The following is a 422,929-nucleotide window of genomic DNA, read 5'->3' as shown; positions in this document are numbered from 1 at the left end:
GACAAGCTCACCACCTACTTCAACCGGTTGTCCGTCGGCGGGCAGGTCAGGATGGAGCTGCAAGAGACGTTCTGGAGCAAATGCTACGGCAGCCTGACGGACAAGTTCGGGACGGAGTGGCAATTCAACCTGGACAGCGGCGAGACCTGGTAATTGTCCCTCGACGTTGTTGTGTATAGAAAACGGGGCTTTCCTCACGGAAAGCCCCGTTTTCTTATGGAGGCGGTCTTTCGGCCTCGCACCTGCTTATCGCGGTTGAGCGATAATCGCTTTATGAACCTTCACTTACCCGTGACGCAATATGTTGAATCCGTTCTCTAAAAGGAATTTAACATTGACAATATAGGGTAGGGGGGTATACTATATTCACTGAGGATGGGTAATATCTGGATTCCGTTTGCTTCGTTCCTTGACGGCCGTCAACGAATGCGATCTGGAGCCAGGCGAACCAAACGTCTCAATTATTCTTTAGGAGGTCGTTGTAATGCAGACACGAGATCAAATACAAGCTCAAGCCGATCCTAGACGATGGAGCGCACTTGCTTTACTATGCGTTGCCAATTTTATGGTCATTATGGATACGTCTATTATTGGCGTCGCTCTGCCCGCAATCAAGGACGCGCTTGGATACTCGCAAGACAGCCTGCAATGGGTGTTCAATGCGTATGTTATTTTCTTCGGGGGACTGCTGCTTCTGGGCGGCCGGCTGTCCGATCTGTTCGGCCAGAGGACCATATTCCTCTGGGGATTCGCTATCCTCACCGCCTCGTCACTGCTCGCCGGGTTGGCGTGGAACGATGCGGTCCTTAACACCGGCCGAGCGTTGCAAGGTTTCGGTTCAGCCCTTATCGCTCCAGCTGCGCTTACACTAGTAATGATGCTGTTCGGACGTAATCCGCAAGAGCTGGGCCGAGCGCTCGGTTATTGGGGTGCATCCGCTGCGGCGGGCGGATCCGCCGGTGTATTCCTTGGAGGGGTCATCACTGAATGGCTTAGCTGGCAATGGACGTTCCTGATCAATGTGCCCGTAGGCTTGCTCGTCTTATTAGTCGCCCCTCGATTGCTGACGGAAGGGATGCGCAGAAGGGGCAGTCTCGACATCGTGGGAGCAACGCTGGCTACGGCGGCTTTGGTCCTGATCGTATACGGCATTGTAACTGCGGATCACAACGGGTGGGGTGCCCCGACCACAGTGTGGACGCTTGCCGCTGGTGGTGGACTTTTAATCCTGTTCCTGATCTCCCAAGCAGTGAAGCGGGAACCGCTCGTCCCTCTGGGCATCTTCCGTGCGCCGAATCTGGCGGTAGGCAACCTGTCGTTAATGCTGTTGGCCGGCGCCTGGATTCCGCTCTGGTACTTCCTCAATCTCTATTTGCAGCAAGTGTTGAACTATTCCGCCTTCGGCGGCGGGGTCGCCTTGCTTCCCATGACGCTGCTGATCGCGGTGTTCATGATTTTCATTATGGGCAAGTGGATCGGCAAGCTCGGAGTCAAACCGAATCTCGTACTGGGCTTGCTCGTGCTCAGCGGTTCGTTGTTTCTGTTCTACGGATACACACCTGTTCAAGGCAATTTCTTGTTGAATGTACTGCCTGCCTCGCTATTAGGCGCTCTAGGCATGTCTCTTGCCTATATCCCCGCTACGATGACAGCCATGTCGGGAGCGAAGCCTGAGGAGGCGGGGCTAGCTTCCGGTCTGGCCAGCACGAGCTATCAGATCGGCTCGGCGATCAGTCTGGCCGTCATGGTGGCGATCGCTGCGTCTGCCACGTCATCCTACGGAGCAGGCGAGGCGTCAATCGCGCTGAATCACGGGTTTCAGTTAGCGTTCTTCTGGTCGGGTATCGTAGCTCTCGCAGGAGCATTGATTGCGCTTGTGTTTATTCGCACGCCAAATATACGGTAGTGGGGTATTGTAAAGTATCGATTAGGAGAACAGGAGGAGACTCAAAATGGGTGAATCGTTTAAGCTAGCCGTGGTGCCGCCGATTCAAGTCGGGGGAAGACTGTTCACACCGGAGCAGCTCATGCGGATCGCAGCCGTAGCAGGGACGGGAGCTCGGATCGAGATGACGACGTTCAACCAGCTGTATGTAGAAGTACCGCCGGAGCGTCATGAAACGATCCAATACGAGCTGGAGCAAGCAGGCCTCAGTGTGTATCAGGCCGGAATCGGAACCAAAAGTCTGATCGCCTGTCCGTTCTGCCGAGGAGCGGAAGAAGCAGGACTTGAGACGGCTCGCGCCCTTAACGAAGCCATCGCCGGACTTGAATCGCCGACCCCGCTCAAGATCGGATATGCGGGTTGTGCCCTTGGCACAAGCGAACCGCTGTTGAAGGACATCGGTGTTGTCAAAATGCGAGACGTCTATGACCTGTATGTAGGGGGAGAGCCGAAAGGACTAAAAGCAACGCTTGCCGTTCTGTTCGCCTCGGGGATACCGGAGGACCGGCTGATTCCGACCGTTTTGGCCATCATCCGCTTTTATCAAACGAACGCGAAGGGAAAAGAGAAGTTCAGCAGGTTCGTACATCGAGTGACACTCGAGCAGCTGCAAGCGGCGGCAGGGTTGACGTGAAGCATGCCGACTCGGTAAGATCATCCTGAGATACTTCGGAATGGGGATGTCGAGCGCATGGATTCGTTGTTTGATTTGGCCAATACCGCCGAGTGGCTTAGAAATTTCGGTATGTGGGCCGTGCTGGTCAGCTTGCTGCTCAACATCCTCATCAGCGTATTAGGGGTCGTACCGTCCGTATTCCTGTCGGGCGCCAATGCCGTCGTATTCGGCTTGGTTCCCGGCTTCTTCGTGTCGCTGGCCGGCGAAATCTTGGGAGCGGGTGTATCGTTTATCCTGTACCGATTCGGCCTCCGCAAAGCGTTAAGCTCCGAGACGTCATGGAAGTGGCTGCAGCGACTCAATGAGGAGAACCGGGCCAAGCAGCTCGTCATTATTTTGCTGGCCCGGCTGACGCCCCTGATGCCATCCGGTCTCGTTACGGTCGTAGCGGCGTTATCCACGATGAGGTTTGTGGATTTTATGCTCGCATCCCTCGTAGGCAAAGCTCCTTCTATCGCGCTGGAAACATTGATCGGCCACGATCTGATCGAGCTGAAGTCGAACTATCCCCGACTCCTCGTCTCCTTTGCATTCGTGATCGTCGTCCTTCTCCTCCTGAGATCCAAGAAAACAAAAGCAAGCCGCCGGCAGCCGGAATGAAACCCATTTATGCGCTGCATATTGACATCTGCTGCGAGGTAGACTAAGATTGTTCTTGCGCTTAGTGAATTAGTAAATTAGTAAATTACTAAAAAATATACGAGGAGAGAACATACGATGAAAATTCCGACAACGCTAAAACATAAACCGGTAATCGTTTCAGAGAACTACGAGAATGTCGATGGCCGCTATGCGAACCGCACGGATGCGAAGGGTCTGTCCCTAGGCCTGGCCCAATGGAATGACCGGGGCAAGGTGGAGATCTCCGCCAAAGTGTGGAGATATACCGGGGAGAAGTGGTCGCGTCAATCCGAAGAGCTGCCGCTGCATCGGGTGCTAGATTTGTCCATCCTGCTATGCCGCAGCATGGAGTACTTTCGTGAAGCGTACCGGTACGAACAGCTCTATAATCCGGAGAATCCAGTCATTGACCGGGTAGGGCTCCAAGGGGACGCGATGACGGTGTCCGTCTGTACGGATAATGAACACATCCGCGAAGATATTAAGCTGTTCAGCCAAGCGCTCAGCGACGATGGCGAACTGATCGGCGAACGGCTGCGGACATTGTCCGCGATTTTGAAGGAAATGGGTTACTGACGATGCTTGCGAACCGATATGTAAAAACGATCATGTTCTCCCGGGTACTGCTGCAGCTCGGCGTCTGGATCCGGAATTTCGCCGTGCTGCTGTATGTGACCGAGAAGACGAACAATAGTTCATTCTATGTGTCCCTCATCTCGGTTGTGGAGTACGCGCCGATCTTCCTGTTCGCGCTGATCGGGGGCACTCTCGCCGATCGCTGGCAGCCCAAGCGGACGATGGTAGGAAGCGATTTGCTAAGCGCCGTTTCCGTACTGATCGTCCTCCTCGTCCTGACAGGCGGGAACTGGTACGCCTTGCTGTTCGGGACCTTGGTCTCGGCGAGCTTGTCCCAATTCTCCCAGCCGTCGGCGATGAAGCTGTACAAGCAGCATGTCCCGGGTGAACAGCTCCCCGGCGTGATGGCCATGTCCCAGTCCTTACTCGCCATCTTCATGGTCTTCGGGCCGATGATCGGCACATTTATTTTTATCCAATACGGGATTCATGTCTCCTTGATTTTAACCTTCGCTTTCTTCCTAGGATCGGCAGGAGTACTGTCGCTGTTGCCCCGCGACGAATCGGAACCGGACTCCATGGGGAAGGGGAGTTTCATGAACGAGATGAAGGCCGGTATCCGCTACTTGGTCAACAACCGGTCGCTCCGAACGTTAAGCACATCGTTTGCCGCAGCCGGACTGGCCGCCGGCATTATTCAACCCCTCGCGATCTTCATCGTCATGGAGAAGCTGGGGCAAGACAAAGCGTTCCTGCAATGGGTGATGATGGCGAACGGTGCCGCGATGCTCATCGGGGGAGCCGCGATCATGGGGATCGCGAAGAAGATTCAACCCCAGCTGCTGCTCGCTATCGGCCTGCTCGTCAGTGCCGTCTGTACGGTTGCGGTCGGGATGTCAACCAACGTTGTGCTTTCCCTCTCGTTGCAAGTGATTAGCGGTTTGTTTTACCCTTGCGTCCAAGTCGGCATTCAGACGCTGATCATGCGCAATACGGAGCCGGCTTACATGGGGCGCGTCGGAGGAGCGATCACCCCAATATTTATGGGAATGATGGTGATCGGCATGTCTTTGGCTGGGTTTGCGAAAGACGCCTTTTCCCTCGAAGCGGTATATGCGTTTAGTGGCGGCATGCTGGTGGTAGGGGCGTTGCTGCTGATCCCGATTTTTCAAACCCATCCATCCCATACGGTGAGGAATGAAACCCGGTGAAAGAGCAAGTGATTGCCGATATTACAAAGTCCCCTAACCGAAAATCGCTCTTCCATTTCACAAGAGTTCGGAATTTGCCGGCCATTGCGCATTACGATGAATTATTATCGAGCTTCACCATCCATCCGGGCCACATAGGGGAGCGTAGATCCGAGCCTTTGGAGCTGAGGGTTGGAGAGTATGCCGTCACGATCAATCCACACTTGAGGATCGTGAATGGTATGCTCGAACCATCGATTACTCTGCAACAATTCCGGGCTGCACTGGACCGGCACGTATTCTTCTGGCCAACGTGGCAAGATTGCCAGAAAATGCTCGATACCTATTCGCGCAGGGAGCCGAAGGAACGATTCGCGATTCTGGAATTCGATGCGTTTGCCTTGCTCATGGCTCACTTTTCGGCGGCGAAGCTGTCCAAGTATGATTCGGGGAGCTCGCCCCGGTATCCCCAGCACTGTTCGTACAAGAAGAGTCCCGAGATGTGGCTGCCTCTCGAGGACTATAAGCGAGTCAAGAAGGCTACGGTACCCGTGCGAGCCTCGGAAGTCAAGGAGGTTCTTATCGAAGATCGAGTGAGCGGGCTCTCCAAGCATTTGAAGGCGATCCATGTGTATGCGGATGGAACGTTACGGAAGTACGCCAATTTCTCTCAAATCACATTATTAGTTCAGCCGACAGTACAATAGGTTAGGCATTTGTATGCGAAGGTTACAAACCTATGTATAATAGGGTTTATGAGCACATTCCATTTTACTGTACTACCACCGCCTAAGGCTTTGGAGCGCGATATCGAATGCATTCGGATTACGACGTATACCGGCAACGAGTCGCTTGACGTCAAGGTGTGCCCAAAAGGGTTTCCCGGGATCGTGTTTTCGCATGCGAACGACGGGACCGCGGCCATCGAGAGTATTGCCATCCGCTCGGCTATGGTCTCCGAGATTCCTATCTTGTTCCTGCACGGCCAAGGTTCTGAACCCAGCATAATGCGTTTTAAAGGCGAACCTTATGTGTCCATCCAAGTCGTGTTAAAGCCTCACGCCCTGTATTCTTTATTCGGGTGGGACGCCTCCTCGTTGAACCATGGCTTTCTAACCCCCGATCAATTCGATGCATCGGAGCTTGAAGACCGGCTTTTGTCGGCCCCGACGAATGAAGAGAGGGTAGCCTGCCTTTATGATTTTTTAACGGGGAAGATGAAACGAACGGAAAAGCGGGACGAACTGATCGAACTGTCCTTGGAGTACATTCGCAGCCACATTTCCTCGATAACGGTTAAAGATTTGGTCGCAGCTTTTCACCTCTCCGAGCGGCAGTTTCAGAAACGGTTCTCCCGCGTTGTAGGGATGCCGCCTCAACTGTATATTCGGATTGTGCGCATTAATGAGGCGCTGCAGCTCATGAAGTCGGGGCAGTACGATCGATTGTCGGATATCGCCTACGCTCTCAATTATTTCGACCAGTCGCACTTTATCCGCGATATCCGAACGTTCTCTTGGTTAAACCCCAAAACGATCACGATGAAGGTAAAGGAGTTCCATAGCGACGAGGCTGGGTCCTCCTACTTATAGGTTCGGAATCATGACTCTTTCCGTTTATGTCCAGGTTAGGACACAGCGGAAAGAGTTTTTTATTAATCAAGGTGGACGGGATTATACAATTGTAGCGGAGGACTTCCGAGTACAATCGAACTATCCCGAAACGTAGGAGTGAACGAAGATGAGAAAAATCAAAATGTTGAACCGAGTGTCGTTGGATGGGTATTTTGCAAGTCTGAATGAGGCCACATTCGGAATGGACTGGTTTGTGCACGATCCCGAGGTGGACCAAGCTGTGCATGCAAGCGGCGGTCGCATGGATACATTAATTTTGGGAGCCATCACATACTTGGGGTTCGAACGCAGCTGGGTGCCGTTGTTAAGCGATCCCAATGCCCCGGCTCCGCTCAGGGCGGTCGCGGAAGAGTTAACGCAAATGACGAAAATCGTCTTTTCGACTAAGCTGAAGGAATCGAGTTGGGCGAACACGAAATTGTACGATGGCCATCTTGTGGAAGTAGTCCGCCAATTAAAAGGGGAGACCGGATCCGATATTCTCGTCATGGGAAGCGGCACCATCGTACAGCAGCTGGCTAATGAAGGGTTGATAGACGAGTTTATTTTTATCGTTACGCCGGTCGTTGCAGGCCTAGGGAAACCGCTATTCCAAGATGTGAAACAGTTAGGCCTTAACTTGATCGAGACGAGAGCGTTTAAGTCCGGGAACGTCGTGCTGCATTACGAGCTGAGCCAATAAGGTCCATGATCGAATCCATGTCAACCTGGCATGGGTTTTCTTAATGAAATGCAATTTCAATGGACTTGGTACCAGCAGGCCCACTCCGAAATAAGTTGTTTTGAATGCATTCAAACGGAGGGGAGCACCATTGAATTACGTTAATAATGGCTGGTACAATCCTTATTATTACGGCCATACCAGGCATGAACCGCAGTCTTACAAATCGCTGCAGGACGCACTTAGTCTCATTAAGCAGGCTGTCTCAGGCGAGAGAGAGGACGAATTGTTTTACGATTATTTGCTTTCCGTGGCGCCGTCCGAAGAAGAGAAGGAGATTATTCAGAGCATCCGAGATGATGAACGAAAACACAATCAAATGTTTCACAGGATTTATCACGATTTAACCGGTCAAACCATAACGGCGCCTACCGTTGTAGAGTTCGAAAAACCAACCACATACATGGAGGGGATTAGGAGAGCTTTATTCGGAGAGCTCGGGGCAGTTGAGCGTTACCGGGACATACGTGCGGGTATGCCAAACCGCTTTTACAGAGATATGGTGTTTGAAATCATAACGGATGAACTGAAGCATGCAACCAAGTACAACTATATTTTGAATCTAGATTTAAGAAGAATGATGGAAAAGTAATCATATCGTATCGATCCAGTAAGCAGTCCTGTTGGCAGGGCTGCTTTTTTGCTTTTTTTATGGAATTGACGCGCACCGGGAGGCTCAGGACATGCTCATCCGGCGATGGTATGGTACACTTTAGACAACAATAACTCTGATAACCGATTGGAGGTTTATTCGCATAAAACGTATTCGAGAAAGAATCCTATGGATGGTGGAGACGTTGGAGGTTCACCCTTCCGACCGCTTGCTTGAAATTGGATGCGGACACGGAGTCGCCGTTTCTCTCATTTGCAGCAAGTTAACGGACGGGACGATTCTCGCCATTGATCAATCCGAAAAAATGATAAATACTGCGAAAACCCAAAATGCTCCATTGATCTCGGAAGGAAAAGCACGCTTTATCGCAGCGCCGCTTCATGAAGCGGACTTGGGACCCCATCGATTCAACAAAATATTTGCTCAAAACGTGAACTTGTTCTGGATGAATGCAGCACGCGAGTTGGCCATCCTCAAAGAGCGGTTGCTGCCGGGAGGCGCCGTTTATTTGTTCAACCAACCCCCTGCTCCAGGGAAGCTCGATCCTATTGCAGAAGGGACTAAACAAAATCTTCTTCATGCAGGGTTTTCCGTAAAATCCATCCTCATTGGCAATCAAATGCCTATCCCGGTCTTATGCATCATTGGAGAGCGAGAGGATTCATGATGAGTCATATTCAACTAAAAAGAATCTATGAAGGAGTAGAGCAGTCCGATGGAAAACGGATCCTTGTGGACCGAATTTGGCCCAGGGGTGTAACAAAGGAGGAGGCTCGATTAACAGTCTGGATGAAGGAAATTGCACCTAGCCATCCATTGCGCCAATTTTTCGGACATGTTCCGGAAAGATTTGAAGCTTTTAAAGCTCTGTATATCGCGGAGTTAGACGCGGATTCCGTTCAGCCCTTTTTGCTGAAACTCAGAAAGTGGGCAGAGCGGGATACAATCACGCTGTTATATGCGGCCAAAGATAAACAGTATAATCATGCCGTCATCCTAAAGGAGTACCTTGATCAACTAAACGCCAAAAATCCGCTTGGGGAGGTCTTGTGATGGACGCGGTACCGGTACCCGTTACAGAAGAAGCACGAAACATGGAGAAGTACATGGAGAGCCTCCCGACGCAGATTAGGGAAATGGTGGAGAAATTACGATCGGTCACCAAGGCCTGTATGCCAGGTGCATATGAATTTCTGTATCATGACGCAATCAATTACAAATTGCCTGAATCGCCGGGTACGTGGATCTGTTACGTCTCACCACAAAGGAACTACGTGAGGTTGGGGTTTTACTTCGGAAACCATTTAGATGACCCGATGAACCTGTTGGAAGGTACTGGAAAGCGGATGCGTCATGTGTAAGTTAGAACAGAAGGGGAATCCGGCAGTGATGACTTGGCCGTCCTCATTCGACAGGCCTGGACCAGGGAGGTGGTGTCCCATGACAACGAATAGCAATACCAATAGATTAGCCAAGGAAAAGTCGCCTTATTTGCTGCAGCATGCCTACAACCCGGTTGATTGGTTCCCTTGGGCGGATGAAGCGTTCGAAAAGGCGAGGGCTGAGAACAAGCTTATCTTTCTATCTATCGGCTACTCGACTTGCCATTGGTGCCATGTGATGGAACGCGAGTCGTTCGAGGATGAGGAAGTGGCGGAGCTGTTGAACCGCGACTACGTCTCGATCAAGGTGGACCGGGAGGAGCGGCCGGATGTGGATCACCTGTACATGCAGGTGTGCCAGGCGATGACCGGCCAGGGCGGCTGGCCGCTTACCGTGATCATGACGCCGGACAAGAAGCCTTTCTTCGCCGGTACATACTTCCCCAAGAACCGCAAATTCGGCCGTTACGGCATGACCGATCTGCTCCCTCAAATCGCCGGCAAGTGGCGGGAGGACCGGGAGCGGGTCGAGTCCATCGGCGAGGAGATGGCCGAGGAGACGCGCCGCCGCATGGAGACGAACGCCGAGGGCGAGCCGACCGACGCCTTGCTGCACCAGGCGTACGAGCATTTCGTGCAAATGTTCGACGAGAATTACGGCGGCTTCGGCAGCGCGCCGAAGTTCCCGACGGCGCATAACCTGTCGTTCCTGCTGCGCTTCTACAAAAAGACGGGTGAAGCCCAAGCGCTAGCGATGGTCGAGAAGACGCTCACCGCGATGTATCGCGGCGGCATGTACGACCACATCGGCTTCGGCTTCGCCCGCTATTCGACCGACCAGCGTTGGCTTGTGCCGCATTTCGAGAAGATGCTGTACGACAATGCCTTGCTCACAATCGCTTACGCTGAGGCGTATCAGGTTACGGGCAATTCCCTTTACTCGGACGTCTTGAACCAGCTCTTGACGTACATCCTTCGGGACATGACCGACCCCGAGGGAGGATTCTATTCGGCGGAGGATGCGGATTCGGAAGGGCACGAGGGCAAGTTTTATGTATGGAGCGAGGACGAGGTGCTCGAGGTTCTCGAGAGTCTCGGTCCGGACGCCGCAGATCGCTTCTGCGACTTGTACGACATCACGGTCGCGGGCAACTTCGAAGGGAAGAGCATTCCGAACCTGATCGAGATGACGCCGGAACGGCTCGCGAGGCTGAAGGGCGTCTCGGAGGAGGAGCTGCGAGCCGAGATCGAACGCGGCCGGCAAGCGCTATTCGCGCACCGCGAACGGCGCGTCCACCCGCACAAGGACGACAAAATTCTAACGTCCTGGAACGGGCTCATGATCGCCGCCCTGGCCAAGGCCGGGAAGGTTACGGGGAACCCGGAGTACGTGCGAGCGGCACGCCGTGCGGCCGATTTCATCCTGACGAAGCTGCGGCGTCCGGAAGACGGCCGATTGCTGGCCCGGTACCGGGACGGCGAGGCGGCTTATCTCGCCTATGTCGACGATTACGCCTTCTTCGTTTGGGGGCTCATTGAGTTGTATGAGTCGTCCTTCGACGCACAACTGCTGCTCGTTGCGAAGGAATTAACGCAAGACATGCTGCGGCTATTCTGGGACGAGGAGAAGGGCGGGCTGTTCTTCTACGGCTCCGACGGCGAGCAGCTGCTGACGCGGATGAAGGAAATCTACGACGGGGCGCTGCCGTCGGGCAACTCGGTCGCCGCGCTCAATCTGCAGCGGCTCGCTCGCTATACGTACGACGCAGAGCTCGCGCAGAAGGCCGAGGCGCAGCTGCGCGCCTTCACCGGCACGGTGACGCGCTACCCGGCCGGGCACGCGATGTTCCTCGCGGCCGTGGACTTCGCGCTCGGCTCGCCGGCCGAGATCGTCATCGCGGGCAAGGCCGGCGCGCCGGACACGGAGGCGATGCTGGCCGCGGTGCGGAGCCGCTACGTGCCCAATGCGCTCGTCATTCTAGCGCCGAGCGGCCCGGAGGGGGACGCCACGCGGGCGGCGATCCCGTTGGTGCAGGACAAGCTCCCGTTAGGCGGACGCGCCACCGCCTATGTGTGCGAGAACTTCGCCTGTCAGTCTCCGGTCGCGGATCTGGAGGAATTGGAGGAGCTGCTGCAGTAGGCGGTAGCCTGAGCTTAGAGTGGTCTATCAGCGACCGTGTATGCAAAAGCAGCCCGAATCTTGTGGGGGTCACAAGTTTCGGGCTGTTTTATGTGCGGATTTCGTTACAGCCAAATGGCTCCGACCGCCGCGCCGGCGAGTACAAGAATCCACGAGGGCACTTGCCAATACGCGATAGCGACGAATAAGAGCGACGCAATCGCGAAGTCCTTCGGAGCCTGCACGCTGGAGGTCCAGATCGGATCGTACAGCGCTGCGAGCAGCAGGCCGACCACCGCCGCATTCACAAGAGTAAGCGCGCCTTGCATGGAGCGGGTGGACTGCAGCCGCTTCCAGAACGGGAGGGTCCCGATAACGAGCAAATACGCCGGGAGAAATATCGCCACGGTAGCGATTAAGGCTCCAGATACACCGCCCGCGATCGCGCCAAGGTAGGCGGAGAAGGTGAACAGAGGGCCCGGCACCGCCTGAACCGCGCCGTAGCCGGCTAAGAATTGCTCGTGGTTCATCCATCCGCCACGGACGACCTCGTCCTCGAGGAGCGGCAGCACGACATGCCCTCCTCCGAAGACGAGTGAGCCGGCCCGGTAGAAGCTGTCGAAGAGGGCGATCCCTTCTGAAGGAAACGCCGATCGCAGCAGAGGGAGGCCGAGCAGCAGTACGAAGAACAAGCCGAGCGCTGCCAATGCCGTCGTTCGACTGTAGCTATAGGAGCCGAACGGCCCGGCCTTCAAGCCGGTGTCGGCCACGGGATTTCCCCCTGAGCCCACATGGGCGTCACTGCCGCCTGCCGGCATCAGCCGGGAATACCAGAGCCCGCCCAGCGCTGCAACGACGAGCAGCAGCACCTGCGTGTACGGCGTTGCCCAGAGGACGCTGACGGCGGCCGCGGCGACGGCGACCGTCGCGCGCAAGCGGCCGGCCGCCAGCTTGAGGCCCATCCCCAGCACGGCATGGGCCACGACCGCCACGGCGACGAGCTTCAGGCCGTGGATCCAGCCCGCGCCGCTCGTGCTTAAGGAGCCGCTCTGGAGTACGAGCGCGAACAGGGTGAGCGCGACCGCCGACGGCAGCGTGAAGCCGAGCCAGGCGACGGCGCCGCCCCACAACCCGGCCCGCATCGTGCCGATGCCGATCCCGACTTGACTGCTCGCCGGGCCCGGCAGCAGCTGGCACAGGGCGACGAGCTCCGCATAGTCTCGTTCATCCAGCCATCGGCGACGTCGCACATATACATCGCGGAAGTATCCGAGATGGGCGGCCGGTCCGCCGAAGGAAGTCAGGCCGAGCTTGAGAGACACCCAGAACAGCTCGGTTAATAAACCTAGACGGCTGCGATTCATGGCTTCGAACTCCCGTCCCGTTATTTGAGCTGCAGCATCGTTTTCCACAGATCAGCGCTTTCATAGCCCAACCGCCAGGAAGCGACGCCGGCCAGGTCGTATTTCTTCGCTATCGCAAGACGTGCCTTAATCGTATCCTCATTCTCCAGCCAGAGCACGTAGCGGTAACCGTCTTCCGAATACTCGACGCGGTATTGCGAGAATTGGCTGTCCCACGTGGTCGTCGCTTTCTTGGAGGCAATCAGCGCCGGCACTTCCTTCATGTAGATCGCCCGGTTGCTGACCATCGCTCCGCTCGCATCCATCTTCCATTCCCGCACATAATAAGGGATGCCCAGTAGCAGCTTATCGCGCGGGATGCCGTAGCCGAGGAACTCCTGAACGCCTTCCTCGGCCCATTGCAGGCCCGAGACGGAGCCGGGGGATTGGCTGCCGGAATAGTATTGGTCGTAGGTCATCGTGATGACGTAATCTACCAGCGTGGCCAGCTTCGCGTGATCGAAGGCGGACAGGTGATTCCATTTCACGCTGCCTCGTGGCAGGTCGATCGACACAGTAAGGCCGCTCGCATGGGCCGCGCTCGAGAGCATGGCGATAAAGGACGTGAACGCGGCTCGGTCTTTGCCGACGACGTTCTCGAAGTCGACATTGATGCCTTTCACGCCCAGCTGGACGGAGCGGGCGACGAGCGCACCGACGAATCGCTGCTGAGCGGCGGTATTGCTGAGGAATTGCGACGTCAGCGCCGAGTCGAACTGGTTGCTCACGAGTGGGTGAACCTCATAACCTCGGGCTTTGAGCCAATTGGACGTTTCTAGGCTGGAGGAGTCCTTCAGGTTGCCTTCCGCGTCATCGAGCTGGAACCACGTGGGGGAATCGACATCGAGACCGACCGTGTTCTGCACCTGCTTTTGAATCGTATCCATCGCGGAGGAGCCGTTCCAGGCCCAGAAGAGCAGCTTCCGATAATTGTTCCACACGGAGGTGCCGTCATACAAGCGGACCGAGGCGTTGGAATAGTGGGTTGCGTAGTACAACGCATCGCCCAAAGTGTTATGCTCGCTGACGAAGGTGTTGCCTTGATAAACGCGATAGAAAGGGAAATTATTCCAGATTTCACGACCGTTCCACTTGATCCGGATATGTAGATACCATTGCGAGAACGCGATCGCTTCCTCCATGCTGACGAACGATTGAACAAAGTTGTTGTCTTGGTATACTTCATACGGCTTCGCGTTTTTGTACACCGTCGCCTTGGTGTCGATCCGTTCCACGCGGGAACCGGCCCAATTGAGCGACTCGGCCAGCGCATCCTCCAGATAGGCGAATTTCCACTCCGGGGCGGAATACGTGCCTTGCACGACTTGGTATTGCGGGGTTCCGGCGCGCCGGTTCATCTTCTCCTCCGGGGTAATGTTGTCCCAGATCCAACGGTTATTCGTCATGTCGATGACATGGACATTGGTGTAATACTTAGAGACATTGATCGCCTCTTGCAAGGTGACGAATTCCCAATTGTCCGGCGCGATCTCGTCCTGAACTAGCTTGTACCGTGGGTAGTTGTTCCATACCCAACCGCCGCTCTGAAGATCGCGGATGCTCACATAGCCCCAGCGCTTCGCTTCGGCGATCGCGTCGTTCAGGTTGGAGAACTCCCAATTCGGCAAGGTGATGTCATTCTGATAGATTCGATAGCGGGGAAAATTGTTCCAAACCCAGCGGCGGGTGCCGATCTCCTCGACGTAGCTGTGGTTGTACCATTGCGCATATTGGATCGCTTGCTGCACGGTAGGGAACTCCGTTAGGGCCACATCGTTCTGATACACGCGGTACTTGCTCGTCAGGTCGGCTGCGGAGACGACGGATGGGGCGAACAGGGCGAGCGACAACGCCACGCTGAGTAGAATCTTGCGCTTCTTCATGGATCACTCCTCTTTCTTCTAGCACGTCTACGATTCTATTGACGCTAGGAAAGAGAAATAGTTTCATGGAAATTGTTACATCTTGCAACAAAGGGCACTCCCGGTGGGAGTGCCCTCGTGTATATCGGATCAAGTTAAGCTTCGAGAATGTCGGCGTACATCTCATCTTCGATGTCGAGTTGGATCTGGCTGCGATAGATGCGCCGGTCATACTGCTTGAGCACGTAGCGCTCGATCGCCTCCAGCATGTTCGCCTCGATTAGAATTTGACTCCGACCTTCCGCATGAACTTCTGCGGAATAGCCGAGATCTTCGTCCCACATCAGCTCGACGTTCACTTGGGACGGACTGATCTGCTTGCGTTCCGCGACGGACAGGCAGATCGCATTCACGAGCTCCTGTTCGCTCAGTCTCATTCTTGGAACCTCTTCTTAGGCGGAGTGTGCTTCCGATCCCGGAAGTAGGCGAAAATTCGGGCTACGATCATAATCAGAACCACGATGGCTAGCGCATTCACGAGGAAACCGAGAATGTTCCCGAACATGCCCATGCCGCCGAACAATCCGCCGAACATCAAACCGGCGAGACCGCCAAGCATCATGCCTTTCATGAATCCGCCGCCGCCGCCGAAAAAGCCGGGCTTCGTCGTCGTAGTGCCCGCATTCGTACCGGTCTTCGCAGGGTCGGTCTTCGTCACGCCGCTATCCTTCGCAGGCGAAGTAGGCGTATAAGACTTGCTAGGAGCTTTGTACGAGCTGCCGCGCTTAGGAGCAGCGTCAGCGGTGTTGGCTGCGCTGAAAGAGACGACCACCATACAAGCCATCAGAATCAGCATTAATTTCTTCATGGGTTGGATACCCTCCTGTAAGGTTAGTTACTTTATATTTGTTCCAATATACTACTACGGCTATACTCGGGCGTGGTTTCAAATTTTTAAAAGATTTTTAGGCGGCCGTGCTATACTACTATAGAGGCAGAGTTGAGACTGGATTGAGGTGCAACGGTGAGAACGTATCCGGAAGCTTATCTCCTGTATTTGGCCCATTTTCATGGGGATCGGGATTGGTTTGAATGTCACGAGCTGCTGGAGGAATATTGGAAATCCAAGCCGGCGGACGGCTATAGCCGCACTTGGGTCGGACTGATCCAGATCGCGGTCGGGTTGTATCATGAGCGCAGGGGCAATCGCAGCGGGGCGGTGAAAATGCTGCAGGCGTCGCTGGGCAATCTAAGACGGGAGGCGCTGGCCGAGTTAGGCTTGGATGCGGACGAAACGATACGCCGAGTGCAAACTCGTCTATATGAGGTCGAGTCGGGTACTCCAGCCGAGTTTCGGGACATGAACTTGCCGATCTCGGATGCCGGCCTTCTGCATCAATGCATCGGACTGTGCGACCGGCTGGGGATGACATGGGAGGCGCCGAGCAGACTCGAAGACCCGGAGCTCATACATAGACACACACGGCGCGATCGCACAGACGTCATCGAGGCCAGACGGACGGAAGCGGAACGGAGACGGCGGCAAAGGGGAGACGATCGTTGACCGCGTGGACGAATGCTCCCACGATCGTCGTAGTGGACGATGAACCGAATATTACGGAAGTGATCCGTCTCTACCTGGAGCACGCGAACTATGAGGTCCGCATCATGCACAGCTGTACGGAAGCGATCGCTTATTTGAACGGCTCTGTTACACCGGCGCTTCTCCTGCTAGATGTTATGCTGCCCGACGGGTCCGGCTTCGAGCTGTGCCAGCGCATACGCGGCATGGACGGCCCTTCGGGCCAAGTGCCGATCATTTTCCTGACCGCCAAGGGCGAACCGATGGACAAGCTGCGGGGCTTCAACCTCGGGGTCGACGATTATATCGTCAAGCCGTTCGACCCGAACGAGCTGGTCGCGCGGATCAAGGCGGTGCTCCGGCGTACGGGCGCCGCTCAGCGGGGAGCGGGCGAACCGCTCGCGAAGCCGAAGTCGCTCGATGTGGGCGGGCTCGCCGTCGATCTGCACAGCTATAAGGTGACGGTCGGCGGCCAGCGGATCGAATTGACTCCGAAGGAGATCGAGCTGCTTTATTTCCTCGTATTGAATCCGAATCGCGTCTTCTCGCGCGAAGATTTGCTCATGCATGTATGGAAGTTCGATTTCCATGGAGGGACGCGGACGGTGGATGCGCATGTGAAGAATCTGCGCAAAAAACTGGGCACCCATCCAGGGTGGAGCATCGAGACGCTCTGGGGCGTCGGCTACGCGTTTGAGGTGAACGGGCATGCTTAAGCGTCTGCGGCGCAGTCTTTATTTGAAGCTGTTTTTGTCGTTTCTTGCCACATGCGTCTTGTTTTTCGTGGCGCTGGCCGTCTTTTGGAACTTTTACTTCTCGGATTTGTTTTATAAGGAAAAGAAAGCGCTGCTGCTCGAGCGGGCGGGCGAGGTGAACAAGCTGCTGACCCCGCTGCAGGAAGGGGTCATGTCCATCCGCGAGCTGAGGCTCGGCATCCGCATTCTGGGACGGAGCTTCAACGGCCAGGTGTGGCTGGTCGATCAGAGGGGAACCGTCCTCTACAGCTCTTTCGAGCGGGAAGGCCTGGTTATCCCGAAAAACATGGATTCGCTGTTCCTGGAAGCGCTGCGCAACAAATCGGGTTATTCGACGGCACTCATTCCGCATGGGGATTCGACATCGGAGCACGTGCTGATTTACTATACGCCGATCATGCTGAATGACCGAGACAGCGTCATGTTCCTGCTCACCCCGGCCGATGATATTAGCGAAGCGGTGCGTGCGGTGCGCTGGAACATTGTCGTCCCGCTGATGTTCTCGCTGCTCGCCGTCGGTCTAATCCTGTTCACCTTGTCGCGGAAGCTCGCCCGACCTCTGCAGCAGATGAATTCAACCGCCGTGGCGATCGCAGAGGGAGATTTCAGCAAGCGCGTTCCGATCGTATCGAACGACGAGATCGGCCAGTTGGCGAGCAGCTTCAACATGATGGTCGATCAGCTCGAGATGTGGGAGGATTCGCGCAAAGATTTCCTGGCGAACGTCTCCCACGAACTGCGGTCTCCGCTCACTACGCTGCGCGGGTTCATTGCCGCCATGAACGACGGCGTCATCCCGGCCGGCAAGTATCCGCATTATTTGAAAATATGCGATTACGAGGTCCAGCGGCTGCAGCGGCTCGTGAGCGATCTGCTCGATCTGGCCCGCATCCAGAACGGGACCGACGTGTTCCACCCGGAGCCGATCCATGTGCTGGCGAAGACGGAGGAGGTGCTCGACTGGCTGCTCCCCTCGTTCCAGAGCAAGAAACTCCGCGTGCATGTCCGCTTGCCGCATCCCGGCAACCCGCCGATCGTCTGTTTGCTCGATCCGGACCGGTACGCGCAGATCGTGCAAAACTTGCTGTACAACGCGATCCAGTTCACGCCGGCCGGAGGGGAGATCACCGTGGAGCTGGATGCCGACGCGAATCAGTTCATGTTCACCCTCCGGGATACCGGTATCGGGATGTCGGACGACGAGATGCAGCGCATCTGGGACCGGTTCTTCAAGGCCGATCGATCGCGTGGGGAGCGTACTGACGGGACGGGGCTCGGTCTGACGATCGTGAAGCACCTCGTGAGCGGGATGCGGGGGCATATCGAGGTCGAATCCGAGCTGGGCGTCGGGACGCAATTCCGTCTCAGCTTCCCGCTCTATACGATGACCAGCGGTCTGGAGCCGGCGCAGCCTCACGATCCGGCGGTTTGAACACGACGCAACCATACATACGCGAGATCCATCCTGATTCGGCCCAGCCGGTCAGGATTTTTTTTGCACATCGGGTGTCAAATGAATCCACCGGTATCCTCCGTCATAGCCGGGGTGAGCGACGTACTGGTATCGGTCTTTCCGGTACATATCTCTATGATGGAAATGCACATGGCCGCAAAAAATGCCGATCAAATTGTCCGACTTCCCTTGCGTTACCAGCCGATGAAATTCCTTTGTCGCCCGGTCAGCCTCTCTGATTTTCCAAGCCGACATTCGTTCCGGAGTCCACCCTTCCGAGTGCAGCATGATGGGAGCCTTCCATCGATGATACACATCGGGTGCGAGTGAAGGAATATAGAGGGGAATGTGGATAAACAACAACGCCGGCAAATTTCGTTCCACTTGAGCTTGGAAGAAGGACAATTGCTCTTCCGTGATCTGGTAGTTGCTATTATCTAGGGAGATCAAATTGACACCATGCAGGACCAAGTTTTGAAATGCGGGGTTGCCTTGTGTGTACCGATGGAACTTGGGGTAACACCGCGCACGGATATCATCGTTCCAGTCTTCAAGGTGCATAAATTGCCAGTCGTGATTGCCTAGCGCATACAGATAAGGCACGGTCAATTTCTCCAATTCGGTCCCGACAAGCTCGAAATTCGCCGACGACGGGAAGGACATGATATCGCCTGTGAGAACAACGCTATCCGCCTGGCGGACCTCAGCGGCCTTCAGGGTCGAACCGAACATCCTAGCGGAATTCCGCACGTTTGCCTTTACTCGGAATATATCCAATTCCATGTGTGTACGGATCAAGTCCTCGTCCGCTTCGTTTAATTCGCATAGATGACTGTCCGAGATTTGCAGAATCTTGATGGCCTGTTTCAATCCCGGTACGGAGATGGTCGTCTCAAAGATGGAGTTGGTTTCATCGTTATGGATGTTCATGGTTATGATTCCCCTTCCCATGTAAAAATTACCACCGATGATAGGGCATCCAATGCCTGGAGTCAAGTCATCCGTTTCTCGGGTTCCGCTTATTTTTTGCAAGCTGAGATTGCGCATTGCCCATGTACCGACCGAAGTCATGGGTGATGTCGCATTTTCACACTTTTTTTACAATTCGCACACGCTTTCATCAAGATTTTGCCCTATTCTGGTGCCGAAGGCATTTGCACAATTCGCAAGCGGCCAATCGATCCTTCATGCGACTGGGATTGGGGGAGAGGCAAGGTGAGGAGTAGAGAGCGGTTCAACCGTATATGTTCCACCGTGCTCGCCGGATCGCTCCTGACAGGTATGCTGCTCGGCTGCGCCCAGAAGGATCGGGTCCGAGGCGATCCCGGGGAGCCGGGAGCTATGCCCGGCGACGTGAGCGGTACCGTGCGGGGCGCCTCGTCGGCGGAGCCGCTGCAGAGCACGTCCGAGCGGCAGCTCGTCATTGTGTTCATCTCGCTGCTTGAGATGGACAAGCGGGTGGAGCTGCAAATCTCGCGGCAGCAGGCGGAGCGAATATTGCCGGTCGTGAATGCGACCATCGCGCACGGCGAGCTGTCCCAGGCGGACCGCAAGCTTCTGCTCGCCGCTCTGGACGCCAGGCAGCAAAGCTACTACGAGGATGTTAGCGCACGTATGAAGAGGCGAGCCGCCGCCATGTCGCGCAGTCCCGGACCGCCGCCCGGACCGCCGCTCACCGAGGAGCAGCGGGCCGCGATCGCGAGGGAGCTCGAGGAGCGAAGGAACCTAGAAGTGCATGGGAATGGGGATGGGGCCGGCCAGGAGCCGCGTCCGACACGGGTCGGGGAACCGCCTCCGTGGGATTTGGACCGGGACAAGAACGTGGAGCAGCAGCTGGTCGAGCTGCTCCAGAGCAAGCTGGACGCCGCAAGCTTCAATTCTTAATTAGGAGGTAGCAGGATGCGCTGGTTACGCAGCAAAACGTTAATCTGGAGTTTGGCCGTTCTCGTGATAGGCGGCGGGTCTGCTTACTATTACTTCGCCCAAGGCGACAAGAGCAGCGCCGAGGAAGCGAAAAAAGAAGTTGTGGTGGAAGCGAAGAAAAGCGATATCCGCTTCTCGGTATCCGGCACATCCCAGCTGGAGCCGAAAGACTCACAGAACATCATCGCGCCGACGGATGGCACGATCAAGACGATGAATCTGACCCGCAACAAGGAAGTGAAAACCGGCGAGCTGCTGTTCGAGATCAGCAATCCGACGCTGGAGAACAACTTGTCGCGGGCCCAGACGACGCTGTCCCAGCTGCAGCGGGATCTGAGCGACCTGAACGCACAGATGGAGGCGCTCACGACCCGCGCGGCGATCAACGGCAAGTTCACGCTGGCGGACAAAATGGAAGTCGGCGCAACACTGACGAAAAATTCGCTGATCGGCACGATCTCCGACAATTCGGTGCTGCTGGTAACGATTCCGTTCGCCTTGGAGGATGCGGTGCAGTTCCAGCCCGGCACGGACGTGGACCTGTCCATCGACGGGTTCATGCTGACGAAGCCCGGCTCGATCGTGTCGATCGGCAAAGATCCGCGCGGCGACGGCAAGGGCGGCAAGATGATCGACGTCGAGATCTCGATCCAGAATGATGCGACGATGGAAGCGAACATGAAGGCGAAGGGCAGCGTGACCTTGAACGGCCGCAAGGTGGATTCAAAGGATTCCGGCACCCTCCGTTACAGCAAAGTCGTTTCCGTACTCGCCAATGTGCCCGGAACGATCAATACGCTGAATTTCAAAACCGGCTCTTACGTATACACGGGAGACATCATCGCCAAGATCACGAACGATACGCTCAAGGACGATATTGCCGCCAAGCAGTCGGCCATCGACCTCCAGAAAATTTCGGTGGACGACCTGGTCGAGCGTGTGAAGGCGCTGAAGGTGACGGCTCCGTTCGACGGGGTGTTCTCCACCGACTTCGTGAACAAGAAGGCGAACGTACTCGCGAGCTATGTACCCGGGTCCAAGATCGCGGCGAATGCCCAGCTCGGCGCGGTCGCCAGCATGAATACGATGCAGCTGCCGATTCAGGTCGATGAGCTCGATCTGCCTAACATCCGGGCCGGGATGAAGGCGGAGGTCAAGGTAGATTCGATCCCGAACCGCGCCTTCGAAGGGGAAGTCAGCCAAGTGTCGACCGTAGGTACGACGACGAACGGCGTTACGTTCTATGACGTGGTCTTAACGGTGAAGAACGCAGCCCAGTTGAAATACGGCATGACCGCTACCGGCGAAATTTTGATCCAGGACAAGAAAGGCATCATCACGATCCCGAACGAAGCGCTCCAGCAGCAGCAGGGCAAGCGGCTCGTCTCCCTGAAGAAGCCGGACGGCAGCGTAGTCGAGCAGGAGATCCGGATCGGCATTCGCAGCAAGACGGAAGTCGAAGTGACGGAAGGCTTGAAGGAAGGCGACAAGGTTCTGATCCCGCTGCCTAAGAAAACGTCGGATATGAGCCAGCAGGAGATCGATAAGCTCCGCCAGCAGTTCCAGCAAGGCGCAGGCGGGGCTGCAGGCCAGGGCGGTGCCCTGACGCAAGAGCAGATCAACCAGCTGCGGCAACAGTTCCAGCAAGGCGGCGGTGGGGCTGGCGGCGGGGGCGGCAACGTTGGAGGCAACGCTGGAGGCGGCAACGCAGGCGGCGGCAATGCCGGCGGCGGTGCTCAGCGGGTGAACGGCGGCGGAGGAGGCGGCAACGCTGGAGGCGGCGCGGGCAGGTAAGGTAGGGAAGGAGGAGCAGCCATGGATATGATCCAGATCCAGAACATAACGAAAGTATACCATCGCGGCGGCGAAGAGCTTCACGTGCTGAAGGGACTTAGCTTGAATGTGGCCAAAGGCGAGTTCGTCGCCATCATCGGACCGAGCGGCTCGGGCAAATCGACCCTCATGAATACGATCGGCCTCTTGGATGCTCCCACTTCCGGCACGTATACATTGGACGGCGTAGCCACTGAGAAAATGTCGGATAACCAGCTCGCGCAGCTGCGCAATCAGAAGATCGGCTTCATCTTCCAGCAGTTCAATCTGCTGCCCCGGCTGAACGCGCTCGAGAATGTCGAGCTGCCGATGATCTACGCCGGCTTCAGCAAGCGCGAGCGGCGGGAGCGCGCCCAGCTCATGCTGGAGCAGCTCGGGATGGGGTCGCGCGGGCATCACAAGCCGAGCGAGCTGTCCGGCGGGCAGCAGCAGCGCGTCGCGATCGCGCGCGCGCTCGCCATCTCGCCGTCGCTCATTCTCGCCGACGAGCCGACGGGCGCGCTCGACTCGAAGACGGGGGAAGAGGTGCTGGAGCTCGTGCTGCGTTTGAATGAGGAAGGCAACACGATCGTCCTTATCACGCACGATCATCACATCGCCGACCATGCGAAGCGAGTCGTGGCGCTGCGGGACGGCAGCATCATTAGCGATCATCGCCGCGACCCCGGCGTCGCGAAGGATGTCCAAGAGGCGGTGCACGCATGAGGCTAGGCGAACTGATCGGGATGGCGATGCGCACGGTGCTCTCCAATCCGCTGCGCACCATCCTCACGATGCTGGGCGTCATTATCGGCGTTGCCTCGGTCGTGACGCTCGTCGCCATCGGACGCGGCACCTCCGCCGAGATTGCCAAGCAGTACGAGAACCTGGGCACGAATATGCTCGTGGTGAATGTGAACGGCAACGGCCGGGCCACCCAGCTCGACTACAACGAGCTGATGAAGCTGGAGGGGCTGCCGGAGATCGATACGATCGCGCCTACGATCCTGAAGCCGAACTCGAACGTCAAGTTTGACCGAACTCAGGAGAAGTACACGATGATCGGCACGAACGACCGGTACGCCGCTGTGGTGAAGGCGCAGATCGATACGGGGCGGTTTCTGTCCGAAGCGGACCTCGAGTTAAGAGCGAATGTCGCCGTACTCGGCAGCGAAGTGTCGAAGAAGTTTTTCGGCTTCCTCGATCCGGTGGGCGAGCAGATCAATATTGACGGGATCGTCTTCACGGTCGTCGGCCGGTTGAAGGAAAAAGGGCAAAACGTGAGCGGCACTTCCATCGACAGCATGATTATGGTGCCGCTCGAGACGGCAAGGCGCCAATTCAAGCTCGGCACGATCCGCACGACCTATATCGAAGCGCCGACGAAGGACGACATCTACGTGGCGCAGGATACGATGAAGCAATATTTGACGTACAAGTTCAAGAGCGATACCGGATTCCAGCTCGTGAACCAGGATGAGCTGCTGAAGGCGCGGACCGCGACGAGCAATACGCTGACGAAACAGCTGGTCAGCGTTGCCTGCATCTCGCTCCTCGTCGGCGGGATCGGGATTATGAACATTATGCTCGTGACGGTGAGCGAACGGACGAGGGAGATCGGGATCCGCAAGTCGATCGGGGCGAAGCGAAGGAACATTCTGTTCCAATTCCTCGTCGAGGCCGGGGTGATCAGCGGCATCGGAGGACTGATCGGCCTCCTGTTCGGTATCGGTCTGGCGCTCGCATGGCCTGCCTTCAATCCCGATCAGCCGACCTTGATTTCCGTAGACATCAGTATTTATGCATTCCTGTTCTCCGCGCTGGTCGGCATCGTCTTCGGGCTGTATCCGGCGAACAAAGCGTCCAAGCTGAGGCCGATCGATGCTTTGCGATTTGACTAAACGATATTTCAGACACATAGGAGGTCGAACCATGCGTACTTATCACCGCACCCGACGTCGCCCTTATACGCTAGCGGTCCTGCTTGCCTTGCTCAGCCTAGTCCTCGCCCCCCTATGGTCCGTCCCGGCCCAAGCGGCTAAGGAAGCCGTCTACCTGAGCGATACGGTCCATTTCTCCCTGCAGGACGTCATGCTGTCGGCCGCAACCGACTCGCAGACACTTCGATTCACGGTCAATCTGGCTAACGACAGCGAGGCGTCCATCGATTTCAACGCTTACGGCGTTCGAGTGTCCGACACCGCAGGCAACAGCTACTCCGCTCAACTGAGCGAGAAGACGACGGCCCGCGTCCAGCCGCACAAGACGCAGCCGTTCAAGTATTCCAGCAACATTGCCGCCGGACTTAAGGTGGACGATCTGTCCGTCGTCCTGTTCGCCTGGGATGCGAAAGAAGCGGACTACATGCGCGACATCGGCTCGCTGTCGATCGCGGTCGCCGCAGCCGATCAACCTGTGACGAAGCAAGCGGTTATTCTCAACATGGACGAGGTGGACACCGCGCTGCCGGACGACGCTTCCGTCTCCTTCCAACCGATCGGCGGGACGAAGGTGGTCAAGGACGGCGCCTGGACGATGTATGTCGACCTGCGCGTCGAGAATCTGGGTTCGACCGGGTTCAAGCTGCCGGCCGCGCTTACGTATCAGCTCGTCGATGCACACGGACTCACCGTATCGGCGACCGCCATGGCCGGTGTCGATACGCTGCTCCCGCACCAGCCGGTCAAGATAACGCTGCAAGCGCCGGTCGGCGGAACGTTCACGGAAGATCCATTCTCGGTGCAGTTCATCAACAAGCAGACTACGACATCCAATCTGATCGGGACCTTGTCCATCTCGGATCCGACGCCTGCCGTCGCCGGCCAGACTCGGGAGTACCCGGCGGCCAATCCGAACGGCCTGGACCTAACGATCGTAAGTACGAGCTATGCGCCGCTAAGCGACGGCGTTGCCGTAGAGACGACGATCAAACTGACGAACAACGGCAAGTCGGTCGTCAATGCGCCAAAGCTGACGGGCGCATTCCAGCTGAATTCCAGCGGGCTGTCCGTCGCGTCGGTGGATCCGGCCTCGGCCTCCGCCTATATTTCGCCGAAGGACAGTCAGACGTTCCTGTTCACGGCGACGCTGCCGGCCGGTGTGGACATTGCGGACGTGAATTTCGTCCTGTCGGAGAAAAAAGCCGGGACGACGGCCAACACGACGGTCGTTCAGCCCATCTTGCACGTCAACTTGAGCGGCGCATCTCCTTTGTCCACACCTGGGGCGGGTACCGTGTTCCGCGTCAATACGTCTGCGGGACCGCTCGCAATAGAATTGAAGCGGACGCAGCGGCTCACGCTTGAGAGCGATGACGTTATCTTGAGCGAGATCTCGGTCCGCAACGAATCGAGCACGATCGCAACGCTGCCGGCCCTGTACGGCGGAATCGCGCTCGGCGACTTCGAGGTGAAAGGGAAGGCGATCCGCTTGCAAACGTCCTCCTACCTCAATCCATCGGAGAGCACGACCGTTTATTTGTACAGCAAAATTCCTTACTCGCTGGAAGCGGAAGAAGGCATCATCTTCTTGGGCGAAGGTACGCTGCAGACGAACTCGAACTCGGGGAACGGGAATGGGACAACCGGCAACAGCGGCACCACGAGCGGAGCGTCGGGCACGACGAACACGACGAACGCGGCGGCGAATACGACCGTGACCCCTTCCCAGGAATGGGCCCGCATCTCGTTCTCGCTCAAGAGCGATGACGGCATCCCGTCGATTCAGAAGGAGACGGCATGGAGCATTACCGACCAAGGCCGTCAATCCGACGGAAAAATCGTAGATGCCCGCGTGTTCACTCTGGGCACGCAGAAGATGTTGGCCGTGCGCCTTCTGCAGACTGGCAAAGAGAAGCGGGTAGGGAGCATCGTGCCCTACACCGGCTACTTCGAAGGTCCGGACGGTTTGATCTGGACGACGAAGGTCACCGAGGAGACCGGCCGGCTCTGCAACGGCTGCGCCGCGCTGAGCACGCTCTGGGTGACGCTGCCGGATACGGTCTCGAACGACTGGAGCGGGTACACGCTCGTGTTCGGCCAGAAGCTGGACGACACCGCCATGACGAGCGTGCATCGCTACAGTCTGGCCAACTTGCCTGGTACGCTTGATGTACCGGTCGCCCACCTCGGCACGTATATGTCCTCGTCGACGGTTCAAAACCTTGACGACAACGTGTCATACAATCTGGGCACGGTGGACCTGTATCCGTATACCGTCCAGTTCACGGATGTGCTGGCGTTCAAGCTGCCGAGCGCCGCGAACATAAACCGTTATGAGCTGGACCTCAAGTACAACATGGCCAAGACGGCACCTACCATCGGAGGGAACAAAAACCGCAGCCTTGTGATCGAGTTGCGGGACTTGAACGACACGCTGATGAAAGCTTGGGACCTTCCGTTCGAAGGCGCCGGCTCTCTCTCGAACGGCGACGTCAATCTGGTTGTGGACGTGACGGGGAATGACATCGTGCATCTGTCGTTCCCGCGGGTGTACATTTACGAGAAATTCGAAGGGGCGCTCCGACTGCTCGGCACGTCCCTGATGTCGAAGCAATCGCAGTAATCCGGAATGCTGAAACTTGCCCTGGCCGAGAGGCCAGGGTTTTTCTTTTAGTGGAGGATTAAGTGTCGCCCTGTGGAATTGTTAAGACAATAAACCGGAACGATGTCAACAAATCGCGGTGGCACACGCAAGCTCAATCCGGCTACGATAAGGGGAACGACACGGATGGACGAAGGCAGGGGCGGGAACGCAATGGCAGGAACGAGACTTTGGAGCAAGCTGCATGTATATCAAAGGGTCGTCATCGTATTCACGTTGCTAATCATTCCGGTATACTTGGTGAGCTTGTGGATCAATACGGTCGGGCTGAGGTACATCCGGCATCAATTCGCCACTTCCATCGATTCGAACGTGAACTTTTATGCCGAACAGCTGGACGGACAGATGGCATTCATCCGTAACCAGCAGCTGCAATTCGGGAGCAATTCTGACCTGCAGCGGCTCAGCTTCCTGTCGACTACGCTCGACCCATACGAGCAAGTACGGCTGGCGGGTCAGGTGGCCGAACGGCTGACCACGATTCAGAATTCGTCGGAATATGTCCTGAACGCCGGTGTCTACGTGAAGTCGTTCGGGCGGGTCATCTCCACCCGCGACGGGGTGACGCAGCCGGAGCGAACGGATTGGCCATTGATCGAGCAACTTCTGGCGCAGCAGCCCCATATCTCGATGTATGCGTCGGACGGTCGTCTGTTCTTCATCGAAGCGATGAACCGGGGGGCGATCGTCTCCTACATAGAGTTGTCCAAGACAAAGCTGGAGGCGACCTTGTACCTGCCGATTCAGAACGAGCGTCGCAGCGGAACGCTGCTTATGGACGATGCCAAGCCTCCGCAACGCATCTCACCCCGTATGGACGAGCAGGTTGTAACCGCTTTATTCGGAATGGAGCCGAAATCGGGTGTGATCCAAGTGGGGAATACGCGCTATCAGGTCATCACGAAACGCATTTCCTCTCTCGGCTGGACGCTCGGCGCCTATTACGACCAGGACGAAGTGACCGGACCGCTCAAGTTGTTCCTGCTCGGCCTCGTAGCTCTGTCGATCGTCTCGGTCGGGGTGATCCTGCTGTTTGCCTTTTCCGTGAATTGGATGATTCACCGTCCGCTGAACAAACTGATCCGATCATTCGAGCTGGTGGAAACCGACAATCTGCACCTAGCAATTCAGACGAAGCGGGACAACGAGTTCCTATACTTGTACCGCAGCTTCGAAGTGATGGTGGCCAAGCTCGACCGGTCGATTCAGCAGAATTACGAACAAAAGCTGGCGCTTCGTCAAGCGGAGCTGAAGCAACTGCAATCGCAGATCAACCCGCATTTTCTGTACAACGGGTTCTACAACATCTACCGGCTGAGCAAGACGGGCGATCTAGACAACGTGTCGTTCCTGGCCCAGAAGCTGGGCAGCTACTATCAGTTCATCACGCGAAGCGGGACGGGCCTGGTCCCCCTGCAGCTGGAATACCGGCATGCGATGGATTACTGCGATATCCAGCGGGTGCGGTTCTCGAACCGGATGCGCGTGGAGGCGGTCGGCTTGCCCGACCGGTTCAAGGCACTGCCCGTCCCCAAGCTGATCATTCAGCCGATCGTGGAGAATGCCTTCGAGCATGCGTTCGAATCCCAGGAGCAGGGCGGGGTGCTGTACATCACGATAACGGCGGCTGAACGGGAGCTGCGTATAGCTGTGGAGGACGATGGTGAGTCGATGACCGACGAGCGGCTTCAGGAGCTGCGGCGGCAGCTGGCCGACACCGTCCATTCGGGAGAGACGACCGGCATCTTAAACGTATGTCGGCGGCTGCGGCTGCACTTCGGAGAGGCGAGCGGGGTGTTCGCGTCGCGCAGCCGGTATGGCGGGCTGAAAGCGGAACTGGTCATCATGCATACCGAGGAGGGCAACCATGTACAGAATGTTGATCGTTGACGATGAGCCGGCCATCGTGGAGGGACTGGTACAACTGTTCGAGTCTTACCAGGACGCTGAGCTCGACGTGTGCAAAGCGTATTCGGCCTCGGAAGCACTCCGACTCGCGAAGCGGACGAAGGTCGATCTAGTTCTGAGCGACATCCGTATGCCAGGCATGTCCGGTCTGGAGATGATCGACGACATACAATTTTATTGGCCGTACTGCCGGTTTTTGTTTTTGACTGGTTACAGCGAGTTCGACTATGCCCATACGGCGATCGAGAAGAACGTGGACCATTATTTGCTCAAAACCGAAGACGATGCCGTCGTGCTAGACGCCGTGCGGGATTCGATCCGCAGACTGGAGGAAGCGGCCTGCGTGCGGGAGCGCATGGAGGAGGCGGTACGAGTCCGGGAAATGGCAGCTCCGCTCCTGCGCAACAGCGTGCTGTCCGCCGTACTGGCCGGGGTACCCTTGGACGAGCTCGAGACGGCGGGCTGGGGCCATGAGCCTCTAATTCGCTTGGACCGGGAGCGGGGCCTGTTGATAGTGGTTGGAAAAGTGACGAACGGAGCGGAGCGCCTCAAGCATGGAGAACGTTTAATGGCGTTAAGTATTATCCGGGATTTGATGCAGTCGGCAATTCCCGCTTGGTTGAAGCAAGAATGCTTCGAATATGATACGACTACGCTGGTATGGCTGCTTCAGCCGGACCCAGCCCCATCCGAAGAACGGTTGCAGCTGGAGCTGAACGAGAAGGAATTGGCCAACTATGTCAAAAGCCTTCTGGAGCCGGTGCAGTCCGCTTGTGCCCAGCTGCACGCCCTGCAGCCGATCTTCGTTCTCTCAAGACCGGCGGTTTCGTGGAGCGAGCTGGCGACCGAATTCGAGCGGTTTAAGCCGTTGCTGCAAGTCGCCTTCCCGGAAGGCGACGCGATGCGCATCTACGATCTCGGCATGCCGGATCCATGGTGGAAGCGGGAACGAGAGAGGAGCGCCGGTGCCAAGCACGCCTTTCAGCAGCGGCTCAAGTTGTTGGAGAAACAGCTGGAGGAAGCGGCCCCTGACGCAGGCGAGGCGCTAGTCCGTGAGCTGCTCGGCACGGTGAAGCGGGAACTGTCGCACGACCCGTTGCATGGGGCCGATCTGTACGTGGCGCTTTTCACCGTATTCTTAACGAAATTTCGGTCGAGCGCTGCGTTCGAGGAGCGTCGAGGCGATTCGACCCTGATGCTGCTCTCGCTCTCCGGCATTCCGCTCGATTGGGCGGCGGCGGAGCGGACATTCATCGCGCTCGCGAGCGAGCTTGGTAACCGCCCTGCAGGGGCCGACGATCCGCGCGAGCATCTGCTGATCGAGCGGATTCACGAGTATGTTCACAACCACTTGGGCGGGGATCTCTCGCTCGTCCGGATTGCCGAATCCGTCTACTTCAATCCGTCCTACTTGTCCCGGTATTACAAGCAGCGGACGGGCCGCAACCTGTTCGACTACATCTATGCAGCCAAGGCCGAGGCGGCGGTTGACATGCTGGCCAACCCCAAGCTGTTCATTCATGAGATCGCCTCCCGGCTTGGCTTCGAATCTCCCTCCTATTTCACCGCGTTCTTCCGCAAAATGAAAGGAGTCTCCCCTCAGGAGTATCGCGATTCGCTCCGGCTGTACGGTCAAGGAAACGCAAGCATGTCAAGCGATTAGCATACGACGGAGCCCGACCTCCCTGTACAATACGGAGATAGGGCTGCCGGTCGGCAGCCCCCGAAAAGCCTGACGAGGGGAGAGCTTCTCTAATGACCATGGAAAGTCCGTTTCCGAAGCTATTGATTACCGATTTGGACGGAACCGCACTTGGCGGATTCCGGCCATACTCCCGGCTGCCCGATCCGTTCTCCCGCTTCCTGGAGCGGCTCGACCGGCACGGCTGCCGCTGGGTTACAAATACGGCTTGGGACTCGGGTCCACAGGTCGACCTGGTTCTCGGCAGCGAACTAAGCAGTCTGCCTGCCTACATCTCGGGCGGTGTCGGATTGGACCTGTGCCGGCTGCAGGGAGATCGGCTCGAAGCGGTGGAGCCCTATACGAGCGCGATGCACGATCGGCTGCGGGCGGCGCAGGAGGCCAGCTTCCGACCGTTCATCCGTGATATTTGCGCCCGCTTCGACGCGGCGTTCATTGCGTTCAATGGCGGGGTCTGGTTCGCCTTCACGCCGGTAGAAGATCAGGTGGAGCCGCTGTTCCGGTACGTGAAGGAAGCCTACGGTGCCCATCCGGACTTGAACATCCGGCTGCTGCCTGAGGAGAAGCGGTTCCACGCTCATCCCGCCTTCCTGACCAAGGCGTCGATCGTCGATGAACTCGCCCGGCTGGAGCGCCTATCCCCTGCGGAGCTGATCGTGGCGGGAGACGAGCTGCCCGATCTGGCAATGATGGACCCGAAGCGAGTGAAGTATGCCATCTGTCCCGGCAACGCGCACCCCGAGGTGAAGGAGCGGGTGCGCAGCATGGGCGGCGCAGTCGGGACGCGGTCTTTCGGCCCAGGGGTGATCGAAGCGTTCTGCCTGCTCGCACGAGCCGAGGGCTGGTCCTGGGACTCGGCCCCGCTCGTGTAAACGAAACGACACCATGTCAACGGTTTGTCATTGTAAGCGCTGTCGGCGGCCGGCTATGATGAATATGTAAGGCTCGAGCGCTTGCAAAGCAGTAATACGAACGACGAAACGACCGGGGGAGCGAACAACCGAATGAAAAAAACGCTGGCACTCGCCTTGTTAACTACCGTGGTGGGGTCCACCACCTTGCTGTCCGCCTGCAGCAGCGACGATACGACCAAGCCGGCCCAATCGGCTCAACCGACACAACCTGCCGCGTCTTCGTCTGGGTCGGCCTCCGCCAAACCGGACGCGAAGGCCGATCCGCTGGGCAAATATGAGAATCCGGTCACCGTGTCCATGGTGCTGGGTGCTCGGCCTCCCGAGGACAAGAACACCCCGCAGGGGCTCACGCCGGATCAGAACGGGTATCTGAAAAAGCTGAAGGAAATGCTCAACATTGAAGTCAAGTACAACTGGGTCGTGCCGTATGACCAATTCACGCAAAAATTCTCGCTGACGGTGGCGTCCGGCGACTTGCCCGACGTGATGTGGATCGACGCGGCCGACTACGAGAAGTTCAAGGAGCAGGGCGTGCTGGCGGACTTGTCCGAAGCGTACGCCAAATATGCTTCGCCTACGATCAAGAGCTACGTAGAATCGGACGGCGGAGAGACGCTGAAGCTGTTCAAGGACGGCAACAAGCTATTCGGCATTCCGAGCTTCAACGATCCGAACCTGTCGCTGCAGACACTGTGGATTCGCTCCGACTGGCTGAAAAAGCTGAACCTGCAGCCGCCCAAGACGTTCGAGGAGCTTGAGAAGATCGCAGAAGCGTTCGTGAAGAACGACCCGGACGGCAATGGCAAGGCGGACACATATGGACTCGCGATCAACAAGAAGCTGAATTTCTGGGGACTGGATGCGCGCGGCTTCTTCTATACGATGGGCGCATACCCGTACAACTTCATCAAGGGCGCGGACGGCAAGCTGGTGGCCGGAGAGACGACGCCGGAGACGCGGAAGTCGCTCGAGAAGCTCGCCGACTGGTACAAACGCGGGCTGCTCGACAAGGAGTGGGCGTTCAAAGACGAGAACAAAGTTATGGAGGACATCGTAGCCGACAAGGTAGGGATTTCCTTCGGCGAGTGGTGGTACCCGAACTGGCCGCTTAACATTCACCGGGACAAGAACAAGGAAGCCGACTGGATCAACCTGCCCCTGCCGTCTTATGAGGGCAAGCCGGGCAAATCGCTCGTGCCCCGCTACCGGATGGGCAAAATCCTGGTCGTCAACAAAAAGGCGAAAAACCCAGAAGCCGCGATCAAAATGGCGAATTTCTACTATGAAATGGCCAAAGAGGAGTACGCGGCGATCAACACGCCGGCAAACGGTTGGGTGTACCTGTGGTACGAGCCGCGAATCTCGAACTCGCTCGAGATGGAGCAAATCTACACGGAAGTGAACGCAGCACTGAAAGAGAAGAAGGATACGGTCAAGGGAAGCAACCCGAGCGTGCTGCCGAATTTCAAAGCGGCCAAGCAGTTCCTCTCTGGCGATATGGCCGGCTGGGGGCTCTACTTCAGCCGCGTCGCTGAGGACGGCGGCTGGGGCGTGACCCGCAAGGTGAAGGAGCAGAAGCTGACGGTGCGCGGCGAGAATCCGCCGGTGGCCACGCCGACGCAAGTCGAGAAGGGCGCCTCGCTCACGAAGCTGACGGATGAGACGTTCACCAAGATCATCATGGGCTCTTCCCCGATCTCGGAATTCGACAAATATGTGGAGAGCTGGAAGAAGCTCGGCGGGGACGATCTGACGAAAGAAGTGGGCGACTGGCTGACCAAACATCCGTAACGACGAACGGGGGAGGACGGAACAGTGCCCTCCCCCGTTTCCAATTCATTCGGATAGGCTGCAAGGGAGGCATACTGTGAAAACGAAACGGATCGGCACGGTCAACCCGGGGGCGCAAATCCCGTTGCATTTGATGCTACTGCCCGGGGTAATCGTCATCTTGATCTACCATTACGGACCGATGTTCGGCATCGTCATGGCATTCCAGAAGTTCAAGCCGGCGCTCGGATTCCTGCATTCCCCCTGGGTGGGCTGGAAGAACTTCGAGTACGTGTTCAACTTGCCGGATTTTGCCCAAGTGATCTGGAATACGCTCGCCATCTCGCTATTGAAAATTGTCTTCGGCCTGCTCGTCCCGCTGGCGCTGGCGCTGCTACTGAACGAGGTCGCTTCCAACGCGTTCAAGCGGACCGTGCAGACAAGCGTGTTCCTGCCCTTCTTCCTCTCGTGGACCGTGTTGGGCGGCGTCCTGTTCGAGCTGTTCTCCCTGAAGGGCCCGATCAATGCCATCCTCGCGTATGTGGGGATGAACCCCGTGCTGTTCCTAGGGAGCGAGTCGTGGTTCCGGGCGATCCTGGTCGGCTCCGACGTGTGGAAGGGGATGGGGTACAACATGATCATCTTCCTGGCCGCGATCGTCGGCATCAACCCTAATCTGTACGAAGCGGCTCAGGTGGATGGAGCAGGTCGCTGGAAGCAGATGGCGCATATAACGCTGCCGGGCATGGCACCGATTCTGATCCTGCTCACGACGCTAAGCATCGGCAGCATCCTGAATGCGGGCTTTGAGCAGATTCTACTCTTGTACAGCCCCGCGGTGTACAGCAGCGCGGACGTGATCGACACGTTCGTTTATCGTTTCGGCTTGATCGAGCAGCAATATGCAGCTGCCGCCGCGATCGGCTTGTTCAAGTCCGGCGTGTCGCTGTTCTTGGTGAGCTTGTCCTACTACCTCGCCTACCGATTCAGCAACTACCGCATTTTTTGACGGAGGAGGGACTTTCGTTGCCATTCGCCAAACAGCCCATCGGGCGGAAGGTGTTTATTGTATGCAATACGGCGCTGCTCACCGCGGTGTTCCTGCTTGGGATTCTGCCGTTCATGCATCTGCTCGCGGTCTCGCTCAGCTCCAACTTGGCCGTCGTCGCCGGTGAAGTTAGTCTCTGGCCGAAAGGCTTAACTTTCGACGCCTACCGGTTCCTGGGGCAGAAGCAGGAATTCCTGCAATCGCTATTTGTCTCCTTGAAGCGTGTCGTGCTCGGTACGGTCGTAAATATGGTTCTTGTTGTGCTGACGGCGTACCCGCTATCCAAGGAAAATGCAAAATTCCCTCTGCGGACCCTTTATGTCTGGTTTTTCGCCGTCACTATGTTCCTGGGCGGGGGACTTATTCCGACGTACATGATCGTGAAGGAAACGGGTCTACTGAACTCGATCTGGGCGCTGATTTTGCCCGGTGCGCTTAGCGTCTGGAACATGATAATGCTGCTCAATTTTTTTCGCAGCGTGCCCAAGGATCTGGAGGAGGCGGCTCTGATCGACGGGGCCGGCCATCTAACGCTCCTGGTTCGGGTGTATATACCGATCTCGGTGCCGGCTATAGCGACAATCCTTCTATTCACGATTGTCGGGCATTGGAATTCCTGGTTTGACGGGATCATCTATATGAATTCCCCGGAACACTACCCGTTGCAGTCGTATTTGTCTACCCTGGTGACCTCGGTGAACTTGAATCTGGAGCAAATCTCGACGGATGACTTGGCTGCAATGAATAAGTTGAGCGAACGGACGCTACGCACCGCGCAAATCTTCCTGGGCGCCCTGCCAATCATGCTGGTATATCCGTTCCTGCAGCGGTATTTCATAAAAGGCATCGTGGTGGGGAGCGTGAAGGAATAAAGAATAGCATCCGGGGCGCTTCGCAGGGAAGGGGTGATGGGAAGAACAGAAGTCCGTTCGGTCAGCAAAATCGCTACGAACCAAGCTCCGACGCCGGGAACGGTGTTAATCTCGCAGCTTCCATCGAACTGACCGATTTCTCCATTAATTCAAAATTCCCCGGTCTCATGCGCATCCGCACGGGCCGGGGAATTTTCTATAAGACGATAATGCGGTGAAATCACGCTTTTTCGGCCAAATGCGCATACCCGTCGACCAAGAGATCCAGTTTCCCGGTTTCCGGATCGATCAGCATCCCATGAACCGGAATGTTTTTGGGGAGCAGCGGATGGTTCCGGATGATTTCAACGCTGTTCTCCACGCCCTGCTTGACGTCGTCGAAGCCGGTCAGCCAGCGGGACAAGTTGATGCCGGAATGATGCAGGGTCGAAATCGTATCTTCCGTGATCCCCTGCGCGCGGGCCTTGTTGATGATCCGCTCGGAATCGAGGCCGGTCATGCCGCACTGGTAGTGCCCTACGACGAGCACCTCGTCGGCGTTCAGCTCGTAGATCGCGACGATAATACTCCGCATGATGTTGCCGAACGGCTGGGTCACAATCGCCCCGGCGTTCTTGATCAGCTTGACGTCCCCATTATGGATGTTCATCGCCTTGGGCAGCAGCTCCACGAGCCGGGTATCCATGCAAGTGAGGATGACCATTTTTTTGTCCGGGAAGCGAGTCGTCCGGAATTGCTCGTATTCTTTGTTCTCGACGAATTCGCGATTGTAAGCCAGAATGTTTTGTACGTTGGTGAGATTCGAACTCATAATTCCCCTCCTTCGGTTGGCATCAGCTGGTGTGCCGCTTGTCGATCAGCCGCATCATGCTGTTGTATGTTTGTTGCTTGCTTCGCAGTGTATAGGCGCGACGCGCGTCACTGTAGTCCACGGTCAGCTCATCCTCGAAGAACACCTCATGCTTCTTGTCGTAAAGGATGTTGAACGCCGAGCCACCGGCAACGCGATCGTCCGGCTCCGGTCCATCGACTAGCCATAGCGCGGTCACCCCGTCCACGGCGCAGCCGCACCCTTCCGCATCATATGCGAGCTTAAGGGCGATCGGGGCTTCCGGGCTCTTCGCTGCCAGCTCCTGACCCAGTTGCTCGCGGGCCGCTTGTGTAAGCGTAATTTGCATGTTGCCGACTCCCCTCGCGTTTGGAATTTAAGTTGGACCCTATTTTACCACAAATAATCGAGAAAGTTGATTCTTCCGCCCAGAAAAAGTAAGATCAAAACATGTATCACCAGATGAAACCGGGAGGGATACCGATGGGACAATCGTATGAGGACACACTGTCCGCTTTTCGCGCCTATGTGAAAAAAATGAAGAGCTACGAGGAAGCTCTGGGCGTCATGTATTGGGATTTGCGTACGGGAGCTCCGCGGAAGGGCGTCGCCGCCCGCTCGGAAGTCATCGGAGAGCTGTCGTCCGAGCTGTTCAAGATGTCGGTCTCGGAGCAAATGGGCGAGTTCCTGGAAGCGCTTCGCGCCCCGGAGACGTTCGAGCAGCTGAGCGATGTGGACCGGAAGATCGTGACGGAGTGCAAGAAGGATTACGACCGCAGCAAGAAAATCCCGCCGGACCGCTACAAGGAATACGTCGTGCTGACTTCGCAAGCCGAGTCGGTCTGGGAAGAGACGAAGCCGACGTCGGATTACGCTACCTTCAGCCCGTACCTGGAGAAAATCGTCGCCTTCAACCGGGAATTCATTCAGTTGTGGGGATATGAAGGGCATCCTTATAACACGCTCCTCGATATGTACGAGCCTGGCATGACCGTCGCGAAGCTGGACGAAGTGTTCGGCGAGCTGCGGCGCAAGCTAGTGCCGCTCGTATCGGCCATTCAATCGTCTCCGAACAAGCCGCACCGTTCGTTCTTGCAGCAGCATTTTGACATCTCGCTGCAAAAGGAATTCAGCCTGTACATCCTGAACGAGATGGGTTACGACTTCGATTCCGGCCGGCTCGATGAGAGCGCGCATCCATTCGCGACCGGCCTGAACCCGGGCGATGTGCGGATTACGACGCGCTATCTGCAGAATGACGTGACGAGCGCCTTGTTCGGTACCGTCCACGAGGGCGGGCATGCGCTGTATGAGCAGAACATCTCTCCCGAGCTGATCGGAACGCCGCTCTGCACGGGCACGTCGATGGGGATCCACGAATCGCAGTCGCGCTTCTGGGAGAACATGATCGGCCGGAGCCTGGCGTTCTGGAAGCGATACTATCCGAAGCTGCAAAGCCTATATCCGGAGAATCTCAGCAAAGTCCCAGTGGAGCTCTTCTACCGCGGCATCAACGAAGTGAAGCCTTCGCTCATCCGCATCGAGGCCGACGAGTTGACGTACAACCTGCACATCATGATCCGGTATGAGCTGGAGAAAGAGCTGTTCAGCGGGACGATCGAGGTGAAGGACTTGCCGGCTGCCTGGAACGCGAAGTATCGCGACTACTTGGGCGTAGAGCCCGAGAACGACGGGGAAGGCGTCATGCAGGACGTGCACTGGTCCGGCGGCGCGTTCGGCTATTTCCCTTCGTATTCGCTCGGCAACATGTATGCGGCCCAGATTCGCGCGACGCTGCTGAAGCAGATGCCGGACTTCGCCGCGAATATCGAGCAGGGCAAGCTGCAGCCGATCAAGGAGTGGCTCACGGAGCGCATCTACCGGCACGGCAAGCTGCTCACCCCGGCCGAGATCATCGAGAGCGTCTCGGGCGAGCCGCTGAACCCGGCCTACCTGGTCGAGTATTTCGAAGAGAAGTACAAGGATATTTATAAGCTGTGAGAAGAGGGCTGTTATGCACAGCTTCAAGGAACCTGACCGGCGATTTGGGCTGGTCAGGTTTTTTGTGCGATTTCGCCTACTTGGATACACAGTCTGGAGTGTTTATCGGGTTCCAATTGGATTTTGCCTATTTAGAGCGCATTCTGACAGGGTTAGGGCTTCAAAAAGTCGCTCCAATTCGGCAAAATCGAATTAGCCATCCATGCCCTCTGGGGCAACACCGCGTAATTAGGCGAAATCGAACTACATCTCCAAAGCATAAGAGTTCAACAGCGGTCGGAACCCCTCTGACTGCCCTCCCCACGCGCCAGAATAAACGCCGACGCCAAGGATTTCAAAAGCGTGGAATATTTTCCGACAAAAGGAGTAAAATCCGAACCATACGTCGAATTCTTTTAAGTATGCGCTTTCATTGATCAAGGAGGGACCGGCATGTTCGGATGGAATCGGAGCGGCGGGATCGCTAGGCATCGCGTGTTCGCGCGGCTGTTGCTCCCTTATTTGCTTTTTCTGATCTTAACGTTGTTCGCCGGATGGATCATCTACAATAAGACGATCGACCTGATCGAGAACGAAGTCACCGAGAACCAGATGAACGTGCTGGAGCAGAACAAGGACATTCTCGAACGGCGACTGGACGAAGTCTCGTCCATCACGCAGCAGCTGGCGTCCGACACGCGAATTATCCAGTTCCAGCAAGTGACCGAGCCGTATGCGGGGACGAATATGTACCGGGTGCTGGATACGAACAAAAGCTTGTACGATTTCAAGCTGTCCAACAGCTTCTTGTATGGCTACTACGTGATGTTCTTGAACAGCGGCCTGGTGCTTGCCCCGGGCGGGTCCAGCTACACGTTCAGCGAGTTTTTCGATCAGACGGCCCAATATGGCAGCTACGACAGCCTAGCCTGGAGGAAGCTGATCGCGGAGAAGTACCATTCCCGGATGTACATCCCGGCCCAGCAAGTGAAGATGAAAGGCATCCCGTACACAATGGTTACCCACGTGCAGTCCATCGGCTATCCGGGCAATCCCCAGGGGGCCATTGTCGTCCTCATCGACAATCAAGAAATCCGCAAGCTGTTCAAAGGACTCGATGTCTCGGAAGGCGGATGGGCGTATATCGTGAACCAGCAAGGGCAGGTGATCAGTCCTCTGTCGTCGGGCGAAGCGGTCCTGCAGGTCGATTTGGCGAGCTTGAACGGCGCGAAGGGTGTCGTCGAGCAGACGGTCGACTCGAGACCGATGATGATAACGTATACGAAATCCACAAATAACGGCTGGATATATCTCATTGGACAACCGACGCATGTGGTGCTGGAGAAGGTGCGATACATCCAGAAAATCATTTTATCACTGACCGGCGGCTTCCTCGTCCTGGGTCTGCTCATCGCCTACATGCTGGCTTACCGCAACAGCAAGCCGCTCAAGCGGATCGTCAATCTGATTATGGAAAAAGGCGAAGGCCAAGCGCTGCCGAAACAGAGAAACACGTTCGAGCTGATCGGGGACACCGTCTCCGGCTTGATCAGCAACAACCATTCGCTCAAGGCGGAGATCGGGCGCCACATTCCGCTGCTCCGCACCGCCTATTTCGAACGGCTGCTGAACGGGCAGTTCGTCGCGTCGGGCGACATGGACGCCATCCAACAGCACGTGGGGTTGAATCTAAAAGGGAAGTCGTTCGTCGTGGCCGTTATGCATCTGCATGGCTCGGAGAACGGCGGCTACAGCGGCGAGCTGCTAGAGGAGCTCTACATGCAGCGGGTCGTCTCGAAGGATAGAATTCAGACGCTGTTAGGTCAGGAAGGCTACGTCTGTGAAGTAGCGGAAGACCGCATCGCGATCGTCTTTTGCCTCGACCAGGCGGAAGCGGAATCGTACAGGGAGCTAATCGGGCAGAAGCTGCAGGAGGCCGCAGCGGACATCGCCGACTCCGTACAGGCGCTTCCCGTATTCGGCGTCGGCGGATTGTGCGACAGCTTGACCGGCTTGTCGCGTTCGTACGAGCAGGCGCGCGAGGCGCTGCATATCCAGATGTGGCGAAACGCGGAGCATTGCGTCTGGTTCGACGAGCTGCCGGACGACCGCAGTATGTATTACTTCCCGCACGATGTGGAGCTGCGCCTCATGAACGTGGCCAAAGCCGGCGATGTCGCCGGGGTTCGAGAGCTGCTCGCCGATATCGAGCGGAGAAACTTCGAAGAGCGGCACCTGACGCTCGCCGTCCTGCGGCTTCTCCTGGTCGAAATGTGGGGGAGCCTCGTAAAGCTGCTGCCGCAGATGGAGCTGAACGATGAACGAATCCTGCAGCGGATGACGACGCCGGGCGGCGAGATCGATTCGCTGAACGGGGCGCGCAAGCAATATGCGGCGATCGTGGAGACGTATCTGTGGGTATGCGACAATGTGAAGGAGCACAAGAAAAGCCAAAATGTACAGCTGCTCAGCAGTGTCAAAACGGAATTGGAGGAGCGGTACATGGAGGAGGATCTGTGTCTCGACGCGGTGGCGGACCGGCTGCGCATTTCCAAGGTGTACTTGTCCCAATTTTTCAAAGAGCAGACGGGGATCAATTTCTCGGACTACCTGGAGACGCTTCGAATGGATCGGGCTAAGACGCTGCTCGAGACGACGGACTTATCGATCAACGAAATATCGGGAACGGTCGGCTACAGCTCCTCCAACACGTTCTGCCGGGCGTTCAAGCGATTGCACGGCATCAGCGCGACGGCTTACAAACGGTCCTACGGGCGGCATCCGACGCTCCATTCTTAATCGGTGCACAAGCGCCGAACAATTGCATATAGCCGAATCTGAACAATTGCACACGATGGCCGCTCTTTCACGTTTACGGTCCGGACGGTTGCCTTTATCGTGGAATCATCACGAAAGGGAAGGAGGTAACACGCGATGAAAGCGGTCGCAATCTCAAAAGGGAGATCGGAGACGCGGACAGCGCGGGCATCAGGATGGACGCGAATGCGCAAATGCTGGCAGCTCTATGTGCTGCTGGCCTTACCGGTGGTCTACATCCTGTTGTTCAAATATTATCCGATGTATGGGGCGCAGATCGCGTTCAGGGATTATTCCGCCTTCAAAGGAATGACGGGGAGCGAATGGGTCGGGTTCAAGCATTTTATCCGGTTTTTCCATTCCTACGAGTTCGGCAAGCTCATGAAGAATACGCTCATCATCAGCATCTACAACCTGCTGGCCGGAATCCCGTTCCCGATCCTGCTCGCACTGTCGCTCAATTACGTGAAGCACCAATGGTTCAAGAAGACCGTACAGATGGTCACGTATGCGCCGCACTTCATCTCCGTCGTCGTTATGGTCGGTATCATCATCGAACTGCTCGACCCGCGCAAGGGGCTGGTCAACACGATCATCACGGCGTTCGGCTTCGAGCCGATCAATTTCATGGCCAAGCCGGAATACTTCAGCTCCATCTATGTGTGGTCGGGCATTTGGCAGAACGTAGGCTTCTCGTGCATCATTTACTTGGCCGCGCTGGCCGGAGTCGATCCCGCGCAACACGAAGCCGCTGTCATCGACGGGGCGAACAAGTGGCAGCGCATGCTGTACGTCGACCTGCCGAGCATTATCCCGGTCATGATCATCCTCTTGATCCTGAACACCGGGCACATCCTGGACATGGGCTTCGAGAAGGTGCTCCTGATGCAGAACCCGCTGAACGGGCGAACTTCGGAAGTCATCGATACGTATGTGTATAAGGTGGGCTTGGCTTCCCAGGCGATGAATTACTCCTACTCCACCGCGATTAACTTGTTCAAATCCGTAGTGGGGCTTATCCTGCTCGTGGCGGTCAATTCGGCGGCCAAGCGGGCGAAACAGGAGAGTTTATGGTGACCGGGAAACGGATTGGGAAAGGAGGTGGCTGACTTGGAGGCTGCCCGAATGAAGGAATCGCGTACGGACCGATGGTTCAACGTTATCAATTATGGCATATTGGGGCTTTTTTTCCTGACCGTGCTGTACCCGCTCGTCTTTATTGTAAGCGCTTCATTCAGCAGCGGCGAAGCGGTCGTGTCCGGCAAAGTGTGGCTGTGGCCCGTCAATCCTTCGCTCGCCGGGTACCGCGCGGTGCTAGAGCACAAGCTGCTGTGGACCTCGTTCGGCAACTCGCTGGTGTACACGGCTGTCGGCACGCTCATCAATATCGTCTTGACGGTAATGGCGGCTTACCCGCTGTCGAGGAAAGATCTGTACGGCAAAAACGTCATCATGATCCTTTTCGTGTTCACTACTATGTTCAGCGGCGGGCTCATCCCGAACTATTTGCTCGTCAAGGACCTCGGCATGCTGAACACGATGTGGGCATTGATCATCCCGGGAGCAATGAGCGTGTTCCATGTCATTATCACCCGAACGTATTTCAAGTCGACACTGCCCGACGAACTGCTCGAAGCGGCGCAGCTCGACGGCTGCAACGATTTCAAGTTCGTCTGGAAAATTGTTCTGCCTCTCTCGGGACCGATCATAGCCGTAATCACGCTGTATGCGGCCGTCAATATTTGGAACCAATATTTCAATGCCATGCTGTACTTGAAGACTCCTTCCAAGTATCCGCTGCAGCTCGTATTGCGGGACATTCTGATCCAGAACCAAGTGGACGAAACAATGCTGTCCAACCTGGCGGAGCAGGCCAGCCGGGAAGGGCTGCGCGCGCTGCTGAAATATTCGCTCATTATCGTATCGTCGCTTCCGCTAATGATCGTATATCCGTTCGTGCAGAAGCATTTTGTCAAAGGGGTCATGATCGGCTCGCTGAAAGGATAGGGAGCGGTACCTAGAGAAACCGCCGACTGGAAACGGGGAGGGTATGGAATGAAAAGACATTGGGTGGGGGGCTTAAGTGCCGTCATGCTCGCGGCTGCGGTGATGAGCGCTTGTTCGGATAGCGCGGAGAAGCCGGATTCGCCGCAGGCGTCGGCCCAGACGGCCGAGAAGGTTACGCCGGCCGGGCAGCTGCCGATTACGACAGAGAAGACGACGATCCGGGTGCTCGTGAAGGGCAGCCCCTTCGTGGAAAACTATGCCACCAACGAATATACGAAATATCTCGAGGAGAAAACGAACGTCCACATCGAATGGGACATCGCGCCGGAGAAGACGGCTATTGATAAGCTGAATATCGTATTGGGCAGCGGGGACTTGCCGGATGTCATCCTGGGCTTCGGGGTTAGCCCGACACAGCAGCTCATCTATGGCAGCCAAGGCGTATTCCTCGACCTGAACCCATATATCGACAAGTACGGGGTGGAAACGAAGAAAATGTTCGCGGCCATTCCGAGCGTGAAGGAAGCGATCACTGCGCCGGGAGGCAAAATCTACGGGCTGCCGCAAGTGAACGAATGCTATCACTGTTCGATGTCGCAGAAGATGTGGATCTACAAGCCGTGGCTCGACAAGCTGGGGCTCAAGATTCCGACGACGACCGACGAGCTGTATGAAGTGCTGAAGGCGTTCAAGACGAAGGATCCGAACGGCAACGGCAAGGCGGACGAAATCCCGCTCGCCGGCGCGGCCGTTGGTCCGGCGGTGAATATCGATTCCTTCATTATGAACGCCTTCATCCTGAACACGGGCACGACCCGGCTATACTTGTCGAACGGCAAGGTCGACGTCCCCTACAATAAGCCGGAGTGGAAGGAAGGGCTCGCATACCTCAACAAGCTGTATGCGGAAGGCTTGATCGCTCCGCAATCGTTCACGCAGGATCGCGATCAGGCGAAGCAGATGGGCGAGAATCCGAATATCGTCATCCTGGGGGCGGCAACGGCCCAGCACGATGGGGTGTTTACGGATACGACCAAGTCCAGGTGGACGGATTATGTGGCCGTCCCGCCGCTCAAGGGGCCGAAGGGCGTTCAAGTGACGCCGTTCGCGAACAGCGTGTCGCAAGGTGCCTACGTCATTACGAAGGCGAGCAAAAATCCGGAAGCGGCGTTCCGGCTCGCCGATCTGATGTACACGCAAGAGATGACGCTGCGCAACACGGAAGGCCGTCCGGACATCGAGTGGAAGTGGGCGGACAAGGGCGAGATCGGCATTAACGGCTTGCAGGCGATCTGGAAATATACCGACGTTAAGCTGCCGACCGTGCAAAACGTCAAATGGTCGCAAACGGGGCCGTCGCTCCGGACGAACGATTTCCGCCTGGGACTCGTGGCCGATCCGAAAACCCCGCAGGAGGTCATCCTCTACAACGAGACTAAGACGAAATACGAGCCGTATAAGCAAAAGCTGGAGACGGTGCTCCCGCAGCTGTTCTTCTCGAACGATCAAGCGACCGAGCTCGCCGATCTTGACAAGACCATTAACGACTACGTCAAGGAAATGATCGCCCGATTCATCATCGGGGACGCGAGCCTCGAGAAAGATTGGAACGAATATTTGAAAAATCTGGAGAAAATGAATCTCAAACGCTACTTGGACATTTATCAGAACGCGTACGATTCGAAGAAATCAAAATAGCAGATCGAAGATAGACGATAGACGCTTTCTTTGCCATTTGGGCAATGGAAGCGTTTTTTCGTCTTGGCGGCTTTGACGCCTGGGCGCTCTTTTGCATACGATGTAGAATCCGGAATTACCAAGTAGAGTCAAGGAGGGTTCACAATGCGTTCGACATTAGGGAAGCTGCTGCTCGTGGCGGCGATCACCCTCTCCATGCCGCTGGCCGCCTGCTCCTCGGGCAGCAAGGACGAGCTGAAGAAGGTTAGAATCGGCGAAGTGACGCGCTCGATCTTTTATGCCCCGCAGTATGTGGCGCTGTCGAAAGGATTTTTCAAGGAAGAGGGTCTCGATGTCGAGCTGCAGACGACGCCGGGCGGCGATAAGACGATGACGGCGCTCCTCTCGAACGCCATCGATGTGGCGCTGGTCGGTTCGGAGACGTCGATTTACGTGCAGCAGCAAGGGTCGGAAGATCCGGTCATTAACTTCGCCCAGCTGACGCAGACGGACGGGACGTTCCTCGTCGCCCGCAAGCCGGTGCCGAATTTCAACTGGAACATGCTGAAGGGCAGCACGTTCCTCGGTCAGCGGAAGGGCGGGATGCCGCAGATGGCGGGAGAGTTCACGCTGAAGAAGAAGGGGATTGACCCGCAAAAAGACTTGAATCTCATTCAGAACGTGGATTTCGCCAATATTCCGGCCGCCTTCTCCTCGGGTACGGGCGAATACGTGCAATTGTTCGAGCCGCAGGCGACGGTAATCGAAAAGGAAGGCAAGGGCTACGTCATCGCCTCGTTCGGCGTGGAGAGCGGCAAGCTGCCTTATACGGTCTTTATGACAAAGAGCAGCATCATCGAGAAAAATCCGAATACGATACAGAAGTTCACGAACGCGATCTACAAAGCTCAGCTATGGGTGGCGTCCAAATCCGTCGATGAGATAACGGATGCCGTTCTGCCCTATTTCCAAGACACGGACCGGTCGATCGTTCTGAACGTGGTGAAGCGATATAAGGATCAAAGCTCGTTCGCCACCGATCCGATCGTCGACGAGCAGGAGTGGAACAACCTGCAGGACGTCATGAGCGCAGCCGGCGAGCTGAAGCAGCGGGCAGACTACAAAAAGCTCGTAGACACGAAATTCGCCCAGAAGGCGATCGATACGGTGAAGAAGTAGGCGGACGAACGGGAGGAACGTTGGACTAAAGGAGCGGGGGTGACGCATCGTGCCAAGCGTGGAATTAGAGCAAGTGTCGCATGTGTATGTGTCGGACCAAGAGGCGTCGCTCGCGATCGAGCGGATCGGCTTGACCGTGGAGCAGGGGGAATTCGTCAGCCTGGTCGGGCCGAGCGGCTGCGGGAAGACGACGATTCTGTCCATCATCGCCGGCCTGATCGTCCCCGCCGCGGGGAGGGTGTTGATCCAGGGCGTCCCGGTGACCGCACCGTCGACGCGTGTAGGCTACATGCTGCAGCAGGATTACTTGTTCCCTTGGCGGACGATCGAGCAGAATGCGGTGCTCGGCCTCGAGCTCACCGGGCAGCTTCGGAGCGAGACACGTGCATATACGGTGAACCTGCTCCGGGAGATGGGGCTTGGCCATGTGCTGGGCAAATATCCGAGCCAGCTGTCCGGCGGGATGCGCCAACGGGTGGCGCTCGTCCGCACATTGGCGACGTCGCCCGACATCCTGCTCCTCGACGAGCCGTTCTCGGCGCTCGATTATCAGACGAAGCTCCAGCTGGAAGATTTGATCTTCGAAGCTTTGAAGGCACGCGGGAAGACGGCGATTCTAGTGACCCACGACATCTCGGAGGCGATCGCGGTGAGCGACCGGATCGTCGTGCTGAACCGCAACCCGGGCACGGTGCGGCGGGAAGTCGCCATCCCGGAGCTGATCCGGTCGCTCCTGCCGTTCCAGGCCCGGGAGCAAGCCGGGTTTCACGACATCTTCAAGACGATCTGGCACGAGTTCGAGCAGATGGAGAAGGAGAGAGAAGCGCCATGAACGGACCATCGGAGCATCCCCCGCAACAGGAACAGTCGGAACTCACGGACATGACGCGCGCGGCGGAATCTGCGGAACGTACTTCCTGGTTGCAGCTAATCCACGAGGGGCATCGCCGCCGCAATCGCGTGGAGACCGGCTTCGTCTGGATCACCCGCTTCGCGTTGCTCGCCGTCTTCTTCGGACTATGGGAGCTCGCGGGCTGGCAGCGGTGGATCGATGTGCTGCTGTTCAGCTATCCGAGCAAAATCGTCAAGCTGCTCGTGCAGAAGCTCATGGACGGCTCGCTGCTGCCACACGTCGGCATGACGGTGCTGGAGACGGCGGCCGGCTTCGCGCTCGGGACGCTGTGCGGCACCTTGCTCGCCATCTTGCTCTGGAGTTCGCGCTTCCTGGCCCGGACGCTCGATCCGTTTATCGTCGTGCTGAACAGCATGCCGAAGGTAGCGCTGGGGCCACTGTTCATCGTCGGCATCGGGCCGAACATCATGTCGATCATCGCGACGACGCTGGCGATCACGGTTATCATCACGACGCTGGTCGTCCTCTCCAGCTTCCGGGAAGTGGACGCGAACTACGTCAAGGTCGTGCGCGTGTTCGGCGGGACGCGAGCCCAGACGTTCCGCAAGGTGATCCTGCCCGCGTCGATTCCCACGATCGTCTCAACGCTGAAGGTGAACGTAGGGTTGGCCTGGGTCGGTGTCATAGTAGGAGAGTTTCTAGTCTCGAAGGCGGGTCTCGGCTACTTGATCATCTACGGCTTTCAAGTATTCAACTTCACGCTCGTCATCGGCAGCCTTTTCGTGATCGCTATCGTCGCAACCGTCATGTACCAGGCGGTCAGCTATTTGGAGAAAAAGCTGGAGAAGCGGCAATAACCCAGCAACGTTGAAATACCCGACCCCATCGGTTACGATAAGACAAAAAAGGGGCCGGTGGATCGCATGGGGATACGCGTCATTAAAACCGCAGTCGCGGCGGTCATCGCAGTGTGGCTGGCCACAAGCTTAGACTTGCAATACGCGATGTCAGCCGGATTGCTCGCCATTCTGGGCGTGGAATCTACGATCCGCAAGGGGGTCGTTTCTTCGCTCACGCGGCTGGCGGCTTCGGTGCTCGGCCTGTTCCTGGCCGCGGTCATGCTGCAGCTGTTCGGCTTCCAGCTCTGGCTGGTTCCGGCTTATATTCTCCTAATTATTCCGATCTTGAACGCGGCACGGTTAACGGATGGGCTTGCGACATGCTCCGTAACCGTGTTTCACCTATTCATGTTGGGCCATGCCAATCTGGAAGTGCTGTCGAACGAACTGCTCCTGCTTTTGACGGGACTCGGGACCGCTACGCTGATCAACATGGTCTATATGCCCAGTGCCGAGCAGCGGCTTCTCGAGCTGAGAACGCGAACGGATGGACTGTTGTCCACTATTTTCGGAGAGATCGCCAAGCATTTGCAAGATCATGACTATGTATGGGACGGTCGAGAATTGCTGGAAGCGCGCGAAACGATCCGGCAAGGTGCGGAGGTCGCCCGAAGAGCGGCGGAGAACCGGCTGTTCCAATCGGATTTATATTGGAACGCCTACTTTCAAATGAGAGACCAACAGCTCGATTATGTGGAGCAAATGATGGATCTCATGGCACAAGTCTACATGACGCTGCCCCCGGGCAGGTTGATTGCTCAGTTGTTCGAGGTGCTGAGCGAGGACGTAAAGGAAGAAATCTACACGGGCAACTCGGAGCGACTGCTCACGGATCTCGTGGCGCAATACAAAGAGATGCCGCTTCCGTCCACCCGGTCGGAATTCGAGGTCCGCTCCGCTTTGTTTCAAGTGACGCAGCTGCTCCAGCTCTATCTGACTATCGCCAAAAAAGAAAAGAAACGGCGTGGGAAGGCGCCGCGGCTTTGAAAAAAAATGTTGTCACCCTAGACGAATGTCCTGCATACACTTTATTGAATGATTGTATGGAGGAGGTTTAGAGGATGTCGATTAAAGATAGAGACACGCATTGCAGGGAAATACGCGTCAAAGCGGTATGCGGGAAAGGTCGTAAGTTTTCGCAGGTCACTCATACCATAACTCCGCCACATACTCCGTCGAGCATTCTTGGTGCTTGGGTCATTAACCATGAATATGAAGCGGTAAAGTCTAGTGACGGCGTAGAAGTAGTGGGTACTTACGATATCAACATCTGGTATTCTTACGACAAAAACCGGAAAACGGACGTAGCTAAGGAGACGATCTCCTACGTAGAAGCGGTAGCCCTCACGTACCTAGATCCCAAACATAGAGCTTCTACAGTGGAGGTGTCCGCGATCGCAACGCAGGACCCCAATTGCGTGGAAGCGAATGTGTCGTCGGGAGGCAACGTGACGATTCGGGTAGAGCGTGAATTCAAGGTGGAGGTCGTCGCCGAGACGACGGTGTGCGTCGTCGTCTGCGAGGGCGGCTGCGATGATTTCTCCGAGAAGTCGCACGATTTTGGCGGAGATGCCGGCGACTTCGAAGATCTCGATCCGGATTTGCTCGATGATGAACTTGATTGAGATAGTTCATTATATGACGAATCTCCGGATTCGGCAGGGGGCGATAGCCCTCTTTTTTGTTTCTTTTAGGCGCGCGCCCGGCGTGCACGAGCCTATTTTCGCGGGCTCGCGCGGAAGACGGCCAATCGGACCAATCGATAAAGGAGCGATCGGAAATGGGAGTCGTACTGCTGTATGCGGATGAGTGGAAGACGGAGAAGCTGCGGGAACGATTGGAACCGGCAGGTGTGCGGTGTGTCACCAAGCCCCTGGCCGAGGACGCCCTGAACGGCGATCCCGGCGCCGGTGCGACGATCGTCTGGGGCGAGGATGTGTCCGCCCTCTTGCCGCAGCACGAGTATGTGCTGAACCGGCCGGCGGTGGCGAGGCGGAGCGAGACTACCGAGAAGCTGGCGCCTCTCTTGCACATGCACGGGATCGCGACCGCCTATACGCGTCACTCGAACAACCCGGAGGGCGTGTTCCCGTTCCACTACCGGGTACCCGTGTTTCATCTGGAGGCGCTCACGCTGTTCAGCGCCGAGTCGAACGCGGCGGTACGCCTGCCGATGTCGGCGCGGCGCAGGCCGAGTATGATCGGGCCGGTCTTCGCTGAGACCGGACTCGACCGGCTCGACAAGCGCGGCACTTCCGCCATCCGCGCGGCGGTGAAGGCGATCTACGCGCTCGGGCTCGATTATGGCGTCGTCGACATCGTCCTGCCGCCGTCCGGGTCGCCGGAGGTGTTGAAGGTCGAGCCGTACCCGGAGCTGGACGATCGGCTCGCCGAGCTGTACGCCGAGGCGATTCGCAAGTTCGGACGCGAGCTCGAGTCGGATCGGCGAAGGCTGCGCGCCCCTCTGTTGGGAGCCGACCCGGAGTTTCTACTCGCCGACGAAGCCGGTCGAATCGTACATGCTTCGCGCTACTTGCCGAAGATCGGCGAGGCCGGCTGCGACGTGCTGACGATCCGCGGCGTGAAGCGGTACCCGCTCGCGGAGCTGCGCCCCGAGCCGGCCGCCGATCCGCGGAGGCTGCTCCGGCACCTGCGCCGGGCCATGCTGCATGCCGCCGAGCAGATCACGGACGAGCGGCTGAGATGGGTGGCCGGCGGCATGCCGGCGACCGGATTCGCGCTGGGGGGCCATCTCCATATCAGCCAAGTCTGGCTGAACAGTCGGCTGCTGCGGGCGCTGGACAATTACTTGGCCCTTCCGCTCGCGATGGTAGAAGCGGAGCGATCGGCCCGGCGCCGTCCGGCTTACGGGTACCTGGGCGACTTCCGACGTAAGAAGCACGGAGGCTTCGAATACCGGACGCTGCCGAGCTGGCTCGCGTCGCCGCATGTGGCGAAGGGCGTTATCGCCTGCTTCGCGCTGATCGCGGCCCATTACCAGATGCTGTCCCAGCGGCCGCTTCAGGACCCGGTGGTACAAAAGCGGTTCTATGCTGGCGATAAGGAAGCGCTGCTGCCTTACGTGAGGAGAGTATGGGAGGATCTCAAGCGGCTGCCCGGTTATGCGGCACTGTCCGACTGGCTCATCCCGTACGAGCAATCGATCATGAGCCGGCAAGTCTGGGACGAGCACGCGGACATCCGCCCGGCGTGGAAAATCTCCAGCCCGGTCTATGAAAGCCAAGACCCTTCCATTCGTGCTATAATAGGAACCGGAGTAATGAACGCTGCAGGTGGAGGAGAACGATGACGAAGTACACGCCGATGATCGAGCAGTACTTGGCCGTGAAGGAGCAGGCGAAGGATGCTTTCTTGTTTTTCCGGCTGGGCGATTTTTACGAAATGTTTTTTGACGATGCGATTCGGGCTGCGCAGGAGCTGGAGATTACGCTGACCGGCCGCGACGGCGGACAAGAGGAACGCATTCCGATGTGCGGGGTTCCCTACCACGCAGCGGATAATTACATAGCGAGATTGGTGGAAAAAGGATATAAGGTGGCGATCTGCGAGCAGGTGGAAGATCCGGCGACGGCGAAAGGCGTCGTCCGCCGGGAGATCGTCAAGATCGTCACCCCGGGGACGGTCATGGACGGGAAGACGCTGGGCGAGGCGAAGAACAATTACCTCGCCAGCGTGGCCGTGGCCGACGGCGAGACCTATGGCCTCGCGGCGTGCGACTTGACGACGGGCGAACTGTTCGTCACCTCGATCGACGAGCCGCTCGAGACGCTGCTCGACGAGTTGAACGTCTACGCGCCATCCGAGGTCATCGGGGGAGCGGACCTGCTGCAGGCGATGCGGGACTTCCCGGGTGGATCGCCGAGTGCCAAGCTGTTGACCGAATGGGATCGGCAAGATTGGGATTTGATGAGGGAGCAGTTCCCTCAAGCCGCCGTGGAAGAGCTGACGCCGGTTCGCCGGGAGGCGGTCGCGCTGCTGCTCGGCTACCTGAGCGAGACCCAGAAGCGGTCGCTCTCGCATATCACCGCGATCGAGACGTACGAGCACCGGCAATACATGACGCTCGATCCGTTCACCCGCCGCAACCTGGAGCTGGTGGAGACGGTGCGCGAGCGGACAAAGAAAGGGTCGCTCTTCTGGCTGCTCGACCGCACGGTCACTTCGATGGGAGGGCGGCTGCTTCGCCGGTGGGTGGACAAGCCCTTGATGAACCGGGCGAAGATCGAGGAACGGCTCGAGGCGGTGGACTGCCTGTACCGCCAACTGATCGTTCGGGAGGAGCTGCGGCAGCAGCTGAAAGACGTGTATGACCTGCAGCGGCTCGTCGGCCGGATCGCGTATGGCAATGCGAACGGCCGCGACTTGCTGGCGCTGCGGCTGTCGCTCGAGCAAGTGCCGGCGATCAAGGCGACTTGCGCGATGTCGGGCTCGGCCACGCTTCAAGCGCTCGGCGCTTCGCTGGACGAGTGCGGCGACCTGCGCGACCGGATCGCCGCGGCCATCGTGGACGAGCCGCCGGTATCGACCCGCGAGGGCGGGCTCATCCGCGACGGCTACGACGCCTACCTCGACCAACTGAAGGAAGCGAGCACGAACGGCAAGGTGTGGCTGGCCGAGCTGGAGCGGCGCGAACGGGAGCTCACCGGAGTGAAGTCGCTCAAGATCGGGTTCAACAAAGTGTTCGGCTATTACTTGGAGGCGTCGCGCATTCATTCGAACAGCCTGCCGCTCGACCGGTATGAGCGCAAGCAGACGCTGGCGAATGCCGAGCGGTATGTGACGCCGGAGCTGAAGGAGAAGGAAGCGCTGATCCTCGACGCCGAGGAGAAGATGGTCGGCCTCGAGTACGAGCTGTTCGCTCAAGTGCGGCAAGCGGTCGCCGAGCAGCTGAAGCGGCTGCAGCAGCTCGCCGAGGCGCTCGCCGCTATCGACGCGCTGCAGGCGATGGCGGCGGTCAGCGCCGCGTACCGCTACGTGAAGCCGGAGCTGACCGACGCGCAGGACGCGCTTCACATCGAGGAGGGCCGCCATCCGGTCGTCGAGGCGATTCTGAAGGACGGCGCCTTCATGGCGAACGACACGCGAATGTCGGGCGAGGACGGGCGGGTGCTGCTCATCACCGGGCCGAATATGGCGGGGAAGAGCACGTATATGCGGCAGGTCGCGACGATCTGCCTCATGGCGCAGATCGGCTGCTTCGTGCCCGCGGCGTCGGCCCGGCTCCCGATCACCGACCGCATCTTCACGCGCATCGGCGCCGCGGACGACCTCGTCGGCGGGCAGAGCACGTTCATGGTCGAGATGATGGACATCCAGACGATGACGGCCAAGGCAACCGCCCGCAGCCTCGTCATCATCGACGAGCTCGGGCGCGGTACGTCGACCGGCGAAGGGATGGCGATCGCCCAGGCGGTCATCGAGTACTTGCATGACCGCGTCGGCTGCCGCACCCTCGTGTCGACGCACTTCCACGAGCTCGCCACGCTCGAGGAGACGCTCGGCTCGCTGCGCAACTACTGCATGGCCGTGCGGGAGAGCGGCCAGCAGGTCACGTTCCTGCGCCGGCTGATCCGCGGGGCGGCCAGCACGAGCTACGGCATCTACTGCGCGCGCATCGCGGGGCTGCCGGAGCCGATCATCGAGCGGGCGTACACCCTGCTCGGCGATTTCGAAGCGCGGGCCGCCGTGCGGCAGGCCCGCGACGAAGCGGCCGCCGCCGGCTCGGCTGAGGCCGGCGGCATCGTGCCCGCCGCGGCGCCTCCGGAGGAGGCCGCGGCGGTGCAGCTGAGCTTGTTCGGCGAGGAACCGAACAAGCTCTCTCCCGCGAAGGCGAAGCCTCGCGGGGAGGCGGGCGGGCCCGGGGATAAGCTGCTGGAGCAGCTGCGGGCCGCCGATCTGATCAACATGACGCCGATGCAGGCGATGAACCTGCTGTTCGAGCTGAAGCAGCTCGCGGCGGAGCGATAAGGCTGCGGCAAGACAGGCACTCATACGGGGATACATCACTAGGAGGCAATGGGATGAAGGACGGTTGGAGGAAAAAATGGGTCCGCATCGGGGTCGGTCTTACGGTGCTTAGCACGCTCACGTGGACGGTCCCGGCGGCAGGCAGCCAGTGGGGGACCAAATCGGTATGGGCCGCCGAATCGCAGCAGGACGCCCTGAATCGGTTAGGGGAAGTATACAGCATCCTGCAAGGCCAGCATGTGAGCGGCGTGTCGGATGAGAAGCTGACCGACTCGGCCATCCAAGGGATGATCGAATCGCTCAAGGACCCCTACACGGTTTACTTCACGAAGGAACAATACGAAGCATTCAACAAAGATATCGCGATGGTCTATGTCGGAATCGGGACGCGCCTTACGCAGGACAAGGAAGGCACCCGCATCGTCGAAGTATTCCCGGGCGGTCCGGCCGCCGTTGCCGGCATCGTACCGGGCGATTATATCACCCAGGTGAACAGGACGGATACGAGCGGCATGACTTTGGATCAGATCGTGTCCAAGGTGACGGGCGAGGAAGGCACCTCGGTAGAGCTGACGATTCGGCGCAAACAAAACCAATTCCTGTTCGTCAACGCAACGCGGAAATCCGTGACCGTTCCATCCGTGACCAGTCAAGTGCTCGCCGACGGTACCGGGTACTTGCAGGTTAGCGGGTTCGCCGAGACGACGGATGAGCTGTTCGCCTCGCAGTTGGACGCCTTATTGAAGAAGCCGGTCTCCAGGCTGATCATTGATCTTCGCAACAACCCCGGGGGGATCGTCGAGTCGGCACAGCATATGGCGGAGCAGTTTATCCCGGAAGGAATTCTTATACATACGAAGAATCGCGATGGAGAGGACGAGCCGGTCCTGCTTCGCGGAGGCAAGTCGGTTCATGTGCCGGTCGTTTTCCTGGTGAATGAGGACAGCGCAAGCGCATCCGAGATTCTCGTCGGGGCGATGCAAGCGTATGAAAAAGCGAAGGTCGTGGGCACCCAGACGTTCGGCAAAGGAAGCGTGCAGAGTCTCTACACCCTCTCCTCCGGAGGGGCGGTAAAGGTGACGATCGAAGAATATTTCACAGCGGCTTGGCAGCCAGTCAATCATAAAGGGATTACCCCCGACGTGCTCGTGCAAGGGAGCGTCCCGCAATTCGCTGCAGCCCTGCGTGCGGCGGGAGCACCGGAAATCACCGTAAAGTTGGGGACGGGCACCGTGACGGTTAACGGCATGGACCAGCAAGAGCTGCCGCTCCAACCGATCCGCCAGGACGACCGTCTCTATCTGCCGGCGCGACTCTTGACCGCCATGGCAGGGGGAACGCTCACCTGGAATGGAGAGCTGCAAGCGATCGAAGTGAGCGCGAACGGCGCTGCAGCAGTGGCGTACGGGGCAGATAGCGGGTTCTTGAACCGGGACGGGGTCGGCTATGTGGACGCGGCCCGTTTCCAGCAGCAGTTTCCTGAGCTGACGTGGGAAGAGCAAGGCGAGGAGACGGTGCTGCGCGTTCCCGGCGCAGCCGCTAAGGAGGGCCGCTGATGGGCATCATCCGAGTGCTGGACGACCATGTCGCGAACCAGATCGCCGCGGGCGAAGTGGTGGAACGGCCCGCCTCCGTCGTGAAGGAGCTCGTCGAGAACGCGATCGACGCCGGTGCGAGCCGCATCGACGTCGTCATCGAGGAGGGCGGCCTGGAGCTGATCCGCGTACAGGACAACGGCTCCGGCATGCAGCCAGACGATTGCGAGCTCGCCTTCAGCCGTCACGCGACGAGCAAAATCGCCGGCGGCAAGGATCTGTTCCAGATCCGGACGCTCGGCTTCCGGGGCGAGGCGCTTCCCAGCATTGCGGCCGTAGCCAAGGTCGAGTGCACGACGTCGCACGAGACGTCCGGGCTCGGCCGCAAGCTCGTCATCGAAGGCGGCTCGGTGCTGGCTTTCGAGGAGACCGCCGCCTCTAAGGGAACTACATTTTCCGTCAAGGACTTGTTTTATAATACTCCGGCGCGGTTAAAGTACATGAAGACGATCCAGACCGAGCTCGGGCACATCTCCGACGCCATGTACCGGATCTCCATGGGCCACCCGGACATCGCCTTCAGTCTGAAGCACAACGGCAACGAGCTGCTGCGCACACTGGGGGCCGGCGACCGGCTGCAAGTGATTGCGGCCGTGTACGGTACGGCTACGGCCAAGGCGATGCTGGCCGTCCAGGGCGAACACCCGGACTACACGCTGCAGGGCTTCGTGTCCAAGCCGGAGCTGACCCGGGCGAACCGGCAGGCGATCAGCCTGTTCCTTAACGGGAGATTCATCCGCAATTATGCGTTGTCGCATGCGATTATGAACGCGTATCATACGTTCCTGCCGGTCAACCGGTATCCGCTAGCCGTGCTGTGCATCGAGATGGACCCGGAGCTCGTCGACGTGAACGTGCATCCGTCCAAGCTGGAGGTACGGTTCAGCAAAGAGGGCGAACTCGTCCAATTCGTCGAGGCGTGCGTAAGGAAGATGTTGGAGCAGCAGGTGCTGATTCCGCAGGGCGCCAAGCCGGTGTCCTCGGGTGTGATCAAGGAACAGGTCGTACAGGAGCAGATGGAGCTGTACCGCCCGAATGCAGCTTCTGCAGGCTTTCCGCCTGAGTTCGCGAAGCCGGTTTCCAGGGCTTCTGCCGCCCCGGCACCAACGCCACCAATCGCGGCAACCGCTCCGGCGGAGACTTCTCAGAGCTACACCCGATCGATTGAGCCTGGCGTGTCGGGTAGCAAGCCTCAGCCTGCTTCATCGACATCCTCAGCTTATACGGGATCGGGCGGTTCAACCGAGCGTCGACCCCCTGCCGGTTCCCAGGCCATGTCCTATGACCGGATCGCCAGTATGCTGCCGGACCCGGCTCCCGAAGCGGCGCCGAGCGTCCCGGCTTTCCCGAAGCTCGAGCCGATCGGCCAGCTCCACGGGACCTACCTGGTCGCCCAGAACGAGCGAGGCTTGTACCTCGTGGACCAGCATGCCGCACATGAGCGGATTCATTACGAATATTATTACGACAAGTTCGGGCAACCTGCCGAAGCGAGCCAAGAGTTGCTCCTGCCGATTACGCTGGAATTCACCTCGGCCGAGGCGGAAGCGATCGCGGGCAAGCTGCCGCTGTTCGAACAGGTCGGGGTGTTCATGGAACCGTTCGGCGGCAATGCTTTCCTCGTGCGGGCGCTTCCTCATTGGTTCCCGAAGAACGAAGAGAAGCTATTGATCGAAGAAATGGCCGAATGGGTGCTCGCTGAAAGAAAATCGGTAAATTTGTCCAAACTAAGAGAGAAAGCGGCCATCCTATGCTCCTGCAAGGCGTCGATCAAAGCGAACCAAAGCTTGTCGACACAGGAAAGCGAGGCGCTGCTCGACCGGCTCGCGGCTTGCCGCAATCCGTATACGTGCCCGCACGGCCGGCCGATCGTCGTCAGCTTCTCTACATATGAACTGGAAAAAATGTTTAAGCGGGTGATGTAGTGCTGCTGGTATCGACCTCCCACACCCCGATGCCCGCCACGGTAGAAGCCTCCATGCGCATGGCGCAGGAGATGGGCTGGCGCTGGGTGCCGCGGGCGGGCATGTCCATCCGCAAGCTCGCGCGGACGTATGGAGCGAGCGAGCTCATGCTCCAGGCGGACGACGAGCTGAAGCTGTATACGAATCTGGATGGGGACCCGTCCGAGCCGGCTCCAAATCCGATGTTCTTCCACCCGAGCATGTCGTTCGTTCGCGTCAAGCGGCTCTTGCAGGAGGAGGGCGACACAATGGTGGAGGTCAGCGGTGTGTCCGAAGGCGATGTCGTCCTTGACTGTACGGCCGGGCTGGCCTCCGATTCGATCGTTTTCTCGTTCGTCGCCGGCCCGAAGGGACGCGTCATCGCGGTCGAGAGCGCTCCGGCGCTTTATATGCTCGTCCGTGTCGGCTTGTCCCGCTACGAGACGCATCTCGAGCCGTTCAATGAGGCGATGCGCCGCATCGAGCTGCAGTGCGACAATCACGAGCGCGTGCTCGAACGAATGCCCGATCGCAGCGTCGACATCGTCTACTTCGACCCGATGTTCCGACACCCGATCGAGGAGTCGAGCGGCATCCAGCCGCTGCGCCAGCTGGCGAACCACGAGCCGTTGTCGGAGTCGGCGGTCCGCCAGGCGATGCGTGTGGCGCGCAAGCGCGTCGTGCTGAAGGAGCACCGCGACGGCGACGAATTCAAGCGGCTCGGTTTCGAGCGGCAATTCCGGCCTGGGACTAAAATTGCTTACGGAGTGATCATGCTTTGACCTATATGCCTGAACGGCCCGAACGTTCTTCACGCCCTGAACTGCTCGTCCTGCTCGGTCCGACGGCGGTAGGCAAGACGAATCTCAGCCTCGCGATCGCCGAACGGTTCCATTGCGAGATTATTTCCGGCGATTCGATGCAGGTGTACCGCCGGATGGATATTGGGACGGCCAAAGCGACTGAGGCGGAGCGAAAGCGCGTCCCGCACCATATGATTGACATTTTGGAGCCTGACGATCCTTTCTCGGTTGCTGATTTTCAGGAAAGGGTGCGCGCCCTGATCACCGATATCCACGCCAGAGGGAAGCTTCCTTTCATCGTAGGGGGAACCGGGCTCTACATCGAGTCGGTGTGCTACGACTTCCAATTCAGCGAGGGCGGCTCGGACGAGGCGTTCCGCGAGCGGATGAACGCATTCGCCGATGCCCATGGCGAGGAGGCGCTGCACGATCTGCTCAAGGAGACGGATCCCGCATCGGCCGCCCGGATTCACTCGAATGACCGCCGCCGAACGATCCGCGCTTTGGAGATTCGGCATATAACCGGCATCCCGATGTCCGAGCATCTGGCGAGGCAGACGAAGGTATCGCCGTACGAAACGTGCTTGATCGGGTTGACAATGGACCGCGATCTTTTATATAACCGTATTGAGCGGCGTATTGATGCGATGATGGATGCGGGGCTGGTAGCCGAGGTGCGCGGTCTGCTGGCCGATGGCTACGGAAGAGGGCTGATTTCCATGCAGGGGCTGGGCTACAAGGAGATCGCCGCCTACCTGGAGGGCGAGTGTTCCTTGGAGGAAGCGGTGGCGCTGCTGAAGCGGGATACGCGTCGATTCGCCAAGCGGCAGCTTAGCTGGTTTCGGCGGATGAAAGAGATTCATTGGGTGGAACTAGAAGAAGGTTCAAATTTTTCCGAGCAATTGCATGGAATTAATGATATAATAACAGGAAAGTTTCGATTCCTTAGAGAATATAATTCGTAAGCGACGCTATCTTGCGATAACAATCCTATTCAGCCAATTAGGGGGATCCATTATGAACAAGACGATCAATATCCAGGACACGTTTCTGAATCAATTGCGCAAAGAGAGCATCGCAGTAACCGTCTATTTGACCAACGGGTTCCAAATTCGCGGTTATATTAAGGCGTTCGATAACTTTACGATCATCATCGACAGCGAAGGCCGTCAGCAGATGGTGTATAAGCATGCGATCTCCACGTTCACCCCGCAACGTCCGGTATCGCTTATGCCGCAGGAAGCGTCGGAATAAGAGCATCGTCACGCGGAACGCGGGTTCCCTTTGAAACTTTTTCCTTGCAAGCTACGTTAATAGGGATAGCGTACAGAGCAACCCGCACTTCTGGGTTGTTCTTTTACTTCTAAGAAGGAAACGAGAAAGGATGTCGATCCGGATGTCAACTGAACGAGCAAAGTCCACTCGATCCGCCGCGAAGCCTGCCAAGAAAAAACGGAAGCTGAACAAGAAGCGCTGGCTGATCTGGCTGTTGATCGCCCTCGTGCTGGGGGCTGTCTGTGCGGCAGCCGGGTATGTGGTTATTTTGCTGAGCGGGGAAAAGCAGTTCCAACTGAACAAAGATAAATTGGAGATGTCGGAAGCGGCCGTCTTCTTCGATGTGAATAATAAAGAAGTGACTACGATGGCCCGCGAGAACCGCGAGCTGGTGACGATGGCGGAATTGCCGGAGAAGCTGCCTCAAGCGTTCGTAGCGACGGAGGACAAACGGTTCTCGGAGCATTCCGGGATCGATTTCTTCTCCATCGGACGAGCGGTGGTGAAGGATATCATCCATCGCAGCGCCATTGAAGGCGGGAGCACAATTACGCAGCAATTGGCGAAGAACATGTTCCTGAATGCGGACAAGACGCTGTTCCGGAAGGCAACCGAGGCGTCGATCGCGATCGCGCTGGAGAATCATCTCACTAAGGATCAAATTCTCGAGATGTACATGAACCGGATTTACTTCGGGAATTCGGCGTGGGGCGTGAAGGCGGCGGCCAAAAAGTATTTTGGCAAGTCGGACCTGAAGACGCTGAACTTGGCGGAGATGGCTACGCTGGCCGCGATACCGAAGGCGCCGAGCCACTACAACCCGCTCGACAACCCGGAGCGTTCCAAGGAGCGGCGGGCTGTCGTATTGCAGCTCATGTACGAGCAGGGCTATATTACCGAGCAGGAGAAAAATGAAGCAAACGCCAACGTGTATGTGGTGCCTCCGGGTACATCGACCAAGAAGGAGTTCGTCACGTTCCTGGACTATGCGGTGAGCGAAGCGGTGGAAAAAACCGGGTTGACCGAGGATGAGCTGCTGCGCGGCGGGTATCAAATTTACACGACGCTGGAGCCGACGGCGCAAAAAGCGGCGGAGACGGCCTATGCGAATCCGGACTTCTTCCAGAAGGACGGCCCGGAGCAAATCATGCAGAGCGGGATGGTCATCCTGAACAACAAGGATGCCGGCATCGTCGCGATGATCGGCGGACGCGACTACAAGACGAAGACGTGGAACCGCGCGATCAAGCCTCGGCAGCCGGGCTCGTCGTTCAAGCCGATTATCGATTACGCGCCGGCTATGGAGTTGAAAGGCTTCAATCCCTACACCATGCTGACCGATGAGAAATTGGACTATAATGGCTATAGTCCGAACAACTGGGATAATGTGTATTTGGGCAAGATCAGCATGATGAAGGCGCTCGAGAAATCGGCCAATGCGCCTGCGGTTTGGACGTTAAACGAGGTAAAGGTCCCAACGGCCATTAATTTCGCTGAAACCCGGTTCGGGATCAAGTTCGATCCCAAGGACCGCAATCTGGCGATCGCCTTGGGCGGGATGACCACCGGCGTTTCGCCGCTGCAGCTGGCAAACGCCTATACCGCCTTCGCCAACAATGGCCAATTGAATGCCTCGCATTCAATCGTCAAAGTCGTGGACAATGAAGGGAACGAGAAGTACAAATACAAGGCGGAAAAGCCGGTGCAAGCGGTGAGTCCAAAAACGGCGTACTACATGACGCAGATGCTCAAAAACGCGGTGGATGTAGGGACGGGGGCAAGCGCCAAAATGAACCGTCCGGTCGCCGGGAAGACCGGCTCCACCCAGCTGGACCTGAAGGGGCTGGAGCAATACTACCGCGACGTCTGGTTCGCCGGTTACACGCCGGAATGGACCGCGGCGATTTGGATGGGCTTCGACACGACGGATGCCAAGCATTATGTGAACGGTGGCAGCGGCAGACCGGCCGCGTTGTTCAAGGAGATCATGTCCAAGGCATTGGCCGGCAAGCCGGTTACCCAGTTCCAGAAGCCGAACGGAGTGCCGGACTTGACGGAAGGACCTGCGGCGGTAACCGATCTGGCAGCGACATACAACAAGGGCGAGCATTCCGTGAAGCTGAGCTGGACGGCGGTGAAGGGAGACAACATCGCTTACAAGATCTTCCGGAAAGGCTCCAAGGACGCGGCTTTCGGAGATCCGATCCTCTCGCCGACTACTGAGTTCAAGGACTTTCCTAAACCAGGCGAGACTTACCAGTACTATGTCGTTGCCTTTAACCAGGACAGCAATCTGGAGAGCGGAAATTCCAATGTCGTGACCGTGACGGTCGAGGAGGACAACGCGGGAGCGACACCGAGCCCTACGCCGGGAGGCAGCGGGACGCCGAAGCCGACACCGACGCCAACGCCGAGCGGCAAGCCGACGCCAACGCCGTCGGGGACACCGCCGGCGGGAGGGACACCGACGCCGACGAAGCAGCCGACGCCGACGCCAAGCCCGACTGCAACTCCGAGCTCGACTCCGGCCTCCGGAGGGCTCCCCATTCCAACACCCAAACTATAAGGAGAAGGAACAGGTGATGCATGAATGAAGCGAAAATCGAAGCTACTTTCACTCTTGACCCTCGTGGCGGCGGCCGGACTCGTCCTGGCTGCCTGCGGCGAGAAAAACGCTGGCAAGCCGAACCCATCCCCCGCTACCGTCCAAGGCGGCACTCCGGCGAAGACTCCTGCCGGCACTCCGGCGGCCACCGCCGGTCAGCCGACCCCGAAGAAATGGACGTCAATGCCGGCGATGTCGATCGATCCGAAGAAGAACTATGTGGCCACGATCGACACGACCAAGGGAAAGTTCAGCGTGCAGCTGTATGCGGAGAACGCCCCGAAAACGGTGAACAGCTTCGTATTTTTATCTAAAGAAGGGTTTTACGACAACGTAAAATTCCATCGGATTATCAAAAACTTCATGGTCCAGACGGGCGATCCGGCTGGGAACGGTACCGGCGGCCCCGGCTATACGATTCCGGACGAGTACGCGGGAACCCCGTTTAAGTACAAGACCGGGACGGTCGCCATGGCCAACACCGGACAACCGAACTCGGGAGGCAGCCAATTTTTCATCTGTATGAACGATGAATGCGGCGGGCTCAACAGCTTGCCGAAGTATACGATTTTCGGAACGGTGTCCGAAGGCTTCGACGTCGTACAGAAAATTGCCGATACCCCGGTCAGGGCCGGCGCCCGCGGCGAGCTAAGCGATCCTACGGAAGAAGTGAAGATCAAGTCGATCACCGTCAAGGAGCAGTAAGGCGGGAGCTTATCAAGTTTCGCTATATTACGTTTGTCTCGGCAAACGCTTGAGGGGGAGATCCGCCAGTGATAAGGAAATACGCGGACCGTGCCGATTGGATGCGCATCCTGGAGCGCCGGTTCCACGTGTACGCCAAGCACTCTATCGGCTTCAGCGGACACATCGCCCTGCTGGAGATGATACGGGTGAAAGGCCCTTTGCATGTGACCTACGACCAGTCCCCAATATGCATCGTCGATAACGGCTACAAGTGGCTGCAGCACTTTCCCGAGCATGCCAGCTATGTGCTCACTTCCGTATATAACGACAAGGCGGAGCTCGTTCAATCGTACATCGATATTTGCAAGCAGCATGGCATTACCGATCAGGGCGTACCTTGGTATGATGACTTGTACTTGGACGTCGTCATGCTTCCCACCGGGGAAGTGTTCCTGCTCGACAAAGAAGAGCTCGAGGAGGCTTATCAGCAAGGCATTGTGAGCGAGGAAGACTACAAGCACGCATGGTTTACGGCCAAGCTCGTGCTCGAGGAGTGCCGCAACGGCTCCTTCGATCTCGCGCTGATGGCGGACAAGCATCTGCAGGGATGGCTGGAGGAAGAATGAGAAGACGCTCTATGATGGAAGGTCCGGTTTCTTTTCCGAGCCGCCGAGGCGGACGGAAGAGCCTGCGGCTAATCTTCCGGTTGATCCTGGGTTGCATCGTGCTCGGATTGCTCTGGACGGCGTTCGTCCAATATCGCATTCATTCGTTCCCCTCCGCCGATGGTCAGGAGCATGTGGACGTCGGAATCGTACTCGGGGCCTCGGTCTGGAACAATGAACCGAGCCCTGGGCTGCGGGAGCGGTTAGAGCGGGCTCTGAAGCTCTACCGCAACGGACAAGTCGATCGTCTCATCGTTACCGGCGGGCTCGATCACAACGGGTCGACGATTACGGAGGCGGAAGGCATGCGCAACTATCTGGTGCGCCAGGGCGTGCCGGACGAGGCCATTATTATGGAGAAGCAGGCTACGAGCACATACGAGAACGTGCTGTTCTCGAAGCGAATCATGGCCGAGAACGGCTGGAAGAGCTCGATCCTGATTACGCATCAGTATCACGCCGCGAGGGCGTACGACATCGCACGTTTCCTGGAGCTCAGCGATCCGAAAGTGTCGGCGACGGACTCCCAAGTGCTGTGGATGCCGTACCATAAGGCGAGGGAGACGCTCGCTTATACGAAATGGGAGCTGGATCGGCTCCGCTATACGCTCGCAGGGAAAGCCTCATGATGCAACCGCATTATGGGGCTTCCTGCGTTTTCGTGCGGTAATGATAGCCGTACACTCGTTCGAAGCCGGCCCGGCGATATAACCGCTTCGCGACTTCGTTCGTGGCGAGCACTTGCAGGTATAACTGTTTCACCCCCTGCTGACGGCAAGCATCCGTAAGATACCGCACCATCTGGGAGCCGATCCCTTGACTGCGGTAGGCGGCGGCGGTGGCGATATTAATCAATCCCGCCCATTCGCCATGGAGGATCGCCGTGCCGACTGCCACGGGTTCACGGTTTTCCGGATGGCGGAGCTGAAGGAATCGCTTGTCGCCGCCGATACGGGCCATCATTTGCGCATAGGCCGGCCTCAGCTCCGGCCGGAATTGTTCGATCTCCATGTAGGCATCCAGCCAACTGTCGGAGGCTTCCGCTTCGCGGGTACAAATGTAATACGCTTCTAGTTGAGCAGACGAGTAGAGGGAGGTGGCGATCGTCTCGATGCCTGCGGTCATCACCTCGGTCGCCATCTCTACCGTGTAGCCCAGCTGTTCCAGACAATCGTCCAAGTCGTCAGGACTCGCATCGCTCACATGGAACCGTACTGGGAGCCGGTACTCCTGGTAGAACGCTTCGATCGCCGGAAGCCAGTTTTCCCCGGATGGATACGACCCAACGGCTAGCACGCTGCTGGAGCGTCGCGAAGGAAGAGCCGGATGAGCGCGCAGCAGCCAGGACTCCATGGGCTGAGTGTGGAGCGCCGGCCATGTGGTCGCGGCGAGACGATCGAGGAAGGCAGCAGCAAAGGACATAAGTCGTGAAGAACCTCCTTATAGTACGTGTGATAGATATTATTTCGAATTATTATACATTTAACGGTATAAATATACAATATGTCGCGTTCGAAATTTTGTTTGTTTCCTGCTAGGGCATCCCCGAACGATTTTTTTGCTGGAACCATACATAGGACAAGGTGTTCGCCGGTAAAGTAGTAGTCAGAGGGATGTGAGGTGAATCCATTGTCCAGTCGAGCCGTTCCCCCCGAAGCGAAGGCAACCGCCAAAGCTTCCAGGCAAATCAATGTCGTGCTTCGCAACCCGGCCCCCCCGGCGCCCCTCGATCCGGAGCTGCCCGCTCCGAACCGGACGATGGCGAATTCCGGCCCCTTCGCCGAGATAATGAAGGAGCTCGACCGCATGGTGGGACTCGAGCATGTGAAGGAGCTCATCTTCGAGATTTATGCGCTGCTGCAAGTCGGGCAATACCGGAGCGAGGCCGGACTGCTGTCCAATCCGCAAGTGTATCATATGATTTTCAAGGGCAATCCCGGCACGGGCAAGACGACGGTCGCCCGGATTATCGCCAAGCTGTTCCAGTCCATGGGGCTGCTGCAGAAAGGCCACTTGATTGAGGTGGAGCGCGCGGATCTCGTTGGCGAGTACATCGGGCATACGGCGATCAAGACCAGAGAGCTCGTCAAAAAAGCGATGGGCGGCGTCCTGTTCATCGATGAGGCGTACAGCCTGGCCCGCGGAGGCGAGAAAGATTTTGGCAAGGAAGCGATCGATTGCCTCGTGAAATCCATGGAGGATTTCCGCGATCAGTTCATCCTAATCCTGGCCGGGTATCCAGAAGAGATGGAGCAGTTCCTGGCGACGAATCCGGGGCTGCCTTCGCGGTTTCCGATCCAGCTGGATTTCGAGGACTATAGCGTAGACCAGCTGCTGCAGATTACCGAGCAGATGACGAAGGAGAAGGATTATGTGATGCTGCCGCAAACGGTAGCCAAGCTGAAGCAGCATTTGGCCGAGGAAAAGGTGATGGTGTGGCGGTCGTTCAGCAACGCCCGTTATGTGCGGAATTTGCTGGAGAAGTCGATCCGACACCAGGCCGTACGGTTAATGGGGCAGTACAATTCGGCTCCGTCGAAGCAGGAGCTTATGACGATTCGGCCCGAGGATCTGCGATTGTACAAAAATTAAAGCATCGATTGGAAGGCCGGGATGGCCTTTTTTTGTTGTATAATGGACGGTAGGCATCATACTAGATCATAGATGGGGTGGGAGTCGCTATGCTGCGAGCCGTTGTTTTCGATTTTGACGGATTGATCCTGGATACCGAGAGAATTGAATTTGTGGCCTTCCAGAGTATATTCGAGGAGCATGGCCACGTCTTGACCTTGGAGAAGTGGTCGGGGTGCGTAGGGACGGATCTGTCGATCTACAATCCTTACGATCATCTGGACGAGCTGGTCGGCCGAGCGCTGGACCGGGAGGAGATCCGCAGCAGACGGCTGTCCAAGCTGGCTCAGCTCATCGAGACGGAACAAGCCCGTGCCGGCGTGGAAGCTTATCTGCAAGAAGCGCAAGCCCTCGGACTTCGAATCGGGCTAGCCTCCAGCTCCACGCGGGAGTGGGTTACCGGCCACTTGTCGCGTATCGGCCTGCTGGACTATTTCGAGACGATCCATACGAAAGATGATGTAGCAAAGGTGAAGCCGGACCCGGAGCTATACCGCCGAGCCGTAGAGTCCCTGGGCGTGTCGCCCGAGGAAGCGGTGGCGTTCGAGGATTCGCCGAACGGCGCACTCGCCGCTCACCGGGCCGGTCTCAAGTGCGTCATCGTGCCGAATTCGGTCACGGAGACGCTCCCTTTCGGTACCCATTCGCTGAGGCTCGGATCGATGTCGGACCGTACGCTGGCCGAGCTGCTGGAGGCGTTGAACGCCTCTTAACATTGCCCCTTGCGAATGTGACGGAGATGAGCTACAATGGGTCATACTTCCATACAACGGCAATGATGAAGAAGAGTAAGCAAATCTGTGATCACCAGAGAGTCGATGGACGGTGTGAATCGACGGTCAGGGTTTGTTGAATGGGCTTCGGAGCTTCCTGACCGAAGGTGCCTCCACAGAGGCAGCGTAGGCTCGGGCGGGTGTCCCCACGTTACAGGGGAGACGTATTCGGCTGCATTTTCCACACGTTCAGCCCGATACGAGTGAAGCGAGTCCGGCTATCCGGACTAATGAAGGTGGTACCGCGGGGTTTCCCGTCCTTGAAGAAGGATGGGGCCCCTTTTTTGCGTACAAAAAAACAACCAGGAGCGTGAGACGCATGAGCGAAGATTGGCGATGGCGACGGAATGAAGGGTTACTTTTGAACCGAAAACAGCACACACCACAACCACCAACCTTAATCAAATGGAGGGATTTCGATGGCTAGTCAACCACAACTGAATACCGCGGTACGTCCGCAAACACTCGTTTCCGGCATTCGTTCAACCGGAGAGCTGCATTTGGGTAATTATTACGGAGCTTTGCGCGGCTTGCTCAGCTTGCAGGATCGGTACGACTCGTTCTTCTTCATTGCCGACCTGCACGCGTTAACGACGCATCCCGATCCGGACAATCGAATCAGACAAACGATCGAAGTGGCGAAGGATTATATCGCCGCCGGCGTCGATCCGCGCAGGAGCGCGTTCTACGACCAATCGTCCATAGCGGCAGAGCTGGCTGAGCTGCATTTGTACCTCAGCATGGTCATGCCTCTGGGCGAGCTGATCCGCTGCCCGACCTTCAAGGAGAAGGCGAAAAAGCACCCGGACAATGTCAACTACGGGTTGGTCGGGTATCCGGTGTTGATGACGGCCGATATTCTTATTCATAAGAGCGAGCTCGTGCAAGTCGGCGAGGACCAGCTCGTTCACTTGGAGATCGCCCGAACCATCACACGCCGCTTCAACCAGCTCTATGGAGAGGTGTTCCCGGAGCCGCACCCGCTCGTCGAGCATGCCGTGCGAATTCCGGCTTTGTCAGGAGAAGGCAAGATGAGCAAATCCGATTCCGCCGACGCTTATGTCAGCCTCAAGGACGATCCGGAACGGATCGGCACCAAAGTGAAGAAGGCTTACTCGGATCCGACCCGCATTCGCCGGGAGCTGCCCGGAACGCCGACGCGCGAAGGCTGCAACGTCTATCATCTGCACAGCTACTTCAGTCATGATACAATGAAGTCAGCTATTCGCGAGCAGTGCCTGTCAGCGAAGATCGGCTGCGTACAGTGCAAAGCGCTCCTGACCGAGTCGCTAGTCTCCGTGGTTGAGCCGATCCGGGAGCGGAGAGAGCGATTCTCGGATGCCGACATCGTGGAGCTGCTTCACATCGGCAGCGAGAAGGCGCGATTATCGGCGCAGGCTGTGATCTCGGAAGTGCGCCGCGCGATGGGGTTCACAATGGTCTGACATACCAAATCCCAAGATCCGGGCAGAAGAGAGGAAACAAGATGGCGACAGTCCGTTCCGTAGTGCCGAAGCAAATGCTGAACCCGGCCGGGGGTTATCTGACCGGCTACAGTCATACGCTGAATCCGTATGCCGGCTGCTCATTCGCTTGCTCCTACTGCTATGTGCGCCGCATGCCGGTCGCCTTGTTCCGTCAGGAGGAATGGGGCACCTGGGTGGACGTGAAGGAGCAGGCGGCGATGCAATTGCGCCGGGACTTGGCCAAGGCGAAGCGGAAGGGGCCGGTCACCATCTTCATGTCCAGTGCGACCGACCCGTATCAGCCGGAAGAGGCGAAAGCCGGCGTGACCCGTTCTTTGCTGGAGGCGATGCGGGACGATCCGCCGGAGTTCCTGTTCGTCCAGACGCGCAGCCCGCTCGTGACGCGGGACGCCGAGCTGTTCGCCGCCTTCGGCGAGCGGATCCGGGTCAGCGTGACGATCGAGACGGATCGGGACGATGTGCGCAGGGCGTTCTCGCCCTCCGCACCTCCGATCGCCGCGCGGCTCAAGGCGCTTCGGGAGCTGCGGGAAGCGGGCATCCCGACTCAGGCGGCGGTCTCGCCGGTGCTTCCGAGCACCGAAGCATTCGCCGATGCGCTAGCCGCCGTCACTGGTCGAGTCTGCGTCGACGATTTTTTCATGGGCGACGGCAGCGGAGGGAAGCGGACGCAGGCGCTTGGGATCCGAGGGATTTTCGAACGGTTGAACCGGGAATCGTGGTACGGCCGCGACGCATACGCAACCGTCCTGGAACGGATGCGAGATCGTTTCGGGGACAGTCAAGTGTTCGTGAGCCAGGCGGGGTTTCTTCCATAGCCCCGCCGTTCCTTTCCACTCCTCACATGATGTCATCATTTCGGATATCGATGTCACGAAGACAGCATTCTTACATTCGCAGCCTAATAGCTATACTAAGAGTACAAGTACATAGGAATTTATACATCCATTATAGAAAACGCTTTCATATAGCCGACTCTATATATAATCGAGGTGGACTTCGTCATGCTGCATAAAATGAGGACGTTTACAAGACACAAGCACTTTTTTGTCCGGCTCGTCACCTTTTCTCTGCTGATCTGTCTGGTTCCGATTGTCGTACTCGGCTTTTTTTTCTACCACAATGTCCAGAACTCGATGCGCCATGACATCGAGCAAGCGAACGAGCTGTATCTGAATCAGACGGTGAATGCGATGGAGCTCGTCGTCAAGCAGATCGGCAACGGCTTCCGGCAGTTCGTCACGAACAGCGCGCTGACCGAATTCGATACGTTCCCGCTGGGCAACTACTTCGATGAGATTGCAGACTGGCATACGGCCGCGAACCGGGAGCAGCTGCTCGACTACATGGAGAGCAAGGCGAAGGTGCTCCGCAGTTTGAACGATTTGCTGAAGCTGAATGAGTTCATCTGCTCGGTCTACTATATTAACCCCAGCCGGGGCATCGTCCTTACTTCCGGCTATTTGCAATACGAACTCGATCGATTCTATGACCCGTCGTGGGATCAAGATTTGATGCCGTCTGCGCTGGGCTATCCGCTGATCATGAATGTGCGCGACGCGGTGACCGAGGAGGGGCCGCTCAAGCGAGTCGTCCCCGTCGTCTACCGGCCTCTTGGCTCGAACTATACGATCGTCATCAACCTGGACGCGGACGCGTTCTATACGAAGCTCATCAGCCGTCTCGGCGTCGAGCACGGCACTTCGGTCTTGGTGTTCTCGCGCGAAGGCGAGCCGCTCTTGTACGACAACGACGCCGAGAAGGCGGACGGCATCGCGTTCGTGCAGTCGATTCTGGCGCAGAGGAACGGCCAGAAGGTTGACCCGCGGCAGTACCGCAAAGTCGTCGCGGACCGTCAGCTCGTATCGTGGCGCAATTCCGAAGTGCTCGGCTGGGACATTGCGAACGTAACGAATCTGAAGACGATGTACAGCAACGTATCGAACATTCGCAACCTGTTCTTCATTGTAGCTTTGCTGTTGACGCTTGCCACCGCGATTTTGGCCGTCGTGACGAGCAGCCGTATCTATCGCCCGGTCCATCATTTGCTCCAGTTCGTGAAGAATGGCAGTCAAGGTGGGAGCGCCGGGCCGCCGGGTCCCCGGTCTCTCGGAGAGTTTCGAGTCATTCGTGACGGGCTGGAGGATGCTTTCGCTACCGGACAGCGCCTGCAGCAGCGTTTGCGGGAGAGCTTGCCCGCGTACCAGGAGAAGTTTGTTCGTTCCTTGCTGAAAAAGCACTCGATGTCAATGAAAGCGGCCGAAGAGCGTCTCGAACATCTGGGCATCAGGTTGAAAGCGAGCGGAATCGTGCCGATGCTCGTCACCGTCGAGAGCGTATACCGTACGGGCGGAGATATCGAGAGCGAACAAATCGAACAGCTGCTCTTCACCGACACGATCGAGGCCGTAGTCGAATCGGGTGTTCCGCACTGGGTTCTCGAGCTGGAGGACGACGCCTACCTGCTGCTCATCAATTGTCAGGAGCAGGAGATGTCTGCGGCGTTCTCAACCGCAGAGGCGATCCGGTCGGCTATCCTCGACCATCACGGATTGATGTGCTCCATCGGCATCGGGACTTATTGCCGGACGATCGCGGACTTGCCGGCAGCTTACTTGGAGGCTGAGGAAGCGCTCCAATACCGAGGCGTAACCGCGGAGGGGGGAATCGTCTATATCGAGGACGTCCGGCTGCATGCGCACGAGCCGCTTCCGTATCCGAAGGAGATGGAGTCGACGCTTATGATCTGTCTGAAGAATGGGGACAAGGACCAGGCGCTCGCGGTCTTCGCGGAGATGGTGAGGGATCTGAAGGCGGGTGCCGGGAAGATCGCGTTCCCGCAAGTCCAACAGACTTTCCTGCTGCTGCTGGTCAAAGTCATCGAGACCGTGCGCGATCTTCATCTGGATATGCGCGAAATCATGCCCGAGGAGCGGGCTCAGCTGCTGGCGGCATTCCTCCAAAAGGACGACTGGCGCAGCATGACGTCCTGGTTCGAGACGTTAATCAGCGCTACGGCGGCCTACATTGGACGCGCGTTCCAGGTGAAGAAAAATACGCATGTCGAGCATGCCAAGCGGCTGATCGCCACCGAGCCTGTGTCAACGGTATCTCTCACTTCTATAGCCGATAGGCTGAATCTGAATCCGGCCTACTTGAGCCGCATTTTCAAAGAGCACACCGGCGTTACGTTCACCGACTATGTCACCCAGGCCCGAGTCAGCCGCAGCAAGGAGCTGCTGCTTCAGACGGAGCTCAAGATCCAGGATATCAGCGAGCAGCTCGGGTATGCGAAGGTGAACCATTTCATCAAGCTGTTCAAGGATATGAACGGAATTACGCCCGGCGAGTTCAGGAAGCAGCACTATTGAAGTTTGGACTCTTCTCCGTTTACCTGAATTACGTTTTGTTGACATGGTCATAAAATCGGCGCGCCATGTCATGATCCGGGCATTTCCTTCCGAGCACGGACCCTTCAAGATGAGAGGTGCAAGCCTACTATCGACTAGGAGTGATTCGTTTGAAGCAGCGCAAGGGGGAAGCATGGAAAAACGCAGGGAAGTGGATGGCGGTGGTCACGCTGGCCGCGACGGTGCTGAGCGGCTGCAGCGGCGGTGGGGACCAAGCGTCCCCGACGGGCAATCCGTCTCCGGCGGCGACGGGGCCGTATGCCAAGCATCTGGACATCTCGTGGATCGGTCACAATCAGATCGGCAAAATCAATGACGCGGTGAATAACCCGGTCAAAAAGCTGATCGAAGACAAGTTCAACGTGACGATCACGATGGTGCCGCTCGACGTCCATAACAAGGAGCAGGTGAACCTGTACTTCGCCGACGGCAAAACCGCGGACCACATCCGGATCAACGTCGACTCCACTTTCCTGATGGAGCAAGGGCTCGTCCGGGAAATTCCCGAGGATAAGCTGCGCAAGCTGATGCCGGACTGGATGAAGAGCATCGAGAGCATGGTGGATCCCAAGATCGTCTCTTCCACGATGAAATTCAAAGGCAAATTGTATGCGGTGCCGTTTCTGAACTATGCGGCCATGCAACCGTGGGTGATGGGCGTCCGCAAAGATTGGCTCGACGCGGTCGGCATCAATAAATTGCCGGAAACGCTCGAGGAGTATCACGAGATGCTGAAGCGCTTTACGTTCAACGACCCGGACCGCAACGGCAAGCGGGATACGTACGGCGGCCATGGGCTTCAGCTCTACCTGCGGGGCGCCTTCGGGCTCGGTTCGGGCAACGCGTTCTATGCCGATTCGAACGGCAAGGTTTTTTCCAGCGTCTTGACCGACGGGTACAAGCAATATTTGAAAACGATGCGGGCCTGGTACGACGAAGGGCTGATCGACCCCGAATCGATCACGGATCAACGGCCCCAGCAGCGCGCCAAATGGGCGGACGGCAAGTTCGGCGTGCTCGCCGACCATCCTTGGTGGTACGCCTCGACGACGGCAGGCAATGTGACCAAGATGCTGACGGACAAAAACCCTAACGCCAAGATCGACTTCCTGAAGCCGTTCGCCGGTCCGACCGGGGACAAAGGAGCGGGCGGTACCGCTTTTCCGGCTATGCAGCGGGGCTTCTTCTTCGGCACGAAGACGAGCGACGAGAAGATGGAGCGGATCATGGCGATCAAGAACTTCATGGCCGCCGACGACAATTTCTACATTCGGGCGTATTTCGGTGAAGAAGGCAAAGGCTACACGAAGGATAAGGACGGGGTTATCCAGATCACGCCGGAATACTTGTCCCTCGACAAAATCACCCAGGAAGGAATCGGTCAATATTTTGCCCTCCGTCCGGACACATGGGAGTTTTACAAGAAAAACAACGTGCTGAAGATCGATCTTCCGGCTTATGATGTGGCGATGAGCAGCCCTAAGAAGTACAACGACGTCAACTTTATGATTAATTCCACCAATGAAGCGCTTTTGAAGAACGGCACTGCCGTCACGACGGTCGTCACCGAATTCGAGACGAACGCGACCGTCGGCAAACTGGACATCGACAAGGAATGGGAAGCATACAAGAAAAAATATCTCGATGCCGGCGGCCAAGCGATCCTGGACAACTATCAGAAGCTGTACGACGAAGCGAATAAAAAATAACCGGGGAGGGGAACGGGATGAGCGACCAAGCGGCCGGCCTGTCGCCGGCTCTGACCCGGGAAGCTCTGGGCAAGCGACGCGGCAGGTGGCGCCAATACGGCTTTTACTATCTCATGCTGGCTCCGGCGCTCCTCGGATTCCTGGTGTTTCACTATTTTCCGATGTACGGCGTTATCATGGCATTCAAAAACTATCGCTTTATCGACGGAATCTGGGGCAGCCCCTGGATCGGCCTGGACAACTTCAACCAGCTGTTCGGGGACATGTTCTTCTGGCGCATCCTGCGCAATACGCTCATCATCAGCGGCTTGCACATCTTGTTCGGATTTCCGGCGCCGATCCTTCTAGCATTGCTGTTCAACGAACTCGCGAACGGCAGCTTCAAGCGCGTCGTCCAGACGATCTCCTATTTGCCCCACTTCATGTCCTGGGTTATTTTGTCCGGGATTATGATCGAGCTGCTGTCCCCATCGAGAGGGGCGCTTAATTACGTCATTACGCTGTTCGGAGGCGAGCCCATTCATTTCCTGGCCAACCCGGACACGTTCGTCGGAGTGCTCGTCGTCAGCCATTTGTGGCAAAGTGTCGGCTGGGGCAGCATCATCTATCTGGCGGCGATCGCCGGCATCAACCAGGACCAGTACGAATCCGCGACGATTGACGGAGCGAACCGCTTCCATCAAATCCGCTACATTACGCTGCCTTCCCTGGTTCCGGTCATGACCGTCCTGTTCATCCTGAACGTCGGGGGCGTCATGAATGCCGGCTTCGACCAAATTTTCAATCTTTACAATCCGGCCGTGTACAGTGTAGCGGATATTATCGACACATATGTATACCGCATCGGGCTCATTGATACGAAATACGGGTTCTCCACGGCTGTGGGCTTGTTCAAGAATGTGGTCGCGCTCGTGCTGGTCGTCGGGACGAACTACATCGTCAAACGCTTTAACGAATACGGAATTTGGTGAGGGGGACGGCCAAGTGAATACTTATAGGTCCAAGAGCTTGCTAAGCCGATCGTTCGATTGGTTCAACATCGGGCTGATGGTCGTGTTGTCCCTCCTGTTCCTCTATCCGTTCTGGAACCTGATTATGCTGTCCATGACCGCGCCGGCTTACGTCGACAAGCTGGGCCTCCGGCTGTGGGCGGACGGGATCAATCTGGCCTCATATAAGCAGCTGTTCAGCAGCGACATTATCTACATCGCCTATCGCAATACGATCCTCCGCACAGTCCTGGGGGCCGGACTTACGGTCATCGTCACGATGTGCGCGGCATACTCGCTCTCACGCCGAGATTTGCCGTTCCGTAATGCGATTACTTTGTTCATGCTGTTCACGATTGTTTTCAACGGCGGACTGATCCCCACCTACTTGAACATCCGCCACTTGGGGCTGCTGAATTCCATGTGGGCGCTCATCCTGCCTACGCTGGCCAATGCTTGGTATATCATTTTGGCCCGTAATTTTCTCATGGGCTTCCCGAAGGAGCTCGAGGACTCGGCGCTCATCGACGGCGCGAACCCGGTGCAGGTCGCTTTCCGCATCATCTTCCCGCTCTCGATGCCGATTATTGCCGTAATCGCCTTATGGTCGGGCGTCTCCCACTGGAATGCCTGGTTCGATGCGATGATCTATTTGCGGGAGAAAAGCGATTTCGTGCTGCAGCTGCTCGTGCAGAAAATTTTCCAGCAGGACCGGATCGACACGACGAGTACGGGCATATACATCCAGATCACGACCGAAGTGACGAATCAGTCGGTCAAGGCCGCGACGATCATTGCCGCGATTACGCCGATTATCGCCGTGTATCCGTTTCTTCAGAAGTATTTTGCCAAAGGGGTTATGATCGGGTCGCTGAAAGGATGAGATGGGTTTAAATCAGGTTGATTTAGAGGTTAAAGGAGGACTTGCAATGGCCGTCATTAAAACGATTAAACATGTAGAGATTTACAAGGATGAGCATTATAACACGTTTCCGACCATCATACGGTTGAACGACGGATCTTACCGGATCGGCTTCCGGCAAGCGCCCGATCGCCGCACGGCCTATGACGGAGCGATCACGCACGTAGACGCTTCCTCGAAGGCCGTCACGATCCGTTCGACGGACGGTCTGGACTGGGATACGGACGCGACCATTATATGGGATGACTTCTTCCATGGCGTTCAGGATCCCAGCCTCAATGTGCTGAGAGACGGGACGATATTCGTCACCTATTTCACCTGGAAGGTGTACGAACGTGACGATGCTCCCGCAGAGATGAAGCCGGGTACTTGGCACCGAGTCATGGATCGCTGGATCGGCCGTATGGCGGGCTGCTATTCGATCCGTTCCGCAGATGGGGGACAGACTTGGGATACGCCAGAGTTGGTGGAGCTCGGGGATGTTGTCATCCGTGGGAATTCCGTGGAGCTGGAGGATGGAGCGATTCTGGCTCCGTTCTATGAGCGGGAGGGCGATACATTCAACGTGACGGTAGGGCGAACGGAGGACCGCGGACAGAGTTGGGAGCGTCTCGCCGTACTCCCCGGGTATGAAGGGCAATACCATTATCACGAGCCGAACCTGTTTCAGACGGAATCAGGCAAGCTGATCCTGTTCATCCGCAGCGTGAAGCTGAACAAGGAGCCGGGAGAAGAAAGGACGGCATCGCCGCTCTTCACGTCCGAGTCGCACGACGGGGGGCGGACGTGGAGCGAGGTCAAGATGTGGCCGATCTACTCGCCAAGTCCGTTCAATGCGCTGCGCCTGGCGGATGGACGGGTGCTGCTGAACTATGGGTATCGGCTGGAGCCGTATGGCATCCGAGCGCTCTTGCTCGATCCGGAGTGTACGAACATTGGCACGGCTCCGGAATATGTCATCCGGGACGACGGCTACGGAACCGATATCGGGTACACGAGCGCGGCGCAACTGCCGGACGGACGTGTGCTGATCACTTATTATTACTATCTCGAGGACGGAACCCGGTATATTGCAGGGTCAATTTGCGAGCTGGAGCGAGATGAGTCATAAGACCTATTTTTGACATTGTTCAAGACTTAGGCGAATAGACAAGCTGATGATGGGATTTCGTAAGAAAACAGTTATGATAAGCGATCATCGATTTTTGTGTCAAATATCACAATTTGGAATATTCTGATAAATTGGCTCTTGGAATCGATTTGCATTCGTGGTATAGTAAAAAAGAACTAATTTTCAATCCCCCGTTTTCGATAATGGCAAACTTGTCGAAAGGCAAGGACGCAAAGCCACAGGTCTAAGGTTCTTCCCGAACTATGACAGCTGGGTTGCCGAAGAAAAAACAGGATCCCTATGTTTTTTTGATGCATACCCAGCTGTTCCGATTGTGCTATCGGAATGGCTTTTTCGTTTTCAGGTGTTTGTGATGAAAGGAAGATCCTATGCTAAAACCGATCATTCGCTTGAAATGGCGCTCTAACCTTCCGTACGAACGAATGGAAGTGCTCATGATCCCGCTCGCAGTTTTCACATCGGCCAGCGCGATCGCAGCCGGACTCGACCGTGGCTTCCAGCTCGCCGTTTCGATTGCCTTTTCGCTCAGTCTTGCACTGCTCGTCCGCAATCGCTCCTCCAGGCTAAAATCGAATATGTTCGCCGGATTGGCTTTTGGACTTCTCTTCGTCTTCCTCCCGCAAGTAGATTTCTACTGTTTTCGGTTCATCCTGTATCCTTTGCTGCTCCTGTTCGCTCTGATCGAGCCGAATCCGCGTATCTCATTTGCGGCGGGACTTTTATCGTCCTTCTTTTTGCTCCGGTATCAAGGCCATTTGGAGAGCGAAGTGCTATGGTCGAATATGTTCGCCGTCCAATTGAATGCACTCGTCTATTCCTTGCTTGCTCACATCATCCGAAGGTTATTGAAGGAGCGCAACGAATACCGGCACTTGTCCATGATCGACTCGCTGACGGGGCTTCACTCCCTGCAACAGACGCTGTTGTTCGGGCAAAAGCTCCTTGACGTCGGGCGGCGGGTGAGAGTCTTATTGATCGACCTTGATCATTTCAAGCAAATTAACGATACATACGGCCATATGGTCGGCAATCAAGTGATCGTCCATTTCGCGGGAGCGCTGAAGAAGATGACCGAAGGCTTGAACGGGGTGGTGGGCCGGTTGGGGGGCGATGAGTTCGTGCTCGTCGTAGAAGATCACGCTCGCACCGAGGAGCTGCTGGACAAGATCGAAGGGCGACTGAACCAAAGCCGCTATATTCCCGAGCGCGGGGGCGACCCGCTCCTGTTTACTTTCTCCATCGGCGAGGCCGTCTCGACCGGACACACGAAGGATATGGAGCAGCTGATGCACCTGGCCGATCTGCATATGTACGAACGCAAGCTGCGCAACCGGGCACCGCTTACGCTGAATCAGTCCGAGCAATTGTTCGAGCACCATCCCGACCCGATCTGCACGTTCGACAGCCAGGGCACCCTGCTCGATATGAATCCGGCTGCAGAGGAGCTTCTCGGTTACAAGGCCGAAGAGATCAAGGAGCTCACGTTCAATTCGATTATATGTCCGACTGAGCAAGCGAAAGCGTTGGAGCATTATATGACCTATACGGTCAAAGGCAGTCCGATCGATTATGATGTGACGGTAATGACCGGCAACGGCAAACAAGTGCCGGTTCACGTGATGAATATCCCGATCATCGTGAATCACAAGATTGCCGGCTTCTACGCGCTGGCCAAGGACCAGAGTGGTATCAAGCTCGAGGAGGAGCGGCAGCGCGAGGCCGACAAGCTCGACGCCATGTCCCGCACGGCGGTCAAATTCACTGAGGAGCTACAGGGCCCGTTGAATGCCTTGTCCGAGGTAGTCGAGCTGCTAATGGAGCAGGATGCAGAACGGACGCCGCTCTATGGGGTTATGCGCCGCGAGTTGGAGCATCTGGCTCTCCTCCTGGAGGGCGGGACCCTCCCTACGAAGCCGATGGGTCCTCTCGAGCTGCACTCGCCGGCGACGCTCGTCGCACAAGTTGTCCGCCTGCTCGAGCCCAAGGCGTTCATAGCCGACGTTCACTGGGAGATCCGGTCGGATACGGATATGCGGGACATCCTCTGCGATGCGTCCCGGATTAAGCTGACGCTTCTGCACTTGATGACGAACGCTCTGGAGGCGACCCCGCCCGGCGGATGCGTCTTCATCGATCTGGTGCAGGAGATGGACGCGGTCGTCATCCGCATTCGCGATCAGGGCGGTCCGCTGGATGATGAGGCGCTCCGGCAAATCGGGGATCGTTTCTACACGACCAAACCATATGGGCTGGGGGTCGGGTTGTGGGTGTCGTCGCGGATCGTGCGGGACCATCAAGGCTCGCTGTATGTGTGCCATAATCCGGGCGAGGGCACTACCGTGCAGATCAAGCTTCAAGCACGGCAAGCACTATGAAAAAGCTCCTTTGCGGAGCTTTTTTTAGATCCGTCCTTGCTGTGGTACAATAAGACGAGTTTATTGGAAAATGGACATCAATCTGGCAAGTCCGGAGGTAGATGCATGAAAGTGTCCTCGCATGAGGTGAATGTACGTCAAGAAGAGAAGGCGGTCCTCGTCAGTCTCGTGCTGAAGAGTGACCGGCTGACGGAAGCGATGATCCAATATTCGCTGGAGGAGCTCGTCCGTCTCGCGGAGACGGCGGGCGTCGAAGTGCTCGATACGATGGTGCAGGCGAAGGACGCGGCAGATTCCCGGTGGTTGATCGGCAAAGGCAAGGTGGAAGAGCTGAAGCTGCTCCTGGACGGTCATGGTGCCAACGTCGCCATCTTCAACCAGGAGTTGTCCGGGGCGCAGGTGCGCAATCTGGAGCAGGCGCTCGACGTCAAAATCATCGACCGGACACAGCTTATCCTCGATATATTCGCCCAGCGGTCGAAAACCCGTGAAGGCATCCTGCAGGTCGAGCTCGCCCAGCTCAGCTACTTGCTGCCCCGGCTGTCGGGGCAAGGGAAGAACTTGTCCCGTCTGGGAGGCGGCATCGGGACGCGAGGTCCCGGGGAGACGAAGCTCGAGACCGACCGCCGTCATATCCGCAACCGGATCAGCGAGCTCAGATCTCAGCTGCAGGAGGTGGTGCGGCATCGCAGCTTGCACCGCGAGCGGCGCAAAAAGACGGGCGTGTACCAGGTAGCGCTTGCCGGGTATACAAATGCCGGCAAATCCACGTTGCTGAATCGGCTGACCGAGGCGGACGTCTATGCGGAGAACCAACTGTTCGCCACACTCGATCCGACCTCGCGCAGCCTTCAGCTGCCGAACGGCCAAGAGATCGTCTTGACGGATACGGTCGGCTTTATTCAGCATTTGCCCCACGATTTGGTCGCGGCCTTCCGGGCTACGCTGGAGGAAGTGAACGAGGCGGATCTCATTCTCCATGTCGTGGACAGCTCTAGCGAGATGCGGGAGGAACAGATGCGCGTCGTGCATGAGGTGCTGCAGGAGCTAGGGGCGCAAGGGAAAGAGATGCTGACGGTGTTCAACAAAATCGATCTGCTGCCCCGGAATCAGGTGGAGTGGCTGACCGCGGAGGGCGATCTGCTGCGCATAAGCGCCTTGAATGAGGCTGACCTGAACCAACTCAAGCTCGCGATTCAGAATCAATTGATGGGCGACGTACACCGGTTCGTCCTGCCGGCCGACCGGGGGGATGCGATCGCGCTGCTGTATCGGGTCGGAGAGGTGCTCGAGCAGGAGGCGGAGGAGGACGGCCGTCTACAGTTCAGGGTCCACGTGAAACGGAATGAATATGAAAAGCATGCTTATAAATTGGCCCCGTTCATAACCGAATCCAGTCGGGATTCGCGGCCGGAGGCAGAGCCAGGGAGAGGCGAGTAGAAGATGCAAATGCCGGAAATGCTGATTGGGCGTATGGAGCAGGCGGAGGAGACGGCCGCGCCCATGATGAAGCAAATCGACCGGGTGGTCGACCGGAATCAGTGGAAAGTAATTAACGCGTTCCAAAAATACAAAGTGAGCGATTACCATTTCTCAGGCTCGACGGGTTACGGCTATAACGACCGCGGCCGGGAAGTCCTCGATCTCGTATACGCGGAAGCATTCGGAGCGGAGGCGGCGCTAGTGCGGCCGCATTTCGTCTCGGGCACGCATACGATCGGCACCGCGTTGTTCGGCGTATTGCGGCCGGGCGACCACATGCTGTACATCACCGGCCGGCCCTACGATACGCTGCATAAAGTGATCGGGCAGCCCGGGGACGGGACCGGCTCTCTGCAGGATTGGGGCATCCGGTATGAAGAGGCTGCGCTGCTCGACGACGGCCAGCCGGACTGGGACTCGATCCGGGGGAAGATCACGGCGGAGACGAGAGTGATTGGGATTCAGCGATCACGGGGATACGATTGGCGGCCCTCCTTCTCCGTGCAGCAAATCGCCAAAATGACGGCCTTCGTCAAATCGATTAAGCCGGACGTTGTCGTTTTCGTGGACAATTGCTACGGAGAATTCACCGAGGACCGGGAGCCGACCGAAGTCGGGGTCGATTTGATCGCCGGCTCGTTAATTAAGAATCCCGGAGGCGGCGTAGCCCCAACAGGCGGATATATCGCCGGGCGGAGGAAGCTCGTCGACCTCGCCGCCTACCGGCTGACCGCGCCGGGCATCGGCGGCGAGGTGGGGGCGACGCTCGGCACGATGCGCAGTTTGTTCCAGGGGCTGTTCCTCGCCCCGCACCTCGTCGGCCAGGCGCTCAAGGGTGCGGTGTTCGCCGCCGCTCTGTTCGAGCAGCTCGGCTTCGTCTCGCATCCGCGCTGGGACGAGCCGAGGACCGACCTGATCCAGGCGGTCCGGTTCACCAGTGAACGCCATCTGATCGCGTTCGTGCAAGGCATCCAGAAGGCGTCGGCGATCGACGCCCATGTCGTGCCCGAGCCGTGGGACATGCCCGGCTACGAGCATCCCGTCATCATGGCCGCCGGTACATTCATCCAGGGCGGGAGCCTCGAGCTGTCGGCGGACGCGCCGATTCGCGAGCCGTACATCGCCTATATGCAGGGCGGCCTCACCTATTCGCATGTGAAGCTCGGTGTCTTGACCGCGGTTCGCAATATGATGGATGCGGGTTTATTGTAACGAAACCTTACATGTCTTGACACGTCTGAGGGAGAATTGTACAATTCATGTAACCCCTTTAATTGTGGAGTGATGGCTCATGAGTGATGATATTCGCAGGAACATGGCATTATTTCCGATCGGGATCGTAATGAAGCTGACCGACCTCACCGCTCGGCAGATCCGGTATTATGAACAGCATGAGCTGATCATCCCGGCCCGGACGTCCGGCAACCAGCGGCTTTTCTCCTTCAATGACGTCGAGCGGCTGTTGCAGATCAAGGCGCTGATCGAGAAGGGTGTCAACATTGCCGGCATCAAGCAAGTGCTCAACCCGGTAAATAAAGAATCCGAAGACGCTACCGTACTGAATGAGCAATCCGAAGTGAAGCGGAGAGAGATGACCGATACCCAGCTGCACAAGATGCTGAAGCAGCAGCTGCGGTCCGGCAAGCGGCCTGGACAAGTTTCCTTGATCCAAGGCGAGCTTTCCCGATTTTTCCCTAAACAATAACAATCTGGAGGATTGGTATCATGACGCGTTCCCATTATTCGAAGCAGGATATTCTGCGTATCGCCAAAGAACAGAATGTTCGGTTTATCCGCCTGCAGTTCACCGACTTGCTCGGCACGATCAAGAATGTGGAGATTCCGGTCAGCCAGCTGGAGAAGGCGCTCGACAACAAAATGATGTTCGACGGCTCGTCGATCGAAGGCTATGTCCGGATCGAAGAATCGGATATGTACTTGTACCCGGACCTCGACACATGGGTCGTATTCCCTTGGGTGACCGAAGATCGGGTCGCACGCTTGATCTGCGACGTTTACTTGCCGGACGGCCGTCCGTTCCCGGGCGACCCGCGCGGTATTCTGAAGCGCGTGCTGCGGGAAGCCGAGGAGATGGGCTTCACCGCGATGAATGTCGGGCCGGAGCCGGAGTTCTTCCTGTTCAAGACCGATGAGAAGGGCAATCCGACGATGGAGCTGAACGATCAGGGCGGGTATTTCGATTTGGCTCCTACGGACTTGGGCGAGAATTGCCGCCGCGAGATCGTGCTTACGCTGGAGGAGATGGGCTTCGAGATCGAGGCGTCCCACCACGAGGTCGCTCCGGGGCAGCATGAGATCGACTTCAAGTACGCCGACGCCATTCATGCCGCAGACCAGATCCAGACGTTCAAGCTGGTCGTGAAAACCGTAGCCCGTCAGCACGGGCTGCACGCTACATTCATGCCGAAGCCTTTGTTTGGCGTGAACGGCTCGGGGATGCATTGCCATCAATCGTTGTTCAAAGGGGCGGAGAACGCCTTCTATGACGAGAAAGACCGGCTCGGCCTGAGCGAGACGGCTTACTACTACATGGCGGGCATTCTGAAGCATGCCCGGGCGTTCGCGGCGATCACGAACCCGACGGTGAACTCCTATAAGCGGCTCGTGCCGGGGTATGAGGCGCCTTGTTACGTCGCTTGGTCGGCCAGCAACCGCAGCCCGATGATCCGCATCCCGGCCTCGCGCGGACTCAGCACCCGGATCGAGGTGCGGAACCCCGATCCGGCGGCGAACCCGTACTTGGCGCTCGCGGTGATGCTGAAGGCCGGCTTGAACGGCATCGCCCACAAGATGGAGCTGCCGGCGCCGGTCGACCGCAACATCTACATCATGTCCGAGGAAGAGCGGGAGGAGCAAGGCATCCCGAGCTTGCCGGCGAATCTGAAGGAAGCGCTGCTCGAGATGCTGTCCGACGAGGTGATCGTCGACGCGCTCGGCGAGCACGCGCTGACACACTTCTTCGAGCTGAAGGAGATCGAGTGGGACATGTACCGCACCCAAGTGCATAATTGGGAGCGGGAGCAGTATTTGACGCTGTATTGATTGGTTTGGGTTGTTTCGGATTGAATTGAATTTGGATGCGACTCTGGAATCCCTTGACGCCTCGCGCGTTGAGGGATTTTTTATACCGTCGATCCTCTATTACCCCAACGAACGAATGGTACGCTCCATTACGCTTTGAATGAAAGACTGCAACTCGTCAATGAATAACTTTGCTGCTTGCCCCATAAACTTGTCCGTCCGATGTACGATGCAGATATCCTGACTTGGTGTAGGATTGAGCAACGTTACCGCTGAGATGTTATCGCGGTTCAGATAATCAAGCAGCAGTCGTGGAAGAATTGTGGCCCCTATCCCTTGGTCGACTAGGGAGAGAATCGTCGATAGCGTAGACGTTACAATCGGATTGTCTATGGATATTCCTTTTTCATGGCAACAAGAATGGATGACCTTCGTAATCTGGTGATCAGGACCGAACATCACCATCTTGAGCTGCTGTAACTGTTCGAAGGGGATCGCCTTTGACTTCGCAACGGGGTGATCCGATCGGATGGCTAAAGCAAACTCCTCGTGGAACAAAGGGATGATGGAAATTCGGTCATCCGGATTCGGAGGTACTGTGGTAACTCCAAGATCCCTTTTGCCGTCGACAACCTGTTCATACACATCCATGGTTTCCGTAACACTAATTGAAAGTTTCGGATATGTAAGATGAAAGTTGGTCAACAGTGCATCAAACAGCAAGTCCCCATCACCTGGAAGAATTGCGATGTCCAGCCTGCCGCCTTCCATTCGCTTAAGATCCGTTATCGCTCCTTTAATATAATCGATGCGTTCGAAGACGAGATGACATTGCTCCAACAAGATCTTACCTGCATCCGTTAACGCAATCCGTTTTCCAATGCGATCGAATAGAGGAAGCCCAAGCTCGTTCTCCAAAAACTTAATCTGTTGACTCAGATTCGACTGTGTTGTGCAGAGGTTCTCGGCCGCCCGTGAGAAATGCATCTCCTTACATATGGCAGCAAAATATTCAAGCTGTCGAAGTTCCATTCCTCAGTGCCCCTTCCTGTTAGCGATCACCTTTCATTAATTATAACGGCCGTTCAAGTCATTACTAAAACCGATCCATTGCATCGGAATCTCGTGATTGTTGCTTTTTGGAGGCAAAGGTACACTTTTAATGTGCAAGAGAACACACAAACTACCATTTATCAGGAGGCGTTTCAATGATGGCACAATCGATTATGAATACGGGAAAAGTTCTGCGTCAGATCGTTATCGGGCAGCTTCAGGGCGTTTCGGAGGCTCAATTCGACATCCAACCGGAGGGCTTCAATAATACCATTCGCTGGAATGTGGGTCACATGGTTTATTGGATGGATAAATACTCGACCTTGTCCTTCGGATCCCCATCGGCAATTCCGGCTCAATATGAGGCGCTGTTTGGCTCTGGAACGAAACCGTCGGATTGGACGATAGCTCCACCCACGAAGGAAGAGCTGATCCAATTGTTAGCGGAACAGCTTTCCCGTCTTAACGAGCAGAAGCCCGAATTGCTAAACAAGGATCTTCAATCCCCCTTTGTATTGGGACCGTTCCAATTCATTTCCGCAGGTGAGTTGTTCAACTTTGCTCTGATGCACGAAGCTATTCATCTTGGAGTCATATCAAGCCAGCTTAAATTAATTTAGTACTCTCGACGTGATCCGCCTTCGGAGCCACCTTATTCGGGGTGGCTCTCTCAGTTAGCATGGTGGTAATCGTTAAAATACAGCAGTAAAGTAAAAAATCTACTTTGGAGCGTGGGAAGGGGCGGTCGCGGGTGCTGTAACATGGGTGCAAGGGCACGGCGGCAACAGCCAGCCAACCAACCGAACAAAACAAAAAAGCCGTCCTCAGACGGCTCGTCTAGCAAAATGCCTTAACGAATATCGCGGAACAGGCCGATGACCTTGCCGAGAATCGTCACGTTCTTGAGCCGGATCGGCTCCATCGTGGAGTTCTCAGGCTGCAGGCGGATGTGGTCGCGTTCCTTGTAGAACGTCTTCACGGTCGCTTCGTCTTCCTCGGTCATCGCGACGACGACATCGCCGTTGTTCGCCGACTGCTGCTGCTTCACGATGACGAAGTCGTCATTGTGAATGCCGGCCTCGATCATGCTTTCCCCAACGATGCGAAGCATGAACACATTGTCGTCCTTCACATAGTGGGTAGGTAGAGGGAAGTACTCCTCGATATTCTCCGTAGCCGTAATCGGCGTACCGGCCGTAACCCGGCCTACGAGAGGGACGTGCGCCACGCTGGTCGAGAATGGAGAGGTCATCTCGCCATCCAGAATCTCGATCGCTCTCGGCTTCGTCGGGTCCCGACGAATGAGGCCTTTCTTCTCCAGACGATCCAAATGGCCATGAACGGTGGAACTGGAGGCCAGATTGACCGCTTCGCCAATCTCCCGTACGGAAGGCGGGTAGCCCTTCTCCCGAACTTCGCTCTTGATAAATTCTAATATGGCTTGCTGACGGTTCGAAACTTTGCTCACAGCGCTCACTCCAATTGGCTTGTTCAATTGTGTAAATTATACCATAGAACTCGAGTTCGCACAAACATAAGTTCTCTTTTTAGTGTGAAATACCACCGAACTGCAGAACGATAGATGTGCCCGACCTAGGTCCAGGTCAAAATCATGCTCCGGTCGCTTCAGCCTTCCGGTCGAAGAAGGTACTCTTAGACATGGGAAATCACTTGTTTGAGAGGGGATCAATGATAATGAAAGGTATCACTAGCTGGTCATTCCGCAATAAGGCCGCTATGAAAATCGGCGTCGTGATGGCGCTCCTGATCGGGGTGCTCAGCTATTGGAGGCTGCCGATGGAGTTCCTGCCCTATGCCGACAATCCGGCGGTCACAATCACGGCCATCGGCCAAGGCTATGACGCCAAGTCCATGGAGACCGCGGTGACGGCGCCGCTCGAGAAGGCGGTCTCGCTCGTGAAGGGCAAGAAGGATATGTTGTCTACGACAGGCGACGGCTTCTCGAAGATCGACCTGATGTTCGATTCCAAGACCAACATGAAGGAAGCGAAGGCGGAGGTCCAGGAGGCGGTGAACGCCGTGCGTTTGCCGGAACGCGTCTCGACGCCGTATGTCCTCCAGCTCAACACCTCGATGATTCCGGTCTCGTGGGTGTCGATTTCGTTCAAGGACGGCTTGACGCCGAGCAACATGAAGCTGGCAGAAGACCGGATGCTGCCGGAAATGCAAAAAATCAAGGGAGCCGGCAATGTAGCGATCTATGGCAAGACGTCTCCAACGGTTACCATAACGCCGGATCCAGCTAAGCTGGCTCAGAAGAACGTGCCTTACCCGGCGCTGATGGGCGTCCTGCAAGGACGCGATGTCTCGGCCTCGATCGGCGCCAAAACGATTGACGGCTCGACCGGGAACTTGAAGGTAGTGGGCCTTGTCCGCGATCTCGAAACGCTGAAGAAGCTGCCCGTCGCCCCCGGAGCTACGCTGGGCGATGTGGCCGATGTGAAGCTGAACTCCGGCCAGGAGAGTATTAGCCGTGTGGGCGGGGAAGACATTATGCTCATCACCGTCTCCAAAGCTGCGGGAGCAAATGCGGTGGATGTAGGTCACGAAGTGCAGAAGACCGCGGACCGGCTGACCCAAGAAATTCCCGGCGCGACGGTAAGCGTTATGTCCAGCACCTCGGAGATGGTGGTCGACTCCGTGAACGGGATGATGCGGGAAGTGCTGCTAGGCGCCTTGTTCGCGACGGTCGTCATCTTGCTCTTCCTGCGGAATCTCCGTACAACGTTCATCACGATCGTCTCGATTCCGCTCTCGCTTGCCATTACGCTCTATCTCTTGAGTCTCTCCGGGGTTACGCTCAACGTGATTACACTCGGCGGCGTAGCGGTGGCGGTCGGTCGTCTCGTGGACGACAGCATCGTCGTGATCGAGAACATCTACCGCCGCTTGCAGAAGGAGCCGTTCTCGACTGGCCTCATCATTGACGCCACGAAGGAAGTCGCCTCGGCGATTACGGCGTCGACGATCACGACGGTCGCGGTGTTCCTGCCGATGGGCTTGCTGCGCGGCTCGCTACAAGCGTTCCTGCTGCCGTTCGCGCTGACGGTAACGTATTCGCTGCTGACATCGCTAGTCGTGGCGCTGACCGTCGTGCCTCTGCTCAGCTCCGTCATGTTGCGGAACACGAAGAAGGATGAGCACGAACCCGCGAAACGGTTCTCGGGCTTCCTGCGTTGGAACTTGTCGCACAAGTGGGTGCCGCTCACGATCGCGGCCGTACTGTTCGCCGGATCGATCGGGATCTACGCCTCGATGCCGAAAGGCGCGATCGATTCGTCCAATGCGCAGTCTCTGACCGTAACGCTGGCTTATCCTAGCGATACGCCGCCGGAGAAAGTGCTGGCCGAAGGGAAAAAGCTGGAAACGTTCCTCCTCCAGCAGCCGGAGCCCAAGTGGGTCATGATGCAATACGGGAACAGCTCGGATTCCGCCCGTGAAGGCAGTGTCGTATCGCCCACGCAAGTGTCGTACATGCTGGAAATGAAAAAAGACGTCAATGCCCAGAAGCTGATCGAGAACGTGAAAGGGCAACGCGGCAATTACCCGGGCGCCGAGCTGAACGCCGGAGCGCTCGACTATGCGACCGGAGCGAGCTCCACCGAGATCTACGTCGATGTCACCGGCGACGATCCCTCCAAGCTGAACGAGGCCGCAGCCAAGGCCATGGATCAAATGCGCACCGTAGAGGGCGTGCTGAAGGTTAAGAGCAACATGGATCAGAAAAAGCCGGTGTACGCCTTCGAGGTGAATCCATCACTTGCGAATGCGCAGGAAGTGGCCGGACAGCTGCAAGGCATGCTGAACCCGATTCCGATCGGTACTATGCAGCTGAACGAGCAGCAAGCATCCGTCATGCTGAATCCGGTCGTGAACCCGAGCACCTTGACCGCCCTGTCCAATCTCACCGTTCGTAACGGGGACACGGTCGTGCCGGTCTCCTCCGTCGCCAAGATTACAAAGACCGAGGAAGCCGCGATGCTGTATCATAAGGAAGGCAAGCCGTATGTACGCGTAACCGCCACCGTCGAGCCGAGCCAGCTCTCCCTCGCCGGAGACGAGATTACGAAACGCACGAAGACGATCGAGCTGCCGGAGCGCACCGAGCTGCACGTGGGCGGCGCATCGGCCGACCAGTCGAGCGACTTCGCGGATCTGGGCATGACAGCGCTCATCTCGATCTGCATCGTCTACTTGATCATGGTGATCGCATTCAAAACGCTGCGCGCACCGCTCGCAATCTTGTTCTCGCTGCCGCTTGCCGCGATCGGCGCCGTCCTTGGGCTGCTCGTTACCGGCGTCACGCCTGATTTCACGGTGATGTTCGGCGCGCTCATGCTGATCGGCATCGTCGTCACGAACGCAATCGTGCTGATCGACCGAGTGAAACAGAATGAGGAGCGCATGCCGATTCGCGAGGCGCTGCTCGAAGCGGCCAGCTCGAGGATGCGTCCGATTCTGATGACCGCGATCGCGACCATCTGCGCCATGCTGCCGCTCGTGTTCGGGAAGGCCGAATCCGGCAGCATCGTCTCGCAGAGCTTGGCCATCGTCGTGATCGGCGGTCTGACGGCCGCGACGCTGCTCACGCTCGTCATCGTGCCTTGCGTATACGAACTGTTCTTCTACCGCAAATCCCGCAAGCAGCGCAAGCAATTGGCGGCTGCAGCATAATCGGGCAAACTTGCCTCGCACGTCCGTTCGCCTGTCCAGGCGAACGGATTTTTTGCGTCCAAGCGCTTCTCAACCGGCCGGATTTCTTTTATAGTGAAAAGGGTTCCACTGGAACCGCTTGGCATCGAAGGAGGTCCATCATTGTGTTCGCTGGGTTCGCTATCGGAATTTTCATCATCACCATGACGTTCGTCATCTGGCAGCCCAAAGGACTCAGCATCGGCTGGCCGGCGGCGGCAGGGGCCTTATTGGCGCTGGCATTCGGCGTCGTGGACCTGGCGGACGTCTGGACGGTGGCCGGCATCGTCTGGAATGCGACCCTTACGTTTATCGCGCTCATCATGATCTCCGTCATTCTAGACGAGATCGGATATTTCGAGTGGGCGGCGCTCCACATGACCCGGCTCGCAGACGGCCAAGGGATGCGGATGTTCGTCTACATGCTGGCGTTAGGGGCTGCCGTATCCGCCCTGTTCGCGAATGACGGGGCGGCGCTCATCCTGACGCCGATCGTGCTCGCTCAAGTCCGTGCGCTGCGGATGAAGGGGCTGCCCGTGCTGGCGTTCGTGATGGCAGGCGGGTTCATCGCGGATACGACGTCTCTTCCGTTCATCATCAGCAATTTGACCAATATCGTTTCCGCCGATTACTTCGGCATCGGATTCGTCGAATATGCGAGCCGGATGGTCGTCGTCAACGGATTTTCGTTCGTCGCCAGCGTCCTGATGGTCATCCTCGTTTACAGGCGTGCCATTCCAGCAAAGTTGGATTTGTGCCAGCTTCCGGCTCCATCGACGGCGATCCGGGACGTTCGGCTGTTCCGGTTGTCGTGGATCATTATCGGCATCCTTCTGGCGGCTTACCTGCTTAGCGAATGGCTTCCGATTCCGGTCTGCGTCATTGCGGGGGGTGCGGCTCTCCTTTTTCTCTTGGCGGCCCGAAGCAGTTCCGTCGTTCAAACCGCACAAGTGCTGAGAGAAGCGCCTTGGACAATCGTCATTTTCTCCATCGGTATGTATGTCGTCGTGTATGGACTCCACAATGCCGGGCTTACCGAGCTGCTCGGGCAGCTGATCGAGAAGCTGGCTTCCGGCGGCTTGTTCGCGGCTACGCTCGGGATGGGCTTTCTGTCCGCCGTCCTGTCCAGCCTGATGAACAACTTGCCGACGGTCCTTGTAGGAGCCTTGGCAATCGACGAGACCTACACGGACGGTATCGTGCGGGAAGCGCTCCTGTACGCCAACATCGTGGGCACGAACCTCGGGCCGAAAATGACGCCGATCGGCTCGCTGGCTACACTAATTTGGCTGCACGTGCTTGCCCGCAAGGGAGTTCGCATTACGTGGGGGTATTATTTTAAAATTGGCATTATTTTGACCGTTCCGACACTGTTATTGACACTTACAGGGTTGTACGTTTGGCTAAAATGGATAGGATAATCGAAACTTTCCGCGCTGAGGAGGATCCCTATGTCGATCCGAACGAAACCGTCGTTGTACCCTATCTTTCTCGTGCACGAGCAGGGCGGCGCCCGGACTCCCGAGACGTCGACCGCCTTCACGGTCGGGCATACGCTAGTGCCTGCTGCGCAGAAGAGCCGGCTCACGATGAGCATGACCGGCCAACGGATTGTAATCGAATTGACGTGCGAGAAATTCCGGGAGCTGGGCGACGAGGTCGTCCATTTTCTGTTCGATCCCGCCCACAACGGACGCAAGCCGCACAATTTCATCCGCATCCGCTGTGATGGGGCCTATTTTTACTATGACCGCTTTGGATATGAATATGAATCCCAGCCGCTGCCGGTCGGATTCTATGGGAACGCTGACGTGCAACAGGGAACATTGCATTTGCGGATGGAACTGCCATTGGCCGACATAGGGTTTCGGGACGACTGGGCCACATCGGCGGGGCGCCGGTGGATCGGATTTAATGTGTATAGACAGACATCAGGAAAAGGGGACAGTGGGATTTCGAAATGGTCCGGGCAGCCCTGCGACTCGATCGTGCACGGTCAAGGGATGGGCTTACTGCTGCCCACGAGCGGCCTCGACGAGAACGAGATCGAAGAGGTGGTTCGGCTGGCGGAAGCGGACCGGCGAGGGATGCCTACGAGATGGGAAAAACGAACCGTGCCTTCTGAAATTCATACATATGTCACCCGTAAGAAGCAGGGCATGACCGGCCGGCTGAGGCGCTCCGACGTAGAACGGGCTCGCCTGAACAGCGAAACGACCGCCTGGGGCCGCGCGATGCGCGACTCGATCGTCTCCGTGGCGGATTATTGGGCGGGCAAGAGCGACGACGAGCTGTTCGATCTCGTCCCGGCGGGCAATCCACGCGCTCTGACCGTGGCTCAATATTACGGCGATCCGCTGTATGGGGGCAACTTCCGTACGCTGCAAACTTGTCTGGAGCGCCCGTACGAGTTCTACAATCCGGCGACTTCCACATGGTGGAAGCTCGGGATGACGATTCCGAATCCGACCACCGGCGAGCCGGTCGTCCTGGACGACCCGGGGGACGGGTTCATCGCGCCCGTTGGGTTCCCGAACCCGCACGTGCGCTATATGTTCAAGGGCGCCTACCGCCTGTTCCTGCTCGGCATGCTGATGGGATCGCCTTATGAACTGACGATCGAAGATCCGGAAGTGTGTCCCGAGTCGAGCGGCAAACGGTATGCAGGCGCGATCAACAATCTCGCCTATGCCTTCGTGCTGACCGGGGAGCGCCGGTATGCACACAAGGCGTTGCTCTTGATTGGCCGAATCGCGGAGCTGATCCCATACATGAACGGGAACTTCGCAGACGGCACCCTCAGCGATACCGTTCATATCGCCGAGCCGTCCACTACCGAGAGCCAGTGGTACGATAATTTCTTCGAGGCGCTCGATCTCCTCTATGACGAGATTGACGACTGCGCGCCGGAGCTAGCCGCGCTCTTCGCACGGAAGAAGGATGCGGAGGGGAACCCGCGGACCGCTCCGTTCTGCGTTAAGGAGACCGTTCACGAGCTGATCCCGTACTTGCTCTACTCGGCCGAGATGGAAGTGCGCCGGACGGCGGACTGGTCGCTCCGCTACATCTACAAGCAGCTTGTGCTCGCGAGCTTCATGCAGAGCGGGAAGCTGATGCGGCGCATCCTGTCGGAAGGCCCGCACAGCCTGCAGGGCAAGCTGCGGAATTTATTTTACCGCGACGGCCGGTATGCGTATGATTCGATGGGGTACTTGGACCATATTTGCAGTCAGATGATCATCATGGCAAATAACAATTATACGTTCTCCGACGACGACTATTACCCGGAAGGCATCAATATGTTCGAGGACACGCAGTACGGGTTCTTCGACATCATTTCGTTCATGTTCCGAGTGAAATCGGGCAGTCTGATTCCCGCCTTCGGCGATTGGCAGCTCGACAACAAGGAACCGCTTCGCCCCCATCGGCGCCAAGGGCTGCCGCACTATATGCCGTCGTTCGAGATTACGTTCGCCCGTATGGAATCGGCGCGTCCGCTCATCGGCCCGTTGCTTTCGCTGTATAGCGAAGAGGAGCTTGCCGCCGGCCGGCTGCAGATCGTGGGGGAGACGCATCTGAATCATGCGCTGCTGCTGCTCGCAACTGCTTCGGACGCCAGCGTGTATGCCGAATACTCGGAGGCAGCCAAGTCGACGTTCACCCCATTCCTGCTGCAAAATTCGGAGACGAGCGTGCTTCGCCACGGGCGCACGTCCGCAGACTGCAAGCATGTGATGCTCTATGGTCAGCCAACCGCCGGCCATGCCCATGGAGACAAGCTGGGTTTATGGATCGGGGCATATGGTTACCATCTCCTGGCCGGCGTAGGCGCTTATCCGTTTACATGGATCAGTCCGAAAATATCGGCGTGGGAGACTCATTCGGCCCCATGCATGGTAACGTTGATCGATGGCCGGACGCAAGCCTCGTCCTACTCGAAGCAGCTTGCGCATTACGAAGGCCGACACTTCCAGCTAGCCGGTCTGCAGAACGACATCATGTATCCGGGCTCCCATGCGGAGCGCTGGGCTTGGCTAGTTCCGGCGCCGGACTCCGCCGACGCGTATGTGGTAGATGTTACATATGTGCGCGGGGGGACGACGTTCGACTACAACACGGCCGGGATGCTGGCACCGGATCGCGTCAGCTTCCACGGCATCGAGGAAGACGACTGGGAGCCGCTCACCGGAACGTTGAGAGGCACGCTGCCCGGCACGGAAGACGCTCCGCTCTATGAACAGCCGGGCTACGGCTGGATGAAAGCCCAGCGCCGAGCACGGGTCACCGGTCCCGTCAGCTGGACGTACCGGTACGATCACGCCGCGCTCAAGGTGCATACCGTACCTGATCGTACCGGCAATGAGCGTCAGGTCGTGTTCAGTCTCGGCGAGATGGGCTTCCAGCACATGGGGCGCGCCGATTGGCTTCCGTTCGTCATGTGGCGTGATCAGCTCGAGTCCACCGGAGCCGACGAGGCGGAGCGCGCCACGGCAGCAGACTCTCACGCGTCGACTTTCTGCACCGTGCTGGAGCCGTATGCGCAGGAGCCCTTCCTTCAGAGCGTGCAGCCGCTCACTTGGGTGTCCGGCACGGTTCATGGCTCTTTTCAACCGATCGGTGTAGAGATCACGCATGCAACCGGGCATCGCGACATTCTTGTCGGTACGCACGCCCCTGGCGAGACCGTCGTATTCCGAGATAGCCGCGGCCGTACTATCACGACGGATGCGAAGGCCGCCTTGCTCCGGTATGCCGGGGAGGAGCTGCTGGTCGCCGAAGTGACGGCCTTTACGATCTTGGAGGCAAGCGGGGTTAGCGAACGCCGAGCTGCATCTGAACTCAGGGGACGTGTTGTACGTGTTCATGAGAATGCCCGGCGGGGCTCAATCGATATCGTACTGGACCGGGACACCCTGGAAGCGTATCCGCTATTGATGGACGGGCGTTCGCTGGAAGGCGCCGTCGCGCTGTTCGATGCGGACGAATACGCCAAGCCCTCGGCTTATTATATGGTGAACCCCCAAGTCAACGGGGATATGCTGACGTTCGACACCAACATTACGCTCATTTGCTTGAACGCGGACACTCCTTTCGAGACGAAGAAGCGCGAGCTCGGCACAAAAGCCCATGAATTCATCGACGGCGTGGAGGTGCTGCTAGATCTGAAACCCGGGGACCTCTTCCGCGTCAGCAACCGGTTTTGCTACGCTAAGTAAGAGGTTTCGATTTCGCGGTTAGAAAGGACGACAGATATTTGAACAAACCCATCACCCTAAACGGATTGCAAAGCCACATCAAGCAAACCGACTATAGACCGGAGCACCGGATGCGCTACTATTTGAAGCTGGTGGAAGAGGTCGGGGAGCTGGCCGAGGTGATCCGGAAAGACGCACGTTTAGAGAAGAACGAGGGGCGGATCAAAGGTACGATCGAGGAAGAACTGTGCGATGTGCTCTACTATGTCGCCGCTTTGGCCAACGTGTACGACATCGACCTCGAGGCTTGCTTCGAGCAGAAGGACGCGATCAACAAAGTGAAGTGGAACAAATGGTGAGGGGGCGAACTTATGCATATTTATCTTGTAGATGCGTTTACAGATAAACCTTTTCGAGGCAACCCGGCGGCTGTATGTGTCTTGGAGACCGAACAGCCGGACGAGTGGATGCAGCGAGTGGCAAACGAAATGCACGCCTCGGAAACAGCCTTCCTGCTGAAGCAGGGCGATGGCTACTCACTACGTTGGTTCACGCCTGTTGCCGAGGTAGACTTGTGCGGTCATGCGACACTCGCGAGCGCACATCTTTTGTGGGGAGAGCGATTGTTCACAGGGCCCCAGCTGAAATTTTACACCAAGAGCGGATTGTTAACGGCGTTAAGGAATGGCGACTGGATTGAGCTCGATTTTCCTTTGGAGCCGCCGTCCGCGTGTGAACCCCATCCAGAATTGGCGCAAGGCCTCGGCATCCCTTACCGCTACATGGGCAAAAACCGGATGGACTTCCTGATCGAAGTTGAGAACGAGGAAGCGGTACGCGGGTTGCAGCCGAATTATTATTTATGGAAAAAAGTACCGAGTCGAGGTATTATCGTTACAAGTGCGACAGAACGTCCGGGGATCGATTTCGTATCCCGATGCTTCTACCCGGCTCTTGGGGTCGACGAAGATCCTGTAACCGGGTCGGCGCATTGCTGCCTGGGGCCTTACTGGATGAACAAGCTGGGTAAAAGGGAGCTGGCGGCGGAACAGCTGTCTTCCAGGGGAGGACACCTCCGACTAAATGTTCAAGGAACTCGCATTCGGATTTCGGGCCAAGCCGTCATGACGCTGAAAGGTAGATTGGTGTAAGCTTTATGAAAAACTAGCGGAGCTAACCGATGGACTTGCAATTGTATCATTACTACGACTCTGATCTTGGCCCCTTTCGGAATCTGTCTGCGTTGCCGGAGGCGGAGGCACAGGACATGCTGGAAGACATTCGTCGGAAAGGGATGGTCTTCGCCAGCAAGCGATCCGGCGACTATATGCTCGTCCGGCGCCAGCTGGAGGCACGCGCAAGAACATTGTTCGTCGAGAAGGGCGGTAAGCCGGTCCTGTCCTATCCGCACTATCTGACGCTCGGACCATGTGAGTGGCTGAAGAGCTGGTACAAACGCGGGGAAGTTCTCACAATTCCCTGGGAGGCGTTCGATCCGGCCATCGTCAGTTTTACATACGGGGACTTATTTCCCACGATGCGCTATCGAGACGATAAGCCATACCGAGAGGTCGTCTACAGGAAGGATGAGATTGTCGAGCTGACGAGTGGTACGGATGGCCGCACATATGGAATGCCGAGGGAACCCGGGGGCCGGAGCGGTACATCGAAGCACAGGTGTGGGACGAACAGGCGATTCGACCCTTTATACCCAAGTAACTGCATGAGTCAACACGAAAACCCTGTACCGACCTAGCGAATCGCTATAATCGTACAGGGTTCCTGTTTTGTGCAACGTGCATTACCGACGCTCGGGCGAACTCGCCAATGCCTCCAGCCTTCGGTTGCAGTCTCCTTGATACAGACCGCCATGATAACATATGATCGAGTCGATATTATAGCGAGTGAGGTTGGCAATCGACTCGCGGGCGAGGTCCGGATCCCAACATAGAGCCGGAATCGGTCCGTACAGCTCCCCGTCCGAGACGATCAGGGCGTCAGCCGCGATCAAGGTCTTGCTCGGTTGATGGTACAAGCTGATGTGACCGGGAGTATGTCCCGGTGTGTCGACTACGATCAGCCCGCCACCGTAAGGGAGTTCATCCCCGCCGGCGATTATCGATGTGACTTGAGCTTGAGGCGGATGCTCCAGGGTAAACCGGAACTTCATCTTCCATTCGTCGGGTACAGCAGGTGGCAGCCCTTGAACGGCTTGATCGATGGCCTCCGGCGATAGTTTAACCAATCGCTTCTCACCCTGAATGTAGGGCCGCTCGACGGCCGTAGTCAACACTTCGATCTCCCTTGCGTTCGCCGCGATCAGCGAAGGCAAGCCGCCGATATGGTCCAAGTCTTGGTGCGTAATCACAATATGGGTGAGCCGATCAGCGGGGATGCCGGCTCCCTCGATCGCTTCCACAAGGAGTGAGTGTTGCCCCGGATAGCCGGTGTCCACTAGAACTACATGGTCGTCGTTCCAAACGAGCGTCGGGTGAATGGTCTCGGTTCGGCCGAGCATTTCTACAGAAATCTGAAGCATTTGGATACCCTGAGTGTTAGTCATTGCAATCCCTCCTGTCATATGGTGAGATACTTGACTATATTAGCAGGGCGCGAAATAAGAGTAAATAGATAAAATATTTATTATACCACAAAAATAAATATTTGTCAAGATGCATGGATGGAACAATTCATGAACTTATTCTTGAATTTGTGGTAAGCCATGAAGGGATGTGGGAAAGTGCCTCCTGAAATAACGCTGCGAATTAACCGGCCTTGCACACCCGAGGAAGCAGCCGATGTGTTCCGGCGCTCCGGGATCCGGCGGCCTTATCACGATCTCGAACGCATTCAGAGGATGCTCGACCATGCCGATGAACTCATAACCGCTTATGACGGGAACCGTCTGATCGGATTGCTCAGAGCGATAACCGATTACGCTTATTGCTGCTACATCTCGGACATTGCGGTAGATCTACAATATCAAGGGCTTGGCATCGGTAAATCACTGCTAAATGCGCTTAGGGACAAACTCGGAGAGACGGAAATTCAATACGTGCTGACTTCGGCGCCGAAGGCAACGGGGTTTTATGAGAAAACAGGTTTCGAGCGAGCCAAGAATGCCTACGTCATCAAACGGAAAATCAATTGACTACAAGGAGCGACACATCCATGAAACTGCAATGGTTGGAGTGGGCCAAGCAAATTCAAGCGATCAGCCAGTCGGGCCTCGCTTATTCGAAGGACGTCTACGATCAGGAACGATTCGAGCAGCTCCGTCAGCTCAGCATTGAGATTATGAGCGCATACACAGGTGTGGAAGAAGAGAAAGTGCGCTCCTTATTCGCGGCGGAGCAAGGATATGCGACGCCGAAGGTGGCTGTGCGGGCCGTTGTATTCCGCGAGGGGAAGCTGCTGCTCGTCCGGGAACGCGCGGATGGCGCCTGGGCGCTGCCTGGCGGGTGGGCCGATATCGGCCTCTCACCCAAGGAGATCGCCGTGAAGGAGACGCGGGAGGAGTCGGGTTACGAAGTACAAGCCGGGCGGCTGCTGGCCATCTTTGACAAAAACCGTCATGAAGACCAACCGCCTTCACCGTACCACGAATACACGGTCTATATCCTCTGCGAGCTCATAGGCGGTGAGGAGCGCACGAGCGTGGAGACGTCCGAAGTCGGCTTCTTTGGCCCCGACGAGCTGCCTGTCCTTTCGTCGTCGCGGAACACGGAGAATCAGGTGAACATGTTGTTCAGCTACCTGAACAACCCGGATCAACCGGCCTACAGCGACTAATGGAAAGGAGAGGAGCATGAAGGATGCGACAGCGGGCTATTCAGGCACTCCCTTACACAAAAAACTGGGTTACAAAGCGCAGAACCGGGTAAGCCTCATTCAAGCTCCGGATCATTATGCATCGTTGTTGGACGAGCTCCCTTTTCCCGTCGAATGGGTAAATGAAGAAGATGAAGCAATCGATCTGGTGCACATGTTCGTCAAGGGTAAGATGGAGTTCGAACGCTTCCTGCTCGCCTCCAAGCAGCGGATTCGTCAAACCGGCATGATCTGGGTCTCGTGGCCGAAAAAAGCTTCCAAAGTACCGACCGAGCTGACCGAAGACTACATCCGGGAATTCGCACTAGGGCATGGTCTCGTGGATGTGAAGGTGTGTGCGGTGGATGAGGTATGGTCCGGGCTCAAGCTCGTCATTCCCGTAAAATCCCGAACCTCCTGAGGGCAAAATATAGTATAATGAGCCTGTTTATTATTCCTACTAGACGAAGGTGGCCATAGCTGTGGAAGCGAACTTTTGTTTATCGTGCGGTACGGAGCTTGTATGGAAAACGATTGACGGCGTCGAGCGAAAAGGGTGCCCGTCGTGCAATTTCGTGCATTGGGGGAATTATAGCGTCGGTGTGGGGGCGCTGATCGAGAAGGATGGCAAATATTTGCTCGTCCGTCGGGCGCAAAACCCGGGAAAAGGCTTCTGGACGAATCCGGGCGGCTATATCGAGCAGCACGAGCTGTTCCATAAGACGATCGAGCGCGAGGTACTGGAGGAAGCGGGCGTAGAGGCGGTGGTCAAACGAATCGTAGCGGTCCGGGATCAGCCTCGAAGCATCCATAACGTGTATGTCGCGTTTGCCATGGATTATATTGCCGGCGAACCGACGCCGGATGGCGTGGAGGTCGATGCGGCCGCGTTCGTCAGCCCGGAGGAGATGGAGAGTATGAACGTCGCCGGCTTCACGAAATGGCTGATCGACGTGGCGAGCCATTCCGGGGAGACCGGGGGATTGTCGATCGACGAGAAGCCGGTCGTCCCGCTGGAAGGATACGGGCTGTTCCGCGTCTAACGAGGGGCGGGGATTGCTAGCGGGAGGAGACGATGCGCCCATGAACGAATGCGAGTATTGCCACATTCAGTTCGAGCAGCAAAAGCTGGTGCTTGAAAACGAGCATTGCCTGTTCCTGATCGCGAATGAGCCCGAGATTGAAGGAGCCGGCATCATTATTCCGAGGGAGCATCGAGAAACGGTATTTGATTTGACGGAGGCGGAGTGGGCGGCGACTTACGAATTGCTGCAGAAAGCCAAAGCCTACATCGAGGAGAACTACCGGCCGGAGGGATTTAACGTAGGTTGGAATTGCGGGCATGTCGGCGGACAGCACGTATTTCATTCTCATCTGCACGTGATTCCGCGCTACGCGGACGAGCCTTATGCCGGGAGAGGAATTCGGTATTGGTTCAAGAGCAAGGAGAATCGCCGGTCGTAATAATGCGTGCTTCTGGAATTGATGATTCGAGCATAACCCATTAGAGCCTGAGGACAACAACGGTTTGTAGGCTAAATCGTTGTAGCGCCTCAGGCTCTTTTTCTTTTTTAAGGTATGGTAAATGCCCTAATGTGACTGTCGTGTGCGACGATCTGGCTTATGGACCGATTTCACGTCATCTAGAATAACGGTATCGCTAGATGAAATCGGTTGCATAAGGAGGTGATCGACCGCGGCGCGACGCAAGGAACTAGAACAGCGATGTATTGAAGTATGAAGCAACAAAGCCATGAGGGGAAAGTTCAAGGCAGACCTACTAGTAGATGAGGAGGACTTATGTGTGCTTAAACCAAAAAAAGCAATGGTTACCTACAGTACCGTTATGGCGCTTGTGTTGATCTTGTCAGCCTGTTCAGATGAGGGCAAGGGGAACCCAGGTGAGGGGACAGCCGAAAAAACGGTCTCGAATCTGAACGAGAAGGGCTTTCCGATCGTCAAGGAGCCCATTCAATTGACATTCTTCACCGGCAAAGCCCCAACCACGGCCAACAATTGGAATGAGACGGCTCTATGGAAAGAATATGCCAAAATGACGAACGTGAATGTGAATTTCCAGCTCGTTTCCTTTGAGACGATGGCGGAAAAACGGAATTTGGCTCTGGCAAGCGGGGATTACCCGGACGCCTTCCACACGACCCGGCTTTCGACCGTTGATTTGATGAAATACGGCAGTCAGGGCACATTCGTGAAGCTGAATGATTTGATTGACAAGTATGCGCCCAATTTGAAGCGGCTGATGGAGAAATACCCGTTTATCAAGCAGGGCATTACGATGCCCGACGGCAACATTTATTCGTTCCCGCTTGTCTATGAGCCAGGCTTTGACGCAATTTTGATCAGCAATAAGCTGTGGATTCAGAAGGAATGGCTCGACAAACTGAACATGCCGGAGCCGCAGACGCTGGACGAGTTTTATAACTACCTCAAAGCGGTGATGGGCAAAGACTTAAACGGCAATGGGAAAGACGACGAAATTCCTTTTGGCGGCGTCGGGTATCTCGGTCTAATGGATAACTTGAAAGGTGCGTTCGGTCTCATGAACCGCGGCGTCAATCATAAAAACGTGGATGTCGATCCGAAGACGAACAAGCTTCGGTTTACGCCGGCAGACGAAAGTTACAAGCAGCTGCTGCAATTTATGAACAAGCTGCACAAAGAAGGCTTGATGGACAAAGAGATCGTGACGATCAAGGCGAACCAATTTTACGCCAAGGGTGCGGATGGGGTTTATGGGGCAACAGCACTAACCTGGCCCTCCACCTTGATGAACCAGAACGGCTATGTGGTTTCCCCCGCCCTGAAAGGACCGAACGGAGACCGGATCTACAGCAACATCCAGTCGTCACTCGTTCAGGTCGGTTCCTTCGTCCTTACGGATAAGAACAAATATCGGGAAGCGAGCGTCCGCTGGATCGATCATTTTTATGGCGAGGAAGGCAGCAAGTTATTTTTTATGGGCATCAAGGATGTCAGCTACACGGAATCGGCGGACGGGAAAATCGACTACGTGGACGAAATCAAGAAAAATCCGCAAGGCCTTACGCTCGAGCAGGCTGCCGTCAAATATGTGACTTGGCCGGGAGGCAGCTATCCGGGAATCGTGACGCCGAAATATTTTAAAGCCGTCACCGAAGAGATGAACAAAGCGACCGACAAACTGAAGCCCTACATGATCAAGGACATTTGGCCCGCCTTTACGTTTACGAACGAGGAAGCCGACCAGCTGAATGTGCTGAACACGGATCTGGGCACGTATGTCGATCAGATGACTTCCAAGTTTATAACAGGCGAAGTCCCCTTTTCGGAATGGGACACCTACTTGAACACGTTGAAAAAAATGAAAATCGACGACTATTTGAAGGTTTATCAAGCCGCTTACGATCGGTACCAGAAAGCAAGCAAGTAGGCTTGACCCCAAAAAACGATGTCGGAGAAGGAATTGAGGGGGGCAAATTCGTTGACAAAATCCATCCTGAGAACCGCAAAAAATAACTGGAGGCTGTACGTCCTCGTTTCTCCGGTCATCGCGTACTTTATCGTGTTCGAATACATGCCCATGTACGGCCTGCAAATCGCCTTCAAAAACTTTATCGCCACAAAAGGGATATGGGGAAGCCCGTGGGTCGGCTTCAAGCACTTCGAGCGTTTTTTCGAAAGCTATTACTTTTGGGCGCTGATTAAAAACACACTTGGCATTAGCTTGCTATCGCTTATTTTCGGCTTTCCCGCTCCAATCCTACTGGCACTGTTCATCAACGAGACTCGACATCGCCTGTTCCAAAGGGTCGTGCAGACGGTCACCTACGCTCCCCACTTCTTATCGACCGTCGTGCTCGTGGGAATGGTTATGATGTTTTTGTCGCCCAAGAACGGTCTGATCAATCAATTGATCGTATGGTTTGGCGGGGAGCCGATCTCATTCATGACCGAGCCGTCTTGGTTCAAAACGATTTATGTAAGCTCGGGCATCTGGCAGCAGATGGGGTGGAGTTCGATCATCTATTTGGCCGCGCTAACCGGCATCGCCCCCCAGCTCCATGATGCGGCACGCGTGGACGGGGCTGGCCGTTTACAGCGCATCTGGCACATTAACTTACCGGGCATTATGCCGACCGTCGTCATCTTGCTAATCCTGAATGTAGGGTCGGTTATGAGCGTAGGCTTCGAGAAAGTGTTCCTGATGCAGAATTCGCTTAACATCGAAAGCTCCGACGTCATCTCGACCTATGTGTACCGGACTGGAATTGTTGGCGCCCAGTATAGCTTCTCAGCGGCTGTCGGTCTGTTCAATTCCTTAATTAACTTCGTGCTGCTCGTTCTGGTCAATTCCCTCGCCAGGCGGATGAAGCAAACGAGCTTGTGGTGAGGAGGAAACGCCATGGTAGACCGCAGTCCAGGCGATCGTTTGTTCGATGCGCTTGTGTATGCCCTTCTGAGTATCGTTGTCCTTGTCGTGCTATATCCCCTCGTGTTCGTGCTGTCCGCATCGGTGAGCGATCCGGCCGCCGTCATGAAGGGGCAGGTGTGGCTCGTTCCCAAAGATTGGACGTGGGTCGGGTACAGCCGCATCTTTCAAAGCGGGGAAATTGTAACCGGCTATCGGAATACGATCGTCTACACGGTCGTCGGCACGGCCATCAATCTGGCCATGACGATCTGCGCCGCCTATCCGCTGTCGCGCAAAGATTTCCACGGCCGCAACGCCATCATGGCGTTCGCCGTCTTCACGATGTTTTTTAGCGGAGGCTTGATCCCGAATTATTTGCTCGTCAAAAATTTGGGCATGCTCGACACGATCTGGGCCCTTGTCATTCCGAATGCGGTGGCGGTTTGGAACATCGTGATTATGCGGACGTTTTTCCAGACGAGCATTCCTCACGAGGTTCAAGAGTCGGCCTCTATCGATGGCTGCACGGACTTCCAGATTTTGTTCCGTATCGTCCTGCCGCTGTCGCTTCCGATTATCGCCGTTATGGTGTTGTTCTATAGCGTTGCCCATTGGAACGCCTTCTTCAACGCGCTCATTTATTTGACCGACCGGGATCACTACCCTCTGCAGCTGTTGCTTCGGGAAATCTTGATCTTGGGCGAAATGCAGGAAATGGTCGATATGTCGGATGCCTCTCTGGCCCAAAAGCTGCTGGAGGTCGAGGCGATCAAGTACGCAATGGTTGTCGTGGCGAACTTGCCGGTTTTGCTGCTCTATCCGTTTTTGCAAAAATATTTCGTGAAAGGCGTCATGATCGGCGCCATCAAGGGCTGATCCATGCCGGTTTCTGGGTGACGACAAGAGGTGAACGCTTTGCCTGATGACAGCATTACACTGAACATCATGTCCTATAACATCCGTCATGGCCGGGGAATGGACGACCGGGTAGACTTGGATCGGATTGCCGGCGTCATCGCCCGATCCGGAGCCGATATCATCGGCATTCAGGAGGCGGATGACCATTGGAGCGAGCGAAGCTTCCATGAGGATCAAACCCGATGGCTCGGGGAAAAACTCGGCATGCATTACGTGTTCGGGGGCAGCATCGACTGGGACCCGACGCCGGAATCGGGAGGCCGCAGGCGTAAACACGGGACTGCGGTTCTGAGCAAATATACGATCGCAGCGAGCAGGCAAAGGCTGTTCTCGACCTGCGTCGGGAACCATCGCGAACTGCTGGAGGCGAAGATCGAGATCGGCGGACAATTCGTGTATTTCTTCTCGACCCATTGGGGGCTGGACGGGGAGGAGCGGATGGTGCAAGCGAAGGAAACGATCCAGTGGATGAAGGAATGCCCTGGGGCGAGAATCGTCGTCGGCGACTTCAATGCGACCCCCGACTCTCCGGAAATCCGTTATTTCGGTGCCCATTATCGGGATGCCGTCTCGAACGGCCATATGATGAACACATTTCCGGCCGAACGGCCGATCAAGCGGATCGACTATATTTTCGGAAGTGAGGAAGTCCGTCTGAGCGGCGGAGCCGTGATCCACACGCTGGCCTCCGATCATTTGCCCTTCGTATGCGTTGCGGCCATCCGTCGACGGGTTCCGAATATCCCGAATAAAAACAATCTTTAGGAGGCTCTATGATGAAACGCAAATGGTTGTTAAGCGTTCTTATCCTGACCTTTATGTGCATGGGTATCGTGCAGCCAACAGGAACGGCATCGGCATCCGGCAAGATCAAGCTGCGCGTTATGGACTATAACATTCATTACGGGATGGGGAGCGACGGCGTCGTCAATCTGGAGCGGATTGCCCAAGTCATCCTAGCTTCCGGGGCGGACGTCATTGGATTGAACGAGGTGGACCGGTATTTTGATCCGCGCAGCAACTACGAAGACCAAATCGGTTGGCTGGCGGAACGTTTGGGGATGTATTACGCGTACGGCCCCTCCACGTATAAAAAACCGATTCCTGCATCTGGAAACAACCGCAGGGAGCACGGCGCTGCCGTCTTGAGCAAGTATCCGATCGTTTCGGTAAGCAACCGGGTGCATACGGAATATGATACGCACTTTAGGGCGCTGCTGGAAACGAAAATCGATGTACAAGGCAAGCTGTTTTATTTTTACGTCACCCATTGGGGAGTCGAAGCGTCGGACCGTCTGTCCCAGGCGGAAGAGGCGCTGGAGTGGACCGGGGAACGACAAGGCCCGAAGCTGCTTGTAGGGGACTTGAACGCAGAGCCGAATGCGCCGGAGATCGAGACGATCTTAACGGGATTTTCGGATGCTTTCGTCGACCAGCCGAATGCTTACACATTCAAATCGACGAATCCGACCAAGCGGATCGATTATATTCTCGGAAATGATTACATCGCCTTTGAGAACAGCACCGTGATCCAATCTCAGGCATCGGACCACTTTCCGATCGTGAGCGATGTAACCATCGATACGAACTTTACGCCCGACATGAAGGTCATGTCGTACCAGATCAACAACGGCATCGGAACCGACGGACGGCTCGACCTCGACCGGATTGCCGATGTGATCGAGCGATCGGGTGCGGAAGTGATCGCCCTGCAGGGCGTAGACCGCCATTATTCGGCACGGAGCGGCTATGTGGATCAGGCCGGCCGGATTGCATCCCGGCTCGGCATGTACTTCGCCTTCGGGGCATTCGAGCAGCAGCCGGGCAATCCCGAATCCGGCAATCGACTGAGAGAAAGAGGAGCCGCCGTGATCAGCAAGTACCCGATCGTTCAGTCGAACGTGCATCTGCTGGACGGCAGCGAAGCGGAGCGAACCGGAGTATTGGAAGCCCAGATCGATCTGAACGGCGAAAGGGTAACCGTATTCAGTACGGAACTCGGCGCTGCACAATCCGATCGGCTGCAGCAGGCCAATCAAATCTCTGCTATTGCCGACGCGACGGAAGGCCGCAGGCTGCTTGCCATTGCCGCTCGCACAGACCCGTCCAGTCCGGAAATGAAGGTCATCGGGAAGCAGTTCCAGGACGCGCTGTTCCCGGGTAAAGGCCCGGATACGTTTCCTGCTAATGCACCCAACGAACGAACGGATCATATCTGGATCGATACAAACTTTCACGCAAGAGAAGGCGCCACGATTGACTCCCAAGCCTCCAACCATTTGCCGGTTGCAGGGTTGATCCAACTGAAGCCCGGAGAAGGTCGAAGCCGCTGAGCGGGACGCTTTCGGTGAGCAGCAGGGCGCCCGGAGCGGAAGTCTCCGGGCGTTTACCCCTGCTTAGACGGGTCTTCGGCTTGACCCTGCGTCTGCCGAGAAGCTAACCGGAACCCGCTTGGCGTCATTTCGGTATGCTCTTTGAACACGCGGGAAAAGGTCCGGAACGATTCAAATCCAACCTCGACGCATATTTGCTGCACGGTCATATCCGTGGCGACCAAGAGTCCGGTGGCGCGGCGAACGCGCAGGGCCAGCAGGTAGTTCCAGAAGCTCTGGCCCAGGCTTTGCTTGAACGTCCGGTGAACGGACGAGACGCTGACATGGAACCGCTCGGCCAACGATTCGGCCGTCAACCGTTCGGCGTAATTCGAGTGGACATACTGAATCATTTCCCAATTTTTCTGCCGCGCCTCGGCATCCTTGCTTTTCCCGCGCTCCGTTCCCGTATTCGGGTGCGAGCGAATGTACAACAGCAGCGCCTCCGTCAGCTTGGCCCGCAAATAGCTGTCTTTCCCGGGAAGCTGTTCGTTGTATTCTCGGAGCATTTGCGTGCAGATGCGCTTCATCTCTGAAGTTTGTTCCATAGGAAGATCGGTATAGGAAGGCAGGCCATCGCCCGTTTTGAGCAGCAGATAGCCGATCTCGGCATCGATCTGCGGGCCGAGAAGCAGGCTGATGTCGAACATGCAGCAGTACAATCGGATCGGACTCGACGGATCGCTGCACTGAATTTGATGGATATGGTGCGGGAGGAGGAATGTAACCGTGCCCGGCTGCAAGCGATGCGGCTTTCCGTTAATGATTTCCGTGCCGTACCCTTCATAGACGAAGGCCAGCTCGACAAAATCGTGATGATGCAGCCGGACTTTGGTCATGATTGTAACCGTGCGAATAAAGAAAGGCAGCTTGCCTTTAACCAAGTTGGCTACGGCGAGCGCATCTTGGTAGACGGGGAAAATGGTCATGACGCCCTCCTTCGCCGACTTGACGGATCGATATGTTTTATTGTAAGAGCCCTAATTGAAGCAGTCAATGGAAGAAAGAACGGAGGCAAGCGATGCATTTCACAACCTTTTCAAAGACGAGCCCGTTAAAAACAGAGTGCGAGGATGCGCTTCTCGTCAATGAACAAGCCCGCTTGTTCGGCGTATTCGACGGCGTAACGCCAATAACCGACTACAAGGATCATCGGGGGCATAATGGCGCCTATATTGCCGCCAACCTGTTCCGGGAACATTTCGAAGCGTTGAAGCCGGGGGCGGACATTTTCGTCGAGTTGACCGAAGCGAACCGGCAGCTGCGCGGCAGAATGGAATCGGCAGGGATCGATATGACGCCCCTTCATGAGCGATGGGCCGCCTGTGGGGCGGTCATTAGCGTCGATACGCGGGAAATTCGCTTTGTCCACGTAGGCGACTGCATGATTATCAGCATGGATATAGAGGGGAACGTCACCGTTCATACCCGCGATTATGTGGAGGGCGTTCCGGCCAGGGCCGCCCGGAAAAGGGCGGAGGACCGGCAGCAAGGCATCTACGTGCCGGACGACTCGTTCTTCGAGGATCCAAGGAGAGAAGAGGAGTACTGCCGCTGGATGGCCAATATGCCCGATGGATATGGGGTTGCCAACGGAATGGAGGAAATGCGCGACTTCATTCAAACCGGGTCGATCGATCCTAGCTCGCTCCGGTATTTGCTGCTGCTGACGGACGGGCTGATCTTGCCCGGGCAAAGCCCTGCGGAGGTATTGCCTTTGATCGTAAATAGCGAACTCGCCGTCTTCGCAGAGCACGTGGAGCGGTCGGAACGGGTAGCAGGCCGCAGACCGGACGATAAAACTTGTGTGCTGCTGCGGTTCGACGGTTAAAGCTTGGTAGCAGGCCTTCATAACTTTGTCATCGGATCAGCGCGAAACCGCCCGTAGGGGCGGTTTCTGGTGCATTCGGGTGGACGGACTGATTCATCGATTCGAATAGGCATCACAAGCGATTCAGCAATTCCGTCATCTTTTCCATAAATAGCTCCGCTGCGCCCTGGGCGAAAGGCGAGGTGATGACCTCGTACCCGCCTTGAGCATACGCTTCGGCGATCGGCAAGTACCCTAGGTGTCCGTTCGAGTACCCGCTGAACAGCGTTACCCGGAACGGGGAGTGGGCCTTGATGTGAAGCCCGATCTCGACGAAGGGCTCGAGCGGGGTGCCGATTAGTACCATATCGCCGATGCGCAGCACCTGCACTTCGATGTCCGTGTGTGTCATGCCATTGTACTTGCGCGACGTGTCCCAATTGAGGAACGCCCGCTTCATCTGGAATGACACGGCGCTGATTTCCTCCGCGCTGCCGCCGCCAGTCTGCAGCCGGTCGAGCTCCTCGGCCAGGCGCGTGTATGTGGCTTTTGCTTCATCGAGCGGAGTCAGTTCCCGGAGCGGCAGCGAGATGTGGGTGTGCAGCGTCCGGATGCTCTGCTCCTTCATCGGCTTGGTCGTGTTGAAAATGCCGAGCGACGCACCGGATTCGGTGACGCCGACGAACTCATGCTGCAGAGCGTTCGCGCCCAGCTCGAGCGACACCTTGACGGCTTCCGCGCCAATAATCGTCCCGATGCGCTGCGTAGCGGTCAAGTTCGACAGGAAGCCCTCCGGCCCCGGACCGACGTTGCCCGTCGCGCCCTGCAGGAATAGGCAGGTACCGCCGGACAACTGCTCAACGACCCGCTTGACCACACCCGGATAGTCCGGGCTGTGCAGCTTGTACGTGTAGCCGAGCGTAGTCGGGTGGGCGGAGTAGTGGACGATTGTGGCGACAACGGCGCCTTCCGCGTCCTCGAACCGCACGACACCAACATCCGGATCCATCGGCCCGGCCGCGTTCGCGCCGGTGATGACCCGGCCGCTGTCGAGCCGCTGCCGGCGGTTCACGCCGACATGGCAAGCGCCGACGCCGCTCTCGACGGTGACGGCCACGCGGTTATGCTTGGCCTCCAGGGCCGCTTCCACCGTCTGCGTGAGCATGAGCTGGAAGTACTTTTGCCGGGCGGCCTCGGCGGATTTGTAATAGTCGCTCCAGAAGATCGGCCCCGAGTGTGCATGGGTCACCGACAGCCGGATTTGCTCGAACGGCAATCCGGTCGCCTCCGCCACCGCTTCGCGCACTTGGTTCGACTGGTCGATGAGATACAGGCACGCGTCGATATCGATGAGAATCGAATTGGTCGTGCCGTCGGTTAAGTATAAGGCCGTCGTGTACAGATCCGACTCGATCCCGTCGGCGAATATATGCGTTTGCGCGCCCCAGCCGGCATGAGGGACGTCCAGCGAGGGGTTGATATCTTTGCGCCCTACCCCGATTTGAATCATGCGATTCCTCTCCTTTTGCGTATGATAACCGGTTAACCGCGACCGACGATCGGGGGTACGAAGGCGGCCTCTTCCTTGCTGTCGGCTCGGAGGAAGTCGAAGTCGCAGCCTTCCGGCGCCTGTAGCACGTGATCGGCGTACAGCTTCGGATAGCCTCGCACATGCCGCGGCTTCGGGCGCACCCAGACCGCTCGTCGGGCCTCCAGCTCGACCGGATTCAGCCGGACGTTCAGCGTACCCGCCGGCACGTCGAGCACGATGACGTCGCCGGTCTGCACGAGCCCGAGCGGACCGCCCGCGGCCGCTTCGGGAGCGACGTGCAGCACGATCGTGCCGTAGCTCGTCCCGCTCATCCGGGCGTCGCTCAGCCGCACCATATCGCGGACGCCCTCGCGCAGCAACTTGCGAGGGATCGGGATCGCGCCCCACTCCGGCATCCCGATCGCGACCGGCCCGCAGTTGCGCAGGATGAGCACGGAGTCGGCGTCGACGTCCAGATCATCGTCGTCGATCCGCTCCTGCATCTCCTCGTAGCTGTCGAAGACAACGGCCCGGCCGGTGTGACGCAGCAGGTGCTCTGAAGTTGCCGACAGCTTAATGATGCCTCCGTCCGGGCAAATGTTGCCGCGAACGATGGCAATGCCGCTCTGCTCCATCACCGGCTCGCCCAGATGACGGATGACGTCGGACAACTCCGTAGGCACCCGGCCGTAAATATCGCGGATCGTCTCGCCGGTCGCTCCGAGGCAGTCGCCATCCAGAAGCGGCAGCAGCTCGCGGATGACGACGCTTAGGCCGCCGGCATGGAAGTAGTCGTCCATATTGAACGTGCCGCTCGGCTGCATGTTCACGAGCAGCGGTACGTCGGCCGAGTGCTTCGCGTAGTCGTCGAGCCGAATTCGGATGCCGAGACGGCCGGCGATTGCGGTCAGATGGAGAATCGCGTTCGTCGAGCCGCCGAGCGCCGCGAGCAGCTTCATCGCGTTGACGAGCGACCGTTCCGTGATGAGCTTGGATGGCGTCAGGTTCTCCTGCACCATCTCCACGATCCGACGCCCGGTCGCTTCCGCGGCGGATTTCCGCGTAGCATGCGTCGCGGGAATGCTGGACGTTCCGGGCAGCATCATGCCGAGCATCTCGGACACGCTCTTCATCGTGGACGCCGTCCCCATGACGGGGCAGCCGCCGAGGCTGCAGGAGATGCACTTCTCGAGTTCACGCCACTCCTCGTCGGAGAGGAGGCCCGCCTTATAGTCGTCGATATACTTCCACGTATCGGTGCCGTAATTGACCGTCTTCCCGCGGAAGACGCCGGGTGTGCGATGCCCGGCCGCGAGCTGCAGCGCGGGCAGGTCACAGCTAGCCGCGCCCATGAGCTGGGCGGGCGTCGTCTTGTCGCATTCGCATAGCAGCACGACCCCGTCGATCGGCAGCGAGCGGATCGTTTCCTCCACGTCCATCGCCATCAGATTGCGATAGGGGAGATCGGACGGCTTCATGAAATCCGCCGGAGTCGTAATCGTATGCAGCTCGATCGGGTAGCCCCCGCCGAGCAGGACGCCGCGCTTGACGTATTCCACCAATTCCTTATGGGGGTAGTTGCAGCTGTTCAGGTCGTTCCAGGAGTTGAAAATTCCAATAATCGGCTTGCCGACGAACGATTCCGGCACATGGCCCATCGCCCGCATGGCCGACCGGTGCTGGAACGAGTGATCGACCGCTCCTTCAAACCATTCCATGCTGCGCAATTTGATCGTCATCTCACTCGTTTCCTTCCGATTGGGGAGTATGGTAGCCGAGCTCTCGCGAAATATGCATGGCGGCGGTCTTTACTTGCTCGCCAACCTTCATGAACTTCACCGCCGGCAAGTCTTTGCTAAGCGCCGTGATACTCATCGAAGCGACGATGCCGCCGGACGAGTCGCGGATCGGAGCGCCGATGCAGCGAATGCCCTCCTCGAATTCTTCGTCCTCCAGGGAGAAGCCGTGCTCGCGAACGAATTTGATATCCTCCAGGAATTGCTCCGGCGTACGGATGCTCTTCGGGGTAGACCCCCGCAGCTCGCCGGGCAGCGCCTGCAGCAGCTCCGCATCCGACATGTCGGCGACGAGCGCCTTGCCGACGCTGGATTGGTAGAGCGGCTGGCTCTGGCCGATCGACGTGGCGAACCGGACGAAGCCCGAGCCTTCGACTTTGTCGCAGTACACCGCGCGTTGGTTGATAAGTACAGCCAGGTGTGCCGTATACGGCGTTTCCTCGACCAGCTGGCGAAGATGCGGGCGGGCGATCTGAACCATATCCATCGAGTTCAAGTACCGGTTGCTCCATCGGAGCACTCCGGGACCGAGCCGATAACGGCCGTCGGGGGATTTGCTGATGATCTGATGCTGCTCCAGCGTATTCAGGATGACGAACGTCGTTGTCTTCGGAAGCTTCAGCCGCGCGTGCAGATCGCCGATCGTCAGCTCCTCTTCCGCGAGCGCGTTCAGGATGAGGATAGACTTCTCGAGTGCCGGAACGGAATATTCCTTCGTGCCTTGTGCCATTAGAGTTCACCTGCATTCGCCAGATGGCCGCCATCTACGACGAGCGTAGTGCCTGTGATATAGGAGGCTTCGTCGGAAGCAAGGAACAGGAACGCATTGGCGGTTTCCTCGATCGTCCCGAGCCGGCGCATCGGGGTACGCGAGGTGAGATCGAGCGGATTCTCTTCCTTCTTCTTGAGCTCGCGATCGAGCGGAGTGTCGATGAACCCCGGCGCTACCGCGTTCACCCGAATCCCATGCTGAGCCAGGTCGACCGCCATCGATTGCGTCAGCAGCACGACGCCGCCCTTGGAGGCGTTATAATGCGCCAGCATGGAGCTGCCGGCGAGGCCGTTCTTGGACGCCATGTTGACGATCGACCCTTGAATGCCTTCCTCGATCATGCGTTGGGTGACCACCTGGCTGAGCAGGAACATCGCATTCAAGTTCACGTTCACGATGTCCAGCCAGCGCTGATACGGGATCGAGGTGAACGGCTCACGCACGGCGATGCCCGCATTGTTGATCAGAATATTGAGGCCGGAGAGCGTATCCCAGGCTAGGGCTGCTACCCGCTCCACCTGAGCGGCGTCCGCCAAATCGCATACCGCCGAATGCACATGGATCGAATCTCCATGCGGCAGTGACTGGGCTTGCTTCTTCAATTGTTCTACAGCACCTGTCAATTGTTCCTCGCGCAGGTCAACGAGAAATACGCTCGCGCCTTCCCGGATGAATCGTTCGGCAATCCCGAGGCCGATTCCCCGGGCTCCTCCCGTAATTAAAACACGTTTGTCCTTCAATCTCATGCGAATGGTCCTCCGATTTTAAGTAGGAATCAATAGGTTGAATCGCTTTTAACCCCACTTTACAATTGATCGGCTTTGGCTGTCAAACGCTTTTTGTTCCCTGCGAATCCACTGATAATAATGGAGGAGGACCCAAGTTTACATTTCAGTATTGACGGATAAAGGGAGGTATTCTTATAATGGCAATAGCAGTTTCTGAATAGAATTCAATATATTGAACTCATCTTTAAAGTACTCAACATTTCAGGAGGTTTCCTATGAGCTTGAGCAAATCGCAGCAAATTCACGAAGAGGCCAAAAAATATACGCCGGGCGGGGTCCACACGTCCATCCGCAATGTCGATCCGTTCCCTGTCTTCACGAAGGGCGAGGGCGCGTATATCTACGATGCGGACGGGAAGAAGTATATCGACTACCAGGCCGCATTCGGGCCCTATATCCTCGGTCACAACCATCCCTATGTGAATGGGAAAGTCATCGAAGCGCTCGGCCGTACCGACTTGTATGGGGTAGGGACGACCGACCTCGAGGTTGAATGCGCACGCAAAATCGTGAGCCACGTGCCGTCCGCGGATCAAGTGTTGTTTTGCAACTCCGGTTCGGAGGCGACCTACCATGCGATCCGTCTCTCTCGCGCGGTTACGGGGCGGACGAAGCTGATCAAGTTCCAAGGCTGCTACCACGGCTGGCACGACTACGTCGCCCGGAACATGCTCAGCGCCTGGGATATGATCGGCAAGCGCGATCCGGGGTCCGCGGGCATGATGGACGAAGCGATCGACAACACGCTTATCTGTACGTTCAATGATCTGGACAGTGTGGAACAGACGCTCCGCAACAACAAGAATGAAGTCGCGGCGCTCATAGTCGAGCCGATCCCGCACAACATCGGCTGCATCATGCCGGAACCGGGCTTCCTGGAAGGGCTGCGCGAGCTGTGTACGGCCAATGGCGTCATTCTGATCTTCGACGAAGTGATCACCGGCTTCCGCCATAATATCGGCGGCTATCAGAAGGTTGCGGGCGTGACGCCGGACTTAACCACGATGGGCAAGGCGATGGCGAACGGCTTCCCGATTGCGGCGATTGCGGGCAAGCGGGAGCTCATGCAGCGCTTCAACACGCAGCCCGGCGGGGACGTCTGGTTCGCGGGTACGTACAACGGCCATGCCGTCGGGACCGCCGCGACGATCGCGACGCTCGAGATGATGGAGAACGAGCCCGTACATGAGCATGTATTCCGCCTGGGCGAGAAAATGCGGAGCGGCATTCGCGACATCCACGCGCGCTTGGGCGTCAAAGCGATCGTAGCCGGCTTCGGCTCGGTTTGGACGACTTATTTTATGGACTTCGTTCCTAAAAATTATACCGACCTCCAGCACAACGACGCGACCTTGTACGTCAACTACCGCAAGAAGCTGATCGAACGCGGCATCTTCAAAATGCCGATGAACATCAAGCGCAATCACGTTAGCTACAGCCACACCGACGCGGACATCGACTATACGCTCGAAGTGATCGAGGATGTGCTGAAAGAGCTTGTGTAATGTAAGGAAATGAGGGATCTCAAGGACTTGTCTGCACTTTTGCAGGCGGGTCCTTTTTTAGCGAAATTATTAGACTGGTAATCGGAACCCCTCTGCCTGCACGCCCATGCGCCAACTGAACGCCACGACCAAGTACCTCTGGAGTGAATCTGCTTCAGAGGCTTTAATATTTTTTACGAGCCAGTTTCGTTTTTTGTACATTCTAGCAACTTTTTGGTATAAACAAACCCGGGTATTGCTGGTATCATGGTCGTAATCGTGTATAGACAGGATGGTGCGATGCATGTCGGCCACACCGCTCAAAGTGCTGATCATAGATGATGAACTGCCGTTAAGACAGGAACTCCGCTCGATGCCGTGGCTTTCCCTGGGAGCCGAGCTCGTCGGAGAAGCGGAGAATGGGGAGGAAGCGCTCAAGCTGTGCGAGTCCTTAAAGCCGGAGCTCCTGATTTCCGATATAACGATGCCGATCATGAACGGACTGGAGCTGTTCCGCGAAGTCAAAAAAAGATATCCACAGAGTCAATTTGTGTTGCTAACTTGCCATAGTGATTTCCATTATGCGCAAGAGGCACTGAAGCTTGGGGCTTTGGATTATTTTACAAAGCTGTCGTTCGATGAAGAGGAACTGAAGTCAGCCATAGAAAAGGCGAGAGAAGCGATCAAGCGTGAGGTCAATCTAAGACATTACGAGCAGGAACAAAGTCGCCGGGAACAATCCCAGCATCAACCTTCCACCTCAGTCACCGATCGGAAAATTCGGAAAGAAGTGCAGTTCGCCAGGCGCATCATCGAGAGCAAGCTGAACGAGCCGCTTACCCTCACTTCCGTGGCGGAGGAGGTTGGCCTCAGCTCCTACTACCTGAGCCGTCTGTTCCGGGAGGAAACTGGCGAGTCCTTTAACGAATATGTCACCCGGTTGCGGCTGGAAATGGCGGTGCTGCTGCTTCAGACCACATCGCTTAAAGTGTATGAGGTGGCCGAACGGGTAGGCATTCCCAATTACCGATATTTCTCGCAGCTGTTCCGGAATTGGACAGGGGTAGCACCTACAGATTACAAAAAGGGCTGATGATTATATGAAAGCACTAATATCTTGGTTTGGCAGCTGGAGCATGCTGGCCAAACATTTTTTATTTTTATCCCTGGGAACGCTCGTCCTGTTAGGGGGACTTGCCTGGAACAACCTGCGGGAAGCGGAGGATTTGTTCCGCAAGCAAGTCGTCACAGATGCCCAAATCATCATTGACCGCACGAATCTGTACATGAATGCGTACTTGGACAATGTGCAAAACATTCTACTTTTGATCTCCACCCAAGGAGATCTGTTGAACGTCGGGAAGGAGAAGGACGCTGCAGAGGTTCTGCGATCCTATGCGAATATGAACCGAACGCTGTATAGGTCGCTCTATTTGGTTCGAGAGGATGGCACCGTCATTTCCCACGCCCAGACGACCTTCGAAATCATCGGAAATCCGCACATCTCCTCACTGCTTGAAAAGGCCAAGCAAACGTACGGGATGTTTATCACCGAGCCCTATCAATCCCCGATGTCGGGAAAGACGGTCGCCTTCGTGCTGCCCATTCAATCCGCTGCGACCCAGTCGTTTCGAGGGATAGCCGTGGTGGAGATCGATCTCGCCCAACTATCGAACATGATCGCTCAATTCATGAATACGAGACATCAAACGTTCGCGATCGTCACCAATCAACGAAATGTCGTTCATTTGGTTGAAAGTACCAACAGCTCGACACGGCTGCTGCCCTACAACACCTCGGTGTTTCCGCCGGAGCTGAAGGGGAGCTTCGTCGAGCAAATCTCGGAGCTTCCCATCGGAACATCGGAGCTTGCGGGTCCACAGGGAGACCTGGTTGCCGTGAAATCCGGGATGAATCGGCTAGGCTGGTATTTTATCGCGTTTTATGAAAACAGCTTCTTCTATCAAAATATTCGCAGCCTGTATCAGAACTTCAGCACCGCGGGTTTGTTCTGGTTCGTTCTGGTGCTGGCGAGCACCTATATGTTGAGCCGCTATATTACGAAGCCGGTTCGTACGCTCGTGGCGAAGATGGACCGGGTTTACGATATGGAGGTGCTTCACAGTATACAAACGACAGGAAACGATGAGATCGGCCGGTTGGCGCGAAGCTATAATGCGATGATGGAGCGGATTCATCTTTTGATGAGAGAAACGAAAGAGGCGGATCGCCGCAAGAAGCAATTCGAGCTGAAAATGCTGCAGAGTCAAATTGCTCCGCATTTTTTGTACAATACACTGGCCTGCATCAGCTCTCTAGCCAAGCAGCACAAAATCAGCGAGGTACGGGAAACGATCAAGGCGCTCGTTGGCTTGCTGTCCTTCAGCTTTGATAAAAGCAAGGAATTCGTCTCCTTGGAGGAGGAGCTGGAAGGGCTGCGCATGTATGCGTACATTCAGAAGGTGAGATATGGCGATAAGTTCACGATGGAGATCGACGCGGCACCGGAAACGAACGGCAAGACGATGCTGAAGTTAACGTTGCAGCCGCTTGTGGAGAATGCCATCTTCCACGGACTTGCACCGCTCAAACGCTCCGGCACGATCCGGATCCGGACGAAGTGCGTCAAGGATAAACTGATCGTTACGATCCGGGACAATGGGCTGGGCATGAGCTCGGAGCTCTTGAACAATCTGCTTGCGGTACGCCATAAGGCGCCGAACAAACACAGGTTCACCGGAATCGGGATCATGAACGTCCATGAGCGGATCGGGCTTCATTTTGGCCCCGAATATGGACTTTCGATCTTCTCCCTGCCGGATGTGGGCACGCTGATCCGGATTGAGCTTCCCGCTTTGGAACATGCCGAAATGACGTAATCCCGCGTTTGCAATAATTCGAACATTTTAACAGGATCCCTGTATATTTTCCCCTGTAAACGCTTGCTATACTGAATTCAGCCCGTTCGGAAGCGAGTGAGTAGACAGAGGAGAGGTGGGCCTTATGAAACAGCAAATCCTAGGCGGGCGTAATACGAGGGCCGGGAGCAGGGTAAGGGAGTCGGGGCTTACAGAGTCTGTGAAGCGGGTATGGGCGTTTCGAGCGTTTTATCTCATGCTATTGCCCGGACTGCTTTACTTTGTGATCTTCCGCTATTTTCCGATGTATGGGCTCGTCATCGCGTTCAAGGACTTTCAAATCTTGGACGGCATCCTAGGCAGCAACTGGGCGGATCCCTGGTACAAGCATTTTCAGACGTTCTTTCAATCCCCTTATTTCGGCCAGCTTATGATCAATACGTTCGTCATCAGCCTGTATAAGCTGGTGTTCGGAATGGCGCCGCCGATTGTGATGGCGCTTCTGCTCAATGAATGCAGGCTGCGCTGGTTTAGAACGATCGTACAGACCGTGACCTATATGCCGCATTTCCTGTCCTGGGTTATCATTTACGGCATACTGATCGCGCTGCTCTCGCAAAATTCAGGGATCGTCAACCGCTGGATCGAAGACTCCGGCGGACAATCGATCGGATTTATGACGTCGATCGATTACTTCCGGTCCATTCTCGTCATCTCGGAGGTGTGGAAGGATCTCGGCTGGGGAGCGGTCATCTACCTCGCCGCCATGACATCGATCGATCCGACCCTATATGAGGCGGCTCGTGTGGACGGCGCAAGCCGGCTCAGGATGATGTGGCACATTACGCTGCCGGGGATTCGGAATGTGATTGTGATGCTGCTCATCTTGAAGCTGGGGCACATTATGGACGCCGGTTTCGATCAAATTTACATTTTGTACAACATTCAAGTGTATCAGGTCGCGGATATTATCGATACTTGGGTGTTCCGGACCGGGCTGCAGCAGCTGAACTTCTCCTTGGGGGCGGCCGTCGGGTTGTTCAAATCGCTGATTGGGCTCGTCCTCGTTCTCGGCTCCAATCATTTATCCAAGAAATGGGGGGAAGGCGTATGGTAAGAGGCTGGGAAGACCGGATCGTCAATGCGGTTGTCGTCCTCATTCTTGGGCTGACAGGACTAGCGGCCATTTTACCGATCCTGTATGTCGTATCGGTGTCCATCACCCCTTTCTCGGAAGTATTGAAAAACGGCGGTTTCATCTTAATTCCGAAATCGATTACGTTCAGCGCTTACAAGGAGCTGTTCAGCAAAACGACGATTTCCAGCGCTTTCGTGATCACGGTGATCATTACAGTCGTCGGCACCCTCGTCAACCTGGTGCTCACTACGCTGATGGCTTATCCGCTCAGCCGGCGCAACCTGCCGGGCAGAAGCCTCTTCTTGCTCCTGGTCGTCTTCACGATGCTGTTCAGCGGCGGCATTATTCCGACATACTTGGTCGTGAAAGCGCTTGGGTTGCTCGATTCCATCTGGTCGATGATTTTACCGAACGCCGTATGGAGCTTTAACGTGCTGATTATGAAAAGCTTTTTCGAAAGCCTGCCGGATGAATTGTTCGAATCCGCCCGGATCGATGGCGCGAAGGAGTTCCGAATCTTATGGCAGATCGTGCTGCCGCTCTCTGTACCGTCCATGCTCACCATCGGGTTGTTCTACATGGTCGGACATTGGAACGAATTTTTCCAGGCGATTATGTACGTGACGGACCGCAGTTTATTTCCTTTGCAGGTCGTCATCCGCGAAATCTTGATGATGACGCAGCAGCCGCTCGAGAACGTCGAGAACATTCTGCCTACGGAAACGATGCAAATGGCTTCCGTCGTCATTGCAAGCTTGCCGATCATCCTTGTGTATCCGTTCATTCAGAAGCATTTCACGAAAGGGATGCTGCTCGGCTCTGTGAAAGGTTGATTCCGTATCCGAATTCCGGACTGCAGCCGGAACCGACGGACACGGTATTATACAACAATATAAACCGAAGAGATAAGGGGTATGGTATGAAAAGGAAAATAATTGTACCGATGCTATCGGCTATCACGATCGCAGGGACGGCGCTTATAGCGGGCTGTGGGGGGTCTGCGGACAAACCGTCCGATAAACCGGCGGCCGGCGGAACACCGGCGGCCAGCAGCAGCATGCCGGTGAAGCTGGACATCATCGAAACGGGAAGCGGGCTGCCCACTCCCGATCAGGATATCATTAAGCAGGAACTGGATAAAGCGCTGAATACCCAAATCAACTTAACCGTGTATGCTTCCAGTGACGATTACAAAAATCAGGTGAACGTGCGCCTCGCTTCCGGCAATTTCCCGGATCTGTTCGCCATCGATCGCGGGCAGCTCAAGCAATTATCCGATCAGGGCCTGCTTCTTGATCTTACTCCTTACTTGGATAGGTTAAAGCCGACGAAGGATTTTATCGGCGAAGCCAGCTTGAAGCAAGGTATGCAGAACGGCAAAACGTTCGCCATCGCCAAGAAGCCCACGATGTCCAAAACTTCCTTTTGGATTCGCAAGGACTGGCTCGATAAATTGAATCTGAAGGTTCCTACTACTCCCGAAGAATTGCTGGAAGTCGCGAAAGCGTTTACGGAAAACGATCCGGACGGCAATGGAAAGAAAGATACGGTCGGGATCACAGGCAGCCATTTCGATGCGTTCTTCTCGATCTTCGGTGCCTATGGAGTAGGGATGGGAGACGGTGCCCCGAGCTTCTATGTGAAAAATAATAAAGTGATGAACGCATTATATGACCCGGGGATGAAGGATGCCCTCGCCTTTATTAATAAATTGACCGCAGCGGGCGTGACAGATCCGGAATTAATGGCCAACACGGCCGTCCTTGCTCGCCAAAAGGCGATTAAAGGGCAAGCGGGAATCCTATACTCGGAATGGTCTTCCATCAACAGCGATCAAACATTGGAGCAGATTAAAGCGGTGAATCCGAATGCCGTCTGGATCCAGATGGAGGCGATCCAGGGACCGGGCGGCAAATATACGAGCACTTGGGACATCGGAAATCCTGCAGGGCTGTATGCGATTCCGAAGGCGCTGGAGAAACAACCGGAGAAGCTGCAAAAAGTGATCGATCTTCTGAATTATGTTTCTTCGAAAGAAGGTTCCCTGCTGGTCCAGTATGGCGTAAAGGGAAAGCATTTTAATCTCGAAGGCGACAAAGTCATACCGACCGATTTGATGGCCAAAGAGGGAGCTTACTTCTGGTTGTACCAATTCACAGGCCGTCCGGAGCTGGAGTACTTGCAGGTGAAATTCGCTTCGCAGATCAAGTTTATCGAGTTCGCGCAAAAAACACCGCGTATTCAAGGGTTGAACGGATTTGTCGACTTCCCGAGCGGCTACAATCCTGGTGACGCAGGCCGGTTTATTGAAGAAGAGCTGACTAAATTCATGTACGGCAAACGGCCGCTCGGCGAATATGACAGCTTCTTGAAGACACTGGAAGGATCGATGAATTACAAAGCTTATATAGATGCCGCTGATAAAAAACTGAAAGAGCTTGGTTACGTGAAGTAAAATCGGGGGGAAAGGAAGAGGAGCCTGCTTCCTTTCCTCTTTAGTTTGCAAAACGATCAGCAGCAGGGAGGAGTACCATCGTGATTGAAAAAGAGAGTCGACAACGGATCCATACAGATGTGCTAGTTGCCGGAGGTGGCATTTCCGGAGTCATGGCGGCACTGGCCGCGGCCCGGAACGGCGCCAAGGTGATCCTATGCCAGGACCGGCCCGTACTGGGGGGAAATGCCTCTTCGGAAATCCGGATGCACATCGTCGGGGCGGCTAACTCGAAGCGGGGGAAGGCGCTTCAGACGGAAGCCAGGGAAGGGGGGATTTTGGAGGAAATTCTCCTGGAGTGCGCCGTCCGCAATCCGCAGCGAAGCGCATCCATGTTCGATCTGATCCTATATGAAAAGTGTCGGGCCGAGCCGAGTCTGACGCTGATGCTCAATACGACAGTGACCGGTGTGCGTATGGATGGGAGCCGGATCGTGTCGGTCATGTGTACTCGTGAAAGCACGGAGCATGACTTCGAGCTGTTCGCGAAAATATTCATAGACTGTACGGGAGACGGCCGGCTCGGCAAAGAGGCGGGAGCGTTATACACGACCGGCAGGGAGTCTACCCGGCAATATGGAGAGTCGCACGCGGGAGAAGAAGCCGATCCTTACCGACTTGGCTCCTCGTTGCTGTTTACCGCTCGCAATATGGGCCGGCCGATGAAGTTTATCCCGCCGGTATGGGCGAAGCATTTTACGGAAGAGGATTTGAAGTACCGCAGCCACAGCTCCTGGGAATACGGCTACTGGTGGGTGGAGTTCGGCGGATTGCTGGATACGATCGCGGACAACGAAACGATACGCGATGAGCTGATGGCCATCATGATGGGCGTCTGGGATCATATCAAAAACAGCGGTCATCATCCGGAATCCGAGAACTGGGCGCTGGATTGGTTCGGCTTCGTGCCCGGGAAGCGGGAGTCGAGGCGGTTTATCGGCAAGCATATGCTGACCCAAAGGGACTTGGAAGATGCCGTACACTTCGAGGATGTGATCGCATATGGGGGATGGCCGATGGATACGCATCCGCCCAAAGGAATCGAGGCCAAAGACACCGATCCGTGCAGTCAGCCGATTACGAACAATGTGTATGAAATTCCTCTTCGGGCGCTCGTTAGCGCCAATGTGGACAATCTGATGTTTGCCGGTCGCAACATCTCGGCTACGCATATCGCGTTTTCCAGCACGAGGGTGATGGCCACGTGCGGCGTAATGGGACAAGGCGCCGGCACTTTCGCCGCACTTGTCGTTCGGGAAGGTGTCCCAATGGAGCGAGCGTGGCAGGACCAGGAGTTGATCCGTCACACGCAGCAGCAGCTGATCAAGCAGGATGCGTTCCTGCCCGGTGTTACCGCTATTCGCAATTTGTCCAGTGATGCTGTGGTCAGAGCCTCCTCCGAGCAGACGGAGGGGAAGGCGTCCCATATTATCGATGGATATACCCGTTCCATGCATGGAGAGAGAGGAGTCAGACCGGATCTGGCCGTTCCCGGCACACACCGGTGGATGTCGCTTCCCGACGACCGGGAGCCGTGGATTGAATTGGAATGGGTGACCCCAGTATCGATACGGGAAATCATCATCGTTCTCGACACCGGCATGCACCGCAGACTGACGCTGACGCATGATGAGCATTTGCACAAGCAGAACGAATGGGGGCCGCAGCCGGAGACGTTGAAGGCGTTCCGGGTAATCGCATATTTTACGGATTCTCCCGAGGCTTGTCGTCAAGTGATGCACGTGGAAGACAATTACCAACGACAGGTTACTTGCCATACCGAGCTTGATCAGGTCAAGAAGCTCCGCTTGGAGGTGCTGGGCATGGGCGGATTGGACCACGCTCGCGTTTTTGAAATCAGATGTTACTGATAGAGGAGGGAGACACCGATGAGGGAACGAAAGCCGCTTTTTCCCAAGCTTCCGCGCCTGCTGCACGGAGCCGATTACAACCCGGAACAGTGGATGCATATGCCGGACATCTGGGATGAGGATATGCGCCTGATGCGTCTCGCCAAGACCAATGTCATGGCCATAGGCATGTTCTCCTGGTCCAGCCTGGAGCCGAGGGAGGGGCAATTCGAATTCGGGTGGCTGGACGAGACGATGGACAAGATGTACCGGAATGGTGTTTACACCATACTGGCAACGCCCAGCGGGGCGAGGCCGCCCTGGTTAGCCAAGAAATACCCGGAGGTATTGCGGGTCCGGCCCGAGCGGGTACGCAATTTATTCGGAACCCGCCATAATCATTGCTATACGTCGCCGGTGTACCGGGAGAAAGTCAGAATCATCAATACGCTGCTAGCGGAACGATATCAAGATCATCCCGGATTACTGCTGTGGCACATCTCCAACGAATATGGCGGGGAATGCCATTGCGGCTTGTGCCAGAATGCGTTCCGGCTGTGGCTGCAGAACAAATACGGCAACGACCTGGATCGGTTGAACAAGGCGTGGTATACGACCTTTTGGAGCCACACCTACTCCGATTGGGAGGAGATCGAGTCTCCATCCCCGATCGGGGAATTCAAGCTGCAAGGCTTGCAGTTGGATTGGAAACGTTTCGTAACCGATCAGAGCACCGATTTTATGATACGGGAAATCGAGCCGCTGAAGCGGCTTGCTCCGGACATACCGGTCACCACGAATTTCATGAGCATGTGCATCATCAATTACGAACGAATGGCAGAGCACGTGGATCTCGTCTCGTGGGACAGCTACCCGCGCTGGCATGACCGGGGTCCCGACTGGCACACGGCCTGCAGGACCGCATTCGTTCACGACCGGTACCGCTCGCTCAAGGACGGACAACCGTTTCTGCTCATGGAGAGCACGCCGAGCATGACGAACTGGCAGGAGGTCGCCAAGCTGAAGCGGCCCGGCATGCACGCCTTGTCTTCGATTCAAGCGGTCGCGCACGGCTCCGATTCCGTGCAATACTTCCAGTGGCGCAAGAGCCGAGGAGCTTCCGAGAAGCTGCACGGAGCCGTTGTCGACCACAGCGGGCATGAGCATACGCGAGTGTTTCGCGATGTGGCTGAAGTGGGCGCTTGCCTGGAACGTCTGGAGACGATTGCCGGCACGTTCGTTCCGGCAGAAATCGCACTGATTTATGACATCGAGAACGGGTGGGCGGTAGAAGGCGCGGAGGGACCGCGAAAGCCGAACCTCAGCTACGAACAAGAAGTACTGCGCCATTATGAACCGTTCTGGAAGCTGGGCATTCCGGCCGACGTATTGCCGATGGACCGTCCGCTTGACGGCTATAAACTGGTGGTCGCCCCGATGCTATATATGGTCAAGCCCGGAACAGCCGAACGGCTGGAGTCCTTCGTTCGCTCGGGAGGTACGCTCGTCCTCACCTATTGGAGCGGGATTGTCGACGAGAACGATCTCGTCTTCCTGGGCGGGTTCCCGGGACCGCTCCGCCGGCTGACCGGAGTATGGGCGGAGGAGCTGGACGCCCTGTATCCGGAAGACCGCAACTCCATCGGGATGAAAGGGCCAGGCTGGGAAGGCTTGACCGGAACGTACTCGGTTTCCTTGATGTGCGATCTGATTCATGCGGAGACGGCGGAAGTGATCGCCGAGTACAAGGAAGATTTCTATCAAGGGTATCCCGCATTGACCGTTAACCGAATCGGGGAAGGTGAGGTTTATTATATCGCGGCGCGAGCCGAGCCCGCGTTTCAGGACGATTTTTACGGCAAGCTGGCTGCCCGTTGCGGGATCAAGCGCTCGGTACGGGCAGAATGGGCGGAGGGTGTTAACGCCCATGTCCGGACTGACGGCGTCCGGGATTACATCTTCCTTCATAATTTTACCGATCAAGAACAGCCCGTAGCCTTCAAGGAGCCTTTGCGTGATTTGGAAGGAACTCCGGCCGGGGATAGTGCGATTCTTCCGCCTTACGGGTACCAAATCTTGACGAGAGAAAGAGAATGAAAACGCAGATAAAGCCGGGGATCCCCCGGCTTTATCTTATAGAAAATCCCATCTGCTGTCGGTCTCCGTATAGATGGAGATCAGCACAATTGCCGTATCCTCGCCTATATTTCTCACCATGTGGGGCGTGCACGCATTCCAACTGAAAGAATCGCCCTCTCCGAATTCGGCCGCATCCTCCCCTTGCTCGGCGTAGATCCTCCCTTTTACTACAACATGGACCTCTTCGCCTTCATGTGCATGAGGGATGTCCCCTGTGGAAGCCCCGGGAGGGATCTCCACTAGCATCATCCTTACGTTCTTGGTGGAGCTCAGATGCTCCACCTTCAGATGCTCCGAACCGCTTGTCGTAATTTTTCGTTCATCCTTCCGAACAATATTCATGCGATCCTCTTTTTTCAAGAGCAAATAAGCTAATGGAACCTTCAAAGCTTGCGCTATGCTTTCAAGCGTCGAGATGGAGGGGGACGTTTTATTAGTTTCAACCTGACTCATAAAGCCTTGTGACAAGCCGGTTTCTTCACAAATTTGAGCGATTGTGATATTTTTTCGTTTCCGAATCGCGCGTATGGTGGAGCCGATATCCATCCGATTGCACCTCAAACCAAAATATTAGTAATACAAAAGTTAATTACATATTAACAAATTTCCTGTTGACGTTCCACAGTGTTTTATAATAAATTACTTATATAAACAATATATCTTTATTACTAATATTTTTTTAGGGGAGAGATTACGGAATGAGTAAGACAGCGGTAGTTTCGGTTATTATGCGTGTGGTGATGGGCATTATATTTTTATCCCACGGAGTCGCCAAGTTTCAAACGGGACTAAGCAATGTAGACGCATGGTTCAGTTCAATTGGAATACCGGGATTTTTGGGTTATGTTATAGCGATGCTTGAGCTCGTTGGGGGCATATTGCTGATTGTGGGGTTGTTTACTCGTTATGTTTCGGCCTTGTTCGTAGTCATGCTGATCGGAGCCATCTTCACGGCGAAGCTTCCGGCTGGACTTCTCGGCAACGCTCAAATGCCCGGCTATGAGCTGGATCTCGGATTTTTGATGATTTCGTTGTATCTGGTTGTTGCAGATCGGTCGCCTCTCTCGGTTGACCGTCTTATTATGAACAAACGCAGCGCATAACTTACAACTAAGGGGGATTTATTGTGAATCCGGCTTATCAATATGATGTTCATTTGCCGGCCCATATGGACCCGGACAAGAAATATCCAGTCGTCTTTACCCTGCATGGCAAAGGCTCCAATGAAAGAAATGTGTTCGGTTTGGTCGCTCCGCTCGCGGATCATTTCATTATAATCGGCATTCGCGGCAACCTGCCGCTCGGTGCGGGTTATCAGTATTACGAGTTGAAAAGTCTCGGCAATCCCATCCGGGAGATGTTCGACGATGCAGTCAAGCAGCTCGAAGGATTCATTCGCTATGCAACGGAGAAGTATCCGATCGATTCGGACAAGCGGTATTTGCTCGGCTTTAGTCAAGGTGCCATCCTGTCCATGACACTTGCGCTGACGATGGGGGATCAACTGAGGGGAATCGTTGCGTTGAACGGGTACGTTCCTGACTTTGTGAAGACGGAGTATCCGCTGCGCAGCGTGAAGGACGTCTCGTTCTTTGTTTCGCATGGAGAGCACGATTCCGTATTCCCGGTTCGGATCGGGCATGAGACGGCTGCCTATTTTAAGGATCAGACACCGCTACTGACATTCCACTTATATCCGACCGATCACGGTGTTTCGGAAGAAAATCAGCTCGATGTCCTGAATTGGTTGAAGAAGGATGCCGGGTTGATTACAAACCTGGAGTGAGTAGTCCATCACCGGGTAATCGAAGGCTGAGGAGTTTATGTTGTCAGCCTTCGTGTCTTTCTTACTGGTTAGCGAAGGGAATCCAGCCGGAGAGGATTGCACCACCGCCCGCGTGGTTGCCTGCCGCAAGCTCACCTCCATGCTGCCGGATGATTCGCTGTGAGATGGTCAGCCCGAGCCCTGCTCCTCCTGTCGCACGACTTCTCGATTGTTCGCCTCGATATAGAGGCTCGAAGATACGTTTCAGCTCGTTTGACGCAAAGCCCGGCCCTGAATCTTGAATCGTAAACACAACGCGGCCTTCCTCACGACGGCATTCAACGAGAATGCGGCCATGGGGAGGGGTATGCCGCACCGCATTGTCCAATAAGTTGCCAATCGCGCGATGCAATAAGTGGGAATCGGCTTGGATCATACAGTCATCCGGTGCATAATCGGCGACGATCGAGATGTGTTTCTGCTGCGCTTGCGGCTCCAGGCTTTCGACGGATTTTTGAACAATCTCGTGGAAGCCAACTGTGTGTTCGCTTAGCTCGGTTTCCAAGTACTCCATCTTTGTAAAGGTGAATAGGTCCTCGACCAATCGATCCAATTGCACTGATTTCTCCTTACACACGGCTACATACTTCGCCAGTTGATCCGGTGTTCGTGCAATCCCTTGTTCGAGCCCGTCCAAATAACCCCGCAAGGCGAATAATGGCGTCCGTAAGTCATGCGCGACGGAAGCGATAATAAACCTTCGTTCCTCCTCCAGCTCCGCTTGCTTTCGGTGTGAGCTTTGAACTCCCTTTACCATGACTTCGAACCCGTCTCGAACTTCTGCAATCTCTCTGACGGCCGACTGGGGTAGCCGAACGTCCCAATCACCTTCCGCAATTTGCCGAGCAGCCTGACTCATCCTCTCGAGGGGCAAGAGAAGGAGCCGACGCATTCGAACACCCACTATAAAGAAAGCAACAAGCAGCCCCGCGAACGCAGCCACCATGAGCCCCGTATAGGAATTCGGCCGATCCGCTCCAATATGCAACGATCGGGTCGTGATGAGGTGTGCCGTTACAAAGAAAAGCCACGGCAGCAGCAGAAGGAGCACTAAACTGAGCAAAAGATAGGTACGAATACGAAGCTTCCTCATGTTACACCCCCTCGAAGCGATAACCTACGCCCCATACGTTGGTCAAATATTGCGGCTGATCGGGATCGAGTTCTATTTTCTCGCGAAGACGGCTCAGATGGACGCGAATCGTATGCTTATCGCCGATGCCCTCCCAGAACTTCGAGAGCAGTTGATCATAAGTAAACACCTGTCTCGGATGCTCCGCAAACAATCGCAGCAGCTCATATTCCTTCGGTGTGAGCGAGACGTTCGTTCCATCGACGAACACTTCTCTTGTGGACAAATTCAGCTTGATACGGCCATAGTCCAACACATTGACCGCGTTTGCTTGCTGCGTGCTAGTGCGTCGTAAAACAGCCTTAACGCGGGCAACGATCTCGCCGGGCGAAGCGGTTTTGACAATATAATCATCGCCGCCGAGCGTCAAGCCACGAATCTTATCTACATCATCGCTCCGGGCACTCAAGAACAGGATCGGAACATTGCTTTCCGTCCGAACGCGCCGGCATAATTCGAATCCGTTTTGTCCCGGCATCATCACGTCCAGGATGATGCAATGAATGGGGTTCCGTTGAAACTCTGTCCACGCTTGCGTCGCGTCGTTAGCCATTACGACCTGAAACCGTTCATTTTCTAAAAAATCTCTAAGTAGTTCAACGATGCTCTGGTCATCGTCCACGACCAATACAGTAGGTCTTTCATTCATCGATATCCGCCTTCTTTCCAACGACTTATCCATCCGATTCTCTCCTAGTGTAACATCTCTTCTGCAAAACCAGACGAATTCCGCACATATTGGGACGGTTTGTTTATCGTTTTGTAACCTTTTTGACGATTCGTTTGTGAGATTCTCTTGCTATTCTTTCTATCGGTGGTATGAATAGAAGGAGGTTAAAGAGATGTTGACTGTACAAATCGTGCTGTTTGATGGGTTCGATCTTCTGGATGCCGTTGCACCTTATGAAGTCTTTTGTGCTGCCGGGATGGTCGCCGATACTGTGTTGTGTGTGGAATTTGTCACGGCGGAAGGGCCGAGGCTCGTCCCGAGCGGCGTCAACGGATTGAAAATTGAAGCGACCGGCAGGCTGAGCCCGGATCGAAAGGGCATTATTCTAGTGCCCGGCGCGTCCGGAGAGTTAGAGGGAGACGGCCCGAATTCGATTCCTGCGATTTTGGCCCGAGCTATGAACACGAAATTGACCGAAATGCTTGAACAAGCGCTCGGGCATCCGGATCTCGTAGTTGCAACCGTATGCGGGGGCTCCCTATTACTAGCCATGGGAGGACTTCTGGAAGGAAGGCCGGCGGTGACGAATCACTTAGGGATGGACCTGCTTGGGGCGACGGGTGCGATACCGGTTAGGGCCCGAGTAGTCGATGACGGTAACTTCGTTTCTGGGGGTGGTGTGACCTCGGGGCTCGATGTCGCGCTCCATCTAGTTGAACATCAGCTCGGGCCTCGTATTGCGCATGCAGTAGAGCAACTGTTCGAATTTGAACGAAGAGGAACGGTCTGGCGCAACATGGGGATCGCTCCGAGCACGAATCTTGGATCGGCAGTCAGTGATCTGAACGCAGCAATGGATCCTGAACGCTCTCAAGACACATCGGGTAATGACTTCATACGGGCTTCGATTTTCGATGGGGAATGGGATACGATCATCGCAAGCCCAGTAGGGAAGCTGTCGGTCAGGCTCCATATCGCAACGGTTAATGGCGTCATGCAAGGTACGGCGAGGCAAGGGGATGAAGTGAGCGCGTTTATTGATCTGGAACATAAAGGCAATATGCTTCGCTGGTCACAGCGAATTACGAAGCCGTTGCGTCTGAATTTGAAGTTTGAAGTAACAGTTGACGGGGACTCTATGAACGGTATCGCCAAAGCGGGTGTATTGCCGGCCTCCAAATTAACAGGGAAGCGGAAATAAGCGGTGGACAGCATGGATAGACGCCAAGCCTTCTACAAGCTGTTTGTGTGTATCGGGTTGATCTACATCCTTTATGCTCTGATTACCAATCTCGTTGTCGATCCGGACTCCGAGATGTTTCTAAGCCAAAAAGCGGGTCTCGAGCATGAGCTAAAGCCTCGCATTTGGTTGACGGTTATGCACATTCATGTAGGGGCCGCCTGTATCGCCATGGCGTCGGGACTCATCAATTTTTCAAACCTCATCTATGAGCGACATCGCAGGTTGCATCGCGTGAACGGCTACGTGTATGTAGCGTCCGTACTTATGGCCGTACTAACATCCGGATACATGGCGCCGTACGCGACTGGTGGAAAAATTAACAGCATAGGCTTCAACGTTCTTAATCTTCTCTGGCTCTTTGTAACGGCGACAGCACTTGTCCACATCCTTAAAAAACGGATTCTCCAACACCGTCGGTGGATGATTCGAAGCTATGTCTTTTGCTTTACGAATTTGCTGATCCATCTGCTCACCTATCTGTTTCACCGGATGATCGGCTTCGATTACTTGACGAGCTATACGCTCGGACTTTACGGCTCCATCGTGCTAATCTTGATTGCTCCGGAAGTCCTTTTTCGAGTTGAGAGACAGATCGGACCTCCTGGATTATAATGGATAAAAAAGAAGGGTGGAGCAGTGTCAATGCAAGTTCAGGCAGTCCTATTCGATTTATTCGAGACGCTTGTCACGGAATTCGAGGATGGCAGGAGGAAGGTGGATCGGGCGAAACGAGATTACGAGCCGCTGATCGGAATTCCGAACGAGGTGTTCGGCCGTGCTTGGTCGGCTCGCAGAGATCGGCGAATGACCGGTGCGTTCCGCCACTTCAAGGAAGTCGTGGAGGACATTCTAGCGGAGCATCGGATGGAGAGCGGGAGCAGGGCAACTTCCATCGAAGCTCTGTACCAAGATAGAATCGGGGAGAAAAGGGTTCCCTTCGAATCCGTCGATCCGTCCATCCTCCTTATGCTGGAGCGGTTGCAAGGCGCAGGAGCGAAGCTGGCGCTGATCAGCAATTGTACCGAGGAGGAAGTGCAAGGGTGGCACGACAGTCCGCTCGCTGCTTATTTCGACATTGTGGTGTTCTCATACCAAATGGGCTTGGCGAAGCCCGATCCCCGCATTTATGAGCTGACGTTATCGCGCTTGGGCGTCTCTGCCGGTCAGGCGGCGTTCGTGGGGGACGGCGGCTTTCAGGAATTGGAGGGGGCGGCGGCGAGCGGCATCCGGAACGTCTATCAATGCGGCTGGTTCGTGCCCGAGCTCTATCGCAAAGGCCCAGGGGAGGCCACGGTGGTGGAATCGACGGGGCAGCTGCTGGAGCGCCTCGGCATCGGGAGCCGTAGGGAGGAATAAGTCAAACTGCCAGGGAGGTCGTATTCCTATGTTCTTCGTAAATGCACGAGCGTTCATCGAACGTTTCGTAGACGGGCAAAGAGAAATCGTCATTCAGCGGCGCGATAAGCCCGGTCAAGGAGCGTCGCTGCTTGAGTTGCCCGGAGGAAGGATCGAGCCGTACGAGCCGCTGCTCACCGCACTGAGCCGTGAGGTGATGGAGGAGACCGGTCTCGTCGTGACGGAGGTGGAAGGGGCCGACACCCGGATCGATACGGTAGGGATGGATTCCACTTTCGAAGTGGAGTGCATCCGGCCGTTTGCGGTCTACCAGACGATCCATGGGCCGATTGACTCCGTCGGCAGCTACTTCCGCTGCAGAGCGGAAGGAACCTTGTTGGAGCAAGGGGATGACACTTCGGAGATCCGATGGATTCCGGTTGCGGAACTGCGGGCTTTGTTCGAACGGGATCCGCTGCTATTCGCGCCTGTTGATCGGGCGGGGGTGCGTTTTTATTTGACGATACTAGAGAGAGAAGGAGATTGTGGATGAGGCTGAAGGCGATCGATGCGGCTTATCAGTTTGTGGCCGATACGTTCCCGGGCTGCAAGGTCGCGTTCCTGGCGGGCAGCGCCTCCAGAGGAGAAGACAAGCCGACTTCGGACCTGGATCTCGTCGTGATCTTGCGCGAGGGGGAACCGGCCGGTTACAGGGAAAGCTTCGAGCGGTACGGCTGGAAGCTGGAGGTGTTTATTCATAACGAGCATACATACATGCCCCAGTTCGAAAAAGAACGCATCGACGGTAAACCGATTCTGTCGGCGATGATGCTGGAGGGCATTGTGTTGATCGAGGAGAAGCCGGGTCTCGCGGAGCCGTTCAAGGCAGCGGCAGGATCTAGCTTGGCGCAGGGGCCGGAACCGTTAACGCAGGCGTTCGTCGACGCTTCACGCTACTTTATGTTCGATTTCGTGGACGACTTCGAGGATGCGGTTGACGAACGGGAAGCGATCATGACGTTGAATGCGATGAGCGTGCGGCTGGGGGATTTTATTCTCAGGTTGAACGGGAGATGGTCGGGGAGCGGCAAGACGATGACTCGTGCTTTGTATCGGATGGACCCGGAACTGGCTGACCGGTATTTCGCGGCACTGGATGCCTACTATACGAGAAGAGACAAGGCGCCTATGATCCAGTTCGTCTACTCCATCTATGAGCCGCTGGGAGGGAGGCTCTACGACGGATTTTCCATGGGGAAGCACTAGGAAAAATGGAAGAAGGGGGAACGCCCATGACGTGGCATCGGCATTTAGGTGTATATGGGATTTGTTATCAAGAGGGGCGGCTGCTCGTCGTCCACAAAACGAATGGGCCGTACCGGAACCGCTATGACTTGCCGGGAGGGACCGTGGAACCGCAGGAGACGTTGCCGGAAGCGCTTGAGCGCGAGTTCATGGAAGAGGCTGGTCTCGAGGTGGAGGTGCTCCGGCAAGCCGGGATCGGTGAATATGTCGTCCCCTCCCCGATCCGGGAGCATTCGCATATCCAGCATCTCGCGATATTGTTCGAAGCGGCGTGCAGCGTGCCGACCTCGTTCCGAACGGATCGACGGAGCGATGACGCCAAGGGCGCCGAGTGGGTGAGCTTGGCAGACATTTCGGCGGACAATGCATCGCCGCTCGTCTTGTCGGCCAAGCTGTATTTAGCCGGCGATCCGAACGCCTTCGCTTCGCGGAAACTGGATACCTGGATCGTCAAGGCCTAAGTTGACTAGCCGATCAATTCAATAACCGTTTAATCACCGATTGGTAAGCCGATTTGGCTCGCAAGCCTACGAGTTTTTCCATCGGCTGTCCCCGTTTGAACACAATGACCGTAGGCGTCCCCATGATGCCATAGTCGGACGCAATCTGGGGAGATTCGTCGATGTCCACCTTCAGGATCTTCAGCTTCGAGTCGGGGTACTCTCCGTTCAGATCGTCCAATATAGGCATAAGCGCCTTGCAGGGGGGGCAGTAAGGGCTGGTGAAGTCCACCAACGTTACCTCGCTGTCCCCGAGTTTCGCCGCGAATTGCTTCTCCGTAACCATTTCAATCGCCATCGTATGTTCCTCCTTGAGTTATAAGGTTTTCCGCCTGAATGAACGCGATCCGTTCCTCCAGGTTCATTTTGATTTGCTGCAGCTGTTCGATCTGCCGGTCAATCTCCTCCAGCTTGTTCCGGTACACGGGCAGCACTTGACGGCAGAACGATTCCTTGTTCAGCAGCACGCATTGCAGGAACCCGGCAATCTCATCGGTCGACAGGCCGAGCTGGATGTACAGCTGAATCGTCCTCACTTGCTCGACCGCGAAGGGGGAGTAAGTGCGGTATCCGTTCGGCTCCCGGCTCGAGCTGAGCAAGCCTTGTTGTTCGTAATATCGCAGCGAGCGAATGCTTACTCCGGTTGCTTGGGCCAATTCGCCGATTCGCATGTTGTCAGGTCTCCTTTATCCGTGTTGGTTGTATTGTAAACCATAACATTAATGTGAGGGTCAATAGGTTATTTTGAGTATAGCTCAATCTCCCCCTCCATTACCCTCACTTTTTTCACTCCTTCATCATTTGTTCAATTTTCTTGAATTCGGTGAAACAGCGAGAATTGCTACAATAGGCAATTGCAAGCGTTTCCTTTATTGTGAAGGCATCGGGTTAGCGCCCGAGACAGCGCACAGAGAAAGGAAGATCGCCGATGGCCCGCGCATCCAGCCCCCTCCACGCCACGTCGCGCCGTCCCGCTGCTCCGGACACAGACGCCAGGCCTCCTGTCCAACCGCGGCGCAACAAGCCGCACCAGCTCGCCGGCCGCCTCTGGCGGGAACGCTATTTGTTCCTCCTGCTCTTGCCGGGACTGCTGTACTTCATCATCTATCGCTACATTCCGATGCTGGGCAATGTGATCGCCTTCGAGGACTACAGCCCGTTCCGGGGCTTCCTCCATAGCGAATGGGTCGGCTTCCGCCACTTCCGGACCATCTTCAGCGACCAGGAAGTCATTCGGGTGTTATGGAACACGATCTGGCTCTCCACGCTTCAGATTGCATTTGCGTTCCCGGTCCCGATCATTCTCGCGATCATGCTGAACGAGATGCGGAACGAACGCTTCAAGCGGATCATTCAATCGATCCTTTATTTGCCGCATTTCCTGTCGTGGGTCGTCGTGATCGGCATCGTCACGATCTTCCTGAAGACCGAAGGCATCGTGAATCGCCTGCTGGACATGGCGTTCGGGATAGAGCCCATCACGTTCCTGCAGCAGCCGGGCTGGTTCATGCCGCTTATCGTGCTCGAGGTCATCTGGAAGGAATCCGGCTGGGGGACGATCATCTTCCTCGCCGCCTTAGCCGGGGTCAACCCGAGCTTGTACGAAGCGGCCGTAGTCGACGGAGCGAACCGGTGGCGCCAAATATGGCACATTACGCTGCCCGCGCTTAGAAGCACAATCGTCATCCTGTTTATCCTCCGGCTTGGGAGCGTGCTGGATTCCGGCTTCGAGCAAATATTCCTCATGCTGAATCCGTTCACGATGAAAGTCGGCAACGTGCTAGACACCTATGTGTACTTCAAGGGCATCCAGCAAGCGGACTTCAGCTTCGGCACGGCGGTGGGCTTGTTCAAAAGCGTGGTAGGACTCGTGCTGATCCTGGCCGCCAACAAGCTCGCGCGCAAATTCGGGGAAGACGGCGTCTTCTAACTCCTAAGGCAGGTGATCTACATGCTAAAACCAACCGTACCGGAACGCGCGTTCCATTTCGTCAACGCAAGTATCCTCACGCTGCTGGCCCTGCTGATGCTATTCCCGTTTTACTACATCTTCGCGGTTTCGTTCACGTCCTACGAGGAATACATGAAGAGCGAGCTCATCCTGTGGCCAAGCCAGTGGGTAACCGATGCGTACACCTACATCCTGAAATCCAAGGAGTTCATCCGCTCGATCGGGGTGACCGTGTACATTACGGTTGTCGGCAGCCTGGTCAACTTGGTCTTGACCGCGACGATGGCCTATGCTATTACTCGAAACATATGGGGACAGCGCGTTTATTTATTTCTCGTGTTGTTCACCTTTATCTTCAGCGCCGGGATGATCCCGACTTACTTGGTCGTGAAAGCGACCGGCCTGATCGACACCTACTGGGCGCTGATTATTCCAGGCGCGATCAATTCGTTCAACCTGATCGTGATCCGCCAGTTTTTCCTGAATATCCCGCAGGAGCTGAACGAAGCGGCGTTGATCGACGGCGCGAACGACCTGCAGATCTTCTCCCGCATCGTCGTCCCGTTGTCCAAGCCGGCCTTCGCCGCATTCGGCCTGTTCTACGCGGTCGGCCATTGGAACACGTACTTCTCGGCTATCCTTTACTTGAACGATCCCTCGAAATGGACCGTACAGGTCATCCTGCGCCAAATCGTCATCCTGAACGACGCGACGAACGCGCTCGCCTCTGCAGCCCGGGACGCGGCCCGCAGCGCGCACCAGCCACCCGGCGAAACGATCGGCATGGCGGCGATTTTGCTTGCCACCCTGCCCATCCTGATCGTCTACCCGTTTCTGCAAAAGCATTTTGCGAAAGGGGTGATGCTCGGTTCCGTGAAAGGCTGACTGTATCTCAAGAATGGCAAGGGAGTCCGAATATCAGAAGCAACCAAATCGAGGAGGGTTCATCCGCAAATGAAAAAATGGATCGCTGTAAGCTTGAGTATGAGCATGGCCGCCGGGCTCGCCGCATGCAGTAGCGACTCGAAGCCGACAGACAAACCGAACGCCACCGGTACTCCACCCGCGATCGCCACCGCACCCAAAAAGGTAACGATCACCACGATTGAGGGCACGTGGTCGAGTCCGATCCCGGATCCGAGCGGGGAAGGGATTCAGAAGATCAACGAGAAGTTCAATGTCGACTTCAAGCCGCAGCAGGTGCCGTACGACGAGTACACGAACAAGCTGCCGGTCGTCATGGCGGCGGGCGATTTGCCCGACATGATCGGGATGGAGAGCGCGGACGCCAACTTCGTCAAATGGGCGAAGCAAGGGGCCTTCCTCCCGCTGAACGACTACATCGACAAATACCCTACTTTGAAAGCAGTGCCGAAGCAAGTGTGGGACGCGGTGACGGTGGACGGCAAAATTTACGCCATCCCGCAGTATTTTCCTCCGAAGTATGGGAAAAAGCCGCTCATCCGCAAGGATTGGTTAGACAACCTCGGCCTGAAAATGCCGACGACGTACGAGGAATTGAAGAACGTGGCGATCGCGTTCACGAAGAACGACCCGGACAAAAACGGCAAAGCCGATACGTACGGGATCGGGCTGTCGAAGCTGATCGTCTACGGGGCGCACATGGGCGCGGCATGGGATAGCGGCTGGTATTGGAAAAACGAGCAAGGCCAATTGATTCCCGGCGTCATCTCCGAAGGATTCAAGCAGCAGACGCAGCTGCTCGCCGACTTGTACAAGGAAGGCGCCATTCACAAGGACTGGGCGGTGTCGAAGACGGCGGACATCCGCAAGGACTTCTTCGCCGGCAAGTACGGCATTTACTACGAGCAACCGTACGACATCTCCGAAACCCGCTTCAAGACGCTCAAGGCCGCACAGCCGACAGCCGAGATCGAAGTGATCCCGCCGTTCAAGCAAGCGGACGGCCAGCAAGGCTATCTCGCGCTGCCGGGCTATTATCAGGTCACGATGATCAATGCCAAGCTGAAGAACGATCCGGACAAGGTGAATCGGATTCTGCAGATGCAGGACTACTTCCGGACATTCATTCCGGTCGATCAGCGCAATCCTCAGAACAAAGAGTACGATTGGCAAAACGGGGGCAACGGCGTAGGTTACACGATGGTGAACGGCGTATCGTTAACGACCGCGGAAGCCGTAACGAAGCGTCCGGTCAGCTACTTCAACGCGCCGTACTGGGCGCCGAACGATGAAGCGACCGAGCCGGGAAAAGTATTGACCGATGCATTCGCCCAAGGCTTCGCCAAATCGGCTGTCGACCTGCTGAAAAATACGAAGTTTTATATCGACCCTGTGAATCGAATTCACTCGGAAGTGCTGGCTGCGAAAGGCTCGGAACTGCTCGCTCTGACGCAGGAATGGCAGACGAAGATGATCGTGGGCCAGGAACCGATTTCCAACTGGAGCAAGATGGTCGACGAGTATATGAAAAAGGGCGGCAAGGAAGTCATCGACGACGTGAACAAGCAGCTGCAAGCGACCGGCGTGAAGCCGGAGTGGAAGTAAGCGGCAAGGCGAGAGGGGGAGGCGACTCCCCTTCGAATAATTCATTGGACCGGAGGGGCCAGGATGATGGAGCTCCACACTTCCGAATTCGAACGCCGCGCTCACGCGGCGAGAGAGCGGTCTTATATCGACGATTATCCGGAACGGATGGACTATCGGGACAATGCGTTTCTCCGTTTCTTAGACAGCCGGAGCGACGCCTACTTGCTGAAGCGCAAACGTCGGGTGAAGGCGATCCGGTCGAAGGAGGAAGCGATCGCCTACCGGGATTCGGTGCGGGAAGCGTTCAAACGGTGTGTCGGACCGCTGCCCGATTGTCCGCCGGGACGCGTCGAGGTGACCGGAACGCTGCATAAGGACGGGTATTCGGTCGACCGCGTAACAATCGAGGCTATGCCCGGGGTATTCATCACGGCGAATTTCTATTATCCGGCGGGAGTTCGGCAGCCCGCACCGGCGGTGTTGTTTCCGTGCGGACATGCGGCTGAAGGCAAGGCGAGCCCGATGTACGTGTCGTTCGGCGTCGAGGCGGCGAAGAACGGCTTCTGTACGCTCATCTATGATCCGATCGGGCAGGGCGAGCGCCGGCTGCCGGGCGAGGCGCCCGGCGAAGAATGGCTCAGTCCGGTGGACGCGCACTGCAAGCTCGACCGCCAGCTGAGCGTCTTGGATGAGCATGCCGCGGCGTATATGCTGGCGGAGAGCCGCCGGGCGCTCGATTATCTCCTCGCACGCCCGGAGGTCGATCCGACCCGGGTGGCCGTCTCGGGCAATTCGGGAGGCGGCATGATGTCCGCCTATATGGGGGCGTATGACGACCGGCTGCACGCGGTCGCGCCTTGCTGCTACATCACGGAGCTGCGCGCCATGCTCCAGCGCATCCTCGCGCAGGACGCGGAGCAGTGCACGCCCGGCTTCATGGAGCAGGGGCTCGACTTAAGCGACCTCATCACCGCTGCGGCACCCAGGCCGTACATGGTGGGGGCGGCCTTGTTCGATTTCTTCCCGATCGAAGGCGTGCGTGATGCGTTGGTGGAAGCGAAGGGGCTCTACAGGCTAATGGGAGTGGAAGAACGGGTGCACGTCTCGATCGCTTCCAAAGGCCACGGGATGTGGGTCGAGACGCGTCTCGCCGTACTCCGGTTCTTATGCCGGGAATTCGATGTCCCGTATCGGGGCAACGCGACGGTGGACTATGAGTCGCTTCCGAGCGAGTCGGAATTGCTGTGCGCACAGATGAGCCCGACAGGAGGACATGAACTGCAAGCGTATATCTCGTCGAGAGCGGAGGCCATGTTCCGGAATCGCCCCTACCCGGCTGACGGCATGGACGTGCCGGAGCGGCTGATAAGCGTCCTGAAGCTGTCCGAGCCGCACGAGACGCGGCTCCTCGCACGGGAGTCGTCCGGCACGACCGCTGGCTGGGAAGTGACCCGGCTCGTCATCGAGAGCGAGCCGGGGATGACGATCGAGTGCAAGCTCGTCCGGCGAGTCGACACGGTGCAGCCGGATACGCTGTGCGCAGTCGTCGGCCCGCTACCGGAAGACGTCGTCTCTGCGGCGACGGCGGATTCGAATTGCTCCTGGCTATTCGTCCAGCCGCGAGGCATCGGGACGGACGCCATGCATCCGCGCTCCTCCTTCGGCATGTTCGACGTCGAGACGGGTGCCGGCTACTACGCCCGGCTGCTCGGCCGGACGCTGCAGGGGATGCGCGTCGCCGACGTGCTGGCGGCGCTGCGCGTCCTGCAGGACGAGTGCGGCCTGCGCCCGGCGGAGATCCGGGGCTCCGAAGAGCATGCACTGACGGCGCTGTACGCGGCCGTCTTGGCCAAGCTCGGCCGCGTTCGGCTCGACGGCCTGCTGAGCGCGTTCCGCGACGTCCCGGTGAGCGAGCATCACCGCTGGGGTCACGGCATTTTCGCCGCCGGACTCGGGCTGCACGTGGACGTGCAGGAGCTGCTGGCCGAGCTCCCCGCGGGAGGCGTAACGGTCGTGCGCTGGCTGGACGTCCTCAAGCGAGACATTTCTGGAATGCCTAACTTGTTGCACAATCGTGCGACATAACGCACAAACGTATGCTATAATCGTATCGGAATAGCGTCAAATCTTTCATTATCAAGGAGAGTGGCTCTAGAAATGGTCGATTATAGCAAACGAATTCTGGAAGGCGCCCATCAGACGATAGGCGGCACGCCGATGGTCCGTCTGAGCCGGTTCACGAAGGGACTGCAGGGGGACATTCTGGCGAAGCTGGAGTACATGAACCCCGGCTTCAGCAAGAAAGACCGGATCGCCTTGCAAATCGTGGAGGAAGGAGAGCGCGACGGGAGCTTGTCCCCCGGCCAGACCGTCGTCGAGCTGACGAGCGGCAACACGGGCACCGGTCTCGCGATCGTATGCGCCGTGAAAGGGTATCCGTTCGTAGCCGTTATGTCGAAGGGCAACTCGATGGAGCGGGCGAGGATGATGCGGGCGCTCGGCGCCGAGGTCGTGCTCGTCGATCAAGCCCCCGGCTCGGTACCCGGCCAAGTGTCCGGCGAAGATCTTGCCCTCGTGGAGCGGGAGACGGACCAGATCGTTCGGGACCGCGGCGCCTTCCGCGCGGACCAGTTCCATCATCCGGGCAGCCTCCATGCGCATGAGCTGCATACGGCGGAAGAGATCTGGGAGCAGACAGGCGGCGAGTTCGACGTCTTCCTCGACTTCGCGGGCAGCGGCGGCACGTTCGCCGGCTGCGCGAAGCGGCTGAAGGCGTACAACCCCGATGTCCGCTGCTATCTGGTGGAACCCGCGGGGGCGCCCTATATGGCCGGCGGGCCGCAGACGAATCCGAACCACCGCCTGCAGGGCGGCGGGTACAGCATGGAGCTGCCGCTCGTCGACCGCTCGCTCGTCACCGGCTACCTGACGGTGACGGACGAGGAGGCGATCGAGGCGAGCCGCCGGCTCGCCCGTGAGGAGGGCATCTTCGCCGGCTTTTCTTCCGGCGCGAACGCGGCGGCCGCGTTCCAGCTGCTGCGGGAGCGCGAACGTGGGGCGAGGATCGTCCTGACGATCAACGATTCCGGCCTCAAATATCTTAGCACCGACTTGTACGAGTAGTACAAGCGGTGCCTAAGCCTGACTGCATCCGAACGCCCTACAACAGCTCATGCTTGCGGAATTCGCTCGGCGTAACGCCGGTGAACTTCTTGAACATCCGATTGAACGAATTGATGTTCTGATAGCCGACGAGCGCCGCGGCGTCCTGAATCCGGATGTCCGGCTTTTGCAGCAATTGCTTCGCTTTCCGGATACGGACCGAATTCACGTAATCGACGAAGTAGGTGCCGGTCTTCTCCTTGAAATAAGTCGAGAGGTAGCTGCGCGAGATGTTCAGCCTCTCCGCAATCGCGTCGAGTGTAATGTCCCGCTCGTAGTGGGCTTCCAAATAATCATACACGAAGTGAATGATCGGATCCCGTTTGTCCTTCTTAGCCTTGACCGCCTGACAGGCGGAGTGGATCGCTTGCTCGAGCAGCGCCTCCAGCTGATCGTAGGTGAACCGGCTCGGCAGCTGTGCGATCGCCTGCTGGACGAATCCCGCCTCGAGCTGTTTGTGCTGCAGCGTTTTCTGCAGACGGTGCAGCACATAGTGGGCGAAGCTCATTACGTGGCCGGCGCTAGCGTCTTTCTTCCTCAACTGGCCGATCAGCCGCTTCACGAGCGGCAGCACGACCGCTTCGTTGCCGCTGTTCAGATTGGCGTCCAGTTCTTCCTCCTGCGCCGTCGAGAACCGGATCTCCTCTTCGTCGGCTAGGTCGGTTTCCTCGATCTGCTGCGTCTTGTCGTTCCACCTTCTGCGCTCCAGCAGCCTCTCCCCGTGGCGGTACGCTTCGTTCCAATCTTGCGTCCCGCGTACCGCGGTCATCGTTAGGAAGCAATACTCGCGCTCCGTATCCAATACTTGCTTGATTTGACTCATCACGCCCGCGATCGACGGATCGTCCGGCTCGGCGAAGACGATGGACAAGATTTGATCGGCTTCCATCTGGAACGTATGCGAATCCGGGTAAGTATCCATAACGATCCGATTGACAAATTCCCGGATGAACGCCGTAGCCCGGTCCTGCTCCACGTCCAATTGCTGCAAGCCGGATTTGTAATTCACTTGGAACAACAAGAGCACGAACGGCCGCTCTTCCTGAGTCGTATCGTCATCCTGACCCTTCGCCCGAATGTTCTTCAGCCGGTTGGAGTACGCATAATGTCTCAGCAGCGACTCCTTCTCGGATATATGCTGGCGCATATCCTGGCTCGTCTTCAGGATGTCGCTGACTCGGGCATGGATCAGATTGAACTCCTTAATACTGCTCTCCCAGGCCGTCGGGGTGTTCCACTTCTGAATGGCCTCGACGATGCGCTTGACCGGCGTCTGGAGCCGGTGGCTGAGCAGGAAGGAGGCGCCTACGCTAAGCGACACGGTCATGATGAGGAGGAGCAGGAACGAGAAGTTCCAGCGTACTTGGGAGGAGATCGTCGTATCCGGGATCATCTGGATATACGTGTACCCGCTCTTCCCTTTCATCGAGAAAAAATAATGGCCTTCCCGTTTCAAATATCCGTCACTGGAGAATTCCGGCAAATCTACCTGAGCGGAACCCGCAGAAGCGAACAACCGCTGTCGTCCGTTCATGATATAAAAATTGTCATTGATCGAATGATGCAGGGAAGCATACATCTCGTCCGCGTCGGCGAGAGCGAGCAAGTAAAAGTCCTTGATCTGATCATTCTTCACTACGATCGGAATCATTGTGGAGACACCGGTCCGGTTCCCGCGGTCCAGCTCGCCGAAGGTGGAGGCGGGGAGCATGCGGGATTTGCTGCCCGCTCCGAACTGATCGGTCCAGAACGCCGCGCTGTAGTCGGGACTGGTGTAGTAGCGGTTGAACATCGTCTCCAGGTCGGCTCCCCGGCTTTTTTCCAGCACGAAGCCCGTGTCTTTGTACAGCAGCATCAGGTTATTCAAATGCAGGAGCCGGTTGGAGATGACCGTCTGGATGTCCTGCATCATTGAGACCGCTTTCACATAATCGATCGAAGCGCCTGATACTTCCTGAAGCTCCGGCTTCAGCGAGAAGCTCAGAACGGCATTCTGGATCAAGGCGAAAACGGTTTCATAGTTGTCCGTCGTATTTTTGAGATTCAGCGTATTGTACTTGATGAGCTCATCCTTAATGCTGTCCCGATAGAACATGACGGAGAACAGAATGAACGACACCAAGAGGGAGATGATGATCAAAAAGCTGACCAGGAGCCGGAAAAACAGCGAGGACGCTCTCCCCCGGGAACCGAGTCTCGAAATGAAGTTGCGGCTGGACGTGTCCGTCATCAGTACCTCACCTGCCTTCGGGATTGTTGCCTGAGGGCCTTATTATATCATACGCCATGCAGCCTGCCATCTGTGTTATTCGGTAATTAGCCGGGCCAGCTGCATCCTGCAGGCGTCCCAATCGTTGCCGGACGGGGACCACGAGACCGGATGATCGCGGCTCGCCTCGTGGAGCACGCGAGGCACAGCCTGACGCACGATCGCGTCCACTTGTTCGCGACGGCCTTTCTCCGAAGCCATCCACATGTATTCGTAGTCCTGGATGCCCCGGCGCAAATTTTTCATCCGAATCGAGCTGATCGGACCATTGATGCCACGGTCTTGCTCGCGGTAGAACGGATCACGCCCCGGGTAGAACAAGATGCCGTCGCCGTTGCCCCAATGAATGCCCGACTCGCCGTAGAACTCATCATCCGGATTCTCGTTTACGTACATGAACGTCACCGGGTAACCGAATACGTTTTGGGGAGCACGCCCTCGAGGGCCCTGATGATTGTGGCGCCAATGGGTACCGTGCCAGAGGAAGTAGACGTCCACATCGTGCTTCCACTTCACCCAAGCGTTCACGCGCAGATCGACGGCTTCGCCTTCCAGGATGACAGACCCGTGCGATGGCCGATAGCCGTTATAGAACCAGATGGGCTGTCCCTTCCGATCGGCGGTCTCTTTCTCCTCAGGACGCAGGAACGGGACGCACCAGATGTCGATGCTGTCCGCCAGCTCCTCGACAGGCGTCCGGGTGGTCAGGATCGGCAGATTCGGGTTCGTGCCGCGTGAGCCCTTGATCGATTCGCATTGACGCCGGATCCAGTCGAACTTGTCCGGTCTCGGCTCGTCGATCAGGTATAGGAAATACGTGCCCCTCCATCCATGCTCCTCTTGCAGGTGCCGGAACCAGTCGACCCAACGGGCGGCGGACGCCTGCATTTCCTCCGGCTCATGCCCAAGCACCGAGGCGCCGTACATGCCGATAGGGAACAACTGCTCGCCGACACCTTGCCCCGGCCCTTCGTACCCGTTTTCTGTCCTGTAGTAGTCGCCAGTCAAATAAGGTTTATACCGCTCCAAAGCATCCAGATCGAATGCCGAACCGTGGACGCCGGAGCCGACGATGTCGAACCGATGGCGGTGGGCCATTTTTCGCAGCGCGTCCGTGGCATTGTCCAGCATGGGGAAGTAGGCGCTCACGTCCGATGTGTACACCATCGTTTTCGTATGCGTCTCCTGTGGCAGTGTGAAGTCGTGCAGCTCGAGCTCGACCGGAATGACGATCGCGGGCGCATCCGGTCCTACCCGGACTTGGACCGACCCCGTATACAGGCCGGCGATCAGCGTGCCGTCGTCCGGAATGTAGATGTCGATCCAGAAGCCTTGATTCTTGCCGGCCGCGATCGCAACCGGCTGACCGCCGAAGCCCGCCCTCGCCTCGTGCGGAATAAGTGCGTCCGGAATCCAGCCGGCAGCCTGCAGCGGTGGAGCGCTCGGGGCATAGAACCATTGAGGCGGCGTGCTCAGCTCGGGGGCGACGTAGAGATAATGCTGGGTGAACACTTCGATCCGGCGACCGACATAATCGTTCGGATCGGTGGGGGAGCGAAGCTCGTTGCGGATGGAACAGGCGGAGTCGGTGTGGAGCGTGAGCGCGGACATGTCGACCGTGACGCCGCCTATGGCTGTGGACGCCTCAACGATGATCTGGAACGCCACCGTTTCGTTGCGAGCGCCGAACAGGCGAACCCGGGTGCCGTCCCAAACGCTGTTGCCGGAACGGTGCGGATTGGACAAGTCGTCCCGATGGATTTTCTCGCCGTCGTTCACGGCCCATACATGAACAAGACTTTCGGTGCTGGACATAGGATCCCCCTTTGTCGGAACCTTTTTCTTTTTACAGATTCAGTATGTTTAGGTGCTTCACCGCAAAAGCGTGAAATAGGGCATCGGAGCTAACGCTTCCTGAATCGGCATAATTAGCTACCGCTAAGGACGAACCCGCCACTCCGAAATGCTCCGATAAAAGCTAATTTTATTAAAGCATCCCGTGTGTACGGTGGCTATCAACGGATTTTTCACTTGTTCACTCATTTTTCAATATCCGTAATTCCTCCATGAAGCGAAAAAACCGATTGTATCCGCCGCCGTCGCAGGCCGCTATAATACGGGGGAAGCGAAAGGGAGTGAAGAGGATGATCCGACAGCTTAGACACGACGAAATCGATCAATTTGTGGACATGACCGAAGTGGCGTTCGCCGTCTCGTTCACTCCGGAAGAGCGGGAGGCGCGGCGCAAGCAAGTCGTCCCGGAGCAGATCTGGGGTTATTACCGGGACGACCGGCTCGCCGCGCGGGTCGCCATCCTTCCCTTGCGCATTATGGTGCAGGGGGTCGCCTACGAGATGGGCGGCATTGCCCATGTCGCGACCTATCCGGAGCTGAGACGCGGCGGCCTGGTGTCCAAGCTGATCGTACGCAGCCTGGAGGAGATGAAGCGCAGCGGACAGACGGTGTCGATGCTGAACCCGTTCTCGTTTGCTTTTTACCGGAAATTCGGCTGGGAGTGGTTCTGCGATCTAGTGACGTATTCCGTAGAAAGCCGGCACCTGCCCAGGTTCAAAGATACGGCTGGACAAATCAAACGCGGCGGCGAAGGGGATCTCGGCGTTGTGGCCGAGTTGTACGCTGCCTATACAACCCGCTTCAACGGGATGCTCGTTCGAGACGAGGCTTGGTGGAAGTCGACCGTGTTCCGTCGCAAGCTGGGGCAGCTGGCGCTCTATTGCAATGATCGAGGTGAGCCGGAAGGGTACATGCTGTATGCCATCCGCGATCGGCGGTTCCGGATTCACGAATGGATCCCGCTCTCGGCCGACAGCCGGAAGGGGCTGTGGCAGTTCGTCGCCAACCATGATTCCATCGTCGACAGCGTGGACATCAGCATGCCGGCCGACGATCCGACTGCACACTGGTTCGCGGAGCCGGGCACGGCCGGGCGGAAGCTGTATCCGTACTATATGGCGCGAATTGTTGACTTGGAGCCGTTCTTGCGCCTCTATCCGTTCGCAACGCAACCGCCGGGCTCGACGCTCCGGATAACCGTCCAAGATGAGCACGCTCCATGGAACGGCGGTACATGGGAGCTTCAATGGCTGCAGGGAGGCGGGTTCACGATCACACGCGTGAACGTCTTACCTGCCGCCGACGGGACCGAGGCGGGCGGGGACGAATGGCTCGCTTGCGACATTTGCACGTTGTCGTCGCTTCTGCTCGGGAGCTCCCGTCCCGCTGCATTGTGGGAGTTGGGCCGGCTGCGAGGTCGATCGACTGCCGTGGAGCTGCTCGAACGGACGATCCCGCGAAGAACGCCTTATTTGCTCGATATGTTCTGATGTTCTGATGCCGGGAAGCAGGATTTCCGCGGTCGAACTCGAATACAACCATGGCAACCATCAACCAGTTACGGGGGGACTGTACGCATGTCCAGTCAAGAGGCAACATCCGTCGTGCGCATTGCAATCATCGGCATCAACGGGTTCGGTTCGGTTCACTTGAAGCAGACGCTCGCGCTCGCCGAGGCCGGCTATGTGCGGCTTATCGCCGTCAGCGATTTGAAGATCTCCGAGGAGCTCGCCGCGCAGCTGACCGAGAACGGGACGCGCTTGTACAGCGATTATAAGGAGATGCTCGCCACCGAGCGCGAGGCCGATCTGGTCATCGTCTCGACGCCGATTCATCTGCATGCCCGGATGGGCATCGACGTCATGGAGGCCGGCTTCGATCTGCTGCTGGAGAAGCCGCCGGCGGCCTTGATCGACGATGTCGATCGGCTGATCGAAGTTTCCGAGCGCACCGGCCGCCGCTGTGCCGTCAACTTCAGCTCGCTCCCGCTGGAGGCGCGCAGCCAAATCAATGAATGGCTGGAGCAGGGGAAGATCGGGGACGTCCAAGCCGTCAAGGCGATCGGCCTGTGGCAGCGGACGGAGGGCTATTACAGCCGGACGCCGTGGGCCGGGAAGCTGTCTATAGGCGGGCAGCCGGTGCTCGACGGCACGGTGATGAACCCATTCGCCCATACGCTGCATATGGTGCTGCAGCTAGCTACGCTGCCCGCGCTCTCGAAAGGCGCTCCGAACGAGCCGACACAGGTGCAGGCGGAGCTGTACCGCGCCAATGCGATTGAAGGCGAAGACACGTCTTGCATCCGAGTCGAGATGAGTGGGGGACCTTCGGCATACTTCTATGCCACCGTATGCGCGAACAATCCCGTTGTGAAGCCTCGCGTAATGATTGAAGGGACTGGCGGGACGATCACATGCGATTATACGGAGAGCGTTACGCTGCAGAATGGGGAAGAGACACTGCGGTATGACAATCCGGAGCAGTGGCCGATGAGCAGCAACCTGATGAACTTCATCCGGGTGCTGAGAGGGGAAGAGCAGGAATTGAGGAGCCCGCTCGCCAAGGCGCGCTTGTATATGCAGGCCGCGAACGGGGCGTTCGAATCGGCCAGCCCGATCGTCACGGTGCCGGAAGATTATATCGCGCGGCATCTCCTCAAGGACGATCAGTTGTCCATCTGCATCGAGGGGATCGAGGCGGAGATGAACAAGGCGTTCGACAGCCGGAAGCTGTTGTCGGAGACGGGAGTCCCGTGGGCGAAGCCGTCGCAGCCTTTCCGTCTGGCGGGTTACAAGACGTTTAGCGCAGCAGTCCGATAGAAGCTGGGAGAATTATCAAAAAAAGGAATGGGCCTGTTCGGGTTGCTTCGGCTGCCGACAAGGCCTATTTTTTTCGGGTTAGCGCGAACTAGCGACTCAAATGGGGAGCCAGTGCGTATGGGTGTTCATACGGCAATTGACGAACTCGTTGTCCTGTACTCGTATGTTACTCGTGTGCTCCTCCAGGCAGATGCCGATCGTACGATCCAGGGGCGCCTTCGAAAAAGAGATCCGGTTCGCCACCAAATCGGTGTCTCGCGTATAGCCGCGTATGCGGATTCCGACATAACCCATCGACTCCGATCCGTTATCCTCAATCCAATTGCCTTCGATCCGGTTGCTCCGGGCCGAAGACGATTCCGTTTCATTCCTGAAAAAAATCCCATAAAAGTGATTATCCGAAAATCGATTGTAGCGAATCTCGTTCCGATTATCCTTATGACCGATCGAGAGGCCGCTCATGCCGTTGCCGGCGGCCACGTTGTGCTCAACCAGGCTGTCCTGAACGCGCCAGCACAGGAAGATGCCGTCCATCCCGTTCTCCATGAAGCGGCTATTGCGAATAAGAGTGCGGACGGTACCGCTTCCGGGATGAATCCCTTTGCCCCCGTTGCGGACGACATCGCAATCCCTCACGTCGATGTCCGAGCAAATCTGATAGCTGATCCCGTCTCCATTGTAATCGCGAACCGTGCAGCCTTCGATCCTCACGCGATGCGATCGGAACAAAAAGATGCCTCCGTTGCGGCAACCGTCCGCCCGTGAATGTTGCGCTTTGTTCCCGTCCACGATTAAGTTGCGAATTTCCGCTTGCTCGCAGTCGTATCCGCTGATCACCGGGGTTTGGGTCGTGACGATGCCTCCATCGGCAGCGATAGATGCGTTCAACTCGCGATCCAGAAACAGCGTCTGCCCTTCCTTTGCTGCCACGATCGCCACTGTGTCGCCAAAGCCCAAGCTGGAGTCGGCATTACGTATCGTGACGGTTTGCCCGACGGGAAACAGCTCCGGCTTGTCGACGGTTACCTGGCGCTCGTGCAAATCGGCATCGGCGAGAAGAGACGCAACGCGTTCGTTTGTTTTGAACAGCACGGTTTTGCCCGGGACACCCACAAGCTTAATGTTGGAACGAAGATGAATGGCGCTGTCCAGACGAAACACGCCTTCCCCGAGATGGATCGTTCCTCCGCCCAGTCCAGCAGCATAATCGACCGCCGCCTGGATAGCTCTGTTCGCCCGGCCAGCCAACTCGCCCTCCTCGAAATCCGTCGACAGGTTGACGTTAAGAACGATGGTTTCCATAGATTCCCCTCACTTCGTAATGATGCTTCTCCACCAGTCTACATGGCTGGATTATGCGGTGACGAGGGGACGATTCCGTTGTTTACTAAGTCGATTTTATATTTCTCCTCATGTCGAACAGGCAGTCCTCCATATGAATGAATGAACCCATTCTGAAGACGCTTACCGGAGGAAGGTGGAGGAGCTTGACGCAACGTCCATGGGTGACCAGCTATCCGAACGAAATTAGGCCCGAACAGTCCATTCCCGCAATTCCGCTCACGAGCTACTTGAAGGAAGCTGCGGTGCAATACGCGAACCGGCCGGCTCTAGTGTATTTTGGGGCCTCGATGAGCTACAAGGAACTGCTCGACTCGGCTTATCGATTCGCCTATGCCCTGCAGAGGCTAGGGATCGAGAAGGGCGATCGGGTCGCGCTGATGCTGCCGAACATTCCGCAATACGTCATCTGTTACTATGGCACTCTGCTGCTGGGCGCGATCGTGGTCCAGACGAACCCGCTCTATGTGGAGCGGGAGCTGATCTATCATCTGAACGATTCACGGGCCGACACGATCGTCTGTCTGGATGTACTGTATTCCCGCATTCGTTCCATCCGGGAGAAGGTCAACCTGAAGCGGGTCATCGTGACGGGCATCCCGGACTACTTGCCGACTTTGAAAAAATGGCTGTATCCCGTGGTACAAAAACGAAAGGGAATGAAACCGCCCGTAATCGACTTAGAGAAGGAAGGGATCTTCACATTGTCCCGCCTGCTGAGGCAAGCCGAACCGCGACCGGTCGAGCCCGAAAGGATTGACCCCGAGGAAGATGTGGCGGTGCTGCAATATACCGGCGGAACGACCGGCACGGCGAAGGGCGTCATGCTGACGCATCGCAATCTGGTCGCCAATGTGGAGCAATGCCGGTCGTGGCTGTACCGGATGGGTCCCGGGCAAGAGACGGTCATGGCGGCAGTGCCTCTGTTCCACGTATACGGCATGACGGTTTGCATGAATTTCAGCGTCGCGGTGGGTGGGAAGCTGGCGCTGATTCCGCGCTTCGAGGTCGACACCTTGCTACAGACGATTCATAAGGAAAAGCCGACGATCTTCCCGGGCGCGCCGACGATGTATATCGCGCTCAATCATCATCCGAAGGCGGCGGTCAAATACCAGCTTACTTCGGTGCGCTGCTGCATCAGCGGCTCGGCTCCGCTGCCGGCCGAGGTGCAGCAGCAGTTCGAGGCGCTGTCCGGCGGCCGGCTCGTGGAGGGCTACGGCTTGTCGGAATGCTCGCCGGTCACGCATGCGAATCCGATCTGGGAGAAGCGCAAGACGGGCAGCATCGGGATCCCGTGGCCGAGCACCGATTGCCGGATCGTCGATCCGGAGACGGGAGAGGAACTCGCGGCAGGCGAGGTAGGGGAGATGGAAATCCGGGGGCCGCAAGTGATGAAGGGCTACTGGAACCGGCCGCAGGAGACGGAGGCGGTGCTGCGGGAGGGGTGGCTTCGAACCGGGGACATGGCATCTATGGATGAAGAAGGATACTTCTATATCGTCGATCGGAAGAAGGATATGATCAACGCCGGAGGCTTCAAAGTATTCCCGCGCGAGGTGGAGGAGGTGCTGTTCGAGCATCCGTCCGTGCTGGAGGCGGCGGTCATCGGCATTCCCGACGAATACCGGGGCGAATCGGTGAAGGCGTATGTCGTCGCGAAGCCGGGGACCACCCTGACAGAAGAGGAGCTCGATGTGTATTGCCGCTCCAAGCTCGCCGCTTACAAGGTGCCCCGGAAGTATGAATTCCGCGAGACGCTCCCGAAGAGCATGGTCGGCAAGGTGCTCAGGAGGTTGCTTCATGAGGAGCATTCGCAAGCGGGGAAGTAACGACATTTCAACGGAGACTTCAAGCGGAACTGCCAGCCAATGGCAGTTTCTTTGCGTCTTCACATACTTTTCAGAAAGTTATGGAATGATATACAAAATACGGCAAGCCATAAAAAGCCGATACCACTCAGCCCAGTAGACGAAGGCGGAGGTGACGGAGATGATGTCTAAATTTTTCAAAACCTATCGAAACTTGTTCAATCGTAAGCGGAACCGTGCTGAGGAGCCGCAATCCACACCCCTGCAGGAGCAGCTTGAGCGAAGCATCGCAGCGAATTTTCTGAAGCTCCAAACCGCTTTTGGAAACAGCAAGGATTTGGTGACAAGGCCGATTATCCTGGATTCGGAAGGCGCTTCCAGGCTCGGGTTCGTGTACTTGGAAGGGCTGGCAAGCGCCAGCTTGCAACAAAAGGTTCAGGAAGCCCTTCTCTTCAAGAGCGAAGAAATTGCTTCGTCGATTGCAGCCGGGGAAGAGACAGGAACGATCATCCGCCACATTCTTACGACCGCGGATGCGGCCATCGCGCATAGCTTCTTGGACATCATCAAGGCCATTCTCTCCGGAGAGACCGTTCTCTTGCTGGAAGGGTATCGACAAGGCATCGCGGTACGAACCGCTGCGGGCAACAGCCGTGCCGTAGAAGAGCCGATTTCCCAATCCGTCGTGAAGGGGCCGAGGGAAGGATTCACCGAGAATATGGGCACGAATATTGCGCTCATCCGCAAAAGAATCAAATCCCCCGAGCTCTGGCTTGAGAACATGACCATTGGAAAAGTGACTCAAACGAGTGTAAGTCTCATGTATATCAATGGCATCGCGAACGACACTATCGTCGCCGAAGCCAGGGAACGACTTCGCCGGATCGAGATCGACGGAGTTCTGGAGAGCGGCGTCATCGAGGAGCTGATCCAGGATGAAACATTCACTCCTTTTCCCACAGTATATAACTCCGAACGGCCCGATGTAATAGCGGCGGGGCTTCTTGAGGGCCGGGCTGCTATTCTGGTGGACGGCACTCCCTTTGCCATGTTGGTCCCGGCCTTATTCGTCCAATTTTATCAGTCGGCCGAAGATTACTATCAACGGGCCGAATTCGCCACGTTGATCCGCTTGCTCAGGTACATCTGTTTTTTCATTTCTTTGCTCGCCCCGTCGCTGTATATAGCCATTACGACGTTCCATCAGGAGCTGCTGCCCAGCACGCTGCTAATCAGCTTGGCTGCACAGAGGGAAGGCATTCCGTTCCCGGCCTTCGTGGAAGCGATGCTCATGGAGATCACATTCGAAATCCTGCGCGAGGCCGGGGTCAGGCTGCCCAAAACGGTCGGACAAGCCGTCTCCATAGTAGGCGCTCTCGTCATCGGTCAGGCGGCCGTGGAAGCCGGGCTTGTATCGCCGGGCATGGTGATCGTCGTCGCCACCACGGCGATCTCCAATTTCGTCATCCCCTCGTTCAATATGGGGATCTCGATCCGCATCATCCGCTTCGCCCTCATGATCTTCGCCGCGACATTCGGCTTGTTCGGCATTACGGTAGGCATGATCGGAGTTGTCCAGCATTTGTGCAGCTTGCGTTCCTTCGGTGTGCCCTATATGTCACCGTTAGCGCCGTTTGATGTTGCGGATCAGAAAGATACGATTCTACGGCTGCCGCATTGGGCATTGTTCTCCCGCCCGCGCTTCATCAGCTCGAATAACAAAATTCGGGAAAACAACGCTCCGACATCGAAACCCAAGCCGAATTAAACGGACGAGAGGAGGGTATCCGTATGCGCCGGAACCTGTATGTGATCTGCTGTCTGATCCTCGTCTCCCTGATGCTGGCCGGCTGCTGGGATCGGCGCGAATTGAACGAGATTGCCATCGCGGTAGGGATGGGCCTCGATAAAGACGGAGCCCAAGTCCGGATATCCAGCCAGCTCGTGAACCCTGGTGAAGTGGCGTCGACTCGAAACGCCAGAGGATACAGCACGCCGGTCACCGTATACAGCGCCACAGAGGCTACCACCCTGGAGGCCCTGAAAAAGCTGACTACAATGTCCCCCCGGCAAATCTTTTCCTCCCATCTTCGCGTTTTGGTGATCGGGGAAGAGCTGGCGCGCCAAGGCATTGCGGACATCTTGGACGGCTTATCCAGGATGAACGAATTTCGTACCGACTTTTTCATTCTTGTCGCCAGGAACAACAGCGCTATGAGTATATTGGAGACGTTGACGCCCTCAGAGAAAATCCCTGCCAACGGGCTATACACGATGCTGAATACTTCCGCGAAAACATGGGCGCCGACCGTAAAAATGACCTTGGATAAAGTGATGTCGGATATATCCAATCCTACCAAGGATTCCGTATTAAGCGGGATTCGAATCATCGGAAATGAATCCGCCGGACATTCGAAATCGAACCTGGAACGGACTCATCCGGCGGCCCGGTTGCAAAACTCCGGATTGGCCTTGTTCAAGAAAGGCCGGCTGATCGATTGGATGAATGAGGAGGAAAGTAAAGGATACAACTATATTCGGGGAAATGTAAAGCGGACGGCCGGTCATCTGACATGTCCCGAAGGAGGGACGGTCGGGGTTGAAGTCATTCGCACCAAGTCGAAGGTGAAAGGAAAGGTTAGGAATGGAAAGCCGCAAATTTCCGTCGATTTGTTCGTCGAACAAGATATCGGCGAGGTTAAATGCAAATTAGACTTGTCCAAAGAAGAGACGATCCGGCAATTGGAGAAGATCTCCGTCCAAAAATTGAAAGACATCTTAGAAGCTGCCATTCGCAAAGCCCAAAAAAACAAAGCGGATATATTCGGCTTCGGCGAAGCGATTGAAGACGCAGATCCGAGAACGTGGCTCCGAATAAAAGACGACTGGGATCGATATTTCGGAGAGCTCGATGTCACTGTGCATGTAGACGCGCCGATACGCCGTACGGGTACCATCAGCAATTCCGCTCAAGGAAAGGAGTAGGAGCCCCCATGTGGACGATTGCCGGAATCTTGATTCTAAGCGGGTGGATAGCGGTTCTGGAAGTCCCGGGCTTTGTTCGAGGGAAGAGGGTCAAAGACCTGGTTGTGTTCCTGCTCCTCCTGTCGGGCAGTACCGTACTGTCCATCTTGGTTACCCTGCGAGTAAGGTTGCCGAACCCGGTAGACTGGATAACGGCGATCCATAAGCCAATCAGCGATTTCATATTCGGGACACTCAGCTAGAGGTGAGGAATCATGCTCGAGAAAGGGAAGATCGGGGTTCATCAATTCACGATCTTGACGATTTTATTCACGGTTGGCAGTTCTATTCTCATTGCTCCCTCGGGCGTTGCGCATGATGCGAAGCAGGATGCTTGGATCGCTTCGGCTGCGGGGTTGATCGGCGGGTTGCTCCTGATCTGGCTGTACAATCGAATCACGGTCCGGTTTCCCCGCTCTACATTCGTTTCCTGCTGTCGGCAGGTGCTTGGCCATTGGCTGGGAAGCGCAGTGGCGTTATTTTATTTCGGCTATTTCTTCCTTCTTGCTGCCTTCGTGCTCCGCAATATCAGTGATTTCATGGCGACGCAAGTATTGACCCAAACTCCGATCCAATTTATTCATATTTTTTTTCTGGGTGTTGTCATTATGGGAATCCGCAATGGGATCGAGACGCTTGCCCGAACGGCCGAAATTTTTTTACCGTGGGTATTTTTCTTCTTCCTCATCATGGCTGTGCTGCTGCCTCCCAAATTCGAGTTCGGCAACGTGGTCCCGATTCTCGAATACGGCCTAAAACCGATTATTCGCGCCTCTCTCCCTGTACTGAGTACCCCCTATATGGAGCTGATCGTGTTCCTACTGATCTTCCCGTCGGTCAAAAATGCGGCCATGGCGAGGAAAGCGTTTTGGGTCGGCACCCTTGTGGGCGGAATTTTGCTAGTCGGGATCTCGCTATTGTCCATTCTCGTACTAGGTGCGGATTTAACGGCTCGACATGTGTACCCCAGCTTCAGTCTAGCCAAAAAAATCAGCATCGGCACTTTTCTAGAAAGGCTCGAGGTCATTATGGCCGGCATCTGGTTCATTACGATCTATTTCAAGCTGTCCATTTGCTTATATGCGTCTACCATGACGTTCGCCGAAGTGTTCAAGCTGCGAGATCCGAAGCCCCTTTACTGGCCCTTCGGCATGTTGTTGATTGCGCTTTCTGTCACGGTGTACCCGAATATCACCTATTCTACGCAGTTTGCATCAAGAATCGACTTTCCGTATTCGCTGCCGTATGCCGTCCTGATTCCTGCCTTGATCCTGATTGTGGCTTTAGTGAGGGGGCAGAAGGATCACGAGCCGTTACGGCGGTAGAAGGAGGGAGCGACCCCTTCGAGCCGTCGGAACGCGCGGCTGAACGCATGAATGCTGTCGAACCCAAGCTCCTCGGAGATGCGGGTGATCGGAGCGGAGGAGAACTGGATGAGCTCCTTCGCTCTTTCTATGCGCAGCCCCAGGTGGTACTTCACCGGAGTGACGCCGAACGCGGCGCGGAAGAAGCGGATCAGCGAGGTCCGGCTCATCCGGCTTGTCTGCGCCATCTCCTCGAGCGGCACCGGCCGGTTCAGCTGGGCGAGCAAGTGCTGCTTCAGCAGTAGGAACGCCTCCCAATTGGTCATCCAGTCGGGCTGGTCCTGCTTGCCCCATTCGCGGAGGAGCGTCGTCCACAAGGCGAGGAAGATACTCCGCGCCTTGAGTTCATAGTAGGGAAGCTGCCGCTCCATCTCTTGAATCAGCTCCATGATGAGCGATTCGATCGGGAACGGGTTGCGGAGCCGAAAATGGTTCGGCAGCCGAAAGGGCGGTTCCGAGAGCAGGTCCGGACGGAACCAGCCCCGCTCCGTCTCGGACATGTCCGAGAGCGGCTTGAACGAGATTTTCACATCGGGGCTGTCCGGCTGCTGAATCAAGTCGAAATGAATATGCGGCTGCTGAAGGGGGATCGGTCCGAACGAGCGGAACGCATGGCGCTGACTCGGCTTGAACAGGAACAAATCCCCGGGAATGCCGTGATACACCTGGTCCTCGACCTGCACCTCGAGCTCTCCGTCTTTCACGTAGAGGAGCTCGTAGTCGAAGATCACCCGCTCCGGGAGCGACCATCCCACGTGGGCACGGTGATCCATGGCTCGGCGAATATAAGGGGTCAGGCTGCTCAAATCCATATACGAATCCTCCCGGTCATAGCTCTTTCTATTGTAAATGTTAATGGCGGTTTAATATAGGGGGAGGGTCCGCTCCGGCTGCACAAACCATTTACCAAAAAAACGCAAAAAACAGATGGAAGATCGGCGGAACGGTGATACAATGATTACGCATGAGATCGAAGCAACTGGAGGAATGCCAATGCAGGAAGACCGCAAACAAATACGCGCCTGGCTCATGTACGACTGGGCCAACTCCGCATTCGCGACGACGATGATGGCGGCGGTGCTGCCGATCTTCTACAGCGACGTAGCGGCCGCCACGCTGAACGATGCTACCCGCGCTACGTCTTACTGGGGATTCACGCAGACGATCGCCATGCTGCTCGTGGCCGTTATGACGCCGATCTTGGGAGCGATCGCCGACGAGACCGGCTCGAAGACCCGGTTCCTGCGGGTGTTCACATACGTCGGGGTGCTCGCCTCAGCCGGCTTCGTGCTGGTCGGCAAGGGGGACTACATACTGGCGTCGATCTTATTTATTTTCGGCTCAATCGGCTTCTCGGGTGGAAACGCTTTCTATGATGCGATGCTGCCTGATCTGGTAGAATCGAAGCGCCGGGATTATGTGTCGTCGCAAGGGTTTATGTATGGCTACATCGGGGGCGGGCTGCTGCTCGTCTTGAATCTGTTGATGATCCAGATGCCCGGTCTGTTCGGGATTCCGAACACGGCCACCGGTACTTATATTTCTTTCGCAACCGTTGCGGTGTGGTGGTTCGTCTTCTCGGTGCCGATCTTCCGGCATGTCAAGAATACCGGTACGCTTGAGAAACGCTCCATCGGTTATTACACGCAGATGGGCTTCTCGCGCGTCGTCAAGACGTTCAAGCACATTCTCCACTACCCGGAGCTGGTGAAGTACTTGATCGCCTTCCTGTTGTTCAATGACGGGATCAGCACGATCATCACGATGGCGACGGTGTATGGCAAGGAGATCGGGATTAAGACGGAGGATTTGATCGCCGCGCTCGTCATCACGCAATTCGTCGGCATTCCGTTCACCCTGCTGTTCGGCAAAATCGCGGACCGGCTCGGGTCGAAGGCGTCGCTCTACATCTCGCTCAGCATTTACGTGCTGATCGTGGCGCTGGGGTATTTTATGACGTCTGCGGTGCATTTCTATGCGCTCGCCTTCATGGTCGGCCTTGTGCAGGGCGGCAGTCAGTCGATCGCCCGCTCGATTTTCTCCCGGTTAATCCCGGCCGGCCGGGCCGCCGAATTTTTCGGCTTCCTAACCGTGTCGAGCAAGTTCTCCTCGATTATGGGGCCGTTCGTGTTCTCCATCGTCGGCATATGGACCGGCTCCAGCCGATTCGGTATTTTGTCGTTGATCCTCTTCTTCCTGGCCGGCATCTATATGCTGACGCGTGTGAACTTGGAGAAAGGTCAGCAGCAGGCGCTCGAGAAAATATAGCGGAGAGCCAAAAAACCTCTGGAATCACTCCAGAGGTTTTGCTGGCTAAAAAATAGGCTTCACGAACCGGATTTCCAGCCCGCTGTCGCACGGCCTGCCTGTTTCGTAGGAGATGTTGCCGAGTGCCGGGACAAGCGCCTGCCAGGCTTGCTCGCGTTCGTGCGGCTCGGCTGCCGTGATGCAGGCGATCGCCGCACGCAGCACCCGTTCGCCATCCTCGAGCGCCAGCTCCCACATGTCCCAGATGCTGTCGGTGTACGTTTCCTCCGGAATGGCAGGGTGGTGCCACACCGACCGCGCTTCGTTCAGGATGTCGAGCGCGGGGGGAGTCCGCGTGTACACCAGCTTACGGATGTATCCGCCCGTCATTAGCCGCTTCACCCCGACCGGATCGTGGAACAGCCGCTGCGCCTTCAGCATGTCCCGGTACGCATCCTGCCAATCCTCGGCTGTCAGTGACGCCGTGAGCTCGGGGTAGTGGGCGCGCGTAGTCCGGACGAGCAGATCGACTACCGCATCCGGCAGCGCGGGACCGGCATCCAGCTCTCTCCACACCGGCGTCCTCCAGGTTTCGAGGCCGAGCTTCTGTTTCACGATCAGGGTGTCCATTAGGATCTCGAACTTCTGATGGTCGTATTTGCCGAAGCCGGATTTGTAGAAAACGTACGGGTGCATATTCCGATCGAGGATGTGGTGGGTCAGGAACCCGAGCACATAGACGACCGTGACATCCTCGAGCGGCTTCCCGGCTGCGGCTCTTATGAAATCGATCAGCACGGGGCCGCAATGGGAGCTGTGCATCGCGCTGCCGAGCGCAGGCATCCCCTTCTTGGACTGCCAAGGGAGGAAGCGATGATAGAACAGCGGATCCGGTCCTTGGCTGCCCACCCGGAACAGATGGCGAAGCCGGGTATCGGTCCAGACCAGCTGGGGTGCAACCTTCTGCAGCAGCTGCTCGCCGAACAAAAAATGCGTCCAAATATTAGGCATGGGCCGTTTCGCGCAGAGGGACGAGCTTCAGCGCGTTGCCCGAATAGATCTTGTTCAGCACGTCTTCCGGGAGATCTAGCGAGCCCAGCACCTCTTGATGCACGTTGTCGAAGTAATCGCGCGCGTACAGAATCCGGTCCTGGAATTCCAGGATGAATTCCTTCGCATGTTCAGGGTCGCGGCGGAACGCGTTCGCGCCGGAGCCTGCCGAAATGTCGCAGTACAGATTCGGATACTTGCGCAGCATCTCGGTCACTTTGCCGCCCGGCAGCACTTTGCCCTTCGGATAGGCGATCTTGTCGAACTGGTCGTCGCCCGAGATATGCGCCCAGAAGCCTGGAGCGTGACCGAGGAAGATGGTCTCGGGGCAAGCGGCTACGGCCCGCTCGAAGGCGCCGATCCCGCCGCCGTACCACCAGTTCGGCCTTGGGTAAGCGCGTCCGGAATCGAACTCGTAGTCGATATGCACGATGACGGGCAAGCCCTTCGTCCCGCAGAAGCGGAACATCCGGAGCGCATCCGGGTTGTCGTAGCACATGCGGAGCTTGATCTCGCCGTAGATGCGGACGTCGTACATGCTGATCGCATAGGCCAGCTTATCGATCGCGTCCGGACGTCGCGGGTCGGGGGCGTAGCCGAGAATGAACTTTTCCGGGTATTGACGGGCATAAGCGGCGCACCGCTCGAACGAGATCGGTCCGTTCGGGCCGTGATCCGGGACGATCTTCTTGTAATGAGGGTCATACTCGTCATCCGGGCATTCCCAGCTGATCAACCAAGTCTTGTCGATGTTGTACTGCTTCATGTTGTCCAGAAACCGCTCTACATTGTATCCGTACCAATCCGGGTGATTATGGGCGTCGATAATCAAGGGTAAACACTCCCATCTAGTATTGTCGACTTTATTGTACAGGTTCAATACAGGTGCGGCAATAGCTTTATTGCGAACGGACGGATTAAGAAGTGTAATCATTGAAAAAAGGGCTAGAAATTCGTTGCCGCCCATGGCACAATGAAAACAATGCGAACGAGCCTGCATTTACGGGGCTTACATAACGAAAGGAATGAATCCTGATGGCACTGCTGCACGTTCATTTTCCATCCGCGGCTCTGGGAATCCAAGCTTCTATGTACGTCATTCTGCCGGATCCGAAGCCGGAGCTGGCTCCCGATCGGGAGCACCCTACACTTACGCTGTTGCACGGCCTCTCCGACGATCATACTACCTGGGTGCGGCGAACATCGATCGAACGGTATGCGGCTGCCTATAACATAGCGGTCGTCATGCCGGCGGTGAACCGCAGCTTCTACGCCGATATGAAGTATGGCGGGGCGTATTGGACCTTCGTGAGCGAAGAGCTGCCGCGGATCGCACTTACATATTTCCGTTTGTCGGCGGCGCGGGAGCACAATTTTGTGGCGGGACTGTCCATGGGAGGGTATGGGGCGTTCCAGCTGGCGCTGCGCCACCCGGACCGGTATGCCGCGGCGGCGAGCTTGTCGGGGGCGGTTGATATAGCAGCCCGCCAGCAGCATTTTGCGAAGGATTTCGCCAATATTGTCGGCCACGATGCGCAAATTAGCGGGAGCGAGTCCGACTTGTTCCATCTAGCGGAACGCGTCGCGGCATCCGCGGGCCCGAAGCCCAAGCTGTTCCAGGCTTGCGGGACGGAGGACTACCTGTACGAGGACAACCAGCGCTTCCTGGCGCACGCCCGGAAGCTCGACCTCCCGCTCGACTACGAGGAAGAGCCCGGGTCGCATGAATGGGGCTACTGGGATATGAAGATCAAACGCGTCCTGGAGTGGCTCCCCATCCAAAAATAAGGCAAACTAAAAAACCGAAGCCCTCGTCCGGTAACCGGATAGGAGAGGTGCTTCGGTTTTTTCATGACACAAAGGGGACGTGTGCTATTCTTCCTCGCACGCTTCCTCGCCGAACTCCGCCGCATACTCTTCGCCGTAGTCTTCTCCGAGCGAACGCTGCATGTCCGTCGGGAACTCGCTGCGATACTGATCGATTCGGGACGGATGCCCGGCCGGTCCGTTGTTGTCGGGACGGCTGTTTCTTCCAGTCATCGACTGCTCACCTCCTAAGTTACGGCCCCGCATGAGTGAGTTTCTTCGGGCGGAGACCGGTCTTCAACATCTCTTTAGCGGTTTCCAATATGCGGCCCAAACATACGAACATTTTCGAAATCCGGCTCTATGGCCTATACTAGGGAAGACTACTTTTTTGCAAAAAGAGGAGAATGGCCCATGACAACTTCGATTCTAGAGTCGCTGAACCGCCCGTATATCCTTAACTTATTGGAAACGCTGCTGCGTACGCCTAGTCCGAGCGGCTATTGCATGACGATCATGAAGCTCGTCCGGGAGGAGACCGAGAAGCTCGGGTACGCGTTCGAAATGACACCAAAAGGCAACGGCATCATCACGGTGCCGGGGCAGGCGGGCGTAGGCGCAGACGGGGAAGGAACGCTCGGACTGTCGGCGCATGTGGACACGCTCGGAGCAATGGTCAGGGCGATCAAGCCGAGCGGGACGCTGCGGTTCACGCCGATCGGCGGTTATGCGATGCAAACGGTGGAAGGCGAATATTGCCTCGTCCATATGCGCAACGGGGAGACGGTCGAAGGGACGGTGCTGTCCACAAAACCGTCGGTTCACGTCTATCCGGATGCCCGGGAGTGGAAGCGGGAAGAAGCGAATATGGAAATTCGGCTGGACGAGTCGGTGAAGAGTAAAGAAGATGTGGAGAAACTGGGCATTTCCGTAGGGGATTTCATCTCTTGGGATCCGAGAACGAAGCTGCTGCCTAACGGCTGGATTAAATCACGTCACCTGGACGATAAAGCGAGCGTGGCGGCGCTATTCGGGGTGCTGGAATGGTTGAAGCGGGAAGGGAAGACGCCCCGGCGCACAGTGAAGCTGATCTTGTCCACCTACGAAGAAGTGGGGCATGGGGCGTCGTATATCCCGCCAGATATCACGGAGCTGATCGCCGTCGATATGGGAGCGCTGGGCGATGACTTGTCCGCTACGGAGCGGGACGTATCGATCTGCGCCAAAGACTCGAGCGGGCCCTACGATTACGGGATGACATCCCGGCTCATCGAACTGGCCAAGCGCGAAGGGATCCCCTACGCGGTCGACATTTACCCGCAATACGGCTCCGACGCGTCTGCGGCGCTGCGCGGAGGCAGCAACATTCGCGCCGCCCTGATCGGGCCCGGCGTCCATGCCTCCCACGGCATGGAGCGGACGCACGCCGATGCGGTGGCCGGCACGGCCGCACTTCTGCTCGCCTACTTGCTCGAGGCTTGACGCAGGAACAGCCAGACGCCGATCAAGAGCAGGGCGGAGGCGGCGAGCTGCTGGTAGCCGAGCCGTTCGTTCAGGAACAGGGCCGCCAGCAGGCTGGCCCCGACAGGCTCGCCGAGCACGGACATCGAGATCGTGGAGGCCCTCATGTAGCGGAGCAGCCAGTTGAACAATAAGTGGCCGAACAAGGTCGGCACGATCGCGAGGAGCAGGAACAGCTGCCAATCCCGGGCGGCATAGCCGGTGAAGGCGTTCCCTGCCCCAACGTTGTAGGCGGCGAGCACGCCCGCCGCCGCCAGGAAGACGGTGAAGCTGTAGACGTACGAAGAAATGCGCGATCTTAGGCGCTGGCCGAGCAGCATATGAACGGCTACTGCCAGCGCGCTGAGCAGGGACATCGTATCGCCTTGAAGCGCCTCGCCCGAGAGGGAGAAATCGCCCCAGCCGATCAGCACCGTCCCGAGCATCGCGATTCCGATGCCGATGATGCCCTGGAGCCGGATTCGCTCCCGGTAGAGCAGGAAGGCGCCGATCATGACGAAGATCGGCTCCAGCGTGAGCAGAACGGTCGAGCTCGCGACCGTCGTGTGGTTCAGGGATCCCATCCAGAGCAAGAAGTGGATGCCGAGGAACAGACCCGATGCGGCGAGCAGCATCCAGTCGTGGAGCGCGATCCGCTTGACCTCCGGCCAATAACGGATGAAGAAGGGCAGCATGAGCACGTTCGTGAACAGCAGGCGGTACATCGCCGCAACGGCGACGTCCGCCTCGGTCCACTTCACGAAGAGCGCCGAGAAGGAGATGGCAATCATGCCGACTACGAGCATGCTTCCTGCGAGTGAGGCGGGCAGCGTTTGCCGGGATGCGGGGATAGGGAGATGAGCTGGTTTCATGTAACGGGAACCCTCGATTCAGCATGAGTAAACGACTTTATTATACAGAGCCCGTCCGGAAATGACGAATTGAAAAAAATGCCGAATCCCCGAATAGATCGGGGGTCCGGCATTTTTTATACACGTTTTCCGTTACTGGGCTTCGTGCCCGAGGGATTCGAGAAACTCCGCGCGAATCCGCAGCAGCAGCTCCGGATTCGACGCCGCCTCATAGGCGGTCGTCGCGAGCGCTTTGGCGCCCAGCACCATGCCCTGCATCGCGCGGTCGGTCATGGCGAGATCGCGGAACTCCTTCGTGTGGAGCAAATGCCGCTCGTCGATAATTTTCACGTACGGGTGGATCGCCGGACAGCGGCGAGAGACATTGCCCAAGTCGAGAGACCCGTTGTCTTGCCCGGTCTCGATCTCGTCCGCGCTGACGCCAAGCGCGATCAAGTTCGAAGTGAACGTCTCGGACAGCGCTTCATTCGTATTCAGCTCGTCATACGAATATTCGTAATTGGACGTCTTGAGCGTACAGCCGGTCGCGAGCGCCGCTCCTTCCGCACAGCGGAGCACCTTGGCCACGACCTCGTCGGTATGCGTGCGTCTCGCGGAGCGGATATAGAAGTCGGCGGACGTGTAGTCCGGGATAATATTCGGCGCCTTCCCGCCCTCGGTGATGACGCCGTGAATCCGCACATGCTTCTCCAGCTGCTGGCGCAGCGCATTGATGGAATTGAAGAGCAGGAGCATCGCGTCCAAGGCGTTCACGCCTTCGTGCGGGCTCGCCGCCGCGTGCGCCGGCTTGCCGAAGTACTCGAAGCGGATGGCGTCCATGGCGAGTGAATCGCCGGAACGCTCGTGCTTGTAGTAAGGATGCGCCATAAGCGCGAAGTCGACATCGTCGAACAACCCGGCATCGGCCATCGGCACCTTCGCGCCTTTCGTTTCTTCCGCCGGCGTGCCGTAGATCCGGATCTCGCCGCCGACTTCGTCCATTACGGCCTTCAGCCCGACTGCGGCGAGCATGCTCATCGAGCAGATCAGATGATGGCCGCAGGCGTGGCCCAGCTCCGGCAAGGCGTCGTATTCGCACAGGAAGGCGACGGTCGGGCCCGGCTTGCCGGTGCTATACGTGCCTAGGAAGGCCGTCGGAATCCCAAGCACTGCGGTCTGCACCTCGAAGCCCTGCTCCCGCAGCTCGGTCGTCAGCTTGTCGAACGCCATGAATTCTTGATGCCCGAGTTCGGGGTGTTCGCCGATGAATTGAGAAATTCGGATGAACCGGTCCGCTTGATTGTTAATGCGGTTAAGTATCTCCTGCTTGCGCTCGCTGACTAAGGTCGTCGGGGTAGACATTGGCCGCACTCCTCTTGGTTTGGATTTAGGTGTTGGTTCAGGTTCCGATGGGATCGCTTTGTGAGGTTTCTTTGGTACTATTGTATACCAATTCCGGGACAACGGCCACTTTGCGAGGGATGCGCCAATAAAATTGTCGGGACGAATGCCCAATCGAAGGCCGTGTGAATAAACTGATAGAAGTATCGGACTCGAGTGATGGAGCGACAGGAGGAAGGACCTCATGAAGCAGCGTGTATTCCATTATACGGCGATCGGCGATTCTTTGACCGTTGGGTATGGCGTTCCGGAGGATCACAGCTTTCCAGCTCGCTACCGGGCGATCGCCGAGCAGGCGCTCGGGCGGAAGGTAGTGCTGCACAACACGGGCAAGGTCGGGGCCACGTCGAGCGAAATTTTGCAGCTCGTTCAGCAGGATCCGGACGTGAGAGCCTATGTCCAGCAAGCGGATCTGATTACGGTAACGGCGGGCGGCAACGACTTGATCCAGGCGGCTAAAATCTACTTCAACGACATGAAAGTGGAGACGTTGAAGAAGGCGCTTGTGGTCTATGCTCAAAGCATGAGGCGATTGATGCTGGAGCTGAAGCGGCTTCGGCTGAACAAAAACCGCCCGTGCATCGTCCGGCTGGTCGGGATCTACAACCCGATTCCGGAGTTTGACGAGGCGGCTTTCTGGATCAAACGGTTCAATTCGGTTATCGTTCGGCTGGAAAAAGATTCAATCCGCGCGGTTCAGGTGTACGACGCGTTCGACGGCCGGTTGGAAGAGCTGCTGTCCGACGACCGGTTCCACCCGAATTCGGAAGGGTATAACGTCCTGGCGGAGCTTACGCACAAGCTCGGCTATGGCGGACTTGCGCATAAGGCATCCAAATAGGAAACCGCTGTCTCCGGGCGGGGTGCCTTGCTAGTCTCGAATCAGCTTCGTCAATCGTGGAACCGCCTCGAACAGATCGGCGACGATGCCGTAGTCGGCCACCTGGAAGATCGGCGCTTCCGGATCTTTGTTGATCGCGACGATCGTCTTGGAGGCGCTCATCCCGGCGAGATGCTGGATCGCTCCGCTGATCCCGCAGGCGATGTAGACGTCCGGCGTGACGACCTTGCCTGTCTGTCCGATCTGCAGCGCATAGTCGCAATACCCGGCGTCGCAGGCTCCCCGCGAAGCGCCTACCGCGCCATTCAGCGCCTCGGCCAGAGCCTCGAGCGGCCGGAAGCCGTCGGCGCTCTTCACGCCGCGGCCGCCGGAGACGATGACGCTCGCCTCGGACAAGTCGGTCGTCCCGCCGGATTTTTGATCGACCTGGACGAGCTTCACCCGAGGCGCGGACAGAGGGGAGTAAGGGACGAGACGCAAGTCAATCGGAGGAGCGGCCTCGGGTTGCTCCACGACAATATTGTTGGGCCGGATCGTGATGACCGCGGGACCCGCTGCGAAGGCGCGAGTCTCGAACGCCTTGCCCGCGTAGATCGGCCGGATGAAGCGGCAGCCGGTCTCGTCGGCTTCGATCGCGACGACGTCGGAGATTTGCCCGGCGCCGAGCGCCTCGGCGATCGCGGGAGCGGCATCCTTGCCGAGCGGCGTATGTCCGAACCAGACGGAGTCCGGCCGGAAGGCATCGATCACAGCCCCCAGGGCGTGAATGTATTGTTCGGCTGTCGGCCGGCTGAGAGTCTCGTGGACGACGGCATAGACGTGCGCCGCCCCGCCTGAGGCGAGCTCGGCCGCGGCCTCATCGAGCCCGGCTTGCAGCTCGTCGCCGCCGATGAGCACGGCCGCGATCTCGGCGCCGGCGGACCCGCAGCGCCTGGCGGCCGTGAGCGTCTCGAGCGCGACTTTGCGCAGCTTGCCTTCGCGCAGCTCCGCTGCGATGAGCAATCGGTTATGCATAGGATGCACCTCGTTCTCCAGGATGAGTTGCTATTAAGCTTGCTTCAACATCCGTTTCAGTACATCGGCCAGCTGACGCACCTGCTCGTCGAGCTCGCCGGTCAAGATCGTGCCCGACTTCCGCGCCGGGGGGAGCGAGCGCCCAAGAACTTCCGTCGCCGGCGTCAGCCTGGCGGGGTCCAAGCCGAGCTCCTCCGCGGTGTACACCCGGAAGGGCTTTTTCTTCGCCTTCATGATCCCCGGCAGCGACGGGTAGCGGGGCTCGTTCAAGCCTTGCTGGGCGGTGAACAGCGCGGGCAGCGTCACTTCCACCGTCTCCGTCGCGCCCTCCACATCGCGCTTCGCGACGGCGACGGCCGGATTCGCCGGGTCGATCCGCAGCTCCGTCACGGCTGAGACGTGAGGCCAGCCGAGCCGGGCGGCGACCCGAATCGCCACTTGGCCGGCGCCTTGATCGACGGAGAAGTAGCCGCCGAGCAGCACGTCGGGCAGCTCCGGCTGATCGTGCCGGAGACACGCGGCGAGCAGGGCGGCTACGACCGTCTCGTCGACCGCACCCGACGGAGGCTCGATGCGCACCGCTTCGTCGGCACCCATCGCGAGCGCGGTGCGAAGCGCTTCTCCGCAGCGCTCAGGGCCGACGGAGAGCACCGTCACCCGGCCGCCATGCTGGTCCCGGAGCCGGATCGCTTCTTCGACGGCGTATTCATCGTACGGATTGGGAATGAATTTCACTCCATCCTCCTCGATCGATCCATCCTTCAGCTTGATTTTTTCCTCCGTATCGAACGTTTGCTTCAACAAGACCGCGATGTTCATCGTTCTTCGCTCCTTTCCGAATCGGATGCTGCCTTCCCGCCCGCCGTGATGCCCCGAATGAAAAAATCCACGGTGCCGTCCGCTTGCGCCGCAAGCGAATAGGGACGTTCGGACAGCAGCCACGACGTGACGACTTCGTCCATCGCCCCGAACAAGAGATGCCTGGTGAGCCGGATGTCCAGATCGGACCGGAACAACCGCTGCTCCACACCTCGGCGCAGCACGTCCTCGATCAGGCGGAAATAAGGCTTCACCGCCTGCCCGATCTCCCGGCGCAGCTCCAGGTTGCTCTGCCTGAGCTCGATCTGCGTAACTTTGGCCAAGTCCCGGTTGCTCTCCAGCTCGGAGTAATGAATCGTACACAGTGCCCGCAGCGCGTCCATCGGGTGGTCCATATCCATGACGTGCCGCCTGCATTTCTCCACTAACTCGGTGAGCCGGGAACGAAGCACGGAGACGAGCAGCTCCTCCTTGCTGCGGAAGTACAAATAAATCGTGCCGTCGGCCACCCCGGCCGCCTTCGCGATCCTCGACACTTGCGACCGGTGAAAGCCGGATTCGGCGAACACTTTCAGAGCGGCGTCCAGAATGAGCTCGGACTTGTCTTTCATTTTTCCAGTCATGGGACCACCCTTACGCTTCATAAAGTCTACTACATGAATGAGGGCTCATTCAGCGGATTACGATTACAGTGTATGACCCGCAGCCGAGGAATAGATCAATTGACAGGCTCGGGTAGAGAACAAGCGCAGAGAGAAGTGCAGGGAGAACTGCAGGGAGAAGCGGAAGTACGACTCAGGGAGGTGGGAGGAAGAGATGCTCGGGATGTGGCTGAATGGGCTGCTCGCATTGGCGGTGACGGTTTACGGTGTAGTGCTGTTCTGGAAAGCGGTATACCACCGGGTGCTGTATTTGCGGCTGGGGCGTCCGGCGACGGCATCCGAGGGGGAACGGCTTACGGGAGTGAAAAACGTAGATCCGTCGGAACGCCAGGCGGGGAAAAGTGGGCGGGAATCGCAATCGGGATCGGACGGAGCCTTAAACTGGGTGTCACAGGTGTTCGGCCACCGCAAGCTGCTTCAGGACTGGCGGAGCGGGCTTATGCATTTGGTTGTGTTTTACGGGTTCATCGTTTTGCAGCTTGGAGCGATCGACATTGTGGTGAAAGGCTTGTTCGGGCACCGGCTGCCGGTCCCTTATTATGCAGGGTTCCTGCTCATGCAGGAAATCGCAGTCGCGGCGGTACTGCTCGCCATCGGGTATGCGGGCTACCGGCGGTACGGGGAGCGGCTCTCGCGTCTCAAACGCGGCTGGAAGCCGAGCCTCGTGCTGTTCTGGATCGGCTCGCTTATGGTGAGCGTCATCCTGTTCTCCGGCTTCGACCGTCTCACTCACGGGGAGCCATGGGCTCCGACCTCGCCAATCGCTTCCTCTGTGGCTTCGCTATTCGCGGGGGTGTCCGGGGGAGCGGTGACCGCGCTATATTACATCGCTTGGTGGCTGCATTTACTCATTTTGCTCGGCTTTCTCGTCTATGTCCCGCAATCGAAGCATTTTCATCTGCTCAGCGCTCCAGTGAACTTGTGGGTGAAAAGACGGCAACGGGGGGGACAGCTGGAGCCGCTGGATTTGGAGGATGAGCAGGCGGAATCGTTCGGGGCCGGGAAAATTGAAGATTTCACTCGCGGGCAGCTGCTCGATCTCTACGCGTGCGTAGAATGCGGCCGCTGCACGAACGTCTGTCCGGCCGCTTCAACCGGCAAGCTGCTGTCGCCGATGCACCTGATCGTGAAGCTGCGAGATCATCTGACCGAGAAGGGCGCAGCCATCACGTCGCGATCCCCGTGGATGCCGGCGTTCGCTTTTGGGGATGGGATCGCGGGCAGCCATCGGTTCGAAGATGTTGCCGAAGAGCGGGATTCGACAGGAGGGCTGGATATTCGCGGGACGGTGCGGCGTCAGCAGGCGGGGTGGTTGCGTGCAGAGGGCCGGGTGGCGTCCGAGGCCGCGTTAATCGGGGACGTTATGACGGAAGAGGAGATCTGGGCCTGCACGACATGCCGCAGCTGCGAGGAGCATTGTCCGGTCGGGAACGGGCACGTCGACAAGCTCGTCGAGATGCGCCGCCACTTGGTATTGATGGAGGGGAGCATGCCGGCCGACGGGCAGCGGGCGATGCAGAACATCGAGCGCCAGGGCAACCCGTGGGGACTGAACCGGCAGGACCGGGCCAGGTGGATGGCCGGACTCGATGCCGAGGAACGACTGCCGACCGTGAAAGAGAACCCTGGATTCGAGCTGCTGCTGTTCGTCGGCACGATGGGCTCCTACGACCGTCGTACGAACAAAGTGATGAAGGCGCTCATCCGGCTTCTGAACGCGGCAGGCGTGAACGCTGCCGTGCTCGGCAACGAGGAACGCAACTCCGGCGATACGCCGAGGCGGATGGGCAACGAGATGCTGTTCCAGCAGTTGTGCCAGGAGAACATCGAGACGTTCCGCCGTTACGGCGTCAAGCGGATCGTCACGGCGTGCCCGCATACGTACAACGTTCTGAAGCACGAATACCCGGACTTCGGCTTCACCGCAGAAGTGCTGCATCATACAGAGCTGCTCGCCGAGCTGCTGCGGGACGGCAAGCTGAAGCCTGCGCATCGGCTGGAGGAGCGCGTCACGTATCACGATTCCTGCTACTTGGGCCGCTACAACGGCACGTATGAAGCGCCCCGCCGCATTCTGCAAGCGATCCCGGGCGTGGAGATGGCCGAGATGGCGATGAACCGGGCACATGGGCTGTGCTGCGGAGCGGGCGGAGGGCGGATGTGGATGGAGGATACGAGCGGCACCCGGGTCAATGTCGCCCGAGTCGGTCAAGCTTTGGCGGTCGAGCCGACGACGATCAGCAGCGCCTGTCCGTATTGCCTCACGATGATGGAGGACGGCACGAAACAGCTGAACGTCGACGAGCGCGTAAGGTCGAAGGATGTAGCGGAGCTGCTGGCGGAGTCCGTCTTTGGACTGCATTAGTTAATGACGTTAATAAAAGGAGTGAGGGCACGATGTCCATTCAGAAAGCTGCAGTAATCGGGTCCGGCGTCATGGGAGCCGGCATCGCCGCCCATCTGGCGAATGCCGGCTTGACGTGCCTGCTGCTCGACTTGCCGCCGGACCGGCTCACCGCGAATGAGGCGGCGGCGGGACTTATGCCGTCCTCGCCGGCCGTCCGCAACCGGCTCGCGTCGGATGCAATCGCGAGGCTCGCGAAAGCGCAACCCGCGCCGCTCTATGACGCGGCATTCGCTTCCCGCATCACCCCCGGGAATCTTGAAGATGACTTGGCTAAGCTAGCGGACGTCGATTGGATCATCGAAGTGGTCGTGGAGCGGTTGGAGGTCAAGCAAAGTGTCATGGCGCGGATCGAGAGTGTCTGGAAGCCCGGGATCGTCGTAACGACGAACACGTCCGGCATCTCGATCGATACGATCGTCGATGGGCGCAGCGAGGCGTTCCGTCAGCATTTCCTCGGGACGCATTTTTTCAATCCGCCGCGATACATGCCGCTCTTGGAGCTCATTCCCGGACGGGACACGAATCCGGGGCTGGTCGAGCGGATGAAGCGGTTCGCCGAGCGGACGCTGGGGAAAGGCGTCGTCGTAGCGAAGGATACGCCCAACTTCATCGCCAACCGGATCGGCACGTACGGGCTGCTCGCCACGCTGCAGGAGATGACGGCGGGCGGTTACTCCGTCGAAGAGGTCGACGCGGTCACCGGGCCGGCGATGGGACGCCCGAAGAGCGCGACGTTTCGTACGCTCGATCTGGTCGGCCTCGACACGTTCCTGCACGTGGCGGACAACGTGTACCTTCGGACGGAGTCGGCCGAAGAGAAGTCGGTCTTCGCGGTGCCGCCGTTCCTTAAGGAAATGGTCGCGAGAGGCTGGACAGGCGAGAAGGCGGGGCAAGGCTTCTATCGCAAGACGATCGGTCCGGCTGGGAAGTTGATCGTGTCCCTCGACCTGGAGAAGCTGGACTACCGGGACGCACCCGTAGGCAAGATCACTTCCGCCGCGCTGGATGCAGCGAAGTCGGCGAAGGGAGCCGGGGCCAAGCTGCGCGCCCTGTTGAGCGGCCAAGACCGCTACGCCCAGCTGGCCTGGAACATCATGAAGCGCGTCTGGCTGTACTCGGCGGAGAAGCTCGGGGAGATCGCCGACACGGTCCCCGACATCGACCGCGCGATGAAATGGGGCTTCAACTGGGAGCTAGGCCCGTTCGAGGCTTGGGATGCGGCAGGATTGCCGAGCACGGTGGCTCGTATGGAGCAGGAAGGGCTGACTATTCCCGACTGGGTTAAGGGTTGGTTGGAGGCCGGCCATACGAGCTTTTATGGGCGGACGGATGCAGGGGCGCCAGCTTTCGTTGCGCGGTCCGGGGACTCTGCTGGCGGAGGCAGCGGTGTTGCAAGCGGGGACGGTGGTGTCGCCAGCGGAGGCGTATGGGCGTATCGCGAGCTGCCCCGGGATCCCGAGCTGATCTCGCTCCGCGAGCTCAAGGAACAGAAGCGCGTCATTCTCGGCAATGCCGGGGCGAGCTTGATCGATCTCGGCGACGATGTGGCGTGCCTCGAGTTCCACTCGCCGAACAACGCGATCGGCGCCGACATTCTGACGATGATCGGGCAAAGCGTCGACGAGGTGAGACGCAACTACAGGGGGCTCGTGGTCGCGAACGAAGGGCGCAACTTCTGCGTCGGCGCGAATCTGATGCTGCTCTTGATGGAAGCTCAAGACGAAGCTTGGGACGAGGTGGACCGCATCATCCGGATGTTCCAGCAGGCGATGCTGAAGCTGAAACGGCTGGAGAAGCCGGTCGTCGCCGCGCCGCACCGGATGACGCTCGGCGGCGGCGTCGAGGCGTGTATGCCGGCGGATCGCGTCATCGCAGCCGCCGAGACGTACTATGGCCTTGTCGAAGCCGGGGTCGGGCTCATCCCCGCCGGCGGCGGCTGCAAGGAGATGGCGCTGCGGGCAAGTGTTGCCTGGCACACGATGAATGCGCCGGAGCTCGACGTCCAGCCGCTCCTGAACAAGGCGTTCGAGACGATCGGCATGGCGAAGGTGTCCGGCAGCGCGCACGACGCGATCCGGCTCGGCCTGCTGAGGCCGGACGACCGGGTCGTGCTGCAGCCGGAGCGGCGCCTGTACGAGGCGAAGACGGCGGTGCTGCAGCTGGACGCCGCCGGTTACCGGAAGCCCCCGGAGGCGCCGCGCATCCGTGTGGCGGGCGCTCCTGGCCGGGCGGTGCTGCAGCTAGGCGCGTACACGCTGCGGCAGGGGAACTACATCAGCGATCACGACTGCAAGATCGCGGGCAAGCTCGCCCACGTGCTCGCCGGCGGCGACGTGCCGGCAGGTACGCTCGTCAGCGAAGAATATATGCTCGACCTCGAGCGCGAGGCGTTCCTCAGCCTGTGCGGCGAGCCGAAGACGCAGCAGCGCATGCAGCATATGCTGTCGACCGGCAAGCCGCTGCGCAATTGAGGGCCAGAAACTTTACAAAAGGGAGGGCAAACGGAATGGCTGCTGACAACGAGGCGGTGCTGGTCGCCATGGCCAGAACGGCGGTAGGCCGCGGTCGCCGCGGAACGCTGGCAGACACGCGCGCGGAGGACCTGGGGCGCACAGTGCTCCAGGCTGTGCTGGAGCGCGCCCCCGGACTGTCCACGTCGGACGTGGACGATGTGATCATCGGCTGCGCGATGCCGGAGGGCGAGCAGGGGCTGAACTTCGCCCGCATCATGACGCTGTATGCGGGCTATCCGGTCACCGTGCCGGCGATCACGGTGAACCGCTTCTGCTCGTCCGGCCTGCAGGCGATCGCGTTCGCCGCCGAGCGCATCCAGCTCGGCTATGCGAACGTCGTCGTGGCGGGCGGCGTCGAGAGCATGAGCCACGTGCCGATGAGCGGCTTCAAGCTGGCGCCGCATCCGGGCCTCATGGAGCGGATGCCCGAGGTGTACATCGGCATGGGGCATACCGCCGAGAGGGTGGCGCAGCAATACGGCATCAGCCGCGAAGACCAGGACCGGTTCGCGCTCGCCTCGCACCGGAAGGCGGCGGCGGCGATCCAAGAGGGACGATTCGACGATGAGATCGTCCCCGTCGCCACGGAGCGCGTCCGGGTAACGCCGGACGGCAAGGTCGAGCGCACGGCGGCGCCGTTCGCCCGCGACGAGTGCGTGCGCGAAGACACGACGCTCGAAGCGCTCGCGAAGCTCGCACCGTCGTTCGCCGCGCACGGCACCGTGACGGCCGGCAACGCCTCGCCTATCAGCGACGGGGCCGCGGCCGTCGTCGTGATGAGCCGCGCCGAGGCGGGCCGCCGCGGATTGCGGCCGCTCGCCGCGTTCCGCTCGTTCGCGGTCGCCGGCGTCGCGCCGGAGGTGATGGGGATCGGCCCGGTCGAGGCGATCCCGAAGGCGCTGCGCATGGCCGGGCTCCAGGCGGAGGACATCGACCTGTATGAGATCAACGAGGCGTTCGCCTCGCAATGCCTCGCGATCATCCGGGAGCTGAAGCTGCCGGATGATCGGGTGAACGTGAACGGCGGCGCTATCGCGCTCGGCCATCCGCTCGGCTGCACTGGGACGAAGCTGTCGATCTCGCTCATCCAGGAGCTTCGCCGCCGGGGAGGCGGGAAGGGTGTTGTCTCGATGTGTATCGGCGGAGGCATGGGCGCGGCAGGCGTATTCGAAGTGTATGCTGACAATGGAACATAAAGGAGGCTGACCCATGACATCCAATGCATCCAATGCATCTCAAGCATCCCATGTCCCGAATTCCTCCTACGTAATCGGAGGCAGCTTCGTGCTGGCGGAGACGGATCCGCTGACGATCACGACGCCGGAGGACCTCACGGAGGAGCAGCGCATGATCGGCGAGACGACCGCCGAGTTCATCGAAGGCGCCGTGCTGCCGCATGACGAACGGATCGAGAAGCTCGACTACGAGCTCACGGTCAAGCTGATGCGCCAAGCCGGCGAGCTTGGCCTGCTCGGCGTGGACGTACCTGAGATGTTCGGCGGACTCGGCCTGGATAAGGTGAGCTCCACCGTCATCAGCGAGAAGCTGGCGAAGGCGTCGTCGTTCGCGCTCTCGATCGGCGCGCATGTCGGCATCGGGACGCTGCCGATCGTGTTCTTCGGTACGCGCAGTCAGAAGGAGCGCTACTTGCCGGACCTGGCGACCGGGACCAAGATTGCAGCCTACTGTTTGACCGAGCCTTCTTCAGGCTCCGACGCGCTTGGCGCGAAGACGACAGCGAAACTGACGGACGACGGAGCGCACTACGTGTTGAACGGCGCCAAGCAGTTCATCACGAACGCCGGCTTCGCCGACGTCTTCATCGTCTACGCGAAGATCGACGGCACCCAGTTCAGCGCCTTCATCGTCGAACGGACGATGGAGGGTGTAGGCTTCGGGCCGGAGGAGAAGAAGATGGGCATCAAGGGCTCTTCGACGCGGCCGCTTATCCTCGACAACGTACATGTTCCCATAGAGAACTTGCTAGGAGAGCCGGGCAAAGGCCACATCATCGCCTTCAACATCTTGAACATCGGCCGGTTCAAGCTGGGAGCCGGCTGCCTCGGCGGAGCCAAGGAGGCGCTGGAGCTGAGCGTCCGGTATGCGAACCAGCGGACCCAATTCGGCCAAACGCTGTCCTCGTTTCCTCTGATCGCCCAGAAGCTCGCGGATATGAACATCCGGACCTATGTGTTGGAGAGCATGGTATATCGCACCGTGGGATTAGTAGATACTATTCTGCAGGACATCGACCATAGCCAGGACGACGCCGGTACCCGTTCCGCCAAGGGCATAGCGGAGTACACGCTCGAATGCTCGATTATCAAAGTGTTCGGGACGGAAGCGCTCGATTACGTGGCCGACGAGGGCGTCCAGATTCACGGCGGATACGGCTACATCCAAGAATATAAAATCGAACGGATCTACCGGGACTCCCGGATTAACCGGATTTTCGAAGGGACGAACGAAATCAACCGGCTGCTCATCCCCGGCACCCTGCTCAAGAAGGCGCTCAAAGGCGAACTCCCTTTGATCGAGCATGTCGAGGCCCTGCAGCAGGAGCTGATCGCATTCGTACCGCAGCAAGAGTTCGAGAGCTTTCTTGAAAAGGAAGCGTATCTCGTGGCCAATGCAAAGCGCATGTTCCTTATGATCGGCGGACTCGCCGTGCAGAAGTACGGCACGAAGCTGGAGCAGGAACAGGAGACGCTTGCCCTGCTGGCCGATTCGATGATTCAGATCTATGCGATGGAGAGCGCGCTGCTCCGTACCCGCAAGCTCATCAGCAGCCAGGGAGAGGCGAGGGCCGAGCTCGCCGTCCGGATGACGCGCATCTTCGTCCAGGAAGCGTTCCACAGCATTGCCGGCTGGGCGGAAAACGCCGTAGCTTCCATGCAAGCCGGGGATATGCAGCGAATTCAGCTCTCGATCCTGAAGAAGCTCGCCCGCAGCACACCGGAGAATCTCATTCAGCTCAAGCGTGGCGTCGCGGCGCGGGTCATTCCGGCCGAAGCTTATATGGTCCATTAAATTTATCATGGAGGGTGCCGAGCATGGACATCACGAATCACGAACGAGACCCTGGGGCGGACCCGAGAACCGAATTTCTGGTGAAGCTGCAGCAAATGGCCAAAGGGACGTTCTGGGACTTGCTGGGCGCCAAGCTGGAATCGGTGGAGGAAGAGAAGGTGACGGTGTCGCTTCAAGTCGAGGACTGCCATCTGAACACGATCGGCATTCTGCACGGAGGCGTACACGCCTCGCTCCTGGACAATACGATGGGCATAGCCGCCATGCTGGCCCGGCCCGGGGAGAAGATGGTAACGACGAACTTGACGATGCACTATTTGGCCCCGCTCAGGAAAGGCATTGTGTACTCGACCGGACGCATCGTGCATCAGTCGAGATCCATCATCACGACCCAAGGGGAAATATGCGACGAATCGGGGAGCTTGGGCGCCTGGTGCAGCGCGTCTTACCGGATCACGTAGCGGAACAGCGAAAAGGTTGGGCAGGAGTTCGAATCTCCCGCACAACCTTTTTGCATTTCTAGAATTCTCAGGCTCACTTCACTTAGGGTTTAAGACAAGATTTCCTTCACTCGCCCGACCTGTCCGTCCGTAAGCCGGACTTTGATTCCATGCGGATGCGTGGGGGAGTTCGTTAACAAATCTTTGACGATGCCGCGCGTGAGTTTGCCGGTCCGCTGATCCTGTTTCAGCACGATATTCACTTCGATTCCCGGGACGATCTGGCTGCGGACTTGACCGTTTTTCATGCCGGAGCTGTTGTTGTTCATGGCGTTTTCTCCAAATTCTCGAATGTAAGTCATGATCGGGGTCAAACAATATTATTAGATTGTGCAAAATGGGCCGTTCCATGTCAAGGGTTAATTATTTTGGGATAGCTAATTCTTGAATTGTGTTATATAATAAACGCAATCATAATATGTACTGTATTAATACAAAAGTACGATTCGAGGTTCGACCATTCTGCGGCCAAGAGAGGAGCCAGTTTATGTTAATTCCTGCCAAAGATTTCTTCGACAATTTGCCGGTCAAAATGTGCAGCAAGTGCGGATCCGCGTTGGAAGAGCAGTCCGAATGTTACGAGACGATGTGCTCGGAATGCCAAGACAACTCGATATTTAAGCCTTTCGTAGGGAATCAGGACGCTCGTTGAGAGCGTTTTTTCTTTGCGTTCCGAAGCACGCTCGCGAACTTTTATTACCATTGTGACGGTGGTGGACATATGTTACGATCGAGAAAATACATGTAATCATACAGGTATAACAAGTAAGGGTGAACGGTGAGGAGAAAAGAGGGTGTGAAGGAGGTTTGCGCCGGGCCGGCTCGAAATAAAAAGACTATTTAAAGACAGTTTCGAGTCGTGTGTATTACTTGTATTATTCTATGTTTTTGAATTATGATGAAAGTAGAGTGCGCATGAAAACGCTTTACTTGCGCTGTACAGTCTGCCTGAAATTTCAACAACAAAAACGTAATTTATCCTTCAAATGTAAGCGTTTTTTAGGAGAAATCATCTGGTCAGGACTAATAATCAAATACGGAGGAGTGCTACAGTGAGTACGCAAAATGCAGTTGCTGCAAACACAACGACCAAGACGAAAACTCCCTCGCGCAAGGACAAGATTTCGATCTGGAAAGCGCTTATTCGCTATCGTTGGCTGTATCTGATGATGGTACCCGGAATTGCGTATTATCTCGTCTTCCACTACGTCCCGATGGGCGGACTCTTGATCGCGTTCAAGAAGTACAACCTGGTTAAAGGGATCTGGGGCAGCGAATGGGTCGGGTTTGCGAACTTCAAAACGGTGTTCGATTCTCCCGACTTTCCGAACCTGATTCGGAACACGCTCTTGATTAGTATTTACCGGATTTTGTTCAATATGCTGCCGGACGTGCTCCTGGCCTTGATCCTGAACGAAATTCGCGTGCAATGGTTTAAGAAAGCGATTCAGACGGTTACGTACGGTCCTTATTTCTTGTCATGGGTTATCGTATACGGTCTCACTTTCTCCTTCCTCGCGCCGGATGCAGGTCTGATCAGCACCTGGTGGCGCGACCATACGGGCGAGACGCTCAATCTGCTGACGGACAAGGATTGGTTCCGGCCGATCATCATCCTGACGGACATCTGGAAGAGCACGGGCTTCGGCGCGATTATTTACTTGGCTGCGCTCGCTACGATCAACCAGGAGTTATATGAAGCGGCCGTCGTGGACGGAGCAGGCAGATGGCGGCAGCTCTGGCACATTACGTTGCCGGGCATCCGCGAAGTATTCGTCTTGCTCCTGATTCTGCGGATCGGGCACATTCTCGACGCCGGCTTCGATCAGATCTACATCTTCTTGAACGCCCGCGTCTACGAGGTCGGGGATATTATCGATACATGGGTATTCCGACGAGGGATCGAACAGCTGGACTTCAGCGTAGCGGCGGCGGTCAACTTCTTCAAGTCGGTGATCGGGTTCGTACTCGTCATCACCGCGAACAAGATCGCCAAGAAGCTCGGCGGATCCGGAATCTGGTAAAGGGGGGAATCTACCATGTCATATATACTAAAAAAATCCAAGTCAGACCGTGTCGTCGATTTCATCCTGTACGCCTCCCTGACGCTGTTCGGATTGGCTACGCTGTTCCCGCTCTACTACGTCGTTATTATGTCGATCACTCCGATCACGGAAGTGCTTCGTCACGGCGGATTCGTAGTTTGGCCGGATAAGATTACATTGGAAGCTTACAAGTATATTTTCTCCAGCAATCGCGTCCCTCAGGCGCTTAAGATTACGATACTCGTAACAACTATAGGCACGGTGCTGAACTTGATGGTCACCATGCTGCTGGCCTACCCGCTGTCGAAGAAATTTTTGCCGGGCCGCAACATCGTCCTGATGGGAATCGTGTTCACGATGCTGTTCTCCGGCGGCCTTATTCCGCTGTATCTGGTTGTTCGTGCGACGCACATGCTGAATACGATTTGGGCGCTCATTATTCCGGGGCTCGTCTCGTCATTTAACATGCTGATTATGAAGACCTACTTCGAGAACTTGCCGGCCGAGATCGAGGAAGCGGCGAAGGTGGACGGCTGCAGCGACTTACAGACGTTGATCCGGATCGTCCTGCCGCTCTCGATGCCCATCATCGCCACGCTCGGATTGTTCTACGGCGTAGGCCACTGGAACGCGTACTTCGGCGGGGTTATGTACTTGACCGACAAGGCGCTCATGCCGATTCAGGTCGTCTTGCGGAACATGATTATTACGCCGAGCGTAAGCCAGGAGCTGGGGGTCACTTCCCAGGAGCTCCAACAGCTGCCGCCGGAAACGGTTAAGATGGCGACGGTCGTCGTCGCAATTCTTCCGATTCTCGTGATCTACCCGTTCCTGCAAAAGTATTTCGTTAAAGGGATGCTCATCGGTTCGGTCAAAGGGTAATGAAAAGGAGGAGGGGCTGCCAGCTCCTCCTTTGGTTTACCAGTATAAGGGATCAAATGCAAAGGAGTGCGGAACCGCACTCTTTTTTCTATTTAGAAAAAGATTTTCTTGATAGAAAAAACGTTCGGTGATACGATCTAACTAGCAAGCGCTTGAAGCAGATATAAGAAGCCCAGGAGGGAGAGTCATGGCAACGATTGAGCAATTGGAAACGCCGGCGGTCTTGATCGATCTGGACGTGCTGGACCGGAACCTGCGCAAGACCGCGGAGCTGGCCCGACAGGCCGGCGTGAAGCTGCGCCCGCATGCGAAGACGCACAAGAGCGTATGGATCGCGAAGGAGCAAATCCGGCACGGAGCCTGCGGCATCACGGTCGCCAAGCTGGGGGAAGCCGAAGTGATGGCGGACGGAGGGATGGACGACATTCTCGTCGCTTACCCCATCGTCGGGGAGGCGAAGCTGGAGCGGCTCGGACGTCTGATGAGCCGGGCGAAGATCACCGTGAGCACCGACAACGTCGATGTAGCCCGCGGCTTGTCCGCGTTGGGTGTCCGTCTCGGTCAGCCGGTACGGCTGTACATAGATGTGAACACCGGCCTGAACCGATGCGGGAAGGAGCCGGGGCAAGAGACCGTCGAGCTGGTGAAGCAGATGGCGGACTTGCCGGGGATCCGCATCGTGGGCGTCATGACGCATGCCGGGCATGCGTACGGGAAGACATCCCGCGAAGAGCTGCTCGCCATCGCGCGCTATGAAGCGGAGAGCCTGGCGATGACGATGCGCATGCTGCGCGACGATCTCGGCCTGCCGATGGAGGAAGTGAGCGTGGGCTCTACACCCACTTCGAAGTTCATCACCGAGCTGGCGGGCATTGGAGTCACCGAGATGCGACCGGGCGCGTACGTGTTCGGCGACATCAGCCAGTCGGCGATCGGGCTCATCGATGAGAGCGAGTATGCGATGCAGATCAAGGCTACGGTCGTCAGCACGCCTAGGGAAGGCACGATTCTCGTCGACGCCGGCTCGAAGACGCTCACGACCGATGTGAATCCGCACCGTCGTGGCTACGGCCTGGTCCGCGGGACGCCGGAGGCGGTTATCGACCGGCTGAGCGAGGAGCATGGCTCGATCGCCGTTCCGGCCGGGACAGAGTGGAAGATCGGGGATGCGGTATATATCATCCCGAACCACTGCTGCACCGTGACGAATTTGCACGATCGGTTGGTCGGCGTCCGAGGCGGGCAGGTGGAGAATTACATCACCGTTGATGCAAGAGGCAAGGTACAGTAAGGCGGCTTTCCGTTCAAGGAACTAGGTAACATCCAAAATCAAATATTCATTAAAAGTGAGGGAATCCTACCATGTCCAAAATCATTCACTCGAAGCAAGCTCCTGAGTTTCCGCTGCCGTTCTCCCAAGGCATCCGCGCCGGCGATTTCGTGTATGTATCCGGTCAAGTAGGCGTCAATCCTCAGACTCGGGAAGTCGTGGGCAACACCGTGGAAGAGCAGACCGTACAAACGTTGCGCAACATCGAGACGATTCTAGCCGCCGACGGTCTGACGCTGGATCATGTCGTAAAGGTGACGGCGTTCGTATCGCACTTGGAGGATTTCCCGGCGTACAACCGCTCTTATGAGACCGTATTCAAAGCGCCGTTCCCTACGCGGTCCAGCATCCAGGTCGGCATCGGCAGCTATTTGGTGGAGATCGAAGCGATCGCATACGTACACAGCAAGCGCGGCGAAGCTTAATGCCCTGGAGGGGTGAACTATGACAGGGAACACGTTATCGGAACGCATCCGCGAATGGACCGTACGGCACGAGCCGGCCAATATTGAGCTGGCTCGGCAGCTCGTGCGGATTCAGAGCGAGAATCATCCTCCGCTCGGCTATGAGGCGGAAGTGCAAGCGTATTATGCGGATTATCTTAGCCGCTTGGGCGGTTCGGTGCGCTCTTACGAGCTGAGCGAAGTGGAAGGTTTGACCTCGCATGAATCGTTTATGCCCGGCCGCAACTATGAAGGGCGCCCCAATGTCGTCGCCAGCTTCGCGGGAGCCGGCGGTGGGCGGTCGCTCATCTTCTCCGGCCACGCCGACACGGTGTACCAGGGCACGGAGAAGTGGACGTATGGGCCATTCTCCGGCGAGGTGACGGACGGCAAGCTGTACGGCCGCGGCTCGTACGATATGAAGGGCGGCATGGCCGCCGCGATCTGCGCGGTGCGCTGCCTGCAGGAGCTGGGCGTTCGGCTGAAAGGGGACGTGCACATCGAGAGCGTCATCGACGAGGAGCACGGCGGTGCGAACGGCACGCTGGCCGGCCGATTGCTCGGCCCGCACGCGGATATGGCGATTATCCCGGAGCCGACGAACCTGCGGATCAACCCCGCTCATCTGGGCGGCGGCATCTGGAAGGCGGAGTTCACCGGGAAGAGCGGGATCGGCTTCAACGGCGAAGAGCTGATCAGCGCCTTGGAGGCGATGGTGAGCTTCGTGCTGCTGCTGCGCAAGTTCAAGACGCATTTGAATGCGAAGTACCCGGCGCCGGACTACTGGGCCAAATCAGGGCGTCCGCTAGAGGTCGTCTCCCTGACGATGCTGTCCGGCGACACGACGCGTCAATTCCAAGAGAAAACGCCGGAGACGGCCGAGATGAACTTCTGGATCGAAGGCTATCCGGGCATGACGGGTCAGCAGATCATCGACGATTTGTGGTCGTTCTACGAAGCGAACTTGGCCGACTACCCGGAGCTCGCGATCTGCCGTCCGGTCATCACGCCGAAGATCCGGTACTTGCTTGGCAGCGAGATGGGAGACAGCGCTGAGGTGCGGGACTTCCTGCAGGTCGTAAACCGGACGGGACATCAGGCGCTAGGGCGCGATCCCGGACCTGCGCTCGGGACGCCGTTCGCCTGCGACGGATTTATGTTCAACGTATACAGCTCCACGCCGGCGCTTGTGCTCGGTCCGGCCGGCGCCAATGCGCATGCCGCGGACGAATACATGGATCTCGCCAGCTATTCCGAGCTGATCCGCTGGTACGCGGAGATTATGGCGGACTGGTGCGGCGTAGCGGAGGACCGCGATCTGGCGGGAGGTGCAACTCGATGAGCGAGATGGAGCAATCGGCACGCCGTCCGCTACGGATCGGTGTCGCCGGCTGCGTGCACGAGACGAATACGTTCGCGCCGGGCAAGACCGGTCTGCAACCGTTCTCCTATGAATGGATCGAAGGCGAGCAAGCTTATTTGGAACGTTACACAGGCACCCGCACCTCGATGGGCGGCGTGATTGATGCGGCTCGCGAGACGGGCCTCGCGCTGTCGCCGGGCTTCTATACCCAGGCGACGCCCAGCGGCACGGTCACGGACGAGGCGTTCGAGGCGATCGCCGACCGGATCGCCCAATCGATCGATCCCGCGCTTGACGGTGCCGTCATCATCCTGCATGGCGCTATGGTTAGCGAGTCGGAGCCGGACGCGGAGGGGGCGATTTTGCGCCGAGTGCGCGCCCGTCTCGGACGGGAGTTCCCGCTTGCGGTGACGCTCGATCTGCACGCGAACGTGACGGCGGAGATGGTCGAGCTGTCCGACCTGATCGTCGGCTACGACACGTATCCGCACGTAGACGTCTACGACCGCGCGGTCGAAGCGGTTCGCCTGCTCGCTCGCGTCCTGCGGAACGAAGCGAAGCCGGTGCGCGTCTTCCGCCACACCGGGCTGCTTGTCGCCCCGCAGGGCATGCTGACGAGCGCGGGTCCGTTCAAGCGCGTCATGGATCAGGCGTTCGAATGGGAGGCGAATCCGGCCATTCTGAATGTGACCGTCATCGGCGGCTTCCCGTTCAGCGACGTCCCGGACGCCGGGATGTCGTTCATCGTCACCGCCGATGGGGATGCGGCGCTCGCCGAGCGATGCGCCGAGGAGCTGTGCGCGTTCGCCTGGTCGATCCGCGACGAGTTCGCGGTGCCGCTCACCGCGCCCGCGGAAGCTGTTGCGCTCGCCGAGCGGCAGCCGGAAGGACCGGTCATCCTGGTGGAGGGATCCGACAACGTCGGAGGCGGCTCCCCGGCGGACGGCACGCACATGCTGCCGCACTTGCTCGCGGCGGGCAAGACGAGCCTCCTCGTGCTGTGCGACCCGGAGGCTGTGAGGCTGGCGGCCGAAGCCGGCATCGGCGGGACGCTCGCCTGCGCCGTCGGCGGCAAGTCCGACGACTGGCACGGGGCGCCCGTGCCGATCCGGGGCCGCGTCCGCACCCTGTTCGACGGGGACTACACCCACGTCGGCCGCTACATGACCGGCGCGCGGGCCAAGATGGGCTTGACCGCCGTCGTCGAGGCGGGCCCGGTGACGCTCGTGCTCACCGAGAAGCGGGTGGCGCCCTGGGATCCCGGGCACGTGCTGTCCGTCGGCCTGAACCCTACCGCCTTCCACATGATCGTGGTCAAGTCGGCGATCGCTTGGAAGACCGCCTTCGGAGACGTAGCCCGGCTCGCGATCGACGTCGATACGCCCGGCTGCTGCGGAGCGAACTTGTCGCTGTTCCCTTATAAGCATTTGAAGCGTCCTATATATCCGCTTGACCAATCAAGAGCGTAGGAGGAGTCCCATGAGAACGTATTCCGGTTCCCAAGAACGAATTCAGCAAGCCAAGGAAGTGTTGGCCGGCGGCGTGGCCAGTACGCTGCGCGGCTCCATGAAGCCGACCCCGCTCTATGCGGAATCCGCGTCCGGCGTCATCGTCCGCGATGTGGACGGCAACGAGTACATCGACTACTTGCTGGCCTACGGGCCATCCATTCTCGGCCATGCGCATCCCGAGCTGACGGAGCGCATCCACAGCGCGATGCAGAAGGGCTACACGTACGGCCTGCAGCATGACGGCGAGATCCAGCTCGCGCGGAAGCTCGTCAGTGTGCTGCCTTGCGCCGACAAGGTCGCATTGAGCGGCTCCGGCACGGAAGCGGTCATGCTGGCGTTGCGGCTGTCCCGCGCCTATACGGGCAAGCGCAAGGTGATCCGCTTCCACGGCCACTATCACGGCTGGTCGGACTCGATCTTCACCTCGTTCCCGAGCCCCGACATGATGCAGAAGGCGACGGACAGCGGCAACGCGGCGACCCCTCCGGGTACGAAAGGCCAGAGCGAGAGCAGCTTGTCCGACGTCATCCTGCTTCCGTGGAACGACCCGGATGTGTTGAAGGCGACGCTGGAGGAGCAAGGCCATGACATCGCGGCCGTCATCTCCGAGCCGGTGCTGTGCAACAACGGCTGCATCATGCCGCTCCCGGGGTACCTGGAGCAGATGCGGGAGCTCACGGCGAAGCATAACGTCGTTATGATCCTCGACGAGGTCATCACCGGCTTCCGCTTGGGAATCAGCGGCGCGCACGGCCGGTTCGGGCTCAAGCCGGATCTCGTGACCGTCGGCAAGGCGCTGGGCGGAGGCATCGCGATCAGCGGCGTCGCCGGCCGCAAGGAAATCATGGCGCTCATCGACCGCGAGGAAGTGAGCCACCTCGGCACCCTGAACGGCAACACGGTGTCGACGGCGGCGGCACTCGCCATCATCGATATTTTGTCGCGCGACAACGGCGCGGTGTATACTAAGATGGAAGAACTAACCGCGAGCCTCGTCGGCTCCATCCGCAGCCTGTTCACGAAACATGGGCTGCGCGGAGTTGTGAATCAGATCGGTCCGGTATTCAACATGATGTTTATCGATCGCGACGAAGTGAACCATTTCGACGAGTTCCAGACGCGCAATGCGGGCCTCTACGCCAAGTTCGCCGAGCTGATGCTGGAGGAGGGCGTGCTCGTGCGGCCGAACGGATTGTGGTATTTGTCCGCCGCGCATGAACAGAGCCACATCGACGCTACCGTAGCGGCAATCGATCGCGTACTCGCCCACCTGAAGGTGAAGGAGGCTGCCCGATGAGATTGCACGGGAAAGTCGCGCTCGTCACCGGCGGCTCTCATGGCATCGGCCAGGCGATCGCCCTGAACTATGCCCGCGAAGGGGCGAAGGTCGCCATCTGCGGACGCGGCCAGGCTGCGCTGGACGAGACCGTCGGCATCATCCGTGAATCCGGCGGGGCGGCGGTATCCTATACGGTAGATGTGTGCGATAAACAGCAGGTGGACGATATGGTCGAGCGGCTGCTCGCCGAATGGGGCGCGATCGACATTCTGGTGAACAACGCCGGGATTTGCGATCCGGCTCCGTTCCTCGACATTACCGAATCCGATTGGGACCGCCACATGGCGATCAATCTGAAAGGAACGTTCCTCGCCAGCCAATCGGTCGCCCGGGCGATGGTGGCGCGAGGGACGAAGGGCTCGATCATTCACATGTCGAGCGTGAACGGGCTTGCGGCCGAGTCCGATCAAGTGCATTACAACGCGACGAAGGCCGCGATGATCAGCATGGGTATGTCGATGGCGCTGGAGCTGGCGCCGCACGGCATCCGCGTGAACTCGCTCTGCCCCGGCTTCATCGAGACGCGGCTCACCCAGCCGCTCATCCAGAACGGGCCGGCGATCGCGCAATATCTCAAGACGATCCCGATGAACCGAGTCGGCCAGCCGGACGAGATCGCCACCGCGGCGATTTTCCTCGCCTCCGACGATTCCCGGTACATGACGGGCCAGAGCTTGGTCATTGACGGCGGTCAGCTGATTAAGCTATCCTGACCATCAAGCATCGAAATATAGAAAGGAACCGCATTTATGATGACGAATGATTTCGAGGAGCAAGGGACGGAGCGCAGCAGCGTTACGGTCAAGTCTGCCGACCGCGTGTTGGACATTTTCGAGTTGTTCGCGGACGAGCAGGACACGCTCAGCCTGACGGACATTTCCCGCAAGCTGGTGTTGCCGCCTTCCAGCGTTCACAAGCTGCTGCAAAATTTGTTGAACCGGGGGTACCTGGAGACGGACAAACACGGCAAGACGTTCCGGCTCGGCTACAAGCTGTTCGAGATCGGCAGCAAAGTGTCCCGCAATACCGACTACGCCACGGAGTTCCAGCATGTGGCCTCGAAAATCATTAACGACATTAATGAATCGGTGTTTTTGTCGATCCGAAACGGCGACAAGGTGCTGTATATCGCCGAGAAGCAGAGCACGCACCCGGTGCGGTTCGTCTCGCATCTCGGCATGCAGCTGCCGCTGCACGCCACGGCGATGGGGAAGATGCTGCTGAGCGGCTTGTCCGACGAGGAGGTGCGGCGGCTGTATCCGGAGAACGAGCTGGGCAAGCTGACCGACACGACGCTGTCGGACCTGAACGAGCTGCTCGAGCAGCTGCGGACGATTCGCCGGGAAGGTCTCGCCTACAGCGCCGGCGAAGCGGTGCAAGGCATACGCTGCGTCGCTGCGCCCATCACGAATGCGGCCGGCGACATCGTCGCGGCGATGAGCGTGTCGATCCCGGTGTCTAGAGTCGAGGAAGGAATATGGGAGCGTTCGGTGGCTGCCGTGAAGCAAGGCGCTAAGGAAATAAGCGTCAAGCATTATTTCCAGAGCGGTCCGGTCAAATAGGCTGGAGACCGCGGGGTAAAGACAGGAGGATTGCTAATGATTATCGACATGCATACCCACATCTGGGGCGGGCGGTACGACCAGCACGCGAAGGCGCTGCTCACGAACTGCGAGCGGTACGGCATCGACAAGGTGTTCGTCTCGGGATTGATCCGGCAATACTCGCCGGAAGAGGAAGTGAAATCGCAGAATGAGGATATCGTCCGGTTCAAGCGGGAGAACCCCGACGTGGCGGAAGGGTACGTCTATGTGAACCCGCGCCATGCCAACGCGCTGGATGTGCTGCGGCAAGGTATCGAGCAGGACGGGATGATCGGGATGAAGCTGTGGATCGCCACCTATTGCGACGACCCGTCCGTCTTCCCATTGGTTGAACAATGTATCGAATACGACGTTCCGATCCTGCTGCACGCGTTCTACAAGGCGGTCGGCCAGTATCCGGACGAATCGGTCGGGACGCATGTGGCCGAGCTCGCCAAGCGGTATCCCCAAGCGAAGCTGATCATGGCCCACTTGGGCGGCAATCACTACCATGGGATCAAAGCGATTCGCGATTATCCGAACGTAGTGACCGACATCTCCGGTTCGCTGTTCCGCCGGGAAGAAGTCGATTATGCGGTACGCCTGCTCGGAGCGGAGCGTGTCCTGTTCGGTTCCGATATGCCGGGCTGCTCGTACATCACGAACTTAGGTCAGGTAGAAGAGGCCGACCTCACGCCGGAGGAGCGCCAGCTCATCTATGCCGGGAATACGATGCGGCTGTTCGGGATGAAGCGATCGGCCTAAGTCAACTGCCCCTTTTGACGCTCCAGTCGTTTACAAAACACATCGCCTCCGCTATAATGAAAATGATTCTCACTATCAAACCGATAGCGAGAATCGTTCATTGGTCATTGCCCCTAAGTTTCAGGATGAGGTGGATGCGCGGATGCATGGCTTGGATCGCGAATGGCTGGAGCAACGGTTTTCCATACGGCAAACCGAACGTTCGGACGCCCTGCTTACGGTGCGGGCCGATGCAATACTAACTTCCGAAGGCGCGGCCGCCTTTTTGAATGAATATGCATTACACCTGCAAGCGACTGACGTTACGGCGGCAGCCGCTTATTGCTGTGCGAACTTCAGCTGGACGGCGCTGGCCCTGCACTACTCGATCGGAGTGTGGAACGTCGCATTCGAACTGCCGCTCTCGAGTATTCTCCTTCAGCTCTACCGAGACCAAGGTCAGTTGAAATTTACTTTTACGCTGACCGACTGGATCATCGAGGCAGGTCCTGAGGATGCCTCCGAACGTTCCGCTTGGCGTGACCGAAAGTTAGCCCATTATTACAGCGAAACCGCCCGTCCGCTGATCGAGAGTCTCTCCGCCGTATCCGGCCTGGATGTGAGCCAGCTCTGGGGACAGCTGCCGACCCGGTTCAACTATCAATTCGCTTTGCTGGAGAAAGAATTGTCCCATGCCGGCCTTCCGGACGGACGGTCCGCCGCAGACCGGCTTCTCGACGATTATCGGGCCGTGTGCAGCGAGTGGGATGGATCGGCATTCGGCCGCCGTTCCAATCCGCTGAACGTCAACATCCGGTATATTGAGGATTATCGGGATCCGGAAGCGCAAGTACGCATGAAGAACGTGTGTTGTCTGTACTACAAAACGGGCAAGCAAGAGTACTGCTACACGTGTCCGCGGTTGAAAGCGGAGGACCGGGAGAAAGTCAAGGAGAGACTGCTGACCGCCGGGAAACACTGAGCGCCCACGACATATAATCCGAAAGGCTCGCTTTTATGCGGGTCTTTTTCTTTTTTTGCCTGTGGATGTGGGCCTTAAGCTCCTACTGGTGAATTGTAACGATATGGTAAAATGCAAAGCGGATAGGAGGAGAATAAGGATGAGATTAAGAAACTACTTGGCGCAATCGGCTGCGGTCCTTTTGCTAACCGCGAGTCTGATCTCGCTGACAGCCTGCAGTCAAAAGCCCCAAGAGAGCGGAGCGACCCCGACCGCGTCTGCCGGCGTGGGAGATTCGTCAATCAAGACGGTGAACGAAAAACCAAAATCGGTAACGGCGTCGGATGTCATTGCGAAGACGATGGAAACGTCAGCCAAGCTGGAGAGCTTCTCAGTGAGCATGAACACGAAACAGACGATCGAGCAGGCGGCGAACAAAATGGACATCCAAGCCAAAATCGAGATGGATATCGTCCAGAAGCCGCAGCTCACGTTCAAGCAATCGATGTCCATGCAAATGATGGGCCAGGACGTCAAGATGGACATGTATTTGACCAAGGACGGGTTCTTCATGAAAGAGCCGACCTCAGGCCAGTGGATGAAGCTGCCGCGGGATCAAATGGACCAGATCATGAGTACGATGTCCGAGGATCAGATGGATCCGTTGAAGCAGCTCGATAAGCTCAAAGCGTTCGCGAGCGACTTCACTTTGAGTGAAACGAACGACGATTATACGGTCAAACTGACGGCGAACGGAGAGAAATTCAACGAGTTCATTAAAAATGAGATGAAAGCTTATATGGGCAACAATCCGAACATGGAAACGATGCTCAATCAAACTACGTCCGCCGTCAAAATCACAAGCGTCGACTATTCGTTTACGATCGAGAAGAAGACGCAATATCCGAAAAGCATGAAAGTGAATATGGATCTCGAGATGGATCTCCAAGGGCAAAAAATGCGCATGGTCCAAAATATCGACGGAACTTACTCCAATTATAACGGGATTAAAGAAATCGCTTTGCCGAAAGAAGCCTTGGAAGCGAACGCGGTTAACATGCCGCAAACATGACTGCAATCTAGTAAACCCTCCGAAAAAGAGCGCCTTCCAGGTGCTTTTTTTCATTCCCGGACATATACATGATAGCAACCTAGCTGCATAAGAAAGGAGAACCGTCCATGATCGTCGTGTTCCTGGTGCTAATGACGTTTATGCTGGCCTTCTTCGCCCTAGTGATCTACCTGATCTACCTCGGCATCCGAAAAGACTCGACGGATTATGACTTTCAGCATATGTGGCTTGACATCCATGTGACGCGGCAGGATATGGAGTTCGAATAAGCGGGCAAGGCCGTTTGGGAGGCGTAACGAATGCTGCATATTATCGTGTGTGTGAAGCAAGTGCCGGACAGCCGGGAAATCCGCATCGACCCGAAGACGAACACGCTCATCCGGCAAGGCGTCCCGAGCATCGTGAATTTCTACGATATGCACGGGCTGGAGGAAGCGCTTCGCATTAAGGACGAGCTGGGGGCTCGGGTGACGGTCGTGACGATGGGACCGCCGCCTGCGGAGAAGGGGCTCAAGGAGTGCATCTCGCTCGGCGCTGATGAAGCCGTCTTGGTGACGGATCGCGGATTCGCGGGAGCGGACACGCTCGCTACCTCGTATGTGGTCGCGGAGACGATCCGCAAGGTCGAGGAGAAGTGGGGGCCGGTAGACATCGTGTTCTGTGGAAAGCAGACGCTCGACGGCGACACGGGACAAGTCGGCCCGGGCGTCGCCTGCCGGCTCGATCTGGAGCAGCTGACGTATGTGAACAAAGTCGTGCAAGTGGACGAGGACAAGCGGCGCGTCAAGGTGCAGCGTCACCTGGAAGACGGCGTGGAGGTCGTGGAGACGGCGATGCCGGTGCTCATCACCGCACTGAAAGAGCTGAACAAGGTGCGGCGGGCGTCGCTGCCCGGCATGATCCGAGCGGCCCGGTACAAGCCGGTCGTCTGGACGACGGCGGATTTTCCCGGACTCGACCGATCGAAGATTGGTTTGAAAGGTTCACCGACGATTGTCGCCAAGACGTGGGTGCCGGAGTCCAAGCCGGTGAAGACGGTGCGGGTGGAAGGCGCGTCGGCAGCCGAGCAAGCCGGGAAGCTGTTCGGGCATCTGTGGGACGGGCCGCTGCCCGAGCGGCTCGGCTGGGCAGCCGCAAGCGAAGCGAGGGGGGATTGAGATGGCGGCAGAACGTGATGTTGAACAGATGCCGGATTGGTCCGCCTACCGCGGCGTGCTGATCGTCGTCGAGCAGCGGGACGGCAAGGCGAAGGCGGTGTCGTGGCAGCTGCTCGGCGAAGGCCGCAAGCTCGCGGCCAAGCTGGAGGTGCCGCTGTACGCGCTCGTCATGGGCAGCGATGTCGAGCACCTCGCCCATGAAGCCGCCGCGTATGGGGCGGACAAGGTGTTCCTGTGCGACTCGCCGGTGCTGAAGACGTACCGGACGCGACCTTACAGCCGCGTCGTGCTGAAGCTGATCGAGGAGGCGAAGCCCGAGATCGTCCTCTTCGGCGCGACCGCGACAGGCCGGGACTTGGCCGGGGCGATCGGCACGCACCTGCCGACGGGGCTGACGGCCGACACGACGGAGCTTGACGTCGAGCCGCCTCCGTCCCGCCTGCTGCTCGCGAGCCGCCCGGCGTTCTCGGAGAAGATGATGGCGACGATTCTATGCAAGCAGTATCGTCCGCAGATGGCTACGGCGCGTGCCGGCGTGTTCGAGGCGCTCCCTCGCGACGATAGCCGCGAGGCGGTCATCGAGCGGCTCGAATGCGAGCTGCAGGAGGAGGAGATCGCGGCCCGGGTGCTCGACTTCATCGAAGAGACCGGCCATGTGAACCTGGAGGAAGCCGAGGTGATCGTCGCCGGCGGCCGCGGGTTGGGCGGGCCGGAGCCGTTCGCGATGCTGAAGGAGCTGGCCGACGCGCTGGGAGGCAAGGTCGGCGCTTCCCGCGCCGCGGTGGATGCCGGCTGGATCAAGCATGAGCATCAAGTCGGGCAAACCGGGACGACGGTCCGCCCGAAGCTGTACTTCGCCATCGGGATCTCCGGGGCGGTGCAGCATACGGTCGGGATGAGCCATTCCGACGTCGTCGTCGCGATCAATCGGGACCCGGAGGCGCCGATCTTCCAATTCGCCCACTACGGTATTGTGGGCGATCTGTTCCAGATCGTGCCGGCGCTCACGGAAGAAGCGCGCAAGCGGAGGGGAGTGACTGTCGGATGAGCGAAAAATTCGATGCGATCGTAATCGGAGCCGGGCCCGCGGGAGCGGCGGCAGCGATGACGATGGCCCGCGCCGGGCTGTCGGTCGTCCTGCTGGAACGGGGAGAATTCCCCGGTGCCAAAAACTTGTTCGGCGGCGTATTATATCGCAAGCAGATCGAGGAGCTCGTGCCGGAGTTCTGGAAAGAGAAAAACGCTCCGGTAGAGCGGCACATCGTGGAGCAGCGGCTCTGGTTGATGGGCAAGGAATCGATGGTGACGCTCGGTCACCGGAATGAAGCGTTCAAGGAGCCGTACAACTGCTTCACCGGCCTGCGAGTCAAGTTCGATCCGTGGTTCGCGGACAAGGCGGTCCAGGCCGGCGCGCTCCCGATCTATGAGACGGTGGCGACCGAGGTCATCCGCGAAGGCGACCGCGTCGTCGGCGTCCGCACCGACCGCGAGCACGGCGATTTGTACGCCGACGTCGTCATCATCGCCGACGGTGTCAATTCGCTGCTCGGCAAGGCGATGGGCATACATCGGGAGTGGAAGCCGGATGAGGTGTCGCTCGCGGTGAAGGAAGTCATCTCGCTGCCGAAGGAGAAGATCGAGGACCGGTTCGGCGTCGAAGGCGACGAAGGCGTCACAATCGAATTTATGGGCGAAACGTCGCTCGGGATGGCTGGGATGGGCTTCTTGTACACGAATAAGGATACGATCTCTCTTGGCGTAGGCGTCATGGTGAACCACCTGCGGGACAAGAAGGTGAAGCCGTACGCCTTGCTGGACGCGGTCAAGCAGCACCCGATGATCCGCAAGCTCATCCAGGGCGGCGAGATGAAGGAGTATTCCGGCCACCTGATCCCGGAGGGCGGCTACCATTCCATCCCGCCGCTGTCCGGGAGCGGCTGGTGTGTAGCAGGCGACGCCGCACAGCTCGTCAACTTCGTCCACCGCGAAGGGACGAATCTCGCGATGACGTCGGGCCGGCTCGCCGGCGAGGCGGTCGTCGAAGCCAAGCAGGCCGGTGAGGATTGCTCGGCCGCCTCGCTCCGGCGGTATGACGACAAAGTCCGCGCCTCGTTCGTGCATAAAGATCTCAAGAAGTACAAAGGGATGCATGAGCTGCTGAAGCAGGAGGATCCCGGACTGCTGTTCGACCGGCTGCCCCGGGCGGTGAACGAGGCCGCCTTTCAGTTCCTGAGCGTCGACGGCATCTCGAAGGCGGAGAAGCAGCGCACCGCCATTCGCATGATGAAGGAAGCGGCCGGCGGCACGATGAATTTGCTGAAACTGGGCTACAAAGGATGGAGGGCGATGAACGGATGAGTAGTTGTGGTGTCTCCGACAGGCTGTTTACGATCCGGTACAAATGCGACGACCAATCTCATCTCATTATTAAGGAATCGGACACTTGCTTGAAATGCGTGACGAAGGATTGCAATTACTTTTGCCCGTCGGACGTCTACGAATGGGAGAAGAAGCTGAAGATCACGACGGTCGCGTTCGAGAACTGCATCGAATGCGGCACGTGCCGGATCGCCTGCCCTTCGGACAACATTCATTGGGTATACCCGAAGGGCGGTTATGGCATAACTTACAAATACGGCTGACATGACATGGCAACAATGGAGGATCGAACCTGGCTTTGGCCGGGTTCTTTTTGTGCCGTCCGGGCCGCATAGGAAAAGGATTGACTTCCGCTTAAGATCGGTGGTATGCTTGTAAAAATTTACCCCCGACCTTATAAGGAGGCTGTGATTGTGGCTTATTATTACAGTGAACCATCCCGGACGTTCAGCGAGTATTTGCTGCTGCCGAACTTGACGACGAAGGACTGCCATCCGGCGAACGTCAGCCTGAAAGTCCCGGTCACGAAGTTCAAGAAAGGAGAGACCGCGGCCGTATCGCTCAACATCCCATTCTCGTCAGCCGTGATGCAGTCCGTCTCCGACGACAACATGGCGGTGGCGCTGGCGAGATGCGGCGGCATCTCCTTCATCTTCGGCTCCCAGTCGGTGAGGGATCAGGCGAACATGGTGCGCAAGGTCAAGAGCTATAAGGCCGGCTTCGTCGTGAGCCGCTCGAATCTAACCCCGCAGCATACGCTGCAGGACGTACTGGAATTGAAAAAGAAGACCGGGCACTCCACCGTGGCGATTACGCATGACGGGACGCCGAACGGCAGGCTGCTCGGCATCGTGACGAGCCGCGACTACCGGCTCAGCCGGGATTCGATGGACAAGCCGGTACAGGATTTCATGACCCCGTTCAGCTCGCTGATCTACGGGAAGTCGGGACTGTCGCTGTCCGAAGCGAACGATCTCATCTGGGAGCACAAGCTGAATTGCTTGCCTATCGTGGACGAGCAAGGCAGCCTCGAGTATCTCGTGTTCCGGAAAGACTACGATGCGCATAAGGAGAATCCGCTCGAGCTGCTGGACGCCAACAAGAGCTATATCGTGGGTGCGGGAATCAACTCGAAGGATTACAAAGAACGGGTACCGGCGCTCGTAGACGCCGGCGTAGACGTGCTCGTCATTGATTCCTCGGACGGTTACAGCGAATGGCAGCGCGAGACGCTTCAATATGTGAAGGCAAACTTCGACGTAAAGATAGGCGCAGGGAACGTCGTCGACCGCGAAGGGTTCCTGTATCTGGTCGAGTCCGGGGCGGACTTCGTCAAGGTCGGGATCGGCGGCGGCTCGATCTGCATCACCCGCGAGCAGAAGGGGATCGGGCGCGGGCAAGCGACGGCGCTGATCGAAGTGGCGGAAGCCCGGGATCAATATTACGCCGAGACCGGCATCTACGTGCCGATCTGTTCGGACGGCGGCATCGTGCACGATTACCATATGACGCTTGCGCTCGCGATGGGCGCCGACTTCCTTATGATGGGCCGCTACTTCGCCCGCTTCGACGAAAGTCCGACGAAGAAGCTGAAGGTGGGCAACAACTTCGTGAAGGAGTTCTGGGGCGAAGGATCGAACCGCGCGCGCAACTGGCAGCGGTACGATACCGGGGGCAAGGAAAGCCTCGTCTTCGAGGAAGGCGTCGACTCCTACGTGCCGTACGCGGGCAGCCTGCGCGAGAATTTGGAGAAGACGATTTATAAAATCAAATCGACTTTATGCAATTGCGGCAGTGTGACGATCGAAGAGCTGCAGCGCAAAGCCCGCATCACGCTCGTCTCCGCGACCAGTCTCGTCGAGGGCGGGGCGCACGACGTCATCTTGAAAGAAAGCACCTTGTCCGAGGACTAAGATGGCTAAGGCAGACAACATGCTGTCCGTCCTGTGGATGCTGAAGGCGGGCCGCCGCAGGACGGCCAAGGAGCTGGCCGAGGCGCTGGAGATGAACATCCGCACCGTCTATCGCTATATCGACGCGCTCTGCGCCAGCGGGGTGCCGATCGTCTCCGATTCCGGGCATAACGGCGGCTACAGCTTGATTCAATCGTTCACCGACGCTCCGCTGATCTTCGATCTGCATGAGCAGAAGGCGCTAATGCATGCGGCGCTGTTCGCGCAGGAGGCCGGCTACCCGTTCGGGGACGACCTGAACCGGGCGGTGGCCAAGCTCAAGCTGTATACGAACGAAGAGCAGCTGGACGATATCAATCGGCACCTGCGCGGCTTCGAGGTGATCAGCCCGTCTTCGAACGAGCCGTTGATCGCTTTCCTCCAAGTGCTGGAGCACGCCGTGGCGGATGGTCGCACTTTGCGGATGGAGTACCTGAAAAGCTATGAGTCCGCTCCGGAAGAACGAAGTCTGGACCCGTACGGACTGGTGTACTGGAAAGGGCGCTGGTATATTCTCGGCCACTGTCATCTGCGGTCGGCGATCCGAAGCTTCCGGGTTGACCGCATCGTGACGCTGACGCCGACCGAGGAGACGTTCCAGCGGCCGGACGACTTCTCCGCGCGCAGCTATTTCCTGAACTCGCTTGTGCGGGACAAGTCGGAGCAGGACGAGCTGATGTCGATTCGGATTGAAGGCAGGCGGCAGGTCATCCAGGACTTGTCGCACCATTGGTTATTCGGGCATAATGTCGTGGAGCGAACGGAGACAACCATCCACATCACGCTCGATCGGAACGCGGTGGAGACGCTGGCGCCGCACCTGCTGATCGGCTACGGCCGCTCGATACGCGTACTGGAACCGGTGGAGATGAACGTACGGTTGGCGGAGATCGCCAAGGACTTGGCGGGGTATTATGCGGGGTTGTGAGGGATCAGTCTGAGGGTAACCAGTTTCGTCGCACAAGAAAAGGACACGCCGGAAAGTAGAGGCGGTGTCCTTTTTTGGGTTGCAGCTAAACCCCACCCGCAGCCGCGCCGCTGATCGGCAGCAAGTAGCCCAAGACGGCGATGAAATGACAAGCGGTGCCGCCGAGGACGAACGTATGCCAGATCGCATGGTGGTACGGGACGCGTCTCCAAATATAGAACACCGTTCCGCCCGTATACAGCACGCCGCCAAGGACGAGCCAGAACAGTCCTCCGAACGGCAGGCTCTCATAAAGCGGCTTAATCGCGACGATAATGAGCCAGCCCATCGCAATGTAGAACAGCGTCGACAGCAGGATGAAGCGATCGACGAAAAACGCCTTGAACGCGATGCCGCATAGCGCGAGCCCCCAGACGATGCCGAACAGCGTCCACCCGAGAGGTCCTCGCAGCGCCACGAGAAGAAACGGCGTGTAAGTCCCGGCGATGAGCAAATAAATCGCGGAATGGTCGAGAATCTCGAACACCCGCTTCGCTTTCCAGTGTTGTGGGAATGCGTGAAGCAAGGTCGAGAACGTATACAGCAGCACCATCGAGACGCCGAACACCGTGAAGCTCACCACATGCCATACGTCTCCGAACAGACTGGCATAAACGACAAGAAGGGTAAGCCCCACGATACTAAGCAGAGCCCCGATCCCATGGCTGATGGCATTGGCGATTTCTTCACGAATCGAATAAGTCATGCGAGCAATTCTCCTTCCCTGTAAACAGCTACTCTCCTTATACTAACGCATTTGCCCAGCTTTCTCCACTTTCGCGCGATTAATCCGGACGAGTCCATTAGGACGGCTCGCGGAGCAGCCGCACCAGACGTTCGCGCGTTTCGCTCTTGTCCTGCATCTTGGCCCAGAAGAGCCGGGCTTCCTTCATGATCCCGTCGAGCAGCTTCACGCTAAGCCCCATATCGGAGAGGTGGCGGAAGGTAGGCTCGATCTCACGGTACAGGTCGAAGTTCGGAGGCCGGTACGATGGGCTCGGCTCAGGCCGCTCCTCCGGATCCAGACGGATCGCGGGAATGCTGAGCGTCGTGCGCCCGATGTGCCGCTGGGCGGCGTCGGATAAGAGGAAGTCCGCGAATGTCTTGGCGGCCACCTTAACCTTCGACCGGCGGTTGATCGCGAGCCCTATCGTGAGGAGCAGCGTTCTCTCTTCGCGGAGCGATGGGAGCGGCGCCAGGTCGTATCGAATGTTCGAGCCGCGCAGCCGGCTCAGCGCGAAATAAGTCGTTATGATGATGGAGATGCGGCCGTCGCGTAGCAAATCTTCCGCCAAGGCGTCGCTTTCCGACAAAAAGACGGGAAAGGCGTTTTCGGCGTAGAGGATGTCGCGGCACGCTTGCAGCCCCTCCAGAATGCGGTCGGCCGTGTCCTCTAGAGGGAGCGGATACTGGGCGGCCACCACCCCGCTCTGCAGCAAGAAGACCGGCCAGCGGTTCTTGGATTGCAGGAAGAAATACAACCCGAACCGGATGTTCTCGACCGTCAGCCGGGAGGCCGTCCGGATCAGCTCCTCCCAGCTCGCGGGCTCGAACGGCACACTCACGCCCGCTTCCTCCAGCTGATCGCAGTTGTAGCATAGGATCAGAGGGGAGTAGAGGAAGGGGCGCACCCAAGTCTGGCCCTCGTGGCGGAACGCGTCTTCCAGGAACGGATAAATGCTCCCATCCGTCTCGACCGGCTCGAACATAGAGAGGCTGTCCTGCGCTTGAAACTGCAGGAAGTTCGTCGTATTCATCGTCACGACGTCTAGCAGTCCGGAATCCATATAGTTCCGGACGGTGTCGTAATACAGATGGTACGTCAAAGGAACCGTCTGGACGACGATGTTGGGGTGTTCGCGATGGAACGCCTCCAGCAGCGCCGCCATACCGGCCTCGTCGTCCAGTGTAGAATGGTAGCCGAAGCGCAGTAGAGTCGGGCGTCCGTCCGTTCGCTCGGCCACTTGATTGCCGACGCGGGGGATTTTGTGGATCAGGCCTTCGGCGACCAGCTGCTCCAGACCGATTCGGATCAGTTTGTTGCTCAGGCGAAACTGGCGAACCAGGTCGCGTTCGGACGGCAGGAACTCGCCGGCCCCACGCTTCCCGGTCATGATCTCGCCTCGCAGCTCCTGGATCATGTGATCGAGCCGCTCGCGAAACGTCTTGCGGGAAGAAGACTGGGTCATGGATGAACCCCTCATCATGGAATAGGATGCTTGGTAAAGGTGGACACGTACAAGTTAGTTGTGTACAGCATACTGCACTTTGGGTTTCTCATCAAGAAGCCGAATGGCTAAGGATACACAAACAACCCTCGCCAGCGCCGTCAACGGCGTCCTGCGAGGGTTGCATGCAGTTATAGCGGGCGAGCTTGTCGGCTACAGCTCGCCATCGCCGATCCGGACGACGATCTCATCGTCGTCCGTCTCTACAAGCGGCGACAGCGGGGCGGCGCTGTCGCTGTGAATCCACAGCTGGTGCAGCGCGCGCGTGCACCCGACGTACAGCAGCTTGCCGTCCTGCGCATTCGCGCCATAGCGGGTCGCGTCGACGTCGGTGAGAATCACCGCGTCGAACTCGAGCCCCTTGGCGAGGTACACCGGCAGGACGGACACGCCGCCGGCATACCGGCGCTGCGAGGCGTCGATGAGCGACGCCTCGACGCCGGCCACGCCGAGCTCGCGATGCAGCGCCGCGCAGTCGCGCTCGGTGCGGCCGATGACCGCGACCGTGGTCGCGCCGTTCGCCCGGCTGCGCGCGACCGCTGCGGCCACTGCCGCTACGCGCTTCTTCGCCGGCACGGCGAGCAGCTTGACCTTATCGCCGCTGCGGAACACCGGAATCGCCGGCACGGCGGACGGCACGCTGCGCGCAAGCACGACGTTCGCGAAGCGGATGATCTCCATCGTCGAGCGATAGCTCCTCTCGAGCTGGTGGAACGAGGTCGTGCCTTCGGCGAACAGGCCGAGCATTTCATTCCAGTCGAGCACTCCCTGGTAAGCGTGAATCCCCTGCGACAGGTCGCCGAGAATCGTAAACGAGTTGCCCTTCACATGACGGTTCAGGAGTGCCACCTGGAACGGCGAGAAGTCCTGCGCTTCGTCAAGGACGATATGGTCGAACATCCGCTCGCTCTCGATGCCGTGGAAGGCATCGTGGATGTGCAGGAGAGGAGCAAGGTCCTCCGGTTGCACGACACGTTTGGCCAAGTCCTTCAGCGATGCAGCGGCCACCGAGGGCGGCAGCGGGGAAGGCAGCACTCGCTTGTCGTCGCCGTCCGTCAAGGTCAGCTTGCCGGACACCCACTCTGAGTAAAATCCGAACGGAGAGTGGTCCGGCCACGCCTTCATATACGAGCGCAGCTTCGCAGACGCTTTGCTCTTGAAGTCCTTGCGGCGGCCGGGGTCGCGGACGCGATCGAGCTCCATCTCGATCCAACGCTTGATCCGGGCGTGAACGCGCTCCTTGCGCTTGTACAGCGGATAGATCCGGTACTCGGTATAGAACCATTCGCGGATCGTCCCGGCCTTCAGCATCGCCGTCTCCCATGGCTCGAAATCGAGCTCCGGCGTGAAATGCCGCTCGTATCGCTGGAGCGCCTCGTCGAGCAAGCTCATGAAGCCGATCCAGCCCTTCCAACGGCCCGGGGAGTAGTCGTCGATCTCCGGCCGTGCGGCGCCGGGGGCGAACCAGTAAGCGAGCCGTTCCTGCGGATCGGCGAGCTTCAGCTTGTCGTCCAGCACCTCGAACGCCCAGTCCGCGAACGTCGTCTGCTGAATGCTGCCGACGCCGAGCTCGGGCAGGACAGAGGAGATGTAATCCAGGAACATCCGGTTCGGGGCGAAAATAATCATTCGCTCCGCCTTGACCTGGTCCCGGTATTGGTACAACAGGAACGCGAGCCGGTGGAGTGCGACCGTCGTCTTCCCGCTGCCGGCGACCCCTTGGATGACCATCGCGGTATTGCGCGCCGACCGGATGATGCGGTCCTGCTCGGCCTGGATCGTAGAGACGATGTCGCGCAGCTTGTTGTCCTTGTTCTCGCCCAGCCGGTACAGCAGGAACTCGTCGTTTACGCTCAGCTGGTCGCTGCCGCGGGAATAGGTGTCGACGACGCGCTGAAGAATTTTTTTCCGGACGACGAGATTGCGCTTCAAGTAGACGAGCCCTTCGATCAGCCCGTCCGGAGAGTCGTACACCGCCGCGTCGTCGCCTCCGGTGAAGGAGTAGAAGAGGCTCGCGATCGGCGCCCGCCAATCGATGACGAGCGGCTCGTTCGTGAGGTCGTTCTCGACGCCGAACTTGCCGATGTACAGCGGACGAATGCGGCCGGACCCGTTCTCCTCGAAGTCAAGCCGGCCGAAATACGGCTCATCCGTCGCTTTGCCTAACTGCTGGCGGGCTTGCTCCCGGATCGAATCGAGCGCCTGTTCGGTGTAATCGTTGCCATAATAACGGGGGATGGCGCTGAGCTCCTGCAGCCGCGTATCGATCCATTTTGAAGTGGCTTCCAGCTTCTTCAGCTCTTCCTCATAGGCGTCCTGGACTTCGGTTTCCGTGTTCATCGTTCACCTTCCCATCAAGATTGCGTTCCGGGTGAAAAGGTTATTATTATACCATGAAACGGAAAACTTGCACAAGAGGAAGAAGAGGACTTCTCCTTGTTGCGATTTGTGTAAATCCGCGTCCTTTTCCTGACTCGGGTCGGATGCTATACTTAGATAGAAATTTGGTAACGAGAACCTATAATGGAGGGATACCCAATGACTTCCTTGTACGACGTGGAAGTAACCGCCGCGAACGGCACGATTCGGACACTCGCCGGTTATAAAGGGGACGTGCTCCTCATCGTCAATGTGGCTTCCCAGTGCGGCTTGACCCCGCAGTATGCCGGCCTGGAGGCGCTATACCAGCAATACAAGGACCGCGGCTTCCGCATTCTTGGCTTCCCGTCGAACGACTTCGCGGGCCAGGAGCCGGGCACGATGGAAGAGATCCAGCAGTTTTGCCAGTTGAACTATGACGTCACCTTCGAGCTGTTCCAGAAAGTGCATGCGATCGGAGAGGAGCGGCATCCGCTCTATGATTGGCTCACGGCGCATTCCGACCGCCCCGAAGAGGCGGTGCAGTGGAATTTCGAGAAGTTCCTGATCGACCGCGAAGGCCATGTGGCCGAACGATTCAGTCCGAAGGTGACGCCGGAGGACGAAGAGTTAATCGCCGCCATCGAGAAGGTTCTTTAAGGCAGACCGACGCAAGATCATCCTATAAGTCAAAGGGGAAGTGGAACCGATGAAACTCGGAGTTAGCTCGTACAGCTTAATCAACGCAATGCGGAATAAGGAAATGGATATCTTGGGCGCGATTCAATGGGTGGCCGACAATGGCGGGGAGCATATCGAGATCGTGCCGATCGATTTCTCGCTGATCGACAATCCGGAGCTGACCCAAGCGATCGTAGCGAAAGCGGCCTCGGTTGGGATCGAGATCTCGAACTATGCAATCGGCGCGAACTTCGTCACGGACAGCCGGGACAAATTCGACGCCGAGATCGAGCGGGTGAAGCAGCATGTCGATGTGGCGAACGCCTTGGGCGTAAAGCGGATGCGTCACGATATCGCCTCCCGTCCGATTCCGGAGACGACGGCCGCGAACTTCGAGCAGGACTTCCCGGTCCTCGTGGAAGCGTGCCAGATCATTGCCGACTATGCCGCGCAATACGGCATTACGACGAGCATCGAGAACCACGGCTTTTATGTGCAGAACAGCGAGCGGGTGCTGCGGCTCGTGCACGCCGTAGGCCGCCCGAACTTCCGTACGACATTGGATATCGGCAACTTCCTGTGCGTGGACGAGAATTCGGTAACCGCGGTGAAGAAGAGCATCGGTCAGGCTTCGATGGTTCACTTCAAAGACTTCTATGTCCGTCCTTCGTACCGCAATCCCGGCGACGGCTGGTTCCAGTCGGCGAGCGGCAACTACCTGCGCGGCGCGATTATCGGCCAAGGCGATATCGACATGCCTGAGGTTATTCGCGTGGTGAAGGCATCCGGCTACGACGGCTACATTTCGCTCGAATTCGAAGGCAAGGAAGAGTGCAAGTGGGGCATCGTGACCGGTCTGAAATACATCCGCCGGGTGTGGGAGGAAGCGTGACCTCGAGCCCTCGCAATCCGGAGCTGAACCATACGCTGCTCGCGATCAGCAGCCTGCTCCCTTCCTTCACGAAGTCCGAGCAGCGCGTGGCGGAGACGGTACTGAACGATCCGGAGGGGGCCGTCTATTCCTCCATTACCGATCTGGCGGAAAAAGCCGGTGTCGGGGAGACGTCGGTCATCCGGTTTTGCCGCAAGCTGGGCTTCCAGGGGTACCAGGAGTTCAAGCTGGCGGTCGCGCAGCAGCTCACGAGTCCGGCGGAGCAGATGGCCGGCGACATCGAGGAGTCCGACAGCCTCGCGACGCTCAAGGTTAAGCTGACCGCGCTCAACGCGCAAAACATTCAGAACAGCTCGGCTCTCTTGAACGAGCAGGCGTTGCAGGAGGCCGTCAACTTGTTCCGCTCCGCGCGTACGATTACGTTCATGGGCGTCGGGTCGTCCGGCATGACCGCTATGGACGCGAGATACCGGTTCTTCCGACTGGGCCTTCAGGTCAATGCGGAGACGGATACGCATGGGATGCGGATGACGGCGGCCCTGGCGCGTCGGGGAGACGTCGTCATGGCCATCACCACGTCGGGCAGCACACGGGACCTGGTCGACGCCTTCCGTCTCGCCAAGGCGAACGACGCCAGTACCGTGTGCCTGACGAGCCATGCGCGCTCTCCGATTACGCAGCATGCGGACGTCGTGCTGCTCACCGCGTCCAAGGAGACGCCGCTGCAAGGCGGCTCGTTCGCGGCCAAGCTGGCGCAGCTGCATGCGCTTGATCTCGTCTCGACGATTTTGTCGCTGCAGATGAAGGACTCTGCCTACGAGGCGCTGGAGAAGACGGCGAAGTCGGTGTTGGACAAGCTTTATTGATTCGGCCCAAGCAAGTAAAGGCGATCCGCTGAATTATTATCATTCCTTCCGGCGGGGCATACTAAGCACGAGCATTAGGCACGCCGCTGGATGCAGGCAATATCGGGATCCGGGAGGGAATGCAGTGGAAAGTCTCGAGCAATGGCTGTCCAAGCTTCATCGCAAACAAGCGGGGGACGAGCGCAACCGCAGACGGTTCGGCCACAACAAGCCGGACAAGCAGCTGCCCACCAAGTCGCACAGCAAGGACAACTAATCCGCATCATCCGAAAGGCCGGATTCCGCCGATACTCGTGTATTGCGCTGAAACCCGGCTTTTCTGCCGTCCGAAGTCGTGAATTCGTACCGGATTATGGTATAATGGCACGAGATGAGGCAAAGGGGATAGACGGATGATCATTGTGCGAAATTTGACGAAGCAGTTGACCGACGGGACGGAAGTGCTGACCCGGGTCAGCTTTCAAGCGGACAAGGGCGAATTGATCGCCGTCGTGGGAGGCAGCGGAAGCGGGAAGACCACCCTGCTCAAGTGTATCGCGCTACGCGAGAAGTGGACCGAAGGCCAGCTCATCTATGAGGGCAAGGACTTGACGACGCCCAAGTGGACCGATCAAATTCGGCTGCGCAAAGAATGGGCGTATCTCGACGAGAAGCCTTCCATGAATAAAAATTTAACGGCATTAAAGACCGTACTCGGGGGCCGGTTCTTCCATACTTCGATCTGGCGCAAGCTGACGGCGACCGTCTCGACGGACGAGCACATTCTAGGCATGGACTTCCTGGAGAAGGTCGGCTTGCTCGACAAGGCGCACGAGAAGGTGGGCAAGCTGAGCGGCGGCGAACAGCAGCGCGTGGCGATCGCGAGAGCGCTTGCACAAGGAGCGAAGGTCATCGTGGCGGACGAGCCCATCAAGGGACTCGATCCGAAGTCGGCCGACCGCGTGATGCAGGACTTCAAGTCGCTGTGCCAAAACACGAACCTGCTCGCCGTCTGCAGCATGCAGAACCTGGATCTCGCCGAACGGTTCGCGACGCGCATTTGGGGGCTGTCCCGGGGCAAAATCGTCTTGGATGTCCCGGCGCGGAGATTGACCCAATACGAGAAAAATTTGATTTTTTCCTAAGGAGAGCGATTCTTGTGGACCTGCAACTATCCGGCAAATCGGTGCTCGTCACCGCCTCCAGCAAAGGGCTGGGACGGGCTACGGCATTGGAATACGCCCGAGAGGGCGCCCGCGTGACGATCGCAAGCCGCAATGCCGATCATCTGGAGGAAGCATTCGAGGATATTAAGCGGCAAACCGGAGCGAGCGTGCATCGCGTGCAGCTGGATGTAGCGGATGCCGGATCGATCGCCGCTGCGGTCCGTTCCGCAGCCGAGGCCCACGGCGGACTTCACGTACTCGTCACGAATGCCGGCGGTCCTCCCGGAGGCGGGTTTGGCGATTTCATCGCATCGGGCGATGCGGCATGGGAAGCGGCGTTCCAAAGCAACTTAATGAGTGTGATCAGGCTGATCCGCGAGGCGCTTCCGTATATGCGAGAAGGGCAAGGCGGCCGAATTGTGAACATCAGCTCCGTGTCGATCAAGCAGCCGATCGCCGACCTGATTCTCTCGAATGTATTCCGGGCCGGCGTATACGCGCTGACTAAGAGCTTGGCTACCGAATATGCACGGGACAACATTCTGGTCAACACGGTGGCGCCGGGACGAATCGCGACCGACCGCATCCGGCAGCTGGACGAGCGGATCGCGAGCCAAAAGCAGTTGAGCCTCGACGCGGTGGAAGCCCAATTCCTCACGGCAATCCCGATCGGACGCTATGGAACGCCGGAGGAATTCGCCCGTTCGGTCGTCTACCTCGGTTCATTCGCGAATACATACGTAACCGGACAAGCTTTGCTAGTGGATGGCGGAATGGTTAAGTCGCTCTAGCGAGAAAGTACAAATTAACGCCGGAACGCCCCGATGCAGACCAACAGGGCATCGACAAGATGTGATCTTGCTGGTTGCAAAAGGGGAAGTTCCGGCGTATAATACATTTCGAAATGACTGAAATTCAATTTTGGTCAGTCGGTCATGCAGGGTAATTCCGTGGATCTATCCTTCAAAGATAGTTCGGCCCGACGATTAATCTAGGTGAGGAGGTTATGTCGATGGACCGTAAAGCGAGCATCGTGCAGGCGGCCGAGAAGTCGTTCACCTTGTTCGGCTATAAGGCGACGACGATGGATCAGGTGGCGAAGATCGCGAATGTCGGGAAAGGGACGATCTATACGTTTTTCGCCAACAAGGAGCAGCTGTTCGATGAAATATTGCGCAAGCTCATTCTCGAGATGCGTTCAATCGCCGAGCGGGTCATCCAGGACGACAAGACGTTCTTCGACAATCTCCAGGCCGCCCTCTACGCCTTGCTCGATTTCCGCCGCACGCACGAGCTCACGATCAAGCTCACGCACGAGGTTCGGGACATGGGGACGCCGCAGGCGATGGAAGGCATTCAGCAGATCGAAGGGGCCGTGCTCTCTTTCATCAAACGCAAGGTTCAGGAAGCGCTTGACCGAGGGGAGATCCGGCCATGCGATCCGGAGATTACGGCGTTCGTCATGCTGAAGCTGTACGTCGCGTTCATCTATGAATGGGACCGGAGCCATAAGCCGCTCTCGAAGGAAGAGATTGCTTCGCTATTCCGCTTGTATTTGCTGGAAGGTCTTGCGGTCGACCGCGCCTGACAGCTTTTTTTCAACACAAATGTGACCAAATGAGAAAAACAGTCAATCAGTATTGGAGGCTTCATAAAATGCGATCAACAAGAAACCGAAGCTCGTTCCTAAGCGAGTGGAAATCGATTCTGCGCAACCGCAAGCTCTTGATCTCCGTTACGGCGGTTGCGCTCGTACCGCTGCTGTACAGCTCCTTGTTCCTCTGGGCGTTCTGGGACCCGTATGCGAAGCTGGACACGCTTCCCGTGGCGGTCGTGAACCTGGACGAGGGCGCCGTACTGGACGGGAAGCCGGTGAACGTAGGCAACGAGTTCGTGGAGAAAATCAAACAGACCGACAGCTTCGCCTGGAGGTTCGTCGACGCCGACGAAGCGATGGACGGGCTGAAGAACAACCGCTATTACATCGGGCTCGAGATTCCGAAGGATTTCTCGGCGCAGGCAACGGACGTTCTGAATGAGAAGCCGACGGCCGCCTTGTTCCGTTTTTACCCGAACGAGAGCTACAACTTCCTCTCCTCCCAGATCGGGAAGACGGCCGTGGAGCGTATGAAGGGTGAAATTGCCCAAGAGCTCACGAAGACGTATGCACAGACGATCTTCACGACGTTTGCGCAGCTCTCTGACGGTCTCGCCCAAGCGGCTGACGGTGCGGAGAAGCTGTCGCAGGGCAGCCAGGCCGTGAACGACGGTCTCTCCCGAGTGAATCAGAACTTGGGCCAACTCGCCGCGGGGACGATCCCGCTCCAGAGCGGCGTGAAGGAGTTGAATGCCGGCGCGACCCGGCTGAACGGCGGCCTCGATCAGCTGGAGACGGCGACCGGACAGCTGTCCGGCGGCCTGACCCAGCTGAGCGGGGCGAACGCGCAGCTCGCTCAAGGCGCCGCCCAGAGCGCAGCCGGGCTCGAGCAGCTGCGCAGCAGCTTGGCCGGCGCCGAGCAGTCGGCGGCGCAGCTCCAGGCCGGCGCCGGCAGCCTGTCGGCCGGCCTCGCGCAGTGGGCGGCGGCTCATCCGGACTTGGCCAAGGATGAGGCGCTGCAGAAGCTGATCGCCACGAGCCAGCAGGTGGCGACCGGCACGGATGCGCTGGCGGCCGGCAGCCGGCAGCTGACGGCGGGCGCCGCGCAGCTGACCGCGGGCGGCCAGCAGCTGCAGCAAGGCGTCACCGCCTTCGGCCAGAAGCTGGGCGAGGCGGAAGCCGGCAGTCAGGCGCTGCTGCAGGGCGTACGCACGGCCGCAGCGGGCGGAGCCGACCTGCAGCGCGGGCTCGCCCAGTTGAGCGGCGGCGTCTCGCAGCTGGCGGACGGTACGGCGCAGCTGAAGGCCGGCGCGGACCAGCTGGCGGGGGGCTCGTCGCAGGTGGCGAGCGGCTCCGGCGAGCTGTCCGACAAGCTGAAGGCCGCGTCCGGCCAGACGTCCGACATCAAGACGTCGGATGCGACGTATGACAAAATCGCAAGTCCTGTGCAGGTGGAAGAGGATAAGCTGACGTCGGTGCCGAACTACGGAACCGGGTTCGCCCCTTACTTCGTCTCGCTCGGGTTGTTCGTCGGCTCGATGCTGCTCACGATCGTGTTCCCGATGAGGGAGACGTCGCTCACACCGAAGTCGGGATTCAGCTGGTTCATTGGCAAGTGGGGCCTTATGCTGTCCGTCGGGGTTATCCAGGCGGTCATCGTGGACCTGGTGCTCTTGTACGGCCTAGGCATCGATGTGCAGAGCGTGCCATACTTCATGCTGTTCAGCGTGCTCGTCAGCTGGACGTTCATGTCGCTCGTGCAAGTGCTCGTCACCGCATTCGGCGATCCCGGCCGCTTCTTGGCTATCATCATTCTTATTCTGCAGCTGACGACATCGGCCGGGACGTTCCCCCTCGAGCTTATTCCGGAGCCGCTGCAATGGTTCAATTCCTGGCTGCCGATGACGTATACCGTAGCCGGGTACAAGGCGGTCATCTCGAGCGGAGATTACAGCTTCCTTGCGCACAACGCCTGGATTCTGGGCGCCTTTACGATCGGCTTCAGCTTACTGACATTAGCATTCTTTATCGTACTATTCCGAAAAAAGCACGGCCAATCATCCGACTCGGCATCATCCGCACTATCCGTATAGCAAGTCTTCAAGCAGCTCTTTCTTCCTCTGAAGAAAGGGCTGTTGTGCGTATATAAAAGCTGGAAGACCGGAGTGGTCGAAGTTGACAGCGCAATCCGAACGCAAGTACAATCACTACGTATGCAAAAGGCAGTCTGATACTTAATCCAATTCATGCGGAGGTTGAACTTGTATGGCACTCACGAACAAAATCGGCGTTATCGTAGACAGCTTTGGAATCGGCGTTCGGGAAGGCTTGAAGAAAGCTAAGGAAGTCGGGGCGGAGGGCGTACAGATTTATGCGGTCAGCGGCGAGATGGACCCTGCGAATTTGTCCGCAACCCAGCGCAAGGAACTGAAGGCGTATATCGACTCGCTCGGCCTCGAGATCTCCGCGCTGTGCGGCGATTTGGGCGGCCATGGCTTCCAGGATACGGCTGCCAACCCGGCCAAGGTGGAGAAGTCGAAGCGGATTCTCGATCTCGCGCAAGATCTCGGCACGAACATCGTGACGACCCATATCGGGATCGTGCCGTCGGACAGGAACGGCGCGGTATTCGCGGCCATGCAGCAGGCGTGCGAGGAACTGAGCCAATATGCGAGCAGCATGGGCGGCTTCTTCGCCATCGAGACCGGCCCGGAGACGGCCGAGCACCTGAAGGGCTTCCTGGATACGCTCAGCAGCCGCGGCGTGTCCGTCAACTTTGACCCGGCCAACATGGTCATGGTCACCGGCGACGATCCGGTCCGCGGCGTGTATACGCTCAAGGATTATATCGTGCACACCCATGTGAAGGACGGCATTCGCTACAAGGAAGTCGATCCGCGCGAAATCTACGGCGCCTTGGGTTACGAGCCGATGGATCACGGCAAAATTGCCGAAATGGTTCGTTCGGGCGAGATCTTCAAGGAAGTGCCGCTCGGCGAGGGCAAGGTCGACTTTGCCGCGTATTTCAAGGCGCTGCAAGACATCGGATATACCGGCTACTTGACGATCGAGCGCGAAGTCGGCGACCAGCCGGAAGTCGATATTCGCAAGGCGGTTGACTTCATCAAAACGTACCGGTAATCGGTACGCGTCCACGATCCGGTTTGGATGGAAGACTTTGTGGCATGAATTCGCGAATTGAACCGTGCTACAATTAATAGGCACCAAACAAACCAAATTAGGCCGAAGCTGCTAGAAGCACGGGGGAACCAATTTTGGGGTGAAGCTGCATCGTCGGATGCGGCCGGGTGTACTCTTTACCCGAATCCGTCAGCTAACCTCGCAGGCCGATAAGGAGAGTGGAGTTTTTTGAAGAAGTTTAGCAAGCAGTTGCTAGCAGGCGTATTGGCGGTTGGCGTTATCGGCGGTGCTGCCGGAGTAGGTTCCGCATCCGCGGCTACTTTGAGCGACCTGTCGAAAAATACAGGCAATAACGTTCAAGTCTATTATGGCTTTAAGCAGTTGAGCTTGGCCGATCTGCTGAACGGTAATTTTAACCTGGCCGAGCAAATCCAAAAGATGTGCCCGGGGCTGAACCTTCAGATTCCGGATATTCAACTGCCTGGATTGCCGGAAGTAACGCAGCCAACAACACCAACTACACCTACAACACCGTCAGAGACACCGGCAACACCGACACCGGCGCCAACGACGAAGCCTACACCTGCGCCAACACCATTTACACCAAAGCCGACGCCTACACCGACACCGAAGCCGACTCAGCCGTCTACCGGCACTGAGAGCTCTTTTGCGAATCAGGTGGTCAATCTGGTGAACCAGGAGCGCGCGAAAGCGGGTCTGTCTGCGCTGACCAGCGATGCTGCTTTGACGAATATGGCGATGGACAAGGCAAAGGATATGTACAACCGGAATTATTTCGACCATACTTCGCCTACATTCGGTTCTCCGTTTGATATGATGAAATCCTACAACATTCCGTTCCGTTATGCCGGCGAGAACATCGCCAAAGGCCAACGCACGCCTCAGGAAGTAATGACCGCTTGGATGAACAGCGCGGGTCACCGCCAAAACATCCTGAGCCCGAACTTCACGAAGATCGGCGTTGCGTACTACAACGGCGAATGGGTACAAGAATTCACGGGCTAATGCAACACCGGCAGCCGCTGACATCGTCAGCGGCTTTTACATACGCGCTTATCGTACAAAAAAGAAACTAGCCTAACGCATGTTAGGCTAGCCTACTACTTTTTCCTTAAAGATTTGCCCGGCACAATACTCGATAATGTCGCTTCGGCGCACGATCCCGATGAATCGATCCATGTCGTCCACGACGGGTACGAAGTTCTGGGTAGTCGCTTTGGAGATCAAGTCGTCCATATTGGCATTAATGTGTACAGGTACGTTGTTGATGCGCATCGGAATCTCGGACAGTGGCACGCGGTTGGCGTTATCGAATGTAACACCTTCGTTGTTCTTCATGAACCAGAGCAGATCGCCCTCTGTAAGCGTCCCTACATACTGGCCGTCTTCGCTTAGAATCGGCACGGCCGTGTAGCGATGATATTCCATTCGTTCCAAAGCTTGTCGCAGTGTGGAAGTGGAGGTCAAGCAAACAACCTCTTGCTTCGGGACTAGAAAAAAAGCAATATTCATTCTCTCTCTCACCTCGAGTCACAAATCATTCCTATTCCATTATAACGTTTTTTGGAGCAAAATCGCTTCTTTTCTTTTTGGAAACCGAAATGAAAGTTGGAATCCCGGGCTTTCTTTGGATGCATGACCGGCCGGCTCAGCGGTTACACTAGCTTCGAGGTGATAGCTCTATGGCGCGCAGAAGAAACCGGAAGCTGGTTGTACCGGAAGCCGGACAAAGTCTGGATCTGTTCAAAGCGCAAGTCATGCGGCAGGAAGGGTACAAAGTGGATCCGTCCCATCCGGACGATGTGAAGTTTGAGGTTGCTCGCTCCTTGGGCGTGCCGTTAACGGAAGGGAACAATGGAGAATTGAAGTCCGAGGCGGCGGGCCGCATCGGAGGGGAAATCGGCGGCGCCATGGTGCGCGAGATGGTGCGGATGGCGAAGGAGCAGCTTGCTCGAACGCGTCAATAAGCGCATCTAATCCATGCAAGACAAGCGTTTCGGTGGTTTGGGACCGAAGCGCCTTTTTGTGCGATCGCGTTACAATTTGTCTGGTCTCTTTCGCAAAATGACATACATGCTCCCGGCAAATCCTCTACACTTAGGGACGAATGGCAGTGCCATCCCAAGTTACAGACATGTTCTTGTCGGGAGGAGATATTAGATGAGCAAGCTAGCGATCGATGGAGGGGCCCCTGTTCGTACGGCGGGCTTTTCCCAATGGCCGATTTATGACGAGCTGGAGCTGCAAATGCTGAAGGAAGTGCTGGAGTCCGGCAAGTGGGGCGGTTCCGGCGGGACTAAAGCCGGGTATGAGGCGAAGCTTCCGAAGATGGAGCGAGAATTCGCCAAGCTGCAGGATTCGGCTTATGCGGTAAGTGTAGTAAACGGAACGGTAGCGATAACCGTAGCTTTGCAAGCGGCCGGCGTCCGTTCCGGCGATGAAGTGATCATTCCGCCGTATACATTCATTGCCACGGCGACGGCAGCACTAGCCTACGGGGCAATTCCCGTCTTCGCGGACATTGAACCGGACACGCTGCTGATCGATCCGGAGAAGGTCGAGGCGCTGATCACGCCGAAGACAAAGGCGATCATCGCCGTGCATATAGCCGGCGCACCGGCGAATATGACGCGGCTCGGCGAGATCGCTCGGAAGCACGGGCTCGCGCTCATCGAAGACGCGGCCCAAGCGGTCGGCGCCAAGTGGGAAGGACGGGGCGTCGGCTCCATCGGCGATCTGGGGACGTTCAGCCTCCAGTCGAGCAAAAACTTGAATGCCGGCGAAGGCGGCATCATCACGACGAATCAAGCGCATCTCTGGGAAAATGCGTGGTCGATCTGCAACGTAGGCCGTATCCCGAACGGCGAATGGTATCAGCATGAGAAGCTCGGGCAGAACTATCGACTGTCCGAGTTCCAGGCGGCGATCGTTCTCGCCCAGATGACGCGCCTGGAGGAGCAGATGACCCTTCGCGAGCAGAATGCGGCCCGATTGGATAGCCTGCTCGGCTCCATCGACGGAGTGCGGCTCATGAAGCAGGACCCTCGAATTACTCGACACGCGTACCATCTGTACATGTTCAAGCTGGAGCCGTCGGTAACCGAGCGCGTCCAGAAGGCGGAGGTGATCCGCCGGCTGCAGGCCGAAGGCATCCCCGTCGCGGCAGGCTACGTGCCGCTCAATCGGAATGTCGCCGTGCTCGATGCGGTGGAAGCTTGGACCGGCAAGCGCACGCAGCAGGATTGCCCGGTGTGCGAAGCGGTGTGCGAGAAGGAAGCGCTCTGGCTGACGCAGAACGTGCTTCTGTCCGACGTCCAGGCGATGGACGACGTCGCCGAAGCGGTGCGCAAGGTGCTTAGCTCGCTGTAAGTCACAGAAAAGACTTCATCTCCACTATGGTGCGGGGTGAAGTCTTTTTGCTGCTCAAGAACTCTTCGCCATCCGGCGAACCGAATAAACGATCAAAAGCAAAACGGGCAGACCAACGCCAAAAGACGCGGAGAAAAACGGCCAGTACATAGCAGCGACGTGATTAAAAACCGTAATATTCGGAGCAATGGCTATACCGGAACCAATCGCGAAAAAGCCGATCGGCAAAGCCAGAGCTCGAGCCTGCTTCAGCTTAAACAGTTGCCCAAGCATGAGCTGAATCATGATGACATAAACCGTCACTTTCATAAACAGCGTCAAGATCCACATGACGGCCATGATCGCTTCCACCCGTTCAATAAACCGGCCGATGCTTATTTTTTGGCCGAGCGTATAACTGGGGTACAAGTTCAAGGCTGTAGTTTCGACTCCAAGCACAAGAAGGCTGACTGTGATGGTGATGACGAGAATCAATCCGCCCAGGAGGGCTCCGACGACAAAATGCTTCCGTACCTTATCCGCTCGATTCACAAAAGGGAAAATCATCATGAAGCTGACAAGCTCCATGTAGGGGAAGGAGGCGTTAGCGATGGAGCCCCGCAGTGCCGGCTTAATTCCGTCCTCCAATACCGGCTGCAATTTTTTTACATCCATTTGCGGGAATAGAAACACGACGAATCCCAGGAAAAGCAAGAGAAACCAGGGTAGAAAGATTTCCGCGGCACGTGCTGTAGGTTCCAATCCTAACCGGGCTGCAATTACGATTACCCCGATAAACAGGACATGAATCGCGTAAAAAGGAGTTTCCGGCATAATTTGAGTGGAAATGAAGTCGCTCAGCAATCTAACAAGCCCGGAAATATTGTAGAACGGCAGCAATAAAAATAAGAGGGAGACGATCGTTCCTATCCATGTCCCCAAGATTTTATTGGTCATCTCGATCAGGGTCAATCTTGGGTACAGCCTGCCGACCGTACCGTAAATGTAAACGGCAAACAGACCGACAGGCATGGCGATAAGGCCGGACAGCCATGCGTCTTGTTTGGCTTCCACCGCGGTAAAACCCGGTATGATTAGGATGGATTCACCCACTGTCACGAACAAGACCATGATCGTAAATTGTCTAAGGCTGATTTTCCCCGTCTCCAGCATATGAGACCCCTCCTTACGCAGAATGGAAAACCAAGACGGAGCAATCCATCAGGACAACAGCTTCATTGCGAAATCGCTGACCGGTTTGTACAGCCATGCAAGGAGTTCAAGCGGATTCGGCATCGGGAGATGCAGGACAATCACACCGTTGAGAAGAGCTCCGGCGAGAAGAAGAATCGAATATACCCATATATCGTTTTTCATTCGCTTCTTCCAGAGTTTAGGGATTTCCAGCATCGCAATAAGGATAGTGATGGCCAATACTCCGATTATTCCCACATTCGATCCTTCCCTTACTTCTTCATCTCTTTCTTAGCGGAATTGGTAATCGTCCCGATACGCAGCGTCTTTACGTTAACGCTCACGTTCACCTGGAGACCTACGAATTGGCGGTCCCAATCTTTCCCCAATGTTTTCCAAGCTTTCGGCTCAGCGCGATGGAAGGCTTCCCCGAATCCGAAAATATCCACTTTGAATTGTTTTTTCAATTTGTTGATGGTGGACTCGATCATCCCTTTAATCTTCTCTTCGGACAAGGTGTCAATCTGTTGAATGCTCTCCGGTTTCGTCAGATCGATGGAGCATTTGACTTCACCCACATTCTGTTCAACTCGAAGCTTCACGTCGATAACTGGCTTGTCGTTAACGAGCTTCCCGCTGACTTCCGCATGAGTACGGAGGACTTCAAGCGATAAATCGCCTCCGTCCGGACATTGGATGTGTCCGACCGTACTTTTTACATGGTTCGTAATATAGTTATAGGATTTACTTTCGGTTTCATCCAGCCAGCCGATCAGCTTATCCCGGTTGAAGACCGCCATTCCATTCGACTTGAGTCGGCTCTCTTGTTCGATCCTTTCCGTGTTTTTCTCCGTTTTCCCAATTTCTTTGTCGCCTGTCGCGCGAACGCCGGTTAGAACGACGTGCTTCCCTTGGCTGGTAAGATCGTTAAGGAGCTTGTCTAGCGTAACGGCGATTGTAGGGGCCCAAACTCGCTCCGACATTTCAAGGGAATTGAACAGCTCGACCGAAGGGAGTTTCTCCAGCGTCGTCATAATGGTGAACAAATCCGCCGCTTTTTCTTCTTTCGCCACGACGACGAAAAAATCGGTACGAAACTCGTGATCCCGCGACAGGAAGTCGATGACTTCCCCGATGCCCTCTCTTGCCATGGATTCGCCGATCACCAAAATACGGACATGGGAAAGGTATATTTTTCGAGGACTTTCCTTTGTCATTTTGCGCAGCGCTTCAAAAATGGAAGATCCCGTTGCCCTGTATAGGGTGACCGGGGAGCGGGTACCTGTGGCTTTACGGGCAGCCGCTTCTCCGGGGTTGACCACCTGTGCGGATACTTCGTAATTGTCGCCAGCCTTGTCTATGCCAATTCCGACCGCGATCGCTAGCGTGTTCAGCTCGCGGCGATTCCAGCACCCCGTGGTCGGCAAGAGCAGGATGACGGCAATAAGCAGCATCAAGATCTTCCGCACGATGAGTATCCTCCCTGTACATGTGTAACCCGGACTTCAGATGCCTGCAGGTTTATCGGGAGACTCATACCCGAGAATCCGGCTTGGGGCGTGAAGTTCGAGAGCGTCTAATATTTTGCTGATTGATCAGTCTGGGGCGAGTAACCAAGGCCCATCGCGGCAGCCGAAACAATGTGTCCTTCAGATCGTCTAAAACGATAGGTGCGAACGGAGCCATGTAGGGCACGCCGAATGAACGCAAGCTGCACATGTGGAGCACAAGCGCGATGAGGCCTACGATGATCCCGAATATGCCGAAGGAGGCGGCTAATCCCATGAGCGGGAAACGCAGCATTCGAATCGAGATGGACATGCCGACACCGGGCACCACAAAGCTGGAGATGGCTGTGATCGAGACCACAATGACCATTCCGGCTGATACAATGCCCGCTTCAACCGCCGCTGACCCGATGACGAGCGTACCAACAATGGACACCGCTTGACCGATCGCTTTAGGCATCCGCAATCCGGCTTCGCGCAGGATCTCGAATGTCACTTCCATCATGAGCGCTTCGATGAAGGCGGGGAAGGGGATGCCTTCGCGCTGCGCAGCAAGGCTGATCAACAGTTGGGTCGGCAGCATCTCCTGATGGAACGTTGTGATTGCGATGTACAACGAAGGTCCGAGAAGTCCGATGAAGATGCCGATAAACCGCAGGATCCGGATCAGCGAACTGATATCGGCCCGTTGATAGTAATCTTCGGCCGAGTGCAGGTAATTGATGAACAAAGCGGGTACGACCAGAACGAATGGCGCTCCATCCACCAATATGGCAACCTTCCCCTCCAGCAACTCGGCGGCGATCACATCCGGTCGTTCGGTATTGTAGATGGTAGGGAAGGGCGTATACGTTTCATCTTGAATCAATTCTTCAATGTAGCCGCCGCTAAGGATGCTGTCGATGTCGATAAGATCCAGACGCCTATGCACTTCGGCCACGATTTTGTCGTTTGCTATACCGTGGATGTGCATAACCACTACGTTCGTTTTCGTTACCCGGCCGATTTCTTTTTGCTCGAGCCATAAATTCGGGTCTTTAATTTTCCTCCGGATCATGGCCGTATTCGTAGTTAAGTTCTCCGTGAAGCCTTCCCTGGGGCCGCGAACGACCGATTCGGTACTGGGCTCCGTGACGCTGCGGGATTCCCAGCCTTTCATCGAGATTCTGAAGCACTGCGCCTGGCCATCCATCAAGAAGATGACTTCGCCGGACAAGAGAGCCGTCAGCAGCGTTCCGTAATCCGCCGCTTCCCGAATGTTGCTTACGCCCAAGATGCGGTCCCTCAAGTCCTGCCATATATGAGGCCCGGATGATTCGCGGTCCGACGTTAGCGTATCCAGAATGTGGGTCTGTACCGCATCGGTATCGACCAGCCCGTCCGTATAACAAATGGCGGCATGAAGGCGCCCCTCGGCCCCGAAACGAAACTCTCTGATTATGAGATCGTAGCTGTTGCCGAGTACTTGTCTCAAGTGTTGAAGGTTATCGGGAAGGGAGGCGAAAAAGGGCTCGGAAGGAACGGACGGCTTCCCGTCGGCATGGTCTTCCGTGCTTCCGTTAGTATTCTTGCTAGACCGTTTCATCTTCCCAACCCTCCCCGTATTCTACTCCGGCATGATCTATTATTGCCCGGCGCTTAGTTCATAAACATCATTCGGGAACGAAGAAGAGCCCCGGCCGATAGCCGGGGCGGGGGATGTATTGTGCAGTCGTCTATTACATGTCGAGTACTTGCTTCCAGATGCTCTCGTCGACCGGGATGCCGTGTTCGAGATTGGCGGCCCGCGTCTTCAGCACGCCCTCGCCCGGATAACGCACTCGGCCGCTCGATTCGTCTACCGGCAAGCTCTGGTGCAGGTCGTCCAGGATCGCCTCCACGCGGGCCTGCAGCTCGCCGCGATCCGGCAGCCGCCCGCAGTCGATCGCGAGGAACACTTGCGAGAGGGCGTACTCTTTGGCATTGGGCAGCCGGCCCACTTCCATCGTGGATAGCCCTCCGCTTAGGAGCACGGCGATCAGGTCGAGCATCAGCGACAGCCCCGAGCCCTTCCAATATCCGATCGGCAGCGGCCGCCGCGACTTCGTGATCGCCGCCGGATCGCGGGTGAGCCGGCCGTCCTCGTCGTATCCGCCGTCGAAGGGCAGCTGCTCCTCGTTCAGGATGTATGTATGCAGCTTGCCGTACGAATACTGCGACATCGCGATGTCCAGCACAATCGGCCCTCGTTCTCTCGGCACGGAGAGCACGAGCGGGTTGTTGCCGAGCTTGCTGTCCCGCCCGCCCCAGGCCGGCATGTTCGGCATCGTATTCGTCCAGCAGATGCCGATGCAGCCGGCTTCCGCCGCTTGCCAGCCGTACGACCCGGCGCGCATCCAATGATTCGTGTTGCGCAGCGCCACGAGGCCGAGACCGTGCTGCTTCGCAAGCGTGATCGCCCGCCCCATGGCGAACGTCGCGTTCAGATTGCCCGGGCCGAGCCGGCCGTCCCAGCGCTCGATCGGGCCCATCGCGTCCACGAGCTCCGGCTCCGCATCGGGGCGCACGATGCCGCTCTGTATGAGGCTGACGAACACGGGAAACCGGTTCAAGCCGTGCGAATACACCCCGTCCCGGCTCGTCTCCGCGAACATTCGCGCGCACGCCGCCGCCCGGTCGGCCGTGAATCCATGCTGGAGCAAGATCCGCTCCAACCGCGAGCGCAGCTCCTCGAATGGTATTCTTAGCATTTCGATTCCCACTCCCTCAATTACGTTTATTCTTTCATGGTCCTTCTGTCTAGTATACCGGAACCAAGAGAGCCAGGCGAGATAAGCGTCCGGTTTTGCGACACTCCTTTTTTATCCCCGGGGTCCCCGCAAAGTAATCGGAATAAGCTCCGAAGACCCACGTCACTTTGTGGGGTTTCTCTTGGCATGATTAGGGTTCCACTGGAAACGCGAACGGGTATTCTTCCTTTTTGTGAGGGGAGATGATACAATACTAGCAAACTTTTGGGGCCGGTTCGTGCGCCCTGTAAGCGTTTGCCAGAGAGAGGGTCGAATGCATTGTGAAACGACGAAAATTCGTACTGCCGCTTGCCGTTGTTGGCATCTCCTGCGTAGCCGTAGTCACCGCTTGCTCGTTCCGGGACTTATGGCCGTATTCGAAGGCCGGCGGAGCGAGCGCGAGCAAGGACCCGATCACGATCGTGGTCAATAGTCTTGGGCTTGGTTTTCCGCCCGGGCTGGACGAGAACAACAACCCCTACTTGGACTACATCGAGAACAATACGAACACGAACGTGAACGTCATCCTCCCGCCGCTCGAAGGGTATAAGGAGAAGCTGAACCTGTTCATGTCGATGGACAACAAGCCGGATATGCTGAATGTGTTCGACGATGTCTGGGTCGCGAGCTACGTGAATCAAAATGCGCTTCTGCCGCTCGACGACCTGCTCGATAAATACGGACCGGATATCAAGGCGCAAATGCCCAAGGAAGCTTGGGACAAGGTGACGTTCAACGGCAAAATCTATGCCATCCCCAGCGTGAATGAGGTGAAGGGCGTCGAGCTCATGTACGCGCGCAAAGACTGGCTCGACCGGCTGGGACTGAAGCCGCCGAAGACGCTGGACGAGTACTACACCGTGATCAAGGCGTTCAAGGAGCGGGATCCCGACGGCAACGGCAAGGACGATACGATCGGGCTGCTCATGACGGAATACCTCGGTCGCTCCGCACCGTTCTTCGGCGCATTCGGCGTTCAGTTGAACCAATGGACCGAGCAGAACGGGAAGCTGGTCAACACGAATATTCTTCCGCAGACGAAGGGGGCGCTCGGCTTCCTGTCCCGGCTGTACAGCGAAGGGCTGCTCGATCCGGAATTCCCGCTGAACAAGACGCGCAATCTGGAGGAGAAGGTGAAGTCCGGCAAAGTCGGGATCTATTCCGCCACGTGGTACGATACGCGCGGACCGATCGCACTCAACAAGGACCTCGATCCGAATGCGGAGTGGATTCCGCTCGAATATCCGACAGGCCCTAATGGTGAGAAGGGCGTATACGATTCCCCGCCCGTAAGGGAGTATGAAGTCATCCCGGTCGGAAGCAAAAATCCGGAAGCGGTCATCCGCATGTTAAATTTCATAGCGGGCGACGGGTACAGCAATTTGAAGCTGGGCTTCGAGAATGAGATCTGGTCCTGGCAGAACGGGAAAATCGTCACCAATTTCGCCGAGCATAACAAGCATCAATACCGGGGTATCTATCACTCGCTAGTCGAGGTGGGCCGTCCCGATCTGATCAAAGTCCGGCTCGATTCGCTGGGAGATTTCCATCTGTACGAGAACCAGCAGTTGATCGAGCAAAATCTCATCAAGAATCAATTCGTCGGACTCCCCACTCCGGCGATGGAGAAATACAAGGCGAAGCTGACCTCTCTGCAGGACGTGTTCACCAAGATCATCGTGGGCACCGAACCTCTGGATGAATTCGACCGATATGTCGAGCGGTGGAAGCAAGAGGGCGGGGACGAGATGACGCGGGAAGTCAATGAGTGGTTTCGCGCTGCGAAGAAGTAGTCCCGCAGGAAAGGATTCGGAAGGCCTATGAATGTATTCGCTTGGATTTACCGGCAATATACGCAAAAAATTCAAGTCCGGCTTACGTTGTACTTCTTGTTTATTTTACTGCCGCTCGTCGCCATCAGCCTGTTCTCGAACGTCCGCTCCCGGGACGTGCTCCTGGAGCAGACGGCGGAACGGACGAAGGCGGGCCTGAACTCTTCCATGGATTATATCGATCTGACGCTGCAAAATGTAGTGGAGATCTCAACGCTGGTCGCGACCGATCCGAATATTCTCAAGCTGTCCGAGCAGATCGGAACGATCCTGACGCCGCAGGCGGTCATGAACTTCGTGGATATCCTGAAGCAGTTCACGAACGTAACGTCGATCAACCACATGGTGTCCCAAATGTCTATCTACCATGCGCGTTCGCAGACACTCGTCTCGTCGATTAACGGGGTTAAGCATATTATGGATCCGGATCAGCTCGCGTGGCTGCGCAAGCTGGCGATCGATAACGGCTCCGGCATCACCTTCAGCTTGCCCGAGGAAGCGACCGGTATCGGGAAGCTGACCGCCGGGAATATTCTCGGTACGGACAGTATCTCTCTTATCCGTGCAACGGGCATCAACAACCTGGACCGGCAGCCGGACCTTCTGATCGTGACGATCGACCGGAACAAGCTGTTGAACTTGATCCGCTCGCTCTTGCCGTCGCCGCAAGCGCAAATCTATCTGTACACGAACAAGGAGGAGCTCGTCACCGGCACGGGAAGTGCGACTCCGAATCCGCTCACGGTGCACGAATTGGATCCGGATTATTTCTCGGTGAAGAGCGATTCCCGCTATTACAAATGGTCCCTCGTCATGCTGCAGCCGATGGAGGAGCTGTACGCCGGGACGAACCCGATCCGGTTCTACACGTACTTGATCATCCTGATCAGCGTTCTGCTCGCGTTCGGCATTTCCTGGATCGTCTACAGCGGGATCGCGTCCCCCGTGCAGCGGCTCTATCATGGGATGCGGGGCGTAGGCAGCGGCAAGTTCAACATTCAGATCGAGAATAAACGGAAGGACGAATTCGGCTACCTGACGAAGGCGTTCAACCAGATGGTGACGGACCAGAAGCACCTGATCGAGAACTTTTACGAACAGCGGCTGCGCTTGACCGATACGGAGCTGAAGTTTCTCCAGTCGCAGATTAACCCGCACTTTTTGTACAATACCCTAGATTCGATTTACTGGGCGGCCAAAAACTACGAAGCGGACGAGATCAGCGAGATGGTGCTGAATTTGTCGAAGTTTTTCCGGCTGAGCCTGAACAAAGGGCGGGACACGTTCACCGTTGAGGAGACGGTCGCCCACTTGCACTACTATGTACGGGTGCAGCAGCTCCGCTTCCTGGACAAATTCTCCGTCCGCTATGAAGTGCAGGAGGAGACGAAGCAAGTGCCGATTCTGAAGCTGCTGCTGCAGCCGCTCGTCGAGAATGCAATATTGCACGGGCTGGAGCAAAAACCGAAGGACGGGCTGCTGGTCATCTCGAGCCGCCTGGAGGGAGATCTGCTGGAGCTGACCGTCGAAGACAACGGCATCGGGATGCCCGCTGATCGGGTTGCGTACGTTCAAGAGGAGCTGGAGCGCATCTCCGGGGACGGCGAGCTCGAGATGTCGTTCGCCAGCGAGTCGGTGCAGGATCTGTATGCGCTGCGCAACGTGATGTCCCGGCTGAAGATGCTGTATGGCCCAGAGGCTAACTTGACGATCGAGAGCAAGGAAGGGGAGGGCACGAAGACCACGGTCGTCCTGCCGCTCGAACGATGCGTCGCTCAGCTGAATCTATACAACAAGAAGCCGCCCGCCCTGCAGATTGGAGAGGAGAACCGCGCATGAATTTGTTAATCGTAGAGGATGAGATCCGGTTATGCAACAGTCTCGCCCATAACTTCGCCTGGGAATCGCACGGGATCGAAGTGATCGGCATGGCGCACAACGGATTGCACGCCCTTGAATTGATCGAGAGGCGGAAGCCGGACATCGTCATCCTGGACATCCAGATGCCGGGGATGGACGGGCTGACGCTGGCGAGACACATTCAGCAGCAGGGCACGCTCACCAAGCTCATTATTTTGAGCGGGCACGACAATTTCAGCTATGCGCAGACCGCCCTCGAGCTGGGGGTCGTCAAATATTTGCTGAAGCCGGCCGGGGACGAGGAGATTCTGCACGCGGTGCTGGACGCGGCCAAGCAGCTGCGCGAGGAGCTGGAGCGCCGTCACGACCAGGACGAGCTCATGCAGCGGTGGACGCAGCATTTGCCGCACCTGCGCAACAATTTTTTCCTCAACTGGGTGTCCGGCAAGTACGAGGGGGCGGAGGTGATCGGACGCGCCCGGGACGTGCAAATCTCGCTGAACCCGGATACCCGGTATGCTGCCGCAGTCGTTGATATGGACCCGCTGCCGGAGCAGGAGACCCGGTTCTCTCAGCAAGACGCCTCGCTCCTGCAGTTCTCCCTGAACAGTATCGCCAAGGAGATGCTCGAGGACTGCTGGGTATGCTCCGAACCGACCGGGTATACGGTGGTGCTGTTCCCGATGCCGGCCGATCGCGATCCGAACCAGCATCTGCTGATGGTGAATACCGCCATGACGCGGCTGCTCTCGAACGTCAAGGCGTGCCTGAAGCTGACCGCGAGCGCAGGCATCAGCGGCAGCTGCGGCGGCTTGGACGAAGTGCCGCTGTTGTACAGCCAAGCGTGCAGCGCCCTGCAGAGCCGGATTCTGTACGGACGGGACATCGCGATCCCGTATCGCGAGACGCCCGGACGGACCCCGGCGCTCGCCGTGGAGCCGAGCCTGGAGAAGGCGCTCGAGATCGCTCTGCAGACCGGCGACGAGGCGAAGGCGCTGGAGACCGTCGAGCAGCTGTGGAAGATCGGGATGGACCGGGCGGATTCGATCGGGGATGTGCACGAGCATGTGCTGTATTGGAGCAGCCTGCTCGTGCGGACGATCCAGAAGCAAGGCTGGGTCATCCTGGAGCTCGTCGGGGACGACTATGTGTATTTGCAGAACCATAAGCTGCTCACGACGAAGGAGCAGATCCACAACTGGCTGCTGCGGATCGTGCGCAGCGTCATCGCGTACGTGCACCGGCAGCGCAGCACGACGAGCCATCAGATCGTTAAGTCGATTCTCGGCATCGTCGAGAACGAGATGGATCAGGAGATTACGCTCCATACGGTAGCGGATCGGCTCTACGTGAACTCGTCGTACCTGAGCCGCCTGTTCAAGCAGGAGACGGGCAAGTCGTTCTCCGCGTATGTCTTGGAGCGCAAGATGGAGCGGGCGAAGGCTGCGCTGCTGGACGGGGCCAAGATCAGCGAGGCGGCGAGCCTCGTCGGCTACCACGACGGCAGCTATTTCACCCGCGTCTTCCGCAAGTTCTGGGGCGTGACTCCGGGGGAGATTCGATCATGAGGGCCGCTCGCATCAACAAGCTGGTCGCCGTCCTCATGGCCCTTGCTCTCACAGCCGCGACGCTCGCGGCTTGCCGTTCGGAGGGGCAACCTCCTACGACCGCGCCGCCTCCGAACGACCCGACGAAGCCGGACGTCGTCCTGATCGGCTCCGAGATCGAAGGCGTCTATCTCGCCCGGGCGGCGAGAGACGAAGGGCTGAACGTAGTCATACTCGATCCGCGCGAGAAGCCGGGCGGCCAGCTGATCGAGGGCGAGATGCTGTACTTGGACGAGCCGTTCGCCGACGGCGGGAAATCGCTGCTCCAGGGCAAGGTGAAGCAGCTGTTCGACGCGTACAAAAAAGGCGACATCCGTAAGAAGGATGAATTCAAGCGGTACTATGATTCGCTGCTGGACGGAATTGCGGTCGAATCCGGCATCCAGATTACGAACGTGTCGTTCTCGCAGGATGAGAAGACCTCGAAGCGAAGCATCGACTCGATCACCTACTTGACGAAGGACCGCCAGTCCAAGACGATCCGGTCCCGCTATTGGGTGGAGAATACGGACTTCGCCGCGCTGACGAGCCGACTGGGGCTCACACGGATACCCGGCATAGAGACCGTATTCGACGCGCCCGGCGTCGCGAAGGACTATATGGCCTCCTCGATCATGATGAAATTCAAAAACATCGATTGGGCCAAGTTCCAGAAGGAAGTCAACAAGCTAAGCCATAAGGAGATCGAAGAGAAGTATGGCGCGGAGACGAACGTTACCGACATGTTCACTTGGGGCTTCGGCAACGTCGGAGCGAGCTACAAGTCTACACGCAAGGAGCTGTTCCTACGCGGCCTGAATACGGTGAATCAGGGCAACGGGGAAGTGTTGATCAATGCTCTGCTCATTTACAACGTCGACCCCGCGAACGAAGCCAGCGTCCGAACGGCACTCGAGTGGGGACGCCAGGAGACGGAGCGCATTCTTCCTCATCTCCGTCAGTGGCTCCCCGGCTGGGAGAACGCCGAGCTGAACGGGTTCCCCGACTACTTGTACGTCCGCGATTACGACCGGTACGAGACGGAATATGTGCTGCAGGCGTCCGATCTGATGAGCGGCCGGATGTTCTGGGATGATGTTAGTGTGGCCGGTTACCCGATCGATCTCCAGGGCACGCTAACCCACACATGGGGCACCCGCGTCGGCGACCCCGACAAGTACGGCATGCCGCTCCGCGCCTTCCTCCCGAAGGGCTATGCCAATGTCCTTACGGCGGGGAAGAACATTGGGGCGACCGCCGTCGCCTACGGCAGCGCCCGAATCCAGCCGCAGACGGCGCTGGCCGGCGAAGTCATCGGCCATATGATGGGCAGGCTGGGCCGTGACCGGCTGCTCTCCGCCGTGACGGAACCGGAGATGAAGAAGCTGCAGGATTACGTGCAGGAGACGGCCGGGATCAAGCTGCGCGGGGGAGAGGGCAAGAACAAAATCCCGAAGCTTACGGAGGAGCAGAAGCAGCAGTTGAACATGGGGAAATTCGAACTCAAATAACCGACTAGTGTTTCAAATCGTGCGACGTACACCGAAACCCCGGCCATTGGCCGGGGTTTTTCGTTGTTCCGCATTTTTTGACAAGGCAGTAATCAAAGTACCAAAACTAGTCATCGATGTCCGGTACAAATGGCCCATCCGTTTGCTACACTTGTACCGATAAGTCTCCTTCCGGTCTTCAAGACAAGCGCTTCCACGCAAGTACGAATCGGAACAGGTGAACCTACAGAAAAGGGGGAGAGATCTATATGAAACCGGTCGATACCGGAGTGTCGGTTGCTGCCAAGCGTTCTAAGTCCCGAAGGCTATTGGTAGACATCCGAAAAGACTGGGATTTGTACCTGGCTCTGATACCAGGCATCGCTTTCTTGATTCTTTTCAAGTACACCCCCATGTACGGGATCGTGATCGCTTTCAAAGATTTCAATATCTTTGACGGCATGGCTGCCAGTCCATGGGTCGGATTCAAGCATTTCGACAAATTGTTTGGTTCCGAAAGCTTTTTGAATGTATTTAAGAACACGCTGATTATCTCGCTCTACAAAATTGTCTTCTTGTTCCCGCTCCCGATTGTCATCGCGGTCCTCTTGAACGAGCTGAAGAACATGGCGTTCAAGAAAGGGATACAGACGCTGATCTATCTGCCGCACTTCCTGTCGTGGGTTATCGTCAGCGGGCTGTTCATCGACCTGCTGTCCACGAACGGCGGTATCGTCAACAAGATGATCGTGAACTTGGGCGGCGAACCGATCCGATTTTTCCTGGATAGCGAAATTTTCCGATCCGTCCTGATCACCACCGCGGGCTGGAAGGAAACCGGATGGTCCACGATCGTTTATCTCGCGGCGCTGACCAGTATCGATCCGCAGCTCTATGAAGCGGCGAAGATCGACGGAGCGAGCCGCTGGAAGCAGACGATTCACATCACCCTCCCGGGTCTCGTGCCTATCATTATGCTGATGTTCATCCTTCGGTTGGGCAACATTCTCGAGGCCGGAACGGAACAGATCCTCGTCATGTACAACCCGAGCGTCTACAACGTGTCCGACGTCATCGGAACGTACGTATACCGGATGGGTCTCGGCAACCAGGATTACAGCTTCTCCACAGCCGTCGGCTTGTTCGACTCCGTAGTAGCCTTAATCTTGATTTTGTCCGGCAACTACTTAAGCCGCAGATATTTGAAGTTGGGCATGTGGTAACCAACCAGAGAGGAGGACATCGTCATGAGCGCGGGAACTGCCGCATCCACACAACGACCGAAACGAAGCGGACTCAAAATCTCGGTCGGTGAACGCATCTTTACGTTTTTCAACTATACATTCTTCATCCTGCTAGGCTTGACGACATTGTTTCCTTTCGTGAACTTGCTCGCCAAATCGCTCAGCAGCGAAGCCGCCGTCATCTCGGGGAAAGTGAATCTGATCCCGATTGACGCGCAAATCGGAACATACAAGTATGTGCTGTCCAATTCCATGTTCATGAACGCTTTCAAAGTCTCGGTTACCGTCACGGTAGTAGGGACGGCGCTAGCGCTCTTCATGACGACGCTGGCCGCTTACCCGCTGTCCAAGCCGAGGCTGCACGGCCGCAAATGGTTTATCCTGATGTACATTTTTACGATGTTGTTCAGCGGGGGCTTGATTCCGACTTACTTATTGATGCAAAAGCTTCATTTGATCAATTCGCTGCCGGTGTTGTTCGTGCCGGCGATGATCAGTGTCTACAACATGCTGATTATCAAAAATTATTTCGAGGGTTTGCCGGATGAGTTAGAGGAATCCGCGAAGATCGACGGCGCGAGCAATTTGACGATCTTGTTCCGCATCATGCTGCCGCTGTCCTTGCCGGTCTTGGCTACTATCGCGTTATTTTTCGCCGTGCATTTCTGGAACGATTACTTCACATCCATGATCTACATTAACAAGGCCGACCTGAAGCCGCTCCAGCTGTACTTGAAAGAGCTGTTCGTCTCCTCGAGCGACGCGTTCCTGCGGGCCGGACAGGACATCAATATCGATGCCGCCATGAACACGGCCCCGCAGGCGATTCAAGCCGCTTCGATCATTGTGGCCACCGTACCGATCCTGCTCGTCTATCCGTTCTTGCAAAAGTACTTTGTGAAGGGCGTTCTGGTAGGGTCGGTGAAGGGCTAAGCTAAAGTCTAACTGAAGGGAGGTGAGGGCGTGCTCGCGAGCTAAACAGTGAGCGACGGGAGATTGAGAGGTTGGCGACACACCAATTGAGCATTCGATTTGCACATCTAAGGGGAGGTTCTTCCATGTTTAAGAAAACATTAACGGTAGTCTCCATTGGCGCGCTGGCCGTGTCCCTGGCTGCATGCGGAGGCGGCGACACCAAAACAACCGGCGGCAGCTCCACGAGCCCCAGCCCGAGCGCGACGGTGGATCCGAACAAGCCGAAGCCGGAATTCAAGGCCCTTATCCAGTACGGCCGATTCGATCCTAACGCAGAATATGTAGCGAAATATTTGAACGAGAAAACCGGCTACAAAGTCACCTATGAAATGCTGCCAGTTGAGAATCCGGATGACAAGCTGAACCTGCTCATGGCGAGCAAAGAAAACTATTCGTTCATGATTCTGGGATCCGCTCAATATGCGAAGCTGGCTGCGTCCGGCGCCCTGGAGCCGATCGACGAACTGGTGGCCAAGTACGGCAAAAACATGAAGAGCGTCATCAGCCAAAAAACGTGGGACGGCGCTAAGCTGAGCGGCAAAACCTACGGGATTCCGCAATCCGGATCCGGAACAGTCGTCAACACCGCCTTGATCACCCGTCAGGATTGGGTGGATGAGCTCGGCCTGAAGCTGCCAACGACTCGCGATGAGCTGTACACGTTCCTGAAGACGATCAAAGAGAAGAAGAATGTCATCCCGCTCACGGGCGGCAAGGCTCCGATCGTAACCGAGATCTCGTCTACATTCGGCATCACTACGGCATGGCAAGAGACCAACGGGAAGATCACGCATTACGTTGAGAACCCTGGCATGAAACAGTACCTCGCCTTCATGAAGAAGCTGTATGACGAGAAGCTGATCGATGCCGAGTGGGCGCTGAACCAAGGCAACAAGCTGATCGAGAACTTCGCGAGCGGCAAGGCTGCGATGTTCGCGAACGGCTACTACAATGCTCCGACCGTACAAAACACGCTGGTGAAAAACTTCCCGAACGCCAAAATCGCTCAAGTGCCTTACTTGAAAGGCGACAATGGCAAGACCCAAGTACTGGGCGCCGCCAGCATCGGTTATTACATTGCAATCCCGAAATGGGCCGAGAACAAAGAAGAAATCATCAAATACCTCGACCTGAAGCTGGACAAAGAAATCCACAAGGGTGCGGCTATCGGACAAGAAGGCGTTCACTACAAAGTGGAAAACGGCAACTACTTCCCGATTCTGCCTAAGTTCAACGACGATCTGAACAACGCCAGCAGCTTCTTGACCGGTGTAGACGAGACGAATTACCCGATCTACTGGCAAGCACGCGTTCGCAAGGATCCTATCCTGACCGACGCCTTCAACAAGAACCAAGAAAATGCAAAAGGCAACACCGTCTTAGATCCGCTTTCCTTCGCTCCTCCGCTTGACGCTATCGCGAAAAACGGACAGAAGCTGAACAAGCTGATGGAAGACACGTTCATCAAGTACATCACCGGCGGCGAATCGCTCGACAACTACGACAAGTTCCTGGCTCAATGGAAAGCCGAGGGCGGGGACGAAATGATCAAAGCCGCAAACGACTGGTACGCTACTGTTAAGAAATAAGTTCGCTAGCTCGTTTTCCTGCACACTAGCCACTGGCTCTATGCCAGTGGCTTTTTTAGTATTAATTTCGGGCGGTTCCTTTCAAAATGAACGGTTCTAGCCCCATTGCCCCGAATTAAGGGAACCTTGTTCCCAAGAAGGGTTACTTTCTTTGGTTTCCGGTAGCATAGCGGAATCTGGTTCCGATTCGTGCTCATGGTACACCAGGTACCCGTTTTTGTTGCCAACTTCCGTTAACCAAACACATGGAAAGGCTGTAACTCCAACAATGGGATGTAACCGGAGATCAACAAAGGTGTGGATGGTTACTAATATTGGATTGGGGGCTGAATGATGTGTTAGAGCGACAACCGCTCATGAAGCATCCAGTTGTATCACATTATTCAGGCAACTAAAAACCCCCATGCCGCTCCCGTAGCAGACGAGGGCATGGGGGTTTTTAGTTAATGCCATTAATCAAAATGAACTTCGCGGCCCAGCTCGGCGGATTCGTAGATGCCACACAAAATCTTCATCATTTCCACGCCGTCTTCGACCGGGCTCAGCGTCTCCTTGCGGCCGAGGCACACGTCGACGAAATGGTTGATCTCGTTCTGGAAGCCGGCTACGAAGTCGAACGACAGGTTGTTGATCTGCGGCGTCACGTTCAAGATGGTGTCGTACTTCTCGGTGACGATCGCAAGCTCCGGCTCGAGCTCGGCGCCGCCTTTGTCTCCGTAGAGTTTTACCGTGATCTCATCCTTCTTCGCATGCAGCGTGAAGCTCACGTCGACGAGGATGGAGGCGCCGTTCTCGAAACGGATTACGGCGTTCGCCATATCTTCTACAGTGTTGATCTCCGCGTTGTAGTCGGCCGCCTTGTAGTAGTTCAGGTTCTGGATGTTCGAACGGTTGCCCAGCTTCTTGTATGCGTTGCCGCTGACCGTCTTGACCTTCGGACGACCCATCAAGTACCAGCAAATATCGATCACGTGCACGCCCACGTCGATCAGAGGACCGCCGCCGGAGCGCTCCACGTCGGAGAACCAGCCGCCCGGATTGCCCAGTCTGCGGATGCAGTTCGCCTTCGCGTAGTAGATCTCGCCCAGATCGCCATTGTCAAGGAATTGCTTCACGATGCGAGTATTGGAGGCATAGCGGCGCACGAAGCCCACTTGAAGCACTTTGCCGCTCGCTTTGACCGCTTTTTCCACCTCGTAGGCTTCGGCTACCGTCTTACACAGCGGCTTCTCGCACAGCACGTTCTTGCCAGCGTTCAAGGCGGCGATGCTGATCGGAGCATGGGAGTTGTTCCATGTGCAGACGCTGATCGCGTCCACGTCCGGATTCGCCAGCAGGGCGTGATAGTCGGTGTAAACGTTAGGAATGCCGTACTTGGCGGCCTTATCCTTGGCGCGCGCTTCGTTCAGGTCGCAGATGGCGATCAGTTCGACCTCAGGATTGTTCTTGTACGAGCTCAAATGGCTTTCCGAGATCGAGCCGGCGCCTACGACACCAATGCGAACTTTCTTGCTCATCGTCTCTACACCTCATAAGAAATGGATTTAGTCATGCAACTTCGTCTAATTATACCGCATGGACGGATGGCCAAGCCAGTTCAATTCCTTGCCCTACCAGCAATTGTTGGAACTGCTTCAACTCGTCGGCGGAATTGCGCACGTCGCGCGGACGCAAGCCCCGCTCCAGGCAATAAGCGGCTAGATAGCCTGCCGCTTCTCCAATGTTCCACTCGACCGGGTGGAGGCGGTAGCAGCCGTTCGTGATGTGGGTAACGCCCAAGTTCTTGCACGCAGGCAGCAGATTGTTGACCCGAATCGGGATCAAGCTGCCGAGCGGAATCTGGAACGGCAGCGACGAGACGTCGATATAATGACGGTTCCCGGTGCTCGGGTGCAGGTCGATGCGGTAGCAGCCGATGCCGACCGAGTCGAAGAACGGTTCGGCCTGGCCGTCGGGACGGCAATCAGCGGAGACGTGCTGCTCGAGCACGGTGAACTCGGCCTTGATCCGGCGGGATTCGCGAATGTACGGGTATTTGGCGATCCCGTCTTCGGTCCCGACGACATCCTTGCGCAGACGCAAGCCTGGGTAGCCTTGGCCGCCGTCAGGACGGGGTGCTTCGGTCTGCAGCCAGTACAAGAGCGACAGGCTGAGCTGCTTGGCGTCCTCGAGGTGCTTCTGCCGGTCCTCCTCGCTAACGTCGATTACGGAGCCAAGCCAGTAATCGTTCTGCGGCCAGTTGACCAACGTCACATTGCTGTCGAACGTGCCTTCCTGGAAATGGTTCTTGTCGACGATCTGCCGGTAGTAGAATAAAGAATAGCGGTCGGTGCCGGGGAACAGCTCATACTTCACCGGCTCGAGCGTATGCGGGCGAACGCCGCTCCAGCTGAGCAGCTTGTCCGGCCAGAAGTCCGCTTTGTACTCTTTCCAGAACTCGTAGCGGGCCGGCTTCTCGATCGTATGGTCTTCGCCTTCGATGTAATCCATGGCGAAGCAGTACGTGAAGCCCTGCATGTCCTGAGGATCGGCATCGCCGTCGAGGGCATGCGGCTCGCCCGTCTGCGCCTTCGACTCGGCGCCGGTCACGTATTCTACGCCGGCGAGCGGGAGGACGTCCCCGCATTCGGTCGCATCGATGAAGTAAGGCGCGCGGAGCTCGATCAGCTCGCCGTTATCAAGGTTGCGAACGGTCGCGGACTGCACTTCGTCGCCGGCCGACTGCGCGTCGGTAATGACATGGCGCGTCAAGATCGTAATCCGGCCGTTATGGATGTAAGGCGCGAGCATCTGCTGGAGCACGGCCAGCGCCGTGCGGGGCTCGTGGCACAGCCGGCTCACGCCGCCGCCTCCGGGATTGAGCCGCGCGTTCGCCCGGGCTTCCGGAGTAAGCGGGAAGTGATCGCGGTAATAGGCGCGCACGCCCTCGCGGAACTCCCGGTAGCTGCGAGTGGAGCCGAATTGCTCGATCCACTTGTGCTCGTCCGGCGGGACCGCCTGGCTCGTCAACTGACCGCCGATCCAATCGGTCTCCTCCGTCATGATGACGCGCTTGCCGAGCTTGGCCGCCGCGAGTGCAGCAGCAACGCCGCCGGTGCCGCCTCCAAGGATGACAACATCGGCTTGTTTGAGACTGGTCATGAATTAGTTCCTCCGCTTTCATGGGTGGGTTAGGCTATGCAGCGGCATAGATAGTACCATTGTAGGGGCTTGGGGCCTGTAATGTTAGGGACAACGATGACTTCTTTTGGTACTATAATGCTGTTTGGCTGCGGCAGCCGAGGCAGAAAAGTGTTACTCCCTGTATAATGGAATGGATCTCCGGAATTGTCAATCAAAATGGAGGCGATTTTTATTTTCTGTCGTCAGCTGCTCATGGTGGAGTCGGACGGGTATGCAACATCGAAGGCGGTTCTGCGGGCGTTCGAATGGTCGACCGCTTCGGGCAAGTGGCTGGAATCGTTGAGAACCCCCGCTGCGATTGGCAAGAACGGGATGACGGCATCGAAGCGCGAGGGAGATAGGAAGACACCGATCGGCTTGTTCCGTATGGGGACAGGATTCGGTACGATGCCCCCACCGGCCGGATGCGAGTGGCCTTATCGTTTGGTCGGACAAAATGATTATTGGGTGGACGATCCGGAGTCTCCCGATTATAATCAATGGGTGAACTTTGAGGGGGATCCGAAGGAGCGGTGGAAGTCGTTCGAACGGCTCGCCATATCGCCGTACGCCTACGCCGCTGTCATCCGGTACAACGACAGCCCTGTCGTAGCGGGACGAGGCAGCGCGATCTTTCTGCATCTATGGGGAGGGCCGGATTCCGCTTCGGCCGGATGCGTCACGGTTGCCCGAGACGAGGTGGTGCGCATCCTGCAATGGCTCGTTCCCGAGCGGCATCCGCATATGGCCATCGGCACATCCCGGGAGCTGAGCGTGCTCGTTCCTTTTTACGCCTCAACACAAAACTAATCTCGCACAAGGAGTTGTAGCCATTATGCCGGATATGCTCGTGAAGCTGTATGAATTGCCCCCTCTGGCCCCGGTTGTTGAGAAACTGGCCGAAGCGGGGATCGTCATTCGCCGTCCGATCGCTCCCGAGAAGCATGTCGTCGTCGAGTGGGTGCGCGAGCACTTTAATGACGCATGGGCGAGCGAGACGGAGGTAGCATTCGCGAATCAGCCTGCCTCCTGCTTCATCGCCATCGAGAATGGCGAACTGATCGGATTTGCCTGCTACGAATCGACGGCTAAGAACTATTTCGGCCCAACGGGCGTGGATACCAGCGCGAGAGGCAAAGGGGTCGGCACCGGGCTGCTCGTCGCCTCGATGCACGGCCTGCGCGAGCTCGGTTACGGGTACGCGATTATCGGAGGAGCCGGTCCAGTGGAGTATTACAGCAAGACGGTGGGAGCGATCCCCATCGAGAATTCGGTGCCCGGGATCTACAAGGGCATGCTGAAGCGCAAGCCGAAGGCCGACTGATTCATTCCGCGCCTACCCATGAATAGCGTCCTGCCGAAAGATGGCAGCGGCGCTATTTTTTCTTTAATATTCCACCGGAAAGAATAAACCGCCGAGCGTTTTATGTTCTCCACTTGCTGGCGGGCCTCCATGTACAGAGCCCGGTGGCGAGACCGCCCGCGGAGATCGTCATCGCCGAGAGCAAAAACGTTTCCACGGAAAACAAAATGCCGCCGATCGAAATGATGATCGCATCCATGGCGAACAGCACGATTCCCACATTGATCCGCTTGATTCGCGTGGAGACGAAATGCGCGATCAGATCCGTCCCGCCGGTGCTTAGGTTGTAGCGTAGCAAGATGCCGAACCCACTCCCGAGAAGCAGGCCGCCGATGACGGAGCTGACGGGCGCAGACAGCTCGAACAGGAACACGAAGTGGTATTGGAACGGCTGGATCGCGTCGATCAGGATCGACGAGATGAGCAGCCCCTGCAGACTGCTGAAGAATAGCTTGCGGTGGCGGAACCAGGACAGAGCGAAGATCGGAATGCTGCACAGAACGCTCGCCAAGCCCACGTTCAAATTCGTTATATAGCTGAGGATGAGCGCAATTCCCAGAATGCCGCCGTCCAACACCTGATACGGTACAAGAAAGAAGTTAACGCCGATCGCGAGCAGCATGCTGCCCAATGCGATGGTCGCCACCTTCTGCAACATGAGCAAGACAATCATCTCCCGACCCGTAGACATGTCCCATTGTATGCTTGTCCGCGCCCAATTATTCCCTCTTGCGCTTCCTCCGCCAGCTGGTAAGATGGCATCAGACCGCGTGTCGAAGAAGGGGAGAAGAACTTGGATTCGCAAGAAGATTGGGAGTTATACAAGGAAGCCGGGGATGGGATTGTGAACGCCGACGGCATCCGCTTTCTGGGGCGTACGTATACGCTTTCATGGGCGGTGAGGAGGCAATGGTTCACGCGGGCGATCGAGGAGGGACCTTGGCCGATCCGGATGTATGTGCAGCGGCAATCCATGCAGCTGTTCATTAAGGAGCAAGACGAGTATTACATATGCATGCCCACAATGGAGACAGACGAAGAGCTGGAAGCTATACATAACAAAAGAAAACGATTCGCGGAGTTGAAGCAATTGTGGTTCGAGGCGCGTGCGGGAAATAAACGGAATCATCATTTCCCAGGCAAGCGCACGAATCGCTAAGAACCGTCAAAATGAACGAGGCGGAACGCCCTTTGGCGGCAGGGAAGCGGAGATTGTGCCGCCTGTTGTCGAATGGACCTAATCCCCGCCAGGGCTGTAGTCGTCCGCTGCGGCGCTGGCGTATAGCTCCGCCAGCGCCGCCGCCTGCCGCGCCACCTCCGAGCGAAGCTCCTCGGGTTCCAGCACGAGCAGGCTGGCGCCGAGACTTAGGATGACCTCCACGGCATTGTCGAGCGTCTCGAAGTCGGCCTCGGCGGGTAGCCATCCCGGCCTGCCAGAACGCTCCGGCAACGGGGCTCCGACCGACATCACTTTCACATAGGAGGCGCTGTTCAGCTTGCGCAAGGTGCGGGGATCCATTAACAGCTTGGTTACATAGTGGGGCAGCTTCACCTTCAGCTCCTGCTTGGCCTGCTCCCAGAAGGCCGCCAGGTCGAACCCGTCCGGCCGCACGACCGGTTCGTCCAGCAAGGCGGCCGATCGGATGCGGGAGACACGATATGTGCGGATCGCGCCTTCTTGCGTCGCGGCGGTCATGTACCAAGTTCGCCCCTTGGCCACGAGTCCGAGAGGATGGACGACCCGTTCCGGCAGCGCCGGCGATTCGGAGTTATCTGTTTCCGCGGCATAGGTGGCGTACGTGAAGGCGAGCTGGCGCTCTTCCCAGACGGCGGACTGCACGAGCGGCAAGTAAGGCACCTCTTCGGTCCGGCTCTGCCAGCCGGCTCCATCGACGTGGAGCCTCTGCCTCGCATAGGCAGCATCTTGCCGGGAAGCCGGCGAGAGTGCGGCGGACAGCTTCCGGTAAGCGGCTTCGGACGACTCCTCGAGGCCGAGATCGGCCAGCAGGGCGGAGGGGCTGTTCAGGAACAGGCTGCGAATCTCCGCCTGGTTCAGGCCGTTCAGCTTCACATGATAATCGTCCTGCAGCGCCCACCCTCCGCCGGTGCCGCGCTCGGCGTAGACCGGAACACCGGATGCGCTGAGCGCCTCCATGTCGCGGTGAATGGTGCGCTCGGACACTTCCAGCCGCCGGGCCAGCTCCTGGGCGGTTAATTTGCGATGCACTTCCAGCAGCATCAAGAGGGATAACAATCGATCCGCACGCATAAGTCGTCTGTCCTCCGTTCCATCGATAACTATTCTAAGTGTACCACGAATACATGACAATAGCTGTCATATTGATGGGTTAATCTGAGGAAGTAAGCCAATCGAGCGAATCTAAGATGGAGGTCGTTTTCATGGGAAGCTTGACGGGGAAAGTCGCGGTCGTCGCAGGCGCGACGCGGGGAGCAGGACGGGGGATTGCCACGATGCTAGGTGAAGCGGGTGCGACCGTCTACGTAACAGGCCGGAGTGTTCGCGGCAATCCGGCGACCGAAGGACGCACGGAGACGATCGAGGAGACGGCGGAGCTCGTGACGAGTATCGGCGGCCAAGGCATCGCGGTGCGGGTCGATCATACGGTTGAAGCCGAGGTGCAGGCGCTGTTCGAGCGGGTGATGCGGGAGCAGGGAGGGCAGCTCGATATTCTCGTCAATGATATATGGGGCGGCGATGCGCTGTCCGAGTGGGGCAAGCCGTTCTGGGAGCACTCGCTCGCGAACGGGCTGCTCATGCAGCAGCGGGCCGTGCATACCCACATGATCACAAGCTATTACGGCGCCCCGCTTATGATCGCCCGGAGGCGAGGCTTGATCATCGAGATCACCGACGGGACCGGCTACAACTACCGAGGCAACCTGTATTATAGCTTGGTTAAAATTTCGAATGTTCATTTGGCCGAAGCGATGGCGGCGGATCTGAAACCGCATAATGTGACCGCGCTCGCGCTCACGCCCGGCTTCCTCCGCTCCGAGGCGATGCTGGATCATTTCGGCGTGACGAAAAGCAATTGGAGGGACGCGGCGAAGCAAGATCCGCATTTCATTGCGTCGGAGACGCCGCTCTATGTCGGCCGAGCGGTGGCCGCCCTGGCGGCGGATCCGAATGTGTCGGAAAAATCGGGGCAGTCGCTCAGCACCTGGGGGCTGTCGGAGGAATACGACTTCGTCGACGAAGACGGTACTCGGCCCCACTGGGGCAATTATTTCAAGGAGCATGTGTTAGGTAATTCGTAATGGACCCGCTAAACAGCAGGCCAAAGAGGGCAGGCAGGTGGAGTGGAGAAGCGACAGCGTCCGCCTTTGTGGTCGGAACCCATCTGCCTGCCCTCCCCACGCGACTCATTAAGTCAAATTTTTTCTGCGTAAATGCCCGATGAACCAATAGAGCAGCGGAATGCATTCCACCAGGAAGATAGAGCCCACGAACGCGGGCGAATTCACGAATTGCCCGAACTCGCCGGGAAAGTGAACGAAACGGATCGCGAACACCACCCCAAGCGACCCGAGCATGAACGTGAAAGGACGGTAATTGTCGACGCCGAACAACCGGGCCGTGAGCCGGGAGGAGATGTGCAGCAGCAGAGCGGATTTCACAAGAAAAGAAGTCGTCCAGATCGAGAGCAGTACCGGGTCCAAATTTTCCACCAGCTGGCTCACGACGATGAACCGGATCGTCTCCATGAGGGGAAAACGCAAATGACTGCCGAAGTGGGGCCCGAACAGCAGAATCGTCACATACCAGTACAGCAGCACGAGGAAGCAGGCTCCGATATTCGCGTAGGCCAGATATTTCATCGGCTTCTCCAGCTTGAACTGCGGCAGCATAAGGAACACCAACGACATTTCGCCGAACCAAGTGAAGCAGAACAGAACCGATTTCCACAACTGGGTCATATCCCAATGGGTGACGAGCGCGATGTTCATCCTGTAGTTCAGTTGGCCGGACAAGAACGGCAGAATAAGCAGTGCCGCCACGACGGCGGTTAGAAAGAACCCCTCGGTTAAGTATACGATCGTCTTCAGTCCCGACCGGGCCGCCATGTAAGTGCAGAACATGAACAAGCCCCCGATCAGGAGATCCGGCGTGCCAGGCAAGTAGACGGATCCGAACAAATCGATGTAGTTGGTTAAGTTCAACGAAATGAGCAGAACGCAGGCGGCGCTCACGATGAAGAGAATGACGGAGTGAACGCCACGGCCCATGACACGCGAGCCCCAGGAAGCCCAATCCTGGTCAGGCTTCAGCCGGGCGGCCCGGACCGCGCCGTATACGCAGAGCAGGCTGAGCCCGCTGCTGAGGATGAGCGCCATCCAGCCTTCGAATTCGCCGATGTCGTACAAGGGCCCGAGCAGGAATGCTAGCGGCGCGGTAATCAGATAGACGAACCAAAATCGAAACAGCTGCATCTGGGTGAGCTTCACGGGAATGGCCTCCTCTGGTAGGGGTCAAGATTTGAACGAGAACATCTGGTTGAGCCACCCCAAGGTAGCCTGAATTCCGAGATAAGGGAAAGGCATCATGGAATCCATCGACTCGAACAGCAGCTCATACGCGAGGAAGAAGAGCCAGCAGACGATGAAGATGACGCGGTGGGACTTGGATTTCAGCAAGCGCAGCTCCACCCAACCGAACAATAGAAACGCGCCGAGAATATAAACCACCGAACCGCCTCCTTTTCTTAAGCTGCTGATATACGCGGATTTAATCGATCATCCAATAGGGCTTGCCTTCGGCATTGAGATGCTGAATAGTGACTGCTACGTTCACGTCGAAGCTCACTTGCTCGCGATACTCCGATGACCAGTTCTCCCGAAGCTGCTCCCATGTCCGGGGATACCACCATTCGACGAGAGAACCGAGCTGAAAAATGTCGGCCTGCACTTTTTGCGTTTTGCGCAGCAAATCTTGCAGCTCCTTCTTGAGCTTGGAATTGAGATCCGCTTCCGCTTTATGCAAAGTGTCGGAATTCGTGATGTCCAACAGGGTGTCCGACCCGAGAACCTTCCCTTCACCCGTGAGGGATAGTGTAAAACGAATGCGATCTCCGTCCACATGCGGGCGAATCTTCGATTTTAACTCTTCAAGCATCACGCTGCAATATCCGCCATCCAAGGGGATGGAATAAATAAGATAACGTGGCGTTTGCTGTACCCAGGCCACTAGATAGGCGGCCTCATTATCCAGGGTGCCGACCATTTTTTCCTGCTGAAACAGCGCCGCGCCGTTCTTTCCCGCCCAAGGACTTAATCTCCCTTTCTCGCTCACCATCGGAATTTCGCTCATCATGAGCAGGGGCACCGCGTTACCCAGCTTGGAATTATCGCCCTGCAGGAATTGTTTCATGTCGGTTTCGACCGATGTGTGCAAATTGGCAAATTCGCTCAGCACTTCCGAAGGCGACTGTTCATACACCGGAGTCAGCGTCGTCAGCTCCTTCGCTTTTCGCGGAGCGACATACAGATGCGCTTTGAGCGGAAAAGACGGTTGCCTCGAGGTCCATTCCAGCAGCTCCTTCATCCCTTTCTCCGCATAATCGCGCCCTACGACGAGAACCCGGGTTTGCCCCCAGCTGATGCGACGGGTCAAATCGGTCTGGATGCTCATGAAAGCTTCCGAAAGCGTTCTCCCGGTTTTCGTGACGACTCCGTAGGGGATCGTACCCGAAGTGGATACGCCGCCGGACGCCGAGGAACTAATCCGGTTCGGCAGAATGGTCAGGATCGACAGCTCGACCGTCGACGAATCGTCGGCCAGATCGACGAAGACGCCGGAGATGAAAGTACGGTCATTGATTTCGAACTTGGACCAGCATCCGCTTAGCGTGAGGGGCAGCAAGAAGAGCAAGATGCAGGACGCGATCCGCTTACTCATGTCCGGTCCCTTCCCGCGAATCGTTGCCGGTCCCGTACATCTCCGGACGGTTTTTCATCTTCGTCCAGGGCACGCGTAGAAATATATCCTTCCAGTCTCTCAGCACAAGCGGCGCGAGCGGTTTCATATAGGGAACGCCGAACGAATTCAAGGTGACCAAATGCCAATAAATCAGGAACAGTCCGACAATAATCCCGTAAAACCCAAGCGTTCCCCCAATCAAAATGAGCGGAAAACGAAGCAGCCGGAACGCCAGCCCCAGCTCGAAATGCGGGATAATGAAGGAGGCGATCCCCGTGATGGAGACGATGATCACTGTTGGCGCCGAGACGATGCCGGCTTGGACCGCGGATTGGCCGATCACGATCGCGCCCAGAATCGAAACCGTCTGCCCGAGCGGTCTAGGAATCCGGATGCCTGCTTCTCGCAGGCCCTCGAATGTAAGCTCCATCGCGATGACTTCCGCCAATGCGGGGAAGGGGATGTTCTCCCGCGCGGCGGCGATCGAGATGAGCAGTGCCGGCGGGATCATCTCGGGATGGAACGTTGTGATCGCTACGTACATCGAGGGCATGAGAAACGAGACGATCAGGAAAAAATACCGAATCCATCGAATCCACGTAGCCGCCAGGAAGCTCTGAAAGTAATCTTCCGGCGATTGCATCAGGCTGAAGAACGTCACCGGCACGAGCAGCGACTGCGGTGTCCCGTCCACCAGGATCCCGATGCGGCCTTCGAGCAAAGAAGCAGCCATGGAATCGGGCCGCTCCGTGAATTGTATGAGCGGGAAGGGTGAATAGGGACTGGGGTCGATATGCTCGGAGATGTAGCTGCTGCCCAGGATGCTGTCCCGCTTGATTTGGCTGATTTTGCTCACGATATCGCGCAGCGTATCAGGATCGCACAGCCCTTCGATGTATGTGACGATGACCCGGGTTTTCGTATAAGTCCCGACGGTGAGCAGAATGTTTTTCAAATTCGGATGCTTCACCCGGTGCCGCAGGAGCGATAAATTCGTATCGAGATTCTCGATGAACGCCTCCTGAGGGCCGACGATGACCATTTCATTTTGAGCTTCCGAGACCGGACGATGCGTATATTTGGCTACATTCAGCGTGATGACGGTGTCCAACCCCCCGATAATGAGGGCGGCTTTCCCTTCCACAATGTCCGTGAGGACCTGCTCCAGGTCCGTCGTAAATGAAGAGTGTACGGTCAGACAAGCCCCGGACCGGATCGCACCGAACAGTTCCTCGGCGGTTTTGCTCGATTCATGCCCGATGAGCTTCTCTATGATTTGTCCCTGAAGGACTGAGAGATCGACAATCGATTGGATATAGACCAGCGTGCAAGGAATCGTATGCTGGATGAGGAAGGATTGGTAGGCGACATCGGAGCTGTTGCGCAGCGCAAAACGGATCTGATCGAGCGCGCTTCCGCTCGCCGGGCCGGAAGCGGAACGATGGCCTCTTACTGCCAATGGAGGGGACGATGGCTTGGGAGGTGCGTATTTAGAACGAAACAACCAGCGCAGCATCGCGATACCCTCCCCGGATTGGAAAAAGTTATATGCGCCCCATATTATTTCCTGGATGCCTATAACTCATTCCGGCTTCAGCGCTATTGCTTGTACCGAGAGAGCGAATTAGGGTACACTGAACTATCGGACTAGCGCTAACGCCAATAGGATGAGGAGCTTATTTTATGAAATGCTCATTTCAAGAGCTTGGGATCACCCCCTTGCTGACGGAATTGTTGAAAGCGGACGGAGTCGTTCAACCTACGCCGGTTCAGGAACGAGCCATCCCTGCCATACTGGAAGGGCAGGACGTCATTGTACAGGCTCAGACGGGCACGGGGAAGACGTTGGCCTTCGTGCTGCCGATTCTGCAAGCGATCCGCCCGGAAGAACGGTACGTCCAAGCGCTAATAGTAACCCCTACGCGGGAGCTGGCGCTGCAGATCACGGAGGAAGCGCGCAAGCTGCAGGCCGCTGCCGGAGCAACCGTCTTGGCCGCCTATGGCGGACAGGACGTCATTGCCCAAATTCACAAGCTGCAGGAAGCTCCGCACGTCGTCATCGGCACGCCGGGCCGGCTGCTCGACCACTTGCGCCGCGAGACGATCCGGCTGGACCGGCTGAGCATGCTCGTCCTGGACGAGGCGGATCAGATGCTGCATCTGGGTTTCCTGCCAGAGGTGGAGGGCATTCTGGAACAAACGCCGGAGGGCAGGCAGACGATGCTCTTCTCCGCGACGATGCCGGACCATGTCCGGCAGCTGGCCCGACGGTATATGCGGCAGCCGCTGGATATCCGCATCGAGGGCCGGCGGGTGACGTTGGAGGAGATCGAGCAGGTCGCGATCGAGACGACGGACCGGGCGAAGCAGGCGACGCTGGCCGGGATGCTGGAGCAGCTGCGCCCGTATCTCGCGGTCGTGTTCTGCCGGACGAAGATCCGCGCGAAGAAGCTGAACGCGGCGCTGCAGGCGCAGGGGTTCGAGGCGGACGAGCTGCACGGAGACTTGACGCAGGCGAAGCGCGAGGAAGTGATGCAGCGGTTCCGCGAAGCCCGGCTGCGCGTCCTTGTCGCGACGGACGTGGCCGCGCGGGGGCTGGATGTCGAAGGCGTCACGCACGTCTTCAACTACGATATCCCGCACGATGCGGAGAGCTACATCCACCGAATTGGACGGACCGGACGGGCCGGTCAATCCGGGGCGGCGTTCACGTTCGTCGCTCCGCGCGATCTCGGATTCCTGACCGATATCGAGGGCGAGATCGGGATGCGGCTCCCGCGTCGGAAGTGGGCGGGGCCGGAAGTGCGAAGCAGCCGTCCCGTTGCTGAGACCGGTGGTGACAGGCGGAGCGGGCGTGGGACGGAGCGAGCGAATGTGGGGCGCGTCGGCGAGCGCGATGCACGCAGATCAGGGACACGGCTCAAGCCGGAACTGGGAGATGGGCGTCGCCCGAACGGCGGGCGGGAAGAAAGACGGTCTATCGACCGGGACGAGCGTGGGGGACGTAAACCGGCGGCGCATGCCGGCTCACGTCAGGGGCACGGCAAAAGCGCATCTTCAGGGAAGGAAATGTCCCGTTCGGGCGGAACTGGCCGTTCTAGACACGGCGGTACGTCGCACGCCCAGCGACAAGAACGCGGACCGCGCGGTCGTGGCGGCAGCAAGCGAGGGCGATAACCGATGGACGGGCTTACTCGTTCGCATGACTCCCATGGCCGGCTCTCAACCCCAGATGCTCGCGGAGGATCGATTTGGCCTGCTGAGGATTTGCCTGCTTGAGAGCATCTAAATACCCTTGATGGGCTTGTACTGGAGGGAGCATGCCGCTGCCCGTCTCGGAGCCGATGGAGTCCACTGCCTGCAGGACGAACAGCTCGGCGAGCTGAGCGAGCGAATCGTTGCCAAGCGCACGAATGATCGCGAGATGGAACTCCGTGTCGGCGTCGGGATCGGCGGCCAGCTCTTCAACTTGCGCCAGCGTATCGGCCGGGACGGCCCCATAGCGCACGAACAGCTCATCGATCGCGGCGGCCTCCAGCATATAGCGGATTTCGAGCAGCTCCTGCACGTTCTCAGCGCTGCGCTTCGCGGCGAAGGAAAGCTGCTCCAGAAGCGGGGTGAGGCTCTGTGCGGTGACGAACGCGCCTTCCCCGTGCCGGAGCTCCAATATGCCGGAGCTCTCGAGAGAGCGGAGCGCTTCGCGCAGAATAGCGCGGCTTACCTTCATGTCGATCGACAGCTTGCGCTCGGCAGGCAGCTTCTCGCCGGGTTGAATGTTGTTGTTCACAATGTATTGCTTCAACTGCTCGACCAGCAGCTTGCTAAGCGTATATCGTTCGGATTTTTCGATCGGTTTCATGGGATAGACTCCTTTTTCTTGCCGGTGCAATTGGTCTGACCATACAAAATGGTAGTGCAGCCGACACAGAATGTCAATAAAGGGTTGCCGGTAAGCTCAAATTCTACTATAGTAATGTATATGATGGTCTAACCACGAATGGCAGGAAAGGAGGAGTACGATGATCATTCCGGAAAAGGTGAACCTCTCGCAGATCGTCAGCGAGCGCATCAAGGGCTACATCCTGGATCACGACTTGAAGGCCGGCGATAAGCTTCCTTCCGAGAAGCAGCTGATCGAGAGCCTGGGAGTGAGCCGTACTGTCGTTCGCGAAGCGCTCAAGTCGCTCGAGATGGTAGGCATGATCCGCATCAAGACGGGCGATGGCATCTACGTGGACAGCTTGTCACTCAAGCCGGTCCTCGACCAGGTTACGTTTCGCTGGAAGCAGGACGCCGAGAAGATGCGGGAGCTGTTCGCCACGCGGCGAGTATTGGAGTTGGGTGCGGTGGAGATGGCGATCGAGCATTACGATACGAGATTTATCGGGCAGATGGAATATTGGAACGGAGAGATGGAGGCGGTGGTCCGCCGCGGAGAGATGCCGATCGAGCAGGACCTCCAGTTTCACCGGGCACTATTCAAGGCGACAGGCAACGAGACGTTCTATGAGCTGAGCGAAATTTTGACCAGTTTTTTCACCAAAATCCGGGAACAGCATTTTGACAACACCGAAGACCGGATCGTCAGCTGCGGGGAGCATACGCGGATCGTGCAATATATTCGAGATAAGGACTTGGGCCGGGCGCAGAGCGAGATGCGTACGCATCTGGAGCCGCTGAAGCGCTTCATACCGCCTAAGGAGATCGGGGAGTAGCCTTTCTCCTTTTTTGGTCAGACCATAATATACATTTTGAGAGGAAAAGATAGCTATGGATGCACAATGCAGTGTATGCGGACGCGTCATGCTTCGAGCGGCAGATTCGATGCCCTATGCTTGCCCGGATTGCGGGGGCAGCCTGCTGCTTCGGTACCCCGATGCTCCGAAGGCGTGGAAGGACGCGTCTCAGCCCGGGATGTGGAAGTACGGCAAGCTGCTCCCTCCCGTGCCGGATGCATGCAAGCTCTTTTTGGGCGAAGGGGGGACCCCGCTGGTGAAGAGCCGCAATCTGGCGAAGCGGCTGAACATCGGCGAGCTTTATTTCAAGCTGGAGAGCGTCAATCCGACGGGCTCGTATAAGGACCGGATCGCCGCGATCGGCGTCTCCTGGGCGATGGCGAACCGGCGGCCGGCCTGCATCGGGACGACATCCGGCAACGCCGGAGCCGCGTTCGCCGCCTATGCGGCCGTTGCCAGGATGCCGTACCATCTATTCGTCCTGGAGCATATGGCCGAGGCCAAGCTCGCCCAAGTGTTGGCCTACAACGCCATGGTGCGCAAGGTGATCGGCTTCGGGACGGATCCGGACGTCGGAGACCGGGTATTCCGGAGCGTGCTGGAAGCCGGTGCCGCTCACGATTGGGAAGTGACCGTCACGGCAATTCAATATAATCCGTACGCGATGGAAGGGGTGAAGACGATTGCCTTCGAGCTGGCCGAGCAGCTGCCTGCCCCAGCGACTCACGTCTATGCGCCGGTAGGCGGAGCGGGTTTGTATTGCGGCATTTGGAAAGGTTTTCATGAGCTGCGCGAGCGCGGCGAGATCCCGGCCCAACCTCAGATGGTGGCTGTCCAGTCGGCCGGCTGCTCGAACATCGTGCAGGCCTATGAGGCCGGTGTACGCTTGCCTGTTCCGGGGCGATCGACGTCGTCCATCTCGGGGCTGCAGGTCCCGAACCCGCCTGACGGGGCCCTGGCATTGTCCATCATGGCCCGTGGCGACGGCTCTGCCGTAGCGGTCGAGGACTCGGCCATCTGGGACGCTCAGCGTCTCCTGGCGGAGGAGGAAGGGATCCTGGCCGAGCCTGCCGCCGCCGCTTCGCTCGCCGGACTGATCCGGGAATGCCGCGAGAGCGGGGGGATGCCCGACCGCAGCGTCGTGTGCATCATCAGCGGGATCGGCTTCAAGGACGGGCAGCGTCTGATGGATCTGGCCGCGCACAAGCAAGTGCCTTTGCTGGAAAGTACTGCGTTAGGTTTGGAAGTAGAGGAAACGATTCGATGAGTGAAAAGGAGGGGGCATAGAGATGAAGCCTGTACGAATCGGGATCATCGGCCTGGGCCGGTTTGCCGCTGCGCATGCCCGGATCTGGACGCAAATGAAAGCGGTCGAGGTCGCCGCCGTATGCGACCGCAATCCGGATACGTTCGCCGCATTCCAAGAGCTGTTCCCGGGAACAGCCTGCTACACGGACTGGAAGCTGATGATCGACCGGGAACGGCTCGACGCGGTCGACGTCTTGACACCGGAGCATCTGCATACGGAGCCGGTTTTGTACGCCATGAAGGCCGGACTTCACGCATTCGTGGAGAAGCCGCTGGCGTCTGAGCCCGACGATGCCGCCGCCATGGTGCGAGCCTCGCAGGAGCTGGGACGCGTGCTGATGACCGGCCATGTGCTGCGCTTCGACTCTCGCATGGCCGCGGCGAAGCGGCAGGTCGAGCAAGGAAAGGTAGGCACGATCCGGTCGATTTATGCGAAGCGCAATAACGGCAAAATGTATTTTCCACTCTACAACCGGGTGTCGCCGGTCTTTATTCTAGGCATTCATGATATCGATATGATCCATTGGCTGATGGACGACGAGGTACGGGAAGTGTATGCGGTCCGCTCGGCGTCGGGCCATACGACGGAGGACATGATTTGGTCCATGCTGCGCTTCGAGCGCGGCGGAGTTTGCGTCCTGGAGAACAACTGGCTGCTGCCCGGCGGGGCATCGTCGTTCATGGATATGCGCATGGAGATTACGGGGGACGAGGGCAGCTTGATCGTTCGCGATCCCGAGGGAGGGCTCGAGTGGATCTCCGATAGCCGGACCGATCAGGTGGCGCTGCTTGGAGGTCACGAGGTGCATGGGAAAATTACCGGGCCGCTCGCGATGGAGCTCGCTCACTTCATCGAGTGCGTGCAGCGGGGAATGAGCTCGGACATTTTGCGGCCGCTCGACGCGTGGAAGGCCGTCCGGGTCGCGGCTGCGATCTGCGAGTCCGCCGCCCTAGGTCGTCCGATCTCGCTTAGCGGCACCGAGCTGCCGATATGAAGCTGACGAACCATGTATACGCGATCGGCGGAGGGAGTCTGGGATATGGGCTCAGCAGCGATTACGATTGCAATGTGTACGCGGTCGATACGGGCGAGGAGCTGGTCCTGATCGACGCGGGCTCCGGAATCGAGCCGGAACGCATCCTAGATGTTATGCGGGAAGACGGCTTGCGGATCGAGCGAGTCGGCAAGGTTCTGCTGACGCACGCTCATGCGGATCATGCAGGCGGAGCCGCCTACTGGAGGCGAGCTTGCGGTGCGGAAATCTTCGCGTCCGTGCTCACCGCCGAGATGGTGGAAACCGGCGATGAAATCCGCACCGCGCTCGCATCGGCGAGGGAGAGCGGGACGTACCCGGCCTCATACCGGCTCGAGCCGTGCACGGTCGATGTCAAGCTGCGGCCGGGGGATTCGATCCGGTCGGGCGGCCTTTCCTTCCGGTCGATAGCGGCTCCCGGTCACAGCTTCGATATGGTGATCTACTTCTGTCCCGAGCTCAGGGCGTTGTTCGCAGCAGACGCAGTATTCGGCATGGACGGGAAGCTCGCGGTCCTTCGGACGCCGGACTTCTCCTTAGAGCAATATCGCGACACGATCGCCGCGCTTGTCCGGTTGGACGTCGTCCAGCTGTTCCCGGGGCATGGAGCGGCGCTGACTGAGCATGGCCATCTGCCGCTGGCCGCCGCTCACCGCCGGTTCGAGCTGGGGCTGCCGCCGTTAAGCATCGTGTAGAGATCGTCTTGTAGATAGAATCGTGATGTGAGAGGAGAGGACGTGTTTGAAGCTGAACGTGGAACAATTCGAGCTGGGGGCCGGGGGAAGAGGCACGAAGATAAGCCTCGCCCTCGAAGCGGATATCGGACTGGAGCAGGCGTTAACGTTTCCGGTGCTGCAAGTCATCGGTGCCAAGGAGGGCCGCACGCTGCTGATCCTGTCCAGCGTACACGGGGATGAATACGAAGGGGTCGAAACGGTGCTGAGGGTTTATGCAGAGCTCGATCCCGCCCTAATGACCGGAACGGTCGTACTCGTCCCGCTGGCGAACCCGCTCGCGTATGCGGTGGAGAGCCGGATCTCCCCGGAGGACGGGGTCAATATGGCGCGCGCGTTCCCGGGTAACCCGCACGGGACCCCGACGGAACGGATCGCCGACTACTTGCACCGCCGGTTCATCGCCAAGGCGGACTTCCTCCTCGATCTGCACAGCGGCGGTACCCATTATGCGGTATGCAGCCTGGTCGGGTACTATGACAACGAGCAGAGCGAAGTTGGGCGGAGCAGCCGGGCAGCCGCAGAGGCGTTCGGCGCGGAGCTGCTGTGGGCGCACGACCGGATTGCGCCGGGCCGGACCGTCTCCTCCGCGCTCGATCTAGGCGTTCCTTGGCTGTACACGGAAGCGTATGGCGGCAAACGGATTCGCCGGAAGGATGCGGAGCTCTTCCTGGCCGGAACTTATCGCGTGATGCGGCACATGGGCGTGCTGCCGCAGCAGGCGCTTGCTTCGGAGGCCGAACCGCCCAGGCGGGTTAGGCGCATCGGCGGCGACGGCAATTTCGACGGCTCGGAGACGGCGGAGGAGGATGGCTTCTTCCTTCCGACCGCCCGGCTCGGAGACGAGCTAACCGCCGGACAGACGATCGGCTCGATCCGATCGCTCGACGGGCGAGAGCTGCAACGTGTGGAAGCTTCCAGAGACGGCCTGCTCGTCATGCTGCGAGGCACCCCTACCGTCAAGCGGGGCGAAGCGCTGTTCCTGATCGCACCGCTGCTCGGTGGGCGCTAATCTACAGCACAAGAAGCCAATCTCCACGCGGAGATTGGCTTCTGTGCGTCTTATTGCTTGCGCCGAGCGACGGGAATCCAGATCTCGCTTCGGTATGTGGGAGAACTGGTGTCCTTGGACTCGTTCCACAGCATCTCCGGCCCTGCGGCCAGCTCATAGCCGGAAGAGGGGAACCACTCGGAATAGATGCGTCCCCACGTATTTTGCAGCGTCTCCGGAAACGGCCCGACGGCCTCGAACACCGCCCATTCCGAGGCGGCCACTTCCAGCGTCGTATACATCGGGTCGGGACTGGACGTATTCCGGTCTACCGCCGCCCCGATATACTGGTCGAGCTCTCCATGCTCGAGCCGGCCTTCGCTGAAGTTGGTGGAGGCGTTGATCAGTCCCCGGGGCTCAACGTTAGACATCTCCTTCAGCCGGACGAGGCGAGCTTCGCCTAACTCATTCACCATCGCGGCAATCTCCGGGTTGACGCCCTGGTAGATCAACGGCACTCGTTTCATCAGCCCGATGATGCGAAACGCTTCCTTCTGTACAATCCGATACTTCATCTCGTTTCCTCCTTGAATCGTTAATCGGAAGGTCATGCGCGGGTACGCGACTAGGGAGTGTCCCGGATTCCTGGCTTCGGACGGAGGAATGCCGTGCAGAGCCTGGAACGCCCTTGCGAACGAATCTGCGGAGCTGTAGCCGTACTTCACGGCGGCGTCCAAGATCCGGAGGTCGCTGTGGCGAATGTCGAACGCGGCCATTGTCAAGCGTCTGCGCCGAATATACTCCGAAAGCGTAATTCCGGCTAAAAAGGAAAACATTCTCGTGAAGTGGTACTCCGAGCATTGGGCTAGACGGGCCACCTCCCGCATTTCGATCTCTTCCGTCAAATGGGCTTCCATGTACGCTAAAGCTTGGTTCATCCTTCCCAGATTATCCATCCCCATGCCTCCTTCCACATTCAAGATAACAGACTCGCAACGCACAGGTCCGACTTTCCTTGCACCGATATGCAGGGTTGGACGCTTATCTTCATCGATCGGACGTCCTCCTATTGTAATCGAACCAAGCTTCAACCGACTATGGCGGACTCCGACGCCCCGGACGGCAAAAACCCTGCCGCCATTCTCCTGGCGACAGGGTCGGAAGTGCAGCTCGCACGGGGCTCGCGGCGAGTGTTGGCGGCACGGGGAATCGCCGTGCGGGTCGTGAGCATGCCGGGCTGGGAACGGTTCCGGCAGCAGCTGCAGGCATGGGCCGCGTTAGTGCACCGTAGCCGAGATGGGCTCCGTTTCATAGGCGCGGAGCAGCGGCAGCAGGTCGTCCATCTCGGTAACGGTCGGGTCCAGCCAACGCTGGACGGAGGCTTCGTCGAGGATAACCGGCATCCGCTCGGAATATTCGGACACGACCCGGTTGGACGCTGTCGTCAGTACGGTACACGTCCGATATTTGGACCCGTCCGGGAAATCCCATACGTCGTATAGCCCGGCGACCCCGAACACTTTATGGTCCGGGAATTTGAATTCCACCGTCTTCGTCACTTTCCCCTCCTGCAGCTCACTGTAGAACGCTTCGGTCGGGATTACACAGCGCCATTTGGTCAGATTCCGTTTGTAGCCTCGTTTCTCGTGAATCGTTTCGCTCGCCGCATTGATCGAATCTTTGGCCCAGCAGGGGAATAAGCCCCACGTCAGCATATCGAGGCACGTCTCGCCTTGATGCGCATACAGGACCGGAATCGGCTGACTGGGCTGCAGATCGCCCTTGGAATAGCCGACCAGCACTTTGTCGATCGAGAATCGATCCGCCACCTCGCGAGTGTCGGCCGAGAGGGAGAAGCGCGTAAACATCGGCGTGTACCTCCTAGTTATTAGTCCCGGGGTCCCCGAACAGGGGGTTCTGCCCTAATTTAGCTATCAAGACCCGCGTCACTTTATGGGATTGTGAGTTTCTCACAGTATCTTCTGTTTCGCCCAGAATATGCACAGGCTTGATAAGCTGGCCTGCGGTACGGTATGATGGGCGGTGACAAAGGTTGGAACAAGGAGTGCAATGAAATGATAACCCGAACCGTCACCCATTCCGAAGGAGGCAAGCGGCTGCATCGCTACCTGAGAAGCCTGCTGCCGAACATCCCGCTCGGACAAGTGTACAAAATGATCGATCAAGGCCAAGTCCGGGTGAACGGCAAGCGGAAGAAGCAGGATTACGAGCTCGCGGCCGGGGACGAATTGACTTTGTTTATGGAAGAAGCGGCGTTCAAGCAGGGGAGCGGCGGGCCGGAGAAAAAGCCGAAATTCGCCGGCATCAACACGCAGATCGACGTCGTCCATGAGGACGAGGAGCTGCTGGTGGTGAACAAGCCGGTCGGCCTGCTGACGCATCCGGATCAGACGGAGCAGCGGGACACGCTCATTACTCGGGTGCATGCGTACTTGTACAAGCGGGGCGAGCTGGACAGCCGACTGTTCCAGCCGGCGACGGCCAACCGGCTCGACCGCAACACGAGCGGGCTTGTCCTGATCGGTAAGACGGCTGGCATGCTGCATCAGCTGAATCAGTGGATCCAGAAGCGAGAGATGAGCAAATTTTATGTGACGATCGTGGAGGGCCAGGTCAAGGGAGGCGCGACGATCGCAGGAGCGCTGCTCCGTGACGAGAGCAGCAACGTAACCCGGGTCGTTAAGCCCTCTTCCGTCGGTACAGGAACGAAGCCGACGGACTCTGCGCACCAGTCGACCGGAGGAGGCAAGTCGGAGGAGAAAGCGGCCGAGACGAAATACAGAGCGCTTCAAGTCGGAGACGGCTATACGCTCGTCGAAGTGGAGTTGATCAGCGGGCGGACGCACCAGATCCGGACCCACTTCCAGAGCATCGGCCATCCGCTGCTCGGCGACATCAAGTATGGAGGCAAAGCGGTTGCGGGCGTGAACCACCAGCTGCTCCATGCAACGCGGATTGTGATGCCGGACGGAAAGACGTTCACCGCTCCATTGCCGCAGCAATTCCGGAGCATCCTAAGACGAGTCGGGATCTCCCTGTGACCGACCGGCTCATCTTCCTGTCCGGCGTTGCGACATCGACCGATTTCATGGAGCCGATCCGGGACGTCCTGGTATCCCGGCTGGAGTCGGCTGGGCGGGCGCCGCTCGTCTCCATGCTAATGCCTTACGGGGATTGGAGCCGACGGTTGCTGGCGCAATTGAACGAGGTGAGGCAGGACCTGCCGTGGAGGCTGCGTCGAACGGGGCACGGGTTGACCGATGCGAACGGAAGGGCGGGTCTGTTGGCCGCCGAGCTCGGAGCCGTGCATGAGGCGGGCGATACGATCGCCCTGATCGGTCACAGCGCGGGGGGCGTCCTGGCGGTCCAGACCGCCGCTCACTTGGAGCGGATCGGGGTCGAAGGGACTCGGATCGTGCAGATCGGCTCGCCCAAAGTTCCGATCCCGGCACCGCTGCGCGATCGGACGCTGTACATATATCCGACCGGCCCGAACGGTCGAATTCCGGACCCGATTGTCCGGCTCGGCAGTTGGGGCGGCTGGCGGCGCGGCCGTTATGGCGGACCGCTATGGAACTCGAGGCAGCATGCGCCGTGCCACATTGTCGCACTGCCGCTCATCGGCGGACATGCCGACTATTTTCGTACCCGAGAACCGTATCGCAACGAAACCGGACAGACGAACTTGAGCTTGACTGAAGCGGCTATCTGGCAATTTATTAACCCCATTAATTAAAAATATGGAAACAGAACCTAACACCTGGAGGCGAGCGAAATGGAAGTTACTATTATCGAGGCGGCGATGAGTCATAGCAAGGAAGACGGTTATCTCGGCCATGTCAGCTTTCGCGTCGAATCTCACGCCCAGCCCTATGAGCTGACGCTCTCGAGCAAGAGCGGGAAAGACTGGAGCTATGCGCTCAATTTTCTGAACGAATCGGGGACTGAAGCGCAGATCGATGCGGTGGAAGCCGCCATCGAAGAGGACGACGAGCTGTTCGACCGCCTGGTGGAAGCCGCCAAGAGCCGCTTGTAGCTAATCGCAGCGACACAGAAGTGAACCGGGAGAGTACGGCGGTGTACACTCCCGGTTTTTCGTGTTTGCCGCCCCCGGAAGGGACGAGCGAGGAAGTGCATTCGTGCTTTAGCGGTAGCTTTTCTTGATGTTATAATAAAGGCACATTCGAGTGCCGATCATCGGTTCGCGGAAAATGAATGGAGGTACGGGAATGGTCAAAATCCTCGGGTTCGTCCTGTTGTGGCGGCTGCTCGGCAATCCGTTTCTAGCGCTCTTAGTGCTGCTCATCGTCTTGTACTTACTGGACCGCCGCTACGTCGGGCTGTTCCCCAGCTTCGTCAAACCGCTCAAGCGCAACCGACGGCTGGCGCAGCTGCGGCAGGAGCTCGCGGCCAACCCGCATCATACGAGCAGCAAGCTCGAAGCGGCGCGCTTGCTCATCGAGAAAAAGCGCTTCAGAGAAGCGCTCGGCTACCTCGAGCAGGTTCGCCCCATTATGGAGGATTCCGCCGAGGTTGTCTATGAAATGGGGTACTGTCTGGTTAAGCTGGGGGAGACCGACGAAGGAGTCCGGCTGATGGTGCAAGGGCTGGAGATGAATCCGAGGCTGAAATACGGGGAGCCGTATCTTAGACTGGCGGAGGCGGTCGGTACTGCCGATCCGGAGCGGGCGATCGGCTATCTCGAACAGTTCCGCCGCGAGCATTCCTCCTCGTGCGAAGCGTATTACAAGCTGGGAAAGCTGTACACCCAGCTAGGCAGGGAGGACGAGGCGAAGCTCGCGTTCCGCGAGACCGGGAGCATCTACCGCAGCCTGCCCAAGTACATGCGGCGGAAGGAGAGGCGGTGGGCGATGCTTGCGTGGCTCAAGAGCCGGTAGAGGGGAGCTTATCTTGCAACGCGAGCTCAGGCAGCGCAGGGCTTACAGCGAAGAAACCGGGAGCAGTGCCTCCCGCCAGCGGGTGTACGCCTCCAGCGCCGCGCCCGACTCGATCGCGTGCCGGGCGAGATAGACGCCTTCCTCGATCGAACCGGCCTTGCCGCCAATCCAGAGCCGCACCGCACCGTTCAGGAGCACCGCGTTCAGCGCAGGCAGCCCGGCTTCGCCCCGCAGCACGGAGAGCGCCGCCTCGGCTTGGCTGGAGGCGGTCCACTCCTGCTCGGGCGTCTCTACCTGCAGCTCATACAGCTCCGGGTCGACGATGAACAGGTCGCTCTTGCCGTCGCGGATCAAATACGTGCGCGTCCGCTTGTCCACGGCGAGATCCTCGGAGCCCTCCGTGCCTTGGGCCACGATGCCGTTCGTCACGCCGAGCTGAATGAGCAGGTGCGCCACCTTCTCGAACACCGTGCCGTGGAAGACGCCTACGGCCATACAGGTCGATTCGCCGAAGCGCAGCAACTTCTCGGCAGTGTTGAATACCGTCCGAAGGCCCAGTTGAGTGCGGATGTCGCGTATCGTCTGAAGCGGAGGACACCACGATTCCGTCGGCACGAACAGGAACCCGCTTCGTTCCGCCGCAGCCATGAGCGCGGATGGCGAGCATGCGCCGACGGGAACGTCCAGCGCGTGAAGCACATCCGGCAATGTCACGCCCCACTTGGGCGGCAAGCTCGGGCTGCCGTGGAGCACCGTCGGCTGGCCGCAAGCGGCCAGGACGAAGGCGGTGGGCAGAGAAGCCAGGAAGGAGCGCGTCCGTCCGTCATACGGCCCCGCGCAGTCGAGGCTGCCCGGCATCGGGTGCGACAGCCGTCTGGCGCGGAGCGTATCGATAAAGGCGAGCAGTTCGTCCACCGACTCCATCTTGATCCGCTCCGCCACGAGAAACGCTCCGATTTGCGCAGGGGCGGCGGTCCCCGACATGATCATCTCGGCCGCTTGCTTCGCTTCCTCATAAGTCAAATCTCTAGCGCCCCGCTTGCCCCGCCCTACTTCCTTCAGCAGCTCTATCATCGTCTGCGCCCCCCTTTATTCTCTTCCTGCAGCAGCTGGTACACCTTCACGATTGAGGTCGCCACGTCGGCCAACCGCTTGCGGTCGTTCATCGCTTGCTTGCGCAGCACCTCATAGGCTTCGGCTTCGGAGATGCCCTTGATCTCGCTCAAGATCCGTTTCGCTTGATCGATCCACTTGCGCTCCTCCAGCTTGGCGAGCAGCTGCTCGCGCTCCTGCTGCCACGCGGTGCGTTGAAAATATTGATTGACGCACAGCAGCAGAGCGCCGTGAATCTCATGAGCGGACATGCCGGGGCCGAGGATCCCGTCCAGGCTGGGATCGAGCTTGCACTCATAACCCGGAAAGGTCGAATAATCGCACCACCACAAGATCGGCACGCTGCGCTGCGAGACGATGCGCTGTCTCCAGCCGGGCAGCTCGCTCGGCACGACCGAGAGCAGCGCCGCATCCGCCTGGGGGAGTGCCGTCTTCAGCACGTCGGGCGAGTCGATGACGAATACCCGAAAGCCCATATTGCGCAGCTTGGACTCCGGCAATCCCGCTTCATCTAAAACGGCCCCAGGTTCGGAATCCACAACGTCGTCCGGCACGTCCGATATGAGGGGAGACCTTAAATGAGGAGTCGGCGAATTGGTGTGAGAGCGGATCAGAACAAACGATTGCAGCATCATTCAACCCCCCCGTATTGTTTGAATGACAGCTCATGTCAAATAATATACCGTATAATATAGCATAACGATTGAAATCTTGTCGATAAGGCCAAAATAATAATTTTGGTGTTAACTATATTGACATTTAATTCTTCAGTGAACTATAATGAACATGTGAAGGGTCCAATGATGTACCCGGAGCTTGCAACACCAATGACAACGGAACTGTACGCCGCCACAGCTTCGTGGCAGCACTGGCAATGAGGCCGATGGACGTCCCCGGGAGGGTGCGTGTGTCGGCCTCTATTTGTTCTACTTGCATCCTTGAAACGCCAATCAGATTGAGGGGAGAGAACGAGAGATGAATGCGGGGAAAAGCTTTTGGAGAAGCGGGCACATAGGGTCGTTGTTCAGCGCTTTTCTGTATTTCGACATGAGCTTCATGGTGTGGGTGCTGCTCGGGCCGCTGGCCGTCATCATCGCCGGGGATTTCCAATTGGACGCCTCGCAGAAAGCGACACTGGTCGCCTTGCCGACATTGGGCGGCTCCATCCTTAGGCTTGTGTTAGGTTATTTGACAGATAAGATCGGACCCAAGCTAACGGCGCAAATCGGGATGGTCCTCACGTTGGTGCCCTTAGTCTGGGGATGGCAGTTCGCGGACTCTCGCGAGGAAATGTACATGATCGCCCTGCTGCTGGGCATCGCCGGAGCCAGCTTCGCCGCGGCGCTGCCGCTCGCCAGCTCCTGGTACCCGCCTCAGTATCAAGGCTTGGCTCTAGGCATTGCCGGAGCGGGGAACAGCGGTACGATCTTCTCGACGTTGTTCGCGAACCGGATCGCGCAGCATTACGGGGATTGGCACGTCGTCTTCGGCCTCGCGATGATTCCGATCGCCGTCACATGGATCGTGTTCACGCTGCTCGCCCGCAACAGTCCCAATCGTCCGGCTCCGAAGCGATGGAGCGATTATGCCCGCGTGCTGAAGCTCCGGGATTGCTGGTTGTTTTGTGCGCTCTATGGGGTCACCTTTGGCGGATTCGTAGGCATGAGCACTTATCTGACGATTTTCTTCAATACCCAGTACGGCCTGTCGGCGGTCCGTGCCGCGGATTTCACCACATTGTGCGTCATCGGCGGCAGCTTCTTCCGTCCCATCGGCGGCTGGCTGGCCGACAAGCTGGGCGGGATCCGCATGCTGATGGGGCTATATGGGCTCATCGCGATCCTGATGGCTTGCATCTCAACGCTCCCGGGAATCTCGCTCGTAACCGGATTGTTGTTCGTCGCCATGATGTGCCTCGGGATGGGCAACGGGTCGGTATTCCAGCTCGTGCCGCAGCGATTCCGCAACGAGATCGGTCTCGTGACCGGCATCGTCGGAGCGGCCGGCGGGTTGGGCGGGTATTTTCTACCGAAAGTTCTAGGCAATATGAAGTTTTACACCGGTTCCTTCACGCCCGGATTCCTGATCCTGAGCGGGGTCGCCCTCGTCTGTGTCGTGCTCTTGTTCGTAGTGCAAGGGCAGTGGAAACGGACCTGGATCGGTGACGGCGGCAAAGTCAAGGCAAGCGCACCTGGATCGGACGGCGCTCCGGTGGCGGAAGCGATCTAATCGATTCGATTAAACGATACAGAGGATAGGAAGGGAGCGGACAACTATGAATGACAGTATGAACCGTACGCGGAACGATTCGGGCAAAGAGAGGCTTGTCCTAGTGGGCAACGGGATGGCGGGCGTCAATGTGATCGAGCATTTGCTGAAGCTTGCGCCGGACCGGTATTCCATTACGATATTCGGCAAGGAGCCGCATCCGAACTACAACCGGATCTTGCTCTCCTATGTCCTGGCGGGCAGCTCGAGCGTGGCCGATATTGTGACTCACCCGACCGAATGGTACGCCGACAACGGCATTGAGCTGAGGCGGGGCGAATCGATCGTGGCGATCGATCCTGAGCGGAAACACATAACCAGCGACCAGGGGGCGGTCGTGCCTTATGACAAGCTTATTCTCGCGACGGGCTCGAATCCGTTCATGCTGCCGCTCCCCGGAGCCGACAAGGAAGGGGTCATGGCGTACCGCACGATTCAGGATTGCGAAAAGATGATGGAGGCGGCGCGGACGTACAAGAAGGCGGTCGTCATCGGCGGGGGGCTGCTCGGACTGGAGGCGGCCCGGGGGTTCCTGAATCTGGGCATGCAAGTCGACGTCGTCCACATCGTCGATACGATCATGGAGCGTCAGCTCGACCGGACCGCGTCGAAGCTGCTGCAAGAAGCCTTGGAAGCGCAAGGGATGAATTTTCTCCTCGGCAAGCAGTCCGAGGCGATTATAGGCGATTCGAGGGTGCAAGGCTTGCGGTTCAAGGACGGTACCGTAGCGGAAGCGGATCTGATTGTGATGGCGGTCGGCATCCGGCCGAATGTGGAGCTGGCAAAGCAGGCCGGCCTGGAAGTGAACCCCGGCATCGTCGTGAACGACTTCTTGGAAACAAGCCTAGCAGACATCTACGCTGTCGGGGAATGCGCCATGCACCGGGGCACCGTTTACGGCCTGGTCGCACCGCTCTTCGAGCAAGGCGCCGTGCTGGCGAAGCGGCTCGCCGGGGTGGAGACGAAGCCGTACGAAGGATCGGTCGTCTATACGAAGCTGAAGGTATCGGGCGTCGATGTGTTCTCCGGCGGCCAGTTCATGGAGACGGAAGGCACGAAGACGATTCGCGTGCAGGACGATTTTTCCGGCATTTATAAGAAGGTCGTCATTCAGGACAACAAAATCGTAGGAGCCGTTCTGTTCGGCGATACGTCCGACGGGACTCGGCTCATGGGGATGATCCGCAGCGGAACGAGCATCGAAGGTATGGAGAAAACGTCGCTGCTGAAGGAAAGCGGAGCGGGGAGCTCGAGTGCAAGCGTCGCGGATCTGAGCGACGACACGATCATCTGCGGCTGCAACGGGGTCAGCAAAGGTACGATCTGCTCGGCGATCCGCGATCAAGGATTGACTTCGGTCGAGGAGGTCAAAAACTGTACGACCGCCTCCCGCTCCTGCGGGGGCTGCAAACCGCTTGTCAGCGAGCTGCTCGCCTGTACGCTCGGCGACGCGTTCGACAAATCGGCCAGCAAAGAAACGGTCTGCGGCTGTACCAATCTGTCGCACGATGAGCTGGTCGCATCCATCCGCGAGAAGGGCTTGACCCATGTGCGCGAAGTGATGCATGTGCTGGATTGGAAACACTCTGAGGGCTGCTCGAAGTGCCGCCCGGCGCTCAACTATTACTTGGCGATGCTGAATCCCGAGACGTACAAGGACGACCGGTCGTCCCGATTCGTCAATGAGCGGATGCATGCGAACATTCAGAAGGACGGCACCTACTCCGTCGTCCCCCGCATCTATGGAGGCGTGACGAATCCGGCCCAGCTGAAGCGGATCGCGGAGGTGGCCGAGAAGTACAACGTGCCGACCGTGAAGCTGACGGGCGGACAGCGCATCGACTTGCTCGGGGTCAGGAAGGAAGATCTCGTCCCGATGTGGGCCGACCTGGATATGCCTTCCGGTTACGCGTATGGCAAAGCGCTTCGCACCGTCAAAACTTGCGTAGGAGCCGACTTCTGCCGGTTCGGTACGGCGGATTCGATGGGAATGGGCATTCGGCTCGAGCAACGGTTCGAGCGTCTCAATACACCGGCCAAGGTCAAAATGGCGGTCTCGGCTTGCCCGCGCAATTGCGCCGAATCCGGGATCAAGGACTTGGGCATCGTGGCGATCGACGGCGGCTGGGAGCTGTATGCCGGCGGCAACGGCGGGGTGAAGGTGCGGGCCGGCGATCTGCTCCTGACCGTCAAGACCGAGGACGAAGTGGTCGAGTATGCGGAGGCTTATCTGCAATACTATCGCGAGTCCGCGAAGTACGGAGAACGGACGAGCGAGTGGGTGAACCGGGTAGGGATCGAAAGCATTCGGGCTCACATTCAAGATGACACCAATCGGGAATCGCTCTGCAAGCGGATGGATATCGCCTTGTCCGTGGCGAAGGATCCGTGGAAGGAAGCGGTCGAGAGCAAGTCGATTCAGAAGGATCTGTATGAAGTGGTTGAGACGCGATAACGAGCGAGTAAGACAGAGAGAGGGGCGTAACAAGTCATGAGCATAACCCGGAATGAGCGGAGAGAAGAGCAAGAAGAGCTGGTATGGATTCAAGCGGCACGCTATGAGGATATGCCGGGGCACACCGGCAAGACGGTCCGGTACCGCGGCCTCGAGATCGCCCTGTTCAAGCTGGGCAGCGGGAAGGTGCAGGCCGTGCACAATCGTTGTCCGCATAAGCAAGGGGTACTGGCGGAAGGCATCGTGAGCGGCGAATTCGTGTACTGCCCGCTGCACGACCGCAAAATCCACTTGCCGAGCGGACAGGTGCAAGCCCCGGATACGGGCTGCGTCCATACGTATGAGACCAAGGTGGAGGACGGGGTCATTCTGATCGGCGTCCCGAGGTTGGGAAGCGAGGGTTAACGATGACACTCGCTGCGACCACTCCAACCCCCGCCTTCCGGTTCACCGGGCAGACGGCATCGCATTGCTGCTTCTGCAGCATGCAGTGCGGCATTGAGCTCGTGCCGGATGCGACTCGCAGCGCCGGCATGGTCGTCAAGCCGAGTCAGAAGTTCCCTGTGGCGACCGGGCGGCTGTGTCAGAAAGGTTTGAACGTGCTGGAGCACGCCGTTCACCCTGAGCGCATCCTGCATCCCGCCCGCAAAGGCGGCCCGGACGACACGTGGCAACGAACGAGCTGGTCGGAGGCGCTCCGGGATATTGCCGATTCGATTCAATCGATTCAGAACCAATACGGGAAGGATGCCGTTGCCGTCTACGGCGGAGGCTCCCTGACGAACGAAGTGAGCTATCTGCTGGGCAAATTCGCCCGCGTCGCCCTGGGGACGAAGTATATCGACTATAACGGCCGGTACTGCATGTCTTCCGCGGCCGCGGCCAGCCAGCAGGCGTTCGGTCTCGATCGCGGCATGACGATGCCCCTCAGTGAGATTCCTCATGCCAAATATATTATTCTGGCCGGAACCAATATTGCGGAGTGCCAGCCGACCATGGTGCCGTACATTCTGGAGGCGAAGAAAAACGGGGCGGTCGTCGTCACGATCGATCCGCGGAATACGATGACTTCCAAGCTGGCGGACATCCATGTGCGGCTGCAGCCGGGCTTCGATTCTGTCTTCATCAACGGACTCTTGCACGTCATCGTGACGGAGAAACTGTATGCGGACCAATTCGTGCGCGAACGCACGGTCGGACTGGAGCATTTGGAGGAGGCGGTGAAGTCCTTCACCCCGGCGAGGGTGGAAGAGCTGACCGGCGTCCTGGAAGCCGTCGTGCGCACGGTCGCCCGCGGGTTCGCCCGGGCGGAGACCGGCATCGTCTTGACTGCCCGCGGCCTCGAGCAGCAAGTGAACGGCGTCGAGAATACGAAGAATTATATTAATCTCGCCTTGCTTACAGGCAAGATTGGCCGGAGGGGCTGCGGTTACGGCGCGGTTACCGGCCAGGCGAACGGCCAAGGCGGTCGGGAGCACGGGCAAAAGGCCGATCAGCTGCCAGGCTACCGGTATATCGAGAATCCGGAGGACCGGGCCCACGTGGCCGGCATCTGGGGCGTCGATCCCGACTCCTTGCCGGGCAAAGGCGTTTCCGCGTATGAGATGTTAATGAAAATCGACGAGGGCGACATTCGTGCCATGATCGTGCTGGGCTCGAACCCGCTCGTATCGAGCCCTAACAGCAAGCGGGTCGAACGTGCGCTTAAGAAGCTCGAGCTGCTGGTGGTCGTCGACATGTTCGAGACGGAAACGGCGAGGCTGGGACATTGGCTGCTGCCGGGATCGTCGTTTCTGGAAGGGGAGGGGACACTCACGAATCTGGAGGGCCGGGTGTTCCATCGGGCCCAAGTCATGGAATCGCCGGGAGAGAGCATGCCGGATTACCGGATCCTCGGAGAGCTGGCTTCGTGCTTGGGGCGCGGTCAATATTTTCGCTATGGTTGCATCGAGGACGTGTTCCAGGAGTTGGCGGCATGCACTTCGGGCGCCAAAGCGGACTACAGCGGCATTACTTATGCGCGGCTGCAGGCAGAGCAAGGCATCTACTGGCCATGTCCCGCGCCCAATCACCCGGGAACTCCGATGTTATTCGCCGAACGGTTCCATCACCCGGACGGCAAAGCCCGTCTATTCGGCATCACGCCGAAAATGCCCGCCGAGCCGATCGACGCGGATTATCCGTGCGTGCTCACGACGGGCCGGCTGTCCAATCATTACTTGAGCGGCGCTCAGACACGCCGGACCGAGGCGTTGCACAAGAAAGCTCCGATCCCGGTCGCGGAGATCCATCCGTGGCTGGCCGGGAAGATCGGGCTCGGTACCGCGACGCACGTCCGGATAACGAGCCGGCGCAGCTCGCTCGTATTCCAGGTGAAGGTGACCGACACAATCCAGCCGAGAACCGTTTTCGTGCCGTTCCACTGGGGGGAGCAGCTGTCGGTCAACCGGCTGACGAACGACGCGCTTGACCCAACGAGCCGAATGCCGGAGTTCAAGCTGTGCGCGGTCAAGGTAGAGCCGGTGTGAAGAGCCGGGGCCCCGTCCTTGCTACTCACGGCGGTCGATCGCTTCCGACATCGTCTTGTCGGTCAAATGGGCGTAGATCTGAGTCGTCTCCGGTGAGGCGTGGCCCAGCTGGTCCTGGGTCTTATACAAATCGTTGCGCAAGTAATAGTCGGTTGCGAACGAGTGCCGCAGCTTGTGAACGGACAAATACGGCTTGCCGAAATGCTTCGCATACTTGATCACCATCTCCTGGATGGCCCGCTTCGTCATCCGCTTGCCTTCTTTCGAGCCGTTCGCCACGGCGAGGAAGAAGGCTTTTTCGCGTTTATCGGGCTTGTAGCGAACGCTGCGCAGCTCCATATACGCTTGCAACTCGGCGATCGCTTCCTGGCGGAAGTAGACCGGCGTCTTGAACGTCTCGTCGTTTTTGCCCTTGCGGTAGACGTATACCAGCTTCTTCTTTATGTCGATATCGTCTATGTTCAGATTGACGACCTCGGACACCCGCAGCCCGGAGTTCAGGATCAGACTCACGATGCAGAGGTCCCGGACGCGATTCTGCTCATAGGAATACAGCGCCTGCTTGTTTTTGGCCACATCCTGCGGGTAGCCGTTTCCGATGTAGCCGAGGAATTCCGTGATCTCGTGCTCCTGCAGCAGCTTGCCTTCCAGCTTCGCAGCCGTATCCTTCGGCTTGTGCGTCCGCTTGATCTCCACCTTGGCCATCACATTGCGCTTCAGAAGCGGGTAGAAATCGTCGTCCTCGGCGATTTGGCTTAGATAATGAAAGAGCGAGCGGAGGGACGAGAGCTTGCGGGAAATCGTCGTCCGCGTATTCGCGCGCTGTTTTTTGGTCAGCAGGAACATTTTATAGTGGTCGATATCTTCCATTCGCAGCTTCTCCAGCACACCGAGCGGAATGTCCCGTTGAGCCGGGCCCTCCGACAAGCCTTCGGCGAGCAGCCAGGAGAAAAACGTATCGTAATCGCGCACATACTCCAGCAAGGAAGAGGGGGACAAGTCCGGAAGCTTATAATGAATGAATTTCTCGACGTACCACGGCATAGCGGGTATTTTTTTCTCCAGCTCTTCGCGGTCTTTTTGTTTAATGATGTTAATGATCGCAACCTCCTTAATGGGGTTAAATAACATAATGAATATTATGTAAACTTTTTTAATTGGGGGAACGCAAAACCAATGCGTTTAAAAAGACTCGAATGTTTATCCCTACCGCTTATTTTACCTTCGGATCGCGTATCCGCCAAGCTTAGGCCGGAATTGCAACTCCTAACAAGAGTTAGAGGTGGATCGTATCACTAGCTTAAGAAGCCCTATCGTGGATCCGAATGTCGTATAATTCGATTTTGCCCAATTGGTTCTGGTGCTGAGGGAAGTCGACGTGATCCAGTTCGATTTTGCCTAACTAAAAGGCGGTATTCCAGAGTCCGTGATCTAAATGTGCGCTCCAATTCGACTAAATCGAACTACAGCTCTTCAAAAGAAATCTGGCCTTCTCTAAGTTGTTGAAATGAAACTAGAGCGCATTTGGATCCGTTCGATGTTCATCCATTGCTTAAAGCGGAGTTTCATTTGGTGTAAAGGTTGGTTATCTAGACGGAGCAGTATTTTGCACGAAGAACGTTCTCGATATTAGAACGATTTTATCCGAATTAAATATTTCTCGAGAACGTTTCCTTGTCTTATTATAAGGAAAGAAGCATCCCTTCCGGCATCCTAGACGGATGGAATGAAGCGGATGCATTGGGTAAATAACTAATCAATACGCATTATTAGAATCCTGATCGAATCAGGTACACGGAGGCTTGCCGTCATGAAAGCAAATGAAACGCTCGACCGCTCCCCCTGGCAGTCCTATTACGGGCCGAATCTAGGGTACGTACAGGAGGTGTATGAGCGGTATATGCAAGACCCGGAGAGCGTGGACGCTTCATTCCGGGAGCTGTTCGCCCGATGGGGCCCGCCTGTGGCCGGGACGAACCTGGCTGCCGGACCGAATACGACGGCAGCACCGGCCGCAGCACCGACCACAGCGGCTGCAGCCGCGTACGATCCCGTCTTCCTCAAAAAAATCGTAGATGCGGGCAAACTCGTCCGCAATATTCGCACGTTCGGCCATCTGGCCGCGAACACGGATCCGCTGTCGCTGCGCAAGCCGCCCGACACCCATCTGCTCGAGCCGGATACTTATCGCCTTAGTCAGTCCGACTTGCAATCCATTCCCGCTTCTCTCATCTGGGAGGAGGTGCCGGAGACGGTGCAGAACGGCTGGGAGGCGATCCAGCGGCTCAAGGACACGTACACGCAATCGATCGGTTTCGAATTCGATCATATTCACGACGCGAGCGAACGGATCTGGCTGATCCGCGCGGCCGAAGCCGGCATGGCGGCCAAACCGCTGCAGACGAGCGAACGGATCGCCCTGCTCGATCGGCTCATCGACGTGGAGCAGTTCGAGACGTTCCTGCAGCGCTCGTTCGTCGGACAGAAGCGGTTCTCGATCGAAGGCACCGACATGCTCGTGCCGATGCTCGATGAGGCGGTACGCGAGCTTGCCCACGACGGCGCCCGGCACATTCTGATGGGGATGGCGCACCGGGGCCGGCTGAATGTGCTGGCGCATGTGCTCGGCAAGCCATACAGCACGATCTTCGCGGAGTTCCAGCATGCCGCGAACAAAGACTTGATGCCCTCCGAAGGCTCCATCGGCATCAACTCCGGGTGGACCGGCGACGTTAAATATCACTTGGGGGCACATCGTTCTGTCAAGGCGGGGGAGACGGTCGAGACGCGGATTACGCTCGCCAACAACCCGAGCCATCTGGAATTCGTCAACCCCGTCGTGGAAGGCTTCACCCGCGCAGCGCAGGATGACCGGACGGCCGCAGGCTATCCGAAGTCGGATTTCGGCAGTGCGGCGGCCATTCTGATGCATGGGGACGCGGCATTCGCGGGGGAAGGCATCGTCGCGGAAACGCTGAATTTCAAGAGCCTGGCCGGCTACGAGAACGGGGGCACGATCCACATTATTGTGAACAACCGGATCGGCTTCACCACCGAGAGCCAGGATTCACGCTCGACCTATTATGCCAGCGACTTGGCCAAAGGCTACGAAATCCCGATCCTCCATGTGAACGCAGACGATCCTGAGGCTTGCATCGCGGCCGTACGGATGGCGTGCGAGTACCGGCAAAGGTTTCACAAAGATTTCCTCATCGACATGGTCGGCTACCGCCGCTACGGGCATAACGAGACGGACGATCCGAGTACGACCCAGCCGCTCGTCTACAAGAAGGTGAACTCCCATCCCAGGGTTGCGACGGTGTATGCCGAAGCACTCAAGGCGAAAGGGCTCGTCACGGACAATCAAATCGCGCAGGTGCGGGACATCAGCTTGAGCCGGATGCAAAAGGCGTTGGACCTCGTAAAAGAAGGGGAGCACCACGAGCCGCATGAGGCGGATGACGACTTCCTCGTGAAGCGGCGGGGGAAAATCGATCTGCATACCGCCGTTCCCCTGGATAAGCTCCGGTCCATCAATGCGGGGCTGCTGCGATGGCCGTCTGACTTCACCGTCTATAACAAGCTGGAGCGCATTCTGATGCGCCGGGCGGAAGCACTGGAGGAAGGCGGCAAGGTGGACTGGGGCTTGGCCGAGACACTCGCCTTCGCGACGATTCTCGCCGACGGGACGCCGATCCGGCTCAGCGGGCAAGATTCCGAGCGGGCCACGTTCGCCCATCGGAACCTCGTGCTGCACGACGCCGAGACAGGCGCTACCTACTGCCCGCTCCACAGCTTGCCGGAGGCGAACGCGGCGTTCGCGATCTACAACAGCCCGCTGTCGGAGGCGTCGGTGCTCGGCTTCGACTACGGCTACAACGTCTATGCACCGGAGACGCTCGTCATCTGGGAGGCGCAATACGGCGACTTCGCCAATGCCGCGCAAGTGACGATCGATCAGTTCATCTCAGCCGGCCGCAGCAAATGGTCGCAGAACTCGAGCCTCGTCATGCTGCTGCCGCACGGCTACGAAGGCCAAGGGCCGGAGCATTCCAGCGCCCGGCTCGAACGGTATTTGCTGCTCGCGGCAGAGGACAACCTCACAATCGTGAACTTGACCACCGCAGCGCAATACTTCCACCTGCTGCGCCGGCAGGCGGCTATCACCGCGACGGAAGCGGCGCGGCCGCTCATCGTCATGGCGCCGAAGAGCTTGATCCGGAACGCGCTCGTCGCGTCTGAACCGCTGGAGCTGAGCGAGGGCGCCTTCCATCACGTCCTGGAGCAGCCGGGACTTGGCGGGAAGCCGGAAGAGGTCGAACGGCTCATCTTCTGTACGGGCAAAATCGCCATCGACCTGGCTACGGCGCTAGAGTCGGACCAGGACCGTGCTGACGGAGACAAGCCGGACTGGAGCTGGCTGCATATCGCCCGGATGGAGCAGCTGTACCCGTTCCCGAAGCAGGACGTGGAGCGTATCATCAACCGGTTTCCGAATTTGAAGGAAATCTTGTGGGTGCAGGAAGAGCCGCAAAATATGGGGGCTTGGAACTTTGTGGAACCGCGCATCAAAGCCCGGGCGCACGAAGGATCGATCGTCCGATACGTAGGCCGGCAGAAGCGGTCCAGTCCGGCTAGCGGCTTCCAAACCGTTCATAATATCGAACAGAAACGAATTATCTCGGAAGCGTTGAACCGAAGCGCCGAAGAGCCGAATGCGAAGGGGGAAGACGGCAATGAGTGACATCCGAGTGCCCGAGATGGGCGAATCGATCGTGGAAGGCACGATTACGAAGTGGCTGGTTAAAGAAGGAGACGCGGTCAAGTCCGGCGACATGCTCGCTGAGCTGGAGACCGACAAGGTGAACATCGAGATCAACGCCGAGACGGACGGCGTCATCGAGCAGCTGCTGCGCAAGGAAGGCGACACCGTGCAGGTCGGCGAAGCGATCGGCCGCATCGCGAGCGGCGCCGGCGCGGCCGCCCCATCGGCGGGCGCGGCATCCGCCGCCGCGCCGCAAGCGCCTGCCGCCGCCCCGCCGGCGGCGGCAACCCCAGCGGCACCGCCGGAGCCGGTGCCGGCAGCTGCGCCGCAGCCCGCTGTCCCAGCGGCTGCGCCGAATACGGCGGCGGCGGTGAACGCTTCGCCCGCCGCCCGCAAGCTGGCCCGAGAGCGAGGCATCGATCTCGGCCAAGTGCCCGCGGATGACCCGATGGGGCGCATCCGCGCGGACAGCGTGAAGGGCTACGTGCCTAGCCCTTCGCCTGCTCCTGCGCCTTCGGCGGCTCCGGCACCCGCAGCGCCGAAGGCTGCAGCCCCGGCGCCGACCGGCTCCGCCGAAGGCGGCAAACCGGTCGAGCGGCGCAAAATGTCGCGCCGCCGCATGACGATCGCCACCCGCCTCGTGGAAGCTCAGCGGACGGCGGCGATGCTGACGACGTTCAACGAAGTCGACATGACGAAGATCATGGACATCCGCAAGCGCCGCAAGCAGGCGTTCCAGGAGAAGCACGACATCGGCCTCGGCTTCATGTCGTTCTTCACCAAAGCGGTCATCGGCGCATTGAAGCAGTATCCGCTGCTGAACGCCGAGATTCAGGGCGACGAAATTCTCGTGAAGCAGTATTACGACATCGGGATCGCCGTGTCGGCGAAGGAAGGGCTTGTCGTGCCGGTCGTGCGCGACGCGGAGAAGCTGAGCTTCGCCGGCATCGAGAAGCAGATCGCCCAGCTCGCGGAGAAGGCGCGGTCCAATTCGCTCGCGCTGTCCGATCTGCAAGGCGGCACGTTCACGATCACGAACGGCGGGGTATTCGGCTCGCTGCTCTCTACCCCGATTCTGAACGCACCGCAGGTGGGCATTCTCGGGATGCACAAGATCCAGATCCGCCCGGTGGCCATCGATGAGGAGCGCATGGAGAACCGCCCGATGATGTACATCGCCCTTTCGTACGACCACAGAATCGTCGATGGGGCGGAGGCGGTGCGCTTCCTCGTGACGGTCAAGCAGCTGCTGGAGGATCCGGAGGCGCTGCTCATCGAAGGATAATCCTTCGAACGGTTTTCGATCCTGCCCCGATCCGACTCCTGAAGCCTAACAATCCAAGCTGACTTTCACCTCCCGAACGAGGCGATTGTCAGCTTGTTTCATGCGAACGAGTTTGCTACGATAAGGGTCAATAAGCGTTTGGAGGCTACCGGATGAACGTAAGGAAACTGCGCCTGCATGACAACGATCCCGCCCATTACAGCGATGAGCGGGACGAATACGAACGAGATTACGCGCGGCTCATTCAATCGCCCGCCTTCCGGCGGCTGCAGGGGAAATCGCAAGTGTTCGGCGCCGGCTCGGGCGACTATTACCGAACCCGGCTGACCCATTCCATCGAAGTGTCGCAGATCGCGCGGGAGCTGGCCAAGCGGCTCCGCCGGAGCTATCCGCTCCTCGCGGCACCCGAGCATCCGGGCCTCATGCTGGAGCCGGAAGTGGTGGAGATCGCCTCGCTCGCCCACGATCTGGGGCATCCGCCGTTCGGGCACAAAGGCGAGGAAGTGCTGAACGAGCTGCTCCAGCGGGAATACGGCATGAAGTACGAAGGCAATGCCCAGAACTATCGCATTCTCATGTTCCTCGAGAAGCGGGCGGGCAGCGACAGCGGCTTGGATTTGACCGCCGCCGTGCTCCTCGCGATCAACAAGTATCCGTTCTGCCTCGACGATCCCGGACGTCAGAAGGGCCTATACGGCATGGAATGGGAGCATATTCACCATCTACGCCAGCTTTGGGGCATGCCGGATGGGTGCGCGACGCTCGAGGCTCAGCTGATGGACCTATGCGACGATATCGCCTATTCCACTCACGACCTGGAAGACGGGATTCGGGCCGGCAAAATTCATATGGACCGCAATTTGTTCGAGAACGACCGGGTTGTCGAGCATGTGCTGCAGGAGATCGAGAACGACTCCGGCAACGCCGCGATGTGCTGGGACGAGATCGATATGCGGGCGATGGTGGGACGTGTCCTGCACCAGTATTTGCAAGACTGGGAGGCACTCTATGCGGAGTGCGACCGGGAGCCGTCCCGCACGAGACGGGAGATGAAGGCCCGCTGGGTGAACAAATTCGCGAGCCAGGTCGGCATACTGGACGATCCGGCTACCGGTTGGAAGCGCGTGACGCTGATACGGGAGGGGCGACAAGACCTGGAGCTGCTGCGAACGATGGAAATCTTGAAGAAGCTCGCCTGGGTGACGCTAATCAAGGACTTTCGGGTACAGCGGCTGCATAAACGAAGCGAAGTCGTCATTCAGCGGCTGTGGGCCAGCTTCAAGGAAGAGGCGACCGGCCGGTTGATCATTCCGGCGGACTGGCTGGAGAGCTATGAGCGGCACAAGGACAAATGGACCTGGGAACGTATGGTAGCGGATTACATCTCCGGGATGACCGACGCTTACGCGGAGAAGGTGTATGGAGAGTTTTTTGCGAGCCGCTCCGGCTCGATTTATGAAATGGATTGAATCGTTTCCATCCCGAACAACCTCTGGAGATTGAAGCTCCGGAGGTTTTCTATTATCAATCATGATTGCGTTGGGGGTACATAGAATATAGGGACTTCGATGCGGATGAATGGAAACGATTACAAATTGAGGGGAGCGCTGCCTATTAGCTTAAAATAACCTTAAAATAAGCTGAAAGTAAGCTGAAAAAAATGCATTGACAGAAGCCTCGGCCGGTTGTATCCTATTACTCATAAAACCGACCTAATAAGTCGGAAATACAAAGGGAGATGTGGGTTGGGATGAAGAACAATTTAGTTGACGCATTCCAGACGAACTGGGTCAGCTTGGTCATTTCGCTAGTCGTCATCGGAGCGCTTTACTTCTTGGCCAGGAAGCGCGTTGGCTTCGGTTGGCGGGTGCTGATCGCACTCGGGCTGGGGCTTGTGGCCGGCATTATTTTCAATCAGAGCAAGCTGGAATACAAGAGCGTTACTACGATCGGCACGATCTATGTCAATTTGATTAAGATGCTCGTCATGCCGCTCGTCGTCGTGCTTGTCATCAACAGTATTTCTCAGCTGTCAAGCTTGGGCCAACTGCGCAAAATCGGCGTGAAGACGATCGGCTGGTTTCTCGGTACAACCGGCGTTGCGGCCATTATCGGTCTATTGGTCGCGCTCGCTACGAACCCGGGCTCCGGGATTGCCGCTGCGGTACCGAAGGACTTCAAGGCTCGTGAGATTCCTACGTTCTCGCAAGTTATTCTGGACCTGGTGCCGGTCAATCCGATCGGCGACATGGCCGGCGGCAAAGTCGTACCTGTGCTGATCTTCGCGATCTTCGTCGCGGTCGCGATCATCCACGTCGGCTCGAAGAAGCCGGATGCGGTTCAGCCGGTTCGGACGCTGATCAAATCGCTGGCCGACGTCCTGCATCAAGTCGTCAAATATGTCATCCGTCTCACACCTTACGGGGTGTACGCCCTCATCGGCGCTATGGCGGCGAAATACGGCCTCGAGACGCTGAAGCCGCTAGCAAACGTCATCTTGACCTCGTATGTGGCGCTGATTATCCATTTCGTGCTTGTATTCGGCGGCCTGGTGCTGTTCGTCGCCAAAGTCAATCCGATCAAATTTTTCAAGAAAGCTTATCCGACGATTGCTGTCGCGTTCACGACCCGGAGCAGCTATGCTACGCTTCCAGTCAATCTTGAAGTGATCACGAAGCGGCTGCGCGTGTCCCCGCGAATTGCCAGCTTCGTCGCTCCGCTCGGCGCGACGATGAACTTCAACGGCTGCGGCGGCATCTGGCCGGCGATCGTGGCCGTATTCGTAGCGAAGGTGTACAATATCGACCTCGGTTTCTCGGATTACATCTTGCTCGTCTTAGTAGCTATCATCTCCTCCGTCGGCGTAGCCGGCGTGCCGGGACCGGCGACGATCTCGACGACCGTCGTGCTGACCGCATTGGGTCTGCCGCTCGAAGGGATGGGGCTCGTCATCGCCGTGGAATCGCTGATCGACATGGGCCGGACCGCCGTGAACGCGACCGGCACGACCGTTACTTCGCTTCTCGTGGCGAACTCGGAGGGTGAATTCGACCGGGATTCGTTTAACCGCGATGAGGAAGACCCGCTTGAGACCGTAGTAGCCTAATATTCGTTTCCAGTGAACCATAATCGGTGTCGATCCCCGCGGATCGGCACCGTTTGTTATCCCGGTACTTTTGCATTGCCGGGACCTTTATTCCTATAATAGGAGCAGCAGGCACTTACCGCAAAAAAGGGAGAGAGCACAATGGAACCGATCGCACGTACGCGGCTCATTGCCGCTTTGGCCGGCTTCAAGGGCCGGACCGCCTATATTCACTTGGAGGTCAATCCGGGAGCGGTGCTCCGCAACATTCCGGTGCGCGTGGCCGAGACGTTCGCCGCCGGCGACCGGCTCTTCCGAGCTGCTATCCGCTCTGAGGAGGGCGGGTGGATCCGGGTCGAGGGGTTGACCGATATGGAGGAGCCTCGTGCCGGACAGCTGCTCCTCGCGGGTCATGACGACAGCGGGCGGATTACCGCGGCTCTGCAGCTCAGCCTGCAGCCGTTCGATTTCGAGGGAAGCGGGGGGAAGTCACTGTGAGTGCATGGAAGGACAAGCGTTGGTTGCTCGTATTAGCCCATCCGGATGACGAGACGTTCATCTGCGGCGGGCTGCTGGCCAAGTATGCCCGGCTCGGGGTCGACATTCACCTCGTCTGTGCGACGAAGGGCGAGATGGGGCGCAGGGTGGGCAACCCGCCATACGTCACCCGGGAGTCGATGCCGGGCTTGCGCGAGCGGGAGCTCGCCGAAGCGTGCGGTCATCTCGGAATCCGCCAGCCCCGGTACTTGGGGCTGCTCGACAAGTTCGTCGAATTCCAGCCTGCACGCGAGCTACAGAACACTATATTGGAGCATATGCTCGACATCCGACCGGAGCTCGTGCTGACGTTCCATGAGCGACTCGGCGGCCATCCGGATCATTGCGCGATCGGCCTCGCCGCGACGAACGCTTACCGGGAGGCGAGAGAGTATGGACGTATCCCGGAACTGAAGGGGCTGTATTTCATTTCCTTCGGAGATTCGATGAAGCAGCCGGAGCGCTACGGGCTTTCGAAGGCCGACATCGTCGCCGTCGATATCGCCGATACCCGCCGTGAAAAGCTGCTCGGCTTTCGGGCGCACCGCTGTCAGACCGAGATCCATCCGTGGGTATGGCAGCCGGATGCAGAAGCGATCGCCTCCATGCAATCTGTCGAATATTTGATCCGCGGCGACCGCCCTCAAGATCGCTTGGCCTATCCGTTTGAGAGCTGACGGATCCACACATCCTCCGACCTCCGAAGCTTATGGCTTCGGAGGTTTTTTGCATATTTCCAGCAAGCAAGCCGCACAATACCAATGATCATTACATCAGGGGGCGACTGGCATGAAGCGTGAGCCGATGAAGAAGCTGGAGACCCAATCGCAAGCTCTGCCCGAATTGCTGGACCGGGCCGGCCAATCGAGCGACTTTACAACTATTCCTCTCACGATTACCGGTCGGCAAGTACGCATCTCCTATTATAAAACGTTAATCGACGAGAAGCTGCTGCAGTCCAATGTTATCCTTGCCTTGCAGAACCGTTCCTTGCACTCGGAACTCCGCCGGCTTGAAGATATATCCGACTGGATTCCGATCAGCGACATCGAGATCACGGATCGGGTTGAAGACATTCAATCTAAACTGCTCAAAGGATATGCCATTGCCCAGTTGGATCAACACGATCGTAATTGCATACTGGTTCATGTCGGGACTATGGAAGGGTTGCGAAAAGAGAACAACACCGAAAACGAGTTCAGCGTGGTCGGACCCAAGGTAGGGTTTGTCGAGGACCTGGATACGAACATACGCTTATTAAGAGCGCAAATCAACATCCCCAACTTAATAGTAAAAGAAATAACCCTTGGATCCTCATCCAAAACAAGAGTCGCCATTATTCACATCGACGGGGCAACCAACGAACAGATCGTTCAAACCGCAGAGCAAAGGCTGAAGCAAATTGACATTGACGTTATATTCGACACGTCCCTATTGGATCAATTCTTCTCGGATAATTCCTCCACGCCTTTTCCGTTATTTTTGACAACCGAACGCCGAGACCGGGTCGTGTATGCCCTGCTCAGTGGGCAAGTCGCGATCATTAGCGACGGATCGCCTTATTTTGTTACGGGGCCCTCCACATTGTTTGACTTTTTCATTTCCCCGGAAGATTATTATTTGCCTTGGATCTTGGGTTCCTTTTTCAGGATGATTCGAATATTCGGGGTAATCTTCTCATTATTCGCGACGTCCATGTATATCGCCATAACCACGTTCCACTATGAGGTCATCCCGAGGGATTTGTTGGAGCCGCTCATTTCTTCCAGAAGGAATGTCCCGTTCCCCCCTTTAGTTGAAGTGCTTTTCCTCGAAATCACCATCGAGTTTCTACGGGAGGCAGGCGCCAGATTGCCGACCAAGATTGGACAAACGTTAGGTATCGTAGGAGGGATTGTGATTGGACAAGCTACGGTGCAAGCCGGCTTGACAAGCCATATTTTGGTCATCATCGTCGCCTTTTCGGCGTTGGCCTCGTTTGCGACGCCGATTTATAAGATGTCGAATGCGATCCGGTTTTTGCGGTTCCCCATGATCGTGATGACCGCCATATGGGGCGCAATAGGCATGTTTATCGCGATTGCTTTTCTGCTCGTCCATCTTACCCGGTTGACTTCATTAGGCACTCCCTATACGGTGCCCATATATCCTTTACGGGTGCAGGGTTTTATGGACAGCTTGATACGTCCGTCGTTTCAATTGATTAATAAAAGGATGCCGTTTTTAAGGCCACGTTCTTTAATTAGATTCATCCCTGAGCCGGTTGGGCGGAAGAAGAACGATTTTGACGATGAATGATGAGGAAAGCGGGAGTATGAAGTTGAGAATACATGTTCTGTTGATCGTTCTAAGTACTTTGATTACCGCGTGCGGCAATCAAAAAATTGTGAATAATATTAAACTTGTCGAAACCGTCGGTTACGATGCCGTCGAGAATGGAGTACGAAACGCTGTTCTTATAGCCAATTACGAAGAAGGAAGGTCGAAGTTAGAGTTTTATGTGACAGAGTCGAACGCGAATTACGACATTTTGCCTCGGTTAAGAACGAAACTTGACTTCCCGAATGAATATGGACAGTCGAGAATGACCTTGTTTGGAGAAACGTACGCGCGCAAAGGCATAAAAATCGTAGCGGACACTATGTTGCGCCATCCGGTCATCTCATCCAGAATGCACCTCGGCGTCGCGGACCGGGATGCTTTGGAAATCTTGAACATAACGGAAAACAAACGGGATCCTTATTTTTTATCCGATATGATCGAGAATAATATCCGGGGCGGAAACTTGCCGATGACGAACCTTCAAGTAACTTTTTTTAATTTATACGGCGAGGGACGAGATGTTTTCTTACCGTATTTCACAGTTGAGCGCGGAGAAGTCAAAATCGACGGTTTAGCTTTGTTCAAAGGCGATCAATTCAAAACCAAAATCACAATCAGGGAAGCATTCCTATTGAAAATGCTGCTGGGCAACTCCAAGAATGGGAGCATCATGATTCCTGTGAAGGGACCTAATCCAGAACGCAGCGATTACTTCTTAATGAACAGTATCCGTTCTAATTCGAGGTTGAAGGTGGTTAGCATCGGACCGCCTGCATCCGTTTCCATCCAGTTGAAAGTGGATGCATCCGTTAGAGATGTTCCGGACTGGATGGATCTTACATCGGAGGATCAGCTTGCCTCGCTTGAGAAAACGATGGAGAACTATTTTGAAAAAGAAATTCAAAATTTTGTATCGCTTTGCAAAAGTAATACCGTGGACCCGGTCGGCTTTGGCGATCTAATAAGAAGCCGATCGTATCAGTGGGACGCTCGAGAATTCGAAGATCATTATGAAGCTTTAAAAACGACCGTAAACGTTAAAGTTAAGATTATCCAGACCGGCGCCGGCCAGTAACGGAAGCCACGAAAAGGAGGGGCATGTGCAGTGAGCAATGAAATCAGCGGAAAGTACATGATATCTCCCTATTTCATCATATTTCCTCTTTATGTCAGCGTGGTGGGAGCCGGAATTATGACCTACCAAAGAAAGTTAATGGAACATGCGGGCTATAATGCATGGATATCCGTGCTCTTGACAGGTATGAGCATGCATCTCATTCTCTGGATGATGTATACCCTATTATCCTCCCATCGTGACAGTCAAGAATTAATGACACTTAACCGTTCGCTTTTCGGACTATTTTTAGGAAACATTGCAAACTTGGCCGTTGCGCTTTATTTTGTTTTCGGAGCGTTTCTTAAATTAAAAGCTTATATCGAAATTGTTCAAATTTGGTTTTTTCCGGTCATGAACATTTTGCCCCTCAGTATCGTTATCGCTCTGCTAATCTACTATGCGGTGTCCGGCGGATTCCGGTCGGTTATAGGAATCAGCGTTTGGGCGACGGCTTTTTCCTTTGTTTCATTATTTCCGGAAGTTATACTAAGCTTGCCGTTTTTGCATCCGTTAAACTTGCTGCCACTGATGAACCATTCGGCAACCGATATCTTACTCTCCTCGAAAAGCGTGGTGTTAGAATTTTTGGGGGTCGAGACGCTGCTGATCTTTTATCCGTTTATCAAAACGCCGGCAAAGTCGCAAAAATGGGCGCATCTGATCATGATCTTAATTACGTTTTTATATTTAACGTTCTTAGTGTTGGCCTATATGTTTTTCAGCGAGGGTCAGTTGCGGCATGCCGTATGGCCGACTCTAGAACTAGTCAGTATCTTTGAAGTCCCGCTTCTCCAGAGACTTGAATATTTTTTCGTGTCCTTATGGTTGATCAAAATGATTGCCGGTGCCAGCATCTACTTATGGGCGGCCTGCCGCGGAATGAAAACCGCTTTTCGCGCGGGACAACGGAAAAGTTTGATTGTTTTTCTAATCGCGATTGTGATTTTGAATTATTTCATGGCCGACCACAGAACGGTTGTTCGGGTCTCCGAATTGTACGGCACCGTTGGATTTTATTTTATTTACGCGTATATCCCGTTTATGTTCGTATGGGTGCTAATAAGGAAAAGAGTGGCACGTCATTTTGAACAAAGAAAGCCGGCGTAATAGGTTACGACTCGATGCTTGCAACCTTTCCCATTCGCGGCGCGTCTGAGGGATTGTCAACGTTGACACACATCCTCAGATAAGCGGAAGGAGAAATGAACATGCCCAAGAAGAAGCTGATCGTCCTGCTCACAGCGGCGGGACTCCTCGGCACGACGGCAGCGGTCGCAGCGGAAGACATGCTGGAGAAAGTAACCGGGATTTTGCACAAAGAGGTGAAAATCGTTGTAGATGGAACGAACACATCTCTAACCCCGGTCTACATTGATGGAAAAGCATACATACCGGTTCGCGATGCCGCGAAGGATCTGGACTACGAAGTGATCTACGACGATGCGAACCAAGAAATCGAGCTCCACAAGATCAATAAAGAGGAAGCGGCCGCTTATATGCGCGGAACCGGAGTGATCGTAGACGTCAAGCAGACGGAGAAGGGACAATATCGGATCGAGCTGCTCGGTAAAGGCTCGAACGCCTGGGTCATCCTATATGCCGACGAGAAGACCGTGATCGCGGACGGAGCCGGCAATGCCGTCCCTGCCCAAGCTTTGACTGCGGGTACTGAGATTATCGCAGAATACGGTCCGGTTATGGCGATGAGCTTTCCCGGCCAGTCCCATGCGGCTAAGATCACCGTAGGCGCCGAGCGCAAGGTGAAGGAGGACGTCATCCAATCTGTGAAGCATACGGACGACGGGTGGCAAGTCCAATTCGGCGAAACGAAAGACGGAATCGCCGTTCCTTCCTTGACGCTCAATGCGGGCAAGGAAACGAGCGTACTGACTTCCCAAGGCGAATCGGTCAAGTGGGAAGACCTGAAGGCGGGCATGAAAGTCCGCGCTTACTACGGACCGATCGAGACCAAGAGCATTCCGCCGCAAAGTCCGCTGTTCTACCTCGTTGTGCCGACGGATCTCACAGCCCCGGTCGGCAAAATGACACCGGAAGCCGCACAGGAATACCGCGACTTGGCGTGGGCGAAGGTAACGGACAATGCATCGCACATTACGACCAAGAAGGACGAAGCTGTCGTTCAGATCGTCTCGGCCAAAGACTCGGGCGTTCTCACTACTACGGATGAGCAAAAGAAATTGCTCGAAGAAATCAAAAGCGCAAACGGCAATCTTGTGACGGTCACGTATAACACCGATCAGGATGAGCTGCTCGGGCCCTTGACCGTCGCCTTCGATTTCAAGACGAAAGCGTTCGTCGGCTTCTACGCTAGAAGATAAGCTTTCGTTCCATGCTTAGACACCCTGCTCATTTGTTTGAGCAGGGTGTTTTTATCAATCCCGGGAAGCTTCGACGATTTTTTGCGCGAGCAGCTTGGGCTCCGTCCTCGCTGTCGTCATATGGTCGCCATGGCTCGCGATGTAGCGGAACAGTCCCAGGCCGCCTTGGGCTCTTGTTCAACTAGGTAAATACAAACCGGGAAATGCATGATAATCTAGAAGTATCAAGCGATTCGAATCCGCGATAGGAGAGAGGCGATCGGACGATGTCGGAGCAGTTGAAGGACCAGTTGAAGGTCCAGTTTGAACAGGATGGGTACGTTATCCTTGAGGGCTTGTTCTCGGAAGATGAAGTGACTGCATTGAAGGTCGAGAAGCGGCGTGTGATGGAGAGGGTAAGGGAGGAGCGAGGACCCGATGCGCTCAAGAATGGCGTCTACGTCGGCATGGCAGCGGCCAGTCCCCGGTTCCGGGAAGCGGCCGCCCAACCGGCGTTGGCCGCTGTCTTGAAGTCCTTGATCGGGGAGCATGTTCTCTTCTTGAGCGACAAGGTCGTGTTCAAGGATGCGAGCGTAGATTTCGGCTCGCCGTGGCATCAGGATTATCCTTACTGGAAGGGGAGCAACAAGGTGTCCGTCTGGATCGCATTGGACGACGCCGTACCGGAGAACGGCTGTTTGCGAGTCGTCCCGGGGTCGCACAAGCTCGGCTATGTCCAGCATGACGGGAAGCCGGACGGCAACGGCTTCGTCAACCGGCTGACCTCCGAGTCCGTCGACTCCTCACGTATCGTCGATTTGCCGGCGAAGCGAGGGACCGCGATCGTGTTCCACGACCTGCTATTCCATTCCTCGTACCCTAATGAATCCGGAGCGGATCGGGCAGCGCTCATTTCGACCTACAAGGACGGGACGCAGGACGATCCCGACTATCCTTGGGCCGTAGCGGCGTTCACTCTGTAACACCGAGCACGTATTCAGGACAGCGACGCGTCGCTGTCCTATTCGTGTTGTCCGATCTACCACAAATGGTGAGTAATTCCACACCTTGTTGGGCATAATTGGAGAAAACTTCGAGAAAGTGGCGTTTACCTTGTCCGAGCATTCCTCAATTCCTATTGATCCGAAAGTGGAACACAATCTAGAGCGGATTGCTCGCGATATGGGCGACAGCGATGACTTGGTCATCCGAGAAATTCCATACTTGTCGGCAGATCGTAATGCGGCCGCCGTCGTCTATATCGACGGATTGTCGGATGCCGACGCGATCAACACTTATATTATCGAAGTGCTGAGCGGTTCCATGGAAGGACATGAGGGAGCCCTACAGACGATGGACAAAGCGGCTCTAGCCAAAACGCTGCTCGTGGGAATGGGTTCGATTACGGCCGTTCGGGAGATGAATGCCCTCTATAACTTCCTGCTGTCCGGCTCGGCCTTGATCCTGCTCGACGGAAGCGACATCGCGTATGGCGCCGACGTTCGTCACTGGAAGGGACGCCAAGTCACCGAATCGATGAATCAGACTTCGGTTCGGGGCCCGAAGGAGAGCTTTACGGAAACCCTTCGCACCAACACGGCGCTGATTCGAAGGAAAATCAAAGACCCTGGGTTATGGCTGGAGACCATCGCGGTCGGTCGGGTCACCAAGACGGATATTGCGCTCATGTACGTGAAGGGAATCGTGAAGCCTTCCGTGCTGGAAACCGTTCGCTCCCGGTTGCACGCTATCGATATCGATAGCGTGCTGGAAGGCGGATATATCGAAGAGATGATCGAGGATGACAAGTATACGCTCTTTCCTACCATCTACAACACGGAGCTTCCCGATAATGTCGCCGCGCAACTGCTGGAAGGCAAGGTGGCGATTCTTGTGGACGGGTCGCCTACCGTCCTGGTCGTTCCTACGCAGTTCGTTACTTTTTTTCAGTCGGCAGAGGACTACTACCAACGCGCGGTTTATGCAAGCCTGCTTCGGCTGCTTCGATATTTTTGCCTACTGATCTCGCTTTTGATCCCCTCGTTATACATCGCGGTGACTACGTTTCACCGTGAAATGCTGCCGGCCCCGTTGTTGATCAGTCTCGCCGCGCAACGCGAGGGCGTGCCGTTCCCGGCATTCGTCGAGGCGCTTGCGATGGAAGTGAGCTTCGAGATCCTCCGGGAGGCGGGACTGCGGATGCCGCGCGCGATCGGGCAGGCGGTATCGGTCGTCGGCACGCTGGTCATCGGACAAGCCGCCGTTAACGCAGGCATCATCTCCGCTGCGATGGTCATTGTGGTCTCCATCACCGCCATTTCCACATTCACGCTGCCGGGTTACAGCATGTCGATTCCTTTCCGGATTCTTCGGTTCGTGTTTATGGGCTTGGCCGCCAGTTTCGGAATATTCGGCATCATGATGGGCGGTTTCGTGCTGCTGTTGCATTTGTGCACGCTTAGTTCGTTTGGAGAACCTTATATGGCTCCGTTATCGCCCAGCCGCACCGGCGAAATGAAGGACTCCCTCATTCGGTTGCCCAGATGGCTGACGTATGGGCGGCCCAACACTTCGATGGGCCGCGGAAGCGCGAGGCTGCGTAAACGTTAAGGAGGAAGAGCAGGCAACATGGCATCCAAAACTTTGATCATTCTACTCGCCTTGCTGCTGCTAACCGGCTGTTGGAGCAGGAGGGAATTAAACGACATGCTGATCGTGCTCGGGCTGAGCATCGATTGGGAAGATCAGGAATACCTTGTCTCCTTCCAGGTTGTGAATCCGAGTGAAATTTCCTCGCAGAGAACGAAACAGGATCAGCCTCCCGTCACGTTGTTCCAAGGAAGAGGCAAAACGCTGTTTGAGGCGGCGAGAGCGTTATCGGCAGAGGCACCTCGCAAATTTTATTTGGGGCATCTCGAGATCTTCGTGATCAGCGAATCGCTCGCTCGGAAGGGATTGCATGATTTTATCGATGTCTTGCTGCGCGACAATGAAACGCGGATGGATTTTAAGGTTGTCGTTGCCCGGGGAACCCCAGCGGAGAATATCCTCAAAATTTTTACACCGATTGAAAAGCTCCCTACCCGCAGCATGAAGCAATCGCTGGAAACGTCCGAGAAGAACTGGGCGCCGACGGTCTCTATGAACCTGGACGACGTCTTGAACATGCTGACCAGGAAGGGCGAAGAGCTGGCCCTTACCGGTATTCAGATCGTCGGAGATCCCCCCAAGTCAAAATCGAAACTAAATGTGCAGTCCTTCAAACCTTTGGGCAACTTTCGCTATACGGGGATAGCCGCGTTTAAGAGTGACAAGCTGGTGGGGTGGTTAAACGAAGAGGAAAGCAAAGGCTACTCGGATGTCACCAACAAACTCGACAGCACGTCCATCTCGCTGGCGTGCGGCAACCATAATTACTTGGGCATGGAGGTTACTTCCTCGAAGTCCAAAATCCGAATGAACGTTCGGGAAGGAAAGCCGGAAGCGCGAGTCAGGATTCGCTCGGAAGTCACAATTGTAAATCGGCCTTGTACGGACGTCGACCTCACAGACCCGGCGACCATACAGAAGCTCCAAAAAGAACTTGAGCAGATTATTGAATCCCACGCAAACTCCGCCATTAAGCGAGCCAAGCAGTGGAAAACCGATATATTCGGATTCGGAGAACGGCTGGCGAAGACTCATCCCCATTATTGGGAATCGGTCAAAACCTCCTGGAGCGACGAGTATTTTCCGGAACTAAGCGTTCAGTATGAGATTGAAGTCAAGATCCGCAAGACAGGCACGATCGGGAATACTAAATTGAAGCAGAGCCAATAGAAAGGGAATTCGCACCGTGATATCACTCCTAGCCATACTTGCATTGGCCATTGGAACTTGTTGGGTGGAAACGCCCGGGCTTTTTCGGCGGAAGCGTACCCGTGAACTGATTGTGTTTTTCGTGCTGTTGTTCGCGGGAACGGTTCTGTTCGCCGCTTTCTCGTTCCATGTCAAACTCCCCAATCCGTATGGGTTTATGAAATATGTTTTTGGTCCTTTGCATAACATAACCGGCGCCTAAGGAGGGGAAAAACGATGGACCGACACGAGCAGGCCTATATTAGCGTTAGGCAGTTTAAAATCCTGATTATCCTCGGCGTCATTGGGGATTCCATCCACATTTTGCCGACCGTTGTGGTTGCCAGGGCCAAGCACGACTCCTGGCTATCCATGCTGCTCGCCCTCTTGTTGGGATTGTTGGCAGCCGGCTTGTTTGCTGCGATTGCGAACCGGCTGCGCGGTGAAAGTCCGATCATGGTTTCCCGGCAGAGGCTGGGGATCTGGGGGGGAGGAGTAGTCGGATTATTGTTTTTGTTCGAATTTTTTATTTGCAGCCTGGGACTTTTAGTTGAACTGAGCGAATTCATGACGACCCAATTGATGCCGGAGACTCCTGACTTGGCGTTCCTGCTTCTATTTACGGCGGTTATTATTATCGCTTACCGGTACGGGATCGAAGCGTTTGCCCGCATGAGCGAGCTCCTGTTTCCGGTTTTTCTAGTTTTGTTCGTGTTTCTCACCATAGCGGTTGCGCCGGAAATGGACTTTTCCAACATGCTGCCGATTGCCGGGAAGGGGGTCGGCCCTATTGTTCGCGGCGCACTACCCGCTTTTGTGTTCGGGTTCACGGAAATGATCGTGCTTCTCATGTTGGTGCCCCATGTAAGGAGCGATACCAAGTTGACCAAGCCGATCCTTAGCGGGTTTGCCTACGGCGGCATCATTCTGTTCATCATCATGATTCTTTGCGAGGCGGCGCTCGGTACGGAGCTGATGGAGACGAAGTACTATCCAATTTTCGTCTTGGGGCAAAAAATATCAATCGGCCATTTTCTGGAGCGAGTGGAGGCGGTGATCGCCTTTCTATGGATCATTTCGGTCTTTTTCAAAACGCTTCTGCTCTTTTTTGCGCTATCCCGGGGGATCAAACAGCTGTTCGGCTTGAAGGAAAGTCAGATGCTGACGATTCCGCTGGGCATCATCTTGATGGTTAGTTCCATGATCAGCAATCCGAGTACGACGGAGTATAATAACATTATTAATCGCTACTATTCGTGGTTCGACCTGACCCTCTGCTTCTTGTTTCCGCTGGGGTTTCTTGTTATCCTCTGGATAACGGATGCGTGGAAAACCCGAAAAATAACTTAGAAGAGAGGGAGAGGAAACTGAAACTCACTATTCTGACTTACAACATCTGCCATGGACTCGGCATTGACGGGGTGCAAAATTTCGATCGGACGATCGAGGAAATTCTCAGCATCGGAGCTGATCTCGTCGGGCTGCAAGAGGTGGATTGCCGCTTTGGGGAACGATCCGGCTGGGAGGATCAAGCCCGCCGGCTAGCCGAATCGCTCGGGATGGCCGTCGTCTTCGGACCGAACCTCGACATGGAGCCGAGTCCCGAGTACCCAACCACCCGGAGGCAATACGGGACGGCGATCCTGAGCCGCTATCCCGTCGCATACAGCGTCAGCCATCGGCTGCCGCAAATCATCGTGCCTGGAGCTTGGAATGAGGTGCGCGGACTGCTGGAGGCGCATGTACAGGTAGACGGAGCGACGTTGCGTTTTTTGAACACCCATCTGGGGCTGACGACAGAAGAGAGGTCGGTTCAGGTCGATACTATCCTGGAATTGGTGAACCGCGATCAGGATCGGTTCGCAGCTACAGTGATGACCGGCGATTTCAACGCGGAACCGGGAAGTCCGGAGCTCGCCACGCTGAAGGGGAGTTTCCAGGATGCGTATGCAGCGGCTCACGAAGGCGGGCATGTTCCTACGTTCATGCAGCGGATCGGCGGCATTCCGACGGCGGTATCGTGCATCGACTATATTTGGTGTTCCGCGAGTTGCAAGATCGTCGGCGCGGAAGTGATGTCTACGTATACGTCGGATCACTTGCCCCTTGTCGCCCGCGTGGAGCTTGGATCCTGATTTAGGTCGAAGATTGGCATATTCCTGCCAAAACGCACATAGCCCGGGTCTCGCACAGGCCTGTATAATACAGTCGAGGTGATCCAATGAAAACGAGCCAAAGGCCGAATATCCTGTTCATCATGTCGGACGACCACGCTTCTCACGCCATGAGCTGCTATGGCAGCCGGATTAACGCTACACCGAACATCGACCGGATCGCGGAAGGCGGCATGCGGTTCGACAACTGCTTCTGCACGAATTCGATCTGCTCTCCGAGCCGCGCGGCGATCCTCACTGGTACATACAACCATATTAACGGCGTCAAATCGATTGAAGACCATTTCGACGGGCGGCAAGTGACGTTCCCCAAGCTGCTGCAGGCGGACGGCTACCAGACGGCGATCATCGGCAAGTGGCACCTCGGTCACGGGGGCTTGGCCGACCCGACCGGCTTCGATTATTGGACGGTCGTACCCGGTCAAGGCCAATATTACGATCCGATCTTCATCGAGATGGGGATCGAGAAGCAAATCCCGGGCTACGTGACGGATCTCACGGCCGATTTTTGCATCGATTGGCTGGACAAGCGCGATAAGGACCGGCCGTTCATGCTCATGTGCCATCATAAAGCGCCACATCGTCCGTGGGACCCGGCCGAGAAGTATGCCACTCTGTACGACGATATCGACATTCCGGAGCCGGAAACGTTCAATGACGACTATGCCACGCGCTCGCAGGCTGTGTTGGAAGCGAAGATGCGGATTGACCGGGATATGAACGATATTGTGGATTTGAAATCATTGCCGCCGGCCGGCCTAACGCCGCTCGAGGAGAAGAAGTGGAAGTACCAGCGGTACATCAAAGATTACTTGCGCTGCGTAGCTTCGATCGACGAGAACGTCGGACGGCTGCTCGATTATCTCGACCGGGAAGGCATCGCGGACGATACGATAGTCGTCTATACATCGGATCAAGGCTTCTTCCTCGGCGACCACGGCTGGTACGACAAGCGGTTCATGTATGAGGAGTCGCTGCGCATGCCGTTCGTCATCAAGTATCCGCGGGACATTCAGCCCGGCATGGTGACGGAGGCGATGGCGCTGAACGTCGATTTCCCGGTCACGTTCCTGGAATACGCAGGAGTTGCGGTGCCGCCAGAGATGCAGGGTAGAAGCTTGCGCCCCGTTCTGAATGGGACCGTTCCGGCCGACTGGCGTACTTCGATGTACTACCGCTACTGGATGCACCTGGACGAGTGGCACAACGTATACTCCCACTATGGGATCCGGACCGAGCGGTATAAACTGATTTATTATTATGCGGAAGCTCTCGGGACATCGGGATCGATCGAGGAAAACCGGCCTCCGGAGTGGGAGCTGTTCGATCTGGAGAACGACCCGTACGAGCTGAACAATGTGTACCGGGATCCCGCTTACGCCGAGCTTCTACCGAAGCTGAAGGCGGAGCTGCGGAGTCTACAGTTGGCCGTGCTGGATGAGCCGGTCCAAGAAGTGGATTAATGTGACATAACTAATATTATGTAAACCAATATTATGTAAACCAATTAGGCCCATGCCGTCCCTGGCATGGGCCTAACGATCGTATAACCCGTTACACTAGAGGCTTGTCGATTAACGTAGCGAAGTTAAAGTTATGCCGATGTTCGTCGTTGACGGTCGTCATCCCGCTCACAAAATGTACGTGCTTCCCGTTGCCTACCGGAATGGCAAGACCGGTGCGGATTTTCTTCAGGTTGTGGAAGTGGTCGAGAAAATCGGTCCGAGACAAATCGATCTCGTGAAAGTGGCTGTTGCCTTCGCGAATAGCCTGGCCTGTTACCCCCGCGAACCGGTGGTTGTGCCGGTCCTCGCCTTGCTCGGCGAGCTTCGTGCTGCCTTCGAATTCATGGACATGACGCTGCTTTCTTGCTTTAATCGAATTTCTCTTCATGCCTGGGCCGCCTCTCTGAAGATAATATGAATCACGCTATTGTATTACGAGTTGGACAATTCCGTGATAGGCGGCTGCAACATTGCTGGTGTTTTGGCAGTCAATACAATATAATACTAAAGTTACTTCTAACTTCTAGGAGGGACTCCACTTGAAAAAGCTCGTCACAGCCGTAGTGCTGCTCACGGCAGCTTCAGCCATATTCATCGGATGCGGCCGAGAGAACGGGGCGACGCCATCGCCTACGCCGATCCCAGCGACTCCGACGCCAACAGTGACTCCGTCACCCACTGCATCGGCCACGCCAACCCAAACTCCAACACCGACCCCGACGAAAACACCCGCAGCGTCTACCGGCAGCAAGCCGGGTGATGCTGTACAAGTGGTGGCGTCTCCGGAGAGCATCACCGCGTTGGTCAACAAGCAGTTTAAGCTGCCGGACGATTATGAACCGAAGGACCTCGTATATCCGGATGTACCTTTTATTTTCAGTGAGAAGATTGAGAAGCGCAAAATGCGCAAAGAAGCGGCAGCCGCACTGGAACAGCTGTTCGCTGCCGCGAAGAAGGACAATACGCCGTTATCGGGCGTATCGGCCTATCGTTCGCACGCCACACAAAAAGCGCTGTTCGAGAGCTATGTGAAGAAGGATGGCGAAGCCAAAGCCCGCACCTATAGCGCCGTTCCCGGCCACAGCGAGCATGAGACCGGGCTTGCGATCGATGTAACCGGGAGCTCCGGAAAATGCGCGGCCGAAGACTGCTTCGGCGGCACACCGGAAGCGAAATGGCTGGAGTCTCATGCGGCCGAGTACGGCTTCATCATCCGCTACCCGAAGGGCAAGGAAGCGATCACGGGGTATCAATACGAGCCTTGGCATATCCGCTTCGTGGGGACCAAGGTGGCGAAGGAGATCGCTTCGCGAGGCGTTACGATGGAAGAGTACTACAATGCAGTTCCTGTGAGCCGCTAAGCGTCGCTACAACACAAAACCTCCGACAAGCTCCGGTTTCCGGTCCGGCTTGTGGGAGGTTTTGTCGTCGCATGCCGTTTATTCTAACGACCGTGAGCAAATACTGATGGAAGAAATTTAGTGAATACATAGAAGGGAGGCGCATGCGTTTGGAGATTTCTGATCGCAACCCCGAACGGTTGACAGAGTTGACCGACATTATTGAGCATGCCATCTCCATGGAGCTTAGGGTCGATAACATGGAAGTGGAAGATACAGTAGCCCGGATGGAGGGTTACGGCTTCAAATTCAAGAATGCGTGGCCCTCGATGGAATTGCCGGACTGCACCGTGATCGAATTCTGGAGGAAAGAGCTGATTAAATGATCGATCTCCTGCCGGATCATTTAACCGCGCCGAGCCCCAACACTTTGACGTCCACGTGCACATTTACATTCGCTCGGGCTAATGCTTCTCCCCAATCGTCCTGTACGGCTTTCCAGTGCTTATATTGCTGCGCCCGCGCGTACAACCCGAATCCGACCGGGTCGATACGTGCGGTCTGAATTTTCTTGATCAGCAGTTGAAACTGATTCTCCAGTTCCCGTGCGAGCTCTTCTTGAAAGGGGGCCACTTCCGTTTCTACATCCAACGGAAACGCACGTTCGGTCAAAACTATCCGCATTTTCGCCCGCACATCAAAACTGAATTTGCCGTTCGCGTAGTGTACTTTTGTTTTCGTTGTAATGTCGGGTGCACTGAAGCTGATCGTATCATAGCTGAACTTTTGGACGTTCGGGCGAGAGGGGAGGTGTACCGTAAACGGGAATTCCCCTTTGTTCTCGTGGCCCAGGATGGCGAGCAGCTTGTTCTCGTTTGGATCCAGGCTGAGCGCATATCGTCCATCTTCCTTCAACAGGGCGGTTCCCATCACTTTAAGGCCGCTATCCTTGCGCAACTCGGTGATGCTGGGCGTGATGCCTTTCTCGAACATTTGCCGATGCAGGTCCTGAAGCGTCGTACGTACGGTAATGTTCCTGAGGTGCGCGGTCTGAATCAGCTTGGTTAGATACACGGGCAGTCGCGGTTTATCCGGCGGGGCAAATGTGATGATGTCGGACACAGTGCCATCCACGGCAATAATCGTAGGCTGGGCGGTATTCTTAACATCCCGGTAATAAGGGTCGAGCAGCTTGAACCAGTCTTGCTGCTGCAAGACCCGCTTGCCGATCAAGATCGCTTGCGTTTTTCCGCCTATCGTTCTGCCGACAACCCCCCGGTCGAGTTCTTCTCTGGACTGGCGCAGCGTAATACTGCGTACGATCATTTCCTCCTCGCGGTCTTTCGCTTCCTTGCTGAACACAGGACTCGAGACGGAGACGACGAGCTGATCCTGATCGTCCAGATCAATGCCGACCAGAAGTGACAATGTCATGTCCTCTACGCTAATCCGATCCGCGCACCCGGTTGCCCCTACAGTCATCATTATGAAGAGGACCCCCAATACCCATCGTCTCATGTCGTATTCCCCTTTCGGACCTTTAGATACACCTGAACATACAGCCATAGCAGCACGGGGAAGAAGTAAGCTAAGGCGAGCGCCACCTGGCTGGACCATTTGGTCCATCTCTGTACCTCGATCCACGAAGGTTGAAGGACGAACGTCACTACGATAAACAATAGCAGGAAAAACGCCGCGAACAGGGCGTGGCGCCGTTTGCCTAGCAGCAGACTCGTAGAGAAACTGGCGCAGAACAAGTAAGGGATCCAAGAGGTCGAGACAATAAACAGATAGATGGACAGAAAGATCATGTCAACCCGTTCGAGAAAGCGGAACTCAATGACCTTCAGCAGACTTAGTACCGGTTGATGGTAGACGGTGATCTCGTCTGGGCTGAAATACGAGAAGCAGACGAGGGTCACGAACAAGTAAGCTAGAAACGTTAATGTATTAGCGATTACGACACCGCGGACGGCCTTCTCCTTGTTCTGCAAATAAGGGTAGAGGAACAATGTGATCTCAAATCCGAGCAGCGAGAAGATTGTGGTGCCCACACCGCTTATTATGGGGCCGAACCCATCCTTGAACAAAGGGAGCAAATGGATCCAGCTGCTGTCCTTCAAAGGGAGGAGCATGAAGAACGGCATCCAGATCGACATGTAAAACACGAGCTCGGCGTACCGGCCAAGCGCCTTCCAGCCGTGGCGGACGAGCATGAAGCTCGGGATGGCAAACAGCACGATCAGAATGTATTTTCTGATTGACGGCAAAAACCAGGCTTGAATGTACAGCGCAGTCTTCACTTGAACGAGCCAGGAAGAGTAGGCAAAATACGCAATCCACGGGATGATCGCGATTTTGGCCGCCCATTTGCCGAACAACTGAACCAGGAGCCCGTATAGGGTCTGTCCAGGAAACCGCTTCAATGTATAAATCATGAGGATACTCACGACAAGATTGATGAGATAACCGAGGAGGAGGGACATCCATCCATCGGTCCCGGACTTTTCGGCGAGCTCCCTGGGCAGCGACAGCACGCCGGTCGCGAGCTGCACCCCGTGAATGAGAAAAATAAATTGCATCAGGGTGACGGAATGTTTCTCTTCCCGATTCACTAGGGCGTTCCCCCTTTGCGACGAGTATAGCCCGTACGCTTGGATTGGGTCGTGCGAACGCTCTTCGGCCGTTTCACCATCGACCAAATCGGAAGACGCACGAACGTATCCTTCATATCGGCCCAACGAAAAGGGGCCAGCGGGCTGCCATACGGCGTTCCGAGCGATTCCAGGCAAACGAGGTGGGCGACGATAACCATCATGCCGATGGTGATGCCGAGAATGCCGAACAAGTAGGCCATCGCCATCATCGGAAACCGCAGCAGCCGGATCGTCGTCCCCATGTCGTAATTCGGGATGATGAAGGACGCGATAGCGGTCGAAGCGACGACGATGACCATAATGTTGCTGACGATGCCGGCCTGGACCGCCGCTTGGCCGATAATAATGCCGCCTACGATGCCGACCGTCTGCCCGATCGGAGCCGGCAGGCGGATGCCGGCTTCCCGCATCATCTCAAGGGTGACCTCCATGAGCAAAGCTTCGATAAACGGCGGAAATGGAACCCGGGCACGCGATTCGGCGATGGAGAACATAAGCTGCACTGGGACGACCTCATAGTTAAACGAGATGAACGCGATATAGGCCGCGGGCAGCGTAAGCGCGATGGCGCATGCGATAAACCGCAGCAGGCGGATGAACGAAGCGATCGGCCAGCGCGTGCTGTAGTCGTCGATATTTTGAAAGAAGGAGATGAACGTCGCCGGACCGATCATTACGCTGGGGGACCGATCCACGATGACCGCGAATCGGCCTTGCAGAATATGAGAGGCGACGGTATCTGGCCGTTCGGTTAGGATGAGCTGTGGGAATGGCGAATACGGATTGTCCTCGATATGCTCGGCTAGTTCGCCGGAATTGATGATCGTATCGATCTTCAGGCTGGATATCCTCGTAATCAGCTCCTCTAGCACTTCCGGGGCGGCGACGTCGGCTAAGTAGACGATCTGTACTTTGGTTTTGCCGCGTTCTCCTACATACAGGTCCCGGAACTTCAGTTCCCGGTTCGGGATATAGCGGCGAATGAGCGCGACGTTCTGGATCGCCGTCTCCACGAAGCCCTGATGCGCTCCCTTAAGCGTCGCTTCCAGCTGAGGGTCCTCGATCGCTCGCTGAGGCCAGCCTTTCGTATCGAAGATATCGGCTTCCACACGACCATCGGTCAGCAGCACCGTGTCTCCGTCCAGTATCGCTCGCTCCAGATCGGACCAGCATGTTCCGGTATACATGTACCCTATATTGGCAGGCGGAAGCTCGCCCGCCTCATTCTCCGATTGACTCAATAAGGGCTGGAGAATGAACTCGTTGATCGTCGTCTTGTCGATCAAGCTGCACAAATAGACGAGTGCCGCATGCCGGCCATTGGTCTTCAATCGGCGCACGATGAGATCCGGCGTGTGGGGAAACAGCCGATGCAGCTCTTCCAGATTATGTGACAGCCTGCTGTCAAGCGGCATGTTCTCCGTCTGATTAGAACCGCGGGGGACATGATTGTCGCGAGAAGGGCCGGAATAACGTTTTTTGGCGAAAAAGCGTAAGAATTGAAACATAAGCGCGCTCTCATCCTGGATTCCTTAGATTTCCATTACGTACTCCTTAGAATGGCTTATTTGATGTTAACCTATTCGGAGCAAGTAAAAGCTCCATCGCGGCGTTGTGAACTTTCGGAATTGCGCAACTATAAAGCAAAAGGGAACTGCATGGAAACACGCATACTAGGGTAAAGGATAGGTAAACGCACTTATTATGATTTTCGGCGGTGATTGGACATGTTTGGGAACCTCAAACGATTATTGATCGGACGCCCCCTGAAAACGACGGAGCTGGGGGAACAAAAACTAAACAAGACGAAGGCGCTAGCGATTTTGTCTTCGGACGCGTTATCATCCGTAGCCTACGGCCCGGAGCAAATTTTACTTGTGCTCGTCACGATCAGCGCCGCGGCTTTCTGGTATTCGATCCCCATCGGGGTCGGAGTATTGATATTACTCCTTGCCCTTATATTATCTTACCGGCAAATCATCTTCGCTTATCCCCACGGAGGAGGCGCGTACGTCGTCTCCAAGGAGAACCTGGGCAAGTATCCCGGCTTGGTCGCCGGAGGCTCCTTGCTCGTCGATTATATCCTGACGGTAGCGGTCAGCGTATCGGCCGGCACCGACGCCATCACGTCCGCCTTTCCGGGCTTGCACGGATACACGGTGGAGATCGCCGTAACATTCGTCTTGTTGATCACACTTCTGAACCTTCGGGGCGTTACGGAGTCGGCTTCGGTATTAGCTTATCCGGTTTACTTATTTGTTCTGGCCTTGTTCATCTTGATCGGAGCCGGACTGTATCAGATCGTCACCGGGGGTATCTCCCCGGACCTGCATTCGCCCCTCGGCACACCGGTAGCCGGGGTTAGTCTGTTCTTGCTGCTGCGGGCGTTTGCGTCCGGCAGTTCCGCCTTGACAGGGGTGGAGGCGATATCCAACGCCATTCCGAACTTCAAGGCGCCTGCGCCCAGTAATGCCGCGAGAACCTTGGCTGCGATGGGCTTATTGCTTGCCCTTCTGTTCTCCGGCATCGTGTTTTTGGCGTATTATTACGGCGTGACGCCCAAGGCCGAGGTAACCGTCGTCTCGCAAATCGCGGAACATACCTTTGGGCGAAACTTTATGTACTACTTTATCCAAGGCACGACCGCTTTGATCTTGATTCTGGCGGCCAATACCGGCTATTCGGCGTTCCCTCTGCTCGCCGTCAATCTGGCCAAGGACAAATTCATCCCGCGCATGTTTACGGTTCGGGGCGACCGGCTCGGCTACTCCAACGGCATCCTCTTCCTAGGGGCGCTCTCCATCTTGCTCATTATTATGTTTCACGGACAGACGGAGCAGTTGATTCCATTATACGCCGTTGGGGTGTTCATCCCCTTTACATTGTCCCAGACCGGGATGATTCTGAAATGGATCCGGCATAAGCCGAATGGTTGGGTTACGAAACTGATCATCAACTCCATCGGCGCTTTAATCAGCCTGACGGTTTCCGTCATGTTCTTCTTGACCAAATTCGCGCAAGTGTGGCCGGTTCTGATCTTCCTGCCTCTCATTATCTTCGCGTTCCATCGGATCAAGAAGCATTACGAAGCCGTTGGCGATCAGCTGCGGCTTACGACATGCGAAGAGGCGGTGCCGATCGAAGGCAACGTGATGATCCTCCCGGTAGCCGGTATCACCCATGTGGTCGAACACTCGATTAACTATGCCAAGTCGCTGGACGTCGACCAGATCATTGCCGTCTATATTCCGTTCGAGCGGGAGGACGAAGCGATTTTCGTGGAAAAGTGGAACAAATGGATGCCCGATATCCGGCTCGTCACCTTGCACTCGCCTTATCGCAGCATTCTCCAGCCGCTGATGAAGTTTATCGATACGGTGGAACGGAAGGCCCGGGAATCGAGTTATCAGGTAACGGTCATCATCCCTCAGTTCATTCCCAAGAAGGGCTGGCACAATATTTTGCACAACCAAACGAGCTTTACGATCCGGGCCGCGCTGCTGTTCCGGAAGGACGTCATCGTCACCACCGTTCCTTACCATCTGAAAAAATAACCGCGGTCCGACGGCGGAACCTACAAGGGAGCACATCTCGAGGGATGTGCTCTTTTGGTTTGGCTTCGTTCAAAATGCCGGTTGCGAATAAATTTGGGCCGGCTGGCAAATAATTGGATGGTCAAGATTAATCTGAGGAGGCAGAACCAGTGGCAGAATCAAGCATCCTGGCGTATTTCAAAAGTCCTGAACAAGCCGAAGAGGCGTTACGACAACTCCAAACCCTTCGGATCGTGGATAGCTCGATCGACCGGGTTGACGGGTATCCCGGGGAAGGCGTGGACCCGATCAGCCCGTTAAGCGGCGATATTCCGGGGCTGGGCGCCATCACGTTAGGCGGGGATTTCACGGACCGGAACGCCGCTATTCTGGCCGCGGCTAGCACCAGTGCAAGCGGGATGAGTGCCGGAGGGCCGGATAATATGGTGACCGGGTATGACATCTTGCTGACGGTCGTCTTAGACAAAGAAGATCACGAGCAAGCGATGCGTATCGTTCGCGAGAACGGAGCGTTATAGAGAGCAGGAGATCCTGCAAACAAGCTGTATGTTAATGACTAGGGGGAAGTTGGGACAAGTGGGCAAGCAACCATACCAAAATATTAATATGAAGAGAAGACAACCCGCCAAATGCAAAGGATGCATTTGGGGAAATTGGGACGGTCTCATGCAGTACTGTTCGAGAATAAACTGCATTAGATAATTCAGGATTCGAATAGACACAAAACGCTTGCTTTCATGGTAGGCGTTTTGCTGTTTTAATCTCTAAAAGGAAAGGGAGTGATCAAATGTTTTTGGGATCTAATCTATCCGGAAAAGGATGCTTGTACAGCCTGCTGATTGCGGTTATTTTCGGAGGGCTTTCGATTTTGCTGAGTTCGGCTTTCCACTTTCCGTTTTTTATTTTCGTCCCCTTCATCTTTGTGCCTTTTATGTTCAAAAAGAAATAATGGATCATCCGCGACACGAGCGTAGTAGTTACTATAAATTTTATACTAGATACATAAGAAGTAATTATAGCAAAATAAATTCACTACTTTCATGAATATGTGTGCTGTATTTATAATAAAAGAAGCAAGGACATCCAGGAAAGGAGCAAAGAAATGCCTAATCCCAAGTATGAAGCGCTGCAGCGGGTTCTGAGGGAAATGGACCGAGTCGTGGTTGCGTTCTCTGGGGGGGTGGACAGCACGTTCTTACTGAAGGCCGCCCTGGATACGCTAGGTCGGGATCGCGTGTTGGCCGTCACGGCGGAGTCGGAAACGTACCCGGCCGAAGAGCTGATGGAGGCCCAGCGTATCGCCGCTGAGCTGGGCGTACAGCATGAGGTCCTATACACAAGCGAACTGGCGATTCCGGGATACGCCGAGAATACGCCGAACCGCTGTTATTTTTGCAAGAAAAATTTGTTCGAGCATCTGGTTCCCTTATTGGATGCCCGAGGGTATAAGCAGGTTGTATACGGCCTGATCGCAGACGACATGGGCGAGCACCGGCCAGGGATGAAGGCGGCGCAAGAAATGGGAGTCAGAGGACCGCTGCAGGAAGCGGGGCTCTATAAGAACGAGATTCGCGAGCTGTCGAAAGAGTTGGGCCTGCCGACGTGGGATAAACCTTCATTCGCCTGTCTCTCTTCGCGTGTCGCATATGGAGAGCGCATTACCGCGGGGATTCTGGATCGGATCGGGCAAGCGGAGCAGTATATTAGAGGCCTTGGCATACGTCAGGTACGCGTCCGTACGAGCGAGGACACCGCGAGAATTGAAGTCGAGCCGGCCGATATGAGACGCGTCCTCGAGCACCATGACGAGATTTCCAAGCGACTTATGGATCTGGGCTACAAATATGTTTCCATGGATTTGTCCGGATACAAGAGCGGCAGCATGAACCGGGTGCTCCCGGAAGCTATGGTGAAACTATCCTAGGAGGGGATATTATGTTGGAACGTAAGATGGGCAGGCTGGACTACAATACCTCTGTCGTTATGTTCGGCGCCGCGAAGCTGGGCTCCGTTACGCAGGAGGAAGCCGATGCCTCGATTCAATTCGCGTTGGATCATGGCGTTCATCATTTGGACACCGCGGCCAGCTATGGCGATGCGGAAGTGCGTATGGGGCCGTGGATGCCGCGGGTGCGGGATCAAATCTTTCTGGCGACCAAAACCGGGGAACGCTCGAAAGAAAAGGCGAAAGAACAAATTTATCGTTCCTTGGACAGATTGCAGGTCGATACGTTGGATCTGATTCAGCTGCATGCGGTGGGGGACATCGAGAACTTGGATTTGTGCACGCAAAAAGGCGGGGCATTGGAAGCGCTGCTCGAAGCCAGGGAAGAAGGGATCGTCAAGGCGATCGGCATTACCGGCCATGGCCACGCCGCCCCCGCTACGCATCTTGAGGCGTTGCGCAGATTTTCATTCGACACGGTGCTGCTGCCGCTCAATTACTACTTGTACTCCATGCCGCAGTACAGAGCCGATTTCGACCGGTTAATGGAGGAAGCCGGAAGACAGAACACGGCCGTTCGAGTCATCAAGGCGATTGCGAAAGGCCCGTGGAGAGAAGGGCAAACGCGGAATTACGCCACTTGGTACGAGCCGTTCGATCAGCAGCAAATCATAGATGCTTGCGTCCATTTTGTACTTTCATTCCCGGGAGTGACGGCGTTCGCAAGCGCAGGCGACATTCATTTATTCCCCAAAATTGTAGACGCGGTCAACCGGTTCGGTTCTATGAAGGATGAAGAGGCCTTACGGATCTTGCAGGCGATTCCTGAATACGCTTCTCCCTTCGCCGCAACTACTTAGCAATCCATAAGAAACGTTGCCATCGAACCATTCAGCCATGGACCCGGCATCTCGGATAAGGTAGCGAGTCCAGCTTCTCCTCAAGAAGCCGCGTAAGCGGCTTTTTTTTGTGCTCCTGTAGCACTAAAAGTGAACATATTTATATAAAAACGTTCATAATAGTTTGATTATAATAATTATATCCGAATAACATATTGATTAAATGAACGAATAGGATTAGAATAGTTCATATAATGCGAAACAATATCATATTAGGTTTGTCGAATTTATCGGAGGTGTCTTACCATGTCCGTCATTCAGATGAATAAGGTAACCAAGCAGTTCGGTAGTGTAGCGGCGTTGAAGGATGTGACGCTTCAGCTGCAGCAAGGGGAAGTGTTGGGCTATATCGGTCCGAACGGGGCCGGAAAGTCTACCACCATTCGTATTTTGCTCGGGCTGCTGCGCAAGGATGGCGGAGAAGTGAAGCTGTTCGGCCGAGATCCTTGGCACGATGCCGTGGACTTGCATCGGAGGTTGGCTTATGTGCCGGGAGACGTGCACCTGTGGCCGAACCTAAGCGGAGGCGAAGTCATCGATCTGTTTGGCAAGCTTCGCGGCGGCCTTAACGCCTCCCGCCGGACGAAATTGCTGGAACGGTTCGAGCTGGATCCGACCAAGAAGTGCCGCACTTACTCGAAGGGGAATCGTCAGAAGGTCGCCCTTATTGCCGCGTTCGCCTCGGACGTCGATTTGTTAATTCTGGATGAACCGACTTCAGGGCTAGACCCTCTGATGGAATCGATCTTCCAGGATTGTGTCGCCGAAGTGAAACGGGCAGGCAAGTCCGTCCTACTGTCGAGTCATATCCTCGCCGAGGTCGAGAAGCTTTGCGATCGTGTCAGCATCATCCGGCAGGGCAAGGTCGTCGAGACCGGAACGCTGGCCGAGCTGCGCCACTTGACCCGGACGTCGGTTTCCGTGCTGACGGACCGGCCGGTTACGGGGCTGGAACAATTCCCGGGAATTCATGGTCTGAACGTAGACGGGGTAAAGACTCAGTTCCAGGCAGAGAGCCATACTCTTGGTCATGCTCTGCAGCATCTGACTGCATTCGGCGTTCAGGCGCTCACCAGCACGCCGCCAACACTGGAGGAATTGTTCATGCGGCATTACGGCGATGATCTGGCGGCGCTGAATCATGAGGACCATTCGCGGAGGGGGAGACAATGAGAAGCTTCGTTGGAACGGGCACACTTGTCAAGCTGGCGCTTCGTCGCGACCGGATCAAACTATCCGTTTGGGTGGGATCCATTTTTTTGCTCGTCTTGTTTATGACTTCGTCCTATACGAAACTGTTCCATTCGGATCTTGAATTGCTGAATATGATCAGTACCAGGGCCGACAGCCCAGCGATGCGCATCTTTGACGCCCCGGCTTCGGGCGCCAGCATCGGGGCATTCGTGATGCTTCGCGGTTCCGTCACCATTGCGGTGCTGGCCGCTCTGATGAGCTTGCAGACCATAGTCCGGCATACCCGGCACAATGAAGAGACCGGTCGCGCCGAACTGATCGCCTCCACCGTAGTCGGTCGGCATGCCAGTCTTAGCGCGGCACTCTTCGTAACGATAGGTGCGAACGTTGTCGTGTCACTTCTGATCGCCCTGGCCTTCATCATGAATGGCTTGCCTGCAACCGGCTCTTTCGCCGCAGGCGCCGCCTTCGGCGCATTGGGCATCGTCTTCGCCGGGTTCGCGGCGATTGCGTCCCAGTTGTCGGAGAGCGGACGCGGCGCGAACGGACTGACCGGAGCCGCTCTAGGCGCATCGTTCCTGCTTAGTTCCGTGGGCAACACGTTAGGGGAATTCGATAAGCAAACCGTCGAGGTCGTAAGCGCATGGCCCGTATGGTTATCGCCCTTCGGCTGGTATCAACAAATCCATGCGTTTCAAGCGAACAACTGGTGGATTCTTGGGCTATTCCTAGCTTTGTTCGTTGTCTCCGTGGGGTTCGCCTTCTACCTGACGACCCTGCGGGACGTGGGGATGGGCATATTGCCGGCGAGCCGCGGACCGGCGGCTGCCGCTAACAGCCTGCTCAGCCCGCTCGGATTGGCCTGGCGGCTGCAGCGCGGCTTATGGGTTGGCTGGGCGATCGCGATGATTGTGTTCGGAGCGGTATTCGGAGCGGCCGGCAAGGAAATGCAGAAGATGGTGAGCGAACTCGATGAAGCCGCCAAGCTATTCGGCGGCACTGGGGTAGATGTCATTATGGCCGGCATTATCTCCTTGATGGGCATGTTCGTTGCCGTGTATATCGTCCAGGCGCTGCTCCGATTGCGCAGCGAAGAGACGGACGGCCTGGTCGAAGGCATTCTTGCCACGTCCGTGAGCCGAACCAGATGGATGATGAGTCATATCGCTTGCGCAGTTGCGGGCTCGATCGTCATTCTGCTGCTCATGGGACTTGTTGCAGCCATTACCGCCAGCCTCGTGATCGGCAGTCCCGGGGACATGTTCACCAATCTGACGGAGGCTTCCCTGATTCAGATCCCGGCCATATTGGCGCTGGCCGGATTCGTGATCCTGGTGTACGGTTTGCTCCCGCGCATCGCCACCGCACTGTCTTGGGCAAGTCTTGCCTTCAGTTTGTTGGCGGGCCCGATGTTCAGTACGATGGTTGATTTGCCTAAAGGAGTACAGCAAGTGTCTCCCTTCAGTCATGTGCCAGCCGTGCCCTTGCAGGATATGGAGATGGGACCGATCGTTAGCCTGCTCGCCATTGCGATCGTCTTCTCAATTGCCGGCATGGTGTCGTTCCGCCGCCGGAACCTCAGCTTATAAGGGCTCATGCGGCTGCGGCTTTCGCTTCGCTCAAGCGGCTCGCACCTGTTATAATTGGAATATGAACCATACGGATGGTGGATTGGATAGCAGGAGGGTTGCAAGTGTCGACGGAAGTGATCCGAAGAAATACGAGGAAAAAGGAAATTCTCGTTCAGGCCGCGGAAACGTTGTTTCTCCAAAAGGGGATCCGCCAAGTGACGGTGGAGGAAATCGTACGCCTGGCGAACGTCAGCAAAGCGACATTTTATAAATACTTTACGGATAAGAAGGACATTCTCGATCAAGTCATGAGAAAAAGCGCCGATGCTGTCCTTGAGAAACTCCAATCCTTACTGGAGAAAGGAAAACAGGGGCGGATGACGAAAGAGGATTTTCTGAAAATCGTAGATATGAACGAATACGACCAGCTTTTCCAGTCCGGGTTGTTAATGGAGATGATCGAGGACTATCCGGAATATGTGGAGGATTTTCGAGTCAGCTACACGGACCAGATTATGCCGATTTTCTATGATTTGATCCGAATGGCCAAAATCGACGGGATCGTACGCATGGATGTGGATACGGACGTGCTGATGATTTTCACTCAAGCGCTCCGCAAGCCTAACATTCATGAGGATTCTCCGGTATTGCAGCGGATGAGCTTCAAAGAGTTCAATATGAAATATATGGACCTGTACCTGTATGGGGTGATGGGGAGCGACAAGCGGGACACGTAAAATTCTGGATTGTCCGACTCCGGATTGGTTACTGAGCTTGAAGCCGGATATATGCAATGGGAGCTAGCGATTCGCAGAGGACTAGTTCCTAGTATAAACGAATATAGGATGTCATATCAGACCCAGTACCGCGCCGGTACTGGGTTTGTTTTTTGTGCATGGAGTCTTTTTTGTCTTAATTGACAGATTCAAAGACTTTGTAAAAAAACTTGCTGCTTATTACCGCTGCCATTTACTAAACATTTACAACCTGTGAGGAATAAGTTGGATGTTTTTGGGACCACGGAAATGAATTGCACTCTTGAACGCGGTTTTATTCCGTCGAATTCTGAAGGATTATCGTGTCGGATTTAAGTTTTATTAACGTTGTATTTTACAGTTCTCTAACAGTTCGCTGATACAGTTACGAAGGAAAGGAGGGAAGGACGTTAATCGGTACACCCGTTATTCGTTTGGCACGCAAGTATCCCATTTCCCTGAAAGGCAGGTAGAGAGATGAAGAGAATCCGCACCAAACTTACTGTGGCCTTATTATCCTCCAGCTTATTGGCATCGAATTTTGCAGGCTATACCCAGACATACGCCGCCGATCCCGTTCAACCTGCAGCGATCAGCTTGTCTGTGAAAGATCAGGAAATGCTCGTGGGCTCCCGTTTGATCAAGGGAATAACGAACAACGCTGCCGACCAGTCCACGCTGGCGATTGACGGAGTTCCGGTCCCTGGGGATCAATTCGTCGACATCCAGCCGGAGCTGCTAATGGATATTAATGGCTTCGACTCCGGATTCAAAAACGGAATCTTGATCGGAGACCAGATCGTCAAGGTGATCGACGCCAAAATCGTCAACTACGAGACGGTCCGGGTGCCGATCCCGACCTCGATGCTGCAGACGGGCGCCAACACAATCTCCCTGCACTCCGGCAACAACCTAGCTCCGACCGGGACGGCGGGCAACAACGACGATTTCTCGGTTCAGAACGTCCGACTCGTGTTGGGCAACGGAACCGTTCTGCCTGTCGAAGGCGTTCAGGTGAAAACGGGAAGCGGGTCGACGATCACATTAAATCCTACGAGCCGTGTGTCGCTCGGCGACGGGCTGCCTCCGAATGACCAGACGGCCAAGCAAAGTGCGGATTTCACTTTTACCGTCCCGCAAAAGAATTTCACCGCCAAGCAATATATGTGGGATACGACAAAAACTACCGAAGGTATGCATTCGATTGTGTTGAAAGCCCAAGGACCGGACGGGGAAAAACAGGCGACCGCCAACGTGCTTGTGGATAATGCGGCGCCGGTCTTCGAGTCCATCTCCCCGGTTGAAGGAAAAACATACAAAGGCAATATCGACTTCCAGGTAAAAGCAGTGGATGCGACTTCGGGCATCGACACGGTGGAAGCGAAGCTGGATGGTAAGCCGATTCAGCTGCCGAGCACGATTGCCGGTGTTGAATTGACGCCGGGTGCCCATACATTCGAAGTGAGCGCGACCGATAAAGCCGGCAATAAGCAAAACGCCGCCGTCTCCTTCAGCGTAGTGGAGGAGCACCCTTATAGGCCGGTGAACCCGACTCCGGCTGACAGTGAAGACGAGGCTTCGCAAAATCCGAAGCTGAGCGTGCTCGTCAGCGACCCTACCAACGATCCGCTCGATGTAACCTTTTTGCAGGGGTACCGGACGGACTTGAAGGATAAAGTCGCGAACAAAGCGTTCGTGAATTCGACCGACCGAGAGCCTCCATTGGAGATGATACCAGCCGGTGAGAAGGAATTCTCTCCGGACGCGTATACCGCTGTGGAGGCCAAGGATGGGAAGTATCTCACGACGGATTCCAAAGAAAAATTCCCTTACCACCGGTTCGACTTGAAGCTGGAGCAGGATCTGGCGGGTGTCCAAGAGGTGGAGGTCGTCTGGGAAGGACACTCACTGCCGGATCGCCAAGTGACCCTGTACACCTGGAACTTCAACACGAACAAGTGGGTGGCCGGCGCAGCGGGAACGGGAGACAAGGACTTCACCTTGAAATCCAAAGTGAACGTGCAAGACATGGTGAAGGACAATCTCGTCCATGTACTCATTCAGGATATGATTCCTTCCCCTGACCAGTATGATTTCACATTCGCTTGGATCACGGACACCCAATATTATTCGGAATCCTATCCCCACATCTACGACACGATGAATCAGTATATCGTGGAGAACCGGGACAAGCTGAAGATCGATTATACGATTCATACCGGCGACATCGTGGACGACTGGAATCAGCCGCAGCAGTGGGCCAATGCGAACAAAAGCATGAAAATTCTGGATGATGCCAAGATGCCGTACGGCGTCGTGGCGGGCAACCATGACGTCAACTTCGAGAAAGCCGACTATGCGGAATATTACAAGTATTTCGGCCGCGATCGCTTCATCAGTCAACCTACCTACGGTGGCGATCTGGAAAACAACCGCGATCATTACGATCTTGTTTCATCCAAGGGCAATGACTTCATCATCCTGTACTTAGGCTGGTCCATCGATCAGCAAACGATCGATTGGGCTAACGACGTGCTGAAGAGGTATCCCGACCGGAATGCGATTGTAGCGACCCATGAGTATATTTCGCCGAGCGGTCAATATTCGGGTCAAGGCCGTGCCATTTGGGACAATATCGTCGCAGGCAATCAGAACGTGTTTATGGTCCTGTGCGGTCATCACCATGGGGTCGCCTATAATGTGAAGCACGCCACGGACGGACGTACCGTCATTGAACTGCTTCACGACTATCAGGCCGGTCCCGAAGGCGGACAAGGGTACCTGCGCCTGCTTCACTTCGACACCGAGAACAAGCAGCTGATCGTCAACACCTATTCGCCCTACATGAAGGATTACAATTTCTTCGAGGACAACAAAGACGAATTCACCCTTCCATTGAATCTGAAACCGGTGGAGAAGCAGGTGGCCACCGACTATATTGCCGTTAATGTATATGGGAAAGAAGTCATCGGCCAAGATGCCGGAGTGAAAAGCGGCACTGTGGCTAAAACCCATTGGCAGGGACTCGGCAAAGGCGGAACGCACTTCTGGTACGTCCGGTTGGCGGATCAGTATGGCGGCCGTCAAAGGTCGGACATATGGAGCTTCACAACCAAAGCTTCGCAAGGGCTTGAGCCGCCCAAAGGGGATCCGGAGCTGATTCCTCACGGCGCTCCTCCACAATCCGGCATGTAAGCGATAAACGATTCGGGGCGGCAACGAACCGCCCCGTCGTTTTTGCCTATTTTGGCTGCTTGGACGTATCTTGACATAGTGCGTTGACGTAACTATAATGGTTACAACGGTGGTGATGCACTTGAAGCAATTAAGCACACGTTTTTCGATCGCGGTTCATACCCTGTCCCTAATCGCCGTTAGTCCGAACGGATGTACGGGGGATTTCATAGCGGGCAGCGTGAATACGAATCCTGTAGTCATCCGGCGAATTATTGGCATGCTTAAAAAGGCAGGGCTAGTAAACGTACGGCCGGGAGTCGGAGGGGCTTCTCTACGCAAAGCACCTGAGGACATCACTCTGCTGGATGTATATCGGGCTGTTCATGTTACCGAAGAGAACCAATTGTTTCGTATGCACGAAGATCCGAATGAGCTCTGCCCGGTCGGGAGGAACATTGAGTCGGTGCTGCAATCCGAGCTCACGGAGGCTCAATCCGCGATGGAACAAAGGTTGGCTCGAACGACTTTAAGCCAACTCACCGCAAAGTTCGTCTGAATAAAAGCTCCTCATGCGAGCTTTTATTTTATAAAGTTGTTGTAACTAATATAGTTATAACGATGACACATACAACTATACTTTTTGGAGGTAAGAAGAGATGAAATTGCTAGTCACAGGCGCGACAGGGAAATTGGGAACGAAAATCGTGGAGGCGCTCTTGAAATCTGTGCCGGCGAACGAACTGGCGGTAAGCGTCCGGAATCCGGAAAAAGCGGAAGCCTTCCGCTCTCGCGGAGTCGATGTTCGACTAGGGGATTTCGACCGTCCGGAAACACTAGATACGGCCTTTGCCGGAATTGATCGCTTGTTGATCATTTCAACGGATGGAGATAATGAAACCAGAGTTCGACAACATTCGAACGCGGTAGCGGCTGCCGAGCGTGCCGGCGTTCGATTTATCGCTTATACGAGCTTGGCCAACGCACGTGAGAGCAAGCTGTTCCTGGCGCCGGTCCACAAGGCTACGGAAGAAGCCATCGTTAAGACGGGCATTCCTTACTCTTTTCTTCGCAACAACTGGTATTTGGAGAATGAAATATCCAGCATTCAAGCCGTGTTGGCAGGAGCTCCATGGGTGACATCAGCGGGATCCGGTAAAGTAGGCTGGGCCTTGCAGCAAGATTACGCGGAGGCGGCCGCAGCCGTACTGGCGGGGAACGGACACGACAATACGATCTACGAGCTGTCGGGTAGCTTGTTGACGCAAGAAGAACTCGCGTCGGCGATTGGGGCGGTATTAGGCAAGGAAGTACCCGTACAACAAGTCGACGACGCAGCATACTCGGATATCATGAAAGGCGCAGGTGTCCCGGACTATATCCTTCCATTCCTTGTAGAAATTCAGAAAGGGATTCGGGAGGGCACATTGGAGATCGAAAGCAACGATTTCGAGAAGCTGCTCGGTCGTCCGGCTACCTCAGTTCGTGATGCCATTACTCCACTCGTGAACGGAATCTCGCAATCCAAATAAACAACTGAAAATCGACTTTCCTTAGGGGAGGTCGTTTTTTTGTGGCTACAGAACTTGCAGTGTCGGAGGATCTTTGTATATACTTTAATCAATGATTGATGAATCACTAAACAGTATGGGAGGCGGTGTTGGAATGGCAAAATCCGAGACGGCGACGGTTAACCGCAAGTCGGACATTATATCGGCGGCGATCGAGGTGTTCGCGGAGGTCGGGTACTACCGAGCCACGACCGCACAAGTCGCAGAACGGGCTCAGATCTCACAGCCTTATATTTTTCGTTTCTTCGCGACTAAGGAAGCTTTGCTGCTCGCGTCATTGGAAGTATCTTGGACGCGTGTGATCGATTCGTTTCGCAAGGTCGTGGAGTCCGCTTCGCCGGAACATCTGGAGAACGGTCTGATTGATGCCTACGAAGATATTCTCGATGAGCACAAAAATGAAATATTGCTTCAAATGCAAGCACAGACGATCCGCGAGCAGTCGATCCAGGAAGCGATGCGGCATGGATTCGGGGAAGTTCGAGGAATGGTTCTGGATGCATTCCTTGCAGCCGCTATTCCGAATGCCGGGGAACGAACGATGCTGTTCCTGGCTAGGGGGATGCTGTGCAACATTTCAGTAGCGCTGGAAATGCCGGAATTAAAAGAAAAATAGAGAGGAGAGTTATGCATTTTCTGATCTGTAATTGATCAATCAATAAAATTGTTATTGACTAATCACTATCAGGGTGTTACATTGTTTTTAAGTTAGTAATTGATCAATAACAAGATGAATGCAGAGGTGATTCTTATGGAAAAAGCAGTAGTTGTAGGAGCGACTGGAGGTACGGGTGCTTCCATCGTGGAAGAGCTGGTCGGACGAGGGATTCGGACAGTAGCCTTCGGGAGAAGCCGCCAAAAGCTCGTAGAGCTTAGCGCGAAGTTGGGAGATCCGGAGTATTTGACGATTGCGGTCGGGGACGCGTTCCGTCCTGATAACCTCATCTCCGCTTCGGAGGGCGCCGATGTCATGTTCCATTGCGCGAATGTGCCGTATCACGAAATGGAGCGTAAGCTAATCCCGCTTGGCGAATCGGTGATGGAAGCAGCAGATCGGCTGAGCTTGAACGTTGTGGCCGTCGACGGCATCTATCCCTATGGAAGAAGACAGATGGATAAGGTGACCGAAGAGCATCCGAAGCAGCCGCATACGAGGAAGGGCAAGACCCGTCTGGCTTACGAGAACATGCTGTTCGACCGACGCTGGAGCCGAGCCCGAGTCATGATCGTCCGGTTGCCTGATTATTACGGGCCCACGGCGAATGAGGCTTCCTATTTGGGCTCAACGCTCGAATCGATTGCAGCCGGCAAGATGGCTTTTTTCATAGGCAATATGACAGTCCCACGGGAATACGTCTACTTGCCCGATGCTGCCTATATGATCGCGGAGCTCGCCGACAGGGACGATGCGTACGGGCAGAACTGGCATATTCCTGGAGCAGGTGTGATCTCGGGCAAGGAAATCGTACGAATCGCTCGGGAGGCTAGCCATACGTCCAAGCCTGTCATTCCACTAGGACGAGTAGGACTGTCCTTGCTCGGCATGGCTGTTCCAGTTATGAAGGAAGTGGTGGAGATGCTCTATCTAACCGAAGAGCCGCTGGTCTTGAGCGGGAACAAGTATGAGAGCATGATAGGACCGATGAGGGCAACGTCATTCGAAGAGGGAATTAAGGAAACGGTACGAGCGGTAAGGAGAAAAATGGTGCACTTTAACGGGTCAAAGTAATTGATCGATCACTAGTTAATACCATTAATAATTCACAGCCCATTTTAAAAATGTGCATACACCCAGATTCCGGACTTTTCGAACTACTAAGCGGTAAACTCATTAGGCGTTTTACCTAGTTTTCCAGGTAAATAGCCCACTCGCTTTATAGACGCTTCACCGCACCAACGCTTATTTGCGCCGCTGTAAGTATTTGCCAATCCCTCATTTTCCGTTCTATACTTCGGGTGAATTCACTATTCATCGGAGGGGATCTGTAGGGCATGAAAGCGTTAAATGACATCGGAATAAAGCCGGAAGATGATTTTTTTCCCGTTAAGGAAGTGGATTACATCGAGTTTTATGTCGGGAACGCCAAGCAGACGACCCATTTCCTAAGTAAAGGCTTCGGCTTCAAGCCGATTGCTTATTCCGGCCTCGAGACGGGACAGAAACAGCAAGTGTCCTATGTCCTCGAGCAAAATAAAACCCGGTTCGTGATCACGGGTTCCCTTCATGACAATAGTCCGATCGCGGAATTCGTCAAAAAACACGGCGACGGGGTCAAAGATATTGCGCTCAGCGTAACGAACGTACCCGATGCATACCGTGAAGCGATCTCGCGCGGTGGAATCCCCATCCAAGAGCCGCACACTCTTACCGACGAGCATGGAACCCTCGTGAAGGCCGTCATCGGCACTTACGGCGACACCGTTCATACCCTGATCGACCGTCAGTCGTACAACGGGTTGTTCGCTCCTTCTTTTAAAGCCGTCGAATTCCATGTTCCTCACCGGACGAGCGGTTTGATCGGCATCGATCATGTAGTCGGGAACGTGCAACGAATGGAGGAGTGGGTGTCCTACTATGAGCAGGTGATGGGCTTCAAGCAAATGATTCATTTTGATGACGAGGATATCTCAACCGAATATTCAGCGCTCATGTCCAAAGTCATGCACAATGGCGGCCGTATCAAATTCCCGATCAATGAGCCCGCGAACGGCAAGCGCAAATCGCAAATCCAGGAATACCTCGATTATTACAATGGGCCAGGCGTTCAGCATATAGCTATATTAACGAATGATATTGTGCACACGGTTACGGCGCTGCAAGAGAATGGGATCGATTTTCTGAGCACTCCGGATTCGTATTATGAAATGCTGCCGGACCGGGTTGGGGCCATTGACGAAGACTTGGAGCAGCTTCGAAAACTGAGAATCCTTGTGGACCGCGACGACGAAGGGTATTTGCTGCAAATTTTCACGAAACCGATTGTGGATCGGCCTACATTGTTCTTCGAGATCATTCAGCGTAAAGGGGCCATGGGATTCGGGGAAGGCAACTTCAAAGCGCTGTTCGAATCGATCGAACGGGAGCAGGCTCGCCGCGGGAATTTATAGTCGGTGGCCGACAAGGCCGGATAGGATGGGAGGAGCTCACATGAATTTCGAACCGCAATCGCTGCCCTGGCAAGAGGCATATAAGGTACTGATCGGCTCCGTGCTGCCGCGTCCGATTGCTTTCGTCTCCACAGTCGACGCGAACGGGATTGCCAACGTGGCCCCGTTCAGCTTTTTTACCGCCATATGCCCCAAACCGATGCTGATCTGTTTCGCTCCCATGCTAAGAGGAACAGACGGGGCTCGCAAGGATACGCTGGAGAACATCATTGAGACCCGACAGTTCGTCGTTAACGTGGTGGGGGAGTCCATCGTCGATCAGATGAACGCGTGTTCCGCCGAGTATCCGCCGGAAGTGGATGAATTTGATCAGGTCGGGCTCACGAAAGGGGCAAGTTCCTTGGTGAAGCCTCCCCGTGTGATGGAAAGCCAAGTTCAATTGGAATGCGAGTTAGAGCAAGTGCTTCCGTTCGGCGAAGGCCCCGGGTCGGGGAGTCTTGTAATTGGCCGGGTGGTTATGATCCATGTCCGGGATGAGCTGTATCAGAATGGTCGAATCGACACCGCTCAGCTTCTGCCGGTCGGCCGCATGGCTGGAAACATGTACACCCGCTCTTTTTCGGATACTTTCATGCTGGAGCGTCCTATCACTCCGAATCCAAAGGGGTAGCTTCTATGAAATTGGTTACGTTCCTGAATGCACAAGGCCATGCAAGAGCCGGATGGATCGCTGACGACCGATGGGTCGTGGACATGCAAGCCGCAAGCGGGGGCACTTTGCCCTCCAGCATGCTGGACTTTATTGCATTGGGGCAAGCCGGAATTCGGGAAGCGGAGCGCACTCAACCCGAAAGCGTTACCTTGACGCCATCTTCTGCCGTTTACGGACTTGAACAAGTAAGCTTACTGGCGCCTCTACCGAACCCGCCCAGTATCCGGGATTTCTACGCCTTCGAGCAGCATGTGAAGCATGCCAGAGCCCGTCGAGGATTGGCTATGGTCCCCGAGTGGTATGAGATTCCCGCCTTTTACTTCACCAATCATCGCGCGGTGCATGGTCCCGAGCAGCAGATCGCGCGTCCGGCCAGAACCCGGAAGCTGGACTACGAGCTGGAGATCGCTTGCGTCATCGGCCGAGAAGGCCGGAATATCCAAGCCGCTGAAGCGGAGGAATGGATTTACGGCTATTGCATTATGAACGATTGGAGCGCGCGCGACATTCAAGCGGAAGAAGCCAAGATTGGGTTGGGCCCGGCGAAGGGGAAAGATTTCGCTACTTCCCTTGGGCCCTATCTTGTGACCAAGGATGAGCTCGAGCCATATCGGACCAAGGACGGCTCCCGATACGATCTGGAAATGCAGGCTTATGTCAACGGCACCAGGTTATCATACGGCAATGCCAAAGACATGTACTATACATTCGCCCAGATGATTGAACGCGCATCCGAGGAGGTCACGCTGTATCCGGGAGACATACTAGGCTCCGGAACCGTCGGTACGGGCTGTATTCTGGAGCTGGGAGAAGTGACTCACCGCTGGCTTGAGCCTGGAGATACCGTGGAATTGTGCATTACAGGGCTCGGGGTTCTGCGCAATTTCATCCGCTAACGGGAACTTTAGTATTCTAGGGGAGGTATGCAGCCGATGCCCTACATGAAGCAGGGGACAATCCCCGCTAAAAGACACACCGCGTTCTATAAACCTGACGGATCGCTTTTCCGGGAGCAGGTGATGGGGACGAAAGGCTTCTCCGGTATTCAATCCATTTTGTATCACTGCCATCCCCCGACTGCCGTTCTTCGATCTACGCTCCATGGCAGCTATAAGCCCACGTATGAGCAACAAGGGGGGCTCCGGCATCGACATTTCCGCACAAGCTTGCTTCATCCGGAAGGGGATCCAGTCACTGGCCGCCGTTATCTACTGGGCAATGACGATGTCAGGATCGGCACGGTTCATCCAAATGGAGAGATGGATTACTTTTACCGGAACGGAGAGGGGGATGAGCTGTTATTCGTGCATTACGGTTCCGGGATTGTGGAGACAATGTTCGGCACGCTGGAATATCGCCAAGGGGACTACATCGTGATTCCGATCGGGACGATCCATCGGATCGTTTGCCAGCAGCCAAGCAAATTTCTATTCATCGAGACGACTAGCTGGATTACGACTCCGAAGAGATACCGCAACGAACACGGACAATTGTTGGAGCACAGTCCCTTTTGTGAAAGAGATATGCGTCTGCCAGACCTGCCGGAACCCCGCTCTGAGTATGGCGAGTTCGAGGTGCGTACCAAAGCGCACGGCATGCTTCATTCCATCGTGATGGATCATCATCCGCTCGATGTCGTAGGGTGGGATGGGCATCTGTACCCTTGGATTCTCAATATCGGAGACTTCGAGCCGATCACCGGTCGTATTCATATGCCTCCGCCTATCCATCAAACCTTTGAAGGCAACAATTTCGTCATATGCTCGTTCGTCCCTAGAATGTATGATTACCATCCGCAGTCCATTCCCGCTCCATATTTTCACAGCAATGTAGACAGCGATGAAGTGCTCTATTATGCGGATGGCTCCTTTATGAGCCGTAAAGGGATCGAGGCAGGATCGATCACGCTGCATCCGGCCGGCATTCCGCACGGTCCCCACCCAGGGAAAATCGAGCAAAGCATCGGCAAGAAAGACACCCGGGAGTTGGCCGTGATGATCGATACTTTCCGTCCCCTCCATGTAGTGGAATCGATCAAATCAATAGAAGACGAAGCCTATATGGGAAGCTGGGTTGAAAAATGAACGGAAAGCAAAAAAGGGGGACGGTTGAACACCGTTCTCCTTTAAGTTTCCGTCATGATGCCTCCGTTCACGTGAAGCACCTGTCCCGTCACAAAAGACGAGTCATCGGAAGCCAAGTAAATGTAAGTCGGTGCAAGCTCGAACGGTTGCCCGGCACGTTTCATCGGCGTTTCCAACCCGAACGTTTTGACGTATTCGGCCGAATAGCTCGACACGATGAGGGGGGTCCAGATAGGGCCTGGTGCGACGGCATTAACTCGAATTCCCTTATCCACTAATTGCAGAGACAACGAACGGGTAAAGGACACGATCGCACCCTTCGTGGATGAATAATCGACGAGTAAACGGGCGCCGGCATAGGCGGTTACGGACGCCGTTGAGATAATGGTGCTGCCTCTCTTGAGATGAGGAAGTGCGGCGTTAGTCATATAGAACATGGGAAAAATGTTCGTTCGATACGTATCCTCAAGCTGTTTGTTCGTAATCCCTTGAATGCTCTCTTGAGGAAATTGTACGCCCTGATTCAGGATGAGCGTATCTAATCTACTATAGGCTTCGAGCGTTCTTCTTACCGCTTCCACAGAAAATGCCGGTTGTCGCAAGTCGCCTTCAATCAGCAAACAGCGGCCTCCATAACGTTCCACCATTTTTTTGGTCGCCTCGGCGTCTTCACGCTCGTACAAATAGACGATAGCCAGATCGGCTCCTTCTTTAGCGAAGCCGATTGCAACGGCACGTCCTATCCCGCTGTCCCCGCCGGTAATGATGGCGACTTTCCCTTTGAGCTTGCCGTTTCCTTTGTACTCGGGATTGTCGGATATCGGGATAGGGTTCATTACATACTCTAAGCCAGGCTGAACTTGCTGATGCTGAGGCGGAAATGTGAGGGGTACTTGCTTGCATTGCGTTTCATATCCGTAATAGGGGTACATCGGTATCATTGCGTAGTCCTCCATGAATCGAATCACTAAAAGCAGGATATTCGCCCAGTTCCCGAATGGTACCGAGTAAACATAAAATAGCGCACCTTAACGATTACCGTTAAAGTGCGCCATTCCTGGAACACGGGTATTATTTCGTTTTGTTGGTTTTCATTTCTACGTTGTAATCATACGTAACACTGCCGTTTTTGCCGACAGGGGCCGCATATGTGGTCATCATGACGATTCGCTCGTAAGAAGAGTTGTGCAGCATGTCGCGCAGGTCAGCGAGATCTTGTTCCGACATGTTAATCAGATTCGGGAAACGAATGACTTTCAGATGCTGATCGTTCCCCTGCGCTTGACCCTTCTTGTAACCGATGAATTGAACTTGGTAGTTCACGTATTCCCGGGTCGCCTGTTCCAGGCTCATAAATCCGTTTGTGGACGACATCGGGTCGATCATAACCCCGTTCAGCTTCAAATTCGACAAATACCATCCGGATTCATTGTACCCCCAGTCCGTCATATACCGGAAGGCTAGCAGCACTTTTTGTCCGGAATAGCGGCTTAAATCGAACGATTCCGTAACCCAGCCATTCGAGTTGCCGGTGAAGCCGGGCAAGTTCTCCTTGATCTTCGGAAATCCGTTTTCGACAAGGTCACTGCGAGTATGGCCATTGGATAGGGAGGTCCAGGTTTTCCCCTCGTCCGTGGATACTTGAACCGCTCCGAAATCCCATTGTTCTTCGATATTGTACTTGGTGTCAAAGGACAGCGTCGCTCCGGCAACGTTCGTCAGATCGAGGGCTTTGATCAAGAAGTTATCGGCCTGGTCGCCTTGATTGCCCCACAGGACGGTGCCCCGTTCCGGATCCTGTACGGTTGTCCATTTCGTTCTAAGGAAATCCAGCCCTTTGAAGTACAAGTGTTCGATTTTTTTATCCGGAACAATCACTTTATAATCCGTTCCCCATGCCGGAGCTAGGTTGTCAGGCAAGAGGGAGCTTTCGACGTTCGGAGCCAGGTCGATGTTAGCAAACTGGTATGCACTTCCGTTGCCCTCGTATTTGCCGTCGAGCATAATAGCGGTCATATAATCGGCGTACACTTGTTCGAAGGACTTATTCGAGCCGATTCTCGCCAGGGCGTCGTTAACGCTTTCAATTCCGTGCTTTTGACTGCTGAACTCTTCTCGGATGAAAGCTTCACCGAATTGTTCATACAAGTACAGTTGAAATAAATAAGCGTTGCCGTAATCGCCAAGGATTTGCAGGTCGGTCTGATCACCCCACATCGTTAACGAGTTGCGGAGGTGATCCAAGAAGAAATTCACGTGCGACTCGGAGTGGCCGTAGCCGACCAGGAATTGGGCGAAGTCGGACAACCCTTCGTTAATGAAATTTTCTTCCGCCGAATCCGTGTCGCGGTGCAGCAAGTGTTGAAACTCGTGCGCGAATGTGCCTTCGTATTGATAAGGCCTTTTGGCGTTCGGACCTGTCCGGTTCAGCCAATCCAAGCAATCGACAGTGATGATGTTGCGGTCTGCAAAATCGCTGATGGTGGGGGAGAAGTAACCGGCGATGTAGCTCGGATAGTTCGGATTGTAGTAGCTCGTATCTTTAATATTATCGATCAGAATGACCGTCCGGCCGCTGTCGTCCTTGTACCATCCATTGTAGCCGTCCTCGCCTTTGCGCTCTTGGGGAGCTCCGAAGAATTCAACTTCTTTCTCATACATTCGGGTATCGAATTCTCCAAGCATATAACGTACTTGTTCATCGGTGATGGACACCATGGCGTTTCGCGGATCGCCGGAAGGGTAGCTCAGGTTCTTGGCGACCCAGACTTCTCCGTATGTCCCGACGGCACGCAAGGTGAAATCGGTTAAGGCGTACTGTCCCGTCGTATCGTTGTGCGTCAGCCATTTTTTCACAATCCCGACTTCCGATGGGGTTACACGATTGAGTCCTGCTGCGGAGGAGCTGCTCCCAGTTTCACTGCCTGATAGATCCAGGCGGTCCTCGGCCAACACATCGGCGAGCGATTCGGCACGCAGTTTCGATCCGATGTCCTGCACGGACGGATTCGCATTGTAGCTCTGCGTTTGCGCCAAGACGTAAGAAGGGGTCAGGATACTTCCGGCCAATAAGAGGGATGACAGGATACCGAATGCTTTTTTCATTTCAACATCTTCCTCCTTCAAATGGTCTGAGCGCTGCATGGGATGTTGAAAAAGGGCTTGTCCCATGTGTTTATATTAAATATCAGGTTTGCCGTTCTTGGTAAGTGCTTCTAATCCCGGTAACAAAGTCCCGGCGGTTCCGTCATTCGACATGGAGTACCTATAAAGGTTGCGGTTAGAGATATTGAACGAGGCTTGCGAAAAAATAGTTGCAATAGCATCCTATATCGGGTATCCTGCAATTAGTTGCAATAGCATCCTATTTGAGCTCATACACCATATCTAATCGGGGAGGATATCCAGGATGATCGCGAATCCATTTATCGTAGTGGAGAACTGCAAAGACGAAATCCAATACTATCAAAGCATTTTTGGCGGTGAAATTGCGATTCTGCGCAAGCAAGGGGAAGAAGTGCTTAACGCGGACCTGCATGTTGAGGGGGCAACCTTTAAGTTTGCCGATACTCATGCGTCGAAGCCGGTATTAAAAGGCGATTATGTCAGAGTGTTCGTGAAAATCGAGACGGAGGAGGCGTTCCGAAGGATCTATGGAGAACTTGCGGCCGGAGGGACGGTGAATCGGGAAGTATACGAAGCTCCGTTTAACGGACTGCTGGCCGTCGTTACCGACCGGAACGGCGTATGCTGGGTGGTGTCCTATTATCGATCTTAAGGCGCGCGAGGCTCCCCCTGAGAATGGGCAACTGTAACACTTTGAACCGATGGCCGTCGTAAAAGCCAGGCAGCAGGATATTGACATGTTGGTTGCTTCGCGCCGAAGCTGAGGGTGAAGGCGAAATGGGGATGCTCCTTGTCGGAAATGTGGGCATTAACCGAATAAGAGCGAATTGCTCCGACGATTGGAGTTCTTGTTTCAGCGGGCGATTTATTTTTGATCAAGGAACGGAATAAGGCATTATCGAAACAGTTAAACTAACTTGGTTCGTTCAAAAAAAAAATTAAAGGAGATGTCTGGGTTATGGGTATTTTAAGTGGAAACACTAAAGACGAACCGTTACATTACGGGGAGATTTTTAATGTGTGGCAATTCTCGATGAAAGCGAAGGGGAGCCTTTCAGCATATCGTGCGTACAAGTATCACGCGGGTGACGGAGAGCTCAAAAAAACCTTAGTTGCACTAATTGATCAAGCCGAGCTTGAAGCAAGCGAATGTGACGCGATCTTATTATCCAATGGAGTTGCACCTATTCCTGCATTGCCTGAAAGACCGGAAGCCAAAATGGAGGATATTCCAATTGGGGCAAGATTCACAGATCCCGAGATCGCGGCAATGATTGCTGCTGATACATCCGTGGGCATGGTGGCGTGCAGTCAGGTAATGGGAACTAGTATTCGTGAAGACATTGGGATGTTGTTCGGAAAGTATCATACAACAAAAGCTGCTATTGGGCTCAAAATACTCAAGCTAAGCAAGGAAAAAGGTTGGCTTATCCCTCCTCCGCTTCAAATTCAACGGCCGGAGCTGGTTGAAGCCTAAATGTGACATGTCGAAGAGCCGGGTACAATAGCCGGCTCTTTTTTCGCCAACGCGCGGGCTACGGAGTCCAGCGGGAAATCAAAAAAGAACCTGGAAAGCATGATCAGGTTCTTTTTTATATTGCGTATAAACGGACCCGGTGATATAATCGGGTTACGTCTTTTTGTATGGGTATGGTCATAGTTAGCTCATCTTACATCTTAAGTGTACCATGCCGGTAAACTGTTGTCAAATGTTTTTTCTCATTTTAATGGTTAGGAGAGATGATGTAGAATGAGTTCTTTGGTTCTCGATTTTCAGGAAATGGAAAAAACACAGCTATGGCTCGTTGGCGGAAAAGGGTTAAATTTAGGGGAATTATCAAAAATGGAAGGAATTCAAGTACCTGAAGGATTTTGTGTTACCACAGTGGGATATCGAAAAACCATCGAACGAAACGAAACGTATCATGCTTTGTTGGATCGACTAACTTTGCTTAAACCAGAAGATCGAGATCAAATTGGAGAAATCGGCAGGAAGATTCGGCAAATCATTATGGAAGCAGAAATTCCCTCCGATGTTGTGAAAGCAGTTACTCATTATCTCTCCCAATTTGGTGATGAACAGGCTTATGCCGTACGCTCTAGTGCGACTGCTGAGGATTTACCACATGCTTCTTTTGCTGGTCAACAAGACACCTATTTGAATATCATCGGCAAAGAGGCAATCCTGCAGCATATCAGCAAATGTTGGGCGTCCCTATTTACGGATCGCGCGGTAATCTACCGTATGAAAAATGGATTCGACCACAGTCAAGTTTACGTATCCGTTATCGTTCAAAGAATGGTTTTCCCTCAGGCTTCAGGGATTTTGTTTACTGCTGATCCGATAACCTCCAACCGAAAGGTGTTATCCATCGATGCCGGATTTGGACTTGGTGAAGCTCTGGTCTCTGGCTTGGTATCCGCCGATTGTTATAAAGTACAGGATGGGCAAATCGTCGATAAGAGGATAGCAACCAAAAAATTGGCTATCTATGGGCGAAAAGAAGGCGGAACAGAAACACAGCAGATCGATCATGATCAGCAAATGACTCAAACACTGACTGATGAACAAATTTTACAACTGGCACGCATCGGAAGACAGATCGAAGCTCATTTTGGTTGCCCGCAAGATATCGAATGGTGCTTAGTTGACGATACGTTTTATATTGTCCAGAGTCGTCCAATCACAACTTTATACCCCATCCCTGAAGCGAGCGATCAAGAAAATCACGTCTATATCTCTGTTGGTCATCAACAAATGATGACGGATCCCATAAAACCATTGGGATTGTCTTTTTACCTGTTAATTACTCCTGCTCCCATGCGTAAAGCCGGTGGAAGGTTGTTTGTTGATATCACACGTATGCTGGCCTCACCTGTCGGCCGGGAGTCTTTACTAACCCTGGGACAATCCGATCCGCTCATAAAAGATGCACTCACGACCATAATAGAGCGAGATTTTATCAAACTGTTACCAAATGATCAAACGGCACCGATTCCCAGCAGAAGCAATCCGGATACGCTGTCACAATTCGAAAACGATCCGGCAATCGTTTCTGAATTAATTAAGAAGAGTCAATCCTCCATAGAAGAGCTAAAGCAAAGCATCCAAGCGAAATCAGGATCGGATTTGTTTGATTTTATTCTGGAAGATATCCAGCAATTAAAGAAGATTTTATTTGACCCCCAAAGCACGCGTGTGTTTATGGCTGCTATGGATGCTTCAAAATGGATCAATGAAAAAATGAACGAGTGGTTGGGCGAAAAAAACGCGGCAGACACGCTTTCTCAATCCGTCCCAAACAATATTACTTCGGAAATGGGACTCGAGCTAATGGATGTCGCGGATGTGATTCGGCCTTATCCGGGAGTAATTGATTATTTGCAGCATGTAAAAGATGATAACTTTTTGGATGGACTGGATAAGTTTGATGGAGGAAGGGAAGCCCGAGACGCTATATATGCTTATCTCAGCAAATACGGAATGCGGTGTACCGGAGAAATCGATATTACGAAAACTCGTTGGAGTGAAAAACCAATTACACTTGTCCCCATGATTCTGGGTAACATTAAAAGCTTTGAGCCTAATGCCGGCAAGCGAAAATTTGAGCAAGGGCGCCGGGAAGCTTTGGAAAAAGAACAAGAGTTGTTGGATCGATTGAAGCAATTGCCGGATGGTGAACAAAAAGCAAAAGAAACCAAACGAATGATCGACCTGATCCGGAATTTCATCGGTTATCGCGAATATCCAAAATATGGGTATATCAGTCGCTATTTCGTGTATAAGCTGGCTATGCTGAAAGAAGCGGAACAGCTCGTAAAAGCGGGCGTTATTCATGAAAAAGAAGAGATCTATTTTCTCGCTTTTGATGAACTTCACGAAGTCGTACGCACAAACAAACTGGATTACCGGATCATCAGCAAACGAAAAGACGAGTACAAATTATATGAAAAACTCACTCCACCACGCGTTATCACGTCTGATGGTGAAATCATTACAGGGGAGTACAAACGAGAAAATTTGCCGCCTAATGCGATTGCAGGTCTACCTGTTTCTTCCGGAGTGATAGAAGGGAGAGCGCGGGTCATTATAAACATGGAAAATGCCGATCTGGAAGATGGCGATATATTAATCACTTCCTTTACGGACCCCGGCTGGACACCCTTATTTGTATCCATAAAAGGTTTAGTCACCGAAGTTGGCGGACTGATGACCCATGGAGCCGTTATCGCGCGTGAATATGGCTTGCCGGCAGTTGTCGGAGTGGAAAATGCCACCAGACTGATCAAGGACGGGCAACGAATTCGCGTGAATGGAACTGAAGGGTACATTGAAATCTTGTAATGGCTGAATCCGGCAAGTAAGAGCCTCGGGATAATGGTGACAACCTGTATGAATAAAAGGACAGTTATTGGCAGTATTGCAGTCATGACGCAGATCAGAGCCACAATGAAAAAAATGTTAAAGAGTGGGCTTATTCGGGCTTTTTCTTCGATCTCATTGCTGCCTCAACATCACACGCTATCGTAGGCGAAAGCCTTAGTCAAATTGCCTCACGATTATTCTTTCTTGTACTGGTTTCGCTTTCCTGGGCATTACGCCCACCGACACGTAAACTCAAAACTTAGTGAATTTTCAACTAAGCTGCTTCGCTATCGCCATACGAGTATTGAAGATCATTGGGGCTGCCGCGTGGCAGCCCTTTGCTACGCCAACGGGAGATTAGTTCAAACTGCTACCGCCTTCCGATGCCTTCGATATCTCGCAAACAAAACAGCCTTCTATGTAATTAGGAGTTCTTAAAAGAGGGCCGATCCTTGCGAAAGTTGTGAACAGCTGCTGACGGTTTGTATAAGTAAAGAACACGGACAGAATTCCTGTACGATAAGATGCATTCAAATACTACGCTGATGATCTCAAACCTCTGCCGCGCAAAATCGTAGCTAAGGCTTTTTTTGCCATTCTATTAGTCTACCTCTCCCTATCAATTTATCAAAACAAACATATATTATACTATGTCAGGATGAGAAGGAGGTAGATGGCCATGTCAATTTGTCACCAAGCTCATTTATTCATGGGACGACCTGTTCACGTTAGAACCATATGCGGCTGTTTTATCGGTACAATCGAATCCGTGGGGTCGGATTCCCTAGTTCTGCGTGAATGCATCAGTGGTCGGATTCATCGTCGAATCATTCGTCTTATCGATATTATTGCCATACTTTTGTTGTTGGGGATCTTATAAAATCAAATGGTGGAGCCATTCATGCAGCACGTCTCGAGCTCGCAGATTCACGCATAAGGGGATAGAGAGAGGCGCAAGCGATTGCGTCTCTTTTGTCTATTAAGCAGAATTGTAAACGTTTTTATGCAAATCCGTTTCCGCCAGTGGTTCGAATCGTTACTCTCGATTGCACGTTCCAAGTTCCAGATTCGCTTTTCGAACCGTATAGACAGTATTCGAACTGTTCAATGACGGCGAAATTCTTTAATGTGAACTCACAGGACAACTAGAAAGGAGAGAAGCATGTGGGTTTCATCAAGGAAATTGTGAGAAATCGTCAGCTCTATGTGCTGGCCGTTCCGGGAATCGTGTTTCTGGCTCTTTTCTCCTATATCCCCATGTTTGGACATTTGATCGCGTTCCAACGGTTTCAGCCCGTCAAAGGAATATGGGGAAGCAAATGGGTGGGGCTGGACAATTTCAAGTTTTTTTTCGGAGGACACGATTGGCTGCGGGTTACTTTCAACACGGTCTATCTGAATTTGCTATTCCTGATCTTCGGGCTCGGCATTGCCCTCGTACTAGCCATTACGATGAATGAAATCGGCTCCGCATGGATCAAGAAGCTTAGCCAATCGCTCGTTTTTCTTCCTTATTTCATCTCCTGGCTGGTCGTAAGCTTAATGATGCTGGCTTTTATGAGTACGGACGGACTGTTGAATCATGGGCTCAAGCAGATCGGCATCGGGGAAGTGAATTGGTATCAACGCGTACAATTGTGGCCGGTCATTTTAACCCTTGTCTATGTGTGGAAGTTTGCTGGGTACTTCTCCATCATCTTCCTAGCAGCGATCGTCGGCATCTCATCCGACTATTACGAATCGGCCAAAATCGACGGGGCTACCCGATTTCAACAAATCGTTCACATCACGATCCCTTCGATCCGCTCCGTCATTGTCGTGTTGATGCTGCTTGGAGTCGGACGCATCTTCTTCGGGGATTTCGGCATGATTTACGGCATTATCGGGGATAACTCCATTCTGTATCCGACAACCGATGTGATCGATACGTATTCGTTCCGGGCGTTGCGTCAGTTGGGCAACTTCGGGATGTCGTCGGCGATCGTATTGTACCAATCGGTCATGGGCTTGATGGCCATCCTTCTGTTCAACAGGCTAGCCAAAAAGATCGATCCGGATTCGGGCTTGTTTTAAGAGAAGGGAGGAAGGTATGAATCATACAGCCGTGACATTACCGAACAAGTCGGTTCGAGCTCGCATCAAGCAGGACCAGTCCTGGAGCGAAAAAGTATTTCTGATCCTCATGTATGCTTTCATCCTGTTGTTCAGTTTGGTTTGCGTGATTCCATTCTGGATCATCCTGGCGGATTCTTTCGCCTCCGAAGCGAGCTTCCTCCGGCACGGGTACCAGCTGCTGCCGAATGAGTGGAGCTTGGCCGCCTATAAGTATTTGCTGCACGGAGGGCAATTCCTCACCAGTTACCGAAACTCGTTGTTTGTTACGTTCGTCGGCACCGTGTTGGCCGTCGTCATGACGTCCATGTTTGCCTATGTGCTGGCGCACCCGAAGGTGAAGTACCGGCATGTTCTTTCCTTCTTGACGTACCTGGCGATGGTGCTGGGCGGCGGATTGGTCGGATTTTATATCATGGTGACGAACTGGCTTCATTTGAAGGATTCTCTCTGGGCGCTTATTGTTCCGTATGTATTAAACCCGTTCTATGCTTTCATCCTGGTCGCTTTCTATAAGTCGCTTCCGTATGAAATCAACGAAGCCGCAACGATTGACGGAGCGGGAGATATTCGTTTGTTTTCTACGATCATCGTCCCGATCTCGAAGCCGGTCATCGCGACCGTAGCTCTGTTCTACGCCATTCAGTATTGGAACGATTGGTATTTATCCTTGCTCTTCATCGATAATTACAAGCTGCATCCTCTGCAATTGATGATTCGTCAATTGATTTCGAATCTGAATGTGTCCTCCTATGTAGGGGGTGGCGCCGCCTATCAAGTAGCCGCTCCGACGAGCGCCATTCAATTGGCTACCGTATGCCTGACCATCGGTCCCATCGTCTTGTTGTACCCGTTCCTGCAAAAGTATTTCGTCAAAGGCATTACGATCGGAGCCGTGAAGGGCTAATTACTTGGGGTTTATCCGAGTCTCTCGGTTCACCTATAATAAAACTACTAGGAGGTCGTAGACATGAATGCGAGAAAAGCGACACGTGCAGCTCTAGCAGTCCTGATGCTGTCGGGAATACTGTCGGCATGTTCCGGCAAAGGCGCGGATTCTTCTGCCGCTAACGCCGACCCGTCCAAGCCGGGTGCTTCGACGAATGCTGCGGATCAGAAAAAGCTGGATCCGGTCACGCTGAAAATTATGGTGCCCGGGGATCGTCCGAAGGATTTCAATACGGTGATTCAAGAAGCGGAGAAGCGAATGGCGAATACGCTCAACGTCAAGCTGGACGTCGTATTCGTCCCGTGGGCGGATCTTGCTCAGAAGACGCAAGTTACGCTCTCTTCGGGGGAAGCCATCGACTTGATTTTCGATGCGCCATGGCTGCACATTACCCAACAAATCGCCGCAGGCAGCTATGCGCCGCTCGATGACCTGCTGAAGAAGTACGGCCCGAACATCATCAAAAACCGCCCGCAGCAAATGTGGGACGCCAACAAATTCGGCGGCAAAATTATGGGGATTCCGAACGGAAACTCCTTCCTGCAAGGACGGGTCTATTATGTGAGGAAAGATCTGCGCGAACAGCTCGGCATGGCGCCGATCAAAACCTACGACGACTTGATTAAATTCGCCTATGCGGTGAAAGAGAAAGTGCCGAACATGACGCCTATCATTCCGGCTGGCCAGGATGTGACGCAAGGCTTATCGGAAGGCGCCTTCCGCCATTATTGGTCGGACAATAAAGAGAATATCGCGCCTAGCCCGGCTCTCTCGGAATCGCTCATTCTGTATACGAAGAATAACGACGGCAAAGTGTACAACCTATTCGACCAGATGGAGCCCATGGTGTGGTCCTGGATCCAAAACGCCCGCAAGCTGTATCAGGACAAAATCATCAGCCCGGATGTGCTGGCCATCAAGGATCAGACCGAACCTGCCAAGCAAGGCAAAGCGGCGATCATTCCGCAAAATAATTTCGGCGTATCGAACGACATCCAGCAAGCGGTTAAAAGCGGGAACCCAAAAGCGGAATTTGAAGCGGTTACGTTTATGAATCAGGACAAGGGCAAGCTCCTGACGAATTCCCTGCAGTATAACTTCATTGCCGTTCCGGTCGTGAGCAAAAATAAGGAGCGCGCGATTCAATTCCTGGATTGGGCCAACCAGAAGGAAAATTACGATCTGCTGGCGTACGGGATCAAGGATAAGAACTGGCAGGCGATTGGGGACGACCAATACAAGTTTATCGGCGACGGCTACAAGTGGTTCCCGTATGTCTGGATCTGGAACCCGACAATGGACCGTCAAGATGCGAGCCAGGATGAAGCGACCAAGAAGCTGAACAAATGGACGGCGGATGCGAGCAATTTTACGGTCGACAAGCTGTCCGGATTTACGTTCGATAACGCTGCGGTCACCAATGAGATTTCGCAATACGTCAGTATCGAGGCGAAATACTATGCCGCCCTGTTCAATGGCGTTGTCGATCCCGATTCATACTGGGCCAAGTTTAAAGCCGAGGCGGCTCCTCTGGCCAAGAAAATTCAGCTCGAGGAACAGAAACAGATCGATGCGTTTTTGAAGAAGAAATAAAATTAGCTGTATGCTTTCATGAATAGGGACCAGTACGAATGAAGGGGAGTTCGGATTGCGACTGTTGCCAGAGAAAACGTACACTCGGAACTTTTTGAATATCGGAATCTTGTTCACGATTATCATTCTGCTATTCTCCTATTTGTTAAGGCAGCAATATGCCAAGATGGCGTATGACGACATCAATCACTTGATGAGCACGAAGACGGACAGCTTAAGCCAAGGGTTTGAATATCAGTTGGACCATCTGCGCTCTTACGCGTTAAGTATTTATCAAGACTCCAATATTTTCTCTTGGCTTATGTCCGATCAGAACGATCCGCTCGCATCGGCCGCCGCACTCAAAGCCGTTTCCAAGTTTATGAGCCTGCAGCCCTTTATCGATTCGACCTATCTGATCAACATGCAGACGCAGCAAGTCATTCATTCCAAGGATGGGATTCATCCGTTTGAGGAGTTTGCCGACCAGGACATGCTTACGCGCATTCTGAGTAGCCCTCCGACGACATTGAGATTTTTCAACCATACGCGGCAAGCCGAATCTTACTTGGCGTTGATCGTTCCGGCGAATAATGCCGCGATCGCGAGCCAAGGGTACTTGGCCATTCTATTAAACAAGAGCTTGCTGGAAAAATATTTATTGCAAAATCTGAACGACGCCGCCACGAGCATCCTGATTGTGGACGGATCGCAAAGTGTCATTCTCGGCGGTTCGGCCGAATTCGACGCCAAGCAATTGCTTGGGCAAAATCTGAATAACCATGAAGCGTACCTAGGCCATAATCAATACCTCATCCATTCCCATGCGTTCAAATTGGAAGATTGGACGCTTTACTCCACGGTCAAAGTGAAGGAGATCAGCAAAAACATTGACAGTATGCAGCTGCAAATATTGGGAGTGTGCTTGTTTCTGCTGTTGGTTCTGTCGGCACTGACCTATTGGAACTCGCGCCGGCAATTCAAGCCGTTCAGCCAATTGGCCAGCCAGATGAAACAAACGGTCATATCCTCTTCTTCCCCTTCGGAGCCTAACCGGAATACGGAATATGCCATCATCAAATCGGGGCTCGACCATATGGTCAAAACCGTCGAAGAGATGAACAGCGTGATTCGCAATCACCAGGAGGTGATCAAGAACGATTTTATGCGGCAATGGCTGCTGCAGGGTACCTACAACGAGGCCATTCAAGCGTATATGAACGCGAATTTGTCTCAGCTGCTCTCTTCCGACGTCATCTTGGCCGTCATGCGCATTAACCGGTTTCAGTCGTTCGCTGAACGTTATTCGTATGCGTCCAGGAAGCTGCTGATTTACGCGATGGGGAACATTACCGGCGAGGTATTGGGTAAATACGGCTTTGCATCCGAGAATGTCGATCTGGGCAGCGATCACTTGGCCGTGCTCATCGGCGGCGGAGCCCACGGCTCCGATCCTTCCGAAGCTTTGCGCGAGGCCGGGGAAGCGATCGGCGAATGGCTGCAAATTCAAGTAACCGCGGCGCTCAGTCATAAAACGGCCATCCGCGAAAATATGCGCAGCGTGTATGACCGGACCTACGATCTGACGTTATTAAGATTTTTTCACGAGCAGGATAAAGTGTACGTGGAGGAGGATTTGGGGCATTATTTGCCGCAGCGGCAGTCGGACTTGGACGAGAAGCTGGTTCAGAAGCTGATCCAGTCCGTTCGCAAATCCAATATGGATCAGGTTCGCGAACAATTGGACGAAATTTTCGCCCGGCTCCAGAACCTGACGTATGCCGAATGCCAGTTCCAGCTCAAGCTGCTGCTCTTCCATCTGTACAAAGCGTTCAATAAAGTGATCGCCGATCAAGAACAAGGCGGAATCGACCTGCTGCTGCAAAACTTCGATACCCTCTCGGATGTGAAGGACTGGATCTATCATCAGTTCGTCATCATCATCGACGGCGTCGCTCAGAAGCATTCCGCATCCAACCGGAAGGAGGAGCTGGCGGCGGAAATTTTCGACTATGTCAAGCAGCATCTTCATGATCCAATGTTGACACTGGAAAACATCGCCGATTATTTGGTGCTGTCCGTAAGCTACGTCCGGTTGGTGTTTAAAGAGACGTATCTCATTACGCTGTCCGATTTCATTCATCAAGAACGGTTGGAGCAAGCCAAAAAGCTGTTGACCAGTACGGATTGGCCGGTGCTCGACATTGCGGAAAGATCCGGGTTCCAATCGAAAACGACATTCTTTACTTCCTTCAAAAAATACACAGGACTAACGCCCATCCAATACCGGGAACAAAACCGTGAATAATGATTTAAAAATCAAAGGAGGCGATTAGATTGTTGACACGTGTAAGGAAGAAAATCGTAAGCGGTTTCCTCGCAGGGTTGCTGGCCTTTTGCAGCTTGCCGGTTTTGTCCGTGTCCGCGGCGGATAGCGGGCAGGAGACGCTGGACAATTTGCTGGCCGCGGATTTGGATACGCATTTTGACCGAGGAACAAGCCCTTTTACGATAACAAACGCTTCTTCCGGCGGCTCGCAGTCGATTGTGCCAATCAATGGAAACAATGCGCTCGAGTTTCGCGATGCTTCGCTCGGGTCGAATTTATCGAGCACATTTACTTATCGTTTGACAAACGGCAAGTTATTTAATCGCATTAATGAAATCTACAGCATGCCAGCGGGAAGCCCCGCGGTGGAGTTTGTTTTCGAATACAAGCTCGAACGCAGAGCTGCAAGCACCAAGCCCGTAGCCAAAGACATCTATGCCCAAATTCAGTTCGGCAACTTCGATAACAACCTGGTTCCGCGTTTTCCGACTGGCTCCCCGACGCCGAGCATGATGGGAACGGCCGCTTATCTGAACGATGAGCCGCAAGGCAGCGAAGTGCTGCAATCGGTTAACGATAAGGATATTACCAGCTATCGTTTCAAGATCATCCCGAATGGAGGGGTGCGCAAAATATCCAATATCGAGCTCGGCTTCTCCGTTCGCGTCGACGTCGACGGTACGGACGAAGCGTATGCAGTCGACGACTTGGCGGTTTACGAAGTGAAGACCGGGGGAGTAGTGGATACCGAGCCGCCGACGGTGCCGTCGAATGTTACGGTGAATGGAGTAACGGATACGAGCGTCGCCTTTAGCTGGACAGCATCGACGGACAATGTAGGGGTAACCGGATACGACGTTTACCGGGATGGCATTTATTGGGATAATGTAAGCAGTCTCAATTATTCGGTGGTCGGATTGTCCCCGAGCACATCCTATCGTTTCGCCGTAAAGGCGAAGGACGGGGCGGGGAACGCCTCGGGCTTCAGCGATGAAGTGTCGGCCGCTACGAATCCTTCCACCGGCGGGCTGCCCCAGCCGTTCGGAGACCGGGATATCGGCAGTGTGGGGGTAGCGGGCAGCGCCGTCTACAGCTCGGACACCGGCACGTACAAGGTGAAAGCCTCCGGTGCCGACATTTGGGGAACCGATGATGCTTTCCATTACATATACCAGCCATGGACGGGGGATGGGCAAGTCGTAGCGCGTGTGGCGAGTGTGGAGAATGTGGCCAGTTGGACGAAGGCGGGCATTATGATCCGCGGCAGCATGTCGAGCCAGTCGCCCTATGCGATGATGGCCTTGACGCCTGGCAACGGCTTGAATTTCCAGGACCGCCTACAAGCCGGTGGATCGTCTACTCTGACTGCAGGAACGACCAGCGCCTCGGCACCGTACTGGGTGAAGCTGGTACGCCAGGGCAGCTTGATCACTGCGTATTATTCCAGCGACGGTGCGTTCTGGAAGGTGGCTAAGCAGGAGCAGATCCATTTGCCGGACACGGTTTACTTCGGGCTGGCGGTAACGAGCCATGTCAACACAAGGTTGGCTGCGGCAGAATTCGATCACGTGAATGTCGGGAAGATCACGCCTACGCCATTGAATCCAAGCTCGCCTTATCCGGGGACGGTCGAGAGCAGGAAGCAATGGCTGTGGGACAGGACCAAATCCATGCTGGAGGAAAGCGGGCCGTTGAATATCGCGCAGTATACGGCACAGCTCATCGACGGCCAGGATACCGCGGCGAACCTGAAGAAGCTGGACACCCTGTTCCAGACCTATGACTGGGAGCAGTACAAGACGGTTAGCAAGATGTATGCGTATCTGCTGGCAGGGGATAAATTCAGCAGCACGATGATGAGCCATGTCCGGGAGTATTTCGCTCAATATGCGTATGCCAAGCTGGCGCAGACGGAGAATCTCCGGATGAGCAATTATACGGTGGGGTATCTGGTGGGCCAATATTTTCCCGACATCGTGGACTTGAACGGAAACTCCGGAGCTGCGCTGAGAAGCATGAACAGGGCCAACATCGAAGAAATGGTCCAGGCGGCGGTCCGCGGAGGCTGGGCGGAATACGAAAGCCCGGAATACACGTTCATGACCTACTTTTGTTTGAACGCCTTGTACCAATATACGGACGAACCGGATTTCAGACAAAAAATCAAAATGGCCATGGACGTCATGTGGTTCGAATGGGCCAATGACTGGATCAACGGAACCTTCGTTTCCTCCACCAGCCGGGCCAAAGGGGACAGCGTTTCCGCAAACGATCCGACCTGGAGGGGAGCGGACCATACGGCACTCTCGTGGATGTACTTCGGCCAGCACCGCGCGCAGGAAGGAATCGGGGATTCGGATTCCTACGTTCCAGCCGCCTACCGGCCGTTCCTGGAATACTTGGGCATGGTCATTGCTCCCGGCATGACCTATGCGCCGCCGGAAATGGCCGTCCGGATCGGGCAGTTCACCGACAAAAGCTACACCTCCCGCAAAACCAATCTGCAAAACTCCAGCGGCCGCAACCTGAAGGTGTACCGCCAGGCTTATGTGAAGCCGGTTTGGGGCATTGCCAGCGAAGTGACCTACAACCGGGTGGATAACTGGATAGAGAATATTCAGGTAGCGCTTCGCTGGCTATCCGATTCTCCGGCTTCCCTATTCCGAGTAAATGCCGACCAAGGAAACAGCCCGATCGGAAACTACGACCAGCCGGAGAACCACCGCCTGATGCAGGACGGCAAAGCGGTCATCGGCGTGTACAAAAATTTGGCCACGGATGCGACGCAAAATTATTTGAACGCCATGTTCCCGGACACGGGATCGATCAAGACGAAGGAAGAACAATCGGGATGGGTGTTTGTGGATACGGGGCCGATGTATTTTGCCTTCAAAATGATCAAACCGTACTCCTGGTATTACCAGACGCCTTTCGATCCGGCGAACAAGGTAAAAGCTTCGACCCAGCTCCATCCGACCGCACAGCTGTCCTACAACTATAATATTCTGCGCAGCCAGGCAGACCGGAACGGCTGGATTCTGGATACGGCGGACGCTTCCGAGTATGCGGACTTCGCCAGCTTCAAGAATGCGGTTTTAACGACTACGGCAGTGGACAGCTCCCGTGTGAACGACGCTAACCCGCGCCTGATTTACAAGAACTTGAGCGGACATACGATGGACATCACCTTCGATTTGGCTTCCGGTGCCTATAATGGCACGCACCAGATTGACGGAAAAGCGATCCCATACAATTCGTTCAAGCTCTTCGATACGCCTTGGCTTCAGCAGGATCCGAATTCAAACCTCTTTACCGCCACCCAGAACGGGCAGCAATGGATTTACAATTTCGCCGACTGGACGATTACGAGGGGCGGGGAGGCTGTAGCTGTCCCTAACAACAGCTTCGAGAACGGAACGGCGGCCGGGCCTGACAGCTGGACCTTCAACAGCCTGGGAGGTGCCTCCGCTGGCACATGGGATGCGTCTGCCGCCAAGACGGGCAGCCATTCGGCGGCCATCGCCAACGGGAATGCGGCCGATGAAGGGAGCTGGAACACGGCAGGCAGCAATCGGATTGCGGTTCAGCCCGGATATGACTATGCGCTTCAGGCTTGGGTGAAGACAGCCGGGATCCAAGCGTCGGAAGGGGAAGGAGTCCGCGTCGGAATGACCTTCTACAAGAGCGACGGATCTGCGCTGGCCGGCAGTACGTTCGTTCCGACCGGCTTAAGAGGAACGAACGACTGGACTCTGGTGTCCGCAAACGCCACGGCACCGGCTGACGCTGCGTGGATGAGCATCAATTTGGACCTGAAGGGAGCCGGAACGGTCTGGTTCGACGAGGTGAGGCTGACAGCCAAACGGCACATTGCCCTGACCGGTGTGACGCTGAACGCGTCGGCGCTTACTTTGGGGGCAGGCAAAACCGCAGCTTTGACCCCCGCTTTCCAGCCGCGCGATGCGACGAACAAATCGGTCAACTGGAAATCTGACCGGCCGGCTGTTGCGACAGTGGACGCGGTCGGTCAAGTAACGGCGGTGGCTCCGGGAACGGCGGTTATTACCGTGACCACAGAGGATGGCTCCTACACGGCGGAATGTACGGTCACCGTCATCTTGGAGCCGCTGTTCGAAGACGGCTTTGCCGATGGAATCGGCAGCTGGGATTTGTTCGGCAGCACGGCATGGCAAGTACAGGGCAGCGGCACGAATGCCGCACAGCTGGCCGGCTCGACGACGTTAGGTTTTCCCCAGCGGGCGGTGGTGAAGATGTCCCTGCTTCCTTACAGCTCCCAGGATTACAGTCTCGGCTTCACCGCCAAGGGAGACCGCTTCCGGACCATGTTCCGGTACAGCTCCAACACCGGCTATTATTTCCTGGAATTCAAGGACACGAATACGGTGGAGCTGTGGAAGTATCCCCAGTCCGCCACTCCAGCTCAAGTGGGGACGACTGTCGATATCAGCGCTGTTATCCCGGGCTTCAATCTGACGGATTGGCATCAGTACAGGGTGGATGTCAAGGGATCCGACTACAAGCTGTTCATTGACGGGACTTTGGTTGCGGCTTTCAACGACACTTCCCTAACGGCCGGCGGGGTCGGCTTCGCTCTGAAAAGCGTAGGCCCGGCCGTAAGTCTGAACGTGGACCACGTAACGGTGATGCCGATCATCGCGCCGGCTGACGATACGCCGCCGGTCACGGCGGCCATTATGGCTCCGGCTTTGCCGGATGGGCAGAACGGGTGGTATGTCCATCCGGTGAGGGTCACCTTAAACGCATCGGATGATCTTTCGGGCATAGCGAAAACGGAGTACAGTCTGGATGGCGGCAGCAAATGGCTAACTTATGCCGGGCCGGTAACGCTGAACCAAGACAGCATGTATACCGTCAGCTATCGTTCCACGGACAACGCGGGAAATGTGGAGGCGCACCAATCGTTCAGCTTCAATCTGGATGCGACTGCGCCTGCTATTACGGTTTCCGGTTTAGTATACGGTTCGTACACCGATTCCGTGGATATTACGCCTATTTTTACGCTGAACGACAACTTGTCCGGGGTAAACAGCAGCAAGACAACCGTGACTCTGGATACGTACAGTGTTCAGCAAGGTGCGACAATTCCACTTTATACGCTGCCTCTCGGTCCGCACACGCTTATCGTAACGGCAAGCGATCTGGCAGGAAATACGAGCAGTCAAAGCGTGCTGTTCCAGACATCGACAAGCATTCAATCCATACAGGCCTTGGTCACACGCTTTACGAATATGGGATGGATCGACAACGCAGGGATCGCCAATAGTTTGCAAAGCAAGTTGGCCGAGAACGCTCTGGTAGATTTCTTACGCGAAGTGAAGGCGCAAAGCGGTAAGCATCTCTCTGCGCAAGCCGCAGGCTACTTGCTTCGGGATGCCCAGTACTTGTTGAATTCTGGCCAGTAACCTCATTTCGATCCGAAGCCTCCCGCCAAACAGGGATCTCCTGCATGGCGGGGGCGTTCTACCATTACTGGAGGTGAATTACGGATGAGTAAGAAGTTCAAGAGCATCCGCATTCTGCTGATCGTTTTTCTCTTGCTTCAATCGTTACCGCTTACAGCCGGTGCGGCAGAGCCGTCTCCTTTGTTTGAAGACAGCTTCGCCGGAGGACTCGGCAATTGGGATTTGTTCGGCAGCACGGCTTGGTCCATCCAGGGCAGCGGAACGGACGCGCAGCTGAAAGGCACTACGACGGCGACATCCCCCCAGCGCGCGGTAGTGAAGCAAACCTTGCTTCCATACAGCTCCAAAGATTACAGCCTGGAGTTCGCCGCCAAGGGAGACCGCTTCCGGGCGATGTTCCGGTATACGTCCGGCACCAGCTATTATTTTTTGGAATTTAAAAATACGCAATATGTTGAACTATGGAAATACCCCAATTCATCCACTAACGTACAAGTGGGCACTCCCGTCGATATCGGCGCTGTCCTGCCCGGCTTCAGCCTGACGGATTGGCATCAATACCAGGTGGAAGTCAGAGGGAGCGAGTACAAGGTTTCCATTGACGGAAGCTTGGTCACGACTTTCACCGACCCTACCCTCACGGCGGGAGGGATCGGGTTCTCTTTGAAAAGCATCGGTCCGGCCGTCGATCTGAATGTGGATCAGGTATCGGTTAAGCCGGTCGCCGCTCCGGTTACGTTCACCATCGGTCACGCGCCTTCAGCGGAAGTTCCGTATAATGCCGATCTGGCTGTTGCTTTCACGGTCACGGATGCGGATTCCACAGCTGCAGCTGCCGTTCACTACGGCTATGGGGACGCAGCGCCGGATCAGGTTATTCAGGCGGCCGGAAACGGGAGCGGGTCGTACTCGGCGACCATTCCGGGAACGAACCGGTCGGACCGGATCCGTTATTATATTACCGCTCAGGATGCTAAAGGCCGGACGGCCCGTTTCCCGCAGTCCGGGGAGATTACGGTTCAGATCGGTGCGATCGCGCCCTACGTGAACGATTTCGAACGGGAGACGCCGGGCTCCGCCCCTGCCGGCTGGACGGCGACGGGGGCGAGCGTCAAAGTGATCCAGCTGCCGGACGGTAACAAGGTGTTCAACTTGAACGGTTCGGGAACCGCCAAGCTGAACCTCCCGATGTATTTGAACGCGGACAATTTTATCGTCAAATTCAAGGCGAAATACGAACGGACGAGCCAGGCGGTGCAAAATACATGGCGGCTTCGTTACCGCGCTGCGGACGATTCGAACAACAACGCAATGGAATGGGCGACGCATAACTCCAAATATTTTCTGATGCGGAAGACAACGCTCGGAGGCAACTATTATATCGCCAACTACGTAAAGTCGCTGCTGGACGAATGGCACGATTACGAGCTTCGCGTCAGCGGCATCACCCACGAACTGTACATTGACGGAGTAAAGGTGGCTAGCGGAGACGATTCCGATCCGCTCGCGCGGAGCAAAGGCTACTTCCAATGGAACATCGTCGGCGGCATCAATCTGATGATCGACGAATTTTCCATAGAACCGATCCCGCTGCCTTATGTGGTTGACCTTCAGCCCTCTGGCAATTATGCGGGGATTTACGCTCAGGAGGAAACCCCCGGGCTCAATCTGGCTTTGCAAGCCGGATCGGCGGCGCATGAGTTCCGGATGGATTATACGGTGCGCCGGGCGGATGGGGACCAGGCGGTTGTCGCTTCCGGAACGAAAACGTACAGCTTGGGGAAATACGGGGAACAAACCGATACGTTCCCGTTTGCGCCGGGGATAAACGGAATCGGAACCTATGAAGCATCGGCCGGGTTTACGATCGACGGAGTGAGCCGCCCCGAATTATCCAAGCGTATCCGTTTGGCGATCGTTGCCAAGGCCGCTCCGGTCAAGGAGCCCGATCTCGACAATGAGAGCAAATTCGGGTTGAATACGCACTATGCGCTGAATTGGCGGGACGATATCATCGACGGAGCCCGCAAGCTCGGAGCCCGCAGCCATCGTTCCGGCATCTCGTGGGACACCGTAGACAAGAACGTGAAGGACGCGTCCGGTAAGCCCGTTTACGATTACAGTGGGGTGGATCCCCAGCTGAACAAGCTCTTTTCCTACGGATTTAATCAAATTACGGTTTTGGGCCTCGATCGAAATGTGTACTATCAGGATGGCACCGCCAATACGACATCTTCTCTGAAAGCGATGGGGGACTTCGTTACCAATACCGTCAGCCGGTACAAGGGCAAGATTAGGCAGTGGGAAATGCCGAACGAACCGGAAATTTTCTCCAAGCCCTATATTCCGGCGGAATTCGTGCAGCTGCAAAAAACCGCATATCTGAGCATGAAGAAAGCGGACCCCGACGCCATGCTGCTCGCCGGCGACCACACCTCCAGCGTCCTCAGCGTGCTGCCGAAGGAACTGGAGCTCGGCTCCTACGACTACGCCGATGCTTATTCCTATCATCCGTACGTATACAACTCCATGCCGGACGGCAATTTGCAAAACCTGCTGAACGGAGTAAAGGATCTTGTGAACGCTTACGGCGGCTGGAAGGATTATTATTTGACGGAAGGCGGCTGGCCGACGGCCAAAGCCGGTTATCCGTCCGTTACGGAGGAAACCCAGCGGGATTATATCGTCCGCGCCTTCCTGAACTATATGATTACAGACCAGGTGAAGGCGTACGAGTATTACAATTACAAAAACGACGGTACGGACGACCGATATTACGACATTTTCTGGGGGATTACGGACAACGACGGGCGGCCGAAGCTGGCTTATTCCGCCGTCAACCAGCTAATGACCGAGCTCGACAAAGCCAAATATATCGGAACATGGGATGCCGGCGATCCGGCCGTTTCCGTCCAGGTGTTCCTGAATGGCGAAAAGCCGGTAATTGTTGCCTGGAAGAAAGTCGACCACAAGGACGATCCGGCCGTCAAGCCTCCGACAAGCACGATCACGCTTCCCTTCGGAGCGGAGAGGCTGAAGGTGAAGGACATCAACGGCGTCGAAATTCCGGTAACCGCGGCGAACGGCGGCGTTCGGCTTACCGTTCCCGGATCGCCCGTCTACATCGAGGGGGCGCCTGCCGATTTTGTGTTCCAATCTGCGGCGAAACTTCTGGACGGCAAGAAGCAGGAAGCGGCCGCCAAGCTGGACCGGACGCGGACACAGGCCAACGCCTCGCTGATCGACGGCGATATGGCGGAACTAACCCGCATCTATTCTGAGATGGCGAATGGGTCCGGGAACCGGGCTGCGGGACTGGAACAGGGGATAAAGGACATCTACTCGCTGATGGCGTTGATCGCCGGCCAGATCAAGAGCGGCGCCGTGGAGCGGGCTCCCGGCTACGTGGCGTTGGAGGCGCTTTACAACATGGCGGAGAGCGGCTCCGTCGCCTTGTCCTTCGCGCTGGGCGGCAGCGGTGCGAACAGCTTGGATTATGCAGATCGCGTGCAAGACGCAGCCGCAGCGTTCGAAGTCAAGAAAGGCGAGTTCAGCGTCATGCCGGTTTCCGCATCGGCGGTGCTTCGTATGAACCGATACGGCAGACTGGCGGAAGCCGCCCACGAGCGGGGGAGCTATGCGGACAGCTACGCGTACAATTTGCTGGCGAGGGAATTCGCCGGCGCCGTGAAGGCGATGATCGATTCCGAGCCGGCCAAGTTCGTCGGGGTGAGGGCTAACGTCGTGCCGATGCAAATGAACGGGGAAGCCGGCTTTACCAATACGGTCACGCTGTCCCTTGTCAACGATACGGATGTCCCTCAGCAGGTGACCGTTCGAACGAAGCTTCCGGACGGCTGGGAGTCCTCGCAAACCGAACCGACCGGAGCCGAGCTGACCGTTCCTGCAAAAGGAACGCTGGACCAGCCGTATCATGTGCTCGTGCCGGACAATACCCGCAAAGGACGTTACGACGTCACGTTCGACATTTCGTACAACGGAGCGTCCTTCGATACGAAAATAGTTCAGCTCACGGTGGAAGACGGCATTGACGTCAAGCTTCTTCCCACGAAGAAGCCGATCGAAGAGCTGGATGTGCTCTCCGTGCAATTGACAGGAACATCGTCCTACGAGAAGACGGGCAAGGTGACCGTCAAAGGTCCGGACGGCGCCTTGCTGGAGCCGGTAACCTCGAATGCCTTCAGCGGGCTCAAGAAAGGCGATACCATTCGATTGAACTTCCGTTGGATTTATCATAAGCCAGCCCCGTTCAACGAATACGTCGTCGATTTACAGATCGATGAGACGGCGGCGGGCAAGGCGATTTTCCACGATCCTGCTTTGCCGTTGGATTTCAACCTTGTTCAGAAGGCTCGCGATGTAACGGTTGACGGCCATCTGGACGATTGGAAGGATGCCTTCCCGTTCCATCTTCACAGCAAAGCGCAAAATGCGAGCGGGTACCACGACCCCAACAATCTGGATGCGACGGCATACGCCAAATGGGCGGAGGACGGATTGTACTTCGCCGTATCGGTTCGGGACAACGTGCACAAGCAATCGGAGAATACGGCGAACATGTGGAAAAACGACTCCGTTCAAGTCAGCCTGGATCCTCTGAACAACCGGGAGTCCCCGTATGGGCCGGATGACGAGGAATGGGGCTTCGCCCTTGCGGATGACGGTTCGCTGCTCGTCAACGTTTTCTACTCGGCACCACCTAATCCGAATGGAGATATGACCGGCCAGGTTCCGTTCAAAGCGATTCGGGACGATGCTGCGGGCAAAACGTACTACGAATTTATAATTCCTTCTGTCTACGTGAAAGGCATGTTGCCAGCGCTCGGCGGAAGGATCGGAATGAACGTCGCCGTCAACGACGCCGATTACCAGAACGGCCGGGACGATTTTATTCAATGGACCAAAGGGACGGCCGACTCGAAGAACACGGCGTTGTACGACGCTTTCTTATTCATTGATAATAATCCGGCGATTCCTGTGACAGGTGTGGCTCTGGACCCGAAGGAGCTGCTTCTCCGCCCGGGACAGGAAGCGCCATTAACGGCGCTCATTACACCGGCCGACGCCACCGACAAGACCTTGCTCTGGTCGAGCGGCAATCCGTCGGTCGCGCAAGCCGTTTACGGCGGGATCGTGAAAGCTTGGAGCGACGGGGTGACCGCCATAACCGTGACGACCGAGGATGGAGGATTCCAGTCTTCCGCCACAGTGACGGTGGACGGGACGGCGCCCGTGACAACGGATGACGCTCCCACCGTCTGGGTGAACAAAGACGTTGTGGTTACACTCTCCGCCACCGACGGGGGCTCCGGAGTAGCCGATACTTACTACACAGTCGATGGCGGACCCCCGCAACTAGGCAAGTCTATTCTCATTACGGCCGAGGGCAAGCACTCCATCTCCTATTGGAGCGTTGACAAGACGGGCAATATCGAAGCTCCTCATACGGCGGTTGTACAGATTGACAAGACGGCACCTACGCTTGCTATCGTGGTGGATCAAAGCGTTTTATGGCCGCCTAACCATCAGATGATTACGGTGAATGCATCCGTTTATGCGGTCGACGGCTTAGCCGGAATTGCCTCTGTCGTCCTTACCTCGATAACTAGCAGCGAGCTTGATATGGGGGTAGGTAGCGGAGATTTGCCGAACGACATTCAAGGCGCGGAAATCGGCACGATGGACACTCAGTATATGCTACGGGCCGAAAGAGCGGGCAATGGCAGCGGACGGATTTATACCATTATGTATACGGTAATCGATCAGGCAGGCAATAAAATTAATGCGGTTGCGACCGTGACGGTACCTCGTAGTCAGTCAAAAATCGACTCATAAATATCAAACAGTGAGCCCCTCAATCGGCGTAGTCCGGATGGCGGGGCTCCTGCCATAACGCCGGCGAGCAGGGGGAAGTTGATTCTGCGCAAGTGAGTAACCGCATTTACCAGATATTGTCATGTAGGATTTGCAACCTTGACGATGGTGTACTGGGAGACAGCGAGCACCGGCGGCGATCAACCGGAGGTAAGGCGGGAATTCGTGCAGATCTGGCGAGCGGCTGAGAAGATCGTGTATTCCCGGACGCTTCAGGCGGTGTCGAGCGCCAGGACGAGGATCGAGCGCGAATTCGATCCTGATGTGATCCGGAGGCTGAAGGAGTCTTCAGGAGCCGCATTACGATTGGCGGCCCCGAGCTTGCCGGGCAGGCGTTGAGCGCGGGTCGGACAGGAACTGATTCGCAGATTAGGGACGCAAATAGAGGCAGTTATGCCAAATTACTGTGCCTGGGTATCGAATTACACCTCAGTATGTAAAGGAACATTTGGAAAATGCAAAACAAAATATCAATTGGAAGGTTTTTAAGACAACTCCATATGGTTTCAGAGCATGGATTGAACTTGCAAACCGGTTTTCACAAGATGTTCGAAACGAAAGCGTTGCGATGACATTGACTTCGAACTAAATTGGAGAATTTGTAACATATGAATACAAACTTGGGATTAGTTCGGGGTAATGTTATGGAAGTTCGTATTTAACTGTTATTACTGGACATTGGATAATTTAGTTGGCAAAGCATGAAAAGTGGATAACATATTCACAAAATTCGTATTTTATACATATGTCTATAAATCGATATAAGTCCTTGCGTTGTTGCAGCATGGTCGTGTGTCGGAGGACAAGAACATATATCCATAAAAGACAAGAAGTTGTATTGGATCTCTTCCCTTTGTCCAAGCAAAGATTAGCTCGGAGCGAAAAAAGATGACTTCTAAAGTCATCATAAGACAATTTCAATATGTATAGACAACAACTCAAACCGAATCTTCGCATCCTAGAACGCTGGATGCAGTTGCCATGGTGAGATATTTTATAACTTAGTGCGGCATGTAGACTCAATTCCTTTTCAAATTTTATCAGACGCTGAGGTTTACATTTTACTTCTTCGGCGCCATTTATGCCTCAATCCCCCTTTTGTTCTTCAATAACCAAAAGTTCAATTTAAAACGCATACCCAAAGAGGTCAAATTTCCTATAATCAGTTATTAAGTCCAGTTTTCTTACCATGATTTTCAGTCGGTTATGAGCTGGTCAACGAACGGGTTCATTACATCCGGTTGCAGCATTTGACAGGCAAAATTAAGCGGCTTCAGTCCAGTAGAATTCAGGACCAAAGCCGCTTAACAGATCTTTTTTTTACTGTCTACTTGACGGGGTGCAGTTCAGATCAATGATTCTTGCTCTGCGATGAAATATAGCAGCAGTTGTTCTTTATTTGCTGATTTTTCCATCGGCCTCGATGTCCCTATTTGTCATCTCCTCCGCTTCCCGGAGTGCAGTGTTCACATCCTTTTTGCCCAACAATACGTCTGTAAAGGCAACATTCAAATGCTTGTAAGCAGTCTCTTTGTATTTGTTCGTTTCGGCGGCCGGAGCGAACTTTTTGGGGAGAAAGCCCTGAATGTTGCGGTTTTTCAAATAGTCGATATCCTTACCGTACTCGTTCAGCGCATCCCGGCTTTTCAGCGTCGGGAACATGCCATTATGCGATATATGCTTCTGCACTTCGTCCGAGGTCAAGTATGAGATCACCTGGAACGCCTGGTCCTTGGCTTTACTTGTTTTCGTTACGTAGAAATACGTCGGGTAAGTCTGTGGACCAACCCCTGGCATCTCCTTGTACTCCGGATAGGCGAACACATCCCAGTTGAAGTTGTTTTTAAAGCGCGCGGCTCCGAGCAAGTTCATCCCCAGATACATGGCGACGGTTTTATCTTTTTCGAACATTTCCAGCTGTTTGGCATAAACCACGGTTTGGCTGTCCGGCTGATTGCCCGGAATGGAATAAAAACGGGTGAACGTTTCAAATACTGTCTTGAACTTGTCGGTTGTAAGCATCGACTTGTTCGTTTTCGGATCGACAAACGGGACGGAATACTGATTCAGGAGCGCCACATGCTGGAAGGATAGAATTGTGCCCCAATATTGCCGGCCCTCGTCCGTGCGGGACATCTTCTTCGAGAGCTCAAACATTTCGTCCCACGTCATACCGTCTTTCGGATACGGAATGCCGAATTTATCAAAAAGATCTTTGTTGTAGAAAACCGTAGGCGCCTGCGTAAACACAGGCAATCCATAAATTCCGCCCTTCGCAATTTGCCGTTGAAGCTCTACCGATGACGGCTCCAAGCGGTCCAGATCGTAGTTGTTCTTCTTGATCAGTTCGCTAATATCGTATTCCAGCTCGAACTTCAGCAACGTCGAGCCGAGCGAATCGAACAAGATGTCGATGGTTTGATTGGTGGCGATCAATTTGTCCATCGTCGTATCCTTGCCATACACAATGAACTTGGGCGTCACGTGAGGAAACTTCTCCTTGATTTTGTTGCCGAACATTTTCATGAAATCTTCCTCGTTCAAGAGGCCTGAAGTCGAGTAAAAGTACAAATCCACCGGCTCCTGCTTTTGTTCCTTAACAGTTGCACCCGCATCCTCTGCCGCTTGATTGCCGCCGTCTTTGTTGGTGCAGGCCGACAACAGGGAAAGCGACAAGATCAGTACTAAAAATAACGGTATACATTTTTTGAGCATTATGATATCACCTCGGTTTTTAAGATTCAGCCCCTCTTCTTATTGGGCAGTAGAAATAACAAGCAGCGCATTGCTGACGGGACGTTCCGATCCGTCGGAGGGACGATTCAAGACGGTCAATGCGCTGTCACCCGGTTTGCGGACAGCGAATGTCGATGATCCGCCCCCGTCCGCATTGATGGCCTCCTCCATTCCGAGGGATTGCAGATAACGCGCCGCCGAGAGGAAAGATATCCCATCCGAATACCCTTTTTGCCGCCCATCGAAAACGAAGACATATAACTGCCCGTCTTTGGATGCGAGTACGGTTCTGGGGTGGATATCCACATTTCGGAAATTGGCCATATCCAATATATTAGCCGGTACATTTCCTTTATTAAGCAAAGCCCGGGCTGCAGGATGATCGGCACCGGCCACCGCATAAGTGGCCTGATTCAACCCTTCCCCCAAATCGATGGAGATCGATACACTGTCGCCTATGCTGACGTGTTCTTTGATCCATTCCGCTTTATTACCGCTCGCGGTGAGAACGAACTTTCCTTTGGGCAGCACCGTATTGTTCGACGCGTACACCGCTTCGACTTTTCCGACCAGCTTCTTACCCGGCTGCAGCTTTTCGTCAGGATTAACAGGTGATATCCGTACGTCTACTCCAAGAGGAGTGCCTGTGGAGTCGACACCTTCGGATCTGGTTGTGGCGCTGAATCGATCGGTAAGAAAGAATGCACTGTTGCCGAGAGCCGCTTTCCTGATTTTATTAACCCCGTCCAGCTCCAGCGTTTTCCCGTCCGCAGCCTGAAACTCCGACTTAATGGAGAGATCTCCGCCTATTTTCAACTTCCGGTCCTGCATAACGGCGAAGAAGGTCGTCGCGGTTCTGCCCGGCGAAGTTACGATCTCGCCTTCGGTAATCTGCAATCCTAATGGAACCCCGGTTGCAATATCGAATAAATCGAAATTGAAGCCGGCAACGACCCGATGATTCTCACGATCATGACGCTGGGCCAATGCCGTCACTTTTTCTTTGGTGCCGATGCTAGAATCTGGGGAAACCACCTCAAGTCTGACATCCGGGTGCTGGGGGTTGATCTTCATCATGTAAGTCGCCGCGGTCACTTCGCTTCCCGCGTAGATCTCGCTTGGCGTCTGCGGTTTCTTCTCTGGATCGGGTTCTTCCATAAAGCGGAACCCCGAAGACACTGTGATCGCTTTGCTCTCATAAGTTACTCCCGGGGCAACGGGAACAACGTCGTTGGATGCCCCGTCGGCGGCAATGCGGGGGATTAGAGGCAGTAAGAATCCACTTCCCAAAAACACGGCAACAGAAAGTAAGCATGACATAGCAATAATGTATCGTTTTCTTAACGGAAACATGTCGTTCATCCACTCCTCTTATTGGCGATGGGTACTGGCCCTTCAATTCATTAGCTTTCGTCCGAAATCACCAGCAGCGCGTTGCCGATCGGACGATCCGCCCCGTCAGAAGGCCTGTTCGTCACGGTAAGCTGCGTATCACCCGGGTTACGGACGGCGTAAGTAGACGATCCTACCCCATCCACATTGATAGCTTCTTCCATGCCAAGCGACTGTAGGTAGCGCGCAGCTTCAATCAGCGATACGCCATCCGAGTATCCCCTTTGTCTTCCGTCAAATACAAACACATGCAAGTTCTTCTCTTTGATCGCTACAATCGTTCTCGGCTGATGATCCACATTTTTCAGATCAGACATGTCCAAGATTTGCTCCGGAACCTCCCCGCCCTGCAGCAGTACTTTCCCGTCCTGATTATTAGCGCTCCCCATTGCATAGACTGCCTCATTCACTCCCTGATCAAAATCCGTCCGGAACGATACCTTCTTACCCGCTCGCATATGATCCTTCACCCATTTTGCCTTCGTTCCGCTAGCGGTAAGCACGAATTTCCCTGCAGGGATCTTGTTGTTCTGATTCTCATACACCGCTTCGACGACACCCATAATATCCTCGCCCGGCCTCACTTTCCCATCCGACGCGGTCGGGGATATGACGACTTCCACACCCGCACCTTTCGATAAGGTTGAGGCACCATATCGGTCCGAGACGATAAATGCATGATCGGTATGTTTCTCCTCCCGTACCCGGTTAACACCGTTCAATACAATTGTCGAGCCATCCTCAGCGGTCAATACCGAGCGGATCGCGACAGGGCCTCCCATCTTGACGGTACCGTCCGGCATAATGGCCATATGGGTTATTGTCGAATTATCCGGTGTCGTCATGACTTCTCCGCTCGTGATCTGGAAACCCATCGACATCCCGGCCGGGTAAAAAAAATCAAGATTAAAGCCGGCAACGACCCGATGCCCCGCTTTGTCATTCTGCTTGGCGATATTGAGAAGCGTGTCTCTTCCGGTGGCACGCCCCGCCGGTGATACGATTTCCAGCCTCACATGAGGATTTCCGGTATCGATTGCTGCGGTATTAAGGACATTGGTTACATGGCTTCCCTCGAATGGCTTACTTTGTTGACTTACGGAATAACCGAACAAAGTCTCAAATCGCATCGTCTTTTTCTCATGAATGACTCCCGCTGCGGGTTGAAAGCGTTCCTTCCCGATTCGGCTCATATCACGTTCCTGACCGGTGGCAGACAGCGTTGAAGACCATGTAAGGGGAAGCAATAACAGGCCGGGAATCATTATGCGTTTCGTCCATATACTTGCCGATTTTCTCCAGACAGGCATCATAGAAACACTCCTTACAGGATGATTTTCATTGCATGGGTTTTGTATAAATAAATCAAGACCAGAATATGGAAATGAATAACAGTAATTTGCTAGCAAAGATCCGTTGAGTAAGGCTGGCGGTGAAATAATATTAGAATAGGCAACCCCCCTCCAAAATAATAATTTATTGCATCATAAAAAATGACACCGGTGTCAATAATGATAATTCCAAGATTAGCCGCTGTTATCTTACCCTGATTGCTTCTCGCGCTGAAGCAAAGCGCGCGCATGTTCCGTATAAGCAACAAATTTTGTCATATCTTCAAAAATAGTGTAATCCGTTTTTCCCATTTCAATCACATTCAGTCTTTCAACAAGCAGCCCGGATAGATTGTGATGAAACTGCTTGAGTTGTACCTCCTCCTCCGGGGTCAGTTGTATCTGCTGGTATCCGAAGGAAATGTGATAGCCGTATCTATCATGGTTTGGAAAACGGACCCCCGTCACACGGGATACTAGGTCTCTGAAATGATTAAGGCGCTGATGCGTTGCCTGATCGTAGGGACTTACAATAATCGTAGTTTTATAGATCCGCTCCACCTTCATCGTAAAACGTTCAGGGAACTCAAGTGATTCAAGCGCTTTTGCAAAAAAACGATCGACTTCTTCAAGCGGCGTTTCCAAATCTAAAAGGGACGACCAGTACGGAGTCAACCGATTATAGTGACACAGCAATTCAAAGACCGTCATATGAAACGATTCAAGCGGATTCCATGTAAATTTATGAGCGAATGGGAGCTTGGAGGAGTGCTCTTGTTGTATCCAAACAATTTCATCGAGCACCTTGGGCTGGTCGGCTAAATTACATACGATCGTATTGCCCGGAAACGAACGGAAGGAACCGTCCTCATTGAATTTTTTTCGCTCACCGACGACAATAGTATAGTTATTGGACATCAGTAACACCTCATGTTTGTCATTTTTCGTAACCACTCTCAAAAAGAATCGGATTGCCGAAGAACTGCCAACGGCCGCCGATTATTTGACGCTTTTCCGTATGACCAACTGCGGTTCGACTTCAATGGAGCAAACATCCTCTGCTTGAAGCAGCAACTTGTCGATCACTTCGAACATTTTGTTTGCCAGCGTCTCAAAGTCTTGCGCCATCGTAGTCAAGGGCGGATAATAATATCTTGAAATCGGGATGTTATCGAAACCTATGATCGAGACATCATTCGGAATCGACAGGCCGTTAGCATAAACGGAATGGTAGACGGCAATCGCCTTCTCATCCCCGGAAACGAAGAAAACTTGTGGAACATCACCGCCTGCTATTTTGCCGTCCACAAACTGCTTGATTCTTTCCAGGTTATTCATGTCATGCACAATCTCCAACTGATCGAGCGATATGCCGCTTCGCAGATAAACGTCCCTGATCGCCTCCTCCCTCTCCAGATTCACTCCAATCCTTGCGCCTAGAAGCAGACAAATCCGGGTCAGTCCCCTACCGAACAAAAACTGTGTCGCTTCCAATATGCCTTTCTTGTTGTTATTGCTGATCGAAACGGGAACCTGCTTGTTTCTTTCAAACGAAATAAGCGGAATCCTGTTGTTCTGCGCCAATTCGATCCGCTTGTCATTTTCCTGAAGATAGAACAAGATGACCGCATCGATATAGCCGCTGGATTGCTCCATCATGGAATTAATCAAATCACCATCATCGTAAATGATTTCCTGAATCAAGCTGTAGTGCCTGCTACGGGCTGCCTGGTTCATATACGACATCAGGATATCAAACCATTGCGTCGTATTTTGCCCGTATGTTTTGCGGATGGAGATTAAAACATTTTTCATCGTCTTCGTGCTTAAATTTTTTGCAAATAGATTCGGTTTAAAATTTGTATTGGAAATTACCTTTAATATTTTATCGCGGGTTTCCGGTTTGACGTTAGGCTCATTGTTAATGACGCGCGAAACGGTTTTGAACGAGAAGCCCGACAGTTCCGCAATATCGCGGATCGTATATTTTCTTTCCATTTTTCTCACCTGCCACTTAATTTGACACCGGTGTCATTTTTCCCGATACTTCAATTTAACTTTGTTTAACATAAGTTGTCAATTCAAAAAATACGAAGGTTTCGTAAAGATCGGAGGAAAAAAGGTTCAGGTCAGAATTGATCCTTTTCCTAAGTTATCGAGGATGGTGAATAGTCCAACACATTATTCTTTCTTTCCGTGATACCAATTCTTCCTTGCGCTGCCGGGAGTACTGGTGCGTTGTTTTATCCATCCTCGGCCACCCCTTGCACCCAACTTCCTCCCCGCCTCCTTCCCATTCCGGTATCTATTTGCTCAAATCAAAGCACAGACGGTACATTCCGTACTTTGGTTTGGTGCCTATCTTCGTAGTAGGGGGCAGCACAGCACTGTATTAAACCAGGCACAGTGGAAAACGCATCATCTTGTTGTCGCTATTCGGCTAAACATGCAACTTGGTGTCCTGCACAAAGGACAAGAAGTTATATTCATAAAACAAAAAATCGCGCTTTGCGCGGGCAAATATGAATATATGTTCTTGTCCTCCTACATAAGGTGTCCTTACTCTTGTCGGTTGACAAGAACTTGATGTCATAAATGACAAGTATCCCATTCCTGCGACATAAAAAACATCGCCGCATACTCGTGCGATGTTAATACAACTGGCCGATCGATCTGACCGGCTGCCTTCGTGTATATATTCAGCTCCCTCGGTACAATTTAACTTTCTCACGAATGCTCGCTTATTCGCAGGATTTCGCCCTTGTTATGAGGGCTGAAAGTTAGGAAGAGCGACCCCGCTAAAGACTTTGGCAACATGAAGGCGTGCGGAAATAGAGGGGGAGGTTCTTGCCCCATTAATTTCCAGATACTGCACGCATTCTCCACACCGCCCTCGGAGGTTTTCACTCCCATGTCTCAACGGGTCTTTGCCCTCTCATTCCTTCGTTACGCCTGTCCAAGGGGTGGAGGCCGGTCTTGCTATCGTTACGGGTCGATGCCCTTTGGTTGAATATATCCGGTACTCCGTGCTTTCTTTTGAAATCCCGCGAATAAGCCAATCTACGTGCAACGAAACGGTATGACTTGGTTTAAGCAGCTTGCTGAAGAGGCAATGTTTTATGGGGGATGTACGCCTGACCCGTGCGTGCCATACCGACCAAGATTCGAGCGAGTTTACCGCACAGTTTCATGACCGATCTCATCTTCTTCATCTTCTTTACGTGCACATTATGTGCGTGAATGGTTTGAAACTCTGGATTATTCATTACTAAACTCATGGTCATCATGAAGATGAAGCGACGAAGGCGAGAGCGTCCACGCTTGCTAATCTTCATCTGTCCGGTCCATTTCCCTGAACTGGCCTCAGCAAGATTAAGACCCGCATGACGCAGCAGGGCATTTCCGTGAACAAAGCCGCTTAAATCACCAGCCTCACCCAGAATACCGGCCAGTGAAATGGCGCTAATCCCTTTGACAGCAAGCATGGACTTTGCGAAAGGAATGCATTCTAATACGGAAACAATCTCACGCTCTACGTCCTGCAGCTGTGTACAAGCCAGGTCATACTCGGCGAGCAGTTGCTTCAAGTGAAGCTTGTAGGCCTGCGCAGCTTGTCTGGAACCGACAGAGCGTCCAGCCAGTGCGATTAAGGTGCGAGCCTTCCGCTCGCCGCAGTGCCTCTTCATAAGGGACTTCCATCCCTGAATCAGGTCTTGCGGTTGCAACTCGCTCAGTTCTACTGGCGTTGGGAACAGACGAAGCGTAGCTAACGAACCGACGCCCATCAGGTTCTTAAAGACCTGCCGCAGCTCAGGAAAAACTACGTCAACCCAGCGATGAATTTGGTTTTTGGCACTTACGACTCGTTTCACCACAAAGTCCCGGTTGGAGAGTAAGACACGCAGCTCTGTAAAGGATTCAGGCGTGGTGCGTGCGATGGAGTAATACCCGTTCTTCACCATGTCGGCAATGACCAGCGCATCCTTTTTATCGCTCTTTGAGGGCGTATTGTCGCGGTTTTCTTTGTTCTTTTTCACGAGATGCGGATTTACGAGAACGACCTCAAACTGGCGTTTTGCAAGCCAACTCGATACATTGAGCCAGTAGTGTCCGGTTGGTTCCATTCCCACAATCGCGGTAGTTAAGTGATGCGTGGTTTGCAGCCGCTGGATCCATTGAAGAAGATTGTGGAAGCCATCTTCGTCGTTGGAAAAGGATAAAGGGCTGCCGATCACAATACCGCGAAAGTTTACGGCACGTGCGACATGCGTTTGCTGGGCGATATCGATCCCAACAACGAGATGCTGAGCCGTAATCTTTTCAATGAGTTGATTTTGTCGGGCTTGCGATTTAAACTTCATAGTAGAGCGTCCTCCTGGATGATGGGATTTTAAGGGCTATGACCCGTTGCGTACTCCCATCGTACCGAGGCGCTCGTTTTTTTGCAAAGCGCAAATTTAACGCTCTACAGGAATGCTATCGTGCCCGTTAGCTTAGCGACGTTTCGTCCTTCGTACTGTTTTTCCAGCAGAATAAAGCAGGACAAAATAGATTGGGAATATAATCAATCCTGCGAAAGCAATAAAAATACCGAGTGCGGCTCGGGCGTCACTATTCCATGCGTCTACGTGTTGTATCGCATAAAGTACATAAAATAACCAAGCCACCAAAGCAACGAATCCCAGCCTATATCCTATGCCCAAAAGTACGTCTCCTTCCTTGATAAGCACTGGTCTGCGATCATCACTATACAGGCCGGCGGATTAGATTTGTTGAGCTATCGTTTCTCGTTAGTTTAGCGACGACATCGCAATCATCAACAAAAAGCGTATTTAAGCACGGAATAGAATATCAATATCCCCATCTACAAATCCAATTCCTATTGCAGATGTACTTTTGAGGATGTTTGCATACTCTCCTTCTTTAAGATAACGTTCCACTAACATCGTAATGTAGTTTAAACCTTGTTCCCAATGTTGAATATCTTCTGTTCTTTTTATATAGCAAATATCTTCTTCCGAAGTAAAATAGTCGTTACAAGCCCAATCTGAGTCATCCTCATCGAATTCATCTGACCCAATTAATTGTACATCGTATGTATCTTCTGAACCTTCATATAAGTTAAAATTGAATGCTTTGATTCCTTTGGGGATGTCTTGCTCTAAAATCTGATTTAACCAATTTGAAAACAACTTATAATTCTCAATAATACTTTCCCCCACTTTTAATAAGAGTTTTGTTAATTATGATGTTATATTCTGAAGTTATACAATTCAACAATTCTGCCCGTTTGTCCAATAAAAAAGCACTCATTTCACTAACGTCCTCCGCAATGATTTGGCTTTTCTATATGAGCGGTTCACCGCGCTGTCTGTACCCGTTAGCTGAACGAACCGATCGACTAAGGTTTTTCCGTAAAAAAGGCATGAGAACCGCGTGGGCAAGTCTCATGCCTTTGCTATGCATAGTTATTCACCAGCAGCGAAGCTGTCGATCGCTGAAAGCGGGAGATGATCGGTAATGATGCGGCTGTAATGCGCCAACCGTACGATACCTCGTTCGTCAATCAAAAATTCGGCAGGTATCCGGTTGAAGTTCGAACCTTCCTCCGGAGTAAGAGCAAAGCCGGCAGCGACCGCATCGGCGACAAACGACTTCGTGTTCGCATCGGCCATTGTCGCGTGTACTTTCTCTTCGGATGTCTCGACACCGTATAACTCGTATAATTGCGCTTTCGGGTCGGCGACGAGCGGGAACGAAGCGTTTTGGGCGCCTACATATCTCCGCATATTCGCCTCCGGCGATTCGAAGACAGCGACGATGTCCATGCCTTGGCGCTGCCAACCCGGATAGCGACCAATAAAATGATGCACACGCAAATTACAAACGGCACAGGCAGAGAAACGTAAAAAAGCGAGCAGTACTTTGTGGCCGCGAAAACTTTCAAGCGATATGGGATTGCCATAGAGATCGACGGTACGGAACGCTGGGGCAATCATACCCTGCTGAAGCTGGCGAATCATCGGTGATTCCTCCTGTACAAGGGAAATTGATTTACTTCTCCACTATATCAGGAAGAGTGGCACCGCTTCTGTGACCTAGTCACCAATTAGCGCTTCCAATTCATTGCGGCGTGTGATCCGTACCCAACCTCGTCCTGTCTCCACCCACCCCTGCCGATGATATCGCCGCAGCGCGCGGCTCACGACTTCACGGGCGGTGCCGATCTCGGCGGCAAGCTCATTATGCGTCATTTGTAGCAGCGGATGACACTCCGACGTGGAACTCAGCAGTGCTTCTACCAGCCGCATGTCAAGCGGTTTAGTCTGCCTCGTTTGGAGCTGTTCGCCCATACGCATAATGCCATCGAGAAGGCTGCCGAACACTGTTCTACGGATCGGCTCGTATTCCTGCACCCAGCGGAGGAAGCTTAGTTTGGTAACAAACAACGCCTCGACCTCTGTCTCGGCCTCAATGGCGGCGGGGTAGTCACGCCCGCTCAGTCCACTTATCACAAGGAGAGCGCAAATTTCGCCGGGGGTAAGTTTATTGACGACCCACTCGCTCCCATCCTCCCCGATCTGGCTGATACGGGCGATGCCGCTTAGCAAAAACATACCGAAGGACGTGGCTTCCTCCCTCTGGAAGAGACGCGACTTGGCTGGGAATCTCCTCACTTCTGGCTGTGCTTCCGCCCAATCCTCGGGGCAAACAGCCCGCAAATATGGTAAAACTTCCAGCACCTGCTTATCCGTGACGATTGAAGTCATGCTCCGTTCCCCATCCTTTAATTCGTACTTCTTCATTCCCAAATCTTTTCCTCGTGGTCACTCGTTCTCCACAGTAATGTTGTAAATTATATCATATTTACCACACTAACCTCCCGTTAGCAATGAAGCTGCCCGTTCCTGCCGGCAGCTTCGTCTTATTTAACGTTAAACTATCGTGCCTTTTAGCTTAATCCAGTCGAGTACGGAACACGCTGGCGAATGCTCTCTCAGGTTACATTCAGGATAATGTCCTTTAGTTCAATCAGAGTCTTGATTCGATAGCTGGCCTTGCGGCAACCATGAGCGCATTCGAATTACACCTGTCTGGTTAATGTCGCTTAGAATAGATAAGCATTTAAGTTCTTTTGAAGCCGTTCCTTTTCAGAATGCGTGCCGTCGACGGCAAATTCCTTGCCGGTGATCATTTCGAAGAGGCGGATATAACGATGCGACAGTTCAATGATAAGGTCATCAGGTGCGGACGGCAGGATTTTTTCTTTATAGGGGTCGCAATGCTCCCTGAACCAAAGTCGCAGGAATTCTTTGTCGATATTCTCGGGTTCCTTGCCCTCGGCTAACCTCGATTCAAATGTCTCTTTAATCCAATAGCGGGAAGAATCGGGAGTATGTATCTCGTCGATGAGAAGAATCTCTCCTTTGTCATCAATACCGAATTCATATTTGGTATCTACAAGGATTAATCCGTTCCTAGCTGCGATCTCTGTGCCCCTGGCAAAGAGCGAGAACGCGATTTTTTGCAAATACCCCCAGGTCTCTTGGTCGATTAGGCCTTCGTCAACGAGTTGAGCAGCTGACATCGACTCGTCATGTGCTGCTGATTTCTTTGCCGGGGTCAGGATCGGTTTCTCAAACCTCTGATTTTTCTTCATTCCATCGGGTAGGATGTTGCCACAGATGTCTCGGATGCCTTGTGAATATTGGACCCAAGCCGAGGTATCAGTCGAGCCCGTAAGATAGCCTCGCATTACGAATTCTACCGGAATTACCGTGCATTTTTTTCCTATAGTCACATTCGGGTCCGGGATTTCTATAACGTGGTTCCTTACTATGTCCGAGGTGTTTTCAAACCAAAAAGCGCTAAGCTGGTTTAATACTTGGCCTTTAAACGGAATATTGGCAAGAATCCTGTCAAATGCGCTTTGGCGGTCTGTGGTGATAAGGAGTAGCGAATCACCCAGATCATATGTGTCGCGAACTTTATCTCGTCTGAACCCGGGTACATTCAGAAATGAGGTGTCATCGAGACAGTTCTTTAGGTTTTTTTGGATAGTTTCTTTGGATATCATGCAAGCCCACCTGACCTTTCAATAAATAAAATAAAAAAAAAGCATCTGATCTGAGATCAAATACTTTGCCCAGGCGTACGGCTTATGAAATATGTGCTCCCCCGTAGTTACCTACGTTACGCCAGTCACACATATTTAAATACAATCCTATAATATCAGACAATTCCATTATTTCCAATACTGTTTTTGTTAATTTTTACATTGTGCTTATTGGATCTATCTTGCCCGTTTGCTTAATGGCAAGCCCGTGATACAACCAAATATGTTCATCCGACACTCTAGATTTCAGTTCTTTGGGCGATTTCCAATCTTGTCGTCGGGAATGTCCCCAAGTTCTTGTCATCGGTTAATGACAAGAACTTGGGGACATAAAAACAAAAGCCGCGGAATTCGCGACCTTTAATGTAACCATGTTCTTGTCTTCCGACACCTCTCCTCCCTACTATTGTCGGAAATGGGGTCAAGTTCTTGTCAAATTCGGGAATGGGATAAAGTTCTTGTCATCCCACAATTTCGCTGTTCAATGACACAAAACAACCCCCAATCAAATGATTTGATTGGGGGTTGTTTTGTGCAGGACCGTTACCTGGTGGTCTGGAGGTAGCCAAACGGCTCGACCTTTTCAGGAACAGCTCTGAAAGAAAATCGGACACGGATTCACCGCCCCAATCCACAGAGGTCATCCCGTAAAAGACCTCAAGGTATTGTCTCATCTCTTCGCGCAGTCGACCGTTCTAATGACACCAAGAAAACCCTTCCGGTGCGAGGAACTGCGTCGTTACGCCTTGGCGAATACCTGCCCAGCGGTCCCTTCCGCCGGTAAGCACCTTCTCGGAATGAACGTGTACATCGATGAAGCTCGGTGCCTGCTACACAAAAACCCTCTGCATTCACCGTTCTTGCAGCCGTGATGCCGGCCGTATCCCCGACGGCAACGATCCTGCTCCGATCCGATCGCCACATTTTACCGCTTTCGGCCTGTTCCGTCTACAACCGTTCCGTCTTGAATTAGAATTTCGCACTCCACCGTCCGATCACCTCCCCGTTTTCACGGCAATGGCATCGATCTCCACCAGCAAATCATAGTTCAGGTCGCAATATACGGTCGTTCGACTCGGATATGGCTTAGAAAAATAGCGCTCGTAAATTTCATTGAAATCCTTATATAAGCCGCGATCCGACAAGTAGACATTTACCTTGACGACGTTGTCGAAATCAAGCCCGGCTGCTTTCAGTACCGCACGGACGTTTTCTAGCGTTTGGATCGTTTGGGACTCCAGATCGCTCCCAACGACTTTCCCGTTTTGGATCCCTCCCTGACCGGAAACGAAGATCAGCGATTCCGTCTCGATCCCGGAGGAAAACGGCTTATCGGTTTGTGGCCCAGTCTCGATTTCTCTTTTCATCATTCGCCTCCAAATGTAGGGAATTTCATTCTCCCTGGCTCATGGTTTGGGTGACTTGATGCAGCCAATCCGATAATGAGGTCACGATCGCATTCAAATACGCTCTACCTTTCTCTTCCGTAGCCAGGTTGGCCGCATCGGTATAGCCGTCATAGCCGGTCAGCATGCCGTGCTTGCCGATAAAACCGGGAATGCCGCTGTTAAACCAAGGAGTAAGCGTATGGGAGTCCGTAATCTTATCGGATCGAAGCAAATCGGATCGCAATGCCATGATAAGCGCGGTTTCAAAGCCTCCGGCGTGCCCGGGGACCATCCCGACATCACGCGCGTACGCATCCTGAAGGGCTTGACCCGATACCGTCCAATAAGACGCCGAAGCCGTCCAGACCGGATGCTTCACCGCGATGTCGGAGGCAACCTGAATCATGATCCGTTCATTGCCGCCGTGGCCGTTGACAAAAATAAGCTTTCGAAAACCGCACCGGACAAGACTTTCGGCTATATCCGTCAGCATGCCTAAATAAGTAGTGGAACGGAAGGAGATCGTTCCGTTGAACTGCAAATGATGGTCGGAGCATCCTACCGAGAACACGGGTGTCATAAGCAGCGGGTTTTGCTCGGAGACACGACGAACCGCTTCGGTAACGACGTATTCGCAAATCAGGCTGTCGGTATAAACCGGGAGATGAGGGCCATGCTGCTCCGTTGCTGCTAGAGGAATGACGGCCGCGCAGCCGGCAGCCGCGTATTCGGCGATCTCATCTCTTGTATGGTGGTGAAAACAAATATCCTTCATTAGCCGCTAACCTCTTTCCCTTGCTGGATTAATAGGAGATCAAAAGCTCCGGAGTTTCTAATCTTCTCTTCAAATATAAGGACTCCATGGCGTAATTCGTCAGACCGCTCGACATATAAACGCGCTCCATCGGAAATGATGGTGTGCCGGTCATCATAAATTGTTCGACTAGCCGGGTTAACGTTTCGAAATGTCCGAAGGGACGGCCTTTTTCACTATCGCATATCGCGGAAGCGATTTCGCCCTGCTCGTTTCGAACTGCAAACGCCCATTGCTCCGACAGCCGGTTCTGCTGAATGACATAGCCTTTTGTTCCGTCTTTATATTCGACTATGAACAATACCGGAGAGTCTCCGGATTCGCAGGGATGCGGCTGTCCGTTCCGATCGAACAGCGCCAGAGCGTTCATCATCAGCTCCTCCGGCCATTCGCCGCGATCCATCGCTTTCCACACCTGCTCCCCTTCGAGAGCGTAAACCTCTTGAACCCCCGTTTCGCCCCCGGAACGCTTTTCCGCGACCGATTGGAGCACCTCTAATGCGTGGTACCCGTATGCTTCAATCGCCGTAGAAAAACTGACCACCAAAATTTCTTTAGCTTCTTCAAACTGCTTCGGCTGCAATTTGGGAACATGCGGCGCATGCGGAATCGAGGAGCCTCCCATAAAGGGAATGCCTCGGCTTTTCAACTGGCCATACATCCAGACGGTATCTTCGATATTGTAGGAAAGATGCTTATCGGAAAAAATCGGAATCCTAACGTTCAGCTCATCCAGTACGCTCAGCGTTTCTTCCAGCAATCGACGACGGGGATACTGTTTGCGCCGTCTTTCGTCCTCGGGATAGTCGCCGTGCTCGCCGATCAGGATAACACCGTCCAAGCCTCCGCCCTCAATCGGCTTTTTTAGCGCTTCCTCGATTGTCGCGTAAATCGGAATTCCGCAGCGCTCTGCCTCCGCCCGGCTCATATCGTTGTCCGGAACTTGATCCGTATAGATCGAAACGACCTCCACTTGGGGCAAATAATCAAAATCCCCCAGCAATCGTCCCAAAATGACGTCGGCATGCGAATTGAAGCGATATTCCGTTACGATAGCGGCTACCCGCTTTCCCGTCCCCTTTGGAATCGGATGTTTTTCTGCCATGACGTGCTCCTCCTTTTCAACTTCCGCTTAAGGATTCATACGTTTCGATCGGGGGACAGCCAAATCCCTCCCGTTACGGGATAAAGGGAGCCGGTCACATAAGAGGAGGCGTCGGATAGCAAAAAAGCCGCAACTTCAGCTATCTCGACGGCGAACCCGCTTCTTCCGACCAACGTGGTTTGTCTCATCTCTTCCTTCTGTTGTTCGGTAAACCTTGCCAGGCTTTCCTCAGACTTAAAGTCGCCGGGTACAATCGTATTGGCCCGAATTCCGTACTTGGCGTATTCAACCGCCGCAACTCGGGTGAACTGCTCGATACCGGCTTTGCCTGCGCCATAGGCGGCGTTCGCCTTTTTCGGAATCGTGCCCAAAACGGAGGAGACGTTTACGATCGAACCTCCCCCGGTATCAGCCATCAGCTTCGCCGCGTATTTGGTGACGAGAAATGTGCTGGTCAACGTGCCTCGAGTGGAAGCTTCCCAATCTTGGAGAGACTGATCTTCAATTCTTCCGGTTAGGTTCGTGTAGGTCGTATGAAAGGAGCCGTCCAGCCTGCCGAAATGAAAGCTCACCCTCGTAAACAGATTTTGTACCTGCGATTCTTCATTCATATCCGCTTGAACGTAGAGGAGTCGGTTGGAGCCGAACCGCTCCAGCAGCAAAGCTTTCTCGGAGAATTCATTTTCGGCTTTAATATCGCAGGCGGCGACGAAAGCTCCACTCTCCAAAAAGAGCTTTACGGCCGCGCCTCCGGCCGCCCCCATGGAACCCGTGATGACGATAACCTTGTCCTGAAGCTGTGAAGCCATATAGGTTCACTCCGTTTCTTTTCGGTGATTATCCTTTAAGAGCCCCAAAGGTTGCTCCTTCCGAGATTTGCCGCTGGAAGAGGATATAAAGCATGATCGTGGGCAGCATCGCGATCGTAACGCCCGCGAATAAAGTAACCCAATCCGCTTTATACTGCATCAGCTGATTCGCATGATACATCGCGACGCCGATCGTATACTTGGATTGATCGCTTAAGTAGATGAACGGACCTAAGAAGGCGTTGTACAATCCTAAAAATTTAAAAATAGCGACTGTCACGATTCCCGGCGTTGACAGCGGGACGATGACCCGAATGAAAACTTGAAAGAGAGAGGCTCCGTCGATAAAGGCGCTTTCTTCCAGCTCTTTCGGAAGCGATTGCATGAATCCGCCGAGAAGCATCAGGAAGAAGACGCTCTCCCCCAAGCTGTCCAATATAATAAGACCCGTGAGGCTGTTCGTCAGGTGCAGCTCCCGCATTAGTACATACTGAGGAACCAATGCGTTGATACCCGGCAAAAACAACGACAGCATGATGATCGACCAAATCAATTTTCTGCCGCGAAACTGAAGACGCGTTAATGCATACGCATTGAGCGTGGTCAAAAATGTACCGAGAAGCAGGCTTACACCAACAAAATAGAGGGTATTCAATACCGTAGAACCGAGATGATAGGATTTCCATGCATTCGCATAGTTTTTCCACATCAATTTATCCGGCAGCGACCATACACTCGCGAAAAATTCTTTGTTCGTTTTTAACGACTCCAGAACGATCCACAGCAGCGGCACGACAATCGACAGCGCCCAAAAAAATAAGATAAGCCGCCATACGTAGTCCAGCACCGTACGCTTTTGATTCTCCATCGTTTCCCCCTTTCCGCCCCCCAAAACGATCAAAATTCGACCTGTTCCTTCGGACTGAACTTATCGATGATCAGCTTGGCAACGACCATGATGACGAATAAGAACATCCCGATCGCCGACGCATACCCGTAGTTGTGCGAATCGCTTCCGAACGCCATGTTAAACATGTACAGCCCGATGACGTCCGTCGCTCCCGCTGGCCCGCCGTTCGTCATGATCAGCATAATCTCGAAGCCTTTAAAGGCCCCGAGCATCAAAAACAGGGCGCTTATCTTAACGATCGGATTAAGCAGCGGCATCGTAATCTTGAACAAACGAATCATATGGCTGGCCCCATCCAAGATAGCGGACTCGTATAAGGAGGATGGGATGGACTTCATGGCGTTCATAAACACGACGACGTAGAAGCCGACCCCGCCCCAAATCGCCACGGGCAACAGAGCCGCCAAAGCCGTTCGTTGATCGGCGAGCCAGTAAAAGTTTCCGTTATCTATACCGACGAGCTTTAGGAACGCATTAAGCAGACCGTACTCCCCGTCATAGATAAACCTCCAAAGCAAGCCGACGACTACTACGGCAAGAACGTTGGGCAGAAAAAAAAGCACCTTATAGATTCCGGCCTCGAAATACCCTTTATTGTTCAGCAAATAAGCGAGGAAAATGGAGATATAGATCGTTAGGAAGGGAATCGTAAGCATTAGAATTAAGTTGTGCGACAGCGCCCTCCAAACAAAATGATCCTTGAGCATATAAACAAAATTATCCAACCCGATGAATTTCGCTTCGCTGATTCCGTTCCATTCCAGCATGGAGTAATAGACGGAAAGGATGTTGGGATATAAGGTGAACAGCAAGTACCCGAGAAAGCTCGGGCCGACAGCCAGCGCGAGGAAGAGCCGTTTTTGAACCTTTTCTTTGCCGAACAGGCCACTCTTCTTCGCGGCTGCCGCCGCATTCGGTTCCGGTTGCGCCACGTGTCCTCCTCCTTCCGCGAATAAGGGAGCAGGGAGAAGGGATAACGATTCCCTTCTCCGCTCTAACGAGATCGGTTGCTTACTTTTTCTCGGCGTCAATCGCTTCTTTCATGAGCTTATCCGCTTCTTCCAGTACCGGCATTGGATCCTTCTTGCCTGCCGCTACCTCCACGATCATATCCGTGACCAATTTCGTCGCCCTGGCGGCGGAAGGATGTGTGAAGGAAACGTCTTTTACGATCGTGCCGAACTGAGCTTTGTTCGTTTTGACGTACTCGAGCACGGCTCTTGGCGCCTCTTGAAGCTGTGCGACGTTTTCAGCCTTTTCGGCAAAATCTTTCCGAATCGGAGAAATGCCGAATTTTCCGTTGAACGCTTGGATCTCATTGGTCATCAGGAACATGTTAAACTCTTTCGCCCACTTTTTGACGAGATCCGGCTTGTTTTTCCAGATCATCATACTGCCCGAACCGATCCCGTTCTGCACCCAAATAGGGTCTCCCGCTTTATTCGCGAACGGAATGTTCATGAAACCCCATTTAAATCCGTCCGGAATCGAATCCTTCATCTCGTTTTGCACCCAGTCCCCGGTGGAAGCAAGAGCGGCCTTATGCTGAAGCAGCTGCATTTGAGATTGCGTGTGGTTCAAGGCGGCGGCGCCTTCCGGGAAGTAGCCGAGCTTGCCCATTTGCTCCATGCGTTTCCATATATCCTTGTGCTCCGGGCTGGTGTAAATCGGCCATTTTCCGGAGCGGTAATCCTTCGTAAATTGATCCAGCGTCCCTTTTTGCTGAGCCAGCGTGAATTGATTGATCAAAAAGCCGTAGTAGATATAGGTCGGATATACGCCGGGGAACGTTATCGGGATAATGCCTTTGGCTTTGATGTCCGCCATCAGCTTCATGAATTCATCCCATGTATTCGGGTTTTGATTCCACCCGTTTTTCTCGAAGAACGTCTTGTCGTAGAACAGTCCGACCGCGTATGCGCCCATCGGAAGCTGATAAAACTTGCCGTCCACCTTTTGCGCGTATTCCATCGTATTGTCGAGAACGACATCCTTCAGCTTTTTGCCGGGCGCATCCGGGACCTCCCGTTCCCATAGATCCGTCAAATCCTCGAACAAGCCTGCCTTTTGAGCGATGACACCCTCATCCCCGTTAAAGCTCGGCGAGATGATGTCAAACATGTCTTCGTCGTTCTTTGCCGCCATCTTGGTGCCGATTAAATTGCGGATTACCGGGGAAGCGGTAACATCAAACTTGACATTGGGGTATTTTTCCGTGAACTTCTTAATTGCGTTGTCGGCCCATTCGCGGCCGTAACCGTTTTCCCAATACCCCCATTTGATCGTAACCTTTTCCGATTTGGGTAACCCGTTTTCGGGGTATACCTCTCCTTTATTTTCCGTTGAGGGCGTCGTTCCGGACTCCTCTCCATTCGTACAACCGGCGGCGAACGTGAATGGTACTAGAGCAGCCATCATACTAAGCATTGATTTTTTCACCCATTGCCTCATTCTTTCTTCCTCCTCGCCTTGTTTTGGGAGCGCTTTACAAAAGGAGTCGTCACTCCGGCAAGCCGTCTGAGAGCTTCAGCATTCCCCTTCATCGGATATGTGAATTTAATTCAAACATATGAATCGATAAAGGCGGGAATGCCTTATGGAGGAAAATTAAAAACGATGAATGACTCATCGGTGCAAAAACCAGAATCGCCCACTGAGCAAACCAATAACAAAAAGTGCATGAATCATAAATTTAGTATTTGCCAGCATAAGGGTCTTAAGTTAACCAGAAACACTAGCTCTGTTAACCGCCGAAGTATCAAAGATAAGGGCAGCTATCAAACAGTTTCCTGCTTGAAAGCTGCCCCTTGGGCCTGCTTATGGAACGATGCGGATGGAATCGATCGACACCTGTCCTAGCGACGACCCGTCGATCGGATCGATCAGGATTTGGCGAACGCGTGAGTTGCTCCAGCGCGGCGAACCACTCATATCGACGACATACGTTTGATACTCGGCATCTTTCGACGACACCGGAATCCTTACGCTCTTCGCCTCGTTGTATACCGTATCGGCATCGGAACAATTGAAGGCTGGTATCATTCGTTTGATTCCTCATGACGATCTCAACCTTGCTGTAATCGGAGGTCGGCAGTCCGAGCAGGTCCGGCGACACGATGCCGGGATCTCGCACGGTCACATTCAATTGAATCGCGCCGTCCGAGACGGTCGCCGGCACCTTGCGCACAGACCAGCCTTGGAAATTGCCGTCCATGTGGAAATCCCAAGATCTTAGACTGCGGCTCGGGTACGGCTCCGGCGAAATCGCGAGACCGTCCTCGCCGTGCGTCAGGAGCAGCGTCCAGCCAAAAGTAAGACATCGCACTGATCAGCAAACAGCAGCAGCCTTGGAATAAATTATTCCTAGGCTGCTGCTGTTTTTATTCAACTAACGTTCTCCGTTACTTCAACAACTGTGCCCACAACATCTTTCCATCACTAAAAGTTCCCGTCCAAACATTGTCTGTTTAGAATTATGGAGATAATGTTCATACATTAGTTTTAAACTCAAAGACATCTGCAAATTAGCCATTTCTGATAATTTCACCCAATGTAATTCACCTTCACCGCAACTACTTATAGTTCTAGTGTTCGAATCACCAAAGAAAATATAATGTTGATTTAGTTCATCTTCTTTTTGTCGCAGTAGTATGTATCGCAATGTTAGATTTTCAATTTCAATATGAGATATACCCGTCTCTTCTTCTATTTCACGTAAACAAGAATTCTCGGGTGAGCCATGCTCGTGTGGCTCAACATGACCTCCGACACACGACCATAAGCCTGGAGCTATCTTTTTGTTTTTCGATCGTTTGAGCATTAACACATCATCATTATTAATAAGAAAAGCTCCAGTCATTGTCCGAACACTTATCATCGTATTAACCTCCGAATCCTGAATCAATCACTTTTCTAGATTTCTCTATAAGTGTTATAAATCCTTTCTACATCTAGCATACCTTATCATTCAACAGGCCGACCAGTTGCTGGCTGCCTGTTCGTTTTCATAACTGCCAATGTCGCCACGCTAACCTCCGTTACTTTAATGAACAACAAAAAGAGGAGCTGCTGTAAACAAGCTCCTCCATTATCGTTCCTCGTTAGCGTAACCAAACTTCGTTATTTAGCGGAGTCAAAACAAAACAGCTGCCGAAGCTGCCGCTCTTTGTTCTTTATTTGTTATGGAGTAAATCAGTAATTAAGATACCATTTATTTTTAATCCTGAAATGTCACATGCATTTATTTCAACATTTGATAAATCACAATTATTAAATTGTCCGTTTGACAGGTTACAATTATGAAAACTTACTGGTTTATATTGTCCCTCGGGATTGTAGTTTCCGTCTCCTTCTTGAGGAAGAACCACATTATGAAATTCTGTTCCAAAAAGCTGGACATGGTCAATAACAGCATGGCTAAAGTTAGCATGCTGAATACCTATACCCAACATGTTTGCGTTCGAGATATTAATTCCACCCATATTAACATCATTCAAAGACATATCACTCATGTTTACGTTATTAATTTTCGTCTTTGCCAAGCTGACATTATCGATATCAAGCTCCTCAGCTCTGACCTCCTGCCACTTAGACCCTGAAATATCTGCCCTTTGCAAATCCAACGGTTCCACCTTTAAGCTCATCTGGTTATCCCCCTTATTAAAATGAAATGCTCTCTTACTTCAACGTTCACCCTAATATTTCCTGCATTATCCATTAAACTAACCTGCCCGATAGTTGAACAAAGGCAGCCGAACAGGCTACCTTTGTGTGTAAGTTGAGCTCTCGTGCCCGTTAGTTAAGCGAAGACAGCAAACTTACTAATCCCTATTTATAGAGTTCATCGATCGGCATACCATTCAATACGTGATTGACGACGACCGGTAACCTCTTAATGAATTTGTTCCACTTCACACCTTTAAAGGTGAAAAGTTCTTTATGATCGACATCGAAACTGCCTAAACATTTTTGATCTGGGATCCAAATGATAAAACCGGTGCCGCCATAGCCTTCGACTTCTTTCGTAAAGTCCAGGAACACTCTACCTTGCCATTCTATCGGCTTTACGTCAAAGATCGTTTCAAACTCGATGTATTCTGTGGGGCATGTTTCGTGAAAGTCAATGCGGCGGCTCTCGGTTCCAAGCCATTTGTAGATTTCTGAGGGCATTCCCATTCTTTTAAGCTCTCTTACCCGTTTATCTGCTTCATGCCAGATGGTCGGTTCAAACTGCTTAATATACTCCATCATTTCCGTATTCTTATGACGCTTTGCCTCTTGGAACGCTCGGTTTCCATACTTGTCTTTCAACGTCACGTCTGCGCCGTGCTCTACCAAATATTTGACAATTTCGAAATGATTTCGGGATGCAGCCATTTGGACGGGGGTCGTACAGTACGGAAAAACCTGATCCACGCCGTTGAAATTGACATCGGCTCCATGTTCGACGAACAATCGGACTATTTCTAGTTCGCCTTTCCAAGCTGAATTGCGAAGCGCTTCCCCCACTACTGTGATGTTGTTCAATTTTTCAAATCTATAATTTTTCAATAATAACGTAATTAGCCCTAACCGATTGTATTCAATGGCATCGTTTAAGATTGGGAAGGGAAGGTACGAGCCTTCTAGGAATTGATATTTTTCTAATGTAGCCGTTAAACCATCTTGGTCATTCAATTTTATTTTATTAGTTGCTTCGACAATAAAATTCGTCATTTATCCTCCATATTTTCATGTTCGCTCCAATCATAACTGCTATTGATATTCTTCCACCAGTCACTTATAACCTATTTTTATCTTATTAATTCCACACAATCCTGCCCGTTCAACGGGAAACGGCAGCTGATCTTGTGCCGGCTGCCGTCGTGTCACAGACAACTATTTTTTCATGATTCCTCCATCATGTCTCAAGGAAAGTTAATCTGTCACTGCGATAAAAAACACGTAGCTTGAACTTCCTTCAACCATCTTGTTGTCCCTTTTCGGCTAACTATTCAACTTAGTGTCTTAAACAAACGGGCAGCTAATCAAAACAAAAAGCCCGTTCTCAAAAGAAGAGAATCGGACTAATAGTGGCACAGTACAGTATATAACAGGAGGATGTAAATCTATACTTGAGCAATGTAGGCTTAGTTAAACAGGATGACACTGAGCGGGACTGCAATAGAAAAAGCGATGGATCGGCTCCACAGCAGCGCTCTTGTTCTCGTTAGTTCAGTTAACGACGATTTTAGTATTCATAATAGTCTAGTCCCCTAAAACCGTTAAAGACAGACAGAAGTCCACATAGACGAAGTCGATCTGGATCGATGAGGTGATTGCCATAGGTTTGAATAAACTTCTGTGAATAGTCTCCCTTCAAGTTATACTGTAAAGACCAAAGTCCCCAGAAAATATCATAATGGCGATCTCCAATGCCACCATACGCTACATCAACATATCCATTCATTTTAAAGTCGTGCAAGATTAGGTTTGGTAAGCAGTGGTCTCCATGAATGACGACTTTATCTTCTTTCACATATTTGTACAAATTAATCATATTTTCGTACGCCGATTCAATGCTTGTATATCCCAAATATCGAAGAATGCCCCTTTCTGCCCTGCCCTCTCGGTAATTTCCTTCCGCTCTGATAACCATTTCCTCCAACCCATTAATAATTTGGGCAGTCACTGTACTCCACCTGATGTAATTTCAAAAGACTTTCTGCAAACACTTCACTCAAATGCTCTGGTTGCATAAGATATTCGTCGCTTGCTGCATCCGAACCAGGAATGCGATCCGTAATAAGATAATCTCTTTTGTCATCTGATGAATAATGCAAAACCCTAGGGCATACCCCGTATTTATATAAGTAATCCGTCATCAGAGCTTCGGTTTGCATCTGGTTTATTGGAGTCACTTTCAGAAAAATATCAAATACTTCTTTTTCTATGTGAAATACATGTGATCTGGCTTTATTTTTAATGATTGTCACCACTGCATTTCTAATGTATGACTGTACTTCGGCAGGAAAAGTCTCATAAATTGATTCAACTTTCATATTCATATATTTAATTTCACTTCCATTTTGATTTAATGTACTCTGTTTTAAAACGAATTCTACATTAAATTATAATATTATTTACCTTTAGTACCTCTGTTATTTAACACAACTGCCCATTAGTGGAACAAGGCCACCGATGCATTGAGGTAGCCTTGTCCTTGGTGTAATTATTGTTTTATCGGTTCCCGTTAGAATTCCTTATTTACTCAATAGCCCGCTTCTGGATATTCTTTAGTAAGCTCTTTCAACTCGTAATCCCACCAGATTCGGTTGATTCCGTTGTTCACGTTGCTGATCGTATTGTTCCTCACTACGTAAATGTTCAAATCCCGATTCACATAAGCGTCGAGGTTATCGACAATAAACAACAACGCATCTTTAGTGGTCGTTTCTTCGGTCAAATTACCGATTTTTTCATACGTTCCATCGCTGTGCAGCCAAAAATAGTCGGTATTTTTGGGGGATGTGTTCTCCAGCCGGAAAAGCTCGTAAGCCTGAACAAGCAGCTTATCGTCCTCATGATGAAGAACCCGAACGTATTGGGCATCCAGAATCTGATTCCAGCTGCGATGCGTTCCGTCTGCACCTACCCACAACACCTCTCCGCGGTCCGAGCCCGTACGTCCGGATAACCGGGTAGGCGAATTCGTCCACAACCAGACGCCATCCATCGATTTCCTGAACCCTGATATTGCTCTGGTGAAATCTGTCACCTCTTGAGCGGTTCCTTGATGTACTATAACAAGGCGCTTGGATGATGGCGTTCCACCAGGGTTACTCGGTCCGGTAGGAATATAGAAGGCGAACACCTTCGTATCGGCTCCAAGATCGAACATACTTTCTCTATACACAAAAACATCATTTTTTGTTTCCCCGCTTCGATTGGCAAGCCGCTTTTCTGCTTCTTCTTTATCCACCGATATAAGCGGGTTACCGTCATACCAGAGCTGGTGATCCTTATAAACCGTCAGCTTCGGTATAGATTCCACTTTGCCCGGCACAATCTCCGGCAAGGCCTGAATGGAAGCCATAATTTGCTTGCTCTGTTCAACCGTTAGCAACTCTGGGGACCCATCAAGACTCTTAGGTACGCGGAACATTCGATCCCTGACATTGTGAACATACGTATAAAGATAATTCTCATCATCATAGATGATTCCGGACATGTATCGTCGTTGGTTTGTCTTGATGCTCAATCCATCTGCATCATTCCAGGTCAACACCCATCTGAATTTATCAACTGCATAATCCCAGGTCAGCGGGAAATAGGTAATATCCTGAAATACAAGCAGTGGGTATGTTTGCTCTGAATTGTTAACTTCTTCCTGATTGACACTGACGGGGAACTCCGCAACTTGGGCGGTATAACGATCGTAGCGGAATGAACCCCCTATTTCGAGCTCCGGTTTTACGCTCATCGGTGTACCAAGATTGACGGATAGACCGTTCTCCTCACTCCAGTTCAATTGCAGCGCCGTCGCCTGACTGATCGACCAGGTCATCGGTATGTAGGTAATATCCTTATACGTCAGCAACGGGTATCTCAGATGCGCATTGTCGAGTTGAATGCCGTCCATCACCACCGGAAACTTTGGTAACGTTACAGTCACATTCCCTGAAGCTGCATGTGTAGGTTCCCCCGCAAAGGTGAATGTTAGGCCTGAAGCCAATAAGACGGCAAGTAGTAATGATTTATGTTTCAAAGTATTTCCACTCCTTATCCATGTAGACTTATTCATTATTTTTAACTGTAGAAGTTCTCAATTAGTTTGACTTGGAACAGAAATTTATCAATGAAAGCTTATATTTTTTGTACGTTTGCTGTCCCGTCCTTCAGCCCGTGGGGTACCTCCGTGATCAGTTCCTTGAAGTTGATGAATAATTTCTTGTTTTTGCAATTGTATGAACCCTGCCCGTTAGCGCAACAAGGCCGCCGATCATCGCGGCAGCCTTGTTCTTGGTGTCATTTGCGCTATCGTTTCCCGTTAACGTAATGTCGGCACAAATTTTGTGTGCCGATCACGATCTCTATCCCATAGAGGATAGAAGTTCTTCATCTGTGTGCCAAGGGTAAAAGAACGGCTGGCGGGCTAAAGGAGAAACCTAAGGTAACCATATAAGACTAAAATACAAGAAACAGCGGAACTCTGGAAGAAGCTAGAGCTAGAAGTAGTAGAAGGTGAGTTCCCACCCACTTGTAAAAGTGTTGCTTACTGAACCTTACAGTTATATTTCCGCATACAGCGAAAGGTAGTAGTAGCCAACCTGCTTACTTGTAGAGAGTATTTGTAAGGCTAGTGAAACCCCAACCTCTAAGGTAGGGGAGGTTCAAGACAATACTTTAGTATCTGTACGGTGGGAAAATATTCATGGATACTAATATACAAAGGCAACAGTTCATTATGAATGGAGGTAGAAACGGAAATGAGCACAATAACGGCTGAAAAGAAGGATAGAGGGGCTTTATTTTCAACCTTGTGGAACTTTTTATTTATGAATGGAGATTAATATGAATACACAAAATAAAGCACAAAATGCACTGGAAGACATCAAAGTCAGTTCGAAACTGAAGATTGCTACGCTGTGGGCGAGTTTTATGTTTCTCTATATTTATGTTGATTATTTCGCCTTATATATGCCGGGCAAAATAGAAGGTATTCTAGCAGGAAAAATATTTATATTTGACATTTCATATGTCTTTCTATTGATGGCACTGATTTCGGTAACAATTCCAGCTCTTATGATTTTCCTTTCTGTTGCCCTGCCGGCAAAAGTAAGTCGCTGGGCAAATATCATTATTGCCGCGGTGTATATTCCCTATACATTGTTTAATTTGACAGGAGAGGCTTGGGTGCACATGGTGTTTGGCGCTGTTGTAGAAGTCGCTCTTCTTTGTCTAATTATCTGGTATGCATGGAAATGGCCTTCTTCGTTACGGTAATTACGTTACTAATTATCTTTACTGCATGGAAGTGGCCTAGGCAGGATAGCTAGCAACGCGGGTTTCGGGCATTATTAAGAAGAATGATGATGACATAGTCGCAACTTTTGCATATCGGTATTCATGGCGTCGAGGGATATGCTCACTTTTGTACGGAAAATCATACAAAATGGTTGATTAATTGCGATGACCGCCCACTTTTGTACGAAAATTCACACAAGTATCCGAAGTAAGATAAAATATGTTGCTGTTACATTTCTTGGGTCAGCGGTGGGACATCGTGTACCAGCCAGTATTATGAGAAATAGACAAATCGGTAATGCACCAGCATTTCCTGAAGCATAGGCAAGAAAAGAATTGGGATTAAATACTTGACCCGGTACAAATTAAGAAAAGTTACATTGAAGCCATCATAGAAATAGAAGATGGCTTTTAATTTTTAGTCTCTGATCCGATCCACATTCTACCAATAGAAACGTCCTTAATTGCTATTATGTACGTATGTAGTCCAGACGGAATCGGGCCCGCCCGTTTCCAGTCCGTTTGGCCAGTGAGTACCTATTAATATTGTTACACAATATATGTTATGTATTTTCGATCATCAAATAATAAGTTCTAAAAGTCCCTGCCCGGATTGTTCAATGACACAAAACAACCCTCAATCAAATGATTTGATTGGGGGTTGTTTTGTGTCAATCTTATATAATTTTGTTTCGCAGGACCGTTACCTGGTGGTCTGTGTCATTGAGCTATCGTGCCCGATAGCTTAATGCGGCGGTGTCATTGGTTAAAACAAACCCCGACGAATGAGATTAGCCGTCACGGGGACTTTGCCCACTTCTCTCGACCATACAGACAATTGGCCGATATGGTGGATTTCATGTGCGATGACATGCCGCATGATTTCTCCATATTTGAAGTTAACGGGCTCCCCCTTTGGAGTTAATTCCGATAACTCCTTCAAATCCATTTCATTTGTCCACGACATGACAAAAGGACGAACTTCCTCGTGAAACCTAGCGGATAAATCCGTCACTCTCTGCAGACTGTCATAGGATTCAAACGGCTCCGTGAACTCTGGCTTCCCTTGCATAACAGATATCCAGCTGAATTCCACATCCGCAATATGAAACAACGTGTGCAAAATACCTCCGACCCCGCCTATCCGTTTCTTTAGCAGTTCTTCTTCGGAAACTTCTTGGCACCAAGCGAACCAGTCTTGTCGAACTTGCCAGTTATAATTGAATAATTTCAACATCTGTTTTGCCTCCTCATAGATCCTGAATTTGAAAATAAAAAAAACCACAGGCTATCAGCCCATGGTCAGAAGGGTTCGGACACGCGCACGGCGTACCCTAGACGCACATCTGTTCCGTAAGGGGGGCTAGTTGCAACACAACATATATGCGATTTTTATTCATAGCTCCCACCTCCCTTGTTGATGCCATAATCTTACATGACGACTTCCGGTACGTCAACCTCTTTGCCCATCGGGGAAACAGACTATAATGGAAAAGTATTGTGCAGTTCAAGTAGACGTTTTTCATGTAAATAGTTAGTTTAGTATTTTAGCAGCGGATTTCGTATATGTTCTCAAAGTGTTTATTGTTTTGTTCCCTATGGTCATTCATACCCTTCAGGCTTATGTGAGTATGCTTTCATCTGCCCAATAGATGAGCAAAGGCAGCCCGATCATGGTGGCCGGCTGCCCCAGTGTGTTTGTTAAACTCTTGTGCCCGTTAACGTAATGAACTCCACTCTCTAGCACATTCGTGTATCAGAGGTGAATGTACCCGCAACTTTCAATCGTATAGGTACGCTTGTGTGATTGTTGTCAAAATCGTTCAATTAGAGAAAATGCTCTACTGCCATATATTTACGACAATATTTGCTCACAGTATTAGGTACGCTCTTAGCTAACCATTCATGTTCATGCACATTTGTTGAATGAAAAGCATAACCCCTTATCACTTGCCATAAAAAAAACGCCTCTAAAGTCCTTACCTGCAATTTAGATAATGCACGTTGTTGTAAATAATTATGAAGAAATAACTTTCTGTTATCAGGGTACAAGTGCAGTAGAGTTTCGGCTACATCAAAGAGATAATAACCAAATCCACAACACGAAAAGTCTATTGGTCTTATGCTATCCTGGTGCACTACATAGTTGCTTTCATGCAAGTCCGAGTGGATTAATCCCCATGTTAGATTTGTTTTTTCAAGTCTGCTAGTGTCATGAATTATTTGACTTACGGTCTCATCGATTGCCTCATAATCCATTTTCGTTATAATGCCCGACTCCTGCAAAACAAGCAGCTTCGGCAAGTACGATTGTAACAATTCCGTATCATATGCCGGTCTGTCAAACCCTCTAGGAAGTTTCCAACTTTTCGCATGATTGTGTAGTAAAGCCATCATTTTGCTTAATCTGATAACTTCATCACCACTAGGCTGACGATTCAATACTACTCCCTCTACCCAATGATGTAACGTTACTAGACTGCTCTTCCATTCGGTTACAAGGCAATCCTTATCATTTCTTACAGGTTTAGGAACGATTAGCTTCGTATCACTAGACAAAGCTTCAAGCCATAACAACTCAGCTTCTATTCTAGAACTGGTAGAGGCATCTCGGTGAATTTTTAAGAGATATTTCTCCTTGTCTGTCTCCACTTTGAATGTCACATGATCCCGTTGTCCTAAGTACTTCAAGTGAGCTTCACCTATACTATAGTTACTTAAAGCCGAGTCAGCTACTTCTTGATACCCATTTTGTTTGCTTTCCGTTTGCATTATACGATGAATCCTCCTCTAAAACTAACTATGAATGCTACTAATTCGTTAAGTACCTGGAAGGATATATTATGACTCTCGGGGTCCAATCTTACCATCTCACTCATAGTACATCCAATAGCTTAAACCCAATTTGTTCCACATTATTTTACTATATATGTAATGGGCGAGTACTCATAAAACTAAACTGCCCGTTCAACAAAAACAAAGGGATCATCGAGTGCGTTGCAGCCGGTGATCCCCTTTATATAACGTGCCCGTTAACATTCCTGTAGACCTTAGTAAATGCAATTTGCAGAAAATTAGACGCCTCGCTAGGATGAGTATGTACTGGTTGCAGCCCTCAGAAACTCACCAGTCAGCAGACAAAAGAAGTGTTCTGCATGGTTGGGCGCATATAGAAAAATTCAAACCCGCTTCCAAACTCAAGTAAATCATCAAGCGGTGACATCTGGTCTATCACATCAAAATAAGCATCCTCATCTCCGTCTAGAATGCGATTTGCAATTGTATGAAGCTCAACCCAGTCTTCGTAAGCTTCAACATCTTCTTTTGCCGCGGTTTGTATCGCAAAAAAAAGCTTATTTCTATGTTTAGATTCGGTTTTGAATATCTTTGCGAAAAAACCTGGGCGATAAGATTCATATTTCCGGATTGCCGCTATTTCTTTTGGACCTTTTTGGTCTCTTTCAAAAGGAGCGGGTGCTTTTTTGATTTCGATCCAATCAATTTCATCATCGCACTCTTTATGAATGGATTTAATCATTTCAATTCGATTTTCAAATTTTTCTACTAGCAAGCGATTACGCTCTAATTCTTCTCTTGCTTTCTCTTCTCTTTGACGTATTTGCAATTGCCGCTGATACGAGCTAGAGCGATAATTTCTACTCGAGCTGGAAGATGAATAAGAGATGCCAGTGCCTGGAATACTTGCGGTCGTTCGTCTTCGCCCCGAGCTATGGACACTATAGCGTAACCCCTTGCCACCAAAACTTAATCCCAATCCTGATTTACTGGCAGACATTCGAATACCAGGGGCAATTTTAAAGCTTTTGCGAAATCCAAACCCCATTCTAAAATCCCTCCAATAATATGTGTTCCCTACTCCGTGCCTTGAATTGTCAGAGTTAACCCCCTGTTTGAGATATCCTACTTCTTCCATTAAAGCACATTTCAAGGCACAGAAGTATCATTCTGTGGCTTGTATTGGCAAATGAATTATATCCCGATTTTCGGAGGTGTTGTCGGATGCAAGAACATATATCCATTACCGAAAGCACAAAAATTAATTCCATGAGTATTTGTATTGCATAAATCCCAGTCTGCTTCGTCTGTGTTTAGCTTCGCTACGACTTTCAATAAATCTGGGCTCAATAGCATCTTGGGACAAGGTTAAGAGAACACAATGTGCATTCAGCCTTGATAGACGTCTTTCCAGCATCTCAATTTCTGTAAAATTTATTAATGCCGCTCGATGATTTACATGGAACCTCCTTTTCATCCTTAACCTACTTTGCCCCAAAAAAATCGCTATCTCATCCACCTTAGGGACGAAATAGCGATTCGAAAAGGTTTACGATCGACTCCATCGTCGCAAGTCGGGCAAATCGAAATAGGATAGCATACCAGGCAATATCGTGCTGACGGTATCGTTTGCCTCATAATAACGCGTTCGGACCCAAGAAGCGACGCTGTCCGAAGCTTCCTCGAGTTCAAGCGAAGAGATTCGGTCATCGAGAGCCGCTGCGATTTCGGCATATAGATGAAATCGTCCCCGCGCGAACATATGCGTGTGTTCCGTTGTGCTAAACGGCAGCAACCCGATCAGATCCACTGCACGCGTAACGTCGAAAACGCGTACGGCGGCCAAGCTGTCGTCCAGCCAGAACAAGTCGGTCGTCAGCTTATGCAGCGTTCCATACCATTGCCAGAGCGGAAGCGGGTTGATCGGATGCGGGGTGCAAACCCCGTCGGCGGTCACATCCAAAACGAGTACGATTCTACGCTGCGAACATGTATGGCGGATCCACTCGAACTTGTCTTGAAGCTGTTTTGTGCCGCGATCCCACAAGCCGATCGTAACCGGCTGCCTTTCGCCGTCATAAGCAGGATCTCGAAAAACAAACGCATGATTGAAAATGCCTTCCTGGCTCCACCATATGTAGCTTTCTACCGACAACCCTTCCACTGGCGAAAGTTTCAAATGCCGGGGGTTCAAATCGGGAACGATACGACCGCCATACACGCGCTCTTTTAACCAATCGAAAGCTTGCTGCTTGCAAAGGTCATCCGGAATCAGTTCCAGCTTGCTTTCGATTAGGCGCAATCGGTCCAAATTTTCGTCGTAAACGGCGCGGGCGTCCTGGAAATGGGCCCGCACTTGACCGCTTGGGGTGCAATTTAGAAGTTCGGGACTAAACGGAACAATGCCTAAACCATCCGACTTCGATTCTTTCCGTCCAAGCAAATGTTCGGCAAAAAATGCAGCTGCCTTGTCGGCAAGCGGCGGGCTATATTGATGCACAGATCGGTCTTCCGCGGCCGCCGGCATATCCGGTATACCGTACATCTCCCAGAATCGTTTCGTCCGTGCGACCGTACGCCTCGTGCCCTCAATCGGAAAAAAATCGGAGGTGACCGCGAGAATCATGACCGGACGCGGCGCCATGGCGAGCACCAAGTCTTCATGGTCCAAGCCCCATTTGGTCATCCCGCGCCATATTTGCTCAGCATCCTGCGCTTGGCCGGCGTACATATACGTTTCCCGGTTCATGATAAAGGTGCCGGGCGCCGCAGCGGCAATTCGGGTATCGCACAACATGACCATGCTCGTCTGCAATCCGCCTCCCGAGCTGCCCGTCACGCCGATTCGCTTCGGGTCGACTTCGGGCAAACTGCACAAATAATCGATGGCCCGCATCGCATCATGAAGAAAATAGCGGGCAATTCCGTCGCCAAGTGGCAAACATTGGCTGCCTGCATGATCGTGCTCTCTCGTTCCGGGGCGAACGGCTGCTTCGCCTTTGTCAGGCTCGTAATAGCTGAGTCTCTCTCCTTGTCCAACCGGATCCATGGCAAGTACGATCAATCCTTCACCAACGAGCCGCTGGCATACGGATTGGTAGCGGTCATATTGTTTCGCATTTTCTGCGTGACCGCACAGAAACAAAACGGCTGCAGACGGACCAACAAGCCCATCCGGCACATACAGGTTGCAGGTGACGTAGGTGGACGGACGGGACTGAAAAATCAGCTTCTCGATTTTGTAGCCATCTGCTTGAAGCTTGCCGGTAATTTCAGCTTGGAGCGGATGATCGAAGGAAGGCAATCCCCCGATCGACTCAATCAGCTTCTCGCGAATGAACGAGGAGTGCGCTTCCGAAGCTTCGACGGTCCGGATCTTGTCGCGGGCAAGGTCTCCTTCGTCGAACGCAGCTTTGGAGCGATCATATACCCATCGCTTGAATTGGTCTTTCACGTCGTAGATGGATAAGTTGAATGATTCGAGATCCTTGACTCCCATTGCCTTTCATCCTCTCTCCTTAAACTACCGGCGGTTCTCCCGGCTTTTCTCGATTAGCGCATCGAACATTACATTGCGCGGGCTGAACTCGTCTTCTTTGTAATGCGTTCCATGCCCTTCCTCGTCCAAATTATCTCGTTTCTTCTAATGAAATATTATTGGCCACTGATGTGCCAGTTCCGTGATCGTCTATTCCGTTGGAATTGTAGAGTGTTGTAGCAAACAGAAGCTGGTTGTTGTGAATTGCGTTGTATTTGGCCTGCGGAGAATTCACGCGTATGCCGTTCATGGGGCCGTAGCGAATTACAAATTCGGACGAAGCGTCCGGGGCGACGGTCCAGGCCGGCGTACATATGGCAGTTTGCGTCGTTCCGTCGTAGGATGAAATTTTCCTTTTTTGTCCCACACCGGTTCCGCCAACCAAATAAACCGTCATTGTGTTGTATTCCCCGCTTATGGAGGAAGCGTTAACATCCAGTACAATCGTGGTGCTGGTTCCGCCTTTTGACTGTCCGGCGTGCTTGAACCGGTTTTGAACGGTATTTCCCTGGATGGTGTTGAAGCTTGCGTTGTCTATAATCATAACACTCGTGCTTGACGCAGCGTTTCCGCTTTCTTCGATCACGTTGTTGGCCACCAAGCAATAGTTGGTAGCCCCGGAAAGCCGAATGGTGTTGGTCGCAATGTTGTAGAGGTGGTTATTCGTGATGCAGATCGAGCTTGCATTTTCCAGCCATATGCCGATGCCGGCGCAATTTTGAATCAGGTTCCCCTCTATCGTATAATTGGTCGATTTACTAATCCACAAGGATCTGTTAATCGAGTCGGACATAATGTTGCCTTTCAAAACGACGTTTTGCGTCAACAGTCCGTTAATCCGGGAGGCTGGGCCGATAAGCGTGTTTCCAAAGAATTCGACGTATTCGACCGCCCCTAACGTCCCGTTCATCGTAAAGCTGCCGCCGGTATTGTTTTGGAATAAACAGTGGGCAACAGTCACGCGGCGAACGAAACTGCCGGGGTCCGGTTCGAGATCAATGCCAAACTCCGGGGCATGTCCGTGCGTATTGACAAACGTGGAGCTCTCGATCCGCACGTTCTCGGCACAGGTGACGCTGATTCCCTGCCGGCGGTTGTTGTCGCAGATTACGTTCTGGAACGTGATATTGCGGGAGGCGTTGCTTTGGTTCAGGTAGTAGCCAACAACGGAAGCGTCTCCCCAGCAATCCGCGATATACAAGTCGCGCACGAGCACGCGGTCCGATCCGCCGATCGCAATGCCGTAGCCCCATTGACCCGTCGTCCCCGGATGCTCGTTTCGTTCCCCGATGATTTTGCCACCGCCTTCGATGGTGACGTTGGTTTTGCCGAAAATATTGATGATCGTATATCTCGGTGTTGCCGACGGAAACGCTTTTAGAACAGCCGAAGGGCTTATCACGATTGTCGTGTTGTCTTTCGCCTGAATGCCCGCATTTAATTGACCGACGCTTGTTGCATCGGCCCGGATCATGTAGGTTCCTTCCGGAATATATACCATCACATTGCCGTCGCCGATTGCCGCATTGATCGCCGCCGTGTCGTCGGTCGCCCCGTCTCCCACAGCGCCAAACCATCTTACATTCACAAACGATTGATCGATAATCCGTTTAAACCGTGCACCCGATGTCGAGACGAGAATCGTTCCCGTATTGTCGGGCGAAGATGTGTCTCCCGGGTCATACTGAAAAAATCCCTCCATCCCCACATCCGTTACATAATACGCAAAACCTTCCACCGGATCTGATTCCGCTCTCAGTTCGCTTACTGACGTTGAAATGCACAAATCTGTTCTCGTCAACTTCGGTTTGAGTTTGCCAACGGGATTATAAACCGCTTCCAAAACAGATGGTTCCATTCCGTTTGTCGCGCCGGCAGAAGCTTTGAAAAGAACGGCTGCCGCTCCTGTTGCGCCGATTGCGGCCAACAGCTTCCTTCTCGTCAAGTTTGGCATGCTGCAGTCCTCCTTAATTTTTATTATTGTTCGCGTGAGCCGCATCGTCGGAATCATGACGATACGGCTATTGGCGAAGAAAGCAGCATTGTTGTCTGCGGAAACCGGTTTGCCGTTTGTTCCGCCGTCGTGCAGTTATTTCGCTCTTTCCGCTTGCAGCATTTTGTTGATCTCTTCCTCCGCTTTGCTTAATGCGGTGTTGACGTCAATCGTGCCATTCATGTATTCGGTGAAATATTTTGCGACGATCCCTTCGGACTTCGACCGATACGGAGAAGCTTTCGGGTACGCCACCGGCTTGCTCTTGAAAATACTCTCGATTCGTTTTCCTTTCAGGACGTTCAGATTTTTACCGAATTCGGCTTGGATCGCTGTATTCTTCAACGGCGAAATGATTCCTTGACGTGCGATCTCCAGCTGCACTTCGTCGGAGGTGACCACCTCGATGACCTGCAGCGCCTGCTCCTTGTATTTGCTCGATTGCGTAATCGCGATCATGTTGACGCTGGCGTTGCCGTACGTGTTCGGTCGCTCCGGGTAGCTCGGATATTGGGCGAGATCCCAGTTAAAGCCTTGCTTAGTCGCCTCCTCCAGCTGCGAGAACATGTTGGTGTACGCGATCATCGCCAAGTTTTTTTGTTTCAGGAAGTTATCGAGAGGCGTTCCGTTCGGCTCGTTGCCCGGAATCGTGTACATCGCTTTGACGAGCTCGAACACTTTCTTCCACTGTTCGTTGTTGACGGACGCTTTGCCCGTCGTGACATCGTCTGCCTGAATGCCTAGAGGCTGGTAAATCCATGCGATGCCGGCTCCCGGGTCAATGCCTCTGTACTGAGTGCCGCCTTCCATACGGGTCAGTTTTTTAGCAAGTTCGAGCGCTTGGTCCCACGTAAGCCCGTCCTGCGGATACGGCACGCCAAACTTGTCGAAAATATCCTTGTTGTAGTAGAAGGCATGGAAATTTCGACTGAACGGAATGCCGTACAGCTCGCCGTTCGTCGAACTGACCTTGGCGTCCGTAATCATCTGCGGCTCGAAACGATTCAGATCGAATTGATAGGTTTTCAGCAGCGGCGTCATATCGTATAAAATCCCTTTGTCCTGATACGTCGCAAAGCGGCCGTTGAACGTAAAGACAATGTCGGGCGTGTTGCCGGAAGCGATCTGATCGGTCAGCGTCGTTCCCGTGCCCGGTTGAATGATGTTCAGCTTGATGTTCGGATGTTTCTTCTTCAATCCGTCCTGAATTGCAGCTTCCAGAGCTCTGTCCACAATAACCGAGTCTACGGCGGCGTTGAGCGTTACCGACGCATCGCTCACTTTCGGCGGTCCCCCGGCATCTCCTCCGTCCGCTGCCGGGCTGTCCGGTTCCTTCGTCTTGCCGCATCCTGCGGCCAAGACAGTCGCAAGCAGCAGCAATGCCGCTAAGCTACCTAACCGATGGTTTCGTTTCATGTCGATCCCCCCAATGGAATGGTTCAAGCATTCGATCTCGTACTACCGTCTCTGCGCGTCCGTTGCCAATCATGTCCGCGGACGCGCGTACTGCTACTCGCAGCGAATTTCCACAATCCGCGCATGGTCGAGCCCGTTTGTCGCGATCACCTCCCATCTCAAACAGTCGACTTCGCCAAGCTGCACATCGAATTGCAACTGCCGCCGGTAGTTGCCCCGCACACGGGCAACCTCCTCGAAACGGCCCCCGATGCCGGCTAGAACATTGAAGTCTTTCAACGTTTCCGGCTGCGGCCCCCACGCCATTCGGCTATGATGCCCGTCCGAGTGCGTCAAGGCGAGATGGCGATGGAGCCCGGTGTCCAGCACGACCGTGATGCGCGAGATTTGAACCGGGCGTTCCCAGCGAAGCTCCAGCCACGGCGCCGAATCCGCCGGGTCAGACATCCAGCGGTGCGTCCCGGGCACGGCTAAGTCCGGTCTGACGCCCCGCTTGCCATGCACGGAGCGGGTATGTCCGTCCGCAACTTGTGACGCGGCGCCGCCCGTTTGCTCCGACGAGGCGGTGATGGCCGCTTCTGCCGCAAGATTTCGGTCCTCCAGCAGCTTGCCGGGCAAGAAAGCCCCTTGCCGCAACAGTTGCTGCTGCGTTTCCCGGACAAGCTCCGGGTCGCGCCAGGCTTCGTGCGGCTTGTCGCTTCGAACCGCGAAGGCGGCATATGTGCCCAGCCCTTCCCCCATCAAGGCGCATGTCGCCATGACCCGCGTACTGGAGAAAGCGACGTGCGTCGCCGATATGTTGCGCCCTGCGAACAATAGGTTGAGGATATTGGCGCTGACGAGCGAGCGAAGCGGAATGCCGTACATATAGGGCGTGTATGGATGAAAATTCGGCTTCTCGTCCGCTGCCTCGATGCCGCCGGGATGATGGATGTCCATCGACCATCCTCCGAAAGCGATCGTGTCGTCGAAATCCACCGACTGCTCCAAATCGTGCTGGGTCAGTACATGCTGTCCGACGAACCGCCGCGATTCCCGCTTCCCGGGAAGGAAACCGAACCAGTCCAACGCCCAGTTCGCCGATTCCTGATGATGTCCGCTGTTCTTGATGTGGTCCCATACGCCGAGCATGATGGCCAAAAGTTCGTCGCGGATCTCCTCGTTGTCCTTGATCGTATCCCGCATTCCGCCGTATTCGACCCACCAATATCCGTATTCCCATGTTTGATGCGAGCGGAACCGCAAATCTTCCTCGGAAAAAGTCCGCGCCCACTTCGGCGCGACGAACGGCATCGGGCGCCTCATGTCCCGGGAGGTGAACAGTAAGGATGATCCGAGCCGGTACGCGTCCCGATCGTCCCTTGCAAACGATTCTCCGTATTCCGCGGACGACTCCCGCCCGGTCGTGTACCGCGCTCCCGCTTCGCTTCCGAGCCGGCCGTCCCCGGTGCAATCGGCGAACAGCTCCGCTTCGATCTCGAAGTAATGTTCCGTGCTTTCCCGATTGACGTAGGCCGCCGCGATCCGGTCGCCGTCCATACGGACCCCGACAACGCACGAATTGAGCATCAGCGTCAAATTCGGTTCAGCGCGACACGTTTCGTATAGAATCAAATCGAGCATATTGGCGCAACGCTGCGGGTTCCGCACGGCGCATTCCAGCATAATTTCCTCGACGATGCCGCTTTCCCGCGACTCTGTCTCAAGCGCGGCACCCCGAACGGAAGCACCGCTCACGTTCATTCGCACTTCCGACGAGGCGTTGCCTCCAAGCACCGGGCGATCCTGACAAAGAACCGTGCGAATTCCGTTTCTGGCGGCAGCGACCGCTGCAGCTACACCGGCCATCCCTCCTCCCGCCACGAACAGCTGCGTAGTTATTTTTTGCCTGTCTGTTTGCTTGTTGCCCTTCACTTCAATCTCTCCTCATATCCTGAAATCCGACCTTCTCGTCCCATTGAACGGAGTCGTTTTGAAAAAATCGTCACTTTCGTTTCGTTGCGTATTCCGTTATCGTAAATACATACTCACAATCAGGCGGTGATCGTGCATGCAAACATATCGTCCCCGAGAACTTGCGGCTCGCATCGATTTTATTACAGTATGGAACCATAAGGCGCGGTTCGAAATAGACGAAGACGTCAGCCCGCAATGGATGCTGTTCGTCGTGGATGGCGGCAGTTTCCGTTTCGAGATCGACGAGCATAAAGGAGTCGCGGAAAAAGGAGACCTTCTGCTCTGTCCGCCGGATATCGCTCTTAAGCGGGAAATGCTGCGCCCCGCCACTTTTCTTGTGCTGAACTTTTCCTGGTTCGCCGCCGCGGAGGAAATACGCACCGAAGATAGGCTGTTTCCAAACCCCGTCGGCAAGCATCCGATCCGGGACAAGCAGCGTTTCGCTTCCACTTACGGCTATCTCGCCATGCTCTCCCGGCGCCAAGACCCGCTCGGAGTCGGTCGCAGAAACTTTCTGCTTGCGGATCTATGGGAACAATTCGACTGGGAATGGGAGACGCATCTCCATGAAACGAGAGTGATTCCCGACGACCCGCTGATGGAAGAAGCGGAAGCTCACATCAAAGAAAGCGCTTTCGAATTTATCAGCCTCAGTCAGCTCTCATTCGCGATGGGACTTAGCACCGTGCAGTTCAGCCGCCGTTTCCGCAGCAAGTTTGGCGTCAATCCGAGCGAGTATTTAAGCGAGCTTCGGCTTGACCGGGCCCGGACGCTGTTGCAGGAAACCGTGTGGACGATCGACAAAATCGCAACCGCGTGCGGTTACAGGAACGGCTTTTATTTCAGCAGAGTGTTCTCGCAAAAGATGGGTATCACCCCTTCCGAATACCGCCGGGCGCACCGGATTTGATCTGCTCCCGGCTTTGCCGCTTTAGTATTCTCTTGTCTTATTTTTCATGGTATCATCCCCGTTTGAATAGATACATGCAGGAATCCATCAAATTTTATATATTTTTCTTCATGAGCCTCGTCCATGCGCAAGAAATTGCAAACCGGTTAAGAGATTGCATGTTCAGCGGGGGGCGTCTTCCGTTAAGCTTGGCTTGCTAGGCAATTGATGCGTATGAATGAGGAGGAGAGCCGCCCGGATACGATCCGGGCAAATTCGCTCTGCTGGCCCGCTATTGGCGCGCCGGAGTATGGGACGTCATGAAGCTGCATAAGCCGATGCCGAACGGCAAGACCGACCTGAACAACTTCGGCGCCGTCAGAACGGATCATATCGGCGCGAACCACGGCTGGCCCGAAGTCGATTACGTTGAAAGCCTGATACCCGGTACAACGAACAAGCCCTGCCAGGCGGCATTCCGCGCTTGCAGGGCTTGTGCTTGTCCATTGCGGACGTTTCAGTTGGCGTTCGTCTTATTTCGCTTCCGCTGTCAGTTGATTGAATATGTGGTCCCACAAAATGCGGTAATGTGGAAGATATTTCGTTTGAGATAATCTTTCGTCGGAAATAGTCTGATTCATACTCAAACATTTTTTCGTCAAACCCATAATTCCAAAATCATACCAAAGCTTAAAAACATCCCCATCCGACAAAACAAATTCATGTTCTTTGCTCTTCTCAAACGCGAGTTGCCATCTTTTGATTTGGCACTCAAGATGCCATTCGACAAGTTCAATACCTTTTAAATTGGTTGGACCAAACAGGAAATGAGTTTCTTCCACAATATATGTATGTATATCTCTGCGAAGGCTTTACAAGTTGCAGACTTCCCGACTGCGCTGGTACCTTCAAGGCAGACAATGGGCATTTACAGTGCATCTCCGTTGCAACAATAATATGGAGATTTTACCACAAACTGGTCCTCCCTAAATGTACTTTCACTGCACAAATCTGCCCGTTATCGCAACAAAGCTGCCGATCCATGCCATTGCGTTTAGGAGCCAGCTCCTTGTCCCCCCCATCCTCTTACAAGAATTTATGAATATCGTTTGTTACTTGTTCTGGTATAAACTCACGATTCTCTTCACTCAGACCATAAAGTCTTATCCCAGATAGTTTCTTTATCTTATCAATGCTCGGATGGCTGTCCACACAAATTGTCCCTAAAATAATTTGTTTAGAGCTCGGTATCACTTCTTGGATCATTGTTACAAATGGAGCGGATAACATTTGCATGAAGCCGATTTCATCAATAACTGTAATCTTCTTTGTATTTAATGATAGGTTCACTGCCTTTAAAGCAATGTTTTCAAAAGCATCTACGTCAACCCCGTATCTCCCTACTCTTAACGAACTTTCGCTATCTACACTTGCCACACATACAGTCTCACCGTTAAGTGTGATGCAATTAAATCCAGTACGATTTGTAGAGTTGCGTATTTCTTCAGTGTAAAAACCTCCAAAATATTCAGGACCAATTTGTTGAATAATTCGCTTTATCGCTGTTGATTTTCCTACTCTAGGTTTCCCGGTTAACAAAAAACATGTTTCCAACCTCTTCACTCTCCCTATAATTATAAGAAAGGTATTCGTTTAATGGTTAAATTATCCTGCCCGTTAGCGCAACAAGGCCGCCGATCATCGCGGCAGCCATGCCTTTGGTGTCATAATGCGCTATCGTTCCCGTTAGCTTAGAACGTGTGGATTACTCAACTGTGCTCCTCAATCAATGAGATTTTCCTTCCATAATCTCGAAAACTCCGTCGCATAATACGCCATGGCGATGGCCGGTAAGGCGATTCCGATCAGCAGTGCCGCCTCCCAGCCCCCCGTTGCGTAAGCCCATCCCCCTGCCGCTGAGCCGATAGCGCCCCCTAAAAAGAAAATGGCCATATACAAACCGTTAAGCCTACTGCGAAATTCCGCTCCTAAAGAGAAAATCACCCGCTGCCCGAGAACCATGTTGGCGGAAACCCCCATGTCAAGTAAAATCGCCGCAACTACGAGGATGGGAACTGCGAGTGCAGAACTTGATGGAACCAGCAAGGGAAGCAGCCCGGAAAAGATGACGATGGCCAATGCCCATCCTGTAGCCGGGCGAACCCATCCACGGTCTGCCATACGGCCCGCCACTGGCGCCACAATTGCCCCCATTACCCCGACTAATGCGAACAGAGCGACCTCCTTCTGAGTGAAATGGAACGGCGGACTTGTCAATACCAACGGAACTGTAGTCCAAAACAAACTGAACGTTCCGAATACACAAGCATGATAAATTGCCCTCCGGCGCAATGCCGGTGTCGCCTTCAGCAGATGCAGCATGGAGTGCAGCAGCGCCGGGTAAGCTGTAGCGGTCGAAGGCTTCCTTGAGGGGAGTGCCTTTGCCAATACAAGAGCCAGCGCGAAAATCAATGCTGCGGAGATGAAATATATGGCGCGCCAGCCCATATACTCCGCCACCAAGCTTGAAATGGGACGCGCGAGCATAATCCCCAGAAGTAGCCCGCTCATGACGTTGCCAACATTGCGACCGCGCACGGCTTCAGGCGAAAGATGAGCCGCATACGGCACAAGGATTTGTGCTGCTACGGAACCTACTCCGATCATGAGTGAAGCGGTGAGGAACAGGATGGCGCTTTTGATTACAGCGGCAATTGTCAAAACGGCGGCTGTAAGGAGCAATGATGAAAGGATCAACTTACGATTTTCCAGGATGTCTCCCAACGGTACGATAAATAACAAGCCGATCCCGTAGCCGGCTTGAGTCAACGTAACGATGAGTGCGGCAGCCCCTGAGGAGAGCCCGATGGTCGAACCGATCGAGCCTATCAATGGTTGAGCATAATAAAGATTTGCCGCTATGATACCGCAAGCGGCTGCCAGGATAAAAATCAGCGATGGCGAAACCGATTTTACCGTTGGAATGGAAGCTGAATGCATAGAAAGTCCCCTTTGCTCACCAGAAATTTATCTGGAACAGTCGTTCCGGAATGTGCAAAAAAAAATGTTTTATAGCATTTCCAGTACCATGTCTATCATCTGCTGCATCTTGCTGCGGTCACCCTGCACCTTCGCAACGATATTTATACTATGATTCAGGTTTGAGAGCAGATAAGATAAAGTCTTGATATCTTTCTCAGGCATGATTTCTCCCGTCTCCTGCCCTTTGCGCAGCAGCTCGTAGAAGGATTTCTCCAACTCGTCAAACCGCTCCCTGATCAACGCATTCAGTTGCTCATCTGGCGAATCCATGCCGACTGCTGCATTAGTAATGAGACAGCCCTTCGGCGACTCGCCGTCCACGGCGGAATCGATGTGTATCTCGAAGTACTGCCGGATTCCCGATTTTGCGGATGTCGCATTGACGAGGATGTCCCGTTTGGCTTGCTTCCACTTCTTGTACCAGTTGATCGCCTCGATATAAAGCGTTTGTTTGTCCCCGAACGTTTCGTACAGACTTGATCTGCTAAGATCCATAGCTTCCAGCAAATCGGGAATGCTTGCCGCTTCGTACCCCTTCTTCCAAAAAACGAGCATCGCTTTATGAAGCACCGCTTCTTTATCAAACTCTTTGTAGCGTCCCATGGTTCTCCCTCCGTTTCCGTAGGTACAGTATATACTTTTCTGGAACGATAAGTCCAGTATTTTCTGCAGATATGAAACTTAGCTCAGGCTGGGATAAGATGGATTACAGACTTTTAAGTGAAATTAGTGGACCTCTGCTTTTCGATCACCACTTTCTAAAGAATAGCATTTGCTAGGTATTAGAGTAATCTGCCCGATAGCTTAAAGGGCCGCCCGAATATCATCCACGGCGGCCCCATGATCAGTTTTCAACGCTATCGTATCCGTTAGCCCCCCATGCCCTGTCGGGCACCACAGATAATGAAAATTGGCGAGGGAGGTCGATAAACTAAGAGTGTCGCGAACCCATCCGTTAGTCTGACCCCAAGGACCTCGGTGCACCACGGAATGTCGCTCCTTTTAAGGAGGTAGCCCCCGTGGCAGAAGCCCGTGCTAGAGCTTCGAATTCGAGTACAACCATTTAAATTCGGTTGCTAATCAACGCCAGACGTGCAGACATGCTCCTCGTTTGAATACACATCAATAGGAGCTTTCTTAAGTGACTTTGACTAAAGGCCAGATTAAGGTTTTGAGAGTCTTGGCGTAATGCAGAATCGGAGCGGTTGAAGTCGTAACATAACGTTTGAAATCCGGATGCATTTCATTTGTTTCTAATTCCGCCTCCGCTCGTTGAAGAGGCCAAGGCAAATGATGAATTTCACCGCGGTACAGAATTCCGCCATGGGTTGTATATAAACAATACCTTTCTGTCAGCCATTCATCGATGGAGCCGGGAGAAGCCCGATAAACGTTCGATATCGGCGCGTAGGAGCCCGTGAATACTGCCTGCGGTGCAAAGCGGCTAGTTCGCTCACTTCTATAACTCCAGCCAACTCCCGATCTCTCCATCCCCATCCTTGCCCGATAATAGGGCAAATGAAACACTCCTCTGGCTAATGCCACTGCCATCGGATTCGTAACATCCAAGCTGAAGAAGTATACTCCCGGCTTCTCATCCCTCACTACGTAAGTACGCACATTAATTTCTGGAAATGCGGACAAATAAGGAACTGCTGGTAGCCATCTTGGACGTATACCGCACATGTGGAATGGTACGATCCCGATCCACGCATAGCCGTCATACGTGTCGAGCGGTAGATGCTTCGGCAGATGCACCTTCATGATGTCCGGCGGTACCGGCCAATGAGCGAAAAGCAACCTCTCCCATGTCTGGGTCATGATCCAAGGACCTTGAGACAGAGGGTATGGCCTATGTTCGGTATGTTTCAACAAATCGTGCACTGGCTCGTGTCAACTCCCCATGAATGACTTTGTGATCATCGGTTGCAAGATCATAAAAGTTTGCAACATTAGCGCAATGATAGCTAAATGTATTCGATAGAGTGGTTGTTTTACCTGTTTTCGGACACCCATAATATTCCAGAAAACTGTTAGACAGACCGTCCGAAAGCTCGAAAACCTTGGCTTTACCGTAACATTGGCCACATCCGAAGCTTCCTGATCTTCCCTACTAAACAAAGAAGACGCAGCTTTTTTTAAAACTGTACAAGCTGCGCCTAGTTTCGTATTGTCTTTTTTCGGGATACGCGGTATGCGTTATTTTCAAGATAGCTTAATTCCGAGATCCCTCGATCTGCTCGAGGGGCGATAGCCCCAATGCTTGAATATGGTGTTATCTGATGGATATACCATCTAGGAAACACTAACATTTCTTTTACGTAATTTCTTAAATACCGAGTATTCCTTATTGGACTTAATGAAACTTAATATCTTTTCGGCACATTCTATTGGATTCATCTCTTCCGTATTTACTTCGAGGTCATATTCATCAATGCAATATACTTTGTTGAACTGTGAAGCTGCTAGTCCAATTTGTCTATCTCCTCTTGTTTGCTCTCTCCTTATGAGTTCTTCTTTCGAGCATATTACACCTATAAATAATGTAGGCTGATCAGAAAATACATCAAGACACTCATTAAACCACTTGTCATTTTGAATAACGGTATCAACTATTACATTCAAACCCATTTCTGAAAACAATTTAATTTTCGAATAGTACAGTGAGTTTAAGGGATCAAAAGTTATTTGTGCTACAACTCGGTCATCTACTTCTCTTGTAGGTTCAATATCTGAAAAATTATTTTTAAAAAAATCCTTGATAAAATCATCTACTGATAAATGATGGAAAAGAATCTCTTTCTGATTCATCAGTTCCATAGCAATACTTGTCTTCCCTGAACTTGAAGTTCCGTTCATCAAAACAATGATTCCTTGCTTCAAACGAATCACCCTCACTTATATGATTTGTGCATCTTTCAGATAACATTAAATTCACCAAGATTATAAAATTATCCAACTCAGAAAATATTCGAGAAACGATTGAACTATCCTGCCCGTTCACTTCAGCGGGAAACGACAGCCGATCTTTGGGCCAGCTGCCGTCGTCTCATGATTGAACTATCAGCTCCCGTTAGCGCAATAACGGCCGCCCCGCGGCAGGGATTGATAAAATAAAAAAAATTCGTGCACTCCTTCTGTTGATATCATGATGGCACTATCCTATTTTTTGATTCTACTTCATCAAAGTAAGTATTTCTTTTACAAAATTATCAACAACTACTCTTTCAGGACGAGATTTCATGAAAACAGTAAGCCCTATTAACGATATGACAAGTGTCTGCGCTAAACTCTTTGCGTTAATACAGGTATCAAGCTCACCTGAGCGCAAACCTCGTTCAATCGTTTCTTGGAATATTACTGAGAGATACATCTGATGTTCTCTTGTTAGGATTTCAAATTTCTCATCATGAGGAGCCAGTTCCACCATCGAATTGATGCAAAAGCACCCCCAGTTCGGACTTTTTTCATATTCTTTCGCCACCATATTTTCAAAAAAGGCACGGAATGCCTCTTTAACAGAAGAATTGTTTTGAAGATTGGCACGAACATAGGCAGCATGGGAACTCGTATATTTTCGCAACGCAGCTTCAAATAATCCTTTTTTGTCTCCAAAGGTGGAGTATATGCTTGGACGCTGAATGCCCATTCTTGATGTCAAGTCGCTTAAAGAGGTAGCTTCGAACCCTTTTTCCCAAAAAAGTTGCATAGCTGCATCCAATGCCTTTTCCTCATCAAATTCGCGTGGTCGAGCCATAGCAACCCCCTCTTTTCATATCGAACGGTATATTATAATTGTATTTTGTGAAGATTATCCTGTCAATTAAATTAAGCTTTTTCAGCTCTTAGATCTCATCTAAATAGCAGAGAAAAAGAGTTCTCGATCCATTTCAGCCTGTCCTCTACAGTTATCTCTTGACAGTTATCTTTTTTCAGAGTTATATTTATCAGGAAACATTCCATACCGATCGGTAATTTATTTTATAAATCTGATAACAATATATTTAAGGAGGCTTTATCTTTGGGGAACTTTGTGAAAGAACCGAAAGTCATTACTGTGGATTATACAGGCAACCATGTTCAACCAGCTCAAGAGACGCTTATAGCATCAGGATCAGTGCCCGCATTTTTAATGTCCCGCAATGTTGCACTCTTATTTGCAATCGCCTGCGGACTGGCAGTCGCCAACATATATTACGCGCAACCCTTGCTGGATGCTATTTCAAACGAGTTCGGTATTACTCATTCATCCGTCGGCATTGTTATTACAATCACTCAAGTTTGTTACGCACTTGGACTGCTATTGCTAGTGCCCCTCGGCGATTTATTAAATCGACGTTGGCTGATCGCTGGACAGATGCTAGTATCCGTCTTGGCACTGATTGTGGTTGGTACCGCCCCCACCAGCATGGTGTTATTCATAGGTATTGCTGCGGTTGGATTGCTTGCCGTAGTGACACAGAAGCTCGTTGCGTTCGCGGCAACTTTGGCTGCCCCAGCCGAACGCGGGCGTGCCGTGGGTGTTGTGACAAGCGGAATCGTAATTGGTATTCTACTGGCGCGAACTTTCGCTGGCGTTTTAACGGATTTAGCCGGTTGGCGTTCTGTCTACCTTGTCTCTGCGGTATTAACGCTAATCGTGGCATGTGTATTGTTTAGGGTACTGCCGCATTATGAGCACAAAAGTGAATCATTATCCTACCTACAGCTGCTTCGTTCGCTGCTCACGCTGTTCGCACAAGAACGAATCCTGCGAATCCGTGCTGCACTATGCCTGATGATTTTTACCGCTTTCAGTATATTATGGACTCCCCTAGTGCTGCCTCTCAGCGCACCGCCGCTTTCACTTTCACATACAGCGATTGGAGCGTTTGGTCTCGCTGGAGTTGCTGGGGCGTTAGCAGCGACGCGAGCAGGTCGTCTTGCCGATCGAGGTTTAGGGCAGAGGACCACAGGCGTGGCATTGATTCTGTTGCTTATATCATGGTTGCCCATAAGTTATACTCAACATTCACTTCTCGCATTAATCGTCGGTATTGTCCTTCTTGACCTGGCAGTACAAGCCGTACATGTCACCAACCAGAGCATGATCCTTACTTTGCGCCGTGAGGCTCGCAGTAGGCTTACTGCTGGTTACATGATTTTCTATTCCATTGGTAGCGCCACCGGGTCAATCGCATCTACCAGTATCTATGTTTACTTAGGCTGGAATGGAGTGTGCTTGTTAGGTGCAATTGTCAGTGCTTTGGCTCTTCTATTCTGGGCAGTGACCCATAATCTTAAGTGAATGTTCTCTACGTAAACTTTCTTCCTGTGATTCAGTGTCCTCCATTCCGTCGCCTGGCAAAATTTGTAACCGCTGTTTTAGCATTAGTTACATTACTCCTGTTTATTGAGTACACGGAAACGAAAATAAGCGATGGATCGGATCCATCGTCACGCTATAGTTCCTCGATAGCTTAAAATCGAAATCAATCTGGCGGACCGATGGCCCGAAGTGTAAAAATGGTGTTAGACGATGTTATTGTCCACTTTGATATCCCTTAGTATAATCTAAAATTTATCCCTCTTCATTCTTTCTTCAAGTAATTCAATCTCATTATTTGCCTCTTTTATCAAATACTTAAGTGATACTCCAGCAACTAAGGAAGAAATCGAAATCATAATACAAACTAACATCAGGACTGTTCCTCTTAGATCATTGGTGAAGTTATACGAAAGAACCTCTGTGAATTGGCTACTTGCAAAGAAGACTATCGTCAGAATGAGAAATAATACAAACATAACAAAAAAGAAATTAGACAGCTTGTTTGTTTTCTCGAAAAATATCATTATGTCGTCCCCTTTTTGGAATTAATAATCAATTGCAATAAATTCGCCATGATTTAAGTTGTTCGCGAAGTGATTGAATTATCCTGCCCGTTAGCGCAGACGGCTGCCCAGTGGCAGCCGTTTTGGTGTTGAACTATCGTTACTCGTTAACCTGTAAACCAGATTTTTCATATAGACGAGCAATCTGTCGGGAATGAGATAAAGTTCTTGTCAAATTCGGGAATGGGATAAAGTTCTTGTCATTTGTGGCTCCCTAGATGTAAATTTCTTCTTCTGCTTTCCAAGCCGCCTGGCGCCTCATCTCGGCCAGCGCCAGGAACGAGAACGTCTCGTCCGCAGGTGCCTCAGGTGCCTCGGCACGCGCTTCAGCAGCGAACTTGCGGCTGCCTTTGTTGTTCAGCTCCACCGGCACGTAATCCGCATACCGCTGCTCTCCTTCCCAGCAGCTGGCTCAGATCAAACGGGGCGTACCGTAGGGCGACCGTCAGGCACGCGAGATCGCTGTCCACCTCGTATGTGTTCCCGCCCAGCTGGATGCAGCCCTTCCGAGCAGGAAGGGCACATTGAGTTTCACCAGCGGCATGCACTTGCGCGGCTTGAGGCTGGCTTCAAATCGCGATAGCGGCGATTACTTCGTTCTTGCTCGCGCGTATGGTAGTAGCCATCGAGCCAGCTGCGCAGTGCGGCATTCAGTTCCTCGAGCATCATCACCTCGCCCTTGTTCACGAGCCCTACACCTCGGGACGGAACAGCTCCAAAGGACAAGTCACCATTCCGAAGAGAATCTGTGATGCCCAAAATTTAAGAGAAGGGGATCCGGGCAAAATAGACAATACATAAATTGCTTTGTTTTTCACAAAATATGATTGAAGTCAACTTCAATGGAGGTTTAGCCAATTTTATGTATAATGTAAAAGCGAAAAATGAAACCGAACACAGCATACGAATTACATCACCAGAAATGGGAAGCCTTTGGAGCGCTTACTTAAATGATACTATGGCAATTTGTGTCACTAAGCACATGTTGGAAAAAGTTGAAGATACTGAAATTAAACCGATCTTTGAATTAGCCCTAAGCTTAGCTGAACAGCATATCCAAACCATAACTGAAATTTTTAAGGAAGAAAACTTCCCGATTCCGTTTGGATTTACAGATCATGATGTAAATTTGTCAGCTCCGCGTTTATTTTCAGATGCCTTCTGGTTAATGTACCTGAACGAAATGAGCATTCACGGTCTAACTGGTTATAATGTTGCCTTAACAACTGCGACACGTTCAGATATTCGTGAGTATTACACGAAATGTATGTGTTCATCAATGGAACTTTATCATAAGACAACCGAGATATTGTTATCTAAAGGCGTTTACTCCAGACCCCCGTATATATCAACACCGCAAAATGCTGGCTATGTCAAAAAGCAATCCTTTTTAAGCGGTTGGTTTGGCGACCGCAGACCTTTAAACGCGATTGAGATAAGCAATATTTTTTTCAATTTGAAGAAAGACATTGTGAGCAGAGCTCTTCAAATGGGATTCAGTCAAGTAGCAAAGTCCCAAGAGGTCAAGGATTATATGGTAAGAGGGGTCGATATAACTTTTAAACACATAGAGGTCTTCAACTCAATCTTACACGAAAACGACTTACCTTCCCCTAATCGTTGGGAATCAGAGGTTACGAATTCAATGATACCACCATTTTCAGACAAGCTGATTATGTATCATGCAATGGTACTGATTAATACGGCAATAGGATTTTATGGTGCTGGAATGGCAGTATGTATGAGATCCGATGTGATATTACAATATCAGCGTATTATTACAGAAACTCAACAATATGAAGAAGACGGGGCAAACATTATGATTGACAACAACTGGATGGAACAGCCGCCACAAGCAGATGACCGTAAAGCGTTAGCACATAATTAAATTACGTTAATGAAAAGTTGGGTAAGATATGGGAAAATGTACCCGTACTGAGGTATTTCTTTGGAGTATAGCTTTGCCTGGCTTTGGACAACTTCTCAATGGTTGGTATTTAAAAGGACTGTTACTGGTTGGATTGGAATTTTTGATTAATATTCAATCCAACTTAAATGAAATCATCATTTCCAGTTTTCATGGTGAAATTGAGAACACAATAAATCAAACGAACTACCAATGGCTCTTGTTTTACCCCTGCGTCTATTTGTTCGGTATTTGGGATGCACATAAAGATGCAGGTGGCGGTACAACACCATATGCAGTTGTTCCATTCGCATTTGGCGCTTTTTTTGGAACAGTCGGGATCATATTTCACGTGACTTTCTCGGTGCGGTGTGGTTAGGTATCGTTGGACTGTTCTTTGGATTAGTTCTCGTGCCCGTTAGTGCAGCGGTAAAACCTCAAAACTTGCCCTATTGGATTCAATATTGCTAACAACCTTATTCCACTAAACCCAAAGAAGCCGCGATTTACGCGGCACTCAATGAGATAAAGTTCTTGTCTACCGACACATGGCTGTGACAAGTCAGGTTAAGAGATCCTGAGCTCTTTTCGTTCATATAATTAATACGTATTATATACATTTTCACATTCTTCCGCGGTCGGTTCATAAAAACAGTGCTTCTTCCATCGTCCTACGTGCGGCTGATTATACCAAGTTGGCGGACATGGTCCGGGATTTTCGAACGTTCCTGGACGGAAATACCATAGGGAGTATTTGCCTGGCCAATTCCGCTCCCCATTCACAGCCCTTTGCGCCAGACGGCGTTCCCTATCTCTTGCTTTTTGATAGTACAAACCATAGTGCAACGCTTCGAAGGCATGCGGCTGGTTGATCATTTGGGGAATTGTCCGGATTCCTTTAAAATCGGAGCAATTCGCTCTTATTCGGTTAATGCCAACATTTCCAACAAGGAGCATGCCCATTTCGCCTTCGGTCTCAGCTTCAGCTCGAAGCAACCTTGCCAACATATCAATATCCTGCTGCCTGGCTTTTACGACTGCCATTAGCTCACCTCTTTAGATTTCTAGACTCATTATATTGTAGGTGAAGCGGATGTGTTACTCTGGCAAAATAGAGAGCAATAATAAATTGCCTTTCCACCACACTCTTCTGCCGTTTACTTCAACGGACAAAGGCAGCCGATCGTGTGCTGGCTGCCGTCATGTCGTGATTGAGCTATCGAATAAATCTCGATTTACGCTGGTTCATCAGCATTTGAGCTACGGCTCAGTTGATGTTAAAAAAACTCCAACAGGAGGCAAATCATAACTAATAGTTGGAGTTCCGGTGAGACTTGTATTGGTTGTGGCAATCCAAGTTCCGTGCTCACCTGCTTGTAAAGAGGGAGGCTTCATAATAAGCCGTCCCTTCAAAATTAAATGTCGGATCCTGATTGAGGGATCATCAAATATTGATAATTTGCCAGAATAGGAGGCGTAAGGCGAATCAACTCTTATTTGTTTGGTGCTTTCATCCCAGTATCCATTAATCGGGATATCACTGCCGCGAAAATTAATTGTACCAGATAGTTTGTTACCTAAAATAGAGTTGATGTTGAATGTGCCACGAACGACAGGTCTCCCTCCTACAGAAGTGTCGATACCCCACCGTGAAGGGAATGGTATGCTAACCATGTTGGTTTCTCCTTATACAAATTAAGTTTGATAAAATTAATAAATGGAATGATGAAAAGGTGACTCAGATGTTATTTGCTACTTTCATGATACGTAGGTAAATAACTAATTGACTGTGTAGATGCCTATTTTCCGGCAAAGAGTGTAACCGATATCTTCGTGGAAATCAAGTCCGCCCCGAGCGAATCGACGAGCAGCCCCTCTTCCTGCGTCGGGATGGCGGCATTATGGCAACAACGGCTTTGTGGCAATGCCAACGGGTCAGCGGAACGACCCACACAGTGCGGTCTACCTGATTCATAGAACAATTCCGGGAATATCGGCTATACGCGTATCGATTCGATGCCTGTGTTCACGTTCATCCGAGCAGACCACTTCGATTTCAATAAATGGAATTTCTAGAGAGTCCGCCACGTCGCGCCAGGCTTGGCGCGTTTCATTAAGGGAGCTGACACCATTTGCACAAAACTGCCAGTTACTTCAACGGGAAACGGCAGCGGATCTTGTGCCCGCTGCCGACGTGTCACTGACAACTATTTATTTCATGATTCCTCCATCATGTCTCAAGGAAAGTTAATCTGTCACTGCGATTACAAACACGTAGCTTGCTTCCTTTAGAAATTCTCTTTTCCTTATCTTGCAGCCAAGTTGCAGAAAGTCCGTAGCTTCACGTCAGCGGAAAGACGTCCAAAAATTGCTGCCCCGCGACCGAAGCATATTGCGGTATTTCTAATCCATCGTAGCCACATACAACACGTGTGTAACTATCCATCGTGACACTCCTTGCGAATGATTAATAATTTTCATTCAACATTTGTCCCTTTCACCTCCACGTCATCCAACGTATTAATGATTACAAATAACAAAAAGGAGGTTCGATTATATGGCAGTGGCTTTAAATCATACCGTATCTAATCGGATTCTACTGGCAACATTTGACACTAAATGGAAAAGACAAAGAGTGTCGGATGGGCATGTAGTTTACATTGCGACTGCGAACAAAGCAACTATTGAGCTCCTTGTTAGTGGTATGAAAAAAACAATCAAAAGAAGGTTCACGAAAGGTGCAAGGATATTTGTCGTAAATGGGACATTCCACTTTCCAGGACATATACAACTGTAGGGAATGGCTTCCTTGAGAGGAGTAATCATCAAGAAGTTCATGGTTCCAAATAAATTATCGTAAGATAACCCCGCCTCTGGCGGGTTTATTTGTTTAGAGTTCAAGAAATGAGGGATAACTGTAAAAAGTAATCGCTAATAGCCCCAAGCCTATCATTGTTTAAAAATAGCGAATCCGGGTTCATCCCAAAAAACGCCATCCGGGCGCAAATCCTCAATAATTTCCGCAAGTTTAGATTGAAGCCATTGCTTGAATTCCGGGTTGTTGGGACAACAAAGAATTTCTTCCCCCTTATTTCCTTTGTTTGAAATTTGGACAGCTTGCGGATGATGCATTTGATAATAATGCCCGGTGTGGGTAGTAGCGAATGAGCCGAATCCATGAAAATTTAAGTAGACTTTAAGTCCCACTTCATGAGCTGCCCTTCGAATTTCACGCCGTGAAAACCGATAAAAATGCCAATCGGTTTCATAGACGTACAAATTGATGGAGGTACTGGTGGGGGTACACAGTCCCAATGTAAGCAACATTCAAGTCGCTTTCCATTCAGAAGCACTCCTAATCTTATATCAAGTTATAGATAAAGCGCTCTTGAAGGCTTGTTCTATACTGCGATCGATATACTTGAACGTCCCTTTTAAACCGTATTCAATGGTCGACCCTGATGCTTCATAACCGCCTTCCGCATTCAGCTTATCATTCGGAACATAAGCTTTGGAATCTGCATATCCGATGAATAACAGATACTTTCCCGGAAAAAAGGACTCCAGATGCTGCTTGACTTCATAACACGGTTCTCCGCCAAGATATGCCAAAAATAAGTCCCGGCCAAGTCTGGCGAAACCTCCAGGCAGCCTAATTTCATCCGGCATTTGTTCGTAACGAGCGTATACGCCTTCAGCCACCCTACGAGTGCCGATAGGTTCCCTTTTATCCGAGGCAGCTTCAGCAAATCTTTGCTTTGGAAATGGGTCGAGAGAAAGCGGGATTTCAAACTGGCGTGCAACAAAATCGGCTTCAATCTTTGTAAAGGCGCCGGCCTTAAATAAAGTGCGCTTGATCCGTTCAACTATGGCAACCGACATCTCATTGACTTCTTCGTAGGTCTTCGTTAGAAATTCATTGCCGCTAGCCGTAATTTTGGGTCGCGCGTTGCCTCCGGCCCCCTGAAGGAAAATAGCAGTCGCACCAAAGCACTCCGCTTCTAGCAACTGGCAAATCCGTCCCGGAAAGTCCCCTGACAAGTATAACGTATCCCTTACCGTTACAGGGTGACAAGCATAAAAAATCGTTACCGCTTTGATATGTCCATTCCGATCGACAAGTTTAAGCATATGCAGCGTATTGTCTTTGGCCCCCTCCGGGTTTGGAGCCAGTTCAATCCTCCCATCCACAGGTTTTCGCCGGTTGATGTTCCAGTCTCCCTCAATCGAACCGTATTCCATGCTGCCTTCATATTGGTTGAGCAGGGTCCGGTCCATGCAACTTTTAATTCGTGCGAGCAAAAACTGTTCGTACGTTTCGGAATATTGGCCAGGATCGCCATATCCACGTATCGCTGGACCGCCGTGCGTATGAGTATAGGATAAAAATAAGCAATCGCGGGAAATCCCATGCTTTTCTAATGCATACTGTTTAACGGTTTCCGTCAATGCATAGTCATGGAAAAGAAGATCGATAGAAATGAACATCAAGCGTTCTTTGCCGTCATCGAGCAGCAATGCTTTTACATATAAATGGTCGTGGATTCCCAAGAAGTGCTTGCCATGAAACGAACTATACCCCCCCATGGATGTAAGAACGTCAGGGGTAATCAAATCCTTGCCCACTCCAAATTTCATCGCCATTCCTCCAGTTTGAGTCTCTCTTAATGTTTGGCGTAGGTTTGCCCTGGAATTCGATCCGGCCAATTGGCAACACAGATGTATTCGAAATCCTCTTCCGACAGGCAAGTCGCTCGATGCCTTACGTTCCTCGGGATATAAACAACGTCTCCCTTCTCGACCTCGCTTACCGAATCGCCTAATTCAAGACGAGCTTTTCCACCGATAATAATGTATAGTTCCTCTTCATCGTCATGCAGTCCTTCGGGTGTCGATTGCCCTTGTTTAACCCGGACATAATTACTGGAAATGGTCTCTGCCCCTTCTTCCGGCAGGAACGTTACGCCTTCCTCCAAGTAGCCAGGCAATGTGGAAATTTTTTTGACAAAGGGTTTAATCACGTTTTTTCCTCCAGTATGGATATCAATTTGTTATTTCACCGTCATTATATAGCTAGTGAGATAGGGGGGAATATAAGGATTATGGACATCATTCCGGAATTGATGTCATTAGAACCCCCTTTTTTTGAACGTTCTTGTTCCTTGTACTACCCCGTGAGTATTCGCTACAATTAGGAACAACCATTTCCTACAAAAAGGCGGGCGAAGCACGGATGAATCGGGTATCTCCTGAGAATTACAATATCAAAACTCGGATCGGACCACTGCTGTTCGATATTGTTCTCGACGATTCGTTTCGTTCGGCGAATGCCCCGAGCCTATTCAACCGGCACTGCCATTCCACCTTCGAAATCCACTTCATCGTAAAAGGAGGAGGGTTTATGATCATTGGTTCGGATAAGGTTGAATTGCTGCCGAATCACTACTACCTGATCCCTCCGGGCATCTATCACACCATTACCCAGGATTCCAAGTCTACACTTTGCAAATATACCATTCGTTTCGAATATACCGAATTGAAAGAACATGATCTTTATTTTCCAGCCAATGAAGTCGAGGCCATAAAAATCGCTTTGTCTAACATGCATCGTTTTTCCGTCGCGGAATTGGGCGAGAATCTTTCTTTGCTTAAAAAAATCAATGACGAATTGGAACAGCGTTCGCTTGGTTACTATACAAAACTCCAATCCTACTTCAACCAAATTCTTATAAATGTAATGAGAACTGCCACTCCAGACACGCATATGTCTTACAATATCCCGCGCCGGCTAGGTCATGATAAACGAAGCCAGATTATCGAATCCTTTTTTGACCGATACAGTTCGAATCTCACGCTGGAAGATTTAGCTGCACAATTGCGTCTTAGCCAGCGCCAGACGAATCGCATTCTGCAAAAGATGTATAATCGATCTTTTCGTCAAATCTTAATCGACATCCGGATTGAAGAAAGCAAAGCGCGATTAAAAGATACCGAGTATTCCATCATGCTCATAGCTGAACAACTCGGGTTCACCTCATATCCCTTATTTCAAGCGATGTTTAAACAGAAAACAGGGCTGACGCCTCAAGCCTACCGCAAAAACTCGGTACATAATCAGTAGAACGAAGAGTCCTTGACACTTACCTGCCTTCATTCGTACTTGAAGGTCTTGGGTAGATTGGTCTATACTCTTTATATCTTATTAGACCATTCAAACGAACGGAGAGCCGTCATGCACCAACCTTCTGTGCCGCTGTATTCCCAAATCCGCCAATATATCCTGGACCAGATCGCAAGCGGGGTCTGGCCAAGCGAATATCAAATTCCGCCGGAGCGGGAACTGGCCGAACAGTTCTCGGTCAGCCGCATCACCGCCAAAAACGCCGTCCTGCGCCTGGTGAACGAAGGCTACCTGTACCGCCACCGAGGGAAAGGGACGTTCGTATCCGGCTCGAAGCCCCAGTCCTCCCCCCTTCTATCGCCCAAGCCGCCCGAGCTCGAATCGAAACGGAATTCGAAGCTGATCGGCTTCGTCATCCCCTGGATGGAGATGAACTATTCCACGCTGCTGTTCGGAGGGCTGGAGTCCGCGCTCGGTGAACGGGGGTATCATGTCGTGTTCAAACGGATCCCCACCCCGGAGCAAGAATCGAAGGCGATCCGCGAGCTGCTCGAGCTGCCGGTGGCCGGCCTCGTCGTCGTATCGAGTCAAGGCGAACATTTCAACGAGGACCTCGTACGGCTTGCCCTGGACAAATATCCGCTGGTGCTGGTGGAGAAAGCGATGCGCGACGTCAAGACCAGTGGGGTCTACTGCGATACGGAGCGGGCGGGCGCCCGTCTCGCGCGGTTTCTGGCCAACCGGGGACTGGAGCGGATCGGACTGCTCGCCTACCCGCCGACCTTCACGTATGGAGTTAAGGAACGGATCTTCGGGTTTCAGGCCGAGCTGGCCCGCAGAGGCATTCCGCCGCTCCCGGACGGCCGGATCCTGATAGGCTCGCCGGACTGGCTCGGTCCGCAAGGGCAAAGCGATAATAACCGCGTGCCGCCGGAGATCTACCGCTACCTGGAGCTCAACCCCGACCTCCAGGCGATCGCCGCGGCCGATGCCCTGCTCGCCCGGTACGTCGGGATCGCCTGCCGGCAAGCGGGACGACTCGGGACGGTCATCGTCTGCTTCGACGCGCCCTATGCCCATCCGGGCGCCGTACTGCCGGCAGCCTACATCGACCAATCGCCGTTCGACATGGGCCTGCACGCCGCCGCCTTAATCGTCGACGCGCTCGAAGGGAAGTCGGATGCCCGCCAGATCGTTATCGAGCCCAAGCTTGTTGAAGTCGGCTGAAGCGGTCTCGCCGGACATCCCCATTCTCATTCAGCCCTCCGGTCATCCGCCGGCAGGGCTATTTGCATGAATATTTTCTTCTCAAAGGATATATAAGTTATATTGACATACCATTAATGCTCCTGTTTAATTTAGATATGTAAACGATTCAATTCTCAAGGAGGTTCCCTTCCGATGAGCCGTCAATTGATCGATTTGTCTCTCGATATTTACCACGGTGCTCCCAATTTTGCCTATGACCCGAAATGCGCCGTCATCGTGCACAATACGGTGGAATCGATCGGGTACAACATGTCGCAGTTGTCGATGAGCACGCACCAAGCCACCCACCTCGATGCCCCGTTTCATTTCCTGAACGACGGCAAGACCGTCGACCAGCTCGATCTGCACAAATGCATCGGGGAAGCGCTGTTGGTGGACCTGTCGCACAAGAAACCGAAGGAGCCGCTCTACCCTTCCGATTTCGCGGCTTATGACGAACGGATTCGGGAAGGCACCCGGCTCATCTACCGTACCGACTGGCATCTGCAATTCCCGGAGAAGCATTATTTCACCGATTTCCCTTACATGACGATCGAGCTGGCGCAATGGCTGGCCGACCGCCGCATCGCCATGATCGGCATGGACGTCCCGACGCCCAATCCGACCGACTTCGATCCGGTGCACAAAATCCTGCTGCGCGAGGAAATCGTAATCGTGGAAGGGTTGGCCCGCTTGGGGAATATCGGTCGGAACGAGTTTTTCTTCATGGCGGCGCCCTTGAAAATTACCGGAAGAGACGGCGCGCCCGTACGCGCCGTGGCGATGATCGACTAAGGAGCGTGAATCCGAATGGAATGGACGGAGCGATGGAAAGTGGCCGTAACGGATTACGGTTTCCCCGACCTGCGGCCGGAGCATGAGACGCTGGAGCCGCTAGGCGTCCGCCTAACAGCCGCTCAGTGCAAGACCGGCCAGGAGGTCGCGGACCTATGCGCCGAAGCAGACGCAGTGCTGACGCAGTGGGCGCCCGTCACGGCGGAGGCGATCGGCCGCATGGAGCGGTGCCGCGTCATCGTCCGCTACGGCATCGGCGTCGACAACGTCGATCTGACTGCAGCCCGATCGAGAGGCATCCCGGTGGTGAATGTGCCCGACTACGCGATCGACGAAGTGGCCGACCATGCCCTAGCGTTGATGCTCGCTTCGGTGCGCAAGATTCCGCAGGTCGTGGCGGACGTCCGCCGGGGCCAATGGGCGATCGCGCCCCGCCGCCCCATCCAGGGACTGACCGGCAAACGGCTCGGTCTCGCCGGGTTCGGCAACATCGCCCGGGCCGTCGCCAAACGAGCCCAGGCGTTCGGGATGGAGACGATCGCTTATGATCCGTTCGTGGACGAGGCCGTATTCCGTGCGAACGGCGTGGAACGGGTAGATGCGCAGCGCTTGCTGCGCGAGAGCGATGTTCTGTCGGTTCATCTGCCGCTGACCGCGGACACTCGGCACTTCCTGAACGCCCAGGCGTTCCGGAAGATGAAGCCGACCGCTTTCCTGATCAACACGTCGCGCGGCGGCGTAGTGGATACGGAGGCGCTCGCCGAAGCACTGAGCCAAGATCAGCTCGCCGGCGCCGCGCTCGATGTGCTCGAACAGGAGCCGGTGTCGCCCGACAGCCCGCTGCTGCAGCTGGAGTCCTGCCTGATCACGAGTCACTGCGCGTGGTATTCGGAGAGCTCGCTGATCCGACTCCAGCAATTCGCCGCGCTGGAAGTGAAGCGCGTGCTGGAGGGAGGCCGGCCGCTCCACGTGGTGAACGGGGTGAGCGTATGAGAACGCTGGTGTACCGCGGTCCGCGTGTGCTGACGCTGGAGCAGGCAGAGGTACCGTCGCCCGCTCCCGGCGAAATCGTCGTCCGCGTGGAGGCGGTCGGCATCTGCGGGAGCGAGCTCGAAGGCTATCTGGGGCATAGCAGCGTGCGGGTCCCGCCCCTGGTGATGGGCCACGAGTTCGCCGGCGAGGTGGCGTTCCGGGCATCCGACGCCGATAGGTTCGACATCGGCGCCAAGGTGGTCGTCAACCCGCTGCTCGCCTGCGGCGCGTGCGACCGGTGCCGGGAAGGCCGGCCGAACATATGCCGCGACCGCCGCATCGTCGGCATCCATCGGCCCGGGGCGTTCGCCGAGTATGTCGCCGTCCCGGAGGCCTGCGCCATCGCGGTTCCGCAGGCGATGGACATGGCGACGGCCTCGCTCGCGGAGCCGCTCGCCGTCTGCATCCACGCGGCCAAGCTCGGCCTGGCGCCATTCGGCGACGTGCTCGTATTCGGAGCAGGCCCGATCGGACTGCTGACGGTACAAGCCGCGCGCCGTATGGGCGCACGCCGCATCCTGGCGGTAGACCGTCAGCCTGCTCGGCTTGCCTTCGCAGAGCGGCTGGGCGCGGCCGTGTCCACGCCGGACCTGCTGGACAGCCGATACCGGGAAGTGTTCGGCTTGGCGGGGACGGATACCGTTATTGACTGTGTCGGCGTGGAGTCCACTCGGCAGCAGGCGCTCGCCCTCGTCAATCCGGGAGGCAAGATCGTTCTCGTCGGCCTCGGACACGATCGGACGACGCTGCCGCTGAACCATGCCGTACGGCAGGAAGTGTCGCTGATTGGGTCTTATACGTACACCGCTGCCGATTTCGATCAGGCCGTCGCTCTGCTCGCCTCAGGTGCCGTTACACGGGAAGGCTGGACTGCCCTGTGCGGCTTGGGGCAAGCGTCGGAGTCGTTTGCGACCTTGGCCGACGGCACGAATCCGAACGGAAAAATTATAGTCGATCCCCGTCTGTAGAGACGAATCGAGGAAATGTAGTAGGATCGAATCGAGAATCGGGAATCCAAAATCGGGAGGGAACAGCGATGCGGGGATTGAAGGGAAAAACAGCCGTTGTCACGGGAGGCGCGCAAGGGCTCGGGGAAGCGATCGTCCGGCGCTTGTGCGAGGAGGGCTGCAGCGTCTGGCTGCTGGACCGCAGCGAGACCGGCCGGGACACGGCGGTCCGAATCGAAGCGGAGACTGGCAACACGGTCCGGTTCGTACAGGCGGATATCTCCGACCCGAGTCAGATGAGCGCCTTGGCGGACCAGTGGGCAAGCGAATCGGTCCGGATCGCGATCTTGGTGAACAACGCGGCGGCCTTCGTGTTCAAGGGCGTTGAGGCCGAGCCGGAAGACTGGGACCGCATACTGGATGTCAACGTTAAGGGCACCTCGCTGATGACGAAGACGGCGGTGCCGTTCATGAAGCAAGCCGGCGGCGGCTCGATCGTCAACTTGTCCTCCGTCAGCGGCTTCGTCGGACAAGGACAATTCGCTACCTACAATGCCACCAAGTTCGCGATTCGCGGATTGGCCAAGTGCTGGGCGCTCGATCTCGCGGCCGACGGAATCCGGGTGAATACCGTATGTCCGGGCTATATTCGGACCGCGGCGTTCGACCATTCCTGCCGGCTGCTCGGCAAGAATATCGACGAGGAGGACCGGCGCGTCTCCCAGCTTCATCTGTTGGGCCGGCAAGGCCGGCCGCATGAGGTGGCGGGCGCGGTGGCGTTCCTCGCCTCCGACGACGCGTCGTTCATCACGGGCAGCGATTTGATGGTCGATGGGGGATTTACCGCTTTATAGTCAGGGAACTCTTTATTCTGGATGAGATTATAAAAAAATTTAAAAACCTATCAACAAAATAACTTAATTTAGATAGTTTCATTCCCTCCCCTCCTCTCATCTTCAGAAAAAAAGTGGACATTTCTGTTCCGCTATCGTGCCCGTTAGGAAATCACCCTATCATGATGTTCTGTCCGCTCGTCCAAGTTCAAGGCCAAAGGTTTGGACAACTTTCTCAGCAATTCTCCGACTGCCCAACTCCGTGGGATGCGAATTACCGCTAAGGTATCCGTTCGCTTCCATAACATCCGTATCGTTACCCCAAATGTCATCAAAAGCGATGTAAGCCCCTCGGGTCTTTATGGCCATTCTTTGGAGCTCCATTCTGAAGCCGTTTGTTGGAGGCTCTCGCCAGATAAAGTCCAACACAACTACTAACGTGCTGTACCGATTGCTTCCCGTTCAACAAGGCAGCCCGGCAGCCTGCTCGGTTGCGAAGCAAGGCCGCCGATCATTTCGGCGACCTTGTCCTTCGTGTCATTGGTGCGCTATCGTGCTCCTTTAGCTTAGAGAAGGGTGTGCTTCATGACTCCAATTGACCTAAGATATACATTTTTTTGTTCGAAAAATCAGCATGGCATACATCTTGCTGTCAGCGGGCAAGCGCGACATAGGCCACAGCTCCCATCAATGGTACAGGCTGCCGACTTTGGCGGCAGCCTAGTGTCATTGAAGTATGGTACCCGTCCCTCGCTATTAAGGACTTCTCTCTCGTTTACTTCTTCACGTTTTTCGTATACCAGTCGGTGGCGTATTTAATCGCTTGCTCTCCACCGCGTTTTTTCCATTCTGCTACATATTTGTCGAATGCAACATCTATGTCTTCCTTGCCGGTCACAGTCTTGGCGAACATATCCAAGAATAGACTACCTGGCGCATTTGTTAGCTCCGGAGAAGTTTTCATTACGTCCGGCAAATCCATGTTGATAGCTGGATTTTCCGTCAGGTTTTTCTCCGTGTACCCGACGCCTTTTTCCAGGATCTTGGCGTCGAAGTTACCCATTCTTTGAAGCACTTTCTGGTCCGTCCGAGTATCCCCTGCCGGGTTAATCATCGTCTGAAAGAAAGCTTTTTCCTTGGTGTTAGCCTCGCTATTAGCATCCCACGTAATGTTGTTGCCCGATTCCGTGAAGTTGCGGCCATTGATGCCGAAGGTGAAGAAGTTGACTTTCTTAGGATCGTCGGAGTACGTCCAATCCATAAACTGAACGAATCGCTCCGGATGTTTCGTATCCTTCAGAATAGCGTGCACTTTAGCGATACTAAGGTCTGAGAAGCCAAGCGACAGCTGCCCCTTCGCGTTCTTGATGCCTGGGAGCAGGTCGATGACGGCCTTCTTGCTTACGAACTTGTCAGCCGACCAGCTGGCCGGAACGTTCCGCAAGTCATGGCTCCACGTGGCCACGGTTTCGTTGATAATGGCATTCGTCCAATCCGCCGTTTTGGAGGTAACGAAATCCTTATTGATGTACCCTTTGTCGTACATGAGCTTATACAGCTTAATAGCGTCTTTCATTCGCGGATTAATAATATCCGGAATGAACTGGTTGTTCTCGAAGTGCCATACGCCAGGCGTAACGTCGAAGGGTGCAAAGAATGCCATGCTAAAGCCCAGATCGGGCCGGACGAAGTAACCGATTTCGTCGTTCTTCCCGTTACCGTTCGGATCTTTGGTCTTAACCGCCTCGAAGAAGGCCAGGAACTCATCTACCGTTTCTGGTTGCTTCATCCCGAGCTTTTCCAACCAGTCCTTGCGAATCAGAAATGCTTTGGGATTAAGCGGCGTGAGCAATTTCGGAATCGCGTAAATCTTGCCGTCTTTGCTTACGCGCGGGTTTCTCCAGATGTTGTCAGGGATTTTCTTCTTTAGGTTGGGTCCGTATTTGTCGATCAGGTCATTCAATTGCAGGAAAACACCATTCTCTACTGCAGTCGGGTGACCTGGGTCTGAGATGGAGGGCGTGGCGATTACTTCAGGAATGTCTTTGGAAACAAACCGGACGCTCACTTGCTGAGAGAATTCCGCCGCAGGAATAAACTCGTAATTGATGGTGGTTGGGGCACCGACATAGTCGCTGAACAATTTGGACATTTCCGTATAAAAGATATCATCCTTCTTCGCTTGCTTGGCATAAGCCTCACCGCCGTCGTTATTCAGAATGGTGAAGCTGGCGGGGTCCTTGTTCACCGTAGGCACCGGAGCAGCGGACGAGTTGGCTTTTGTTCCGGAGTTGGTTCCGCAGGCTGTAAGCATCGTACTAACGACAATTAAGACTGAGGGCACTAACACTTTGAAATTAACGCGCATTTGATCTTTCTCCTTTTAGTATTTTGAGCCCATGCTCTGTTAAGCTTCTTGATCGCGGTCTCGTTAATAGTAATTTTCTTAGGGTTCAGATACCGTTCCTTGACCCATTATGTATATTCAGAATTGTTCATTCAGTTGACGTCCGTCTTAATACAATTATTCATATAGGTTTAGTATGATTAGAAAGATATCACCTATTGAAGTTGTAGTCAATATGATTTTGGAAATAAAAGAACTGCTGCAACGTCTAATATGTCAAAACAAAGAAGACTACAACTCGGCAAGGTAATAACAAGAACATATATTGATTGCCGTAAACGCAAAAAAGAAGGCCGCCAACCAGCAGCCTTCACAATCGCGGTTTGTTAATCTTCTGGTATAAAGGAAATGCCTAGTCCAGCTTGAACAAGAAGACCTAGTGTTCCCGGTTCATCGCCTTCGTACGCGTTTTGCGGTACAAAGCCCTCTCTACACGCGGAAGAAAAGAACGACCGAACTCATTTAGCCGTAACTTACGACCGCTTCTGTCAAATAACGAGACACCTAAGTCCTCTTCCAACAATCGAATCGTCTTACTAAGCGATGATTGCGTGACATGCAAGACCCCCGCAGCCTCGGTCATATGTTCCAAACGAGCTACGGTACGGAAGTACTCAAGCTGAAGAAGTTCCAATGTGTGTTATGCACCTCACATTCCTTTTGTAGGGGACGAGGCCGCTCGGCTCCATTGCAATGTTTGAATTCCTTTCCATTATGACCCAATTGTAGAATTCTGAGTAAAAACCGGAGGCAGCGCCTCCAGTTTTTACGGGTGTCGCTGCCGTCGCTTATTCGTCCGACGGGATGGAGCCGTCCCCGCCTTCGTCCCTTTCGCCCTTCGCGTTCGCCCGCGCCCGCTGCATATAATCGTCGTACCGGTCATCGATTTCGCGGATGACGCTGCGGACGATGTTCGTCTCTTCGACGATCGGATCCTTCTCGGCTTGCGCGCGGGCCACATACCGCGGACTCAACCGGCCCAGCGCCGCTTCGTCAGGATCGTTCGCCGCCATCTCCCCTTCCGTCAGGGCCTGCGCCAGGTCCTTTTCCAATTGCTGCTTGCTTTTGCTTTCTTGATCCACGCGATGGTCACCTCCAATAAAGAGTCTGGAAACATTCGCCTTTAAGTTGTCCCGATCCGGCCGAAAAGATGCCGGGCCGTTTCAAGCGGACGAGTTTCTGATGACGCCGGTGTTCCTGGTCTCCGCAATACTTCCGTAAGTTCTTGTCACAATCGGGAAGGGGATATAGTTCAACAAGAACTTTATCCCATAACATCAAAAGCCGCGATTTAAGCGGCCATTAATGAGATAATGTTCTTGTGACCCGACAGTCAAGATCTAAATGGAGTTCCGATGAAATCCAATGTAAGAGAATAGTCCACTCGACGATGCTGATCACAGCTGTAGATTTCAATGCCATTTGCAAGTGATGTATTAATACCAGCTGATCTCCTTCACAGACTTGTACACTTCGGTATTCAGTTTGGATTTCAGTACAATATACTGGTTGTTTTCTTCAGCGACGACGGCGATCGTGCCTCGGCGGCTGCGCACGATGCGGATGAAGTCGATGATCGGCAGCAGCGCGGCGTCCTGCGACACCGATACTTTTTCCAACACAATAACATATTTGGCGTTATAGATATGCAGCAAACCTTGCAGACACCCTACCATATACGGCAGCGTATGCTCCGTTACATATTTGTACAGCGTAAAGATGATTTTGCCGCTCTCTATGCTGACGTCGAACGGCAAACCGATCGCTTGCGGATCTACGATTTTCTCATATGCAGTCTTAGATTTGGAATTGTTGGCCGCCTTATCCGCATCGGGGTCCCTCGAGGTCTGACGGCTAGTCTCCTTTGCGGACGATGTTGGAACGGAAACCAATGACTCCGGCAAAATCGACTTAATGACCTCATTCACTTTCTCTCTGGTAAACGGCTTTATGATATAATGCTTTGCGCCGAGCTTAATCGCTTCGTAGATCAAGTTGCGCTGCTCGACCGAGCTGACCATCATGATGCGCGCCTCAGGATCGAACTCTTTGATCATCCGCACCGCTTCTATTCCGCTTTTGCCGGGCAACTGAATGTCCATCGTCACCAGATCGACACGGTGGCTGCGGTACATTTCAAGCGCCTCCTCGGCATCCTCCGCTTCGGCCACCACCTCGTGGCCGCTCGCTTCGAGAATCTCGCGCAAACTGAGTCTCAAAATCGAAGAATCGTCGACAATCAAAATCATCGCCATTGGTCTCTCACTCCTCGGATTTGAAGTTATTGAATTGGCAATGTAAAGCGAAATATCGTTCCCTGTTCGGCGTCGCTTGTGACAGCATAGTCGCCTTGCAGCGCATCTATCGCATGCTTAACCGCGCTCAAACCGAAGCCGCGGCCGGATACGTGGCTGACAAACCGTTTGGTCGAGAACGACTCGTGGAAAAGATAACGAAGCTGCTCGGCGCGGCTGGCCGAATCGAAATCCTCAGCGGACGCCAGCCCTCTGCCGAGCGCGATGCGCCGGATGTCTACCGTATCGATGACGCTGCCGTCATTGGCAATCGCAATCGTCACCTGACCATCGCTCTCTCCGATATGGCAAGATATGGTGCCAAACATGTCCTTACCGATCGAAGCGCGATCCTCCGGCGTCTCGATGCCGTGGTCGACCATGTTGGCAAACACGTGGCTAAGCGCGCGGACAAGCGGTACATATCGTTCGTGATCGACCGGGAACTCGCCTCCAACGACTGTTACGGGATTCACCGACTTACCGAGTTCGGCTGCCAGCCGTTGGACGTAGTCCGGGTAGATCATCAGCAGGTCGCGGAACGGCTTATGATGGAGCCGCTTCAACTCGTCGACGATCCACGCTCCCTCGGAGGCGGGGAACAGCTCGGCGACCTTGCTCTGGAGATGGAGCAGCTTCGTCTTCTTCACAGCGACCGTCTCGGTATCATCGGCGAATTGATCGCCGAGCCTCTCGCGCAACACCTGCATATCCGCTTCCAGCCAGCCGGCGTAATCGATTTCCGTCACCCATTCGGCAAACACCTCAGCCGCCAATACATCTTCGCTCCCCCCTTCCATTCGCTTACGCCATTCCAGCAACTGCGTTTCGAACGCATGCAGCTTCTCAACCACAGCTATAAAGTCAAGTTGGGCAAAATTGCCCTTGAACGTATGTACATAACGCATCATCTCGTCGATCCGCTCTTCCGTCGTCGCATCCTCCGCAAGGATCTCGCGGATACCGGAAGTTGCAAATCGCCGATAGTCCTCCGTCAACTCCTTGAACATCGCATAGTGCACCACGACGCGCACAACCATCCGCAGCATGCGCCGCTCCTTCTCCATCGTCTGCTCGAGCTGGCGCCGATCGCTTATATCGGTCATAATCACCATGATGCGGTCGGGCATTCCGGCTTCGCTGTCCAGTTTCTTATACTGCAACTCAACATGCTTGCCCTTAATCTCGACTTCGCCGGGCAACAGCGAGAGCAGCACGGCGACCTGCAACTCGTCCTGCTCGTGAATAATCTGCATCAGCAGTTCCTCCAGAAACCGCCGATCGGTTAGATCTGCCGGGTAAATCAGAGGAGCGAACGGCTGCCCGGTCAGCTCCGCTCCGAATAAGCGCTCACACTCGACACTGTATTCCGGCATAATCAGCATATCCTCAGCAAGCGATAGGAAACCTTGCCCCGCCTCGTCGAGCAGGTTGCGGATCGCGAGCGTGCGCTGCAACACCTCATTCTCTAGCGAGCTGTTCCATTGTGCCAGCTGCAGATGCAGCTTGACCCGCGCCAACAGCTCTTGCCGCGAGATCGGCTTGCTCAAATAATCGTTGGCGCCGGAGCTGAAGCCTTCGACCAGGTCCTCCGTCAAGCCGCGAGCCGTCAATAGCAGGATTGGCAGTTGGCTGCGCGTAGCGTAGTCCAAGCGAAGCGTCTGACACAGATCGTACCCGGACATGCGCGGCATCATCACGTCAAGAAGGATCAGATCCGGCTGGAGGCCGTCATGGATCAGCGCCAGCGCCTGGAACGCGCTGGACGCTTGGACGACTCGGTAACCTTCCATCGTCAGAAAATTGTCGAGCACTTGCAGATTGACCGGTTCGTCGTCGACAACGAGAATACAGGCAGGCCACGGCGCCGCGGCGATGTCAGAGTCCGAGTTGACTCGGGCGGGTATAACGGCGTTGTCCACCTGTGCAAACGCCGCAGCCGCCTGTTGTACTTCGGACGCAAGCTCCTCCTCGATCAATGGCATCTGCCTGCTCCCGTCAGGGAGGAGGCTTGTCGTCAACTCCGATTCTTGCGGCAATTCCGCAGCCGGAAGCTCGAACGAGAATGTCGAGCCTTCTCCGACAACCGAAGTGACGGTGAGGCTGCCGCCGTGCAGCTCGACCAGCTTCTTCGAGATTGATAGCCCGATGCCGGTGCCGCCGTAATCCCTGGCAATCGAACCGCTTCCCTGAGCGAACGATTCGAATATGAACTGTTGCTGCTCCGGCGCAATACCGATGCCGGTGTCAGCAACACGAACTGTCCACCCGAACGTCGTTCGCTCTGCCGTCACCTCGATTGACCCTTCCGTCGTAAATTTGATCGCGTTGCCGATGATATTGTATAGAACTTGATGAATGCGCCCTTCGTCGCCGTCTACATAACAGTTCACCGGCAGTTTATTTTCCAACCGCAGCGACTTTGCTTGCCACAACGGCCTCAGCACCGTCGTCACCACCTCGACGCTCTGATGCATATCGACCGCTTGACGGCGCAGCACGATCTCCTCGTGTCGCAGTCTCGAGAAATCGAGAATATCGTCGACGAGCGAAGCAAGCCGTTTGCCGCTGGCACCGATCATCGCAATATGATTCAGCGCCCGTTCGGGCAACGGGCCGGCCGCACCGGCCGCGAGCGATTCGGTGATGCCTATAATGCCGTGAAGCGGCGTACGCAGCTCGTGAGACGTATTGGCGAGGAAATCATCCTTCAACTTGTCCAGCCGTTGCAAGGCGACATTTTCCTCATTAAGCGTTATATCCTGAATCAAAATGATCCAGCCTTCCATCTCCTTCTTATTTGTGAAGACGGCGCTGACACTGGCACCGTAAAAACGTTCGGTATCGGTTCGGATGGAAAACCGTATATCTGCATTTCTATGATCAGACAGCTTGGTCAGCTCCGGCGGCCACTCGCTGATCCCCGTTATTTCACGGCCTTTGTGAAGTTTGGACAGACCGGGCATAACCAGATAAGCAGCCGGGTTTGCGCTTAAAAACAGCATATCCTTATCAATCAGCACGAACGCTTCTCGGATGGAATTTAGCGCCATTGCAGATGCTTGGGGCACAATGTCGAAAAGGTCGTATCGGATGATATTGACAAAAAACAATAGGTTTAATACAACGAGGGACACCGGCGTGTAGTTGATCCCATACACATTCAGCTTAACTACGTAAAGAATATTGGCTATGACCGGTATGAACACGCCTAGAACCAAAAGCAATAGCTGTAATCTGTACCCTTTCCCCCAATGAATCAGCCGGTGAATTAATATTCCGCTTGTAACGATCATGCACAGCAACGCAAAAACATGATTCAAATAGTACAGCTTTCCCGGTTCCATATCCAGATGATGAATCGGCGCATCCAATGTGAAGGAGAAAGATGAATACATGAGAGTGTGATAGTCGGATGTCCAGACAAGCACAATCACAAAGGATGGAATCAACAAGAGCGGGAAGAGAACTAGCGGTTTGGAAATCCGCACTTCGCAGTAATCCGCCGCAAACAGTAGAAACAGCGGCGAAAAGAATGCGGAACCCAAATACATGACCTTTGTAGCCGTCAAGCCGCCATTTGAGGACGTTGCCGTAACCTCCAACAGGTAACCAAGCACGAAAAGAAAGACGGATACGGACAGTAAAATAAAATACACCTTTTTTGAGCTTTGACAATACATCAACGTAAAAACAGCAAGAAATAGGGTTATCAGCAATGCGACAGACAAGATAGCCGCAACCGTAATATTTACCACGATACCCCACCTATCGGTATTAAGAATTAGGCTTGCAGCCAGCGATCCCTCAGACACGCTAAAGCTATGCAAACCTCTCCCTCCGCCATATTCTCAACTCAATTGTTGACTGATCAAGTAATATCTCACAACTCTACCACGCCGGCTCGTTTATTGTCGTATATCCAAAGTTATATTTTTGCGTATAATTTGCATGAAAACAAAAAACAACGCTCTCTGGAAGCAGGTCGGCATAAAAAAAGAGCAGATGCTTTTAGCAAACTGCTCCCTCCATACAACTATTCAACCATGGCCCTCATCCTGAACGATGAACCTTTCAAAAGACAACACGAATTAACCGCGCTCACTCCCGCACCTCTAACCCCGCGTAATTGCCCGCCGCGTGCTCGCCGTAACGCTCAAAGTCGATGCGCCAAGACACCGTCTCCACGGGAAACTCCAACGTCTTGGACACGATCACCAGATTGTCGGCGCGAAGCTTCGCCGCATGAAGCCCTTCGTAGCGAACCGGCTTCCAACCCGGCGGCAGCCGGAAGTAAAGCGTGCCGGTCTCTCCAACAGGCCGGGTGCAAACGCCTTGCAGCGTCAGCCGGCGCTCATCCCAGCGCAGCCGCGGGAGCTCCACGCCGCCTTGGGTAACGTGCATATCCGTAGCGAGCAGCCATGGATGCGGGCGTGCCCGGCTGATCCGCAGCACGCGTACGCTATAAGCGGGAACCTCCACATGTAGCGTTGCCGAAGCTTCCCCCAGATACATCTCGTTCCAAAAATCAAACAGGCAATAAGCCTGATCCGCCTCCAAACCCAGGTCGCCCAGATGCAAATCTACGCTTAACACAGAAGCTCCTGCATTAAGCACACCAACCACGTTCCAGCAGTCCCATTCTTTCTCCACGCGCAGGTTGAACACCTTTGGTGTATCCGGCGCTACGGCTGTGAATAGATCGACAGGCCGCGCCATCCGCTCATAAGGCGGCAGGCACTTCTTCACTAGCGCCAATCGCTCCGGGCTGATTGTAGCGATATCGTCGCCCAGCATGATCGGCCCGGAGGACAAGCCAAACATGCTGACCGTGGCCCGGGCTTCATCCAATGGAATCGGCTTGTCCACGGATAGCACGTTAAAGCCGTCGTTATAATAAAGCTTCCGGTCCGTAAAGTAGGTCATCGCCATGGAAGCGGCAACCGTGCTGATCAGTGGCCAGCCATGAATCGTATATGTAGCCGGATATTCGGCCATGGTCTCGATGAGCGGCCGGCCTTCGCCGATATCGGGTCCCACGCGGACGGCATCGACGCAGCCGACATTTTGAAAGGTCGTTCCCGTGGAGGAGAGCAGGTACGTGTCTTCGCCGGCCGCTTCCCGAATGGTCTTCAAAGCTGCCCGATATACCTCAGGACCTTTTATCATCGTCCGGTCGTGGTAGCCGTTATAGGGGAATTGGCCGGGTGTAGAACCGGAGCCCGCGAACAGGAAATCAATCATGAAATAACGGATGCCGATCCGGTTGTACTGCTCGAACACATGCCGCAGAAACCGCAGCGTGTTAGGATGGCTGGCGTCCAAGCTGTAGAAGCCCACGCGTTCTTCCTTCGGCAAAGTTCCGGATTTCCCATATGGAGAGCGGTAATCGAAAAAAACATACGCGCCGTCTTGCTTGAGCAGGTTGTCCCTATGTTCCTCGAACAGATTGGACAGCTTATTGGGAATCCAGAATGGCGCGATCCAGAACCCGAGCCGCTGTCCATACCCGGCCAGCTTGTCCACAAGCCAAGACCACCCGTGCGGGAACGCTTCGCGATTCTCCTCCAGCCAATTGCCTGGCAGCATTTCCCCCAAGTTGCCGATGCTTGTCCAGATGTTGCGGATGCCAAAGCCTCCGAGCTTTTGCTGAATGGCAGCGGCATTTTCGAGGACCAATTGCTCGTAGGTTTCCTGCGAAAATCCGTCCCGCCAATGATTTGATTGGGGGTTGTTTTGTGCAGGGACCGTTACCTGGTGGTCTGCGTCATTGAGCTGTTGTTTACCAGCGGCATTCCTCTTCTTCACCGGATATCTCCAGCCAAGGTGCCATCCTGACGCACTACCTCCTATCGATCATACCTGGCCGAATACATCCCGGATCGCTTCCAGATAAGCCATACCGTACTTGATATCCGGCTCCAGATAACTGCCCTCCGTCCATTCGTTCCACGAATTGATTGTGAGGATTTTCGGGTGTGTAACGCCTTTATCAAGGAATGCCTTAGCCTGCTTGAGCGCCAGCTTGAATTCCTCAGGCGTGTTCCCGTTCAGAATTGGCGTGAACGGATACCCGAGATGGTCGAATCGGTCGGATTGGATCGTCCGCGGACTAGAATCCCACCCCATCGATACATGGGGGAAATACGGAAGATCGTATTCTTTCGTAAAGGTATCGAAGTCGCGGACGGACATTTCACGGAATTTCGCATAGGAATAGGTTGGGAATTCCGGAATCGGATTATGGTGAATCCAAACGTAAGAGGTGGCGCTGTCAAATCCGAGCCGGTTGATCAAGTCGTTCAGGTTATCCGCTTTTTGCTCGGACGGAAGATTCGGCACTGCCCAGACGATGGCGTTTAAATGAAGCTCGCCCAGTCCCGCCTCCCGCACTCGCGTCCGGAACAAGTCGAGTTGCCTGCGCGTTTCTTCGACACGATTGCCGAACCCGGCAAGCAGGCTCGGCAAATCATAAATGGAGAAGTATAACCCGCCGTTCACTCGCCAGTAACATTCGCTATGGAAGTATTTTTCGATCATATAGTTGGTTGCATCCTGGAATTCGCGCTCGGATACCGCGCCGGTCGTCCGTTGGTGATACGGCCTGCAACGGGTGGCCGGATGAATTTCCAGCCAGTCGTGGTTGGCCCACATCAGGGAGAATTTCAAACCGTGCGGGTTGGCCGCCTGCAAAAATCCGTCTTCAAGCGCCCTGTGCAAGTAGGGTTGATTATCGTACCAATACCAGTCGAAGATGAAACAATCGATCCCATGCGTCGCTGCCGCTGCCATTTTGCGCCCCATTACACGCGGATCCGCTTCGTCTTCATAACCCCAGAGCGGAACTTTCGGCTGCTCGTGCCCGGAGAATCGCGGGGTTGCCGCTTTGACCAGCTCCCACTCGGTCCATCCTTGTCCGTGCCACTCCTCGTTTCGTGTATCTATGTGATAATTTGGAAAGTAGTACACTGCCACTTCTGCCGATTTAGCCATCCTGGTTCATCCTTTCGATTTAATATAGAGGGAGGCCGACTTACCCGTAAAGCGCCGTATCGGCCGGGAGGTTGACGCCGGACCAAGCCTTCTTGGAAGTCCAATCGGCCTCGCCTGTCCAGAACGGATCGTCCGCCGGCAGGCCGAGCGGCAGAAAAACCGCGCAGCACAGGTACAGGCTACCGGTTGAAATGTAAACTTCACCGAGGTCCGGCTGATGGCCGCACAGACCGATCGTCAGCCAACCGTTCGCGTCGAACGTTCCCGGCTGCGCCATCGTCCGGCGGATGACGGCGCTGAGCGCCCCGCGTACCTGCGAAGGCTCGATGTCGACCGGTAGCTCGCGGCGCAGCGCCATCTGCGCCAGATGCTGGAACGCGCCGAACCGGTACGCGATGGACCGCCCGATCGGCGGAAACGTTCCCTCCGGCGAAATGAGCCGCTCCTGCACCGCTGCGTAACGGACGGCCCGCTTCCGGACCGGCTCGACGAGCTTGGCCCAATCCGCCTCTTCTCCGCTTACAGCCTCCACGATATCCAGCAGCATCGGTTGAATGACGAAGCTGTTGTAGTAGTCCCAGTGGAAAGCGGCTCCATCGCCGTAAGCGCCGTCTCCCTTGTACCACTGCTGAAACTGCTTGAGCGAATAATCGATCCGCATGCGGTCCCAGTCCGCTTCGCCGAGCTGGCGAAGCGCCGTTTCGATCATGGAGGAAAACAACAGCCAGTTGGTCGAATCAGGCTTTCGAGTACGCGTCGCTTTTAGCGAGGCTATGAGCTGACGGCGAACACGAGGCTCCAGCTTCTCCCCGAGCACGGTCGGAGCCTTCAGCACTGCATGCGCCAAAAAGGCTGAATCGACAAGCGGCTGATCCCCCTCCGAAAAATTGAAAGCGTCCGGCGAAGCAGGGTCCGTCCCCGCATCGATGGCGGCCCGGGCCATTTCGGCGAAGCGCTCGCGAAGCCGTCCTTCTTCCCCGTCCCGCGGACCCGATTCCAGCCACGAAGCGAGGCCAGTCAATGTCCGGCCGAGCGCCTCCAAATGCGTATATTGAAGCCGAGCGTCCGTTTTCACTTCGACCGGCATCGTTGCTTTAAGCTGTCGCACGGATAGCGCCTTTAATACGGGACCGGCGATACGTTCCATCGTATCAAGCCAGTAAGCCCTGTCATTGTTGAACAATTTCGCCATCTGATTCATCCTTTCGAATCTGATTCGCGTCTCGCAACAATATATCAGCCGCGACAATTTCGATATGTTTGCCTTTCTGCGCCGAAACTGCGTTGATAAAGGCTTCCAGGTTGGCATTCTCCAAGATCTTCTGCAAGCTGGTCAAGATCCCTTCTCCCTCGATCCCACCTTTACTTGCGAAAATCGTCAGCAGCCTTTTCACCGAATCCACACTGGTTCCAATCTGGAAGCTGACCGACTGTGACGCCGAATTGCCGGCCTTATCTACGGCGGTTACCATAAATTCGTGTGTGCCAATAGAGAGCGTATACAACGGGATGGCCGCATCGGCCGAAATCGGTTGGCCGTCCAGACAAATGACGGTTTTCGTCGTGTCGACGCCCGACCCGGTATCCGTTACTTGAATTTGCGGAGTCCAAACATCGTCGGTTTGGTAGGTTCCCGGTTCGGGTGCCCCGATCGCAATCGTTGGCGGGGCGAGATCAGGACGCAAAACCGACTCAATGGCGTCAAGCCTGCTTGTATCCGGCTGACCGTCGGCTCCGAGGGTGGGAATGATCCATCCTCCTTCATCGTTTTCGTTCCAAGCATACATCAATACTGCATTTGGAAAGCTCGATGAACGGTGGCTGTCATTCCACTCCAATGCGTTTTTCAGATTTTCCGCGATTTCTTGTGGAGTTGCGGTTTGAGCCCATTGGTTTTCTCCATATGAGGTCCATACCGGCGTATCGATACGCGGCCTGGGATCCCATCCGGTCGTTACCGTGGGGATCACCTGCGCTCCATAATCCGCGAGCAAATTCCAGTTATTTTTATCATTTTTTATAAGCGTTGAATAGGGCGAACCGTTAGATCCAAAATTCGTATACTGACTTAGCGCATCGCCTTGCATCAGACGCATAGTCTTAGCATTGGTCCCCATAATGACGATATAGGGTTCTGCCGTGCCTTGTTTATGAGCCTCCGATCGCAACTCATCTACATATCGTTTGTTCGTATTCCAGACATACACCAGAGGTCTGTCATTAAGAACTTTCTGGTAATTGGAGGTCTTAAACTGAGACACAAGCCACGCGTAGTTATCAAAGGAGTAGCCTGATGCTCCGAGAATAGCCGTCCATTTTACATCGTCCTTATGGGCACTGGATAAGTATAGATCCCTTGCCGTTGGAGATTCGTACATTACGAATGCCCAGTAGTCAATTCCTGCTTTTTTGGCATACTGGATCTCCTGATCCATAATCTCCTGTGTATACTGGGGGATATGAGCTTCATTTGTACCCGTGACAGAAGCATACCAAGGCAGACGGAAATGATATTTTTCAGGTGAAAGCGTCTTTTGTGTTTGGGATCCAAAATCTAAAGGATTGTCTGTACTCCCCCACATATCCCACCGAATAGCCCCTACAGCTGTCTTGCTTTGTCTTTGGTCAATCGTTTGAGGAATAGGATCAGGCACAACGGTGTTGTCGACAAACCGTCCGCTTGTGCTGTAGACCTCGAGCTCCACAATACGCGCTACATTCTCCCCACCGTCCTGACCATGCTGCTGAATATTACCTTCCGTCACATATACACGGAGTTTCGAAGCCGTGACAGGCTGGAATGAATGCGAATTGTGTTCTGCACTATTCCCGGTTACGGTCGGAAAAGCTGCTATCCACTGACTTCCGTCCCAATATTGAATCGTATACTCACGTTGTTCATAGCTTGAAGGTGTATAAAACTCCACTCTCTGAAAGGTAGTCATCTTTCCCAGATCAATTTCTACCCACTGAGGTTGTTGGGATACATCAGCCGCCCAATGTTTCCAGCCCGATGTCACTTTATTGCCGTCGTTCATGTAGGAAACGCTATAGCCCGTCTGAACACTAGAAGCAGCTACGGCTTTGCCGAATGCTAAATTGGGGTCGAGATAGACGCCGATTTCCACCAATCTTGCTATGCCATCGTCACCAGCTTTGGTCACATTTACTCGAATTTTTGACGAAATGAGCGGTTCAAAGACATAAGCATTATGATCGACAGCATTACCGGTCACTCCTGGGAAGATGTTAACCCAACCGGCTGTAGTCCAGTATTGGATTTGATAATCTTTCAACTCTTTGCCGTGGCTCGTATAAACCTCAATGCGATTAAATTTTAAATTGTTTTGTAAATCAATGGTGACCCATTGTGAGCTTTGCGAAACGTCCGCTGCCCATTCATGTCCGTTTAATGTGTTTACATCACCATCTGTTACATAAGAGGCACTATACGAACCGTCTAATGTATTCGAAGCCGTTACTCCCTTGTTTGCTGCAAGATTGACGCTTGAGTCTCCAAGATCAGGCGGTAACGGAGTCGCACGATCTGTGTTTACCAAACTGAAATCGTCCACGTATAGATCTGCTAGACACTCTTTCCCACCCGTCCCGGTTTGTACATACATCTGTGCAGAACTCAACATTCCAATCCAAGAGAGATTCACACTTCCCTCCAATTTCATATAGGTCTGGTCGTTGATAGCAACCCGACTCGTGGTAGCATAATGATCCGATCCATCGTTATATTTGATAACAAGCATCGGGCTGCAAGACGCGCCAGCCGGGGGCGATACAAGCTTAACATAAGCACTTAGCTTGTAATTGCCAGGTCCATAGCTATTTAACATATCCCCGACATTTTGATAGGCTGTGCTCCAATCCTGACTTCGGTTCGAAATCTTTAGAGCAGCTGCTCCGGAATTAGCATTCAAACTGTCAACCGTTAAGGTCGCCAATTGCCCATTCCAACTTGACAACCCGCTTTCAAAACCTGTATTAGCTAATAGTTCAGGGGATTGATTAATTGGAGTGGAGCGATCCGTATTTACGAGGCTGAAATCATCGACATAGATAGTTGACAAACATTCTGTTCCACCTGATCCGGTTTGAACATATACCTGTGCAGACTTCAATGTTCCACTCCATGTGAGATTCAAGCTCCCCTCCAATTTGACAAAATTTTGATCGTTTATGGCAACACGGCTCGTTGTGGCATAATGATCCGACCCGTCATTATATTTGAGGACGAGCAACGGACTGCACGAACCGCTTGCGAGCGGCGCTGCCAGCTTCACATAAGCGCTTACTTTATAGTTGCCGGGCCCGTAACTCTGAAGGGCACCCGTCACATTTTGCACGGCCGTGCTCCAGTCCTTGCTTCGGTTCGAAATCTTCAAGGCGGAGCCGCCGGAGTGCGCTTGCGTCGAATCCGGCGTTAACGTCGCCAGCTGCGCACTCCAACCTGTTGTGCCGTTCTCAAATCCCGGATTTACCAGCAATTCGGGGGATTGTGTTTCTGCGGATGCTGTCGGTTTCCCTGTCATGTAGAATAAACTGACCCAGGCAAAAATCAGAATAAACATTTTTTTGAACATAGTTCCATCTCCTTGTGTAGTAAATCATTACTCATACGGAGTGTCTGCCCTTGGATTTCCCCCCCATCATAAAATAAAAAGAAGTCAATTCCACTAGTTGCAATTGACTTCGTATTTGCTGAATTTGACTTTATCCTTTTACGGACCCCACGACGAGACCCTTCAACATATACTTCTGCGTGAAAATAAACAGGACGAGCAGCGGAATCATGGCCAGCACGCAGAGCGCGAACACGGGGCCGAAGTTGGTCGACTGCTTGTTGTACATGAACTGGACGATCATGGGCATCAGCGTCATTTTCTCCGGGGAGTTGAGGAAAATAAGCGGCGTCACAAAATCGTTCCAGATGCCGAAAACATTGGTGAGAATGAACGTGCCCGTCGCCGGCAGCAGCAGCGGGAACATAAGGTACCAGAACATTCGGAACGAACCGCAGCCGTCGATGGCCGCCGATTCCTCCAGCTCGCGCGGAATCGATTTCGTGAACGCGGAGTACAGAAACGTAGCGAACGGAATGTGCCCGGCCGTGTACAAGAGAACAAGCGCGGTCCGCGTATTCCCGAGATGCAATGCGTTCACCAGCTTGAACAGCGGAATGAGCGAACCGACGGTTGGGATGATCATGCCGGTCATGAACAGCAAAAAGACGATGCGGAACAGCCTGTCACTGCGCCGGGCAAGCATATACCCGGCCATGGACGCGACCAGGATGGTCAATCCGAGTCCACCGACCGTAACGATGACCGAATTGGCCAAACTGCGGAAAAAGGCGCCGCTTAGCGCCTGGCTGTAATAGTCGAGATACAGCCGGTCCGGCAGCGTGAGCGGCTTGTAGAAAATACCCGGGTGCTTGACTGACATTTGAAGCAAATAAAAAATCGGAAATAAAAACAGCAGCCCGATGACGATCAGGACGATTTCCGTCAGCAGGGAAGCCCGTTTGCGTTCCATCAGAGCTCCACCTCCCGTTTGCGCGTAATGGACAGTTGGACGATCGACACCGCAATGATACATACCGCGAGGAAAATGCCTCCCGCCGTCGCGTAACCGTAATTGTTTTCCCTGAAAGCGGCGTTATAGATGGCCAGGAACAGCGTGTAGGAAGACGTGCCGGGACCGCCGTTGGTCATAATGTACGGCAAGTCGAACAGCTTCAGCGCGCCGACGACCGTCAGGAACAGCACGATGGTCACGGTAGGCATCAACATCGGCAACGTAATATTCCGGAACAGGGTGAAGCCTCTGGCTCCCTCCAGCTCGGCCGCCTCGTACATATCCGGCGGGATCGACTGAAGGCCGGCCAGGTAAATAACGGCGCAAAATCCGATCGCCTGCCATTGCGAGAGCAGGATGATCGTCGGGAACGACGTCTTGAGCGTGCTGAGCCAGTCTTCGGTCCACGATGCGAGTCCGAGCCGGTTCAATATTTCGTTGAAAAAGCCGTCGAACTGCAGCAGCTGCCCCCATACGACGGATGCGACGACAAGGCTGACGATGACCGGGAAATAGATCGCCGTGCGTATAAAAGCGCGTGTACGGAACCGTTTGTTGATCATCACCGCAACGAGCAGCGCCAGCGGGTTCTGGACGACGATGCCGAAGACGGCCATCTTAAGCGAATTTTTCAGGCCGTCGGTCATGTGCGGATCGGTGAACAGATTGACATAATTGTCCCAACCGATAAATTCCGGCTTGCCGCTGCCGTTCCAACTGGTGAACGAGTAGTAGACGCTTTCGAGGAACGGATAGTAGAAAAAAAGCAGGAATACGGCAAGCGCCGGGAGCAAAAACAAGATGCCCGTCCAATACTTCTTGCGATCCAGATTCATGGTAGCGGCTCCTTTCCGAAGATGAAACGCGTCCAGCCGCTGTGAGGCTGGACGCGGGTACGTACCGACGTGTGGATCAGTACGGAAGCACAACGGTCGCCTTGTCTTTCTCGAAAGCGTCCTGTGCGGCCTTCAAATCGGAAGGATTGAACGGTGCGCCGGATATAACCTTCGTGACAAGATCCCTCATCGCAGTAGTGGCGCTTGCCGGGATAAAGTCTTCAAATCTGTTGGAAAAAGAGGATTTATCCACAAACTGTTTCAAGGTATCCATGACCGGATAGTCAAACTTGACTTGTACGTCCGTAAAGTAAGGCAGCGAGCCCTCTCCTGCAAGCCATGGCGCCAGAATTTCCTGCTTCGTCATCAGATTGACAAGCGCTTTGGACTCCTCGACCAGCTTCGTCTTGGCGTTGATGGCCAAACTTGCGTTGGTGCCGACCGGAACTTGGGTATTGCCTTTGTCGTCCATAAGCGGGAAGTACCCGAGCTGGAACGGCTTGTAGCCGCCTTTCTCAATATTGTCCTTGTTCGTGCCGGGCATATAGGGACCTTGCACGATCATCCCTGCTTCGCCGGAAGCGAGCAGTTGAGCCGACGCCGGCCAATCGATGCTAAGCGCGTTTTTGTTGAAATAGCCTTTTTCCTTCATCGTTTGTAAATTTCGATAGACCGCCTGGATCGCCGGATCGTCCGATTTGATCACGCCGTTGTACATCTTCTTGCCGTATTCGGAATCGCTTGCAAACCCGTAGGATTGGATCCATAGCGACATGAACAGCTGCGCCGTCCAGACGTCTTTGAATCCAAGCGCAATCGGCGTTTTGCCGGCCGCCTTCAACTTCTCGCAAACATCCATAAACTCCTGCACCGTTTTCGGCGGCTTCAGACCGAGTTCGTTGAACATGTCCGCGTTGTACCATACGCCCCCGGCCGGGGTGCTACCGAGCGGCACGCCGAGTATTTTGCCTTCATAGAGGACGGCAGGGGATTTCTTGCCGGTTTCCGACAGACGGCTAACCCAAGGCTCATTCGAAAGGTCCATGAAATTGCCGGCTTTGAACCAATCCTTCTTCTGGAAGAACGTGACGTCCGGTGCGGAATCGGAAGCAAACTGCGCTTTCAGCTTGTCAAAAAAAGTGGCCCCGAGCGTAATGTCCCATTGAATTTTGGCTTTAGGATACAGCTTCTTGTAGCCCGCTTCTACCGCTTTCATATATGCCTGTTGGTACGGGCGGTCGTCAAGGAACCAGGAGCCGACGCGGATCGTAAACTCCTTGTCATTCGAAGCGGCCGCGGTGCCTCCGCTCGTCGGAGTGTTCGTCGCCGTTTCGCCCCCGTTGTCGGCATTGCCCGAGTTCCCTTTGCCGCATGCCGCCAGCACTAGCAAGACGCATAGCACTGCAAAGAGCGATGTGATTGTTGCATTTTTCCTCAATGTGAGCACCCCTTCTTGACACATGATCGCTTACATTTCCATGTTAGCTTGGATGGAGGAAATGTTCGATGGCTGGGTTTTGGTTTTTCTTTATTGCAATTTACCGCCGGCCTGGCGCTTGTATTCGCTCGGCGTGCATCCCGCCATTTTCTTGAAGAGCATGCTGAAGTGGGCCGAGTCCTTGAAGCCGACGGCATAAGCGATCTCGTAAGCCTTGAGGTCGTCATTCAACAGCTTGACCTTGGCCGCCTCTATGCGGCATTCCCATAGCATATCCGTGAAATTGACACCCGTTTCTTTCTTGATCAGTCGGCTCAGATAGGAATAATTGACGTTCAGCCGTTTCGCCACCGTTTGCAGCGTGAGCTCGGACGCATACTCCTGTTGGATGATCATCTTCGTTTCCGCCACGATCCGCTTGGGTGACTGCGACAGCAAGCGGCGAATTTCTTCCACGTTGCTCAGCATATAACGTTCAAGCGATTTCATCATATCCGTCAAAATCAAGCTGGAAAGCATCGTTTCCCGGATTTCGACCGCCGTCCGGGCGTCCGGCTCGATGCCGAACTCCAGCAGCACGTCCTCCGATCGTTCGATCATTCCGATGCAAAAATGCTGGATGTCCTTTCGGCTCGCGCCGACGGACAGCATGCGGCGGTAGGCGGCGGAAATCGAATGGCGGATGCCGTCCGTTTCGCCGGTGCGCAGCAGCTCCGCCACCTGATTAACCGACGAGAGCGACTCCTTCTCCTTCTCGCTGACGATCGTCTCGATCGCGTCGAAGGCGATCACCGACTTTTTGCCGAGCAGCATGCGGTAGTCCATGCAGACGCCGGTTTGCCGGATCGCCTCCGGAAGCTCGAGAAAGGTAACCATCGTCCGGCTGATGCCGACCGAGATGCTCAGTCCTTCCTGCGTTTCACACGCTTCGATCATGCGTTTCGCGAATTCGATGCTCCGGGAAGCGTCCGTTTTCGAATCCGCCCTATACGGCAGAAGCACGTAGATCCCGCTTGCGACTTCGGACATCCAGGCCGTCGTTGACTCCCGCTTTGAAATGGTTTCAAGCGCCTTGCGGACCTGCTTCAGCGCGAACGGATTTCGCGAATATTGCAACCCGTGCACATGATCCAGCTCGACATAAAGCAAGACAAAGCTCCCGTCTTCCATTCCGCGGCCCCATAGCCATTCCCGTTTCTCTTCCGCCGAAACCGTCTCGCTGCCGATCACCGCAAAAAAACTATCCCGCTCCCGCCAACCGTCACGCTCCTTAGCCCGCAGCTGCTCCACCGCGCTAACGATATCCTCCGGCCTAAACGGCTTCGTAATAAAGTCGGTGGCGCCCAACCGAACGGCTTGTCTAGCGTACTCAAATTCATGATGCGCGGTTAGGAAAATAATCGGCAGATCGGGACGCGTCGTCCGGACCGCCTCGGCCAACTCAATGCCGTCCATTACAGGCATGCGGATGTCGGTCAATAGCACGTCGGGACTCATTCTCTCCATCAGTTCAAGCGCTTCCTCTCCGTTGGCAGCTGTTCCGACTACCGTGCATCCAGCTTGCTCCCATTGCGGCAATCCTGCCAAATAGTCGCGGATTTCGGACTCGTCGTCAACGACAAATATGCGCATATCTATTCCCCTCCTGCCTCGCTCCATAGTTGGATCGGCATCTTCAGCGTGACCGTTACCGTGCCTTCCGCATCTTGGCTGAGTTTGGCGCCGTATGCATCGCCGAAATGATGGCGAATTCTCATATTGACATTTTCGAGGCCGGAACCCAATCCGTTCTTGCCCGGTCGACCGGGACTCGGGCCGCGATCCGACACGACCGGCGGGGCCGGGTTTCGGATTTCGACCACAAGCATATACTCTTCATCTTTCGCCTCGATCTCGATGCGGCCGCCATCCGGCAGTCGGTCGATGCCATGAATTACCGCATTCTCGACGAGCGGCTGCAGCACTAGCTTCGGCACCACAGCCTGCCTGAGCATTTCCGGCAGAACGATAGTGTGCTGCATCCGCCCGCCGAACCGGTATTGATGAATCTGCAGGTACTTTTCCGCGAATGCGAATTCCGTCTCCAGCGATACGAACTTCCCGCCCGGCAGAATGGAGAATCGGAAAATGCTCGACAGCTTCTGGACAATATCGGGCACATACCGTGCCTTGCTGGGGTTCTGCGACATGATGCTGATGTATTCCAACGTGTTGTACAAAAAATGAGGATTGATGTACATCCGGATCGCTTTGAGTTCGGCCTCCCACGCAAGAAGCTCGTTTTTATAGTTTTTGTCGATCAAGTCCTTCGTCCGCAGCACAAGCCGATTATAGCCGTGACAGAGCATCGCGATTTCATCCCTCGTCACAACATCCTGTATAAGCTCGTATTCCTCAATCTCCGCCCGGCGCATCAGCCGGGTAAGCCGCCGGATCGGATCGGTCACGCGCTTGAGTATCCAATACGTTACAACAAGAACGGCCAGCCATGCCAGGAAGGTGATCGTTGCGGAAAACAGCGCCTGCTTCTCAACAATCTTGTCCGTGCCCGGTGTTGCCAGCCGGATATAACTGAAGTCGGCATGCTGCGACTTCTGCCGAATCAGCAGCTGCGTTGCCGGTCCCCTCACATCCAGCACGTTGCCGATTTCGTCCGAATCGGAGGCGGAGAGGATGATGTTGTCCGAGCTGGTGATGTAGAAGGTGCCGGGCGAAAAGTCGGCATCGGCGTTCTGCAAACCCGAGGGGAGCAGCGTGACGACAAGCTGCCCAAGCACTTTATCGGTATCGAGCACCTTATCGATCCCGTAAATTTTCATGTCGCAAGCCATCCGTTTATCATCAGTAAAAAAAGCCCATTCGGGCATTCGTTCGAATTCGAAGGGCAGAAGGCGGTAGGCGGTAGGGTACTGCAGCGCACGACTGCCATCGATACCGATGACCTGATCGTCCGGCGTGATCAAATACATGCTGTCGACGAATGGACCGATGGTTCTCTTCAGTTCAACCAGTTCGACCTGCAGTACATCCTGTACGCTCTCGAGCAAGTTCGACCGGGTATCGTCATTCGTCGCGTTAGCGCCGGTTTGTTGATACAGCTTCAAGTAAGATTGGATCGTATCCCGTTCTCCCACTTCCAGCATCCGTTTCTTGATGGCAAGAAGCGGGGCGTCAATCGCTGTTGCAACCGCGCTTAGCTCCTGCTGGGCGTTCTCCGTCGCTTTCTTGCCGATCAACTGGCTGGAACGGTAGTAGAAGGTGGTGCTGACGACGATGAGCGGAACAAGCGTAAGCAGGGAGTAGATGATGAGCATTTTGTAGAACAGCTTCGAACGGATCGAGTTGACGAAACCGATCATAAAGTTTACCATGCTGCTGGCCCCCACAACGATATCTATATGTCGATTATACTACAGCCGCTGCGCCGCCTCTTTGTTCCGTTTGTTTATTTCTTTGCTGCATTTGACACGGCAAATCGGCTTCGCAACATGATTCCACGCTGGACCGATTTTTCCGATATGGCCAGTCGGGACGTCCGACCGTTCCCGCACACAAAAATGATTAACGCTTAGATTGTCAGAAGCTTAAATAATAGGGTCGGTTCGCTGTTCTTAAGGTAACTCCTCCATTTAAAAGTCCACAACCAATTTGGTTGTGGACTTTATTCGAGACGCTCCTCTATTAAGATATTGGTCCCATTTCTTCTGATGGATGCTATCAGACTTTTCTTCCTTTCTTCTCAACTATTAATCGCTAATGCACAAAATCGGACTTCTTGAAATATCCCGACTCATCAAATTGCATTTCCGCGGCTTCACCGATCACTTCGATATGAGGCAGCCGTTGCATTTCGGCCAGTAGCGATTCAGAAGCATATAAATATTCCAGTTGAAGCGTATTTGGAATTAGCACGATGCGTGCATTCTCCGAGTCGACTCCCCAATTGCAGCGAAGGGCGACTGAAATTGCCTCTCTATCGTTATCTAAAATGATAGGGATCATTGCCCGGTGGAGAAACGAACTGGTAATGACATTCTCGTTCATTTTTCGGTAATCCAGCTTTTCGAAGAGGCGTTTCGTAGTCAAATCGGCAAGCCCAATCCCGAGTGCATTGCCATGCGACTCCTCGCTAAGGTCACTTGCGATGACATATCGGACGCTCGGACTTTGCGGCTCTTCCACGCCTAATATGCGTATACGTCCAATGATATTGGTATCCATTCCGGTACCGCTGTAATTTTTGCCGATCTCGTCGACAACCAATACATCAATGTCTTCCATAGGCAGTTTCGGCATCAAGGAGGCAGATATCTTCAAAAGTTCTCCTTCCCGCTCCTGAATTTTGTCCACAGCAATGGCTTCAATCAGGGCTGTTTGCTCAAAAGCATTTTCAACGATTGCCAATCCGCACAAAATATTCACTTTTTCAAGGACGACCTTTGCTACTTCCGGCATAATGTCGCGAATACCGTGAACCCCGTAACTGTGAACGAGCAGCGCCTGTTTATGTTTACCCATCCCGATGGCAGCCATCTTCATCAATCCGCTTTCTATCTGGATCGGGGATTTGAAATCCGTATGCACCTTTATCCGGCCAATCAACAAAACGGCATCCATTTCCCATGCGTTTTTATCGACAAAAACTGGCATTCCTCCAGGAGTCTCGCCGACTTGAACCACATCCATCGAGGAGACGATAGGAGCTTCGCAAAAATGTTCGGTTATGCCCAAACTGTGTAGGACTTCAACTTGTCCCTCCGCTGTCGCTCCTCCATGACTCCCCATCGCAGGAATAATGGACGGCAGGACACCCAGCTTTTTCAGCTCCCGGACAACAGAACGAATAATTATCGGTATATTGGCAATTCCCCGGCTTCCCGCGGTAACGGCTACTTTCATCCCTGGTTTTATTTTTTGCGACAGTTCGACTTGCAGCAATTGCTTCGCGATCTCAGCTTCAATATCCGTCACCTGCGGACCGGTAAAATGCTGTCTTACCTTAATCATTTTAGGAAATCTCATAGCAACCTCCCTTTTTACGGTCCGTCTCCTACTAGGGTTATCACTCGCTCCTCCTAGACCCTAATGTTTTCCTTTATCCATGAACGCAACTTATCAGCATAGAAAGAGCGTTCATCTGGATCGGACTGAGAACCCTTTGTCAGATAAAGTTGATCATTCACATATCTAGGGTAAACATGGAGATGATAATGCCACACGTCTTGATTGCCAGCAGGCTCATTATGTTGCCGCGTAGAAATCCCATCACATTCATATGTACGTTTCATTGCAAACGCTGTAAGCTGAGCCGCGCGGTGAATTTCAGCAGCGTAATCCGCAGGGAGTTCAAAGATGTTCTCGAAATGTTGATTAGGAACAACAAGAACATGTCCTTTATTGTTTGGCCACCATTTGCTCGCTATAAATGCCGTTACCTTTTCATTCTGATAAATGATATCCCTTTGTTTTGTTCCCTGATTAGGTTGCTCGATACCAGAAATTCGACAAAATGGACATTCGTATCCTTCGGGCTTATGTGAAAATGATGCTGCCATCTTTCTTGTTCAACTCCTTTCTTCTGTTCGTTGCGTTATTCGGCCCGTTCGCTTAAAAACCGCCACACCGCCTGCGAACGCGCTTCTGCACCGGCCGCTTTCACCCGCCCGGTGCAGCTGTCTCGACAACTCTACCATGAGGACGACCCCGAAGACCTGCCTCCTCCGCCGCCTTTGTCGTCGTCTCCCCAACCGGCGCTGCCGGACGATTTCCCGTTTTCGCTGCCCCAACTTGCGCTGCCGGACGATCGCTCGTTTCCGCCGTCCCAGCCGGCGCTGCCGGACGATCGCCCGCTCCCGCCGCCTCCGCTGCCGTGTCTGCGCTTCTCTTCAGCTTCCCACTTTGCCCGCCTTCTTCGTTCCTCGGCATCCCACGCCGCCCGTCTGCGCCGTTCTTCCGCCTCAAGCTCGCGGCGTCGCCGATCCGCGGCATCGTCCAGTGCACGCTGTTGCTGGAAACCGCTGTCCATGTGCGCCAGAATCGTCTGAGCTGATGCAATAAGCTGCTGCGCTTCCTCGAAGCTGCCCACCTTGACGGCTTGCACAATGCTGTCGACCGTGGCCTGGAAATCGGCTTCGTATATGCCGACGTTGATTGTTCGGCGGTACCGGCGCTTGCGATTGGTATAATCTTTCCGCAGCTGTTCCAGCGAATGGTGCGCTAGCGAATAAAGATGGGCCAGCTGCCCGACAAGCCGGTCGAACTGCCCGACTCGCGCTTCGCACGTATCGAGAGCGGAAACGATGCGGTACATATCCTTGCCGGGCGCGTCCAATTGAAGCCGTGCCTCCTGCAGCCCCGCCTCGCAATCCGCCATCGCTTCCTCGGGCTCCAGTATTCGCAGCTGCAGATTCTCGTACGCGGCATGCGCATGATTGTATAGTTCGTGAAGCCGCGCCGATCGATTCGACTGCTCGTTTAGCGTCCGCTCCAGCGACTTGCGATAAGCGAAACATTCCTCATGGAGCGCGGTCAGCTCTTGGCCGACGAGATGAACCTTTTCGCCTACAGCGGATGCCGCCCTGTATTTCTGCACGTTGATATGGACGAGCGATTCGATTTCAGCAAGCATGCGCTTCAGTTCCCCGATCATCTCGCGCATGCGAACTTGCCGCTCTTCCTGCTCTTTCATGTGCACGGAGGCGAACGTTTCGCGCAGTCTCTCCTGTTCCGCCCGGAAACGGACATCGAGGTCGGCAAAGCCGCGCAGCAGCGCGCTAACCTCGGACGCCGCCTGCAGCGAGCCGTCGCGATTGCGAATCATCTGCTCCACCAGCTCCTTGGCCCCGCCGATCGCGGCTTCGATCGCCCGGCTGAGTTCGTCGGCTCGGCGAGCCTCGCCGACCGCGATCGCGGCGCCCAACCGGGGAACGTCCTCGCGCGCCGCTTTCAGCATTTGGAACGGATCGCCGTCGACGCACAACAGCCGCTCGCGTTCCATGATCAGCCGCAGCTCCGCTTCGCACGCCGCGATCCGCGGCAGCAGCAGCGGCAAGGCGGGAATCAACTCGCGCAGCCGGTGCACCCCGTTCTCCACCTCATTGAAGTTGTCATGCGCGGCACGAATATGCGGGGCTGCCTGCACGAAGTCGAATTCGTCGACTTCGTCGGCCTTCGCGTACAGCTCCAGCGCCTGTTTCAACTGATCGCGAAGCGCTGAGAGCGGGTTGGCGGATTGCTGCGCCAGCTCCTCGACGGCTGCCGTCAAGAGGCCCGCCCTATGGTTGGCCTCTCCGATGAGCCGCCGCACTTCCGACAGCGTAGCGGAAAGTTCGGCGAACGTCGCCTGCAGCGGAACGAGCCGCTCGTTCTCCAGTTCCAGCTCGGCCCGGAACGCTTCCAAGCGCGGGTTGTTTTTGCCCCTAAAAAAGAAGCCCGGTTGAAATTTCCCCAACCGTTCGCCGATCTCCTCCGACCGTTCGAGTAACTGCAGCACCTGCCGCTGCAACTCGCCCGTGCGTTGCTTACTCGCTCCCTGCATGAAGCCGCGGTCGAACTCGTGGAACAGGTCGGATACCATCATCGCATTGATCGCTTCCGCCTGCTGCCGATGCGTGCCCCGTATGCCGCGAAGCTTCTTACCGCTGCGCAGCCGGGCGATTAGGCAAATGACGAGCCAGACGATCAAGGCGGGAAGCAGCACAAAACCCACAAACAAGATAAGCAACACGACGCCAATGCTGGCGCCTCTTTCTTTTGCCG

352 protein-coding genes, 6 pseudogenes, 3 riboswitches and 1 other annotated feature are annotated in these 422,929 nt (G+C 55.0%); of the genes and pseudogenes, 233 read left to right on the top strand and 125 right to left on the bottom strand.

The features are described from left to right. The 14 genes and pseudogenes from ACI5FR_RS04180 to ACI5FR_RS04115 all read left to right on the top strand — a co-directional run. Positions 1-153: pseudogene (locus tag ACI5FR_RS04180) on the top strand (VOC family protein); the annotation flags it as partial. 331 nt (positions 154-484) lie between these two features. Beyond that, the gene (locus tag ACI5FR_RS04175) at positions 485-1,906 is read left to right on the top strand and encodes an MFS transporter (protein ID WP_405450671.1); all 1,422 of its coding nucleotides are present in this window, start codon (positions 485-487) and stop codon (positions 1,904-1,906) included. A gap of 46 nt (positions 1,907-1,952) precedes the next feature. Next, positions 1,953-2,579: a nitrite reductase gene (locus tag ACI5FR_RS04170; protein WP_405450668.1), complete on the top strand. Its 627-nt coding sequence runs from the start codon at positions 1,953-1,955 to the stop codon at positions 2,577-2,579. 57 nt (positions 2,580-2,636) lie between these two features. Then, a complete protein-coding gene (locus ACI5FR_RS04165; protein WP_405450665.1) occupies positions 2,637-3,221 on the top strand; it encodes a TVP38/TMEM64 family protein in 585 nt (194 codons plus the stop codon). Positions 3,222-3,338: 117 nt separating this feature from the next. Beyond that, complete coding sequence (locus tag ACI5FR_RS04160) at positions 3,339-3,818, top strand: DUF6530 family protein (protein ID WP_405450661.1); 480 nt, start codon at positions 3,339-3,341, stop codon at positions 3,816-3,818. Between the two features lie 2 nt (positions 3,819-3,820). After that, positions 3,821-5,029 carry an MFS transporter gene (locus tag ACI5FR_RS04155; RefSeq protein ID WP_405450659.1) on the top strand — a complete coding sequence of 403 codons (1,209 nt, stop codon included), beginning with the start codon at positions 3,821-3,823 and terminating at the stop codon, positions 5,027-5,029. After that, positions 5,026-5,715 carry a DUF7002 family protein gene (locus tag ACI5FR_RS04150; protein ID WP_405450657.1) on the top strand — a complete coding sequence of 230 codons (690 nt, stop codon included), beginning with the start codon at positions 5,026-5,028 and terminating at the stop codon, positions 5,713-5,715. The genes ACI5FR_RS04155 and ACI5FR_RS04150 overlap by 4 nt, the downstream gene beginning before the upstream one ends. 48 nt (positions 5,716-5,763) lie before the next feature. Further along, complete coding sequence (locus ACI5FR_RS04145; RefSeq protein WP_405450654.1) at positions 5,764-6,600, top strand: helix-turn-helix domain-containing protein; 837 nt, start codon at positions 5,764-5,766, stop codon at positions 6,598-6,600. A 148-nt stretch (positions 6,601-6,748) separates the two neighbouring features. After that, complete coding sequence (locus tag ACI5FR_RS04140) at positions 6,749-7,324, top strand: dihydrofolate reductase family protein (protein WP_405450651.1); 576 nt, start codon at positions 6,749-6,751, stop codon at positions 7,322-7,324. Between the two features lie 130 nt (positions 7,325-7,454). Continuing rightward, positions 7,455-7,955: a ferritin-like domain-containing protein gene (locus tag ACI5FR_RS04135; RefSeq protein WP_405450648.1), complete on the top strand. Its 501-nt coding sequence runs from the start codon at positions 7,455-7,457 to the stop codon at positions 7,953-7,955. 193 nt (positions 7,956-8,148) lie between these two features. After that, on the top strand, positions 8,149-8,643 hold the full coding sequence (locus tag ACI5FR_RS04130; RefSeq protein WP_405450647.1) for a class I SAM-dependent methyltransferase: 495 nt from the start codon (positions 8,149-8,151) through the stop codon (positions 8,641-8,643). Beyond that, positions 8,643-9,029: a DUF488 domain-containing protein gene (locus ACI5FR_RS04125; RefSeq protein WP_405450644.1), complete on the top strand. Its 387-nt coding sequence runs from the start codon at positions 8,643-8,645 to the stop codon at positions 9,027-9,029. The genes ACI5FR_RS04130 and ACI5FR_RS04125 overlap by 1 nt, the downstream gene beginning before the upstream one ends. Beyond that, positions 9,029-9,337, top strand: coding sequence for a hypothetical protein (locus ACI5FR_RS04120; protein WP_405450643.1), 309 nt, complete (start codon positions 9,029-9,031; stop codon positions 9,335-9,337). The genes ACI5FR_RS04125 and ACI5FR_RS04120 overlap by 1 nt, the downstream gene beginning before the upstream one ends. A gap of 79 nt (positions 9,338-9,416) precedes the next feature. After that, positions 9,417-11,498, top strand: a complete 2,082-nt coding sequence (locus tag ACI5FR_RS04115; protein WP_405450641.1) for a thioredoxin domain-containing protein — start codon at positions 9,417-9,419, stop codon at positions 11,496-11,498. A gap of 104 nt (positions 11,499-11,602) precedes the next feature. Here the strand turns inward: ACI5FR_RS04115 and chrA are convergent, their stop codons facing one another. From chrA to ACI5FR_RS04095, 4 genes are all read right to left on the bottom strand, one after another. Then, positions 11,603-12,841, bottom strand: a complete 1,239-nt coding sequence (gene chrA / locus ACI5FR_RS04110; protein WP_405450639.1) for a chromate efflux transporter — start codon at positions 12,839-12,841, stop codon at positions 11,603-11,605. Between the two features lie 20 nt (positions 12,842-12,861). Next, on the bottom strand, positions 12,862-14,763 hold the full coding sequence (locus ACI5FR_RS04105; protein WP_405450636.1) for a glycosyl hydrolase family 18 protein: 1,902 nt from the start codon (positions 14,761-14,763) through the stop codon (positions 12,862-12,864). Between the two features lie 134 nt (positions 14,764-14,897). Beyond that, positions 14,898-15,179 carry a DUF2653 family protein gene (locus ACI5FR_RS04100; protein WP_405450633.1) on the bottom strand — a complete coding sequence of 94 codons (282 nt, stop codon included), beginning with the start codon at positions 15,177-15,179 and terminating at the stop codon, positions 14,898-14,900. Beyond that, on the bottom strand, positions 15,176-15,610 hold the full coding sequence (locus ACI5FR_RS04095; RefSeq protein WP_405450630.1) for a hypothetical protein: 435 nt from the start codon (positions 15,608-15,610) through the stop codon (positions 15,176-15,178). Before ACI5FR_RS04095 ends, ACI5FR_RS04100 begins: the two co-directional genes overlap by 4 nt. 156 nt (positions 15,611-15,766) lie before the next feature. Between ACI5FR_RS04095 and ACI5FR_RS04090 the strand changes: the two genes are divergently transcribed. Genes ACI5FR_RS04090 through ACI5FR_RS04080 form a run of 3 tightly spaced genes read left to right on the top strand, consistent with a single transcriptional unit; the run spans position 15,767 to position 18,511 of the window. Next, complete coding sequence (locus tag ACI5FR_RS04090; protein ID WP_405450627.1) at positions 15,767-16,306, top strand: DUF309 domain-containing protein; 540 nt, start codon at positions 15,767-15,769, stop codon at positions 16,304-16,306. Next, the gene (locus tag ACI5FR_RS04085) at positions 16,303-17,040 is read left to right on the top strand and encodes a response regulator transcription factor (RefSeq protein WP_405450625.1); all 738 of its coding nucleotides are present in this window, start codon (positions 16,303-16,305) and stop codon (positions 17,038-17,040) included. The genes ACI5FR_RS04090 and ACI5FR_RS04085 overlap by 4 nt, the downstream gene beginning before the upstream one ends. Beyond that, the gene (locus ACI5FR_RS04080) at positions 17,033-18,511 is read left to right on the top strand and encodes an ATP-binding protein (protein ID WP_405450623.1); all 1,479 of its coding nucleotides are present in this window, start codon (positions 17,033-17,035) and stop codon (positions 18,509-18,511) included. Before ACI5FR_RS04085 ends, ACI5FR_RS04080 begins: the two co-directional genes overlap by 8 nt. A 51-nt stretch (positions 18,512-18,562) precedes the next feature. On the opposite strand, the gene ACI5FR_RS04075 is transcribed toward ACI5FR_RS04080, so the two are convergent. Beyond that, positions 18,563-19,462: a metallophosphoesterase family protein gene (locus ACI5FR_RS04075; RefSeq protein ID WP_405450620.1), complete on the bottom strand. Its 900-nt coding sequence runs from the start codon at positions 19,460-19,462 to the stop codon at positions 18,563-18,565. Positions 19,463-19,747: 285 nt separating this feature from the next. Between ACI5FR_RS04075 and ACI5FR_RS04070 the strand changes: the two genes are divergently transcribed. The 11 genes from ACI5FR_RS04070 (at position 19,748) to ACI5FR_RS04020 (ending at position 35,083) form a co-directional block, all read left to right on the top strand. Beyond that, the gene (locus tag ACI5FR_RS04070) at positions 19,748-20,416 is read left to right on the top strand and encodes a hypothetical protein (RefSeq protein ID WP_405450617.1); all 669 of its coding nucleotides are present in this window, start codon (positions 19,748-19,750) and stop codon (positions 20,414-20,416) included. 15 nt (positions 20,417-20,431) lie between these two features. After that, positions 20,432-22,249, top strand: a complete 1,818-nt coding sequence (locus ACI5FR_RS04065) for an efflux RND transporter periplasmic adaptor subunit (protein WP_405450614.1) — start codon at positions 20,432-20,434, stop codon at positions 22,247-22,249. 21 nt (positions 22,250-22,270) lie between these two features. Further along, the gene (locus ACI5FR_RS04060) at positions 22,271-22,993 is read left to right on the top strand and encodes an ABC transporter ATP-binding protein (protein ID WP_405450611.1); all 723 of its coding nucleotides are present in this window, start codon (positions 22,271-22,273) and stop codon (positions 22,991-22,993) included. Beyond that, the gene (locus tag ACI5FR_RS04055; RefSeq protein WP_405450608.1) at positions 22,990-24,168 is read left to right on the top strand and encodes an ABC transporter permease; all 1,179 of its coding nucleotides are present in this window, start codon (positions 22,990-22,992) and stop codon (positions 24,166-24,168) included. The genes ACI5FR_RS04060 and ACI5FR_RS04055 overlap by 4 nt, the downstream gene beginning before the upstream one ends. 31 nt (positions 24,169-24,199) lie before the next feature. Beyond that, positions 24,200-26,830 (top strand): hypothetical protein, encoded by a 2,631-nt coding sequence (locus ACI5FR_RS04050; RefSeq protein ID WP_405450605.1) that lies wholly within the window; start codon positions 24,200-24,202, stop codon positions 26,828-26,830. A 192-nt stretch (positions 26,831-27,022) separates the two neighbouring features. Further along, the gene (locus tag ACI5FR_RS04045) at positions 27,023-28,759 is read left to right on the top strand and encodes a sensor histidine kinase (RefSeq protein ID WP_405450603.1); all 1,737 of its coding nucleotides are present in this window, start codon (positions 27,023-27,025) and stop codon (positions 28,757-28,759) included. Then, the gene (locus ACI5FR_RS04040) at positions 28,737-30,440 is read left to right on the top strand and encodes a response regulator (RefSeq protein ID WP_405450600.1); all 1,704 of its coding nucleotides are present in this window, start codon (positions 28,737-28,739) and stop codon (positions 30,438-30,440) included. Before ACI5FR_RS04045 ends, ACI5FR_RS04040 begins: the two co-directional genes overlap by 23 nt. Positions 30,441-30,532: 92 nt before the next feature. Further along, positions 30,533-31,351, top strand: a complete 819-nt coding sequence (locus tag ACI5FR_RS04035; protein WP_405450597.1) for an HAD family hydrolase — start codon at positions 30,533-30,535, stop codon at positions 31,349-31,351. Between the two features lie 132 nt (positions 31,352-31,483). Beyond that, the gene (locus ACI5FR_RS04030) at positions 31,484-33,184 is read left to right on the top strand and encodes an extracellular solute-binding protein (RefSeq protein ID WP_405450595.1); all 1,701 of its coding nucleotides are present in this window, start codon (positions 31,484-31,486) and stop codon (positions 33,182-33,184) included. A gap of 133 nt (positions 33,185-33,317) precedes the next feature. Then, complete coding sequence (locus ACI5FR_RS04025) at positions 33,318-34,172, top strand: ABC transporter permease (RefSeq protein ID WP_405450711.1); 855 nt, start codon at positions 33,318-33,320, stop codon at positions 34,170-34,172. Between the two features lie 17 nt (positions 34,173-34,189). Then, positions 34,190-35,083, top strand: coding sequence for a carbohydrate ABC transporter permease (locus ACI5FR_RS04020; RefSeq protein WP_405450592.1), 894 nt, complete (start codon positions 34,190-34,192; stop codon positions 35,081-35,083). Positions 35,084-35,303: 220 nt separating this feature from the next. Here ACI5FR_RS04020 and ACI5FR_RS04015 read toward each other — a convergent pair whose 3' ends face one another. Together ACI5FR_RS04015 and ACI5FR_RS04010 are read right to left on the bottom strand one after the other, a co-directional pair. Beyond that, on the bottom strand, positions 35,304-35,894 hold the full coding sequence (locus ACI5FR_RS04015) for a beta-class carbonic anhydrase (protein WP_405450589.1): 591 nt from the start codon (positions 35,892-35,894) through the stop codon (positions 35,304-35,306). A gap of 22 nt (positions 35,895-35,916) precedes the next feature. Beyond that, positions 35,917-36,261, bottom strand: a complete 345-nt coding sequence (locus tag ACI5FR_RS04010; protein ID WP_405450586.1) for an iron-sulfur cluster biosynthesis family protein — start codon at positions 36,259-36,261, stop codon at positions 35,917-35,919. Between the two features lie 134 nt (positions 36,262-36,395). Here ACI5FR_RS04010 and ACI5FR_RS04005 point away from each other — a divergent pair, with 134 nt between their 5' ends. The 21 genes from ACI5FR_RS04005 to ACI5FR_RS03905 all read left to right on the top strand — a co-directional run bounded on the left by ACI5FR_RS04005 (position 36,396) and on the right by ACI5FR_RS03905 (position 63,514). Continuing rightward, positions 36,396-37,913, top strand: coding sequence for a carboxypeptidase M32 (locus ACI5FR_RS04005; RefSeq protein ID WP_405450584.1), 1,518 nt, complete (start codon positions 36,396-36,398; stop codon positions 37,911-37,913). Between the two features lie 432 nt (positions 37,914-38,345). Continuing rightward, positions 38,346-40,691: a helix-turn-helix domain-containing protein gene (locus ACI5FR_RS04000; RefSeq protein WP_405450581.1), complete on the top strand. Its 2,346-nt coding sequence runs from the start codon at positions 38,346-38,348 to the stop codon at positions 40,689-40,691. A gap of 135 nt (positions 40,692-40,826) precedes the next feature. Beyond that, complete coding sequence (locus tag ACI5FR_RS03995) at positions 40,827-41,786, top strand: ABC transporter permease (protein WP_405450578.1); 960 nt, start codon at positions 40,827-40,829, stop codon at positions 41,784-41,786. A 33-nt stretch (positions 41,787-41,819) separates the two neighbouring features. Then, positions 41,820-42,716 carry a carbohydrate ABC transporter permease gene (locus tag ACI5FR_RS03990; RefSeq protein ID WP_405450576.1) on the top strand — a complete coding sequence of 299 codons (897 nt, stop codon included), beginning with the start codon at positions 41,820-41,822 and terminating at the stop codon, positions 42,714-42,716. A gap of 48 nt (positions 42,717-42,764) precedes the next feature. Then, positions 42,765-44,414: an ABC transporter substrate-binding protein gene (locus ACI5FR_RS03985; RefSeq protein WP_405450573.1), complete on the top strand. Its 1,650-nt coding sequence runs from the start codon at positions 42,765-42,767 to the stop codon at positions 44,412-44,414. 195 nt (positions 44,415-44,609) lie between these two features. Then, on the top strand, positions 44,610-45,572 hold the full coding sequence (locus ACI5FR_RS03980; RefSeq protein WP_405450709.1) for an ABC transporter substrate-binding protein: 963 nt from the start codon (positions 44,610-44,612) through the stop codon (positions 45,570-45,572). A gap of 46 nt (positions 45,573-45,618) precedes the next feature. After that, positions 45,619-46,404 carry an ABC transporter ATP-binding protein gene (locus tag ACI5FR_RS03975; protein WP_405450706.1) on the top strand — a complete coding sequence of 262 codons (786 nt, stop codon included), beginning with the start codon at positions 45,619-45,621 and terminating at the stop codon, positions 46,402-46,404. A 50-nt stretch (positions 46,405-46,454) separates the two neighbouring features. Then, entirely contained in the window at positions 46,455-47,282 is an 828-nt protein-coding gene (locus ACI5FR_RS03970) for an ABC transporter permease (protein ID WP_405450703.1), read from the top strand. 66 nt (positions 47,283-47,348) lie between these two features. Beyond that, positions 47,349-48,311 (top strand): aromatic acid exporter family protein, encoded by a 963-nt coding sequence (locus tag ACI5FR_RS03965; protein WP_405450570.1) that lies wholly within the window; start codon positions 47,349-47,351, stop codon positions 48,309-48,311. 74 nt (positions 48,312-48,385) lie between these two features. Continuing rightward, on the top strand, positions 48,386-48,949 hold the full coding sequence (cotE, locus tag ACI5FR_RS03960) for an outer spore coat protein CotE (RefSeq protein ID WP_405450568.1): 564 nt from the start codon (positions 48,386-48,388) through the stop codon (positions 48,947-48,949). Between the two features lie 155 nt (positions 48,950-49,104). Continuing rightward, positions 49,105-50,634: a putative amidoligase domain-containing protein gene (locus ACI5FR_RS03955; protein ID WP_405450565.1), complete on the top strand. Its 1,530-nt coding sequence runs from the start codon at positions 49,105-49,107 to the stop codon at positions 50,632-50,634. Next, the gene (gene mutS / locus ACI5FR_RS03950; RefSeq protein WP_405450563.1) at positions 50,631-53,312 is read left to right on the top strand and encodes a DNA mismatch repair protein MutS; all 2,682 of its coding nucleotides are present in this window, start codon (positions 50,631-50,633) and stop codon (positions 53,310-53,312) included. Before ACI5FR_RS03955 ends, mutS begins: the two co-directional genes overlap by 4 nt. A 53-nt stretch (positions 53,313-53,365) precedes the next feature. After that, positions 53,366-54,868: a S41 family peptidase gene (locus ACI5FR_RS03945; protein ID WP_405450560.1), complete on the top strand. Its 1,503-nt coding sequence runs from the start codon at positions 53,366-53,368 to the stop codon at positions 54,866-54,868. After that, positions 54,868-56,832, top strand: a complete 1,965-nt coding sequence (gene mutL, locus ACI5FR_RS03940) for a DNA mismatch repair endonuclease MutL (protein ID WP_405450558.1) — start codon at positions 54,868-54,870, stop codon at positions 56,830-56,832. The genes ACI5FR_RS03945 and mutL overlap by 1 nt, the downstream gene beginning before the upstream one ends. Beyond that, a complete protein-coding gene (locus ACI5FR_RS03935; RefSeq protein WP_405450555.1) occupies positions 56,832-57,632 on the top strand; it encodes a class I SAM-dependent methyltransferase in 801 nt (266 codons plus the stop codon). Before mutL ends, ACI5FR_RS03935 begins: the two co-directional genes overlap by 1 nt. Before the next feature lie 5 nt (positions 57,633-57,637). After that, complete coding sequence (gene miaA / locus ACI5FR_RS03930; RefSeq protein WP_405450701.1) at positions 57,638-58,618, top strand: tRNA (adenosine(37)-N6)-dimethylallyltransferase MiaA; 981 nt, start codon at positions 57,638-57,640, stop codon at positions 58,616-58,618. 52 nt (positions 58,619-58,670) lie between these two features. Continuing rightward, entirely contained in the window at positions 58,671-58,907 is a 237-nt protein-coding gene (gene hfq / locus ACI5FR_RS03925; protein ID WP_405450552.1) for an RNA chaperone Hfq, read from the top strand. A 142-nt stretch (positions 58,908-59,049) separates the two neighbouring features. Beyond that, positions 59,050-61,494: a transglycosylase domain-containing protein gene (locus ACI5FR_RS03920; protein ID WP_405450549.1), complete on the top strand. Its 2,445-nt coding sequence runs from the start codon at positions 59,050-59,052 to the stop codon at positions 61,492-61,494. 24 nt (positions 61,495-61,518) lie between these two features. Beyond that, positions 61,519-62,238, top strand: coding sequence for a peptidylprolyl isomerase (locus ACI5FR_RS03915; protein ID WP_405450546.1), 720 nt, complete (start codon positions 61,519-61,521; stop codon positions 62,236-62,238). A 68-nt stretch (positions 62,239-62,306) separates the two neighbouring features. Further along, the gene (locus tag ACI5FR_RS03910) at positions 62,307-62,846 is read left to right on the top strand and encodes a ribonuclease FAU-1 family protein (protein ID WP_405450543.1); all 540 of its coding nucleotides are present in this window, start codon (positions 62,307-62,309) and stop codon (positions 62,844-62,846) included. Beyond that, positions 62,843-63,514 (top strand): YdcF family protein, encoded by a 672-nt coding sequence (locus ACI5FR_RS03905; RefSeq protein WP_405450541.1) that lies wholly within the window; start codon positions 62,843-62,845, stop codon positions 63,512-63,514. The genes ACI5FR_RS03910 and ACI5FR_RS03905 overlap by 4 nt, the downstream gene beginning before the upstream one ends. Before the next feature lie 10 nt (positions 63,515-63,524). Here the strand turns inward: ACI5FR_RS03905 and ACI5FR_RS03900 are convergent, their stop codons facing one another. After that, positions 63,525-64,307 (bottom strand): GNAT family N-acetyltransferase, encoded by a 783-nt coding sequence (locus ACI5FR_RS03900; RefSeq protein ID WP_405450539.1) that lies wholly within the window; start codon positions 64,305-64,307, stop codon positions 63,525-63,527. Positions 64,308-64,514: 207 nt separating this feature from the next. Here ACI5FR_RS03900 and ACI5FR_RS03895 point away from each other — a divergent pair, with 207 nt between their 5' ends. The 14 genes from ACI5FR_RS03895 (at position 64,515) to glnA (ending at position 82,855) form a co-directional block, all read left to right on the top strand. Then, the gene (locus ACI5FR_RS03895) at positions 64,515-65,477 is read left to right on the top strand and encodes an AAA family ATPase (protein WP_405450699.1); all 963 of its coding nucleotides are present in this window, start codon (positions 64,515-64,517) and stop codon (positions 65,475-65,477) included. Between the two features lie 89 nt (positions 65,478-65,566). Beyond that, on the top strand, positions 65,567-66,229 hold the full coding sequence (locus ACI5FR_RS03890; RefSeq protein WP_405450538.1) for an HAD family hydrolase: 663 nt from the start codon (positions 65,567-65,569) through the stop codon (positions 66,227-66,229). Positions 66,230-66,282: 53 nt separating this feature from the next. Next, positions 66,283-66,554: a binding site (T-box leader), on the top strand. Positions 66,555-66,708: 154 nt separating this feature from the next. Next, positions 66,709-67,734: a tryptophan--tRNA ligase gene (gene trpS / locus ACI5FR_RS03885; RefSeq protein WP_405450537.1), complete on the top strand. Its 1,026-nt coding sequence runs from the start codon at positions 66,709-66,711 to the stop codon at positions 67,732-67,734. Positions 67,735-67,775: 41 nt separating this feature from the next. Further along, a complete protein-coding gene (locus ACI5FR_RS03880; RefSeq protein WP_405450535.1) occupies positions 67,776-68,591 on the top strand; it encodes an SPL family radical SAM protein in 816 nt (271 codons plus the stop codon). Positions 68,592-68,777: 186 nt separating this feature from the next. Continuing rightward, positions 68,778-71,144 (top strand): helix-turn-helix domain-containing protein, encoded by a 2,367-nt coding sequence (locus ACI5FR_RS03875; protein WP_405450532.1) that lies wholly within the window; start codon positions 68,778-68,780, stop codon positions 71,142-71,144. A gap of 149 nt (positions 71,145-71,293) precedes the next feature. After that, positions 71,294-72,892 carry a type 2 periplasmic-binding domain-containing protein gene (locus tag ACI5FR_RS03870; RefSeq protein ID WP_405450530.1) on the top strand — a complete coding sequence of 533 codons (1,599 nt, stop codon included), beginning with the start codon at positions 71,294-71,296 and terminating at the stop codon, positions 72,890-72,892. A gap of 17 nt (positions 72,893-72,909) precedes the next feature. Further along, positions 72,910-73,863, top strand: a complete 954-nt coding sequence (locus ACI5FR_RS03865) for an ABC transporter permease (protein ID WP_405450527.1) — start codon at positions 72,910-72,912, stop codon at positions 73,861-73,863. Between the two features lie 13 nt (positions 73,864-73,876). After that, positions 73,877-74,764, top strand: a complete 888-nt coding sequence (locus ACI5FR_RS03860) for a carbohydrate ABC transporter permease (RefSeq protein ID WP_405450524.1) — start codon at positions 73,877-73,879, stop codon at positions 74,762-74,764. A gap of 46 nt (positions 74,765-74,810) precedes the next feature. Next, positions 74,811-75,914: a sialidase family protein gene (locus tag ACI5FR_RS03855; RefSeq protein ID WP_405450521.1), complete on the top strand. Its 1,104-nt coding sequence runs from the start codon at positions 74,811-74,813 to the stop codon at positions 75,912-75,914. Positions 75,915-76,109: 195 nt separating this feature from the next. Further along, positions 76,110-76,197: riboswitch (cyclic di-GMP riboswitch) on the top strand. Between the two features lie 106 nt (positions 76,198-76,303). Continuing rightward, positions 76,304-78,310, top strand: a complete 2,007-nt coding sequence (locus ACI5FR_RS03850) for a diguanylate cyclase domain-containing protein (RefSeq protein WP_405450519.1) — start codon at positions 76,304-76,306, stop codon at positions 78,308-78,310. 105 nt (positions 78,311-78,415) lie between these two features. Further along, positions 78,416-79,750, top strand: a complete 1,335-nt coding sequence (hflX, locus tag ACI5FR_RS03845; protein ID WP_405450516.1) for a GTPase HflX — start codon at positions 78,416-78,418, stop codon at positions 79,748-79,750. A gap of 9 nt (positions 79,751-79,759) precedes the next feature. Continuing rightward, complete coding sequence (locus tag ACI5FR_RS03840) at positions 79,760-81,004, top strand: methionine gamma-lyase family protein (protein WP_405450696.1); 1,245 nt, start codon at positions 79,760-79,762, stop codon at positions 81,002-81,004. Positions 81,005-81,083: 79 nt separating this feature from the next. Next, a complete protein-coding gene (locus tag ACI5FR_RS03835) occupies positions 81,084-81,497 on the top strand; it encodes a MerR family transcriptional regulator (protein WP_405450514.1) in 414 nt (137 codons plus the stop codon). Between the two features lie 20 nt (positions 81,498-81,517). Next, entirely contained in the window at positions 81,518-82,855 is a 1,338-nt protein-coding gene (glnA, locus tag ACI5FR_RS03830; RefSeq protein ID WP_405450512.1) for a type I glutamate--ammonia ligase, read from the top strand. A gap of 99 nt (positions 82,856-82,954) precedes the next feature. Here glnA and ACI5FR_RS03825 read toward each other — a convergent pair whose 3' ends face one another. Then, the gene (locus ACI5FR_RS03825; RefSeq protein ID WP_405450510.1) at positions 82,955-83,866 is read right to left on the bottom strand and encodes a LysR family transcriptional regulator; all 912 of its coding nucleotides are present in this window, start codon (positions 83,864-83,866) and stop codon (positions 82,955-82,957) included. Positions 83,867-84,045: 179 nt separating this feature from the next. Here ACI5FR_RS03825 and ACI5FR_RS03820 point away from each other — a divergent pair, with 179 nt between their 5' ends. Continuing rightward, positions 84,046-84,507 carry a DinB family protein gene (locus ACI5FR_RS03820; protein WP_405450694.1) on the top strand — a complete coding sequence of 154 codons (462 nt, stop codon included), beginning with the start codon at positions 84,046-84,048 and terminating at the stop codon, positions 84,505-84,507. Positions 84,508-84,737: 230 nt separating this feature from the next. Here ACI5FR_RS03820 and lexA read toward each other — a convergent pair whose 3' ends face one another. Then, complete coding sequence (gene lexA, locus ACI5FR_RS03815; protein ID WP_405450508.1) at positions 84,738-85,355, bottom strand: transcriptional repressor LexA; 618 nt, start codon at positions 85,353-85,355, stop codon at positions 84,738-84,740. A 227-nt stretch (positions 85,356-85,582) separates the two neighbouring features. On the opposite strand from lexA, the gene ACI5FR_RS03810 reads away from it, so the two are divergent. The 6 genes from ACI5FR_RS03810 to ACI5FR_RS03785 all read left to right on the top strand — a co-directional run bounded on the left by ACI5FR_RS03810 (position 85,583) and on the right by ACI5FR_RS03785 (position 95,551). Further along, complete coding sequence (locus tag ACI5FR_RS03810) at positions 85,583-88,582, top strand: efflux RND transporter permease subunit (RefSeq protein WP_405450505.1); 3,000 nt, start codon at positions 85,583-85,585, stop codon at positions 88,580-88,582. A gap of 140 nt (positions 88,583-88,722) precedes the next feature. Then, positions 88,723-90,021, top strand: a complete 1,299-nt coding sequence (locus ACI5FR_RS03805) for an arsenic transporter (protein WP_405450692.1) — start codon at positions 88,723-88,725, stop codon at positions 90,019-90,021. A 30-nt stretch (positions 90,022-90,051) separates the two neighbouring features. Continuing rightward, the gene (locus ACI5FR_RS03800; protein WP_405450502.1) at positions 90,052-93,816 is read left to right on the top strand and encodes a hypothetical protein; all 3,765 of its coding nucleotides are present in this window, start codon (positions 90,052-90,054) and stop codon (positions 93,814-93,816) included. A gap of 38 nt (positions 93,817-93,854) precedes the next feature. Continuing rightward, positions 93,855-94,154 carry a MazG nucleotide pyrophosphohydrolase domain-containing protein gene (locus tag ACI5FR_RS03795; RefSeq protein WP_405450500.1) on the top strand — a complete coding sequence of 100 codons (300 nt, stop codon included), beginning with the start codon at positions 93,855-93,857 and terminating at the stop codon, positions 94,152-94,154. A 12-nt stretch (positions 94,155-94,166) separates the two neighbouring features. Next, positions 94,167-94,946 carry a PhzF family phenazine biosynthesis protein gene (locus ACI5FR_RS03790; protein ID WP_405450497.1) on the top strand — a complete coding sequence of 260 codons (780 nt, stop codon included), beginning with the start codon at positions 94,167-94,169 and terminating at the stop codon, positions 94,944-94,946. Positions 94,947-95,062: 116 nt separating this feature from the next. Further along, positions 95,063-95,551 carry a hypothetical protein gene (locus ACI5FR_RS03785; protein ID WP_405450495.1) on the top strand — a complete coding sequence of 163 codons (489 nt, stop codon included), beginning with the start codon at positions 95,063-95,065 and terminating at the stop codon, positions 95,549-95,551. A gap of 45 nt (positions 95,552-95,596) precedes the next feature. Here ACI5FR_RS03785 and ACI5FR_RS03780 read toward each other — a convergent pair whose 3' ends face one another. Next, positions 95,597-96,358: an MBL fold metallo-hydrolase gene (locus ACI5FR_RS03780; RefSeq protein ID WP_405450492.1), complete on the bottom strand. Its 762-nt coding sequence runs from the start codon at positions 96,356-96,358 to the stop codon at positions 95,597-95,599. Positions 96,359-96,535: 177 nt separating this feature from the next. Here ACI5FR_RS03780 and ACI5FR_RS03775 point away from each other — a divergent pair, with 177 nt between their 5' ends. The 10 genes from ACI5FR_RS03775 to ACI5FR_RS03730 all read left to right on the top strand — a co-directional run bounded on the left by ACI5FR_RS03775 (position 96,536) and on the right by ACI5FR_RS03730 (position 105,267). Next, a complete protein-coding gene (locus ACI5FR_RS03775) occupies positions 96,536-96,946 on the top strand; it encodes a GNAT family N-acetyltransferase (protein ID WP_405450489.1) in 411 nt (136 codons plus the stop codon). Positions 96,947-96,966: 20 nt separating this feature from the next. Further along, a complete protein-coding gene (locus ACI5FR_RS03770; protein WP_405450486.1) occupies positions 96,967-97,587 on the top strand; it encodes an NUDIX hydrolase in 621 nt (206 codons plus the stop codon). Positions 97,588-97,603: 16 nt separating this feature from the next. Beyond that, positions 97,604-98,026 (top strand): DUF3052 family protein, encoded by a 423-nt coding sequence (locus tag ACI5FR_RS03765; RefSeq protein WP_405450483.1) that lies wholly within the window; start codon positions 97,604-97,606, stop codon positions 98,024-98,026. A 61-nt stretch (positions 98,027-98,087) separates the two neighbouring features. Then, positions 98,088-98,648 carry an NUDIX domain-containing protein gene (locus ACI5FR_RS03760; protein WP_405450480.1) on the top strand — a complete coding sequence of 187 codons (561 nt, stop codon included), beginning with the start codon at positions 98,088-98,090 and terminating at the stop codon, positions 98,646-98,648. A gap of 40 nt (positions 98,649-98,688) precedes the next feature. After that, entirely contained in the window at positions 98,689-99,069 is a 381-nt protein-coding gene (locus ACI5FR_RS03755; RefSeq protein ID WP_405450477.1) for an HIT family protein, read from the top strand. Between the two features lie 340 nt (positions 99,070-99,409). Next, positions 99,410-101,035, top strand: coding sequence for an extracellular solute-binding protein (locus tag ACI5FR_RS03750; RefSeq protein ID WP_405450475.1), 1,626 nt, complete (start codon positions 99,410-99,412; stop codon positions 101,033-101,035). Positions 101,036-101,086: 51 nt separating this feature from the next. Continuing rightward, on the top strand, positions 101,087-101,995 hold the full coding sequence (locus ACI5FR_RS03745) for an ABC transporter permease (RefSeq protein ID WP_405450472.1): 909 nt from the start codon (positions 101,087-101,089) through the stop codon (positions 101,993-101,995). Between the two features lie 12 nt (positions 101,996-102,007). After that, positions 102,008-102,892, top strand: a complete 885-nt coding sequence (locus ACI5FR_RS03740) for a carbohydrate ABC transporter permease (RefSeq protein WP_405450470.1) — start codon at positions 102,008-102,010, stop codon at positions 102,890-102,892. Between the two features lie 39 nt (positions 102,893-102,931). Next, entirely contained in the window at positions 102,932-103,699 is a 768-nt protein-coding gene (locus tag ACI5FR_RS03735; RefSeq protein WP_405450467.1) for an endonuclease/exonuclease/phosphatase family protein, read from the top strand. Positions 103,700-103,710: 11 nt separating this feature from the next. Continuing rightward, positions 103,711-105,267 carry an endonuclease/exonuclease/phosphatase family protein gene (locus ACI5FR_RS03730; protein WP_405450465.1) on the top strand — a complete coding sequence of 519 codons (1,557 nt, stop codon included), beginning with the start codon at positions 103,711-103,713 and terminating at the stop codon, positions 105,265-105,267. A 53-nt stretch (positions 105,268-105,320) separates the two neighbouring features. Here the strand turns inward: ACI5FR_RS03730 and ACI5FR_RS03725 are convergent, their stop codons facing one another. Further along, positions 105,321-106,235, bottom strand: coding sequence for a helix-turn-helix domain-containing protein (locus ACI5FR_RS03725; RefSeq protein ID WP_405450462.1), 915 nt, complete (start codon positions 106,233-106,235; stop codon positions 105,321-105,323). Positions 106,236-106,327: 92 nt separating this feature from the next. Here ACI5FR_RS03725 and ACI5FR_RS03720 point away from each other — a divergent pair, with 92 nt between their 5' ends. Continuing rightward, on the top strand, positions 106,328-107,137 hold the full coding sequence (locus ACI5FR_RS03720) for a protein phosphatase 2C domain-containing protein (protein ID WP_405450460.1): 810 nt from the start codon (positions 106,328-106,330) through the stop codon (positions 107,135-107,137). 112 nt (positions 107,138-107,249) lie between these two features. Here ACI5FR_RS03720 and ACI5FR_RS03715 read toward each other — a convergent pair whose 3' ends face one another. The 4 genes from ACI5FR_RS03715 to ACI5FR_RS03700 are packed head-to-tail and all read right to left on the bottom strand — an operon-like array spanning position 107,250 to position 111,961. After that, a complete protein-coding gene (locus ACI5FR_RS03715) occupies positions 107,250-108,626 on the bottom strand; it encodes a neutral/alkaline non-lysosomal ceramidase N-terminal domain-containing protein (protein WP_405450457.1) in 1,377 nt (458 codons plus the stop codon). Between the two features lie 32 nt (positions 108,627-108,658). Continuing rightward, the gene (locus tag ACI5FR_RS03710) at positions 108,659-110,386 is read right to left on the bottom strand and encodes a dihydroxy-acid dehydratase (RefSeq protein WP_405450454.1); all 1,728 of its coding nucleotides are present in this window, start codon (positions 110,384-110,386) and stop codon (positions 108,659-108,661) included. Position 110,387: 1 nt separating this feature from the next. Continuing rightward, a complete protein-coding gene (locus ACI5FR_RS03705; RefSeq protein ID WP_405450451.1) occupies positions 110,388-111,173 on the bottom strand; it encodes an IclR family transcriptional regulator in 786 nt (261 codons plus the stop codon). Next, complete coding sequence (locus ACI5FR_RS03700) at positions 111,173-111,961, bottom strand: SDR family NAD(P)-dependent oxidoreductase (RefSeq protein ID WP_405450449.1); 789 nt, start codon at positions 111,959-111,961, stop codon at positions 111,173-111,175. The genes ACI5FR_RS03705 and ACI5FR_RS03700 overlap by 1 nt, the downstream gene beginning before the upstream one ends. A gap of 257 nt (positions 111,962-112,218) precedes the next feature. Here ACI5FR_RS03700 and ACI5FR_RS03695 point away from each other — a divergent pair, with 257 nt between their 5' ends. The 8 genes from ACI5FR_RS03695 (at position 112,219) to ACI5FR_RS03660 (ending at position 123,924) form a co-directional block, all read left to right on the top strand. Further along, positions 112,219-113,508 (top strand): aspartate aminotransferase family protein, encoded by a 1,290-nt coding sequence (locus tag ACI5FR_RS03695; protein ID WP_405450446.1) that lies wholly within the window; start codon positions 112,219-112,221, stop codon positions 113,506-113,508. A 283-nt stretch (positions 113,509-113,791) separates the two neighbouring features. Further along, positions 113,792-114,580 carry a response regulator transcription factor gene (locus ACI5FR_RS03690; protein WP_405450444.1) on the top strand — a complete coding sequence of 263 codons (789 nt, stop codon included), beginning with the start codon at positions 113,792-113,794 and terminating at the stop codon, positions 114,578-114,580. A 7-nt stretch (positions 114,581-114,587) separates the two neighbouring features. Then, entirely contained in the window at positions 114,588-116,366 is a 1,779-nt protein-coding gene (locus ACI5FR_RS03685) for a cache domain-containing sensor histidine kinase (RefSeq protein WP_405450441.1), read from the top strand. Positions 116,367-116,490: 124 nt separating this feature from the next. Continuing rightward, positions 116,491-117,462: an ABC transporter permease gene (locus ACI5FR_RS03680; RefSeq protein ID WP_405450440.1), complete on the top strand. Its 972-nt coding sequence runs from the start codon at positions 116,491-116,493 to the stop codon at positions 117,460-117,462. Further along, on the top strand, positions 117,456-118,316 hold the full coding sequence (locus ACI5FR_RS03675) for a carbohydrate ABC transporter permease (protein WP_405450438.1): 861 nt from the start codon (positions 117,456-117,458) through the stop codon (positions 118,314-118,316). Before ACI5FR_RS03680 ends, ACI5FR_RS03675 begins: the two co-directional genes overlap by 7 nt. 86 nt (positions 118,317-118,402) lie before the next feature. Beyond that, positions 118,403-119,938 carry an extracellular solute-binding protein gene (locus tag ACI5FR_RS03670; RefSeq protein WP_405450436.1) on the top strand — a complete coding sequence of 512 codons (1,536 nt, stop codon included), beginning with the start codon at positions 118,403-118,405 and terminating at the stop codon, positions 119,936-119,938. A gap of 80 nt (positions 119,939-120,018) precedes the next feature. Then, positions 120,019-121,848, top strand: a complete 1,830-nt coding sequence (locus ACI5FR_RS03665; RefSeq protein WP_405450433.1) for an FAD-dependent oxidoreductase — start codon at positions 120,019-120,021, stop codon at positions 121,846-121,848. Positions 121,849-121,866: 18 nt separating this feature from the next. Continuing rightward, entirely contained in the window at positions 121,867-123,924 is a 2,058-nt protein-coding gene (locus tag ACI5FR_RS03660; RefSeq protein WP_405450430.1) for a beta-galactosidase, read from the top strand. 36 nt (positions 123,925-123,960) lie between these two features. Here ACI5FR_RS03660 and ACI5FR_RS03655 read toward each other — a convergent pair whose 3' ends face one another. Then, entirely contained in the window at positions 123,961-124,512 is a 552-nt protein-coding gene (locus tag ACI5FR_RS03655) for a helix-turn-helix domain-containing protein (protein ID WP_405450427.1), read from the bottom strand. A 152-nt stretch (positions 124,513-124,664) separates the two neighbouring features. On the opposite strand from ACI5FR_RS03655, the gene ACI5FR_RS03650 reads away from it, so the two are divergent. Both ACI5FR_RS03650 and ACI5FR_RS03645 read left to right on the top strand, forming a co-directional pair. Then, on the top strand, positions 124,665-125,069 hold the full coding sequence (locus ACI5FR_RS03650) for a DoxX family protein (RefSeq protein ID WP_405450424.1): 405 nt from the start codon (positions 124,665-124,667) through the stop codon (positions 125,067-125,069). A 23-nt stretch (positions 125,070-125,092) separates the two neighbouring features. Further along, on the top strand, positions 125,093-125,752 hold the full coding sequence (locus ACI5FR_RS03645) for an alpha/beta hydrolase (protein ID WP_405450421.1): 660 nt from the start codon (positions 125,093-125,095) through the stop codon (positions 125,750-125,752). Positions 125,753-125,813: 61 nt separating this feature from the next. Here the strand turns inward: ACI5FR_RS03645 and ACI5FR_RS03640 are convergent, their stop codons facing one another. Together ACI5FR_RS03640 and ACI5FR_RS03635 are read right to left on the bottom strand one after the other, a co-directional pair. After that, a complete protein-coding gene (locus ACI5FR_RS03640; protein WP_405450418.1) occupies positions 125,814-126,884 on the bottom strand; it encodes a sensor histidine kinase in 1,071 nt (356 codons plus the stop codon). 1 nt (position 126,885) lies between these two features. Beyond that, entirely contained in the window at positions 126,886-127,572 is a 687-nt protein-coding gene (locus tag ACI5FR_RS03635; RefSeq protein ID WP_405450416.1) for a response regulator transcription factor, read from the bottom strand. A gap of 193 nt (positions 127,573-127,765) precedes the next feature. On the opposite strand from ACI5FR_RS03635, the gene ACI5FR_RS03630 reads away from it, so the two are divergent. From ACI5FR_RS03630 to ACI5FR_RS03605, 6 genes are read left to right on the top strand one after another with little or no spacing between them, the layout of a single operon-like run. Then, positions 127,766-128,794, top strand: coding sequence for a DJ-1/PfpI family protein (locus ACI5FR_RS03630; RefSeq protein WP_405450413.1), 1,029 nt, complete (start codon positions 127,766-127,768; stop codon positions 128,792-128,794). Positions 128,795-128,806: 12 nt separating this feature from the next. Next, on the top strand, positions 128,807-129,448 hold the full coding sequence (locus tag ACI5FR_RS03625; protein WP_405450410.1) for a DUF2306 domain-containing protein: 642 nt from the start codon (positions 128,807-128,809) through the stop codon (positions 129,446-129,448). 30 nt (positions 129,449-129,478) lie between these two features. Continuing rightward, the gene (locus ACI5FR_RS03620; RefSeq protein WP_405450408.1) at positions 129,479-130,192 is read left to right on the top strand and encodes an HAD family hydrolase; all 714 of its coding nucleotides are present in this window, start codon (positions 129,479-129,481) and stop codon (positions 130,190-130,192) included. 28 nt (positions 130,193-130,220) lie between these two features. After that, entirely contained in the window at positions 130,221-130,724 is a 504-nt protein-coding gene (locus ACI5FR_RS03615; RefSeq protein ID WP_405450405.1) for an NUDIX hydrolase, read from the top strand. Beyond that, a complete protein-coding gene (locus tag ACI5FR_RS03610; protein WP_405450403.1) occupies positions 130,721-131,437 on the top strand; it encodes a nucleotidyltransferase domain-containing protein in 717 nt (238 codons plus the stop codon). The genes ACI5FR_RS03615 and ACI5FR_RS03610 overlap by 4 nt, the downstream gene beginning before the upstream one ends. 26 nt (positions 131,438-131,463) lie before the next feature. Further along, positions 131,464-131,937 (top strand): NUDIX hydrolase, encoded by a 474-nt coding sequence (locus ACI5FR_RS03605; RefSeq protein ID WP_405450400.1) that lies wholly within the window; start codon positions 131,464-131,466, stop codon positions 131,935-131,937. 13 nt (positions 131,938-131,950) lie between these two features. On the opposite strand, the gene ACI5FR_RS03600 is transcribed toward ACI5FR_RS03605, so the two are convergent. Both ACI5FR_RS03600 and ACI5FR_RS03595 read right to left on the bottom strand, forming a co-directional pair. Further along, positions 131,951-132,274: a thioredoxin family protein gene (locus ACI5FR_RS03600; RefSeq protein ID WP_405450398.1), complete on the bottom strand. Its 324-nt coding sequence runs from the start codon at positions 132,272-132,274 to the stop codon at positions 131,951-131,953. Beyond that, positions 132,264-132,647 (bottom strand): MerR family transcriptional regulator, encoded by a 384-nt coding sequence (locus tag ACI5FR_RS03595; RefSeq protein WP_405450394.1) that lies wholly within the window; start codon positions 132,645-132,647, stop codon positions 132,264-132,266. The genes ACI5FR_RS03600 and ACI5FR_RS03595 overlap by 11 nt, the downstream gene beginning before the upstream one ends. A 257-nt stretch (positions 132,648-132,904) precedes the next feature. Here ACI5FR_RS03595 and ACI5FR_RS03590 point away from each other — a divergent pair, with 257 nt between their 5' ends. From ACI5FR_RS03590 to ACI5FR_RS03570, 5 genes are all read left to right on the top strand, one after another. Further along, complete coding sequence (locus tag ACI5FR_RS03590) at positions 132,905-133,906, top strand: ABC transporter permease (RefSeq protein WP_405450391.1); 1,002 nt, start codon at positions 132,905-132,907, stop codon at positions 133,904-133,906. A gap of 21 nt (positions 133,907-133,927) precedes the next feature. Beyond that, positions 133,928-134,812 carry a carbohydrate ABC transporter permease gene (locus ACI5FR_RS03585; RefSeq protein WP_405450388.1) on the top strand — a complete coding sequence of 295 codons (885 nt, stop codon included), beginning with the start codon at positions 133,928-133,930 and terminating at the stop codon, positions 134,810-134,812. A gap of 69 nt (positions 134,813-134,881) precedes the next feature. After that, positions 134,882-136,456, top strand: a complete 1,575-nt coding sequence (locus ACI5FR_RS03580; RefSeq protein ID WP_405450386.1) for an extracellular solute-binding protein — start codon at positions 134,882-134,884, stop codon at positions 136,454-136,456. Between the two features lie 63 nt (positions 136,457-136,519). Continuing rightward, entirely contained in the window at positions 136,520-138,523 is a 2,004-nt protein-coding gene (locus ACI5FR_RS03575; protein WP_405450383.1) for an alpha/beta hydrolase family protein, read from the top strand. Between the two features lie 72 nt (positions 138,524-138,595). After that, the gene (locus tag ACI5FR_RS03570) at positions 138,596-139,561 is read left to right on the top strand and encodes a PLP-dependent cysteine synthase family protein (protein ID WP_405450380.1); all 966 of its coding nucleotides are present in this window, start codon (positions 138,596-138,598) and stop codon (positions 139,559-139,561) included. A gap of 37 nt (positions 139,562-139,598) precedes the next feature. Here ACI5FR_RS03570 and ACI5FR_RS03565 read toward each other — a convergent pair whose 3' ends face one another. Both ACI5FR_RS03565 and ACI5FR_RS03560 read right to left on the bottom strand, forming a co-directional pair. Next, entirely contained in the window at positions 139,599-141,830 is a 2,232-nt protein-coding gene (locus ACI5FR_RS03565) for a helix-turn-helix transcriptional regulator (protein WP_405450377.1), read from the bottom strand. 75 nt (positions 141,831-141,905) lie between these two features. After that, a complete protein-coding gene (locus ACI5FR_RS03560) occupies positions 141,906-143,684 on the bottom strand; it encodes a DUF4091 domain-containing protein (RefSeq protein ID WP_405450375.1) in 1,779 nt (592 codons plus the stop codon). Between the two features lie 329 nt (positions 143,685-144,013). On the opposite strand from ACI5FR_RS03560, the gene ACI5FR_RS03555 reads away from it, so the two are divergent. Together ACI5FR_RS03555 and ACI5FR_RS03550 are read left to right on the top strand one after the other, a co-directional pair. Continuing rightward, positions 144,014-145,213 carry a GNAT family N-acetyltransferase gene (locus ACI5FR_RS03555; protein ID WP_405450372.1) on the top strand — a complete coding sequence of 400 codons (1,200 nt, stop codon included), beginning with the start codon at positions 144,014-144,016 and terminating at the stop codon, positions 145,211-145,213. Positions 145,214-145,300: 87 nt separating this feature from the next. Continuing rightward, positions 145,301-146,542, top strand: a complete 1,242-nt coding sequence (locus ACI5FR_RS03550; RefSeq protein WP_405450369.1) for a Gfo/Idh/MocA family protein — start codon at positions 145,301-145,303, stop codon at positions 146,540-146,542. 96 nt (positions 146,543-146,638) lie between these two features. On the opposite strand, the gene ACI5FR_RS03545 is transcribed toward ACI5FR_RS03550, so the two are convergent. Beyond that, complete coding sequence (locus ACI5FR_RS03545) at positions 146,639-147,844, bottom strand: right-handed parallel beta-helix repeat-containing protein (protein ID WP_405450366.1); 1,206 nt, start codon at positions 147,842-147,844, stop codon at positions 146,639-146,641. Positions 147,845-147,981: 137 nt separating this feature from the next. On the opposite strand from ACI5FR_RS03545, the gene ACI5FR_RS03540 reads away from it, so the two are divergent. From ACI5FR_RS03540 to ACI5FR_RS03520, 5 genes are all read left to right on the top strand, one after another. Continuing rightward, positions 147,982-149,715: a long-chain-fatty-acid--CoA ligase gene (locus tag ACI5FR_RS03540; protein WP_405450363.1), complete on the top strand. Its 1,734-nt coding sequence runs from the start codon at positions 147,982-147,984 to the stop codon at positions 149,713-149,715. 160 nt (positions 149,716-149,875) lie between these two features. After that, positions 149,876-151,462, top strand: a complete 1,587-nt coding sequence (locus ACI5FR_RS03535) for a spore germination protein (protein ID WP_405450361.1) — start codon at positions 149,876-149,878, stop codon at positions 151,460-151,462. Between the two features lie 23 nt (positions 151,463-151,485). Beyond that, positions 151,486-152,679: a Ger(x)C family spore germination protein gene (locus ACI5FR_RS03530; RefSeq protein WP_405450359.1), complete on the top strand. Its 1,194-nt coding sequence runs from the start codon at positions 151,486-151,488 to the stop codon at positions 152,677-152,679. An 8-nt stretch (positions 152,680-152,687) separates the two neighbouring features. Next, the gene (locus tag ACI5FR_RS03525; protein WP_405450356.1) at positions 152,688-152,921 is read left to right on the top strand and encodes a hypothetical protein; all 234 of its coding nucleotides are present in this window, start codon (positions 152,688-152,690) and stop codon (positions 152,919-152,921) included. 12 nt (positions 152,922-152,933) lie between these two features. Beyond that, entirely contained in the window at positions 152,934-154,043 is a 1,110-nt protein-coding gene (locus tag ACI5FR_RS03520; RefSeq protein ID WP_405450354.1) for a GerAB/ArcD/ProY family transporter, read from the top strand. Here the strand turns inward: ACI5FR_RS03520 and ACI5FR_RS03515 are convergent. Further along, positions 154,022-154,894 carry an AraC family transcriptional regulator gene (locus ACI5FR_RS03515; RefSeq protein WP_405450352.1) on the bottom strand — a complete coding sequence of 291 codons (873 nt, stop codon included), beginning with the start codon at positions 154,892-154,894 and terminating at the stop codon, positions 154,022-154,024. The two genes, ACI5FR_RS03520 and ACI5FR_RS03515, sit on opposite strands and share 22 nt — an antisense overlap. A 181-nt stretch (positions 154,895-155,075) precedes the next feature. Here ACI5FR_RS03515 and ACI5FR_RS03510 point away from each other — a divergent pair, with 181 nt between their 5' ends. Further along, entirely contained in the window at positions 155,076-156,350 is a 1,275-nt protein-coding gene (locus tag ACI5FR_RS03510; RefSeq protein WP_405450349.1) for an MFS transporter, read from the top strand. Between the two features lie 45 nt (positions 156,351-156,395). Here the strand turns inward: ACI5FR_RS03510 and ACI5FR_RS03505 are convergent, their stop codons facing one another. After that, positions 156,396-157,340: a zinc dependent phospholipase C family protein gene (locus ACI5FR_RS03505; protein ID WP_405450346.1), complete on the bottom strand. Its 945-nt coding sequence runs from the start codon at positions 157,338-157,340 to the stop codon at positions 156,396-156,398. Then, positions 157,333-158,211 carry an amidohydrolase family protein gene (locus ACI5FR_RS03500; RefSeq protein WP_405450344.1) on the bottom strand — a complete coding sequence of 293 codons (879 nt, stop codon included), beginning with the start codon at positions 158,209-158,211 and terminating at the stop codon, positions 157,333-157,335. Before ACI5FR_RS03500 ends, ACI5FR_RS03505 begins: the two co-directional genes overlap by 8 nt. Positions 158,212-158,414: 203 nt before the next feature. On the opposite strand from ACI5FR_RS03500, the gene ACI5FR_RS03495 reads away from it, so the two are divergent. Next, a complete protein-coding gene (locus ACI5FR_RS03495; protein WP_405450342.1) occupies positions 158,415-159,167 on the top strand; it encodes an alpha/beta hydrolase in 753 nt (250 codons plus the stop codon). A gap of 84 nt (positions 159,168-159,251) precedes the next feature. Here the strand turns inward: ACI5FR_RS03495 and ACI5FR_RS03490 are convergent, their stop codons facing one another. Beyond that, positions 159,252-159,419 (bottom strand): hypothetical protein, encoded by a 168-nt coding sequence (locus ACI5FR_RS03490; protein ID WP_405450339.1) that lies wholly within the window; start codon positions 159,417-159,419, stop codon positions 159,252-159,254. 180 nt (positions 159,420-159,599) lie between these two features. On the opposite strand from ACI5FR_RS03490, the gene ACI5FR_RS03485 reads away from it, so the two are divergent. Next, entirely contained in the window at positions 159,600-160,667 is a 1,068-nt protein-coding gene (locus ACI5FR_RS03485) for a M42 family metallopeptidase (protein ID WP_405450337.1), read from the top strand. Here ACI5FR_RS03485 and ACI5FR_RS03480 read toward each other — a convergent pair. Both ACI5FR_RS03480 and ACI5FR_RS03475 read right to left on the bottom strand, forming a co-directional pair. Next, positions 160,649-161,557, bottom strand: a complete 909-nt coding sequence (locus ACI5FR_RS03480) for a DMT family transporter (protein ID WP_405450335.1) — start codon at positions 161,555-161,557, stop codon at positions 160,649-160,651. The two genes, ACI5FR_RS03485 and ACI5FR_RS03480, sit on opposite strands and share 19 nt — an antisense overlap. A gap of 132 nt (positions 161,558-161,689) precedes the next feature. Beyond that, positions 161,690-162,898: a M20 family metallopeptidase gene (locus tag ACI5FR_RS03475; RefSeq protein WP_405450332.1), complete on the bottom strand. Its 1,209-nt coding sequence runs from the start codon at positions 162,896-162,898 to the stop codon at positions 161,690-161,692. Positions 162,899-163,121: 223 nt separating this feature from the next. Between ACI5FR_RS03475 and ACI5FR_RS03470 the strand changes: the two genes are divergently transcribed. After that, positions 163,122-163,778, top strand: a complete 657-nt coding sequence (locus tag ACI5FR_RS03470) for a GDSL-type esterase/lipase family protein (protein ID WP_405450329.1) — start codon at positions 163,122-163,124, stop codon at positions 163,776-163,778. Positions 163,779-163,808: 30 nt separating this feature from the next. Here the strand turns inward: ACI5FR_RS03470 and ACI5FR_RS03465 are convergent, their stop codons facing one another. From ACI5FR_RS03465 to ACI5FR_RS03455, 3 genes are read right to left on the bottom strand one after another with little or no spacing between them, the layout of a single operon-like run. Next, complete coding sequence (locus ACI5FR_RS03465) at positions 163,809-164,792, bottom strand: electron transfer flavoprotein subunit alpha/FixB family protein (RefSeq protein WP_405450327.1); 984 nt, start codon at positions 164,790-164,792, stop codon at positions 163,809-163,811. Between the two features lie 33 nt (positions 164,793-164,825). Then, the gene (locus tag ACI5FR_RS03460; protein ID WP_405450325.1) at positions 164,826-165,611 is read right to left on the bottom strand and encodes an electron transfer flavoprotein subunit beta/FixA family protein; all 786 of its coding nucleotides are present in this window, start codon (positions 165,609-165,611) and stop codon (positions 164,826-164,828) included. After that, positions 165,608-166,234 (bottom strand): fatty acid metabolism transcriptional regulator FadR, encoded by a 627-nt coding sequence (locus tag ACI5FR_RS03455; protein WP_405450322.1) that lies wholly within the window; start codon positions 166,232-166,234, stop codon positions 165,608-165,610. The genes ACI5FR_RS03460 and ACI5FR_RS03455 overlap by 4 nt, the downstream gene beginning before the upstream one ends. 193 nt (positions 166,235-166,427) lie before the next feature. Here ACI5FR_RS03455 and ACI5FR_RS03450 point away from each other — a divergent pair, with 193 nt between their 5' ends. From ACI5FR_RS03450 to ACI5FR_RS03430, 5 genes are read left to right on the top strand one after another with little or no spacing between them, the layout of a single operon-like run. Next, positions 166,428-168,638, top strand: coding sequence for a (Fe-S)-binding protein (locus ACI5FR_RS03450; protein WP_405450319.1), 2,211 nt, complete (start codon positions 166,428-166,430; stop codon positions 168,636-168,638). A 32-nt stretch (positions 168,639-168,670) separates the two neighbouring features. Next, the gene (locus ACI5FR_RS03445) at positions 168,671-171,151 is read left to right on the top strand and encodes a 3-hydroxyacyl-CoA dehydrogenase/enoyl-CoA hydratase family protein (protein WP_405450318.1); all 2,481 of its coding nucleotides are present in this window, start codon (positions 168,671-168,673) and stop codon (positions 171,149-171,151) included. Between the two features lie 35 nt (positions 171,152-171,186). Then, a complete protein-coding gene (locus ACI5FR_RS03440; protein WP_405450689.1) occupies positions 171,187-172,389 on the top strand; it encodes an acetyl-CoA C-acyltransferase in 1,203 nt (400 codons plus the stop codon). Positions 172,390-172,402: 13 nt separating this feature from the next. Next, entirely contained in the window at positions 172,403-174,223 is a 1,821-nt protein-coding gene (locus ACI5FR_RS03435; protein WP_405450315.1) for an acyl-CoA dehydrogenase family protein, read from the top strand. 23 nt (positions 174,224-174,246) lie between these two features. Then, on the top strand, positions 174,247-174,684 hold the full coding sequence (locus ACI5FR_RS03430; protein WP_405450313.1) for a PaaI family thioesterase: 438 nt from the start codon (positions 174,247-174,249) through the stop codon (positions 174,682-174,684). Positions 174,685-174,773: 89 nt separating this feature from the next. Here ACI5FR_RS03430 and ACI5FR_RS03425 read toward each other — a convergent pair whose 3' ends face one another. Next, on the bottom strand, positions 174,774-174,971 hold the full coding sequence (locus tag ACI5FR_RS03425; protein ID WP_405450687.1) for a YwbE family protein: 198 nt from the start codon (positions 174,969-174,971) through the stop codon (positions 174,774-174,776). Positions 174,972-175,141: 170 nt separating this feature from the next. Between ACI5FR_RS03425 and yhfH the strand changes: the two genes are divergently transcribed. The 20 genes from yhfH to ACI5FR_RS03325 all read left to right on the top strand — a co-directional run bounded on the left by yhfH (position 175,142) and on the right by ACI5FR_RS03325 (position 194,412). Next, positions 175,142-175,375, top strand: coding sequence for a protein YhfH (gene yhfH / locus ACI5FR_RS03420; protein ID WP_405450310.1), 234 nt, complete (start codon positions 175,142-175,144; stop codon positions 175,373-175,375). Positions 175,376-175,775: 400 nt separating this feature from the next. Beyond that, positions 175,776-176,747 (top strand): ABC transporter permease, encoded by a 972-nt coding sequence (locus ACI5FR_RS03415; protein ID WP_405450307.1) that lies wholly within the window; start codon positions 175,776-175,778, stop codon positions 176,745-176,747. Between the two features lie 15 nt (positions 176,748-176,762). Further along, on the top strand, positions 176,763-177,650 hold the full coding sequence (locus ACI5FR_RS03410; protein WP_405450304.1) for a carbohydrate ABC transporter permease: 888 nt from the start codon (positions 176,763-176,765) through the stop codon (positions 177,648-177,650). Between the two features lie 187 nt (positions 177,651-177,837). After that, positions 177,838-178,941: an alanine racemase gene (locus ACI5FR_RS03405; protein WP_405450301.1), complete on the top strand. Its 1,104-nt coding sequence runs from the start codon at positions 177,838-177,840 to the stop codon at positions 178,939-178,941. 71 nt (positions 178,942-179,012) lie between these two features. After that, positions 179,013-179,405, top strand: a complete 393-nt coding sequence (locus ACI5FR_RS03400) for a RidA family protein (RefSeq protein ID WP_405450298.1) — start codon at positions 179,013-179,015, stop codon at positions 179,403-179,405. A gap of 19 nt (positions 179,406-179,424) precedes the next feature. Beyond that, the gene (locus ACI5FR_RS03395) at positions 179,425-180,765 is read left to right on the top strand and encodes a M20 family metallopeptidase (protein ID WP_405450295.1); all 1,341 of its coding nucleotides are present in this window, start codon (positions 179,425-179,427) and stop codon (positions 180,763-180,765) included. Further along, entirely contained in the window at positions 180,762-182,255 is a 1,494-nt protein-coding gene (locus ACI5FR_RS03390) for a M81 family metallopeptidase (RefSeq protein ID WP_405450292.1), read from the top strand. Before ACI5FR_RS03395 ends, ACI5FR_RS03390 begins: the two co-directional genes overlap by 4 nt. A 10-nt stretch (positions 182,256-182,265) precedes the next feature. Then, positions 182,266-183,594, top strand: coding sequence for an aspartate aminotransferase family protein (locus ACI5FR_RS03385; protein WP_405450290.1), 1,329 nt, complete (start codon positions 182,266-182,268; stop codon positions 183,592-183,594). After that, positions 183,591-184,349, top strand: coding sequence for an SDR family NAD(P)-dependent oxidoreductase (locus ACI5FR_RS03380; RefSeq protein ID WP_405450287.1), 759 nt, complete (start codon positions 183,591-183,593; stop codon positions 184,347-184,349). Before ACI5FR_RS03385 ends, ACI5FR_RS03380 begins: the two co-directional genes overlap by 4 nt. A gap of 36 nt (positions 184,350-184,385) precedes the next feature. Next, positions 184,386-185,198: an IclR family transcriptional regulator gene (locus ACI5FR_RS03375; RefSeq protein WP_405450284.1), complete on the top strand. Its 813-nt coding sequence runs from the start codon at positions 184,386-184,388 to the stop codon at positions 185,196-185,198. Between the two features lie 36 nt (positions 185,199-185,234). Continuing rightward, positions 185,235-185,984, top strand: a complete 750-nt coding sequence (locus ACI5FR_RS03370; RefSeq protein ID WP_405450281.1) for an amidohydrolase family protein — start codon at positions 185,235-185,237, stop codon at positions 185,982-185,984. Positions 185,985-186,126: 142 nt separating this feature from the next. Next, positions 186,127-186,945 (top strand): hypothetical protein, encoded by an 819-nt coding sequence (locus ACI5FR_RS03365; RefSeq protein ID WP_405450278.1) that lies wholly within the window; start codon positions 186,127-186,129, stop codon positions 186,943-186,945. A gap of 139 nt (positions 186,946-187,084) precedes the next feature. Beyond that, on the top strand, positions 187,085-187,996 hold the full coding sequence (locus ACI5FR_RS03360; protein WP_405450276.1) for a DUF6612 family protein: 912 nt from the start codon (positions 187,085-187,087) through the stop codon (positions 187,994-187,996). Between the two features lie 107 nt (positions 187,997-188,103). Beyond that, complete coding sequence (locus ACI5FR_RS03355) at positions 188,104-188,265, top strand: hypothetical protein (protein ID WP_405450273.1); 162 nt, start codon at positions 188,104-188,106, stop codon at positions 188,263-188,265. A 30-nt stretch (positions 188,266-188,295) separates the two neighbouring features. Next, positions 188,296-189,153: an electron transfer flavoprotein subunit beta/FixA family protein gene (locus ACI5FR_RS03350; RefSeq protein WP_405450270.1), complete on the top strand. Its 858-nt coding sequence runs from the start codon at positions 188,296-188,298 to the stop codon at positions 189,151-189,153. Between the two features lies 1 nt (position 189,154). Beyond that, entirely contained in the window at positions 189,155-190,201 is a 1,047-nt protein-coding gene (locus tag ACI5FR_RS03345) for an electron transfer flavoprotein subunit alpha/FixB family protein (RefSeq protein ID WP_405450267.1), read from the top strand. Next, positions 190,198-191,511: an FAD-dependent oxidoreductase gene (locus ACI5FR_RS03340; protein WP_405450261.1), complete on the top strand. Its 1,314-nt coding sequence runs from the start codon at positions 190,198-190,200 to the stop codon at positions 191,509-191,511. The genes ACI5FR_RS03345 and ACI5FR_RS03340 overlap by 4 nt, the downstream gene beginning before the upstream one ends. Then, positions 191,508-191,795 (top strand): ferredoxin family protein, encoded by a 288-nt coding sequence (locus ACI5FR_RS03335; RefSeq protein WP_405450259.1) that lies wholly within the window; start codon positions 191,508-191,510, stop codon positions 191,793-191,795. The genes ACI5FR_RS03340 and ACI5FR_RS03335 overlap by 4 nt, the downstream gene beginning before the upstream one ends. 150 nt (positions 191,796-191,945) lie before the next feature. Then, entirely contained in the window at positions 191,946-193,445 is a 1,500-nt protein-coding gene (locus tag ACI5FR_RS03330) for an IMP dehydrogenase (protein ID WP_405450256.1), read from the top strand. 1 nt (position 193,446) lies between these two features. Beyond that, positions 193,447-194,412, top strand: coding sequence for a helix-turn-helix transcriptional regulator (locus ACI5FR_RS03325; RefSeq protein ID WP_405450253.1), 966 nt, complete (start codon positions 193,447-193,449; stop codon positions 194,410-194,412). A gap of 85 nt (positions 194,413-194,497) precedes the next feature. On the opposite strand, the gene trhA is transcribed toward ACI5FR_RS03325, so the two are convergent. The 3 genes from trhA to ACI5FR_RS03310 all read right to left on the bottom strand — a co-directional run bounded on the left by trhA (position 194,498) and on the right by ACI5FR_RS03310 (position 199,019). Next, entirely contained in the window at positions 194,498-195,157 is a 660-nt protein-coding gene (gene trhA / locus ACI5FR_RS03320) for a PAQR family membrane homeostasis protein TrhA (protein WP_405450251.1), read from the bottom strand. Between the two features lie 97 nt (positions 195,158-195,254). After that, entirely contained in the window at positions 195,255-196,640 is a 1,386-nt protein-coding gene (locus tag ACI5FR_RS03315) for an extracellular solute-binding protein (protein WP_405450248.1), read from the bottom strand. A gap of 192 nt (positions 196,641-196,832) precedes the next feature. Next, entirely contained in the window at positions 196,833-199,019 is a 2,187-nt protein-coding gene (locus ACI5FR_RS03310) for a HelD family protein (RefSeq protein WP_405450246.1), read from the bottom strand. A 198-nt stretch (positions 199,020-199,217) separates the two neighbouring features. Between ACI5FR_RS03310 and ACI5FR_RS03305 the strand changes: the two genes are divergently transcribed. The 10 genes from ACI5FR_RS03305 to ACI5FR_RS03260 all read left to right on the top strand — a co-directional run bounded on the left by ACI5FR_RS03305 (position 199,218) and on the right by ACI5FR_RS03260 (position 208,385). Then, positions 199,218-199,697 (top strand): glutathione peroxidase, encoded by a 480-nt coding sequence (locus ACI5FR_RS03305; RefSeq protein WP_405450243.1) that lies wholly within the window; start codon positions 199,218-199,220, stop codon positions 199,695-199,697. Between the two features lie 49 nt (positions 199,698-199,746). Next, on the top strand, positions 199,747-200,610 hold the full coding sequence (locus tag ACI5FR_RS03300; RefSeq protein WP_405450241.1) for a sugar phosphate isomerase/epimerase family protein: 864 nt from the start codon (positions 199,747-199,749) through the stop codon (positions 200,608-200,610). After that, positions 200,607-201,476, top strand: a complete 870-nt coding sequence (locus ACI5FR_RS03295) for a MurR/RpiR family transcriptional regulator (RefSeq protein WP_405450238.1) — start codon at positions 200,607-200,609, stop codon at positions 201,474-201,476. The genes ACI5FR_RS03300 and ACI5FR_RS03295 overlap by 4 nt, the downstream gene beginning before the upstream one ends. Before the next feature lie 124 nt (positions 201,477-201,600). Continuing rightward, positions 201,601-201,732, top strand: a complete 132-nt coding sequence (locus tag ACI5FR_RS03290) for a DUF4023 family protein (protein ID WP_405450236.1) — start codon at positions 201,601-201,603, stop codon at positions 201,730-201,732. 136 nt (positions 201,733-201,868) lie between these two features. Further along, positions 201,869-202,600 carry a phosphonate ABC transporter ATP-binding protein gene (locus ACI5FR_RS03285; RefSeq protein WP_405450234.1) on the top strand — a complete coding sequence of 244 codons (732 nt, stop codon included), beginning with the start codon at positions 201,869-201,871 and terminating at the stop codon, positions 202,598-202,600. Positions 202,601-202,614: 14 nt separating this feature from the next. Continuing rightward, the gene (locus ACI5FR_RS03280) at positions 202,615-203,412 is read left to right on the top strand and encodes an SDR family oxidoreductase (RefSeq protein ID WP_405450231.1); all 798 of its coding nucleotides are present in this window, start codon (positions 202,615-202,617) and stop codon (positions 203,410-203,412) included. 215 nt (positions 203,413-203,627) lie between these two features. After that, positions 203,628-204,209, top strand: coding sequence for a TetR/AcrR family transcriptional regulator (locus tag ACI5FR_RS03275; protein WP_405450229.1), 582 nt, complete (start codon positions 203,628-203,630; stop codon positions 204,207-204,209). A gap of 68 nt (positions 204,210-204,277) precedes the next feature. Next, positions 204,278-206,311, top strand: coding sequence for a YhgE/Pip family protein (locus tag ACI5FR_RS03270; RefSeq protein ID WP_405450227.1), 2,034 nt, complete (start codon positions 204,278-204,280; stop codon positions 206,309-206,311). Positions 206,312-206,483: 172 nt separating this feature from the next. Continuing rightward, entirely contained in the window at positions 206,484-207,359 is an 876-nt protein-coding gene (locus ACI5FR_RS03265; RefSeq protein ID WP_405450224.1) for a sugar phosphate isomerase/epimerase family protein, read from the top strand. Between the two features lie 90 nt (positions 207,360-207,449). Continuing rightward, positions 207,450-207,583, top strand: a riboswitch (cyclic di-AMP (ydaO/yuaA leader). A 4-nt stretch (positions 207,584-207,587) separates the two neighbouring features. Beyond that, the gene (locus ACI5FR_RS03260; RefSeq protein ID WP_405450222.1) at positions 207,588-208,385 is read left to right on the top strand and encodes a CAP domain-containing protein; all 798 of its coding nucleotides are present in this window, start codon (positions 207,588-207,590) and stop codon (positions 208,383-208,385) included. An 87-nt stretch (positions 208,386-208,472) separates the two neighbouring features. Here the strand turns inward: ACI5FR_RS03260 and ACI5FR_RS03255 are convergent, their stop codons facing one another. Next, the gene (locus ACI5FR_RS03255) at positions 208,473-208,892 is read right to left on the bottom strand and encodes a CBS domain-containing protein (protein WP_405450219.1); all 420 of its coding nucleotides are present in this window, start codon (positions 208,890-208,892) and stop codon (positions 208,473-208,475) included. Between the two features lie 170 nt (positions 208,893-209,062). On the opposite strand from ACI5FR_RS03255, the gene ACI5FR_RS03250 reads away from it, so the two are divergent. Continuing rightward, positions 209,063-209,347 carry an alpha/beta-type small acid-soluble spore protein gene (locus ACI5FR_RS03250; protein ID WP_405450216.1) on the top strand — a complete coding sequence of 95 codons (285 nt, stop codon included), beginning with the start codon at positions 209,063-209,065 and terminating at the stop codon, positions 209,345-209,347. Positions 209,348-209,540: 193 nt separating this feature from the next. After that, positions 209,541-210,749, top strand: coding sequence for a DegT/DnrJ/EryC1/StrS family aminotransferase (locus ACI5FR_RS03245; protein WP_405450214.1), 1,209 nt, complete (start codon positions 209,541-209,543; stop codon positions 210,747-210,749). 54 nt (positions 210,750-210,803) lie between these two features. On the opposite strand, the gene ACI5FR_RS03240 is transcribed toward ACI5FR_RS03245, so the two are convergent. The 5 genes from ACI5FR_RS03240 to yiaK all read right to left on the bottom strand — a co-directional run bounded on the left by ACI5FR_RS03240 (position 210,804) and on the right by yiaK (position 216,159). After that, complete coding sequence (locus tag ACI5FR_RS03240) at positions 210,804-211,901, bottom strand: GerAB/ArcD/ProY family transporter (RefSeq protein WP_405450211.1); 1,098 nt, start codon at positions 211,899-211,901, stop codon at positions 210,804-210,806. 48 nt (positions 211,902-211,949) lie between these two features. Next, positions 211,950-212,180 (bottom strand): hypothetical protein, encoded by a 231-nt coding sequence (locus tag ACI5FR_RS03235; RefSeq protein ID WP_405450209.1) that lies wholly within the window; start codon positions 212,178-212,180, stop codon positions 211,950-211,952. A 14-nt stretch (positions 212,181-212,194) separates the two neighbouring features. Then, complete coding sequence (locus ACI5FR_RS03230) at positions 212,195-213,391, bottom strand: Ger(x)C family spore germination protein (RefSeq protein WP_405450207.1); 1,197 nt, start codon at positions 213,389-213,391, stop codon at positions 212,195-212,197. 64 nt (positions 213,392-213,455) lie between these two features. Further along, on the bottom strand, positions 213,456-215,015 hold the full coding sequence (locus ACI5FR_RS03225) for a spore germination protein (RefSeq protein WP_405450204.1): 1,560 nt from the start codon (positions 215,013-215,015) through the stop codon (positions 213,456-213,458). Positions 215,016-215,148: 133 nt separating this feature from the next. Continuing rightward, the gene (yiaK, locus tag ACI5FR_RS03220; protein WP_405450203.1) at positions 215,149-216,159 is read right to left on the bottom strand and encodes a 3-dehydro-L-gulonate 2-dehydrogenase; all 1,011 of its coding nucleotides are present in this window, start codon (positions 216,157-216,159) and stop codon (positions 215,149-215,151) included. Positions 216,160-216,479: 320 nt separating this feature from the next. Here yiaK and ACI5FR_RS03215 point away from each other — a divergent pair, with 320 nt between their 5' ends. The 7 genes from ACI5FR_RS03215 (at position 216,480) to ACI5FR_RS03185 (ending at position 226,774) form a co-directional block, all read left to right on the top strand. Further along, a complete protein-coding gene (locus ACI5FR_RS03215) occupies positions 216,480-217,991 on the top strand; it encodes an extracellular solute-binding protein (protein WP_405450201.1) in 1,512 nt (503 codons plus the stop codon). 27 nt (positions 217,992-218,018) lie between these two features. Beyond that, positions 218,019-219,869 carry a cache domain-containing sensor histidine kinase gene (locus ACI5FR_RS03210; RefSeq protein ID WP_405450199.1) on the top strand — a complete coding sequence of 617 codons (1,851 nt, stop codon included), beginning with the start codon at positions 218,019-218,021 and terminating at the stop codon, positions 219,867-219,869. Further along, on the top strand, positions 219,866-221,458 hold the full coding sequence (locus ACI5FR_RS03205) for a response regulator (protein WP_405450197.1): 1,593 nt from the start codon (positions 219,866-219,868) through the stop codon (positions 221,456-221,458). Before ACI5FR_RS03210 ends, ACI5FR_RS03205 begins: the two co-directional genes overlap by 4 nt. Further along, complete coding sequence (locus ACI5FR_RS03200; protein ID WP_405450195.1) at positions 221,455-222,987, top strand: FAD-dependent oxidoreductase; 1,533 nt, start codon at positions 221,455-221,457, stop codon at positions 222,985-222,987. Before ACI5FR_RS03205 ends, ACI5FR_RS03200 begins: the two co-directional genes overlap by 4 nt. 248 nt (positions 222,988-223,235) lie before the next feature. Next, the gene (locus tag ACI5FR_RS03195; RefSeq protein ID WP_405450192.1) at positions 223,236-224,189 is read left to right on the top strand and encodes an ABC transporter permease; all 954 of its coding nucleotides are present in this window, start codon (positions 223,236-223,238) and stop codon (positions 224,187-224,189) included. A gap of 24 nt (positions 224,190-224,213) precedes the next feature. Beyond that, a complete protein-coding gene (locus ACI5FR_RS03190; RefSeq protein ID WP_405450190.1) occupies positions 224,214-225,143 on the top strand; it encodes a carbohydrate ABC transporter permease in 930 nt (309 codons plus the stop codon). A 125-nt stretch (positions 225,144-225,268) separates the two neighbouring features. Continuing rightward, complete coding sequence (locus tag ACI5FR_RS03185; protein WP_405450187.1) at positions 225,269-226,774, top strand: extracellular solute-binding protein; 1,506 nt, start codon at positions 225,269-225,271, stop codon at positions 226,772-226,774. 452 nt (positions 226,775-227,226) lie between these two features. Here the strand turns inward: ACI5FR_RS03185 and ACI5FR_RS03180 are convergent, their stop codons facing one another. Continuing rightward, entirely contained in the window at positions 227,227-228,291 is a 1,065-nt protein-coding gene (locus ACI5FR_RS03180) for a Gfo/Idh/MocA family protein (RefSeq protein ID WP_405450185.1), read from the bottom strand. Between the two features lie 49 nt (positions 228,292-228,340). Next, the gene (locus ACI5FR_RS03175) at positions 228,341-229,915 is read right to left on the bottom strand and encodes an FAD-dependent oxidoreductase (protein ID WP_405450183.1); all 1,575 of its coding nucleotides are present in this window, start codon (positions 229,913-229,915) and stop codon (positions 228,341-228,343) included. Positions 229,916-230,101: 186 nt separating this feature from the next. Between ACI5FR_RS03175 and ACI5FR_RS03170 the strand changes: the two genes are divergently transcribed. Both ACI5FR_RS03170 and ACI5FR_RS03165 read left to right on the top strand, forming a co-directional pair. Further along, entirely contained in the window at positions 230,102-230,746 is a 645-nt protein-coding gene (locus tag ACI5FR_RS03170; RefSeq protein ID WP_405450181.1) for a L,D-transpeptidase family protein, read from the top strand. Between the two features lie 25 nt (positions 230,747-230,771). After that, on the top strand, positions 230,772-231,260 hold the full coding sequence (locus tag ACI5FR_RS03165; RefSeq protein WP_405450179.1) for a GNAT family N-acetyltransferase: 489 nt from the start codon (positions 230,772-230,774) through the stop codon (positions 231,258-231,260). Between the two features lie 100 nt (positions 231,261-231,360). On the opposite strand, the gene ACI5FR_RS03160 is transcribed toward ACI5FR_RS03165, so the two are convergent. Next, entirely contained in the window at positions 231,361-231,957 is a 597-nt protein-coding gene (locus tag ACI5FR_RS03160; protein WP_405450685.1) for a YitT family protein, read from the bottom strand. Positions 231,958-232,092: 135 nt separating this feature from the next. On the opposite strand from ACI5FR_RS03160, the gene ACI5FR_RS03155 reads away from it, so the two are divergent. Beyond that, on the top strand, positions 232,093-232,458 hold the full coding sequence (locus ACI5FR_RS03155) for a hypothetical protein (protein ID WP_405450178.1): 366 nt from the start codon (positions 232,093-232,095) through the stop codon (positions 232,456-232,458). Positions 232,459-232,536: 78 nt separating this feature from the next. Here ACI5FR_RS03155 and ACI5FR_RS03150 read toward each other — a convergent pair whose 3' ends face one another. Further along, entirely contained in the window at positions 232,537-233,568 is a 1,032-nt protein-coding gene (locus ACI5FR_RS03150) for a helix-turn-helix transcriptional regulator (protein WP_405450175.1), read from the bottom strand. A 131-nt stretch (positions 233,569-233,699) separates the two neighbouring features. Here ACI5FR_RS03150 and ACI5FR_RS03145 point away from each other — a divergent pair, with 131 nt between their 5' ends. Next, positions 233,700-234,578 carry an SDR family oxidoreductase gene (locus ACI5FR_RS03145; RefSeq protein WP_405450172.1) on the top strand — a complete coding sequence of 293 codons (879 nt, stop codon included), beginning with the start codon at positions 233,700-233,702 and terminating at the stop codon, positions 234,576-234,578. A 108-nt stretch (positions 234,579-234,686) separates the two neighbouring features. Here the strand turns inward: ACI5FR_RS03145 and ACI5FR_RS03140 are convergent, their stop codons facing one another. Genes ACI5FR_RS03140 through ACI5FR_RS03125 form a run of 4 tightly spaced genes read right to left on the bottom strand, consistent with a single transcriptional unit; the run spans position 234,687 to position 238,753 of the window. Then, positions 234,687-235,766, bottom strand: coding sequence for a GerAB/ArcD/ProY family transporter (locus ACI5FR_RS03140; protein WP_405450169.1), 1,080 nt, complete (start codon positions 235,764-235,766; stop codon positions 234,687-234,689). Positions 235,767-235,790: 24 nt separating this feature from the next. Beyond that, on the bottom strand, positions 235,791-236,006 hold the full coding sequence (locus ACI5FR_RS03135) for a hypothetical protein (protein ID WP_405450167.1): 216 nt from the start codon (positions 236,004-236,006) through the stop codon (positions 235,791-235,793). A gap of 40 nt (positions 236,007-236,046) precedes the next feature. Beyond that, a complete protein-coding gene (locus tag ACI5FR_RS03130) occupies positions 236,047-237,216 on the bottom strand; it encodes a Ger(x)C family spore germination protein (protein WP_405450164.1) in 1,170 nt (389 codons plus the stop codon). After that, the gene (locus ACI5FR_RS03125) at positions 237,209-238,753 is read right to left on the bottom strand and encodes a spore germination protein (protein WP_405450162.1); all 1,545 of its coding nucleotides are present in this window, start codon (positions 238,751-238,753) and stop codon (positions 237,209-237,211) included. Before ACI5FR_RS03125 ends, ACI5FR_RS03130 begins: the two co-directional genes overlap by 8 nt. 167 nt (positions 238,754-238,920) lie before the next feature. Here ACI5FR_RS03125 and ACI5FR_RS03120 point away from each other — a divergent pair, with 167 nt between their 5' ends. Then, positions 238,921-240,414: a DEAD/DEAH box helicase gene (locus tag ACI5FR_RS03120; protein ID WP_405450159.1), complete on the top strand. Its 1,494-nt coding sequence runs from the start codon at positions 238,921-238,923 to the stop codon at positions 240,412-240,414. A 13-nt stretch (positions 240,415-240,427) separates the two neighbouring features. Here ACI5FR_RS03120 and ACI5FR_RS03115 read toward each other — a convergent pair whose 3' ends face one another. Next, positions 240,428-241,096, bottom strand: coding sequence for a FadR/GntR family transcriptional regulator (locus ACI5FR_RS03115; RefSeq protein ID WP_405450156.1), 669 nt, complete (start codon positions 241,094-241,096; stop codon positions 240,428-240,430). Positions 241,097-241,256: 160 nt separating this feature from the next. Between ACI5FR_RS03115 and ACI5FR_RS03110 the strand changes: the two genes are divergently transcribed. The 5 genes from ACI5FR_RS03110 to ACI5FR_RS03090 are packed head-to-tail and all read left to right on the top strand — an operon-like array spanning position 241,257 to position 246,061. Then, positions 241,257-241,952 (top strand): FadR/GntR family transcriptional regulator, encoded by a 696-nt coding sequence (locus tag ACI5FR_RS03110; RefSeq protein ID WP_405450153.1) that lies wholly within the window; start codon positions 241,257-241,259, stop codon positions 241,950-241,952. A gap of 55 nt (positions 241,953-242,007) precedes the next feature. Continuing rightward, the gene (locus tag ACI5FR_RS03105; protein ID WP_405450150.1) at positions 242,008-243,240 is read left to right on the top strand and encodes a threonine synthase; all 1,233 of its coding nucleotides are present in this window, start codon (positions 242,008-242,010) and stop codon (positions 243,238-243,240) included. 22 nt (positions 243,241-243,262) lie between these two features. Next, positions 243,263-244,276: a Gfo/Idh/MocA family protein gene (locus ACI5FR_RS03100; protein ID WP_405450147.1), complete on the top strand. Its 1,014-nt coding sequence runs from the start codon at positions 243,263-243,265 to the stop codon at positions 244,274-244,276. After that, positions 244,273-245,010, top strand: coding sequence for an MBL fold metallo-hydrolase (locus ACI5FR_RS03095; protein ID WP_405450144.1), 738 nt, complete (start codon positions 244,273-244,275; stop codon positions 245,008-245,010). Before ACI5FR_RS03100 ends, ACI5FR_RS03095 begins: the two co-directional genes overlap by 4 nt. Positions 245,011-245,056: 46 nt before the next feature. After that, the gene (locus tag ACI5FR_RS03090) at positions 245,057-246,061 is read left to right on the top strand and encodes a succinylglutamate desuccinylase/aspartoacylase family protein (RefSeq protein ID WP_405450142.1); all 1,005 of its coding nucleotides are present in this window, start codon (positions 245,057-245,059) and stop codon (positions 246,059-246,061) included. A 50-nt stretch (positions 246,062-246,111) separates the two neighbouring features. On the opposite strand, the gene ACI5FR_RS03085 is transcribed toward ACI5FR_RS03090, so the two are convergent. Beyond that, positions 246,112-246,996, bottom strand: a complete 885-nt coding sequence (locus ACI5FR_RS03085) for an AraC family transcriptional regulator (protein WP_405450139.1) — start codon at positions 246,994-246,996, stop codon at positions 246,112-246,114. Between the two features lie 69 nt (positions 246,997-247,065). On the opposite strand from ACI5FR_RS03085, the pseudogene ACI5FR_RS03080 reads away from it, so the two are divergent. Next, positions 247,066-247,263: pseudogene (locus tag ACI5FR_RS03080) on the top strand (transketolase-like TK C-terminal-containing protein); the annotation flags it as partial. A 54-nt stretch (positions 247,264-247,317) separates the two neighbouring features. Here ACI5FR_RS03080 and ACI5FR_RS03075 read toward each other — a convergent pair. Then, complete coding sequence (locus ACI5FR_RS03075; RefSeq protein ID WP_405450136.1) at positions 247,318-247,908, bottom strand: SOS response-associated peptidase; 591 nt, start codon at positions 247,906-247,908, stop codon at positions 247,318-247,320. Positions 247,909-248,115: 207 nt separating this feature from the next. Between ACI5FR_RS03075 and ACI5FR_RS03070 the strand changes: the two genes are divergently transcribed. The 4 genes from ACI5FR_RS03070 to ACI5FR_RS03055 all read left to right on the top strand — a co-directional run bounded on the left by ACI5FR_RS03070 (position 248,116) and on the right by ACI5FR_RS03055 (position 250,959). Next, on the top strand, positions 248,116-249,102 hold the full coding sequence (locus ACI5FR_RS03070) for an RluA family pseudouridine synthase (protein WP_405450134.1): 987 nt from the start codon (positions 248,116-248,118) through the stop codon (positions 249,100-249,102). Then, positions 249,099-249,797, top strand: a complete 699-nt coding sequence (locus tag ACI5FR_RS03065; protein WP_405450131.1) for an alpha/beta fold hydrolase — start codon at positions 249,099-249,101, stop codon at positions 249,795-249,797. Before ACI5FR_RS03070 ends, ACI5FR_RS03065 begins: the two co-directional genes overlap by 4 nt. Before the next feature lie 39 nt (positions 249,798-249,836). Continuing rightward, positions 249,837-250,097: a hypothetical protein gene (locus ACI5FR_RS03060; RefSeq protein ID WP_405450129.1), complete on the top strand. Its 261-nt coding sequence runs from the start codon at positions 249,837-249,839 to the stop codon at positions 250,095-250,097. Positions 250,098-250,290: 193 nt separating this feature from the next. Further along, the gene (locus tag ACI5FR_RS03055; RefSeq protein WP_405450127.1) at positions 250,291-250,959 is read left to right on the top strand and encodes a tetratricopeptide repeat protein; all 669 of its coding nucleotides are present in this window, start codon (positions 250,291-250,293) and stop codon (positions 250,957-250,959) included. A gap of 42 nt (positions 250,960-251,001) precedes the next feature. On the opposite strand, the gene ACI5FR_RS03050 is transcribed toward ACI5FR_RS03055, so the two are convergent. Then, a complete protein-coding gene (locus ACI5FR_RS03050) occupies positions 251,002-252,033 on the bottom strand; it encodes an anthranilate phosphoribosyltransferase (RefSeq protein WP_405450124.1) in 1,032 nt (343 codons plus the stop codon). Then, entirely contained in the window at positions 252,030-252,704 is a 675-nt protein-coding gene (locus ACI5FR_RS03045; protein WP_405450123.1) for an ANTAR domain-containing response regulator, read from the bottom strand. The genes ACI5FR_RS03050 and ACI5FR_RS03045 overlap by 4 nt, the downstream gene beginning before the upstream one ends. A 343-nt stretch (positions 252,705-253,047) precedes the next feature. Here ACI5FR_RS03045 and ACI5FR_RS03040 point away from each other — a divergent pair, with 343 nt between their 5' ends. From ACI5FR_RS03040 to ACI5FR_RS03025, 4 genes are read left to right on the top strand one after another with little or no spacing between them, the layout of a single operon-like run. Continuing rightward, positions 253,048-254,301, top strand: coding sequence for a nitrate/nitrite transporter (locus ACI5FR_RS03040; RefSeq protein ID WP_405450120.1), 1,254 nt, complete (start codon positions 253,048-253,050; stop codon positions 254,299-254,301). 46 nt (positions 254,302-254,347) lie between these two features. Continuing rightward, the gene (nirB, locus tag ACI5FR_RS03035) at positions 254,348-256,795 is read left to right on the top strand and encodes a nitrite reductase large subunit NirB (RefSeq protein ID WP_405450117.1); all 2,448 of its coding nucleotides are present in this window, start codon (positions 254,348-254,350) and stop codon (positions 256,793-256,795) included. A gap of 36 nt (positions 256,796-256,831) precedes the next feature. Further along, complete coding sequence (nirD, locus tag ACI5FR_RS03030) at positions 256,832-257,200, top strand: nitrite reductase small subunit NirD (protein ID WP_405450115.1); 369 nt, start codon at positions 256,832-256,834, stop codon at positions 257,198-257,200. A gap of 2 nt (positions 257,201-257,202) precedes the next feature. Further along, positions 257,203-259,323 (top strand): molybdopterin oxidoreductase family protein, encoded by a 2,121-nt coding sequence (locus ACI5FR_RS03025; RefSeq protein ID WP_405450113.1) that lies wholly within the window; start codon positions 257,203-257,205, stop codon positions 259,321-259,323. Between the two features lie 21 nt (positions 259,324-259,344). Here the strand turns inward: ACI5FR_RS03025 and xerS are convergent, their stop codons facing one another. After that, on the bottom strand, positions 259,345-260,421 hold the full coding sequence (gene xerS / locus ACI5FR_RS03020) for a tyrosine recombinase XerS (RefSeq protein ID WP_405450683.1): 1,077 nt from the start codon (positions 260,419-260,421) through the stop codon (positions 259,345-259,347). A 712-nt stretch (positions 260,422-261,133) separates the two neighbouring features. Here xerS and ACI5FR_RS03015 point away from each other — a divergent pair. The 16 genes from ACI5FR_RS03015 (at position 261,134) to ACI5FR_RS02940 (ending at position 282,226) form a co-directional block, all read left to right on the top strand. Beyond that, positions 261,134-264,067 (top strand): 2-oxoglutarate dehydrogenase E1 component, encoded by a 2,934-nt coding sequence (locus ACI5FR_RS03015; RefSeq protein WP_405450110.1) that lies wholly within the window; start codon positions 261,134-261,136, stop codon positions 264,065-264,067. After that, entirely contained in the window at positions 264,060-265,373 is a 1,314-nt protein-coding gene (gene odhB / locus ACI5FR_RS03010) for a 2-oxoglutarate dehydrogenase complex dihydrolipoyllysine-residue succinyltransferase (protein ID WP_405450107.1), read from the top strand. The genes ACI5FR_RS03015 and odhB overlap by 8 nt, the downstream gene beginning before the upstream one ends. A gap of 152 nt (positions 265,374-265,525) precedes the next feature. Continuing rightward, a complete protein-coding gene (locus ACI5FR_RS03005) occupies positions 265,526-266,842 on the top strand; it encodes a deoxyguanosinetriphosphate triphosphohydrolase family protein (RefSeq protein WP_405450104.1) in 1,317 nt (438 codons plus the stop codon). Positions 266,843-267,123: 281 nt separating this feature from the next. Then, positions 267,124-268,479, top strand: a complete 1,356-nt coding sequence (locus ACI5FR_RS03000) for a cation:dicarboxylate symporter family transporter (RefSeq protein ID WP_405450103.1) — start codon at positions 267,124-267,126, stop codon at positions 268,477-268,479. Between the two features lie 141 nt (positions 268,480-268,620). Continuing rightward, positions 268,621-268,956, top strand: coding sequence for a DUF1806 family protein (locus ACI5FR_RS02995; RefSeq protein ID WP_405450101.1), 336 nt, complete (start codon positions 268,621-268,623; stop codon positions 268,954-268,956). Next, positions 268,953-269,672, top strand: a complete 720-nt coding sequence (locus ACI5FR_RS02990; RefSeq protein ID WP_405450098.1) for a PIG-L family deacetylase — start codon at positions 268,953-268,955, stop codon at positions 269,670-269,672. The genes ACI5FR_RS02995 and ACI5FR_RS02990 overlap by 4 nt, the downstream gene beginning before the upstream one ends. 112 nt (positions 269,673-269,784) lie before the next feature. Then, positions 269,785-271,293, top strand: coding sequence for a spore germination protein (locus tag ACI5FR_RS02985; protein WP_405450096.1), 1,509 nt, complete (start codon positions 269,785-269,787; stop codon positions 271,291-271,293). Then, positions 271,286-272,392, top strand: a complete 1,107-nt coding sequence (locus ACI5FR_RS02980) for a Ger(x)C family spore germination protein (protein WP_405450093.1) — start codon at positions 271,286-271,288, stop codon at positions 272,390-272,392. The genes ACI5FR_RS02985 and ACI5FR_RS02980 overlap by 8 nt, the downstream gene beginning before the upstream one ends. Before the next feature lie 30 nt (positions 272,393-272,422). Next, entirely contained in the window at positions 272,423-273,541 is a 1,119-nt protein-coding gene (locus ACI5FR_RS02975; RefSeq protein WP_405450092.1) for a GerAB/ArcD/ProY family transporter, read from the top strand. 101 nt (positions 273,542-273,642) lie between these two features. After that, a complete protein-coding gene (locus ACI5FR_RS02970) occupies positions 273,643-274,773 on the top strand; it encodes a stalk domain-containing protein (protein ID WP_405450090.1) in 1,131 nt (376 codons plus the stop codon). A 266-nt stretch (positions 274,774-275,039) separates the two neighbouring features. Then, positions 275,040-275,735 carry a phytanoyl-CoA dioxygenase family protein gene (locus ACI5FR_RS02965; protein WP_405450088.1) on the top strand — a complete coding sequence of 232 codons (696 nt, stop codon included), beginning with the start codon at positions 275,040-275,042 and terminating at the stop codon, positions 275,733-275,735. Between the two features lie 118 nt (positions 275,736-275,853). After that, positions 275,854-277,362: a spore germination protein gene (locus tag ACI5FR_RS02960; protein ID WP_405450680.1), complete on the top strand. Its 1,509-nt coding sequence runs from the start codon at positions 275,854-275,856 to the stop codon at positions 277,360-277,362. 18 nt (positions 277,363-277,380) lie between these two features. Then, on the top strand, positions 277,381-278,571 hold the full coding sequence (locus ACI5FR_RS02955) for a Ger(x)C family spore germination protein (protein WP_405450087.1): 1,191 nt from the start codon (positions 277,381-277,383) through the stop codon (positions 278,569-278,571). A 255-nt stretch (positions 278,572-278,826) separates the two neighbouring features. Continuing rightward, a complete protein-coding gene (locus ACI5FR_RS02950; protein WP_405450085.1) occupies positions 278,827-279,939 on the top strand; it encodes a GerAB/ArcD/ProY family transporter in 1,113 nt (370 codons plus the stop codon). Further along, positions 279,915-280,724, top strand: coding sequence for an endonuclease/exonuclease/phosphatase family protein (locus ACI5FR_RS02945; protein ID WP_405450082.1), 810 nt, complete (start codon positions 279,915-279,917; stop codon positions 280,722-280,724). The genes ACI5FR_RS02950 and ACI5FR_RS02945 overlap by 25 nt, the downstream gene beginning before the upstream one ends. Before the next feature lie 86 nt (positions 280,725-280,810). Then, positions 280,811-282,226 carry a sulfatase family protein gene (locus tag ACI5FR_RS02940; protein WP_405450081.1) on the top strand — a complete coding sequence of 472 codons (1,416 nt, stop codon included), beginning with the start codon at positions 280,811-280,813 and terminating at the stop codon, positions 282,224-282,226. Positions 282,227-282,317: 91 nt separating this feature from the next. Here ACI5FR_RS02940 and ACI5FR_RS02935 read toward each other — a convergent pair whose 3' ends face one another. Further along, positions 282,318-282,656 carry a YmaF family protein gene (locus ACI5FR_RS02935; RefSeq protein WP_405450076.1) on the bottom strand — a complete coding sequence of 113 codons (339 nt, stop codon included), beginning with the start codon at positions 282,654-282,656 and terminating at the stop codon, positions 282,318-282,320. Positions 282,657-282,807: 151 nt separating this feature from the next. Here ACI5FR_RS02935 and ACI5FR_RS02930 point away from each other — a divergent pair, with 151 nt between their 5' ends. Then, complete coding sequence (locus tag ACI5FR_RS02930) at positions 282,808-283,629, top strand: M15 family metallopeptidase (RefSeq protein ID WP_405450074.1); 822 nt, start codon at positions 282,808-282,810, stop codon at positions 283,627-283,629. A gap of 149 nt (positions 283,630-283,778) precedes the next feature. Then, positions 283,779-283,994: a hypothetical protein gene (locus ACI5FR_RS02925; protein WP_405450071.1), complete on the top strand. Its 216-nt coding sequence runs from the start codon at positions 283,779-283,781 to the stop codon at positions 283,992-283,994. A gap of 16 nt (positions 283,995-284,010) precedes the next feature. On the opposite strand, the gene ACI5FR_RS02920 is transcribed toward ACI5FR_RS02925, so the two are convergent. The 3 genes from ACI5FR_RS02920 to ACI5FR_RS02910 are packed head-to-tail and all read right to left on the bottom strand — an operon-like array spanning position 284,011 to position 287,773. Further along, positions 284,011-285,126 carry a Ger(x)C family spore germination protein gene (locus ACI5FR_RS02920; RefSeq protein WP_405450069.1) on the bottom strand — a complete coding sequence of 372 codons (1,116 nt, stop codon included), beginning with the start codon at positions 285,124-285,126 and terminating at the stop codon, positions 284,011-284,013. Continuing rightward, on the bottom strand, positions 285,123-286,223 hold the full coding sequence (locus ACI5FR_RS02915) for a GerAB/ArcD/ProY family transporter (RefSeq protein ID WP_405450067.1): 1,101 nt from the start codon (positions 286,221-286,223) through the stop codon (positions 285,123-285,125). Before ACI5FR_RS02915 ends, ACI5FR_RS02920 begins: the two co-directional genes overlap by 4 nt. Then, positions 286,223-287,773 carry a spore germination protein gene (locus tag ACI5FR_RS02910; RefSeq protein WP_405450064.1) on the bottom strand — a complete coding sequence of 517 codons (1,551 nt, stop codon included), beginning with the start codon at positions 287,771-287,773 and terminating at the stop codon, positions 286,223-286,225. The genes ACI5FR_RS02915 and ACI5FR_RS02910 overlap by 1 nt, the downstream gene beginning before the upstream one ends. A gap of 219 nt (positions 287,774-287,992) precedes the next feature. On the opposite strand from ACI5FR_RS02910, the gene ACI5FR_RS02905 reads away from it, so the two are divergent. The 16 genes from ACI5FR_RS02905 (at position 287,993) to ACI5FR_RS02830 (ending at position 306,832) form a co-directional block, all read left to right on the top strand. Further along, positions 287,993-289,819, top strand: coding sequence for an APC family permease (locus ACI5FR_RS02905; protein WP_405450062.1), 1,827 nt, complete (start codon positions 287,993-287,995; stop codon positions 289,817-289,819). Between the two features lie 149 nt (positions 289,820-289,968). Further along, the gene (locus tag ACI5FR_RS02900; RefSeq protein WP_405450060.1) at positions 289,969-290,337 is read left to right on the top strand and encodes a hypothetical protein; all 369 of its coding nucleotides are present in this window, start codon (positions 289,969-289,971) and stop codon (positions 290,335-290,337) included. 584 nt (positions 290,338-290,921) lie between these two features. Beyond that, on the top strand, positions 290,922-291,743 hold the full coding sequence (gene larE, locus ACI5FR_RS02895; protein WP_405450057.1) for an ATP-dependent sacrificial sulfur transferase LarE: 822 nt from the start codon (positions 290,922-290,924) through the stop codon (positions 291,741-291,743). A gap of 11 nt (positions 291,744-291,754) precedes the next feature. After that, positions 291,755-292,624 (top strand): aldo/keto reductase, encoded by an 870-nt coding sequence (locus ACI5FR_RS02890; RefSeq protein ID WP_405450055.1) that lies wholly within the window; start codon positions 291,755-291,757, stop codon positions 292,622-292,624. Between the two features lie 285 nt (positions 292,625-292,909). Further along, complete coding sequence (locus ACI5FR_RS02885; protein WP_405450053.1) at positions 292,910-293,836, top strand: ABC transporter ATP-binding protein; 927 nt, start codon at positions 292,910-292,912, stop codon at positions 293,834-293,836. Then, complete coding sequence (locus ACI5FR_RS02880; protein WP_405450051.1) at positions 293,833-295,446, top strand: ABC transporter permease; 1,614 nt, start codon at positions 293,833-293,835, stop codon at positions 295,444-295,446. The genes ACI5FR_RS02885 and ACI5FR_RS02880 overlap by 4 nt, the downstream gene beginning before the upstream one ends. A 104-nt stretch (positions 295,447-295,550) precedes the next feature. Then, positions 295,551-296,165, top strand: coding sequence for a TetR/AcrR family transcriptional regulator (locus tag ACI5FR_RS02875; protein ID WP_405450049.1), 615 nt, complete (start codon positions 295,551-295,553; stop codon positions 296,163-296,165). Between the two features lie 495 nt (positions 296,166-296,660). Continuing rightward, positions 296,661-299,378, top strand: a complete 2,718-nt coding sequence (locus ACI5FR_RS02870) for a metallophosphoesterase (protein WP_405450047.1) — start codon at positions 296,661-296,663, stop codon at positions 299,376-299,378. A gap of 121 nt (positions 299,379-299,499) precedes the next feature. Then, complete coding sequence (locus tag ACI5FR_RS02865; protein ID WP_405450045.1) at positions 299,500-299,916, top strand: Rrf2 family transcriptional regulator; 417 nt, start codon at positions 299,500-299,502, stop codon at positions 299,914-299,916. A gap of 100 nt (positions 299,917-300,016) precedes the next feature. Continuing rightward, positions 300,017-300,889, top strand: a complete 873-nt coding sequence (locus ACI5FR_RS02860; protein ID WP_405450042.1) for an SDR family oxidoreductase — start codon at positions 300,017-300,019, stop codon at positions 300,887-300,889. Between the two features lie 133 nt (positions 300,890-301,022). Further along, entirely contained in the window at positions 301,023-301,544 is a 522-nt protein-coding gene (locus ACI5FR_RS02855) for a TetR/AcrR family transcriptional regulator (protein ID WP_405450039.1), read from the top strand. A gap of 135 nt (positions 301,545-301,679) precedes the next feature. Continuing rightward, positions 301,680-302,657 carry an NAD-dependent epimerase/dehydratase family protein gene (locus ACI5FR_RS02850; protein ID WP_405450036.1) on the top strand — a complete coding sequence of 326 codons (978 nt, stop codon included), beginning with the start codon at positions 301,680-301,682 and terminating at the stop codon, positions 302,655-302,657. A 263-nt stretch (positions 302,658-302,920) separates the two neighbouring features. Continuing rightward, positions 302,921-304,036: a 4-hydroxyphenylpyruvate dioxygenase gene (gene hppD / locus ACI5FR_RS02845; RefSeq protein ID WP_405450034.1), complete on the top strand. Its 1,116-nt coding sequence runs from the start codon at positions 302,921-302,923 to the stop codon at positions 304,034-304,036. Between the two features lie 40 nt (positions 304,037-304,076). Beyond that, complete coding sequence (locus tag ACI5FR_RS02840; RefSeq protein WP_405450031.1) at positions 304,077-304,706, top strand: flavin reductase family protein; 630 nt, start codon at positions 304,077-304,079, stop codon at positions 304,704-304,706. Between the two features lie 5 nt (positions 304,707-304,711). Then, on the top strand, positions 304,712-305,644 hold the full coding sequence (locus ACI5FR_RS02835) for a fumarylacetoacetate hydrolase family protein (RefSeq protein WP_405450029.1): 933 nt from the start codon (positions 304,712-304,714) through the stop codon (positions 305,642-305,644). A 36-nt stretch (positions 305,645-305,680) separates the two neighbouring features. After that, positions 305,681-306,832: a homogentisate 1,2-dioxygenase gene (locus ACI5FR_RS02830; protein ID WP_405450026.1), complete on the top strand. Its 1,152-nt coding sequence runs from the start codon at positions 305,681-305,683 to the stop codon at positions 306,830-306,832. Between the two features lie 41 nt (positions 306,833-306,873). On the opposite strand, the gene ACI5FR_RS02825 is transcribed toward ACI5FR_RS02830, so the two are convergent. Both ACI5FR_RS02825 and ACI5FR_RS02820 read right to left on the bottom strand, forming a co-directional pair. Continuing rightward, positions 306,874-307,773: an SDR family oxidoreductase gene (locus ACI5FR_RS02825; RefSeq protein WP_405450024.1), complete on the bottom strand. Its 900-nt coding sequence runs from the start codon at positions 307,771-307,773 to the stop codon at positions 306,874-306,876. Between the two features lie 130 nt (positions 307,774-307,903). Beyond that, complete coding sequence (locus tag ACI5FR_RS02820) at positions 307,904-309,937, bottom strand: choice-of-anchor J domain-containing protein (RefSeq protein ID WP_405450022.1); 2,034 nt, start codon at positions 309,935-309,937, stop codon at positions 307,904-307,906. A gap of 304 nt (positions 309,938-310,241) precedes the next feature. Between ACI5FR_RS02820 and ACI5FR_RS02815 the strand changes: the two genes are divergently transcribed. The 11 genes and pseudogenes from ACI5FR_RS02815 to ACI5FR_RS02765 all read left to right on the top strand — a co-directional run bounded on the left by ACI5FR_RS02815 (position 310,242) and on the right by ACI5FR_RS02765 (position 332,964). Further along, positions 310,242-310,610 (top strand): VOC family protein, encoded by a 369-nt coding sequence (locus ACI5FR_RS02815; RefSeq protein WP_405450019.1) that lies wholly within the window; start codon positions 310,242-310,244, stop codon positions 310,608-310,610. Positions 310,611-310,659: 49 nt separating this feature from the next. Beyond that, positions 310,660-310,795: pseudogene (locus ACI5FR_RS02810) on the top strand (cell wall hydrolase); the annotation flags it as partial. Positions 310,796-310,916: 121 nt separating this feature from the next. Further along, entirely contained in the window at positions 310,917-311,435 is a 519-nt protein-coding gene (locus ACI5FR_RS02805; protein ID WP_405450016.1) for a DUF3231 family protein, read from the top strand. A 273-nt stretch (positions 311,436-311,708) separates the two neighbouring features. Further along, entirely contained in the window at positions 311,709-314,303 is a 2,595-nt protein-coding gene (ppsA, locus tag ACI5FR_RS02800) for a phosphoenolpyruvate synthase (RefSeq protein WP_405450013.1), read from the top strand. Positions 314,304-315,488: 1,185 nt separating this feature from the next. Next, positions 315,489-316,397 carry an ABC transporter permease gene (locus tag ACI5FR_RS02795; protein ID WP_405450011.1) on the top strand — a complete coding sequence of 303 codons (909 nt, stop codon included), beginning with the start codon at positions 315,489-315,491 and terminating at the stop codon, positions 316,395-316,397. 16 nt (positions 316,398-316,413) lie between these two features. After that, positions 316,414-317,343, top strand: coding sequence for a carbohydrate ABC transporter permease (locus tag ACI5FR_RS02790; RefSeq protein WP_405450009.1), 930 nt, complete (start codon positions 316,414-316,416; stop codon positions 317,341-317,343). 63 nt (positions 317,344-317,406) lie between these two features. Next, positions 317,407-318,978, top strand: a complete 1,572-nt coding sequence (locus ACI5FR_RS02785) for an extracellular solute-binding protein (protein ID WP_405450006.1) — start codon at positions 317,407-317,409, stop codon at positions 318,976-318,978. Between the two features lie 55 nt (positions 318,979-319,033). Continuing rightward, positions 319,034-321,265, top strand: a complete 2,232-nt coding sequence (locus tag ACI5FR_RS02780) for a helix-turn-helix domain-containing protein (RefSeq protein ID WP_405450003.1) — start codon at positions 319,034-319,036, stop codon at positions 321,263-321,265. A gap of 29 nt (positions 321,266-321,294) precedes the next feature. After that, positions 321,295-326,730, top strand: a complete 5,436-nt coding sequence (locus ACI5FR_RS02775; RefSeq protein ID WP_405450001.1) for an OmpL47-type beta-barrel domain-containing protein — start codon at positions 321,295-321,297, stop codon at positions 326,728-326,730. 84 nt (positions 326,731-326,814) lie between these two features. Continuing rightward, positions 326,815-332,586 carry an OmpL47-type beta-barrel domain-containing protein gene (locus ACI5FR_RS02770; RefSeq protein ID WP_405449998.1) on the top strand — a complete coding sequence of 1,924 codons (5,772 nt, stop codon included), beginning with the start codon at positions 326,815-326,817 and terminating at the stop codon, positions 332,584-332,586. A 138-nt stretch (positions 332,587-332,724) separates the two neighbouring features. Then, entirely contained in the window at positions 332,725-332,964 is a 240-nt protein-coding gene (locus ACI5FR_RS02765; RefSeq protein WP_405449995.1) for a dihydrofolate reductase family protein, read from the top strand. Positions 332,965-334,020: 1,056 nt separating this feature from the next. Here ACI5FR_RS02765 and ACI5FR_RS02760 read toward each other — a convergent pair. From ACI5FR_RS02760 to ACI5FR_RS02645, 24 genes are all read right to left on the bottom strand, one after another. Beyond that, positions 334,021-335,340 (bottom strand): ABC transporter substrate-binding protein, encoded by a 1,320-nt coding sequence (locus ACI5FR_RS02760; RefSeq protein WP_405449992.1) that lies wholly within the window; start codon positions 335,338-335,340, stop codon positions 334,021-334,023. Positions 335,341-335,379: 39 nt separating this feature from the next. Further along, positions 335,380-336,723, bottom strand: coding sequence for a phosphodiester glycosidase family protein (locus ACI5FR_RS02755; RefSeq protein WP_405449989.1), 1,344 nt, complete (start codon positions 336,721-336,723; stop codon positions 335,380-335,382). Between the two features lie 41 nt (positions 336,724-336,764). Beyond that, positions 336,765-338,066: a phosphodiester glycosidase family protein gene (locus ACI5FR_RS02750; protein ID WP_405449986.1), complete on the bottom strand. Its 1,302-nt coding sequence runs from the start codon at positions 338,064-338,066 to the stop codon at positions 336,765-336,767. Positions 338,067-338,294: 228 nt separating this feature from the next. Continuing rightward, positions 338,295-339,002, bottom strand: coding sequence for a DUF1868 domain-containing protein (locus ACI5FR_RS02745; RefSeq protein WP_405449984.1), 708 nt, complete (start codon positions 339,000-339,002; stop codon positions 338,295-338,297). A gap of 81 nt (positions 339,003-339,083) precedes the next feature. Next, positions 339,084-340,082, bottom strand: coding sequence for a LacI family DNA-binding transcriptional regulator (locus ACI5FR_RS02740; RefSeq protein ID WP_405449981.1), 999 nt, complete (start codon positions 340,080-340,082; stop codon positions 339,084-339,086). Positions 340,083-341,173: 1,091 nt separating this feature from the next. Next, a complete protein-coding gene (locus tag ACI5FR_RS02735; RefSeq protein WP_405449978.1) occupies positions 341,174-342,445 on the bottom strand; it encodes an IS110 family RNA-guided transposase in 1,272 nt (423 codons plus the stop codon). A gap of 471 nt (positions 342,446-342,916) precedes the next feature. Next, the gene (locus ACI5FR_RS02730) at positions 342,917-343,276 is read right to left on the bottom strand and encodes a hypothetical protein (RefSeq protein ID WP_405449975.1); all 360 of its coding nucleotides are present in this window, start codon (positions 343,274-343,276) and stop codon (positions 342,917-342,919) included. A 276-nt stretch (positions 343,277-343,552) separates the two neighbouring features. Further along, positions 343,553-344,107, bottom strand: coding sequence for a peroxiredoxin family protein (locus tag ACI5FR_RS02725; protein WP_405449973.1), 555 nt, complete (start codon positions 344,105-344,107; stop codon positions 343,553-343,555). A gap of 75 nt (positions 344,108-344,182) precedes the next feature. After that, positions 344,183-344,890: a Crp/Fnr family transcriptional regulator gene (locus tag ACI5FR_RS02720; protein ID WP_405449970.1), complete on the bottom strand. Its 708-nt coding sequence runs from the start codon at positions 344,888-344,890 to the stop codon at positions 344,183-344,185. 302 nt (positions 344,891-345,192) lie between these two features. After that, entirely contained in the window at positions 345,193-346,161 is a 969-nt protein-coding gene (locus ACI5FR_RS02715; RefSeq protein WP_405449968.1) for a phosphoribosylaminoimidazolesuccinocarboxamide synthase, read from the bottom strand. A 60-nt stretch (positions 346,162-346,221) separates the two neighbouring features. Next, positions 346,222-346,300: riboswitch (ZMP/ZTP riboswitch) on the bottom strand. A gap of 895 nt (positions 346,301-347,195) precedes the next feature. Beyond that, positions 347,196-347,567, bottom strand: coding sequence for a RidA family protein (locus tag ACI5FR_RS02710; protein ID WP_405449965.1), 372 nt, complete (start codon positions 347,565-347,567; stop codon positions 347,196-347,198). Between the two features lie 25 nt (positions 347,568-347,592). After that, a complete protein-coding gene (locus tag ACI5FR_RS02705) occupies positions 347,593-348,363 on the bottom strand; it encodes a creatininase family protein (protein WP_405449963.1) in 771 nt (256 codons plus the stop codon). Between the two features lie 28 nt (positions 348,364-348,391). Beyond that, positions 348,392-349,507, bottom strand: a complete 1,116-nt coding sequence (locus ACI5FR_RS02700) for a hypothetical protein (RefSeq protein WP_405449961.1) — start codon at positions 349,505-349,507, stop codon at positions 348,392-348,394. 35 nt (positions 349,508-349,542) lie between these two features. Next, the gene (locus tag ACI5FR_RS02695; protein ID WP_405449958.1) at positions 349,543-350,316 is read right to left on the bottom strand and encodes an SDR family NAD(P)-dependent oxidoreductase; all 774 of its coding nucleotides are present in this window, start codon (positions 350,314-350,316) and stop codon (positions 349,543-349,545) included. A gap of 28 nt (positions 350,317-350,344) precedes the next feature. Continuing rightward, the gene (locus ACI5FR_RS02690; protein WP_405449955.1) at positions 350,345-351,184 is read right to left on the bottom strand and encodes a carbohydrate ABC transporter permease; all 840 of its coding nucleotides are present in this window, start codon (positions 351,182-351,184) and stop codon (positions 350,345-350,347) included. Positions 351,185-351,213: 29 nt separating this feature from the next. Further along, entirely contained in the window at positions 351,214-352,158 is a 945-nt protein-coding gene (locus tag ACI5FR_RS02685) for a carbohydrate ABC transporter permease (RefSeq protein ID WP_405449953.1), read from the bottom strand. A gap of 79 nt (positions 352,159-352,237) precedes the next feature. Beyond that, positions 352,238-353,677, bottom strand: coding sequence for an ABC transporter substrate-binding protein (locus tag ACI5FR_RS02680; RefSeq protein ID WP_405449951.1), 1,440 nt, complete (start codon positions 353,675-353,677; stop codon positions 352,238-352,240). 366 nt (positions 353,678-354,043) lie between these two features. Further along, positions 354,044-354,268: a hypothetical protein gene (locus ACI5FR_RS02675; protein WP_405449948.1), complete on the bottom strand. Its 225-nt coding sequence runs from the start codon at positions 354,266-354,268 to the stop codon at positions 354,044-354,046. Between the two features lie 364 nt (positions 354,269-354,632). Continuing rightward, on the bottom strand, positions 354,633-355,103 hold the full coding sequence (locus tag ACI5FR_RS02670; RefSeq protein ID WP_405449945.1) for an NUDIX domain-containing protein: 471 nt from the start codon (positions 355,101-355,103) through the stop codon (positions 354,633-354,635). Positions 355,104-355,398: 295 nt separating this feature from the next. Then, positions 355,399-355,869, bottom strand: a complete 471-nt coding sequence (locus ACI5FR_RS02665) for a pentapeptide repeat-containing protein (protein ID WP_405449943.1) — start codon at positions 355,867-355,869, stop codon at positions 355,399-355,401. 184 nt (positions 355,870-356,053) lie between these two features. Next, the gene (locus ACI5FR_RS02660; protein ID WP_405449940.1) at positions 356,054-356,941 is read right to left on the bottom strand and encodes an ankyrin repeat domain-containing protein; all 888 of its coding nucleotides are present in this window, start codon (positions 356,939-356,941) and stop codon (positions 356,054-356,056) included. A 514-nt stretch (positions 356,942-357,455) separates the two neighbouring features. Continuing rightward, positions 357,456-357,896 (bottom strand): phosphotransferase, encoded by a 441-nt coding sequence (locus tag ACI5FR_RS02655; protein WP_405449938.1) that lies wholly within the window; start codon positions 357,894-357,896, stop codon positions 357,456-357,458. Next, positions 357,877-358,272, bottom strand: coding sequence for a phosphotransferase (locus ACI5FR_RS02650; protein WP_405449935.1), 396 nt, complete (start codon positions 358,270-358,272; stop codon positions 357,877-357,879). The genes ACI5FR_RS02655 and ACI5FR_RS02650 overlap by 20 nt, the downstream gene beginning before the upstream one ends. Before the next feature lie 203 nt (positions 358,273-358,475). After that, positions 358,476-359,972, bottom strand: coding sequence for a hypothetical protein (locus ACI5FR_RS02645; RefSeq protein WP_405449932.1), 1,497 nt, complete (start codon positions 359,970-359,972; stop codon positions 358,476-358,478). Between the two features lie 806 nt (positions 359,973-360,778). On the opposite strand from ACI5FR_RS02645, the gene ACI5FR_RS02640 reads away from it, so the two are divergent. Further along, entirely contained in the window at positions 360,779-361,210 is a 432-nt protein-coding gene (locus ACI5FR_RS02640) for a DUF6326 family protein (protein ID WP_405449930.1), read from the top strand. Positions 361,211-361,997: 787 nt separating this feature from the next. Here the strand turns inward: ACI5FR_RS02640 and ACI5FR_RS02635 are convergent. From ACI5FR_RS02635 to ACI5FR_RS02605, 7 genes are all read right to left on the bottom strand, one after another. Continuing rightward, on the bottom strand, positions 361,998-362,468 hold the full coding sequence (locus ACI5FR_RS02635) for a DinB family protein (RefSeq protein WP_405449928.1): 471 nt from the start codon (positions 362,466-362,468) through the stop codon (positions 361,998-362,000). A gap of 590 nt (positions 362,469-363,058) precedes the next feature. Next, positions 363,059-364,003 (bottom strand): phosphotransferase enzyme family protein, encoded by a 945-nt coding sequence (locus ACI5FR_RS02630; RefSeq protein ID WP_405449926.1) that lies wholly within the window; start codon positions 364,001-364,003, stop codon positions 363,059-363,061. Between the two features lie 358 nt (positions 364,004-364,361). After that, the gene (locus tag ACI5FR_RS02625) at positions 364,362-365,075 is read right to left on the bottom strand and encodes a DUF4236 domain-containing protein (protein WP_405449923.1); all 714 of its coding nucleotides are present in this window, start codon (positions 365,073-365,075) and stop codon (positions 364,362-364,364) included. A gap of 501 nt (positions 365,076-365,576) precedes the next feature. Further along, positions 365,577-367,526 (bottom strand): alpha/beta hydrolase family protein, encoded by a 1,950-nt coding sequence (locus ACI5FR_RS02620; protein WP_405449921.1) that lies wholly within the window; start codon positions 367,524-367,526, stop codon positions 365,577-365,579. 130 nt (positions 367,527-367,656) lie between these two features. Continuing rightward, a complete protein-coding gene (locus tag ACI5FR_RS02615; RefSeq protein WP_405449919.1) occupies positions 367,657-369,519 on the bottom strand; it encodes a right-handed parallel beta-helix repeat-containing protein in 1,863 nt (620 codons plus the stop codon). A gap of 135 nt (positions 369,520-369,654) precedes the next feature. After that, positions 369,655-370,974, bottom strand: coding sequence for an ABC transporter substrate-binding protein (locus tag ACI5FR_RS02610; RefSeq protein ID WP_405449917.1), 1,320 nt, complete (start codon positions 370,972-370,974; stop codon positions 369,655-369,657). A gap of 93 nt (positions 370,975-371,067) precedes the next feature. Then, entirely contained in the window at positions 371,068-372,888 is a 1,821-nt protein-coding gene (locus tag ACI5FR_RS02605) for an FAD-dependent oxidoreductase (RefSeq protein WP_405449914.1), read from the bottom strand. Between the two features lie 136 nt (positions 372,889-373,024). Between ACI5FR_RS02605 and ACI5FR_RS02600 the strand changes: the two genes are divergently transcribed. Continuing rightward, positions 373,025-373,840: a helix-turn-helix domain-containing protein gene (locus tag ACI5FR_RS02600; RefSeq protein WP_405449912.1), complete on the top strand. Its 816-nt coding sequence runs from the start codon at positions 373,025-373,027 to the stop codon at positions 373,838-373,840. Positions 373,841-374,139: 299 nt separating this feature from the next. Then, positions 374,140-374,433, top strand: a complete 294-nt coding sequence (locus ACI5FR_RS02595; RefSeq protein WP_405449911.1) for a hypothetical protein — start codon at positions 374,140-374,142, stop codon at positions 374,431-374,433. Positions 374,434-374,905: 472 nt separating this feature from the next. Here the strand turns inward: ACI5FR_RS02595 and ACI5FR_RS02590 are convergent, their stop codons facing one another. From ACI5FR_RS02590 to ACI5FR_RS02565, 6 genes are all read right to left on the bottom strand, one after another. Then, entirely contained in the window at positions 374,906-375,433 is a 528-nt protein-coding gene (locus ACI5FR_RS02590) for a nucleoside-triphosphatase (protein ID WP_405449909.1), read from the bottom strand. A gap of 168 nt (positions 375,434-375,601) precedes the next feature. Then, positions 375,602-376,819, bottom strand: coding sequence for an MFS transporter (locus ACI5FR_RS02585; protein WP_405449906.1), 1,218 nt, complete (start codon positions 376,817-376,819; stop codon positions 375,602-375,604). A 69-nt stretch (positions 376,820-376,888) separates the two neighbouring features. Further along, the gene (locus ACI5FR_RS02580) at positions 376,889-377,464 is read right to left on the bottom strand and encodes a TetR/AcrR family transcriptional regulator (protein ID WP_405449903.1); all 576 of its coding nucleotides are present in this window, start codon (positions 377,462-377,464) and stop codon (positions 376,889-376,891) included. A gap of 534 nt (positions 377,465-377,998) precedes the next feature. Continuing rightward, positions 377,999-378,682: a YqjF family protein gene (locus ACI5FR_RS02575; protein WP_405449900.1), complete on the bottom strand. Its 684-nt coding sequence runs from the start codon at positions 378,680-378,682 to the stop codon at positions 377,999-378,001. A gap of 474 nt (positions 378,683-379,156) precedes the next feature. Further along, positions 379,157-379,744: a chloramphenicol phosphotransferase CPT family protein gene (locus ACI5FR_RS02570; protein WP_405449897.1), complete on the bottom strand. Its 588-nt coding sequence runs from the start codon at positions 379,742-379,744 to the stop codon at positions 379,157-379,159. Positions 379,745-380,036: 292 nt separating this feature from the next. Beyond that, positions 380,037-380,618: a TetR/AcrR family transcriptional regulator gene (locus tag ACI5FR_RS02565; protein ID WP_405449894.1), complete on the bottom strand. Its 582-nt coding sequence runs from the start codon at positions 380,616-380,618 to the stop codon at positions 380,037-380,039. 375 nt (positions 380,619-380,993) lie between these two features. Between ACI5FR_RS02565 and ACI5FR_RS02560 the strand changes: the two genes are divergently transcribed. Next, entirely contained in the window at positions 380,994-382,148 is a 1,155-nt protein-coding gene (locus ACI5FR_RS02560) for an MFS transporter (protein ID WP_405450677.1), read from the top strand. Positions 382,149-382,946: 798 nt separating this feature from the next. Here ACI5FR_RS02560 and ACI5FR_RS02555 read toward each other — a convergent pair. Then, positions 382,947-383,099 (bottom strand): hypothetical protein, encoded by a 153-nt coding sequence (locus tag ACI5FR_RS02555; RefSeq protein WP_405449892.1) that lies wholly within the window; start codon positions 383,097-383,099, stop codon positions 382,947-382,949. A 164-nt stretch (positions 383,100-383,263) separates the two neighbouring features. After that, positions 383,264-383,419, bottom strand: a complete 156-nt coding sequence (locus ACI5FR_RS02550) for a hypothetical protein (protein ID WP_405449890.1) — start codon at positions 383,417-383,419, stop codon at positions 383,264-383,266. 175 nt (positions 383,420-383,594) lie between these two features. On the opposite strand from ACI5FR_RS02550, the gene ACI5FR_RS02545 reads away from it, so the two are divergent. Together ACI5FR_RS02545 and ACI5FR_RS02540 are read left to right on the top strand one after the other, a co-directional pair. After that, positions 383,595-384,620 carry a DUF3231 family protein gene (locus tag ACI5FR_RS02545; RefSeq protein ID WP_405449889.1) on the top strand — a complete coding sequence of 342 codons (1,026 nt, stop codon included), beginning with the start codon at positions 383,595-383,597 and terminating at the stop codon, positions 384,618-384,620. Between the two features lie 73 nt (positions 384,621-384,693). Then, positions 384,694-385,017, top strand: coding sequence for a hypothetical protein (locus tag ACI5FR_RS02540; protein ID WP_405449886.1), 324 nt, complete (start codon positions 384,694-384,696; stop codon positions 385,015-385,017). A 221-nt stretch (positions 385,018-385,238) separates the two neighbouring features. Here the strand turns inward: ACI5FR_RS02540 and ACI5FR_RS02535 are convergent, their stop codons facing one another. The 5 genes from ACI5FR_RS02535 to ACI5FR_RS02515 form a co-directional block, all read right to left on the bottom strand. Next, positions 385,239-385,682 carry a cell wall hydrolase gene (locus ACI5FR_RS02535; RefSeq protein ID WP_405449883.1) on the bottom strand — a complete coding sequence of 148 codons (444 nt, stop codon included), beginning with the start codon at positions 385,680-385,682 and terminating at the stop codon, positions 385,239-385,241. A 216-nt stretch (positions 385,683-385,898) separates the two neighbouring features. Continuing rightward, entirely contained in the window at positions 385,899-386,312 is a 414-nt protein-coding gene (locus ACI5FR_RS02530; protein WP_405449880.1) for a hypothetical protein, read from the bottom strand. A 1,275-nt stretch (positions 386,313-387,587) separates the two neighbouring features. Beyond that, a complete protein-coding gene (locus tag ACI5FR_RS02525; RefSeq protein WP_405449877.1) occupies positions 387,588-387,965 on the bottom strand; it encodes an alpha-amylase family protein in 378 nt (125 codons plus the stop codon). A 39-nt stretch (positions 387,966-388,004) separates the two neighbouring features. Further along, positions 388,005-389,276, bottom strand: a complete 1,272-nt coding sequence (locus ACI5FR_RS02520; RefSeq protein ID WP_405449874.1) for a neutral/alkaline non-lysosomal ceramidase N-terminal domain-containing protein — start codon at positions 389,274-389,276, stop codon at positions 388,005-388,007. Between the two features lie 26 nt (positions 389,277-389,302). Continuing rightward, positions 389,303-389,659, bottom strand: coding sequence for a cupin domain-containing protein (locus tag ACI5FR_RS02515; RefSeq protein ID WP_405449871.1), 357 nt, complete (start codon positions 389,657-389,659; stop codon positions 389,303-389,305). 212 nt (positions 389,660-389,871) lie between these two features. Between ACI5FR_RS02515 and ACI5FR_RS02510 the strand changes: the two genes are divergently transcribed. The 6 genes from ACI5FR_RS02510 (at position 389,872) to ACI5FR_RS02485 (ending at position 395,635) form a co-directional block, all read left to right on the top strand. After that, positions 389,872-390,759, top strand: a complete 888-nt coding sequence (locus ACI5FR_RS02510) for an AraC family transcriptional regulator (RefSeq protein ID WP_405449868.1) — start codon at positions 389,872-389,874, stop codon at positions 390,757-390,759. A 111-nt stretch (positions 390,760-390,870) separates the two neighbouring features. Further along, positions 390,871-391,986: a GntR family transcriptional regulator gene (locus ACI5FR_RS02505; RefSeq protein ID WP_405449866.1), complete on the top strand. Its 1,116-nt coding sequence runs from the start codon at positions 390,871-390,873 to the stop codon at positions 391,984-391,986. A gap of 174 nt (positions 391,987-392,160) precedes the next feature. Next, the gene (locus ACI5FR_RS02500) at positions 392,161-392,802 is read left to right on the top strand and encodes a cyclase family protein (RefSeq protein ID WP_405449863.1); all 642 of its coding nucleotides are present in this window, start codon (positions 392,161-392,163) and stop codon (positions 392,800-392,802) included. A gap of 15 nt (positions 392,803-392,817) precedes the next feature. Beyond that, positions 392,818-393,795, top strand: coding sequence for a C-terminal binding protein (locus tag ACI5FR_RS02495; protein WP_405449861.1), 978 nt, complete (start codon positions 392,818-392,820; stop codon positions 393,793-393,795). Next, a complete protein-coding gene (locus ACI5FR_RS02490; RefSeq protein ID WP_405449859.1) occupies positions 393,792-394,802 on the top strand; it encodes a zinc-dependent alcohol dehydrogenase in 1,011 nt (336 codons plus the stop codon). Before ACI5FR_RS02495 ends, ACI5FR_RS02490 begins: the two co-directional genes overlap by 4 nt. 68 nt (positions 394,803-394,870) lie before the next feature. Further along, positions 394,871-395,635 (top strand): SDR family NAD(P)-dependent oxidoreductase, encoded by a 765-nt coding sequence (locus ACI5FR_RS02485; protein WP_405449857.1) that lies wholly within the window; start codon positions 394,871-394,873, stop codon positions 395,633-395,635. 754 nt (positions 395,636-396,389) lie between these two features. On the opposite strand, the gene ACI5FR_RS02480 is transcribed toward ACI5FR_RS02485, so the two are convergent. From ACI5FR_RS02480 to ACI5FR_RS02395, 18 genes and pseudogenes are all read right to left on the bottom strand, one after another. Further along, complete coding sequence (locus ACI5FR_RS02480; RefSeq protein WP_405449855.1) at positions 396,390-397,982, bottom strand: type 2 periplasmic-binding domain-containing protein; 1,593 nt, start codon at positions 397,980-397,982, stop codon at positions 396,390-396,392. Positions 397,983-398,418: 436 nt separating this feature from the next. Further along, positions 398,419-398,655, bottom strand: a pseudogene (locus ACI5FR_RS02475) (LysR family transcriptional regulator); the annotation flags it as partial. 154 nt (positions 398,656-398,809) lie between these two features. Further along, the gene (locus ACI5FR_RS02470; RefSeq protein WP_405449853.1) at positions 398,810-399,103 is read right to left on the bottom strand and encodes a hypothetical protein; all 294 of its coding nucleotides are present in this window, start codon (positions 399,101-399,103) and stop codon (positions 398,810-398,812) included. A 354-nt stretch (positions 399,104-399,457) separates the two neighbouring features. Next, a complete protein-coding gene (locus ACI5FR_RS02465) occupies positions 399,458-400,276 on the bottom strand; it encodes a response regulator (RefSeq protein WP_405449850.1) in 819 nt (272 codons plus the stop codon). A gap of 26 nt (positions 400,277-400,302) precedes the next feature. Further along, positions 400,303-403,338 carry an ATP-binding protein gene (locus tag ACI5FR_RS02460; RefSeq protein ID WP_405450674.1) on the bottom strand — a complete coding sequence of 1,012 codons (3,036 nt, stop codon included), beginning with the start codon at positions 403,336-403,338 and terminating at the stop codon, positions 400,303-400,305. A 54-nt stretch (positions 403,339-403,392) separates the two neighbouring features. Then, positions 403,393-404,073: pseudogene (locus tag ACI5FR_RS02455) on the bottom strand (histidine kinase N-terminal 7TM domain-containing protein); the annotation flags it as partial. Between the two features lie 343 nt (positions 404,074-404,416). Then, positions 404,417-406,123 carry an alpha-galactosidase gene (locus ACI5FR_RS02450; protein WP_405449847.1) on the bottom strand — a complete coding sequence of 569 codons (1,707 nt, stop codon included), beginning with the start codon at positions 406,121-406,123 and terminating at the stop codon, positions 404,417-404,419. 48 nt (positions 406,124-406,171) lie between these two features. Next, on the bottom strand, positions 406,172-407,308 hold the full coding sequence (locus ACI5FR_RS02445; RefSeq protein WP_405449844.1) for a glycosyltransferase WbsX family protein: 1,137 nt from the start codon (positions 407,306-407,308) through the stop codon (positions 406,172-406,174). 40 nt (positions 407,309-407,348) lie between these two features. Next, complete coding sequence (locus ACI5FR_RS02440) at positions 407,349-408,500, bottom strand: DUF2264 domain-containing protein (protein WP_405449841.1); 1,152 nt, start codon at positions 408,498-408,500, stop codon at positions 407,349-407,351. Next, entirely contained in the window at positions 408,478-411,903 is a 3,426-nt protein-coding gene (locus tag ACI5FR_RS02435) for a carbohydrate binding domain-containing protein (RefSeq protein WP_405449839.1), read from the bottom strand. Before ACI5FR_RS02435 ends, ACI5FR_RS02440 begins: the two co-directional genes overlap by 23 nt. A gap of 130 nt (positions 411,904-412,033) precedes the next feature. Next, positions 412,034-412,855, bottom strand: a complete 822-nt coding sequence (locus tag ACI5FR_RS02430; protein WP_405449836.1) for a carbohydrate ABC transporter permease — start codon at positions 412,853-412,855, stop codon at positions 412,034-412,036. Next, complete coding sequence (locus ACI5FR_RS02425) at positions 412,855-413,733, bottom strand: carbohydrate ABC transporter permease (RefSeq protein ID WP_405449834.1); 879 nt, start codon at positions 413,731-413,733, stop codon at positions 412,855-412,857. The genes ACI5FR_RS02430 and ACI5FR_RS02425 overlap by 1 nt, the downstream gene beginning before the upstream one ends. 76 nt (positions 413,734-413,809) lie before the next feature. Then, positions 413,810-415,171: an ABC transporter substrate-binding protein gene (locus tag ACI5FR_RS02420; RefSeq protein ID WP_405449831.1), complete on the bottom strand. Its 1,362-nt coding sequence runs from the start codon at positions 415,169-415,171 to the stop codon at positions 413,810-413,812. Between the two features lie 90 nt (positions 415,172-415,261). Further along, positions 415,262-416,803 carry a response regulator transcription factor gene (locus ACI5FR_RS02415; protein ID WP_405449828.1) on the bottom strand — a complete coding sequence of 514 codons (1,542 nt, stop codon included), beginning with the start codon at positions 416,801-416,803 and terminating at the stop codon, positions 415,262-415,264. Between the two features lie 2 nt (positions 416,804-416,805). Next, entirely contained in the window at positions 416,806-418,542 is a 1,737-nt protein-coding gene (locus tag ACI5FR_RS02410) for a sensor histidine kinase (RefSeq protein WP_405449825.1), read from the bottom strand. Between the two features lie 382 nt (positions 418,543-418,924). Further along, positions 418,925-420,193 carry a nickel pincer cofactor-dependent isomerase, group 22 gene (locus tag ACI5FR_RS02405; protein WP_405449822.1) on the bottom strand — a complete coding sequence of 423 codons (1,269 nt, stop codon included), beginning with the start codon at positions 420,191-420,193 and terminating at the stop codon, positions 418,925-418,927. Between the two features lie 53 nt (positions 420,194-420,246). Then, positions 420,247-420,726, bottom strand: coding sequence for an HIT family protein (locus tag ACI5FR_RS02400; protein ID WP_405449820.1), 480 nt, complete (start codon positions 420,724-420,726; stop codon positions 420,247-420,249). Between the two features lie 131 nt (positions 420,727-420,857). Further along, positions 420,858-422,929 (bottom strand): annotated as a pseudogene (locus tag ACI5FR_RS02395) (hypothetical protein); the annotation flags it as partial.

The sequence above is a fragment of the Paenibacillus sp. HJGM_3 genome (assembly GCF_045062745.1).
Taxonomy (GTDB): domain Bacteria; phylum Bacillota; class Bacilli; order Paenibacillales; family NBRC-103111; genus Paenibacillus_AA.
The sequence above is the reverse complement of the archived record's forward strand: the minus strand, read 5'-3'. Positions and strand labels throughout refer to the sequence as shown.

What these genes read in the sequence shown, in the direction of transcription:
- ACI5FR_RS04010 (WP_405450586.1), bottom strand. Translation starts at nt 36,261, where the DNA reads ATGCAAATTACGCTTACACAAGCGGCCCGCGAGCAACTGGGTCAGGAG.
- ACI5FR_RS03905 (WP_405450541.1), top strand. Translation starts at nt 62,843, where the DNA reads ATGAGAAGACGCTCTATGATGGAAGGTCCGGTTTCTTTTCCGAGCCGC.
- ACI5FR_RS02400 (WP_405449820.1), bottom strand. Translation starts at nt 420,726, where the DNA reads ATGGCAGCATCATTTTCACATAAGCCCGAAGGATACGAATGTCCATTT.
- ACI5FR_RS03350 (WP_405450270.1), top strand. Translation starts at nt 188,296, where the DNA reads ATGCTGCATATTATCGTGTGTGTGAAGCAAGTGCCGGACAGCCGGGAA.
- ACI5FR_RS03370 (WP_405450281.1), top strand. Translation starts at nt 185,235, where the DNA reads ATGATTATCGACATGCATACCCACATCTGGGGCGGGCGGTACGACCAG.
- ACI5FR_RS03610 (WP_405450403.1), top strand. Translation starts at nt 130,721, where the DNA reads ATGAGGCTGAAGGCGATCGATGCGGCTTATCAGTTTGTGGCCGATACG.
- ACI5FR_RS03970 (WP_405450703.1), top strand. Translation starts at nt 46,455, where the DNA reads ATGACGCGCGCGGCGGAATCTGCGGAACGTACTTCCTGGTTGCAGCTA.
- ACI5FR_RS03265 (WP_405450224.1), top strand. Translation starts at nt 206,484, where the DNA reads ATGGCACTCACGAACAAAATCGGCGTTATCGTAGACAGCTTTGGAATC.
- ACI5FR_RS03400 (WP_405450298.1), top strand. Translation starts at nt 179,013, where the DNA reads ATGTCCAAAATCATTCACTCGAAGCAAGCTCCTGAGTTTCCGCTGCCG.
- ACI5FR_RS03055 (WP_405450127.1), top strand. Translation starts at nt 250,291, where the DNA reads ATGGTCAAAATCCTCGGGTTCGTCCTGTTGTGGCGGCTGCTCGGCAAT.
- ACI5FR_RS03105 (WP_405450150.1), top strand. Translation starts at nt 242,008, where the DNA reads ATGGATGCACAATGCAGTGTATGCGGACGCGTCATGCTTCGAGCGGCA.
- ACI5FR_RS03060 (WP_405450129.1), top strand. Translation starts at nt 249,837, where the DNA reads ATGGAAGTTACTATTATCGAGGCGGCGATGAGTCATAGCAAGGAAGAC.
- ACI5FR_RS02700 (WP_405449961.1), bottom strand. Translation starts at nt 349,507, where the DNA reads ATGGCAGAAAAACATCCGATTCCAAAGGGGACGGGAAAGCGGGTAGCC.
- ACI5FR_RS02640 (WP_405449930.1), top strand. Translation starts at nt 360,779, where the DNA reads ATGAATACACAAAATAAAGCACAAAATGCACTGGAAGACATCAAAGTC.
- ACI5FR_RS03005 (WP_405450104.1), top strand. Translation starts at nt 265,526, where the DNA reads ATGAACGTAAGGAAACTGCGCCTGCATGACAACGATCCCGCCCATTAC.
- cotE (WP_405450568.1), top strand. Translation starts at nt 48,386, where the DNA reads ATGTCGATTAAAGATAGAGACACGCATTGCAGGGAAATACGCGTCAAA.
- ACI5FR_RS03340 (WP_405450261.1), top strand. Translation starts at nt 190,198, where the DNA reads ATGAGCGAAAAATTCGATGCGATCGTAATCGGAGCCGGGCCCGCGGGA.
- ACI5FR_RS03945 (WP_405450560.1), top strand. Translation starts at nt 53,366, where the DNA reads ATGAAGGACGGTTGGAGGAAAAAATGGGTCCGCATCGGGGTCGGTCTT.
- ACI5FR_RS04060 (WP_405450611.1), top strand. Translation starts at nt 22,271, where the DNA reads ATGGATATGATCCAGATCCAGAACATAACGAAAGTATACCATCGCGGC.
- ACI5FR_RS02625 (WP_405449923.1), bottom strand. Translation starts at nt 365,075, where the DNA reads ATGGGGTTTGGATTTCGCAAAAGCTTTAAAATTGCCCCTGGTATTCGA.
- ACI5FR_RS03585 (WP_405450388.1), top strand. Translation starts at nt 133,928, where the DNA reads ATGCTAAAACCAACCGTACCGGAACGCGCGTTCCATTTCGTCAACGCA.
- ACI5FR_RS04045 (WP_405450603.1), top strand. Translation starts at nt 27,023, where the DNA reads ATGGCAGGAACGAGACTTTGGAGCAAGCTGCATGTATATCAAAGGGTC.
- ACI5FR_RS04165 (WP_405450665.1), top strand. Translation starts at nt 2,637, where the DNA reads ATGGATTCGTTGTTTGATTTGGCCAATACCGCCGAGTGGCTTAGAAAT.
- larE (WP_405450057.1), top strand. Translation starts at nt 290,922, where the DNA reads ATGCCTAATCCCAAGTATGAAGCGCTGCAGCGGGTTCTGAGGGAAATG.
- ACI5FR_RS03225 (WP_405450204.1), bottom strand. Translation starts at nt 215,015, where the DNA reads ATGAAACGGTCTAGCAAGAATACTAACGGAAGCACGGAAGACCATGCC.
- ACI5FR_RS02495 (WP_405449861.1), top strand. Translation starts at nt 392,818, where the DNA reads ATGGAATGGACGGAGCGATGGAAAGTGGCCGTAACGGATTACGGTTTC.
- ACI5FR_RS03595 (WP_405450394.1), bottom strand. Translation starts at nt 132,647, where the DNA reads ATGCGAATCGGCGAATTGGCCCAAGCAACCGGAGTAAGCATTCGCTCG.
- ACI5FR_RS03920 (WP_405450549.1), top strand. Translation starts at nt 59,050, where the DNA reads ATGTCAACTGAACGAGCAAAGTCCACTCGATCCGCCGCGAAGCCTGCC.
- ACI5FR_RS03600 (WP_405450398.1), bottom strand. Translation starts at nt 132,274, where the DNA reads ATGGCGATTGAAATGGTTACGGAGAAGCAATTCGCGGCGAAACTCGGG.
- ACI5FR_RS03655 (WP_405450427.1), bottom strand. Translation starts at nt 124,512, where the DNA reads ATGGATATCGGCTCCACCATACGCGCGATTCGGAAACGAAAAAATATC.
- ACI5FR_RS03675 (WP_405450438.1), top strand. Translation starts at nt 117,456, where the DNA reads ATGGTAAGAGGCTGGGAAGACCGGATCGTCAATGCGGTTGTCGTCCTC.
- ACI5FR_RS03250 (WP_405450216.1), top strand. Translation starts at nt 209,063, where the DNA reads ATGGCGCGCAGAAGAAACCGGAAGCTGGTTGTACCGGAAGCCGGACAA.
- ACI5FR_RS03275 (WP_405450229.1), top strand. Translation starts at nt 203,628, where the DNA reads ATGTCGATGGACCGTAAAGCGAGCATCGTGCAGGCGGCCGAGAAGTCG.
- ACI5FR_RS03955 (WP_405450565.1), top strand. Translation starts at nt 49,105, where the DNA reads ATGGGAGTCGTACTGCTGTATGCGGATGAGTGGAAGACGGAGAAGCTG.
- ACI5FR_RS04100 (WP_405450633.1), bottom strand. Translation starts at nt 15,179, where the DNA reads ATGAGACTGAGCGAACAGGAGCTCGTGAATGCGATCTGCCTGTCCGTC.
- ACI5FR_RS03285 (WP_405450234.1), top strand. Translation starts at nt 201,869, where the DNA reads ATGATCATTGTGCGAAATTTGACGAAGCAGTTGACCGACGGGACGGAA.
- ACI5FR_RS02835 (WP_405450029.1), top strand. Translation starts at nt 304,712, where the DNA reads ATGAAATTGGTTACGTTCCTGAATGCACAAGGCCATGCAAGAGCCGGA.
- ACI5FR_RS03620 (WP_405450408.1), top strand. Translation starts at nt 129,479, where the DNA reads ATGCAAGTTCAGGCAGTCCTATTCGATTTATTCGAGACGCTTGTCACG.
- ACI5FR_RS03710 (WP_405450454.1), bottom strand. Translation starts at nt 110,386, where the DNA reads ATGACGATCAAATTGCGCAGCATGGAATGGTTTGAAGGAGCGGTCGAT.
- ACI5FR_RS02740 (WP_405449981.1), bottom strand. Translation starts at nt 340,082, where the DNA reads ATGGAAAGAAAATATACGATCCGCGATATTGCGGAACTGTCGGGCTTC.
- ACI5FR_RS02415 (WP_405449828.1), bottom strand. Translation starts at nt 416,803, where the DNA reads ATGCGCATATTTGTCGTTGACGACGAGTCCGAAATCCGCGACTATTTG.
- ACI5FR_RS03640 (WP_405450418.1), bottom strand. Translation starts at nt 126,884, where the DNA reads ATGAGGAAGCTTCGTATTCGTACCTATCTTTTGCTCAGTTTAGTGCTC.
- ACI5FR_RS03435 (WP_405450315.1), top strand. Translation starts at nt 172,403, where the DNA reads ATGACATCCAATGCATCCAATGCATCTCAAGCATCCCATGTCCCGAAT.
- ACI5FR_RS03335 (WP_405450259.1), top strand. Translation starts at nt 191,508, where the DNA reads ATGAGTAGTTGTGGTGTCTCCGACAGGCTGTTTACGATCCGGTACAAA.
- ACI5FR_RS02710 (WP_405449965.1), bottom strand. Translation starts at nt 347,567, where the DNA reads ATGAAAAGAGAAATCGAGACTGGGCCACAAACCGATAAGCCGTTTTCC.
- ACI5FR_RS02490 (WP_405449859.1), top strand. Translation starts at nt 393,792, where the DNA reads ATGAGAACGCTGGTGTACCGCGGTCCGCGTGTGCTGACGCTGGAGCAG.
- hfq (WP_405450552.1), top strand. Translation starts at nt 58,671, where the DNA reads ATGAACAAGACGATCAATATCCAGGACACGTTTCTGAATCAATTGCGC.
- ACI5FR_RS02595 (WP_405449911.1), top strand. Translation starts at nt 374,140, where the DNA reads ATGAAGCTGCATAAGCCGATGCCGAACGGCAAGACCGACCTGAACAAC.
- nirD (WP_405450115.1), top strand. Translation starts at nt 256,832, where the DNA reads ATGAGCATAACCCGGAATGAGCGGAGAGAAGAGCAAGAAGAGCTGGTA.
- ACI5FR_RS03425 (WP_405450687.1), bottom strand. Translation starts at nt 174,971, where the DNA reads ATGAAAAACGGTCAAGTCCGCAGCCAGATCGTCCCGGGAATCGAAGTG.
- ACI5FR_RS02920 (WP_405450069.1), bottom strand. Translation starts at nt 285,126, where the DNA reads ATGAGACGATGGGTATTGGGGGTCCTCTTCATAATGATGACTGTAGGG.
- ACI5FR_RS03520 (WP_405450354.1), top strand. Translation starts at nt 152,934, where the DNA reads ATGCTCGAGAAAGGGAAGATCGGGGTTCATCAATTCACGATCTTGACG.
- ACI5FR_RS02755 (WP_405449989.1), bottom strand. Translation starts at nt 336,723, where the DNA reads ATGAACGACATGTTTCCGTTAAGAAAACGATACATTATTGCTATGTCA.
- ACI5FR_RS02500 (WP_405449863.1), top strand. Translation starts at nt 392,161, where the DNA reads ATGAGCCGTCAATTGATCGATTTGTCTCTCGATATTTACCACGGTGCT.
- ACI5FR_RS02480 (WP_405449855.1), bottom strand. Translation starts at nt 397,982, where the DNA reads ATGCGCGTTAATTTCAAAGTGTTAGTGCCCTCAGTCTTAATTGTCGTT.
- ACI5FR_RS02445 (WP_405449844.1), bottom strand. Translation starts at nt 407,308, where the DNA reads ATGGCTAAATCGGCAGAAGTGGCAGTGTACTACTTTCCAAATTATCAC.
- ACI5FR_RS03160 (WP_405450685.1), bottom strand. Translation starts at nt 231,957, where the DNA reads ATGTTGCAGAAGGTGGCGACCATCGCATTGGGCAGCATGCTGCTCGCG.
- ACI5FR_RS02520 (WP_405449874.1), bottom strand. Translation starts at nt 389,276, where the DNA reads ATGAAATTTGGAGTGGGCAAGGATTTGATTACCCCTGACGTTCTTACA.
- ACI5FR_RS03130 (WP_405450164.1), bottom strand. Translation starts at nt 237,216, where the DNA reads ATGAGTAAGCGGATCGCGTCCTGCATCTTGCTCTTCTTGCTGCCCCTC.
- ACI5FR_RS03740 (WP_405450470.1), top strand. Translation starts at nt 102,008, where the DNA reads ATGGTAGACCGCAGTCCAGGCGATCGTTTGTTCGATGCGCTTGTGTAT.
- ACI5FR_RS03380 (WP_405450287.1), top strand. Translation starts at nt 183,591, where the DNA reads ATGAGATTGCACGGGAAAGTCGCGCTCGTCACCGGCGGCTCTCATGGC.
- ACI5FR_RS03605 (WP_405450400.1), top strand. Translation starts at nt 131,464, where the DNA reads ATGACGTGGCATCGGCATTTAGGTGTATATGGGATTTGTTATCAAGAG.
- glnA (WP_405450512.1), top strand. Translation starts at nt 81,518, where the DNA reads ATGACGCGTTCCCATTATTCGAAGCAGGATATTCTGCGTATCGCCAAA.
- ACI5FR_RS02770 (WP_405449998.1), top strand. Translation starts at nt 326,815, where the DNA reads ATGAGTAAGAAGTTCAAGAGCATCCGCATTCTGCTGATCGTTTTTCTC.
- ACI5FR_RS03770 (WP_405450486.1), top strand. Translation starts at nt 96,967, where the DNA reads ATGAAACTGCAATGGTTGGAGTGGGCCAAGCAAATTCAAGCGATCAGC.
- ACI5FR_RS03715 (WP_405450457.1), bottom strand. Translation starts at nt 108,626, where the DNA reads ATGATTCAAATCGGGGTAGGGCGCAAAGATATCAACCCCTCGCTGGAC.
- ACI5FR_RS04140 (WP_405450651.1), top strand. Translation starts at nt 6,749, where the DNA reads ATGAGAAAAATCAAAATGTTGAACCGAGTGTCGTTGGATGGGTATTTT.
- ACI5FR_RS04170 (WP_405450668.1), top strand. Translation starts at nt 1,953, where the DNA reads ATGGGTGAATCGTTTAAGCTAGCCGTGGTGCCGCCGATTCAAGTCGGG.
- ACI5FR_RS03570 (WP_405450380.1), top strand. Translation starts at nt 138,596, where the DNA reads ATGGTCGATTATAGCAAACGAATTCTGGAAGGCGCCCATCAGACGATA.
- ACI5FR_RS03100 (WP_405450147.1), top strand. Translation starts at nt 243,263, where the DNA reads ATGAAGCCTGTACGAATCGGGATCATCGGCCTGGGCCGGTTTGCCGCT.
- ACI5FR_RS03690 (WP_405450444.1), top strand. Translation starts at nt 113,792, where the DNA reads ATGTCGGCCACACCGCTCAAAGTGCTGATCATAGATGATGAACTGCCG.
- ACI5FR_RS03510 (WP_405450349.1), top strand. Translation starts at nt 155,076, where the DNA reads ATGCAGGAAGACCGCAAACAAATACGCGCCTGGCTCATGTACGACTGG.
- ACI5FR_RS03695 (WP_405450446.1), top strand. Translation starts at nt 112,219, where the DNA reads ATGAGCTTGAGCAAATCGCAGCAAATTCACGAAGAGGCCAAAAAATAT.
- ACI5FR_RS02405 (WP_405449822.1), bottom strand. Translation starts at nt 420,193, where the DNA reads ATGAGATTTCCTAAAATGATTAAGGTAAGACAGCATTTTACCGGTCCG.
- ACI5FR_RS03720 (WP_405450460.1), top strand. Translation starts at nt 106,328, where the DNA reads ATGCATTTCACAACCTTTTCAAAGACGAGCCCGTTAAAAACAGAGTGC.
- mutS (WP_405450563.1), top strand. Translation starts at nt 50,631, where the DNA reads ATGACGAAGTACACGCCGATGATCGAGCAGTACTTGGCCGTGAAGGAG.
- chrA (WP_405450639.1), bottom strand. Translation starts at nt 12,841, where the DNA reads ATGAATCGCAGCCGTCTAGGTTTATTAACCGAGCTGTTCTGGGTGTCT.
- ACI5FR_RS03085 (WP_405450139.1), bottom strand. Translation starts at nt 246,996, where the DNA reads ATGGATAATCTGGGAAGGATGAACCAAGCTTTAGCGTACATGGAAGCC.
- ACI5FR_RS03385 (WP_405450290.1), top strand. Translation starts at nt 182,266, where the DNA reads ATGAGAACGTATTCCGGTTCCCAAGAACGAATTCAGCAAGCCAAGGAA.
- ACI5FR_RS03045 (WP_405450123.1), bottom strand. Translation starts at nt 252,704, where the DNA reads ATGCTGCAATCGTTTGTTCTGATCCGCTCTCACACCAATTCGCCGACT.
- ACI5FR_RS02880 (WP_405450051.1), top strand. Translation starts at nt 293,833, where the DNA reads ATGAGAAGCTTCGTTGGAACGGGCACACTTGTCAAGCTGGCGCTTCGT.
- ACI5FR_RS03470 (WP_405450329.1), top strand. Translation starts at nt 163,122, where the DNA reads ATGAAGCAGCGTGTATTCCATTATACGGCGATCGGCGATTCTTTGACC.
- ACI5FR_RS03650 (WP_405450424.1), top strand. Translation starts at nt 124,665, where the DNA reads ATGAGTAAGACAGCGGTAGTTTCGGTTATTATGCGTGTGGTGATGGGC.
- ACI5FR_RS03765 (WP_405450483.1), top strand. Translation starts at nt 97,604, where the DNA reads ATGAAGGATGCGACAGCGGGCTATTCAGGCACTCCCTTACACAAAAAA.
- ACI5FR_RS03915 (WP_405450546.1), top strand. Translation starts at nt 61,519, where the DNA reads ATGAAGCGAAAATCGAAGCTACTTTCACTCTTGACCCTCGTGGCGGCG.
- ACI5FR_RS03890 (WP_405450538.1), top strand. Translation starts at nt 65,567, where the DNA reads ATGCTGCGAGCCGTTGTTTTCGATTTTGACGGATTGATCCTGGATACC.
- ACI5FR_RS03580 (WP_405450386.1), top strand. Translation starts at nt 134,882, where the DNA reads ATGAAAAAATGGATCGCTGTAAGCTTGAGTATGAGCATGGCCGCCGGG.
- ACI5FR_RS03790 (WP_405450497.1), top strand. Translation starts at nt 94,167, where the DNA reads ATGCATATTTATCTTGTAGATGCGTTTACAGATAAACCTTTTCGAGGC.
- ACI5FR_RS02980 (WP_405450093.1), top strand. Translation starts at nt 271,286, where the DNA reads ATGAATGATGAGGAAAGCGGGAGTATGAAGTTGAGAATACATGTTCTG.
- ACI5FR_RS04175 (WP_405450671.1), top strand. Translation starts at nt 485, where the DNA reads ATGCAGACACGAGATCAAATACAAGCTCAAGCCGATCCTAGACGATGG.
- ACI5FR_RS03185 (WP_405450187.1), top strand. Translation starts at nt 225,269, where the DNA reads ATGTTTAAGAAAACATTAACGGTAGTCTCCATTGGCGCGCTGGCCGTG.
- yiaK (WP_405450203.1), bottom strand. Translation starts at nt 216,159, where the DNA reads ATGCTAAGAATACCATTCGAGGAGCTGCGCTCGCGGTTGGAGCGGATC.
- ACI5FR_RS02885 (WP_405450053.1), top strand. Translation starts at nt 292,910, where the DNA reads ATGTCCGTCATTCAGATGAATAAGGTAACCAAGCAGTTCGGTAGTGTA.
- ACI5FR_RS02750 (WP_405449986.1), bottom strand. Translation starts at nt 338,066, where the DNA reads ATGATGCCTGTCTGGAGAAAATCGGCAAGTATATGGACGAAACGCATA.
- ACI5FR_RS02745 (WP_405449984.1), bottom strand. Translation starts at nt 339,002, where the DNA reads ATGTCCAATAACTATACTATTGTCGTCGGTGAGCGAAAAAAATTCAAT.
- nirB (WP_405450117.1), top strand. Translation starts at nt 254,348, where the DNA reads ATGAATGACAGTATGAACCGTACGCGGAACGATTCGGGCAAAGAGAGG.
- ACI5FR_RS03800 (WP_405450502.1), top strand. Translation starts at nt 90,052, where the DNA reads ATGTCGATCCGAACGAAACCGTCGTTGTACCCTATCTTTCTCGTGCAC.
- ACI5FR_RS02785 (WP_405450006.1), top strand. Translation starts at nt 317,407, where the DNA reads ATGAATGCGAGAAAAGCGACACGTGCAGCTCTAGCAGTCCTGATGCTG.
- ACI5FR_RS03310 (WP_405450246.1), bottom strand. Translation starts at nt 199,019, where the DNA reads ATGAACACGGAAACCGAAGTCCAGGACGCCTATGAGGAAGAGCTGAAG.
- ACI5FR_RS02715 (WP_405449968.1), bottom strand. Translation starts at nt 346,161, where the DNA reads ATGATATCCAAAGAAACTATCCAAAAAAACCTAAAGAACTGTCTCGAT.
- ACI5FR_RS03680 (WP_405450440.1), top strand. Translation starts at nt 116,491, where the DNA reads ATGAAACAGCAAATCCTAGGCGGGCGTAATACGAGGGCCGGGAGCAGG.
- ACI5FR_RS02410 (WP_405449825.1), bottom strand. Translation starts at nt 418,542, where the DNA reads ATGGTAAACTTTATGATCGGTTTCGTCAACTCGATCCGTTCGAAGCTG.
- ACI5FR_RS03995 (WP_405450578.1), top strand. Translation starts at nt 40,827, where the DNA reads ATGAAAGCGGTCGCAATCTCAAAAGGGAGATCGGAGACGCGGACAGCG.
- ACI5FR_RS02545 (WP_405449889.1), top strand. Translation starts at nt 383,595, where the DNA reads ATGTATAATGTAAAAGCGAAAAATGAAACCGAACACAGCATACGAATT.
- ACI5FR_RS02890 (WP_405450055.1), top strand. Translation starts at nt 291,755, where the DNA reads ATGTTGGAACGTAAGATGGGCAGGCTGGACTACAATACCTCTGTCGTT.
- ACI5FR_RS03375 (WP_405450284.1), top strand. Translation starts at nt 184,386, where the DNA reads ATGATGACGAATGATTTCGAGGAGCAAGGGACGGAGCGCAGCAGCGTT.
- ACI5FR_RS03300 (WP_405450241.1), top strand. Translation starts at nt 199,747, where the DNA reads ATGAAACTCGGAGTTAGCTCGTACAGCTTAATCAACGCAATGCGGAAT.
- ACI5FR_RS02670 (WP_405449945.1), bottom strand. Translation starts at nt 355,103, where the DNA reads ATGATAAGTGTTCGGACAATGACTGGAGCTTTTCTTATTAATAATGAT.
- ACI5FR_RS02665 (WP_405449943.1), bottom strand. Translation starts at nt 355,869, where the DNA reads ATGAGCTTAAAGGTGGAACCGTTGGATTTGCAAAGGGCAGATATTTCA.
- ACI5FR_RS02820 (WP_405450022.1), bottom strand. Translation starts at nt 309,937, where the DNA reads ATGAAAAAAGCATTCGGTATCCTGTCATCCCTCTTATTGGCCGGAAGT.
- ACI5FR_RS02985 (WP_405450096.1), top strand. Translation starts at nt 269,785, where the DNA reads ATGAAGCGTGAGCCGATGAAGAAGCTGGAGACCCAATCGCAAGCTCTG.
- ACI5FR_RS03965 (WP_405450570.1), top strand. Translation starts at nt 47,349, where the DNA reads ATGGGGATACGCGTCATTAAAACCGCAGTCGCGGCGGTCATCGCAGTG.
- ACI5FR_RS04065 (WP_405450614.1), top strand. Translation starts at nt 20,432, where the DNA reads ATGCGCTGGTTACGCAGCAAAACGTTAATCTGGAGTTTGGCCGTTCTC.
- ACI5FR_RS03840 (WP_405450696.1), top strand. Translation starts at nt 79,760, where the DNA reads ATGCCGGAAATGCTGATTGGGCGTATGGAGCAGGCGGAGGAGACGGCC.
- ACI5FR_RS03460 (WP_405450325.1), bottom strand. Translation starts at nt 165,611, where the DNA reads ATGAACATCGCGGTCTTGTTGAAGCAAACGTTCGATACGGAGGAAAAA.
- ACI5FR_RS03705 (WP_405450451.1), bottom strand. Translation starts at nt 111,173, where the DNA reads ATGGCACAAGGCACGAAGGAATATTCCGTTCCGGCACTCGAGAAGTCT.
- ACI5FR_RS02935 (WP_405450076.1), bottom strand. Translation starts at nt 282,656, where the DNA reads ATGAAGAGAAATTCGATTAAAGCAAGAAAGCAGCGTCATGTCCATGAA.
- ACI5FR_RS03850 (WP_405450519.1), top strand. Translation starts at nt 76,304, where the DNA reads ATGCTAAAACCGATCATTCGCTTGAAATGGCGCTCTAACCTTCCGTAC.
- ACI5FR_RS02560 (WP_405450677.1), top strand. Translation starts at nt 380,994, where the DNA reads ATGTCCCGCAATGTTGCACTCTTATTTGCAATCGCCTGCGGACTGGCA.
- miaA (WP_405450701.1), top strand. Translation starts at nt 57,638, where the DNA reads ATGCCTGAACGGCCCGAACGTTCTTCACGCCCTGAACTGCTCGTCCTG.
- ACI5FR_RS03660 (WP_405450430.1), top strand. Translation starts at nt 121,867, where the DNA reads ATGAGGGAACGAAAGCCGCTTTTTCCCAAGCTTCCGCGCCTGCTGCAC.
- ACI5FR_RS04120 (WP_405450643.1), top strand. Translation starts at nt 9,029, where the DNA reads ATGGACGCGGTACCGGTACCCGTTACAGAAGAAGCACGAAACATGGAG.
- ACI5FR_RS03430 (WP_405450313.1), top strand. Translation starts at nt 174,247, where the DNA reads ATGGACATCACGAATCACGAACGAGACCCTGGGGCGGACCCGAGAACC.
- ACI5FR_RS02650 (WP_405449935.1), bottom strand. Translation starts at nt 358,272, where the DNA reads ATGAATATGAAAGTTGAATCAATTTATGAGACTTTTCCTGCCGAAGTA.
- ACI5FR_RS03015 (WP_405450110.1), top strand. Translation starts at nt 261,134, where the DNA reads ATGAAAGCAAATGAAACGCTCGACCGCTCCCCCTGGCAGTCCTATTAC.
- ACI5FR_RS03115 (WP_405450156.1), bottom strand. Translation starts at nt 241,096, where the DNA reads ATGAAACCGATCGAAAAATCCGAACGATATACGCTTAGCAAGCTGCTG.
- ACI5FR_RS03040 (WP_405450120.1), top strand. Translation starts at nt 253,048, where the DNA reads ATGAATGCGGGGAAAAGCTTTTGGAGAAGCGGGCACATAGGGTCGTTG.
- ACI5FR_RS02680 (WP_405449951.1), bottom strand. Translation starts at nt 353,677, where the DNA reads ATGAGGCAATGGGTGAAAAAATCAATGCTTAGTATGATGGCTGCTCTA.
- ACI5FR_RS02850 (WP_405450036.1), top strand. Translation starts at nt 301,680, where the DNA reads ATGGAAAAAGCAGTAGTTGTAGGAGCGACTGGAGGTACGGGTGCTTCC.
- ACI5FR_RS04105 (WP_405450636.1), bottom strand. Translation starts at nt 14,763, where the DNA reads ATGAAGAAGCGCAAGATTCTACTCAGCGTGGCGTTGTCGCTCGCCCTG.
- ACI5FR_RS04125 (WP_405450644.1), top strand. Translation starts at nt 8,643, where the DNA reads ATGAGTCATATTCAACTAAAAAGAATCTATGAAGGAGTAGAGCAGTCC.
- ACI5FR_RS03530 (WP_405450359.1), top strand. Translation starts at nt 151,486, where the DNA reads ATGCGCCGGAACCTGTATGTGATCTGCTGTCTGATCCTCGTCTCCCTG.
- ACI5FR_RS02940 (WP_405450081.1), top strand. Translation starts at nt 280,811, where the DNA reads ATGAAAACGAGCCAAAGGCCGAATATCCTGTTCATCATGTCGGACGAC.
- ACI5FR_RS03685 (WP_405450441.1), top strand. Translation starts at nt 114,588, where the DNA reads ATGAAAGCACTAATATCTTGGTTTGGCAGCTGGAGCATGCTGGCCAAA.
- ACI5FR_RS02425 (WP_405449834.1), bottom strand. Translation starts at nt 413,733, where the DNA reads ATGAATCTGGATCGCAAGAAGTATTGGACGGGCATCTTGTTTTTGCTC.
- ACI5FR_RS02575 (WP_405449900.1), bottom strand. Translation starts at nt 378,682, where the DNA reads ATGACCCAGACATGGGAGAGGTTGCTTTTCGCTCATTGGCCGGTACCG.
- ACI5FR_RS03025 (WP_405450113.1), top strand. Translation starts at nt 257,203, where the DNA reads ATGACACTCGCTGCGACCACTCCAACCCCCGCCTTCCGGTTCACCGGG.
- ACI5FR_RS03835 (WP_405450514.1), top strand. Translation starts at nt 81,084, where the DNA reads ATGAGTGATGATATTCGCAGGAACATGGCATTATTTCCGATCGGGATC.
- ACI5FR_RS02465 (WP_405449850.1), bottom strand. Translation starts at nt 400,276, where the DNA reads ATGGCGATGATTTTGATTGTCGACGATTCTTCGATTTTGAGACTCAGT.
- ACI5FR_RS02430 (WP_405449836.1), bottom strand. Translation starts at nt 412,855, where the DNA reads ATGGAACGCAAACGGGCTTCCCTGCTGACGGAAATCGTCCTGATCGTC.
- ACI5FR_RS02610 (WP_405449917.1), bottom strand. Translation starts at nt 370,974, where the DNA reads ATGAAACGAAACCATCGGTTAGGTAGCTTAGCGGCATTGCTGCTGCTT.
- ACI5FR_RS03490 (WP_405450339.1), bottom strand. Translation starts at nt 159,419, where the DNA reads ATGACTGGAAGAAACAGCCGTCCCGACAACAACGGACCGGCCGGGCAT.
- ACI5FR_RS03485 (WP_405450337.1), top strand. Translation starts at nt 159,600, where the DNA reads ATGACAACTTCGATTCTAGAGTCGCTGAACCGCCCGTATATCCTTAAC.
- ACI5FR_RS03615 (WP_405450405.1), top strand. Translation starts at nt 130,221, where the DNA reads ATGTTCTTCGTAAATGCACGAGCGTTCATCGAACGTTTCGTAGACGGG.
- ACI5FR_RS02660 (WP_405449940.1), bottom strand. Translation starts at nt 356,941, where the DNA reads ATGACGAATTTTATTGTCGAAGCAACTAATAAAATAAAATTGAATGAC.
- ACI5FR_RS03455 (WP_405450322.1), bottom strand. Translation starts at nt 166,234, where the DNA reads ATGACTGGAAAAATGAAAGACAAGTCCGAGCTCATTCTGGACGCCGCT.
- ACI5FR_RS02510 (WP_405449868.1), top strand. Translation starts at nt 389,872, where the DNA reads ATGAATCGGGTATCTCCTGAGAATTACAATATCAAAACTCGGATCGGA.
- ACI5FR_RS02485 (WP_405449857.1), top strand. Translation starts at nt 394,871, where the DNA reads ATGCGGGGATTGAAGGGAAAAACAGCCGTTGTCACGGGAGGCGCGCAA.
- ACI5FR_RS03465 (WP_405450327.1), bottom strand. Translation starts at nt 164,792, where the DNA reads ATGCATAACCGATTGCTCATCGCAGCGGAGCTGCGCGAAGGCAAGCTG.
- ACI5FR_RS02525 (WP_405449877.1), bottom strand. Translation starts at nt 387,965, where the DNA reads ATGTTGCTTACATTGGGACTGTGTACCCCCACCAGTACCTCCATCAAT.
- ACI5FR_RS03175 (WP_405450183.1), bottom strand. Translation starts at nt 229,915, where the DNA reads ATGACCAGTCTCAAACAAGCCGATGTTGTCATCCTTGGAGGCGGCACC.
- ACI5FR_RS03210 (WP_405450199.1), top strand. Translation starts at nt 218,019, where the DNA reads ATGAATGTATTCGCTTGGATTTACCGGCAATATACGCAAAAAATTCAA.
- ACI5FR_RS03255 (WP_405450219.1), bottom strand. Translation starts at nt 208,892, where the DNA reads ATGAATATTGCTTTTTTTCTAGTCCCGAAGCAAGAGGTTGTTTGCTTG.
- ACI5FR_RS02720 (WP_405449970.1), bottom strand. Translation starts at nt 344,890, where the DNA reads ATGAAGAAGTACGAATTAAAGGATGGGGAACGGAGCATGACTTCAATC.
- ACI5FR_RS03110 (WP_405450153.1), top strand. Translation starts at nt 241,257, where the DNA reads ATGATCATTCCGGAAAAGGTGAACCTCTCGCAGATCGTCAGCGAGCGC.
- ACI5FR_RS03590 (WP_405450391.1), top strand. Translation starts at nt 132,905, where the DNA reads ATGGCCCGCGCATCCAGCCCCCTCCACGCCACGTCGCGCCGTCCCGCT.
- ACI5FR_RS03365 (WP_405450278.1), top strand. Translation starts at nt 186,127, where the DNA reads ATGCATGGCTTGGATCGCGAATGGCTGGAGCAACGGTTTTCCATACGG.
- ACI5FR_RS04055 (WP_405450608.1), top strand. Translation starts at nt 22,990, where the DNA reads ATGAGGCTAGGCGAACTGATCGGGATGGCGATGCGCACGGTGCTCTCC.
- ACI5FR_RS04025 (WP_405450711.1), top strand. Translation starts at nt 33,318, where the DNA reads ATGCTACTGCCCGGGGTAATCGTCATCTTGATCTACCATTACGGACCG.
- ACI5FR_RS03405 (WP_405450301.1), top strand. Translation starts at nt 177,838, where the DNA reads ATGGCAACGATTGAGCAATTGGAAACGCCGGCGGTCTTGATCGATCTG.
- ACI5FR_RS02535 (WP_405449883.1), bottom strand. Translation starts at nt 385,682, where the DNA reads ATGGCAGTCGTAAAAGCCAGGCAGCAGGATATTGATATGTTGGCAAGG.
- ACI5FR_RS02870 (WP_405450047.1), top strand. Translation starts at nt 296,661, where the DNA reads ATGAAGAGAATCCGCACCAAACTTACTGTGGCCTTATTATCCTCCAGC.
- ACI5FR_RS03240 (WP_405450211.1), bottom strand. Translation starts at nt 211,901, where the DNA reads ATGCTGGAGACGGGGAAAATCAGCCTTAGACAATTTACGATCATGGTC.
- ACI5FR_RS03395 (WP_405450295.1), top strand. Translation starts at nt 179,425, where the DNA reads ATGACAGGGAACACGTTATCGGAACGCATCCGCGAATGGACCGTACGG.
- ACI5FR_RS03000 (WP_405450103.1), top strand. Translation starts at nt 267,124, where the DNA reads ATGAAGAACAATTTAGTTGACGCATTCCAGACGAACTGGGTCAGCTTG.
- ACI5FR_RS03855 (WP_405450521.1), top strand. Translation starts at nt 74,811, where the DNA reads ATGGCCGTCATTAAAACGATTAAACATGTAGAGATTTACAAGGATGAG.
- ACI5FR_RS03495 (WP_405450342.1), top strand. Translation starts at nt 158,415, where the DNA reads ATGGCACTGCTGCACGTTCATTTTCCATCCGCGGCTCTGGGAATCCAA.
- ACI5FR_RS03165 (WP_405450179.1), top strand. Translation starts at nt 230,772, where the DNA reads ATGCCGGATATGCTCGTGAAGCTGTATGAATTGCCCCCTCTGGCCCCG.
- ACI5FR_RS03505 (WP_405450346.1), bottom strand. Translation starts at nt 157,340, where the DNA reads ATGCCTAATATTTGGACGCATTTTTTGTTCGGCGAGCAGCTGCTGCAG.
- ACI5FR_RS03070 (WP_405450134.1), top strand. Translation starts at nt 248,116, where the DNA reads ATGATAACCCGAACCGTCACCCATTCCGAAGGAGGCAAGCGGCTGCAT.
- ACI5FR_RS04155 (WP_405450659.1), top strand. Translation starts at nt 3,821, where the DNA reads ATGCTTGCGAACCGATATGTAAAAACGATCATGTTCTCCCGGGTACTG.
- ACI5FR_RS02955 (WP_405450087.1), top strand. Translation starts at nt 277,381, where the DNA reads ATGGCATCCAAAACTTTGATCATTCTACTCGCCTTGCTGCTGCTAACC.
- ACI5FR_RS03095 (WP_405450144.1), top strand. Translation starts at nt 244,273, where the DNA reads ATGAAGCTGACGAACCATGTATACGCGATCGGCGGAGGGAGTCTGGGA.
- ACI5FR_RS03780 (WP_405450492.1), bottom strand. Translation starts at nt 96,358, where the DNA reads ATGACTAACACTCAGGGTATCCAAATGCTTCAGATTTCTGTAGAAATG.
- ACI5FR_RS02840 (WP_405450031.1), top strand. Translation starts at nt 304,077, where the DNA reads ATGAATTTCGAACCGCAATCGCTGCCCTGGCAAGAGGCATATAAGGTA.
- ACI5FR_RS04005 (WP_405450584.1), top strand. Translation starts at nt 36,396, where the DNA reads ATGGGACAATCGTATGAGGACACACTGTCCGCTTTTCGCGCCTATGTG.
- ACI5FR_RS03825 (WP_405450510.1), bottom strand. Translation starts at nt 83,866, where the DNA reads ATGGAACTTCGACAGCTTGAATATTTTGCTGCCATATGTAAGGAGATG.
- ACI5FR_RS03900 (WP_405450539.1), bottom strand. Translation starts at nt 64,307, where the DNA reads ATGTCCTTTGCTGCTGCCTTCCTCGATCGTCTCGCCGCGACCACATGG.
- ACI5FR_RS04075 (WP_405450620.1), bottom strand. Translation starts at nt 19,462, where the DNA reads ATGAACATCCATAACGATGAAACCAACTCCATCTTTGAGACGACCATC.
- ACI5FR_RS02790 (WP_405450009.1), top strand. Translation starts at nt 316,414, where the DNA reads ATGAATCATACAGCCGTGACATTACCGAACAAGTCGGTTCGAGCTCGC.
- hflX (WP_405450516.1), top strand. Translation starts at nt 78,416, where the DNA reads ATGAAAGTGTCCTCGCATGAGGTGAATGTACGTCAAGAAGAGAAGGCG.
- ACI5FR_RS03810 (WP_405450505.1), top strand. Translation starts at nt 85,583, where the DNA reads ATGAAAGGTATCACTAGCTGGTCATTCCGCAATAAGGCCGCTATGAAA.
- ACI5FR_RS02440 (WP_405449841.1), bottom strand. Translation starts at nt 408,500, where the DNA reads ATGGCGAAATTGTTCAACAATGACAGGGCTTACTGGCTTGATACGATG.
- ACI5FR_RS03050 (WP_405450124.1), bottom strand. Translation starts at nt 252,033, where the DNA reads ATGATAGAGCTGCTGAAGGAAGTAGGGCGGGGCAAGCGGGGCGCTAGA.
- ACI5FR_RS02705 (WP_405449963.1), bottom strand. Translation starts at nt 348,363, where the DNA reads ATGAAGGATATTTGTTTTCACCACCATACAAGAGATGAGATCGCCGAA.
- ACI5FR_RS03190 (WP_405450190.1), top strand. Translation starts at nt 224,214, where the DNA reads ATGAGCGCGGGAACTGCCGCATCCACACAACGACCGAAACGAAGCGGA.
- ACI5FR_RS02970 (WP_405450090.1), top strand. Translation starts at nt 273,643, where the DNA reads ATGCCCAAGAAGAAGCTGATCGTCCTGCTCACAGCGGCGGGACTCCTC.
- ACI5FR_RS03575 (WP_405450383.1), top strand. Translation starts at nt 136,520, where the DNA reads ATGATGGAGCTCCACACTTCCGAATTCGAACGCCGCGCTCACGCGGCG.
- ACI5FR_RS02565 (WP_405449894.1), bottom strand. Translation starts at nt 380,618, where the DNA reads ATGGCTCGACCACGCGAATTTGATGAGGAAAAGGCATTGGATGCAGCT.
- yhfH (WP_405450310.1), top strand. Translation starts at nt 175,142, where the DNA reads ATGTACTGTATTAATACAAAAGTACGATTCGAGGTTCGACCATTCTGC.
- ACI5FR_RS03565 (WP_405450377.1), bottom strand. Translation starts at nt 141,830, where the DNA reads ATGACGGACACGTCCAGCCGCAACTTCATTTCGAGACTCGGTTCCCGG.
- ACI5FR_RS03535 (WP_405450361.1), top strand. Translation starts at nt 149,876, where the DNA reads ATGATGTCTAAATTTTTCAAAACCTATCGAAACTTGTTCAATCGTAAG.
- ACI5FR_RS03410 (WP_405450304.1), top strand. Translation starts at nt 176,763, where the DNA reads ATGTCATATATACTAAAAAAATCCAAGTCAGACCGTGTCGTCGATTTC.
- ACI5FR_RS03880 (WP_405450535.1), top strand. Translation starts at nt 67,776, where the DNA reads ATGGCGACAGTCCGTTCCGTAGTGCCGAAGCAAATGCTGAACCCGGCC.
- ACI5FR_RS03445 (WP_405450318.1), top strand. Translation starts at nt 168,671, where the DNA reads ATGTCCATTCAGAAAGCTGCAGTAATCGGGTCCGGCGTCATGGGAGCC.
- ACI5FR_RS02995 (WP_405450101.1), top strand. Translation starts at nt 268,621, where the DNA reads ATGGAACCGATCGCACGTACGCGGCTCATTGCCGCTTTGGCCGGCTTC.
- ACI5FR_RS03820 (WP_405450694.1), top strand. Translation starts at nt 84,046, where the DNA reads ATGGCACAATCGATTATGAATACGGGAAAAGTTCTGCGTCAGATCGTT.
- ACI5FR_RS04160 (WP_405450661.1), top strand. Translation starts at nt 3,339, where the DNA reads ATGAAAATTCCGACAACGCTAAAACATAAACCGGTAATCGTTTCAGAG.
- ACI5FR_RS02905 (WP_405450062.1), top strand. Translation starts at nt 287,993, where the DNA reads ATGTTTGGGAACCTCAAACGATTATTGATCGGACGCCCCCTGAAAACG.
- ACI5FR_RS04050 (WP_405450605.1), top strand. Translation starts at nt 24,200, where the DNA reads ATGCGTACTTATCACCGCACCCGACGTCGCCCTTATACGCTAGCGGTC.
- ACI5FR_RS02830 (WP_405450026.1), top strand. Translation starts at nt 305,681, where the DNA reads ATGCCCTACATGAAGCAGGGGACAATCCCCGCTAAAAGACACACCGCG.
- ACI5FR_RS02690 (WP_405449955.1), bottom strand. Translation starts at nt 351,184, where the DNA reads ATGGAGAATCAAAAGCGTACGGTGCTGGACTACGTATGGCGGCTTATC.
- ACI5FR_RS02600 (WP_405449912.1), top strand. Translation starts at nt 373,025, where the DNA reads ATGCAAACATATCGTCCCCGAGAACTTGCGGCTCGCATCGATTTTATT.
- ACI5FR_RS02675 (WP_405449948.1), bottom strand. Translation starts at nt 354,268, where the DNA reads ATGATACCAGCCTTCAATTGTTCCGATGCCGATACGGTATACAACGAG.
- ACI5FR_RS03725 (WP_405450462.1), bottom strand. Translation starts at nt 106,235, where the DNA reads ATGACCATTTTCCCCGTCTACCAAGATGCGCTCGCCGTAGCCAACTTG.
- ACI5FR_RS04015 (WP_405450589.1), bottom strand. Translation starts at nt 35,894, where the DNA reads ATGAGTTCGAATCTCACCAACGTACAAAACATTCTGGCTTACAATCGC.
- ACI5FR_RS03440 (WP_405450689.1), top strand. Translation starts at nt 171,187, where the DNA reads ATGGCTGCTGACAACGAGGCGGTGCTGGTCGCCATGGCCAGAACGGCG.
- ACI5FR_RS02950 (WP_405450085.1), top strand. Translation starts at nt 278,827, where the DNA reads ATGGACCGACACGAGCAGGCCTATATTAGCGTTAGGCAGTTTAAAATC.
- ACI5FR_RS02760 (WP_405449992.1), bottom strand. Translation starts at nt 335,340, where the DNA reads ATGCTCAAAAAATGTATACCGTTATTTTTAGTACTGATCTTGTCGCTT.
- odhB (WP_405450107.1), top strand. Translation starts at nt 264,060, where the DNA reads ATGAGTGACATCCGAGTGCCCGAGATGGGCGAATCGATCGTGGAAGGC.
- ACI5FR_RS03525 (WP_405450356.1), top strand. Translation starts at nt 152,688, where the DNA reads ATGTGGACGATTGCCGGAATCTTGATTCTAAGCGGGTGGATAGCGGTT.
- ACI5FR_RS04030 (WP_405450595.1), top strand. Translation starts at nt 31,484, where the DNA reads ATGAAAAAAACGCTGGCACTCGCCTTGTTAACTACCGTGGTGGGGTCC.
- ACI5FR_RS03360 (WP_405450276.1), top strand. Translation starts at nt 187,085, where the DNA reads ATGAGATTAAGAAACTACTTGGCGCAATCGGCTGCGGTCCTTTTGCTA.
- ACI5FR_RS02435 (WP_405449839.1), bottom strand. Translation starts at nt 411,903, where the DNA reads ATGTTCAAAAAAATGTTTATTCTGATTTTTGCCTGGGTCAGTTTATTC.
- ACI5FR_RS02965 (WP_405450088.1), top strand. Translation starts at nt 275,040, where the DNA reads ATGTCGGAGCAGTTGAAGGACCAGTTGAAGGTCCAGTTTGAACAGGAT.
- ACI5FR_RS03980 (WP_405450709.1), top strand. Translation starts at nt 44,610, where the DNA reads ATGCCGCTGGCCGCCTGCTCCTCGGGCAGCAAGGACGAGCTGAAGAAG.
- ACI5FR_RS03730 (WP_405450465.1), top strand. Translation starts at nt 103,711, where the DNA reads ATGAAACGCAAATGGTTGTTAAGCGTTCTTATCCTGACCTTTATGTGC.
- ACI5FR_RS03200 (WP_405450195.1), top strand. Translation starts at nt 221,455, where the DNA reads ATGAGGGCCGCTCGCATCAACAAGCTGGTCGCCGTCCTCATGGCCCTT.
- ACI5FR_RS02860 (WP_405450042.1), top strand. Translation starts at nt 300,017, where the DNA reads ATGAAATTGCTAGTCACAGGCGCGACAGGGAAATTGGGAACGAAAATC.
- ACI5FR_RS03450 (WP_405450319.1), top strand. Translation starts at nt 166,428, where the DNA reads ATGCTCGGGATGTGGCTGAATGGGCTGCTCGCATTGGCGGTGACGGTT.
- ACI5FR_RS03785 (WP_405450495.1), top strand. Translation starts at nt 95,063, where the DNA reads ATGCTGGAAGACATTCGTCGGAAAGGGATGGTCTTCGCCAGCAAGCGA.
- ACI5FR_RS03875 (WP_405450532.1), top strand. Translation starts at nt 68,778, where the DNA reads ATGCTGCATAAAATGAGGACGTTTACAAGACACAAGCACTTTTTTGTC.
- ACI5FR_RS03195 (WP_405450192.1), top strand. Translation starts at nt 223,236, where the DNA reads ATGAAACCGGTCGATACCGGAGTGTCGGTTGCTGCCAAGCGTTCTAAG.
- ACI5FR_RS03390 (WP_405450292.1), top strand. Translation starts at nt 180,762, where the DNA reads ATGAGCGAGATGGAGCAATCGGCACGCCGTCCGCTACGGATCGGTGTC.
- ACI5FR_RS02630 (WP_405449926.1), bottom strand. Translation starts at nt 364,003, where the DNA reads ATGCAAACGGAAAGCAAACAAAATGGGTATCAAGAAGTAGCTGACTCG.
- ACI5FR_RS03545 (WP_405450366.1), bottom strand. Translation starts at nt 147,844, where the DNA reads ATGGAAACCATCGTTCTTAACGTCAACCTGTCGACGGATTTCGAGGAG.
- ACI5FR_RS02910 (WP_405450064.1), bottom strand. Translation starts at nt 287,773, where the DNA reads ATGTTTCAATTCTTACGCTTTTTCGCCAAAAAACGTTATTCCGGCCCT.
- ACI5FR_RS03150 (WP_405450175.1), bottom strand. Translation starts at nt 233,568, where the DNA reads ATGCGTGCGGATCGATTGTTATCCCTCTTGATGCTGCTGGAAGTGCAT.
- trpS (WP_405450537.1), top strand. Translation starts at nt 66,709, where the DNA reads ATGGCTAGTCAACCACAACTGAATACCGCGGTACGTCCGCAAACACTC.
- ACI5FR_RS04035 (WP_405450597.1), top strand. Translation starts at nt 30,533, where the DNA reads ATGACCATGGAAAGTCCGTTTCCGAAGCTATTGATTACCGATTTGGAC.
- ACI5FR_RS02805 (WP_405450016.1), top strand. Translation starts at nt 310,917, where the DNA reads ATGGGTATTTTAAGTGGAAACACTAAAGACGAACCGTTACATTACGGG.
- ACI5FR_RS02635 (WP_405449928.1), bottom strand. Translation starts at nt 362,468, where the DNA reads ATGTTGAAATTATTCAATTATAACTGGCAAGTTCGACAAGACTGGTTC.
- ACI5FR_RS03515 (WP_405450352.1), bottom strand. Translation starts at nt 154,894, where the DNA reads ATGGATTTGAGCAGCCTGACCCCTTATATTCGCCGAGCCATGGATCAC.
- ACI5FR_RS04080 (WP_405450623.1), top strand. Translation starts at nt 17,033, where the DNA reads ATGCTTAAGCGTCTGCGGCGCAGTCTTTATTTGAAGCTGTTTTTGTCG.
- ACI5FR_RS03345 (WP_405450267.1), top strand. Translation starts at nt 189,155, where the DNA reads ATGGCGGCAGAACGTGATGTTGAACAGATGCCGGATTGGTCCGCCTAC.
- ACI5FR_RS03145 (WP_405450172.1), top strand. Translation starts at nt 233,700, where the DNA reads ATGGGAAGCTTGACGGGGAAAGTCGCGGTCGTCGCAGGCGCGACGCGG.
- ACI5FR_RS03555 (WP_405450372.1), top strand. Translation starts at nt 144,014, where the DNA reads ATGATCCGACAGCTTAGACACGACGAAATCGATCAATTTGTGGACATG.
- ACI5FR_RS02580 (WP_405449903.1), bottom strand. Translation starts at nt 377,464, where the DNA reads ATGGGACGCTACAAAGAGTTTGATAAAGAAGCGGTGCTTCATAAAGCG.
- ACI5FR_RS02735 (WP_405449978.1), bottom strand. Translation starts at nt 342,445, where the DNA reads ATGAAGTTTAAATCGCAAGCCCGACAAAATCAACTCATTGAAAAGATT.
- ACI5FR_RS03245 (WP_405450214.1), top strand. Translation starts at nt 209,541, where the DNA reads ATGAGCAAGCTAGCGATCGATGGAGGGGCCCCTGTTCGTACGGCGGGC.
- ACI5FR_RS03355 (WP_405450273.1), top strand. Translation starts at nt 188,104, where the DNA reads ATGATCGTCGTGTTCCTGGTGCTAATGACGTTTATGCTGGCCTTCTTC.
- ACI5FR_RS03985 (WP_405450573.1), top strand. Translation starts at nt 42,765, where the DNA reads ATGAAAAGACATTGGGTGGGGGGCTTAAGTGCCGTCATGCTCGCGGCT.
- ACI5FR_RS02620 (WP_405449921.1), bottom strand. Translation starts at nt 367,526, where the DNA reads ATGGGAGTCAAGGATCTCGAATCATTCAACTTATCCATCTACGACGTG.
- ACI5FR_RS03560 (WP_405450375.1), bottom strand. Translation starts at nt 143,684, where the DNA reads ATGTCCAGCACCGAAAGTCTTGTTCATGTATGGGCCGTGAACGACGGC.
- ACI5FR_RS02825 (WP_405450024.1), bottom strand. Translation starts at nt 307,773, where the DNA reads ATGATACCGATGTACCCCTATTACGGATATGAAACGCAATGCAAGCAA.
- ACI5FR_RS03550 (WP_405450369.1), top strand. Translation starts at nt 145,301, where the DNA reads ATGTCCAGTCAAGAGGCAACATCCGTCGTGCGCATTGCAATCATCGGC.
- ACI5FR_RS03325 (WP_405450253.1), top strand. Translation starts at nt 193,447, where the DNA reads ATGGCTAAGGCAGACAACATGCTGTCCGTCCTGTGGATGCTGAAGGCG.
- mutL (WP_405450558.1), top strand. Translation starts at nt 54,868, where the DNA reads ATGGGCATCATCCGAGTGCTGGACGACCATGTCGCGAACCAGATCGCC.
- ACI5FR_RS03670 (WP_405450436.1), top strand. Translation starts at nt 118,403, where the DNA reads ATGAAAAGGAAAATAATTGTACCGATGCTATCGGCTATCACGATCGCA.
- ppsA (WP_405450013.1), top strand. Translation starts at nt 311,709, where the DNA reads ATGAGTTCTTTGGTTCTCGATTTTCAGGAAATGGAAAAAACACAGCTA.
- ACI5FR_RS04000 (WP_405450581.1), top strand. Translation starts at nt 38,346, where the DNA reads ATGTTCGGATGGAATCGGAGCGGCGGGATCGCTAGGCATCGCGTGTTC.
- ACI5FR_RS02815 (WP_405450019.1), top strand. Translation starts at nt 310,242, where the DNA reads ATGATCGCGAATCCATTTATCGTAGTGGAGAACTGCAAAGACGAAATC.
- ACI5FR_RS03180 (WP_405450185.1), bottom strand. Translation starts at nt 228,291, where the DNA reads ATGAGCAAGAAAGTTCGCATTGGTGTCGTAGGCGCCGGCTCGATCTCG.
- ACI5FR_RS02530 (WP_405449880.1), bottom strand. Translation starts at nt 386,312, where the DNA reads ATGGTTAGCATACCATTCCCTTCACGGTGGGGTATCGACACTTCTGTA.
- ACI5FR_RS04095 (WP_405450630.1), bottom strand. Translation starts at nt 15,610, where the DNA reads ATGAAGAAATTAATGCTGATTCTGATGGCTTGTATGGTGGTCGTCTCT.
- ACI5FR_RS03480 (WP_405450335.1), bottom strand. Translation starts at nt 161,557, where the DNA reads ATGAAACCAGCTCATCTCCCTATCCCCGCATCCCGGCAAACGCTGCCC.
- ACI5FR_RS03120 (WP_405450159.1), top strand. Translation starts at nt 238,921, where the DNA reads ATGAAATGCTCATTTCAAGAGCTTGGGATCACCCCCTTGCTGACGGAA.
- ACI5FR_RS02855 (WP_405450039.1), top strand. Translation starts at nt 301,023, where the DNA reads ATGGCAAAATCCGAGACGGCGACGGTTAACCGCAAGTCGGACATTATA.
- ACI5FR_RS02695 (WP_405449958.1), bottom strand. Translation starts at nt 350,316, where the DNA reads ATGGCTTCACAGCTTCAGGACAAGGTTATCGTCATCACGGGTTCCATG.
- ACI5FR_RS03700 (WP_405450449.1), bottom strand. Translation starts at nt 111,961, where the DNA reads ATGAGATTGAAGGACAAACGTGTTTTAATTACGGGAGGAGCCCGGGGA.
- trhA (WP_405450251.1), bottom strand. Translation starts at nt 195,157, where the DNA reads ATGACTTATTCGATTCGTGAAGAAATCGCCAATGCCATCAGCCATGGG.
- ACI5FR_RS03475 (WP_405450332.1), bottom strand. Translation starts at nt 162,898, where the DNA reads ATGTCTACCCCGACGACCTTAGTCAGCGAGCGCAAGCAGGAGATACTT.
- ACI5FR_RS03540 (WP_405450363.1), top strand. Translation starts at nt 147,982, where the DNA reads ATGAATGAACCCATTCTGAAGACGCTTACCGGAGGAAGGTGGAGGAGC.
- hppD (WP_405450034.1), top strand. Translation starts at nt 302,921, where the DNA reads ATGAAAGCGTTAAATGACATCGGAATAAAGCCGGAAGATGATTTTTTT.
- ACI5FR_RS03865 (WP_405450527.1), top strand. Translation starts at nt 72,910, where the DNA reads ATGAGCGACCAAGCGGCCGGCCTGTCGCCGGCTCTGACCCGGGAAGCT.
- ACI5FR_RS03270 (WP_405450227.1), top strand. Translation starts at nt 204,278, where the DNA reads ATGCGATCAACAAGAAACCGAAGCTCGTTCCTAAGCGAGTGGAAATCG.
- ACI5FR_RS03630 (WP_405450413.1), top strand. Translation starts at nt 127,766, where the DNA reads ATGTTGACTGTACAAATCGTGCTGTTTGATGGGTTCGATCTTCTGGAT.
- ACI5FR_RS02725 (WP_405449973.1), bottom strand. Translation starts at nt 344,107, where the DNA reads ATGATTCGCCAGCTTCAGCAGGGTATGATTGCCCCAGCGTTCCGTACC.
- ACI5FR_RS03625 (WP_405450410.1), top strand. Translation starts at nt 128,807, where the DNA reads ATGGATAGACGCCAAGCCTTCTACAAGCTGTTTGTGTGTATCGGGTTG.
- ACI5FR_RS03125 (WP_405450162.1), bottom strand. Translation starts at nt 238,753, where the DNA reads ATGCTGCGCTGGTTGTTTCGTTCTAAATACGCACCTCCCAAGCCATCG.
- ACI5FR_RS04130 (WP_405450647.1), top strand. Translation starts at nt 8,149, where the DNA reads ATGGTGGAGACGTTGGAGGTTCACCCTTCCGACCGCTTGCTTGAAATT.
- ACI5FR_RS04040 (WP_405450600.1), top strand. Translation starts at nt 28,737, where the DNA reads ATGTACAGAATGTTGATCGTTGACGATGAGCCGGCCATCGTGGAGGGA.
- ACI5FR_RS03755 (WP_405450477.1), top strand. Translation starts at nt 98,689, where the DNA reads ATGAACGAATGCGAGTATTGCCACATTCAGTTCGAGCAGCAAAAGCTG.
- ACI5FR_RS03315 (WP_405450248.1), bottom strand. Translation starts at nt 196,640, where the DNA reads ATGACCCAGTCTTCTTCCCGCAAGACGTTTCGCGAGCGGCTCGATCAC.
- ACI5FR_RS04145 (WP_405450654.1), top strand. Translation starts at nt 5,764, where the DNA reads ATGAGCACATTCCATTTTACTGTACTACCACCGCCTAAGGCTTTGGAG.
- ACI5FR_RS03075 (WP_405450136.1), bottom strand. Translation starts at nt 247,908, where the DNA reads ATGTTTACGCGCTTCTCCCTCTCGGCCGACACTCGCGAGGTGGCGGAT.
- ACI5FR_RS03205 (WP_405450197.1), top strand. Translation starts at nt 219,866, where the DNA reads ATGAATTTGTTAATCGTAGAGGATGAGATCCGGTTATGCAACAGTCTC.
- ACI5FR_RS02585 (WP_405449906.1), bottom strand. Translation starts at nt 376,819, where the DNA reads ATGCATTCAGCTTCCATTCCAACGGTAAAATCGGTTTCGCCATCGCTG.
- ACI5FR_RS02615 (WP_405449919.1), bottom strand. Translation starts at nt 369,519, where the DNA reads ATGCCAAACTTGACGAGAAGGAAGCTGTTGGCCGCAATCGGCGCAACA.
- ACI5FR_RS02505 (WP_405449866.1), top strand. Translation starts at nt 390,871, where the DNA reads ATGCACCAACCTTCTGTGCCGCTGTATTCCCAAATCCGCCAATATATC.
- ACI5FR_RS03305 (WP_405450243.1), top strand. Translation starts at nt 199,218, where the DNA reads ATGACTTCCTTGTACGACGTGGAAGTAACCGCCGCGAACGGCACGATT.
- ACI5FR_RS03635 (WP_405450416.1), bottom strand. Translation starts at nt 127,572, where the DNA reads ATGAATGAAAGACCTACTGTATTGGTCGTGGACGATGACCAGAGCATC.
- ACI5FR_RS04115 (WP_405450641.1), top strand. Translation starts at nt 9,417, where the DNA reads ATGACAACGAATAGCAATACCAATAGATTAGCCAAGGAAAAGTCGCCT.